The sequence below is a fragment of the Pseudomonas sp. RIT-PI-q genome (assembly GCF_001297125.1).
Lineage (GTDB): Bacteria > Pseudomonadota > Gammaproteobacteria > Pseudomonadales > Pseudomonadaceae > Aquipseudomonas.
Genome location: NZ_LHPC01000028.1, coordinates 1 through 454034, shown reverse-complemented (window position 1 = coordinate 454034; position 454034 = coordinate 1). Strand labels below are relative to the sequence as shown.

Sequence of the window (454034 nt, the reverse complement as noted above, 5' to 3'; positions counted from 1 at the left end):
GCTTCCAGTTTGAAAAACCAAGCATCTGCAGGTTTTCCGGCAAGCGACTGCGCATCCGTCGCTGCAGCCCCAGCCAGGCCAGCACCACTTCGGGCTCGCAGGCCTGACCGGATTCCGGGTCGACATAACGCGGATACTCAACCAGTGCCGCATACAGCAACTGTTCAAGGCTAACCGGCTGACGGCGGCTAGGCGCGGGCCGTGCATCCCGGGTCAAACCCCAGCCGGCATAAAACGGCATGCCGAAAGTGCGCACCGGCACACCCCACAACAACGCATCGAAGCCCAGTTGCGAGGTCATCACATACACAGCCTGCACTTCGCTGAGTAACTCGGCGGGATGCACATTGCGGCTGATCACCTGCACGCGCGGCCGTTTAGCCAGCGCTGCAAGATTAAAGTGGCCCTGCTTGCGGCCCGCCACGACATCTGGATGAACCTTCACCACGACAGTGCTGTGCGGGTGCTCATCGAGTGCAGCCTGGAGCATGCACTCGAAATCAGCATCGCCGGCGCCCTGAAGTGAGGCATCGCCCTTGGTCTGGTCAGCGACCAGCACGCAAGGTTGCGGCAACGGGCAGGCTTCGATGCGCGCGTTGTTGTACTTGGACACGCGCTCTTCCCGCCAGCTCGCCTGCAAGGCCCGAGCGCGGAGAATTTGAGATTCACTCAAGGCTGTCGGGATCAAAACTTCCAGGCGCGAAGGCGTCTCGGCGTCGTGATAAATACCCAGGTCATCAACGATCAGCGACAGCGGCGGCTCATCCGCGCCAAGGCCCACCGAACGCAAAAAACCATCCTCTACCGACAACACAGGCAGACCGGCTTTTTGTGCTTCCCGCTGCGCAAGCAGGGCGCTTGGCTTGCGACCCCACGCCAGCAACGCATCGGCCTGAGCGACGTCACGCGTCGAACCAGGCAGTAATCGATAGTCGGGCAACAGGGCGGGCAGGGTGGTGACTTGCTGGGCGCCTTTAGACAACACCAGCAAACACGGCCGATTCAGGAGGTTTTTGTCCATAAAAAAACAGCGGATATCCGTAAGTGACGCACTCGGTTGCGAGACGCGCAAAAATCCAAGCGCCTCAGGCAACGCTCTTCCATAGGTGGGCGCGCATGATAATACAAAGTCGACAATTTATAACGATAAAGTAGGAAATTTCCTACAAGTGGTGAGCGTTATCGGGTCGGGGGAGCTGGCCGCGTTGGGCCGCTCGTTTGGTCATTTGACGGGGAGGGGGAGCGTCAGCAAGTAGTCATACTTCTCACGCAAAGACGGCATTTTTTCTTTCTGCTGGTACTCGGCAATCGTCTCCGGCCGCAAGCAGTGCCACAGTGAGTTCAGCAGGAAAATGTAGTTGAGGTTGAGCGTCGCGCTCTGGCGGTCGAATCGTTCATCCAGTGCTTCGATATAGGCCTGCAAAAACTCATCGCGGACCTCGATAAAGCCCGGTAAATCATTGCGCCGAAAGATCGCGCTCAAGTACGCGCCGCCATCGAAACCAACACGCCCTACCTTGACCTCGCTCCAGTCGATCAACTGCAACCCTTGGGGCGAGAGGAAGAGATTTTTGCGCAGATAGTCCATATGAGAAAAACAGCGCTGGCTGTTCCTGGCCTCACCGGCCGCCCGACGCAGCGCTAGGCTCAAGGCGCGCAAACGCTCGGCCAGACCGATGAAGTGATCATCCTGTTTCGCCAGCTTTTCCACGGAAGGTAAAAAACGCTCAAAATTGAAGCGTGACCGCAGCAGATACCAGGGCCGAAAAAAATCCATCGTCCAGAACTTGTGCGCTTGCCACCGCGAAGCCCGCTGCAGATGCAGGCTGGACAAGGTTTCGATTTCGGCAATTCCCCGTGCCACATTCACGGCTATAGCCGCCATGCGTGGCGCCCGCCCTTGCACGAAGTCGGTAAAAATCAGGCTTTCCCAAGGGGTTTCGATAACGCCCAGGCACGCGGGGTGCTTGAAGTGAACACTGTCGGCCAGGACGTCCCGCTCTCGATAGAACCGCGACTCCAGGCTGGTGATAAACGCGACTTTGCGAATCGACTTCTCGACCACATCCAGTGTTGCACCGGTGCTGAGGTCGGTCAGTCGGTGATGGCGCACGTAATTGACGAAAGACGCGTTGGACGCCAAATCAGTGGTGGTGATGCTGAATCCGTCCGCCCGATACGCCGGCAAAAGAAAGCCCAGGCGTTTTTCCAGGGTGGCGTGGCTTAACCAGAACGCGTGCTTGCTGCTGACTGATGTGTCGGTGTTCGATTCGGTACTCATGCGTTCCTGCTGTAGACATCCATCCGGTTTCTGGCGTGATACACGTGAAGGGCACAGCATCCTTGCCTACTTGAAGGGGCGCGATAGTACGGATTCCGACCAGCCATTGCCATGTTCGCAGGCTCGACAACAAACAAAGTGACGATTTTTCCTACGTGTTGCTCGGAATGATGGAACGTTAGTTTCCGTCAGGCTATTGAGTCGTTAACATACGCGCCACTTAAATCAAGGAACGATCGCGTCCCCATGAATCACCTTCCAATCGCCAAAGATGCACTCTGCGCCCAGGCGCAAGCCATCAGCCAACTCGCAGAACGTCTTGATGGCGAGTTTCAGCGCGCCGTAGAACTCATCCTCGGTTGCAAGGGCCGCGCTGCGGTTTGTGGTATGGGTAAATCCGGGCTGATCGGCCAGAAAATGGTCGCCACTTTCGCCTCCACCGGCACCCCGAGCTTATTCCTGCATCCCGCCGAAGCCTTCCACGGCGACCTCGGCATGCTCAAGCCGATCGACGTGCTGATCCTGATCTCCTACAGCGGCGAAACCGAAGAAGTCATCAAGCTGATCCCGAGCCTGAAATCCTTTGGCAACAAAATCATCGCCATGACCGGCAACGGCCAATCGACCCTGGCCAAACACGCCGACATCTGGCTGGACATCTCCGTCGAGCGCGAGGTCTGCCCGAACAACCTGGCACCCACCACCTCGACCCTCGCCACCATGGCCATGGGCGACGCACTCGCCGTCGCGCTGATCGCAGCGCTGGACTTCAAACCGATGGACTTCGCCCGCTACCACCCCGGCGGCAGCCTCGGCCGTAAACTACTGACCCGCGTCAGCGACGTCATGCACACGGGTTTGCCTAAAGTTTCCCGTGAAACCTCGTTCCACGACTGCCTGCTGGTCATGACCTCCAGCCGCCTCGGCCTGGCTCTGGTGATGGAGCAAGACAAACTGATCGGCATCGTCACCGACGGCGACCTGCGGCGTGCGCTGCTGGGCAATCCGGGCGTTGTCAATGAAACCGTGGCGACCTTCCTGACGCCGAATCCGCACACGGTGAAAGCTTCTGCTCAGTTGTCTGAGGCTGAGGCTTATATGCTGGATCACAAGATTCGGGCGCTGCCGGTTACGGCTGATGGGAGTGATGAGGTGGTGGGGGTTGTGGAGATTTTTGATTAGGCTTCTCTGAAAAATACTGAAGCCTTCATCTTAACGATGAACGCCCAATTAAATTGATGAAAATACTCGTCGATTTAATTGGGCATTTTTTATTGTGTATAACTGGGTTGTTCAGATCTGAGCATGGCCATGGGGTTGTGTTCGTGTTCGTTATGCAAGACCCATAGGGAAATACCCTACTTGCAAACTCAGATTTTTAATTTGTACTGTTTTGGCTTTTCCATCTGCGGCAAGGTTCACCCGGACGAAGATAGAGTCTTTGTGGGAGGAGTTAATCGACAAAAATTGCTCGGTTACTGAGACATGCTTCCATGAACCCGGTGTATTTTTGCTCGAGTTTTTATGGTGATACCCTGATTCACCAACGCCGCCCAGAGTCAGGTATATATCCCCTTCACTGGTGAAAACGTCAGCAGACAATGTCAGGTATTTGCCCGCTATCGAGTCATGCAGGTTTTTATCGGCAGAGACACTTGAACTCAAATAAATATTCTTCGTGTTGTTTGGCGTCAGGCAGACCTTCAGAAGGTTATGTTCGCCCTCAATAGCAATTTCAGAATCGCTTTGGTTTCTGATCCACCAAAAGTCGTTAATGTTTTGGTTGTTTGAAGGTTGACTGATTGTTTCTTCCAGTCGAAGCGTATTTTTGGCAATCAAGTTGTCGTTAATGGATGGCATCGGAGAGCATAGACGCCATCTCTCGCCATCAAAAAAACATGTTCCGCCCGTGAGTTGGGAGTTGCAGTAGAATCCTATATTGGAAAAAAATACTTGCTTTCCGATTTGCTGAAACAAGTACCTGTTTTGCCAAGGTACAGTGGCCCCTGAGTGGTCAATAGTACGGAAGGGGTCACTGATTTTGGTGTTGTTTCGTTCTGCTCTAAGTTGCCGCTTATTGGTCTTGTCTTCTGGCATTAATTGGGCCAGGATCTTTTTAAGATCCAGGTCGGTGCGGAACTTGAACAGCAAGTCCATGACGTTGTAGATGTAATCAACTTCCTTGCCGAAAAACATGATGTGTGAATCAATATCTAATGTCTGGATGATGAGTTTTTTGTTGGGTGGAGTGGCTCGTGACAAAAGCTCAACATTTATAATGTCGATGTCGTCATGTCCGTGAATAACATAAACAGCAGAATCGTTCCATTCCAAGTTGGCTATTTCATCCAGGTTGGTATGGTGGCCACCAATTTCATTTATATGGTCTATCAGTTCAGGCCACGCATAGTCCTTGGTAATATCCAGGTTGACTTGAGGGTTTGATGCAATTGCATTGGCGTTTAGTTTGAACGCATGCAGGATGGCGCCGTAGCCAGACATGGACGAACCGAAAAGAAAAACTGCATGCGGGGCGTATGCGTCTGCAAATAATTTAATTGTCTTTAAGAAAGTTTCACCATTATCTTCATCTAGATACCAAGAGTTTTTTGGGTCCGAGATAAAGAGCAGATCACAAATCTGGTTTTCAAGGAATGAGCGTAAGGCCATGTACTTGCTGCCTTGATTGTGCGCGCTCATTACTATAAGAAGTTTTTCGGAATTCGAACCTTTTTTTAACGGTACGAAGAGGACTTTTTTGCCGAGAACTGTCTGCTCGTTATCTTCAACAATACTGGCTAGGTCAATGGTTTGATCCATAAGGCTCTGCTCTAATTTTTTGATGTTTAGCGCTTTTCGCGATTGGCAACTAGCCTGTGAAAAAGAAGACTCAAGTATCAATCGCTAAAAGGGCGACATCGTTTGAGTCTTCTAGCACCGAAAGCAAGGTACTAGCGGCGAGCAAATGCTTCTATCTGGCTGCGCCTTTGGGGAAGAAAATATGAAGCCATCTAACTCTGGGATTCTTGGAGTCGAGAAAATATTTTTTAGGTGTTTTCAAGAATTTGTTAAGTTTTTTTCTGCGCTTTGATGGCGTATGTTGCGCAATTGTTATCGTAGTTGTGATGTCTGACTTGTCACTTTCCAACGGTTTCTTCACCGGCTTTGTGACTGATGCAGGCTGAGCAATTTTTGCTGTCTGATTGTCGGCTGTTTTTGTTACTATCGAAATAGGAGGCGTAATGTGAAAAATTGATTTCAGTTGGGCTTTTCCAGATGGAAACGCTGAAACTAAAGAAAACTGAAGCGCCTTGGTCATAAAGACTTCATAGTTCTTATATTGCTCGAGACCCAACTTGTTCGGGATTTTTCCTTCTTTCAAGTCGGAGATAAAGCAATCTAAAGACTCGCAGGTATAATCCGAGGTGAAGCCTTTATCACCATAGAAGGCATTGGCAAACTGGATGGGGCGGAAACCTTCAAAGGCAGCCTCGAGAAGGGCCTGGGAGTTCAAACCTGCTACATATTCGGTTTGTTTGAAAATCGACTTTATATTGTAGTCTTCTAGCAATAGCAGTCGATCTTCGTACTGCTGGGGTTGCTCACCGCCGTTGAAGTGTTTTTCCAGTGCGGTCAATGTCAATGGCTGACCAATATTTTTCTTCTTTCGCTCCCAAGGGTGAGCTTTAAATATAATGTTGAGATCAGTCTCTTCGAGGACTTTTTGAATAAGTTTCTTATAAAAGTCTAAAGAGTTGAGGCCGACGCTATTGTGCTCAAGCAGGGAAAAGTCGTTGAGTACCTGGCCTGCAATCAGAAGTGTAGGACGATTATTGGAAAAGAGTTTTTTCTTGTTTTCCGCTGGTTGGCTTACATTCTTGTTAGTGGCGCCAAGGATTTTGTTGATAGCTTTGTTTCGGCTGCGATCCCATTCCAATGGTAATTCGTCCGAACCCAGCGAGCGGTAGTACGCCTTGAACTTTAGGTTGGAGTTGTTGGCGATGGGCTCATACTTTTCTTCGATATAGTTGTCGCTTCCAGTGAAGAAACTCTCTAGCACAAAAGCTCGAGGGGCTCTATGTTTCAAGAGCTCAAGAAGAGATCTTGCGTATATCAAGCTTCCTGAAAATACCAGAACGAATTTTGGGTTGTGCTGTTTGATTACTGGCGACCAGTGATTTAGCCACTGCATGGCAGCTGCCATGTTCCACAGCAAAGCGTCGCGTTCATTTTCGTAAATGTAGTTGAACAGTTCTTTGGCGTTGGTCGGGAGCGGCTTGTCATTAAAGTTGTCTTGAGTGATTAGGAGTGAAAGCAGTTCCGCTCGCGCAACCTTAAAAAGATTAACTTCAAGTATGGATGTCTCAAAAAGTTCTTCTTGGGAAAGCATTTGTAGATGGGTGTATTCTTCGAGCAAAGATTCCTGCTGGGAAGAATAGTCACCAAAGAGACTTAACAGATCCTGTCGTTCTTCATTGAAAATGACAGAGCTCTTGGATTCGTCAAAATATTCGTAGAGGCTTCCGAAGTTTCTTTTGTTGATGTGCAAAGGATCTGCAATGAAAAACTTACTCATGCGAATAACTCTAATACTTTATTGATCGAGGCTTGTTTGCCCTTGAGCAGTTTAAGGTGCTCTTTCATGTTGAGGCTAACTGAGTCCTGCCAAGTAATAAGGTTTGGACTAGGATGCTGGCTCGACTCAAACAACGTTTTGTATCGGGCATTGTTCGGTGTGGCCAATTCATTAAGCATTATTGCATCCAGGTGAGGATCCATTTCCAGATAGATGCCATGTTTTTCATGCTCAATGAGGTCCGGAACCATGCCGATCGGGTTTGCCAGAATGGGCACGCCCATTGCTGCCGCTTCCGGGATATTGGCGGGGCCACCTTCAAAGTAACTCGTCATGAGCAAAGCATTGACGCCTCTGTAGGCATCGATGAGTGCTGGATAGGGCAGGCGTTCATAGACTTCAACGTCGAAGCCTAATGTGCGCAGTACCCTTCCTTCCTCTGATCTTCCATCACCAACCAAAAGGAACTCGATGTTATCGGAGTCCAGCCGTTTTGCGAGCTCGAAAAGATAAGCTTCACCTTTAACCTTTCTCGCGTAACGCTTGGAAACAACGGCAACCGTAAATTTGTTTCTGATATTTCTGCCAAGATTTCTTGCGGCGTCAATCAGGTGGTCGTTGTACCCGTGCGGTATAACACAGGTGTTAAATATTCCACACTCTGCAAGTTTCTTTTGCTGGAAAGTGTTCAGGCAAATAACCAGATCAGCTTCTTTGTAGCGATCAATAAATGCATCCAGGGACAGCCAGCTGTCTGGATCATTTAAGTCATGATGAACAGTAACCACGCACGGCCCGATCAGACGCTCTTCCAAGTGTGGACGGTGGTAATGCCTGATGTGAGCACCAACGATAGGTTTCTCACTTGGGATGTGAGTAGCATATTGTTCCGTGTATCGAGAAAAATAAGAAAAAATATCCTCGAAAATTCCACTATGAACGTTATTGGATGTCACGTGGTTAACTATGATAGTCATCGGGTTACCTGTATTTAAATATTCTAGCGTTGAAGACTATCGATAGTTCTGCCAAGCACTAAAGTTTGCACGATCGGGCCAATGATTTTTTGCCACTCATACACGGCTGCGTTCGTTACATAAATCGTATCGTCAGGTTTGAGCATGACTTGGCGAGCATAAAAGATTGCCGCTGGGTCGCGCATATCGATACGCATGACTACTGGTTTTGCTGGCGCTGTCGGGGTGGAATCGCCCATGCGAAACACAAAAACTCCTTGCGGGTTCGCATTGGTTTCTTTCAAGCCGCCAACCGAGCCCAAGGCATCCAGCAAGTTGGTGTTTTGTGCGGGTAGATCATGCAGGCCGGGTTCGCCCACTGCACCCATCGCTACGAAGCGCTGGCGGGCACGGTCCAAGACCACTTCTGAGTTCGGCTTCAGGACGAAGTTGCTCCCCGCCAGGACCTCTTCATAGTTGAAAGTGTTTACCTGGCTGCCATTGCGGACTGTTACGTTGACCAGATGCGGCTCCATCACTGGGCCACCAGCCTGGTTGATAGCATCGAGAAGGGTCAGTGGGCCTTGAAGAGTGGAAAAGCGGCCCGGAGTTTTCACCGCGCCTGCGACCAGGACGGAGCCTGACAGGTCGCCGACCAGATCAACATGAGCCTGAACGTCCGACGTAACCCCTTTCAACTTTTGACGGATCATGTCTTCGACTTGAATCAGCGTCATGCCCGCGACGAACTGATGTCCGACATAGGGCAAGGAGATCATCCCTTGCGAATCGATACGGACTTTCAGTTGGGTGCCACCAGTCGACAGCGGCGCGAACAGAGCGGTGCCCTCCGGCGCATTGTCGGTGATCAATACATTGATCACGTCACCACCCATAAGGCGTACGGCTGACATAGTCGGGCTGGTGATTGTCACCGCCGGAGGTTTAGAGGCCGGCCGCATAAATGGTGCGATCGTGTTGGCATTGATATCGACCAAGTCATACGCAGTACTTTTACTTTCGATGTCGCCTTTGTAGGGGCCGGCACCGGAAAGAGTCCCGCCGCAACCTGCCAACGTCAAAGTCACCAGCATCAAACCCGCAACAGCGCTGTTTCGCATGCTCAAGTTCAGGGGGCGAAGGGGCAGGCCAGTAATGGATTTAATCACGATGATCCTCGATCGATGCAATTAGGAAGCGAGTAATGCCGTAGAGCAGAAGCAGTGCCAGGAAGATGGTTGCCAGGTTGTACAGGTGCTCTGGGTAGAGGGCCATCTGCGGCGTGTTAGGGGTGACAACAGTGACCAGCGTGCGAATCTTCTTGCTGGCTTCGATACGTGCGTTGTCCAGTGCGGCGACGGCGGTTTTGTAGGTTTCTTCGGCGATGCCGGCATCCAGCATCAATTGCTGGAAGCGCGAGGCCACCACGTTAAGTTGGTCACCGTCGGGGGCCGACACCAACAAGCGTTTTTCAGTCGCCAGTTGCTCGCGAATGGCGTTGACCCGCTGCTGTTGCTGTTTGACCTGTGGAGAGTCCTGGCGAAGTTTGTAGAGCATTTCGGTCAGCACGGCGCGCTCTTTGGAGTACTCGCCTTCCAGTGTGTCGATAATGCTCGCACGGCCCTGAGCCGAACTTTTGCCGTCCAGTACCTTGTTCACGTTCTGGAAGCGCAGCAGCTCTTCTTTGCGTTTGGTGTAGTTCTTCTTCGCGCCTTCCAGTTCGCCTTGGGCAAAACGCATCTGCTCACGGGCGATGCTGTGCGAGACTTCGTTGACGAAGTGCTCGCTGGCTTCAAGAATGGTCTTGACCATTTGCTCGGCCAGTTCAGGGTTGAAAGCTTGGACTTCAACTTTGAGCAGTCCGGTAGTCTCGTCGTAGTGAGCGGAGACCATGCGCTGGTAGTACTCAAGCAGCTCCTCTCGGGGTGTATCCGCCTTCAGCCAGAAGAACGGGTCATTGCGTTGTGCGGTGTATTGCTCAACCCAATGCAGACGATCTTCCAGCAGTTGCATCATGTCCGTCGACACGATGTATTCGCGCAGGTACAGCGTTTCTTCCCGGGATGCCGGGTTAGCGCCACTGAGCAGCATGCCAAGTCCTGGTAGTTGGGCCCCAGGGTTGCTGCCTTCCTGACGAACCACGACTTGCGCGGAGCTGACAAAGCGCTCCACAGCAAAAAAGCTGTAGTAAACGATGGCCACTGCCAGCGGTACTACGATCAGCCCCAGTGTCAGGCGCCAGCCCTTGAATTTACCCGTACTGCTCATATGCACACGCATCCTTGAAATAAAACAATCACGCCATGGTCAGGGCGATCAGGTGTTGTAGGCCTTGATGCCTTCTGCGACATCGTCATAGATCTGTACTCCGCCATCTCGTACCAGCAGCACGACATCGCAGAGTTTTTGAATTTCATTCATGTTGTGCGAGACCAGCACGACCTTGGACTTTTGCAGTCGCTCTTCGAAGACTTCGGCGCACTTGCGTTTGAAGTGTGCGTCACCCACGGACATGACTTCGTCAATCAGGTAGTAGTCGAAGTCGAACGCCATGCTCAGACCGAAGGCCAGGCGCGAGCGCATACCCGACGAATAGGTTTTGACGGGCTCGTCGATCCAGGTGCCGATTTCGGCGAAGTCTTCGACATAGCGGATTTTCTCGCGCATGGCTTCACCCACGGCGCCGTAGACGCGGGCGACGAACTTGATGTTCTCGCGGCCGGTCATGCTGCCCTGAAAGCCTCCGGACAAACCCACGGGCCAGGAGATGCTCTGGTCGGTTGCGATCGTGCCGGAGTCCGGCACGTCAGCGCCCCCCAGCAGGCGTACCAGCGTTGATTTTCCTGCGCCGTTGCGACCGATCAGGCCGATGTTTTTTCCGGCGGGGATCTTTAACGACAGGTCACGAAAAACATGGCGACGCCCTTTGGGGGTCAGGTACGACTTGGTGATGTTTCTGAGCTCGAACACGGGAAGCCTGCGGTTAGCCGTTCTTGGTGGAGATCAAATGCAGTCGACGAACCCGGTAGGTGCCAAGCGACACAAACAGCAGAACCAGGGTGACGGCGACGACGTAATGGAGTGAGACGCCATCGACGGGCACGTAGTAAGGAAAGATCTCGGCGCGGATCAGTTCCAGCAGATGCAGGAACGGATTGAGCAGCAGTAGCGGCAGCATCGCGTGTGGTAAATAGGCTGCCGGTATCAGTACTCCGGAGATGAAGTACAGCGGGAAGAACATCATGCGGATGAACAATTTACTGCCGGGAATGGCATGTGCAATCAGCGAGAGCAGCATGCCCAGGCCAAAGGCAAACAACACCCCAAGCAGGATGGTCAGCACCCATTGGATGGGGGCCTTGATCGACATATCGAAGCCGTACCAGGCGAAGCCGAACACCAGAATGGCGTAGACCGTGGCGGAGATACTGAATTCAACGAGTGCACGGGCTATGAACGTGTCGAGTGGCTTTATCTGTTTGTAGGCAAACAGCGAGCGGTTTTCCCTGGGGCTATCCATCAGGCGCAGCGCAATGTTGCGAAACAGCAGGAAAGGCGCGAGACCAACCAGTACGAATACCGGAAAGTCGAGACCGGCCACGGTTCTACCGCGAATCAGCGAGAACAACACGCTGAGAATCAACAGGTGACAAATCGGCTCAAGCAGCATCCACACCGCGCCCATGCGGCTATCACCGATACGCGCACGCGCTTCGCGTAACACCAGGGCAAAAATGACGGATTTTTTGATTTGGAGGGGGGAGCGACGCTTCAAGAGTATTTACCGCACAGCACAACAGCGCGATAAAACGCGTTGCTTGAATTCATTTTCAGAGGACTTCTGTCGATGTAGGACAGAGCGCTTCCATTCGTGGGGCGGGAGGTTAATCGCTGTGGGAGACAGTAGTCAAGCCGCTTAGTTCCCAAGCAGTGCCTGACTAAAAATAACTGTTCGAGCGGCAAGGCTAGACGTCAAAAAAACGCTTTTTCTCAGTGTTTATTGGGTGTCGTTACTGGCGGCGCCAAAATAGCGTGAGCAGTTTGAACGATTTCTAACGTAGGCGCGCAATTTTCTGAAGCCCCGATTCACGACGCGAAAATCAGTGCCGGATGGTGTTGAGCGCACCGATTTTTGCCTTGGTTTTAGCCAATGGTTTGTTACCCGGCCAACATCGGATAAGTGAACAATCCGAAGTGCAACAGATTCAAACCGAAGTGGGTGGCAATGGCTGCACCCAACCCGCCGAAACGATAGGCCAGGCCATAACCGACCCCTGCCAGGCTCGCCAGCAACACCCATTGCCAGCCGGCACCCATATGCGCCAAACCGAACAATAATGATGCGAGCAGCAGGGCCAGGTTTTCGCCATAGGGCAGGTCTTTGAAGCGCCGGCTCAGACCGCCCTGGATGTAGCCGCGAAACAGCGCTTCCTCCACCAGTGTCACCAGCAGCAGATTGTTCAGCATCCACAGCCAGGCGTGGTCCGGCCACTTCGGTGCCCAGCTGATAACCCCAAGCAACAGCGCGCCACCCAAGGCCAGCACCACGCTCAGGGCCAGCGCCATTGCGGTGGCATAAACGGCCAGGCGCAGCGAGCGCCGGCCGACAAGCCACGGGCAGACCAGTAATAGCCAGACGCCGATCAGCGGTTTGTCCAGATTCAGGTACATGGAAAACGGCACGGCATCGTCGGTGAACCGTTGCGGGTCGATGCCGCGACCGTTGTAGAAACCGGGAAGCCAGTGCATCGCCAGCGCCAGGGCGAGGACGATGAACACGCCGTGACCGAGGTAACGGGCGATGGGGATTTTTTGCTGCCGGACCGCGAAACCGGCGACCAGCAACAGCGCGACAGAGATTGCGGCCAGCCGGCCGAGTTGGCCGTAGATCAGGGCCAGTGCATAGCCCGTGCAGAGAAGCGCCAGATACATCCATGGCAGAGCGAACATGTGAAGTCCTTGTGTCTGAGATTCTGCGGATTGCCTCGGTCAATGTGGGAGCGGGCTTGCTCGCGAAGGGGCAATCACATCCAACATCAATGTTGCCTGACAGTCCGCTTTCGCGGGCAAGCCCGCTCCCACATTTGATCGGTGTTGTTCACGACGTTGCTGTCCGACACATGACCCTGTGGGAGCGGGCTTGCCCGCGAAAGCGGACTGTCAGTCGACATCAATGTTGAATGTGCCGACGTCTTCGCGGGCAAGCATCGCTCCTACAGTGGCTCGCTGGCGTGCAGGGTATTTTTGTTCGGTACAGGACACAAACAAAAACACCGCCCTACGGCGGTGTCTTTGTCAGCAAGTGATTATGAAGCAATCAACTGCCGCAACACGTAATGCAAAATCCCTCCCGACTTGAAGTACTCCACTTCATTGAGCGTATCAATCCGGCACAACACCTCGACTTTCTCGCGGCTACCGTCTTCGCGGGTGATGACCAGCGTCAGGTTCATCCGCGGCGTCAGCTCCACGCCGGTCAGGCCGAGGATGTCGAGGGTTTCCTTGCCGGTCAGGTTCAGGCTCTTGCGGTTCTGATCCAGCTTGAACTGCAACGGCAACACACCCATGCCCACCAGGTTGGAGCGGTGGATCCGCTCGAAGCTTTCGGCGATGACCGCTTTGACCCCCAGCAGATTGGTGCCTTTGGCCGCCCAGTCGCGGCTCGACCCGGTGCCGTATTCTTGCCCGGCAATCACCACCAGCGGCGTGCCCGATGCCTGATAACGCATCGCCGCGTCGTAAATCGGCAGTTTTTCGCCCGTCGGAATGTAGATCGTATTGCCGCCTTCTTCGCCGCCGAGCATCTCGTTGCGAATGCGGATATTGGCAAAGGTGCCGCGCATCATCACTTCGTGGTTGCCGCGACGCGAGCCATAAGAGTTGAAGTCCCGCGGCTCCACGCCTTTCTCGCGCAGGTAGTGGCCCGCCGGGCTATCCGCCTTGATGTTGCCGGCCGGGGAGATGTGGTCGGTGGTCACCGAGTCGCCCAGCAGCGCGAGGACTCTGGCGCCCGCGACGTCCTTGACCACTGGTGGCGGCCCGCCGATGTCATCGAAGAACGGCGGATGCTGGATGTAAGTCGAATCCTCTTGCCAGACGTAGGTGGCCGCTTGCGGCACTTCAATCGCCTGCCATTGCTCGTCGCCGGCAAACACTTCGGCATATTCCTTGTGGAACATCGCGGTGTTGACCTGATTCACCGCATCGGCGATCTCTTTGGTGCTCGGCCAGATGTCCCGCAGATACACCAGGTTGCCGTCCTTGTCGGTGCCCAGCGGCTCGCTGCTGATGTCGATGCGCACCGTGCCGGCCAACGCGTAAGCGACGACCAGCGGCGGGGGGGCCAGCCAGGTGGGTTTCACCAGCGGATGCACGCGACCTTCGAAGGTGCGGTTGCCCGACAGCACCCAGGCGGCGGTCAGGTCGGCCGCGACAATGGCTTTTTCGATGGGTTCGGGCAATGGGCCGGAGTTGCCGATGCACGTGGTGCAGCCGTAGCCGACCAGGGCAAAACCCAGCTCATCAAGGTACTGAGTCAGGCCTGCAGCCTTGTAGTAGTCGGTGACTACTTTCGAACCTGGTGCCAACGAACTCTTGACCCACGGTTTGCGCTTGAGGCCTTTTTCCACAGCCTTCTTCGCCACCAGACCCGCCGCCATCATCACGCTCGGGTTGGAGGTGTTGGTGCAGGAGGTGATCGCGGCAATCACAACAGCGCCATTTTTCAGGCGATAGATTTGCCCGTCGTACTCGTAGTCGGCTTCCCCGGCCAGATCAGCATTGCCCACTGCACCGCCACCGCCGCCCTCACTTTCAAGGCGACCGACTTCCTTGCTGGTGGGCTTGAATTGCAGGTCGATGAAATCACTGAACGCTTGCGCGACATTCGGTAGTGAAACCCGGTCCTGCGGGCGTTTCGGCCCGGCAAGGCTGGCTTCGACGCTGCCCATGTCCAGCGCCAGGCTGTCGGTGAACACCGGTTCCTGACCGGGTAGGCGCCACAGGCCCTGGGCCTTGCTGTAGGCCTCGACCAGTTTCACGGTGGCGCTGGTGCGACCGGATAAACGCAGGTACTCAAGGGTGATGTCGTCCACCGGGAAGAAGCCGCACGTCGCGCCGTACTCCGGCGCCATGTTGGCGATGGTTGCCCGGTCGGCCAGCGGCAGGTCGGCGAGGCCATCGCCGTAGAACTCGACGAATTTGCCGACCACGCCTTTCTTGCGCAGCATCTGGGTGACGGTCAACACCAGGTCGGTGGCGGTGATGCCTTCCTTGAGTTTGCCGGTGAGTTTGAAGCCGATCACTTCCGGAATCAGCATCGACACCGGTTGCCCAAGCATCGCCGCTTCCGCTTCGATCCCGCCAACACCCCAGCCGAGGACGCCAAGGCCGTTGATCATGGTGGTGTGGGAGTCGGTGCCGACCAGCGTATCCGGGAAGGCGTAGGTGCGGCCGTCCTCGTCCTTGGTCCAGACCGTGCGACCGAGGTATTCCAGATTCACCTGGTGGCAGATGCCGGTGCCCGGTGGCACCACGCTGAAGTTGTCGAAGGCGCTCTGGCCCCAGCGCAGGAACGCGTAACGTTCACCGTTGCGCTGCATTTCAATGTCGACGTTCTGTTCGAAGGCGCTGCTGCTGGCGAACTTGTCGACCATCACCGAGTGGTCGATCACCAGATCCACCGGAGACAGCGGGTTGATGCGCTGCGGATCACCGCCGGCCTTGGCCATGGCCGCGCGCATCGCGGCGAGGTCGACCACGGCGGGAACGCCGGTAAAGTCTTGCATCAGTACCCGCGCCGGGCGGTACTGGATTTCACGATCGGAGCGACGCTCCTTGAGCCACGCGGCAATCGCCTTGAGGTCGGCGCCGGTGACAGTTTTTTCATCTTCCCAGCGCAGCAGGTTTTCCAGCAGCACTTTCAACGACATCGGCAGCTTGTCGAGATCGCCCAGGCTTTTGGCGGCATCCGGCAAACTGAAATAGTGATAGGTCTTGTCGTCGACTTGTAAGGTTTTAAGGGTTTTCAGGCTATCGAGGGACGGCATTGAAATGACTCCTTTGGGTCCGCAGGGCTACGGACTGAGGGAACGAACTGAGGATTAAACCTAGTCCTGTTTGGTGCTTAAAGCTAATAACTGGACTCTATGGCCAAGTCCAAGGTTCCGAACTCGGCTATCATGCGCCGGTTTTCGTGACAGGCTTTGCTTCAACGCAAGTCTGGGCATCGCGCAGTGGTTGAATTTCTCGCCATCTGCCCAGGAGTAAGAATGAACACCCTCTTTATGCATTGCCGGCCGGGCTTCGAAGGCGAAGTCTGTTCCGAGATTTCCGAACACGCCGCACGGCTGAACGTGGCCGGTTATGCCAAGGCCAAGACCGCCAGCGCCTGCGCCGAATTTATCTGCACCGAAGAAGACGGCGCCGAGCGCCTGATGCGTGGCCAGCGTTTTACCGATCTGATTTTTCCGCGCCAGTGGGCTCGCGGGATTTTCATTGATCTGCCGGAAACCGACCGCATCAGCGTGATCCTCGCCCACATGGCGGACTTCCCGTTATGCGGCAGCCTGTGGCTGGAAATGGTCGACACCAACGACGGCAAAGAGCTGTCGAACTTCTGCAAGAAATTCGAAGGCCACCTGCGCAAGGCGCTGATGGCGGCTGGCAAACTGGTTGAAGACGCGCACAAGCCGCGCCTGCTGCTGACCTTCAAAAGTGGTCGTGAAGTGTTCATGGGCCTGGCCGAATCCAACAATTCGGCGATGTGGCCGATGGGCATTCCACGCCTGAAGTTTCCGCGTGAGGCGCCAAGCCGTTCGACCCTGAAGCTGGAAGAGGCCTGGCACCATTTTATCCCCCGCGACCAGTGGGACGAGCGTCTGCACAGCGACATGACCGGCGTCGACCTCGGCGCCGCGCCGGGTGGCTGGACCTGGCAACTGGTCAACCGCGGCATGCTGGTGACCGCCATCGACAACGGCCCGATGGCTGAAAGCCTGATGGACACCGGTCTGGTGCAGCACTTGATGGCCGACGGTTTCACCTTCAAGCCCAAGCAGCCGGTGGACTGGATGGTCTGCGACATCGTCGAGAAACCGGCGCGCAACGCGGCGATGCTGGAAGAATGGATTGGCGAGGGGCATTGCCGTGAAGCCGTGGTCAACCTCAAGCTGCCGATGAAACAGCGTTACGCCGAAGTGAAGCGCTTGCTGGAAAGGATTGCCGACGGGTTCAAGGAACGCGGGATTCGGGTCGAGATCGGCTGCAAGCAGCTGTATCACGACCGTGAAGAAGTGACCTGCCATCTGCGCCGTCTTGACGTGAAAAAACCGAAATCCCGTTGAGTCCCCCATACCCCCTGTAGGAGCGAGGCTTGCCCGCGAAGGCCACACCCCGGTCCTGCAGATACACCGCAGCGCGGCTTTCGCGGGCAAGCCTCGCTCCTACAGGATCCAGGCGATAGACGACAGATGACCGAACACCCGGCAATGCGCGACAATGCCGGCACGTTTCAGGAGTGAATCATGAGTGAAATGATTGATACGCCGGTAGACGGCACCCTCGACGCCACCGGCCTCAATTGCCCGGAGCCGGTAATGATGCTGCACCAGCACATCCGTGACCTGGCGCCCGGCGGCCTGCTCAAGGTGATCGCCACCGACCCGTCGACCCGTCGCGATATTCCCAAGTTCTGCGTGTTTCTCGACCACGAACTGATCGGGCAGCACGAAGAGGCAGGCACCTATCTCTACTGGATTCGCAAGAAGTCCGATTAACGAACGGACCCCTGTAGGAGCGAGCTCGCTCGCGATGGACGTTAACGATAACGCGTGTTTGCTGGATAAACGCGGCGCCTTCAAGTCCATCGCGAGCGAGCTCGCTCCTACAGGTACAGGTACAAGTCTGGGTCAGCCCAGCGAATGGCTCATGCGAATCCGCTTGCGGGCACTGCGCGTCAGGCGGATCGACAGCATCAGCGCCGCGCAACTCAAGCCCACGATCAAACCCTGCCACAGACCGCTCGGGCCGCTCGGCGCGCCGAGCCAGTCGGTCAGGCCCAATGCGTAACCCACCGGCAAACCAATCCCCCAGTACGCGAACAACGTCAGGACCATCGTCACCCGTGTGTCCTGATAACCACGCAGCGCACCGGCTGCCGTCACCTGGATCGCGTCGGAAAACTGGAACAGCGCTGAATACACGATCAGCATCGCCGCGACATGAATCACCGTCGGGTCCGAGGTGTAGATGGTCGCAATGTGCTCGCGCAACAACAGCATCATGCTCGCGGAAATACACGCATAGGCCAACGCCGTGCCCATGCCGACACCGGCGGCGAAGCGTGCTTCACGCGGCTCCTGACGACCGAGTGCCTGGCCGACCCGCACGGTCACGGCCATGCCGAGGGAGTAGGGAATCATGAACACCAGCGAGCTGAAATTCAGCGCGATCTGATGCCCGGCCACCACCGTGGCGCCGAGACTGCCGATCAACAGCGCAATCACCGCGAAGATGCTCGACTCGGCGAACACCGCGATGCCGATGGGCAGGCCAATGCCCAGCAGGCGCTTGATCACCGACCATTGCGGCCAGTCGAAACGGCTGAACAACTGGCTCGACTGATAGGCCGGCGCCCAGCGCTCCCAGCCGGCCATGCCCAGCGCCATCACCCACATCACGATCGCCGTGGCCCAACCGCAACCGACGCCGCCCATGGCCGGCACACCGAAGTGGCCATAGATGAAGACGTAGTTCAGCGGAATGTTCAGCGCCAGCCCGCACAACCCCAGCACCATCGCCGGACGCGTCCGGCCCAGGCCATCACTGAAACAACGGAGTACGTGGTAGAGGGCGACGGCAGGCAAGCCGCTGGCGATGCCGTGCAGGTATTGCATGCACGGGCCGATCAGCTCGGGATCGACCTTCATGAGGTGCAGGATCGGTTCGGCGCTGAACAGCATGCCGGTCGCCATCAGGCCCACCACCAACGCCAGCCACAACGCCTGGCGCACGATCGGGCCGATCTCGCTGTGGGTGCCGGCGCCGAAGCGCTGGGCGACTTTCGGTGTGGTGGCCAGCAGGGTGCCGGTCATCAACAGAAACACCGGGACCCAGATCGAGTTGCCCAGCGCCACTGCCGCCAGGTCCCGCGGCCCGACGCGTCCAGCCATCACCGCATCGACGAAGCCCATGGCCGTGGTCGCCAGCTGCGCGATCATGATCGGCAGCGCCAGGCTGAGCAGGTTTTTCAGCTCCAGGCGAACCCGGGCCGGGCGGGTGAGGGAAATAGCGGCGGGGCGGTCGGTCACGGAATTCAAGGGCGAAACGTCCAAAAGAGTTTGATGCGCGAGGCGGGGCATTCTACGCGTTGACGCAGTGGTCAGGAAAAGTCCTGTGTTACCGATTTGTAATCCCGCAAAACCTGTAGCAGCGAGCTTGCTCGCGAAGAGGGAGTGTCAGTCGACATTGATGCTGCATGACACACCGCTTTCGCGAGCAAGCTCGCTCCCACAGGGTAAGTGGTGTCGTTCAGATCAAGGTCAGCAATGGCCGCTGGCCCACTATGGCCATCTCCGCCTACACTGCCGATCCGCCAAAGGAGCCTGCCATGCTGATTGTTGCCGACGAAAATATCCCGCTGCTTGATGAATTCTTCCAGGGTTTCGGTGAAATCCGCCGGGTGCCGGGACGTTCCATCGACCGTGCCACCGTCGAACAGGCCGATGTATTGCTGGTGCGCTCGGTGACCAACGTCAACCGTGCGCTGCTGGAAGGTAGCAAAGTGCGCTTTGTTGGCACCTGCACCATCGGCACGGATCACCTGGACCTGGATTATTTCAAACAGGCTGACATTGCCTGGTCGAGCGCGCCCGGCTGCAATGCCCGTGGCGTCGTCGACTACGTGCTCGGCAGCTTGCTGACACTGGCTGAAATCGAAGGCGCCGACCTGACTCAGCGCACCTACGGCGTGGTCGGTGCGGGTGAAGTGGGCGGCCGCCTGGTCAAGGTTCTGCAAGGCCTGGGCTGGAACGTGCTGGTCTGCGATCCGCTACGACAAGCTGTTGAAGGTGGCGATTTCGTCAGCCTCGAACAGATCATCGAACAGTGCGACGTCATCAGTCTGCACACGCCGTTGAAGAAGCACGGCGCTCAGGCGACCTGGCATCTGTTCGATAAAAACCGCTTGAACCAACTCAAATCCGGCACGTGGCTGATCAACGCCAGTCGTGGCCCGGTGGTGGATAACGCGGCCCTGCGGCAAGTGCTGCTGCAGCGCGAAGACCTGCAAGCAGTGCTGGACGTCTGGGAAGGTGAGCCGGAGGTTGATGTCGCATTGGCCGAACTCTGCGTGCTGGCCACCCCGCACATTGCTGGTTATAGCCTGGATGGCAAGCAACGAGGGACGGCGCAGATCTATCAGGCCTATTGCCAGTTCCTCGGGCAACCGGAGCAGGTCAGCTTGAGCGATTTGCTGCCGGCGCCGTGGTTGTCGCATGTGACCTTGAACGCTGACAGCGATCCGGCCTGGGCGCTGGCGATGGTGTGCCGTGGCGTGTACGACCCGCGCCGTGACGATGCAGATTTTCGCCGCAGTCTTGTAGGCAGTATCAACGAGCAGCGTGCGGCGTTTGATGCGCTGCGCAAGCATTATCCGCTGCGGCGAGAGATTGATGGGTTGAAGGTGCGGATCGATGGGGATTCGCCGGCATTGCAGAAAATCGTGGCGGCGTTGGGTTCAACGGCAGTCTAGGGACCTCGTTGGCTTTATCGCGGGCAAGCCTCGCTCCTACAGGTTTTGAATCTCGCTCCCCTGTAGGAGCGAGGCTTGCCCGCGAAGGCTGCGCCACAATTGCCGGATCAGCCCCCATAAAAAACCCGGCCATCAGGGCCGGGTCAAGAAGACGGTGGCTATATCAATCTTGTTTGGCAGGCTTGACCAATCGCTGTTCCAGTTCGCGGCAGGCGTCCTGGATCATGCCTTCAGTGATCGGTACTTCGCGCCCATCCTTATCGATAATTGAGCAACCCAGAGACTGGTCTGGCTGTGTGCGGATCACTTGAACTTTGTCATCGCTGCTGTTTTGCAAGGACATGGCCTGTCTCCTCATCAGGTTGTGTGCTTACTGTAGAACCGCCAAGTGACCGGGCTGTGACAACTCCCTGCGATCTTTCCAGGGCGGCAATACCAGTCCACCAGAAATACCGCGACCTTGCCACCCGGACTTTAGACCAATAGCGTCTAGCCGCTAGTCTTTGCGGACATAATTAACCTGACTCATTGTGATTTACAAAGTTCTACCCATTGCGGTGTAGGCTGGCCCAACTAACTGTTCTGTTGCGTACCTGGATGATCCCGATGCTCTCTGCCCGTCACCGCCGTGCGATTCGCCTGGCCAGTCGTTTCCTCGCGCCGTATCGCTGGCCGGCGTTCGGTGCCTTGCTCGCGTTGATCGTTACTGCAGGCATCACCTTGTCCATGGGGCAGGGCATTCGCCTGCTGGTGGATCAGGGTTTCATGACTCAATCGCCGCATTTGCTCAACCAGTCCATCGGCCTGTTCATGCTGCTGGTGATCGGGCTGGCAATCGGCACGTTCGCGCGTTTTTACCTGGTGTCATGGATCGGTGAGCGGGTTGTCGCGGACATCCGCAGTCAGGTGTTCAACCATCTGATCTACCTGCATCCGGGTTTCTACGAGGACAACCGCAGCTCCGAGATCCAGTCGCGTTTGACCGCTGATACCACATTGCTGCAATCGGTAATCGGCTCTTCGCTGTCGCTGTTTTTGCGCAATCTGCTGATGGTGATTGGTGGCATCGTGTTGCTGTTTATCACCAACCCCAAGCTCACCAGTATTGTGGTGGTTGCCTTGCCGTTGGTGATCGCGCCGATCCTGATTTTCGGTCGCCGGGTACGCAACTTGTCGCGCCTGAGTCAGGACCGGATTGCCGATATCGGCAGCTACGTTTCCGAAACCCTGGGCCAGATCAAAACCGTGCAAGCCTACAACCATCAGGTCCAGGACGAGCAGCGATTTGCCGTTACCGTAGAAGAGGCTTTCAACACCGCCCGTAAACGCATCTTCCAGCGTGCCTGGCTGATTACCCTGGTGATCGTGCTAGTGCTGGGCGCGGTCGGTGTGATGCTTTGGGTCGGCGGCATGGACGTGATCGCCGGGCGGATTTCGGCGGGTGAACTGGCGGCGTTTGTGTTTTATAGCCTGATCGTCGGCAGCGCTTTCGGCACATTGAGTGAAGTGATCGGCGAACTGCAGCGAGCCGCTGGCGCCGCCGAGCGGATCGCCGAGTTACTGCGTTCGGAAAACATAATCCAGCGGCCAGCCACTGGCCTGGTGACCTTGCCCGAGCGGGTGAAGGGCGATCTGGTGCTGCAGGATGTACGTTTTTCCTACCCGTCGCGTCCTGAAAGTTACGCCGTCGATGGCTTGAACCTGACCATCAACGCCGGCGAAACCCTTGCGCTTGTAGGGCCGTCCGGTGCCGGCAAGTCGACGGTGTATGACCTGTTGCTGCGTTTTTACGACCCGTGTGGAGGACGCATCCTGCTCGATGGCGTGCCACTGACTCAACTTGATCCGCTGGACCTGCGCCGCTGCTTCGCCCTGGTTTCGCAAAACCCGGCGCTGTTTTTCGGCAGCATCGAAGAGAACATCCGCTACGGCAACCCGACGGCCACCCTGGCCCAGGTTCAGGAAGCGGCAAAAATTGCCTACGCCCATGACTTCATCGAGCAAATGCCCAACGGCTACCAGACTCATCTAGGCGACGGTGGCCTCGGATTGTCCGGCGGCCAGCGCCAACGCCTGGCCATCGCCCGCGCATTGCTGGTGGACGCGCCGATCCTGCTGCTCGACGAAGCCACCAGCGCCCTCGATGCCCAGAGCGAACACCTGATCCAGCAAGCCCTGCCGAGCCTGATGAAAAACCGCACCACCCTGGTCATCGCCCATCGCCTGGCCACGGTGAAAAACGCCGACCGTATCGCCGTGATGGATCAAGGGAAACTGGTGGCGGTGGGGACACATCAAGCGTTGATTGCGAGCAATGCGCTGTATGCACGGTTGGCGGCATTGCAGTTCAGTGACGGGCACGAGGCGGCATGAATCAGCACTGCTGAATACTGTCGGGTTCGGGCATTATGTCGGCCTCAGTTGCGAGCCTGGATGAGGATATGAGCCGTTATCAACCGCCGTTGACCCTGACCACGAAAATGTTGGCGCTGGTCGCCGAAATCAGCGAGCAAATTGGTCAGCTTACGGCTATGGACGAACGCCTGCAGACGCCTCAGTTACGTCGTAGCAATCGAATTCGTACGATTCAGGCTTCCTTGGCCATCGAGAACAATACCCTCAGTATCGAGCAGGTGACGGCCGTTTTGGCGGGGCAGCGAGTGCTGGGATTGCCTCGGGAAATCCAGGAGGTGCGTAATGCCTTTGCGGCCTACGAAACCATGCCGGATTGGCAGCCGAGTACCCGAACCGACTTGCTTCGAGCCCATGAGTTGCTGATGGGCGGATTGATTGACGACTGCGGACAGTTTCGTCGAGCCGGTGTTGGCATCTACCGTGGCGATAAATTGGTCCACATGGCGCCACCACCGAGTCGCGTTGTGCACTTGGTGGAAGACTTGTTGGCGTGGCTTGGCGCTTCTGATTGGCATCCGCTGATCATCAGTTGCGTTTTCCATTACGAATTCGAATTTATCCATCCGTTCGTCGACGGCAATGGACGCATGGGGCGTCTTTGGCAGACCTTGATACTGAGTCAGTGGCGTCCGGTGTTGGCTTATCTGCCAGTCGAAGCCGTGATTCGAGAGCAGCAGGACGACTATTACGCGGCATTATCGGCAGCCGATCAGTTGGCTGAATCGACGCCTTTTGTCGAGTTCATGCTGCAAGCATTGAGTCTTGCACTAGCGGAAGCGACCCGGAGCGAACCAGTAACCGACCCAGTAACCGACCCAGTAACCGACCAAGTAGCGAAAGTGCTTTGGGCGCTCCATGGCGGTAACTCGCTCAAGGTTAATGAATTGATGGCAGAGGTCGGTTTGACTCATAAGGCGAACTTCCGGGCTAACTATCTCAGACCGGCATTGGTCGCAAATTTGATCGAGATGACCGAGCCAAATTCACCTAACAGTCCGGCTCAACGGTATCGTTTGACCAGACTCGGCAAGGCCTCCGTGCCGCCTGGTTCGGCGTAGGAGTTGCCGAAGGCTGCGATCTTTTGGTCCTCGTTTTGAGCGCGCCATAAAAAATGCCCACATCAATCGATGCGGGCATTTTTTGTTGGTGGATCAGAGCAAGATCAATAGGTGATCATTGATCATCAAAATACCGCTCATGCCAATCCACCAGCGGCTGTGGCGAATTGAGCTTCTGGCCGTAGATCACCGAGTATGACAATACGTTTTGCACGTACTGGCGGGTTTCGTCGAACGGGATGCTTTCCACCCACACGTCGAAGCTCAGGTGATCGGCACCGCGCAGCCATTGGCGCACGCGGCCGGGGCCGGCGTTGTAGGCGGCGGAGGCGAGGACGCGGTTGCCATTGAACTGACTGTGGACCTGACTCAGGTAAGCGGCACCGAGCTGGATGTTCTTGTCCGGGTCGAGCACTTGCTGTGGCGAGGCCAGTGGAATGCTGAACTTGCGCGCGGTTTCCTTGGCGGTGCCGGGCATCAATTGCATCAGGCCGCTGGCGCCGACGCCGGAGCGGGCGTCGTCCATGAAGGCACTTTCCTGACGAGTGATGGCGAACACCCAGCTTGAGTGCAGGCCACGAATCTTGGCTTCCCGGACCAGGGTTTCGCGGTGGGCCATCGGGAAGCGGATGTCCAGGTCATCCCAATATTGCGCCTGACTGATGGTGCGGATGGCCGGGAAATACCATTTCAGGTCGTAGGCCAGTTTCGCCTGGGCGACCATTTCGTCACGGCTGAAGTGGCGGCTGACGTGATACCACTCACGGCGACCATCGACGATTTGCCCACGGGCGTGTAGTTCCAGGGCGCGACGGACGCCGGGGGTATTGCGAACCTTGTTGATCAGCGCCTGGCTGAGCACCAGCGGCTTATTGACCAGCGAATAGGGCAGCTGCGAGCGATCGGCGGCGAGGAAACCGTAGAAGTCACGTTCGCGAGCGAGACCTTTGTACAACGTCTGCGCTTCCGGATTTTGCGGTTGCGCCAGTTCCAGGCTGCGGGCCTGCCAGTAGCGCCAGCGGTTGGTGGTCGCCAGGTCCTGAGGCAGGCGGCGGGTCAACTGATAGGCATCGTCCCAGCGGGCCAGACGCAACAGCAGGCGCAGGCGCCATTCGGACACGGTGTTGTCACGCAATTCCGGGTCGTACTTGGTCATCACGTCCAGCGCGCGGCTGTCGTAGCGCCGTGCGAGGGTCAGCCCGATTTCCCGGGCGATCGCGACTTTTTCGTCACGGGAGAAGTGCATGCTGCTGGCATAACCGTCGAGCAGGTCCATGGCCTTGTCCGGGTCCTGGCGTGCCAGGCGACGCAGGCCGAGGCTGACGACATCGGACATCGGTTCGTCGGCCGGGATGAAGCGCGACGGCTGGTTCAGCAGCTCGGGTTTCTGCGCCACATCCACCAGCAAGCGCCCGCGAGGGGCGAGGGTGGTCAGGCCGTTGACCAGGCTGTTGGCCAGCGGATAGTTGCGTGCCTGGGCGGCAAGCTTGGTGCGTTCCCAGCGTTTCTGTTCGGTGAGCTGGCCTTCGGCCGCCCATTGCCCGAACAGCGCATCGCATGCGGCCGGTTGCGACTTGCCGGTGAGCCAGAGTTTATTGGCGTTGGCGTAACCTTCGGCTTTCTGGTTATGACCGATTTGATACTGCGCGTTCAGGCAGTCCAGTTCGGTGAAATTGAGCTTGGGGTCGTAATACTTGACGAAGGGCGCCCAGTCGCCGCGCTCGGCCAGCCAGCGCAACCAGCGCAGCTTCATCCAGTTGGCTTGCGGCAGGTCGCCGTGTTCGGCGAGGAATTTCTCGATTTCGGCATTGCTCGCGGTTTTAAGGCGCGCGGTCAGCTCGTCATACGCAAGGTAGGGTTCCAGCGGATAATCGCTGAGGGCCTGGCTGTAACGAAAGTAAGGGCCGGTATCGCCCTTGGCCAAGGCGCGCTTGGCTTCATCGTAATACTGGCGTTGGGTGGACAGGTCCACCGCCTGGGCTGAGTGGATGGCAGTGGCAGAGAGAAGCAAACAAGACAAAAGACTGAAAAGGCGACTGCGCATGAGACGTCCGGGCAGAGAAATCATGACAAGTGCGGGCATTGCCCGCACTGAATTGTTTGTAGCTTAGCCTTTTGCCAGCAACGGGCGAAAGCTTTGCCGGCCTGCCAGCATAAGTTCGCAACAATTGTCATGCAGAGTGCCACGAAGGTGAAATTGCCGGCCTTCTGAAGCCTCAAGTCAGGTAGAATGCGCGCCCGGTTTTTGGAGAAGCTCATGACCCTGCTCAAATTCAGCGATGTGTCCCTTGCTTTCGGCGCTATGCCGTTGTTGGACAAGGTGTCCTGGCAGATCGCCCGTGGTGAGCGGGTGTGCATCATCGGCCGCAACGGCACTGGCAAGTCCAGCATGATGAAGCTCGTCAAGGGCGACCAGAAGCCCGATGAAGGCTCCGTTTGGCGCGCACCTGGCCTCAAGATTGGCGAATTGCCGCAAGAATTGCCGGTAGCCGACGAGCGGACCGTGTTCGACGTGGTGGCTGAAGGCCTGGACGGTGTTGGCGAGCTGCTTGCGCAGTATCATCACCTGAGCCAGAACATCGTCACCGACGCCGACCTGGACAAACTGATGCACGTCCAGCACGACCTCGAAGCCCGTGACGGCTGGCGTTTGCAGCAACTGGTCGACAGTACCTTGAGCCGTTTGCAGTTGCCGGCCGACAAGACCCTCGCCGAGTTGTCCGGCGGCTGGCGTCGTCGCGTCCTGCTGGCTCAGGCCCTGGTTTCCGAACCGGACCTGCTGCTGCTCGACGAACCGACCAACCACCTGGACATCGGTGCGATTGCCTGGCTTGAAGAAGCGCTGAAGGATTTTCAGGGCGCCGTGCTGTTCATCACGCACGACCGTTCCTTCCTGCAGAACCTTGCGACCCGCATTCTGGAACTGGATCGCGGCGGCCTGATCGACTGGAACGGCGACTACGCCAGTTTCCTCGTGCACAAGGAAGCGAGCCTGGCGGCTGAAGAAACCGCGAACGCGCTGTTTGACAAGAAACTGGCCCAGGAAGAAGTCTGGATCCGCCAGGGCATCAAGGCTCGTCGCACCCGTAACGAAGGCCGCGTGCGCGCCCTGAAAGCCCTGCGCGTCGAGCGCAGCGAACGTCGCGAGCGTACCGGCAAGGCCAACATTCAGCTGGATACCGCCGACAAGTCCGGCAAGCAGGTAATGGTCCTCGAGAACGTAAGTTTCGCGCATCCGGGCGGCCCGTTCCTGATCAAGGATTTCTCGATGGTCCTGACGCGCGGCGACCGTATCGGTCTGCTTGGCGCCAATGGTACAGGCAAGACCACACTGCTCAAGCTGATGCTCAGCGGCCTGCAACCGACCAGCGGCACAGTGGAAGAGGGGACGCGCATCGACGTGGCTTACTTCGACCAATTGCGCCATCAGCTGGATCTGGAAAAGACCGTGATCGACAACGTGGCCGAAGGGCGCGACTTCATCGATATCGATGGTCAGAGCCGTCACGTGCTGAGCTACCTCGGTGACTTCCTGTTCAGCCCACAGCGTGCGCGCACGCCGGTCAAGGCGCTGTCCGGTGGTGAGCGTGCCCGTCTGTTGCTGGCTAAATTGTTCAGTAAACCGGCGAACTTGCTGGTCCTCGACGAACCGACCAACGACCTCGACGTCGAAACCCTCGAGCTGCTTGAAGAGGTCTTGCTGACCTTCAACGGCACCGTGCTGATGGTCAGCCACGACCGGGCATTCCTCGACAACGTGGTGACCAGCACCCTGGTCTTCGAAGGTGAAGGCAAGGTTCGCGAATACGTCGGTGGTTATCAGGACTGGCTGCGTCAGGGCGGCTCGCCGCGCCTGTTGGGCGTGACCGAGAGCAAATCCGGCAAGGCTGACCTGACCTCTGCGGTCGTGACGGCTGAAGCTGCGCCAGTGGCGGCGGTAGAAGCGCCCGTGGCGAAGAAGAAGCTCAGCTACAAGCTGCAACGTGAGCTGGAAATGTTGCCGGCTCAGATCGAAGCCATGGAAAAACAGATCGCTGCTGTTGAAGCGCAAATGGCGGATGCCGGTTTCTACCAGCGTCCTGCTGCCGAGACGGCTGCTGTGATCGCTCAACTGGAGCAGCTGCAGGCTGAGCTCGACATCATGGTCGAGCGTTGGGCCGAGTTGGATGCCTGACTGATCCTGCTGTAAAAAAGCCCGGCGTTCAGTAATGACCGCCGGGCTTTTCATATGCGTTGAGCCCCTGTAGGAGCTGGCTTGCCAGCGAATGCTGCCTACCTGACACACCGAGGTGCGACATTCGCCAGCAAGCCGGCTCCTACAGGATTAGCTATCAGCTTTTGATCAGGCGCACCGCGAGCACATCACAAGGCGCACCATGCAGTACATCATTGGCGGTGGAACCCAGCAGCAGCGCCAGGCCATGCCGACCGTGACTGCCCACCACGATCAGGTCGCAGGTTTGTTCCTTGGCCAGGTGGTGAATCTCCTGGCGTGGCTGGCCGTAGGTCAGGTGGCTGTATTCCTTGGAGAGTTCCGGGTACTTCACGATCAGTCGGTCCAGGCGCTCTCGGGCCTGATCGAACTGCTGTTGTTGCAGTTGTGACAGGTCCATCGGCACGTCGCCGCCAAAGGCCATGGCCATCGGCTCGACAATGTGTACCAGGGACAACTTCGCCCCGTTGCTCACTGACAGTTCGCGAGCGCGGTGGATTACAGGATCGCACTCTTCGGTTAGATCTACAGCGACCAGAATGTGGTTGTAGGGCATGAGGTGCTCCTCCTGAGGATTGCAATATTGGTAAGTATGGCTGGTTTCAAGCGCATCGGCTCCAAAGTGAATGAATGCGCTCATCAAGAATCGGGAGTACAGATATGACGGTCTGGATAGTGGTGTCAATCCTGCTGGTGGTGTTGAGTCCGCTGGCATGGTTGCGGCCGTCCCGCCACCAGAGCGGGCGCATGGCCCTGCGCATGGAGGCGCGACGCATCGGATTGGCCATGCAACTGGCGCCTCAGGAATGGCCGCACTGGTTGAGCCAGGAGCCGCCGAGCCCGTGCGCCCAGTACCATCGGCCACGACGTGGCAATCAGCCGGCGTGCTGGAGTTACTGGCAAAAAACACCGGGTGTGTGGGTCAATCAGTGGCAGGAGGCCTGCGAGGATCCTGCGTTGTTGATTCATTTCGAAAAATTGCCAGACAACGTTTACAAGATCGAAGCAGACAAGCAGATGATCACGTTGTACTGGGGTGAGAAGGGCGAGGCGACTGTTTTGCAACAAATCGATTCCACCCTCAAGGCACTCGCCTGAAACCCGCTCACAACGAATCGCATTTTTCGACGGTTCGCGCGGACGACTCCCTGTAGGAGCGAGCTTGCTCGCGATGGTCGTCAACGATATCGCTGCAAACCTGACACCCCACGGTGTGCGCAGGTTTATCGCGAGCAAGCTCGCTCCTACAAGAACCCCATCCCCACACCGCAGGCAATAAAAAGCCCGACATCATCATCGGGCTGGAGTTGGCCAGGCAGGCCGGTAATTCGGTGTGGGGCTGATCTTACGCTGGGCGTTCGCCAATAGCGTTGAAATTTTTTCCTCAGGGTCCCGCCAGCGTAGCTTGTTAAACACAGGTTGCAGCGAATTAGGGCGACTTTTCTAACTATTGATCTTATGAATGGCCTCACATGCAGCCGCGTGTTGAAGATCTTCGTGTTACGGAAATGACCGGAAAGTCGCGTTTCAACCCGTATTTTGGGCGATTGACAATTGCCGGAAATTCCGTGAAGGTGACGTACCCAAATCAAACGGGCGTATGAATTGAGCGTTTGTATTACAGACCGCTCCTACAGAATCCCGACTATCGCGTTGGCGGGTGTGCCGGGTGGATTGGCGTAGCATTGACGTTTAACGTCCCTGCCAAGCCATTTGCCTGCGTCCGACGTGTACTGTTCAGCTTCCATATCGTGGAGATCAGTTGATGATTTACGAAGGTAAAGCCATCACGGTTAAGGCTCTTGAAAGTGGCATCGTCGAATTGAAATTCGACCTCAAGGGTGAGTCCGTCAACAAGTTCAACCGTCTAACCCTGAACGAACTGCGTCAGGCCGTAGACACCATCAAGGCAGATGCTTCGATCAAGGGTGTGATCGTCAGCAGTGGCAAGGACGTGTTCATTGTCGGCGCCGACATCACCGAATTTGTCGAGAACTTCAAGCTGCCTGATGCAGAGCTTGTTGCAGGCAACCTCGAAGCCAACAAGATTTTCAGCGATTTCGAAGACCTCAACGTCCCGACTGTCGCCGCGATCAACGGCATCGCTCTGGGTGGCGGTCTGGAAATGTGCCTGGCAGCGGACTTCCGCGTCATGTCCGCTACCGCGAAAATCGGCCTGCCGGAAGTCAAGCTGGGCATCTACCCGGGCTTCGGCGGTACTGTGCGCCTGCCGCGCATCATCGGTGCCGATAACGCCATCGAGTGGATTGCCGCGGGTAAGGAAAACCGTGCTGAAGACGCGCTGAAAGTCGGCGCCGTCGATGCCGTGGTTGCTCCCGAGAAGCTTGCGGAAGCGGCACTGAACCTAATCAAAGGCGCCATCTCCGGCGAATTCGATTACAAGGCCAAGCGTCAGCCAAAGCTTGAAAAACTCAAGCTCAACGCCATCGAACAGATGATGTCGTTCGAAACCGCCAAAGGTTTCGTGGCTGGTCAAGCTGGCCCGAACTACCCGGCCCCGGTCGAAGCGATCAAGACTATCCAGAAAGCCGCGAACTTCGGTCGCGACAAGGCGCTGGAAGTCGAAGCTGCAGGTTTCGTCAAACTGGCCAAGACCTCTGCCGCGCAGAGCTTGATCGGTCTGTTCCTGAACGATCAGGAGCTGAAGAAAAAGGCCAAGGCCTACGACGAAATCGCCAAGGACGTGAAGCAGGCCGCCGTATTGGGCGCCGGCATCATGGGTGGCGGTATCGCTTATCAGTCGGCCTCCAAAGGTACGCCGATCCTGATGAAAGACATCAACGAGCACGGCATCGAGCAAGGCCTGGCTGAAGCCGCCAAGCTGCTGGTGAGCCGCGTTGATAAAGGTCGCATGACGGCGGCGAAAATGGCTGAAGTGCTCAACGGCATTCGCCCGACGCTGTCCTACGGTGATTTCGGTCACGTCGACCTGGTCGTCGAAGCAGTCGTCGAGAACCCGAAGGTCAAGCAAGCCGTTCTGGCCGAAGTCGAAGACAAGGTCAAAGAGGACACCATCCTCGCGTCCAACACCTCGACCATTTCCATCACCTTGCTGGCAAAAGCCCTCAAGCGTCCGGAAAACTTCGTCGGCATGCACTTCTTCAACCCGGTGCACATGATGCCGCTGGTTGAAGTGATCCGTGGCGAGAAGTCCAGCGAACTGGCCGTTGCCACCACCGTTGCCTACGCCAAGAAAATGGGCAAGAACCCGATCGTCGTCAACGACTGCCCGGGCTTCCTGGTCAACCGCGTACTGTTCCCGTACTTCGGCGGTTTCGCCAAGCTGGTCAGCGCCGGTGTGGACTTCGTCCGCATCGACAAGGTCATGGAGAAATTCGGCTGGCCAATGGGCCCGGCATACCTGATGGACGTGGTCGGCATCGACACCGGCCACCACGGTCGTGACGTGATGGCTGAAGGCTTCCCGGACCGCATGAAAGACGACCGCCGCTCGGCTGTCGACGTGCTCTACGAAGCCAAGCGCCTGGGCCAGAAGAACGGCAAGGGCTTCTACGCCTACGAGACCGACAAGAAGGGCAAGCAGAAGAAAGTGGCCGATCCGTCGGTACTGGAAGTGCTCAAGCCAATCATCTTTGAACAGCGCGAAGTCACCGACGAAGACATCATCAACTGGATGATGATCCCGCTGTGCCTGGAAACCGTGCGTTGCCTGGAAGACGGCATCGTCGAAACCGCTGCCGAAGCCGACATGGGTCTGGTCTACGGTATTGGTTTCCCTCCATTCCGTGGCGGTGCGCTGCGCTACATCGATTCGCTTGGTGTTGCAGAGTTCGTTGCCCTGGCTGACCAGTACGCTGATTTGGGCGCGCTGTACCACCCGACCGCGAAGCTGCGCGAAATGGCCAAAAACGGCCAGAGCTTCTTCGGTTAAGCGCCCCCAACTAGAGTGAGAGTGAATATATGAGCTTGAATCCTAGAGACGTCGTGATTGTCGACTTCGGTCGTACTCCGATGGGCCGCTCCAAGGGCGGCATGCACCGCAACACCCGCGCCGAAGACATGTCGGCGCACCTGATCAGCAAATTGCTGGAACGTAACGTCAAGGTCGACCCGAACGAAGTCGAAGACGTGATCTGGGGCTGTGTGAACCAGACCCTGGAGCAGGGCTGGAACATCGCTCGCATGGCGTCACTGATGACTCAGATCCCGCATACCGCTGCCGGCCAGACCGTCAGTCGTCTGTGTGGCTCGTCGATGAGTGCCCTGCACACCGCCGCGCAAGCGATCATGACCGGTAACGGTGACGTGTTCGTGGTGGGCGGCGTCGAGCATATGGGCCACGTGAGCATGATGCACGGTGTCGATCCGAACCCGCACATGTCCCTGTACGCGGCGAAAGCCTCGGGCATGATGGGCCTGACCGCTGAAATGCTCGGCAAAATGCACGGCATCACTCGCGAACAACAGGACGCTTTTGGCGTGCGCTCCCACCAACTCGCCCACAAGGCGACCGTGGAAGGCAAGTTCAAAGACGAAATCATCCCGATGCAGGGCTATGACGAGAACGGTTTCCTGAAACTGTTCGACTACGACGAAACCATTCGTCCGGAAACTACCCTGGAAAGCCTGGCGGCACTCAAGCCTGCTTTCAATCCAAAGGGCGGCACCGTGACAGCCGGTACTTCGTCGCAGATCACTGACGGTGCTTCGTGCATGATCGTGATGTCGGCGCAGCGTGCACAGGACCTGGGTATCCAGCCTCTGGCGGTGATTCGTTCGATGGCAGTGGCAGGTGTGGACCCGGCAATCATGGGCTATGGTCCAGTACCGGCGACTCAGAAAGCACTGAAGCGCGCGGGTCTTGGCATTAACGATATCGACTTCTTCGAGCTCAACGAAGCTTTCGCCGCACAGGCCCTGCCAGTGCTGAAAGATTTGAAAGTGCTCGACAAGATGAACGAGAAGGTTAACCTGCACGGCGGTGCAATCGCCCTGGGTCACCCATTCGGTTGCTCCGGTGCGCGGATCTCCGGCACTCTGTTGAACGTGATGAAGCAAAATGGCGGCACCTTCGGGGTAGCCACCATGTGCATTGGTCTCGGCCAAGGCATCTCCACCGTCTTCGAACGCGTTTAAGCGTCTCGTTGCCGGAAGCCGGGGCCAAGTGCCCCGGTTTTTGTTTTTCTGAATTTATTTTTGTTTTTATTTTGCAAAGATTTGAGTGAGGGCCAAACCATGCCGATACAACCTGGGCTCTACCAACATTACAAAGGTCCGCAGTACCGTGTTTTCAGTATTGCGCGGCATTCGGAAACCGAAGAAGAAGTGGTCTTCTACCAAGCCCTGTATGGCGATTACGGCTTTTGGGTACGTCCCTTGAGCATGTTCCTGGAGTCGGTCGAGGTTGACGGCGAACAGGTGCCACGCTTTGCTTTGGTGCAAGCCGAACCGAGCCTTTTTTCCAAGCCATAAGCTGAGTGCGCGCAAAACCCTGCGCTTGACCTCACCTTGTAGCCACTATATATAGCGGTGCCGCGTCAGGCGCCAACCGCCTTTCACTTCTAGAATTCAGGAATTTTCTGATCCATGGGCAAATCGCTGGTCATTGTGGAATCCCCGGCTAAGGCCAAGACCATCAACAAGTATCTGGGTAACCAATACGTGGTGAAGTCGAGTATCGGCCATATCCGAGACCTGCCCACCAGCGGTTCGGCTAGCGCCAGCAAAGAGCCAGCCGCCAAGCGCGGCAAGGCCGCCGCGGGTGAAGGTCCGGTGCTCACGCCGAAAGAGAAAGCGCGCAAGCAGCTGGTCTCGCGCATGGGTGTCGATCCCGATCATGGCTGGAAAGCCAAGTACGAGATCCTCCCGGGCAAGGAAAAGGTCATCGAAGAGCTGCGCCGGCTCGCCAAAGATGCTGACACCATCTATCTCGCAACCGACTTGGATCGCGAGGGGGAAGCCATTGCCTGGCACCTGCGCGAAGCCATCGGTGGTGACGACAGCCGCTACAAGCGCGTGGTGTTCAACGAAATCACCAAGAAGGCGATTCAGGAGGCCTTCTCCAAGCCGGGCGAGCTGGACATCGACCGTGTAAATGCCCAGCAGGCGCGTCGTTTCCTCGATCGCGTGGTGGGTTACATGGTTTCGCCGCTGCTGTGGGCCAAGGTCGCTCGCGGCCTGTCCGCCGGTCGTGTGCAATCGGTCGCCGTGAAGCTGGTGGTCGAGCGTGAACGTGAAATCCGTGCGTTCAACCCCGAAGAATACTGGGAAGTCCACGCCGACCTCGGCACCGCCAAGGGCGCCACCGTGCGCTTTGACGTGGCGCGTGAGAAAGGCGAAGCCTTCAAGCCGCTCAACGAAGCCCAGGCCATGGCCGCGCTGGAGAAGCTCAAGGCTTCCAGCTACAGCATCGTCAAGCGCGAAGACAAGCCGACCAGCAGCAAGCCATCGGCGCCGTTCATCACGTCCACCCTGCAACAGGCTGCAAGCAACCGCCTGGGCTTCGGTGTGAAGAAGACCATGATGATGGCCCAGCGTTTGTACGAAGCCGGCTACATCACGTACATGCGTACCGACTCCACCAACCTCTCGGTTGATGCGGTGGCGATGGCGCGTACTTATATTGAAGGCGAGTTCGGCAAGAAGTACCTGCCGGAAACCCCGAACGTCTACAGCAGCAAGGAAGGCGCACAAGAGGCTCACGAAGCGATTCGTCCGTCCGACGCCAACACCGAGCCAAGCAAGCTGTCGGGCATGGAGCGTGATGCTGAGCGGCTCTACGAGCTGATCTGGCGCCAGTTCCTCGCTTGCCAGATGCTGCCGGCGCAATACCTGTCGACCACGGTCACCGTCGGTGCCGGCGATTTCGAGCTGCGCGCCAAGGGCCGCATCCTGAAGTTTGACGGTTACACCCGCGTCATGCCGCAAATCGCCAAGCCGGGTGATGACGACGTGCTGCCGGACATGGCCCAGGGCGACGCGATGAGGCTGATCAAGCTTGATCCGACCCAGCACTTCACCAAACCGCCTGCGCGTTACTCGGAAGCGAGCCTGGTTAAAGAGATGGAAAAACGCGGCATCGGTCGTCCTTCGACCTACGCGGCGATCATTTCTACCATCCAGGACCGTGGCTACGTAGCGCTGCATAACCGTCGTTTCTATTCGGAAAAGATGGGCGACATCGTTACCGAGCGTCTGGCTGAAAGTTTCTCCAATCTCATGGACTACGGCTTTACCGCCGGCATGGAAGAGAACCTCGATGACGTGGCCCAGGGCGAACGCGACTGGAAAAACGTGCTCGACGAGTTCTACGGCGACTTCAAGAAGAAACTCGAAGTAGCCGAAAGCGCCGAAGGCGGCATGCGCGCCAACCAGCCGGTGATGACTGACATTCCGTGCGTGGTGTGCGGTCGTCCGATGCAGATTCGTACCGCATCGACCGGCGTGTTCCTCGGTTGCTCGGGCTACAGCCTGCCACCCAAAGAACGCTGCAAGGCCACCGTCAACCTGGTGCCGGGCGATGAAATCGCCGCGGACGACGAGGGTGAATCGGAATCCCTGGTTCTGCGCGGCAAGCACCGCTGCCCGATCTGCAGCACGGCGATGGACGCTTACCTGCTCGACGAGAAACGCAAGCTGCACATCTGCGGTAACAACCCGGATTGCGACGGCTACGAAGTTGAAGAGGGCACCTATCGCATCAAGGGCTACGAAGGTCCGAGCCTGGAGTGCGACAAGTGCGGCAGTGAGATGCAGCTCAAGACCGGCCGTTTCGGCAAGTTCTTCGGTTGCACCAACGCGACCTGCAAGAACACCCGCAAACTGCTGAAAAGCGGTGACGCGGCGCCGCCGAAGATGGACCCGGTGAAGATGCCTGAGCTGAAATGCGAAAAGGTCAACGACACCTACATCCTGCGCGACGGTGCTTCCGGCCTGTTCCTGGCGGCCAGCCAATTCCCGAAAAACCGCGAGACCCGTGCTCCGCTGGTAATCGAGATCGTGCCGCACAAGGATGAGATCGATCCGAAGTACCACTTCCTCTGCGAAGCGCCGAAGAAAGATCCGGACGGCCTGCCTGCAGTGATCCGTTACAGCCGCAAGACCAAAGAGCAGTACGTGCAGACTGAAGTCGACGGTAAGCCGACTGGCTGGAAGGCGTACTACGACGGCGGCAAGTGGACGGTTGAAGACAAGCGTCCGGCTGCCAAGGCTTAAAAGACGCTGAATGCAAAAGGCCGCATGCTAACCCTCGGGTTTTCATGCGGCCTTTTTGTTCCGCCCCCTGTAGGAGCGAGCTCGCTCGCGATGGTCGTTAACGAAAACGCGTGCTTTCTGGATATGCGCGGCGCTCTGAAGTCCATCGCGAGCAAGCTCGCTCCTACAGAGAGCGAAGCAAGGTCCGTTGCATTACAGGCCGCATGACAACCTTCGGGTCTTCATGCGGCCTTTTTGTTCCGCCCCCTGTAGGAGCGAGCTCGCTCGCGATGGTCGTTAACGAAAACGCGTGCTTTCTGGATATACGCGGCGCTCTGAAGTCCATCGCGAGCAAGCTCGCTCCTACAGAGAGCGAAGCAAGGTCCGTTGCATTACAGGCCGCATGACAACCTTCGGGTCTTCATGCGGCCTTTTTTTTCCGCCCCCTGTAGGAGCGAGCTCGCTCGCGATGGTCGTTAACGAAAACGCGTGCTTTCTGGATATACGCGGCGCTCTATGGTCCATCGCAAGCAAGTTCGCTCCTACCGGGGGCACGTAGACAGTGCTTGCGATAGGCAGAGCTGATCCGCGACACTGTCCGACCTGCGTGAAGCAATTATTTCGTTGTGGAGGCTGCCGTCATGGCCCACGAACTCTATACCCGTACCAACCAGAAGATTTATTTCGCTGGTCTGTCGCTTGAAGCACTCGCCAAAGCCGAAGAGGGGCGGGCGATGAACTCCCTGGCGCTGATTCAGGCTGGGCGCGAATCGGCATTGTTTCACCTGTACGGTGCGCTGCTGGGGCTGTGCCACGAAATCGCTGGCTTCTATCGACTGCCACAGGCCAATGCGCCTCGGGCCGAGATGCTGCTAACCCGCGAAGTGCTGGAAGCGATCGCCATTCCAGAAATGGCTGAAATGGTCGAGTTGGCCAATAATCGGGAAACCTGGCTGGCCAAACTGCTGGCGGCCCATGCAGCGCTGTTTCAACCACCTCGGGCGCCGCATAAACCCAAGGGCGATGTGACGCAGCCACTGATCCTGGCGGTTAACCTGGATGAGGAAGAAGCACCTCAAGAGTTGAGTCGGGAAGAGCTGGAGAGCTGGCGTCAGAACCTCAAGGGCCTGGCGATTCGGTTTCGCGAAGGGCTGAACGAGTGCTAAAGGATTGAGCGTTTTGACGGATAACCTGAGAGGTTGTCCGTTCAGGGAAGAGTGCTGTCGGATACTTCTCTTCTTGATGGCATCTGGTCAAGATCCCGAGCGAACCCTGACTGATGCCTATATAATCCCCGCCTTTCGTGGAGAACAAACCTTTATGCCAACGTCCTTTCTAGAAATTGTCGAGTTGCCAGACGGCCGAATTGAGCTGCGCAGGGCCGAGGACGAGGGTTCTCTGGTTACTTTGGATTTCTCCGAGGATGCCAAAGCGTTCCTGCAAGGCCAGCACGTGGAAGTCGCCAAGGCGATGTTGAGCGTCGGCGTTCAGATGGCCGGACGTCTGGTTGAAGGTGATTTCAACACGGATGAGGCTGCGCGGGTTCTACATTGATCCCGCTCGTCGGTTTCTTGCGGATACCACTTCAGATCGGCTTCTCTGTCCTTGGAGAAGCCCCGCGCTGTTCCAGGCGCGCATTGTTTATCAATTAACCCAGTCGAATATTCAGACTTTGTGCGTCCCCGGTCCGGGCGGCGCTGATCAACTGTTGCCGTGAGGTTGTGTTCAACGGGTTGAGCCAGCTGACGACCGTGTGGCTGCGCCCCAGGCGAAGGGCTTCGCAGGTCAGTTGCTGAGCGCTCTGGGTGCCGCGCGGTTGCAGCAGCAGGATGCGTTCGCGATTCAGGCCGGCATCCCGCAACCAGGCTTGGGTCAGGCTGGCTGGCGGGGCGATCAACGTCAACCAGCGCGCATCCTGATCCTGGCTCAGTTCCCTGAGGATGGGCGCCAGAAGGTTCAGGCAGTTCCCGGCTGCACCACGCAGCGACAGCTCGCTGAAGACTTCCGGTTCTGCGCTCCAGGGCGACTCGACCACGTCTTTCAGAATCGGCGCCAACGGCTGCACCATGAACGCCTCGAACAACGGCAGTTGGGCTTGCTGTGATGTGTGTGGGAACTGCATAAAGCCTCCTTTAGCGGCGAATGACGCCGACACTCAAGCCTTCGATCACCAGTTCCTGATCTTTCAGGTTGACTTCGATAGGGGCGAACTCAGGGTTTTCAGCCATTAACCAGACTTTGCTGCCGTCGCGCTTGAAGCGCTTGACGGTGACTTCGTCGCCGATACGCGCCACCACGATCTGGCCGTTGCGGGCTTCACGGGTGGTATGGACGGCCAGCAGGTCGCCGTCGAAGATGCCCACGTCCTTCATGCTCATGCCATGGACCCGAAGTAGATAATCGGCCCGAGGATGGAAAAACGAAGGATTGATGTTGCAGGACTCTTCGATGTGCTGCTGGGCGAGAATGGGTGCACCGGCAGCCACGCGACCAATGATCGGCAGGGTGGACTCATCGGCCTTGGCTTCGAAGCCGGGGATGCGAATGCCACGGGAAGCGCCAGGCGTCATCTCGATCGCACCCTTGCGGGCCAGCGCCTTGAGGTGTTCTTCCGCCGCGTTGGGCGACTTGAAACCCAGTTCCTGAGCGATTTCCGCACGGGTCGGCGGGTAGCCGTTGTCTTCTAGGCAGCGTTTGATGAAGGCCAGAATCTCTGCTTGGCGTGGCGTCAGCTTTAGCATATTGATCGCTCTGTCTTTTTATACAGTGACTGGGATTATATACAGTGAAACGGTCTTGGCAATGCCCCTTTTTTTGTCGGCCGCCAGACGGTCGAGCAGCCTGCTTATTAATGCTTCGCCGTTGTATGGTTAAATAGCTGACCGACCATTCCCAAAACGAACCGCCAGGCTTGACAAGGCCGGGGCTGAAACGTATGTTTCAAACAAGTGTTTGTCAGGCGGAGTAGCCATGGCCCAGTCGGAAACCGTTGAACGCATTCTCGATGCTGCCGAGCAGTTGTTCGCGGAAAAAGGTTTCGCCGAAACCTCGTTGCGTTTGATCACCAGCAAGGCCGGTGTCAATCTGGCGGCGGTGAACTATCACTTCGGGTCGAAGAAGGCGCTGATCCAGGCGGTTTTCTCGCGTTTTCTTGGACCGTTCTGCTTAAGTCTCGATAAAGAGCTGGAGCGGCGTCAGGCCAAGCCAGAGAACAAGCCGACACTTGAAGAATTGCTGGAAATCCTCGTCGAGCAGGCCTTGGTGGTACAGCCACGCAGCGGCAACGATCTCTCCATCTTCATGCGCTTGCTGGGTCTGGCCTTCAGTCAGAGCCAGGGGCACTTGCGCCGGTATCTGGAAGACATGTACGGCAAGGTGTTCCGTCGCTACATGATGCTGGTCAATGACGCTGCACCGCGTATTCCGCCGATTGAATTGTTCTGGCGTGTGCACTTCATGCTCGGTGCTGCTGCGTTCAGCATGTCCGGGATCAAGGCCTTGCGCGCAATTGCCGAGACCGACTTCGGTGTGAATACCTCGATCGAGCAAGTGATGCGCCTGATGGTGCCGTTCCTGGCCGCTGGCATGCGTGCCGAAACCGGTGTCACCGACACGGCCATGGCCACCGCGCAATTGCGGCCGCGCAGTAAATCGACCCCGGTTGCCGCCAAGGTTTAACCGCACACGGGTGGGCGCAGCAGCTTACATCCGCTAAGCTAGCCGCCCATGCCGACTCTCGTTCTGAACCCGCTTCCACTCAATTTTGCCGACCTGCCGGGCACAGCCCATGGCGGCGAATGGGTGCGTGTCGGGTTTATCGTTATCAAGGAATCTCTATGACTGCTGGCCTGCAAGGCTCGTTGATGGTGGACGTCGCCGGTACCTGGCTGACGGCTGAAGATCGCCAACTGTTGCGTCAACCCGAAGTGGGTGGCCTGATCATTTTTGCCCGCAACATCGAGCACCCGCGCCAGGTACGCGAGCTGAGCGCCGCAATCCGCGCCGTTCGTCCTGACCTGCTGCTGGCTGTTGACCAGGAGGGCGGTCGGGTCCAGCGTCTGCGTCAGGGCTTCGTGCGACTGCCGGCCATGCGCGCCATTGCCGACAACCCGAATGCCGAGTACCTGGCCGAACAGTGCGGCTGGATCATGGCGACTGAAGTTCTCGCGGTAGGTCTCGACCTGAGTTTCGCCCCGGTGCTTGATCTGGATTACCAGCGCAGCGCCGTGGTCGGCACCCGCTCGTTCGAAGGTGACCCCGAGCGCGCGGCACTGCTGGCCGGTGCCTTTATTCGCGGCATGAACAGCGCCGGCATGGCCGCCACCGGCAAGCATTTTCCCGGTCACGGCTGGGCCGAGGCGGATTCCCACGTCGCGATTCCAAACGATGAGCGCAGCCTCGACGAGATCCGCGCCAACGACCTGGTGCCATTCGCCAAATTGAGCCAGCAACTGGCCGCTGTCATGCCGGCGCACGTCATTTATCCACAAGTTGATTCCCAGCCCGCCGGCTTCTCCCGCCGCTGGTTGCAGGACATTCTGCGCGGCGAGTTGCAGTTCGATGGCGTGATCTTCAGCGACGACCTGTCGATGGCCGGCGCTCATGTGGTCGGCGATGCGGCCAGCCGTATCGAAGCCGCGCTGACCGCCGGTTGCGACATGGGCCTGGTGTGTAACGACCGTGCAGCCGCAGAATTGGCCCTGAGCGCTGCACAGCGTTTGAAGGTCAAGCCGTCGCCGCGAATTGCACGGATGCGCGGGCAGTCGTTCGCCGGCATCGAATACCGCCAAGACCCGCGCTGGCTCACAGCTATCGGCGCGCTCAAAGAAGCTCAACTGATTGATTGAGGACTGTTCGCCATGACGGTTTACGCGATTATCGGTGGCACCGGCCTGACTCAACTCGAAGGCCTGAGTATTCGTCAGTCATTGACCGTGGACACCCCGTACGGCGCGCCCTCGGCCGAGGTGCAGATCGGCGAGTTCGGGGGCAAGGAAGTGCTGTTCCTCGCACGTCATGGTCATCCTCACCGGTTTCCGCCGCATCAGGTCAACTACCGCGCCAACCTCTGGGCGTTGAAGCAGGCCGGCGCCGAAGCGATTCTGGCGGTCAACGCCGTGGGCGGGATTCATGTGGCGATGGGGACCGGGCACTTCTGCGTGCCGCATCAACTGATCGATTACACTAGCGGTCGCGAACACACCTATTTCGCCGATGACCTGGAGCAGGTCACCCACATTGACTTCAGCTACCCCTACAGCGAGCCGCTGCGTCAGCAGTTAATCGCCGCGTTGGCGGCTGAAGGCGTTGGCTATAGTGGACAGGGCGTGTACGCCTGCACCCAAGGGCCGAGGCTGGAAACAGCCGCTGAAATCGCCAGGCTGGAACGTGACGGCTGCGACATTGTCGGCATGACCGGCATGCCGGAAGCGGCGCTGGCCCGTGAGCTGGAACTGGATTATGCCTGTCTGGCACTGGTGGTGAACCCGGCGGCGGGCAAGTCCACGTCGGTGATCACCATGGCCGAGATCGAGCAGGCATTGCGAGACGGCATGGGCAAGGTTCAGTCGACGTTGGCGCGGGTGTTGGCGGGTTGAACATCAACGTTCAGGTGGTGTGTCTGGCCGCTTCACGATTCATTTGGTTTTAAGCGGCGTTGATCCCATGACGACAATAATTGAGCAACTTCATGCGCTACCATGGGCAAAGGTGTTCAGTCATTGGCCGGGGCGGTGCTGGAAGGCGGAACGACGGGCGGCGGGAAGCTTGAGCAGGGTGATATTGAGGCGTTGTTTGCGCCGTTGTCTGATCCCAAGCGCTGATAGCGCGTTTCTTCAGTTATTACTCGGGTGAGGCCATCGCGGGCAAGCCACGCTCCCACAAGTTCAGTGATCACCCTGTGGGAGCGGGCTTGCCCGCGATAGCTATCTTTCTGGCGCCATGGACTTCAACGTTTCTCCAGCTTATCCGGCAATGGCGCAAACAACGCTTCAATATCATCGCTCTGCAACTTCCAGTCCCCGGCCGAGCGTCCATCCAGTACGCCCGCCGCCAGGTCGGATTTTTCCTTTTGCAGGTGCTGAATCTTCTCTTCCACCGTGCCCCGGGCAATCATCTTGTAGACGAACACCGGTTTCTCCTGGCCGATACGATAAGCCCGGTCGGTCGCCTGGTTTTCCGTCGCCGGGTTCCACCACGGATCGTAGTGAATCACCGTGTCGGCTTCGGTCAGGTTCAGCCCCACACCACCGGCCTTCAAACTAATCAGAAAGATCTGACGCTTGCCGCTCTGGAAATCCTTCACCGGTGCGCGCCGGTCGCGTGTCTGCCCGGTCAACAGGGCATATTCAACCCCGCGTTTTTTCAGTTCGGCTTCGATCAGCGCCAGCATTGAGGTGAACTGCGAGAACAGCAGAATCCGCCGACCTTCTTCGAACAGTTCCTCAAGCATTTCCATCAGGCTATCGAGCTTGCCCGAGGTGCTACCGCGAGTCGGCAGTGCGGCGTCGTTGACCAGGCGCAAATCGCAGCACACCTGGCGCAACTTCAGCAGCGCTTCAAGAATGATGATCTGGCTGCGCGCCACGCCTTTGCGGGTGATCTCGTCGCGGACTTTCTTGTCCATGGCCAGGCGCATGGTTTCGTACACATCGCGCTGGGCTTCGTTGAGCTCGACCCAATGGATGATCTCGGTTTTCGGTGGCAACTCGGTGGCCACCTGTTCCTTGGTGCGGCGCAACAGGAACGGTTTGATCCGACCGTTGAGGTGCTGAAGTCTTACTTCGCTGGCGCGCTTTTCAATGGGTACGCGGTAATCGCGGTTGAAGCTTTTGACGTCACCGAGCCAGCCGGGCAGCAGGAAGTGAAACAGCGACCACAACTCGCCCAAGTGGTTTTCCAGCGGCGTGCCACTCAGGCACAGACGCTGGCGAGCATTCAACTCGCGGGCAGCCTGGGCGGCCTTGCTGTTCGGATTCTTGATGTACTGCGCTTCATCCAGCACCAGCACGTGCAGCGGCTGGGCGGCCAGGCGTTCGACGTCTTTGGGCAGCAGCGCGTAGGTGGTCAGGATCAGGTCGTAATCGGCCAGGTGCTCAAAGTGTTTCTTGCGGCTGGCACCGTACAACGCCAGCACGTTGAGTTGCGGCGTGAAGTGCGCCGCTTCGTCGAGCCAATTCGGGATCAGGCTGGTGGGCATCACCACCATGCACGGCCGGTCCAGGCGTCCGGCGTTTTTCTCGCTGAGAATGTGCGCCAGGGTTTGTAGGGTTTTGCCCAGGCCCATGTCGTCCGCAAGGATTCCGCCGACTTCCAGTTGCCGCAGCGACTGCATCCAGCTCAGGCCTTCCAGCTGATACGGACGCAAAGTCGCGTTCAAGCCTTCCGGTGTCGTGGCAGTGAAATCCTTGATGTCGCGCAAACGCTGGGCAAAGGTGCGGATCTGCTCGCCACCTTCCCAGAGCAGCGGCAAGTCTTCCAGTGGATTCAACCGCGTGGCATCGGCCTTGCTCAGGCGCAGCGTCGTTTCGCCTGGCCCTTGCAGATAGAACTCGCCGAGGGTCGCCAGTACCGGTTTCAAACGACCGAAGGGCAGGGCGACTTGCAGTGGCCCGTACTCGGAGTTCGGGCGGTTGGGGATGTTTACCAGAATCAACTCATCGTCGCGCCGACGGGCGAGGCGTTCCGGGTTGAGGATTTCGGTGTGAGAACGCATCAGGTTCAACAGGATCGGCAGCAGGCTCAGCCGCTCACCATTGACGATGATCCCCAGCTCCAGATCGAACCAGTCACGCTCCGGCACCTGTTCGACGGTGGCGTACCAGTCGTCGACGGCGGTCAGGTCGAAACCGAAATCCTCGTCGATCTGCAACTCCCAGCCCTGCGCTCGCAGCTTCGGCAACTCATTGAGGGTGAACGTCAGCCAGGCACTGTCGTTGACCATCTCGAAGAGCTCGCCGGCGCTTTCCGGCAAGGCCTTGCTTTGTCGGGTGGCGACCTTGAAGCCGAGGATTCGTAGCTGTTCCCTGTAGGTCTGTTCAACTTCCGGGTGGCGTTTTATCCGCAGCGTCTGAGCTTCCTGACGAATCAGGATATCGGCGTTCTTCTGCCCGGATACGTATTCATCCAGATAGCTGAAGGACAGCGCCGCGCGATGCTGGATGTAACGCTGCATCTTGCCGTTGCGCGGTTCAAAGGCGCTGAACTCGATGCTCGCCAGCCACAGGCGCGGCACCGGTTGCACGTTATCCACCAGCACTTGCGGCGGCGCTTTCGGGCTGCGGTTTTCCAGCACGGCCGAAAGCTTCTCGAGCAGTTCGGCGTCTTGTGCGGCAGCGGGGTAGGCCAGGGTTTCCTGGACTTTGAGCAGCACTGCCGCGCAATGTTTGCAATTGCTGTGCACCGGGCAGGTGCAGGTGGCGTCGATCATCAGCAGTGTGGCTTTGGCCGACTCGCGCAGGCGAATGGTCTGACGGTAAACGTTACCGCCAGAGCCTTCACACGCGGCGATGATCGTCGCGTCGCCGGCCTCGACGATCCTGACGCGGTTTTCCAGGGCGTAGCGGCGGCCACGCTCCAGGCTCTGTTCCTTGAATCGGCTGACCCAGGAAGGTGCGAGGGGTTTGCTCAGGGTCGGCATAAGGACTTCAATCAGTCCGGAATTTCATCGGGGACTGGCCGAGGCGCAGGGGCGGTCAGCGAGGTGATCTTGATCAGCAGACCGAGGTGGCCGTTGTCGAGGAAGTTCAGCTGGCCGTTCTTGGTGTGGCTTTCCTGCTTCATGCGTTCGCTGGCGGTCACCATGCCATTGGCGTCGATCTGATTGACCCAAAAATCCGCGTCGACGTCGGTGAAACGCCCCAGTTTCAGGCTCAACGTACCCTCGATCGGGAACTGGCCGAACTGCTCCGTACCGTCGCTGATCGCCACTTTGCTGGCTTCTTCACCGAGGTTCTGCTGCCAGGCCTTGTGCAGCAACACCGTGTACTCATTGCTGGCGGTGAGTTTTTCCACTTCGCCATTGAGGCTTGGCGTGCGCAGGCTGTCGGGGCTGATGGGCTGCGCGCCGGCCGCCCAGTCCTCCGGTGCGGCGCGGCTGACAATGGCGGGCACGGCGTTTTGCCGGACCAGGATCATTTCAACCTGATACAGATCATCGGCAAACGCCGTGGGGGCGACCAGCGCTGTTATTAACATTGTCAGCAAGGTCAGTGAGCGAAACAGGCGCATGCGGCGTCCTTCAAGCAGTTTTCGGAATGAGGCGCTCGAACAGCGCCTCTACAGTATTAAAGCGCTCTTCCGGGCGCTCCATCGGCACCTGGAATTTAAACATCGTGGCGCCTTCGAATTTGTAGCGTTTGGGCTGGCTCTGGATCAGTTTGATCAGCGTCAGCGGGTCGACCGGCGTTTGCGTGGCGAACTCGATTCGACCGCCTTGCGGGCCACCGTCGACTTTCTTGATGCCCAGCAACTCGGCCTGCAATTTCAGCGCCGTGATGCGCATCAGGTTCTTGGTTGGCTCCGGCAACAGGCCGAAACGGTCGATCATCTCTACTTGCAGGTCCTTGAGGCCTTCCTCATCGGTGGCCGAGGCGATGCGTTTGTAGAGGATCAATCGAGCATGAACGTCGGGCAGGTAATCTTCGGGGATCAATGCTGGTACACGCAGATTGACTTCCGGACCGCCGCCCAGTGGCTGGTCGAGGTTCGGTTGTTCGCCCTTGCGGATCGACTTCACTGCGCGCTCGAGCATTTCCATGTACAGCGTGAAGCCGACGGCCTGGATCTGCCCGCTCTGACCGTCGCCGAGCAGTTCGCCGGCACCACGGATTTCCAGGTCGTTGGTGGCGAGCACGAAGCCCGCCCCGAGGTCCTGCGTGTTGGCGATCGCCTCCAGACGCTTTTCCGCGTCCGGGGTGATTTGCTGGCGCGGCGGCGTCAGCAGGTAAGCGTACGCCTGGTGGTGACTGCGGCCGACGCGACCGCGCAACTGGTGCAACTGCGCCAGGCCGAACTTGTCGGCACGCTCGATGATGATGGTGTTGGCGCTCGGCACGTCGATGCCGGTCTCGATAATGGTCGAGGCGATCAGCACGTTGAAACGCTTGTGGTAGAAATCGCTCATGACCTGTTCGAGATCGCGTTCGCGCATCTGCCCGTGGCCAATGCCGATCCGCGCTTCCGGCACCAGTTCGGCGAGGTCGGCGGCGCATTTCTCGATGGTCTTCACGTCGTTGTGCAGGTAATAGACCTGACCGCCACGCAGCAGCTCCCGGAGCAGGGCTTCTTTGACCGTGCTCTTGTTCTGCTCCATGACGAAGGTCCGCACCGACAAGCGACGGGCCGGCGGCGTGGCGATGATCGACAGGTCGCGCATGCCCGACACCGCCATGTTCAGCGTGCGCGGAATCGGTGTGGCGGTCAGGGTGAGGATGTCGACTTCACTGCGCAGGGCCTTGAGCTGTTCCTTCTGACGGACACCGAAACGGTGCTCTTCGTCGATGATCACCAGCCCGAGGTTTTTGATTTTGACGTCGTCCTGCAGCAACTTGTGCGTGCCGATGACGATGTCGATCTTGCCTTCGGCGAGGTCCGCGACGGCGGCGTTGACTTCCTTGGTCGACTTGAAGCGGCTCATCACTTCCACGGTCACCGGCCAGTCGGCGAAGCGGTCGCGGAAACTGTTGTAGTGCTGCTGGGCGAGCAGGGTGGTCGGCACCAGAATCGCCACCTGACGACCACCGTGCACCGCGATGAAGGCTGCGCGCATCGCCACTTCGGTCTTGCCGAAACCAACGTCGCCGCAGACCAGGCGGTCCATCGGTTTCGGCGCGAGCATGTCGGCGCGCACCGCTTCGATGGTGGTTTGCTGGTCCGGGGTTTCTTCGAAGGGGAAGCCGGCACTGAAGGTCGCGTAATCGGCTTTCGGGTCGGCGAAGGCATAACCTTCGCGGGCGGCACGACGGGCATAGATGTCGAGCAATTCGGCGGCGACGTCGCGCACCTGTTCGGCGGCTTTGCGTTTGGCTTTCTGCCAGGTCTCGGAACCGAGACGGTGCAGCGGGGCCAGCGCATCGTCGCTGCCGGTGTAACGGGCGATCAGGTGCAGGTTGGCCACCGGCACGTAAAGCTTGGCGTTTTCGGCGTATTCGAGGGCGAGGAATTCAGCGGCCTGGTTGTCGATTTCCAGCGTGGCGAGGCCCAGATAGCGACCGACACCGTGATCGATGTGCACCACCGGCGCGCCTTCGCGCAGCTCGGTGAGGTTCTTGATCACGGCATCGTTGTTGGCGTCGGCACGTTTTTCGCGGCGACGACGCTGCATTACGCGCTGACCGAACAATGGGCTTTCGGCCACCAGCGCCAAGGCCGGGTCGTCGAGCACCAGACCTTCGTCGAGCGGGGCGATGGTGATCGCCAGGCGCTCCTTGCTCGCGACAAAATCCGGCCAGCTGTCGACGGTTTTCGGCCGCAGCTTCAAACGGTCCAGCAATTCCAGCAGCACTTCGCGACGACCCGCAGACTCGGCGGTAAACAGTACGCGGCCAGGGAATTCGTCGAGGAAGCCGGCCAGTGCCGCCAACGGTTGGGTGGCCTTGGCTTCGATGGCCAGGTTCGGCAACTCCCGAGCCGGGAAGCGCTCGCGGCCGACACCGGTGTCCACGTCTTGTTGGCTGGCGACAACGCGCGGCCAGTTCTTCAGGCGTGCGAAGCAATCCTCTACCGGCAGGAACAATTCGGCCGGTGGCAATAAAGGACGGGAGGGATCGACGCGGCGCTCTTCATAGCGATTGCGCACATCGTTCCAGAAATTCTCTGCCGCTTGCTCGATGCCCGGCAGGGAAAACACTTGCGTGTCCTGGGGCAGGTAGTCGAACAGCGTGGAGGTTTCGTCGAAGAACAGCGGCAAGTAGTACTCGATACCGGCCGGTGTAATCCCGCTGCTCAGATCCTGGAAGATCGGGCAGCGACGGAAGTCGACATCGAAACGCTCACGGAAGCGCGCCTTGAACCGCGTGACCGCGTCCTTTTGCAGCGGAAACTCTCGCGCGGGCAGCAGGCGAACGGTTTCCACCTTGTCGATGGAGCGCTGGTTTTCCGGATCGAATGTACGAAGCGTCTCGATTTCGTCGTCGAACAGGTCGATACGGAAGGGTAATTTGCTGCCCATCGGGAACAGATCGATCAGCGAGCCGCGTACGGTAAATTCGCCGTGCTCGTACACCGTGTCGACGTAGCGATAGCCGCTGGCTTCAAGCCGGGTGCGCATTTGCTCGACGTCGAGCTTCTGGCCGATGTCCAGCACCAGGCTGCTGCCGAGCAGGAATTTGGTCGGCGCCAGGCGATGCAAGGCAGTCGTGATCGGCACGACCAGCACGCCATGGCTCAGCTCCGGCAACCGATACAGGGCCGAAATACGCTGGGAAATGATGTCCTGGTGCGGCGAAAACAGATCGTAGGGCAGGGTTTCCCAGTCCGGGAAATGCAGCACCGGCAAATCCGGGGCGAAGAAACTCAGCTCCTGTTCCAGCCGTTCGGCACTTTGGCTGTCGGCGGTCAGCAGCAGGGTAAAGCGCTTGGCAGCGCTGGCGGCCTCGGCAATGGCCAGGCTCAGGGCGGCACCGGGCAGATTGCCCCAGTGCTGTTTACCTGCCGCGGCAGGGAGAAGCGGTAGACGCAGAACGGGCACGGAAGGTTGAGCTCCAAGCGTTGCGACAAAGTCGGTAATTGTAGCGGCCTCAGGTGCCGGCTGTCAGTTGCAGATATGTCTATTACGCGGGTTGGGCAAAATGTAGTGGTAAAGACAAAATCCGGCCGTTTTTTAGTGAAAATCAGCGATTATGTAGTGGCAAAACCAACCAGTGTTACGGATGGTTACGGACAAGGCAGCGCTACCTCCAAAAAATTGACTGTGCTGGAAGGCCCGGTTTTACTGGGCTCCAGCGCGGCGTAAGTTTTTTGAACGGAAATTTGTTACTGTCCGCACGACAGGCGCGCATTGCTACGAGAGGCACTCGGCGGCATAATGTAGCCCCTTTTTTCTGCCCCTACATATGTGGAAGGTTCCCGTGACTCAGAAGCCCGACCAGTGTCTTGGTGAATGGATCGACCGTGAAGCACTCGCAGAAGCGATGATTCCGCTTATCGGTCAGCTCTACCGCAACAACAACGTGGTGAGCTCGATCTATGGCCGCAGCCTGATCAATCGTTCAGTCATTGCGATTCTCAAAGCTCACCGTTTTGCTCGTCATCGCCAGTCCGATGACAGCGAACTGTCCGTCCACGAAACATTCCCACTGCTCAAAGCGATGAGCGAGCTCAAGCTCGGCGCCGCTTCGGTAGACCTGGGCAAGCTTGCGGTCAAATTCAAGACCACCGGCAATGGCCGCACTGCCGAGCAGTTCGTCCGTGAAGAACTGGCTGACGTGGTTGGCCAGCAAAACGTTTCCGCTCGCAAAGGCACCGACGTTGTCCTGTACGGTTTCGGTCGTATCGGCCGTCTGCTGGCGCGCATCCTGATCGAGAAAACCGGTGGTGGCGACGGCCTGCGTCTGCGCGCCATCGTTGTCCGCAAGGGCGCCGAGAACGACCTGGTCAAGCGTGCCAGCCTGCTGCGTCGCGACTCGGTTCATGGTCCGTTCGATGGCACCATCACCATTGATGAAGCCAACAACACCATCACCGCCAACGGCAACCTGATCCAGGTTATCTACGCGAAAAACCCGACTGAAGTGGACTACACCCAGTACGGCATCAAAGACGCACTGCTGGTGGACAACACCGGTGTATGGCGTGACGCCGACGGCCTGGGCCAGCACTTGGCCTGCCCGGGTATCGACCGCGTTGTTCTGACCGCGCCTGGCAAAGGCAAGCTGAAGAACATCGTTCACGGCATCAACCACGGCGACATCACCGCTGACGACAAGATCGTTTCCGCGGCTTCCTGCACCACCAACGCCATCGTGCCGGTGCTGAAGGCGGTCAACGACAAGTTCGGCATCGTCAACGGTCACGTTGAAACGGTTCACTCGTACACCAACGACCAGAACCTGATCGACAACTTCCACAAAGGCGATCGCCGTGGTCGTAGCGCCGCGCTGAACATGGTGATCACCGAGACCGGTGCTGCCACTGCTGCTGCCAAGGCGCTGCCTGAACTGGCTGGCAAGTTGACCGGTAACGCGATCCGCGTTCCGACGCCAAACGTGTCGATGGCCATTCTCAACCTGAACCTTGAGAAAGCCACCACTCGCGAAGAGATCAACGAGTACCTGCGCCAAATGGCCATGCACTCCGATCTGCACAAGCAAATCGACTACGTCAATTCGCAGGAAGTGGTTTCCACCGACTTCGTTGGCTCGCGCCACGCAGGTGTTGTGGACGCTGAAGCGACCATCACCCAAGACAACCGCGTTGTTCTGTACGTTTGGTACGACAACGAGTTCGGTTACAGCTGCCAGGTGGTTCGCGTGATGGAAGACATGGCCGGTGTAAACCCGCCAGCGTTCCCGCGCTAAGCGTGAGTTAGCTGCACATGAAAACGCCCCGACTTTGGTCGGGGCGTTTTTGTTTGTGGGGTTTGTCAGTTACAGGTGTGTTGTCTGGGCGGGCCTCTTCGCGGGCGAGCCTCGCTCCTACAGGTTGTGCGTCGATATTGAGATCGCATGCGACCTGTAGGAGCGAGGCTTGCCCGCGAAGGCGATCGATCAGTCGCCACCAACCACCGCTGCCTGCGCCGTCCGCAATTCATGCTTGTTGCCCCGGAACAACACCAGCGTCGCAATCAGCCCCAACACCGCCGCGCCACTGAGCCAGATCCCCGGTGCCGCCTTGTTGTCCAGCACATGAATCAGGTACGTACAGGCCGCCGGCGTAAAGCCACCGAAGGTTGCCGTCGCCAGGCTGTAGGCCAACGAGAAGCCGGTCGTGCGAACTTCCACCGGCATGATCTCGGTCAACGCCACTACCATGGCGCCGTTGTACGAGCCATACAGGAACGACAGCCATAACTCAACGATCAGCAAATGGCTGAAGCTCGGGTTCGCTACCAGCCACGACAGGGCAGGGTAAGCGGTGAGGATCGCCAGAATGGTCGCCGCCAGCAGTAAGGGTTTACGCCCGATCCTGTCGGAAAATGCGCCCATCACCGGCAGCCAGAAGAAGTTCGACAAGCCAATGCACACCGTCACCAGCAACGCATCCAGATCCGACAGGTGCAGCTCGGCTTTGCCGAAGGTCGGGGTGTAGGCGGTGATCAGGTAGAACGACACGGTGGTCATCACCACCAATGCCATGCCGGCGATGACGATGCCAAAGTTCTGCCCGATCGAACGGACGATCTCGCGCAAGGTAGGGCGATGTTTGCGCGCCTGGAACTCCGGCGTTTCTTCCAGTGACCGACGAATCACGAAGATCACCGGCACGATCATGCAGCCGATCAGGAACGGCACGCGCCAGCCCCAGTCACCCATTTGTTCCGGGCTCAGCCAGTGGTTCAAACCCACACCCAGCAGGCCGGCGAAGACCACCGCGGCTTGCTGGCTGGCGGACTGCCAGCTGACAAAGAAGCCCTTGCGGCCCGGCGTGGAGATCTCGGCGAGGTACACCGACACCCCCCCCAATTCCACTCCGGCGGAGAAACCTTGCAGCAGTCGACCGAACAGCACGATCAGCGGCGCGGCCACGCCCAAAGTGGCGTAACCCGGTACGCAGGCAATCAAGACTGTGCCGGCAGCCATCATCGCCAGGGTGATGATCAAGCCTTTGCGACGGCCGTGACGGTCAATATAGGCGCCAAGAAAGATCGCACCCAACGGGCGCATCAGGAAGCCGGCACCGAAGGTGGCCAAAGACAACATCAAGGAAGCGAAAGCGCTGTCGGCCGGGAAGAAGGTTTTGGCGATGGCCGTGGCGTAAAAGCCGTAGACCATAAAGTCGAACATCTCGAGAAAATTACCGCTGACAACGCGAAAAATCGCTTTGCCTTTGCTCGTGTTGGAGGACATGTGTAGATACTCACGCTGGTAAATCTTGTTTGAAACGCTGCACCTGTGGGAGCGAGCCCACAGGTTTTGCGTCTTACTGTCGGGCGCTGGACAGACCTCGCTCCCATGCGCTCTGAGGCCCATAATGGCGGGCGCGGTTTTGAGGGGAGATGAAGATTTGTTAACTGGACGGTGGATCGGGATTGTGATTGTGATGCTGGCCTGCGTTTTGTCCGGTTGTGGCAACGGCGATAGCCTGGAACGCTTCGACGGCCCGACCATGGGCAGTCGCTACTCCATTCAATACGTAAGGCATTCCTCCACGCCCGGGCCGAAAGCGGTGCAGGCCGAGGTCGAAAAGATCCTCGCTGACGTCGATCAACAAATGTCGACCTACCGCAGCGACTCCGACATCGAGCGCTTCAACGATCTCCCGGCCAATCGCTGTCAGAAAATGCCCGCGTCCATCCTCAAACTGGTCCGCGTCGGTGAGCAGCTGTCGGAACAAAGCGCAGGCTCCTACGACCTTACCGTCGAGCCGCTGCTCAATCTCTGGGGTTTCGGCCCGCAAGCCCGCGAGGAAAAAGTCCCCGCTGCCCAGGCCCTCGCCGAAGTGCGGCAGCGAGTCGGTTACCAGCACTTGCACATCGATCGCGATCAGTTGTGCAAGGACGCCGCCGTCGAAGTCGACTTCAATAGCATCGCCGCCGGATACGCCGTCGACACGATTGCCGCAAGGCTGGAAGAGCTGGGCATCCATAACTACCTCGCCGAAGCCACCGGCGAACTCAAGGCTGCGGGCAAGAAACTCGACGGCTCGCCCTGGCGCATCGCTTTGGAAGAACCTCGAGATGATCAGCAAGTGGCTGAACGCATCATCGCGGTCGACGGCTACGGCGTGTCGACGTCCGGTGACTACCGCAATTATTTCGTACAGGACGGTCGGCGTTATTCCCACACCTTCGATGCCCGCACCGGTGCACCGGTCGCACACACCCTGGCGTCAGTCACGGTGATTAATCCTTCGGCGTTGATGGCCGATGGCTTATCGACGCTGTTGCTGATTCTCGGCCCGGAGCGCGGTTGGGACTACGCAGAAAAACACGACATTGGTGCATTCTTTGTGATTCGTGCCGATACAGGTTTCGTCACACGAACCACTCAGGCTTTTGAGCGCTTGAGTGGCGCAAAAACCGAGTGAAGACTGGCGTTGTAGTGCAGGCAAAACTAGCCTACGACGCGACCAAGGGTTAATGTGCGCGGCGTTGACGCTTCTATAGACTGTGTCCGGGTTCTGCACTGGCCCCAAATTGTTCCTTCACGCCACAGATCGGCGTGATTTAGCCGCAGGTGCCGATGGCGCCGCGGCCTGTTCTGAGGAGTACGCATGGCTGTCTACAACTACGACGTGGTGGTGCTGGGTTCCGGCCCGGCGGGAGAAGGCGCGGCAATGAACGCCGCCAAAGCAGGGCGCAAGGTGGCGATGGTCGATAGCCGTCGCCAGGTCGGCGGCAACTGCACCCATCTGGGCACCATCCCGTCCAAGGCACTGCGTCACTCGGTCCGGCAGATCATGCAGTTCAACACCAACCCGATGTTCCGGGCCATTGGTGAGCCGCGCTGGTTCTCGTTTCCGGACGTGTTGAAAAGCGCCGAGAAAGTCATTTCCAAACAAGTTGCCTCGCGCACCGGCTACTACGCCCGTAACCGCGTCGACGTGTTCTTCGGCACCGGCAGCTTCGCCGACGAGCAAACCATCGAAGTGGTCTGCGCCAACGGCGTGGTCGAAAAACTGGTGGCCAAGCACATCATCATCGCCACCGGTTCGCGCCCGTATCGCCCGGCGGACATCGATTTCCACCACCCGCGTATCTACGATAGCGACACCATCCTCAGCCTCGGCCACACCCCGCGCAAACTCATCGTTTACGGCGCTGGCGTGATCGGTTGCGAATACGCGTCGATCTTCAGTGGCCTGGGTGTACTGGTTGAGCTGGTGGACAACCGCGGTCAGTTGCTGAGCTTCCTCGACTCGGAAATTTCCCAGGCGTTGAGTTACCACTTCAGCAACAACAACATCACGGTTCGCCACAACGAAGACTACGACCGCGTCGAAGGCGTGGACAACGGCGTGATCCTGCACCTCAAATCCGGCAAGAAGATCAAGGCCGACGCCTTGCTCTGGTGCAACGGCCGTACCGGCAACACCGATCAGCTGGGTCTGGAAAACATCGGCGTGAAGGTCAACAGCCGTGGCCAGATCGAAGTCGACGAAGCCTACCGCACTTGCGTACCGAACATTTACGGTGCCGGTGACGTGATCGGCTGGCCGAGCCTGGCCAGTGCCGCGCACGACCAGGGCCGTTCGGCCGCTGGCAGCATCGTCGATAACAACAGCTGGCGCTTTGTGAATGACGTGCCGACCGGCATCTACACCATTCCGGAGATCAGCTCGATCGGCAAGAACGAGCAAGAGCTGACTCAGGCCAAGGTGCCGTACGAAGTGGGCAAGGCGTTCTTCAAGAGCATGGCGCGTGCACAGATCGCTGGCGAGCCGCAGGGCATGCTGAAGATCCTGTTCCACCGCGAGACGCTGGAAGTGCTGGGCGTTCACTGCTTCGGTTATCAGGCGTCGGAGATCGTGCACATCGGTCAGGCGATCATGAGCCAGCCGGGCGAACTGAACACCCTGAAGTACTTCGTCAACACGACGTTCAACTACCCGACCATGGCTGAAGCCTATCGGGTAGCGGCGTACGATGGCCTCAACCGGCTTTTTTGAGCGGCTCCGGCCGGTGGCCTGAGCCGGCCGGGGAGACCGATTTCAGCAATTCTCGAGCGTGGCGCTGGCCAAACCGGGAAAGTCTGTAATCAGGCTGTCAACGCCGAAGTCGGCGAGTCTGCGCATCAGCGCGGGCTCGTTGACTGTCCACACCGACACATGCAGCCCCTGACGCTGCGCCTTCTGCAGGCGTTCCGGCGTACACAGGGTCCAGTTCAGCGCCAGAATCTCACAGCCATAGCTTTGCGCGACCTTCAACGGGTCGAGCCAGGCGTATTCGGCCACCAATCCGCGGGACACGTCCGGCACCAGGTCCTGCGCGGCTTTCAACACTTCCCGCGAGCTCGAGGTGATCGTCACCTTGTCGAGCATGCCGAAACGCTGAGCCATTTCGCGAATCGCCAGCACGGTGGTGACGGCGCGAGTGCGTGAAGCGCTTTTGACTTCGAGCTGCCAGTGCTCGAAATCGCATTTCTCAAACAGTTCTTCCAACGTTGGAATCGGGCACGGCTTGATCCAGCCCGGGCCGCCCTTGCGCGCGTCGTAGGTCACCAGTTCCTTGGCGGTGTGCTCAACGACTTTGCCGCGCCGGTCGGTGGTGCGCTTGAGCGTCGAGTCATGGATGACCATCAACTCGTTGTCCATGGACAGGTGCAAGTCCAGCTCGCAGCGCCGCACGCCATGCTTGAGGCATTGCTGGAAGCTGGTCAGGGTGTTTTCCGGTGCTTCGCCTTTGGCGCCGCGATGGCCGTAGATGAGGGTCACGGTTCTTCCTTAAATTAAATGCCTGATTCGATTTGTTCGCGGGCCAGGCGTCGTTCCTGGGCCTGCTTCTGCAAAATGTAGCGGGCCAGCAACTGGCGTTGCGCATCGGTCGGGTGAACGAACTCTGTGCCGATGTCATAGCCATCGCCCTTGCGATCGCAATGGGTGACACGGGCCCGCAGCAACAGGCCAAGGGCTTGCGGCATCAGCACCAGTTTGACCGAGAGGTGTGCGCCGGCGGCAATCGGCGTCGGATGCTGAAAGTCTATGCCGCCTTCGGAAATGATCACCGGCTGCGGTTCGCCGATCTGCCCGAGCACGGTGATGGCGATCACCTGGCTGAGCAAATCGATGCGTTTATTCTGGGATTTCAGGAAGGCCGCGAGGTTGCGGTCGCGCTCGCTGATCTGGCGCAACAGGTGTTGCGACTCGAATTCGCTCAGGTGCAGTTCGCTGAGCAAGTTGAAGAGTGGGGAAGCATCCTGCAACACTTCCTGGCCTGCGGCTTCGGGAGCAGACAGGGGCCGAATTTCCAGTGCGATCGAATCCTCGATACGGTATTGTTCGCGGCGTCTTCTTCATCTAATGGCGACCTGGCGACCCCAGGGGGGGGGGGGTGGTTTGGGTTAAAGCTGTGTACCGCCCCCCCCCACCAGGACGGTCCTTTTCCCTCCGAACAAGCCCCCACATGTTCAGACCTCTCCTCGTATTTTTTTGCACGCGTTATACCCGTGCAAAGCGTCGCAATCATTTTTTGTCATTCATTTCCCTGACCTCGATGATCGGACTCGCCCTTGGCGTGGTCGTGATGATCGTGGTGTTGTCGGTCATGAACGGCTTCGATCATGAGATGCGCACCCGCGTGCTGGGCATGGTGCCCCACGCGACCATCGAGTCCGGTGAGCCGATCAGCGACTGGCAAAGCCTGGCCGCCAAGGTCAAGCAGAACCCGCAGGTGACGGCCGTTGCGCCGTTCACCCAGATGCAGGGTTTGCTGACCAACAACGGCAAGGTCTCCAAAGTCCTGCTCAATGCCATCGATCCTGCGCTGGAACGGCAGGTCTCGATCATTGATAACTTCATGCAGCAGGGCAAACTCGACGATCTGGCGCCGGGCAGTTTCGGCATCGTCATCGGCGACAAGGCCGCGGCCAAGCTCGGTGCCGCCATCGGCGACAAGCTGACCTTCGTGGCGCCGGAAGTCACCGTGACCCCGGCCGGGATGTTCCCGCGCATGAAACGCTTTACCGTGGTCGGCATCTTCCATGTCGGCGCCGGTGAACTCGACGGTTACCTGGGCATCACCAACCTGCAGGATCTGGCCAGGCTGCATCGCTGGAAACCCGATCAGGTGCAAGGCATCCGGTTGAAGTTCGATGACCTGTTCCAGGCACCACGCGTCGCGTGGACCATTGCCCAGGAGCTCGGCGAAGATCATTTCTACGCGCGCGACTGGACCCGCACCCACGGCAATCTGTATCAGGCGATCCGCATGGAGAAAGCCATGATCGGCTTGCTGTTGCTGCTGATAGTTGCCGTTGCTGCGTTCAACATCATTTCCACGCTGGTGATGGTCGTTAACGACAAGAAGGGCGACATCGCGATTCTGCGTACCCTCGGCGCCACGCCGGGTTCGATCATGGCGATCTTCATGGTGCAGGGCACGGTCATTGGTGTGGTCGGTACGCTGATCGGCGCCGTGGTCGGGATCTTCGCCGCGCTGAACGTCAGCGCCGCGATCTCGGCCCTAGAAGGCCTGATCGGGCACAAGTTCCTGAACGCCGACGTGTATTTCATCGATTACCTGCCGTCGCAAGTGCAGAGCCAGGACGTGTTGATGGTCTGCGCCGCCGCGTTGGTCCTGAGTTTCCTCGCCACCCTGTATCCAGCCTGGCGTGCCGCGCGCACCCAGCCTGCGGAGGCGCTACGTTATGAGTGAGTTGGGCATGAGTGATAAAGCAATCTTGAGCTGCCGCAACCTGGGCAAATCCTACGAGGAAGGCCCGGAGTCGGTAGAGGTTCTGGCCGGTCTGCAACTGGAATTGCATCCGGGTGAGCGCGTGGCGATTGTCGGCACTTCGGGTTCGGGCAAAAGTACCTTGCTCAACCTGCTGGGCGGCCTCGATACGCCAACCAAGGGCAGTGTCTGGCTTGATGGTGAAGAACTGTCGGCGCTGAGCGAGAAGAATCGTGGGCTGCTGCGTAACCGTTCCCTCGGGTTCGTGTACCAGTTCCACCACTTGCTGCCGGAATTCACCGCGCTGGAAAACGTCTGCATGCCGCTGCTGATCGGCAAGACTGCGATCCCGGAAGCGCGTCAGCGTGCGACGGCGTTGCTGGAGCGGGTAGGGCTCGGCCATCGCCTGCAGCACAAGCCGTCGGAACTGTCCGGTGGCGAACGTCAGCGTGTGGCCATCGCCCGCGCCCTGGTGAACAAGCCAGGCCTGGTGATGCTCGACGAGCCGACCGGCAACCTCGACTCCCACACCGCCCAGGGCATTCAGGATTTGATGCTGGAACTCAGCACTTCGATGCGCACGGCGTTTCTGGTGGTGACTCACGACATGAACCTGGCTCGCCAGATGGATCGCGTCCTGCATTTGCAGGAAGGTTGCCTGACGCCCATCTGATTGGCCGAAACCCGGTGCGACTGAACAGTCCGTCGGGTCTTTTATTTTTATACGGTGCCCCAGCGAATGTTCAGACCGTTATCGATCTTTATCGGCGCGCGCTATACCCGTGCGAAGCGCCGCAATCGCTTTGTTTCCTTCATCTCGATGACCTCGATGATCGGCCTCGCCCTGGGCGTGCTGGCGATGATCGTGGTGTTGTCGGTGATGAACGGGTTCCAGCGGGAAATGAGCTCGCGCATCCTCGGCATGGTGCCTCACGCGACCATCGTTGGCGTGAACCCTATCAGTGATTGGCAACCGGTGGCCGCGGCCGCGATGAAAAATCCTGAAGTGACGGCGGCGGTGCCGTTCACCGAGATGGAAGGCATGCTGTCCTACAAAGGCACGATGCAGCCGATCCAGGTCAGCGGCGTCGATCCAGCGTTGGAAGGCAAGGTCTCGATCGTTGCCAAGCACATCGTTCAAGGGCGTCTCGATGCCTTGAAACCCGGCGAGTTCGGCGTGGTGGTCGGCGAGATCACGGCCCGGCGCTTTCGCTTGAACGTCGGCGACAAAATCACCCTGATCGTACCGGAAGTCAGCAATGCGCCGGGCGGGATTACCCCGCGCATGCAGCGGCTGAACGTGGTGGGCGTGTTCAAGGTCGGCGCCGAGCTGGACGGCTCCATGGCGCTAATCCACGTTGCCGATGCCGCGCAGATGCAGCATTGGGAGCCGAATCAGGTGCAGAGCGTGCGCCTGGCGGTGAAGGATTTGTACGCTGCGCCGCAAGTCTCCAGCGATATTGCTGGTGGGTTGGGGACTGCATACAGGGCTGACGACTGGACCCACACTCAGGGCAGTCTGTTCAGCGCGATGAAAATGGAAAAAACCATGATCGGCTTGCTGTTGCTGATGATCGTCGCCGTGGCGGCGTTCAACATCATCGCCACGCTGATCATGGTGGTGAACGACAAGGGCGCGGACATCGCGATCCTGCGCACCATCGGCGCCACGCCGGGGCAGATCATGGCGATTTTCATGGTGCAGGGCACGGTGATCGGGATTGTCGGCACGTTGATTGGCGGTGTGCTCGGTGTGATTGCGGCGCTGAACGTCAGTGAGCTGGTGGGCTGGATGGAGCGGGTCAGTGGGCAGCACATCTTCAGTTCAGACGTGTATTTCGTCAGCAACTTGCCGTCTGAATTGCAGGGCGGGGATGTGTTGTTGATCTGCTCGGCGGGTTTCATCCTGAGCTTCTTGGCGACGGTATACCCGGCGTGGCGTGCAGCGAAGATCGAGCCGGCTCACGCGTTGCGGTATTCGTAAGCCCTGAGATCGCCTTCGCGGGCAAGCCCGCTCCCACATTGGATCTTCAGTGGCCACAATATTTGTGAACGACTCGAAACCCTGTGGGAGCGGGCTTGCCCGCGATGGGGCCGGCCCTGCTGACCTCAATCCCCCGTCGGCAATTCAATCACAAACCGCGTCCACCCCTCATCCGATTCACAACGAATCTGCCCGCCATGGGCGCGGACGATCGATTGGGTGATCGCTAACCCCAACCCCGCATGCTCACTGCTACCTTCATGACGCGCCGGATCAGCCCGGTAAAAGCGATCAAACAAACGCGGCAGCAAGTGTTCGGAAATCCCGCTCCCCTTGTTTTCAACCGACAGGCTCAGGCCATTGGGCTGCTCGACAATCTCCCCCCGAATCGCCCCGTTAACCGGCGTAAACCGCAACGCTTTATCCAGCAAATTTGAAAGAGCCCGCCGCAACATGCTGCGATCGCCCTCAATGCGCGCATGCCCGTCGCGGCTGAGCGACACTTGAGCGTCCTCGGCCAACGGCGCAAAAAACTCCAGCAGCACATCCACTTCCTCTGCCAGTTCCAGCGGTTCGCGTTTGGGCATCAACAAACCATGGTCAGCTTTGGCCAGGTACAACATGTCGTTGACCAATTGCGCCATCCATTGCAGTTCTTCGAGGTTGCTGTGCAGCGCTTCACGGTAATCCTCAATGGGCCGTGGGCGGGTGAGGGTGACTTGGGTGTGGGTCAGCAGGTTCGACAGCGGTGTGCGCAGTTCATGGGCGATGTCGGCGGAGAAGGCTGAGAGCCGTTGAAAAGAGTCGTCGAGGCGTCCGAGCATGGCGTTGAAGTGGTGGGCCATTTCCGCGAGTTCTGGCGGCATGTGCTCCTCGGGCAGGCGTGCGTTGAGCGATTGCGCGGAAACCCCGCGAGCGACCGCACTCATGCGCCGCAACGGCCGCAACCCACTGCGCGCCGCCCAGGCGCCGAGCAGAGCAGTGGCCAGGGCTGACAAGCCGACCGTCAGCCAGATCAGGTGCTGCATGCGTTGCAGGAAATGCTGGTGATGGGTGATGTCCAGCAGCAGCGTCAGTTGCGGCGAATCCGCTTTATCGGCAAACAACGGCGCATTCAGGACCCGGTAGTCGGTGCCGTTGTCATTGATGGTCGACAGGCCCGGTTTATGCGGGAGCTTATCGGGCAGGCGCGCCGAACTGTCGTACCAGCGCTTGCCGTCGCTGCCGCTGATGCGCAGCGACAGATCGGCCTGTCGGCTCAATTCATCGGCCAGTTTGACTTCACTTTCACTCGATTGAATGTCATGAAGCGCCCGGCGCAACCCGATCAACTTGCCGTCCAGCAACTGCTGATCGAGCTCAACGAAGTGTGCCTCACTGGCGCGACTGAACAGCACCCCGGCGAACAGCGAAACTACCGCGGTGCACGCGGCAAACAGCAGCGCCAGACGACTGCTCAGCGAAAGTCGACGCATCAGGCCGGACGCTCTTCAAGGACGTAACCCATGCCGCGCACGGTATGAATCAATTTGTAGGGGAACTCATCGTCGATCTTCAGGCGCAGGCGACGGATCGCCACTTCAATGACATTGGTGTCGCTGTCGAAATTCATGTCCCAGACCTGGGAAGCGATCAGCGACTTGGGCAGCACTTCGCCCTGTCGGCGCAGGAGCATTTCCAGCAGGGCGAATTCCTTGGCTGTCAGGTCGATGCGCTGACCGCTGCGCTCGACCCGGCGACGGATCAGGTCCAGACGCAAGTCGGCCAGTTGCAGGCTGGTCTCTTGCGGCGTGGCGCTGCCGCGGCGCAACAGGCTGCGGACCCGGGCCAGCAGTTCAGAGAAGGCGAAGGGCTTGACCAGATAATCGTCGGCACCCAGTTCGAGGCCGTGAACCCTGTCCTCCACGGCGTCGCGTGCGGTCAGAAACAAGACCGGCGTATCGAGGCCCGCACCGCGCACCGCTTGCAGAATCTGCCAGCCATCACGGCCGGGCAGCATCACGTCGAGAATCAACAAGGCGTAATCACCGCTCAACGCCAGTTGCTGACCGGTGATGCCGTCGGCCACCAATTCGGTGTTGAAGCCAGCCTCGGCCAGGCCCTGGCGCAGGTAATGGCCGGTTTTCGGTTGGTCTTCGACGATCAGCAGTTTCATGGGCAACTCGGGCAAATGGAACGAACGCTTTATACCGTGGGCAGCGTGAGTACAGGCCAACCTGACAAAGTTGTAATCTGGCTGTCAGGTTGCAGGCAGTGGCAGCAGTTTAGAGTTTTCCACAGGCTGAACCTTATCTTGTTGGAGTACGACTATGTTTTTGCGCAAATCTCTGGTGTTGGCCGCGTGTGTGTTGGCGCTGAGCTCGCCGGTGTGGGCAGCGCCGGCGCATACCTACGACTTCGGTCAACCGGCGCCGGCCGCCAAGGCGACCCGCAGCGTTGAAGTGGTGATGGGCGATATGTCGTTCACGCCCAAGGCGATCGATATCAAGGCCGGTGAGACGGTTCGTTTTGTGCTGGTGAATAAAGGCCAGCTGCTGCACGAATTCAATCTCGGTGATGCGGCGATGCATGCTAAACATCAGCAGGAAATGCTGAAGATGCAGCAAAGTGGCATGCTCACGCCTACAGGCATGAAGGAAATGGACCACAGCGCCATGGCCGGTATGGATCATGGAACGATGAAACACGACGACCCCAATAGCGTCCTGGTTGAGCCGGGCAAAACCGCCGAGCTGACCTGGACCTTTACCAAAGCCACCAACCTGGAATTTGCCTGCAACATTCCCGGCCATTACCAGGCGGGCATGGTCGGCAAACTGACAGTCAGTCAGTAAGCACTCAAAGGCGGGAGCAAAGGCTGGTAGAATCCGCTGATTCTTCAGTCAGGTTTCCGCCATGCATCCCGCAGCCGAACACTCGCCGCTGGGCAAATCCAGCGAATACATCGCCACGTACACGCCGTCCTTGCTGTTCCCGATCCCGCGCACCGCGAAATGGGCCGAGCTGGGCCTGACGGCGGACACCCTGCCGTACAAGGGCGTGGATTTCTGGAACTGCTTCGAGCTGTCGTGGCTGTTGCCGTCGGGCAAGCCGGTGGTGGCCATTGGCGAATTCAGCATCCCGGCGGATTCGCCGAATATCATCGAATCGAAGTCGTTCAAGCTGTACCTCAATTCGCTGAACCAGACGCCGTTTGCCGACACCGCCAGCCTTGAAGCCACGCTGGCGAAAGACCTGTCGGCCGCTGCCGGCAAACCGGTCGGCGTGCGGATTCGCAGTCTGAAAGATGTCGAAGCCGAAGGCGTCGTGGCATTGCCGGGCGTGTGCATCGATGACCTGGACATCAGCGTCAGCAACTATGAGCATCCGCGTCCGGAACTGCTGCGTTGCGATGAATCGCGCATTGTCGAAGAGAGCGTGCACAGTCATTTGCTCAAATCCAACTGCCCGGTGACCAGTCAGCCGGACTGGGGCAGTGTCGCGGTGGAATACCGTGGCGCGGCGCTGGATCACGCAAGTTTGCTGGAATACATCGTGAGCTTCCGTCAGCACTCGGACTTCCATGAACAGTGCGTCGAGCGGATCTTTCTCGACCTGCAACGCTTGTTGAACCCGGAGAAATTGACGGTGTATGCGCGGTATGTGCGGCGCGGCGGGTTGGACATCAACCCGTATCGCAGTACCGAAGCAGTGCAACTGCCGAACCACCGCCTGGTCCGTCAGTAAGGCGAAGATCAAAAGATCGCAGCCTCGTTGCACTCGACAGCTCCTACATTGGGATGGCGTACACCCTGTAGGAGCTGTCGAGTGCAACGAGGCTGCGATCCTGGCGATCGACCAAACACCAAATGACTCAACTGCTGAAAACGAAAAAGCCCCGCTATCGATAGCGGGGCTTTTTTGTATCCGGCGGGTTCAAATACCCATATTGCCCAGTGCTTGCACAATGTTACGCAAGGTTCCGGCAAGGGTCGGGTGTTCGATTTCGAAGCGTTCTACGGCCAGGTTCACATTGTCGGCGAGGCTGGAATCCTGGGTTTTGGTTTCCAGCTCAAGCTCAAGTTCGATCTGTTGCATCAGCGCGTGGAGGTCTTCGCGCTCGACTTCGGTCAGCGGTGGATTCTGTTCCAATTGCTCGCGCAGAGTATTGAGCTGTTGTTGCAGTTCGCGGGCAGGCATGGCGTTCTTCCTTTTATCGATAGGCACTGGCATAGACCGCAGCAGCGCGCCAAAGGTCTATGGCTGACCTTTAGATTAATCCACTCGCGCTTAACGTGCATGATCTCGATCAGGGCTTTTCGCCCTTGAGCCGGCGCAGGCTGATGTCGGCCAGGCAGGTGTCGAGTTCACCGAGGTGGTCGATCACCGAATGCACGCCCAGGCCGAATAACTGCACGGTGGCCTTGCCGCGTTTGAACTCGCGTTCCTGTTGTGTCAGCGCTTGCCATTCGGTGGGCGCCAGCCCGCACAGTGAGCCGCAGGACGCCAAGCCAATCGTCCACAACCCGGCATTGAGCCCCGCTTGCAGCAGTCGCGGTTCGCCGCTGACCAGCACGCAGCCGTCCAGGCGTTCAACGTTCAACGTCATCAAGGCGTTCCAGCAGGCATTCGGTGCTGGCCATGGATTGATTGTTTCTGGGTGTTGCGAAGGTTTGATCCATTCCGGCAGGGCGGTAGCCAGGGAATGGCTGAGGGCAGGGGGCAATTCATCCAGCCAGGCGCAGGGAATTTGCTGATTCTGCAGGCTGCGTAAACTCTCCAAAGCACCGGGCGTGACTTCGGCGTGTTCCGCCGCGTGACTGCCGTGCGGGCGCGTGCGGGCGCCGAAATCCACCAGGCAGCCACTGAGGCCGAAGAGTACGGCGGTCAGACTGGGTGCAGCGAGGGGCAAGGTTTCGGCGTGCGGCATATCAACGTCCCTGAAATAGCTTCGAGGCTAAGGCGCGCCGGTGACAGTTGAGTGACACAGATGTGAATCGCTCACAATCATTAGCAATCCTCCGTGACCTGGCCCGCGCAATGCTGCCTAAAGCGGCTTTTCCGTCTTATACTACCGGCCTTAACGCTTGGGCCAAGAGCCCGCGCCAGTAAATCCAAGGAGTTTTCTATGCGCTGGAGCAATCATCTAGCTCAGCTTTGTGTATGCGCCAGTGTGCTGCTGGTCCCGTTCGCAGCCCAGGCAGCCTCGGAAGACGACCCTTGGGAAAGCATCAACCGTCCGATCTATAAGTTCAACGACGTCCTCGACACGTATGCGCTCAAGCCATTGGCCCAGGGCTATCAATACGTGATGCCGCAGTTTGCTGAAGATGGCATTCATAACTTCTTCAAGAACATCGGCGATGTGCGCAACCTGGCCAACGACGTGCTGCAAGCCAAACCGGCTGCAGCGGGTGTCGATACTGCACGACTGATCTTCAACACCACCTTCGGTGTGCTGGGCTTCATTGATGTCGGCACAAAAATGGGCCTTCAGCGCAACGACGAAGACTTCGGCCAAACCCTTGGGTATTGGGGCGTGGGCAGCGGTCCGTACGTGATGCTACCGTTCTTCGGCCCAAGCACCTTGCGTGATGCGCCATCCAAGTTCGTTGACTCCTACACCAGCCCTTATCGCTACGTCGACGATGTCGCGGTGCGCAACTCGTTCTTCGCGCTGGATGTGACCGACACCCGCGCTAATCTGCTGTCGTCCGAGAAGCTGATCACCGGCGACAAGTACATCTTCATCCGCAATGCGTACTTGCAGAACCGTGAGTTCAAAGTCAAAGACGGCCAGGTCGAAGACGATTTTTAATCTCGATTAACTGTAGGAGCGAGCTTGCTCGCGAAGGGCCTGAGGGCGATGCGTTTATCCAGCGAGCACGCGTCATCGTTGGCGACCATCGCGAGCGAGCTCGCTCCTACAAGGGTCCGCGTCGTTTGGTGTGCGGGGCTGTTGGGCTGATCGGCACCTTCCATTAAGTTACGGTTTTGCCCGTTCTTATAACTCCTGGTGATTTGAAAGGGTAAGACGTCAAGCGACCATCGGCGTGAGCTTGAAACGCCCCGCGGATGGGAGTACCGTCTGCGCCTTAGAAGGGCACCTCTGGTGTACCTGTGTGTAGGGCAAATGCTCGAAAACGGTGCGACAGAGAGGCTAGAAAGCGAATCCAGTAGTGTGAGCCGGGCCAAAACCCCTGCCTGCTACGCCAACCTAATTCTGGCGCCGTTTGCCCACATGCCAAAAACCAGTGCCACGCTGCTGATAATCGATGATGACGAAGTAGTGCGCGCGAGCCTCGCCGCCTATTTGGAAGACAGTGGTTTCAGCGTCTTGCAGGCCAGCAATGGCCAGCAGGGACTTCAGGTATTCGAGCAAGACAAGCCCGACTTGGTCATCTGCGATCTGCGCATGCCGCAGATGGGCGGACTCGAACTTATCCGTCAGGTCACCGAGCTGTCGCCGCAAACCCCGATGATCGTTGTTTCGGGCGCCGGCGTGATGAACGACGCGGTCGAAGCCCTGCGCCTGGGCGCAGCGGATTACCTGATCAAGCCTCTCGAAGATCTGGCTGTGCTCGAGCACTCTGTGCGCCGGGCCCTGGATCGTGCGCGCCTGCTGCTGGAAAACCAGCGCTACCGCGAGAAGCTCGAAAAGGCCAATCGCGAGCTCGCCGCCAGCCTGAACCTGCTCCAGGAAGACCAGAACGCCGGTCGCCAGGTGCAGATGAACATGCTGCCGGTCAGCCCCTGGTCCATCGATGAGTTCAAGTTTGCTCACCAGATCATCCCGTCGCTGTACCTGTCGGGTGATTTCGTCGACTACTTTCGAGTCGATGAACGTCGGGTAGCCTTCTACCTGGCGGACGTTTCCGGTCATGGTGCCTCTTCAGCCTTCGTTACCGTGTTGCTGAAGTTCATGACCACGCGCTTGCTGTTTGAATCCAAGCGCAGCGGCACATTGCCGGAATTCAAGCCTTCAGAGGTCCTTGGTCATATCAACCGAGGCCTGATCAGTTGTAAGCTGGGTAAACACGTCACAATGGTCGGTGGAGTCATCGACGAGGAGACAGGTTTGTTGACCTATAGCATCGGTGGTCATTTACCGTTGCCTGTGTTGTACACGCCAGACAGTGTTCGTTATCTGGAAGGGCGTGGCCTGCCGGTGGGCCTCTTTAATGAAGCCACCTACGAAGACCACGTGCTGGAGCTGCCGCCGACGTTCAGCCTGACGCTGATGTCCGATGGCATTCTGGACCTTTTGCCAGAACCTACACTCAAAGAAAAAGAAGCGGCGTTGCCCCAACGGGTCAAGGCTGCGGGCGGCACCCTGGATGGGCTGCGGCAGGTTTTTGGATTGGCCACGCTAGGGGAGATGCCGGATGATATCGCCCTGTTGGTGTTGAGCAGGAATCTTTGATGAGTACCGGTAGAATCCAGTTCGCCGAGCAGGACGGCACCTTCGTCCTGAAGTTCGTCGGTGAAGTTCGCCTGACCCTGTGTTCGGCGTTGGATGCGACTATTGAGCGGATCTTCACGGCGTTGAACTTCAACGCGATCGTGATCGACCTGACCGAAACCCGCAGCATCGACAGCACCACCCTTGGCCTGTTGGCCAAACTGTCGATCCTGTCGCGGCAAAAGGTCGGCCTGCTGCCGACCGTCGTCACCACCCACGAAGACATCACCCGTCTTTTGCAGTCCATGGGCTTCGAGCAGGTGTTCAACATCGTTGACCGCCCGATCCCGTGTCCGGAGTGCCTGACCGACCTGCCAGACCAGGATCAGTCCGAAGAAGTGGTGCGGATCAAAGTGCTTGAGGCACACAAGATCCTGATGGGTCTGAACGACTCCAATCGTGAGGCGTTCCATGACCTGGTGAATGCGCTGGAGCGGCATTGACCCCAATGGCGATGTAGGCCGGACTGGCCTCTTCGCGGGCAAGTTTCATTGCTAACCACTCAATCTCATTTGCACCACGAATCCCTGTGGGAGCGGGCTTGCCCGCGAAGGCGTCCGCAAGATCGCCTCACCCACCTGTGCGAAGCCAACCCCATCCCACCACCCGGCAAACACAAAAAAGGGCGAACCTGTGAAGGTTCGCCCTTTTTACGTTAGCTCCCGGTGGATCAGAGCTTGGCTTGCAGCAATGCCTCAAGTTTTTCCTGGTCGCGAGCGAACTGACGAATACCCTCAGCCAGCTTCTCGGTCGCCATCGCGTCCTCGTTCGACAACCAACGGAACTGCGCTTCATTCAAGCTCAAACGCGCTTCACCGGCATGGCCCGGTGCCAATTTACGCTCCAGTTTGCCAGTGTCCGCCGCCAGCTTATCGATCAGGTCCGGGCTGATGGTCAGGCGGTCGCAACCGGCCAACTGCTCGATCTGATTCAAGTTACGGAAGCTCGCGCCCATCACTACGGTTTTGTAGTCATTGGCCTTGTAGTAGTTGTAGATGCGCGTCACCGACTGCACGCCCGGATCATCCGCGCCGGTGTAGTCGTTGCCATTGGCTTTCTTGTACCAGTCGTAGATGCGGCCCACGAACGGTGAAATCAGGAAAACCCCGGCGTCAGCGCAAGCGGCTGCCTGTGCGAAGGAAAACAGCAAGGTCAGGTTGGTCTGGATGCCTTCCTTTTCCAGTGTCTCGGCAGCGCGGATACCTTCCCAGGTGGAAGCGATCTTGATCAGCACTCGGTCGCGGCCGATGCCGGCCTTTTCGTACAGGTCGATCAGACGGTGCGCACGCTTCAATACGGCGTCAGTGTCGAACGACAGGCGCGCATCCACTTCGGTGGAAATACGGCCGGGAATCACTTTCAGGATTTCTTGCCCGACCGCAACGCCGAAACGATCGCTGGCCAGGCCAACATCGCCCTTGCAGTCACTGACGCAAGCGTTCAGCAAATCGGCATAACCGGGAATGGCCGCCGCTTTGAGCAGCAGGGAAGGGTTGGTCGTAGCGTCCACGGGTTTAACGCGAGCGATTGCTTCGAAGTCGCCGGTGTCGGCAACCACGGTGGTCATTTGTTTGAGTTGTTCCAGCTTGGAAGTCATGGGCGTGCTCTGTCCTATGGGTCTGTTGACATTACCCGAGCGCTGACAGCCACTCAAGGGTACATGCGTGTATCAATGCCCCCTGCGGCAACAACCTGAAAACAGGCGTTTGAAAGGTGGGGCGCGGTATCGATAAATAGGATGCCAGGCGGGCTCACAGGTTCAACTCATCTGACGGTTAGCGCCTTGCAGTCAGATCACCTGACGCCTGAGTCCCCTGTTAACACTCACGGTATCTTGGGTGTAATACCGCAGTCTTTGAATTCTATATAATTTAGTTGTGCTCTCGGTAGTTGTTATAAAAAGTCCGCTAAGTTGTCAGAGGTTAGTCGGGTTTTTAGTGGGTGTCATGTTATCGGGTGAGGGCGTGATCGTTAGAATACGTCCAATACATAAATCGAATAAAGTGTAATGTGATAATAGAGGGTGTGTGCTTGGTAGAAATAACTTCGTAAAGTGAAGAGGTATATGTGATTGGATGCGTTTGATGATCTGATGCTTGGTTACGCACTAAAAAAGCTGACCGACGTGTTTGAAGAAATCGTGGAGATTTCGAAAGGCACCTCTTCGGACAAGGCAACGGGCGTACTGGATATCAGACAAACTAAAACTGCAAAAAAACTTCCTGTCTGGCTGGGGCGCCTGAGGGTTAACACTCCCTATCAAGTGACGCATGTATTGATCGATCAGATGCACGCCTCTCGAAAGCTCAATCGCGACCAGCGCTTCGCAGCACAAGTTGCCTTGCTGGAAGCGCTGGTAGAGGATGGACTGGCAATGCACATCGCGAGTTATTCGGTGGTTGTCGTGGAAAATCGCCTGAAGTGCTTTTTGGATCGATGAATGTTGTGTCTACTGAACACGCGACCAGTGTCCATGACACTGGAACATTGCGCGAGGCGTGAGGAAGTAGATTGGAGTTAAAACTGCACATCGCTCAATACGCCGGAATCACCGTCATGCTTCCTGCGGCCATGGTTGTCGCTGGTTGGTTATGGTGCACGGCATCTAGAAAACTCTCCCTCTTATGGCTCGGCGTGCTGTCCGTAGCCTATTTCGTCGTAGGTCTCAGTAAAGTGCTTTTCAAGGGCTGGGGAATCGGCCTGGAAAGTCTGGATATCGCGGTCATCAGTGGTCATGCGATGAACGCTTGCCTGGTATCGACGGTTGTCCTGAGCTTGCTGTTGCGCCAGATCGATCATCGACTTCGATGGCTGGCACTGGGGGCAGGGCTACTGTCGACCTGGTGGTTCAGCATCCAGTATGTCGGGCAGACTATTCATCCTGTGGCGGAAGCCATTGCGGGGGCGGTTGTCGGATCTGCCGCCGCCTGCGTGTTTCTTTTCAGGCTGGAAAAAAAGGAAATCCGAAAAATTCCCCTGCCTGTCCTGGCGTTGGGGCTAGCGGTCATCCTGTTGAGTACGAGCATTCCGAAGTATACGGCTGAGGGGATATTGAACTCACTTGCAGTGAGCCTTTCGGGGGCAGAAGAGGCTCCCTTCACTCACCCCTATTGGCGTATTTCCAGCAAATAGTAACGTCTACAGATTGCTGGCCTGATTCGAAGTGTGCGTTTCGGGTACGCATATACACACCTGTTTTTGTAGTAATGCTATAAGTAATAGTCGTTCGTGTTTACGAAAGGTTCGTAAACTTATAGTGATTAACAGTTAAGTAAGAGGGCGAGCGGTTATATCCCTAGCACAGTTTAAGTCAGGGTGTCTGGCGTTAAGTGTGTGTAAATGTTTTATCTAAGTTTTAGAGTGGTGATGGGTTAGTTTTAGTCTGCAAAAACAGGATTAATTGTCTGGTAGGGACTTGGTGTGTTGCTAGGATCAATTTGCTGGAGGTAAGTTCAATATTAATAAAAACGTTTGGAGAGTTCTGATGACTACTAATGAAATAATCGCAGATATTGATATTCTTCGGGCCGTCCGCGCCCCTGATGGAGAGGTACTAAGCGAGTTGCCGGACGCGTTGGTCAGGGCCAACAAGGTGATGGGTTTCGATTCGACGGGTAATCCTGTAGGTGTCATACCTGCATCTGGGTCGGGGACTGAATTAGCAATTGATCTTATCAATTCTACGGAGTCTGGCAAGGGCGCTGCGATGGTAGGGTTTAATGCCCGTAATCTGGCCCAAAAACTTCTTGATATTCTAGATGTTCGTGACTTTGGTGCTACTGGTGTCGGCGACGATACATTGGCTATTAATTCAGCAATTACTTATGCGGTTGCCAGAGGCATCAAATGGATTCGACTTGCGGACAGTACAACCTATACAGTAAACGGATTGGTTGGAGCATCTAATGTAAATTTTGTCGGGAATAAAGCGAGGCTTTCAAATGGGTATTTTCGAATTTATGATGTGGACGCCTACGGTAAACTGACTCTACCTTCCTCAATAACATCATTTTGGTCGCATGCTGTCTATATGAATGCAGATGGTTCTGGAGCGACCGATTATGATGCGCGTGCATCCAAGCCAGTCGGTAAACGCTACTATGTCCGGCACACAGGCGGAGCATCCAGTAATAATGGATTGACCTTTTTTACTGCGCTGAACAGCATCCAGGCCGCACTTGCAAAGCCTGACGTCGTCGAGATTGTCCTGCAACCTGGCGATTATCCTCGTGTTAATAATGCTGTTGGCGAGGTTGTGCTACCTAGAAACATATCCATGACAGTGCTTGGCGGAGGCGCTGCGAATATCTACGGTTGCGTGTTCAACCTTTCTTGGGTTGCGGATGCTGTTTACCCAACGGTGTATTCCGCCTCGATTAGTGGGACCACCAGCGGGCGATTCGCCTGGGACTCCAAATATAAAGATCGAAATGGCGACTTTATGCAATATCAAGTGGCATCCAGCGTGGCTGCTGTCGCCGCCACACCGGGGTCTGCATACTTCAATGGTGGCACAGTTTATGTGATGACCGTTGATGGACGTGTTCCCGACATAGATATTCGCATCTTTCAGGATTCAACGTTTCGTGTGACAGGCCCCTATACGTTCTATACAGAGGGGATAAATTTTATTGGGGTTCCGAATGTCCTGACCCGCGCAATAGCTGAAAATATGACCCCGCTTTGGATCGCGGTCGATTGCTCATTTGGTTACAGTGAGAGTCTTGGGGTGTCAGGAGGAGGAAGCTTTCGAACAGAAGGCGGAAACAGCATTCTAATGCGTTGTACAGGGTATAAATCAAGGCGTGATGGATTCAACTACCACCAGTGGAATGCGGTATTGCAAAATTGTGGTTGGCATGTGGAAATCGACTGTGTTGGACGAGACAATGGAGCGACAGGGGAGGGGAATAACCAAGGTTCATCTATACACGATGGAGGTAAAATTTTACGCATAAACGGCTATTACGCACGGAACGAAGGCCCCAATTTGGAGGACGTAAATGCCAATACCGTTTCATACAATGTTGGCTGTCTTTTAGAGGACTCATTGAAAACCTCTATTCCCCGACACGTGCAGTCCGGGCAAGGGGCAACAATGTATTGTGTGGGTATCAAAATGAGGGGGCGTGCTGATTTGGATGCAGTTGTCGCTGAAGGGGGAAAGGTCATCCACTACAAATGTGCGTTCACTCGACTATCAGGTCAGACGTACGATCATGAGCAATTCAATCCAGTATGCCTTTAGGTAAAGATTTATGCTGCTTGTTATAACTAAGCGCTTCACTGCTTGATCCATGTAGTCTAAGGGACCCCTTTTTGCTTTAGTTCAGTAGGTCGTCATATCTGCTCCCCGCGATCAAGGACTGATCGCACTGTCAGCCCGTCAGCGCTCAGTAAAGAAATGATAATACTGTCAGCGAACCATTCTGAATCGCAATTCTCCCTTCTCGGAACCACTCGCCTATTGCCGGACGCGAGCCTTATTTAACTTATCAGTTTTTTATGGAATAGTGTTTACTGTTGCAGTACCCATCCATAACTGTCGGTTTCACTCATGTCAGATCATTCTCCTCCCGATCGCCCTAATCTTTTATCGCGGCGACGCTTTACCAAACTCGCTAGTGCTGCGTGCACGGCGGTATTTACCGTCGGGGCGGGCTCATTTTGGTTGCAGAGTCATAGACTTTTCGCTAATGAACAGCAAGCCAGGCTTTCAAAAAGTAAAGTGTCCGTCGGGTTGGCGCGAGCGCTTACCGTTGCAGATGGTGGAGTCAATCTAGACTGGGCGAGTGCATCGCTAGAAACGGCCATTGATTGTAATAATAATGTGTTTGTTTTAGAACACGTTGATGTGCGCCAATTTGAACGATTAATTATAAAAAAGAAACCAGGTGATTCAAGCACTTGGGATTGGAGTCGCGCGATCCAGGCCGCTATTGATACAGCTGAGGCGAGGGGGCTCGTCTGTGTAACTCCGCTCGGGGTTCTAAGGATTACGAAGCCGTTACAGATGGGAAGTAATTCCAGATTGTACATTTCCCCTGGAACTACAATATTAAAAGATTTTGATAGTATTGATACCTATGCAGGCACTATAAAAAACAAAGGCGATGCCAGTGGGGTTTCAAATGTACTTGTTTTTGGTGGGGGCGCCCTGAAGTCTAGCGCTGGCAGAATCGGAAAACACATTGTGTTTTTTAATAGCGATTTTATTACAGTGTTTGATTTGAAGATCCGTAATACCTACTCGGATTGGACTACCAAGTTCCAAAACTGCAATAATGTATTGGTCTATGGTAACGATACGGATGTGGGGAGTACGGAAGTATTGACTGATGGATGGCATTTTAAGGGAAGGTCGAAGAACATTGTAATTGCAAATAATCGTGTGCGAACGGGGGATGATTGTATTGCGTTTACCCAGGAAGTGCCGGGGGTTGATGAAAGTGGGGATGTCGAAGACGTTACGGTGGTGAATAATTATCTTGATTCTTCCCAGTCAAGTCTAATAAAAATGCATGTCCGAAAAGGAGTAAGTACCGCGATTCGTCGTGTGAGTATAAATAATGTTGATGGTAAAGTCGGTCGAATAAATGAAGGGGGGTTTGCCTTTTATCTTTCTGATGAAGGATTACAGCACAAGATATCCGATGTGAAGATCTCGAATATAGTAGGACGTTGTGAGGAAAATGGAGATTATTGTGCTCGGGTTGTGGGTTGCAGAGATATCCATATCGACAGCTTTGAAGCGCATGACTCTCTTCGAGGTTTTTTGATCGAAAACTCGTATCGTATCAGTTTGGAGAATCTGAAAATTCGTACACTTCGCGGGGATGGTATCAACGTTTCTTCCGGTATTACTCTTCAAAACTCTGACTGGTTCTGGATAACGAACCCCTATGTGACGGGGACAAAACAACATGGAATCCAGTTGGGAGCTCCAGGGAAACCTGTAAGCCACGGGGTGGTGTCTGGTGGAACGTTGTCTAATTGCATTTCTACAGGGCTTCGGTTGACCAATGCGAAGGAGGTCACGGTTGAAAATGTCAGGTGTTACGGAAACAAGAATGGAATTGTGGAAGATGCTGGATCCAGCAACAATTTGATCGCGCATAATAATTTGAAAGATAATTCCGCTATTTCTATATCTGTGTTGGGGGTGGGCTCGACAGGCAAGGGGAATGAGGGGGAGGATTAATAGTCCTTGTTTGCGACGGTTTCACTATCGCCGATGTCTATCTCTACAAAACCTGGGGCACACTGAGATTTTTTTCATCAATTATGGCTAGCAACTCTGCAGTTTTCGATTGCATCAACGCAACATCGCCACGACTCTCAACGTTCAGCAGGATTTCGGGCCCGGTCGCGGAGAGGTAAACCTTGAAACGCCATTCAGTAAACGTCAGGCTCAGACCATCGCTCTCGTCTGCGTCCAGTGCCTTACTGGCATAAATCGACCTGAGATGTCTTACTACGGCCTCCGGATTACGGACAGCGCACCGAATCTTCCCTGAGGAAGGAAAAAGCCCAATGCGTTCGACCAACAACCTCGGTTGACGAGAAGAAGAGGAAGGATTGGGTTCGTATGAACGCAACCAGGTCATCAGTCCACTGTCACTCTCGGTGAACTCTTGCGCCAAAACCATATTGCCCGGTGTAAAAGGGTCCGGCGATTTATAGACAAAGTCGATCGGTGATCTGGAAGCGTTCATAGTGGTCCTGCCTTGCAAAGGTTTATGGCCGCGGGGAAACGCGGCCCCCCAAAGGTTTTAATTACCGTTTACAAGCCTTTCTTATACAAGTTTTCATAACAGAAATTAGTCGCGTCGATGTAACCTTCTGCGCCACCACAGTCAAAACGGTGACCTTTGAACTTGTAAGCCAGTACACAGCCACTTTGTGCCTGCTTCATCAGCGCATCTGTGATCTGGATTTCCCCACCTTTGCCGGGTTCGGTATCGGCAATCAGGTCAAAGATATCGGCCGTGAGAATGTATCGACCAATAATTGCCATGTTGGACGGTGCATCTTCCGGTTTAGGTTTTTCAACCATGCTATTGACGCGATAGATGTCTTCCCGAATCTGCTCGCCGGCGATTATTCCGTACTTGTGTGTCTGATCGTTGGGTACTTCCTGGATAGCCACGATCGAGCAACGGAACTGTTTGTAGAGTGCGATCATCTGCGACAGAACGCCATCACCTTCCAGGTTCAAACACAGGTCATCAGCCAGCACCACCGCAAACGGCTCGTCACCAATCAACGGTCGGCCGGAAAGAATGGCGTGCCCAAGCCCCTTCATTTCAACCTGGCGGGTGTAAGAAAAGGTGCATGTCTCCATCAGCTCGCGAGTGCCCGACAGGAATTTCTCCTTTTCGCTGCCGCGAATCTGGTGCTCCAACTCGTAGCTGATATCGAAGTGATCCTCCAAGGCCCGCTTGCCGCGACCGGTAACGATCGCCATGTGCTGGAGACCCGCATCCCGTGCTTCCTCTACTCCGTACTGGATCAGAGGTTTATTCACAACCGGTAGCATTTCCTTGGGCATAGCCTTTGTGGCAGGTAGAAAACGAGTGCCATAGCCAGCCGCGGGGAATAGGCATTTACGGATCATGTTGGGTCCTGTTATATATACAATAAAATGTTAATAATCAAAAAACACACTTCACTTCGTTGTATTAAGCTGAGCTAATTACTCGGATATAGCCGTCTGTTTTCGTATGCTAATGTAGATACCATAATCGTTGCAGGGAAGCATTCGGAAAACCGTAAATGTTAAGTTACGTCTGCTTTGTCGGCGAATGTTATTTAATGTCTTGCTTTGCTTGTGGAATGAATCTGCGCATTATGGCAATAAGTATTCGGCCGGTATTTAAGGGTTGATGTCTCCGGTGATTCGCAGTTAAGATTTTAGCGTATGTTCTATGCGCGGAAATTTTCCAGGTAAAACTTAGCAGGGGAGAACCTCAATCATCCCTATTTGGGCTGTTAAGTGTCGCTCGAACGCTTTTTCATTTACATCGATTACGTTTTGATGTTTCGGGTGCAGGGAGGTTGCCGTGGTAAAAAAAATCCTGATCGTATGTATAGGCAACATCTGCCGCAGCCCTACTGCAGAAAGCCTAATGCGTGATGCATTGGCTCAAGTCGATATTGAGGTTAAATCTGCCGGGTTGGCCGCACTGGTGGATAGTTCTATTGAGCCGACAGCGTGCGCCGTGCTTTCAGAGCACGGGCACGCGCTAATAGATCACAAAGGCATGCAACTGACTTCTCAATCTGTCAATTGGGCGGATCTGATTCTGGTGATGGAGAAACGGCATGTGACCGGTGTTCTTGACATCGCACCAGAAGCGCGGGGCAAGGTTTTCCTATTGGGAAAATGGCAGGACGACCGCGAAATCAGCGATCCCTATCGTCAAGGCAAACCAGCTTTTGTACATGCCTATGCTTTGATTGAAGAAGCGGTACACGCATGGGCACAGCGTCTTGTGGGCTGATGACCATTTTTCTCAAACAGTAACAAGGCAAAGAAATCCACTTATGCAGCAAGCGCCAGTACTCAATGTCCAAGAAGACGATAACAAAGAAATTGATCTTCTCGGATTAGTCGGAACACTCATAGATCATAAACTGCTAATTTCCGTGGTGGCGGGTGCCTTTATGGTAGCGGGTGCCGCCTACGCAGTGTTGTCTACACCTGTGTATCGAGCTAATGCGCTCGTTCAAGTGGAAGCAAAAAAAAATGACATGCTTGGCTTCTCCGATATAAGCAGCATGTTGGGACAGGAGTCGCCATCTGTAACCGAAATTGAATTGATCAAGTCTCGCTCTGTACTGGGCAAGGCTATTGATAATTTGAAGCTTGATATCGATATCGAGCCAAATTATTTTCCTCTTGTTGGCGAGTTCATATCGCGTCGCTTCAATCCTGATAATCCTCAAGATGTGGCTGCTCCGTTGTTCGGTCTGAGCAGTTTCACCTGGGGGGGGGAAGCATTGAATATCTCCGAGCTTGAAGTTCCGAGTTCGCTGCTGGGTGAAACCATGACGCTGATCGTCGGCGAAAATGGTACTTACAGTTTGCTCGATGAGGATGACAATGTTCTCGTTAAAAGCAGAGTCGGAGAGACCGTTGAACAAGATGATATAAAGATAAAAGTAGATACCTTGAGAGCTAATCCAGGCGCAACTTTTAACGTTACGCGCCAGCCTCGTATGGCTACGATCATAGAATATCAAAAGGCTCTCGACGTATTCGAGCGCGGAAAAGATTCGGGCATACTCTCTCTCGCCCTTGAAGATGTAGATGCCGATAAATCGATCCGCACGCTCAATGAAATCATAAAACTGTACGTGCGCCAAAATATAGAACGAACGTCTGCTGAGGCAGCCGCCAGCCTGGACTTTCTGAAAGAACAATTGCCGCAGGTTAGAAAGGATCTGGAAAGAGCTGAAAAAGCCCTTAATCAATACCAGATTCGTAGTAAATCGATTGATATCAGTCTCGAAACAAAAGCGATTTTAGATCAGATTGTTGCGCTGGATTCAAGTATTTCGACCCTGAAGTTGCAACGCGCTGAAATGGACCGTAAGTTCACCGAGCAACATCCTGCCTATCGTGCGCTGATGATGCAGCTTTCAGAGTTGACATCTAAACAGAACTCGTTAATCAAGAAAGTTGAAGGATTGCCTGCTACTCAGCAAGAGCTATTTAGCCTGACACGAGATGTCCAGGTAGGTAATGAAATCTATACTCAGCTTCTAAATAAATCCCAAGAACTGGATGTGATGCGGGCAGGGACGGTTGGCAATGTCCATTTGATTGATGAGGCAGATGTCGACCAAAGTAAGCCGGTTAAACCGCAAAAAGCCCTGATCGTACTAACGATGACGTTGTTGGGTGCATTCCTCGCCATTGCAATAGTCCTGGTTCGAAAAGCACTGAATCGTGGACTGGAAACCCCTGAGGCTATTGAGCAACTGGGGCTGCCGGTCTATGCGTCTGTGCCTTACAGCTCACTGCAAAAAGCAGAAGAAGATAAACGAGCGCGTGGTCGAACCAACGGTGCCAAGACAGTGCATTTGTTGGCTTTGAGTCATCCTACAGATCTGGCGATTGAAGCTCTTCGTAGTCTTCGCACCAGCCTGCACTTCGCAACGCTTGAAGCAAAAAACAATCGTCTAATGATTTCTGGACCAAGTCCGGCGGTGGGGAAGACCTTTGTTTCAGTCAACCTCGCAGCTGTTATTGCTCAAGCAGGTCGTCGCGTACTATTGATCGATGTAGATATGCGCAAAGGTTATCTTCACAAGATGCTTGGGACGGGCGCTGAGAATGGCCTTTCTGACGTGTTATCCAAACAATGTGCGCTGGATAAAGCCATTCATCCAACTGACATAAAAGGGTTCGACTTCATTTCGAGAGGGCGAATTCCGCCCAATCCTTCAGAACTTTTGATGAAGGCAAATTTTGCAGAACTATTGGATGAGGTGAGTAAAAATTACGATTTGATAATTTTGGATACTCCTCCTCTTCTAGCTGTAACAGATGCTGCGATTGTGGGTAGGCAATCAGGTACAAATCTGATCGTCACTCGATTCGGCTTGAATCCCGCGCGCGAAATTGAACTCACGATGCGTCGTTTTTCACAAAATGGTATCGAGCTCAAAGGTGCAATTTTCAACGGGGTGGAAAAAAGAGCCTCGGCGTATGGTTATGGCAGTTATGGCTATTACCACTACGATTACAAATCCGATAACGCTTGATCGATGACCCTGGAGATGGGGTAGTCATTCGAGGTAGTTGGTTACGTTAGGTTTTAATACATCGTAGGTCTGCTGTCTTAAGACGCGCTTTTCAGACATACGATGTATAGCTACGCTGATGGTAAACGCAGTTTTTTCAACAGTTGCTTCTTCGTTCTCAGGACATTGACGGAAAATCCTGGGGCGGTAGCGTGCCTATAATTAAGCGTTTAAGTTAATTTTTATCGATGATGCGCAAATCTGACGATGGATGAGTGAATCCAATGGTTGCGTCTAATTAGGCTTAAGTGATGTCGTTCCGCATTTAAATGTGCAACTGAAAATCACCATCAATACTATGGATAAATAATGAAGTATTTAGTGACAGGTGCTGCAGGTTTCATAGGAAGTTCGGTGGCTGCTAAGTTGTGTGCGGCGGGGCATGATGTGATCGGAATTGATAACATAAATTCATATTACGATCCTAGCCTCAAACTGGCGCGGCTTGAAAATTTGAAGCCGTTGGAAAAATTCACATTTTTCAAGATGGATCTTTCCGACAAAAATGCAATTGCGCAGCTTTTTGAGGAACAAAAGTTTGAGCGAGTCATTCATCTGGGAGCCCAGGCAGGGGTTAGATACTCTATTGATAACCCTCACGCCTATTTGGATTCAAATGTAAATGGTCATCTGAATATTCTCGAGGGATGCAGAAATAATGGCATAGAGCACCTTGTCTATGCATCCAGTAGTTCGGTTTATGGCACGAGCAATACGACCCCCTATAAAACTTCGTCTGCAGTCGATCACCCAATTTCATTGTACGCGGCTACTAAGCGAACAAATGAGCTTATGGCGCATACGTACTCTCATCTTTTCAATATACCAGTGACGGGGTTGCGTTTTTTCACGGTATATGGCCCTTGGGGTCGCCCCGATATGGCTCCATTTAAATTTACAAAATCTATTATAGAAGGAAAGGAGATCGAGGTTTATAACAACGGGGATCTGTCGCGCGACTTCACTTACATCGATGATATTGTCGAGTCGATTGTACGTATACAGGATGTCGTGCCTGTAAAAGATGAGTTTGACATGTCTCGGCCGGATGTGAGTAGTGCACCTTTTAAAATATACAATATAGGAAATGGGGCGCCTGTAAGCTTGGCTAGATTTATCGAAGCAATAGAAACCGCTACTGGAATAAAAGCAATTAAAAAGTTTCTCCCAATGCAGGCTGGTGATGTTTTTACCACCCACGCAGATACAACTGAACTTTTTAAAGCAATTGATTACCAGCCTGTCGTTTCTATTGAAGAGGGCATCAGTCGATTTGTAAGTTGGTATTCTGAATACTACGGTAAGCGGTAAGATGTTCGCGCTGATAAAGAGTGATATCAGAGCCGTTTACGGAGTCGTAAACGTAAAGTCTTTGCTTAAGTCTATTTTAAATCCAAGCGTGCACGCGTCGATACTCATCAGGTTAGCGACGTCAAGAAACAAACTTATACATATTTTGAGTAGGAACGTTCTTATTGCCAAACATTCAATCGATGTCGGCTATGGTGCGGAAATTGAAGAGGGATTGTATCTACCGCATCCTGTTTCAATAGTGATTGGTTCTGGAAGCGTTATAGGAAGAAATTTAACGATTTATCAAGGCTGCACTATAGGAAACAAGAGAGGGTATCCCACCCTCCAGGACGGCGTGACGATATTTCCAAATTCTGTCGTGGTTGGAGATATCACAATCGGTGCGAATGCAGTGATAGGAGCAAATAGTTTTGTGGATAAAAGCCTACCACCCCAAACAAAATACCGCGGTTAGACGATCGGTATTTCTCGCATGTTCGGCGTTTAATCTGGTTTCAGTTTACTTGGTTATCTATCTTGCCGGGAAGTTAACTGGCAGTCAGCATGTTACCGAACAAGGCGTCGTATTGGTCACCTTCCTGCTCACTGGGGTGCAAGTTGGCCAAGCAGTTGGAGTCCAGGTGTATATTTCCAAGACGCCGAGCCCTGCGTTTGCATTGATTGCATGTCTGTTGTCGTTAATTGTAGTGAGTCAACTGCGTATTGACACCATGCTAGAGAATTTTGTTCTGACCGGCATTGGCGCGATATGTGGGTATTTTCTCTCATTTAAGGTGGCTTACAACTTAACAAGCCAAGATAAATGGAGGTTTCAGGCGCTCACGTCGATCCGCTATATAACGATAGGCGCCTGTATCCTGGTTTTGATTTTGAGTCGAGCTCTATCCGTTACGGCACTCATCGCTACGGTTGTCGTAACGACTGGCTTGCTGTCAATCGCTAGCAGTTCGAAAGAGCGTATCGCATTTCCGTCTGCGTCCCCTAAAAAAATGTATTTCGGTTTGATAACCATATTGACGGGAATTGGACTGTCTTTAATATATAGAAACGATATTAATATCGTGCGAGATCTGTATTCAGGAACAGAAGATTTTACGAACATACATAATTTGCTTATTGCGTTTAGTGTGGTGGTTGCCGGAGCGGGCTTTGTAGTGACTAACTACGTTTACACTAAAATCAATGATCGGGGAGGTGCGCCACTTCTTTTCAATAGGAAAACATTCTCCGTAGCTTATGCCGTGCTGTTGCTGACCTTCTTGATCGCGCTACCAGTAATGTCAGCTTATGTGAAAATCGTCGCGTGTACTTTAATCGCGGTTGTATGTCCCGTATTTTCAGCCTTTTTACATTTAAAATCTAAATCTAATATTGTTTATGTGATAGGCGCTGGTTCGCTAATATTGGTCATGTTTGTGCTGAGGCAATGGTTAGGGATATCACCGCTCAATGCTTTCCTGGTCTACAACTTGACTACTTTGTCATGTTTGTATGTTGTGAGTATTTACTGCATGACAGGTGTTAAGTAATGATGTTCGTAGTGCTGACTGTTATATCGTTTGTTATAGTTTATATAACATACAGTACAAGGAAGTCTAAAACCTATTTGTGGTTTTCGGTTTTTCTGATCCTGTCCTATTTGGTTGATGGGTATTTTACAAACGATTATGAGTATTTGTTTTTCTCTGCGACTTATCCGCAAATACCTGCGGATTCAGAGTCAAATGCCGGTGTCGCAATTTTCTGTCTTCTGACGCTTATCGTGTATAGCTTATTGACAGTGTTTTTTAGCAAACGCACCGAGATACTGCGCGTTAGCTATGACATAAAGATAACGAAGAAACTCATTGCCGTGTGTTTTTTCTATACGGTATTTTTGGCAGTTGTAGTCTTTATCAGTATGCAAAAATATTCACTTTCACTGTTGCTGAGTAATAGGCAAAGTTTTTTTGAAGATAATTTGCTCGCGGGTATTGCGTTATACACTGCTCCGGCGCTATCGGTACTATCGTTTGTCGGCGCAACATGTACAAAGTCAATTTTCCTCAGGCTGTTTTTTGTCTTCGTGTTGGTAGTGACATTCTGTGCAAGTCTCATTTCAGGCAGTCGATCTACGCTGGTCCTGAATTGTATTCTTCCGTGTATATTTTATTTGGTAATACGGAATGCGCAGCGCAACAAGCAAAAAAAATTAAGCAAAAAGACAATTGTGAAACTGGTATTGGCATGTTTCGTTTTATTTAGTCTTTCTACGCTCTATCGAGACTACACCAGGGGGGAGCAAGAAGAGCTCAACGTTTTCGTATCTCCGGATTTTGTAACCTTCGACTCTAGTGCTTTGATAATGCAACAAGGCATTGGTCCCGCTCAAACCTATTTAGCGGCCTTTACCTTCCTGATTCCTCGATCTATATGGAGTGAAAAACCTATATCGGGAAATCGATATTTCACCCAAGAGTTTTTTTATGAGCGCTTGGTCGACAGCGGTGCCGAGATTACAGCTTCATTGATTGGCGAGGCCTATATAAATTTCCGCTGGTTCGGAGTCGTTAGTGCCGGAGTGCTGATGTTTTGTTTGAGTCAGATCATTGAAAAATTATTCAGAGTTGGTGGTATTTACTCTGTCCTTGGACTGATTTTTTTGTTCAGGGGGACGAACATTATTAGGGGTGATTTGTTGAACACATTGGTGCCTCTGTTTTTCTCGTTTTTTATATTTTACATGGCCTCTGCAAAGATCGTGCTTTTAACAAGGACTTCAGGTATGAGGTACGTCAGATGAGTTTAGAAAAAAAGACCGAAATTCTCTTCTGTCTGAGACGAGACGCTCCGGACAAGCCGGGTGGGGACTCTGGGAAAGTATATAAATATAAGCATTATCTAGAAGCAAAAGGCTTCCTTGTAACGGTAGTAACCGATCCAACAGAGTTAAAGGTGAAGGAAACGCTTCCTGACATAATGCATCTTTTTAATATGCAGACACCTTACGAAAATTACAGATACATGACGTGGGCTGCAGAGAAAAATATTCCTCTTTGTTTCTCACCGATTCACCATGAAAAGAAGTACATGGTGAAATATTTCAAAGGTGGTTTTTTTGGGAAGTTTCTCAATTACGACGCCTACTTAATGCTTTCTTCGTTCGCTAAGGAGTTAATTAAGTTTAGAACTATGCGCAACGTGCTGTCTTACAATAAGTCCCCATTAAGTATTAACAGAGCATTAGTTGAAAGGGCGTCAAGAATTTTTCCATTGTCTGAAAGCGAGTTGGAACATATCAGGTTCGACGTGCCTGCAAAACTACCATCATCTAAAGTGAAAGTGCTCCCTAATGCGCTAACGTTTAGCAGGGGCGGAGCAGCGGAACAAATATCTCGAGACATAGATGTCATGGTGGTGGGGCGTATTGAACCAAGAAAAAACATACTAAAAATTGCGCAGGCCCTGAGAGATACCCGTTATAAAGTTGTGTTTGCCGGGAAAGAAAACTCTAATCACAAAAAATACTGTGCTGAGTTTAAGGATATTGTTCAGGCCAGTTCCAATCTCCAATACCTTGGTGAGCTGAATCAAGATCAGCTGTCACATCACTATAAACGTTCCAAGATCAATCTTTCAAACTCCTGGTTTGAGGTGGTCTCTCAGGTTGATTTGGAAGCCACATCACTAGGATGCAAACCTATCGTTTCTGCAGCGTCGGCATTGTTTGATTACTTCTCTTCGCCACCGCTAAGGCTTGAACCAGATTGCAGTGAGGCAGATATTTTAAACTGCATTGAAAATGCAATGAAGGAAGATTATCAGCCCCAGCTAAGGAACTCCTTTACCAATAGCTGGGAGGATGTGACGGATATGCTGGCAATTGAATACAGAACTTTGCTTTCAGGTGAGGCGGTCCGAATATGAAAATTCATATATCTATCGTGGATTTTTTCAAGGCACCGAGGTTAATCGAGAGTCTACAAGCACTGGAACAGCAAAGCTTATTTGATTGTTGTTCGGTGACTGTGTTTGATAATAGCGTTGATGATGATAATTTCATAAAGCTAAACGAATATATCAAGCATAAAGAAAATATCAGTTTGGTCAGGTCTTCGTTTAATCGAGGCTATACCAAGGCGACGAATCTATCGATAGATTTTTCTGCAGATTTCATGGTTTTGCTCAATCCAGACCTAATACTTTCTTCGGCAGATTGTATAAAAGAGTCGATTGAAATACTCCAGGGCACACAGGATATCGGCATTGTTGGTATTAAGCAGCTAGATGATCGCGGCAATGTTGAACTCGTGGCCAGAACCTTTCCAAGTATAAAAAGCCAGGTGGCTCGGCGCGCGCCATTAATGGTGTCTAAGTTTTTTAGTGCTGAGCGTGAAAGTTACGAATGCACTGCAGTCAATAGTCAAACCTCCGGTGTGCATATCGTTGACTGGGTGCAAAGTTCGTTCTGGGTAGTGAAAGGCGACGTATGGCGGGAGCTAAACGGCGTTTGTGAAGATTTTTTCCTCTTTATGTGCGAACCGGAATTTTCCCATCGTGCAAAAAAGATTGGATATAGCACTGCCATAAACTGCAATTCACATGCTCTATCGGATGGGATCCGCGCCAGTGCTGGTGGGCTGAAAGCTATATTCAGATCCAGAGCGTTCAGAAGCCATATTCTTGATATGACAATTTATTACATTAAAAATCTATCTACTTCTAAAAGGACTAATCCATGAAGTTAACAGTTTTTGGTACTGGCTATGTCGGGTTGGTACAAGCCACTGTCCTCGCTGATGCGGGTCACACGGTTTGTTGCGTCGACAAGGACGAAAACAAGGTATCTAAACTTATCGAAGGTATTATTCCTATTTATGAACCAGGGCTTTCGGCTCTGGTAAAAAAGAACTACGAAGCAGGCCGATTGATCTTTACAACCAATGCCGCAGAAGGTGTTGATTTTGCGGAAATACAATTCATTGCAGTAGGCACGCCACCTGGAGAAGATGGCAGCGCTGATCTCCAGTATGTCTTGGCAGTGGCGGAGACAATTGCTAGCCATATGCATGATAAGAAAGTCGTTATCAATAAGTCCACGGTTCCAGTCGGGACCGCGGACAAAGTCAAGCAACGAATTTCCGAAGTATTAAGTGCTAAAGAATGCGCCTTTGACTTTCATGTGGTTTCAAACCCGGAGTTTCTAAAAGAAGGTTCTGCAGTCAGTGACTGTCAAAAGCCAGACAGGATAATTATAGGCACAGACAGTGAGTATGTTATTGCGTTGATGCGCGAGCTCTATGAACCCTTCAGCCGAAACCATGAAAAAATCATCGTCATGGACGTTCGAAGCGCAGAACTCACCAAGTACACCGCCAATTGCCTCTTGGCCACCAAAATTTCTTTTATGAACGAAATTGCCTGCCTGGCCGAAATGTTAGGCGCAGATGTGGAGTCGGTTCGTAAGGGGATTGGCGCGGACCAGAGGATCGGCTACCAGTTCATTTATCCTGGTTGCGGTTATGGCGGCTCATGTTTCCCCAAAGATGTCAAAGCATTGGAACATACCGCACAACAAATGAATTTTGTTCCTCATATTTTGAATGCGGTCGAGACGGTTAACAAAAATCAGAAAAGACGGTTGTTTGAGCAGGTCAAGTTTCATTATGAAAACAATTTGCGAGGAAAGACCTTCGCTCTTTGGGGACTCGCGTTCAAACCCAATACCGATGACATGCGTGAGGCATCCAGTCTGGAACTCATGAGTTTGCTTTGGGAGGCCGGCGCGAATGTGCAAGCCTATGATCCGAAAGCAATGGAGGAAGCACAGAAGCTTTATCCTGCACATCCTAACCTGCGCTTGATGGGAACAAAAGAAGCGGCATTGCAGGGGGCAGATGGCTTGATCATCGTCACTGAGTGGCAAGACTTTAAAGCACCAGACTTTGACGTCATTAAGAAATCGCTGAAAGATCCCGTGATTTTTGATGGTCGAAACATTTTCGATCCGGCCAGGGTTGCTAAGCAAGGTTTCCATTACTACGGTATTGGTCGGGGCCTTTCTGTGCGGCCAGTCCTATAGTCTGAGCCGCTTGCAAGTCGCAATGACTTGCAATTGTACCGTCAAAAGTTTATCGGGATGAGAATCCATGAAACAACGTATCTTGGTTACTGGTGGTGCCGGATTCATCGGTTCCGCCGTCGTACGTCATTTGCTGCAATCCGAAAATAATGTAGTGGCGAATGTTGATAAATTGACATATGCAGGAAATACAGAGTCCCTTGCATCTGTTAGTCATTCGCCAAATTATCAGTTCTTCAAAGTCGATATCTGTGACAGAGCGGGGATTCAGAATGTATTCAATACGTTCAAGCCCGATGCTGTTATGCATCTCGCTGCTGAGTCGCATGTTGACCGGTCTATTGATGAACCATCGTCATTCATTCAAACCAATATTGTCGGCACTTACACGCTACTTGAGGTTTCCAGGAACTATTGGCGCAATCTTGACGTGGAACGTCAGGAGAGTTTCCGTTTTCATCATATATCTACCGATGAGGTTTTTGGAGATTTGGTCGGGACTGACGATCTGTTTACCGAATCGACACCTTATTCGCCAAGCTCTCCCTATTCTGCATCGAAAGCAGCGTCTGACCATTTGGTGCGTGCATGGCACAGAACCTATGGTTTACCCGTGGTCGTCACCAACTGTTCTAATAATTACGGGCCATTTCATTTTCCTGAGAAGCTTATACCTCACGTTATCTTAAATGCCTTGCACGGCAAGTCACTACCGATCTATGGCGATGGATCGCAGGTACGGGACTGGCTTTACGTCGAAGACCACGCTCGGGCGTTGGTCGAAGTGCTTCGCCGAGGGGGTGTCGGCGAAACATATAATGTAGGCGGGCATAATGAGAAACGTAATTTGGAAGTAGTCGAAACTATTTGTGACCTGTTAGATGAACTGGTTCCGCCGGGTTCAACTTCTGAGAGCATGAATATCTCCTCCTACAGAGAGCTAATCACGTTTGTACAGGACAGGTCTGGTCATGACCGTCGCTACGCTATAGACGCCAGTAAAATTAAAAATGAACTTGGTTGGGTCCCCGAAGAAAGCTTCGAAACCGGTATCCGCAAGACAGTGATGTGGTATCTGGACAATCGACATTGGTGGGAACATGTACTAAGTGGAGATTACCGTCTTGATCGCCTGGGCGCATCTTTAGATGTAGTTAGTGGCTAAGTACATCTCTCTCATTTCTTGGAGCTTTCAATGAAAGGTATTATTCTTGCGGGTGGGTCTGGCACCCGTTTGCACCCCATCACGCGTGGTGTATCCAAACAGTTGCTACCCGTCTACGATAAACCAATGATTTATTACCCATTGTCGGTGTTGATGCTTGCCGGTATCCGGGAAATATTAATTATTTCCACTCCGGAGGATCTGCCTAATTTCGAGAAGCTATTGGGTGATGGTTCTTCTTTCGGTATCGAACTCAGCTATGCTGAACAACCTACACCCGATGGTTTAGCCCAGGCATTTATTATTGGGGAAAAATTCATCGGTGATAGCAATGTCGCGTTGGTACTAGGCGACAATATTTTCTACGGCTATGGCTTTAGCGGCAATCTGTTGGAGGCAGCGCAACGCCAATCCGGTGCGACGGTATTTGGCTATCATGTTGCTGACCCAGAGCGTTTTGGGGTAGTGGAGTTTGATGATCACGGAAAGGCTATTTCTATTGAAGAAAAGCCCAAACGGCCAAAATCCAATTACGCAGTGACAGGCCTCTATTTCTACGATAACGATGTGGTGCAGATCGCGAAGAATGTAAAACCGTCCCATCGCGGCGAGCTCGAAATTACCGATATCAACAACACTTATCTGCAGCGCGGCGATTTGCACGTTAGCGTATTAGGGCGCGGGTTTGCTTGGCTGGACACCGGGACTCATGATTCGCTGATGGAAGCCGGGCATTTCGTTCAGACGATCGAGGCGCGTCAGGGGTTGAAAGTCGCGTGTCTGGAAGAGGTTGGTTATAACCAAGGATGGTTAAGTGCTGCAGACCTGGATAAGCAGGCTACTGCGCTGCACAAAACCGGTTACGGCCAATACCTGGCGGGTCTGCTGTCAACGAGGCCTTCGAAATGAATGTCATCCAGACCCCTCTGCCCGGCGTTCTGATTATTGAGCCTAAGGTGTTTGGCGATGAGCGCGGCTTTTTCGTTGAGTGTTATCAGGAGCCGCGCTATCGAGACGCCGGAATTGAATTGCCGTTTGTTCAGGACAATCACTCGCGGTCTCAGTATGGAGTGTTGCGCGGTTTGCATTTTCAGCGGAATCGGCCCCAAGGCAAATTAGTCCGGGTGACTCGAGGTGCTGTCTACGATGTGGCGGTTGATATTAACCCTGCGTCTCCAACCTGCGGAGAGTTCGTAGGCGTTGAGCTGACGGCGGATAATCATCTTCAACTCTGGATTCCACCGGGTTACGCCCATGGATTCTGTGTATTGAGTGATATCGCGGATTTTCAGTATAAATGCACCGATTTGTACTACCCGGAAGAAGAGGGCGGTCTCATCTGGAATGACCCTGATGTGAATATTCCATGGCCAGTAGAAACACCCAAACTTTCGGAAAAAGACCTGCGTAACCCGAGCTTGCGAGCTCTACTGGGCGGGCAATGAATATGCGTGTTCTTGTTACCGGTGCGCATGGCCAAGTCGGATTCGAGCTGCTCCAGCGAGCGCCTTTGGGTTTTTCAGTGTTCGGTTATGGTTCGCAAGAGCTGGACATTGGCAACGCTGAGCAGATCCAGGCTGTGTTTGATGCGATCAAGCCTGAACTGGTCATCAACGCAGCGGCGTATACAGCGGTGGACAAGGCTGAGTCTGATGCAGACCGTGCCTATGCTGTTAACTCGCACGGGGTGGGATTGCTCGCGACTGCTGCGGAAAGCCTGGGCATTCCGCTCCTGCATATCTCCACCGATTACGTGTTTAGCGGGGAGGGCGATAAGCCATACACGCCCGATGACGTTACCCGTCCTACCGGTGTATACGGTTTGAGCAAGTTGGCTGGGGAGAAGCAACTGCAGGCGCAATGTTCTCGGCATTTGGTGCTGCGCACCAGTTGGGTGTTTGGTGCGCACGGAAACAACTTCGTCAAGACCATGCTTCGTCTTGGAAGTGATCGGGACACTTTATCTGTCGTCGCTGACCAGCACGGGGGGCCCACCTCTGCAGGTAGCATTGCCGATACGCTGTGGGCATTGGCTGTAATTTTTCAGCAGGAAGGTCGTCTGGGCTGGGGGGTATATCACTACAGTGGTGTCCCTGCGTGCAGCTGGCATGACTTTGCCAACGAGATATTCACCCAGGCTGTTAGCCTTGGTCTGCTGGAAAAGTCCCCGGAGCTAAAGGCAATCACCACCGCTGATTATCCAACTCCAGCCAAGCGGCCTGCGTGGTCGGTGCTGGACTGTGAGAAGCTGGCGGACGTACACGGTTTGTCACCCAGAAGTTGGGTGCAAGAGCTCCAGGCAGTTCTTCAGCAGTTAGGGGAACGTCGAAGCGCTTGATCGCTAAGAATCCCGAATGTAAAGCCGACCATTAATAACATCTTTCGCGGAAACTCAGGCTGTTTCCATCCGGCGCCGTGCACCGGAAAGCCTCTGAACCCGCTGAGTTTATTAGATAAATCTACAGATGTTAAAAACACTATGTCCATTATCTATGGTCCGAGCGGACGGTCGCGCCACGCGCAATCAGTGGCATAGATGATCTGTCAGTGACATGATCTACAGAAGGTAAAGGGGAATGGGCAAAGTCATTTGAGGTTTATTTGTCGAGGTCTGTTCATTCTTTCGCTTCTTGGTACTTAGTATCAAATCCTGTATATCGAGAAGGAGTCTGATATGAAAAAGTTATTTGCTGTCGCGCTGGTGGGTCTTTTGAGTTCCTCGGCAATGGCGGCAGAAGAACCGTTGACTCTTGATACTCCGGTGGTCGGTTCGGTCACTGTAGGTACAAGTTTGTTGATCGGCGCTGCGGTGGTTGCGGGTGTGGTAGCCGCGTCCAACAGTGGCGGAAGTTCTAATGGTGGTACTACAGGTACTACCGGTACTACTGGTACTACGGGTACTACTAGATAACATTACCGGCAGTGTTTGGACAAGGTCACACAGGGCTACCTGGGTGGCCTTGTTTTTTTGGATGTGCTCTCAACTAGCGTAGTGCCAATATGATTCGAAATCTTTCTGTTGCCATACTGGCAAGTATTACTTTGCAAGGCTGTATGTTTTCCCCAGGTCAACATATGGACACCAGTCAAATCGTTCGTGAAGGAACACCTGAGAGCAGTCGTGTTGAGCTAATTCAAATTACACCTAAATTGATCGCCATGGATGCTGCGAATCAAGTAGATGATGTCATTCCTGCAGAGCTTCTGCGCTATTCGCCACAAAGTTATCGGATTGGTGCAAATGATCTGCTGTTTATTACGGTTTGGGACCATCCCGAGCTAACAGCTCCTTCCGGTCCTCAGCAGCAAATCGATGCGAACGGGCGTCTTGTGCGGCCGGACGGCAATCTCTTTTACCCCTATGTGGGAAATATAGCTGCGGCTGGCAAAACGATTGAGGAGCTACGTGCCTACATTGCTGAGCGACTCACTCAATTTATCGACAGCCCTCAAGTAGACGTTAGCGTATTGCGGTTCGCCAGCCAGAAAATCGTTGTTTCTGGTGCCGTCATCAGAGCCGGGCAGCAACCACTTACCACTACACCTCTGAGCGTCGTTGAAGCTGTTGGTGCTGCTGGCATCGATCCTACCAATGCTGACCTTTCGAACCTGACCCTTACTCGTGATGGTCGCCAATATAAGTTGGACCTGGACTCGCTAAACCGCCAGGACAACTCACAATTGCCCAATGTCTACCTCAAGGCTGGCGACCAGTTGTATCTGCCCTACAACGACCGCAAGCGGATCTATGTCATGGGCGAGGTTGTTCAGCCACGGGCATTGAGCTTCAAAACCAAAACCATGAACTTGTCCGATGTGCTGGGTACGGTGGGTGGCTTGAACCAGACGACCTCTAACGGCAATGCCGTTTATGTCATCCGCGGCGTCGAAAACATCGACAAGGAACCGGCGAAGATTTTCCAGTTGGAAGCCAACTCGCCGTCTGCCATGGCCTTGGCCACCCGTTTTGATGTGCAAGCGCAGGACGTGGTTTATGTCGGGCCTGCCAATGTTACTCGCTGGAATCGCTTTATCAGCCAGTTGGTTCCGTCTGCATCCATCGTCGGCATAGGCGCTGCCGCAAGAAATGACATGAGCGAAGCCGGCAGCAGATAAGGGCAAAATCTACCCGTGAATATTTTGCGCAGCAGCGCCTACTGGGCGATGGCTTTCATGTTGTGTGGGTGCAATCCACTGATGAAAGCCTCTTTCGATACGCTTAAAGCGTCCGCGGTTGGGCCCGACTCTTTGGAGTTGACCCAGGCCCAGCTGGACGCTGTTCCCTTTCCTCAGATCAAAGTCACCACGTCCTCCAGCGAGGGCGTCATGGCGATGATTCGTCAGCGTGGCGACCTGCAATTCTGGGTTGCCTCAGGTAAGCAGGTGTTGTTGATGCGCGACGGTTTGATCGTGCGCAGCGTTGGCCTGGGAATCAACCTTGATGGTACTCGCTGGGAGGGTGAGTCCCCGTTCAAGCGTGGACTTCATCTGCTGCCTGACGGCTATAGCAGCACGCGCTGGATCGATATCTATGACGGTTATCGCGTGGGTATTGCCGTGTACAGCCGGTTTACCAAAGAGGGCGTCGAGGACATCAAGGTGATGGATAAGACTTACGCCTTGCTCCGTGTCGATGAGCGCATTGATGCACCTGAAATAGATTTCCATGCAGTTAATCGTTATTGGATCAGACCACATGATGGTTTCGTCATTCAGAGCGAGCAGCATCTAACGCCTCAAATTTCCCTGAAGGTCATTCAGTTGCGTTCTGCACAGGGAGCTATTAATTGAAGCGTCTGAATATAGTGATTGCCGGCTTGTTATTAGCCGGGTCAGGCATGAGTCATGCCGACGTGACTGTCAGTGGTGACGTTCGCAGCCCTGGTCAGTTCAAGATCCAGCCAGGAGCGCGTTTGCTGGATGTTATTGCTGCTGCGCAACCCAATGCCGAGAGTTATTGGTTGGGTGCGGCATGGTTGCGCCAGCCTTTGCTGGAAGAACAGCGCCGGCTGAAAGTCGGGGTATTGTTCGATTTGAAAGTCCTGCAGCGTGGCGCCTTACTATTTAACAAGCCTGCCCGGGCTGCGTTGGCAGACCGCCTCTTTGAAGAGGTAAGTCAGTTTCCGGTAACCGGACGCAAGGTCGCGGTACTTGATCCTGTTGCCGTAGAGGTCGGATTTGCGCTTAACGATCATATTGCCGATGGTGACCGTCTTGTCTATCCACTTCGCCCCGACTCCGTGGAGGTGCTGGGCGCTGTTGTGAAACCTTGCCGGCTGCCTTATCGCGCGATGCAGGAAGCCCGTGACTACCTGCAATCCTGTCAGGCCTCGTCCGATGCAGAGATGGACTATCTGTGGGTTATCCAGCCCGATGGTCACACCCGGCGAATTGGCGTCGCATTGTGGAATCGGGAAGAGGGCTATTGGCCCGCTGCGGGCAGTAAAATCCTCGTGCCGATCAAGAACGATGATCTTGACCCACCGACCCCCGAACTAAATCAGCAGTTGGCCGAATTCCTCGCCACTCAACCTGTGGCTGAGGTGGCCCCTTGAAGTTACGTTTTGCAGCGGTCCTGTTGTTGCCTTGTGGTTTGGCTCATGGAGAACCACGTTATACCCAGAATGATTTCGGGGGCGTGGGTTTGTTACAAACGCCCACTGCTCGCATGGCGCCTGCCGGCGAGTTGAGTATCAATGCCAATCGCACCAGCCCCTACACTCGTTACAGTCTTTCGCTACAACCCTTTGAATGGCTTGAGGGCTCGTTTCGCTATACCGCCATTACCAATCGACCATACGGCCCCGAATCCCTCAGCGGCAGCCAAAGCTACAAAGACAAGGCGGTCGACGGCAAAATTCGCTTGTGGCAGGAAAGCCATTGGCTTCCTCAAGTGGCGTTGGGTTTTCAGGACATCGGTGGTACAGGGTTATTTTCCAGCGAGTATTTTGTAGCCAACAAACGCTTTGGAAATTTTGACTTCAGCGCCGGTATCGCTTGGGGTTACATGGGGAATAGGGGCGATTTCGATAACCCGCTTGGGTGGGTCGATGACCGTTTTGATACGCGACCAGCCAGCGAAGGGACAGGCGACTTCAATGCGAATTACTTTAGAGGATCGCCATCCTTGTTCGGAGGTGTCGCCTATCAAACACCTTGGGCGCCGCTCAGTTTGAAAGCCGAATACGAAGGCAATGACTATAAAAACGAACCCTTCGACAATGCGATCAAGCAAGACTCACCCATCAACATCGGCGCAGTCTTCAAACTGACTGACTCAGTTGACCTCAGTGCTGCCTGGGAGCGTGGCAATCCCGCCATGTTCGGTATCACGCTGCACACTAACTTTGCCGGCCGCAAGCCCCCGCCAAAGACCTATGCCCCGCCAGCGGAACCTCTTCCGGCCCAGGCGCCTGTCACCCCCCCGGATCAGGTCAATTGGGCCAATGTGTCCCAGCGCCTGCAGAACAATGCCGGCTATAAAGTGGAGCGCATCACTCAGCGAGGCTCTGAGTTGTTGGTGTACGGTGAGCAGTCGCGTTACTTTTATTCGGCAAAAGCCGTGGGACGGGCCAGCCGGATTCTGGACAATAGCGTCAACGACGATATCGACTGGTTTACCTTGGTCAACAAGCGATACGACATGCCGCTGGAAGAAACCAGTGTTCCGCGCGAAACCTTTCGCGAAGTGGTCAAAAACCAAGAGCCTCTTCAAGACTTACATCGCGCCACCGAGGTCAACGCTGCAGTACCACACACTGAAACCACGCTCTATACCGGGGCGCGAGATCCCTTCTCTTATGGTCTTGGTCTGGGCTACAAGCAGAACATCGGTGGTCCCGATGGGTTGCTCTATCAGGTCACTGCCGATGCCGACGCTGAGTATCGCTTCACTCGTAATACCTGGTGGAGCGGTTTGCTGAGCGTCAACTTGTTGAATAACTATGACAAGTTCACTTACGACGCGCCGAGTGGATTACCTCGGGTGCGTACCGATCTGCGCGAGTATTTGACGACCTCTGACGTCACCATGCCGACGTTCCAGCTCAACCACGCCAAGCAGTTGGATAAAGACTGGTACGGCATGGTTTACGGTGGCTATCTGGAGTCCATGTTTGCCGGTGTCGGCAGTGAGGTGCTCTTTCGCCCGGCAGGTCAGCGCTGGTCTGTAGGTGCCGATCTGAACTTTGTTCGCCAGCGTAACTTTGATCAGGGATTTGGTCTGCGCGACTACTCGACCGTTACTGGCCACATCACTGGCTATACCGACTTGCCATTCGATGCCCAGGCGGCCGTTAGTGTTGGACGCTACCTGGCTCGCGACTGGGGCACCACGGTCGACCTGTCACGTGAATTCCGCAACGGTGTGCGATTCGGTGGCTGGGTCACGCTAACCACGGCGACTAAAGAGGAGTATGGCGAAGGTAGTTTCGACAAAGGCATCTACATCTCCATCCCGTTCGACGAATTGATGAGCGTGTCGACGATGCGTCGCGCCAATATCGTCTGGGCGCCTTTGACCCGGGACGGTGGTGCAAGACTCAATCGTAGTTATTCGCTGCACAGCATGACGGATAGCCGCGACAGTGATCTGTTCTATCGCAACTTTGAGAAGATCACGGAGTAAGAGCTGGCGACCTGCAGGGCGAGCAAGCCCTGTAGGTCGCTGAGTGGTCAGTCAGAAAGGGAGCGCGAGGAGGAAGGGGTATTAAGCGGGGCGCCACTTGAAGTTTGCTTGTGCTCGGCAACTTCCACACGGCGCCCTGGTATTCCTAAAGCCTGGTGATACTCGACAGTGGCAGGTTGACGCGCTGCTCGCGTTGCAGAAAGTTCATCAGCAGTACAACCCGCTCATCACCATCCATCGCCAGAAACAGCGCTTCCAGCTCTGCAAAAGTCCCCTCATTGATACGCACCAGGTCGCCCTGTGTCAGCAGCGGTTGTGCCGATGGTTCGCGTTCGCGTAGTTGAAGATGCCCGATCACTTCATCGGCAATCGCCACCGGCTGACCGCCAAAACTGACTGTCCTCAATACACCTCGCGTTGAACGTAATGGCGCCCAGTTGTCGTGCCCGCTGAGCTGGATAAACAGATAGCCGGGAAACAGCGACTCGCAAAGCGTTTGTCGCTTGCCCCGCAGAAGGCGCTCGCGCCGATAAGTCGGGCGATAGCATTGGTAACCTTGACGCTGCAGATTTTCCTCGGCGCGCTCATCCTGCTTGGCTTTGCAGTGAATCAGATACCAGGCGGGATTGGCATATTGTTTACTCGCGATCATCCGAGTCTTCCTTACTTGGCGAGTTGAAAGTCTTGAGTTGGCGCCAGACCAAGCGCAAAGGGGACTTTCGTCCCCTTATTAACCTGCTGGCGCGCAATCAACTAGAGTCGTTGCCGTCAATAAATGTCTTTCGACAGCAAGGTGAAGGGCGTCTTCACCAGGATTTTCAGATCCAGCCACAACGACCAGTTATTGATGTACTTAAGGTCGATTTCGACGCGCTTCTGCATCTTGTCGATGGTGTCTGTCTCGCCACGACACCCGTTGATTTGAGCCAGCCCGGTAATCCCCGGTTTGATTCGGTGACGAGCCATGTAAGCGAGAATCTTGCCGGAGTAATAGTCATTGTGCGCAACGGCATGAGGACGTGGCCCGACCAGCGCCATATGGCCTTGCAAGACATTGAACAACTGCGGCAACTCGTCGATTGAAGTGCGACGAATGAAGCGTCCGATCGGAGTTATCCGCGAGTCGTTACGACTGGCCTGCTTGACTTCGTGATCGTCATGCACACGCATCGAACGAAACTTCCAGACTTTGATGACCTTCCCGTTCCACCCGTGACGATCCTGCTTGAAGAAAACCGGACCGTGGGAGGTGAGTTTGACGGCCAGGCCAATCACCAGCAGTAACGGGCTAAGAAGAATAATGGCCATCAGTGCCACGCTTTTATCGAGCAGGCTTTTACTCAATGCGGCAGTGGGCTGGCTGGTCAACGGGCTTTCATTCAAGTAGATCGCTGGAAGGCCGTCGACATCACTGACCGAGTGATTGAGCAGCGTCAGACTGTTCAAGTCCGGAACCCAGACAACATCGACGTTGGCATCCAGCAAGTCGACATACATGGCTTCGATTTTTGCCGCTTCACTTAGGGGCAGTGTGATGTACAGGCGTCGGATGTCATGAGCCTTGATCAGTTCCAGCAACTCCTCCTGCGGACCTACGACAGGTGGCGCGCCCTTCTCGAGCAAGGGAGTCGTGTCGGAACTTACCAGGCCGACCAAGGGGAAGTGCTCGAGGGTACGAAGCTTGTTAGCCAATCCCAATGCCAGCTCGCCAGTGCCTACGATCAGCGTTTTTCGCTCACTTTGAAGTGACCGTTGGTAGTATTTCGAAAAACCATGCAGCGGGACGTACAACAGCGCCTGGCCGATGTAGCTGCAAGTAGCCCATACCAGGATGATTTGACGAGAAAACAGCTCATTGGCCTTACAGATAAAGGCGACTATTGCTAGCGCTGCCAATGTCATTAACCAGCCCATCAACAATCGTCCCAGCCCTACCAGGAAATTATCCTTCTTTGCATAGACGCCACACCATGAATAGGCGGGAACCGATGCCAGTACAGTTAGAATTGCACACACTCGATAATAAAACTCTACCGTGCCTGTCTGGTAATAAACCAATAGATATAACAAGGCTACGACAAAGCCCATTCCAAGTGCCCATTGTCCCCAGAAAGTCAGTCCTTTGAGGGGGGTATTTCGATTGATACGAAGATTGTTAACCATGCGATATCCCCAAAATACGTCCATTCGCGTGTTGGCAGACAACAGCCAAATTTGATGATGCAAAAATTATTATTTTTATAAGATGGCGGTGCATTGACGAGCGAAACGCCAACGAGCGGCGCTCTCATCAGTGAATAGATTAATTTATTGGGGGGCGTGTTATCTGACGACTTTTAACGAGCGATTAGTGTATGTGGCTGTTATACAAGGGGTCTGGATGGCGTTATAAATAGTCGATCATTTAGGTTGGTTTGTGGGGGGAGAGAACAGGGGGGGCGGTGAGGGGGAGGCAGAAGGATAAGATGGTTGAGTGCGTTTTTATTTTTGTTGTGCACTACCAGGACGATCATTCCATTGAGTCAGGTAAGGCTTTTTACTCGGACGATTTTTTGTATCAGGCAATAACCACGATTCCTGACCGCTCGGAAAAGACGCTCGCCATTACTGGCGCTCTTGAACTTTTCTTGTAGGCGACTCAGGCACATTTCCAGGCCCCGATAGTGTTCGGGTTCTCTACCGATGCTCCGGATAAGGTCGTCTTTACTGACGACACGATCGTCATGGTGGAGCATTTTTTCAACCAGTGTGGCCTCAAGGCCCGTCAACACAACCTCAACGTCATCCTTGACCAAAGCACCGCTGCCATTACTCAGTCGCCAGGCTTCATTATAAGGGTAATGCGGTTTGGCGCCCTTGGGTATGGAGTCCCTGGTGTCATCCCTGGAGTCATCTGCAAGTGTGTCGCACTGAGCAGCTTGCCACTCGGATTCGAATGTCGACAGTATTCGCTGTGTATCATGCTGGATAACAGGAGGGAGCATTCTGTCTACATGCGGAAAAATAAACTCCATCAGCTTGGGGGCGGAAGAGTGTGGGGTAACACCTTCCACAAACATTTTTGCCTGGGATGTGCCGAATGAGTTATAGCGCTTGCTGGAAAGTAATTCCTCAAGCTCAAGTTGCAGTGCCGGACTGTGAGTAACAACAACAAAATATTTTCTGGGGAGGGTTGTACTGCTTTCCATGTCTCTCTCCTTCAGTGCACGCCTGGTGATTAGTTTAAAGGTTGTCGGCAGGGGAGTAATGACTCCCTTGGAAGTATTCAAAGGGCAGCGCGCGTGCCAGTATATGGCTAGCAGCATGCTCGACTCTGTCCGCTATAAAGGAGACTTTTGTGTTGTGAGTGAGCATGGTCATGCGTTCATGGAGACGATTGAATAACTCTGGATTGCCGCTGAGCTTGAGGCTCAAGTCTAGAGAGGAAATAGAAATCTTTATATAGTCGAATAAATTCAAGGTTGTAAAGATCTCGATACTTTCATCGTCGATGTTGTAGTCGTCGAACGCGATTTCTATGCCGTGATCTTTCAATAGATACACGTTATGAAGAATTTTCTTTTTATCTGCAAAACTGACTGCCGAGAGGGGCAGTTCATTGAGCGCGATAACCAGTGTCTGGCCAAGCTCACGCAGAGCAGCGCCAGACTGTATCAACTCTTCTGTGAGCGCAGAGTCGGCGAGATCGGACTGTCCTACGCAAACAAATCTACGGCTCAGGTATTTATTGCCGATGGTGGTGTTGCGATCTTTTAGCGAGAAGGCAATCAACCTGGTTTGCATCAGCACTTCACTGTAGATCCCACTCATCTGAAACGCCGCTGGCGCGCAGGGCGCAGAAGCGGAGCCGTCAAAATGTATTCTGATCTCGCTGCCAAACGGGCAGTCATCCCGAGTGAGGATCAATTGGCGAGACAGGTAATACTCTGCGTGATCGTAGAGTGGCACGCTCCCTGTTGCGTTCATAATACAGAAACTCCCTTCCACATTAAGAATCAGGTTGTCGAGATCAGACCCCTGATTAAACGATATCCATGCCCACGAATACTTTGAATGGCGTTGGTGCCATACATGCCTTTTATTTTGCCACGAAGGCGACTGATCGACTTTTCCAAGGCCCTTGGGTCATAAAAATTTACATTCAGCCCCATGATCCTGGCGATTTCGTCATGGCTCAATATTTGGTTTTTTGTTTGAGAAAAAGCCTCAAGAATTTTCATTTCTGCAAACGAGACGTCCAGTTTTTTATAGTCGCCAATCAGACACATGCGAGTGGGGTCCAAGAGCAAGTTATGCTTTTTTTGCCATTCTGGGCTGTTAAAAAACTCGGACAGTACGTCAGTATTGTCGTCTGCAAAAGTGTCGCAATTAATACAGTAGTCGGCCCCGGCAAGATAATATTTCATCTTGTTGTAAGTGCCTCTACCGGTGATGGCTATGAAAATTATTGACGCCAGATTATCGGCGCGAATACTTTCTACCAAGGTGAGGCTTTCAGCAAACGCTTGTGGGCTGTCGATTACGATAAAAATGGCACGGTATGTATTAGGATTCTTGTTTCTTTTGAATGAGTTGCTGTAGCACATTGCATCAACGGCAATATCCTTGCCTACGTGGCTTGCGACTAATTCCCTAAAGCCCTCAGCTAGCGTATGGGTCCGCCCAATGGTGAGAATACCTGTCTCCTCCTTCGCGTTGCTGTGGCCTGTAGTCGTTAATTTCCCTGTAAGCATCATGCTTTGACTCGGATGGGTGCTGGCATTTGAATGTTAAAGCACCAATTCTCATTTGTGACTGACAATTGGTAACATTTCACTGATTTTTCAGGCTGTCGTCGCGTTTTTTTTAACATTGCTGGCGATTCTGACGTGATCGTTTGCTCTCCTGTGGTTCAAGATGCCGAATGATCTACGGCAATCTCCTGGGCTGACATGGCATAGCATTGTGCCATCTATCGCCCCGATGTCCCGCTTTTTCGGATCAATATGACCGTGCATGTCGTTAAAGTTTCCGCTGCTTGATTTTTTTTGATCGGGTTCCATGAAGCTGTAGGACAATGTTGTTTTAAGCGCGAATTTTGGCTCTTGTTTGGCTCGACACTATCCAATATTAACTGTTATCTAACGCTGATGTTGGTAGTGCAGGTCATGGACATTTCATAACATTGAGTTTTATTAAGCGGGCTAATGCGCTTTACTCTCGTGTTGGCGTTGAATTAGAGCGAGGTCGACGCGTTGGTATTTATCGATGAGGGGGATTAATGGATCTTTGGACAACCATAACAGTGTTGATTTTAGGGATGGTCGAAGGTCTGACAGAGTTTTTGCCTATATCAAGTACAGGGCACCAGATCATTGTCGCGGACTTGCTCAGCTTCGGCGGCGAGCGAGCCATGGCCTTTAACATCATCATTCAATTGGGCGCAATCCTGGCGGTTGTCTGGGAGTTCCGTCGCAAGATCCTCGAGATCGTTACCGGCTTACCGACCCAACGCAATGCACAACGTTTTACCTTGAATCTATTAATCGGTTTTCTTCCAGCAGTGGTCTTGGGTGTGTTGTTCGCCGATAAGATCCATGAGTATCTGTTTAATCCGATTACTGTCGCGGTGGCATTAGTGGTGGGTGGCATCATCATGTTGTGGGCGGAAAAGCGCGAACATGTGGTGTGCGTCGACCATGTTGACGATATGCGCTGGACCGACGCCCTTAAGGTCGGTTTTGCACAATGCCTGGCGATGATTCCGGGCACCTCTCGATCTGGATCGACAATTATTGGTGGGTTGTTGTTTGGTCTGTCGCGTAAGGCTGCCACGGAGTTTTCGTTCTTTCTGGCGATGCCGACCATGGTCGGTGCCGCAGTGTATTCAGGCTATAAGTATCGGGATCTGTTCCAGGCCGGTGACCTGCCAGTGTTTGCACTGGGTTTCGTGACGGCGTTCTTTTTCGCCATGATCGCTGTGCGCGGTTTGCTCAAGTTTATCGCCAGCCACAGTTACGCCGTGTTTGCCTGGTATCGGATCGGCTTCGGCTTGTTGATTCTGGCAACGTGGGTATTCGGTTGGGTTAACTGGACCGAGGCAGCAGCACTTTGACACTGGCACCAGGCTGCGGGACATGCAGCCTGGTCACAGGAAAAGCGGCTAACCGTTAACGCCCCTCAAGCAACTCCGCTGCTTGATCCAGCAAAGCCAAAGGCTCTTTAGCCTTGTGAATATCCACCGACAACAACTGCCGAAACTTGCGCGCCCCCGGAAACCCGGTGCCCAGTCCAAGCACGTGTCGGGTGATATGGTGCATCGAACCACCCGCAGCGATATGCGCCGCTATATAAGGACGCAACTGCGCCAGCGCCTCGGCGCGGCTGATCACCGGCGCCGAGCTGCCGAACAACTGCTGATCCACCTCGGCCATCACATAAGGGTTGTGATACGCCTCACGGCCCAGCATCACACCGTCAAACGTCTGCAAATGCTCGTGACAGGCTTCCAGCGTCTTGATTCCGCCGTTCAGAATGATTTCCAGCTCAGGAAAATCCGTCTTCAGCCGCGCGGCCACGTCATAGCGCAGAGGCGGAATGTCCCGGTTTTCCTTCGGCGATAACCCCTCCAGAATCGCAATCCGCGCATGCACCGTAAAACTCGTGCACCCGGCATCCCGTACCGTGCCGACGAAATCACACAACTCCTCGTAACTGTCTCGCCCATTGATCCCGATCCGATGCTTTACCGTCACCGGTATCGACACCGCATCCCGCATCGCCTTCACACAATCGGCCACCAACTGCGGATGCCCCATCAGGCACGCACCGATCATATTGTTCTGCACCCGATCACTCGGGCAGCCGACATTCAGATTGACCTCATCGTAGCCATGCTCCTGAGCCATGCGCGCGCACGCGGCCAGGTCCAGCGGAACACTGCCGCCGAGTTGCAGGGCGAGCGGGTGTTCGGCTTCGTTGTGACGCAGGAAGCGGTCGTGGTCGCCGTTAAGAAGCGCGCCGGTGGTGACCATTTCTGTGTAGAGCAGGGCGTTTTTCGACAGCAGGCGTAGGAAAAAACGGCAATGACGGTCAGTCCAATCCATCATAGGTGCGACGGAGAAGCGGCGAGAGAGCGGGGCGGGTATGGCGGTGATTGGGGGCATTGGCGTTTCAAAAGAGGATGTGCGGCTAGGAGGTTGGGGAGTTTATCAGGATTGCGCCGGTGGAGTGGCGGCGAGTCCTGCGGCGCGGCGGCTGGGATTCTGCGGGTGGGGTGGGTGGGATTGATTGAAGGCCCTTCAAGAATACGCAGTTCCTGAACCAATGCTGTCGCTCAGCAAGGTTTCATACTGTCTGGCTCTCCCGTGGCATAGGATCACATGACCCAAGGTCGTATCACCACGCTTCCCGCCCACAGGAAACCGAAAAATGATCTCGAACCTCATCAAAGTCGCGCTGATCGCCGGTGCTGTGCTGTTGAGCGCCTGTTCGGGTGTGAGCACCAGCAGTTGCTATTCAGAAGACTGCCAATCGTTTGATGGCCATACATCTAACAACGCCAACAAGCTGAACTTTGGCGGGAGTGCAATCGGTAGCAGCTTCAGTGAGTACAGCTCAGGTTTACTGCACGATTAAAGTGTGATGCCGCGGCGGAAGTAGGTCCGCCGTTGAGTTTTGATTTTACGACTGCTTCGCAGCCGGACGCAGGCTTCGCCAGCTGCGACATGGGGTGCGTTATTTGGTCTCGGGCGTGGCTATCCACTGACCCAGAACTTTCTGGTAATGACCCGTCACTTTGGCCAAGTGCAGCCACTGATCCACATATAACTTCCAGGTGGTGTCGTCTCGGGGCAGCAGGTAGGCTTTTTCGCCGTACTGCATGTACTGAGTCGGATTAACCGCGCACAAACCCGGTTTGAGTTTCTGCTGGTAGAGCGCCTCCGACGCATCGGTAATCATCACGTCAGCTTTGTTGTCCAGCAGCTCCTGAAAAATGCTCACGTTATCGTGCAGCTGCAATTGCGCCTTGGGCAGTAAGGCGTGAACAAACGCCTCGTTAGTCCCTCCCGCCGGTTCAACCAGGCGTACCGAAGGCTGGTTGATCTGTTCGAGGGTCTGGTACAGCGCCTGATTTTCACAGCGCACCAGCGGGATCTTGCCATCGACGTCCAGCGTGGTGCTGAAGAAGGCTTTTTTCTGGCGCTCCAGCGTGACCGAGATTCCGCCCATGCCGATGTCGCATTTACCCGCCAGCATGTCCGGCATCAAGGTTTTCCAGGTGGTCTGCACCCACTCAATCTTGACGCCCAGACTGTCGGCCAGCGAGCGGGCCATGGCTATGTCGATCCCTGAATATTCGCCGTCCTCGGCTTTGTAGGTATAGGGCTTGTAGTCGCCCGTCGTACAAACGCGCAATTGGCCTTGTTGCATGACGGAGTCGAGATGCGAAGGGCCTTCCTGGGCCTGAACGCCAAATGAAAGAGCGAATAAGCCACCGAGCATCATCGTGCTTTTTATGTTTTTCATTGTTATCGGGTTTTTGTAAGGGGGTGGGGGCGGGGATGGGCCGCGGGGGGAAAGCACGGGAAGGCAGGGGGGGGCGCCCGCGAGGGGTCGCGTTTTTACAAATCAGCTTTTGCTCGATCCCGAGGCGCCCGCCCGGGGGGCCCCGCCACAATTAACAAACGAAGACGACTTCAACCAACGTTGATCCGGATAGTACGAAAACAACAACTGCCCATCTTTCATCGAGTCGATCAGCTTATGGGCAATCGCCGGGCGTACAGCCGGGCAACCCAGGCTTCTGCCAATTCGGCCGTTCGCCCGTGCCAGCACCGGGCTGACATAGGGCGCGCCATGAATAACGATTGCGCGCTCGAAAGCGTTGTCGTTGAAACCCGGCTCCAATCCTTCCATGCGCAAGGAGTAGCCGTTCTGTCCGACATAGCTCGACTGGGTGCGGTACAAACCGAGGCTGGTGGCAAAACTTTCGTTCTGATTGGAGAACTTGACCGCCATGTTCTCGCCGCTGTTGCGACCGTGGGCTACCAGTTCGTGAAACAACAACTTGCGCTTTTTAAGGTCGAACACCCAGAGGCGTTGTTCGGTCGAAGGCAATGAATAATCGATCACTGCTAGTCTTTGAGCAGGGGCCGCACCTTGGGCCCGGGTGCACTGGGAGGCGCGGACGGCCAAAGCGATTACCTTGGCGTTGGCATCAGGAGCCGCTTTGACCAGCGCGGCTTCCAGCGAATCGGCGTAGGCTGCCGGTACTGAAACACATGTCAGTAGCAGGGCCGTGATCAAAAAGTGGAAGCGGTCTGGCGCCATACGTAAGTCTCACATTAATGTTTCGAGTCTAGCAGTGGGGCAGGATGCTAGCCGTTGAATGCGGGAGATTAAGGATTATCCATGGGGCAATTAACAAGGTTATTCGTCATAAGCCGCGTCTTTTTTATGGGCTTTCTGATCAGCGGTGCGGCGATAGCTGAAACTTCGCCGATTGAGCCGCTATCTCCGGTTATTCGCCTAGCTGGTGCTACAGCCGACGATATCGTCGGCCAAGAGATTCAAGCAACGCTTGCGCCTTTGAGCACCGCTTTTCCACCGTTGCTTACTTCGCCAGGCCACCAACGGGTTGATCCGAACCGTGTGATCATGGACTTTTACATGCATCGCGGTTATCGCGCGGCATGGGAGAACGACAGCGATGTCATCCAGTTATTGAAAAGCCTTAGCGACACCCAAGCCGATGGTCTGGACCCTGCGGATTTTCATATTGATCAATTGGCGGCGGCCAGGGCCTCGATGCAGGCCACCACGCCCACAACGGCGCAACGGGCGAACTTCGATATTGCTGCAACCCGGACCTTCATCACGGCGCTGCTTCAATTACGGCGTGGCAAGGTCGACCCCTCGCGGCTGGACATCCATTGGAACTTCGACCCCGTCGGCATCGATCCGCGTGAAGACATGAACAACTTCTTCGCCGCCCTCGATGCCCACGACGTCGCGCGCGCCTTCGCTCAAGCGCCTCCGCAAGAGACGGTCTATCGCAGCTTGCGTCAAGGCCTGGCGCAACTGCGCAGGATTCGGGACATGGGCGGTTGGCCGAAAATTGCCGAAGGCCAGTCGCTCAAGCCAGGCATGGACGATGCTGCTGTCGCGCAGTTGCGGGCCCGTTTGACGGTGGGGGGGTATCTTGCCCCGCAGACGAAGCGGCGCACTGACTACGACGCCGCCGTCACTGCGGCGGTGAAGAAGTATCAAGCCGAGCAATACCTGGGAGCAGATGGTGTGGCCGGGGCGACGACGCTGGCAGCGTTGAATGTGCCGGTCGAGGCGCGCATCGATCAAGTCCGGGTGAACATGGAGCGCGCCCGTTGGTTGTTGTACAAACTCCAGGGCACTTTCGTCATCGTTGACATCGCCGGCTACAAAGTGGCGCTGTATCGCGACGGTAAAGCGATCTGGCGATCTCGGGTGCAGGTCGGCAAACCGTTTCGTAGTACGCCGGTGTTTCAATCCGAGATTACCTACGTGACATTCAACCCGACCTGGACCGTGCCACCGACGATTCTTGTCAAAGATATGCTGCCGAAGATTCAAAGCAATCCCGGTTATCTGGCTGCCAATCGCATTCGAGTGATCGATCGGGAAGGCAATGTGCTCGACCCGTCGACCGTCGATTGGAGCAACCCGCGCGGCCTCACCCTGCGACAGGATGCCGGGCCTGACAACTCGCTGGGCCAGGTGGTGATTCGGTTTCCCAATGAATACGCGATTTATCTGCACGACACGCCGCATCGCGAGTTGTTCGCCAAGTCAGTCCGCGCCACGAGTTCCGGCTGCATTCGGGTAGAAAATCCGCTGCAGTTGGTCGAGCTACTGTTCAATGACCCGGTGCGCTGGAACAGTGCAGGGATTCAGGCGCAGTTGGCCAACGGCAAGACAGAAAACATCAGGCTCCCGGTCAAAGTACCGGTGCTGTTGGCTTATTGGACGGTGGACCTGAGCAACGATGGTCGAGTGGTGTTCAAGCCCGATGTGTATGGTTACGACTCTGCCGTGCTGCGGAGTTTGAACCTGCCTTCGGCGTTGCCCGTTCTGGATGTGCGGCGGGCAGAATTTCCCGCGGTGGCCACAGGGGAAAACCGGCAGTAGTCAGCAAGGAGGGTGGACTTATTAACGGTATGAAACGTGCAGACTATCCTTGTCTCGATGAGGCATGCGTTCTAAGTCAATCGTTGCGCTTCGTCGCTGAGTTCGGGGTCGGGGAAGTCAAGCGGTTGGCTCACCGTTTGAAAACTATCACAATGCGAAAAACGTGTTGCATCGGCACAGTCGGATAGGGAATTCGAAGATGGATGTTGCGCAAAAAAACTCGCCGCTCATCAAAGGTCCGCTTCACGTGCGTGACCTCGATGAGTGCCGCAACATTCGAAATGGCCCGGTATTTATCATTGCCTCGGGGGCATCCGCTAAAGGTTTTCCGCTGGAGAAGTATGCAGACGTTCCGATGATTACCATGAACGGGGCCATCTCAATGTTCATGGGGGCGGGGGTCAAGCCGTTCTTTTATACCTGTACTGATCAAGGTTTTTCCCGAGAACAACCGGAACTGTTTTCCGAAGCCATGCGTATCAGTCAGCGCGTTGCACTGTCGCAGGACCATGTCTGGAGTACGGCAGTTGCACCCCAGGGAGAGCTGTATTTTCTGAGGCGGGCGCCCAGGTTTTCCTGGAGTGAAATGGTGTTCAGGAACGATAAAGAACTCATTAGCAGTCGCAAGCTGGGAAATGGCCGTAACAGAACCCTGGGTTTCAGCAAGAACCTCAACCGCGGCTTTTTCGATTCCCGCACCATCGCCTACCTGGCTCTGCAAATCGCCTATCACGTGGGGTTCACTAAAGTGTTCCTGGTGGGCGTCGACTTGAATCAATCCGTAAGCCGGTTCTATGAAGAACCCGGCCAATATGTTTCGCCCTGCGTGCTCGATGAGCATTTCTATACGAGAATCCTGCCGTCGTTCGAGATCTTGTCGAAATACGTCGTGAATGAAGATTTCCAGGTCTACAACCTGTCCGGTTCTTCGAGAATTCCGGGTGAGCTCATTCCCCGGGCAACTTATGCCGATGTCGACAAGTTGATCTGAAGCGAACTCTGGCAATCATGCCAATCTGTAGGAGCGAGCTTGCTCGCGATGGTCGTTAACGATAACTCGGACAAGCTGAATTAACGTACCGCTCTCAGGTTCTTCGCGAGCAAGCTCGCTCCTACAAAGGGCAGCGATTAGCAAGCAATCGTCAACCGTTCGGCACTTGCGTTGGGCCTTACATCAGCGTCGCCTAAGCTTTGATTTAACCGGACATTCTTCCGGTGATAACAAGGAAGGTGTGGCATGACTTCATCAAAGTTCGGCGCGTCGCTCCTGATAATCTGTTTGGCAGGCTGCGTCACCACCAAAAACTATGAACCTCCTCCAGTGCCTGCCTCCGCGGTGACGCTTGACGATGGACAAATCAGCGGCACGTTGGTGGGCAAGAAGTTCTATGGCACTACCCGAGAAGGCAGTCATCCTTATTCGATGAGTTTTGCTGCCAACGGAGTCGAGACTTTCGAGCAGGCGCCTTTCAAGCCCGAAACGGAACGGTGGTCATTGAAAGACGGCGTGGTGTGTATCGAAGCGAGAGGGTATCCAACCGAATGCAGCCACGTGAAGACGGCCAATAATGAGTATTGGTTTGTCGATCCGAAGAGTGGAAGAGTCAACTCACACCTGAGGCTCATACCTTGAAGGGGACGGTCGAACCGGAATGGGCGTTCATAGCACGCCCATTCCTCGTGTTCAGGCCTCGCTCAACGCCTCACGCAAAAACTCCACCAACGCCCGTTGCAACCCGGTCAGCGCACCCTCCCGGCTGATCAACGCCAATTCTGTCGGCGGCAACTCGGGCAGGTCGGTACAGACACTGTGCTCAGGCAGCACCGCCGAAGCGGGCAGTACCGATACACCCAAACCGGAAGCCACCGCGGCCTGAATGCCTGTCAGGCTATGGCTGCCGAACGCGACCCGCCATGGCCGCTGCGCCACATCCAGCAGGCGTATCGCTCGTTGACGGTAAATGCATCCCTGCGGAAAGAGCGCCAATGGCAGTATCCCACTGGCTGAGTCGACGCCGGCACCTTTGACCCACACCAGCGCTTCCGGCCAGGCTGCCCAGCACGGACCACTGTCCGGCTCGCGCTTGACCAGGGCAATGTCGATGGTGCCCGTTGCGAGTTTCTGCTTGAGGTCAGTGCTCATGCCGCTGACGGTTTCCAGACGAGCCTCTGGCCTGGCCCGATTAAACCCGGCGAGGATCACTGCCATGCGCCGGGCATCGAAATCCTCCGGCACGCCGATGCGCAAAATCTCCAGGTCGAGGTCGCTGGCGAGGGCTTCCACCGCCTCCGAGGACAGGGCCAGCAAGCGCCGGGCATAGTGAATCAGCAGCTCGCCATGCTCGGTGACGCTGATGTTCTGCCCGGTTCGATCACGCAGCAGCAAGGGATTGCCAACCAGTTCTTCAAGCTTGCGAACCTGTTGGCTGACCGTGGATTGGGTCCGGTGCACACGCTCGGCGGCGCGGGTGAAGCTGCCTTCATCGACCACGCAGACGAAGGTCTTGAGCAACTCGAGGTCGAGCATGGCGATGTCCTTGATATTTGTTTTGCAACTGACAAGTCGATATTAATTTAATTTCACACTATCACCAAGGGCTCGTAATCTGAAGATCACCCTTCAGAGGAAACGAACATGACGCTCAAAAACACCCCGCGCCCCGATTGGCTGACCTTCGATTGCTACGGCACGCTGATTCAGTGGGATGAAGGCTTGAAGGCCGTGGCTGCCGAGATTTTGCGCGACAAAGGCGACCACTCCGTTGATGTCGAGCGCCTGATCGAGGTGTACGACCGCCATGAACATCGCCTGGAGCAGATCCCGCCGCATCGTTCGTTTCGCCAGCTGAGTACGCTGGGTCTGCATCTCGCCCTGGAGGAACTGGGATTGGCGAGCGCACCCGAAGACAGTCTGCGTCTGGCCGCGGCGATCCCGCGGATGCCGCCGTTCCCCGAAGTGATCGAGACACTCGCACACCTCAAGGAGATGGGGTTCAAGTTGTGCATCGTGTCCAACACGGATGACAACATCATCGCCGGCAATGTCGCGCAACTGGGCGGGCATATCGATCGGGTCATCACCGCTCAGCAGGCGGGTGCCTACAAACCGAATCCACGGTTATTTGACTACGCTCATGAACAACTCGGTGTCAGTCGCGAGCAGGTGGTGCATATCTGCGCCAGCCCGACGCTGGACCACACGGCCGCCAGGGACATGCACTTTCGCTGTGTCTGGATCGACCGCGGCACCGGTCGGAAACTGCTGCCGGACTACCAACCCGACGCGATATTAAACACGCTGGATCAGGTCGTGCCCTTGTTCACATCCCTTGGCTGGTAACACACGGAGGCATCGCTATGGCACACACCCTTGCCGGCAGTACCCGGCCCACGCATTACGCTGATCTCAATCTGGACTCGGACGCCGCTGTCACCGCACGAGCGGAGTTGGCGGCGTGCTTTCAACTGGCGGCGCTGCAGGGTTTGGAGGAGGGCATCTGCAATCACTTCTCCGCCATGGTGCCGGGCCGTGATGATCTATTTTTTGTGAACCCCTACGGGTATGCGTTCTCGGAGGTGACCGCGCAAAATCTGCTGGTCTGCGATTTCCACGGCAATGTCGTGAACGGCGAGGGGCAGCCGGAGGCAACCGCGTTCTATATTCACGCGCGGCTGCACAAACAGCTGCCGAGAGTGAAAGTGGCGTTTCACACGCACATGCCGCACGCCACGGCGTTGTGCCTGTTGCAAGGACCGCCGCTGTTGTGGCTGGGGCAAACGGCCTTGAAGTTTTACGGCCGTACGGCGGTGGACGAGGACTACAACGGCCTGGCCCTCGATGAATCCGAAGGCGACCGGATTGCCAGCGTCATGGGCAATGCCGATATTCTGTTTTTGAAGAACCACGGAGTCATTGTCGCCGGCCCCACCATCGCCGAGGCCTGGGACGATCTGTATTACCTGGAGCGTGCCGCGCAGGTGCAGTTGTTGGCGATGGCGACGCAGCGTGAGCTCAAACCTGTTCCCCATGAGATTGCCCTGCGAGCGTACGAACAAATGCGGCTCGGGGATGCTGAAAGCGCACGGGCGCATTTGCAGGGCGCAATGCGGCGGTTGCCACATTAGTTTGGGATTTTCGGTGATTGACAGGGCCTCTTCGCGAGCAGGCTCGCTCCCACATTCGAACGCATTTCTCCAAAGAGAACCCGATCACCTGTGGGAGCTGCGGTGCGACGATTCGACTTGCTCGCGAAGCGGTGTCCCCGATTTTACTCATTTGCCCCTGACCACCCCGTAGACTAAGCTCACAAAAAATAAGGGTTTTGGGCCTTTGCCCTTGCCTTACCCTTACAGGACGAGCTTTTGCCAATCCTCATTCACGATCCGCACATTGCTACCGGCGTCGCTTTGAAACGGTTATCCCTGCGCAAGGCAGCGGTATTGTTTATTGCGCTCGTGTGTCTGTGCCTGTGCGGTTTGCTTTATCTGCAACTGGAGCAGTCGCGCCGGCATGATCTGGCGGAGGCGCAAGTGGCGTCGTCGAACCTGACGCGGGCCATGGCGCAACAGGCCGAAGACACCTTCACCAACGCCGACCTGGTGCTCACCAGTCTGGCGGATTGGGTTCAGGCTGACGGTTTCGGCGCGGAGCAGAGGCCACGTCTGCAGAAAACCTTCGCTCGGCGGGTGCAGGCGCTGAATCAATTGCACGGGATATTTCTGTTCGATCAGAAGGGGCAGTGGGTCGTGACCTCTTTCGATGAGTTGCCACGCGGCTCGGGTGTGTCCGATCGGGAGTATTTCAAGTTCCACCAGCAAAACGTTTCCTCAGTCGCCCACATTGGGCCGGCGATTCGCAGTCGTAAGAATGGCGAGTGGATCATTCCGATTTCCAAACGGGTCAACGACAAAAACGGCCGTTTCCAGGGCATCTTGCTGGCCGGGATCAAGATGTCGTACTTCGATCAATTCTTCAAAAGCTTCAGCATCGATGACAACGGCTCGATGTTTGTGGCGTTGACCGACGGAACGTTGCTGGCACGCCGGCCATTTGTGGAAGCACAGATCGGCACGTCAATGGCCAAGGGAGCGATTTTTCAGAAGTACCTGCCCCACGCGACTTCTGGCAACGCGATGATCAGCTCAGTCGTGGATGGTGTCGTCCGGTTGCATGGCTACCGTCAGCTCGACACCTATCCGTTGGTGGTGTCTGCGGCATCCTCCAGGGAGGCAATTCTCAAGGATTGGTACGCCACGGCGTTTCAATCGAGCGTCATCGTTGCGCTGGTCGTGCTGGGTGTGGGGTTGTTCGGTTGGGTGTTCATTCAGCAGGTGCGCGTCGGTGAACGGGTCGAGGCGGATTTGCGCAACGCCAAGGAAGCGTTGAAGTTGATCGCGACTCACGACAGTCTGACCGGCCTGGCCAATCGCCGACTGTTCGAGCAGGCGCTGGACATTGAGTTCGGTCGTGGCGCCCGGCAGTTGAGTTCGCTGAGCCTGATCATGCTCGATATCGATTACTTCAAGCGCTACAACGACGCTTATGGCCACGTGGCGGGGGACCATTGCCTGGCTGAAGTCGCGCGGGCAGTGAAGAGTTGCTGCCATCGAAAAGCCGATCTGGCGGTGCGTTACGGCGGTGAGGAATTTGCCGTGTTGCTGCCCGACACTGACCTTCACGGCGCACTGGTGATTGCCGAGCAGATCCGCCGCAGCGTCATGGACAAGACCATCACCCACAGCGGTTCGCCTTCCGGTTGCGTGACGGTCAGCCTCGGCTGTTATTCGTTCGTGCCAACGGGGCTGGACAGCATGGAAGTGTTCATCGAGCGTGCGGACGCGGCGTTGTATCAGGCCAAGCATTCCGGGCGAAATCGTGTGGCGGTGTTGTCGATGGAGGGCGGCGTCGAAGCACTGATGCGTTCGGATCGTTGAGGCGCTCAGATGGTGTTTCACCCGCGCAACACCCCCGCCAGCCGGCTGTCCGCCTGTCAGATCCTCCTGAATTGATCGTCTAGAGTTGCGGTAGCCCTGCCGACTCCGGCAGCGCTCCCCACAGCACGGACGATCGCCAAAATGTTGATAACCCAAGCATTGACAGCCGTTGCTCTAACCGTTGCAGCCTGTGCCATCTTTCCGCTCGCGAGCCTTGCTCAATCGAAAATCACACCTGAAGAAGCTCACGCCATCGGCGTCGATGCGTACCTCTATTTTTACCCGCTGTTGACCATGGACATCACCCGCAAACAATTCACTAACATCGAACCGGGCAAGGAATTCGGCAAGGGCCCGATGAACATGTTTGTGAGTGTGCCGCAGTATCCTCCGGCGAATTTCAAAGGGGTGGTGCGCTCGAACTTCGACACGTTGTATTCCATCGCCTGGCTCGACTTGACCAAGGAGCCGCTGATCATCGCCGCGCCAGACACCGCCGGGCGCTTTTACTTGTTGCCGATGCTCGACATGTGGACCGATGTGTTCGCCTCGCCGGGCTGGCGCACCACCGGCACCGAGGCCGGGCAGTTTCTGGTGACACCGCCGGGCTGGGCCGGAACGGTGCCGGCCGGATTGCATCATCTGCCCGCGCCTACGCCTTTTGTCTGGGTCATCGGTCGCACCAAGACCGACGGCGCGGCAGACTACACGGCAGTGCACAAGATCCAGGCTGGCTACACCGTTACGCCGTTGTCGCGGATGGGCAAAAGCCCCGAGCCCGTCAGTGTGAACGTCGACCCGACCGTGGACATGAAGACCCCACCGAAGATTCAGGTCGACACGATGTCGGTGGACAACTACTTCACCTACGCCGCCGAATTGCTCAAAGTGCATCCCGCCCATATCACTGATCAACCGATCCTGGCGCAGATGAAACGCATCGGTATCGAAGCCGGCAAGCCTTTCGACCACCAGGCGCTGGACCCGGCCGTCAAGGCTGCGCTGCAAACCGTGCCGGAGGACGCGCAGGCGCTGATGACGTGGAAGGTGGCGACCCTCGCCCGCGTGGTCAACGGTTGGTCGATGAACACCGACACCATGGGTGTTTACGGCAATTACTACCTCAAGCGCGCAGTCGTCGCGCAGGTGGGGCTCGGTGCCAATTTGCCCGAGGATGCGATTTACCCGCTGAATATCGGCGACGACAAAGGCCAGCCACTCGACGGTGGCAACAAGTACGTTCTGCATTTTGCCAAGGGTGAGACGCCACCGGTCAACGCCTTCTGGTCGATCACCTTGTACGACCCGCAAGGTTTTCAGGTTGGCAATGCGCTCAACCGTTTTGCAGTCAGCAGCTGGATGCCGCTCAAGACCAACGCCGACGGTTCACTGGACATCTACCTGCAGCACGAAAACCCTGGCAAGGAGCTGGAAGCCAATTGGCTGCCGGCGCCGAAGGGTGAGTTCAACCTGACCATGCGTTTGTATGGGCCCAAGCCCGAGGTGTTGAACGGCAAGTGGAACCCGCCGGCGGTCACGGCCATGTGAAGGGCTCTTCAGAGAGCAGCCGACGATTTGACATCATCGGCCGCTTTGACGCGTTCAGCTGCCCGTTCCGCCTCCGGCACCACCCGTCCCGCCGCCGGCAGCTCCGGTGCCACCGCCCGCGCCAGAGCCGCTGTTACCAGCGTTCCCGCCGTTGCCGCTGCTGGAAGTACCCGATCCGCTGCTGCCGCCGCTGGAACTATTGCCGCCCGAGGGTTCGGCCGGGGTGTTGTGGTCGGGGGGCATGGTCGAGCCGCTGGTCGCGCCCGATCGGGTGCCGGTCGCATCGGGGCTTTCGCCGGATGCCGCAAAAGTGGCCACGGAGGCGGCGGACAACAATCCTGCCAACACCAGCGAGGTGATTTTGATGTTCATCATGGTGCGTCTCCAAAGATGAGTCGTTACCTGATGTTGGTGTAAACGGCGGGGCGGTTGGTGCCGGTTGGATGACGAGTGGTTGGGGCCAACTGTGCAGATTTATCCACAAGACCCGGTTGCTCGCGAAGAGGCCCGTTCAGCCACCCCATTCATCACAGCCAGGCGCCTGTTTCGCTGCACACGAGCGCGCCAACGCAACCACCGAAACCCACAGCTGTCACACCCTAGACACCTCGCGACCAGGAGCGCCGGCCATGAAGAATTTGCGAATCGCGACGTTCAACATCAACGGCATGCGCGCCCGGTTGCCGAACCTGCTGGCCTGGCTGGAGCGAGAAAAACCGGACATCGCCTGTTTGCAGGAACTCAAATCGGTCGACAGCGCATTCCCGGCCGCCGAGCTTGAAGCTGTGGGCTATGGCGCGATCTGGCAGGGGCAGGCGTCGTGGAACGGCGTAGCGATCCTGGCGCGGGATGCGCAGCCGCTGGAGAGTCGTCGCGGTCTGCCAGGTGATGACAGCGACACCCATAGCCGTTACCTGGAAGCCGCCGTGCACGGCGTTTTGGTCGGCTGCCTGTACCTGCCCAATGGCAATCCACAACCGGGGCCGAAATTCGATTACAAACTGGCCTGGTTCGAACGGTTGATCACGTATGCACAGACGCTTCAGGGCAGCGAGCATCCGGTGGTGCTGGCCGGGGACTACAACGTGGTGCCCACCGACCTGGACATCTACAACACGCGCTCCTGGCTCAAGGATGCATTGCTGCAACCCGAGAGCCGCGAGTGTTATCAGCGTCTGCTGGCCCAGGGCTGGACCGATTCCCTGCGTCATCTGTATCCGGAAGATCGGCTCTACACTTTCTGGGATTACTTTCGCCAGCATTGGCAGAAGAATTCCGGGCTGCGTATCGATCATCTGTTGCTCAACCCGGCGTTGAGTCCTTATCTGCATGAGGCCGGCGTCGATGCCTGGGTGCGCAACGAGCCGCATGCCAGCGATCACGCGCCAACCTGGATTCGGCTGGGTTCGCGCAAGCGGCGTTGATGTCTGCGAAGCGGGTGATTGGCTAAATCAATTGTCAGTTGACCCGCTTTATCCCTTATACATGGCGCCCATTGGCGGAGTGATCCGCGGCCCCATGCATAAGGACTGAGCAATGAGCGAGCCACGCCTGACGAACCGTGCGCTATACCTGCAACGCCTGGGTTTCGATGCGCCCCCGGCGCCGACCCTGGAAAGCCTGCGCGCACTTCAGTTGCGCCACACCGGCGCTTTCCCGTTCGAAAACCTCACAACGTTATCGGGCGAACCGGTACACATCGACCTGCCGTCCATCGAGCAAAAAGTCCTGCACGAGGGGCGCGGCGGTTACTGCTACGAACTCAACAACCTGTTCCTGGCATTGCTCCAGGAGTTGGGCTACGACGCTCGCGGCATCTCCGGCCGGGTGGTCATGGGCCAGCCCGAAGGTGCATGGACCGCCCGTACGCATCGTTTGAGCGTGGTCGTTCTGGATGGCGTGCGCTACATCACCGACGTCGGCTTCGGCGGCATGGTGCCGACCGCGCCGCTGCTGCTCGACACCGCGGCGGAACAGCTCACACCGCATGAGTCTTATCGCATCGAGCAGCACGAAGATGGCTACACCCTGCGCGCGAAAGTCGCCGACGAGTGGAAGGCGATGTACATCTTCGATCTGCAACGCCAGGAAGACATCGATTACGCCGTCGGCAATTGGTACGTCTCGACCTGGCCCGAGTCGTCCTTCGCCCGGCAGTTGATGGTGGCGCGCACGGGGGAGGGCTGGCGACGCACGCTGAACAACGGCAGCTTCGCGATTCATCACATCGGCAGCGAAAGCGAGCGACGGCAGGTGGCGGATGTGGACGAGTTGATCAGATTGCTGCAAAGCGAATTCGGCATTCGGGTGCCGGAGCATGCGCAGTTGAAGCGAGTGCTTGAGCGGCTGATCGAGCCCGCGTAGGAAGCCATGAGGCGCCACGAAAAAGGCTTGATGCGCAACGATGCGGCCTCGCTCAAGCGGCCTGGGTTCTTGCCTAGGGACGTGCATCGGATTCCATCACGCGATGAATTTCATTGAGCGCCTCTGACAATTTCTTCTCCAGGCTTTTCAGCTCGGACGTCGACAGTCCTTTTTTGAGATGCCCGGTAGTGGCGGCAGGCTCCCCGGTTTTGCCCTTACTGCTGAGCAAGACCTGACGCAACGTATTGTTGATCACCGTCTGGTAGCCAAACCCTTCGCTCTCGGCCCGAGCACGGGCAGCCTCAATGACGGCATCGTCGAGCATGATGGTGATGCGGGTCTTGCCTTTGGTGGGGGCAACCGCTCCACGCTTGGCATTGCTGAAGTCGTATTCGTCTTTCATCGGTCAACCCTCCATGTAGTGGCGACGCTCGTTCCGGGTGGCGATGCGCGCGGAAATGATTCGAACGAAATTAGGATCTCGGTAGGTGTACGCAACGACCAATAAGCGACCTTTGGCATCCAGCCCCATGATGACCCATCGCTGCTCGTCATGATGATCGTCCTGCAATGTCAGGGCTCGTTCGTCATAAAACACCGACTCAGTCTCTGCGAGGCTCACACCCTGATGCTTTAATCTGTTGGCTGCGTTTTTTGCCTTGTGATACTGAATTTCGAATGGCTTCATTATGCATACTTTATATGTATAAAAAAGAGGGCGTCCGTACCGGTGGTCGCCAGGAACTCAAAGGCTAGTCGCTGCAGGGCAAAGACTGACGGGGGATGTATTGCAAGAATTTTTTCTTGAGGGGAAGGCGCGTGAACAGCGGGGCGCGTGGCCATGTGTCCATAATGTGACCGATAAGTTGTATACAACTCTATAGACATTTGTCCTGAGTCTTGCATACAGTGTGCGCATAACAAAAACCAGGGAACCCCCTAACATGAAAACGCCCCATGTTTCACACCAACGGCCTGAAGATGAGAATCTCGGGATCGGCGCGAATATGGCTTACGGCCTGCAACATGTTCTGACCATGTACGGCGGTATCGTCGCGGTGCCTTTGATCATCGGTCAGGCTGCCGGGCTGTCGCCGGCGGACATCGGTTTGTTGATTGCTGCTTCATTGTTTGCAGGGGGGCTGGCCACGTTGCTGCAAACCCTGGGCTTACCGTTTTTCGGTTGTCAGTTGCCGCTGGTGCAGGGCGTGTCGTTCTCTGGCGTCGCGACCATGGTGGCGATTGTCAGCAGTGGCGGTGAGGGCGGATTCCAGTCGATTCTGGGGGCGGTGATTGCGGCGTCTCTGATTGGTTTGCTGATCACGCCGGTGTTCTCGCGAATTACCAAGTTCTTCCCGCCGCTGGTCACGGGCATCGTGATCACCACCATCGGCCTGACGCTGATGCCGGTGGCCGCGCGCTGGGCCATGGGCGGCAACAGCCATGCGCCGGACTTCGGCAGCATGGCGAATATCGGTCTGGCAGCGGTGACGCTGGTGCTGGTGTTGCTGCTGAGCAAAATCGGCAGCGCGACCATCTCGCGATTGTCGATCCTGCTGGCGATGGTTATTGGTACGGTGATCGCGGTGTTCCTCGGCATGGCGGACTTTTCGTCCGTCACTCAAGGCCCGATGTTCGGCTTCCCGACACCGTTCCACTTCGGCATGCCAACCTTCCACTTCGCCGCGATCCTGTCGATGTGCATCGTGGTCATGGTGACGCTGGTGGAAACCTCGGCGGACATCCTGGCGGTCGGTGAAATCATCGGCACCAAGGTGGACTCCAAGCGCCTGGGCAACGGTTTGCGCGCCGACATGCTGTCGAGCATGATCGCGCCGATCTTCGGCTCGTTCACCCAAAGCGCCTTCGCCCAGAACGTCGGGCTGGTGGCGGTGACGGGCATCAAGAGTCGTTTCGTGGTGGCCACCGGCGGTTTGTTTCTGGTGATCCTGGGCCTGCTGCCGTTCATGGGCCGGGTCATCGCGGCTGTGCCGACGTCGGTGCTTGGCGGTGCCGGTATCGTGCTGTTTGGCACCGTCGCGGCCAGTGGGATTCGTACGCTGTCCAAGGTCGACTACCGCAACAACGTCAACCTGATCATCGTCGCCACCTCCATCGGCTTCGGCATGATTCCCATCGCCGCGCCGAACTTCTACGACCACTTCCCAAGCTGGTTCGCGACGATCTTCCACTCGGGTATCAGCTCGTCGGCGATCATGGCCATCGTGCTCAACCTGACCTTCAACCACCTCACCGCCGGTAACTCCGATCAGCAGTCAGTGTTCGCGGCCGGTACTGAACGCGTTCTGCGCTATCAGGATCTGGCAGCGTTGCGTGAAGGCGATTACTTCAGCGACGGCAAACTGCATGACTGCGACGGCAAGGAAATTCCGGTGGTGGAACCGGCTCATGCATCGGACGAGCACCACCCCAGCCATGCGAAAAGCAGTGAGCATGTCTGACGGTGGTATCCGTCAAGTAAGCCAATAACAGAACCGCCGTCTTTTCAGACGGCGGTTTTTTCTTGGCCCTGACGCAAGCGGGGGCTGACCAGCGCGGCAAAGACCAACAAGCCGGCGATCACCAGCAAGCCATTGCGAGGGCTGCCGGTGGCCTGTTCGATCAACCCCACACCGACGGACCGCCGAAACCACCCAATAACCCGCAGGTGGTGACGAACGCCAAGCCACCCGCCAAGGCAGTTCCGCTCAAGCGGCTGGAGGGGAAAACAAAGATGATCGACTGCACGACGAACAGCATCAGCGCCGTCAGCGAAAAGCCGATCAGGCCGATGTAAGAATTGGAAAACGAGGCCATAAGCAGGCCGGCAGACATGGTCAGCAGGCCGAAGAATAGAATCCGTCGGCAGCGCTGCGGTGAGGTTGCCAAGCGGGGAAAAGTGGCGGCACCGATGGCCGCGGCAATCCACGGCACGGACGTCAACAGGCCGATTTGCAGCGGTGACAACGCACCGTAAGTGCCGATGATGCCGGGCAGGAAGAAGATCACGGTGTAGATGGTGATCTGATGCACGAAGTAGACGACGATCGCCAGCCAGATTTGTTTATCGCGCAGCATCTGGCTGAGGCGGGTTTGTTGTGGGGCGTCTTCGCTCTCGGCGTTCAGGCGTTCTTCGATGTCCCGGGCGTCGGCTGCCGATAGCCAGGACGCGGAGGAGGGGCCGTCGGGCAGTTTCTTCCACACCACATAGGCCAACGCTACGGCGGGCAGGCCTTCCAGTACAAACAACCACTGCCAGCCATGCCAGCCGAGCCAGCCATCGAGCTGCAACAGTGCGCCGCCGAGCGGGCCGCTGAGGATATTGGCCACGCAGACGCCGAGCAGAAAATACCCGGTGGCGCGGGCGCGTTGTTCGCGGTTGAACCAGTAGGTCAGGTACAGCATGACGCCCGGAAACAGGCCCGCTTCGGCGACGCCCAGCAACAGGCGCATGACATAGAACGAGGTTTCACCCTGGACGAACGCCATGCCCGCCGAGAGCAGGCCCCAGGTGATCATGATGCGAGTGATCCAGAACCGTGCGCCGACTTTTTGCATGATCAGGTTGCTGGGCACTTCGAACAGCGCGTAGGTTAGGAAGAACAACCCGGCGCCCAGGCCATACGCCGCGGCGGAAAGCCCAAGGTCGATGCCCATGCTGGCCTTGGCCAGGGCAATGTTGGTGCGGTCGAGAAAACTCATGACATAGACCACGACCAGCAGCGGCATCAGTTTGCGCAACAGCAGGTTGGTCAAGCGTTGTTCGTTGCAGGCAGCCGGAGCCTGGGCAACCGTGATGGTGCTTAGGATTGTCATTTTTATAGTCCTAATGTGGGCAGGTGCGCCTGTCATGGCGCCCGGTGCAAAGGGGCGCCACTGTGCCGTTGCGCGAACGGAAGGTGCTGCTTTTAGTGGTCAGGATTGGGCAAGATCAATCCACACCGGGCCGTTGGGATACTGGTAGCGTTCCAGGGTTTCGGCGGTCATTTCGATGCTGTAGCCGGGCCGTTGCGGTGGCATGTAGCGGCCGTTGCGAATCACCACCGGTTCGAGGAAGTGTTCGTGCAGGTGATCGACGTATTCCAGCACGCGGTTTTGCAGCGAGCCGGATACCGCGATGTAATCGAACAGCGAGATGTTCTGCACGTACTCGCACAAACCGACACCGCCGCCATGCGGGCACACCGGCACGTCAAACTTGGCGGCCATCAGCAACACAATCAGCACTTCGTTGAGACCGCCCAGGCGTGCGGCGTCCAGCTGGCAGAAGTCGAGTGCCTGGGCCTGGAACATCTGCTTGAACATCACCCGGTTGTGGCAGTGCTCGCCCGTGGCGACGCCAATCGGTGCGATGCGCTGGCGGATGGTCGCGTGTCCGAGAATGTCGTCCGGGCTGGTCGGTTCTTCGATCCACCATGGATCGAAAGCGGCCAGGCGACGCATGTTCGCCACCGACTCATCGACGCTCCAGACCTGGTTGGCGTCCATCATCAAGGTGCGCTCCCAGCCGATTTCTTCGCGCAGGATTGCGGCGCGGCGCATGTCGTCTTCCAGGTTGGCGCCGATTTTCTGTTTGAAGTGGGTCCAGCCATCGGCCACTGCTTCGCGGGCCAGTCGGCGCATTTTTTCTTCCGAGTAACCCAGCCAGCCCGGCGCAGTGGTGTAGCCGGGATAGCCTTCGCGCAGCATCTGCGCTTCACGCTTGGCTTTGCCGGGAGCCTGGCGACGCAGCAGGGCGATGGCTTCCTCGGGGGTGATGGCGTCGGTCACGTAGCTGAAGTCGAGGCAGGCGACCAGTTGTTCGGGCGTCATGTCCGCCAGCAGTTTCCACACCGGCTTTGCTTCGGTCTTGGCCCACAGGTCCCACACGGCGTTGACGATGGCGGCGGTAGCCAGGTGAATCACGCCTTTTTCCGGACCGAGCCAGCGCAGTTGGCTGTCACCCACGGTGATGTTGTGCCAGAAGCGGCCCATGTCGGCGGTGATCTCTTCCAGCGTCAACCCAACGATCAGCGGCGCCAGTGATTGCACGGCGGCGACGCAGATTTCATTGCCGCGGCCGATGGTGAAGGTCAGGCCATGGCCTTCCAGGCCGTGGGTCGAGTCGGTGTGCAACACCACGTAGGACGCCGAATAGTCTGGCGCGCTGTTCATCGCATCAGAGCCGTCGAGTGACCGGGAAGTAGGGAAACGAATGTCGCGAACGCTCAGGTGGGTGATTCGAATACTCATGGTGAACTCTTTTTATAGGTGACCACTTGGGAGCTCGACTGTAGGGTGGTCGGCGATATAGGCATAATCGTCGATTCGTATAGATGGATATTAAAATTGATATGTCAGAGCAGCCGAAAGTCCCCATGCTCGCCAGCCCGGCGCCGGCGAAAACCTTCAGCCCGCTGAAGATTTCCAGTCGTCAGATTGCCCTGCTCAACGCCCTGGGCGAGTTCCGTAACCTGCGCCGCGCGGCGGCTGCGATGCACACCACGCAGCCGGCTGCGAGCCTGTTATTGCAACAGTTGGAAGAACGCCTCGGCGCCAAGCTGTTCGAGCGCCTGCCGCGCGGCATGGAACCGACGCTGTATGGCGAGGTGATGATTCATTACGCCCACGGGGCGATTCATGAATTCGAGCACGCCGAAGCTCAGCTGGCGGAGCTGGCGCGCGGTGCTTCGGGATTGGTGCGCATCGGCACGGTGATGGGCCCGGTGCCGACCTTGTTGACTCGGGGCGTGTTGGCATTCAAGGCGGATAACCCCAAGGTGCGCATCTGCATTGAAGTCGGGACCAGCGACACGCTGCTGCCGGCGCTGATTCGCGGTGATTTTGATGTGGTGCTGGGGCGGCTCCCGGACCAGATCGACGGCCAGGGGCTGGATATTCAACTGTTCGAAAAGGGCGAGCAAATGCGCGTCATTGCGCGGCCCGGTCACGCGCTAGCCACGGCCGCAAAACTGAGCCTGGCCGACCTGGTGACGCAGACCTGGATTCTGCATCCGATCGGCAGCCCGATGCGTCGTCATGTGGAAAGTGCACTCAAGGCCGGGGGCATGGTGCAGACGCTGGACATCGTTGAAACCGCGTCAATCCTGGCCACCACCTCGATGATCGAGGCGTCGGACATGATCGCCGTGGTGCCCAATGACGTAGCGGAGCACTACCTGCGCTACGGCATGGTGGCGATCCTGCCGGTCGAGTTGCCCATCTCCATGGTCAACATCGGCCTGCTGACGCGCCAGTCGCGGCCATTGTCGCCGGCCGTCAGCAAACTGCTGGGTTATCTCAATGAATATGGGAAGGGCTAACCCGGAACGCTGAAACGAAAAAACCCGCCAGAAGGCGGGTTTATCGAGTGGTTCAGAGATATTTCTCTGAACCCTTGTATGGCTCCACGACCTGGACTCGAACCAGGGACCCAGTGATTAACAGTCACTTGCTCTACCAACTGAGCTATCGCGGAATGGCGTGTATGTTACTGATTCAAAAAGAGAAGTCAAGCATCTGTTAGCAAACTGACGGATTCATCGGGACGGACGGTGGTTTATCGGCGATTGGCGGTTACCAGAATCGCCTCAGAGGTCTACCATGGCCGCCCGGAAGTGGTTACACGCGCTGCCGGCCATTCGCCGAAAAGGTACGCGTCATGAATCATCCAACCCTCTCACCTCGTCACGAGGTGTTCGCATGAGCATCGCTCAGATCAGTCTGCCCAAAGGTGTCGGCCCGCACGCCGAGAAGCTGTTCGATGCCATCACTCAAGCCAGCACTGCTGACGACTTGAACCGCGCCGGTGGCAAGGCCGAAGGTTTTGTCCTGGGCCTGGAAAGCGCCAAGGCGATCAAAAGCCAGGTCGCCGAATCGCTTTACGTCGCCTATGACGACGCCGCCAGCCAGCGCGCAACCGAACTGGCTTAACCGCCGAAGGTAAACGTGCCGAGCATCAGTTTGGCGTACAACATCGTCGCGGCCAGCTGCACCAGCCACAGGGCCAGGCCGCCGAGAAATACGCCGGCCGCCACTTGCATCACCAGGTTGTTACTGCGTTTGGCCGGGGTGCGAGGCGCGAAGTCATTCAGGTCATCCAGGTCATCGCGCTCAGCGCGCAGGTCATCGTTTTTCATGTCAGCTCTCGTAAAAATTCCGGGGTGTACACAAAACCTGTAGGAGCCGGCTTGCCGGCGAAGAGGCCATAGCGGTCAATATAGATATAGGCTGTTCGGCCGCCTTCGCTGGCAAGCCAGCTCCTACAAGGTAGATGTGTGCAGTCTAGGGGGCTTGATCGTTGCTTTGAGAATTATCTGAGACAAATAAAAACGGGAAGCCCAAGGGCTTCCCGTTTTTCGTATCACTCGACGACTCAGATCACCGCAACGATGGCCTTGGTCACGACGTCGATGTTGCTCTGGTTCAACGCGGCCACGCAGATGCGGCCGGTGTCCAGGGCGTAGATGCCGAACTCGCTGCGCAGACGGGTCACTTGCTCAACCGTCAGGCCGGAGTAGGAGAACATGCCGCGCTGGCGACCGACGAAGCTGAAGTCGCGCTGTGGCGCTTGCTTCGCCAGTTGCTCAACCATCTGAATGCGCATGCCGCGAATCCGCAGGCGCATTTCTGCCAGTTCTTCTTCCCACTGAGCGCGCAGTTCCGGGCTGTTCAGGACAGCGGCGACGATGCTTGCACCGTGGGTCGGCGGGTTGGAGTAGTTGGTGCGGATCACGCGTTTGACTTGCGACAGGACGCGCGCGCTTTCTTCTTTCGATTCGCTGACGATCGACAGGGCGCCAACGCGCTCGCCGTACAGCGAGAAGGATTTGGAGAACGAGCTGGACACGAAGAAGGTCAGGCCCGACTCAGCGAACAGACGCACGGCGGCGGCGTCTTCGTCGATGCCATCGCCAAAACCCTGGTAGGCCATGTCGAGGAACGGCACGTGACCTTTGGCTTTCACCACGTCCAGCACGTTGTTCCAGTCCGCCGGGCTCAAGTCCACGCCGGTCGGGTTGTGGCAGCAGGCGTGCAGCACAACGATCGAGCCGGACGGCAGGGCGTTCAGGTCTTCGAGCAGGCCGGTACGGTTTACGTCGTGGGTCGCGGCGTCGTAGTAGCGATAGTTCTGCACCGGGAAACCAGCGGTTTCGAACAGCGCGCGGTGGTTTTCCCAGCTCGGGTCGCTGATCGCGACGACAGCGTTCGGCAGCAGTTGCTTGAGGAAGTCGGCACCGATTTTCAGTGCGCCAGTGCCACCCACGGCTTGGGTGGTGATAATCCGGCCAGCGGCGATCAGTGGCGAGTCATTGCCGAACAGCAGTTTCTGCACGGCCTGGTCGTAGGCGGCGATGCCGTCGATGGGCAAGTAGCCACGGGAAGCGTGTTGAGCGACGCGAATCGTCTCGGCTTCGACAACGGCGCGCAGGAGTGGAATTCGCCCCTCCTCGTTGCAGTAAACACCGACCCCCAGGTTGACCTTGTTGGTACGGGTATCGGCGTTGAATGCTTCGTTGAGGCCCAGGATTGGATCGCGTGGTGCCATTTCGACAGCGGAGAACAGGCTCATTTTTGCGGCGGCTCTGAATGGAGAGTGGAGGGACGTGTCGCGCTCCAGCCGAATGCACTAGAGCGGTGCACAAACGGGGAGCTAGTATAGAGGCCATCTGCGATTGAAGGCGACAGACGATTCCGCTTTTTGGTTAAGTTTTTCCGATTATTTTTCGACCGTTAGTCGAATGGCTACGTCAAAGTCTTCAAGGGATGTAGGACGTTTGCCTTGAAAGCGCGGGCAATCGGCTCCACATTGAGCACAATCCAGTTTTTTCCTCGGCCGACATCAGTCGTTTGCGGTCTTTCTCGTTGCTGTCCGGTTTGACCGGCCAGGCGCGGCCCTTGCTCCGAAAACCGAGAGGTATTTCATGTCTGAATTCCAGCTAGTCACCCGCTTCGAGCCCGCCGGCGATCAGCCGGAAGCCATCCGCCTGATGGTCGAGGGCATCGAAGCCGGGCTGGCGCACCAGACGTTGCTCGGTGTCACCGGCTCGGGCAAGACCTTCAGCATCGCCAACGTGATCGCCCAGGTGCAGCGTCCGACCCTGGTGCTGGCGCCGAACAAAACCCTGGCCGCGCAGTTGTACGGCGAATTCAAGGCGTTCTTCCCGAACAACGCCGTCGAATACTTCGTGTCCTATTACGACTACTACCAGCCCGAAGCCTATGTGCCGTCCTCGGACACCTTCATCGAGAAAGATGCCTCGATCAACGACCACATCGAGCAGATGCGACTGTCGGCGACCAAGGCCTTGCTGGAGCGCAAGGACGCGATCATCGTCACCACGGTGTCGTGCATCTACGGTCTGGGCAGCCCGGAAACCTATCTGAAAATGGTGCTGCACGTGGATCGCGGCGACAAGCTCGATCAGCGCGCATTGCTGCGTCGCCTGGCGGACCTGCAATACACCCGCAATGACATGGACTTTGCCCGTGCGACCTTCCGGGTGCGCGGCGATGTGATTGATATCCACCCGGCGGAATCCGATTTCGAAGCGATCCGCATCGAGCTGTTTGATGACGAGGTCGAGAGCCTGTCCGCCTTCGATCCGCTGACCGGCGAAGTGATCCGCAAGCTGCCGCGCTTCACGTTTTATCCGAAAAGCCACTACGTGACGCCACGGGAAACCCTGCTGGGTGCCGTTGAAGGAATCAAGGTCGAGCTTCAGGAGCGCCTGGACTACTTGCGCACCAACAATAAATTGGTGGAGGCCCAGCGACTGGAGCAGCGCACCCGTTTCGACCTGGAGATGATCCTCGAACTGGGTTACTGCAACGGCATCGAAAACTACTCGCGCTACCTCTCGGGCCGTGAATCCGGCCAGGCGCCGCCGACGTTGTTCGACTACCTGCCGACCGACGCCTTGCTGGTGATCGACGAATCCCACGTCAGCGTGCCGCAAGTCGGCGCCATGTATAAGGGCGACCGCTCGCGTAAAGAGACTCTGGTGGAATACGGTTTCCGTCTGCCGTCGGCGCTGGACAACCGGCCGATGCGTTTTGATGAGTTCGAAAACATCAGCCCGCAGACGATTTTTGTCTCGGCCACGCCGGGCAATTACGAGGCGGAGCACGCCGGTCGCGTGGTCGAGCAACTGGTGCGCCCGACCGGCCTGGTGGACCCGCAAATCGAAATCCGTCCGGCGCTGACCCAGGTCGACGACCTGCTCTCGGAAATCGGCAAGCGTGTGGCGCTGGAAGAGCGGGTGCTGGTGACCACGCTGACCAAGCGCATGTCCGAAGACTTGACCGATTACCTCGCCGACCACGGCGTGCGCGTGCGTTATCTGCACTCGGACATCGACACGGTCGAGCGGGTCGAAATTATTCGCGATTTGCGCCTCGGCACCTTCGATGTGCTGGTGGGGATCAACCTGCTGCGCGAAGGCCTGGACATGCCGGAAGTGTCGCTGGTGGCGATTCTCGATGCGGACAAGGAAGGCTTCCTGCGTTCCGAACGCTCGCTGATCCAGACCATTGGCCGCGCGGCGCGGAACCTCAACGGCCGGGCGATTCTCTATGCGGATCGCATCACCGGTTCGATGGAGCGGGCGATCGGCGAAACCGAGCGTCGTCGCGACAAACAGATCGCCTTCAACCTGGCCAACGGCATCACGCCCAAGGGCGTGTTCAAGGACGTGGCCGACATCATGGAAGGCGCCACCGTGCCGGGTTCGCGCAGCAAGAAGCGCAAAGGCATGGCCAAGGCCGCCGAGGAAAGCGCCAAGTACGAAGCCGAATTGCGCTCGCCGGGGGAAATCGCCAAGCGTATTAAAGCCCTGGAAGAGAAAATGTACGCGTTGGCGCGGGACCTGGAATTTGAGGCAGCGGCGCAGATGCGTGACGAGATTGGCAAGCTGCGGGAACGGTTGATCACCGTCTGAGTTTTGCGGCGCCTTTCATGGCCTCTTCGCGGGCAAGCCCGCTCCCACAATGAATGAGGGTGTTCACACCATTTGTGTCCATCCACAGACCCTGTAGGAACTGGCTTGCCAGCGAATCGATGGTAGCCGTTACGCCGCCTTCGCGGGCAAGCCCGCTCCCACCATGAATGAGGGTATTCACACAATTTGTGTCCACCCGCAGACCCTGTAGGAGGCTGGCTTGCCAGCGAATCGATGGTGGCCGTTACGCCGCCTTCGCGGGCAAGCCCGCTCCCACAATGAATGAGGGTGTTCACACAATTTGTGTCCACCCGCAGACCCTGTAGGAGCTGGCTTGCCAGCGAATCGATGGTGGCCGTTACGCCGCCTTCGCGGGCAAGCCCGCTCCCGCAATGAATGAGGGTGTTCACACCATTTGTGTCCACCCGCAGACCCTGTAGGAGCTGGATTGTTGCGAATCGATGGTCGCCGTTACGCCGCCTTCGCGGGCAAGCCCGCTCCCGCAATGATTGAGGGTGTTCACACCATTTGTGTCCACCCGCAGACCCTGTAGGAGCTGGCTTGCCAGCGAATCGATGGTGGCCGTTACGCCGCCTTCGCTGGCAAGCCCGCTCCCACAATGAATGAGGGTGTTCACACCATTTGTGTCCATCCACAGACCCTGTAGGAGCTGGCTTGCCAGCGAATCGATGGTAGCCGTTACGCCGCCTTCGCGGGCAAGCCCGCTCCCACAATGAATGAGGGTGTTCACACAATTTGTGTCCACCCGCAGACCCTGTAGGAGCTGGCTTGCCAGCGAATCGATGGAAGCCGTTACGCCGCCTTCGCGGGCAAGCCCGCTCCCACAATGAATGAGGGTGTTCACACAATTTGTGTCCATCCGCAGACCCTGTAGGAGCTGGATTGTTGCGAATCGATGGTCGCCGTTACGCCGCCTTCGCGGGCAAGCCCGCTCCCGCAATGATTGAGGGTGTTCACACCATTTGTGTCCACCCGCAGACCCTGTAGGAGCTGGCTTGCCAGCGAATCGATGGTGGCCGTTACGCCGCCTTCGCTGGCAAGCCAGCTCCCGCAATGATTGAGGGTGTTCACACCATTTGTGTCCACCCGCAGACCCTGTAGGAGCTGGCTTGCCAGCGAATCGATGGTGGCCGTTACGCCGCCTTCGCTGGCAAGCCAGCTCCTACAGGTTTGGCGGTGGTCTCAATGCGCTTCGCCAGCCTTGAGCCCCGCCGGCAATTTCCTGGTCAGCAACACCGCCAGCATGCTGATTCCCAGCGCAATCCCGACAAAGTGAAACGCATCGTTGTAAGCCATGATCGATGCCTGCTGATGCGCGATCTCACTCAGCTTGCCCAGCGCCGCCGTCTCACTGCCAAACCGGTCCGTCAACGACGCCATCCGCTCGGCCACCTGCGGATTGGTCGGCACAATCGCTTCGCGCAAATAATCAAAGTAAGTCTTGGTCCGCGCATCCAGCAACGTGGCGAGGAGGGCGATGCCGATCGCGCCGCCGAGGTTGCGCAGGATGTTGAACAAGCTCGACGCCGACCCCGCATCCTGCGGAAGAATGTACGCCGTGGCGATCAACGAAATGGTCACCATGATCAACGGCTGGCCCAGCGCCCGAATGATCTGGATCTGATTGAACTGTGGCCCGGCAAAATCCGGGTTCAGCACCCCCGAAGAAAAACTCGCCAACCCGAACAGCCCGAAACCCAGGGTGCACAGCCATTTCGGCGAGATGACCTTCATCAGTTTTGGCACCAGCGGAATCAGGAACAGCTGCGGTACGCCCATCCACATGATCACTTCGCCGATCTGCAGGGCGTTGTAGTTCTGAATCTGCGCGAGGTACAGCGGCAACAGGTAGATCGAACCGTACAGCCCGACCCCCATCCCGACACTGGAAATGCTCGATAAACCAAAGTTTCGATTGCGCAGGATGCCAAGGTTGATCAGCGGATTGGGCTTGGACGTCTGCACGATGACAAAGGTGATCAGGCTCACCAGCGCGATGCTGCCCAGGGTCACGATCAGGTTCGATTCCAGCCAGTCCTTGCGATGGCCTTCTTCCAAAAATACCTGCAAGCAGCCGAGCCCGACGCCCAGGGTAAGAATCCCCATGTAGTCGGTGCTTTTGAGCAATTCCCAGTGCGCTTCTTTCTTCTCCAGGCCATACATCAGGCCGGCGATCATGATCAGGCCGGGCGGGATGTTGATGTAGAAGATGTATTCCCAACCCCAGTTTTCCGTCAGCCAGCCGCCGAGGGTCGGGCCGATGGAGGGCGCGAACGTCGCGGTCATCGCGAACATCGCCATGCCTTTGGCGCGGTGATGTTCAGGAAGTTTGATCAGCGTGAGGGTGAACGCCAGCGGAATCAGCGCGCCGCCGGTGAAGCCTTGCAAGGCGCGGAAGACGATCATGCTCTCCAGGCTCCACGCCATGGAGCAGAGCAGGGACGCGGCGAGAAAGCCGAGCGAGACCCACACGGCTAAACGGCGCGCCGACAGCAGCTGCACCAGCCACGCGGTCAGCGGGATCATGATGATTTCCGCCACCAGGTACGAGGTGGAAATCCACGAGCCTTCTTCCAGGGTCGCCGACAGCGCGCCCTGAATGTCCTTGAGTGACGAGTTGGTGATCTGGATGTCGAGCACCGCCATGAAGGCGCCCAGCATCACACTCATCACCGCAATCCAGTCCCGCCGGGTCGGTTCGCCGACCGGACGGAGCAGTTGATCACCGGCCATCGTCAGGGGCGTCTTTGATGTTCACTTTGGCCGTGACCGACATGCCCGGACGGATCTTGCCATGCAGCGGATTGTCCGCGGCGAAGGTCAGTTTGACCGGGATCCGTTGCACGACTTTGGTGAAGTTGCCGGTGGCGTTGTCCGGCGGCAACAGGCTGAACTGCGCGCCCGAGGCGGCGAACAGGCTGTCGACTCGCGCGTTGATCGGCGTGTCGCTGTAGGCGTCGAAGGTCAGCTCGGCTTTCTGGCCGGGCTGCATGTGGCCGATCTGGGTTTCCTTAAAATTGGCCTGAATCCAGATGTCCTGGTCCGGGACGATCGACATCAGGTACGCGCCAGCCTGCACGTACTGGCCTTCGCGGGCGGCACGCTGGCCGATCAGGCCGCTGATGGGGGCGTGGATTTCGCTGCGGGTCAGGTTCAGTTCGGCCTGGGCCAGATCGGTTTTGGCATTGGCGATCATGGCGTCGAGGCGCTTGATCTCGGCGCTCAGGGAGTTGATTTGCTGGCGCTGACTTTGTGCGTCCGCCTGGGCCTTGGTCACTTGTGAGCGGGCGATGTGGTTGTCGGCGGAGAGGGTGGTCACCCGTTCTTCCGAGACGTAACCGGGTTTGCGCAAGGTTTGCGCGCGGGACAAGTCGATCTGCGAACGACCGAGGCTCGCCTGGCTGGACGCGACTTGGGCGTCGCTGGCGGCGATCAGGCTGGCTTGCTGGGTGAGTTTGCTCTGCGCTTGCAGGCGTTCGGCCTGGCGGGTGGCAAGGGTGGCATTGGCGCGGTCGACCGCGAGGTGGAAATCATCGCCTTCAAGCTTGATCAGCAATTGGCCTTTCTCGACGTGCTGGTTGTCTTGCACCAACACCTGTTCGATACGCGCACCCAATTGGCTGGAGACACGGGTGATCTCGCCCTGGACATAAGCGTTGTCAGTGCTTTCATAAAACCGTCCCTTGAGGAACCACTGGGCAAAAAAGCCCCCGGCAATCAGCAGGACGATCAGCAGGAAAATGAACAGGCGACGCTTGAGTTGGGCAGGCATGGGGCAGACTGTAGTCGAGAAATTGTAAGGGAAGTTATCAGCAGCCAAATCTGGCATACAGCCGATAAACGGTAAATGCCATCGGCTGATATTCGGCCATTCACCGCGGCCAATGGGCGTTGTAGACGCAACCTTGGCTTAAATGCCCTGTTCACTGGAGCCGGGCGGGCAACGCCTGTTACCATTCGCCCTTTGTTTTATCTTCATTTCGAGACTTGCCATGACCACCGTCCGCACTCGCATCGCGCCATCGCCTACCGGGGATCCCCACGTAGGTACTGCTTACATCGCTTTGTTCAACTACTGCTTTGCCAAGCAGCATGGCGGAGAGTTCATCCTGCGGATTGAAGACACCGACCAATTGCGTTCGACCCGCGAGTCCGAACAACAGATTTTCGACGCCCTGCGCTGGTTGGGTATCGACTGGAGCGAAGGCCCCGACGTTGGCGGCCCGCACGGTCCGTATCGTCAAAGCGAGCGCGGCGACATCTATCAGAAGTATTGCCAGCAGCTGGTCGAAATGGGCCACGCCTTCCCGTGCTTCTGCACCGCTGAAGAACTGGACCAGATGCGTGCCGAGCAAATGGCGCGCGGCGAAACCCCGCGTTACGACGGTCGTGCGCTGTTGCTTTCCAAGGAAGAAGTCGCGCGTCGTCTGGCCGCTGGCGAACCCCACGTAATCCGCATGAAAGTGCCGAGCGAAGGTGTTTGCGTAGTGCCGGACATGCTGCGTGGCGACGTCGAGATCCCGTGGGATCGCATGGACATGCAAGTCCTGATGAAGACCGACGGCTTGCCGACGTACTTCCTGGCCAACGTGGTCGATGACCACTTGATGGGCATCACCCACGTCTTGCGCGGTGAAGAATGGCTGCCATCGGCGCCGAAACTGATCCTGCTTTACGAGTATTTTGGCTGGGAACAACCAGAGTTGTGCTACATGCCGCTGCTGCGTAACCCGGACAAGAGCAAGTTGTCCAAGCGCAAGAACCCGACCTCGGTGACGTTCTACGAGCGCATGGGCTTCATGCCGGAAGCGATGCTCAACTACCTGGGCCGCATGGGCTGGTCGATGCCGGACGAGCGCGAGAAGTTCTCGTTGCAGGAAATGGTCGACCACTTCGACCTGAGCCGCGTCTCCCTCGGCGGGCCGATTTTCGACATCGAGAAATTGTCGTGGCTCAACGGCCAGTGGCTGCGTGACCTGCCGGTGGAAGAGTTCGCTTCGCGCCTGCAAACGTGGGCACTGAACCCTGAGTACATGATGAAGATCGCCCCGCACGTGCAGGGTCGGGTTGAAACGTTCAGCCAGGTCGCTCCGCTGGCCGGGTTCTTCTTCGCCGGTGGCGTGAACCCGGACGCCAAGCTGTTCGAATCCAAGAAGCTTTCGGGTGATCAGGTTCGTCAGTTGATGCAACTGATTTTGTGGAAGCTCGAAAGCCTGCGTCAGTGGGAGAAGGACAGCATCACCGCGACGATTCAAGCGGTGGTCGAATCCCTTGAGCTGAAGCTGCGTGACGCCATGCCGCTGATGTTTGCTTCGATCACGGGGCAGGCCAGTTCGGTGTCGGTGCTCGACGCGATGGAGATTCTCGGCCCGGACCTGACGCGTTTCCGTCTGCGCCAGGCCATCGACCTGCTGGGCGGCGTGTCGAAGAAGGAAAACAAGGAGTGGGAAAAACTCCTGGCCAACATCGCCTGACCCACACCGCCCCCCTGTAGCAGCTGCCGAAGGCTGCGTTGGGCTGCGAAGCGGCCCCTGATGGCCGTTACGCAATCCGCCTGAAAGGGCAGAGTGCCAAGATCGCGAGCGCTTCGCACTCGAACGCAGCCTGCGGCAGCTGCTACAGGGACGGATATAACCCCCGGATTTACGGGGGAGGGCGGTAAGTGATTGTTATGTCGGCAAAAAACTTTGAAATATTTTAAAAATAAGTTTGACAGCTTTCCGATGCGCCATTAAGATTCGCCCCGTCCTCAGCGATGAGGGGCTATAGCTCAGCTGGGAGAGCGCTTGCATGGCATGCAAGAGGTCGACGGTTCGATCCCGTCTAGCTCCACCAATTTACACTTCAAGGTCTGGCCACACCGGCCTTGAAGCGATCAACACTCAGCGTTGATCTGTTGTATAGAAGGGTTTGCGTCCCCTTCGTCTAGTGGCCTAGGACACCGCCCTTTCACGGCGGTAACAGGGGTTCGAGTCCCCTAGGGGACGCCAGTTTTACAGAAGCGATGTTGCAAGATGTCGCTCCGCCGCGAGGCGAAAAATCCGGGGCTATAGCTCAGCTGGGAGAGCGCCTGCATGGCATGCAGGAGGTCAGCGGTTCGATCCCGCTTAGCTCCACCAATTTTACAGTTCAAGGTCTGGCCACACCGGCCTTGAATCGATCAGCTCTCAGCACTGATCAGTTGTATAGAAGGTTTTGCGTCCCCTTCGTCTAGTGGCCTAGGACACCGCCCTTTCACGGCGGTAACAGGGGTTCGAGTCCCCTAGGGGACGCCACGATTACCCGCTCTGCGGGATTTTATAAGGGTCATTCAATTATTGAATGGCCCTTTTGTTTGTCTGGCGTTTGGCCAAATCCCCCATTTCTTCCAAACTGATCTTCAGACCAGCGGTCACATCCACGACTTGCGGAAAATTATTATGAGAATAATATTCTAGTCGTAATATTCGGAGGCAACGATGAACGATAAAAAAGCTCAAACCCGCGAACGCATCCTCAAGGCCGCCAGCGCAGCGCTGATTCAGCGTGGCCCGGCCGAACCGAGCGTGGGCGAAGTGATGGGCGCAGCCGGCCTGACGGTTGGCGGCTTCTATGCGCACTTCGAAAGCAAGGACGCCATGATGCTCGAAGCGTTCAATCAATTGCTGGGTCACCGTCGTGACCTGATTGCCGACATGGATTCGCAACTGACCGGGCAAGAGCGTCGCGCATTGGTTGCTGCGTTTTATCTGTCGCGCAAACACCGTGATTCCTCCGAGTCGGCGTGCCCGATCCCGGCGTCTGTTGGCGAACTGGGGCGGCTACCGGAAGCGTTTCGTATCGCCCTGAATGAGCATGTGGAGTTGATGGTCGCGCAGTTGGCGGCCAGCCCGGAAGACACCGACAAAGCCTTGGCCGACATGGCCTTGATGGTCGGTGGTTTGGCCCTGGCACGAGCGCTGGGGCCAGGAGAGTTGTCCGATCGATTGCTGCGCGCCGCCAAGTCTGCGGTGCAGTGACCTAAAGGCGTTAGCCTGGGGAGTGAGAGCGATGAGCACGTTGAAGTGGGTTCGTGGCGTTAATGGCACCTTAGGCTGGTTTGCACCGAAATTGGTCGCGAGCAAAATGCGACTGGCATTCATGACGCCGCGAGATCTGCCACCGCGTGATTGGGAATTGCCGCTGCTGGCCAAATCCGAACGGATCACCTTGCGTTTTGGCCTCTCGGCGCTGCGTTGGGGGCAAGGCCCGGCGGTGTTGCTGATGCACGGTTGGGAAGGGCGGCCAACGCAGTTTGCCAGCCTCATCACCGCGCTGGTGGACGCCGGTTACACCGTGGTGGCGCTGGACGGCCCGGCTCACGGTCGCTCGCCGGGCCGCGAGGCCAATGTAGTGCTGTTTGCCCGAGCCATGCTGGAAGCCGCTGCCGAGTTGCCGCCGCTGCAAGCCGTCATCGGTCACTCCATGGGCGGCGCCAGTGCCATGCTCGCGGTCCAGTTGGGTCTGCGCACCGAGACACTGGTGACGATCGCCGCCCCGGCGCGGATTCTTGGGGTGCTGCGCGGCTTCGCCCGCTATGTGCGGCTGCCGCCGAAAGCCCGTTCGGCGTTCATTCGTCAGGTCGAAAGAGACGTCGGCATGCGCGCTGCGGCGCTGGATGTCGCGCACTATCAACTCGACATGCCCGGCCTGATCGTTCATGCCGAAGATGACACCTTCGTGTCGGTCAAGGATTCGCAGTTGATCAACGAAGCCTGGTTCGACAGCCGCCTGCTGCGCCTGGAAGAGGGCGGTCATCAGCGGGTGCTGGCTGACCCTCGGGTGATTGATGGCGTGCTATCACTGCTTTCCGGTCGCAGTCTTCACAAGCGCCAATCGGCCTGAGCATCCGTTACACTGCCCCGGACGAATAATCTGACCGGGAGTGAGGCATGGGCTGGGATCGGGCAACGCCGTTTATCATTGATCTGGAAGTAGGCGCCGAGGACATCGATGGGCTGGGTCACGCGAATAACGCGGTGTACGTGACCTGGCTCGAACGCTGTGCCTGGCGCCACTCTCAGCGGCTGGGTCTGGACCTGGTCGAATATCGGCGGCTGGACCGGGCGATGGCGGTGGTGCGGCACGAGATCGATTACCTCGCGGCAGCCTATGAAGGCGATGAGTTGCAATTGGCGACCTGGATCGTCGATTGGGACCAGCGCCTGAAAATGACCCGGCACTTCCAGTTGAAACGCCCCAGCGACAACACCACGTTACTGCGCGCCCAGACCACCTTTGTCTGCATCGAACTGTCGACCGGCAAACCCAAGCGCATGCCGGCAGAGTTCATCGAAGGCTACGGCCCTGCATTGCAACTCCCGGCCTGACACCTTCCTTTGTAGGAGCTGTCGAGTGAAACGAGGCTGCGATCTTTTGATCTTGTTTTTAAAGAATCAAAGTCAAAAGATCGCAGCCTCGTTTCACTCGACAGCTCCTACATGAGCAAAACCTGTAAACTGCCGCACGTTTTTCGTTGAGTGTGTTTTTCATGCAAATTGCTTTGGCGCCCATGGAGGGGTTGGTCGACAACATCCTGCGGGACGTGCTGACCCGTGTGGGCGGTATCGATTGGTGCGTGACCGAGTTCATTCGGATCAACGACCAGCTGCTCACGCCTGCCTATTACCACAAGTTCGGCCCTGAACTGCTGACCGGCGCCCGCACCGCATCTGGCGTGCCGTTGCGCGTGCAGCTGTTGGGTTCCGATCCGGTGTGCCTGGCGGAAAACGCCGCGCTGGCCTGTGAGCTGGGTTCCGAAGTCATCGACCTGAACTTCGGCTGTCCAGCCAAAACCGTGAACAAGTCCCGTGGCGGCGCGGTACTGCTCAAAGAGCCTGAGCTGCTGAACCAGATCGTCGAGCATGTCCGTCGCGCCGTGCCGGCGCACATTCCGGTGACCGCGAAAATGCGTCTGGGCTTTGATAGTCCGGACGGTGCGCTGGTGTGCGCCACGGCCCTGGCCGAAGGTGGCGCGGCACACATCGTGGTTCACGCGCGGACCAAAACTGACGGTTACAAGCCACCAGCCCACTGGGAATGGATCCCTCGAGTGCAGGACGTGGTCAAGGTGCCGGTGTTCGCCAATGGCGACATCTGGAGTGTCGAAGACTGGCGTCGTTGCCGCGAAATCAGTGGTGTGGAAGACATCATGCTCGGTCGCGGCCTGGTCTCGCGCCCTGACCTGGCCCGGCAAATCGCCGCTGCGCGTGCCGGTGAAGAAGTGGTCGAGATGACCTGGGCCGAGCTGCTGCCGTTGATTCAGGACTTCTGGCTGCAAGCCAAGGCGCAGATGACAGCACGCCAATCGCCGGGTCGCTTGAAACAGTGGCTGGCAATGCTGACCCGCAATTATCCCGAAGCCGTGGAGCTGTTCACGGTCTTGCGCCGTGAGACCGAACTGGACCAGGTCTCGCGTTTGCTGGGCCTGCAGGTCTCGGAAGCGGCCTGAAAAAAATCTCGTAATAATCGCTTGAAAAGCAATCAGCGGTCCCTATTTAGGGATTACGCGATGCCGAATTCGGGTCGCGGAGACAAAAAACCTTGCTGATTGTTTTCAGGAGATTTGAACCATGACTACTGCATTTTCCCTGGCCCCACTGTTCCGTTCCTCGGTAGGTTTCGATCGTTTCAACGACTTGTTCGAAACCGCCCTGCGCAATGAGCCAGGCAGCACCTACCCACCTTACAACGTGGAAAAACACGGCGACGACCAATACCGCATCGTCGTGGCGGCGGCCGGTTTCCAGGAAGAAGACCTGGAACTGCAAGTCGAGAAGGGTGTGCTGACCATCAGTGGCGGCAAACGCGACGCCAATGAAGGCGTCACCTTCCTGCACCAGGGCATTGCCCAGCGTGCGTTCAAGCTGTCGTTCCGCCTGGCCGATCACATCGAGATCAAGGCCGCCGACCTGCGTAACGGTCTGTTGAGCATCGACCTGCTGCGCATCGTGCCGGAAGAGGCAAAAGCCAAACGCATCCCGATCAACGGGACGCAAAAACCAGCTCTGCAGCACTAAGTCAGAGCAACGAAAAGGGCGCCACTGGCGCCCTTTTTTGTACCCATAACGCAGCCTCGCAGGCTCGACAGCTGCTACAGGGCCAAACGTAGCCTCATGCTGCTCGGTATCTACAAGATCCGGGTTATTTGAGGAGTTTTTTGAATTCTTCCACCGGCAGCGGCGGGCTGTGCAAATAGCCCTGATAGAAGTGGCAACCCAGCCCCTGCAAAAACTCCAGTTGCTCTGGCGTCTCCACCCCTTCGGCAATCACCTTCAATTCCAGGCTACGGGCCATGGCGACGATGGCGCGGATGATCTCGGCGTCGTTGGGGTCGGTGGTGGCGTCGCGGATGAATGACTGATCGATTTTCAGGGTGTCGACCGGCAGGCGCTTGAGGTAGGTCAGCGAGGAATAGCCGGTGCCGAAGTCGTCCATGGCAAAGCTCACGCCGAGCTTCTTCAGGCGGCGCATTTTGCTGATGGTGTCTTCCAGGTTCTGGATCACGATGCCTTCGGTGATTTCCAGTTTCAGCAGCGAGCAGGGCAGGCCGTGGCTGACCAGGCTGTGCTCGATGCGTTCGACGAAGTCGTTCTGGCGGAATTGCCGGGGGCTGATGTTCACGCACAAGCTGAAATCGAGCGGGTCTATCAGGCCCTTGGCGATCAGTTGTTTGAACGCCTTGCAGGCGTCATCGATGATCCACGTGCCGACTTCCAGAATCAGCCCGCTGTCCTCCAGCACCTTGATGAACTCGGTGGGTGATTGCGCGCCGAGTTCCGGGTGGTTCCAGCGCACCAGCGCCTCGGCACCGACGATGCGGTTATTGCGGGCGTCGACCTGGGGTTGGTAATGCACGCGAAATTCACCCCGGGAAAGGGCCAGGCGCAGGTCGGTCTCCATGCGCAGGCGCTCGCTGGCGGCCTTCTGCATGGTGTTGTGATACATCTGCGTGGTGTTGCGGCCCGAATCCTTGGCCCGATAGAGCGCAATGTCGGCGCGTTTGAGCAGGTCGGTCGGTGTCGAGCCGTGATCGGGAATCAGCGCGATGCCGATACTCGGCGTCACTTGCAGGCGTTGACCGTCGAGGAACATCGGCTCCGAGAGCAATTCGCGCAAGGTATCCGCCAGTAGCCGAACCTGGTCGCTGACCTCGTTGCGCGAGCCTTCGAGGCCACTGAGCAGCACCACGAATTCGTCACCGCCCAGGCGTGCGACGGTGTCTTCCATGCGCACGCTGGCCTCAAGGCGCGCCGTGATGATTTTCAACACCGTATCGCCCACCGGATGGCCGAGGGAGTCGTTGATGTGCTTGAAGTGGTCGAGATCGAGGAACATCAAGGCGCCGCGCAAATTATGGCGTTTGAGCAGGGCGATCTGCTGGCTCAGGCGATCCATCAACAGTGCGCGGTTGGGCAGGTTGGTCAGCGGGTCGTGGTAGGCCAGGTGGCGGATCTGCGCTTCGGCGTTTTTCAGCAGGCTGACGTCCCGCGCGGTCAGCAGCAGGCAGGCGGTTTCGTTGAGGGTGATCGGTTCCACCGAGACTTCCACGGTCAGCAACTCGCCGCGCTTGTTGCGCCCGAGCATTTCCTGGTGGTGCACCCGGCCCTTGATCTGTAGCTCGGCCAACAGCGCCGAGCGTTGTTTCTCTTCCGCCCAGATGCCCACCTGATACACCGTGCGACCGATCACTTCGTCGGCGCGGTAGCCGGTCAGGCGGCAGAAGCCGTCGTTGACCTCCAGGTAGCGACCGGTGTCGCGCTCGGTGATGGTGATGGCGTCGGGGCTTGAGTGGAACGCCTTGGCGAACTTCTCTTCGCTGGCCTTGAGCGCCGCTTCCGAGCGTTGCTGCTGGGTAATGTCGCGCAGCGTAGTGACGATGCACGGCTGTTCGCCGACGCTGATCTGTCGGCTGGAGATCACGCAGGTCAGGGCTTGCCCGTCTTTGTGTTGAACCAGGATGGCCACGCTGTTCAGCGCTTGTTCGCGAATGACTTGTTCGATCCGTTGCAGGCTTTTCGCCGACGCGTCCCACAGGCCGATTTCGTCGGCACTGCGGTCAATCACGTCGCTGGCGCTCCAGCCAAAGGTCTGGGTAAAACTGGAGTTGATCTCGATGAACTGGCCGGTGTCCTGGCGAGTTACGCAGATCGGGTCTGGGCTGACCTGGAACAGGGTGGCAAATTTCTCTTCGGACGCCACCAGCCGCTGCTCACGCTCCACCTGATCGGTGATATCAAGCAGGGTGCCGGCCATGCGCAGCGGCGTGCCGTTTTCGTCGCGGTAGAGTCGGGCGCGGCTTTCCAGGTAGCGCGAACTGCCGTCCGGCAGTTGCACACGATAAGTGAGCTGATAGTTACCGGCCGGACCTTCACGCAGACTGCGGTAGGCGTCGCGCATGCTGCCGCGTTCTTCGTCGGGCACCCCTTCGAAAAACTCATCGAAGGATTCATGGAAGGGTTTTGCCTCCATCCCGTGCAGCTGGGCCGCGCGGGCCGAGCCGTACAGCATGCCGCTGGGAATATGCCAGTCCCAGGTGCCGAGTTGCGCCGAGTCCAGCGCCAGGTCGAGGCGTTCCTGGCTGTCTTTCAAGGCAAGTTCGGCGGCCTTGCGCTCGGTGGTGTCGAGAAACGTACTGAGCAGATACGGCTGGCCTTCGAGTTCGACCTTTTGTGCGCTGAGGATGCCGTCATGGATCTGGCCATTGCTGGCGCGAAACTGCACCTCCATGCTGACCAGTTCGCCTTTGGCCTTGGTGGCCTTGACCAGTTGCGCCCGTTGCTCCGGGTGCACCCACAGGCCCAGCTCCACGGTGGTACGGCCAATGGCGTCCTGCACCGGCCAGCCGAACAGGCTTTCGAAATACTGGTTGGCTTCGGTGATCAGGCCGTCTTCCTGGCGGGTCAGCAGCACCATGTTCGGGCACAGGTGAAACAGCGTGGCGAAGCGTTTTTCCGAGCTGCTCAACGCTTGTTCGCGCTGGCGTTGATGAGTGATCTCGCGGATCACCCCGATCATGCGTGGCCGGCCATGTTTGTCCGGCAGCAGGCTGCCGTTGATCTCTAGCCAATGCAGGCTGCCGTCGGGCCAGCGAATGCGGTGATGCATCGCCTGTTCCAGCGGCGCTCCGGCGATCACCGCGTCGAAGGCGCGAATGGTTTTCGCCCGATCCTCCGGGGGCAGCAAGTCGAGGTATTCCAGATCGGCCGGCAAAGGTTGACGCGGATCAAAGCCGAACAACGCCTGGGTGCCCCGCGACCAGCTGATCTGCCCGCGCTCGATGTCCCAATACCAGGCGCCCAAACGCGCGCCGTTGAGGGCGGCCAGCAATTGCGGCGCACTTTCCCAGCTCTGCTCGGACCTTTTTGGGTCAAGCGCCTGGATACGCGGCATCGGCGGGATACGGTCAACGGATTTCGGCATGGGCAAGCCTTGGGCTGAGTTAGGCGTTAGGCACAGGGTTTCGCGGCTCTATAGAAGTAGCACAACTTAGCCTTGTTTCCCTGGCAGATCGATTTGTGCATCCAGCAGGGCCATAAAGGCCCGTGCTGCGTTCGACAGCGTCCGTTCTGTGTGCAGGATATAGCCTAGCTGGCGAGTGAGTTGTATGCCCGGCAAAGGTATTCGTGCAACTTGTTCGTCGAGCATGGTGCGCGGCAACACGCTCCAGGCCAGGCCGATCGAGACCATCATCTTGATGGTTTCCAGGTAGTTGGTGCTCATGGCGATGTTCGGTGTCAGGCCCTGGGCTTCGAACAGGCGCCGGACGATGTGGTGGGTAAAGGTGTTGCCACCGGGGAAAACCGCCGGGTGCAGGGCGATGTCCGCCAGATTGACCGGGCCGTTGCTGATCAGCGAATGCTCCGGGGCGACTACGAAATCCAGCGGGTCGTCCCACACCGGCGTGGCCTTGACCAGTGCGTGGGGCTCCGGCGCCAGGGTGATGACCGCCAGTTCGGCGCGGCCATGGAGGATTTCTTCGTAGGCCACTTCCGAATCGAGGAACTGAATATCCAGCGCCACCTGTGGGTAGCGGCGGGTGAACTCCCTCAATAACGGCGGCAAGCGGTGCAGGCCGATGTGGTGACTGGTGGCCAGGGTCAGGCGGCCGGACACTTCGCCGGTCAGGTTAGTCAGCGCACGACGGGTGTCATCCAGCACGTTGAGGATTTGATACGCCCGCGGCAACAGGGCGCGCCCGGCCTCGGTCAGGCCGACTTCACGGCCCAGGCGATCGAACAGGCGCACCTTTAATTGCTGTTCCAGGCCGGCGATGCGCTTGCTGATCGCCGGTTGCGTCAGGTGCAGCCGTTCGCCCGCACCGGAGAAGCTTCCGGTCTCGGCAATCGCGATAAAAGCATTGAGGTTGGCCAGATCCATTCAAGTATTCCAGTTGGTTATCCAAAGCATAAAAAATATGAATTTGAGTTATTTAATGTAACCCCCTAGGATCGACCTCACAAGCCAAGGGGTTATTGAATCACTCAAGACCCAGGGCATAGAAACAAGCTGATGAGGAACCGTCTGATGGCCGGCAAAACGCTTTACGACAAGCTCTGGGATTCGCATGAAGTGAAACGGCGCGACGATGGGTCGTCGCTGATCTATATCGACCGCCACATCATCCATGAAGTGACTTCGCCCCAAGCTTTCGAAGGCCTGCGTCTGGCCGGGCGCAAGCCTTGGCGCGTCGACTCGATCATCGCCACCCCGGACCACAACGTGCCCACCACGCCGGATCGCAAGGGCGGCATCGAAGCGATTACCGACCAGGTTTCGCGTTTGCAGGTGCAAACCCTCGATGACTATTGCGATGAATACGGCATCACCGAATTCAAAATGAACGACGTGCGCCAAGGCATCGTTCACGTGATCGGCCCGGAGCAGGGCGCCACCTTGCCAGGCATGACCGTGGTTTGCGGCGACTCGCACACCTCGACGCACGGCGCATTTGGCGCTTTGGCTCACGGTATCGGTACTTCCGAGGTCGAGCATGTGTTCGCCACCCAGTGCCTCGTCGCCAAAAAGATGAAGAATATGTTGGTGTCGGTCGAAGGCAAACTGCCGTTCGGCGTGACCGCCAAGGACATCGTGCTGGCCGTCATCGGCAAGATCGGCCCCGCCGGCGGTAACGGCCACGCCATTGAGTTCGCCGGCAGCGCCATTCGCGACTTGTCCGTCGAAGGCCGCATGACCATCTGCAACATGTCCATCGAAGCCGGTGCCCGTGTTGGCCTGGTGGCGGCGGACGAAAAAACCGTGGAATACGTCAAGGGCCGTCCATTCGCCCCGAAAGGCGCGGAATGGGACATGGCAGTCGAAGCCTGGAAAGACTTGGTCTCCGACGCTGATGCCGTGTTCGACACCGTGGTTGAACTCGACGCCACTCAGATCAAGCCACAAGTCAGCTGGGGCACGTCGCCCGAGATGGTCCTGGCGGTTGATCAGAACGTGCCGGACCCAGCGAAGGAAATGGACCTGGTCAAGCGTGGTTCCATCGAGCGCGCCTTGAAGTACATGGGTTTGAGCGCCAATCAGGCGATCACCGACATTCAGCTGGACCGTGTGTTCATCGGCTCCTGCACCAACTCGCGGATCGAAGACCTGCGCGCTGCGGCGGTCATCGCCAAGGGCCGCAAAGTCGCTTCGACCATCAAGCAAGCCATCGTGGTGCCGGGCTCGGGCCTGGTGAAGGCGCAAGCCGAGGCGGAAGGCCTGGACAAGATTTTCCTCGAAGCCGGTTTCGAGTGGCGTGAACCGGGTTGCTCGATGTGCCTGGCGATGAACCCGGACCGTTTGGAGTCGGGCGAGCATTGCGCGTCGACCTCCAACCGCAACTTCGAAGGCCGTCAGGGCGCCGGTGGCCGTACGCACCTGGTGAGCCCGGCCATGGCCGCGGCGGCTGCCGTCAACGGTCGTTTCATCGACGTTCGCGAACTGATCTGAGGAACCGTACATGAGAGCTTTTACCCAACACACCGGTTTGGTCGCGCCATTGGACCGTGCCAACGTCGACACCGACCAGATCATTCCGAAGCAGTTCTTGAAGTCGATCAAGCGCACCGGTTTTGGTCCGAACCTGTTCGATGAATGGCGTTACCTGGACGTGGGCTATGCCTACCAGGACAACTCCAAGCGTCCGCTGAACAAGGATTTCGTGCTCAACGCCGAGCGTTATCAAGGCGCCAGCGTGCTGCTGGCCCGCGAGAACTTCGGTTGCGGCTCCAGCCGCGAACACGCGCCGTGGGCGCTGGAAGAGTACGGTTTCCGCAGCATTATCGCGCCGAGCTACGCCGACATTTTCTACAACAACAGCTTCAAGAACGGCTTGCTGCCGATCATCTTGACCGACGCTGAAGTGGACGAACTGTTCCAGCAGGTCGAGGCGAATCCTGGCTACCAGTTGACGGTCGACCTGCAAGCCCAGACCGTGACCCGTCCGGATGGCAAGGTTTACCACTTCGAACTCGACGAGTTCCGCAAGCATTGCCTGGTCAACGGCCTGGATGACATCGGCCTGACCTTGCAGGACCACGAGGCGATTGCGACGTTTGAAGCCAGGCACCGGGCGAGCCAGCCTTGGTTGTTTCGCGACGTTTGATTGATCCGAGATTGATGTAGACAGGGCCGGCCCCATCGCGGGCAAGCCCGCTCCCACAGTGATTTTCGCCGTTCACAAAACCTGTGGGAGCGGGCTTGCCCGCGATGAGGCCAGAACTGACACCACAAGACTCACCCCAAAAGGAAGTCCCCATGACCCGCACCGCCCAGCACAGCCAAGTCGTACAAAAGCAATTCGGTGAACAGGCCTCGGCCTACCTGAGCAGCGCCGTTCACGCTCAAGGCACCGAATTCGCACTGCTACAGGCTGAACTGGCCGGGCAGGGCGATGCCCGCGTGCTGGACCTGGGTTGCGGCGCCGGCCATGTGAGTTTCCACGTGGCGTCGCTGGTGAAAGAAGTGGTGGCGTACGACCTGTCACAACAGATGCTCGACGTGGTCACCGCCGCAGCCATTGATCGTGGCTTGAGCAACGTGTCCGCGGTCAACGGCGCCGCCGAGCGCCTGCCGTTCGCCGATGGCGAGTTCGATTTCGTCTTCAGCCGTTATTCGGCGCACCACTGGAGCGATCTCGGCCTGGCCCTGCGCGAAGTGCGCCGGGTGCTGAAACCGGGTGGCGTGGCGGCGTTCGTCGACGTGTTGTCACCGGGCAGTCCGTTGTTCGACACTTACCTGCAAAGCGTCGAAGTGCTGCGCGACACCAGCCATGTGCGCGATTATTCCGCCGGCGAGTGGTTGCGCCAGGTCAGCGAAGCGGGGCTGCATACCCGCAGCACCACCCGTCAGCGGCTGCGCCTGGAGTACACCAGCTGGGTCGAACGCATGCGCACGCCAGAGGTGATGCGCGCAGCGATCCGCGAGTTGCAGCAGTCGATGGGCAATGAAGTGCGCGACTATTTTGAGATTGAGGCCGACGGTTCGTTCAGTACCGATGTGCTGGTACTGATGGCTGAAAAATAAGCGTCAAACGACTTTTTCCGGGCGTGCCCCAAGGGCACACCGACTGATGACATGAGGAAAGCATGAGCAAGCAGATTCTGATTCTCCCAGGTGACGGTATTGGCCCGGAAATCATGGCCGAAGCGGTCAAGGTGCTGGAGCTGGCCAACGACAAGTACAGCCTGGGCCTCGAGCTGAGCCACGACGTGATCGGCGGCGCTGCCATCGACAAGCACGGCGTGCCGCTGGCCGACGAAACCCTGGAACGTGCCCGCGCAGCCGACGCTGTACTGCTGGGCGCCGTGGGCGGTCCGAAATGGGACGCCATCGAGCGTGACATCCGTCCTGAGCGCGGCCTGCTGAAAATCCGTGCGCAACTGGGCCTGTTCGGCAACCTGCGCCCGGCGATCCTGTACCCGCAACTGGCCGAGGCTTCGAGCCTGAAGGCAGACATCGTTTCCGGCCTGGACATCCTGATCGTTCGCGAACTGACCGGCGGCATCTACTTTGGCGCGCCGCGTGGCACGCGCACCCTGGAAAACGGCGAGCGTCAGTCCTACGACACGCTGCCGTACAGCGAAAGCGAAATCCGCCGCATCGCGCGTGTCGGTTTCGACATGGCCATGGTCCGCGGCAAGAAGCTGTGCTCGGTGGACAAGGCCAACGTGCTGGCTTCCAGCCAACTGTGGCGTGAAATCGTCGAAGAAGTGGCCAAGGATTACCCGCAAGTCGAACTGAGCCACATGTACGTTGACAACGCCGCGATGCAACTGGTGCGTGCACCAAAGCAATTCGACGTGATCGTTACCGACAACATGTTCGGCGATATCCTGTCCGACCAGGCGTCGATGCTCACCGGTTCCATCGGCATGCTGCCGTCGGCGTCGCTGGACACCCACAACAAGGGCATGTACGAGCCGTGCCACGGTTCGGCGCCGGACATCGCCGGCCAAGGCATCGCCAACCCGTTGGCGACCATTTTGTCGGTGTCGATGATGCTGCGTTACAGCTTCAACCTGCAGGATGCGGCCGATGCGATCGAGAAGGCCGTTAGTCTGGTATTGGACCAAGGCCTGCGCACAGGCGACATCTGGTCGGCCGGTTGCACTAAAGTCGGTACGCAGGAAATGGGCGACGCAGTAGTCGCCGCGCTGCGGAATCTGTAATCTCTCGGGCCCGCTGCCACTTTCAACTTCGAAAGCAGCGGCCCACTTTTTAAAGAAGGTGTAGTTGCGATGAAACGTGTAGGTCTGATCGGTTGGCGCGGTATGGTCGGTTCCGTGCTCATGCAGCGGATGCTGGAAGAGCAGGATTTCGATCTTATTGAGCCGGTGTTTTTCACCACTTCCAATGTCGGTGGCCAAGGCCCGTCCGTGGGTAAGGACATTGCTCCGCTCAAGGACGCTTACAGCATTGAAGAGCTGAAAACCCTCGACGTGATTCTGACCTGCCAGGGTGGCGACTACACCAGCGAAGTGTTCCCGAAACTGCGCGAAGCCGGCTGGCAGGGTTACTGGATCGACGCCGCTTCCAGCCTGCGTATGCAGGATGACGCGGTGATCGTACTGGACCCGGTGAACCGCAAGGTCATCGACCAGCAGCTCGACGCGGGCACCAAGAACTACATCGGCGGCAACTGCACCGTCAGCCTGATGCTGATGGGCCTGGGCGGTCTGTTCGAAGCCGGTCTGGTCGAATGGATGAGCGCCATGACCTATCAGGCGGCCTCCGGTGCCGGCGCGCAGAACATGCGTGAACTGATCAAGCAAATGGGCGCGACCCACGCTGCTGTCGCCGATCAACTGGCCGACCCGGCCAGCGCGATTCTCGACATCGACCGCCGTGTGGCCGAAGCCATGCGCAGCGACGCGTACCCGACCGAAAACTTCGGCGTACCGCTGGCCGGTAGCCTGATCCCGTGGATCGACAAGGAACTGCCGAACGGTCAGAGCCGCGAAGAGTGGAAGGCCCAGGCCGAGACCAACAAGATCCTCGGTCGCTTCAAGAGCCCGATCCCGGTGGACGGCATCTGCGTGCGCATCGGTGCCATGCGTTGCCACAGCCAGGCGCTGACCATCAAACTGAACAAAGACGTGCCGATCGCCGACATCGAAGGGCTGATCAGCCAGCACAACCCTTGGGTCAAGCTGGTGCCGAACAACCGCGAAGCGAGCATTCAGGAACTGAGCCCGACGAAAGTCACCGGCACCCTGAACGTACCGGTTGGCCGTCTGCGCAAGCTGAACATGGGCACGCAGTACGTTGGCGCGTTCACCGTCGGCGACCAGCTGCTGTGGGGCGCGGCCGAACCGCTGCGTCGCATGCTGCGGATCCTGCTTGAGCGTTGATCGATTGAAGCAATGAAAGAACCCGTGCCTTGAAAGAGGTGCGGGTTTTTTTTTACCCGGTAGTCTGATGTTTATAGGTTGCCTATACCGGCCCCTTCGCGGGCAAGCCCGCTCCCACAGTGTTCGGTGTCGAGCACAAAGTTTGGGTGCGCCTTGTAACCTGTGGGAGCGGGCTTGCCCGCGAAGAGGTCGGCCCGGCCACCACAAATCCCACTGCGAATTGCCTGCATCCCAACCACCCGGTAAAGTGCCGCTCCCCCCGTTTCGCCAGAGGTAGAACCATGAGCCAGTCCTTTGATATTGCCGTGATCGGCGCCACCGGTACTGTCGGCGAAACACTCGTCCAGATCCTCGAAGAGCGGGATTTCCCGGTCGGCAACCTGCACCTGCTGGCCAGCAGCGAATCGGCCGGGCATTCGGTGCCGTTTCGTGGCAAGAACGTGCGGGTGCGCGAGGTCGATGAGTTCGATTTCAGCAAAGTCCAGCTGGTGTTCTTCGCGGCCGGCCCGGCAGTGACCTTGAGTTTCGCCTCGCGCGCCCACGCTGCCGGTTGCTCGCTGATCGATCTGTCCGGCGCCTTGCCGGCCGATCAGGCGCCGCAAGTCGTACCCGAAGCCAATGCCCACGTGCTGGCCGGTCTGAAAAAGCCCTTTCAGGTCAGCAGCCCAAGCCCGTCGGCCACCACGCTGGCGGTAGTGCTCGCACCGTTGCTCGGTTTGCTCGACCTGCAACGCATCAACCTGACCGCCAGCCTGGCCGTCTCCGCCCAGGGCCGTGAAGCCGTGACCGAGCTGGCACGGCAAACCGCCGAACTGCTCAACGTGCGCCCGCTGGAACCGACCTTTTTCGATCGGCAGATGGCCTTCAATCTGCTGGCCCAGGTCGGCAAGCCTGATGAGCAGGGTCATACGCTGCTGGAAAAGCGCCTGGTGCGTGAATTGCGTCAGGTCATGGACCTGCCTTTATTAAAGATTTCCGTTACTTGCATTCAAGCCCCGGTGTTTTTTGGCGATAGCTTTAACGTGACCTTGCAGTGCGCGAGTGACATCGACCTGGCGAAAGTCAACGCCGCCCTGGAAGATGCGCCCGGCATCGAGCTGGTAGAAGCCGGCGATTATCCGACGCCGGTCGGTGACGCGGTAGGGCAGGATGTGGTCTACGTTGGTCGGGTTCGCCTGGGGATCGACGACCTGTCGGAACTTAATGTGTGGCTGACGTCAGATAACGTACGCAAGGGCGCGGCGCTCAATGCTGTGCAGGTGGCTGAATTGTTGATAAAAGACCTGCTGTAAAAGATACTTGGCAACAAATTTTCGAATGAATCCAGCCGGGCGTTATGCTTGGCCGGATTGCTGAAGGCGAGTCACCCTGTGGGACTTTCCGGGGCATGAATGAAACGATCGCGCGCGACGACTCTATCGTTGCCGCGCGCAATGCCTTACGGCAGCGACTATCAACACCTTCTCGCTGGCCGAGGAATGTTCAAACAAAGGAAGAGGCTATGGTTCAAGTTCGCAAACTGGTGTTAGCAATAGCGGCCGCCTCGGCGCTGTCCTCCGGTATGGCGCATGCACTCGGGCTCGGGGAACTGACCCTGAAATCGACGCTGAACCAGCCTTTGGTGGCAGAAATCGAGTTGCTCGACGTCAAGGACCTCACCGCTGCCGAAGTGGTGCCGAGCCTGGCTTCGCCCGAAGATTTCGCCAAGGCCGGTGTTGATCGCCAGGCGTTTCTCAACGACCTGACCTTTACCCCGGTGCTCAATGCCAGCGGCAAAAGCATCCTGCGTGTGACTTCCAGCAAACCGCTCTCCGAACCGATGGTGAAATTCCTGGTTCAGGTGATGTGGCCCAACGGTCGCCTGCTGCGCGATTACAGCGTGCTGCTCGATCCGTCCAAATTCTCGCCGCAAACCGCTGAAGCGGCGGCGCAACCTGCACCGACGCAAGACGTCACTGCTCCGGTGACCGGTGCCACCAAGCCGACCCAATACACCACGACGCCGCGCGATACCCTGTGGGAAATCGCTGCGAAGGCGCGTAATGGCGGTTCGGTTCAACAAACCATGCTGGCCATCCAGGCGTTGAACCCGGATGCCTTTATCGACGGCAACATCAACCGGCTGAAAACCGGTCAGGTACTGCGCCTGCCGGATCAGGCCCAGAGCACCAGCCTGCCGCAACCTAAAGCCATTGCCATCGTGCACGCGCAGAACACGGCGCGGCGTGAGGGGCGTCGCTATGTCGCCAAGCCTGGCACCGGGCAGCAGCAACTCGACGCCACCAACCGCGCTCGCGGTGAAGGCCCGTCGTCGCAAGCGGCCACGGACAAGCTGAGCCTGGTCTCTGCCCCGTCGGGCAAGGCCGGTGGCAAAGGTGCCGCGGGCGATGCCAAGAACTTGAGCAACAAGCTGGCCGTGACCCAGGAAAGCCTCGACACGACCCGTCGTGACAACGCCGAACTGAAAAGCCGCATGACCGATCTGCAAAGCCAGCTGGACAAGCTGCAGCGCCTGATCGAGCTGAAGAACAATCAATTGGCCAAGTTGCAGGCTGAAGGTGCCGAGGGTGCTGCGACGCCTGCTGCAACCGCGCCGGCGATCTCGGCCGAACTAGCGGCTAGCCCTGCGGCCACACCGGCAGAGGCTACGCCAGCCACGCCTGCTCCGGCAGCGGCTGCGCCCGAGGCCACTCCGGCTCCGGCCGAAAAGCCCATCGAGCCAACGCCAGTATCCTCCGACGATCAAAAATTCAACGAACTGCTGACCAATCCACTGCTACTGGGTCTGGTGGGCGGCGGTGCGGTGGTTCTGCTGCTCTTGCTGCTGTTGCTGGCTCGTCGCCGCAAAGCCCAGCAGGAAGCCGAGAAACATTTGCGCATGGCGCGTGCTTTGGCTGAAGAACAGGCGTTCTACCCCGAGAACGACCTACCGGAAAGCAGCTTCGAAGGCCTGGAAGTCCCGCCGCCGAGCGTGAAACTTGCGACCGCGCCGACGCCTGCACCCACCCCGGCACCCGCACCCGCTCCGGTGATTGCTCCGGTCGTAGTAACGCCGCCGATCGCCGCGCCACTGGTATCGCCTGCTGCCGATCGCGATGACAGCGTACTGGGCAAGGCGCAGTCGCACATCAATGCGGGTCGTCTGAACCAGGCGGCCGCGTTGCTGGAAGATGGCATCAAGCAAGAACCGCAACGCAGCGACCTGCGCCTCAAGCTGATGGAAGTCTACGGTCAGCAAGGCGACCGCGATGCGTTCGTCGTCCAGGAGCGCCAGTTGGTGGCCAACGGCGACAACTTCGCCCAGGTCGAGAAACTGAAAAGCCGCTTCCCGGCCATGGCCATCGCGGCGGCGGGCGGTATCGCCGCTGCCGCCATCGCTGCCGAGCTGGACGCGCAATACGTCAAGGACCTGCTGCTGGACGAGCCTGAAACGCCGGCACCGGCACCGGCCGATGACGACTTCGACAGCGCCTTCGATCTGAGTCTGGATGATCTGGAAGCGGCTTCTCCTGCGATGGCTGCTGCACCTGATGCCGCGACTGAGCTGGAAGGCTTCCCGTTGGAAGACGACCTGAGCCTGGATGATCTGGAAGCGGCTTCTCCTGCGGTGGCTGCTGCACCTGATACTGCGACTGAACTGGAAGACTTCCCGTTGGAAGACGACCTGAGCCTGGATGATCTGGAAACTGCTGCTCCAGCGGTGGCAGCTGCACCCGAGCCTGAGACGGCGGCAGAGCTCGAAGACTTCCCGCTGGACGACGACCTGAGCTTCGAATCGGTGTTGCAGCAGCAAACCGACATCAAGGAAAACCTCGACGACCTGTCGGACTTCGACCTGGACATGGACCTCGGTGGCAATGCTTCGCCGGCGACTCTGGCCGAAGATGACTTCCTGTTGAGCCTGGACGACGACATCAAGGACCTGCCTGCTGCCGAGGTGCCGTCTGTCCCTGCGGCTGCGCTGGACGATCTGGAGCTGCCCGCCGATTTCGACCTGTCGCTGGCTGACGAAATGGACGCTCCAGACGCGTTTGCCGCCGAATTGGGTGACGTCAACGCCGAGCTGGATCGTCTGTCCCAGAGCATCAGCGAGCCGACCTTCACGGCGGAAGACGCCTTGGCTTCAGCGTCCGACGAGCCGGAATTCGACTTCCTTTCCGGCACCGACGAAGTCGCCACCAAACTCGATCTGGCCCAGGCCTACATCGATATGGGCGACGCCGATGGTGCACGGGACATCCTCAATGAGGTGGTGACCGAAGGCGATGACGGCCAGAAGAACGAAGCCAAGGAAATGCTCTCGCGCCTGGCTTGAGTGACGGGTTCGATGTAAACAAAACGGCAGCCCGGTGAGGCTGCCGTTTTTGTTTCTGCCGGTGGTGTAAGGGTGTTGGGTGGATTGCCATCGCGGGCAAGCCCGCTCCCACAGGTTTTCTGAGCAACGCAAATCACTGTGGGAGCGGGCTTGCCCGCGATGAGGCCCTGACATTCAACACCGTGCCCTCTGTTGTACTGGCATCCCCGTCCAGCGGCCTTATAATGCCCGCCTTTGCGTACATCAGCAGGCTGTCACCTCTTGGCAAATATAGATAACCCGGCCGCCGAAATGGCGGCCGACGGCTTTTTCCGGATCGCGTTGGGCGTTGAATACAAAGGCTCGCGTTATCGCGGCTGGCAGCGCCAGGCCTCCGGCGTGCTCACCGTGCAGGAAACCCTCGAAAAGGCCTTGTCCAAAGTCGCCGACGCGCCGGTGTCGCTGCTCTGCGCCGGGCGCACCGACGCCGGTGTGCATGCCTGCGGTCAGGTGGTGCATTTCGATACGCAGGTCGAGCGGTCGATGAAAGCCTGGGTAATGGGCGCCAACATCAACTTGCCGCATGACGTCAGTGTCAGTTGGGCCAAGGTCATGCCGGCGCATTTTCATGCACGGTTCAAGGCCATCGCCCGGCGCTATCGCTACGTGATCTACAACGATCAGATCCGCCCGGCGCACCTCAACGAAGAAATCACCTGGAACCACCGTCCACTCGACGTCGAGCGCATGGCCGAGGCTGCGCAGTATCTGGTCGGCACCCACGACTTCAGTGCCTTCCGCGCCGGCCAGTGCCAGGCCAAGTCGCCGATCAAGGAGCTGCATCACCTGCGCGTCACGCGTCACGGCAAGATGATCGTGCTGGACATCCGCGCCAGCGCCTTCCTGCACCACATGGTGCGCAATATTGCTGGCGTGCTGATGACCATTGGTGCCGGCGAGCGCCCGGTAGAGTGGATGAAAGAAGTGCTGGAGAGCCGCATTCGCCGTTCCGGCGGGGTGACGGCGCATCCGTACGGCCTCTATCTGGTGCAGGTCGAGTACCGCGATGAGTTCGAATTGCCCGAGCGTTACATCGGGCCGCACTTCCTGACCGGCTTCTCTGAACTTGACGGCTGACGCCCTCGAACGCATTTGTTACCATCCGGGACTTTCTCGGATTTGCCCTGAGGTTCTATCGACATGTCAGCCGTTCGCAGCAAGATTTGTGGGATTACCCGCATAGAAGATGCGTTGGCGGCGGTCGAGGCCGGGGCCGATGCCATCGGGTTTGTGTTCTACGCCAAAAGCCCACGGGCCGTGACGTTTCAGCAGGCGCGCGCGATCATCCAGGCGCTGCCGCCGTTCGTGACCACCGTGGGGTTGTTCGTCAACGCCAGCCGCTGCGAGTTGGGGGAAATCCTCGATGCCGTGCCGCTGGACCTGTTGCAGTTCCATGGCGACGAAACCGCAGAAGACTGCGAAGGCTGGCACCGTCCGTACATCAAGGCGCTACGGGTCAAGGCCGGTGACGACATTGCGGCGGCCTGCGACGCTTATCCGAGCGCCAGCGGTATTTTGCTCGACACCTACGTCGAAGGCGTTCCCGGCGGAACCGGTGAAGCGTTCGACTGGTCATTGATACCGCAAGGCTTGAGCAAACCGATCATCCTTGCGGGCGGTTTGACCCCGGATAACGTCGCCGAGGCGATTGCCCGGGTCCGGCCGTATGCCGTGGACGTCAGCGGCGGGGTAGAGGCGAGCAAGGGCATCAAGGATCACGCAAAGATTCAGGCATTCATCAAAGCGGTACGTTGATGTGACGGCTGGCACACTGCCGCCGTCCACAGGCATGGCTGAGGGTTTTTGGGTTGTACGCAGGTCACGTTTAGCTGATCCGGCAACCTGGCGATCATCGCCACACACATGAATTTAGCTCAAGGGCATACGCGGGGCTGCGAACCAGAGTGTTCGGGCCGCCGGTACTGGAGAAAGAAAGCATGAGCAACTGGTTAGTAGACAAACTGATCCCTTCGATCATGCGTTCCGAGGTGAAGAAGAGCTCGGTGCCTGAAGGTCTTTGGCACAAATGCCCGTCTTGCGAGGCTGTGCTGTATCGTCCGGAGCTGGAAAAGACCCTGGACGTTTGCCCCAAGTGCAATCACCACATGCGTATCGGCGCCCGCGCCCGCATCGACATCTTCCTCGACGCTGAAGGCCGTGCCGAACTGGGCGCGGACCTGGAGCCGGTTGACCGTCTGAAATTCCGCGACGGCAAGAAGTACAAGGATCGCCTGACCGCTGCCCAGAAGCAGACCGGCGAAAAAGACGCACTGATCTCGATGAGCGGCTCCCTGCTGGGCATGCCGGTCGTGGTGTCGGCGTTCGAGTTCTCCTTCATGGGTGGTTCGATGGGTGCCATCGTCGGCGAGCGCTTTGTTCGCGCTGCCAACTACGCCCTGGAAAACCGTTGCCCGATGATCTGCTTTGCGGCCTCCGGTGGTGCGCGGATGCAGGAAGCGCTGATCTCCCTGATGCAAATGGCCAAGACCTCTGCGGTGCTGGCGCGTCTGCGTGAAGAAGGCATTCCGTTCATCTCCGTGCTGACCGACCCGGTCTACGGCGGCGTTTCCGCCAGTCTGGCGATGCTGGGCGACGTGATCGTCGGCGAGCCGAAAGCCCTGATCGGCTTCGCTGGTCCGCGCGTAATCGAGCAAACCGTGCGTGAAAAACTGCCGGAAGGCTTCCAGCGCAGTGAATTCCTGCTGGAGCACGGTGCGATCGACATGATCATTCATCGTCAGGAACTGCGTCCGCGCCTGGGCAATCTGCTGGCACAAATGATGGGCCTGCCGACGCCGAAATTCGTCGCCGCGCCAATTGAGCCAATCGTGGTTCCACCGGTGCCTGCCAACCTATGACCCAACGTACCCTTGGCGAGTGGCTCGCCTACCTTGAGCAGTTGCACCCTTCGGCCATCGACATGGGCCTGGAGCGCTCGCAACAGGTAGCGTCCCGCATGGGACTGGGCAAGCCGGCGCCTCGGGTGATTACGGTCACCGGCACCAACGGCAAGGGTTCTACCTGTGCGTTCGTGGCTTCGTTGCTGCGGGCACAGGGCCTGAGCGTCGGTGTCTACAATTCTCCGCACCTGCTGCGTTACAACGAGCGGGTGCAGGTCAACGGCGTCGAAGCCACTGACGCCGAGCTGTGCGAAGCCTTTGCTGCGGTAGAGGCGGGCCGTGGCGACACGTCCCTGACCTATTTCGAAATGGGCACGCTCGCGGCGTTCTGGCTGTTTCAGCAGGCCAGTCTTGATGCAGTGGTGCTGGAAGTCGGTCTGGGTGGGCGTCTGGACACGGTCAATGTGGTCGATGCCGACATGGCGCTGGTCACCAGCATCGGTGTCGATCATGCGGATTACCTGGGTGATACCCGTGAATCGGTGGCCTACGAGAAAGCCGGCATCTTCCGCCAGGGCGCGCCTGCGCTCTGTGGCGATCTGAATCCTCCGCAACCTCTGCTGGATAAAGCGCGCGAGCTCAGCTGCCCGTTTTTCCTGCGTGGGCGCGATTTTGACTTCGGTATCACCGATCACAACTGGCAATGGCGCGGTCTTGACGTGCAAGGGCGCGTGGTCGAGCTGCACGATCTGCCGTTGCTCGATCTGCCGATGGAAAACGCCGCGCTGGCATTGCAGGCTTACCTGTTGCTCGGTTTGCCTTGGGTCGATGCGCAGATTATTGATGCGCTGACGGCGACGCGGGTGGTGGGTCGTCTCGATCGCCGCCAGTTCGATTGGCAGGGCAAGCGCCTGAATTTGTTGCTGGATGTCGGGCATAACCCGCATGCCGCCGAGTATCTGGCCCGGCGTCTGGCCAGCCGACCACCGGCCGGCAAGCGTCTGGCGGTGTTCGGGTTGCTGGCGGACAAGGATCTGGATGGTGTCATCGGCGAATTGAGTGCTAGTGTCCAGCACTGGGCCGTCGCGCCGCTGGATTCACCGCGAGCGCGCCCGGTTGCCGATTTGCAGGCGGCGTTGCAGAACCTTGGCGCCTCGGTAGCATCCTATGGCAGTGTGGCCGCCGCCCTGGAAGGGCAGTGCGCACTGGCGACGAGCGACGACGAGATTCTGTTGTTCGGATCATTTTATTGTGTCGCCGAGGCCCTTGAATGGCTGGCCCGGCGCTCCACGGAGGAAGCGGCAAATGGCATTGCTGGATAAGGCCTACAAACAGCGCATGGTCGGCGCTCTGGTTCTGATCGCGCTGGCGGTGATTTTCCTGCCGATGATGTTTTCCCGTCAGGACGAACAGCGCCAAGTGACGGTCGAAGCCCCGGCTGCACCGCATGCGCCTTCCGTGCCGCAAGTGCAGGTTGAGCCGGTGGTCGTGCCTGAGCCGCAAGCATTGCCTCAGGAGCCTGTGCCGAGTGATGACGAAATCGCTCAGCAAGAAGCTCCCTCGGCGCCGATTGCACCTAGCACCCCAGTAGCGCCAGCGCCTGCGGCCAAACCGGTTGCTCCGGTTCCGGTTCCGGTTCCGGCCGCCAAGCCGACGACAGCACCGAGTCAGCCGATCACGGCCGCGCCAGGCAAGCCTGACACCACGCAGAGTCGTGTCGATGCCAATGGCCTGTCAGTCAGTTGGTCAGTGCAACTGGCCAGTCTGTCGAACCGCGCCAGTGCAGAGAGTCTGCAGAAATCCCTGCGCAGCCAGGGCTATAACGCCTATATCCGTACCGCCGATGGCAAGAATCGGGTGTTTGTCGGTCCGCTGATCGAGCGTGCAGAAGCGGATCGTCTGCGCGACTTGTTGAACCGCCAGCAAAACCTCAAGGGTTTTGTCGTACGTTTCCAGCCAGAACGCGGCTGATTTTTGTAGCAGCTGCCGAGCCCGCGAGGCTGCGTTCGGCGGCGAAGCCGTCGTAAACCCTGCATTCACGGTCTGCCTGATGCACCTCGGCGCCTGGTTTACGACTGCTGCGCAGCCGGACGCAGGCTTCGCTAGCTGCTACAGCGGCGGGTGTGGCTTCGAAAGGGGCCTGACAATCCGATTTTTGTAGCAGCTGCCGAGCCCGAGAGGCTGCGTTCGGCGGCGAAGCCGTCGTAAACCCTGCATTCACGGTCTGCCTGATGCACCTCGGCGCCTGGTTTTGCGACTGCTGCGCAGCCGGACGCAGGCTTCGCCAGTTGCTACAGCGGCGGGTGTGGCTTCGAAAGGGGCCTGACAATCCGATTTTTGTAGCAGCTGCCGAGCCCGCGAGGCTGCGTTCGGCGGCGAAGCCGTCGTAAACCCGGCATTCACGGTCTGCCTGATGCGCCGCGGAGCCTGATTTTACGACTGCTGCGCAGCCGGACGCAGGCTTCGCCAGCTGCTACAAGGGCGGGGGCGGCTTCGGAAGGGGCCTGACAATCCGATTTTTGTAGCAGCTGCCGAGCCGGCGAGGCTGCGTTCGGCGGCGAAGCCGTCGTAAACCCTGCATTCACGGTCTGCCTGACGCACCCCGGCGCCTGATTTTACGACTGCTGCGCAGCCGGACGCAGGCTTCGCCAGCTGCTGCAAGGGCGGGTGCAGCTTCGATGGGGGTTAATGCTATCGAACCGATTTGAAATGCACTGACAATCGCAGCTTACCGATAAGCATGGGCTCTGCTAAAATGCGCCGCCTTATCCGTCTGTAGGCTGCACTGTGCCATTTACCTGGGTTGACTGGGCGATCGTTGCGATCGTCGCCATCTCCGCTTTGATCAGTTTGAGCCGCGGCTTCGTCAAAGAAGCATTATCGCTGGTGACCTGGATCATCGCAGGAGTCGTCGCCTGGATGTTCGGTGGTTCATTGTCCGAGTACCTCGCCGGATACATCGAAACGCCATCGGCTCGCGTGATCACGGGCTGTGCCATCATGTTTGTCGCCACGTTAATCGTAGGCGCAATGATCAATTATCTTATCGGCGAGTTGGTACGCGTCACCGGGCTATCCGGGACCGATCGATTCCTCGGCATGGCCTTCGGCGCCGCGCGTGGCGTGTTGCTGGTGGTCGTGGCGGTCGGGCTGTTGAGCCTGGGGCCGGTACAGCAGGACGGGTGGTGGAAAGAATCACAGCTCGTGCCAAAATTTTTATTGGTCGCAGACTGGTCCAAAAACCTGATTCTCGGGTGGAGCAGTCAGTGGCTTGCCAGCGGTATCAGCGTACCCGCTGAGATACCGTTCAAGGACCACCTCTTGCCGATGGCCAAAACGCCTCAGTGAGTTGTGTTCAGTTCAGATCCATTAAGTAGGGGTTGCGTCGCATGTGTGGCATCGTCGGTATCGTCGGTAAGTCGAACGTCAATCAGGCGCTGTATGACGCGCTAACCGTCCTCCAGCACCGCGGCCAGGACGCTGCCGGTATTGTCACCAGCCATGATGGCCGGTTATTCCTGCGCAAGGACAATGGCCTGGTGCGTGACGTGTTCCATCAGCGTCACATGCAGCGCCTGGTCGGGCACATGGGCATTGGCCATGTGCGTTACCCGACCGCGGGCAGCTCGACCTCGGCCGAAGCTCAACCGTTTTACGTCAACTCGCCTTACGGCATCACCCTGGCGCATAACGGTAACCTGACCAACGTTGAACAACTGGCCAAGGAGATTTACGAATCTGACCTGCGCCACGTCAACACCAATTCCGACTCGGAAGTGCTGCTCAACGTGTTCGCACACGAACTGGCCCAGCGCGGCAAGTTGCAGCCAACCGAAGAAGACGTGTTCGCTGCCGTCACCGACGTGCACAACCGTTGCGTCGGTGGTTACGCGGTCGTGGCGATGGTGACCGGTTACGGCATCGTCGGTTTCCGTGACCCGCACGGCATCCGCCCGATCGTCTTCGGCCAGCGTCACACCGACGAAGGCGTCGAGTACATGATCGCCTCCGAAAGCGTCTCCCTGGACGTGCTCGGTTTCACCCTGATTCGCGACCTGGCACCGGGCGAAGCGGTCTACATCACTGAAGACGGCAAGCTGCACACCCGTCAGTGTGCGACCAACCCGTCCCTGACCCCGTGCATTTTCGAACACGTGTACCTGGCGCGTCCGGACTCGATCATCGACGGCGTGTCGGTCTACAAGGCCCGTCTGCGCATGGGTGAGAAACTCGCCGAGAAGATCCTGCGCGAGCGTCCGGATCACGACATCGACGTGGTCATCCCGATCCCGGACACCAGCCGCACCGCTGCCCTGGAGCTGGCGAACCACCTGGGCGTCAAGTTCCGCGAAGGCTTCGTGAAGAACCGCTACATCGGCCGGACCTTCATCATGCCGGGCCAGGCTGCACGGAAAAAATCCGTACGCCAGAAGCTCAACGCCATCGAACTGGAATTCCGCGGCAAGAACGTGATGCTGGTGGACGACTCCATCGTTCGCGGCACCACCTGCAAGCAGATCATCCAGATGGCCCGTGAAGCTGGCGCCAAGAACGTCTACTTCTGCTCCGCGGCACCGGCCGTTCGTTACCCGAACGTCTACGGCATCGACATGCCGAGCGCTCACGAGCTGATCGCCCACAACCGTTCGACCCAGGACGTCGCCGACCTGATCGGCGCTGACTGGCTGATCTATCAGGACCTGCCTGACTTGATCGAAGCGGTCGGTGGCGGCAAGATCAAGATCGAGAAGTTCGATTGCGCAGTGTTCGACGGCCAGTACGTAACCGGCGACGTCGACGAGGCTTACCTGAACAAGATCGAACAGGCACGTAACGATGCCTCCAAGGTCAAGACGCAGGCCGTCAGCGCGATCATCGATCTGTACAACAACTGAGTAACGACCGGCCTGTTGTAGGAGCTGGCTTGCCAGCGAAGGCGGTTTCACAGACAACAATGATGTTGGATGTGACGACCCTTCGCGGGCAAGCCTCGCTCCTACGGTAACGGGTGCTCCCCTCCAGGCCGGTTTCGTATCTACTATCGAATAAGGCAAGGAGTGACAGCATGAGTCAGGATTGGGATGCCGGTCGGCTGGACAGCGACCTCGAAGGCGTAGCGTTCGATACCCTGGCCGTTCGCGCCGGTCAGCACCGCACGCCGGAAGGCGAACACGGTGATCCGATGTTCTTCACTTCCAGCTATGTCTTCCGTACGGCTGCCGACGCGGCTGCACGCTTTTCCGGGGAAGTGCCGGGCAACGTCTACTCGCGCTACACCAACCCGACCGTGCGTGCGTTCGAAGAGCGCATTGCCGCGCTGGAAAGCGCCGAGCAAGCCGTAGCCACCGCCACCGGCATGGCCGCGATCATGGCGGTAGTGATGAGCCTGTGCAGCGCCGGTGACCACGTGCTGGTCTCGCGCAGTGTGTTCGGCTCGACCATCAGCCTGTTCGAGAAATACTTCAAACGCTTCGGCATCGAAGTCGATTACGTGCCCCTGGCGGACTTGTCCGGTTGGGACGCGGCCATCAAGGCCAACACCAAATTGCTGTTCGTCGAATCACCGTCCAATCCGCTGGCCGAGCTGGTGGATATCGCCGAACTGTCGAAGATCGCTCACGCCAAAGGCGCGATGCTGGTGGTCGACAACTGCTTCTGCACCCCAGCCTTGCAGCAGCCGCTGAAGATGGGCGCAGACATCGTCGTGCACTCGGCAACCAAGTTCATCGATGGCCAGGGCCGTTGCATGGGCGGCGTGGTGGCCGGACGCAGCGAGCAGATGAAAGAAGTCGTCGGCTTCTTGCGCACCGCCGGGCCAACCCTCAGCCCGTTCAACGCCTGGATCTTCCTCAAGGGCCTCGAAACCCTGAACCTGCGGATGAAGGCGCATTGCGCCAACGCCCAGCAATTGGCCGAGTGGTTGGAGCAGCAGGACGGCATCGAAAAAGTCCATTACGCCGGCCTCAAGAGCCATCCGCAGCACGAGTTGGCCCTGCGTCAGCAGAAGGGCTTCGGCGCCGTGGTGAGTTTCGAAGTCAAGGGCGGCAAAGAGGGCGCGTGGCGCTTTATTGATGCGACTCGCCTGATTTCGATCACTGCCAACCTGGGCGACACCAAGACCACCATCACGCACCCGAGCACCACCTCCCACGGCCGTCTGGCGCCGCAAGAGCGTGAAGCGGCGGGCATTCGTGACAGCCTGATCCGTATCGCCGTCGGCCTCGAAGACGTGGCAGACCTGCAAGCCGATCTGGCGCGCGGGTTGGCTGCCTTGTGATCGAGATGTCGACGCCAACCTCTGGCACCAATGGCCGCGTTGCGCTGGTTACCGGTGCTGCGCGGGGCATTGGTCTCGGGATCGCCGCCTGGTTGATCAGCGAGGGCTGGCAGGTGGTGCTGACTGATCTGGATCGGGTGCGCGGTTCGAAAGTGGCGAAGGTGCTCGGCGATAACGCCTGGTTCATCGCCATGGATGTCTCGAACGAAGGGCAGGTGGCGTTGGGCGTCGCCGAAGTGCTGGGGCAGTTCGGGCGTCTGGATGCGCTGGTGTGCAACGCGGCGGTGGCTGATCCGCACAACATCACCCTGGAAAGCCTCGATTTGGCCTACTGGAATCGGGTGCTGGCGGTGAATCTCAGCGGGCCAATGTTGCTGGCCAAGCACTGTGCGCCGTACCTGCGCGCTCACAGCGGTGCAATCGTCAACCTGGCCTCGACCCGTGCCGGGCAGTCGGAACCTGACACAGAAGCATACGCGGCGAGCAAGGGCGGCCTGTTGGCCCTGACTCACGCGTTGGCCATCAGCCTCGGCCCGGAAATCCGCGTCAATGCAGTCAGTCCCGGTTGGATCGATGCGCGGGATCCCTCCGCGCGACGTGCCGAACCACTGACCGAGGCCGACCATGCCCAGCATCCGGCGGGCAGGGTAGGGACGGTCGAGGACGTGGCGGCGATGGTGGCCTGGCTGCTGTCGAAGAACGCCGGTTTTGTCACGGGCCAGGAGTTCGTGGTCGACGGTGGCATGACCAAGAAGATGATTTACAGCGAGTAGGCTGTCTTCAATATTGATGTTGAATGTACCGCCGCTTTCGCGAGCAAGCCTGCTCCCACATTTGAAATGCATTCCCCTGTGGGAGCGGGCTTGCCCGCGAAGGCGGTCTGTCTGTTGCCAGCGCCCTGAATGACATGATTTTGTCTTTTTCAGAAAAACTTCAAGCGGGCTATTGACTTAGCTTCGATACCTGCGTAAATTTCGCGGCCTCAGAGAAGCAAAGGGTGATTAGCTCAGCTGGGAGAGCGTCTGCCTTACAAGCAGAATGTCGGCGGTTCGATCCCGTCATCACCCACCACTTCTTGAGTCTTGCGAAAGCAGGAAGGAAGCTGTAAAAAGCCTCCACCGACGCGCAGCGGTAGTTCAGTCGGTTAGAATACCGGCCTGTCACGCCGGGGGTCGCGGGTTCGAGTCCCGTCCGCTGCGCCATATTTTCCGAGCCAGGTTTATCTGGCTCGAGATTGAAAAGCCTCGAAGCTTTCCAGTCAGACGAGTTACTTGGACGCAAGTCCAAAGCGATACGCAGCGGTAGTTCAGTCGGTTAGAATACCGGCCTGTCACGCCGGGGGTCGCGGGTTCGAGTCCCGTCCGCTGCGCCATATCTGCTTCAAGGCCCACTGAACGCCTTGGAGCTACGAAGAAAACCACTGGTAACGCCAGTGTCTCCTTCGAGTCGATAGCAAAGACCCTGGTCGAAAGACCGGGGTTTTTTGTGTCTGCGATTTGGCTTTTCCTCTCATCCTCATGTCATCGCGTCCGTCGACCCATGCGGATAAGCAATGCATCCCGCCTTTTTTAACAATCCCCGCAAAAACGCTCAGTCCCGGCTAACCGTGGCCTGCGCGGCAGAAATGCCTGCCTCCCAATCTCTTATTGACGCTTTTCCTGGGTGTGAATCGCACAAAGGGCTTGGATTGGAGTCACATCACTAATTAGAATGAGTCGCATTTAAAATATTTCTTCGCGCAGGGTTTGTTAGATGAGTGATGCAGCGATGCCGGCGGCGCAAAACTTCCACGACTTGTACCGTGACCATCGCGGCTGGCTGGAAAGCTGGTTGAGACGACGCATGAGCAATGGCAATGATGCGGCGGACCTGAGCCAGGATACGTTCGTGCGCTTGCTCGCCAGCTCCCAGAGCATCGCCGACCTGCAGGAGCCTCGCGCCTATCTGGCAACCGTCGGCAAACGGCTGCTGGCCAACTTCTATAAGCGTCGCAGTCTGGAGCAGGCCTACCTCGATGCCCTCGCGCTGTTGCCCGAGGACTGTGTGCCGTCGCCCGAGCAACGCTGGATCCTGCTGGAAACCCTGCAAGCCCTGGACGAGCTGCTCGACGGATTACCGACCGCGGTGCGCCGGGCGTTTCTCTGGAGCCAACTGGACGGCCTGGGTTATCACGAGATCGCCGAGCGCCTGCAAGTCTCCGAACGCACGATCAAGCGCTACATGGCGCAAGCCTACGAACATTGCATGCTGGTGGATCTGTGATCGGTTCGACACCTTCGGCTGAAGCCCGGCAGGTCGTGCGGGCTGCCGCCCAATGGCTGGCGCTGATGGAATCCGGCGCCGCTAATGAGCGCGATCGGGCCAATCTGCAACACTGGCGCGACAGCCATCCCAGTCACGAGCAGGCCTGGCAGAAAGCTCAGCTCCTGCGTCAACGTTTTGCCGACCTGCCGTCAGCCTTGGCGATGGCCAGTCTGGATCGGCCACAGGCCAGTCGGCGCACGGTGCTCAAGCGCGCCGTCGGCGCGGTGGCGCTGGTGCCGGCCGCCTGGCTGATCAGTCGACAGTTGCCTCTGGATGTCTGGCGTGCCGACCTGCGGACGGCGACCGGGGAGGGCAAGAAGGTCCAGTTGGCCGATGGCAGCTCGCTGCAATTGAATACCGCCAGCGCCGTCGATATCGACATGAAGAACCGGCATCTGACCCTCGTGGAAGGCGAAATAGCGTTGAATGTGCCCGGGATCACGCCGTTGACGGTCCAGACGCATTTCGGGCAAGTGGTCGTCAGTCAGAGCCAGGTGTGCGTCCGTCAGGGGCAGACAGGCTGCAAGGTGTCGGTGCTCAAAGGCAGGGTGCAATTGCAGCCGTTGCGCGGGCCGGTCTTTTCATTGCGCGCAGGTCAGCAAGTCAACCTGCAAGCGATGGGCGCCGGAAGCGTAGAACCCTTCGATGTGCTGGCCCCAGGTTGGCGTGACGGTGTGTTGATGGCGCAGAACCAGCCCTTGGGGGATTTTCTGCGCGAACTCAGCACCTACCGTCCGGGCTTGCTGCGCTGGGAACCGGAGCTTGAATCCCTGCGCGTCACCGGCAGTTTTCGTCTGGAAGACACTGATCGCATCCTCGCGCTGCTGGCGGCCAGCCTGCCGCTGGAGGTGCATAGGCGAACCCGCTACTGGGTCACGTTGCTGCCGCGCAAAAAAGTTGCTTGAGGCGTGTCCCTTTTTTTTGCGTCGCTTGTCAATCAAGGCAAGCGAAACGAAATCAGAGAGATTCTCAATGCCCGTAGTGATGCCCTGCAGTACGCGTCTGGGTTCTTCCAGGCTGCGCCCGTTGATGCACTTGAGTCTGTTGTTGAGCCTGAGTGCCTGTCCGTTGTTCATCACTGCCGGTTGGGCCGATGACGCGTCGCGACGCAGTTATCAGGTGCCGGCAGGAAGCCTCAGCGCCGCGTTGACCCGCTTCGCCGGATTGGCCGGGGTCAACCTTTCGGTGGATCCCGCACTGGTCAGTGGTCGCAACAGTCCCGGGCTTTCCGGCGAGTTCGCGGTCGAGGAGGGCTTTGCCCGACTGTTGCAGGGTTCCGGTCTGCAATTGCAGCCCGTCGGTGAACAGGCCTACATCCTGACCCCGGCGCCAGACAGCAGCAGCCTGCAACTGGGCGCCACCTCGATTGTCGGTGCCACTGACTCGGAGCACGGCGAGCCGTATGCCGGCGGCCAGATTGCGCGTCGCGGGTCGCAAGGCATGCTGGGCTCGAAAGATTTCATGGAAACGCCGTTCAGCATCACCACCTACACCGCCGAGGCGATTGAAAACCTCCAGGCCCGCACCTTGGGCGACCTGGTCGCCAGCGACCCCTCGGTTCGCGCCACCAACCCGGCGGGCGGGCGTTACGAGCAGTTCACCATTCGCGGGTTGAGCCTGTTCAACAGTGATGTGTCCTACAACGGTCTCTACGGTGTCCTGCCGACTTACACGATCGACATGGAGATGGCCGACCGCGTCGACATCCTCAAAGGCCCGAGCCAGTTGATCAACGGCATCTCGCCGCGCGGCAGTGTGGGTGGCGGGATCAACGTGGTGCCCAAGCGCGCCACTGATGCGCCGATCACCTCGTTCACCGGCAGCTACGCTTCCGAAAGCCAGGTCGGCGGTGCTGTCGATGTTGGTCGGCGCTTCGGTGAAGACAACAAGTTCGGTCTGCGTTTCAACGGCGTGAAGCAGTCCGGCGACACCGAATGGGATCACCAGAATGTCGACCGCGAGATGGCCGTGCTGGGTCTGGATTTTCGCGGTGAACGCCTGCGCCTCTCGACCGACATCGGCCGCACCGAGCGTGATACCGATGCCCCGCAGGAACGCGTGCAGGTCGGTCCGAACGCGCAGGTCCCGCATGCCAGCGATGTGCGCCGCAACTATGCGCAGCCCTGGAGCAAGGCGAGCACCAACGACACCTTCGGCACGGTGAATGGCGAATTTGATGTTAGCGACAACGTCATGCTGTACGGCGGTGTCGGCGCACGCAAAAGTAACCATGACTTCCTCCGGCATGCCGGTGCGGTCACCAACGACGCTGGCGATTTCAGCGTACTACCCCGTGATTTCACCCGTGACGAAAATGTCCGCACGGCTACGGCCGGGGTGCGCAACTGGTTCCACACCGGCCCGGTGAGTCATGAAGTCAACCTGGCTGCCAGCTACTTCTACATGGACTTTGAAAACGGCGGCGCGCGTTATGCCGCAGCCAACAGCAATATCTATAACCCGGTGGAAACACCAACGCCTAACAGGCCTACGCGGCAGGATTCGAAGGTCTACACCGAGAACCGCTTCAGTGGCGTGGCGTTGTCCGACACCCTGGGCTTCTTCGATGACCGCGTGCTGCTGACCCTCGGCGCTCGCTGGCAGCGGGTCAAGGTTGACGACTGGGCGGATAACATCAAGGGCGACACCGCCTACGATGAGGAAAAAGTCTCGCCGTCGGGCGGCATCCTGTTCAAGGCCACCGACAAGCTGTCGCTGTACGCCAACTACATGGAAGGCCTGAGCCAGGGCAAGATCGCACCGTCCACCTCGGTGAACGAAGACGAGATCTTCCCGCCGTTCATCAGCCGCCAGGTCGAAGTTGGCGCCAAGTACGACGCCGGTCCTTTCGCCGTGACCGCAGCGGTGTTCCGCATCAAGCAGCCAGCCTATGAGACCAACGCCACGACGCGCCTCTTTGGCCCGAACGGCAAGCGTGAGAACACCGGCGTGGAAGTCAGTATGTTCGGTGAGCCGATCGATGGTTTCCGCCTGCTCGGTGGCGTCATGTACATCGACAGCGAGTTGACCAACACCACCAACGGTACTTTCGACGGCAACCGCGCGCCGGCCACGCCGAAGTACAACGTCAACCTGGGCGCCGAGTGGGACGTGCCGAACGTACAGGGCCTGACCCTGACCAGCCGCGCCATCTATTCCAGCTCGCAGTACCTGGACCAGTCCAACGTCAAGGAAATCGATTCCTGGACGCGTATGGATGTCGGTGCACGTTACGCGTTCAAGGTCGAGCAAAAGAACATCACCCTGCGTGCCAACGTCGAGAACGTGGCGGACAAGCGCTACTGGAGCTCGGCCGGTGCCTCGGATGACAGCGAACCCGGCTTGACGCTGTCGACCCCGCGCACCTACCTGCTTTCGGCAACCGTCGACTTCTGATTCACCCGTGTCATGCGCCCCAGGGATCGGGGCGCCTTCGTTGGGCCATGACCTGATCCGTAAAGAGGAAGGACATATGCACACCATCAGTTAAATGAAAGATCCCGAGACTGGCATATAAGTTAGCGACACCGAAGTTGTCAGTTGTATTAAAAGATCATGGCTAGATCATGGCACATTAAATGTTTATACCAGGTTCATTAACTTGGTTTTTTGCGTGCCTGAGTGTTTTTAAAGTAGTTTAAATCGCTATATGTAAATGTCCAAATAAGTCGTAAGAATTAGTTGCAACAACTTGTTAATGAGAATAAGTTGCATATCGAATTTAACGAGGGTGGACCGATGTTGAATGATGGCGTATTGCACTCTAAACCTTTGCAAAAAACCAATGCCGACTATCTGGCTCGACAAAGCAAGTTCGAATCTAATGTGCGCAGTTATCCACGCAAGTTGCCGCTGGCGATTGCCAAGGCACACGGGCTTTGGGTGACCGACGTCGAGGGCAATACGTACCTCGACTGCCTGGCCGGCGCCGGCACGTTGGCCCTGGGGCACAATCACCCGGCCGTTATGGCCAGCCTCGACAGCTTCCTCGCCTCTGGCCTGCCGATGCACACGCTGGACTTGACCACCGCGGTCAAGGACGCTTTCAGCGAAACCCTGCTCAGTTTGTTGCCCAACCAGGGCCGCGATTACTGCCTGCAATTTTGCGGTCCGTCCGGGGCGGATGCGGTGGAGGCGGCGCTGAAACTGGCCAAGACCTACACCGGGCGCAACAACATCATCAGTTTCTCCGGGGCCTACCATGGCATGACCCACGGCGCCCTGGCCCTGACTGGCAACACCGCACCGAAAAATGCCATCGCCAGCCTGATGCCCGGCGTGCAGTTTATGCCGTACCCCCACGAATACCGGTGCCCGCTGGGCATTGGCGGCGAGGCCGGCGTCGAGGCCCTGACCCACTATTTCACCCAGTTTATCGAAGACGTCGAAAGCGGCGTGTCACTGCCGGCGGCGGTGATCCTTGAAGCGGTGCAGGGCGAGGGCGGCGTCAACGGTGCCCCGGCGAGCTGGCTGCGGGCGATCCGCGAGGTGACGCGCAAGCACGGCATCCTGCTGATCCTCGACGAAGTGCAAACCGGTTTCGGCCGTACCGGCAAGATGTTTGCCTTCGAACACGCCGAGATCGAGCCGGACCTGATTGTCATGTCCAAAGCCGTCGGTGGCGGTCTGCCGATGGCGGTGCTGGGTATCCGTCGTGAGTTCGACGCCTGGGAGCCCGGCAACCACGCCGGCACCTTCCGCGGCAATCAGATGGCCATGGCCACCGGGCTGGCGACGTTGCAGGTGCTGCAACAGCAAAACCTCGCCGCCCAGGCCGAGCGACGTGGCCAGTGGCTCAAGGACCGGTTGGTCGAGTTGCAGGCGCATTATCCTGCCCTTGGCCAGGTACGCGGTCGCGGCCTGATGCTCGGCATCGAGATCGTCGACGAGCGCCAGCCGGCTGATCGCCACGGGCATTTCCCGATGGACCCGGCGCTGGCCGTGGCCATTCAGCAACAGTGCTTCAAACAAGGCCTGTTACTGGAACGCGGTGGACGCAAGGGCAATGTCATTCGCTTGTTGCCGCCATTGATTATCGACGATGAACAATGCCAGCAAGTGATCCAGCGTTTTGATAACGCCGTGGCAGCCGCGTTAGTGCAATTACGTCCTTGATCGAAGTTACACCAACACTCCACCAGGTTGCAATTTGATGACACTGGTGTGGGTAACTTTGATCGTCGTCTGATTATTTATAAGGTTCAATCAAGTGATGTCGTTACGTGGGGTTCTATCGGCTGTTAAACCGGTCGAGCAGCAACTAATTTTTTTCGCCATATAACGTATCCAGTGACCTCGCGGGTTACTGTGGAGCACCCATGAATCATCCGAATCGCAGTGTGTTACCGAACATGGTCAGTGAACTAGCAACAACGTGCGCGTTGCTTAATTGCTTGATCAAAGAGTTCGCCTTGCCGGAAAACTGCCTCAGTTACAGTTGGCCGACGCAGATGCAAGGCATCGCCCCGGGCAGTTACCTCGAGGGCCTGGAATGGAAGGGCATTCCGCTGACCATCAAGCTGCCCAATCAGCAGCAGTTTTTTGTGATGGTCGACCGCCGTGATGGTCTCGGCAGTCACCGTTACCTGTCGGACGTCTATGCCCGACGCGGTGACGGCGACTGGTCGTGCCTGGGGTTTGCCGAGTTCGTCGAGCAGTTGCTCGCGGCGTGCGAACACATGACCCGCGCGAGCAACGACGAGTTGCTCGATCAGGTGCTGCAAAGCCAGTTGCTGACCGCGGCCATCGTCGGCCACAACACCCCGAAGGACGCGGACCCGCTCAGTGACTACCTCGCCAGCGAGCAGGGCTTGTGGTTTGGTCACCCGAACCACCCGGCTCCCAAGGCGCGGCTGTGGCCCGCTCATTTGGCCCAGGAAACCTACGCCCCGGAATTCCAGGCGCGCACCGCGTTGCACCTGTTCGAAGTGCCGCTGGAAGGCCTGAGCGTCGGCGCCAATGGCCTGAGCAAAGCCCAGGTGTTGGCCGGTTTTGCCGATCAGTCACAGGCACGGCCGGGGCACGCGGTGATCTGCATGCACCCGGTACAAGCGCAATTGTTCATGCAGGACAGCCGGGTGCAGCGTTTGTTGAAATCCAAAGACATCGTCGATCTGGGTGCCACGGGGCTGATGGCCAATCCCACGGCGTCGATCCGCACGTGGTACATCGAGGGCCATGAGTTCTTCATCAAGGGTTCGCTGAACGTCCGCATCACCAACTGCGTGAGGAAAAACGCCTGGTACGAGCTGGACAGCGCATTGTTGATCGACCGCGTATTCCGCAACCTCCAGTTGACCCAGCCCGAGACCCTCGGCGGGTTGTCGGTGGTGGCCGAGCCGGGCCTGCTGAGCTGGGCGCCACAGCAGGCCAGCGAAGCCGACAATCATTGGTTCCGCGAACAAACCGGGGCGATCCTGCGCGAGAACTTCTGCCTCGACACCGGCACCGACTGCAGCATCATGGCCGGTACGCTGTTCGCCCGAGGCCTGCATCTGCGGCCGTTAGTGCACGAATTCCTCACCCGCTTCAACGGCAACGACATCGACGACCAACAGCTGTTGCGCTGGTTCGATGATTATCAGGCACTGCTGCTGCGCCCGGTGCTGTCGCTGTTCTTCAATCACGGCATCGTCATGGAGCCGCATTTACAGAACAGCGTGCTGGTGCATGACAACGGTCGTCCGCAACGCCTGCTGCTGCGGGATTTCGAAGGAGTGAAACTGACCGACGAACTGGGCGCCTCGCGGATCGACGCCGACGTGCATCCACGGGTGCGTGAGTCACTTCTGTATTCCCGCCAGCAAGGCTGGAACCGCATCGTCTATTGCCTGTTCGTCAACAACTTGTCCGAGGCCGTGCTGGCCCTGAGCTGGGAACGTCCGCACCTGGCGCCGCTGATGTGGCAACGGGTCGAGCAGCAGTTGATCAGCATCCGCGCCGAATTGACCCGCGCTGCGCCGGAGCTGGATGCACTGATCGCCGGCCAGCCGATTGCCTGCAAAACCAACCTGAAAGTCCGTCTCGCGGCCAAGGCTGATCGCCAGGCTGGTTACGTCACGCTGGTGTCCCCGTGGGGCAAGGAGACCCCGCATGGATAAGTTGCCCGACACGGTATTGGCGGCCATCGACGAAGCCCGCAGCCAACAGGTCGACCCGCTGGCGCTGTTCATCTACGACCTCGATGCGCTGAAACAGCACGTGACCCAGGTGATGGCGGCACTGCCGGAAGGCGTGGAGCTGTACTACGCGATCAAGGCCAACAGCGAACCGCAGATCCTCGCCACCGTGGCGCCGTTGGTGCACGGGTTCGAGATTTCCTCCGGCGGCGAAATCGAACGTCTCCAGGCGTGCCCGACGCGCAAACCGTTTGTCTTTTCCGGCCCCGGCAAACTGGATTCCGATTTGCGTTCGGCGCTGCAACATCAGGTCGAAGCGATTCACATCGAAAGCCTGAATGAAATCGTCCGTCTGCAACGGCTGGCACTGGAAGCGGGGCGTGTGCAGGACGTGTTGCTGCGCATCAACCCGGAACTGCCATCGCCGCTGTCGAGCAAACTGGCGATGGCCGGCACCGCCACGCCCTTCGGCATCGACGAGTCAGAGTTGGCCCAGGCGGTGAGCTGGGTGGATAACGCCAGCCACCTGCGGCTCAAGGGTTTCCATGTGCACGCGATGTCCCATCAATCGCTGGTGGAACGTCACGAACAATTGCTCGATTTGTACCTGGAGCGCTGGCCGCAATGGAAGGCGTTGTCGGCCAGTCCGGCGACGATCACCCACCTGAATGTCGGCGGCGGCATCGGCGTGAATTACCTCGGCCCGCAGCAGTTTGATTGGCAGCGCTTGTGCGCGCACCTGGGCCAGTCCCTGGCGGCGTGTGTCGATGCGCCGATCGTGCGCTTCGAGCCCGGGCGATTCATCAGTGCTTACTGCGGCTACTACGCCATTGAAGTGCTGGACAGCAAAACCAGTCACGGCAAGCACTTCCTGGTGTGTCGCGGCGGCACTCATCATTTCCGTCTGCCGGTTGCGCAGGGGCACGATCACCCGGTCATTCATCTGCCCCGGCACCCCATCACAAAGGGCGCAGTGGAGCAGAAATGGACCGTGGTCGGGCAACTCTGCACGCCCAAGGATGTGCTGAGTCGTGATTGCCCACTGACCGGCGTGGAGGTCGGCGACATGCTGGTGCTGCCGCTGGCCGGGCCTTATGGCTACAACATCTCCCACGCCGATTTCCTCTGCCATCCGCGACCGCCACAGCTGTTTGTAGGAGGCGCGTCTTGGGTTTGACGGTGGCCGTTCCGCGCTGGTGGGTGGTGGTCAATGTGCTGTTGGGCACGTTGACCGTCAGCCTCAATAACAGCTCGCTCAACCCGGCGTTGCCGGCGTTCATGAGTGCCTTCGACATCGGTCCGCTGCTGGCCACCTGGATCGTCGCCGCGTTCATGGTGAGCATGGGCATGACCATGCCGCTCACCAGTTTTCTCAGCCAACGGGTGGGGCGCAAGCGTCTCTATTTGTGGGGTGTGGCGCTGTTTGTCTGCGGCTCGCTGATGGGCGCGCTGGCGGATTCCATCGCACTGGTGATTACCGCTCGCGTGGTGCAAGGGATCGCCAGCGGGCTGATGATTCCGTTGTCGCTGGCGATCATTTTCTCGGTGTACGCCAAAGGCGAGCGGGGCAGGGTGACCGGTCTGTGGGGCGCGGCGGTAATGCTCGCGCCAGCGGTGGGGCCGTTGTGCGGCAGCCTGATGCTGGAGTGGTTCAGCTGGCGTTCGTTGTTCCTGATGAACGTGCCGATTGGCCTGGTTGCACTTGTCCTCGGCGTGGCGGTGCTTCCCGCTTCTGAAGCGTCCGAGCGCAAACCGTTCGGCCTCGCGGGTTACCTGCTGATCGCGGCGGGCCTTGGTCTGCTGATGGTCGCTGTCGGGCGGTTGCGCCACGCCGAAGCCCTCCCCGATCCCCTCAACCTCCGCATGCTGCTGGCAGCGATTCTGTGTCTGATCGCGTTTGTGCGGCTGGAACTGAACCGGACTTCGCCGCTGCTCAACCTGCGGATCTTTGCCCTGCGTGGCTATCGCTTGAGCGTGATCATCGCGGTGGTGCAGTCGGTCGGCATGTTCGAGTGCCTGGTGTTGTTGCCGTTGCTGGTGCAAGTGGTGATGGGCTACAGCGCGATCTGGACCGGTCTGTCGCTGCTGTGCACCGCGCTGTTTGCCAGCCTGTTCGGGCATATCGGCGGGCGCTGGCTGGATCGGCACGGGCCACGGGGCGTGGTGCTCTGGGGACTGTTGCTGACCGGTGCCGCGACGCTTGGCCTGGGCCTGCTCGGGGCCGGCGCCTCCATCGGCGTGGTGTTTTTCCTGATGATGGTTCGCGGTGCCGGGCTCGGTTTGTCTTACATCCCGATCACCACCGCCGGGCTCAATGCCTTGCCCGAACCGATGGTCACCCAAGGTGCGGCGATGAACAACATTTCCCGGCGCCTCGTGTCATCACTGGCCATCGTCATCGCCTCGCTGTGGCTCGAGTTCCGTCTGGGCGACGGGCTTCCTTCCGCCGGCACGCCGGGTGCGATCAGTGAAGTGTTCATGGCCACCGGCATCCTCATCCTGTTGGCGCTGCCCTGCGCCTGGCGTTTTCCCGTTCACGCCTCCGACGAGCCGGCCGAGGCACTGCCCCCGGCCCTCGAACACCGTTAATTCTTTAATCGACAAGGTATGACAATGGCGACCTCATCTCAGGCAACACCTCAGGCTCAAGATCGCGCGCCAGGCGTCTGGCTGGCGAGTGCCGACACTCAGCGCTACCAACAAGTGGAGCAGCGAGTGGTCGGTCAACTGCTGCAAACCCTGCTGTACGAAAACGTGCTGCCGTACCGTCATTCACCGTTGGCTGGCAGCCAATACCATTTTGTCGTCAGCGGCCTCGATGCCCGGCAACAACCGGTGGAGTACCACTGCACAGGCTTGCTCAGCGCCAGTTTCGAACTGATCCGCCTCGATTACCCAAGCCTGGAACGCGTGGATGCCGACGGCAAACACAGCCAACCGCACCTGCATCAGGCGCTGGCCGAACTGCTGGGCGAGCTTCAAGACAGCCCGCACCTGCCGCGCTTCACCCATGAACTGGAGCAGACCCTGCTCAAGGACCTGCAATCGCGCAGCCAGGGTTATCAAGCGAACGTGCCAAGCCATCAACTGGACGTCGACGCGCTGGAACAGCACTTCATGGACGCCCACAGCTATCACCCTTGCTACAAGTCGCGCATCGGTTTCTCGCTGAAAGACAACGCCAGTTACGGGCCGGAATTTGCCGCGCCGGTAGCCATCGTCTGGCTGGCAGTGGCGAAAACCTGCGGGGCGATGAACATCTCCCGGCACCTGAGCTACGAGGACTTTATCCAACAGGAATACGGCCTTCAGCGCTGGCAGGAACTGGCTGAAAGCCTCACTGACCAAGGTAAGTCGATGGGCGATTACTGGCTGATGCCGGTGCATCCATGGCAGTGGGAAAACGTCATCGTTCCGGTGTTCTACCCGGAGCTGGTCAGCGGTGAAGTGATCCATTTGGGCACCACCAATGATCGCTATCAGGCACAGCAATCGATCCGCACCCTGGCCAACGTCACGGACAAACAGCGGCCATACGTCAAACTCGCGCTGAGCATGACCAACACCTCCAGCACGCGCATTCTGGCCCGGCACACGGTGATGAACGGCCCGATCATCACCGACTGGCTGCACCAGTTGATCCGCAGCGACAGCACCGCCCGCGACCTCGGTTTTGTGATCCTCGGCGAGGTGGTCGGCGTTAGTTTCGACTACGACCACCTGCCCACCACTCGCATGTCCCAGGCCTACGGCACGATGGGCACGCTGTGGCGCGAAAGCATTCATCAATACCTGGAAGACGATGAGCAAGCGGTGCCGTTCAATGGCTTGAGCTCCGTGGACAATCGCTACGGCGACGGTGAACAGACACCGTTTATCGATGCCTGGATCAAGCAATACGGCCTGCACGCCTGGACCCGTCAACTGTTGCAAGTCGCAGTGTCGCCGATCATTCACATGCTCTACGCCGAAGGCATTGGCATGGAATCCCACGGCCAGAACATTGTGCTGATCGTCAAACAGGGCTGGCCACAACGCATTGCCCTGAAAGATTTCCACGACGGCGTGCGCTATTCGCCGCAGCACCTCGGGCGCCCCGAATTGGCCCCAACCCTGGTGCCGCTGCCCGCCAGCCACGCCAAGCTCAATCGCAACTCGTTCATCCTCACCGACGATGTGGATGCGGTGCGCGACTTCTCCTGCGATTCGTTCTTTTTCATCGCCCTGGCCGAGATGGCGATCTTCCTGCATCAGCACTATCAACTGGCAGAAACCGAGTTCTGGCAGATGACCGCTGAGGTCATCACCGGTTACCAGGTTGAACATCCGCAGCACCGTGCGCGTTACGCAGCGTTCGATGTGTTCGCGCCGTTCTATGAAGTCGAAGAACTGACCAAGCGCCGCCTGCTGGGCGATGGCGAACGTCGTTTCAAATCGGTGCCGAATCCGCTGCACGCTTTCCGGCTGCAATCATGCTGAGGACCAATCTGCTCAAGCAGAAACTCAGTGCCGGTGCGCCGGCCTATGGCCTGATCAGCTCGATTCCGTCGCCAGCGTCCATCGAGCTGATTGCCGAAGCCGGTTTCGATTTCGTGATCATCGACATGGAACACGTGCTGATCAATCCCGAGACCGTGGAGAACATGATCCGCACCGCCGAGAGTTATGCGATTACGCCGCTGGTGCGGGTCGCGGACCTCAATCCGAAAACCCTGCTGCGCCTGCTCGATGGCGGCGCCCAAGGCATCGTATTGCCGATGATCGAAGGCCCCGAGCCTTTGGCCGAGAGCATTCGCGCCTGCAAATACCACCCGCTGGGCGGCCGCAGCCTGAATGCCGGGCGCCCCGGTGCGTTCGGCAAACACAGCCTGGCGGAATACATCGGGCTGGCCAATGAGCAAATCATGATGGTGGCGATGATCGAAAGCGCCGAAGGCGTGAGGCGCGCGGCGGAGATTGCCGCGGTGCCCGGTCTGGACATGATTCTTGAAGGCGCGGCGGATTTATCGCAATCGCTGGGCCTGCCCTGGCAGATCGACCGGCCCGAGGTGCAGCAAGCGCTGCTCGCCAGTTGGCAAGCCGCCGCTGCGGCGGGCGTGCCGTACTGCGCGATTCCACGCCAGCCGGGCGACCACGAACGGTGGTTGAGCCGGGGCGTTAAAAGTTTTGTTTTGGGTGACGAGCGTGGCATCGCTTTTCGTGCCCTCCAGGCCAGATTGGCCGCCACTTCAGCAGAAGGAAAATAACCCGATGAACTTCACCACAATGGCCGCCGACAGAGTGATGCAGGATCTGGTCGATTGTTTGCTGGCCGAGCATTTTTTCGGGACCGAACCGCTGAATCTGACGGTGCCCGCAGCTGGCCAGCCATTCACCGGTCTGAACGCCGAGCAACGCCTGTGGGAATGGCGAAACGAGCCGCAGGGTTCGATCTTCGTGGCCCTGCGCCCCGGCATCACCCAGCAATGGGAAAAAGTGCCGGGCACGCCAGTGTTGGGCCGACAGAATGAGCAACTGACGGAACTGTCCCCCGAAGCCTTCATGACCCAGGTGTTGGCCGGGATGACCGAGCGCTATCAGGACAATGAAAAAGGTTTTGCGCTGTTCCTCGATGTGCTGCGCACCAGCGTCCGCCAAACCGAGTTGTCCATGGCGCACAAGGTCGACAGCGAACGTTTGCTGGAAAAGAGCAACGCGGATTTTTTCCTGACCATGGAGCAGTGGGCTTCGCTGCGTGATCGTCCCTACCATCCGCTGGCCAAAGCCAAACAGGGTCTGGACGATGTGGAATATCAGCAGTACCAGGCGGAATTCGCCCGGCCAGTGGCGCTGAACTGGGTCGCCATCGACCGCACGTTGCTGCAATGCGGCGACGGCGTGACCGACCTGGCGCAGCATAATCCCGCCGAGTATGTGCTGCCGTTCGCGTTACAGACCGGCCTGCAACACGAGATGCAACAACGGGGCATTGCCGATAGCCACATCGCGCTGCCGGTGCACCCGTGGCAGTTCGAGCACGTGCTGGACGCGCAACTCAGCGTCGCTTTTGCCAAGGGTGATTGCCATCGACTGGACTTCACCGACGGTGATTTCTTCGCCACCTCGTCGTTGCGCTCGATGACCCCGTGCTTCAACAGCGCCGATTACCTCAAGTTGCCAATGGCGATCTATTCCCTCGGTGCCTCGCGTTATCTGCCGGCGGTGAAAATGATCAACGGCGGCTTGAGTGAAAAGCTGCTGCGTCAAGGTTTGGACAAAGACGAAACCCTGCAAGAAAAACTGCACCTGTGCGACGAAACCAAGTGGTGGGCGTTCATGCCGCCAGACGCCACGCTGTTCGACGAAGCGCCGCGTCACCTGTCAGCGATGGTCCGTGGCTATCCACCTGCACTGTTGGAAGATCCGGACACCCGACTGGTGCCGATGGCCGCTCTCGGCACGCCGCTGCCCGGCAGCAACCAGCACTTTTTCGATGACTGGATGGCCTACCGCCAATTGCCGGCCAACACGGCGTCGGTGATGACGCTGTTCCGCGAGCTGTGCCACAGCTTCTTCGAGATCAACCTGCGGATGTTCCGCATCGGCATGCTCGGGGAAATCCACGGGCAGAACGCGGTGCTGGTGTGGAAGGCCGGTTACGCCCAAGGGCTGTTGCTGCGCGATCACGATTCGTTGCGCATCTTCGTGCCATGGCTGGAGCGCAACGGCCTGGCCGATCCGGCGTATCGATTGAAAAAGGGGCATACCAACACGCTGTATCACGAGCGTCCGGAAGACCTGTTGTTCTGGTTGCAGACCCTCGGCATTCAGGTCAACTTCCGCGCGATCATCGATACCTTGGCGCAGGTTTACGCGTTGCCAGCCACCGCATTGTGGACGGCAATGGGCGAAGTATTGAACGAGTTGATTGACACCATCGACTTCGACACCGAAGCTCGGGCGATGATTAAAAACCAACTGTTCGAAGCACCCCACTGGCCGCAGAAATTGCTGCTCACGCCGATGATCGAGCGCGCGGGCGGCCCCGGCAGCATGCCGTTCGGCAAAGGCCAGGTGGTGAACCCTTTCCACCGGTTGAATAATGAAGCCTGACGCTCACTGTCATCCCACCAGGCGCACGCTGTTGCGCCTGTCTTTGGGCATGCTTGCATTGCGGTATTCGATACCGGCGTGGGCGCAGGCCGACGCCGCGCCGCTGCGGGTGATCACCCTGTTTCAGGGCGCCACCGACAGCGCTGTGGCGTTGGGCATTACGCCCTGCGGCATCGTCGATTCCTGGAGCGAGAAACCGACTTATCGCTATTTGCGCTCGGCACTGGAGCAGGTGCCGCATGTCGGGCTGGAGACTCAGCCCAGCCTTGAGGACATCGCGCTGCTCAAGCCCGACGTAATCATCGCCTCGCAATTTCGCCATGAACGCATCGCCCCGTTACTCAAGCAGATCGCCCCGGTGGTGATGCTGGAGGAAGTGTTCGAGTTCAAAAAGACCCTAGCGTTGATGGGCGTTGCCTTGTACCGACAGCAGCGGGCCGACGACGTGCTGACTCAATGGCAATTGCGTGTGGCGCAACTGCGTCGGCAATTGCAGGAGAAGTTCGCCGGGCGCTGGCCGCCCACGGTGTCGATCCTGGATGTCCGCGAGGACCACATCCGCAGTTATCTGCCGGCAAGTTTTCCGGGCTCGGTGATCACCGAACTGGGATTCAACTGGAGTGACGCCAGTCGGGCGGCGAGCGGGGTGTCGATCAAACTCACCAGCAAGGAAAGCCTGGCGGTGGTGAATGCCGATATTTTCTTTGTCTTCTTGCGCGCGGAGAAAGCGGCAGTGCAGCGAAACTATGAAAGCCTGGTGCAGCATCCGCTGTGGCAGCAAATGCGCGCGCCGCAGCAGGGGCAGGTGTGGCGGGGCGACGGCGTAGCCTGGAGCCTGTCGGGCGGCATGCTCGGGGCAAACCTGATGCTCGATGACGTTACTCGTCTGGTCACGGCGGACGCGGCCTCATGAGCAATGCGTTGAAGATGTGGAGTGCCGGTGTCGTGTTGCTGCTGAGCTGCGTGTTGAGCCTGGCGGTGGGTGCGACCTGGATTCCGTTGTCGCAGGTTGCGGCGGCGTTCGTACATCCCGATCCGTTGAGCGTCAGCCACGTGCTGGTGACCACGACGCGGCTGTCACGCACCTTGATGGCGATGGCGGTGGGCGCGAGTCTGGCGGTGGCCGGCGCCTTGATGCAGGCGCTGACGCGCAATCCGCTGGCGTCCCCCGGCCTGTTTGGGATCAACGCCGGGGCGACGTTTTTCATCATCCTCGGTTCCTCACTGTTCTCCCTGGCGTCCCCGGATGCCTGGCTGTGGTGTGCGTTTTTCGGCGCGGCGGTGGCCGGCAGCCTGGTGTGGCTGATCGGCAACATGGGGCAGGGCAGCCTCAGCCCGTTGCGCATTGTGCTGGCGGGCGCGGCGATGGCGGCGTTGTTCTCGGCGTTCAGCCAGGCGTTGCTGGTGGTCAATCAGGATGGACTCGACACGGTGCTGTTCTGGATGGCCGGTTCGTTGACCGAACGCAGCCTGTCGGTCGCCGCGCCGTTGCTGGTGTGCGGTGTGCTCGGGTTGTTTGGCGCGATGTTGCTGGCGGGGCAGGTCAATGTGCTGAACGCCGGCGAGGAGATTGCCACCGGACTTGGACAACGAACCGGATTGATCCGATTGCTCATGGCCGTGCTGGTGGTGTGCCTGGCGGGCAGCGCGGTGGCGCTGGCCGGTAGCATCGGATTTATCGGTTTGTTGGTGCCGCACATGGTGCGCAAAGGTTTATCCATCGATCATCGCTGGTTGCTGCCTGGGTGCGCGCTGCTTGGCGCGATTGTGCTGTTACTGGCGGATACCTTGTCGCGGGTGCTGATCTTGCCGCAAGAGGTGCCGGTGGGTGTGATGACCGCGTTGTTTGGAGCGCCGTTTTTTATCCTGCTGGCCCGGCGTGGAGGTCGTTATGGATAAGGTGCTGACTTATCGCTACAGCGGTTTTTCCCGGCGCATCAATGTCGCTACGTTGTGGCGTTTGCTCGCGGCCGTGGTGGTGACCGCGCTGATCATGCTCGGCTCGCTGTCGCTGGGCAAAGTCATGCTGTCGCCGCTGGAAGTGCTGCGGATAGTGCTGTCGGATCAGGACGCCAGCCTGACGTTCATCGTCGAGCAACTGCGCTTTCCACGCATGCTGCTGGCGGCGCTGGTGGGCGCGGCGTTGTCGGTGTCCGGGCTAATCCTGCAAAGCATCATCCGCAACCCGCTGGCCTCGCCGGACCTGCTGGGCATTACCAGTGGCGCCAGTGCGGCGGCGGTGTTGTATTTGTCGTTTTTCTCGGTGGCGCTGGGCCAACAGTATCTGCCGCTGGCAGCGATGCTCGGCGCCGGACTGGCGGCATTGGCGATCTATTTGCTGGCCTGGAAACAGGGCGCTTCACCGTTGCGGCTGGTGTTGATCGGCGTCGGCATCTCCGCGATGTTGACCGCCGCGACCACCTTCATTCTGGTCTTCAGCCCGCTGACCACGACTTTGTCCGCTTATGTCTGGCTGACCGGCAGCGTGTACGGTGCCAGTTGGCCGGAACCGCTGGCGCTGGGTCGCTGGTTACTGGGCATTTGTCCGTTGCTGGTGCTGTTGGCGCGTCAGGTGATGGTGCAACAACTGGATGACAATCTGGCTCAGGGAATTGGTGTACGCGTGCAGTGGTTGCGCGCCGGTTTGTTGCTGGTCAGCGTCGCGTTGGCCGGTGCCGCGATTGCCTGGGGCGGGGCGATTGCGTTTGTCGGGCTGATTGCGCCGCACATATCCAAACGCCTGGTGGCGCCGGGATTCGGCGGTCAGGCGGTGATGGCGGCGCTGGTCGGGGCGAACCTTGTGGTGCTGGCCGACCTCGCCGGGCGCACGCTGTTTTTGCCGCTGGATCTGCCGGCCGGGATTTTTGTCGCAGTGCTGGGCACGCCCTTTTTTCTCTATTTGTTGATTAAACAGCGTCATTAAGGAATTCAACGTATGACGTCGATTGCAAGTCGCGGCCTGACCCTGAGTTATCAGCGCCAGGTGATTATTGACGCGCTGGACATGCAACTGCCCAAGGGCAAGATTTCGGTATTGATTGGCAGCAACGGTTGCGGCAAAAGCACCTTGCTCAAATCCTTCGCCCGGCTGCTGAAGCCGCAGCAGGGCTCGGTGATTCTCAACGGCGTGGATATCCAGCAGAAATCCACCGCCGCCGTGGCCCGGGAGCTGGCGATTTTGCCGCAAACCCCGAGCGCGCCGGAGGGCATCACTGTCCGGCAATTGGTGGCGTTGGGGCGTTATCCGTATCAGAGCTGGATGCAGCAGTGGTCGGCGGAAGACGAAGCCATGGTCAACCGCGCGCTGGCGCAGACCAGTCTGCTGGCGCTGGCGGATCGGCCGGTGGATGCGTTGTCCGGCGGGCAGCGCCAGCGTGCGTGGATCGCCATGACCCTGGCCCAGGACACCGGCATCGTGCTGCTCGACGAGCCGACCACCTTCCTCGACCTGGCACACCAGATCGAAGTGCTGGACCTGCTGCGCGACCTCAATCGGCAGGAAAACAAAACCATCATCATGGTGCTGCACGACCTCAACCTGGCCTGTCGTTACGCCGACCATATGGTGGCGGTGCACAACCAGACCGCGTTCGCTCAGGGCCGGCCCGATGAGGTGTTGACCGAGGCGCTGGTCAAAACCGTGTTCGACCTCAATTGCCGGATCATTCCCGATCCGTTCTTCGGCACGCCGTTGTGCATTCCGTTTGGCCGGGAACTGCCGCAATGAATCTGGCCGGCCATTTCACGGCGCCAGAGTGGGCGGTGTTGTCCGCTGGCTTGCGGCTCAAGGACAGCGAAGAGCGCGACCCGTTGCGTTCGCTGCTGGCCCGGGATTTGTTGCAGGACGACGTGTGCGAGCAACTGTTGGACGCCTTGGGTCCGGTAATCGGCTCGCCGACCCGGGCGATCACCGCCTCGCTGCTGGGCAAGCGCTTGTCGTTTCTGGCGACGGGCGCGTGCCTGTACGCGATGTCGGTGTACGACAAAGGGCTGTTGCTGACGCTGGACAATTCGATAGTTGAATACGGTCACGATGACGGCTTGTGGACCTCTTCTATGCCGCTGCGTCACGGCCAGCCGCTGACCTATGGCGCGAATGAGCGCGAGGCCTGGCGGGAAGCGCTGGTGCAGGCGCTGTTTGCCGGGTTGCTGAAACCGCTGTGGCAAACCTTCAATCGGGTGACTGGCGTTTCACGGCGCATCCTCTGGGAAAACACCGCCGTGCGCGTGTATTCGCTGTATGAAAAACGCATGGCAAAAATCGACGATCCGCTTATTCGCGAACGCTGTGAAGCGGACTTCCAGTGGCTACTGACGCAAGCCGAGCCGGCGCTGTTCGGCCTCGATTACAACCCGTTGAGCCATTTCCGCCGACCACCGACGCTGGTGGATGAAGGGCAGCGCAGCATTCGTTTTCGCCGAACCTGTTGCTTCTACTACCTGGCCACCGAGCCCGCAGAATACTGCTCGACCTGCCCATTGCTACGTCCGGGGAAAAAATGCCGATGAGTGATCAGATTAGCCCCCGCCAACAAAACCTCAGCCCGGAATTGATCGCCCAGTACCGGACGATCCCGTCGTCCACCCTCGGCCATTTTTCCGACCGTGGCTTCCTGCGCGGGATCAAGCCGCTGTTCAACGACATCCGCATGGTTGGTAACGTCGTCACGGTCAAAGTCTTCCCGCCGGATGGCAGCATTTTGCGTGAAGCGCTGCTGCTGAGTCAGCCGGGCGACGTGCTGGTGATCGAGTGCGTGGGTGACGCGGAGTGTGGCTGCTGGGGTGAATTGCGCACCCTCGCCGGACTGATCAAGGGGCTGGCCGGAGTAGTGGTGTCGGGTGCCGTGACCGATGTCAGCGCCTTGCGACTTCATGGGTTGCCGGTGTTTTGCCGCAACGTCAGTTCGTTCACCACTCGCGGCATCGGTGCCCAGGGTGAGGTCAATCAGCCGATCCAGATCGGCGAAGTGCGAGTGCAACCGGGAGACTTGGCCATCGGTGATGACGACGGCGTCTTTATCCTCGACGCCGGGCGAGCGGCCGAGCTATTGCCCGAGCTGCTAATCAAAGAACAATCCGATCAGCGCCGCCGCACGGAATTCCTCCAAAGACTCACACAGAACCTGTAGGAGCGAGGCTTGCCCGCGAAGGCGTCATCACTGGCGCTAAAAGCTTCGCGGGCAAGCCTCGCTCCTACAAAAAAACAGCGTTTCTCATCGATTTATTGCAGCGCAACGCCGCAGTATTTTTGATTCTTTGGTCAGTTTTTTGTAACAGGTTGTTTGCCGCAAGCGTAGAAACCTTTAAAGTTAACCTTTCGGTCAGCTTTGCACTGTCAAATTCAGCCTTTTGCTTCGTCCAAAAGCGCTTCTGCAAGACGCGAGATCCCCAGAACATAACCAGAAGGGCGGGCCCATAACCGCCCAGAGGATGATCCATGTCCAACCGTGAAATATCCCGGCGCTCGTTCCTTCAGGGCGGGCTGGTGGCGGGTGTGAGCGTGACGCTCACGCCGCTCAGCTCCCAGGCACTGGCTGCCTTGATGGAAAACAGCGTGACCGTGCCGTCCGAGCAATGGCTTGGCAACAACGGCAAGGCGCGCGCGCGTAACGATGCCTTGTCGAAGGTCTGCGGCAGCAAAGTCTTTGCCCGCGACATCCGCGCCAAGGACATGCCGGGCTGGCCGCAGCAGCAGGGCCACGCCATGCTGCTGAAAATCACCAAGGCCGACCGCATTTACGCAGGCTACGACCTGTCGTGGCTCGGCGCCGACTTGCAGCCCGACCGCATCGTCACCGCCGCCGACCTGGACAAGGACGGCATCGCCTTCCCGGAAGAGCACGCGCCTGATCCGCTGCTGCCGGAAGGCAAGGTGCCGATGTTCATCGGTCACCCGGTGGCGATCCTGATCTGGAACGACTTCGAGCGTTTCCGCCAGGCCAAGGCCAAACTCAAATTCAATGACAAAGCCATCCGCTATGGCGAAAAAGCGCCGTTTTATGAGGGCGATCCCTACGGCAGTTTCCGCTACGTGCGGGTCGGCGGTGCGACCTCGGCGGACGAAGATGAATTCGCCAGCCTCAAGGATTCGATCCTGTTCCCGATGCTGAAAAACCGTCGCCCGGTGTGGAATTCCCAGCCGGACTTGCACGGCAACCTGACCGAGCGCGGGCTGTTTTACGCCGACCGGATGAAGCAGCAGATCGATACGCCACCGGACAATTGGCTGGTGTTCGACGAACGCTACAAAACCCCATCGATCGAACCTGCCGCGATGGAGCCGGACAACGGCAACGGCTGGTACGACCCGGCGACCAAGACCCTGCACTTCGTGGTTGCCACCCAGTGCCCGCTGGAAACTGCGACCGAGACCGCGAAGATGATCGCGCCGTCCCGTTTCGGCCTGGCCAACCTGAACATGCACCCCGGTTACACCGTGGGTTACGGTTCCAAAGACCACAACATCTTCGTCTACTACGCAGCGTTGGCCGCGCTGTACGGCGCCGGTGTGCCGGTGCGTTTGGCCAACGACCGCTACGAGCAATTTCAGAGCGGCATCAAGCGTCACCCGTTCGACATCCGCTACCAACTGGCGGTGGACAAGACCGATCACAGCTTCAAGATTTTCCGCGCCGAGATGAGCGTCGACGGCGGCGGACGCATCAACTACAGCCCATCGGTGGCGGCGGTTGGTGCCACGGCGGCGCAGTCGATCTACTACATGCCGCAGAACGATTTGCAGGTCACGGCCTATCATTCCCGCGCCGTTGAGGCCGGGTCGATGCGCGGCTACGGCACCCTGCAAAGCATGGCCTCCACCGAGATGATGGTCGACGAAATCGCCGATCGCCTCGGCATCGACGCCATTGAACTGCGCAAGAAAAACGCTATGCGTTCGGGCATGAAAAACACCCAGGGCGCGGTGCCGGCAGGTGCCTTGCGCCTGCACGAGATTCTCGACAAGGCGGCCGTCCACGACGTCTGGAAAAAGCGCGACCTGCTCAAGCTGCAACGCGAAGCCGCAGACCCGGATCACTGGTACGGCGTCGGTTTCGCCATCTGCCAGAAAGACTTCGGCACCGGTTCCGAAGCGCCGATGGCCAGCATCGAATTCAGCGCTGAAGGCCGCATCCACCTGCGCCACATCGGCATCGAGATCGGCACTGGCATGTCCACTTCGCAAGCGATGGTGGTGGCTGATTTCCTCGGTAACCCGGCGCACGAAGTGAAGACCGGCGAAACCGAATGGAAAGAGTTGCAGATGATCACCGGCGGCAACCCGTACATCATGAGCCAGGCCGAGCAAGACGGTTTCCTGCGCAATCCGCGCTGGGTCGGCAAACTCGCGTCGGCGTCGTCGGCGACCAACTCCGCCTACTACTTCAGCCACGCCACCCGTGAAGCGGCGCGTGTGCTGTTTAACCACGGCTTGTGGCCGGCGGCGTTGCAGATCTGGGGCCAAGGTCCTTATGGCGGCCAGGCCAACCCGTACGTGGTGCGTCGCGAAGACGCGCATTGGGTCGACGGCAAACTCACCGCCAACGGCATGCAGCCGCTGAGCTTTGAACAGCTGGCCAAACATGCCCACGAAAAAGGTCTGGTGACCGGCGCGACCGTGCACGGTTTCAACCGCTGGAGCTGGGCCGAGGCCGAGTTCAGCATCGACGGCGTGCGCGAGCGTTTGCCGCTGGACGGTCTGGCGGTGAAGTACGGCGACGGCGCACCGAGCGTGAAAAAGGCGCAGATGACCAGCGCCGGTTTCCATCTGCTCGACCGCCAGAACATCCACTACCCCGACACTCAGTTGAATAACGCGGCGGTGACTTACTACAGCCCGGTCGCGACGCTGGTGGAAGTGAAAGTGAACAAGGGCTCCGCCGAAGTACAAGTGCTCAACCATCACTCGTGGGTCGAGTGCGGTCGGGTGCTGGTGGAAGAACTGGTCAAGGGCCAGCTCGAAGGCGGGATCGCCATGGGCATCGGCCATGCGCTGCTCGAAGAGATGCCGCTGTACGAAGGCGGGCCGGGGGAGGGGGACTGGAACTTCAACCGTTACCGCTTGCCGATGGCCCGGCACGTGGCGGTCTGGAACCAGACGGCCGAGATCCTCCCGCCGCTGTCGCCGAGTGATCCGTCCAAGGGCATTGCCGAAGTGGTGATGATCCCGGTGGTCGGCGCCATCGGTAACGCCGTGGCCCACGCCATCGGCAAACGGGTCCGCGACCTGCCCATCACTTCTGCCCGCATCAAGGAGGCCCTCAATGGCTAACCGTCCGTTTCAACTGACCCTCAACGGTCAATTCGTCGGCCCGGTGGACATCCCTGATGCCCTGCCGATGATCGATTACCTGCACGAATACAAAAACCTCACCGGCTCGCGTCTGGGCTGCGGCCAGGGCATTTGCCACGCCTGCGTGGTGATCGTCGACAACCCCGACGGCACCAGCGAAGAAGTGCGCACCTGCATCACCGGCGCGCACTATTTCGAAGGCAAGAAAGTGCGGACCATCGAAGGTCACGCGACCCGCGATGAGCAGGGCAAGGTCACTCAGCTGAACCCGATCCAGCAGCGCTTCGTCGATGAATTCGCTTTCCAGTGCAGCTACTGCGCGCCGGGGTTTGTGAATGCCGCGACGGTGCTGGTAGAGAAGCTGCAACGTCAGCCAATCGCCAAAAGTCAGCTGGAGCAAGTCATCGAGGACAGCCTCGGCCACCACGTCTGCCGCTGCACCGGCTACGTGCGCTACTACAGCGCGACGCGCAACGTACTGACCGATCTCGGCCTGGTCAAGGAGGGTTAAGCATGAAGCAACTACTTTCCCGCCTGGCGTTGGCGGTCGGTCTGGCTGCGCCGGTGTTTCTGGCTCAGGCCGATGATCAGGTTGTTCGCGGTGCCTATCTCGCGCGCGCCGCTGACTGCATGGCCTGCCACACCGCACCGGGCGGCGCGCCGTACGCGGGCGGCCTGCCGATCGTTTCGCCATTCGGCACGATCTACGGCACCAACATCACTCCGAGCAAAGAGCACGGCATCGGCCTGTACAACGACGACGAGTTCTTCGCCGCGCTCACCGAAGGCAAGCGCCGTGATGGCGCGAACCTGTACCCGGCGATGCCCTACACCTCGTATCACCTGATGCCGCGTGAAGACTCGGACGCGATTCACGCCTACCTGAAAACCGTCGAGCCGATCGAACGTGCCGCACCAGTGACCAGCCTGAGCTTTCCGTTCAACGTACGGCTCGGGCTGATGGGCTGGAACATGCTCTACGGCAAGGACGTGAAACTCTCGTCCACCGAAGGCAAAAGTGAGGCTTTCAAACGCGGCCAGTACATGGTCGACGTGCTCGGTCACTGCGGCGAATGCCACACGCCACGAGGTTTGCCCGGCGCGATGCAACAGGACAAACGCATGACCGGCGGCCTGCTCAACGGCTACCTGGCGCCGAGCCTGCTGGCCAATGACCTGGCCGCACGCGGCTGGAATCATCAGGACCTGAGCACCTTCCTCAAGCACGGCATGAGCGCCCAGGGCACGATGTTCAACGAGATGTTCCCGGTGTTCCACAACAGCACCCAAGGCCTCAATGACCCGGACCTGGCGGCGATGGCAACTTACCTGCTCGGCGATCAACCGCCAGCGGCGAAGACGCTGACCGAAGTGCCGCTGGACACGCTCAGCCCGAGTGCCCAGCGCGGTCGTCAGGACTACCTGAACGTCTGCGCCGGATGCCACGCGGCCGATGGCGAGGGCAAGCCGCACATCGCGGTGGCCATGCGCGGCAACACCACGTTGCGCCTGGAAGACCCGCGCAACCTGCTGCGGGTGATCGAGGACGGGATCGGCGAACAGAAATTCGCCGGGTTCGAACGCATGCAACCGATGCCCGGTTTCGCCGACAAACTCAGCCACGAGCAACTGACCGACCTGCTGAATTACCTGCGTCAGGGTTGGGGTGGTCAGTCGGCCGAGCTGGCGGTGAGTGAGGTGCAGAAGCTGCAAGCCGACGCACCACCGGCCGAGCACAAGGCGCACTGACATGCAGCATCTCGATCTGCAAGTGGTGAGGCGGGCGCTGCAATGGTCTGTTGCCGGTCAGCGCGTGTGGTTGTGCACAGTGCTTGCCACCTACGGCTCGGCGCCGCGTGCGCCGGGTTCGTTGCTGGCGGTGAATGTTGATGGGCAATGGATCGGCTCGCTGTCCGGCGGTTGCGTCGAGGAGGATTTTCTTGAGCGGGTCGCCGAGGGTTTGTTCGATCAAGCCGTCAGCGTTGTGCGTTACGGCGAAGGCGACGATCCGCGTTCCCGAGTGAGCTTGCCCTGCGGCGGCGTGCTCGATGTGCTGGTGGAGAAGCTTGAGTCGGACTGCGAGGTTCAGGCGCATTTGCGGGAGCTGGAGTCGGTGCTGTTGGGCCAGCGTCGGCTGATCCGTGAAGTCGATCTGGCCAGCGGTGCGCGTGCTCTGTTCGTAGATCGCGAGCAGGGTGTGCGCATCGAGCGTGAGATCGATCGAGTGCGTGTGCGGGTCGGGGCGGCTCAGCGTTTGCTGCTGGCGGGGTATTCCAGCGTCGCTCAGGCGTGTGCGGAGGTTGCGGGGGGGGTTGGGTTCGAGGGGGTTCTCTGCGACCCACGGGACGAAGTGCTGGAAGGCGTGGTGCTGGAAAACGTCGAGATTCGCCGCCAATTGCCGTCGGTGTTTATCGCTGACGGCGGCTGCCACAGCGACACGGCCGTGGTGGCGCTGACCCATGATCCGCGCATCGATGACCTGGCGATGATGGAGGCGGTTCGCACCGATGCGTTCTACATCGGCGTGCTGGGCTCCGTGCAAACCTCGCAGAAGCGCTTCGAACGGTTGCGCCGGATTGGTGGATTAGGGGATGTCGAACTCGCTCGCATTCACGCGCCCATCGGCCTGAACCTGGGCAGCAAAACACCGGCAGAAATCGCCCTGGCCGTCCTTGCCGACATCCTGCGAATCCGCAGCGGCATCGCCCGGGACCGGCTCTGACCACAACCCCTGTAGGAGCAAGCTTGCTCGCGATGGCATCACTGCGGGCTAACTGATTCACCGCGTCATCGTTCATCGCGAGCAAGCTTGCTCCTACAGAGGATCATTCATCTTCAAAAAATCAATAAACGCCCGCAGCTTTTTCGGCGTGTTGTTGCGTTCGAAATAGTACAGATACAGCGTGCCGGTCGGCACCCAGTCTTCCAGCACCGACACCAACTCCCCGCTGTCCAGGTACGGCGCAATCGGCGCATGGGACAGGTACGCGAAGCCAAATCCATCCAGCGCCGCCCTTAACAGCAAATCACTGTCGTTGGTCGCCAGCCGTCCCTTGACCGCGATCCGCGTGTGCTTGCCGGCGTTTTCAAAGTCCCAGCGGGGCAGGGCACCTGAGGCTGCACTGCGATAGTTCAGGCAGTCATGCTGCAACAAATCCTGCGGCTGCCGTGGAATGCTCCGACCTTGCAGATACTCCGGCGACGCCACCACCACAAAGCGCATGTTCGGCAAAACCGGCACCACCACCATGTCTTCGGCCAGCACATCGTCGTAACGAATGCCGGCGTCGAATCCCTGGGTGACGATGTCGATCAGGCTGTTGTCCACCGCCACTTCGAGATTGATCCCCGGATGCGCCAACAAAAAACGGCGCAACAGCGGTTGCAGGACCAGCCGGCTGGCCGTCGAGGGAACACTCAGGCGCAAGGTGCCGGCCACCTCTTCACCTGCCGCTGAGGCGCTGCGCAGTGCCAGCCCCAGGTCCTCCATCAGCGGCGCGATCTTGCCGATCAATTGCGCGCCGGCTTCGGTGACATTGACGCTGCGGGTCGTCCGGTTCAGCAGCCTCAACCCAAGTTGTTTCTCCAGTTCACGCACGGCGTGGCTGACGGTAGAAACCGACAGCCCCGTGGCATCCGCCGCGCTGGTGAAGCTTTTGGCCTGGGCGACCTGCATGAGCAAGCGCAGTTGCTGAAAGTCCGGATCTTTCATTGTGTGGTTTTCCCGAAAAGGGTTTGCGGATTATGGCTCTTTTTAGGATAGACCGACCTGTCCATACTCCACCGACGGCTCGCGCCTGCGAGCAGCTCCCTGGAGGAAGATCAGCATGACTGCATCGACAGCAAAACCGGTCTGGTTCATCACCGGCTGTTCAACAGGTTTCGGTCGTCAACTGGCATTGCACACATTGAGCCTGGGCTACCCGACGGTGGTCACGGCACGCAACCCGCAGCAGGTCGACGACATCGTCGAAGGCCACGAAGACAACGCATTGGTGCTGAAGCTGGACGTGACCGATCCAGCGCAGATCAAGGCTGCCGTGGAAGCCGCGCAGGCACGTTTCGGTCGTATCGATGTGTTGGTCAACAACGCGGGTGTCGGTTACTTCGGTTCGTTCGAAGAAAGCGATCTCGATGAAGTGCGCAAGATGATGGAAATCAACGTCTGGGGCCTGGCGCAAATGACCCGCGCGGTGTTGCCTGGCATGCGCCAGCAACGTAACGGCACGGTGGTGAATATTTCTTCAGTGGGCGGGATCGTGGCCTACCCGGCAGTGAGTTTTTATCACGCCACCAAGTTTGCCGTAGAAGGCATGTCCGAATCGCTGGCGCAGGAAGTGGCGCCGCTGGGCATCAAGGTGCTGATCGTCGAGCCAAGCGGTTTCCGCACCGATTGGGCAGGGCGCTCGGCCAATGAGGCAAGCCAGAACATCGAGGATTATCGTGAGACCGCTGGCAAACGGATGGAAATGATCCGGGGCTACAGCGGTCATCAGCCGGGTGATCCGGTGCGGGCCGCGGTCGCCATCGTCAATGCGGTCGAGGCTGAAAATCCACCGTTGCGACTGTTGTTGGGCAAAGCGGCACTGGCAGGCGGACGCGGCAAGATCGAAGCCTTGCGCAAGGACTTCGAAGGTTGGGCCAGCGTCAGCGAAGGGGCTGACTTCCCGAGCTGAAAAACGCGATCCCTTGTGGCAGCTTAGTACCCGAATTTATCGCGCAACCCGTAGTACCACGCGCCCAGCGCCGCGAACGGTGTCCGCAGCATTTGTCCGCCCGGGAACGGGTAATGCGGCAAATCGGCAAACGCATCAAATCGCTCGGCCTGCCCGCGCAGCGCCTCTGCCAGCACCTTGCCCGCCAAGTGGGTGTACGTCACACCGTGGCCGCTGCAGCCCTGGGAATAGTAGATGTTGTCGCCCAGGCGCCCGACCTGAGGAAGACGCGACAGGGTCAGCAGGAAATTGCCGGTCCAGGCATAGTCGATTTTCACATCCTTGAGCTGCGGGAAGGCCTTGAGCATCTTCGGTCGAATGATTGCCTCTATGTTCGCCGGGTCCCGTGCGCCATACACCACGCCGCCACCAAAGATCAGGCGCTTGTCACCGCTCAAACGGTAGTAATCGAGCAGGTAGTTACAGTCCTCGACGCAGTAGTCCTGAGGCAGCAGGCTTTCCGCCAGCGCGTCACCCAACGGTTCGGTGGTAATCACCTGAGTTCCGCAAGGCATCGACTTGGCCGCCAGTTCGGGCACCAGATTACCCAGGTACGCGTTGCCCGCAACAATGATGAACTTGGCCCTGACCTTGCCCTGTGGCGTGTGCACCACCGGATTTGCACCGCGCTCGATGCGCACTGCCGGCGACTGCTCATAAATAGTGCCACCCAACGACTCCACAGCCGCCGCTTCGCCCAGCGCCAGGTTAAGCGGATGAATGTGCCCGCCGCTCATGTCGAGCATGCCGCCGATGTATTGATCGCAGCCCACCACTTCACGGATGCGACGCTGATCCATCAACTCCAGCTGCGTATGACCGAAACGCTCCCACAGGCGCTTCTGGGATTCCAGGTGACCCATCTGTTTGGCAGTGATGGCGGCGAACACTCCGCCGTCCTTCAAATCGCACTGGATATTATATTTGGCGACCCGCTCACGAATGATCCGCGCGCCTTCGAACGCCATCTCCCCCAACAACTGCGCCTGCTTGGGACCGACGCTGCGCTCGATCACATCGATATCGCGGCTATAGCTGTTGACGATCTGGCCGCCATTACGCCCCGACGCACCAAAACCCACCTTGGCCGCTTCCAGGACCGTCACCCGAAAACCGTTCTCCAGCAGAAACAGGGCAGAGGACAGCCCGGTGTAACCGGCGCCGATCACACAGACATCAGTCTCTACGACATCCTGCAGGGCCGGGCGCGGCGGAACCGCATTGGCCGATGCGGCGTAATAGGATTCTGGGTAGGGGGTGTTCGCCATCCGGGTGCCTCTGTTTAATATATTTTACGAGTGAATCGATCCTACCCGAGTTAAAAAACCACCGCCAGCCACCGGAAATTCTTCTTTGCAGCAGCAAAATTAAATATTTTGCATATTCATAGGGTTAGCTCGAAAAAAGGTGTTGACACCCCTCCGGAATTCCGTAGAATGCCGCCTCACAGCAGGCACGTAGCTCAGTTGGTTAGAGCACCACCTTGACATGGTGGGGGTCGTTGGTTCGAGTCCAATCGCGCCTACCAAACAAAATCCGCTCTGCTGGGCGGTCTAGAAGGGCTCACCGAAAGGTGGGCCCTTTTTTGTTGGATGCGATTTGCAAAGCCTTTGAAATACCGCGCTCAAAACGCCAACTCGGCGCCCATCTCTACGTACTCGATCTTTTTTTTCGTCGTGCCCCACGCTTCGTCATCTTCTCGTCCGCATGCCCCTAAAGCGCGGATCTCATGAAAGGTGGGGCGATCACCTGCGGGCAGCTCTCCATAAGCCTTCGAATCGTCCTGCGCCTGGGCGAACGACCGCCGCAAGCCAGGCAGTTACCCGCGCCGCAATTGTGCTTGCCGACGTGCTCAGGCGCGCTGACCGGCGAGCGGGCGATTTGGCTGCAGTTGCTGATCGGGCCAGCGCCAGAGGAGTGACCTGTGAGCAGGCGTATGACGGTGTCACGCCTCGGCAGGGCAGTGCTGCCGCTGATTCTCGGTCAGAGTCAGCACCTCACGGTGAGCCACCAAAGTCGGCGCATTATTCACTTCAGGACGTGACTTTTCTTTCCGGCGAAGGTCGCGGGCACGGACCACCTTAATAGCCGAAAATGCCAATACAAGACCTACCGGCCAAGCCAGCAGTGCGACGACGATAAACAAAGCGGAATTCAGACGGTCCACATGTTCGAGCCCCAAGGCTCTCAACGCGGTATCCAGGACGGGGTTGGTTCTTACTGTGACCTCTGCATCGTCCACCCAGTCACGCAGGGCGTGACGCAGCTGCCATGCAACGCCCCAGAGCAAAGAGATGAGCCAGATCGCTACCAGGAGAATGCTGATGTTTGTGATAACAAGCCGAATTTCCATGATTGTATTTCGCCATGTCGCTGGGGGAGGGCACAACTTTAACGCTTAATCCTTACGGCTGGATGTACGTTCGCACAGAATTTATTCGGTAAGCAAATTCCCCTCTGCTGCACGGTCTAGAGGGGCTCACCGAAAGGTGGAGCCTGGGTTTTCCTTTTGGTCGTCCTCACATTCAGGCTGTTTAACGTGGTCGCTGCCGGCCTATCAAGGCGAGACCTCAATACTGAGAGCTCACCTTCCTTGGCGAGCATGGCCAGGCGCGTGGCCATTAGGGCCAAGGCGAAAGGAAGCTTTGATCAAAGTCGGAGCCAGGAAGTGACATGCGAGGTGCTTGCACCTCGCTTCTTCAGTCAGTTACGGGTTGAAAATATCTGGAGCGTGCTCCTTTGCCCAAGTGGCGAAGAGCTCGCTCATTTTCTGGCTGGCATATTCCGAGTAGTGATAGACCTGATCCCGGTACATTGGCATGCCATCCAACACCATCGAGCATTTACTCGAGTTACAGATGAGCTCGTTCTGGTCAAAGAACTTTACTGATGGATGTTTTGCGAGAATTGCTTCCATCATTGGTCTGAAGCGGTCGTCAACCTCCTTCTTCTTTTCGATTGGAACCGAGCAGCCTTCGTTCATGCCTGAAAAGAAGGGGCGAGTGAAGCAGCCCTTGATGTCAGTATTAAAGGTCATGTGTGGAACAAAAATGATGACATTTACATTGTTTGCAAGTAAGCGCGCGACCCTTTCTTCAACGAGTGAAATATAAAACTCACCATAGGGTGTATTAATAAGCCCGTCGATGATTGCGTACTTGACTGTCTTTGACTTTTCAATGATGTCAAAAATCAAGTTTTCCTGGTGCGCTGGTCGGTAGCCGGTGCAAGGGTCATTGCCACCCAAGATCGTTTTGTCAGAATAGGTCGGTGATCCGACACCGCAAGCGCCAATGCTCAGTACGGTGTTATTTTTAAGATCTTTGTTATTGGCAAGGCCAGGGTACAGGTGATTGGCAAAGCTGTTACCAAATAACAATATAGTAGGACTGGCATCTTTATTGGTGCTGCAGAACCAATAACCAAAGTCTTTACGCTCTTCGAAGGCGTAGCGATTCAGGCAAATGTCGTTGACGGCATATTTCCAGGATGACCCAACAAACTGGTCCTGCACCGCAATGGTTTTCTGGATACTTGGGCGCCAGGGCAGACCGGCGTTTTGATAGGTCAGGAAGCCCGTCACTCCGATAGCTGTCATCGCCGCAACGAGCGCGGTGGTGGTTTTCCAGTTTCTGTTGTTACGGAATGGTTTTTCAACAAACCAGTAGGTAAGCCATGCCAGCACAATCGACGCCAGTACAAGGGTGATACGGGTGTCCTCTGGTGGCGTATTGTTCTCGACGATGCGCGCAAAAGTGAGCAGCGGCCAGTGCCACAGGTAGAGTGGAAAGCTGATGAGGCCGAACCAGACTAATATGCGATTTCCTAGAACATATTTGTTGAGCAGTGCGCCAGGCCCGGCGCCAATAACCAGTGCCGCACCAACGGTAGGGTAGAGAGCCACCCAGCCAGGGAACTGATCAGCCTTGGTAATGGTCGCCAAGCCATAAGCAATAAGTGCCAGGCCACTGACTGACATCAAGTTACGGGTGAGCGCGGTGTTCTTGAAGTGTTTGGATGGGAAGCAATGGGCATAGGCGAGCATTGAGCCAATAATTAGCTCCCATACCCTGGTGTGTGGCAAGTAGAAAGTATAAGACGGGCTTTCGCGAACGTTCTCGATATTGGCGACAAATGATGCGCCAAACAAGATTACTGCGATAAACAAAAGATTAATGTTTCTTTTCCAGGCGGCCCAAATAATCAGCGGCCAGAAAATGTAATACTGTTCTTCGATGCCAAGCGACCATAAATGCAGGAAAGGCTTTATCTCGGCGGATGTATCGAAATAACCACTTTCGTCAAACAGAACCAGGTTCGATATAAACGAAGCGCCACCGGCAATATGCTTGCCGAGTTGTTGGAATTCATCGGTGAAAAGAGCCAGCCACCCAAACACGTAGGCGCTCAACATGACGACGATAAGCGCCGGGAAAATCCGGTTTACCCTTTTTGAGTAAAACTCTCCTATACGGAATGTTCCACGCTCCGCACTTTTCATCAATATCGTTGAAATCAGATAGCCCGAAATAACGAAAAAGATGTCAACGCCGATAAAACCGCCAGTGACCAGCTCGGGGAATGCGTGGAAACCGACCACCGCCAACACCGCAATTGCTCGCATGCCGTCGATGTCGGGCCTGTATTTGGGATGCGCGAGGTGTTTCTCGATGCTTGCAATGCTTTGTGTTTGTAGGGATGTCATGACTTAAAGCCGGCTCCAGGGATGAAGTATTCCATGCACAACGCGCGGGCATGCTACTCGTATCGGGCTTGATACAGAAGCTGTTCGAGCGTGAATTCATTGTGCAAATGGATCTGCAGCGGTATGACGCATTAGGCGCCTTGCATTGGCAAAATCACCGTCGGTCAGCCCCTTCTTGGAGGAGAGCGTCTGAGGTGGGCCCTTTTTTGTTGCGTGGATTTTGGGCTGGCACCATTGCAGGATGCCGTCGACCTCGACGAAGCAACGCTGGCGGAAGTAGTATTGCTGCGGTTGGGGGACAAACGCTGCGTGGCGCTCCAGCCCGTTCGGGATCAACCGGGGTTTCCAAAAACTATATGTATGGCCCGTAGCACCTTTCTGGTGCAGGTCGAGAAGACGCCACACGCGGATGGTACGGATGGTCATCTCGATGTAATCTTTACTGATTGAGCGCCCATCGGGATTTCAGCGGCGCACCAGGCTAACGCCGTAACCATTATGGATAATGAAGTGTCGAATTTTTTGAATTTGTGAGCATCTTATATGAGCGTAAAAGAAACACGGAAGTATGCGTATATTGATGCTCTCAGAGGACTCGCAATAATCCTGGTTGTTCTGGTGCATTCATCCCAGAGTGTGAAGCCGACCAGCTCAATGCTTTCGTGGTTTATGAACGAAGGGGCACGAGGGGTGCAGCTATTTTATATAGCGAGCGCTATCACTCTTTGCATGTCATGGGCGGCCAGAAAAACCAATGAGCTCCATCCCGTGCGTAATTTTTATATACGGAGAATCTTTCGTATCGCACCAATGTTCTATGTGGCAATAACTGGGTTTCTTTATCTCAATGGAACGCTGCCGACTTACTGGGCTCCCAATGGCATCGAATGGTGGTTTGTTCCGGTCACTGCTTTGTTTTTACATGGGTTCCACCCGGAGACTATAAACTCGGTAGTGCCAGGTGGCTGGTCGGTAGCTGTTGAAATGACGTTTTACCTTATTTTCCCTGCCTTGATGTGGGTCAAACGGTACTATTGGCTTGCGATAATGTTGATCGCCTGCCTCTGCCTGCAACAATACAATGGCTTTATTTTTTCACACGTATTTGTATACGAAGAACGTCAGAAGTACCTGATTGATGTGTTTTCCTTTTATAACTTTTTAAGCCAGGTGCCCGTGTTCATTATGGGGGTTATGGCGTATGTGTTCCTCGCCAAAGAGAAGGCTCTTACTAAGACATATGTGGTTGTTGGCGGGGTGGTATTCGCTCTGCTGCTCACCGAGTTTTTGATGCAGTCGCAGTCGTTTGTTTCGCACCATGTGATTGCTGGCGGTTTGTTCGCATTATTTTCTATTTTTCTTGCTTATCACCCGACTCAGCTACTGGTAAACCCGGTAACTGTTTTGCTCGGGAAACTTAGCTTTAGCATGTATTTGATTCATATTGCAGTGCTGAAAGTAATAGGAATGTCAGGCGTCAATGGTTTCTTTGGTGAGGGCAATAAAGAAAGTGTTGTGTTCTTTCTGTTTGTCCTGATCGTTTCAGTGGGTGTTTCGTGGGTTACGTATCATTTCATTGAGAAGCCTGGTATTACGCTCGGTCGAAAATTGATTGATAGGCTGGAAGCCGACCAGTCGAATGTCGATTCGACGTCGTTGCCATCGGAACCCGTCAAGTAAACGCTCGACCCTCGCACTGCTGAAAATCATCCCGAAAGCCGGTCGGGGCGACGCCTGATCCCACTGGCGCATGCTCAGCGAAGTATCGCAACCACAACGACGCCAGGGACTGATCGCTTTGGCGGCGTGTCGAGGTTACGTCGGGTAGGTTTCTCGCTATTATGTGTCACGTGGCGAGTAGTAGGGCCTTGGGCTGTTGAATTGTTGCCTGCTTCACGCTTGCAGAAGAGGCTTGATCGCAGTGATAGCGAGAGTCTTATGTGAAATAATTTGGTTATAACAATAAAGGTTAAGAGTATCTAATGTCTAGAATGACGCTGGAGCAATCTCAGCAACTTGACTCAATTCGCGCTCTGGCTGCGATTGCTGTTTTGTTCGGGCATACTTTTCAGACCCTGCTGTTGCCGGCCATTAAGTCCTGGTTTACCTTGGTTGTGCTTGTGTCACAACTCGCCGTTATGGTTTTCTTCGTACTCAGCGGCTTTCTTATAGGAAAGTCTGTGTGCAACAACATATCAAAAAACTCAGTGTTCAGTATTGGCCAGTATATAAGGGATCGAGCCTTCCGAATCTATCCACCGCTGATCGCATCTTTGATTCTGATAATCGTCTTTTCTATTGCGGCACCTTACGTGTTTCCTTCTGGAACTAACTCGCTGCTCATCATTGAAAATGTGGATTTCGTCCGTGCTGAATTCGTGACGATTCCATCGGATATTTGGGGCGCACTGCTATTTCTCAATGGTTTCAAAGTCGAGACGGCTCCCACTAATGGGCCGCTTTGGAGTTTATCGATTGAGGTTTGGTATTATGTAATAGCGGCGTCAGTTTTTCTGTGGCCTAGCAGAAAAGTGCTTGCGGGCTTCCTGCTTGGCTTGACAATTTTTGTCACCTACAAGAGTTTGTTGTTTTTTATACTGGCTCCGGTATGGTTTTCGGGCTTTGGGTTAGCGTTGATTCACCAGCGTAGACCACAGATGAATAACCGGATTTTTGCGGTAGGGTTTGCGATCTCTAGTATAGCGGTTGTTGCTGTCGTCATTTTTTCGTTGTTTGATGAGCCGTCTGGCAATGCAGTGGTATACGAAACGCTAAACATTTTTAGAGTGGTGTCTGGATTATGGTTTGCTTGTTTTCTTGCATTGCTCATGGGAGGGTTGACGTCCTTTCCCAAGTTTCTTTATAAGCATGCGAGTTATTCATATACTCTGTATGTTATTCATTTTCCGATCATGCTGTTTGTTCTTGGGTTGTCGCAGAAACTAATATATGCGTCGGTGCTAAATGCTGTGCTAATTAGTGTCGTGACGATTTTGATTTCGTTGGCAGCATCTTGGCTGTTAAGTCGCTGGGTCGAAAACAAAACATTCATTTCTCGCATCGTGCGCTCTGTTAAACAGATAGTAACGAAAAAGGCAGCAGCCTAGGTCCTCATCATTCGAATGTAGAATTTTTCATTGTGGTGCTGTTGTTTATCCCGTATTGAATGGGCGATGTATTTCCAAATAGGACCAAGTCAGGGAGTGACAAAATGGGATGGTACTCAGATCTCAATGCGTGGGCAGCGAAAGTCTCGAATCGGATATCGAAACGACATCGGCGTATCGCTGCCAGCGTTCTAATGCTTTGCTGGGGAGCGGGAATCTGCTTCCGTTGGCCTGTCGAGCCTGTCTTCTTCTTCATCATTGCCTTTCAACTGGCGTTCACGTCGCTGTTCATGAAGGACCAGATACCTGAATCGACAAAGAAAAGTCGAGCCACCAAGGCACGATGATTTTGTCGCTGGGATCTTCTGATTTCTGATGGCCCTGCCATGGCTATCGTTGGTGCTGCTGTATGCCCACCTCAGTGCAGTTTCCTGCCGCCATGGACCGTAACTGTAGAACGCCAGTATCAATGTAGGAAACGTCGAGCGTTAAATTCAGAAAAGTCCTATATGAAAAGCGGTCTGCCAGGCTTCAAGCTATTGGACGGTTATTTCTACTAAGGATTTTAGGGTGACTACCACACTCGATACATTTGTTCTCCGGCTACCTGAAGATTTGCATCTGAAATTAAAACGCGCCGCTCAACTGAATAGGCGAAGCCTGAATAGCGAAATCGTCGCTAGAATGGCGCGTGCTTTAACCGAGATGTCCACGGATAAACTGGATGATGGATCCAAACTTGCGCTGATCAGGAAGGTGATTGTGCTGGAAAATACAATTGCGCAGATCAAAATGAGCGCTGGTGCCGACTGACGCGCAGAGTGGCGAGTTGGATGCGCTTCCCTCTCATGGCCCTGGCCCTATGTCGAACGTCGGGCCATGGCGGCGTGCGTTAGTTACCATAGAAGCTATTGTTTTTTCTCTTTGTGTTTGACGCTTTTCCGGCGTCAAACATTTGCACTAATTGGCTGTATCGAAAAGAAATTAGCCTTAGCGCAATTCATTCATACGGCCCATTACAAACTCAGCCATAAATAACAAAACGTCCAACTAGACAAGCGGCGAGGATAACTAATACCCGGCAAATGACAAAAAACTGACAACAAAAAACAGTCATATACTCCCTATAAGTCGGTGAAATATCATGATCAAGATCATGGCCTGCTTTTTAATAGGAGCTATAACTGCAGGATGCAACGGCATCGTCAAACCCGATCTTTCGGGGCCTACTAACGATTCATACTTCGTCGTCTTTTCAGGCTTTCCTTTGCCCTATGTATACATGGCTTCGGCCGTACAATGGAACGAGGACTACGCTGTCACTACCCGCCACACGCCGCTTGTCTCCAACGTGAAATACAGCTGCAGTACAGGCTGCGATCTCGTCTTCATCCAGCACAAAGCCAACGGCCGCTGCCCTTCGTGGCGCGCACCGCGTGTAGGCGAGAGCATTACAGCCGTGGGGGCGAGCCCTTATCTGGTGACCACCACCGGGAAAGGCAAGGTGTACCAAACGCCTTTCGTCAATGCCACCGAACACAGCGGCGATCTCTATGGCATCCATGATGCCCCGCTGGTCCAGGGGATGTCGGGTGGACCAGTCATCGCCGGCGACGGCAGTGTTGTCGGTATCAATATCGGTTTTTACTCCACCACACTGAACGATGTGAGCTTCCACCCCGGCATAAAGATGGCCGAGAGAATCAGCCTCTTTGTTCCCTACTCGATCATTCAGCGAGAGTGGGCGCTGTTGCAGGCAAAACTAAATGATCCGCACGGCGCGAAATATGCCTCGGAGTAGCTTTTAGTTATTGTCGAAGTCCAATCGCGGCGACCAAAGAAAATCCACTCTCTGGGAGACCCATCAAATGGTGGGTCTTTTTATGGTCTGCAATTTTTCCTCTCGCTGACACCGTTTGCCGAATGTCTTCATGGCGCGGTTTGTTTTCGATTCGGGCGTAAACTAGGGGCGCTACCTCATCAAAAGGAGCCGCATATGATCGCCGACCAAATGAACAAACAGGCCTCTGAGAACAGAGCTGTTTGGGATCAATACTTCTGCGCTGCGTTGATTGCAGAAAGCAATCTGACGGCACCCGTTGTAGGAGGGGCTACTCACGACGACAGGCAAAACCTGTTGATAGAAAGGGCCAAAGCGCTCGCCGACAAGATGATGGAAAACAGAAAATAACCAGAGCCCAGCCATCGCGCTGGGCTCTTTACATCAGGATATCCCTCAGGCTCAGGCGATCAATTCCACTTTGCCGGTTCCAAGTCGATAAACGCCACCGACGATTTTTAACGTGCCCTTGCTGAGTGCATCAGTTAGCAAGGGTGAGGCGTTTTTCAGGCGGTTGACGGAGTTTTTGACGTTTTGCGCGGTGGCGTTTTCGACAAGGCTTCCGGGTTCCTTCAGCACTTTCTCGATAGAGGCCTTGAGCGCGTCGGTCAGTTTCGGGATGTGGCCAGGGAAAACGATGTGATCTTTAACGGCCTTTATGCCTGCCTCGATAGCGCCGCAACTCTCATGCCCCAACACGAGGATCAACGGTGCCCCGAGCACCGCGACGCCGTATTCAAGACTTGCCAGCCCCTCATCGGTCACGAAGTTGCCTGCCACGCGAATGGCGAAAAGGTCGCCTCGAGCCGTGTCAAAAGCGTATTCGGGAGCGATACGCGAGTCCGAGCAACTCAGCACCGCCACGAACGGGTTCTGGCCGGAGACCAGGGCTTCTCGTTCCGCCTTGAAGTCGTGTGTCTTGGAGGTGCCGGACACATACCGTTCATTTCCCTCCATCAGTCTTTTCAGCGCCATATCGGGGCTGATCGAGTTTTGTGGTTTTGGGGGGGAGGACGGTTTCTCGGCGGCCTGGATGATCTTGCCCGGCAGCACGCCGGCCAGCAGCAGAGCCCCTGCGCCTAGTCCGGCAAAACGAAGAAAACGACGACGATCATTGGCGTTTTGAACAGGTTTTGAATCACATGATTCACACATGATTTTGTGTACTCAGGTCAATTCGGTGGGAATGACTGCTGTTGGGGGGTAGTGCTTCAGGAACCTTTGGCACTAGTGTTCTGGAGTCTAGACGCTCTGTAATATTTTGTTTTAAGCATGCTCATGAGGGAGATGGCGAATTGTTTGAGGGGGAAGTGTCGTGGTGCAGGCCGGCAATTCTTGGGCTACTACTGACAGGTTGATTCAACTTCGTCCTGACAGGAGTATCTCGATGCTGGCTCACTGGTTTCTTGCGGCGGTTCACCTTTTGGCATTTGCCTTGGGCTTCTGGGCTGTGCTGACTCGCGGCACGGCTTTTCGGCGTCTGGCTGCCGGGGTGGGGGAAGCTCGCAGCGTATTGATCGCGGATAATCTGTGGGGCATTTCTGCCGTCATTCTTCTGATCACCGGTGGGATGCGCGCTTTTGGCGGGTACGAAAAGGGCACTGATTACTATCTTCACCAGCCATTGTTCCACCTCAAGATGACGCTTTTCGTCCTGATCCTGTTGCTGGAAACTGCACCGATGGTGACGCTGATCAAATGGCGGATTGCGCTGGGGCGTGGCGCGGCGATCGATACCGGCCGTGCGAAGTTGTTTGCACGGATCAGCCATATCGAAGCGCTGCTGGTGTTGCTGATGGTCGTGGCGGCCACGGGCATGGCGCGGGGCGTGACGTTCGGTTAGTTGAGTGTGATCAGACACTTTCTCGGGGTTAACCCGTAACGTCTGACAGTCATGGCGTGTGATTTGCCGTTAGGATCGGCGGCGGATTCCTGACGGCATCGCAGAGGAATGCCATGACTTCTCAAGAAGGGGGCGAGCGCGTAACGGGAGGGCGATGCGGCGCTTGAATCTTAAGCCAGCCGTGGCGAGCGGGCTGGCTACTGATGCAACTGGATTCAGGTCTGCGGCTTGTCCGGGGCGGTCAGGCCAGCCTGAATGCGTTGATAAATTTCTTCGCGGTGCACTGCAACGTCTTTCGGGGCGTTGATGCCAATCCTGACTTGCTGGCCGCTTACGCCCAGAATGGTGATCGTAATGTCATCACCAATATTTATGCTTTCACCGACTTTGCGGGTGAGTATCAGCATGGTCTTCTCCTTGATTGCTTTGTAGGGCACCTGATTCGAACAGTGCAGAGGTCGGTGGTATGTATAGATTAGTGCGAAGTCTCACAGTTTGGGTGCCTCTTTCTGACGCGCAGATGCTGCATTAATTCCCAAGGCGTAACTATACAGAGGCCGCAACCATCATTCTCGTTGTTTTAAGCCCATTTTGCGGCACTCGGGAAGTATTCATGAATGTTAAAATCCAGGCTTTTAGCATTCAGAGGGAAGCGTTGTGCGCAAAATGGTCTTGGTAATCGCGGTACTGGCGCTGGCGGGATGCGGTGAGGGCAAGAGCGTCGACGCGCAAAAGTCGCAGCCGGCTGCGGCGGCCGCGCCCGCGGTGGCATCTGCGCCACAATGGGATCTCGAAGTGCGAGGCGAAACGACTCAGGCGGTCAGCGACCTCAGCGGCTGGTTGATCGAGCACGCTTTTGTTTCCAACGTCGTCACTGAAAATGGCAAAACCCGGATTCTGGTCGGGCCATTCAGTTCGAAGGCCGAGGCTGAAGCCAGGCAGGCAGATTTGAATGCGGCGCTGGCTCGGGCGAAAAAAATGAACATCGAATCGCTGATTGTCGAGCGCCCAGCCGCTCAGTAACGATCCTGCTGTTCGGCGGAACATCTTAAAGGGTGTCGGTAGGGGCTCGTCTCTATACGAAGTCACTGTCGATTCCCTGAAGGAGCTCTGCCCATGGCCTCCGCCAATCCCTACAAACTATTCGACGCGGTCTTGCGTCAAAAAAAGACCCTGAGCCCTCATTTGATGCGCGTCACGCTGGCCGGCCCGATGGTCACCGAGATGGCGACCTGGGCGCCGGATCAACGCGTGAAGCTGTTCTTTCCTGCCGTCGACGGATCGCCCGCCCGATTGTCCCATGACGATGGCTGGTACGCCCGTTTCCGCTCGATGCCGGTGGCCCGGCGCCCGGCGATGCGTACTTACACCATCCGTCATTTGCGCGCCGAGCAGGGCGAAGTGGACATCGACTTCGTGTTGCACGGCGAAACCGGTCCCGCGTCCCGTTGGGCGCTCCACGCGGTGCCGGGCGAACCGATTCAGATTGTCGCCCCGGATCGCCGGTTCTCGGCGCAAGACGCGGGAGGTTTTGAATGGAAGCCCCCGCAACAGCTCAAGCAGTTATTACTGGTCGCCGACGCCACTGCATTGCCGGCCGCGCTTGGCATTCTCGATGAGATGGCGGCGCTTGCCGAGCCGCCGATCACCCAGGCGTTTTTTGAAGTGGACAGCATGGAAGATGCGCTGCCGGTTCCAGACTGGCCCGGGCTTTCGGTGGAGTGGCTGATTCGCGATCACGCCGCCGCGACCGGGGCGGGATCGCTGATGGTCGAAGCGGTCCGTCGGGCGAATCTGCCGTCATCCTCTTCGAGTACACACGATAAGGTGGAGTTGGCGGAAGTCGATGTCGATGCGGACATACTCTGGGAAACCTCGGAATCGGCCGCTGATGGCTTCTACGGCTGGATCGCCGGGGAAACGGTGGCGGTGATGAGCCTGCGCAAATACTTGATCAAGGAGCGCGGCATAGCCCGGGAGTCACTCAACCTGATGGGTTATTGGCGCTACAACAAAGTCGGTGGTTAGAAACGAAAAAAGGCCTCGGGTATCACGCCCGAGGCCTTGGTGTTTTCAGCGAACGCTTAACCGCAGGCTTTCATGTCGACCGGCCCGACAAACTCGTTGCCGCGCCCCATGACACACGCCACGCTCTGATTACGCTGGCGTTCCCAAGCTTGTACCGGATAGGTTTTGTTCCAGGCTTCGTACAGTTGGCGATCCTGTTTCGACAAGCTCAAGCCGTACTGCTTGCTCATGTAGAAATACGTCCGGGCGATCATGCCGCGAATGGAAGGGCGGGGCATGACCTTCTTCGCCTTGAAGTCGACCTGGGTCAGGCACGAACCGTATTGACCCGATTGCACCGGCAGCCAGCCGAAACTGAAATTGCTGCGATCGCCGTTTACCTCACCGATGCTCGGCACCAGGTTATGCAGATCGGCCTCGGCCTTCTGATAAACCGGGTCGTAGCGCGTGCAGTTCTTGCGCCCGCCTTCTTGCCAGCATTGACGTTGATGGCCGATCTGCCAGGCCGGGACAATGTGCTCCCACTCAATGCGGGAGGCGCGCTTGGCGTTTTTTCGCGGGACATAACCGCAGGCCGCGAGGTCGACTTTGTTGCCGGTGTATTTGCAGCCGCAATAGAACTCGGTTGATTGCGGGGCGTATAGCTTCCAGGCAACTTTCTTGGCTTCGTTGAAGGTGCGGGGGGCGGCAGCTTGCGCGCCCATGGTGAAGAACAGAAACAGTAAAACAAACCAACGGACACTCATTGACTCAATCTTCCTTCGGCACAACCCAGAAAATCTGCACACCGCCATCGTCGCGATAAGCGAGCGTGACGTTGTCGTTCTCATCGATCTCTTCGAGCAAGCGCTCCCACTCATCCACTGGCTCGTCCGGGAGGCGGAAGATCAGCGCTGCTTTGGCTTTTTGCGCGGTGGGGGAATTGATGATTTTCTGAACGCGCATACCCAGGCGTTCATAGGCGTCAGGAGAGGCGGAGGTGGTGGCCACGGAATTATCCTTATTAAGCTGTACGTGCATACAGTATTTAACTGTAGGCATTTTCGCAACTGCTTAAAATTCAAGAAAATCCTCTGACAGCAGTTTTTTCCGTTTGATGTAGGACGAAGGAGGTTTTTTTATCAGATAAGAGACCACTCGCCAGGGTTGGCGAGTGGCGCAAGCGGTGCCCGACCGGAGCCGGTCGGGCGAGGGTGAATCAGTATTCCCAGAACATCCGTTGCAGCTCTTTGCTGTCATTGGTCTTGGTCAGCGCGACCATGGCCAGGATGCGAGCCTTCTGCGGGTTCAAGTCATGTGCCACGACCCAGTCGTACTTGTCGTCAGGCTGTTCGGCGTTACGCAGGACGAAACCACCGGCGTTGACGTGGGAAGAACGAATGATCTGTACGCCATCCTTGCGCAGGGCTTGCAGGGTTGGCACGACCCGCGAAGACACCGAACCATTGCCGGTGCCGGCGTGGATGATCGCTTTGGCGCCTGACTGAGCCAGGGCTTTGTAGGCGGTATCGCTGACATTGCCATAGGAGTAGGCAATTTCGACGTCAGGCAGGCTCTTGATCGACTTGATGTCGAATTCCGAGTCCATGGTGTGGCGCTTGGCTGGTAAGCGGAACCAGTAGGATTTGCCTTCGACGACCATGCCAAGCGGACCCCAGGCACTTTTGAAGGCCTCGGTCTTGATGTTGATCATTTTGCTGACATCGCGACCCGACTGGATTTCATCGTTCATGGTCACCAGCACGCCTTTACCGCGTGCTTCTTTGCTGCTGGCCACGGCCACGGCGTTGTACAGGTTGAGCATGCCATCGGCGGACATCGCGGTGCCTGGGCGCATGGAGCCGACGACGATGATCGGCTTGTCGGTTTTTTCCACCAGGTTCAGGAAGTAGGCGGTTTCTTCCAGGGTGTCGGTGCCATGGGTGATGACGATGCCATCGACGTCTTTGCTGTCGGCCAGTTCCGCCACGCGACGACCCAGTTGCAGCAGGTTGTCGTTGGTGATGCTTTCGGACGCGATCTGCATGACCTGTTCGCCACGCACGTTGGCCAGTTGGCTCAGTTCCGGAACGCCAGCGATGAGTTGTTCGATGCCGACTTTCGCGGCTTGATAGGTTGCACTGTTAGCAGCGCTGGCGCCCGCGCCGGCAATGGTGCCACCGGTGGCCAGGATCACCACGTTCGCCAGTTTCTGTTGGGTGTCGACTTCTTTAGCCTGAAGGGCGGTAGGCAGGAGCAGCAGGAGGGCCAAGGCGCCCGGAACAAAGGTTTTGAAAGCAGATGTCATTATTTTTCTCTCTAGTAGTGAGACGGTGCTGATGCAGGTTCATCTAGATGCACCCCAGGCCGATCTGAACGCTTGGGGTACAAGAGAAGAGCAGGATCTGTACCAGTCACACTTTGAATCTGAAAAACCTTTTAACATCATGATTTGTATAAGTATTTGTGAATGAAATCGGCAGCGGTTCCGCGCCATGTCGTCCGGGTTTCCGAATATGTTTGATGTTTATGTTCGGCTCTCCGAAAAATCCTACAGTCTCTGTTGAACAAGTCGTCTTGCCGGATCTTGAATCACCGCTAAAGAAACCCACCCGCAGGTCGATGCTTCCTTAAAGGATCTTTTTTAACGGAGTTCACATGTCGTTTACTGTCGGTTTTCCAAACGCCGCTGTCGTCAACATCGGAGGCAAATCTGCGGTGGCAACTGATGCCTTGAGTGACACCACGGCTGAAGGCGCAGCGCAGCGGTTGGGTGTCGACGAGGACGACAAAAAAACCGTCAGCCTCGGTGGCGCCGGGCAGGGCAGTGCAAAAACCGAAAGCGCTGGTAGCAGTCAAAGTATTGCGGTGCAGATGCTGCTCAAGCGTATGCAGGAACTGCAACAGCAACTGCGCGAACAACAGCAGCAACTGGCCGCGACTCAGGCAGCGTCTTACTCATCACCGGAAGCCAAAGCCACGGCCGTGATGTCGGTTCAGCAGCAGATCGCCGATACCGCAGGCGCCATTGCTCAAGTGGCAGGGGCCCTGGCAAAAGCATTAACTGAAGGTTCCACTGCCGGTAATGTCGTCAGCACTACCGCGTGACACGATTGCCCGGTTGTTGCCAACCGAACCACAAAATGGTTGTTTCCGGTCGTTGACAAATATCGGCAGGGTTCGCATAGTTCGATCTCGCAAACGTTTGCGTGGTGCTCCCGAAGGCTCGTTCATTGAAAAGTGCGATCAAGCCTACGCCCAGCGCAAGTGTTGCTCACAATAATCATAAGATCGGAGTGAACTCATGAAGCTGCCATTCGCTGGACGTCTTCTCGCTGTCGCTATGCTGGCTGTCGCATCCGCCGCGTTACCCGTCTCCTCGGCCTTCGCCGAAACCCCTGAAAAACCTAAAGTCGCGCTGGTCATGAAATCCCTGGCCAATGAATTCTTCCTGACTATGGAAGACGGCGCCAAGGCTTACCAGAAAGACCACTCCGGCGATTTCGAGCTGATCTCCAACGGCATCAAGGACGAAACCGACACGGCTGGCCAGACGCGTATCGTCGAGCAAATGATTCTGGCCAAGGTCAATGCGCTGGTCATCGCGCCCGCTGACTCAAAGGCCATGGTGCCCGTGATCAAGAAAGCCATCGATGCCGGTATCACCGTGATCAACATCGACAACCAGCTTGACCCGGCCGTGGTCAAAAGCAAGAACATCACCGTTCCGTTCGTAGGCCCGGATAACCGCAAAGGTGCGCGCCTGGTGGGCGAGTACCTGGCCAAACAACTGAAGACCGGTGACGAAGTCGGCATCATTGAAGGCGTTTCCACTACCACCAACGCTCAAGCCCGCACCGCAGGCTTCAAAGATGCGATGGAAGCGGCGCAGATCAAGGTTGTCTCTCTGCAGTCCGGTGACTGGGAGATCGACAAGGGCAACAAGGTTGCCGCTTCGATCCTCAGCGAATACCCAGAAGTCAAAGCCCTGCTGGCCGGCAACGACAGCATGGCCGTCGGCGCCGTTTCCGCCGTACGTGCCGCAGGCAAGGCTGGCAAGGTACAAGTGGTCGGTTACGACAACATCAATGCCATTAAGCCGATGCTCAAGGACGGCCGCGTGCTAGCTACCGCTGACCAGTTTGCAGCCAAGCAAGCCGTGTTCGGCATCGAGACCGCGCTGAAAATCATCAAGGGCGAGAAAGTCGACAGCGGCGCCAACAGCGTTATCGAAACTCCGGTAGAGCTGGTGACCAAGTAGTCCTTCTGGCGAGACAACGGTGCTCGCCCGTCGGGGCGAGCACATGGAGAGTTTTTATGTCAGTTTGCGCCCCGAACGCTGTCCTCTCGGTCAGCGGTATCGGTAAGACTTATGCCCAACCGGTCCTGACCGGTATTGACCTGACGCTGATGCGCGGCGAAGTGCTGGCGCTGACCGGTGAGAACGGCGCCGGCAAAAGCACCCTGTCGAAAATCATTGGCGGGCTGGTCACACCGACCACTGGCCAGATGCAATTCCAGGGTCAGGATTACCGCCCCGGCAGCCGCACCCAGGCTGAAGACCTGGGCATCCGCATGGTCATGCAAGAACTCAATCTGCTGCCGACCCTGTCGGTGGCGGAAAACCTGTTCCTCGACAACCTGCCCAGCAGCGGCGGCTGGATCAGTCGCAAGCAACTGCGCAAGGCTGCAATCGAGGCCATGGCTCAGGTCGGGCTCGACGCGATCGATCCGGACACCCTGGTCGGTGAACTCGGCATCGGCCATCAACAAATGGTCGAGATTGCGCGCAACCTGATCGGCGATTGCCATGTGCTGATTCTCGATGAACCGACCGCGATGCTCACGGCCAGAGAAGTCGAGATGCTGTTCGAACAGATCACTCGCCTGCAGGCTCGCGGCGTGTCGATCATCTACATTTCCCACCGCCTCGAAGAACTGGCGCGAGTGGCCCAGCGCATTGCGGTATTGCGCGACGGCAACCTGGTCTGCGTCGAGCCGATGGCCAATTACAACAGTGAGCAACTGGTCACGTTGATGGTCGGTCGAGAACTCGGCGAACACATCGACATGGGGCCGCGCAAGATTGGCGCTCCGGCGTTGACGGTCAAAGGGCTGACTCGCTTGGACAAGGTTCGCGACGTGTCTTTCGAAGTGCGCGCCGGCGAGATCTTCGGTATTTCCGGTTTGATCGGGGCAGGGCGCACCGAGTTGCTGCGCCTGATTTTCGGCGCCGACACCGCGGACAGCGGCACGGTTGCCCTGGGTTCGCCGGCGCAAGTGGTGAGTATTCGTTCACCGGCTGACGCGGTCGGTCACGGCATCGCCCTGATCACCGAAGACCGCAAGGGTGAAGGCTTGCTGCTGACTCAATCGATCAGCGCCAACATTGCGCTGGGCAATATGCCGGTCATTTCCAGCGGCGGCTTCGTCAACAACGGTGACGAGATGGCCCTGGCCCAGCGTCAGATCGACGCCATGCACATCCGCAGTTCCAGCCCGACGCAGTTGGTGTCTGAGCTGTCCGGCGGCAACCAACAGAAAGTCGTGATCGGCCGTTGGCTGGAACGCGATTGCTCGGTGCTGCTGTTCGACGAGCCGACCCGTGGCATCGATGTGGGCGCCAAGTTCGACATCTATGCACTGCTTGGTGAGCTGACTCGCCAGGGCAAAGCGCTGGTGGTGGTGTCCAGCGACCTGCGTGAGCTGATGCTGATTTGCGACCGGATTGGCGTGCTGTCGGCGGGGCGCCTGATCGATACTTTCGAACGCGACAGCTGGACGCAGGATGATTTGCTTGCGGCCGCTTTCGCCGGCTACCCAAAACGTGATGCGCTGCTCAACGAAGCCGCGCCTAGGGATCTCCCATGACAACTGCAACGTCTGCTGGCAAACGTAGTGGCAACTTCTACGGCCTCGGCACCTATCTGGGCCTGGCCGGAGCCTTGCTGGCGATGATCGCGCTGTTCTCGGTCCTGAGCAGCCATTTCCTGTCTTACGACACCTTCAGCACCCTGGCCAACCAGATCCCCGATTTGATGGTGCTGGCGGTCGGCATGACGTTCGTCTTGATCATCGGTGGGATCGATTTGTCGGTGGGCTCGGTATTGGCGCTCGCGGCGTCGACGGTCAGCGTGGCGATTCTCGGCTGGGGCTGGAGCGTGCTGCCTGCGGCGTTGCTGGGGATGGGCGCTGCGGCGCTGGCCGGCACCATCACCGGCTCGATCACCGTGGCGTGGCGGATTCCGTCCTTCATCGTCTCCCTCGGCGTGCTGGAAATGGCTCGCGGCGTGGCGTACCAGATGACCGGTTCGCGCACAGCCTACATCGGTGATGCCTTTGCCTGGCTGTCCAACCCGATTGCCTTCGGTATCTCGCCGTCGTTCATCATTGCCTTGCTAATCATCTTCATTGCCCAGGCCGTGTTGACCCGTACCGTGTTCGGTCGCTACCTGATCGGCATCGGCACCAATGAAGAAGCGGTGCGTCTGGCAGGGATTAATCCAAAGCCCTACAAGATTCTGGTGTTCAGTCTGATGGGACTGCTGGCCGGTATCGCCGCGCTGTTTCAGATTTCCCGTCTGGAGGCTGCGGACCCGAATGCCGGTTCCGGTCTGGAGTTGCAAGTAATCGCTGCCGTGGTCATCGGCGGCACCAGCCTGATGGGCGGCCGTGGTTCGGTCATCAGTACGTTCTTCGGGGTGTTGATCATTTCCGTATTGGCGGCCGGTCTGGCGCAAATCGGCGCGACCGAACCGACCAAGCGCATCATCACCGGCGCGGTGATCGTGGTCGCGGTGGTGCTTGATACTTATCGCAGTCAGCGCGCAAGCCGGCGGACCTGAGTCATGGCAACGATCAAGGATGTGGCAGCGCTCGCGGGAATTTCCTACACCACGGTTTCCCACGTGGTGAACAAGACTCGACCGGTCAGTGAAGAAGTGCGGATCAAAGTCGAGGCGGCGATCAAGAGTCTTGACTACGTGCCCAGCGCCGTGGCCCGCTCGCTCAAGGCTAAAACTACTGCGACCATCGGCCTGCTGGTGCCTAACAGCCTCAACCCGTACTTCGCCGAACTGGCCCGTGGGATCGAGGATTACTGCGAGCGCAACGGCTACTGCGTAATCCTCTGCAACTCCGACGACAACCCGGACAAGCAACGCAGCTACCTGCGCGTGCTGCTGGAAAAGCGTATCGACGGGCTGATCGTGGCGTCGGCCGGCGGTGACGCAGGATTGGCAGAAGGCCTTGCAGCGGTACGCACGCCAATGGTCATCGTCGACCGTGGGCTGGCCGGTGTGAATGCCGATCTGGTGCGCATCGACCACGAATACGGCGCCTATCTGGCGACCCGACACCTTCTGGAGTTGGGCCATCGGGACATCGCCACGATTGGCGGTCCGGCGAGTACCAGTGTGGCGCAGATGCGTCTGGCCGGTTATTGCCGCGCGTTGAAAGAGGCGGGCGTTGAAGTGCCTCGCGAGCGCATGCTGGAAAGCGACTTCACCAGCACCGGCGGTTACAACGCCGCTGCGATCCTGTTGGAAAAGAACCCGCCCAGCGCGATCTTCGCCGGCAACGACATGATCGGCATCGGCGTGCTGCGCGCGGCGGCCGAGCGCAATATTCGTGTACCGAGCGATCTGTCGGTGATCGGCTTCGACGATATCCAGATGAGCCGTTACGTCTATCCGGCGCTGACCACGGTGGGCCAGTCGATCCTGCAATTGGGCGAGATGGCCGCGGAAGTGCTTTTACGCAGGATCGCCACGCCGGATATGGCCACCGATCAACGGATCGTGACGCCGAGCATTGTCCTGCGCGAATCGACTGCGCCGCTGGCCGGTGTGTTCGAAGAGTACCGCTAAACCCAAAGCACCGCTGAAACCAGAATTGATGAGTAGTGATGTATGCCAGCAAAAGTAGTGGTAATCGGCAGCCTGAACATGGACCTGGTCACCCGGGCCCCAAGGTTGCCCCGTGGTGGTGAAACACTGATCGGCAGGTCGTTTTCCACGGTCTCCGGCGGCAAGGGCGCGAATCAGGCAGTCGCCGCCGCGAGGCTGGGCGCGCAGGTGTCGATGGTCGGCTGTGTGGGCAGTGATGCCTATGGCGAACAGCTGCGCGGGGCGTTGTTGGCCGAGCAAATCGATTGCCAGGCCGTGAGCACCGTCGACGGTGCCAGCGGTGTGGCGTTGATTGTGGTCGACGACAACAGTCAGAACGCGATCGTGATCGTCGCCGGTGCCAATGGTGCGTTGACGCCAGAAGTGATCGACCGTTTCGATGCGGTATTGCAGGCGGCAGATGTGCTCATCTGCCAGCTGGAAGTGCCGGATGCCACCGTCGGCCATGCGCTCAAGCGCGGTCGCGAGTTGGGCAAAGTCGTGATCCTGAACCCGGCACCGGCCAGTCGCCCGCTGCCGGCAGACTGGTACGCGGCCATCGATTACCTGATTCCCAACGAAAGCGAAGCCTCGGCCCTGAGCGGGTTGCCGGTGGACTCCCTGGAAACCGCCGAAACCGCCGCGGCCCGTTTGATCGCCATGGGCGCCAGCAAGGTCATCATCACCCTCGGCGCCCAAGGTTCGCTGTTTGCCAATGGCAAAGTCTTCGAGCATTTCCCGGCGCCCAAGGTGAAGGCTGTCGACACCACGGCGGCTGGCGACACCTTTGTCGGTGGTTTCGCCGCGGCGTTGGCGACCGGCAAAACCGAAGCTCAAGCCATCCGTTTCGGCCAGGTCGCTGCGGCGTTCTCGGTCACTCGTGCCGGCGCGCAACCCTCGATTCCCACCTTGTCCGACGTACAGGCCTTTAAAGCACCATGAAAAAAACACCACTGCTTAACGTCGCGCTATCGCGGCTGATCGCGTCCCTGGGGCATGGCGACATTGTGGTCATTGGTGATGCCGGGCTACCGGTGCCGCCGGGCGTCGAGCTGATCGACCTGGCCCTGACCCACGGCATTCCGGATTTCGTCAGCACTTTGAAAGTTTTGCTCAGTGAAATGCAGGTCGAAAGCCATGTGCTGGCCCAGGAAATCCTTGAGAAACAGCCATCGGCGCTGACGACGCTGGACGAGTTGAATGCCGAAGGTGCGCTGGGTCAGCGCGAGCTGCTCAGCCATGACCAATTTAAAGTCCTCAGCCGACAGGCACGGGCGATTATTCGCACAGGCGAATGTCAGCCGTACTGCAACATTGTGCTGGTGGCTGGGGTGACGTTTTAGTTCGCTGTTGTCTTTCTGTGTTCCACGCACAAGGAGTGCGCTATGTACCGCTATGCTCAGAAACTGCACCACCTGCTCCGGAGTCTGCTGCTTTTGTCCCTGATTACCGCAACAAGCGCCCACGCGGCGGAAAAGATCGACCTGATCATCGACACCGATCCGGGGGCCGACGACGTGGTTGCCTTGCTGTTCGCCCTGGCATCGCCCGAAGAGCTGAGCATTCGTGCGCTGACCACCGTCGCCGGCAACGTTCGCCTGGACAAGACATCGCGTAATGCGCGCCTGGCCCGTGAGTGGGCGGGGCGCGAAGAAGTGCCGGTCTACGCCGGTGCGCCGAAACCGCTGATGCGCACGCCGATCTACGCCGAGGATATCCATGGCAAGGAAGGGTTGTCGGGTGTCGCTGTGCATGAACCGAAGAAAGGCCTGGCCCAAGGCAATGCGGTCAACTACCTGATCGACACCTTGAAGACCGCCAAGCCTCACAGCATCACTATCGCCATGCTCGGCCCGCAGACCAACCTGGCCCTGGCGCTGATCCAGGAACCAGAAATCGTTCAGGGCATCAAGGAAGTGGTGATCATGGGCGGGGCTCACTTCAACGGGGGCAATATCACCCCGGTGGCCGAGTTCAACCTGTTCGCCGATCCGCAGGCGGCGGAAGTGGTGCTCAAAAGTGGCGTGAAGCTGACCTACCTGCCGCTGGACGTGACCCACAAGATTCTCACCAGCGAGGCACGACTGAAGCAGATCGCGGCCATCAATAACAATGCCAGCAAGCTGGTGGGCGATATTCTGAATGAGTACGTCAAGGGTGACATGGAGCACTACGGCCTGCCGGGCGGCCCGGTGCATGACGCCACGGTGATTGCCTACCTGCTCAAGCCGGAGCTGTTCACCGGTCGATCGGTCAACGTAGTCGTAGATAGCCGCGAAGGTCCGACCTTCGGCCAAACCATCGTCGACTGGTATGACGGCCTGAAAGCGCCGAAGAATGCTTTCTGGGTTGAAAGCGGCGACGCTCAGGGCTTCTTCGATCTGCTGACCGAGCGTCTGGCTCGTCTGAAGTAAGCGTCATGCCCGCAGGTGCCAGCCTGCGGGTTTTTACTCTCTCCCGGAATCTGCTGCACCCATGAGGTCGGCGGGGTACTTCTCGAAAATCTGCGCGATAAATTGCTGGGCGGCTTCGGTCCCCAGCTCCTTGACCAATAGATCGATACCAATAATTGCCAACTCTTCCGGGCTGCCCGGGCTGTAAGAGCTGTGACCCTGTCGCCACTTGACTGTGATGTTGGCGTCGATGTTTATGGTGGACATGATGGCGCTCGTGAAGTCGGGGAAGTCTGAGTGTCGAGTTAACCATTTTGCGCGGCTTTTGGCACTCCGACTTAGGCATGGGGGAAGGGCTATGCGACACTTGGTCTTTAACGATTTTCCAAGGACAGTGCTGTGCAGATCGATTTGAATACGCCTGACGGCTTGACCCTTGAGGCTGTGCGCCAGTTGCTGGCCAGCGCGAGCGATGATGAACACACCCAGTTGCGCGTGACCAAAGGTGGCATCGCCTACATTTCGTCAGGTGTCGTCGGCGGCACCGACATTGGCGGGCTGCTGTTTCGCCTGGAGACGTGGGCCAAGGGCTCTGGTTATGTAGGACGTGTCGCCGCCAGCGACGAGGTCTGGGTCATGCAGATCTTCAACGCGCTCAAAGAGAACTGGCCGACGCCGCCGTTCGACTACATCGACGTTTATTGAGGGCTGTTCATATTCAGTCACGATTGAGGGGTAAACGGCGGGGCGATGCTCAGGCAAACTCGCCGCCTGACCGGATTGAGGGCAGGGTGCTGGCACTCGCTCTCTGAAACCAAACGCCAGATTGGCGGTCGCACGATCTCAGCTTAACTATTGAAAGAAGGAGGCTTCATGCCTTGGAAGCTCGCGTCATTGGGTACTTTGCTGGCCGTTGCCACGCTGGCCGGTTGCAGCACTACCTCCACCGAGTCGGCAACAGACCCTGTTACGACGACTGACACGGGACACAGCCGTTGTGAGGCAAAGGCTGCCGAATTCACCATTGGTAAAAAAGCTTCGCCCGAACTGCTGGAGCAGGCGCGTACCCGTGCAGGGGCACAGAATGCTCGGTTCCTTTTGCCCACCGACATGGTGACCCTGGAATACCGCTCCGATCGCCTGAACCTGAACACCGATGCCAATCGGGTCGTCACCCGCGTCAACTGCGGCTGATCGCATCAGGCTTTTGTTTCACCCATAAAAAACCCCGTCACATGGACGGGGTTTTTTTAGTGCGCCTGGAAATTACTCTGGGCGAACTTGAGCAGCTTGCATACCCTTTTGGCCTTTCTCAGCCACGAAGGAAACAGTCTGGCCTTCTTTCAGGCTTTTGAAACCGTCGCTTTCGATAGCTTTGAAGTGTACGAACAGGTCGTCACCGCCACCTTGAGGAGTGATGAAGCCGAAGCCTTTTTCATCGTTGAACCATTTAACGGTGCCGGTTTGGCGATTAGACATGGTGTATCTCCAAGAAACATATATTTTCAGTAGTACTGTGCTGCTCAGGCCAACTGGGCACACCCGAGTATCATAGTCGAAATGTTCGCTTTGGGAGCCCCCCGGACGTGCTGTTTGCCCTACAGTCGTGCTTTCTTTGTTGCCTGATGTGGCTGAAAGCCCCGTAGTTAAAGGCTTTCAGCCGAAAGTAAAGACGATAAAAAAAGCTGTAAAACCTGCATAAATTGTACGAAAAAGCGCTTTTCGGAGGCTTTTCATCGGCTGTTGAGGCCTTCAAAGCGTCCATTCGGGCTTATTTTTTCGCTTTGTTATCGGCTTTGCACGAGGCAATTTGGCCCAGTGCTTTTTGTTTCAGGGCGTCACTGGCTGTGTTGTCCATCAAGGACTGGATGTCGCTGGCCGGGTACGATTTGATCGCGTCGGCACCACAAGCGCAGTGAGCTTTGGCCGCAGCAGCGCCGATCTGTGGGGTGGCTGCCTGGGTGCACTGAGCCATGTATTTCTCGCGTTCACCCTTTGGCCAATCTGCATGTGCCGCCAGTGGCAGCAACAGGACGAGGGGGGCGACTACAGCGAACAAACGATTCAGACGCATGCTGGGATGCTCCTTGTGGGTCAATGTCTTGTTATCTGAGGGGTAAAGCGGGGTCCAAGTTCAGCACTCTGGCGAAAATGCCTGATTTGCGCCAGCAGAAAACCTCTGTGCCGCGGCGACCGTTCATCTGTGCTAGCATTCCCCGCTCGGGCGTTTGCAGGCTCCGGATGACCTTCAGTCCCGGCAGCGGCAGCGGCACGAATAACCCTGATTTGAATCCCAGTCACTCTGGTTCGGTTTTCCGGTTGGCCGCAAGGCTCCTGCCGCTGTAAGGCAGGCGTTCGTCATTGAATGGCCTGGATCGGATCTTGTACTGGCTCATCCCAACCCACGTGACCTTTGGTAGGGGTCACCACTAGGAGAGGAGGCGCCATGCCAACTATTACTCTTCCCGACGGCAGTCAACGTTCATTCGATCACCCGGTTTCCGTAGCCGAGGTCGCCGCATCCATTGGTGCTGGCCTGGCCAAAGCCACCGTGGCCGGCAAGGTCAATGGCAAGCTGGTCGACGCCAGCGACATCATCGACAGCGATTCCACGCTGCAAATCATTACGCCAAAGGATGAAGAGGGGCTGGAGATCATTCGCCACTCTTGCGCCCACCTGGTCGGCCATGCGGTCAAGCAGCTGTACCCGACTGCGAAGATGGTCATCGGCCCGGTCATCGACGAAGGCTTCTATTACGACATCGCCTTCGAGCGTCCTTTCACTCCGGACGACCTCGCCGCGATCGAACAGCGCATGCAGCAGCTGATCGAAAAAGATTACGACGTGATCAAGAAAGTCACTCCGCGCGCCGAAGTGATCGAAGTGTTCAAGGCCCGTGGCGAAGACTACAAGTTGCGCCTGGTCGAGGACATGCCGAACGAACAGGCCATGGGCCTGTACTATCACGAAGAATACGTCGACATGTGCCGCGGTCCGCACGTGCCGAACACCCGCTTCCTGAAATCCTTCAAGCTGACCAAGTTGTCCGGCGCCTACTGGCGTGGCGATGCCAAGAACGAGCAGTTGCAGCGCGTTTACGGCACCGCATGGGCTGACAAGAAGCAGCTGGCGGCTTACATCCAGCGCATCGAAGAAGCTGAAAAGCGCGATCACCGCAAGATCGGCAAGCGCCTGGGCCTGTTCCACACCCAGGAAGAATCCCCGGGCATGGTGTTCTGGCACCCGAATGGATGGACCCTGTACCAGGTGCTCGAGCAGTACATGCGCAAGGTGCAGCGCGACAACGGTTATCTGGAGATCAAGACTCCGCAAGTCGTTGACCGCAGCCTGTGGGAGAAATCCGGGCACTGGGCCAACTACGCCGACAACATGTTCACCACGCAGTCGGAAAACCGCGATTACGCGATCAAGCCAATGAACTGCCCTTGCCACGTGCAAGTGTTCAATCAGGGCCTGAAAAGCTACCGCGAGTTGCCGATGCGCCTGGCCGAATTCGGTGCCTGTCACCGTAACGAGCCGTCGGGTGCGTTGCACGGCATCATGCGTGTGCGTGCGTTCACTCAAGACGATGCCCACATCTTCTGCACCGAAGAGCAGATGCAGGCTGAATCCGCTGCGTTCATCAAGCTGACCATGGACGTCTATGCCGACTTCGGCTTTAAAGACGTCGAGATGAAGCTGTCCACTCGTCCGGAAAAACGTGTCGGTTCCGACGAGCTGTGGGACCGCGCTGAAGCTGCATTGGCTGCAGCCCTTGATAGCGCTGGCTTGCCGTACGATCTGCAGCCGGGCGAGGGTGCGTTCTACGGTCCGAAGATCGAATTCTCGCTGAAAGATTGCCTCGGCCGCGTCTGGCAGTGTGGTACTCTTCAGCTCGATTTTAACCTGCCTGTCCGTCTGGGAGCCGAATACGTCTCCGAAGACAACAGTCGCAAGCACCCGGTGATGTTGCATCGGGCGATCCTGGGCTCCTTCGAACGTTTCGTCGGAATTCTGATCGAGCACTACGAGGGTGCATTCCCTGCGTGGCTGGCTCCGACCCAGGCAGTGATCATGAATATCACTGATAAACAGGCCGATTTTGCCGCCGAGGTTGAAAAAACCCTCAACGAAAGCGGATTTCGTGCCAAGTCTGACTTGAGAAATGAAAAGATCGGCTTTAAAATCCGCGAGCATACTTTGCTCAAGGTTCCTTATCTCTTGGTTATCGGAGATCGGGAAGTCGAGATGCAGACTGTCGCTGTGCGTACTCGTGAAGGTGCTGACCTGGGCTCGATGCCCGTCGCCCAGTTCGCTGAGTTTCTCGCGCAAGCGGTTTCCCGGCGTGGTCGCCCAGATTCGGAGTAATTACTATTAAGCGTGAAATGAGACAAGATAAACGAGCTGCACCGAAAGCCCCGATCAACGAGAATATCTCGGCACGCGAGGTTCGGTTAATTGGGGCTGAAGGTGAACAGCTTGGGATTGTGTCAATTGAAGACGCGCTTCTTAAGGCTGAAGAGGCCAAACTGGATCTGGTGGAAATTTCCGCCGATGCAGTACCCCCTGTTTGCAAACTGATGGACTACGGCAAATCGATCTTCGAGAAGAAGAAGCAGATTGCCGCGGCCAAGAAAAACCAGAAGCAGATCCAGGTTAAAGAAATCAAGTTTCGTCCAGGGACGGAGGAAGGGGATTACCAGGTAAAACTGCGCAACCTGGTACGTTTCCTGAGTGATGGGGACAGGGCCAAGGTATCCTTGCGATTCCGCGGCCGTGAGATGGCCCACCAGGAGCTGGGGATGGAACTCCTCAAGCGAGTTGAAGGTGACTTGCTCGAGTACGGTTCGGTCGAACAGCATCCTAAGATGGAAGGACGCCAGCTGATCATGGTCATCGCCCCGAAAAAGAAGAAGTAATCAATAGGGCACGGCAGGCCTTCTGATTATGTTTATCAACTGAATGCGGAGTATCCGAACATGCCAAAAATGAAAACTAAAAGTGGTGCTGCTAAGCGGTTTCTGAAAACTGCTAACGGTATCAAGCACAAGCACGCTTTCAAGAGCCACATCCTGACTAAAATGTCGACCAAGCGTAAGCGTCAACTGCGCGGTAGCAGCTTGCTGGCACCGTGTGACGTGGCAAAAGTCGAGCGCATGCTGCGCCTTCGTTAATTTAGTCAAGAATAGAGGAAGTAACTCATGGCTCGTGTAAAGCGTGGCGTCATTGCCCGTAAACGTCACAAAAAAATTCTGAAACTTGCTAAAGGCTACTACGGCGCTCGCTCGCGCGTATTCCGTGTTGCCAAGCAAGCGGTAATCAAGGCAGGCCAATACGCCTACCGTGACCGTCGTCAGAAAAAACGTCAGTTCCGCGCTCTGTGGATCGCTCGTATCAACGCTGGTGCACGTATCAACGGTCTGTCCTACAGCCGTTTCATCGCCGGCCTGAAAAAAGCGTCCATCGAGATCGACCGTAAGGTTCTGGCTGATCTGGCAGTGAACGAAAAAGCGGCGTTTGCTGCGATTGTCGAGAAAGCTAAAGCCACCTTGGCTTAAGTACCCCCGACAGTCACCCGGCCTCACCTCTGTGGGGCCAGGTGTTAAACGTCATAAATAGGGGAAGAGCCTTCAAGCTCTTCCCCTATTTTGTATCTGGAGTCTGTACATGGAAAACCTGGATGCGCTCGTCTCTCAAGCACTAGAGGCTGTGCAAAGCGCTGAAGATATCAATGCCCTGGAGCAAATCCGGGTTCACTACCTTGGCAAAAAGGGTGAATTGACTCAGGTGATGAAGACCCTGGGGAATTTGCCGGCAGAAGAGCGTCCGCAAGTCGGCGCCCTGATCAACGTTGCCAAGGAGCGTGTCACAGAGGTTCTCAATGCGCGCAAGGCGTTGTTTGAAGAGGCTGATCTAGCCGCCAAACTGTCTGCCGAGTCCATTGACGTGACCCTGCCTGGCCGTGGCCAGTCCTCGGGTGGTCTGCATCCGGTTACTCGCACTCTGGAACGTATCGAACAGTTCTTCACCCACATTGGCTACGGCATTGCCGAAGGCCCTGAGGTCGAAGACGACTACCACAACTTCGAAGCGCTCAACATCCCAGGCCACCACCCGGCCCGGTCGATGCATGACACCTTCTATTTCAATGCCAACATGCTGCTGCGCACCCATACCTCGCCGGTACAGGTCCGCACCATGGAATCGAAACAGCCGCCGATCCGCATCGTCTGCCCAGGCCGTGTGTACCGCAGCGACTCCGATATCACCCACTCGCCGATGTTCCACCAGGTCGAAGGCCTGCTGGTTGACCGCGACATCAACTTCGCCGACCTGAAAGGGACCATCGAAGAGTTCCTGCGGGTGTTCTTCGAAAAAGAACTGGCCGTGCGTTTCCGTCCTTCGTACTTCCCGTTCACCGAGCCGTCCGCTGAAGTCGACATGGAATGCGTGATGTGCAGCGGTAAAGGCTGCCGCGTCTGCAAACAGACTGGCTGGCTGGAAGTCATGGGCTGCGGCATGGTTCACCCGAACGTACTGCGCATGTCCGGGATCGACCCGGAAGAGTTTTCGGGCTTTGCCTTCGGCATGGGCGTTGAGCGTCTGGCCATGCTGCGTTACGGCGTGAACGACTTGCGTCTGTTCTTCGACAACGACTTGCGGTTCCTCGCGCAATTTCGCTAGTCGTAACGAATTCTTAGGAGAGCAGGATGAAATTCAGTGAACAATGGCTGCGTGGCTGGGTAAGCCCGCAGGTAAGTCGCGACGAGCTGGTTGCTCGTCTGTCGATGGCCGGTCTTGAGGTCGATAGCGTTACGCTGGCCGCCGGCGAATTCACCGGTGTGGTGGTGGGCGAGGTGCTGAGCACCGAGCAGCACCCGGACGCCGACAAGTTGCGTGTTTGCCAGGTCAGCAATGGCTCGGAGACCTTCCAGGTCGTCTGCGGCGCGCCAAACGTGCGCCCGGGCCTGAAGATCCCGTTCGCCATGATCGGTGCCGAACTGCCGGGTGACTTCAAAATCAAGAAAGCCAAGCTGCGTGGCGTTGAGTCCAACGGCATGCTGTGCTCGCAAGCCGAGCTGCAAGTCGGTGAAGGCAACGATGGCCTGATGGAATTGCCGGCCGATGCGCCAGTGGGTCAGGACATTCGTGAATACCTGAGCCTGGACGATGCCAGCATCGAGGTCGACTTGACCCCGAACCGCGGCGACTGCCTGTCCCTGGCCGGTCTGGCCCGTGAAGTCGGCGCGCTGTATGACGCCGAAGTCACTCGTCCGATCGTTCCAGTCGTGCCAGCCGTGCATGATGAAGTGCGTTCGATCGAAGTCCTGGCGCCGGCTGCTTGCCCGCGTTACCTGGGCCGTGTGATCCGTAACGTCGACCTGTCCAAGCCGACGCCGCTGTGGATGGTTGAGCGTCTGCGTCGTGCCGACGTGCGCAGCATCGACGCTGCCGTCGACATCACCAACTACGTGATGCTGGAACTGGGTCAACCACTGCACGCCTTCGATCTCGCTGAAATCAATGGCGGCATCCGTGTGCGCATGGCCGAAGAAGGCGAGAAGCTGGTGCTGCTCGACGGTCAGGAAGTCAGCCTGCGTAGCGATACGCTGGTGATTGCCGACCACACCCGCGCCTTGGCTATTGCCGGCGTCATGGGTGGCGAGCACAGCGGCGTCAACACCGCGACCACTCGCGATATTTTCCTCGAAAGCGCGTTCTTCGATCAGATCGCTGTCGCTGGCAAGGCCCGTTCCTACGGCCTGCACACCGACGCCTCGCACCGTTACGAGCGTGGCGTGGACTGGCAGCTGGCCCGTGAAGCCATGGAGCGCGCCACTGGCCTGCTGCTGGAAATCACCGGTGGCGAAGCTGGCCCGATCATTGAAACCGTGAGCGAGCAACACCTGCCGAAAATCGCGCCAGTGACCCTGCGTGCGGCGCGCATCACCCAGATGTTGGGCATGGAAATGGATTCGGCCGAAGTCGAGCGTCTGCTCAACGCTTTGGGCCTGACCGTTTCGGCCGATGGGGCAGGGCAATGGCAAGTAGCCGTGCCAAGCCATCGCTTCGATATCAGCCTTGAGGTTGATCTGATCGAAGAGCTGGCCCGTCTGTACGGTTACAACCGTCTGCCGGTCCGCTACCCGCAAGCCCGTCTGGCGCCGCAAGCCAAGGCTGAAGCGCGTAGCGATCTGCCTGAGTTGCGCCGTCTGCTGGTCGCCCGTGGTTACCAGGAAGCGATCACCTACAGCTTCATCGATCCGAAACAGTTCGAGTTGTTTAATCCGGGTGTGGAACCGCTGCTGCTGGCCAACCCGATTTCCAACGACATGGCGGCCATGCGTTCGTCCCTGTGGCCTGGCCTGGTCAAGGCGCTTCAGCACAACCTGAACCGTCAACAGGACCGCGTCCGTCTGTTCGAAAGCGGCCTGCGTTTCGTGGGTCAGCTGGACGGCTTGAAGCAAGAGCCGATGCTGGCCGGTGTGGTTTGCGGTAGCCGCCTGCCGGAAGGTTGGGCACAAGGTCGCGATGTCGTCGACTTCTTCGACATCAAGGCTGACGTGGAAGCGGTGCTGGGCTTTGCCGGTGCGCTGGATTCGTTCACTTTCGTGCCGGGCAAACACCCTGCGTTGCACCCGGGTCAAACCGCGCGCATCGAACGTGAAGGGCGTCTGGTCGGTTTCGTCGGCGCCATCCACCCTGAATTGTCGAAAACCCTCGGTCTCGACCGTCCGGTCTTCGTTTTCGAGCTGGTTCTGGCGGAAGTGGCATTGGGTAAAATGCCTAAATTCCAAGAGTTATCGCGCTTTCCTGAAGTGCGTCGTGACCTTGCACTGATCGCCGAAAAAGACGTTGCGGCCAGTGCGGTACTGGACGTAATCCGTGAAAATGCAGGCGAATGGCTGACAGACCTCAGGCTATTTGACGTGTATCAGGGTAAAGGCATTGATCCTGATAGAAAAAGCCTTGCAGTCGGCTTGACCTGGCAGCATCCATCGCGCACTCTTAATGACGATGAGGTGAATACCACGACGCAAAACATCCTCACCTCGCTCGAACAAAGGTTGAACGCCACGTTAAGGAAGTGACGTATGGGGGCTCTGACGAAAGCTGAGATGGCGGAACGTCTGTATGAAGAGCTGGGCCTGAATAAACGGGAGGCCAAGGAATTGGTCGAACTGTTTTTTGAAGAAATCAGGCACGCTCTTGAAGACAACGAACAAGTCAAATTGTCCGGTTTCGGCAATTTCGACCTTCGGGACAAACGCCAGCGGCCTGGCCGCAATCCGAAAACGGGTGAAGAAATCCCGATCACGGCTCGCCGTGTGGTCACCTTTCGTCCAGGGCAGAAGTTGAAGGCCCGAGTTGAGGCTTATGCTGGAACCAAGTCATAACGACGAGCTCCCCGTCATCCCAGGCAAACGCTACTTCACCATTGGTGAAGTCAGCGAGCTGTGTGCGGTAAAACCACACGTGCTGCGCTACTGGGAGCAGGAGTTTCCTCAACTCAACCCCGTCAAACGCCGCGGAAACCGCCGGTATTATCAGCGACAAGACGTGCTGATGATCCGGCAAATCCGCGCGCTTCTTTACGATCAGGGGTTCACCATCGGCGGCGCACGCTTGCGTTTGTCCGGCGATGAAGCCAAAGACGACACCACCCAATACAAGCAAATGATTCGCCAGATGATCGCCGAACTGGAAGATGTTCTGGTGGTACTCAAGAAATAAATTCCTGCTTTTAAATACTTCCAGTTTTCAAAAGCTTGCGATATATTCTTGAGCGTTCTTCGAGAAGAGGAACAGGTTTCACGCCTAGTCGGGGCGTAGCGCAGTCCGGTAGCGCACTAGCATGGGGTGCTAGGGGTCGAGTGTTCGAATCACTCCGTCCCGACCATATTTACTGAGTAAAATCAGGCACTTAAGCCGATCAGTTAGATCGGCTTTTTTGTGCCTGCGCAAAACCCGCGCAAAACTGGCGCAAAACTACCCGGTGATTTCGCTGATATTCAGGTCCGGAATTGCCTCGGACCAGATTATTTCCTCGTGGTCCCGCTGGTAGTTTTTGGTCATGCCCTCGCTCGCATGGCCTGCGATTTTCTGCCCATCCTTTCCGGCTTTCTTGTACAGGTGCAGCGACAGCGCTCGCACTTCATGGAAGCCCGGCATCTCTTCTTCCTTCCATCCCTTGTAGCATTCCGCCGCCTCCCGGGCGTCCTTGAACGCTCGAGTCAAATACCGCTCTTCAACCTTCGTCCAGTGATCTTTCGTCTGCGCCTGTTTCTGTTTAAGCCGATCTGGTTTTCGGTGCACCAGGTACGGCGAGACGACATCGTCCCGGCACCGGCTGATGACTGCCTGGAGTTCCGGTGTCACTCGAAATCGAATCCATGCCGCGTCACTGGCCTTGGCTGTTTTCTTTTGCACCACATATAGAAACCCTTCCCGAACGCCATCGAAGCGCATATCCAGAATGTCGGTGCGGCGCTGTGCGGTGATCAGTGCCAGGTCGATTGCGTTCTGCAGCCAGGCCGGCGCCTTTTCCCGAACGGCCTTGAGTCCTTCCACCGTATGGCGCTTACGCAGTTTCTTCTCGATTCGGTTGATGGTGCTCGCCGCGGGGTTATCCGGACACAGACCCTTGGCCGCCGCATGGTTGAAGATGTCCGTCAGCAGTGCCCGGCACTGGTTGGCCGTGCGCGGGGTGAGAGCGTCCAGCATCTCCGCGACCATGCGAATAGATATCTGGTCGACCGCCTTGCCCTCGAACTGCTTACGGAACCGCCTGAAGTGCACCGCGTACAAGCTGAGCGTGCCTTTGGCCAACTCACGTGGGGGCAGGACGTCTCGTTCGTAGGTGTCGAGGAAGGTGGCGAACGACTCCGATGATGCGGACATCACGGAGCCGACCAGGTCGGCACCGCGCATAAACTCAAGATTCAACTGCTTCGCCGCGTCGATCGCTTTAATGCGATCGGTGCCGAACTGAAACCACTTCCCATCGGTCGGCCGGCGGTAGCGATATGTCGAGCGCCGCGCATCGAAGTACAGGTTCTGCGGGAGGTTCTTATTCGCCTTGTTCCGCGGCCGAGGGACCATCATGCAGCTCCTTTCAATACCATCGCCACAAGGTCGTTACCGTCCGAGCGGGTGAATGCGGTCCAGTCAACGTACCAGAGTTTCCCGATCTGCTCCCCAGGCACCGCACCGTTTCGGATGTGGTTGCGGATAGCTTGCGGGCATTGCGGGGTGCCGTTCTCGCCCCAGCGCCGACGCTGGAACTCACTGATTTTGATCAGCTCTCGTTTCATTGGGTGCTCCATGCCGCGCGTGGCGGCAGAAGGTAGGGAATGGTTTATGCTCGTTCGCCGAGATCCAAGCCAATCTGGCTGACTCGATCGACGCAGGCTGGATTCAGCCAAATGCATTCGGTTCGACTGGCGGTGCCGCGCCCGGCACTGATGCGCGCCGATGTGCTGTAGCTGGCCCAGCCAGGTAAGAGCTCTGCATACAGGTCACTCGGATATCCCGAAAGCACGACCATTCCTTCCAGCTCGAGTAAAGTGCCGAGCAATTCGCGGTGCGCTGCGTCGTCCATTTCGTGCTTGTAGTAGCGCCCGCTCAACGCGCCTTTGTACCTGGTGTCATGTACGTAGGGCGGGTCCACGTAGTGCAGGGTCTGGGGGCCGTCATGAGCGGTGATGACCTCGATCGCCGGGCGGTTCTCAATCAGCACGCCGCTCAAACGCTGGCCAACCTCGGCAAGTTGTTCTGGATACGTCGCCCAAAGTGATTGGGCAGTGCCGTACTGGCGCTTCGTATCGATGCGAAACCCTGTGACACCCTTCGTTGCGCCTGCGGAACCGAAACCCATCTGGGCGCGGATGATCGTCCTGCGTGCACGTTCGATCGGTTCAACGCTCGATTCCCATGACAATTCGAACTCTTCGCGGGAATAGGGCGTAAATACGAGCCGCTCGATAAGTCCCGATCGCGTAACTGGATCCTGAAAAACGCGGAACAGGTTCACGATGTCGCCGTCTAGGTCGTTGTATACCTCGGCAACTGATCGAGGTTTTTGCATCAGAACGCCGGCCGCTCCACCAAAGGACTCGACGTAGCAGGTGTGCGGCGGGAAGTGTTGAAGTACCCAGGGCGCAAGCCGGAACTTGGCACCGTGGTAGCGGATGACCGGAGCAGTGATGGTCATGATTTATTTCCAATTGCGCGCCGACCGTTACCGGCGGGCTAATAAGGATGGGGTTAGGACAGAAGGTCGGGCGGAGGACGTTTGGCGCGGCGGAGCGGGATGTCGTGCTTGCGAAAGAAGTCTTTACGGGCCGAGAGCCAAGCCTTATAGGCGTAACCGCTACGCGAGCTGTAGGGGTAGGATTCGTCGATGGCCTTGCTGATCGCTGGCGGGTCGTAGCCTTCTCCCTTGGTCCGACGGTACGTTGAATCCATGCGCTGCCAGCTTTCGGAGTACCAGTTCATCGCCGTGGCCCCGAGTAGATGAGCCAGGCCATGTAGGCGAGGGCAGCTACAGGGACGATCATGGCGTCACCCTGGATGAGGTGATCTCATCGAGAAGCGCCTGTGGCAGCTTCGCGGCAAATTTCCCCTCGCCCCATGACAGAGGCTCAGACTGGCGGATCATCTCGTTCAGCAAGTCGAATGCCGCCACCAACTGCTGATCGCGGATTTCTCCATCTTCCGGCAAGTCATCGCAGAAGACGTCCGACGGGTCGATCTCGCGGGGCATGTTCGGCTCGCAGATGCAAAGTTGCAGGTCGGCCAGATCAACGCCGTTGTCGATGAGGTAGTCGCGCAGGCTGTCTTCGTCGAAGAAATACTCATCTCCGTCGAAGATCACCAGCGGCTCGCCGGCCCACTCTTTGACTGGCATTGCCGCAAATTTCGCCTGACGGCTTTCATCGTGGCACTGCTTGCACCAACTGCGTACTTCGTAGATCGGGTGATCCGGATTCTTCTCGCAGCGGCGGTGAGTGGAGCCGCACCAACGGGCCATGTGTTCATCATTGCCCCAGAATCGACCGTCGGCACCGACCCAACCGGTAACTGTTTGGATGCTCGCCGCTTCCGGCGATTCGTACATCACAACCTTTTCTTCAGACATGACTGGTCCTTTGCCGCTATAGCGGCTGACTTTGAAAGGGTGAGGGAGGGGTGGTTTGTTGCTACACCATCGGCTTTAATTCGTTGGACGGTACAGCCGTATTTACTAGCGCCTAAAAGGAATCGATGATGGCTGTGGATTGGAATCTAGTTTCATCAATCGGTGTACCTGTTGCGTGCCTTTTCTTGGGCGCATGGGTTACCCGGCGATTTGAGAAGAGACCAGAAATAGTCTCGTATTACGGACATGCCTCTTCTTTCAGTGTTCCGTCTGCAACCGGTAGTGGGTTGATCATTAATACCCATGCGGTCGTACTCCGAAATGTCGGTAAGCGCAGCGCATCGAATGTTCGGATGACCCATGCCACGCTCCCCAGCGTCACCGTTTTCCCACATACCCCATACAGAACAGAGGAGTTACCAGGTGGCGGTATTGACCTCATATTTCCAACTATCGTCCCAGGGGCTCAAATCACGGTTTCCTATCTTTACTTCGCCCCACTACTTGTTTCGGGGGTAAACATTGGAATTAAGCATGATGATGGCTTTGCAAAAGCTATACCTGTGATTTTGCAGCGTCAGTTGCCTTTATGGGTCGTGAGGCTTTTCACTTGGGTTGCGGCGATTGGTGCTGTCACTATTGCTTATGGTGCTGTTAAAGCCGTAATTTTTCTAGAACCGCTGGTTGTTGAAAGAATGCAGTCGCTTTGATTAACGGTCCCTGCTGGAACAATCCATCGATACCAGATCATGGGCATTCGCAACTGGTGGTGGATTGTCATGGCCGGGGCAGCCATTGCCGGTGAAGTCGAATCCATCACAGGGCGGACCGAACGGCAGAACTTCTTTGCCTTGGGCCAACACTTCGAGCAGGTGGTCCTTGGCCTCGTCGACGGTGCACTCACGGCTACCTTCGAAGCGGAACATGCCTTTTAGTTGTCGTTTGCTGAAGTCCCGCAGCGCGCCGCGCACGCTCAGATGAATGTGGAAGGTTCGACCGTTGGGGCCAAATGGATCTTCCGGCCGGTTTTCTGTGGGCATAGTGCTACCTTGCCGGATATGCTTGCCGGTTTTGTTTGAACAAGGAAGGGTCGAGATGGCGAATGAAAAGCATTGTCCATTCAAGCGATGGCTGAGAAAGGCATTTTGTCCATGGCCTTCAGTTCACAATATCCTGCTGCTTCTAGCGATGCTGTACTTGCTGTCTCTAGTCCATCTCACGGCAAGCGAATGGGCTAGTTGGGTTCAGGCTATTGGTTCGATTGGGGCTATATGGGGAGCGCTTGCGCTAGGTAGGCGTCAACTAAAGAATCAAGCATCCGCAAAGATTGATGAGCTGGAAGCTCGATCTGGGGCATATCTCGCGGTAGTTGAAAGCGCGTGCAAAAATTCGGCAATACTCTCTGAACTGGTAAGCAACGGCACGAATCCCACTGGACTACACATGCTATGGGATAATCACTTGGGAGAGCTATTCAGAACCAATTTAAATATGCTGAAGACGATTCCAGCGCATGATCTTGGGAGTTATGAACTAGTCGTTGCGCATTCAGTTATGGTGACAAAACTGATACGTATTGAAGCATCGTTGCTTAATCTTTTTAAAGACCAAGAAGAGCACAAACAACTTCAGTCAAGGTGGATTGAGTTCCAGTATGGCGAGATAACTAGCGACAATGAGATGATTCAAGAAAGCTTGGTGCGGTTTAAAGACGCACACATAGCAAAAATCGAATCCGCACGGTCTCGCTCGCTAGTTTGATGTGCGCACTCAATCCAGCCAATCTTCGGCGGCTTGGTCTTCCCGTTTATGATCGGGCGCCTTTAGGTATCGGTGAGTACGCATTTGGCCCTGATACGCAGATCGCGGCATTAGCAATGTTTGCGGGTCAGCGCCACGAACTGATCGGCATGAGGGTCAGGCGGCTGCGCGTTTGAGCTGGTCGGTGAGCTGAGTCGGCAGGCTGCGCAGCGTCAGAGTGCAGCCGACTTCGTCGAACTCGACTTTGGAGCCGAGCAGGTGCTGCTCGAAGCTAATCGATAAGCCATCGATGCGGCCGGTGAAACGCCGGAATTTGTTCAGGGTCTTTTTGTCCGGTGGGAGTGAAGCCGACAGGCCGTATTCCTTGTCTCGGATGAAGTTGGCAAACGCCTTTGGTTGGTCGTCATCGAGCACTTCGGACAACTCATCGAGCGTGACCGGCTCGCCGAGCTTGGCTTGAGCCATCGCGTAGCTGACCAAAGTGTTGGTCTTCTCGCGGGCTGACTCCTCGCCGAGGTCTTCGCTTTCAACGAAGTCACTGAACGCCTTGAGCAGGGTGCGGGTTTCACCTGGTCCGTCGACACCCTCTTGGCAGCCGATGAAGTCGCGGAAATACTCGCTTGCCCGGCGGCCGTTCTTGCCCTTGATGAACGAGATGTACTGGCGCGACTTGGGATTGCTCTTCCACTCACTGAGATTGATGCGTGCGGCCAAATGGATGTGATCCAGATCCAGGCGCCTGATCGTCATCAGCGTTAGTCCGTCGGTCATGGTCACTGCTTCGGTTTCCTGCACCAGGGCAATAACCAAATAGTCGGTCATACCTTGCAGGTAATGGCAGAAGATGGCGTTGCCACCAATCGATAGGTTGGATTCTTCCATGAGCCTTGTCAGATGCTCGACGGCGACGTTGCTGAACTCCGTGAAATCTTTGGTGCCAGCCAGGTACTTGCCTAGCCAACCACTGAAAGGATGGGCGCCCGATTCGGCGTGAAAGAAGCCCCAAGCCTTGCCCGTTTTAGCGTTGTAGCTTTCGTTGAGCTGTTGAATCAGGTCGTCGCGGGCTTCGCTCTCGACCAGTTCGCCGCTGCTGACGTGTAGGATCGCGGGGCTGCCGTCGGGCTTCTTGTCGATCTTGTGGATGATGCTGTGGAGAACAGGCATTGCGATTACCTCGAGTAGGCGCCGCCCTCCGTGATCGGATGCGGCAGGGGAAGTGGTGGATTTTCTTGGGGGGTTGACTCAAGATCCTGCGCAGCCTTCTGCTTAGGATTAGTGCGACATGGATATTTGGGAAGTTGACAAACTCGTCTTATTTATCGCGTTCGTTATCCCAGGGTTTCTCAGCATCAAGTTTTATCAGCTGATTTTTCCTGGGACGGTTCGTAGCGCGTCGGACCAATTGATAGATGCGATCGCTTACAGTTGCATCAATTATGCATTGTTGTTTTGGGCCGTGGTGTACGTAGAGGGGAGCGGCTTGATGTCCGTCCATCCCTCGCTGTACTACCTTTTTTACGTCTTCGTGCTTTTCATTTCGCCGTTTCTGCTCGTGCTTTGTTGGAAATGGCTAAGGACTCATGAGAGGTTCAAGGGGTCCGCTCCGCATCCAACCGCCAAGCCATGGGACTACGTTTTTGAGAGTTCGAAACCGTTTTGGATCGTTATCTACCTCAAAAGCGGAAAAATGGTGGGGGGCAAGTACTCAGGGAAATCATTCGCCTCCAGCTATCCTGTTGAAGAGCAGATCTACTTGGAAGAAGCATGGATAGTAAGCCCGGAAGGAATTCTTGAGCGTGCTATTAAAGGCAGTGCAGGTGTTCTGGTGATGGCGTCGGAAATATCTTATTTAGAGTTTTCACACTACCAATAAGGAAAGAGACATGGCGAATAAAGTACCAACTCATGATGGCTACCAGCCTGCCCGTGAAAAGCTTGAAAAAGGCTATCAGCCCATACTTGAAACACCCCACAAAACGAATCCGAAGGGCGGATATCAGCCAGTAAGTTCGGGTGACAACCCGACCAACGTACCTTCTCCACCTAAGGAGCGATAATCTCATCCCCCGAATCCTGCTGAATCATCAGCATGCTCTTTCGGTGAAAAGCCAGCGACACATTTGCGGGGATCTCGTAAACGTGTCGCGGCGGGGCCATCAGCGGGGCGGACTTTTGAGGCCCTAATGCATGAAGATGATAAATCATTAGCGTGATGGCCTCGCCCTGTTCTTCGATGCCGCTCCAGGCCATCAGTTCAGCAAGTGCTTGGCGTGTTCCGGCCATGCAGTGCAGCCTGATTTCCTCCTCGCCGCGAGTCTTTCGCCTCGCCGCAGTCTTTGCCGATCGATCTTTCTGTGCGGCTGCCATGGCCAACCTCTTCTATGCCGCTGGCCGGCATCGCCAGCCAGGTTTGTCGTTTGCGTTGTTGGGGTCTGGAACGTCTCACGCGGCGACCTTCAGCTGATGCCAGACACCGGCCGCATAAAACAACTTCGCGGCCTGCGCCTCTTCAAGCGATACCTCGGCGGGAACTGCAATCCATCCAGACGCAACCAGGTGATTCAGGTTGCAGCTGTTTCGCAGCTCAAGGTAGTAATGCTCGATGGCATCCGTCAGGCGCTCGACCTTATAGATGCCCTCGGGCGATATCTCCACCGACTTGACGTACTCGACGCCGCGCTCGTCCCGACACATGGCGCTGAGGTAGATCGTCCAGCGGTAGGAGAAGTCGAAAAGAGCGTTGGCAATCGCCAAGCTCCGGATCTGCCGACAGTTCTTCCAGTTCGCCATGATCTGCGAGCCGCTTGGGTCAATGTTCACGACAGCGACGTGATTGGTGCTGAGAAGCGCCCGGCAGCTGCGTTCGGCGCGGGCAAAGCCGTTGTTCGGTTTCCGCTTGCTCATAGCGCCTCCGCGAGCTTCCGCAGCGCCTTGCGCTCAGCTACGGTAATGGCTGGGCGCCGGCGCTTGAGGATGGTTTCGGGATCGATCTTTGCGGAGCGCTCAGCAGGTGGTGGATTGATTTGAGCGGGCTCCGATCTGGAGAACCGCCCGCCCGCGGCTAGGTGCTGTTCGACCCGGCTGGAAAGCTCCAGCGCTTTATCACGCCGGAACTCAATGTCGTATTTCAGGTTACTGATCATGCGGCCACCTTCACCAGCCTCACGCCGGCCATGCTGAATTTGGAACCCTGGTCCGCAACAAGTGCGTCGAGCGCGTCCCAGTTGACGGACAGAACTGAGAGAGGTGCTTGCCCGTAGGCCACGGCTTTGACCAGCTCCTCCAGATCGAAGACCTCAGCCTGCAAATTCAAGGGCTGGGTTGCCGGTGCCGCGACCGGTTTCGATATTGCCGGGTGAGCTGTAGCGGCAGCCCTGACTGCCGTCGGTGTCGTTACAGGCGCATTCGTTACCGCTGGTGCTGGTTCAACAATGGCTGCGGCGGCCTGCTTCGCCTTGTCTTCGTCGGCGATCCGCTGCAACTCCTCCTCACGGATCCGCTTGCGGGTTGCTTCGGCTTTCTCTTCCTCGGCTTTCTCATGTTCCGAGATCCGAAATTTGATCAACGTCACCAGGTCGTCATTGGCTTTTGTCACCAATTGCTGCATGTCGCTGAACAGGAATGCGTGATCGGCGGCCAACTCGGCGAGGCTGGTCAGGTTCAAGCGAATGCAATCTGCGGCTTGGCTGGCATCGATTTTCCCCCGGGCCAGTTCGGTATCAACTGCATCCTGCAGGCTGGCGATGGTGCGCTTGTTCTTCATGGCGCTAAGGAAGTCAGAGGCGACTGCTGGCAGAACCACTTTGCCTAGGGTCTTGTTGATCGCCGCGATGTGATCAGCCAGCGCCTTTTCGGCCTTCTGCTTGATGCTTGACTTGACCAGCAGTTCCTGCGCCTTCACCAGCTTGTCGACCTTCAGGCGAGTTTCGCGGGCGTGGGCTGAGACACGATCCAGCGACGAGAACAGTTCGTCTATGGTGGCGGTTTGCGACAGCGCCTGCTTCTTCGCGGCCGCTACCGCTTCTTCGACATCGCCGCACCACTTCACTGCCTTCTTGGCGTCGGCGAAGTCTTGATCGGTGGTCAGTTCGGTTTTCACCGAGTCGATGACCGCCAGCGCCGATTGCTCGAACACTTTCAGATTGCTGGCGGTAACCATGCCGGTCAGCTCAATGCGCAGCGCCGGCAGCTCGTCAGGCGCCTTTCCGACGACAATCGAAGGGGCGTCTGCCATTTCGAAGTTTGCCAGATCGACCTCGAATTGTTTCCAACCTTCGATCAGCTGTGCGGCGCGGCCGGCGACTGGTCGGTATTCCATGCTGACGAAGTTCTCGGCGGTGCCATCGGAGCAAACAAAGATCACGCGCTCGGCGCCGCTCACCAGCAGCTGCTGCTCAAGCTGCCAGTAGTAATGCGGGGCGAGGTCTTCGGCCTTCACCTGAGCGACCAGCGATTCGTTCCAGAGCTTATGCTCGAACAATGTCTCGCCGAGCATCGTCGCGCCATCCATCGAAGCAAGCAAGTTGCCCAGCGTTCCAACGACCGGATACAGCTCTTCGCCGATCATCACTTCAACCAGCGGGCGGGCGGCTGCCTCAGTGGCGTGGCCCTTGTCGAAGATGTACTGCTGCGACTGCGTCACGTCCGGCGCGATGCCGGTCTTTTTCAGAGTTAGCAGTTCGGTGCGGGTCTGGTACTTCGATGCCCCCTTCATTGCCGGAGCTTCGGACGCGGTGAAGTGCTTGGTGCGCAATGTATGCCACTCGACGGAGCCTTGAACTACGTTGTGAATTTTCATGCTGCATCTCCATCGAGGGCTTTGAGGTTGTTGATTTTTTCAATCTGTGCGGGGCTCAGCGCGTACTTGCTGCTGATGGTCGCGATCAGGTGTTCGGGGCTGGTTCGGTTTGAATCAATCAGCGGCTGCCACTTGACGATGTTCTCGGCGAGCAGATCGTCGGAGTAGGCGGGAAGGCCTTCAGGATCTGGTTGGGGGCGCTGTTGTTGCGGCGGGCTCACATCGCGCGCCGCCTCTTCGAACGTTTTGCCTTCCATTTCGTCGGCTGTAGGGGCCGATCCAACTTCCGGGAACGCCTTGCGCAGGGCCTGGGCCTCGGCGCACTTGGCGAGCTGGGCGAAGGCGCGGCGCTTCCACATAGCGTTTGGCGCAGCGCTGTCCTTGCTGGCGGTGGCGTAGTTTTCAAGCCAGCGCTCGTTGGCGGTGAACTCGGCGACAAGACCGTTGGACATCTGCCGCTTTACGGTTACCCGACACCATTCTGGGTAGATGACATCCACACCAGACAGCTTCGCGGTAATCGGCGGCCCATATTCAGGATCGCTGATGCCGGCGTATTGCCCGGTGCGGGCTGCCTGGATGCGGTAGAGGCCGATTCCCGGCATGACCGTGTCCTGCATCTTTTTCGCTTTTGAATTCCAGATTGGAACGATGTGCACCGGTTTCAGCATCGGATCGAGGTGCGCGGCTTGGCAGTACGCCAGAACCATTACGACGGAGTTGCGTTCTGCACCCGGGTACAGGCTTCCGCTCAGCACCTCTACGAGCGCGTCTTCGGACAACGCCGGCAAGTTGTCTGCCTGCTTCATTACTGCGGACATGAGGATTCCTTGCCGCGATGCACGCAGCGTTTGAAGGTGTGGGTTACTGAGTGAGCTGGCCGGAGTAGGCGCTTGCCAGCATCCAGGCAGTGAAGAACAGCAAGGCGATGGCTGAGCCGCGCCAGAACCAATAGCGCTTGGCGCGCTGGTAGGCGGTCATGGCATGCACCATTGACTGCCGCAGTAGTAGCGGCCGTCATCGAAGTTCGGCGGCCCGGACTTGCGTCCGCACCCACACGCAACCTCTTCGTCGACCTCTTCTTCGTCGGCAGCTTCTGGCTGCACATCGCGCTGGCAATTCGTGCCGTTACAGTGCGGGCATTTGGTGCCGGTCAGATTTCCGTATGGCCCAACCCAGTGGATGCCGAGCCTGTTGCAGTTTTTGCAAATCATGGTCATGGCCGAACCCTCACCGCGATTCGCCCACCCTTCATGGTGGCCGCCAAGCGTTGCGGCAGGCTTGCCACGGCACGCTCGCGCGGCTGGCCGATCACTTCATTAAACGGAAGGCCGAAGCCGAGCATGATCAGCTTCGATTCGATCTCGACGAGCTGATCGTCGATCAGCGATTTAACTGGCGGAGTGGTCATGCTGCAGCTCCCTGCTTGATCGATTCGTTGTAGGAGGCGTAGATCTGGTCGATGCGCGCCCTATAGTGACGCTGCTCACCGTCGTCGATGACGCGCAACAGGTAGGCCAGAGTAATGACCGATGTTGCCGCCGAACTGGCGTTTGGCTTTCCGAGGTCGCGGATCATGTTGTCGATCTCTCCCTCGATCCAGGTGACAGCCGTTTGATGATCGCGTTGTTCAGCGTTCACGCTGCGCCTCCTGTTGACGGACAGACCATTTCCATCTGCGCCATTACCAGGCCGATACGGCGTTTCAGGCTTTTGCGCTCTTCAATTGCACGGGCGCCACGATCAGCCAGCGCCTGAGTGCGCAACTGCTCCGCAGCTTCATAGTCGTGGAACTCATTTAGTTGACGCCTCTTATCGCGCCCCCAAGCGTCGTAGCGCCGATCCCACTCTCGGGCCTGCGCACTGTCTGCATAACTGGTTGCCATGGCGTCGCCTCCAAGAGTGGCAGTGCTGATCCAACAAAACTCGGCTGCACTCATCCCTTTCGCTGGTTGCCGTTGGGCGCGGAGGGGAGTGCATGCGGGTTTGGTCATGTCGAGAATGGTGAGTCTTATCTGTCATAAGGCTCGCCGTGATGCGTTTTAGTTGTTCGGTACAGGGCCTGTATTGCACGGCGCTGGAGACTTGAGCATCCGTCTGCCCACTCATCGAATGGGCAGAGGTGATGCGGTCAGCCTTCGCGGCTCATCTGCTCATGGCTTGCGTGCTCTTCACTACAGAACGGCATGCGTTCGTCTCGAACCACTTTGCGATTCCGCGCTTGGTCGTATGCCTGGTAGATGATGTTTCGATAGATAGTGGGATTTGCTGGCTTGCCGCATCGGGTGCATTTCGTTGGTGCTATTGCTGGTTGAGTCATGGCTCTGCTCCGGTTGTTTTCCCAATGCACCCGTCACCAGGTGCATCAGTGAAAAATTCCGTTTCTCCACCACGCGCATCGCCGGATTCATATCTCTGGCCGTCGTTGCACATTTCGTGTTCGGTGTTCTTCGCCGGCTGGCTTGCATATGGCGGGGTGGTAGTGGCGTTACGCCGCTGCTAATCTCAGGCCCAGGTGAAATCAGAGGCATTAGCCATGGATCCGAAGAACCTCGCGGTATTGATGAAGCTGAAAGACGCCATGGAAATGGCGAGCCCTTCCCCTGCTAGAACCCCTTACGTTGAGCCACCGCCGCCCCAGTCAAAGACCGGTTGGCTCGTCAAAAACTGTCGTTTCTGCAAGACAACCAAGTTCAGCTATAGAGCTGACTGGGTGAATCCACCAATCATGTGTGAGGGCTGCCGGAACGAGCGAAAGACTCGTTACAAGCAAGGGGAGGGCGACACGCTCTATTCAAAAACTCAGGTCTTCCATGGAGGATCACCCGGCGGAGGCAGGCATAAATGACCACCAAAAATAATCCTGAAGAGACACACCAGCAGCGACTTGAGCGGCTCCGGGTAAGCCTCGAAAAGCTCAAGAAGCGGTTTGAAGACATGCCGCCTGGTCGTGGCGCCGGTATGCCAGCAGAGATCAGGGCTCTAGAGGCTCGAATTAGCAGGGAGGAAATGCATATCCTCTCAGGTTATTACGAGCGAAAAGGTGGTCCTGTTCGTGGTGGATCTCCCGGCTCAGGCCGTCGCAGCTAGTCTGCTTTCCGCAAAGTCCTTCTCAGGGCTTTCCGGAGAGCATCCTGCCCGCTGATAACGGGCAGGCAATCTCTTTCCCTTGCATAGGCCAACGGTCGCTTTCCCGTCGATGTCTTTCAGCGCGACACGGGATCAAGGTCCCAAGGCCAAACGCTTACTCACCACCACGCAGCCTCTCCAGCTGCGCCCTCCGAATGAGGTCTCCTATGCCCAGCGCCGACATGAGGTCGAATCGCTGCGTACCGTTGCGCGGTACGTCCGCTGGCTATGCATCGGCCAGCTCGGCGTCCATCAAGTTTTTAAAGAGCGACTCCGAATCGGAGCGGACCCTTTCGAGGCCCTTCGCAGTAGCTGTGTGCCGCTGCGATGGATGAACAATACCGCCGGTATTGTATTGTGGTCAATACCTCCGGTCATGTTTTTTTCATCAGGCGTAAAAAAGCCCGCTTAAGGCGGGCTTTCTTCGCGGAGGATTAGTCTTCTTTAGGGACAGTCCAGAAGATGTGGACGTGGCCGTCGTCACGGTGGGCGAAGGTTACGTTATCGTTCTCCGCGATCTCTGCGAGCATCTGATCCCAGTCTTCAGGTGAATCATTGGCTGATCGCTCCAGCAAGGCTGATTTTGCCGCCTGCGAGCGAGGGTTATTTATGATTTTATGAATACGTACGCCGAGCAGTTCATAGGGAGTAAGCGGTTTCGGTGCTTGTTTTGCCTTTGTCATCGAGTAGCTCCTTTCTCTGTATATGCATACAGTATTATTCCCTCAGACCCTTCGCAATACGCCTTAGGTGTGGCTGGCGGTATGCGTAAAAAGTTGGCACACGTTTTTGAGCGGGCGCGAAAAAGACCATCCACTGAGGTGCTGATGTGCCATCACAGTGGGATACTGTTCACGCCCCGAAAGCGCAGATAGCGCTGATACGGATGGCATTACCTAGGGATGAGCCAGCAATGAGTGAAGGGGTAGAACTTTTTAAAGGGCACGGCGGCAGCGTCGAGTTAAGCGACTCTACGATCACCATAAAGAGGAAGGGGGTGCTTTCATTCGTTACGCAGGGCCTAAAAGGTGACAAAGAGATTCCTATCTCACTCCTTACTGCATTGCAGTTCAAGGCAGCTGGGATGTTCACAAACGGATATATCCAGTTTTCTTTCCAGGGCGGAAGTGAAGCGAAAGGCGGGGTTTTTCAGGCCGCTTCCGATGAGAACACGGTACTTTTTACAAAGGACCAGCAAGCAGCATTTGAAGTGCTGCGCGGAAAACTCCAACCGCGCATTGGTCGGCCGACAGCTCCAATCGAGCAAGGATCCTACCTAGATGATTTGGAGCGCTTAGCTGCACTCAGGACCAGCGGCATCCTCACTGAAGAAGAGTTTCAAGCCAAGAAAAAGCAGATTCTTGGTCTGTAAGCTGATAGTGGAAGCTCGGCGTATAGCGCACTCCAATACCAACAAGCCCGCTTATAGCGGGCTTGTTGGTTACCACTCGTGGCATGCTATTTAGATAGCTAAACGCCATCATTGCTCTACAATCGCGACCGGTCGAATTGCGGCCAGGTGCGACTTGGAAAGGATGAGTAATGATTCTTCGGAAAGCTATAGCGGTAGCGGCCGTATTTGTTGCGCTGGGAGGCTGTGCGAGCATCGTCAGCGACAGCAAACCAGAGGTGGGGGTGTACAGCACACCCACGGCCGCAAAGTACGAGATTGTGAATAGTCGAGGAATGGTTGTTGCTCAAGGCGTTACGCCCGGAAAGGTACTTCTTGAAAGCGGGAGAGGGTACTTCAAGGGAGAAGACTACAAGGTCACCTTCCGGAAAGAAGGGTACTCAGATAGCACTGTGCCGCTTAAGACCACGGTAAACGGCTGGTACTGGGGCAACATCTTGTTTGGCGGGCTCATCGGCATGCTCATCGTCGATCCTCTCACAGGTGCGATGTACACCCTGCCAGACGATGTAACCGGGAATCCTTCACTGCTTGTGTCGCAGCAGGCTGCGGTAAAGTAGGAGGGCCAGCCGCCTACGTCTAACTAGTTTTCATCATCGGCCAGAGACCAGCCGGCAACATATAACGCGTGGTGACGTGCAGCATCATCAAGTGGAGCTGTCTGCGCGTCGTACGTCACTTGATCTCTTCTGGTTTTCGGCGAAGGGGGAAGGATGCTGTCTAATCCAAGCCCTATTGTGGGAGTCGAATTTCTCTTCCGCGCAATCTCCTGTGGTGAGTCAGAGAAAGATATTTTCGGCTTCAACCTGCCTTGACGGTTAGCTTTGCGGCGCTGCTTCCTAGTCAGAGCAATCGATACAAAGGGGGCTGCCCCTCCAAATACCGTCTTCTGATAGTAATCGATATGCGCGATCAGCCTTTCGGCTGCTCGTTCAAACTCTTCGCCCTCTTTGAGTTCTCGCATGATGCTGTAAAGGAGCGCTAGTTGCGCCCATTCTCGGCGATCAATGTCAGCAGGCTTTTGAATCTCGAAGCGCCGTAGAAATTTCAAAAGATTCGAAGGCAAAGTCATTTTCGCCAGATCTGTCGGCAAAGGTAGAGCCATTTCCCGTCTCCTAGGAGATATATCTTCAGGCGCCGTTAGTCTTCCGGATCCTCATCTTCTTCCGGCTTCCACCTGGCCATCAGATCAGCCATCAACTCAGCAATGGCGTCACTATTGCCTGCCAGCACCTCTAGATGCTTACTGACTCGATCATGTGTATTTGAAGAGCCGCGCTGATCGATCCAGATGCTGATCTCTTCGATAGCAGCCCCAAGAGCCATGACATTCTGGTTGATGCGGTAGAGCAGGGCGGGGGTGGGATCGTCTGGCATGGCGTTTCCTCCAGTGAGAAAGAAAGCGTAGTCCAGGAGAGAGTCTGACGCGCCTCAGTAAATTGCAGACAAAGAAAAGCCCGCGATGGGGATTAGCGGGCTTAAGTCGTGCAAGGAGCAGGAACAAAGCTGCGTGCCTTAGTGTGAAAACAGCGTGAAGGACAGAACCACAAAGCTTCGCACAGGACCAACTGCCTCAGCTTTTAACCAAAGAGGGCTAAGGCGCGTGAGTTTGGTGCGGGTTCGCCGGAGGTGCTAGTGGTGCTTCATCCTTCCCTGCTTGAAATGCAGACATGGTGGTTTGCATTGCGCCAAGGACGTTGGCCTGATTGGCGTAATAAGCGCCGACCAGGATTGCAACCACGGCTAGAAGTTGGACGATCACAGCGGCCCAGTAATTGGATTTTACGGTTGCTGCCTGCTTAGCAGCATCTTCAGCGCCTTCTGCCGCCTTGGTCACTCTTTCCGCGAGCAACTCAAAGCGCTTGTCACGCTCAAGTTGGGCCTTGTCACGCTCAGCCTGTGCAGAGAGAAAGCCTTCAATTTTCGCGGACACGGACTCAACCCGAGCATCCATCTTTACTTCAATGGTCTCAAGTTTGGCGTTGAATTCTTCTCGCGTAATGTCGTTCATACGCTCAGTATCGCTTCGTTGTTCGGCCATGTCATTGGCATTGGAAATTTTTTCAAATAGCCCAGGCGACACGCTTTCGGTCGTGTAGATTCTTCCCCTAGCTACTTTAGCTGTCAGCGTTGGCCGCTTTGTCCCCGCGACCTTTGTCCAATCCAGGAGATCCGGGCCGCGACCAAGCCCTTCCGTACCTTTGAACTGCTCCGGGCTGATTGGTCCAGGGTCGACAGAGGTGAGCATTCAAAACTCCTCGATCGCGCCAGGGATATCATCTTCCAACAAGGAGTGCTGTCTTACGAATTTGCATTTTCTACAAATCATTACAAGCACTGGTAGTCCGGTCATGAACATGTCGCCTGTCCCAGTACCCCATGGTAGCGCGTTGCCGCCGACCGATTTGCCGTTAGGTATGCTCCATTCATCCGTCTTGCAAATGGGGCACTCCATCGAGACTCCGTTGTCATCGAAGAACTGTTGGATTTTGTCTACATTAATTCGGTTTCGCGTTGGCACCATCTTCTCGTCGCTCATCGCATCCCAGCCTCTAATTCAAATCAAAAACACTTCAATGCATTCCGCCATGCCATGCGCCTATTCACCCTTCTCTCGCACAGTCCTTACCGCCTACACCTAACCAGAGTAAGCAGTCAGCCTGCCATAGCGATTCTCAGCGCTACCGCAGCCTCAAGCAGCTTGTTCGCCTGGCTGTAGACGGCCCTCGCCAAAGCATCATTTCCAGCGTCTTTCAGCATTGCTGCCAAATCGAGCAGTTTCCCCACCTCGATCTCAACGACGCGAATGGATTCGGTTATCTGGTATTTAAGTGAGTGCGCCATGCGTTCGATCCTCTAGCCGGTCGGCTATAAATCTCCGCCGCGCCACACCACTCGCCCAATGATTCGGTGCTCATTGATCTCGCTGCGCGAAAGCATCAGGTCGGGATATTCATTCTTGTCTTCGTTGTCGCTGCGGATGATCCAGCTACCAAGAGCAGTTTTGATCAAGCGTTTTACGATTACGCCTTTATCAGCGCTAGCCAAAACGTATATCTGACCATCTGTTGGCTCTAAGCGCGATTCGTCCACCAACAGCACGTCACGGTCGCTTACCGTCGGCCACATGCTGTCACCGTCGGCGTAGATCACCTTTAAATTCTTAGGATTCAGCCCTTTGACACGCAGCCATTCTTTCTTAAATGCTAGCGTGCTGCGTATCTCTACATGCGGATTGTCATGCCCGTCGCCGGCAGCTGCGCGGGCAGTGTATTGAGAGACAAATGCGTAGCGCTCGTCAGTTGGCTCTTGGATATCGTCGCCAGCAGGAAGAGGGGTGTTCGCAGCCTCTTTTGATTTTGGTAGTGACGGCAACGCAGCGGAGCTGTCACCAAGCGAAGACGCCATCTTTTGCACTTGAGCAGCTAAGGTGGGGCTGATTTCTGAAACCGGCACTCTAAGCATTCTGGCAAAGACAGTTACTGCCTTCGTGCTGAGCGCCGTCCGGCCGTTCATAAAATGGCTGACAGCACCTTGAGTGACCCCGTCACCAAGCTCGCCAGCCATTTTTTCTTGAGTGAGTTTTAGTTCGCCGCGCTTCTTTTGAAAGATCGCCTTGAGCCGCTCACTGTCTTGTAGCTGCCAATCAGAGAGAGGAAGCCTTCGGGAGTCTTTTTTCATCCGGCGATCTTATTACCTGCGGTATTTGCTTAACCAATATCGCCGGTATTGACGGCAAACAATACCGGCGGTCATAATCGCTCTTAACATCTTGTCGAGGACGACGCCATGCGCCGTATCCCATTAATCGATTTTGCGAAAGAGCATGGCCACACGAAGGCCGCGCAGATGCTCGGTTGTACTCAGGGCGCCTTGAGTAAGGCAATCCGCGTGGGCCGTGATGTCTATGTGACCGTTGAGGACGACGGCAGCTTGTCGGCCTTGGAGCAACGCCCGTTCCCATCACAAAAATCGGCCGCTTAGCCAATCAGCTTGCGTCTTGACGCGAGCGAAACGGTCGCGCGCTCAAACCCGCGCAATTCATCACTTTCTAACAGCGCCCGTAGCGGGTTAGCGATCTGCTCAAACTCGGGCCAAAGCCTGAGCTGAGATGACAAGGGAAGGGTGGAGGCCAGGGCTACCACCAAGCAGCAAAGGGCGGATATCTCGCCTTGCAGTTCGGAATTAGAGGTCATGGGTTCGTCCCTGATCAGTTGATGGATGAATCATGAACAGTTTCACGCAAAGGGAAAACCAGACGATGAGCTGCAGAACTCTAGATACACGAAAGCAAGTAGTTGTCGCGGCCGTTAAAGCTTTCCCCGGCGGTCGTGAATGCGCAGCCGCGTTCATCGGCGAAGAGAACTTCAAGCGCTTTGAAAACCGGATCTATGAGTCGGCTGGCATGAAGCCGCTGACCAATGGCGAAGTCTGCGCTCTCGAAACAGAAGCTAAAACCAGCTTCATGCCCGACTACATCTGCGCAATGTACGGCGGTGTATTCGTTCGACTTCCAGACGCCGAGCAACTCGACAACGTCGATCTCTACCAGCGTGCATTGGCGGCTTCTTCGCAGCGCGGCGAGCTTGACCACATGGTCGCGATGGCGCTGGAGGACGGCGAAATCGATGCTTCAGAAGCCAAGAAGATTCGCGCACTGCACACCAAGTACCTGTCAGCCAGTCTTGAGACTGTGGCGGCGGTGATCGAGCTACACAAGGCGAAGAACTAAATCCCAGGCAATAAAAAGCCGGGGTAGTGACCCGGCTCTTTGTACAACGAAGTGGAGCCAGTATATGCAGACCCAGCCGCAAATCAATACCCCCGCCAATGTCGCGACACGTTTTGTTAATTCCGAAAACGTGTCGCGCTTCAAAATACGTTTTCCGGGAGTCAAGCAATGACCCCCGACAACATCATCCAGCTGAACAGCAGCAGGGGATTCACCCGTATGGACAACAGCCTGATGGAGGCTTTGGCTACGGTTGACCTGCCAGCGCGCGAACTGCGCGTTCTCATGGCCATTGCACGGCAGACCATCGGCTATCAACTTGAAACCAAACGCCTGACTGCCGACGATATTGGCAAGCAGACCAATATGCGCCGAGACGTCACGTCGAAAGCGATCAGTCATCTCCTTGAGCGTCGAATCATTTTTCGGGTAGGGGGAAGCCGAGGCGATATCGGGATTTCCCCTATTCGCGAGTGGTCCTTCTACGAGGCAAAACCTTCCAATCTCACTGAGACCAAATCGTCTCACTCAGCCCAAATCGTCTCACTGAGACCTGATGCGAGTGAGACCAAAACGGCAACTTGCCTTCTTTATACAAAGAAAGAACCCCTATTAACTCTTCCTTCGGAAGAGATTAATCCGCCCCAAGAGCAACCGGAACCGCCGAAGTCTGATCGCAAGGCTACGTTCGGCATGACCCAGCTGCTTGCCGACAACCCGCACAACGTGCCTGAGCAATTGCTGGCCGACTGGCTAACCCAGCGCAAGGCCAAGCGCGCCGCCGTCACCGCCACCGTCTGGTCAACCGTCAACGTCGAGCTGGCCAAGTGCGTCGAAGCCGGAATCACGGCATCCGACGCCATCACCGAAGCGCTGACTTCTGGGTGGCAAGGGTTCAAGGCGTCCTGGGCGATCAAGCGCATGGCCGAGTCGGTCCCAGCGCCGGTCGCTCAGTCCCGTCACACCGGCTTCGCTGACCGCAACTACACCGACGGACTGATCCAGCGGGAGGACGGTAGCTATGCGTTCTGAGCCAGTACAAACAACTCCTGAGTTTCCACCAGGAACTCGCATCCAGCCCGCCGACTGTGACACCCACGGCGAGTTCGAGCAGAAAATCTTCTTGGTCATCGGCCGCGAGCTGAAGACCGGTTGTCCCGAGTGTTCCCGCATTGCCCAGGAAGCGACGGATGAGTCCGAGCGCCAGAGCAAGGCGTTGATGCTCCGCATGGCCATGGAGCGCAAGCTTGGCTCGGCGCTGATTCCGAAGCGCTTTGCCTGCAAGACCTTTGAGGGTTACGTGGCCACCACCGCCGAGCAGCACAAGGCGTTGAACACTTGCCGTAGATACGCCGGCGAGTTCTCGCAGATCGCCGAGTCTGGCCGTTGCCTGTTGCTGTTGGGCAAGCCTGGCACCGGCAAGACGCACCTGTCCGTGGCGATCGCCCACGAGATCATGGCCCGATCGAGCGCCACCGCCGTGTACCGCACTGTCGGCGCCGTACTGCAAGCGATCCGCGCCACGTACGACCGGACCAGCGCGCAGAGCGAAAGCCAGATCCTGTCGAGCCTCGTCAGCCCGTCGCTCCTGGTCCTTGATGAGATCGGCGTTAGCAAGGAAAAGCCCAGTGACTTTGAGCTGACCACGCTGTTCGCAATCATCAATGGCCGGTACGAGGAGCAGCGCCCGACTGTGATCGTTTCCAACCTGGATGCCAAGGCGCTGCCGGCGGCTATCGGTGAGCGCTGTGCGGATCGTCTGCGGGAGGGCGGGGTGATCGTCATTCCGTTCGAGTGGGAATCTCAACGTGGAAAGGAGGGTTTCTGATGACCACCAATATCCATTTCACAGCAGCCTGGACACTGGCTGGCTTTTCTATCGGCGTGTTCTGCGTCCTGATCACAATGGCGGTGACGGCATGAGCGACCACAGCGAACTTAAGACCGTGGCTGAGGCCTGCGGCAATCTGAACTGGCGTGTCATTCAGGAGAACTGGTGCGAGTGGGCGATCCGGGATGACCACGCCTACATCGCTACCATGCGCACCAACAGTCCGAAGCAACCGGGCCCATGCCCTGAGCGCGAAGCCAAGGCAAAGTTTCTCTGCGTAATGACGCCTGCCACAGCCCTGACCTTGATTACCGAGATCGAGCACATCACTCAATACAGGGATAACGCGGTCAACATAATCAGGCGACTTCGAGGTGATTTGACTGCGGTAGAGCGAGAGCGTGACCAGCTGAAGGCCGAGATCGAACGCCAGTCGCGGCAGTTCAAGGAGTGGCAAGCGAGTCACCACGCTAACTATTCCCAAGTGGCTGATGAGCGCGACCAGATAGATGCTGAGAGCGAGACGCTGCGCAAGGATGCTGATCGTTTGAACTGGCTTGATGCCAGAAAATTTCCAGTGGTCGAAGGGGACGATTTTGGTCTGCCAGTGCAAGGCAGCGAGCAGTTGGGCCATGAATGGACTGTTTCCGGGGGATGCACTTCCATCAGAAAAGCCATTGACGACGCCATCAGCAGAGAGGCGCAGTGATGACCGACAAGATCAGCGTCAACTGCCAGGCCAAGCTCACCGAGGCCATTACCAGCCTGACCACCATGTACCGCGACAAGAAGTTCGTCGTTGTCTCGCTGCGTCCCGGCAAGGACCGCACCCTCGACCAGAACTCATTGTGGTTCGGGATGTACAAGCGCATTTCCGAGATGACACAGATCGGTGATGCGGCCGACGCCCGGCGCTACTGCAAGCTGCACTTCGGCGTGCAGATCCTGCTGAACGAGGATTCAGGTTTTCAGGCGGCATGGTATCGGGTCATGCGCCATCTGCCCTACGAGGAGAAGCTGGCCCTGATGGGCGAGCACAAGTTGTTCGGCCCCGACGGCTTCCCGGTGACCAGCCTGTTCAACCGCGCCCAAGGCATCCAGTACACCGACCGCATGGCCGCGTTCTTCACCGGACAGGGCGTTGTGTTCACCGATCTACTGAGCAAGGAGGCCGCATGATCGCCAAGCAACCCAAGCCGAAGAAGTGCAAGAACCCGGCCTGCGGCGTCAGCTTCCCGCCGCAGCGCCTGGGTCAGGCCGTATGCAGCCCCAAGTGCGGGCTGGCCATCAAGAACGTCAACCAGGAGAAGGCGCGCAAGTCGCTGGCTCAGATCGAGCGCAAAGAGATCAAGGTTAGGAAGGAGAAGCTGAAGAGCCGGGCCGACCACCTCAAGGACACGCAGATCGCCTTCAATGCCTGGGTACGTGAGCGGGACGCCGAGCTGCCTTGCATCAGTTGCGGCCGCCACCACCAGGGCAAGTACGACGCCGGCCATTATCGGACCGTCGGGAGCAACCCTGCGCTTCGCTTCGAGCCGTTGAATTGCCATCGCCAGTGTTCGCCATGCAACACACAGCTTTCCGGAAACATCGTGAACTACCGCATCGCGCTGGTTAAGCGGATCGGCGCCGAGCAGGTCGATTGGTTGGAAGGCCCGCATGAGCCGAAGAAGTACACCATCGAAGAACTGAAGGCGATGACCGCCGACTACCGGGCAAAGACCAGAGAACTGAAGAAGGAAGCAGCATGAAGCTGATCAACGCAAGGCAGGTATGGACTGAGTCGCAGCACGAATCGAACGCGTCGATCAGCGCCGTGGCAATCGACAAGGCCGAATCGGCACCGGTGAAGGCCGGCACCCGCATGCGCCGCCATGAGGCCGTGTTTGCCGCTCTGGGCGATGACAAGGAAGAACGCATTCAGATCGTTCGGCAGAAAATCAGCATCAGCGAAACGCGCCGCACGCCAATCGGCCGGTCCACCGCCCGCGCCGCGCACCTGGCCACGATCGGCAAGGTGCTGCGCGCCATCGACACTCTACCGTTCCAGGTGCAGCAGTTCGGGCACTACCTCTACCACCCGGCGATGACCATGCGCCACGTCATGAATGCTGTGCTGCTGATCACCGCCCACGCCAAGTTGCCGGACCTCACATCGGCCAAGCGCGTGAAGGCGCAGTACCTGGTGACCCTGGCCCTGCAATCGTACAAGGGGGAGGTGGTCGGTGCAGAAGAGTGGGGGCCGGCCCGGGTCGCCGCCGAGATGAAGACCTTCTTCGGCGTGACGATTGATCCGAAGAACTGGACGCGCGACTGGCTCGACCTGTGGGAATCCCTTAAAGAAGTCATCAAGGAAGTGGATATTCAGGCACAACAACCAGTATGGCAGGTGATACACGCGGAAAGAGAAGAAGAGGCGGCATAAACATATTGACATGACGGGAGATTGCGCGTACTTTTCCCATAGTGCGCAATTCACGCAACACGCACACGAATACCTGAACCCGGCCAAGTGCCGGGTTTTTTCATGGCAATGTTTAGATTGCTCTACACCCCATGTACAATCGAGATTCAGCCAGGCTTCTGTCTTGGCTCCCAGTTTCTGGGGCTTTCGGGTGCGACACCCGTGGCGATGGCAATCTCAACCCTCGGCGTAATGTGTTTGGCTGCTGTAAAAACTGTTGTTCTTAGCCACGCGATGCCGGTCGCAGCGGATTCATCTGCGAAAGGGGATAGTAAAATGGGAAAAATCTTCGGAAGTGCTGTACTCGAAACGATTCATTCCGTGGGTTCAAGTTGCCTCGCAGCCAGTGCTAGCTTCACCGTTACTTGAGCGAAATGCTCATCGAAACCCGGCCACTGCGCCGGGTTTTTTATTGCCCAAACGCAGGCGAAAGACCGGATAGACCCTCTTGCTCATTCGATACACGAGGATCTACCGATGTCGCATATCACCCGCTGCAAAATGACTCTACGCACCAAAGGGCCTATTCAGGGTTCGTCGGAATCGCTGACCCGTTTGCGCTTCGGCGCTGTGTGGTCGGCCAACCCGGCGGAAGAAGACGCGATCTACGGCAAGTACACCCCGTACGGCGAATACACCGTCAACGTGGTGGCTGATCGCGCCGAGCATTTCGAAGAAGGGAAGGACTATTACTTCGACATCTCGCCAGCCTTCTGAATTTACCTGTAGCTAGGGCAGCCTTCGGGAAGGCCTGGACACTGATAAGCCGGTAAGTGCAGTGACACGAGAAAACACCGGCAGCCCGCGCACCTTGGCCGTACATGCTCGGGGTGGCACGAGACTGGATTGCGAGATCGATGCAAAAGGGCGTAGACGCAAAGAAGGTCTTCGGCGGACAGGAGGGGAAAGACCCTCACACCTATTTCAAGGCCTCGCCAATGAGCGGGGCTTTTTCGTTTTCGGCTCCACCACACCCATCGCTCTGAGCTGGGAGTGCTGCTGGAGCTGATCTATTCGCTCCCCGAAAGGGAGGACAGCCGGATGTCCAAAAACATGCCTGATAAAAACCCCGACTTCTGGGCCCAGGTTTGGCTTGTCCTGAGCAATCCGCTTTGGCAGGGCGCAATCATGGCCTCTACCGTCTCGCTGTTGCGCGTGCTGTATGAGGGCAAAGAGGCCAACAAGTGGCGCGTGGTCCTTGAGGCGCTCATCTGTGGTTCATTAAGCCTTTCTGCCAGCAGCGTAATCGAATGGATGGCTTGGCCCTCCAGCCTGTCTGTCGCGGCAGGCGGCACTATCGGGTTCATCGGCGTTACAGCGATTCGAGAACTGATTATCAAGTTCCTCGGGCGCAAGGCGGACTCAGTATGAAAGCGTTCGCAACTGCAGCAATCATCGCGCTCGTTGCCTGCCTGTTGCTGGGTATCCAGCACTACCAGGTCATTGCGCTTGAAGGTCAGGTGACGATCGAGGCCAAGAGCAAGGACGACGCCATCGCGGCCAATACCGAGAGCCAGGCGACGATCACCACGCTGCGAGCGGAAGCTCAGCGCAACGCTGACTACCTGAAAGATTTGAACCAGCGAATCAAGGCCAGCGAAGACAAAGCCAAAAAGGCGAGGAAAGACTTTGAAGACCTTAAGCGCAACAGCAAGCCTGTTCGTGACTGGGCTGCTCAGCCTCTGCCTGACGGGCTGCGCGGGAAGCCCGCCAGTGGTAACAAAGGCAACGGCAGTCAGAATTGAAGCGCCTGAGCTAATTCCCTGTGAGCGGATCGACGCGGCCGAGTCTGAGGCTGGTCTTCGCCTGAACGGCGATGTGTGGGAGCTCAAGGATCAGGCCATCAAGCTGCTCGACACCTGCGCCGATCAGGTGGACGCCCAGATCAAACGCAGTCAGAGCAAGTAGTCCGCGACACGTTTTTCAAACAATCAAATTGTGTCGCGACCTCCAGCGAGGAATCGACATGGGGTGCATAGCATGACGACGATCAACGTTAAGAAACTGGTCCGCCAGTTGCCGGATCGAGATGTTGCCGGCGCGGAGGCGGCGGTGGTCTTCACGTTCAACGGCAAGACCGTGCACGTCGAATCCTTCAAGGGCAAGGTCACGTCTGATTACCTGCGCGTGGTGGACATTCCCGAGTTCGACGCTCATTCGTCAGTGCTGGGCGGCGATACCCAGTTTGAATACGAGGTGCTTGCATGAGTGATCAATCAGGGGAGCACGTCCATTACTGGGACGATGGCCGTGGAAGGCGGGATGTCTTTATCGATGGCCTGACGGAAACTAAAGTGATCTGGTGCGATACCAAGGCTGGCATCGCTGTTGTTGCCGACTCTCCACTCAAGTCATCCGACGGCGAGACTGTGGACTTCCACCCTGCATGGGGAGAGATCACTGTGGTTCCTGCGGAGGGTGCATGACGACTATTGCCTACAAAGACGGTGTGATTGCCTATGACTCGCGTATCTGCAATGGCAATTCGATTACTTACGACGACTTCGACAAGTGCCAGGAAGTAAAGAGCGTCAAGTTCGTCTTTGCCGGCTATGTGTGCGACTACTCAAAGCTGATTGGTGCTTGGTTCGGCGAACCTGTGACCGGGACGGTTGAGTGCTCAGCTCTGGTGTTTGATGGGGCATCACTTTGCTATGCCGCATATAACGCTGAGCACGGCCTCTGCAAAACACCGATTTGGCTCGAAAGGCCTTATGTCATCGGGAGTGGTTCGGATCACGCCATGACCGCCATGGACATGGGCGCAAATGCATACAAGGCCGTTGAGATGGCCGCAAAGCGCGACACCAGCACCGGCGGCACGATCCGGACAGTTTTGATCACTGAGCTAAGTAAGGCGGAGCAGGTCTGCCGCAGGTGAGCGCCACACGTCAATCCAAGTATCTCTATTGCAGCTCTCTTTCCAACGCCTCCTGATAACAAACAAGATCAGAAGATTGTTGATTTGCCTCGTACGCCGCCTGGTAATGATCGGCGCTCTTATCACAGGCATAGCTAGAGTTGCCGCCAAGCTCTCGCTCCAACGCTTTTTGGTAACACACGAGATCGCTAGCTCGCATAGTCGATTGATAGCGGTCTTGGTACGACTGAGCGCTATCAGAACAAGATCCATAGGGTGTGTTGGCTGCGAAGGCAGTAGTGCATGCAAGAGCAAGCGTGCCAACAGCTAGAAGGGATTTGAGCGAGGTCATCCATGAATCTCCGAGTAGGTATGTCCCAGCAATACCGGCAACTGCCCACTAATTCAAGTATCAGAGCGATCCCATGACAACCAAGCAACCCGACTGGGAGCGCATAGAACAGCTCTTCCGGGCTGGTCTGCTCTCGGTTCGAGAGATCGCCTCAGCGTGTGGCGTGTCTCACACAGCAATCAACAAGCGGTCGAAGGCTGAAGGCTGGGATCGCGACCTGAACGCCAAGATCAAGGCGAAAGCGGATTCACTAGTTTCCAAGCGAGAGGTTTCCACAAAGGTTTCCACGGAAACGCTGGCAACCGAACGTGGAATCGTGGAAGCGAATGCTGAGGTCATTGCTGACATCAGGATGGCCCACCGTACAGACATTGGTCGCTCTCGCAGACTGACAAACCTTCTGCTGGATGAGCTGGAGTCGCTGACCGAAGAGCAGGGCACTATCAAGGAGTTGATTGCTCAGCTCAAGGATGGTGGCGGCGACGATGCCGATGCGATGTCCGACATGCTGGCTCTGGCCAATAAGATGGGCGCACTGCCGTCGCGAACCAAGACCATGAAAGAACTGGCGGAAACGCTGAAGACGCTGGTTGCCCTGGAGCGACAAGCCTACGACCTCGACACCAAGACTGGTGGCAACGACGCCGACGAGCTATCGAAACTGATGGACGATCTATCGAAGGAAGCCTGACATGAAGCCCGAGCACTTGAAGCTGCTCCGGAATAAGAGATGGCGCCTGAACAACCTCTACTTCATCACGGACAAGCAGGGCAAGAAGGTCCGCTTTCGGATGACGGACGAGCAGATCGAGTACTTCGACGGGATGCACACCCGCAACATCATCCTGAAGGCTCGGCAGCTTGGCTTTACGACTGAGTGCTGCATCATCCAGTTGGACGCAGCTCTGTTCGAGTCAGCCAAGTGTGCACTGATCGCTCACACCCTGAACGACGCCAAGCGCCTGTTCCGGGAGAAGGTGAAGTACGCCTATGACAACCTGCCTGCCGAGATTCGCGCCGCCAACCCAGCGAGTAACGATGCTGCAGGTGAGCTGGTGTTCAGCAAGGGCGGTTCGCTCTACGTTTCCACCTCATTTCGAGGCGGGACGCTGCGCTACCTACACGTCTCTGAGTTCGGGAAGATCTGCGCCAAGTTTCCACACAAGGCACGCGAGATTGTCACCGGCGCCTTTGAGGCTGTGGCCACCGACTGCTTCGTCACGATTGAGTCAACAGCGGAAGGCCGCGCCGGCTACTTCTTCGAATACTCGCAGAGCGCTGAGCGGCAACAGCTTGCTGGTGTGCCCATGGGCCTACTGGACTGGAAGTTCTTCTTCTTCAGTTGGTGGAAGAACAAGGCCTACTGGCTTGACCCGACTGACGTGTTCATCGCGCAGCGCCTGACCGACTACTTCAACGAACTGCACGCCAAGCACGGGATAGTCACGAACGACGGTCAACGCGCTTGGTACGCGGCCAAGGAAAAGACGCTCGGCGACGACATGAAGCGGGAATACCCGTCGATCCCTGTCGAAGCCTTCCAGCAGTCGGTTGAGGGCGCCTACTACGCGCAGCAACTGACCAAGCTCTATGCCCAACAGCGCATCGGGGCGATACCGAACAACAGCCATCTGCCAGTGATGACCTTCTGGGATATCGGCGTCAGCGACTCCACGGCCATCTGGTTCGTGCGGCAGGTCGGCACCGAATACCACGTCATCGATTACTACGAGAACTCGGGCGAAGGCCTGCGGCATTACATGAAGGTGCTCAAGGACAAGGGTTACACCTATTCCGAACACTGGGGGCCGCACGACATCGACAACCGCGAGTTCGGCAGCGACGCCAAGACTCGCCGCGAGCTGGCCCGAGAGGGTTACGACATCGACGGTCAGAAATACAGCATGACGTTCCAGGTGGTCCCGAAGATCGGCATCAACGACGGCATCGAGCAGGTCCGGGAAATCCTCCCGCTTTGCGTATTCGATGAGTCGAAATGTGAGCAGGGCATCAACTGCATCGAGAACTATCGCAAGGAGTGGGACGACAAGCGCGGTTGCTGGAAAGACAAGCCGCTTCACGACTGGACCTCTCACGGGTCTGACGGATTCCGATACTTCGCTGTCGCCAAAAGCGCAAGGAAGCCGGTCAAATCAATCAAAATGGGATTCGCACGCTAATGGCAGACGTCACCTACACCCGCCCGGAGTACGACGCGGCACAGTCCCGTTGGCGGCTGGTGCGCGACGTGTGCAAGGGCTCTGAAACCGTAAAGATCCGTGGCGATGTTTATCTGCCGAAGCCAAATGCGCATGACACCAGCAAAGAAAACCAGGATCGATACAAGTCCTACAAACAGCGCGCTGTGTTCTACAACGCAACGGGTCGGACGAAACACAGTCTGGTGGGAGCGGTGTTCCGCACATGGCCAACACTGACTGTCCCCGGTGCACTCGAATACGTGTCGAAGGACGTCGACGGGCAGGGCGTAAGCGTCTATCAACAGTCGCAGTCGGTCATCGGGCATCTGCTCGAGGTCGGCCGCCACGGCCTGCTGGTGGATTACGCTGCTGTCAAAGCCGGAACAGTGAGCAAGGCTGACGAACAAGCTGGTCGGGCTCGGGCCAGTGTTGCTAGCTATCCCGCTGAGGCTATCAGGAATTGGAAGACGCGCCAGGTTGGCGGCCAACACCTGTTGAGCCTGGTCGTCTTGCGCGAAGAAGCCGACAAAGAAACCGACGACGGTTTCGGCAGTGAAAAGGTCGTGCAATTTCGAGTGCTTCGCCTTGACGACTCAGGTATCTACACGCAGGAAGTATGGGAGGAGAGCAGTAGCAGTGCTGAGTTGATCATTGCTCCTTTCACTCCATTGAATGGCCTCGGCCTTCCATGGAAGGTAATCCCGTTCCAGTTCCTCGGCAGTGAGAATAACGACGCCAGCATTGACGATTCGCCGTTGTACGACATGGCAGTGCTTAACATCGGCCATTACTGCAACAGCGCGGACTACGAAGATTCGGTGTGGTTCTCGGGTCAGCCTCAGTTCTGGATTTCCGGGCTCGACGAAGCGTGGCGTGATCACCTTGAAGCGAACGGCATATACGTAGGCTCGCGTGCGCCACTGACACTGCCGGCCAATGGGTCGTGCGGTTTCGCTCAGCCTGAGCCGAACACGCTGGTGAAAGAGGCTATGGACGCCAAGAAAGAGGACATGGTGTCACTCGGTGCCCGGCTTATTGAGCGCGGCAGCGCGGTGAAGACGGCGACCCAGGCCGACAACGACAGCGCCGCCGAACACAGCGTCCTCTCGCTGGTAGTGAGCAACGTCAGTGAGGCCTACAGCCAGTGTCTGGTCTGGATGGCTGAGTTCGTGAACGCTACCGGCGAAACGCTCTACAAGCTCAATCAGGACTTCAGCCAAATCACCCTGGACGCAACGATCCTTTCGGCACTGTTCAACGCCGTGCAGGGTGGCAAGCTGCCTTCGGCTGATTTCTGGCAGTACCTGCGCGATCGGGGTGTTATCGATCCTGAAAAGACAGACGACGAGATCCGAGACGAACTGGAAACAGAGAATCCGGTGATGGATCTGGATGACGACGAGGTAATCCCAAATGGCGGCAAACAGAGCGATCCTTGATGCCACGATCCGGCACGCCGTCTTCCTCGAGCAGTTGAAGTCTGGAGAGGTCAAGAAGTTCGGACCTTTCCTCAAGGAGATTGACCGCACGATTCGTGAGCGACTCACTCGGACTGATCTCACGGATTACAACATCCTCAGGATGGAGCGGCTGCTGAGTGAGGTCGATAGCCTGTTGCTGGGCATCTTCGATCGCTACAGCGACAAGCTCACTCTCGACCTGGTGGACATTGCCAACTACGAAGCTCAGTTTGAAGCGACGAGCCTGACGCGGGCTGCGCCGGTTGGAGTGTCGTTCGACGCCGCTGTGCCAGGCGCTACCGCAATCAGAGCGGCCATCCTCACCAACCCGCTCAGCGTGCGCGGTGCAGACGGCGGCAAGTTGCTCGAAACGTTTATCGATGGCTTCACCAGCACCGAGCGACAACGCCTAACTGGCGCGATTCGGCAAGGCTTCTTCGAAGGTCAGACCAACTTCCAGATCATCAAGAACATTCGAGGCACCAAGGCGCTTCAGTACAACGACGGCATCTTGGCCACGACCAACCGGAACGCCGGCGCCGTAGTGCGAACAGCAGTGCAGCATGTCGCCACTCAGGCGCGGATGGAGACGCTGAAGGAGAACGCCGACGTCGTGGAGGAGGTGGAGTGGGTCGCCACCTTGGACACGAAGACAACCAGCCAGTGCCGGACGCTCGACAAGCAGCGCTTCAAGCTGACCAAGGGGCCGCGACCGCCCATTCACATAAATTGTCGTTCGACGGTGGTGGCTGTAACCCGCTTCAGCGCGCTGTTCGCCAAGGGCTCCACGCGGGCATCCATCGGCGATGCCGGCGCCCAGCAGGTGAGAGCTGATCTTTCCTACTACGACTGGCTCAAGCTGCAACCGGCGGCGTTCCAAGACAAGGCCATTGGGCCGGTCCGCGCCAAGCTGTTCCGCGAAGGTGGCTTGAGCATCGAGCGGTTCTCCGAGCTGCAGCTTGATCGCAACTTTTCACCTCTGACCCTTGTGCAGATGAAGGCTCTTGAGCCTTTGGCGTTTGAGCGGGCAGGCATCAAATAACCTGGAGACATCCATGAACGACCAAGCGATCGAGCAAGAGATCCGAGACAAGGGCCTGACCGCGCCACGCATCACCCCGGCAGACCTGAAAGCCAACATCGTCGGAGAGTACTTCTTCACTGCCGCTGATGGTGTGCAGGCAGCCTTCCATGCACAGGATGAGTTGACTCGACTGACCGGCGCGCACGGCGAATTGGCGTTGCTGACCTTCTGCGTCCTGGTGCTGCGCAACGGCTTCACCGTTACCGGCGAGAGCGCGTGCGCCAGCCCGGAGAACTTCGACGCCGAGATCGGCCGCAAGATCGCCCGAGACAATGCAGTGCAAAAGGTCTGGCCGCTTATGGGTTACGCGCTCAAGCAGCAATTGCACGAAGCAAAGTAAACGAGCAGCGAATCACCAAGCCGGCCATGAGCCGGCTTTTTCATATCTGCGGGCTGGGCCTGCAAATCGTCTCTGGGAGACAAGCAAATGGGTTTGAAATATCAGCTGGACACTCTGGACGGTCTCGATGACTCCGTCAAAACCCTCTACACCGAGAAGGAAGGCAAGTTTGTCCTCGGTATTGAAGGCCTGCCGCAGCATGAAGACGTCTCCGGCCTGAAGTCGAAGGTTGAAGAGCTGCTCGGCGAGAAAAAAGCCGCAGATAAAGCCCGTAAGGATGCCGAAGATCAGGCTCGGCTGGAGCGCGAAGAAGCTGCCCGCAAATCGGGCAATGTCGAAGAGCTCGAGAAGTCCTGGTTAGAAAAGTACAACCGCCGCGAAGCTGAGCTGAACGGCACGCTGGAACAAGAGAGAGGCGCGCTGAGCACTCAGATCCGAGATTTGACTGTTGGTCGTACCGCTACTGATATCGCGTCGGCCTTGGCGATCACAGGCAGCGCCAAGGCTCTGTTGCCGCATATCGAACGCCGCTTGAGTGTCGAGCAACGCGACGGCAAGCCCGTTGTGGTCGTGCTCGACCAAGCCGGCAAGCTCTCGGCATCAACGCTTGATGAGCTCAAAGCAGAATTCGCCAACGACACGGCCTTCGCGCCGCTGATCGCGGGTAGTAAGGCATCTGGTGGCGGGGCCAACGGTGCTGGAAAAGGCGGCTGGGCCGCACTCAAACGTTCCGAAATGACCTCTGTCGCCAAGCGTGAGTTCATCACCGCCAATGGCCAGAGCGCATACCTCAAATTGCCTAAATAACGGAGTTACCCATGTCGACAACTGTTACCTCGGACATGATCGTCTACAACGATCTTGCCCAAACCGCCTACCTGGAGCGAATTCAGGATGTAATGGACATCTTCAACGGTTCTTCCAACGGCGCCATCATCCTCGACAACGAGCTGATCGAAGGCGACCTGCGCAAGCGTGCCTTTTACAAACTCGGTGGCGCGATCGCGCATCGTGATGTGAACTCGGTTGCGACCGTTGCCGGCCAGAAGATTGGCTCCGGCGAGATGGTTGGCGTGAAGGTGCCGTTCAAATACGGCCCTTACGAAACCACCGAAGAGGCGTTCAAGCGCCGCGCACGCTCGCCGGAAGAGTTCTCTGAACTGGTCGGCCAGGACTACGCCGATGCGGTACTCGAGGGTTACATCCAGTACGCGATGGCAGCCCTCAAAGCTTCCATCGGTGCAAACGCCAACATGGTTGCGCAGGCGAGCTTTGCTACCGACGGCAAGAAGGCGTTGACCAAGGGCATGCGTAAATTTGGTGACCGCTTCGGTCGCATTGCGCTCTGGACCATGGACTCGGCGACTTACTTCGACATGGTAGATCAGGCCATTACCGAGAAGGTTTACGAAGAAGCAGGCGTGGTCATCTACGGTGGTCAGCCGGGCACGATGGGCAAGCCGGTTCTGGTCTCTGACACCATCCCGCCCGAAACCATCTTCGGGTTGCAAGCTGGCGCGGTGAAGATCACAGAGTCGCAGGCCCCGGGCTTCCGCTCCTACAACATCGACACCCAAGAAAACTTGGCGATGGGCTTCCGCGCCGAAGGCACCTTCAACATGGATCTTCTCGGCTACAGCTGGAAAGACTCCACTGGCGGTATCAACCCGAACTTGGCGGCCATCGGCGCCGGTGCCAACTGGACCAAGTACGCGAACAGCGACAAGGTCACGGCCGGCGTACTGATCGATCTGTCCGCACCTTAATCGGCTCACTCGTTGCGAGCGGCCTTCACAGGCCGCCTTGGAGATATTCATGGAACTCATTTATTCCACTCAAATGTCTGGTTTCGATCCGGAAAAACGATATCGCAACCCAGAACACTTCGAGCGGCCGGAAGCGGGCGTGACCGAAGTGGTTGTCGTTGGCGAGTGGCCGAACGTTGTTGAAGCCTACGAGCATGTCGGTGCTGAAGTGACGCTGATAGAGGTGGAGTCGCGCCAGGCGCTAGTTGTGGGCGCGGCCGATAACGCGACCGAGCTGCAAGCGCTGATCGGCAAGCTGCAGGTCGAAAGCGACATGGTGCGTGCGGTCATTGTTGGCTTGGAAGCTGGCGAAATCGAAAAGCCGGAAGCTGGTGAGCTCGCAATCCGCCTCTACGATGCGCTCGAGCACATTCGTACTGAGGTGGATGAACTGGCTGACAGGCGCAATGCGCTTGCAGTGGAAAACGATAATCTGCGCAGTGAGCTCGAGGCGCTGAAGGTGGGCGATGGCAAGGAAATTGAAGGCCTGAAAGCTCGGCTTGATTCTGCCCAAGTAACCTACCGTGCCAACGCCTCGAAAGAATCCTTGGAAAAACTCGTCGCTGATCTGCCCGAGGCGTAATACTGCTGGCTGTCGGTAAGCCGGCGGCCAATCATTCCATTCAATCCAGCGAGTTGATCCATGACACTCATCATCGAGGACGGCTCAGGCAAGCCAGACGCCGAAAGCTACGCGAGCGCCGAGGATCTAGTCATGTACGCCGGCAAGTTCGGCGTGACCATCCCTGCGGGCGAGCCTGCGCAGGAAGCATTGCTTCGCCGGGCCGCCTTGGCGATGGATGGCAAGACATGGAAGGGGCGCAAGACGGATAGCGATCAGGCTTTAGCTTGGCCGCGACGCGGTGTTGAACTGGACCAGCAGATCAAGCCTGACAACTACCTGCCAGCGCGCATCCAGTACGGCCAGATGGCCTTGGCTGCCGAGATCCACACTGACGATATCGACCCGATCGACCAACGCAAGGGCGCGATCACCTTGGACCGAGTTGAGGGTGCAGTAACTCGCGAGTACGCGTCGATTCCCAACACCAGCGGCCGACTGTTGCCGGCGGCGCCGGATCGTCCGAGTGCAACGCAATTCGCCGACTACCTCCAGCGGCGCGGGTTGTTCGCGGTGCGAGCGTAGTGATAGTTTGATGGTCTACCAAAAAGGAGTTTCAGATGGATCATCAAGCAGAGTTGGACGAGCGCGCCAAAGAAAACCGGGCCGCATGGGACATGTATGCGGCAGCGTATATTTCAGGCCGAGTAGCTAACGATCATAAAACTGCCGAACCAAAGGGTATTGCGGAAAGGGCAGAGGAATACGCAAACGAAATGCTGAGACGCAGAATCCAACACTTCCGTTAAGCATTAAGCCCAGCCATCGCGCTGGGCTTTTCACATCTGGAGCCACCATGGCCTTCTACGACGAAATGGCCGAGATGGCTCTGGATATGATCACAGAGTTCGGCCAGCCCGTGACCATTCGTGCGACAACTGTCGGCGAGTACGACCCGGATATCGGGAGCGCGCCGCCCGACACCATCACCGAGCAGACCGCCCAAGGCATCCTGCTCGACTTCACCGGCCAAGAATTCCAGAACAACAGCCTCATCAAGCAGGGCGACAAGAAACTCAAGATCGCCGCGCAGGGGCTTGCGTGGGCGCCTGACCTACTCAACAAAGTGGTCGTCCAAGGCCGCATATGGTCAATCGTCCCACCGTTGAAAGAGATCAACCCGGCCGGCACGCCGATTCTGTACGAGCTGCAGGTGAGGTCGTGAGCAAGTACTCGGGACTCAACGGCAGCTTCGCCGAGAATATTCGCCAGTTTGCTGAGCAGGCCAAGGCCGGGCTCGACGCTACGTTCCGAGAGATCGTGATTGAGATCGGGAGCAGCGTCATTCGGATGTCGCCGGTGGGCAATCCCGATATCTGGGCGGCAAACGTTGCACATCGCCAGGCTAACACCGCGGCGGCTGATGCCTATGACGCGCACGTCGAAGTGCGCAACGTGATCAAGTCGCTGACGCCGAGCAACTTCACTAAGGCGGGGAAGCTAAAGCGCAGCGTGAAATATGCCAAGCCCCTGACCAAGACTGAGCGCGACCAGAACTTCAACGTGAACGGACTGGTCGCCGGCAAGGACTACGTGGGCGGGCGTTTTCGCGGGAACTGGCAGTTTTCTATCGGATCACCAGTTGATGGCGTTATCGATCAGATCGACCCAGCTGGCAATGTCACGCTCGCCAAGCTGAAGCTTCAGGTCGAGCAATTGAGCATCGGTGAGACGGCCTACCTTGTGAATAACCTACCGTATGCGGTGCCTCTTGAGTACGGGCATTCGAAGCAGGCGCCCGGCGGGATGGTTCGCATCACCCTGGCCCGGTTCCAGCAGATCGTCGATGAAGCCACCAGGAACAACCAGGTATGAAATTCGAAGACGTTCCGGTTCGACCGGTGATGCGGTACGCGTTGTGCGATTGCGGTGGGCGACTGACGCGGGAAGAGAGTGCGGTGGTTTGGCTTTCACACCCACCTCTGTATCCGCATGAGTGCAAGGCGTGCGGGGAAAGGCAAAGTCTACGAGTGATTTCTCCGTCACTGACTTATAAGGAGGCCTGATGTCCCACAACATCATCGCCTCGATCTACGAGGCCAAGCTGATCAACTGGGCGAAAGCATTACCGGTGCCGCTGAAGGTCGTCGTTGAGAACGAGGCATTTGCGCCCGTCGACGGCGCCACCTATCTGAAGGCATTTACGTTGCCAGCCGACACCGCGAGCAACACGCTCGGCGGTGACCACAAGCTGTACACCGGAGTATTTCAGGTCAGTATCGTGATGCCTTCGGGAAAGTACCGCGGTGCGGCTGGTGCACTGGCTGATCAGATTGCCGCCTTGTTCCCGCTGTACGAGCGAAACACGAAGGGCGCGCTGACCGTTGTGACGATGACGCCGGTTGACCCTGGCCCCGGCATTCCAGACGACAACACCTTCACCGTGCCTGTGTCGTTTCTGTACCGAGCAGACACAAACTAATCCGCCCATTGGGCAAACCCAGAACCCGCCATTGAGCGGGTTTTGTCATTTCTGAAAGGAGGAAACACCAATGGCCGTTTTTCTACCCAATGGCTCGACTGCCGCTATCGCTGCCTCGTATGACGCGCCGATCGTCTTTACTGCGATCACCAACGCAACCGAAGCTGTTGTGTCGTCGGCCGGCCACGACCTTGAGGCTGGCGACTTTGTCGAAGTTACTTCCGGTTGGGCGCGCCTGAACAATCGCGTAGCTCGCGTCAAGACCGCGACCACCGACTCGTTCGTACTTGAGTCGATCAACACGCTTAATGCGGCGCGCTTCATCGCTGGCGCGGGCGGCGGCTCGGTGCGGAAGATTCTGACCTGGGTTCCTATCAGCCAAGTCACGGAGTCGAGCAAATCCGGCGGCGAGCAGCAAAACGTCACCTACTCGTTCCTCGAGGAAGACGATGAGCACCAGATCCCGACGTCCAAGTCTGCACTGTCGTTCACCCTGACCATGGCCGATGACCCGGGACTTCCGCACAACGACGTGTTGCTGGAAGCCGACGACGACAAGAAGCCGCGCGCAGTTCGCGTGAATCTCGCTTCGGGTGGCGTCATCGCCTACAACGCTTACGCGTCGTTCGACAACGTGCCGTCGATGACCAAGAACAACATCATGGCCGTCACTGCTGTGTTTGCCGTGGTCGCTAAATTCATCCGCTACGCCGCGTAAGGGATACACATGGCCAAGTTCAAACTGATCCAGAACCCCACCTTCAAAGCTGATGTGATGCTTCCTACGGTCGGCGGCGATCCCGTAAAGGTTGGGTTCGAGTTCAAGTACCGCGACCGTGCCGAACTGGCAACCCTCTATGCCGGCTGGGGTGAGCGGCACAAGGCCCTGGGGGAAAAGTCTGAAGAGGCGGGGCTTGAGAAATTCACTGCCATGCTGATTGACCTCCAGGTGGAACAGCTCAAGGCAGTCGTCGTGGGCTGGGATGTCGATGAAGACTTCACCGACGAAAATCTCCGCATCCTGGTCAGCTCGATCAGTGCCACGCCAAGCGCGGTGTTGGCGGCTTACTCCGAGGCATACAGCAAGGCCCGCCTGGGAAACTAATCAGCGTCGCGCGCGCCCTCTATCAGCCGACCATCCAAGGCCAGGATGCTTTCGGGTTCTCGGCTGAAGATTACGGCGACGAGGCCGAGGTCTGGCCAGACATCTGGCCTGCATTTCAGGTCTTCGAGGCCATGTGGACCCAGTGGCGTACAGGTGCGTGCGGCGCTACCGGTCTGGATTACACGTCAATTCGCGATGTCGCTGGCTTCCTCGGCTTAACCCGGGCCCAGGCCACCGACATTTTCCCAGATATCCGCATCATGGAAGCCGAAGCCCTGCGGGTGATGGCGGAACAGAGGGACTGTAAATGAGCACCAACTTCGCGTCCCTGGGCATCGAGGTCAATTCGTCGCAAGCGGTCAAGGCTGCTGACGATTTGGACAAGCTGGTCGATTCGGCTGTTGATGCCGAAAGGGCTATCGACGATCTCGGCAAGACCGGGGCCGAACTGGCCGACACCGGCAAGAAGATTGTCCAGACTGAGCGCGAGGTTGCGCAGGAGATCGACAAATCGACCGGTGCCACCCAGCGCCAGGCTGACGCAAGACGGAAATCAGGCGCAAGCGCTACCAGCGAAATCGCCATCATCAGCCAACTCGAAAAGGCGATGTCCGGCAACATCGGCAGCATCGAGCAGCTGGTTCAGGCTGAAGGGCTGCTGGAGCGCGCACGCAAGGGCGGCCTGGTCACGATCGAGCAGCAGGAGGCGTACCAGGACCGTCTCGGCAATGCCTACGACAAGATCGAAAAAGCCGAAGCCAAGGAAGTCGCACAGAAACAGCGCCTGATCGACGCGGAAAACCGCCAGATCGAAGCGCTGAAGCGCACGGTCAATGGTATAGATCCCGTGACCGCGAAGCTGGGCAAGCTGGAGGCGCAGGAAAAGGCGCTCGAAGCACTCAAGGTCAGCGGGACGATCTCATCCGAGCGATACGCGGAAGCCCGGGCCAAAATCGGAAAGGCCCGGGCCGGACTAACCGCGACAGAAACCGCATTCGACAAGCTGAAGCTCGGCCCCCGCCAAGCTCAAGAAAACGTCATGCAGCTGACCAACGCGCTGTCATCCGGCGATTTGGGTAGCGGGGCGAGAGCCATTGCTCAACTCGGCGCCGGCGCTGGAGCGTCGGCCAAAAGCATGGCGGCTTTGCTGCTTCCGGCGGGCCTTCTCGCGGGCGTGATCGGCGGGCTCGGCTATGCCTACTTCGATGCAATGAAGCAGGCGCGTGAGTTCAATGCCGCAATCAACGGCGGCTCGAACGATGCCGGCCAGAGCATTGCCAACCTCAAGTCCATGAGCGAATCGGCTGGCGTGCTGACTGGCAATCTATCCGGCGCGCGCGAGGCCGTTGTCGCGCTGGCATCGGGCGTAGCTACCAGCGGCGTTCAAATGCAGAACCTGGCACAGGCGGCAGCTGCCATCGGGGAGGTAACAGGGAGGGGTGCCGGCGATATCGCCAAGTCTTTGGCCAACGCTGGCGATACCGCCACCGAGGCTGCGGCCAAGATAAGTGACCAATACGGCCTGCTCACCTACGAGCAGTACGAGGTCATCAAAGCGATCGACGACCAAGGCGACCATCAGCGTGCACTGGATGTCTTGAGTGAAAGCCTGAATCTGTCGGCTCAGGAGCGGCTGAAGGCTTACCGCGCCTCCCTGTCAGATGTTGAGCGCGATTGGGACAACATCAAGATCGCGATCACCGGTGCCTATGGCGCCATCCGATCGGAAATCTTCCCGGACCTGGCCAAGCAAATCGAGATCACGCAGCGTGTGCTCGACACTCGCAAAGGTGGCGGTGTCGCTGGAGCGGTATCCAATGGCCTCAGTTCGCTCAACTCGTTTCTGGGTCTGGGCGATGGTGAAAATGATGACTCCACCGCGGCGCTGGAGGCCAAGCTTGCCGGACTCAAAGCGCGCCAAGCCGCCAGCCAGGGCCTGGCCACGACAACCGGTGAAACAACTCACGCGAACAAAGAGATGATCGCTGTTCAGAAGGAACTGGATAAGCAGCTCGACGACCTGAATCCACTGACCAAACGGCAGAAAGCCTACGAAAAACTCAACGATCAGTTCACGAAGCTCTACCAGAAAGCAGAAGAGACCGGACAAAAGTCGGCATTGCTGAGTGGCGTCGATTTTGATGGGAAGAAATTCTCAGGCGGCGCTTATGACAAGTTGCGCAAAAAGATTGATGACGACAACAAAGACCCAAAGGCCGCGGCAGGCAGCGTCGACCTCACCGGTTTCAACGATGCCAAGAACCAGCTCACGGCAATTGTGGCCGATTACAACAATGCTCAGAAGCAACTGGATGCGGCGCAAAAAGCCGGGCTCATCTCCCAGGCTGAGTACGCGCAAAAACGTGACGGCTTGATCGGCAACGAGCGTGACGAGGTGGCGGCAGCCTACGAGGCCGAGATCGCAGCGCTGGAGGCGGTGAAGAACAAGTCCAGCACAACGGCAGCGCAGCGCATTCAACTGGACCAGAAGATCGCTGACGCACGCACAGCCATGGTTAAAGCGCAGAAAGATGCTGACAGCCAGCAGGAGGTGCTGGCCACTGCTGAAGATGGGCGCCTGAAGAAGCAGGAGTACGCCATAAAACAGTACGTTGCTGCCCTTGGGCAGCAACAGAAAGCTCTGGAGCTTGCCGGGCAGCGCGCAGTCAACGGCGTCGGTCAAGGTGATCGACAGAACGCGCTCAGCGGAGAGCTGAACAGTCAGCAAGACCGGTTCGCTCAGCAGTCGCTGGACCTTGCCAATCAGCAGTCTGATCCATCACGGAAGATGGATCCCGATGAGTTCGAGAAGAAGTCACGAGCGCTCGCAGATGCGAACAAGAAGGCCACCGACCAAATCCGGCAGAACTATGCCGATGTCGAAGCGGCACAGGGTGACTGGACGAAGGGCGCGACATCGGCCTGGGCCAATTACCTGGACTCCGCCCGGGACATTGCCGGCCAAACTCGGAACCTGTTCACCAACGCGTTCAGCTCCATGGAGGATTCGATCGTCAACTTCGCCATGACTGGGAAGGCATCGTTCGGTGATTTCGCGAAGTCGATCATCGCGGACATGGCTCGCATCGCTACTCGCCAGGCGAGTTCGGCATTGCTTGGCAGCTTGGTGGGCGCTGCAACGAACTACTTCGTTGGTGGTGGCGGTAACGGGCTGGCCTCCGGTTCTGCCGGTGCTGCTTCGTCAGCAGCAGGAGCGTCTCAGGCCGGATACACCAACGTCGACTTCTCTGGCTACAGAGCGGCCGGCGGACCTGTCGCCCCCAACTCTCTGTATGAGGTCAACGAGCTGGGGCCGGAGCTGTACAACGAGGGCGGCAAGTCCTTCCTCATGACTGGCGCGAACGGCGGCAGCGTAACGCCGCTCACGTCTGGTGGGGGGCCTGGAGTCGCTGCACTCGGTGGCTCTGGTGGCGGAACAACGATCAGTGTGCAAGTCATGGTGGCCAGCGATGGATCAACCAGTTCTACGGCTGACGATCCTGCTTACCAGCAGTTTGGCAAGGACTTGGCCGACTTCGTTGATCAGCGTTACCAGAAGCTGGTGAGCGTCGACCTGCGCCGGGGCGGAAAAATCAACAGAGCCATCACGGGGTGATTCATGGCAATTGAGAGATTCACCTGGCAAATAGAAAAGGGTGCAACTGGCGATATCAAGCAGCGCATCCGGAGCAAGCAGTTCGGTGATGGATATGAGCAGTCTGTATCCGACGGCATAAACAATAAGATGCAGTCCTGGCCCATCAGCCACACCGGCAGTGCGGAACGGATCAAGGAGATCATCGCCTTCCTCGATCGCCACAAAGGCGCGAAGGCGTTCCTCTGGACGCCGCCGCTCGGCGAGCTTGGTCTCTACAAGTGCCCGAATGGCTACCAGCCCTCACACAAAGGCGGATCGGTTTACACGCTGAGCGCCACCTTCGAACAAACCTTTCACCCCTGAGGTAATGCCACATGGCTTTGATTACGGACATCCAGAGGCTGGAGCCCGGCGGGGAAGTGCGGCTGTTTGAAATCGACGGCACAGAATACGGCGCGGACTTTCTGCGTTTCCATGCTCATGCGATTCCGCACACGCCGGCTGAGTTGCTGGCGTACGAGGGGTCACCTGACGAACTGCCGGCGAAGTCGATCATCTGGCAGGGCAATGAGTACGCGGCCTGGCCGGTGCAGATTGAAGGCGTCGGCGCAGACAGCAGCGGAAGCGCTACACGACCGACCTTCATGGCCGGCAACGTTAATGGGCGAATCACCGCACTGTGTTTGGCCTTCGATGACTTGCTGAAGTTTCAACTGACCGTGCGCGAGACGCTGGCGCAGTACCTGGACGCCGTGAACTTTCCTGAAGGCAATCCGACCGCAGACCCGACACAAGAGGCGCTGGAAATCTGGTTCATCGACCAGAAGACCGGTGAGGATGGCGAGGTCGTGCAGTGGGATCTGTCGTCACCCGGTGAGATCGATAACCACGGGTTGCCCGGGCGCCAAATGACGACCTTCTGCCACTGGGCAATGACAGGCGGTTACCGGGGGCCGAATTGCGGCTACACCGGCAGCGCCATGTTCGACGACGACGACGATCCAACGGACGACCCGAGCAAAGACCAGTGCAAGGGCGGACTGAAGTCTTGCAAGTTGCACTTCGGTGAGAACAACGAACTTCCCCACGGCGGATTCCCCGCGGTGTCCCTGATCGCACGGAGCTGACCATGCGCAAGCACATCTTGAGCGCCATGACAGCGCACGCGGCCGCGCAGTATCCCCGGGAGGCCTGCGGGTTGCTGCTGGCGATCGGCAGAAAGCAGCAGTATTATCCGTGCCGGAACATCGCGACCGAGCCGACAGAAGAGTTTCGCATTGATCCGGAGGACTACGCCGCGGCGGAAGACGTGGGAGAGGTGATCGGCATCTTCCACACACATCCGGATGCAACCAGTAGGCCTTCACCGCATGACCTGGCCATGTGCGAGGCGACTGCGATGCCATGGCACATCCTGAGCTGGCCGGAAGGCGACCTGCGCAGCATCACTCCGACCGGGCATACGCCGTTGCTCAATCGGCCGTTCGTGCACGGCGCGTGGGACTGCTGGCAGGTCTGCGCGGATTGGTACAAGCGCGAGTGGGGGCTAGAGTTCGAAGCCTTCAAACGTTCCGATGGCTGGTGGGAGAGCAAAGACAATCTCAGCCTTTACGAGGCGAACTACGAGGCAGCCGGGTTCTATCGTGTCGATCAGCCGCAGCGCGGCGACATGGTCGTCATGGAAGTCGGGCGGACGGTATTCCCGAACCATGCCGGGATCTTTCTCGGCGCCGATCCGGCGCTGCTCGGCGAGGATGCGGCGGCGTTCGGCCCCGGGCCGTTCCTGCTGCACCACCTGTATGGCAGACCATCGGAGATCATCGTCTTCGGCGGGCCATGGCTGGACCGAGCACGCCTGATCCTCAGGCACAAAGATGCACAACCAACCACATGATGCGGCAAGGCCGCAGGAGAATTTATGGCGCAGCCATTTGAAATTACTGCTGACGGTAAGGTGCGCATTGTCGGCGCTGTTATACGCGACAATGCGCCAATTAGCGTTATCGAGGTTTAGCGCTTTCGCCGTTTTTAATAGCGTTCTCGATGTTGCTCAAGTCCCCACCAACCGCGTCCAGTGGAAGCGTGTAAGCACTTTTGTCGGCGCCATCCTGAACCGCGTTTTTGAAGAAATTGACGTACTTTTGAAGTTCGGCGGCGTCGTAGTCTGGGCGCGAGCGCAAATAAAGAGATACGGCGCCCAGCGCGGCAACTACGCCGGCCTCAAATGATGAAACAGGGGTTTTACTCACATTGACCTCCAGGTCATTAACGCGCCGAAATTGGCGCAATCCCAGTCCTTGGGCTTGCAGGCAAAGGACTGGGGGTATCCGTTGCATGGAGGCAGGAGGCTACTACTCGGTGGGTGCTAGGCGTTACTGGGGATTCGTACAGCCGGGAATGAGCTAAATTTTTTTTGGACGGTGCCGATATTCTCTTATCCATTACCGACGGAGTGACTGCTCCGTACCAATCAAAGGAATGAAGTAGTGACAAGCAATCACACTGTGACCTGTCCCCACTGTATGAACAATGTCCCATGGGGCGCTCAAGTCTGCAGAGGTTGTCATGCTGAAGTGAGTTATGGCACACCTCGAAGCGTTGCATTTTTCCTCCTTATCCTCTGTTTTGTCGCTGGATTGTGGGGATCCGGTCTGGCCCAAAACTACATCTCGAATAACTCCACGTTTCTGTTTATCGTCTTCAGCGCCATCTTTCTGCTGTGTGCTTGGGCGTCTCGAAAAATTTGCCAGCGACGTTATGACGGAAATGCGATTTTTCGGCGTTTCTATCGAAAATAGAATTAGCGCACCACGATGAGCCCCGGTTGGGCTTTATTGTTTCTGTCACCCCGGTGCTACAGTCACCCCCTTTCAGGACGAGGAAGAATCATGCGGATTTTGATAGGGGCGGTGGCGGTGATGTTGTTGGCGGGGTGTACGACGCCATCTGATTTGTTGAAGGGGGCTCCCGAGCTATCCGGAACATCCAAGAAGGACCCGAAAACTTACGCGCTGTGTGTCTACCCGTCCTGGCAAGACTACAGATCAAGCTCGATTATGAGTGAGACCTCAAGCGGCTATCGCATCGTGGCGGGAAACGATTTTAACGGACAGACTGATGATGTTTTGGATGTGAAGAAGTCAGCGTCCGGCAGCTCCGTCAAGCTTTATCAGCGTATGGCTTGGCAGCAATTAGGCAGAAGCTCGCTGAAAGATTCCTTCAATAGCTGCCTGTAAAATCAATCGAAAAGAGCCGCCTTCGGGCGGTTTTTTTATGCATGGAGAACTGAAATGGCCGCGTGTGCGATCGATTACCAGTCGATGACTACAGTCTTGCTGTACGGGCAACTCAGGAAATTCGGTAGATCTTTCCGGCTTTCGGTAAGGACGCCTGCAGAGGCGATAAAAGCTCTATGTGTTCAAATCCCTGGATTTGAGCGATTTATCTCTAACGCAAAGGCAGTAGGTTTAGAGTTCGCCGTTTTCCGAGGATCGAAAAACCTTCAAGAAAAAGAGCTTGGGTTTGGAGGTGACGGCGACATTCGGATCGCGCCTGTGATTACAGGGAGCAAGCGGGCTGGAACTTTGCAGACTGTGATTGGTGTCGTCCTGATCATCGCTTCTTTCTTTGTTCCTGGGGGGCCGGCGGTTGCGGCTGCGGTGCTTTCTGCTGGTGTAGCGTCGACCGCTGGCGGTGTGATCCAAATGCTCAGCCCTCAGCCCAAAGGCCTGAAGACCAGCGCCGCCCCGGAGAACACTCCCGGCTACGCCTTCGGCAGCGCCAAAAACACCACGGCATCCGGAAACCCGGTGCCGCTATGTATCGGAAAGCGCCGCTGGGGTGGCGCGATTATCAGCGCCGCCATTTACGCCGAAGACCAGATGTAGCTAAACCGTCGACCACCACGACCGCCCATGAGGCGGTTTTTTATTGCCTGGAGAAACGCATGGGCGCAGCACAGAACCTCGACGTCTTCGGCTCCAAGAGCGGATCGGACAAGCCAAAGACCCCGACCGAAGCGCCCGACAGCCTGCGCTCGGTGGCCGTGGCCAAGATCCTGATTGCGATGGGCGAGGGCGAATTTGCCGGCAATCCAACCGCGCAGGACATCTACCTCGACAACACCCCGCTGCACGACCCTCAGGGCAACATGAACTTCCCGAACGTGAAGTGGGAGTACCGCAACGGCTCGGTCGAGCAGGGGTACATCCAGGGTATTCCATCTGTAGAAAACGAAACCACGCTGGGCATTGAGTTGCGCAGTGGCACGCCATGGGTTCGAGCTATCAGCAACACTGATCTGTCAGCTGTGCGTCTTCGCTTCGCGTGGCCAGCCATTCAGTCGGTTGATTCCAGCGGTAACGTCAATGGCTACCGGATCGAGTACAAGGTCGAGCTGGCCACGGACGGTGGAGCGTATCAACAGGTGCTGAGCGAAGCCGTGGACGGCAAGACCACCAGCACTTACGAGCGCACCCGTCGTATTGATCTGCCGGCAGCGACTAGTGGCTGGTTGATTCGCGTGACTCGGATCACGCCCAACCAGAACAACAACAAAATAGCCGATATCATGCAGATTGCCGGCTTCACCGAGGTAATCGACGCGAAGCTGCGCTACCCGAACACCGCGCTGCTCTACATCGAGTTTTCGGCCGAGCAGTTCCGCAGCATTCCCGCCGTGACGGTCGACTGTCGCGCACGCAAGTGGCAGGTGCCGAGCAACTACAACCCGGAAAGCCGTTCCTACAACGGGATTTGGGATGGCACCTTCAAGCTGGCCTGGACAGATAACCCGGCCTGGGTCCCTTATGGCATCACCGTCGACGACCGCTTCGGCCTCGGTCGACGGATCAAGCCGTGGCAGGTCGATAAGTGGGAGCTTTACCGGATCGCCCAATATTGCGATCAGCTGGTGCCAGATGGGAAGGGTGCCCAGGAGCCACGCTTCCTCTGCAATCTCAACCTGCAGAGCCAAGCTGACGCCTGGTCGTTGTTGCGCGATATCTCGACCATCTACCGCGGCATGACCTACTGGGCCCAGGGCCAAGTCTTTACGTTGTCCGACATGCCTCGCGCCACTGACTTCGACTTCGCCTATACCCGGGCGAATGTGATCGACGGGAAATTCACCTACTCAAGCGCATCGGAGCGGACCCGGTACAGTCGCGCCCTGATCAGCTACGACAACCCAGCAAACAACTACGATACCGACGTCACCGCAGTGACTGATGCCAAGCTGCAGCGGCGCTACGGCGACAACCCGCTGGAGATCAGCGCAATCGGTTGTACACGCGAGTCCGAGGCGCAGCGCCGCGGCAAGTGGGCGCTGCTCACCAACTCTAAGGATCGCGGGATCACTTTCCGTGTTGGCTTGGATGGTCGCATCCCACTGCCTGGCTACGTGATTCCGGTGGCCGACGAATTGCTTGCAGGCCGCGCAATCGGCGGTCGCATCTCGGCGGTGGCCGGCCGCGCCATTACCTTGGACCGTGACACTCAGGTCAAGACCGGCGACCGGCTGATCCTGAACTTGCCTAACGGAAAGTGCGAGGGCCGCACGGTTCAATCCGTGGCTGGTCGGGTGGTGACTGTCATCGCTGCCTACTCAGTCGCGCCTGCGCCTGAACTCGTTTGGGCGCTGGATGCCGACGACTTGGCCGTTCCTCTGTATCGAGTGACCAGCGTGTCGCGACCAGAGTCTGGAGTTTTTGAAATTTCGGCCGTCCAGTACGACCCGAGCAAGTTCGCTTTCATCGACACCGGCGCACGTCTGGAAGAACGACCGATCAGCGTCATTCCGATCACTGTTGTTCCGGCACCGGCCAGTGTCACTGTTACATCCACCTCTGTGGTTTCGCAGGGCATCGCCGTCGCCACAATGACCATCACTTGGCCGGCAGTGCCGGGCGCAGTTGGGTATCACGTGGAGTGGCGCAAGGACAACGGCAACTGGATCAAGCTGCCGCGTACGGGCGCTACTGGTGTTGATGTCGGCGGTATCTATGCGGGCGCTTATTTGGCTCGTGTCCGCGCGGTGAGTTCTTTCGACATCTCGTCGATCTGGCGCAGTTCGATTCTGACCAATCTCAAGGGGAAGGAAGGGCTGCCCCCGGCGGTGTCGTTCCTGACGGCTACACCACTGCTCTTTGGCATTGGCCTCAATTGGGGCTTTCCCGCCGGCGCCGAGGACACTCAGCGGACGGAGATCTGGTACGGGCCATCGACCAGCCTCGAAGCTGCGACCAAGCTGGCCGACCTTGCGTACCCACAAAGCGACTACTCGATGCAGAGCTTGCAGGCAGGGGCGCAGTTCTTCTTTTGGGCGCGCTTGATCGACCGGACCGGCAACGTAGGTCCGTGGTATCCGACAGGCATGGGGGTCATGGGGCAGGCCAGCGCAGACGCGGGGCCGATCCTTGATCAGATCGCTGGCAAGATTGGTGAGACTGAACTTGGCCAAGATCTTTTGGACCGTATCGAACTCATCGACGGACCGCCAACCCTGCCGGGCTCGGTGAACAACCGCCTGAAGGAGTTGAACGACCAAGTCGACGAAGTCACCGATCAGCTTCAGGAGCAGATCGACGCCATCGGCGACATCGTCGATGCACTTGAGTACGACGGCACCAAGACTTACGCCGCCGGCGAGAGCGTCCGCCAAGGGCAGCGGCTGTACCAGGCATCTCAAGCGGTGCCGATCAACACGCCACCGCCGAACGCGACTTACTGGCTGGACGTGGGCCAGATCGTGAAGGACTCGAACGGTCTGGCTGCACGCGTCACCACCACTGAAACCAAGATCACCAGCATCGAGGGAGTGAACACGGCCCAGGGGACGGCCATTACTGGGCTACAAGCCTCGCTCACCGGCAAGGCTGACGCCTCGGTATTGAACAGCCTGACCATCCGAGTCACCTCGGCGGAAGGGACAATCAGCAGCCAGGGCACGGCGATCACCGGGCTCAACAACAGTCTGACCACCACCAACACCAATGTGACCGCTGCGCAAAACGCGGCGAACGCAGCGAACACCTTGGCGGGCGGTAAGGGCAAAGTGATCGTACAAGCCGCTGCGCCGGCGGTGGCCGATCAACTGGCGCAAAACCTGTGGATCGACATCACTGGCAGCGCGAACACGCCCAAACGATGGACCGGTGCTGCGTGGGCGGCCGTGACCGATAAGGTGGCGACCGATGCGGCGGCAGCTGCAGCCAGCGCGTTGTCTCAGGTGGCCACCAAAGCCGAGGCGGCCACGGTTTCAGCGCTCAGCAATACCGTGACGCAGCAAGGTGACACCATCACGGCGCAGGGGCAGGCACTGACCAGCGTTCAAGCGAGTATCGGCGGACTGGGGGCGGCGGGCACCAACCTGTTGGTGGACAAGTACAGTTGGCTGACGTCGACGACGTTGCCTGCCACGGTCAGCGGGACCAGCCTTGGGCGGTTGGGGGTGGCAGTTGCCGAGGCCTCATCAGGTTTCGGTATCAAGCTGACCACGGCCAGCACATCCACCAGCCAGTTCGTGATGCTTTCGCCGACGAACAACGTGGCCGGCTGGAACGTCGATATGGAGCCCGGCGCCTATCTGGTCTCGATGTACGTCCAGGCTTCGGCCACGGGCGCGATGCGTGTTTCGATGTACAACGGCAGTCATCGCTATTCCGCGAATGCAACCTTCAACACCGTGCGGCAACGCCTAGTGTTTGTTTGCACGGCAACCGCATTTGCGCGGGCGGCGATCACAATCTATCCGAACATGTCTGCCTTGGCGGCCGGGACGGATATCACGATCGACAGCATCATGATTGAGAAAATGGCGGGCGCGAACACCAGCACGACGCCTTCGCCATTTGTCGCTGGCAACTCGGCTGCATCTGTTTCTGGACAGGCTGCTGCCACTTCGGCGCTGGATGCCCGGGTGACTCAGACCGAAACAGGCCTGACCACTCAGGCAGGGCAGATCACGTCGCTCAATACAGGCTTGGCAGGTAAGGCGGACAACAGCGCGCTGCAATCGCTGGCGTCGACGGTCACACAGCAAGGCACGACGCTGACCAGCCAAGGGGCGGCTCTTACCAGCATCACCGCAAGAATAGGGACTGCCGAAACCGGTATTGCCGGCCAAGCCACGGCCATTGGCTCACTGGACACCCGCGTCACCAGTACCGAAACCCAGATCACTGCCCAGGCTACCAAGCTGGACGGCATCTATGTCCAGGTCAATCCGGCGCTCGCCGGCGACGATGCGGGCTATGCAGGATCCAGCACCACCTTCGTCGGTGTCTGGTCCGAGCAATCGGCCAGGATCGAGGACGGGGTTGCCGTTGGCAGGCGTGTCGATAACATCCAGGTTACGGTCGATCAGAACGCAGCAACTGTGCAGCAAGTCAGTCAGGCGCAGGTTGCGGCTGATGGCAAGGCCTCGGCCATGTGGTCGGTGAAGTTACAGGTCAACTCACAGGGTCAGTATGTCGCCGCGGGTATCGGCCTGGGTATCGAGAACGGGCCGGCGGGCCTGCAAAGCACCTTCCTGGTGAGTGCCGACACGTTTGCCGTGGTCAACGGAATCAACGGGACATTGTCTTCACCGTTTGCCGTAACCGGTGGCCAGGTGTTCATCCGATCGGCGTTTATTCAGGACGGGTCAATCACGATGCTCAAGATTGGCGACGCATTGCAGTCTGACAACTACGTCGCTGGCACCACCGGCTGGCGCCTGACGAAGGCGGGGGTGTTCGAAATCAACGGCAACGTTCCGGGGGCGGGTCGCATGACCATGACCAATAGCGCGCTGAAGGTTTTTGACGCCAGTGGTGTCAAACGTGTGCAACTGGGAGATCTAAGCGCATGAGTTATGGGATGCGGGTATGGGGCGCTCCAGCTGGATGAGAACTCCTTCACCATGCGCGTGGTGCTGTCGACCCTGGTTACCTTTGCCACTGCCGCAAAAACCAACCAGGACTTTTCCGTGCCCGGCTGCGATGCGTCGAACTCGGTGGCCATCGTCATTCCGACCGGACCCTACAACGAATCAACATCCTTCCAGTTTGAAACCGAAATGCTCTCGGCGGTGGCGCGTGTCTACAACTACACGCGCACTTTCGCGGCCAGCCTATCCACCAGCGGGACCATGCGTTTAATGGTCATAAGGTTTGCCTGATGAGTTACGGACTGAGCTTCATCAACAACAGCAATCAGGTGGTGATCGATTCTGAGTTTGCCCGGCTCAACGTTATTTGCAGTGGTCGATATGCCCCCACTCAGGAGTCCGGGCTGGGCTCAACGACATTTTTCCCCAGGGTGATTACCAGCGTAGAGCCGCCGTTGGTGTTCTGTCGCCCCGACACTGGCGGGATTGGCGGGCTGACCGCAATGCAGGTAATGGGCTCCGCTGGCAACTGGACCGGGTTCTACGTTCGGGCCTATGACGTGAACACCAATCAGCCGAATGGCCGCTTCTTCGCCGCCACCTTTGGTGCGCAGCCGGTGGCGCAGTTCGGACTTCGGTTATGGGATGGAGCGGCAAAGCTCTTGTTTGATTCGGGTACACCCTCTGCGTTGTTCACTCGCGCGTTCCAGAACTGGACATATGTTCGCTCTGAAACCACCGCCACAGGCAGCACAAGAAGTTTTTACACCGTTTCGTTCAACTTTCCGGAAAACGAATACCTGCTGATCAACACCTTCGGCATGAACATGCTGACGGGAGCTGCGGCGGGACGCCTTGTGAAAACGTTGTGGGATTTCAATGCCGGCGTGCTTTACGCTGTGACTGATGGATTCAGCAATCCATTTGCGTTCTTTATGCCGGCGGTGTTTGCCAAGATGAATGCGTAGACCAAATTTTAAAGTCGACCCGCCAAGTGCGGGTTTTTTATTGACCAAATTCAGGTAAGCCGTATGGCAAAGCAGACAATTGCGCTGGGGGCCGCTCCCACAGGTGTCGGTGGAGATACACCGCGTAGTGCGTTCACAAAGACGCAGGCGAACATGAATGAGCTGTACGCCTTCTTGGGGGGGGACACACTCGGCCAGTCTACGGCGAGAGCAGCCCTGGGCCTTGGCACGGCTGCAACCCTGAACGCAGGTCATGCCGCAGGCCAGGCTATGACATCTGGAGGGAGAGATTCACCAGTCGCTTCGACCATCAATACTTGGGGAAACTCATTTCAGATGTGGACTACTCAAGCCACAGTGGGTGCGCCCGAAGCAGCATCTTTCGGGACGATCCTCAATACGGCATACGACACCTCTGGCGCATATGGTGCGCAGATCCTGATGGCGGTTACCGGTCGCATCTGGTTTCGAGCGGGCAACTATGCCACTGCCCTCATGCGCGAAATTTACCACACAGGAAACACCACGCGCGGCTCCGGCGGAGTCCTGTCGGCGGCATCACCCATTGTCAGAGTAGCGAATGTGTTGGCCAGCCAGCGTCTCGATCTTCAAGAGCAGACATTCGAGCCCGCCGGCGAGTGGGGCGTGGCCAACAGCGAAGCATACGGTGTGGTTGTAGAGCGCCTCGGCGTTGGTGAATACCGCATCACGGGTAGCCTCGGCCTGGCCCTTGAAGGTTGGCGAACCCAGGACCCTTGTTCGCCTGACGGAGGACGAACGCTGGGTATCACCGAATCCGAACAGGCCGCTGACGGTACGATCATAGTCAAGTTGTTCAAGCAGCGCTGGACGCTATCGGACGATGGCGAAATGATCTCGGGCCGGGGTGCAGCGCTGGACGTGCCCCTCAACAGTTGGATCGATGTTCGGTTAGAGATGCCGAAGCCCCCCGAGCTGCCCATGCCGATGGAAACAACAACCGAAGAATAGGAGCCCGCCATTGAGCGGGCTTCTTTTTGCCAAAAATCTGAAACCGGAGATTCACCATGCCTTTCATCGTCATCAATTCCAGCAATGCTTTCGACCCCATCAACCTGTTGGAGTTTGCCACTGCCGCAGAGGCCGATGCCCAGGCGCGCGAGATCGTGACTGCGCAACCCCTAGCCGTTGTCCGCACCGCGCAACTCATCAATACCTACAGCGCCAAAGTGACCGTTACGGCGAAGTCTGTCCCCGAGATCGTTGCTGATACAGCCAGCTGATAGCTGAGCATTTAACGAGGCCCGCCATGAGCGGGATTTTTTTGCCTGGAGAAAAGTCATGACCACAACTGATGAAGACCGCGACATCCTCGCCCGCACCTTGTGGGGTGAGGCCCGCGGCGAAAGCTTGGCCGGCCAGATTGCCGTGGCCTGGACCATCCGCAACCGGGTGAACGACGGCAAGGCCAAGTCGTGGTGGGGGGAGGGCTATCCCGGCGTATGCAAGAAGCCGTACCAGTTCAGCTGCTGGAACAGGAATGACCCGAACTACGCCTTCCTAAGCGGCGCAAAGCCGATTCCGTTTAGCGAGTTTGGTCAAGCGCTGATCGCTGCCGACCAAGTGTTGGCGGGCAGGGTTGCTGACCCGACCGGCGGGGCAACCCATTACTACGCGACGACCATGCCCAAACCACCCGTTTGGGTTCAGGGCGCCAAGCAGACGCTTGCTCTCGGGCGCCACATTTTCTTCAGGGATGTGCCGTAAGCCACGTAGCACTGAAGTTTACGTTTTACCCAGTCGCGCTGAAGGCGCTGGCCTGAACCATCCAAACCAATCGAGGCAACAAAATATGCAACTGATTAGTAATTGGAAAGACGCTTTGAAGATGTCCAGCGTTCAGACTGGCGGTGCGATTGCAGCATTGGGTATTGCTGAGCAACTGATGCCCCAGCTCCAGGCAGTACTTCCTCCTGTGGCCTATGGCGTGCTGGGCCTCCTGGTGATGATTGCTCGCGTGATCGCCCAGAAGAAGCTGAGCACCTAAGACAGCACTGGCGCATGCCCGGCAAAAATTATAGGAGTCAATGCCACCGGTGATCATGGATTGATAGCGTTGGTTGCGTATCAGACTTTTTGTGCGGACTGCAAAATTTGGGATTTGTGCTTGCAACGTCATACGGCGTCGCGCTTCGGGTCTGGCGTGCCAAACCGTGCTATTCGCCACCTATCTGCCCATTGACGCATCAGGGGGATGGTCAATATTTCCTTGATGTCTTATCATGCTTACGCGTCATTTTTGACGCATTATTAGCTTAAGCTTGAGGCAAAAATGATCTATTCCTTCGGGGCAAGTAACTATTTCTCGTTCAAAGAGGGTATGGAAATATCCTTCGAGCTTTCCGCAAAGACTCCAAGAAATGTATCTCATGGTAAAAAAGTTTCAACTGTTCTTGGTGTGAAAGGAGCGAATGCCTCTGGAAAAACAAACGTACTCAAGGCGATAGAGTTCATAGCAGATTTTATGACATCTTCTTTTGAGCTTAAAGAAGGTGATGGCTTAGGATTTAGAAATTATTTTGACAATGACAGGGTTAGCGAGTTCTACGTTGATTTTGAAGTTGACTCTGTTAGATACTCCTACGAGCTGACAGCTAAGCCTAATCTGGTCGTTCGTGAAGCAATATATAAAAAACTACAGAGAAAAACCCTTTTGGTCGAGAGGAAGGCAAATCGGATTGTAAAAAGAATTGCTGACTTCTCAGCTCTTGATATGGTCGAGCTGAAATCTAATGCTTCGCTGGTTTCGACAATCTTAATGTACAAGCTTAAAGGTGTTACTACCGAGTTTGCTAAGATTGCAAAGTTTTTTTCAAGCTTTTCCGGCAATGTGACCAATGTTGGAGTCGTGCCAGACGAGCATCTGTTTGATAGGGATAGTGTTTCAAAGTTTTATCATGATAATGAAGAGGCCTTTGAGTTTACAAAAAAAATTATTATAGATAGTGATTTGGGTATTTTAGATATCGTAATTCAGCGCCGCGAAAGCCCGTCTGGCGAAGAAGTTTATTTTCCTATCTTTGCGCATCAGGTGGGCGATAGTTCGGAAAGCTTTTTCCTCACTTCCCGTGATGAGTCTAGTGGAACTATGGCGCTTTACAGAAGGCTCGGAATTTACTTTTGTATTTTAAAAAGTGGCGGGGTGTTGGTTATGGATGAATTCGACCAAAACTGTCACCCTATGTTGCTTCCTCAGCTGATTGATTTGTTCCAAGATCCGTCTAAGAATGAAAAAGGCGCGCAGTTCATATTTACTGCACATAATTCGGAAATCATCGATTGCTTGGGTAAATATAGGACAATCTTAGTTGCCAAGGATCGAGGGGAAAGCTTCTGCTACCGACTCGACCAAATTCCCGGCGATCTCGTGAGGAATGACCGCTCTATTGCGGCGTTATATCGGGAAGGAAAAATTGGTGGGATACCTAAACTATGAGTGGGTCTAGGAAGTTTGCCAATAAATCAACAAGTGCTTTTCTTGCGTCTCTTCCTGTTACAAGTGTAGAAAGTTCTAAGTTGGTTAAAAGGACAAAGTTTAACTTTTCATTTCTCGACTTGGAGCAGCCGAAAGATATTCATGCTGACCTTACTCAGGTTTTTTTTAGTGATCTCTTCGAGAAGCTTAAGCATTTTAGCGCGGAACCACTGGCTCATTGGAATGCGGCGCCAGCCGGAAAGGGAGATGGGAATTATCTAGAAGTATATGGTAATTTTCCCAAGCGATCCGATTTTATCCATCCGCCTTTTGTACCGCATGATGCTGTTTGGGGAAGGTTTCGCTTGGATAGAACTGTCCGTCTGGCAGGGTTTACTATCCCCAGTGCACTTAATCATAAATTTTGTGAGAATGATCGATATCGCCACTGCACGAATACCTTTTATGTTGTATTTATAGATCTACACCACGGATTCTATAAAACGAAGTAGTAATTCACGCCGTATCGATCCACTCTGCGCCTCGGCTGGCGGGGTATAGATCAGTCATGCTGGCCGAACGGTGCCCAAGAAGTTTCTGGGCATCATGGCTTTCGACACCGTAAATTGAACGGCAGCCATAGATCCAAAGCTAGTGATATCGACGGAGCACAAAGACTCATTCTGCTCACCGCAGGCACCTACTACCGAATAAGCCGAGCTTAAGACTGGTTTATATGAGTGGTAATCAGTGGTTGAAGCGGTGTTTCCGTTAAGTTGTCCATTTCTTCTTTTGGGAAATACCCTTTCATGGTCATCACTAGAATGCTTCCGTTTTTAACGATATCTGCGTTGTCACATTCTTTATCTTTTGACAAGATCGCCCACTGTGCATGGGGATCTTTTTTATGTTTTGAGGATAAAAGTATCTCTTTAGTAACGCAGTCTTGTACCGCCAGCGCATACAAGTAATTGGTTGATCTGTCAATTGTGAGGCGGGATTGAACTACCTTTATGCCCATCTTCATCTGGATTGTAAGAATCTCAAAAAATGAGTTTTTGCTTTTAACTATCAGAGTTTCTTCAAAGTTAAGATTAAAATCCTGTCGAAAATATCGAGTACATTCTGTGCCGCTATTTATCAATAAGCGTCGTTGTGTAAATTGGTTTGTACCTTCTTTCGCAGCAAAGTCGATAATGTTTTCTAAAGATTTGTATTTTTTTTTGTGTGCGGAGATCACCACAGTTGAAGATTCGAGGCTGTCGTCGCCGAGATATAGTGAGAGCTCGGGGGGGGCAGGGGAATGTCACTATTTGGATCTTTAATTTGAACAACTCGTGAGATGACGGGCGCTATCTCGATAATTGTTGGCTGGATGAACTGCAAGTACAAGTCAACTATTTTTCCAGGTAACCCCCACTCATCGTCAGTTAACTCTCGCACAACATGAATGGTAATTCCCATGGATCTAGCGTAAATTTCTGCGCCTTCTTGGTAGCCAACTGTTGTGAAAAATACACCCTTTGCTGCACTTAAGTCAGAAATGCTCATTGCTAGCACGTCTATGTTCGCACGCTCAACTTTTCTTTTCCAATATTTACATTCTATAAGTGTAAGGTAGCTATAAGGCGGACAATGATGTTTTAACAAGACATCAATTTGTCGAGTGGCACCACTTTTTCCAGTTAGCGTTACATTGTGCTCAACTTCGACTGAGCCGCTTTCATGCATACTTTTGACAAGCTGCTCAAACCCACCCCAGTCCTTAACTATGTCCTTGAGTTCCATATTGCCTTCTAAATTCACGCTGCGGTCTGCGTCAGCAGACATTATTTGACACACCGCGTCAACATACGTAAGTCGCAATCACAACGGCACCACAGAATGGCCGATTTTGAACAATTCGGTTACTCGGGCGTCATCAGGACCGCGAGCGTAAGCTTGATGAACTCTTCGTTCTTGCCGATGGTGTCCAGGGCGCCGCGTACATTGTCGGCGACGTCGGCCGCTCCGCGCTGCTCGACCCAAAGCGTCAACTCCATGATGGCAGCCTCCAGGGCGAGTTGGTTCTCATTGATCTTGTAAAGCAGGGAAGGGAGTAGGTCAGAATTTGGCATAGCGAATCCTCCATGGAAGGGGACAGCGTAGCATCTGGAAAACGTAATGCTGGAGGAGTGGTGTTTGTTTGGCAGGACGCCGGGAGAAGGGGCAACACTGTAGGAATATACAACGCTAAGTTATTGATTCTTATAGGGTGATATGGCGGTTTTAGCGGGGTTAAAAATTGCCTTATTTCCCTTTTACATCAATAGGTTACAATCGGCTACCGGTCACCTTGACATGGTGGTTCCTGATTTTTCCGCCCTTTACGACAGTTCTTTATCATTCGACATGATAGAGAACCCTTGCTACCGAATTTGCCGATTTGTAGCTTCCTTCTGACGGGTGGAGGCTGTATGCGAGTCCGTTTGTTGGGAAGCTGGCGATAGTTTCTACTACCTGTGACTCCGCAGGAATAGTTGGAGAGGAGGCTCCTGGATTGGAAAGGAATGCTCGAAATGAGATGCGATAGCCATCACTTGATCGTGGCAAAGAAAACTTTTCCCGTGACATGCCAGCTCCAAATTCTGCCCATACAGCGGTCGAGGGATAGGAAAAGTGCAGTCCGTTGACCTCAACGACAATCCGTCCAACTCTAAACTCATTTGATTCGACACTTTCAATAGTTAGCCAACGTTGTGGTTCTACCGTTGCACGACCAATGTACCCTGCCGCCGCGAGCCCTCCTACCGCAGTAATTACAGCAACCAGGATTGACTGGAATGCTGTGATTTTCGCGATTTTGACTGGAACAGGTACAGGCTTCATATATGACCTCGCAAACGCATAGGTTGTGAATGCCGCACCTATTGACAATAGCTCGTATTGAGTTGAACAGGCTGAAGGTCGTGAACCCAGCGCAAAGGAATAGTCATGCGATACGCAGGATTTGCGCGCAAAACTTCCTTTGGAGGCCGCGTGTTTCCGTTTGCAAAAGCACAAAAAAGCGGGTTTTTTGCCATGCTGAAAATGGTCTATATTCTTTTTAAAACAATAGGTTAGGTTGCTTCAGTCCCCAGTATGGGGTGCTAGGGGTCGAGTGTTCGAATCACTCCGTCCCGACCATATAATTCAAGGGGTCGCGAGATTTTATCTCGCGGCCCCTTTTTTATTTTTGGTTGTTTTTACCCCCACCAATCGGCTGGCTCTGAGTGGAATCCTCACTGCATTCGTGTGAGTTGATGCCAGCTTTGGCGCTCTAGCACGGTGTTTAGGACCGACGTTATCTTCCTTTCCTGGGTTTTTTTTCAGTGACTAAGGCTGTTGTCTTTTATTGAGAACCTTAGCCAACGGGTTCAAGAAGTAACTCACTCATCAAACTGAACACCGTGGTCTTCACTGCACTGTTTAGATCAACCCAGGCAAGACCGGTGGTTGCTCGGTAGTTCCCCAGTTCCAAGGGTTTGGAAATGACATTGGCGGGCAGCGCCCGCCCGGCATGGGCGGGTAGTAACCCGACGCCGAGTCCGGCGGAAACCAGCGCGAGCATCGTGGTGAATTCACCCAGTTCCGAGGCGATTTCCAGCTGTGCGCCGTGGCCGCTCAGGGTTTGCATCAGCCCATCGTAAAAGCCTGGTGCGTAACGCCTGGCCAAGATGAAAACGGGCACTTGAGCGAGCGCTGTCGGGTGCAACGTGTCGCACGAAGCCAGCGGATGATCGCTCGGGAAGGCAACAATGAACGTCTCCTGCAACACTTCTCGGGTCTGAATGCCAGGAATGACGGCTGGCAAGCGCATCAACCCGAAATCGAGTCGGCCGTTTTTCAGTGCCGCGGCCTGATCCGGGCCCGGCATATCCTTGAGCTCCAGTTCAATGCGCGGGAACCGCTTATGCAGCGAGCGGATCAGGTTGGGTAGCCACTCGGGCAGTACCGAGGATACGAAGCCCAAACGCACACGACCTATTTCCCCTCGCCCTGAAGCCCTGGCCACATCTGCCGCATGGGCCGATTGATGCAAGGTCGCGCGAGCCTCAGGCAAGAAGATTGCCCCCACCTCCGTCAGTGCTACCGAGTGCCGATTGCGCTCGAACAGGCGCACCCCAAGCTCTTCCTCCAGCATCTTGATCTGCATGCTCAGCGCCGGTTGAACGATAGACAGTCGATGGGCTGCGCGACCGAAGTGAAGCTCCTCTGCCAAGGTCACAAATGACCGCAAGTGTTTGATTTCCATGTGAGTGCTCCGGGGCTTGGGGGACGCTGGTGAGGTGATCATGGAATTTGATCACCAGATCAGCAATGACGATTGGACGGCATTGAAGGGCTAGGGTGAAGTGGCAGCAAGACCCGTAAAAAAAAACGGCCGTTTTGTGGAGAACAGCATGTCATTCAATACCAGTAGCTTCCAGTTGAACGGGCGCAGAGCCCTGATCACCGGTTCGGGCAAGGGCATCGGACTCGAATTGGCCCGGGGTTTGGGAGCCGCCGGCGCCACTGTGGTGATCAACGATCGCAATAGGGAAAAAGCCCGACTCATTGCGAGTCAGTTGCGTGATGAGGGTGTCAGCGCAGAGATCGCGGTGTTCGACGTCACGGATCGCGCCCAGCTATTCGAAGCGATAAACAGCTTTGAGGCGCATACCGGGGCCATCGATATCCTGGTTAACAATGCCGGCATTCAGCGGCGTGCACCGCTGGAAGACTATGACGCTAACGATTGGCACGATCTGATGCGGGTCAATGTGGACGGTGTGTTCCATGTGTCCCAGGCAGTCGCCCGGCACATGATCACTCGTCGTCGCGGCAAGATCATCAACATCTGTTCAGTGCAGAGCGAACTGGCCCGCCCGACGATCGCTCCCTACGCCGCGTCCAAAGGCGCGGTGAAAATGCTCACCAAGGGCATGTGCGCCGAATGGGCATGCCACGGTATTCAGGCCAATGGCTTGGCCCCTGGCTACTTTGCGACGGAGATGAATCGGGCGCTGGTGGATAATCAGGAGTTTTCCCAATGGCTGTGCAAACGCACGCCGGCGGGTCGTTGGGGGCGCGTCGAGGAGTTGTGCGGTGCTGCAGTATTTCTGGCATCCGCTGCCTCCGACTTCATCAACGGCCAAACGATCTTTGTAGACGGAGGATTGACCAGCGTCGTTTGAATTCAGCACCTGCACCTAAAAAAACAACAACAGGGGACACCCATGAGCATTCTCAAAGAGCAGCTACTGCCGCTGGTCGACATTGACGGGCAGAGTACCAACGACACCCGTCAACGATCGAAGGCTGAAGGCTTTGCACCCAAGCGCTGGCTGTATCTCATTCCGCTGATTTTCATTACCTACAGCCTCGCCTATCTGGACCGTGCCAACTATGGCTTCGCCAGTGCCGCCGGGATCGAGCAGGACCTGGGCATCACCAAGAGCATGTCCTCGCTGATCGGGGCATTGTTCTTTCTGGGTTACTTTTTCTTCCAGGTCCCGGGCGCTATCTACGCGCAGAAATACAGCGTTCGCAAATTGGTGTTCTGGAGCCTGATCTTGTGGGGCTTTTGCGCAATGGCCACGGGACTGGTGACCAATATTCCGATGTTGATGGTGATCAGGGTGTCGCTGGGGATAGTCGAGGCCGCGGTGATGCCTGCGATGTTGATCTTCATCAGTAACTGGTTCACGCGTAAAGAGCGCTCGCGCGCCAATACGTTCCTGGTACTCGGCAATCCGGTCACCGTGCTCTGGATGTCGGTGGTCTCGGGGTATTTGATTCACGCCTGGGGCTGGCGCGAGATGTTTGTGATCGAAGGCGCGCCAGCGGTTCTGTGGGCGTTTGTCTGGTGGCGTCTGGCGCGGGACAAGCCCGAGCAGGTCGACTGGCTGACTCAGCAGGAAAAAAACCAGTTGGCCGCGACACTGGCGGATGAACAGAAAGGCATGAAGGTGGTTCGCAATTATCGCCAGGCATTCACCAGCCCGGTAGTGATACAGCTTTGCTGCGTACACGCGCTGTGGAGCATAGGCGTCTATGGATTCATTATGTGGCTACCGACCATCATCAAACAGGCAGCGGCTGCAGATATTGTCACGGTCGGCTGGTTGAGTGCTGTTCCTTATGTCGCTGCCGTCGCCGCCATGCTCGCGGTGTCCTGGGTGTCGGATAAATCCCAGCAACGTAAACATTTTGTCTGGCCGCTTCTGGCGCTGGGTGCGCTGGCGTTCTTCTGCTCGTACTTGCTCGGCTCGAGCCATTTCTGGCTGTCGTTTGCTTTGCTGACCATCGCCGGGGCTGCTTTGTACGCGCCCTACGGACCGTTTTTTGCGCTAGTTCCGGATATTCTTCCGTCCAATGTATTCGGTGGTGCGATTGGCTTGATCAACGCTTGCGGGGCATTAGGTGCCTTTATCGGCTCATGGATCGTTGGCTATCTGATCGGCCTCACCGGCAACCCCGGAGCGGCCTATATTTTCATGACGGCAGGTGTACTTTCTTCGGCGCTGCTTATGGCTTGGGTGAAGGTACGGAAATGAACCACGAGATTGACGATACAGATGGTATCGAGTCCGGCAACTAGTCAGTAGCCATTGTGGTCATGGGCGTTGCCGGATGCGGAAAGTCGAGTGTCGCCAGCGCAATCGCTAACAGGTTGCAGGAAGAAATGGTGATTCTGGTACGCCGCGACCACCCTTGGTTGAAGCGCACGCCAGTCTATGAAGACTTGAGTGCCGCCCGCTGGATCCTGCCCCGCGCCGGTTCACCGGCGCGACAACTGCTGGACGCGTTCTTCGCCCACATTGGCATCGCCGCACCCAGCCCTGTGATTGAAACGGGCGACCTGGCGATTTTGCGCGGTGTGTTGCTGCGTTCAGACATGCTCGCCGCCGTTTCGGCACATCAGCTGGAACACGAAATGGCCAGCGGTGATCTGGTGCGACTGCCGCTTTCCCTTAGCCGCACCACGCGGCCGATTGGCCTGATCTCCAGAGCGGGGGCGCTTCAATCACCCGCCGCGCAGGCGTTGATGGACAAGATTCGGGAGGTGGTAGGCGAGACGGCGATGAGAGTCGACCTGACGCAGGTTTGACCCCGGCGTTGTCCCACCATTCGTCAGCAAGATGCGTTGCCCCTTCTTGACAGCCAAGCTGTCTGGGGAAATACTCGCCGCAAGATTCATATAGATGACTAGATAACAAGGTGAATAAAGTCGATGAATTCTCTCTCCAGTGATGTTCGCCTGCCACTTTACCAGCGCCTGCGTGACCACTTGGCTGAACAGATTGCCAACAATCGCTGGCGCCCGGGGGAGGCCATTCCCACCGAAGCCGCGCTTTCAGCGGAATACCAACTGTCCACCGGCACTGTGCGCAAAGCGGTCGACGCGTTGGTCAGTGAGGGCATTCTGGAGCGTCAGCAAGGTCGAGGCACTTTCGTTCGCCGGCCTCAGTTTCAATCTTCGCTGTTCCGTTTCTTCCGTTTTCAAACCGCTGCCGGCGAACGCCAGATACCGCAAAGTCGCATCTTGTCGATCGAGCCAGTGGCCGCGCCGTCGGCGGTGGCCCAGGTTTTAGGACTGCCTGTCGACGCGCCGGTTATTCGCATTGTCCGAGTACGTCTGCTTGATGTGCAGCCGGTGCTGGCCGAAGAAATCTGGCTGCCGCGCAGCCGGTTTCAGCCTCTGCTGGAGATCGACCTGAGTCGCAAAGGGCCGCTGCTTTATCCAATCTATGAAGAAGTCTGCGGTCAGGTCGTCGCCTCTGCCGAAGAAACGCTCACCGCCGAATCGGTGAGTGACGTGCATGCACGCTTGCTGCAAGTCCCGATCAACAGCCCGGTGGTGGTGATCGAGCGTCTGGCGCGCGATTACGCCGGAACGCCGCTGGAGTGGCGTCGCTCTCGCGGACATGCCGAGCACTTCCGCTACAGCGTGGATATTCGCTAACTCCGTGCCTGGGTAGCGGATCACTCAGCGACGACTCTGCCGCCGCTGGTTTCGTTGTTTTGATTGCCATGACTGGCCTGGTAGCGGCGCGGTTCGCTCTCGGCTGCCTCACGTTCCACTTATAAGGATAAGAATCATGTTCAGCTGGTATCGCCAAGTCACTCCTCGGGAGCGCAAAACGTTTTGGGCCTGCTTCGGCGGATGGTCGCTCGATGCACTGGAAGTACAAATGTTCGGACTGGCGATTCCGGCGTTGATCGCAGCTTTCGCCTTGACCAAGGGTGATGCGGGGCTGATCAGCGGTGTCACCCTGGTCACTTCGGCCATTGGCGGCTGGGTAGGGGGGACGTTGTCCGACCGGTACGGTCGGGTGCGCACGCTGCAGTGGATGATTTTGTGGTTCTCCGTCTTCACCTTTCTGTCAGCGTTTGTGACGGGCTTCAACCAGCTCTTGATCGTGAAGGCGCTCCAGGGTTTCGGCATCGGGGGCGAGTGGGCTGCCGGTGCGGTACTGATGGCCGAAACCATCAATCCTCAATATCGCGGCAAGGTGATGGGCACCGTGCAAAGCGCCTGGGCCGTGGGTTGGGGGCTGGCCGTCGGGGTGTTTACGCTGATCTATTCCTTTGTGCCGCAGGACATGGCCTGGCGCGTGATGTTCCTGGTCGGATTACTGCCATCTTTCCTGATCATCTGGGTGCGTCGCAATGTTGAAGAACCCGACAGCTTCCAGCGGCTGCAAAAAGAAAAAGCCATCCCGCAAAGTTTCTTCAAATCCTTGTCTGGCATCTTCCGTCCCGAGCTGATCCGCGTGACGCTGTTCGGCGGTCTGTTGGGTCTGGGTGCGCACGGTGGATACCACGCGGTGATGACGTGGCTGCCGACATTCCTCAAGACTGAGCGCAACCTGTCCGTGCTGAACTCTGGCGGATACCTGGCGGTCATCATCTTTGCTTTCTGGTGCGGCTGCGTGGTAAGCGGTTTTCTGATCGATCGTATTGGCCGTCGCAAAAACATCGTGCTCTTCGCGCTGTGCTGTGTCGTCACCGTGCAGTGCTATGTGTTCCTGCCGCTGACCAATACCCAGATGCTGTTCCTGGGGTTCCCGCTCGGCTTCTTCGCGGCCGGCATTCCGGCGAGCCTCGGGGCGCTGTTCAACGAGCTGTACCCGGCGGACGTGCGCGGCGCCGGTGTCGGTTTCTGCTACAACTTTGGCCGGGTGCTCTCTGCGGTGTTCCCGTTCCTGGTCGGTCACATGAGCGACTCCATGTCCCTGGGTTCGGCGATTGGCATCGACGCCGGGATTGCCTATGGCGTGGCGGTGATCGCGGCACTTTGCCTGCCGGAAACCCGTGGACGTAGCCTCGAAGCCTCGAATGCATCGGTGCAAGCCACTCTCAACGGCAACGAGAGCGCCCGGGCCTGATGATCATTACCTTAGATAGATGAAACTCATGTCTGATACCAGTTTTGTGCCGATCACCGGCATCGCCTCCCATGCTCATGTGTTCAGCAGCGGGCTGAACCTGGCCGCTGCTCGGCGCTATACCCCTGGCTACGACGCCACGCTTGAGCATTACCTCAAGCACCTGCAAACCCACGGCCTGAGTCATGGCGTGTTGGTGCAGCCGAGCTTTCTCGGCACCGACAACAGCTACCTGTTGGCGGCACTGCGGCAGGCACCGGAGCAGTTGCGAGGGGTTGTGGTGCTGGAGCGAGACGTCAGCCGCGTCATGTTGAACGACATGGCGCGACTGGGTGTGGTCGGCGTTCGCTTGAACCTGATGGGCAAAGCCTTGCCTGACTTTCGCGACGCTGCCTGGAAAGACTTCTTCGGCCATATCGCTGAACTGGACTGGCATGTCGAGCTGCATCGTCACGTCGAGGATTTGCCGGCGCTGATTCGTCAACTGATCCCGTTCGACATCAAGCTCGTCATCGATCACCTCGGTCGTCCGGATGCGCGTTTGAGCCTCGATCAACCAGGCTTTCCCGAGATGCTGGAACTGGGACTGACCGGGCAGATCTGGATGAAGGTTTCCGGTATCTATCGTCTGGCAGGTACGCCGCAACAGAACCTGGAATTCGCTCGGATGGCATTGCCACTGCTGGAGCAGAGCTTCGGCATTCGCCGTTTGGTGTGGGGCAGCGACTGGCCGCATACGCAACATGAAGAAAACGTCGGTTTCGGTACGGTGATCGATCAACTGGAAGCACTGCAATGCTCGACGGCGCTTATGCGTGCGCTGCTAGTGGACTCGCCTCGAATGTTATTCGGGTTTGAGGAAGCACGGCCGTAGTCCTCGAGACTTTCGGGAAGTAAGGTGCTTCGGGTTCAGGTGTAAAAACGCAGGCAAATAAAAAGGGGTCGCGAGATTTAATCTCGCGCCCCCTTTTTATTTGCCTGCGTTTTTACTTCCTGCCGTCTATCAAGAGTCTGCTGGACGAAGATGCGCATCATCCAGTGCTCCCAGCCTTTACAGAATGTTCAGCGGGTAACTGATGATCACTCGGTGCTCGTCGCTGTCCCGTTGCGTGGACACTTCGGTGCGCAGTGAGGCGTGACGCAAGGCGATGCTCAAGTCCTTCAGCGGACCTTCCTGTATGACATAGCTCACGGTCAGGTTGCGCTCCCACTCACTTTTGTCGCCAGTGGGGGTGTGGATATTCGAGCCGCTTTCGTACATGCCCATGAAACTCAAGCCTGGCACTCCAACCCTCGCAAAGTCATAGCCGTAGCGTACTTGCCAGGTGGTTTCCCCGGCGCGCTGGAACTTGCCGATCATCGACTCGGTCATGAAATAAGCCGTCGAACCGTCACCCTGGTTCAACCAGACCGCATCACTGTCGCCACTGACTTGTTGCAGGCCGGCGGCGAAGGTGTGGCCGTTTAGCAGGTAGGTGAATTGCGCACTGCTCAGGCGGCTATCGACCTTGCCTTTGGTCACGCCGTTGCCGTAGTAGCCGAAGGTGAAGAAATCCGGATCATGGCCGTTGGCGCCGTCGGAGCGATTGTCGAAGTGGCGCAAGTCGGTACGCAGGATGCCAGGGCCGACCTGCCAATCGTATTTGAGACCGAGGAAGTTCTGTTTATAGAAATCCTGCAAGTTGCCGTAGTAGTACTGCAAGGTCAGGTCTTTGGTCGGCTTGTAGTCCACACCGCCGTAATAGAATTTGTTGACGAACTCACCGGTCTGCGGATTGTTTGCCCCGGGAATGGACATGCCCATCTGGTTGCTTGAACCGCGACCTTTGACATGTTCCAGCTGGCCCAGGGTGAAGGTGAAGTTCTCCAGGTCTTTGGACTGAATCTGCCCGCCATTGAAAGTCTGTTGCAGCATGCGGTCGGTGGACATCACTACCGGCAACATCGGCACCAGGGTGCCGTATTTCAGTTCGGTGTTGGCGAACTTCGCCTTGGCGGTCAGCCCCAGGCTGCCGAACTCGTCCACCGCACGGCCGTCGCTGTCGGTCGGGAAGATGTTGCCGTTGAAAGCCGTGCTCTGCGGGTTGTAATGCCGGCCCTTGCCGGAGTCCAGCCGAATACCGTACATACCAATGGCGTCCACACCGAAACCGACCGTACCCTGGGTGTAGCCGGACTGAAAGTTGGCGATGAAACCCTGGCCCCATTCCTGGGTGTAGTTGGGATCGGCCGCGCCGCTGCGGTTGTCGGCATTACTGAAAAAATTGCGGGCCAGCACGCTGAGCTTGCTGTCTTCTACCAGGCCTGCGGCATAACCCTGTTGAGCGATGATCAGGCCGCAAATGCCGGCCATTACTTTAGGTGCGCGATTGAAAAGCTCCATCGGAGTCATCCCCATGAGTTGTCGAATGTTGTGAGAGGCAGTCAAAAGCGGCAGTAATGTTTTTATTGTTTTTCAGGAGCAACGGTGACCGGCAAGACGTTCAGTCTCACGGGCGGCAAGCGGTGCAGAATGAACAGCGCCAATACGCCGAGGCCGGCGCAGAGCAACAGGCCGACGCCCACGGAATGGGCCAGGGCATCACGGGCCAGGTTCAGCCATTGCGGGTGTTCGAGCAGCGCGGCGTCGGGGCGCAAAAGTACCTGCGGGTCGGCGTACAAGGCCAATCCGTCGAGGTGCGCTTGGGCGATAAAAAGTCGTTGCAGGTTCGCGCTGTACAGCAGGTTGACCAGCACACCCATTCCAGCCGTTCCCAGCAAACCTCCGACCAGGCGCAGCGATTGGGTCAGCGCAGTGGCGATGCCGAGGAACTGACGCTCGGCCAGGGTCTGGGTGAAGACCGTCAGGTTCAGCAGGATGAAGCCCAGGCCGAGCCCCGCCAGCAGGATCAAACCGAGTAGGGCATTGAACGAAGCACTGCGTCCGGCGATAGCCAGCCCGAGGCAAGCCAGCAGCAGCGCGACAAAACCACACAGCGGCAACAGGTTTGGATTGCGCAAGCGGGTGACGATACGGCTGTTGACGATGGCGCCCAGGGTGATGCTCAACGCCAATGGCGTAATCAACAAACCGGCATCCTGCGGCGAGTAGCCATAGCTGCCTTGCAGCAACAGCGGCAGGTAGAACAGCAGCGAAAACATGATCGCCCCGGCGGCCATCGACAGCAGAAACAGCAGGCGCATGCTCGGCATTCCGAGCAATGCGCAAGGCAGCAGGGCGTTCTTGCAACGCCGTTCCCAAAACCACAGCGCAATGGACGCCGTGACGCAGCTCAGACCCAGCGCCGCACTCAACATCATGCTGGAATGCCCCAGCCATTCGACGAACAATTGCAGGCTGCCCAGTGCCAGGGCAATCAGCAGCGCGCCCGGCCAATCCAGGCTGATTTTTGCCCGTTGCTGCGGGCGGTAATAAGGCAGAAAGCGCCAGGCAAAAAACAATGCCAGGCAACCCAGCGGCAGATTGATGTAAAACACCGAACGCCAACCGTAGGCCCCGGTCAGATAGCCGCCCAGCCCAGGCCCGATGGCGTTGACCACGCTGAACAAGGCACTGAGCAACATCTGCCAGCGCAGGCGTTGGCGGGTGTCGGGAAACAGTTCCGGGATGCAGGCGAACGCGGTGCCGATCAGCATGCCGCCGCCGACACCCTGCAAGGCGCGGCCGATCACCAGCCACAGCATGTCGTTGGCCACGGCGCAGGCCAGCGACGCCAACGTGAATATCAGCGTGGCCGCAATTACGAACGGCTTACGGCCGTAGTAATCGCCCAGTCGGCCGAAGATCGGAATCGTCACAATCGACGCCAGCATGTACCCCGTGGCCACCCAGGCGTAGAGCTCAAAACCCTTGAGCTCGGCGACGATGCTCGGCAAGGCATTGCCGATCACGGTCTGATCGAGCGCCGAAAGCATCAGCACCAGCGAGATGCCAAGCATTGCCAGCAAGGCTTGCCTGAAGCTCAACGGAGGATGGGTGGCTGCGGTCATTGTCGGTCCTCAGCCCAGCGCCGAAACGGCAGCGGCAATCCGCGAACACCCTTCGTCGAGGGTCTTGACGTCGGTGGCAATCGACATCCGGAAGAACGGCGCCAGCCCATAGGCGCTACCCGCCACCACAGCCACGCCCTGGCTTTCCAACAGGTACATGACCACGTCGTAATCGGTGTCCAGGCGTTTGCCTTGAGGGGTCGATTTGCCCAACAGCCCCGAGCAGTTCACATAGAGATAAAACGCGCCATCGGGTTTGCGGCAACTCAGCCCTTCGATGGCGTTGAGCAGTGCCAGGCAGCGATCCCGACGTTGCTGGTAAACCGCCACGCTGTCCTTGACGAAAGTCTGGTCACCGTTGAGCGCTTCGACCGCGGCGGCCTGGCTGACCGGGCAAGCGTTGCTGGTCGATTGCGATTGCAGGGTTGCCATGGCGCCGATCAAATCAGCCGGGCCGGCCGCGTAGCCGATTCGCCAACCGGTCATGGCGTAGGTTTTGGACACACCGTTGACCACCACGGTTCGCTCGGTCAGCGCCGGTTCGATGGCGAGAATGTGCGGGTTTTCCAGGCCTTCATAGCGGATGTGTTCGTAGATGTCGTCGGTCATCAGCAACACCTGCGGATAGTCGAGCGGCACATCGGCCAGGGCCCGCAGTTCGGCAGCGCTGTAGCTGGCGCCGGTCGGGTTGCTCGGCGAATTGAGCAGCAACCAGCGAGTGCGTTCGGTGATCGCGCCGCGCAGTTGCTCCGGCGTCAGCTTGAAGGCGTTTTCTTCCGGGCAGGCGAGGGTGACCGGTTCGCCTTCGCAGGCCAGCACCATGTCCGGGTACGACACCCAGTACGGCGCTGGAATCAGCACTTCATCGCCCGCGCCGAGGGTGGCGGCGAAGGCATTGAAAATCGCACTCTTCGCGCCGCTGGTGACCAGGATCTGATTCGCCGCGTAAGTCAGGCCGTTTTCCCGTGCCAGCTTGTCGACGATTGCCTGGCGCAACGCCGGGGTGCCGGCATTTTGCGTGTAGCGGGTTTCGCCGCGTTCTATAGCGGCGCTGGCGGCTTGCCGTATATGCACCGGGGTGTCGAAGTCTGGCTCGCCGACCACCAGATTAATGATGGACTGGCCTTGCCGGCGAAGTTCGTTCGCACGGTCAGAAGCGGCACTGCTGGGGGACGGCTTGATGCGTTGCACACGGGCGGCGATGCGGGAGGCGGTCACGTGTCGTTCCTCGTTGATGGCGTTGACGAGGCCCTACAGTACGAGTCGCTGCCCGCACCGCCATAAGACGAGATCGTTCTGGTCGGATAGGAATCGCTTATGGCTGGAACCGGACAGTGCTAGCACCAAAATGGTGCGCCAAGGCCTGCTTGCCTGCGGCGGGTGTTGATCAAGGCCGCCGCGCTCCAGCCATAGCAAAGCCTTATAGCCAAGACACAAAACCTGTAGGAGCGAGGCTCGCCCGCGAAGAATGCACCACGGTCTTTCAGGGATTACGCGTCATCGTTCTTCGCGGTCAAGCCTCGCTCCTACAGGGGCTGGCCTGGCTCTTGCTACAGCCTGTGGGCTGTCTTCCTTTTTCAAGCAAGAGCACCGCCACCGTGAACCTGCGTCGTTTGAAGTATTTCGTGAAACTCGTCGATATCGGCAGCATGACCCAGGCCGCCGATGTGCTGCATGTCGCGCAACCGGCACTGAGTCAGCAACTGGCCACGCTGGAAGCCGAGTTGCAACAGCAGTTGCTGATTCGGACCAAGCGCGGGGTCACCCCGACTGAGGCCGGGAAGGTGCTCTACGGTCATGCGCAGATCATTTTGCGGCAGTGCGAGCAGGCTCAAAGCGACATCAATGCCACGGGGCATGCCTTGTCCGGGCAGGTGTCGGTCGGCCTGGCGCCGGGCACCGCCGCATCGACGCTGTCCTTGCCACTGTTGCGCCGGGTGCGCGAGCGCCATCCGGGCATTTTGCTGTACCTCAATGAAAACTTCGGCACCACGTTGAGCGAGTTGATCATGAACGGCCGGATGGACATGGCTGTGCTGTATGGAGGGCGCGAAGTGCATGGCTTGAGCTTCGTGTCGCTGCTGCGCGAGCACCTTTACCTGGTGAGCGCCGATCCGGCGGTCAGCGCGCTGGACGAGATTCCCCTGGCCGAACTCGCCGACATGGACATGCTTCTGCCGCGTCCCTACAACGTCATGCGGCGACTGGCGGATGAAGCCTTCCAGCGCATTGGCATGAGCGCGCGGGTGGTGGCGGAAATCGAATCATCGATCACCCTGACCGCTGCCGTCGCCGAGCACTTTGGCTCGACGATCCTGCCCGAATCCTCGGCGCGGGTGATGGTCGCCGCCACGTCCGTACACATGTGCCGAATTGTCGAACCTGAAATCGAGGCGCCGCTGGCGCTGTGTCTATCCGGTCACCTGCCGTTGTCGGTGCCGGCCCAAGCGGTCAAGGCAATCCTGCTGGAACTGGTCGCCGAGATGCGCGGCAGCCTGATCTGAACGGTCATAAGGACGGCTTATCACCCCAAAGCCAAAGCGTCTTGGTCGTCGCTGTACGGCATCGCTACATTGACCCCATCCACTTAAGACAGCTCGACAGGCAGGGGCCCACGCATGGATTCAGAACGCATCAAGGGGTTGATCGATTTGCTCGCCGAATCTGATCTGCTCGAACTGAGCCTGACCGAAGGCGACAGTACGATTCGTCTTTTCAAGCAGGCGAGGAAGGTTGTGACGACCGAGTCGATGGCTGAGCCTTCGCCGACACCGGCCGCCGATTTGCCTACGTCAGGCACCCTGGCGATGGCCGCTACCGAGATCAAGGCCAGCCTTTACGGCGTGCTGCATCTGACGCCCGCCGCAGGCGAAGCACCGTTTGTCGCGGTCGGTGATCAGGTCGAGGCAGGGCAAACCCTGGCGGTCCTCGAAGCGATGAAAATGTTCCACCCGGTCAAGGCCAAAATCGCCGGTCAGGTCACCGCGATTCTTGCCCGCAGTGGCGCCGAAGTCGAAGCCGGCCAGTCGCTGTTCCGCCTCGGCTGATCTCACGCCCAATCTCTTTCAGGTGAATTCAATGTTCGACAAAGTGCTGATCGCCAACCGTGGCGAAATCGCCCTGCGCATTCAGCGTGCCTGCCGCGGCCTGGGGATACAAACCGTGGTCGTGCACTCCGAGGCCGATCGCCACGCACACTATGTACAAAGCGCCGACCAGGCCCTGTGCATCGGGCCGGCGTCGCCCGGCCAGAGCTATCTGAACCAGGCAGCGTTGCTGTTTGCGGCCAAGGTCAGCGGCGCGCAGGCGATCCATCCGGGTTATGGTTTTCTCTCGGAGAACGCCGGATTTGCCGAGCGCATCGAAGCCGCCGGCCTGACCTTTATCGGACCGAGCGCCGAATGCATTCGCACCATGGGCGACAAGGTGGCCGCCAAGCGTGCGATGCGCGAAGCCGGAGTTCCGTGCGTGCCGGGGCCGGACTCGGTGATGCCCACCGACGACGCCAGCATCCTCGCCATTGCCCGTGAAATCGGTTACCCGGTGATCGTCAAAGCCGCCGGCGGTGGCGGTGGTCGTGGCATGCGCGTGGTGAAAGAAGAGGTCGAGTTGCTCGATGCCATCGCGCTGACCCGTGAAGAGGCGCGGCTGGCTTTCGGTAATCCGCAACTCTACATCGAGAAGTTTCTCGGCCATCCACGGCATGTCGAAATCCAGGTGTTGTGCGATGCCCATGGCCACGCGATCTGGCTCGGCTGCCGCGATTGTTCGTTGCAACGTCGGCACCAGAAAGTCCTGGAAGAAGCGCCAGCCCCCGGCATTGATCCCGAGCTGATCGCCAAGGTCGGCGAACGCTGTGCCGCCGCGTGCCGGCAGATCGGCTATCGCGGTGTCGGCACTTTCGAATTTCTGTACGAGGACGGCGAGTTCTTCTTCATCGAGATGAACACCCGGCTGCAAGTCGAGCACCCGGTGACCGAGATGACCACCGGCATCGATATCGTTCAGCAGCAACTGCGCATGGCTCGCGGCGAAGTGCTGGAGCTGCGTCAACAGGACGTGCAACTCAACGGCCACTCGCTGGAATGCCGGATCAACGCCGAAGACCCGATCACGTTCCTGCCGACGCCGGGGCTGATCCAGCGCTGGGAAGTTCCCGGTGGCTTTGGTGTGCGGGTCGATTCCCACGTCACCACCGGGTATCGGGTGCCGCCGTATTACGACTCGATGGTGGCCAAGGTCATCACCCACGGCGCGACGCGTGATGAGGCGATGGCGCGGATGCGCCTGGCCCTGAGTGAGCTGGTCGTGGAAGGCATCTCGACCAACATCCCCTTGCACCGCGACATCCTCGACGACCCGGCATTCTGTGCCGGTGGCGTGGACATTCATCACCTGGAGCGCTGGTTGCAGCAACGGAGTCCGACATGAACACAGCATTTGTTTCGCCGCGTCCGCACATCAGTCTGCTGGGGTCCACGGCGTTGTTATTCGAAGCGCCGGGCGAGCTCGATCTGGCACCGCAACAACGCATTTGGAGCCTGGCTTTGCAGGCGGGGGAATGGGCCGAGATCCACGAAGCAGTCCCTGGCATGAACAACCTGATGCTGACGTTCATCACGCCGCCGCGTGATCTCAATGGGCTGTGCGAGCGCTTGCTTGAGGCGTGGGAAGCCAGTCAGCCATTGCCACTTGAAGGTCGGATTGTTGAATTGCCGGTGGTCTACGGCGGCGAGTTCGGTCCGCACATCAATGATGTGGTGGCGCACACCGGGCTGGACATCGAGACCCTCGCCAACCTGCATTGCGAGCCGTTGTACCCGGTGTACGCCTTGGGCAGCCATCCGGGTTACTGCTACCTCGGCGGCATGGATTCGCGCCTGGCCACACCTCGGCGCCAAGTGCCGGTGATCAGCATTGCGGCCGGCTCAGCGTCGATCGGCGGGGTGCAGACCGGTGGTTCCGCATCGGCCGGGCCCAGCGGCCGGAACACCATCGGCCGCACGGGAATGTCGGTTTTCGACCCGACCCAAAACCCTCCGGCCATGCTGCGGCCGGGCGATATGTTGCGCTTGCGCATCGAGAGGATCATTCGATGATCGAGATTTTATCGACCACCGCCCTGGCCACCGTGCAGGACTTCGGCCGCTTCGGCAGCCTCGGTTTCGGGGTGGGAACTTCCGGCGCGATGGACCATTTGGCGTTGGCGTTGGGCAACCTGCTGCTGGGTAATCCCGAGGACGCGGCGGCCATCGAAATACCGCTGTTCCCGTTCGAAGTCCGGTTTATTCAGGACTGCGCCTTCGCGGTAACCGGCGCGGCTTGCGAAGCCACCCTCGACGGTCAGCCATTGCCGCCGTCCTGGGTGACGCAAGCGAGGGAAGGTCAGGTGCTTAGCCTGGGCTTTCCGACTTCCGGCAGCCGCGTCTACTTGTGTCTGGCCGGTGGTGTTGACGTGCCCCAGGTGCTGGGCTCACGCAGCACTCAGTTACGCGGTGAGTTCGGTGGTTGGCAGGGGAGGGCGTTGCAGCAGGGCGACCGGGTATCGGCGCTGCGTCCAGGCATGAGTGCACTGCCTACGGATTTCGGTGTCGTGTCCCCGAGTCAGGCGTTGGCGTTGCAGCTCGATGGATTGCCGGCAATGCGCGTACTCCCGGCGGCGGAATACGAGTGTTTTCTGGACGAATCCCGTGCGGCGTTCTGGGCTGGCGAGTGGAAGGTTACGACCCAGAGCAACCGCTACGGTTACCGGCTCGAAGGCACGCCGATCTTGCCCAAGGCACCGATGGAAATCCGTTCCCACGGCATTGTCCCCGGCGTGATTCAAGTGCCCCACGGTGGCCAGCCGATCATTCAGATGCGCGATGCGCAACCCAGTGGCGGTTATCCGAAATTCGGCACGGTGATTGAGGCTGACCTGTGGCGTCTGGGCCAGGCGCCGATTGGCAGCAAGGTACGGTTTATCGAGTGCAGCTACAGCGATGCAGTCGCAGCCCTGGAAGACAATTCGCGCTATCTCGCGGAGGTCAGCCGCTTGGTTGACCTTCACGGGCTGGCCTCGCGCTAAGGACATTCAGACATGACAAATCAACAAATCCGCCAGTTGGCGGTGTGGCTCAAGGAGACTCACCTGGCTGGTGCGGAAATCCGTCGTCCGGGGCTGCATCTGGTGCTCAAGCGTTGTGTCGACGAGGTCGCGGCACCGGTTCAGATCATGGCGCCAGAACCGTTGAAGGCGCCCGATGAACCGCTGTTGAAGACCCCAGACCTGGGCCGGTTGCTGCTGACGCACCCGCAACAGAGCGAGGTGCTGGTATCGGTCGGCAGTCGGGTGGAGCCAGGGCAACTGGTCGCGTTGCTGCAAGTCGGTGATCTGCTGTTTCCGGTCCGCAGCCAGAAGGCCGCAAGGGTGGCGGCCGTGTTGACACCCTGTGGCACGACCGTCGGCTACGGCGAGGCGTTCATGCGCCTGACGGCCTGAAGCACAGCACAGACAACCAAGACAACCGTAGCAGCTGTCGAGCCTGCGTTCGGCCGCGAAACGGTCGTAGTCCAGCGAACGCCAATGTCGCTGAAAGAACGCGGTTGCCGGTTTTGCGACCGCTTCGCGGCCGAACGCAGCCTCGCAGGCTCGCAGGCTCGACAGCTGCTACGGGTTTAGAACAGGGGATAGGTGATGAAAATCGATTTGAACGCTGATCTGGGCGAGGGCTTCGGGCCCTGGCGCATGGGTGAAGACGAGGCGTTGATGAGCCTGATCTCATCGGCCAACGTGGCGTGCGGTTTCCATGCCGGCGACCCGCTGATCATGGACAACACCGTGCGCCTGGCCAAGGCCGGCGGCATCGACCTGGGCGCCCATGTCGGCTTCCCCGATTTAATGGGCTTTGGCCGGCGACAGATGAACATCGAGCTCAAGGAACTGGCGACCTACGTGGTGTATCAGCTCGGCGCGCTGGCCGGGATGGCGGCGGTCAATGGCCACCGCATGACGCACATGAGTTTTCACGGGGCGCTGGGCAACATGGTCGCAGCCGACGCGGCACTGGCAGAGCCCTTGGTGTGTGCGGTGGCGGCGTTTGACCCGACGCTGATTATCAGCTCATCGAGCAGTCGAGCCATCGAAAACGCCGCGGACAAATGTGGCTTGCGAGTCGCCACCACGTTTCTGGCCGATCGCGCCTACGACGACGACTGCCTGCTGGTGCCGCGCAAGGTGCCGGGCTCGGTGATCAAGGAGCCGGCGGCCGTGTTGCAACGGGTTCGACAGTTGTTGGAGGAGGGCACCGTGACCACTCTCAACGGCAAGCGCATCGCGGTCCCGGCGCATTCGATCCTGTTGCATGGCGATACGCCTGGCGCGGTGGAACTGGCCCGCACCCTCCGTCGAGAAATCGAGCTGGCCGGCGGTTCTATCACACCGATTTCGCAACTGTTGGCGTAACGGTTGCACGGTCATAAGCAGGGCTTATTGCCACACAGTCATTCCGTCTTGGTCCACGGCTTCAGGGCTGGATAGAGTCGAAGTCATCGCGATCACCGAGTGATCCGCACACGTAATACGAGGACAACTTCATGCCATTTTCAGATTACAAAACCGCGCTGGTGACCGGCGCCTCTTCCGGGATTGGCGCCGCCGTCGTCGAACGCCTGTGTCAGGAAGGCGTGCAGGTGCATGCCTTGGCCCGCAGCGCTGACAAGCTCGAAGAACTGGCGGCGAAAACCGGTTGCATCGCACACGCCATCGACGTCACCGACCTGGCCGGGTTGACCCGCCTGTTTGCAACCCAGCAGTTCGACATTCTGGTAAACAACGCCGGGGTCGATAAACCGGGTTCGATTCTCAAGGCGGACGCCGAAGGCATCGACTTGCTGATCGACGTCAACCTGCGGGCGGTCCTGCACCTGGCGCGTCTGGCATTGCCGGGGATGGTCGAGCGTGACTGCGGCCATATCATCAACATCAGTTCGATTGCCGCGGCGTACAACTTCGGCGGCAACTCCACGTACCACGCGACGAAAGCCGCCGTGAGCATGTTGTCGCGGCAGTTGCGCATCGATGCCTTCGGCAAGCGGGTCCGGGTGACCGAGATCTGTCCGGGGCGAGTGGCCACCGACATTTTCGCTCACGTCCACGGTGACTCCGAAGAGACCTACAAACGCTTCGTCGAAGGTTTCGAGCTGCCCCAGGCCAAGGACATCGCCGACGCGATCGCGTTTGCTATCGCCGCGCCGATTGCGGTCAACGTCGGGCACATGGAAATCACCCCGACCCTGCAAGTGCCCGGTGGTCTTTCCACCGCTCGCCCGCAGGACTATCACGGCTGAGTGCTCCCTCGCACTACACGCAACAGAAGAACGGATTGATCCGTCATCGCAGTACCCACGCCGAGCCTGTCGCTGGGCGACTTACTCCTGCCCTAGCCCAATGCCGATAGGGATTGACCATGAAGCATGACTTCGATTTGGCCGCGGTTCTGCAAGGCGAATATGCCGAGCTGATCGTCAAGGGCATCGAAACAACTCTGCAGTTGGCGCTGTTCGCCTGGCTGTTGGCGATGGCCCTCGCGCTGTTGCTGGTGACCGTGCGCCTGACCGGTAACAAGCTCGCTGATCGTCTGGTTGCCGGTTACGTGTCTTATCACCGCAATGTGCCAACGCTGGTGCAATTGATGCTTTGGTACTTCGGTGTGCCGACCTTGCTCAGCGAATCCACGCAATTGTGGCTGGCGAACTACAGCACTGAATACCTGTTCTCGGTGATTGCCTTGGGACTGTGCCAGGCCGCGTATTTCTGTGAAGACATCCGCAGTGGCCTGCGCGCCATACCGGCGGGGCAGACTGAAGCGTCCCGGGCACTGGGGCTGGGGTATGTGCGCTCGATGCGTTACGTGATCCTGCCGCAGGGCGTGCGTAATTGCCTGCCATCGCTGATCAACCACACGGTGCTGTTGTTCAAGAACACCAGCCTGGCCATGGCCATCGGTGTGGTCGAGCTGACTTACGCCACCCGCGAAGTCGAGAACTACACCTTCCGCACGTTCGAGTCCTACCTGGTCGCCACGGTGTTCTACCTGGTCTTTTCATTGCTGTTGATGGGGCTCGGCGCGTTGTTGGCGCGGCGCTTCAACAAAGCGCTGGCGAGGTAAATGAGCATGTTCGATCTTGTTTCGATACTGCAACAAAACTGGACCCTGTTTCTGATCGGCCAGTACCCGCACGGCCCGCTGGGCGGCTTGGCCAGCACCTTGATTCTGGCGGCACTGGCGTTGTTGCTGGCATTCCCGTTTGGTTTGCTGCTGGCGCTGGCGCGGGTTTCGCCGTGGAAGGGCCTGCGGTGGGCAGCCACGGTGTGGGTCTATGTGCTGCGGGGTATTCCGCTGCTGATGGTGATTTTCTGGACCTACTTCCTGGTGCCGTTGCTGATCGGTCACAACATCACCGGGTTCGTCACCATGCTCTGCACGTTGGTGATCTACCAGAGCGCTTACCTGTGCGAAATCATTCGCGGCGGTATCCAGGCGTTACCGCCGGGTCAGTACGAAGCGTCCCGCGCACTGGGCCTCGGTTACCTGCGCACGACGATCTGGGTGATCTTGCCGCAAGCACTCTACAACGCGCTGCCCAGCCTGATCAGCCAGTTCATCTCGATCATCAAGGAAACCTCGCTGGGCTATGTGATTAACGTCCAGGAAGTGACCTTCGCTGCCAACCAGGTCAATAACCAGCTGCTGACCAAGCCGTTTCAGGTGTTTTTTATCCTGGCGATCATCTACTACCTGCTCTGTTTTGGCCTGACCCATCTGGCCGGCTGGGTGGAGCGCCGTATCGCTCGCAAGCGTCTGGGCAACGGCGGTCCGGCCGTGGCTGCCGACCCCTTGCTGGCCATCGATAATTGAAGAGGGTTGCGTTCATGCATCCAATGATCATGTTTTCGAACATCAACAAATGGTACGGCGAGTACCACGCATTGACCGACATCACCGCCGAGGTGAAACCCGGCGAAGTGGTGGTGTTGTGCGGCCCGTCAGGGTCTGGCAAGTCGACGTTGATCCGCACGGTCAATCGCCTGGAAGACATTCAAGAAGGCCAGATCCTGTTTGACGGCCAGGACGTGCACGGCACCGATGCGCACATCAACCGACTGCGCAGCCGGGTGGGGTTCGTGTTCCAGAGCTTCAATCTGTTTCCGCACCTGTCGGTGCTGGAAAACATCACCCTGGCGCCCAGCAAAATCCGCAACCTGAAAGGCTCGGCTGCCAAGCAGCAGGCCATGCAATTGCTGGATCGGGTTGGCCTGGCCCACAAGGCCGGGGCCTATCCGGCGCAGTTGTCCGGCGGTCAGCAGCAACGGGTAGCGATCGCCCGGGCGCTGGCGATGGAGCCGCCAGTGATGTTGTTCGATGAACCCACCAGTGCCCTTGACCCGGAAATGGTCGGTGAAGTGCTGAGTGTGATGAAAGGCTTGGCCAAGGAGGGCATGACCATGATGTGCGTGACCCACGAGATGAACTTCGCCCGTGAAGTCGCCGACACCATCTGGTTTATGGACGCGGGTCAGATTCTGGAAAAGAGCACGCCCGAAAGCTTCTTCAATCAGCCCGCGCACCCGCGAGCACAACGCTTTATCGCCGATCTGCGGGCTCATTGAGCCGCAGCGGTTTTGCTCACTCTGCCATCCGACTTTCTCATCCCCGGAGTTTTTCCATGCGTATGAAGCATCTGTTTGTCACGCTGGCGTTAGGTCCTTTGGCTGTTGCGGTCGCGCAGGCCGATCAATTGAGCGACATCATGGCCAGGAAGTCGTTGAGCTGCGGCGTCTACGCCGACGTTCCACCGTTCTCGGCGCCGGATCCGAAAACCCGCGAGCTGGTCGGGATGGACGTCGATTTGTGCAAGGCCCTGGCCAAGACCATGGGCGTTGAGCTCGAACTCAAGCCGCTGTCGGTCGAAGCACGGATTCCGGAAGTGAAAATGGGCCGCGTCGATGTGATATTCGCCAACCTGGCCTACACCAAAACCCGTGCCGAACAAATCCAGTTCAGCGATCCGTATTACATCGCCAAGGAAACCCTGGTGGTGCGCGTCGCCAATGCCGATCAGCCGAAAAGCTTCTTCAAGGACAAGCGCATCAGCTCCACCAAAGGCTCGACCTCCGAGCAGTCGATCCGAATGGCCGGGGCAACGCCGGTGACGTTCCAGGACACTGGCTCGGCCTACATGGCCTTGCAACAAAACAAGGTCGTGGGCCTGGTGACCAACACCATGACCGCGTTGAAGCTGGTCAACCAGGCCAAGGCCAGCGGTGTCGAGTTGGTGCTCGCCAAGGAGCCGATGGCGCTCGAGCCGATTGGCGCGGGCATGCGCAGGGATGAGCCGGCGTTCCTCGCCAAGGTCAACGAGTCATTGGCGACAATGGAAAAAGCCGGGGAGATCGACGCGATATGGGATCGCTGGATCGGCCCGAACACTGAGTACAAAATGGTTCGCGAGGATAAAGTGCAGAGCCTCAGCAGCTTGAAGTTCGATCCTTTGCCTTAAAACCGATACGCCGTCATTGCCTGGCAATGATGGAAAAAGCCCGGCGAGAATTCCACCGTCGGGCTTTTTTGCCTATTCGGCCAGGACAACACGCGCAACGGACGCTGTTCGCTGCACAGCAAGCATTGATCAGTGATCAGTGATCAGTGATCAGTTGGCTGAGCGAGTAGCGACCATCGTTTTGTTCAAGGCGCTGGGAGGAGGGTGGAAAGGCTGATCTCTTTCGACAGAGAAACGTCAGCGAACCTGAGTGGGAGCGCTGCATGAAAGCGCTATAGGGTTTCATGAGTGCTGGCTCTGCGTTGTTGGTGAGGCTTCATGGGTGTGATCAGCCGCGACAGGATGCGTCGAGATGCGTGTACGACACAAAATGTCGTTGTCATTTCGATAATGAGCCCTATCGAATGATCAACCAGAAGGCTGTCCGAATGAGCCCAGACGAAAAAGTATTCCAGTTTCTGGATGCCCTGTTGCCGGATGCCGAGAGCATGCGGTTTGTCGAGTCGCGGTCGCCATGCGTTGCGGATGCAGACATTGGCATGCCGTCCTTGCGAGTGTTGAAAGCGCCTGCCGACGGAAATCTTGCCTACCTCACGATCAAGGCCGCGAGCCCACTGGCCACCATGGCCGATCCCACGTTGTTGAGCTTTTTGTATCGTTCGCTACGCGACGACGCGCTCGCCTCAGACCCGGATGCGCTCAATGATCTCGGCTGGCTATGGATCAACGGTCGTCGCGTCCCTTTCGATAGCGTCCTTGCTCGGCGGTTGTTCAAACTCGCGTATGTATTGGGATCGGGTGAAGCAGCATTCAATCTTGGCGAGCAAGCCTGGTACGGCCGAGGCATGTGCGTTAACCAGGACCTTGCGGCCAGTTACTACGAGCAGGCCTATGAACGCGGCGTCCCGTGTGCGGCGCAGGCGTTGGGGCGTTTGCATGAAAAAGGAATGGATGGCGAGGCGCCTGATTTCGCCAAGGCCACGCACTGGTATCGACTGGCTGCCGGAGCTGCGTTTGCGTCAGGAGAAAAATGCTATGGGTTTTGAGAGTTGGGCATCGATTGCGATGCTGGGGCTGATCCTTTCAGTGCTGGCTGCTGTGTACGTGCGATGCGGCAAAACCTGGCGTTTACTCAGCTATTGGCATGTCACTACGCAGGCGCGTCAAAAGCGCGTGAATCGGCATGCCGAGGAAAATCGTGAACTCAGGTCGGCGCTGCGAGCGGAAAAGGCTCATGTGGAGCAGCTGCAGCGTAAGGTGGAAATTCTGCAGGCCTTGCTGCCTGTGGTGTAAAGGCGAGCGTGACAGAGGAGTAAAGACATGCCCATAAGACCAAAACCCTTCACGTTTGTTTGTGACAAATGTGGCTGGAAGAAAACTGTTGCGCCGCTAAGCGATGCCCTTGGACCAGGAGACTGGTGCGACCAATGTGAGCGATGTGGAAACAAAGCGTTGACCCGGCAACCGGCCAATATGATTGACCGTACGTTGGCTGAGTGGTTTGCCCGGTTACGTCGATAGGAGGGAGTCATGGTCGAGTTCCAGGGGCAACGCTTGCGTGATGCTTTGCATGTGCTCGTATTGACTGGCGCAGGCGTTTGTGCCGAGAGCGGCAGCCCGCGACGGCTGCTTACAGCGAGCTGTTTTCAGGCTCATACGCCGCAGCGGCGCGGCGCAATGTATCGCCTACCAGTTGGCGCAGTGCTGCCGGTTCCTGAACGACTAATGAGTCGCCCAACGACAAAATCCACCAGTGCAGTTGCCATGTGTTGTTGACAGTCGCCTGCATCTGATAACCGTCCGACAGTGCTTCAAGCGCCATGTCTTTACTCAATGGTGTCTCTCGAATCAACCGCGCCTGGTGTTCACTCACCCAAGCCTTGAAGAGAATCTTTTCCGGTTTTCCGAATTGCAACGCATCGGTATCCAGGTAGGTTTTCAGCTCAAACGAATCCAGCCCTTGGCATGGAGTATCGAGCACGGTTACCGCACGAAAGCGATGCACCGCGAATTGACGGACATCGGTATAGGGCGCGGCAGTCGCGATGAGATAGGTAATCAGCCCGCGCTGGACAATGGCCAGCGGGTTGAGGGTTAGCTCACTGATTTTGTCGTTGTGCGCCGAGTAATACTGGCAATGCAGCTGCTGCTCGCTGATCAGGGCGTGCTGCAGCGCCTCCAGGGTTTCTGCATGAATTTGCGGGGCGCGAAGGTTAAAGTCAGGACGAACGCTTGCGACTTTGTCGGGCCAGCGAGCGGCGCGGTTGCCGTCTTCGAGGCCTTTGAGTTTTTGCCGCGCATGCTCAAAGCGCGGTTCCAGCACGCTCAACATGCTGCCTGGGAGCAGCGGGCGGACGGCATCTTCGACTAACGTAAGGCTGACGGCTTCAGTCAGCGTAATGCCCTGCAATTCGACGCTCACGCCCGGCTTCCAGTACCAACCGAAGGGCGTACCGCCATCGTTGCACTGCAACGGAAACACCAGGGACAGGTCACGCAGGTCGCGCTCGATACTGCGGCGGCTGATGGAGTAGCCAGCGGCCGTCAGGCGGATCAGCAATTCACTCACTGTGATACCGGGTGCGCGTTTGGGCAGCTGTTGAAGTAGCTCCCATTGACGACTCAACGCGCTATGGGTTTTGGCTGAAGGCAAGAGAATCATCCTTGTAGTGTTGAAGCTGGCCTTTGGCTGGCGGATAAGCCGGTTGTCTGCCTATCGGCGACGATCCGGTAACCTTTAGTCGGTCTAATGGATGAAGCCGACAGGACGCTGCTGCCCATCGGACTTCAATCGACACCTTGAGGCCGTGTCGACTGATAAAAGTACGATCCCCCCAGATCCAACAGCCGCTGGTAACGCCACTTCACCGACAGCGCACAGGTGTCAACGGCGCGTCGGCTGCCGTGTGCGAAGGGGGTTGATCGGGTTCTCTTGCTGGACTTCCTGATGCCATGGAAGCGGCAGGATGGGACGAGTAGTGGTCAGAATGTGTCGTGGTTGGGAGTTTTTTCGTGCCTTTGGAATCTGCTGTTTGGCCCCGACACAATCTGTCGCGACCGGCTCGTAGGCTGAGCACAGATCACAAGAGAGGGATTCGAAATGTTGAAGAACGTACTGGCTACCGTCGGTTTGGCCGTGGTGCTCAAAGCGAGCGTTGATCTGTATCTGAAGTACAAGCAAATGGAACGGGAGAACGATATCTGGCGCAAGTCGGCCTCCGGCGGGGAGTGATGCGCCAGCTGCCTGGCTTTTTAAATTGATCCAGAAAATCTTCAAGTTCGACGTCTGCTGTCCGATAACTTTCTGATGCGCCGATGGGTGTTCAGCGGCTCAATCAAGACTCCGCCTTCGGACTTGCGCAAGTTTCTCTTGCAAGGCTGCAAAGCCCAAGCGCTCAAATCAATGGACTGGTGATTACAGTGTCCTCCAGAGACTACCTCTATCAGAAGTTACGGCCTGAACTGTTGGCCGCCGTCGAAGAACCTCCTGCCAAGACGCCGATCCTGTCGCGAAGCACATTGCCTCGTTTCACGCTGGAGCGGGACGTGGTGCTTTCACCGGGAGTCAAGCAACAGCTTGATGAGGCCTTGGTGAAGATTCACCACCATCACACCATTTACGTCACCTGGGGATTCGCTGAAGTCGACCCCTGCGGCAGCGGGACGATTTTGAACTTTCATGGCTCGCCCGGTACGGGAAAGACGCTGACGGCGGAAGCCTTTTCCGGGAGCATTGGCAAACGGCTTATCAGCGCCAGTATTGCCGACCTTGAAAGTAAGTTCATGGGCGACACGTCGAAGAACATTGCACAGTTGTTCGAGTCGGCGCGCGCCGAGGATGCCGTCTTGTTTTTGGACGAGGCCGATACCTTGCTGGGTAAACGCTTGTCTTCGGTCACCCAGGGCATTGATAACGAGGTCAATGCCATGCGCTCCACGTTGCTTATCGAGTTGGAGAAGCACACCGGCGTAGTGATCTTTGCGACTAACTTTGCGCGCAACTACGACAGCGCCTTTGTCAGCCGTATTTCTCAGCACATCCGTTTCGAGCTCCCCGGAGAAAGTGAGCGTCGAGCGCTCTGGGCACGCATGCTGGTAGCGGGAATCCCTCTGGCCGAAGAGCGGGACGGGGTGCTTGACGTCCTCGCCGCAGCTTCCGAAGGGCTGTCTGGCCGTGAAATTCGCACGTGTTTGCGACTGGCTTTGCCCAAGCCTTTGCTGGCCAATGGCGCCGGAGTTCTGCAACTGGCACATCTTCAAGAAGCACTCGCTCAGCTGCTGGCTGCGCGTCAAGACATTCACGCTTCACGACCCGAGGTTGATCTCGGCACCGTCGCGGCGACACGTAAAGCATTGGGCATTCATCAAAGGAGCGATAGTTAATGGGCTGGTTTGATTCTCTTGTAAGTACGGTTTCAAACGCCGTGTCGTCGGCGTTTCGTGCTGTCAAACAAACAGTCGGCAAAGCCGTCAAATGGCTTGCCGACGAAGCAGAAACCTTTGTCGGAGAAGTCAAACGGCTTTACCAGGCAGCCAAGCCTTACATTTCCAGCATGCGCGTAGGGCTTCGGACCCTGGCGACCCATGTGCCCTGGCCATGGGTCAAGGCCTTGAGTCTTGGTCTTGAGCGTGCCTTGGCCGTGCTGGAACACCTGGACACCCACCCGTTGGCGGCCAAGGTGCAGCAGGCCATCGATTGGGTGATTGCTCGTGCCCGTGAATGGCAGAAAAAATTGCTGGATGAACAGGAAATCGCCGAAGCGCAGGCGCGAGAGCGGGATCTGAATGCGGCTATGGCTAAAACCCAAGGCGCAGAGCGCGAAGCGCTCCAGGCGATCGCACTGACCAACCGCTATCACTTGGTCAAGGCATTGACCAATCGCCTGATCGAAACGGAAGCGTTCGTGGATTTCGACCACTACCTGCGCGTTCGCGCTGTGCAGAAGCTGCTGCAGGTTTACGAAGAACAAATGACCCAGCTTGAAGACATCGGCTCCCTGAGCCAGGAGCCGCTGTTCATTATCGATGTCGCCGCCCAACTGATCGAAGCGCGCGCAGAGTTGAACGATGCGGACGTGCAACGTCTGGATGAACTGACCGTCAAGCACTTTGGCAAGGCAGTGATTCCGTTCGTGTTCGAGGAGATGATCCTGGTGTGGGGCCTGGATTTACAAAATGCTCAAAAAACCTGGGAAGAGCTGAATAAACGAGTGGTCAAGGACCGAGTGCTCAAGCGCCGACTGGAGATGGAGGCGGAACTGGAACCACTGGAAGCAGAAGAGGCGCGGATGCTGGACGATCTGCGCATTCTGTTGCCGCGTGACGAAGCTCAACTTCAAGCGTTGGGCAACGAGACCCGTGCCAAGCGTAATTACGTGTTTGCCGCGGAAGGCTTTCTGCAACTGCTTGAGAAAAGCGAGGAACAGCTCGTGGCCGATGATCAGGAGTATTTGATCGACCACGGTGGCAAGGTTGGCGAGATTCTGGTGCGTTGCGCTCAAAACGGCGAGAAATGGGAACGCCTGAGCCCAGAGGAGCAGTCGCTGATTGTCAGCTTCGCCAATATTTTCGAAACCGACTGCAAGAATCGTACTGATGCCTTCAAGGTCATTGAGGTTGCGGCATGATTGGCGAGATTCTGCAGTTCTTGACCCCTTCGCTGAGCAATCCGCTGGAAGTGTTTTTTTTCAGCATCATCCTGTTCGGTCTGCTGCTGTCGCTGATTACTTCACAGGTTTTCGGCCAACCGGCGAAGTGGGAAAAAAACTGGCGCGGCGGGGCTCGCATCAACGCGCTGGACATTGAGCACGGTTCAATCGGCGAGTTGAGCCATGCAGTCGCCTCTGGTTGGGAGCGTTTTGCCTCCAACATGCCGGGGTTGTTGTTGATCGTCGGGCTGTTGGGCACTTTTCTGGGGTTGGGCCTGGCGTTGGACAAGGCGTCGACCATCCTCCAGGGGCATGACGATTCGCTGAACGCCATGAGCGGTTCCCTGACCCAGCTCACCGGCATGATGAAAGACCTGGGCACCAAGTTCAAAACCTCCACGTGGGGGATCATCGCCTTCATTATGATCAAGCTGTGGGAAGCCGCCCCGTGGTCGGCGGAAAGCAAGCGCACGGACTGGTGCCTTGAGCATATGAAGGAAGAGATCGATCTGAGCCGAAAAGCCGCGCTTGCGCTGCAGGTCGAACGCGATCAAGTGAGTCTGACTGCCCTGGAGACTGTCGGTGCCCGGCTGGTTGAGGCATTCAATGCCCAAGGCCTGCTGGTGGCCTCCGAGCTCAAGCAGCTCAAGGCGGTCGAGTTCCAGAACGGTAGACAATCGGAAAGCCAACTCACTGCGCTGGATGAAAGGCTTGCCAGTCTGGCAGTCGAGATGGATCTTGGTCGTAAAGCCGCGCTGGCGCTACGCGCTGAAGGTGAACAGACGAACCGGGCAGCACTTGAAAGTGTCGGTGTTCGGTTGGTGGAGGCATTCAGCGCTCAGGGGCTTCTACTGTCTACCGAACTCAAACAGCTCAAGGCGATTGGATTCCAGAATGGCAAACAATCCGAGAGCCATTTCAATGGGCTGGATACCCGGCTTGCCGACCATCAGCAACAGCTCGGTGTGATTGCGACGTTCAGCGAAAGCCTTCCGCAGATCGCCGAGATGAGTGCACAGCTTACCCGCTTGTCCAACATCGAAGAGAGCCTCAAGGGCATGCATGCGCTCGAGGCGCGATTGGGCGAAGTGGCGGACAACACCAAGACCGCGAACGAGTGCCTGCAAGGTTACGTAGAGGCCAAATCCGACAACCTGCAACGTCAGGAGGCGGCGGTACAGTTGATGGGTGAGTCCGCCACACTACTGGCTGATTCGGCAGGATTGCTCAAAGGCAGTGTGCAGGTCATGCAGGAAAAACTCAGCGGTGCGATCGAATCGCTCAATGAGGATTTCGCCGGGCACCTGGTCGAAATGAAGGCGAGCATGGATGGCAACATCACCAGGCTGGGCACAGTCATGGAGAATATCGAGGGGAGTCTGACCGGCACCATTACCACGATGAGCCGGGACTTTACCCAGAACACCCAGGATATGGCTGCCAACTTGAAGGGAGCGACCGACAATATTTCCACGGCGGTCGATGAGTTGTCAGAACATGTCGGCGCGGTGGTCAACGAAGTCAAGGTGACGACTGAAAGCGCCAAGGATATGCAGAAGAAAACCACCGCTCAGTTCTCGCAGACAAGCTTCACGCTTAACGAAGCGATCGAAACCATGAGTTCCAATATGGATCAACTCGGCCAGAGCATTTCGGAGGGACTGAAGGAGGCTTCCAAGGCTGGACACAAGATGGATGCGGTGGCGAGCAAGCTAGTGAACTTCCCACAGCTTGCCGAGCAGTTCACAACCTTCAATACTCAGTTCAAAACCATGACTGATCAAGGCGCTAAAACCCAGGAGTCTCTGGAAGCTTTGCCGGCCATGCTGGCTCCTCTGGATGCGAGCGTCAAACTGCTTGAGCAATTATGCGATTCGGCGCGACAGCTGCCTCCTGTTGTCCAGGATGTGAAGGCGCTTGCGGACTCGCATCGTCAAGGCCAACAAGCCATGAGCGCTCTGCCGGAAAAGCTGGCGGCTAATATCGACAAGCAGTTTGCCAATCGCCTTCAGGTGCTCAGCGACGCTGCGCAGTCGACCGTTACTTTGCTAGGGCGACTCACGGCTGACTATGAACCTGCGCCTGCGAGTGACTTGCAGACCGATGAAGCTCAACTGGCGTAAACGACCATGAGAGAAAAACCCAGCGAATGGATTTCCATCTCGGACCTCATGGCGGGTGTCATGGCGGTCGTGATGCTCATGCTCGTCGTTTCGGTGCTGCAGAACAAAGCGGCCGAAGCAGCGATGCGCGTCGAGAAGCAACAGATGGAGGCCGCGCGTCAGGCGGAAAAGGCCCAGGGCGCGGCCACACAACAAACACGACTGAGCGCACTACTTGAAGCGATGCGCACGGACCTTGCGCACGGCGGTGAAGGGGGGCTTATCGATGTTGATATCAAGAACCGCCGGCTGACGCTACCGGATAACGCTTTCGGTCGCGGCAGCGCCTGTGTCACGCCAGAGGCCAGGCAGGGGGTCACGCAATTGAGCGGTCGCGGCGCCCCCTTCATTCACGATTACGGCCAAGGCCAGGTGTTGGTCGAGGGGCATACGGACAATGTGCCGGTCAGTCGGCCGGTCACCGATTTCGTGCGGTATTGCACCGTCTATGACGATAACTACACGCTCTCCGCTGCTCGGGCACGCGAAGCACGCAAATTGTTGGTGTTGGCATTGGATGGGCAACAATCGCTGCGAGTGATCGTGGCGGGTTATGGTGATTCCAGGCCCAAGCCTGGTGTCGATCCAGCGAGTGCTGAAAACCGCCGCGTCGAGGTTCAACTGGTGGTCTCTCAGGAGGATCGGTCGCTCGAAGGACGCTGACCTTTCCTTAAAGGGCACTCCATGGATATGACGTGCCCCCTGGACAGAGAAGGTGCCGGCTACTGCTATTTGGGGAGCCGGCAATTCAGGTTTGCAGGTTCAAGCCTCCAGCCTGGAGACACCCATGCACTCATTGCCCTGCATTTTCAGTTCTAGAATGACATTGCGTGAATCCAGCATTGACTGACCAATCTCGTGCAAGCGTGACGTGCTGTCCGCTGTGAGCTTCAGCAGTTGTTTTTCTTGTGTCTTCAACAAGGTTTGCCGTTGCACATGGAGTTGTGCATTTGACTCGGTGAGGGCTGACATCTTGTTGACATGCAGTTGGCTGGCGCTGACCACCTTGGAGGTGAGCCAGGCTCAAGCGCGGGCGTTAAGTTTATAGGGTTTTCGGGCGAAATCAGGCTGGCGAACAAAGGGCGCGCAGGCTAAACAATGTCATCGTCGTCTCGCAGATGGCGATACCAGCCATACAGCGCTACACCGAGGGTCGCAATGATTACAGCTATGACGATGTAGGCTAGATAACGCACCATACTCGGTTGCCCTGGGCGTGAGTGGTTGAGATGCGTCCCTGCGGGTCAGCGAATGTAAGCCTTACGCAAACCGCTGTCTGTAGGGCAATACCTTACTTGAGTGATCTTTTTTCTTAAATGGGACTAGGGTCTTATATTGGTCATTAGAAATGATTCACTCGGGTGTGATGAGCACTGCGAGCGTCTCCTTGATGAGTTCTTCGGCTTCCAGGGCGCAATTCCAGGCTATCAACTGACAGATCCGCCAGCTCCGTTGGTAGGATCTCCGTCAGCAAGCATCTGTTTGAGGCATTCGCGTTCCTCCGTTCCAGGTAGCACGCCAGTCGTGATCGCCTCCAGCACTGTGATGCCCTCTGCGTTGAGTATCCTGACTTCGGCTTTTGCGTGACCGCGTTCATCGATGTCAGCGATGAGCCAATGGCAGCTGAGCGGTTCTCCCGCATAAACCGGTCGTTTGAACGCGAAACTCATCCCCGTCGCCAACCACCCGATTTGTCCGCCAATTTCGGTGACAAGGCTGGCTGTCAGCAGGCCATGGGCGATGGGCGCCTTGAACTTACGTATCTCGGCGTAGCGTGCATCGCAGTGAACCGGATTGTAGTCGCGAGAAATCTGCGCGAATTGACGAATGTCGTCCTCTGAAAAGCAGCGGACTATCGTGAACCGGTCTCCCGCTTGGAGACCTTCGGCAGCACGTTCTCTTGGGCTCTTCATAAAGACTCCTTGGGCGGTGAAAGTGGGAGGTTAAAAGGTATGTTCGGGACCTGGACATGTTCTTGAAATAATGGATCAACCCAGCACCTGCTCAGTCAACAGAACGACAGCGATGACGATCATGGCCGCTCCAGAGAAACGACTGACAAAGTGAGCAGCAGCGGGGCGTGCCTGCAATACGACCTGTGAGCCAAAGCCGACCAGCAGATAAATAACGCCACAACTGACGGTGTGGATGAGCCCCAGCGCAATCATCTGCATTGGCACAGGCCAGGCAGCGGTGGTGTCGGTAAATTGAGGCAACAGCGCCAGGAACAGCAAGAACACTTTCGGATTCAGCCCGCTCACGCAAAGCCCCTTGATCGCCCAGCGCTTCCAGGAGCCGGATGCCTGACCGTCATCAGCGTGCGGCGTAGCGGGGCGCGCAAGCATGTTGATGCCCAGCCACAGCAGATAACCCGCCCCGGCGACGGTCAGCACCGACAAGGCAACGGGGTGGCTGGCCACCAGCGTGCCGACACCACCGGCAACGATCAGGGTGGCGATCAAATGACCGGACAACAACCCGCCCACGGCGGGTATGACGACCCGGCCCTTCAACCCCGCGGAAATCGCGTAGGCCCAATCGGCGCCTGGCGTGATGACGAACAGAATCGATACCGCCCAGAAGGCAACAAAAACGCTCAAGGTCATGGCGTTACCCACCCCTGCTGTAGACACACCGCTTTGCGCATCGTCTCGCTCCGGCAATTATTGGAGAGAGGAAGAATAATGAAATCTTGTTAGAATTAACTTTCAAAGATGGTTATGAAAACGCTACCGAGTGGGAGATTCTTCCAAATGGACAGGATTGATCGAAAGATTCTTTCTGAGCTGCAAAAGGATGGTCGCCTTTCGGTCACCGAACTCGCCGAGCGTGTGGGGCTGAGTCTTTCCCCTTGTCATCGACGAGTACGGGCACTGGAAGAGTCAGGTGTGTTGCTCGGCTATAGAGCACAGCTGGACCCGGGCGCATTGGGCCTGAACTTTTCCGCCATGGTGTTTGCCACGCTTCGCGAGGGTGACAGGCGAGCTGTCGAGGCTTTCGAGACGGCGCTCGTTGACATCCCGCAAGTGGTCGATGCCCAGAGGTTATTTGGGGAACCGGACTACCTGCTGCACGTCATCACAGAGGATTTGCCGGCCTTCCAGCGGCTATACGATGAGAGCCTTTCGACCTTGCCCAACGTGCAGCGGTTGACTTCGACCCTTGTTATGAAACGGGTCGTTCAGGATCGGCCTCTGCCTTTGTGATGGCGGTAATGATGCCTGGGTGCGCAGGAGTTTCTGCCAGAGCAACGCTATCCACGCAATGAAAAACGCCGCTTATCCCAGACCAGGAAAGCGGCGTCATTCGTCAGCGTTTAACGCTATTTGTAATGTTGTTCAAACATGGCCACCTGCTCCGGTGTGATCAGCTGAAAGGGCACCCAGACGTCCGTCTCGACCGGCTCGCCCTTGATCATTTTGAGGGCCGCTTGCAGTGCGACGGTGGCTTGGGCCTTGGGGTCCTGGAAGACCGAGGCGACCAGCATGCCGCGCTTGATTGCCGCCAGTCCGTCAGGCAGGCCGTCGATGCCGACAATCGCAATTTCGCCCTTGGCTTTGCCGGCCTGTTGCAGGGCCATGGCGGCGCCGATGGCCATCTCGTCATTGTTGGCGACGATGGCATCAAAGTTGGTGCCGGCCAGCAGCCAGTTGCTGGTCAGGTCCATGCCTTTGTTGCGCTGCCATTCAGCCGTTTGTTGTTCGACGATCTTGATCCCGGGGTAGTCCTTGAGCACCTGTTTGACGCCTTCGGTGCGGTCGTGCGTGGAGTTTTGCGCGAGGTCGCCCATGATGATCGCGAGGGTGCCTTTGCCGCCCAGTTTTTCCGCCAGGTAGCGCATCTGCAACTGCCCGGCTTCGATGTCATTGGACGCCACAGTGACCACGCCTTTGGGCAAGGTGCGTTCGTCCGGATGGCGGTTGACGTAGACCAGCGGCGTCTTCGCCTCGACGGCGGCGCGGGTCATGTTGGCGGTGGCGGCGGTGTCCACGGGCAAGACGATGACCGCGTCGACCTTCTGACTGAGAAAGCCCTGGACCTGATTGATCTGGCGCACCACGTCGCCCTGGGCGTCCTCGAACTGGATCTGGACGTTTTCCTTTTTCGCGGCCTCTTCCAGGCCGCTGCGCACGTAGGTCATGAAGTTGTCGTCAACCCGGGCAATGCTGACGCCGATGCGATAGCTGGAGGCGGCGGCCCATTGGCTGAAGACGAGTAGCAGCGTGGCAAAAAGCAGTGTGCAGCGACGCATGAGGGTAGTCCTTTTTGTTGTTATGAGTAGATCAAGCGTGACAGTTGCTGGCGCGCCCTGAATCAACGTCGGGGCGCGCCGCCGTGTCTTCAATCCAGGGTGAACGCTTGCCTGAAACGTTCGAGTGCCGCTTCGCTGTCGCCGCTGGCCCAGCCTTCGAGCCCGACGACACCGGTGTATCCCATGCCGAACAAGGCTTTGGCAATGGCGGGATAATGGATTTCGCCGGTGCCCGGTTCCCTGCGGCCGGGTACGTCGGCCACCTGGATTTCACCGATGGCGCTACCGGCGCGCTGGATCAGTTCGATCAGGTTTCCTTCGCCAATCTGCGCATGGTAAAGGTCCAGGTTCATCTTCAGGTGCGGACTGCCCACGGCCTCGATCAGCGCCAGGGTATCGTCGGCGCGAGCGAATGGTGTGCCAGGATGGTCGACTTCGGTGTTGAGGTTTTCCAGCAGGAACACCCGGCCGGCGTCTTCACCCAGGCGAGCGATTTTTTCCAGGGTCTTGCAGGCGCTCAGCCACATGCGTCCGCTGGTGTGCGCCACCGGTTTGACCGGCAAGCCTTTGTCGCCCAGGCCGGTGCCGTGCAGGTTGAGGCTCGGGCAGTTCAGTTGCGTGGCGACGGCCAGCGATTCCCGTGCGCTGTCGAGCAGGTGCTGGATGTCCTCGGGGTCGGTCAGGTTGCCGGCGATGTAGCCGGTCATGGAGGTGAAGTCGGCGCCGGTAGCGACCAGTGCCGGAATGTCTTTCTTGGTCCAGTCCCAGATTTCGGCGCTGAAGCCCAGCGCATGAATGCGTTTGACGCGTTCGGTGAACGGCAGGTCAAGGAACACCATCTCGGCACTGATCGCCAGTTTGAACGGGGTGAAACTCATGGGCGGCCTCCTTGCACGCGCCCTGCTTTGCCTTGCTGGAACGACTCGATACACGCGCGGGCAATCGCCAGTGCAGCCCGGGCATCTTCGCCGCTGGCCAGGGGGTTTTCGCCGGTACGCAGGCAGTCGACAAAATGGTTGAGCTCGGCCACATAGGCATCGCGCAGCAAGTCGGTGTCCAGGCGCTGGGTGTCGCCCTGGGGGCCACTGGCCAGGTAGCGAACCAGGTCTGAATCGTTGACGCTGCCCATGGTCAGCATGCCCGCGCTGCCGAACACTTCGCCTCGAACATCGTAGCCATAGACCGCCTGGAAATTCGCTTCGGCGGTGGCGATGGCGCCGTTGTCGAAACGGATCGTGACCACTGCCGTGTCGAGGAAGCCTTTGCTCTTGAAGTCCGGTGCAATCAAGGCGTCGGCCATGACAAAAACTTCGACCGCTTCAGCGCCGGGATTGAGGTAGCGCAGGGTGTCGAAATCGTGGATCAGGGTTTCGAGGAAGATCACCCACTGCGGCGAGTTGGCGGGATTGTTCAGCGCCGGGTCGCGGGTCAGCGAGCGCAGCAGTTGCGGCGTACCGATACGGCCGGCGACCACGTCCAGGTGGGCGGTGCGGAAGCTTTTGGCAAAGCGGCGGTTGAAGCCGACTTGCAGCGTCACTCGCGCATCGGCAGCCGCAGCGATGGCGCGGTCGGCCTCGTCGAGGGTGATGGCCATGGGTTTTTCACAGAACACGCCTTTGCCGGCACGGGCTGCGCTGATCACCAGTTCGGCATGGCTGCGGGCGGGGGCGGCGATCAACACGCCGTCGATGTCCGGGTCGTCAAGCAGTTGCTGTGGGTCGGTGTAGACCCGCTCCACACCCAATTCTGCCGCGAGGCGAGCGGCCTGGCCGGGGGTTGGGTCGGCGATGGCGGCCAGGCAGGCGCCGGGAATGTGCCGCGCGGCAGTCAGGCCGTGGAAGCTGCCCATGCGCCCGGCACCGATGAGACCGAGGCGGATAATTTTGGATGTGCTCATTAAATGACTCCCCTTTATTGTTGTTCAGCAGGAATGTCCTCGCTGGTACAAGGGAGAGAGCAAGGGCTGTGCCAAATATCAAGTGGTTGATATTTAAAGGTTTATTTAAGTATCAATGAAATAAGTGTTCATTCGGATGACATGTCTATACTGACATGTCAAAAATATGAACATAGGAGAAGCAGGTGATCCCCCAGCCCCTGGCCGTCAGCGAACAAGACCTCGACTACATCACCGCGCTCGGTCCGGCATCGTTGAGCGAAGGACCGATTCCTGAGCTGGAGCAGGCCTGGCTGGCGTGCCTGGACGGGCAGGTTGAGCGACCCGTCGGGGTCAGGCAGGTGATTTGGGATTCGTGGCGACGCAGCCTCAGTGCCGGCCTCGACCCGGACGATGGCGCATACCGTTTTGTCACTCAGGCCGACCTGGCTGCAACGCTGGCGGCCAATCGCGTATTGATTGCAGCTGCCGCCGAGGTCATGCGCGGATTGCTGGCGTACAACCCCAGGGGGCATATCAACTTGACGGATGCCGAGGGCACGACGCTGTATTTCTGCGGCCTGGACCCCACGCCGATCGGCAGCCGCTTGCTGGAGTCGGTGCAGGGCACCAATTGCACGGGGCTGGCGCTGGCCGAAGACCGCTTGGTCTATGTGCTGGCCGAGGAAAATTTCGGCCTCGGCCTGCGACGCCGGCGCATGCATTGTGCCGCCGCGCCTATCCGCGATGCCCAGGGTCGGACACTGGCCATGCTGACCCTGACCGCCGAGCCGGGCTGGTTTCATTTCCATACGCTGGGCACCGTCCAGGCAGCCGCCGAAGCGGTCTCGCGGCAAATGGCGCTTCAGGCCTTGCTGGAAGAGCAACAAACCGTCCTCGAAGTGCTCAACGAAGGGCTGGTGGTGCTGGATGAGCGCGGCTGCATCAAGGCGCTCAACCGTTACGCCCGGCAACTGTTTCGCGTCGGTCGCGACCTGCTCGGCAGTCCGTTCCAGCGTCTGGGCCAGAGTGAGCTGACCAGCGAGATCCTGCTGCGCGACGGGGAAGGGTTGCGGGATCTGGATTGCACGTTTGAGCTGCACGATCGCAGTCATTTGGCGTGCCTGGTGTCCGTGTGCTCACTGGAGCAAGGCGGGCGGATTGTTTCGTTGCGCGAGAACCGACGCATCCGCGAAATTACCCGGCGGATCATCGGCACTCAGGCCAGCTACACCTTCGACACCATTCAGGGCAGTTCCCGTGCGATTCAGGACGCTTTACACCTGGGACGCATCGCCAGTCGCAGTGACTCCACCACCTTGATCCTCGGTGAAAGCGGCACCGGCAAAGAGCTGTTTGCCCAGGCGATCCACAACGCCAGCGACCGTTGCAGCGGTCCGTTTGTGGCGGTCAATTGCGGAGCGATTCCGCGTGATCTGGTGCAAAGCGAACTGTTCGGGCATGTCGAGGGCGCCTTCACCGGTTCGGCCCGTGGCGGCTCGGCCGGGAAGTTCGAATTGGCCGATGGCGGTACGATCTTCCTCGACGAAATTGGCGACATGTCGTTCGATGCCCAAGTCAGCCTGCTGCGCGTCTTGCAAGAAGGCGAAGTGACGCCGGTCGGTGCGAAAAAATCCCGGCAGGTCAACGTGCGTATCATCGCCGCCACTCACCGCAACTTGAGCCAGGCAGTGGCCGATGGCGCTTTCCGCGAGGATCTTTACTACCGGCTCAACGTACTGAATTTGACCGTGCCACCGCTGCGGATGCGCCGCGAAGATGTGCCGTTGCTGGCGCAACATTTTCTCGGCCGTTGCGCTCGCTCGCTGCGCAAATCGGTGCAGGGCATCTCACCGCAGACGCTGGATATTCTTTGCGCCTACCACTGGCCGGGCAATGTTCGCGAGTTGGAAAATATCATTGAGCGCGCGACCAATCTGGCGGTGACCGAACTGCTCCAGCCCAATGATCTGCCGCATGAAATCAGGCAAAGGCAGCAGCCCGCGGCGCCTGGAATGTTGCCTGAACCCAGGGCAGCCCTGGACCTCGGTGCCCATGAAATGAACGCGATCATCGCCGCCCTCAAGGACACCGGTGGCAACATCCGCCTGGCCGCCAAACAGCTGAATGTTTCCCGTGGCGGGCTGTACAACAAGATGAACCGGTTCGGGCTGAGTGCCGATGCATTTCGTTCAGGGGCGGGCGTTCTCTGAGGTGACGATCTGCAACGGAATATGGATGCGATGCCGGAGCGGATCGAAGTCCGGCGCGGTCTGCAATTCGATCATCAAGTCGACCAGCGCCGCCGCCAGCAATCGTGGCTGGGAATCGATGACCAGGCTGATCAGTCCCTGCGCCAGGGCCTGGCGCGACAGCTCGGTCGACTCCTGCAGAATGCAGCACAGCGACGGCCGCTTCGGCAGCTGCGACAGGGCACTGATCACGCCGTCGCCACCACCGCCAACCACGCACACACCGCGCAAGTCGGCATGCCGCGCCAGCAGGTCCAGCGTGGCCTCTTCGGTGATGTCGTTATTGTCCAGGTTGATCACTGCTTCCAGTAGCCGCAACCCCGGTGCGTGCTCCGTCAGGTAACTGCGCAAGCCCTCGACCCGCGCCTGATGGCCGAGGAAACGGTGCCCACCGAGCAACACCCCGACACTGCCTTTGCGGGCGCCACAGGTGTGAGCCATCAGCCAACCCATGGTCCGTCCGAGCTGGTGATTATCCTGGCCGACATAAGGCTCATCTGCCGCCTCGTGGATATCGGACAGCAGCGCAACCACCGGCACACCGGCCTCTCTGATCTGAACGATGGCGGCATTGATCAATGGATGCGCAAAGCTGACCACTGCCAAGCCATCGCACTGCACCGCCAGTTGTTCGATCTGGGCAATGATCGCGCTGGGTGTGCGATCGAAAACGTACTCGAATTGGAGGCTCAAGTTGGCGCCGGTTTGGCGCTGTGCGGCTTGCGTGATGGCGGCGGCCACGTTGCTGTAAAACGCCTGGGCGGTGCCGAGCAAGAGGATGCCGAAACGGTAGCCGGGACGCCGTTCGCGGATCCGTTGGCCGATCAGTCGTGCGGCGAAATAACCGACGGCTTCGGCGGCCTGGAACACTTGCTCGGCAGTGTCCGGATTGACCGGCGCCCTGGCGTTGAGTACCCGATCCACGGTAGCGACACTCAAGCCTGCGTGTTCGGCAACGGTGGCGATGGTTGGGCGTTTAGTGGTGGTCATGGCGGGCCCCGGCAAGCGCTTTGATAGAAAACTATCAAGCTTCAATGGGCCTGGATGATAGCTTGATAGGGAATGTATTCAAGGGCTTGAGGGTAATCAGTGCGCTCTCTATCGTTTCTCCAACGATGTGATCCCGCATCGAAGCAAGTGCCCAACCCATCAAGCTTGCGGAGAACAATAAAATGCCTGAACAAAACGCAGCCTATGAACACCCCGATAAACCCATGCCTAGGGATTATCGATTGATCGGTCCCGAAGCCGCCAAAGCGGCGCAAAAAGGCCTGGTATCGGCCAGTTGGTATCAATCGCCGATTTCCCGCAAGCGCATGAAGGAATTGATGCAACGCCGCGACGGCCCGGCCTTGCGCGATACCGCCATCTGGCTGCTCTCGATGGTCGTCACCGGGTTCGGTGGCTACTGGTTCTGGGGCTCCTGGGCCTGCGTTCCGTTCTTCTTCGTCTACGGGCTGCTCTATGGCACTGCGTCGAATGCCCGTTGGCATGAAACCGGTCACGGCACGGCGTTCAAAACCCGCTGGATGAACGACGTCGTCTACCAGCTATCGAGCTTCATGTTCATGTTCGAACCGCATGTCTGGCGCTGGAGCCATGCCCGGCACCACACCGACACCATCATCGTCGGCCGCGATCCGGAGATCGTCGAGCCGCGTCCGCCCAGCCTGATCAACATGCTGCTGAGTCTGGTTCGGATGCCTTACGCGATCAAGACGATGTGGTCAGTCTGCCGGCATGCGACCGGGCGGATGGCCGAAGAAGAGCAGACCTTCATCCCCGAATCCGAGTGGCCGAAGATCTTTACCGCTGCGCGCATCTGGCTGGTGATTTATGGGCTGACCATCGCGGCTGCACTGTATTTGCAGAGCTGGCTGCCGCTGATGTTTATCGGTTTGCCGACGCTGTACGGCGGCTGGCTGTCCTACCTGTTCGGCCTGACCCAGCATGTCGGCCTGGCCGAGGACGTGCTCGATCACCGCAGCAACTGCCGCACCATTTACATGAACCGGGTGCTGCGCTTTATGTACCTCGACATGAACTATCACCTCGAACATCACATGTATCCGATGGTGCCGTTCCACGCGTTGGCGCAGCTTCACGAAGAGATCCGCCACGACTGCCCGCCGCCGTACAGCGGCCTGTTCGAGGCCTTCAAGGAAATCCTTCCGACCATCTGGAAGCAGCGCAAGGACCCGACATATTTCATCCGTCGCCCTTTGCCACAACGCGCAGAACCCGCCGTCGCCGCTCAGGCAGAGCCCGCCTGATAGCGTCCCGTTTTAACCCTTACAAGAGAGAAAACGCCATGACCGATCAATGGATCGACGTCTGCGCCGTGGGCGAAATAAATGAAGAGGATGTCATTCGTTTCGACCACGGCCCGCACACCTATGCCGTCTACCGTTCTGCCGACGACGAGTTCTTCGCCACGGCGGGCCTGTGCACCCACGAGTCCATCCACCTCGCCGATGGCCTGGTGATGGACCATGTCATCGAGTGCCCCAAGCACAACGGGCGGTTTGACTATCGCTCCGGCAAAGCCCTGGGCGCGCCGGTGTGCGTCAACCTCAAGACCTATCCGGTCCGGGTCGAGGCGGGGCGTGTCCTGCTCGCCATTAGCGTTTAACTGCGCGGAGTCTGTGCCATGAATCCTGCCAATGCTCCACTGGTCATCGTTGGCGCCGGGCATGCCGGTGGCCGCGCCGCGCTGACCTTGCGTGCTGAAGGTTATCGCGGTCGCCTGATCCTGATCGGCGATGAATCCCATCCGCCTTACGAACGTCCGCCGCTATCCAAAGGGCTGTTGCAGGGCACGGTTGAGCTGGCGGGTTGCAGCGTGTGCGACAGCGCCCGGCTCGCCGAACTGGACATTGAACACTTGGCCGGCAACCCGGTGAAAAACCTCGATCCGCAGCAGCATCGAGTGCAGTTGGCCGACGGCAGTTGGTTGCAGTACGCCCGTCTGTTGCTCGCGACCGGGGGCCGGGCGCGGTCGTTGCCCTCGGTGCCCGAGCATCTGCCCAACGTGCTCTATCTGCGCACCCATGATGAGGCGTTGGCGCTGCGAGAATCGCTGCAACCCGGTACTCGACTGGTGATCATCGGCGGCGGTTTTATCGGTCTGGAAGTGGCCGCGACTGCCCGAGCGATGGGGTGCGCGGTGACCTTGCTCGAAGCCGGACCGCGTCTGGCGGGTCGCGTCCTGCCGGAGCGATTGTCCAGTGTCTTGCTGGAACTGCATCGCCGTCAGGGTGTGGATGTCCGACTCAACGTGGTCATCGAAACGGTGCAGGGCGCCACCCGCGCCGAGGCGGTCCAACTGGTCGACGGCCAGTTGTTGCCCTGCGATCTGATCCTGGTGGGCATCGGCATGCAACCCAGTACCGAGTTGGCCGTGGCGGCCGGGCTTGAGGTCGGTCAGGGCATTCGCGTCGATGCGCAGTTGCGTACCAGTGCACCGGACATCTTTGCGGCGGGCGACGTTTGTGAATTTTGTCTGCACCCCCAAGGGGTTTTCCAGCGTCCGGAAACCTGGCGCAACGCCGAAACCCAAGGCCGTCATGCCGCCTTGAACCTGATGGGCGGCGAGCTACCTTACGAGGTTATTCCCGGTTTTTGGTCCGATCAATACGACTGGGGATTGCAGACTGTAGGCGTCATCGCCAACACCCAACCGACGGCGAGCCGGACCACCCCGGGTGGCGGTTTCCTGTTGTTCTACCTCGATGCCGAACAACGTCTGCTGGGGGCGTGCGGCTGGGGCCAGGGCAATAGCATCGCCAAGGACATCAAGCTGTGCGAACGGCTGATCGCCAATCGGAACCCGCTTTCGACGGACGCTTTAGCCGATGCCGATGTCTCGCTCAAACAACTGCTGAGGAACTGACATGCGCGAATTTCTGGTGTTTCAGTCCTTGTGGGCCATGCAAGACCACCGTGGCCATTGCGAGCTTTCCATTGAGGCGCAATTGGAGAAGATCGCCGCCGCCGGTTTCGACGGCATCACCGACCATTACTGGCGCGCGCCACAGGCTGCACGCCTGAGCGCCGCCGCCAAGGCGCAGGGCCTGCAAATCGAAGGTCAGTTGTTCCCCCAAACCGTGGATGACCTGGCGGCCGCGCTCGACGTCGTTTCGCGCTACGGCTGTCATCACCTCACGCTACAGGCCGACGTCCGCCCACGCACGCTGGCGCAGGCGATCAAACTGATCGAAGGCTGGCAGCGTCTGGCCGAGCAGGTGGACTTTCCGATCCTGGTGGAAACCCACCGTTATCGCCTCACCAATGACCTGTTGTTCACCCTCGACCTACTCGCGGAAATGCCCGACCTGAAACTGTTGGCGGACCTGTCGCACTATGTCGTGGGTCGCGAATTGCCGGAAGCGGCGACTGCCGAAGACGACGAACAGATCCACCGCATCCTGCGCCACAGTTGGGGTTTCCACGGTCGGGTCAGCAATGGCGAACAGGTCCAGGTGTCCTTCAGTTTCGCCCAGCATCGACCCTGGCTGGACCGTTTCCTCGGCTGGTGGCGCTACGGGATCGAGGATTGGCTGGGCCGCCCGAACACACCTGCCAGCCTGTCCTTCACCTGCGAACTCGGCCCACCGCCTTATGCGATCACGGGGGCTGATGGGCGTGACATCACGGATCGCTGGGAGGAGGCGTTGATGTTGAAGGCGCTGATGCGTGGGGTTTGGACTGACTGCCAGGTGCCGTCAAAAAAGTGATGTCAGTCCTCGAACCCGACCTGCTCGTGAATCTCATCCATCTTCAGCTCCAGGCGATAAGCCACGGCGATAAACAGCGCCTGGCACAGGCACAAGGTCGCACTCAACGAGCGAAACGCAAACGACGAGCCTTCATTGACCAGCAGCACCGTGTTCGCGCGTTTGGCCAGCGGCGAGAGGTTGCTGTCGGTGATGATCAGGGTTTTCGCCTGATGGTGTTGGGCGATGCGCAGGCAGTGCTGGGTTTCCTTGCCGTAGGGCGTGAAGCTGATGGCGATCACCAGGTCATTGGCGCGCACGCTGCGCATCTGCTCGCGGTAACTGCCACCGAGGCCTGAAACCAAATGGATGCGCTTGTTGGTGTGTTGCAGGTTGTAGACCAGGTAATCGGCCACGGCGAACGAGCGACGCACGCCGACCACGTAGATGTTGTCGGCATTCACCACCAGGTCCACCGCCTTGTCGAAGGCCTGATCATCGAGTTCCAGCCCCAGCCGTTCGATGCCTGACAGGGTCGCGTCGATGCACTCGCGCGCCAGGTCGCCGCCGCTGGCCTTCTGCGACTTGTTGGCGATCATGCTGCGGATGCGCTGCTGGTAGTTCTGCACCGGTGTGGTTTTGTGCGTATAGGCCTCGCGAAACAGCGCCTGCATTTCGCTGAAACCGCTGAAGCCGAAACGCTGGGAAAACCGCACGATGGCCGACGGGTGCACTTCGCACTCGCGGGCGATGTCGCTGATGCGGTCGACCATGATCCGGTCGCTTTGCTGGCTCATGTAGCTGGCGATGCGTTTGAGCTGGCGCGGCAGGCTTTCGTATTCGTCGGTGATCAGCTGCAGCAATCGCTCGGCATTGATCGGTGGGCTGGCGAGGTCGCTCTCGGGCGTGCTCTCGGTCGTCGCCGGCTGATCGGTGCGGGTCATAAGGAATCCTTCTGGCTTGTTCTTATAGGGAGGACAGATGCCGTCGTCCCCTGACAATAGGTTGGCTGTGCGCAGTCTACAGGGTAGGTCGGAATAAAATCTTGAGCTTGCCGTCAGTGTGAGCGGTGCTGAAACGATGCACTGCCTCTGGAACGCCCGTACTGAAGTTTATTGGAAAAAATATTCCACGTAAAAAATATTTAGAATAATTATTGATTGTTCGGTCCCGGTCGTTTTAGTCTGCATCCACCAAGAGTGTTCGACGCGGTCATCGCCTCGAACGCAGGCTGATAAAAATAACAGGAGCCAGCATGGGCCAGACTCGTTTTGCCAGTGGGCGTCAATTGGATTTGATCTGCCTCGGGCGCCTTGGCGTCGACCTCTACGCGCAGCAAGTCGGTGCGCGGCTGGAGGATGTCAGCAGCTTCGCCAAGTACCTCGGCGGCTCGTCCGCCAACATTGCTTTCGGCACGGCCCGGCTGGGCCTCAAGTCGGCGATGCTGAGCCGGGTAGGGGACGACCACATGGGTCGCTTCCTGGTCGAATCCCTGACCCGCGAAGGCTGCGACGTCAGCGGGATCAAGGTCGATCCGGAACGCCTGACGGCCATGGTGCTGCTGGGCCTCAAGGACCGCGAAACCTTTCCTCTGGTTTTCTACCGTGAAAACTGCGCCGACATGGCGCTGCGGGCCGAAGACATCAGCGAGGCCTTCATCGCCTCCAGCAAGGCCTTGCTGATCACCGGCACCCATTTCTCCACCGACGGCGTCTACAAGGCGAGCATCCAGGCGCTGGACTATGCCGAGAAGCACAACGTCAAACGCGTGCTGGACATCGATTACCGTCCGGTGCTGTGGGGCCTGGCCGGTAAGGCCGATGGTGAAACCCGCTTCGTTGCCGACCAGAACGTCAGCCAGCACGTACAGAAAATCCTCCCGCGTTTCGACCTGATCGTCGGCACCGAAGAAGAATTCCTGATTGCCGGTGGCTCCGAGGACTTGCTCACGGCGCTGCGCAATGTCCGGCGTCTGAGCGCCGCGACCCTGGTGGTCAAGCTCGGCCCGCAGGGTTGCACGGTGATTCATGGGGTGATCCCGGCACGTCTCGAAGACGGTGAGATTTACCCTGGCGTGCGGGTCGAAGTGCTCAACGTTTTGGGCGCCGGTGATGCCTTCATGTCGGGCTTCCTCGCCGGTTGGCTGGAGGACGCCAGCGACCAGCGCTGCTGCCAGTTGGCCAATGCGTGTGGCGGTCTGGTGGTGTCGCGCCATGCCTGCGCCCCGGCCATGCCGACCCGCGCCGAACTCGATTACCTGTTCAACAGCCCGGTGCCGATTACCCGGCCGGACCAGGACGCGGTGTTGCAGCGGCTGCATCAGGTCAGCGTGCCGCGCAAACAGTGGAAGCAGCTGTTCATCTTTGCCTTCGACCATCGCGGGCAACTGGTGGAACTGGCGCACAAGGGCGGTCGCGACCTGAGCGCGATCGGCGAACTCAAGCAACTGTTTATCCAGGCCGTGGAACGGGTTGAAGCGGATTTGCGTGAGCAAGGCATCGACGCCGATGTCGGGCTGCTGGCTGATCAACGCTTCGGCCAGGACTCGCTGAACGCGGCTACCGGTCGTGGCTGGTGGGTGGCGCGGCCGGTCGAGGTGCAGGGCTCGCGGCCATTGGCTTTCGAACATGGTCGCTCCATCGGCAGCAACCTGATTGCCTGGCCGCAAGAACAAATCATCAAGTGCCTCGTGCAATTCCACCCCGACGACGAGCCGCTGCTGCGTCTGGAGCAGGAAGCGCAGATCAAGGGACTGTATGAGGCATCGCAGGTCAGCGGCCATGAACTGCTGCTGGAAATCATTCCGCCCAAGGATCATCCGTCGACGCATCCCGATGTGTTGTATCGGGCGCTGAAACGCCTCTACAACCTGGGCATCTACCCGGCGTGGTGGAAGATCGAAGCGCAGAGCGCCGAGGAGTGGAAGCAACTTGATGAACTGATTCAGGAACGCGATCCGTACTGCCGAGGCGTGGTGTTGCTGGGGCTGAATGCACCCGCAGCGGCACTGGCCGAAGGGTTTCAGCAGGCCAGCCAGAGCCGGACCTGTCGTGGGTTTGCCGTGGGCCGGACGATTTTCCAGGAGCCGAGTCGCGCGTGGTTGGCCGGTGAAATCGACGATGAAACGCTGATCCGCCAGGTGCAGGGCACGTTCGTCGAACTGATCGATGCCTGGCGCACGGCCCGGAGTTGAACACTTTCTATTTGTGAACACTGGACCTGTGGGAGCGGGCTTGCCCGCGATGACGGTGGCACATTCAACATTTATGTAACTGTTGGATCGCTATCGCGGGCAAGCCCGCTCCCACAGGGTTTTGTGTCGCTCTTAATGGTTATGAAAAAACAAAAAAAGGTGCAGCCATGCCCGCTATCCGAATTGGCATCAACCCGATCTCCTGGAGCAACGACGACCTGCCGTCCCTCGGTGGCGAGACGCCGCTGAGCACCGCGCTCGGCGAAGGCAAGGAAATCGGCTACGAAGGTTTCGAACTCAACGGCAAATTCCCCAAGGATGCCAAAGGCGTCGCTGACGTGCTGCGGCCTTACGATCTGGCGCTGGTCTCCGGCTGGTACTCCAGCCGACTGGCCCGCCGTTCGGTGGCCGAGGAAATCGACGCCATCGGCAGCCATGTCGAACTGCTGGCGAAGAACGGCGCCAAGGTGCTGGTCTACGGCGAAGTCGCTGACTCGATTCAAGGTCAGCGCATTCCCCTGGTCGAGCGCCCGCGTTTCCACACCGAACACGCGTGGCAGGAATACGCCGACAAGCTCACCGAGCTGGCGCGGTTCACCCTGTCCCAGGGCGTGCGCCTGGCCTATCACCACCACATGGGCGCCTACGTCGAATCCCCGACGGACATCGACAAGTTGATGGCCCTGACCGGCAGCGAAGTCGGCCTGCTGTTCGATTCGGGCCATTGCTACATGGGCGGCGGCGAACCGTTGCACGTCCTGCGCAAACACATCGAACGCATCTGCCACGTGCATTTCAAGGACGTGCGCAAACCGGTGGTGCAACTGGCGCGCAACAACCTGTGGAGTTTCCCGGACTGCATCATCAATGGCACCTTCACCGTGCCGGGGGATGGCGACATCGATTTCGCCGCACTGCTCGACGTTTTGCTGGCCAACGACTACCACGGCTGGCTGGTGGTCGAAGCCGAACAGGATCCGGCGGTCGCACCGAGTTATGTCTACGCCAAGAAAGGCTTCGACACTTTGCGTACGCTGCTCGACGAGAGGATTGCATGATGAGCTTGCTGGTCAAAAGCAATGCCCGAGGCCGGACCATGGTCGAGTTGGGCAACGGTGAGCTGGAGTACGTCGGTTTCGCTGCCTACCGCTTGAGCCTCGGCGAAACCTTGCCGGTTGCGGCGGGTGATAAAGAGTTGTGCCTGGTGCTGCTCAGCGGACGCATCAGCCTCAAGGGCGAAGCACCGGGGCAGGGCGCGTTCGACTGGGACAACATTGGTGATCGTCTGTCGGTGTTCGAAGACAAATCACCCTTCGCCGCGTACTTGCCGCCCGGCAGTCAGGCGCAAGTGGTCGCGCTCAGCGATGTGCAAATCGCCGTGTGTGCCGCGCCCGGTTCGACCAGCAATGGCCTCGGTCCACGCCTGATCACACCCGAAACCATGAAGCGCAGCGTGCGCGGCAAGGGCGCCAATACGCGTTATGTCTGCGACATCCTGCCGGACACAGAGCCTGCTCATTCGCTGTTGGTGGTGGAAGTGCGCACGCCGTCGGGGCACTCCTCAAGCTACCCGCCGCACAAGCACGACACCGACGATCTGCCGCACCAGAGCTTTCTTGAAGAAACCTATTACCACCAGATCAACCCGCCCCAGGGCTTCGTGTTCCAGCGGGTCTACACCGACGACCGCAGCATTGATCAGGCCATGGCCGTGGAAAACAGCGACCTTGTCGTCGTGCCCAAAGGCTATCACCCGGTCAGCGTGCCCTACGGTTACGAGTCCTATTACCTGAACGTAATGGCCGGCCCGAAACGCGTCTGGCAGTTTCATAACGACCCGCAGCACAGCTGGCTAATGGACCTCTGATTCCAACCCTTGCACGGAGAACAAGAACAATGAGCAAGCCCCTGCGTTTCGCCCTGAACCGTATGGTCGCCCCCCGTTTGTCCCTGCCGGCATTCATTGAGCTGGCGGTGACCCTCAAGGCCGACGCCATCGAGATCCGCAACGACCTTAAAGGTGTCGAGATCGAAGACGGCACCGCGCCTGAACGCGTGCGTGAATTGTGCGCGGCCAAAGGCATCAGCGTGCTGTCGATCAACGCGCTGTACCCGTTCGATGTGTGGAATGACCAGCGCCGTGCCCAGGCCTTGAAGCTTGCCGCGTATGCCCGTGATTGCGGCGCCCAGGGGCTGGTCATGTGCCCGCTGAATGATCGCGCCGATTCGCGCAACGAAGCCGGACGCGCTTCGGGTTTACGTACCGCGTTGACCGAGCTGGCGCCGATCCTGCGCGATCACGGCCTGCTCGGTTTCATCGAGCCGCTGGGTTTTGAAGAATGCTCGCTGCGTCGCAAGCGCACGGCCGTGGATGCGATCAAGGCCATTGGCGGGCTGGATGTGTTCCGGCTGGTCCACGACACCTTTCACCATCACCTGGCCGGCGAGCAGGAGTTCTTTCCCGAGCTGACCGGGCTGGTGCACATCTCCGGCGTCGAGGATGCCGAGGCTCCGCTGGCGAGCATCCGCGATGGCCATCGGGTGCTGGTGGGCGAGGGCGACATCCTCGGCAACGCAGAGCAGATCAACACCTTGCTCAGCACCGGTTACAGCGGATACCTGTCGTTCGAACCATTCGCCGATAGCGTCCATGGGCTGGCAGACATCGAACAGGCGATCGGTGCAAGCATGGACCACCTACAAAATTCTCAAGGCTAACGGAAGACCCTGTGGGAGCGGGCTTGCCCGCGATGACGTCGGCACATTCAATATCAATGTGTCAGGTAGATCGCTATCGCGGGCAAGCCCGCTCCCACAGTGATCGCATTTCAAGGCACACACCGGATTTAGCTTCAAAGGAAGGTGCAAGCATGACCACTACAAGACTGACCATGGCCCAGGCCCTGGTGAAATTCCTCGATAACCAGTACATCGAGGTCGATGGGGTCCAGAGCAAATTCGTCGCCGGGGTCTTCACCATCTTCGGCCACGGCAACGTGCTCGGCCTGGGCCAGGCATTGGAGCAAGACAGCGGCGACCTGATCGTGCATCAGGGCCGTAACGAACAAGGCATGGCCCACGCCGCCATCGGTTTCGCCAAGCAACACCTGCGGCGCAAGATCTACGCCTGCACGTCATCGGTGGGCCCTGGCGCCGCGAATATGTTGACCGCTGCCGCCACCGCGACCGCCAACCGCATCCCCTTGCTGCTGCTACCCGGCGATGTCTACGCCTGTCGCCAACCGGACCCGGTGCTGCAACAGATCGAACAGTTCCATGACCTGAGCATCAGCACCAACGATGCCTTCAAAGCCGTCAGTAAATATTGGGACCGCATCAACCGTCCCGAGCAACTGATGAGCGCGGCGATCCACGCCATGCGTGTGCTCACCGACCCCGCCGAAACCGGCGCGGTGACCCTGGCTTTGCCACAAGACGTGCAAGCCGAGGCCTACGACTATCCGGATTATTTCCTGCAAAAACGCGTGCACCGCATCGAGCGGCGTCCGGCCACCGAAGCGATGCTCGGCGATGCGCTGGCGCTGTTCAAAGGCAAGCGCAAGCCGCTGATCATTTGCGGCGGCGGGGTGCGTTACTCCGGGGCCAACGCGGCGTTGCAGGCGTTTGCCGAACGCTTCGAGATTCCTTTCGCCGAAACCCAGGCTGGCAAGAGCGCGGTGGTGTCCAGCCATCCGCTGAACGTTGGCGGCATTGGCGAAACCGGTTGCCTGGCCGCGAACCTGTTGGCCAAGGACGCTGACCTGATCATCGGTATCGGCACCCGCTACAGCGACTTCACCACCGCGTCGAAGTCATTGTTCCAGCACCCGGACGTGCAGTTTCTCAACCTCAATATCAGCCCGTGCGATGCGTTGAAGCTCGACGGAGTGCAACTGTTGGCCGACGCCAAAACCGGCTTACAGGCACTGACCGAAGCCCTGGGCGATTACCGCTCGAGCTGGGGCGATCAACCGCGTCAGGCCAAGGCGCAACTGGATGAGGAAGTCGACCGCCTCTATCAGATCGAATACCAGACCAAGGATTTCGCCCCGGAAATCAACGACCACCTGGACCCGGCCGTCCTGCGCGAATTCATCGAGCTGACCGGTTCCTGCCTGACCCAGAGCCGCGTGCTCGGGGTGCTTAACCAAACCCTGGCCGACGACGCGGTGATCGTCGCTGCCGCTGGCAGTTTACCCGGCGACTTGCAGCGCAGCTGGCGCAGCAAGGGCGTGAACACCTACCACGTCGAGTACGGTTATTCCTGCATGGGTTACGAAGTCAACGCGGCGTTGGGTGTGAAGCTCGCCGAACCGGAGCGCGAGGTCTATGCACTGGTGGGCGATGGCTCATACATGATGCTGCACTCGGAGCTGGCGACCTCGATTCAGGAGCGACGCAAGATCAACGTGGTGCTGCTAGACAACATGACCTTCGGCTGCATCAACAACTTGCAGATGGGCAATGGCATGGACAGCTTCGGCACCGAGTTCCGCTTCCGCAACCCTGAAACCGGCAAGCTCGATGGCGGTTTTGTGCCGGTGGATTTCGCCATGAGCGCGGCGGCCTACGGCTGCAAGACATACAAGGTGAACACTGTTGAAGAGCTGCACGCGGCGCTGGCCGATGCGCGCTTGCAGACGGTGTCGACGCTGATCGATATCAAGGTGCTGCCCAAGACCATGATTCACGGCTACCTGTCGTGGTGGCGGGTCGGCGGGGCGCAGGTTTCCAAAAGCGCCCGCACCGATGCGGTGGCCAAGACCCTGAACGAACGACTGGCCAAGGCCCGTCAGTACTGATTGCCCCTGAAACCAACCACCCTTTTTAGCAGGAGAATCTCTATGTCATTGAAGCTTGGCGTTATCGGCACCGGGGCCATCGGCCGCGATCATATCCGTCGTTGCAGCCAAACCTTGCTCAACAGCCAGGTCGTCGCCGTCACCGACATCAACTTGCAGCAGGCCGCGAACGTCGTTTCCGAGCTGAAACTGACCGCCGAGGTCTATCCAGACGGCCACGCGCTGATCAAGGCGCCGGAGGTTGAAGCGATCCTCGTCACCTCCTGGGGCCCGAGCCACGAAGAGTTCGTGCTGGCGGCGATTGCTGCGGGCAAACCGGTGTTCTGCGAGAAGCCCCTGGCCGTCACCGCCGCCGGCTGCCGCAAGATCGTCGAGGCCGAAGTGGCCCACGGCAAGCGCCTGGTGCAGGTCGGTTTCATGCGCCCCTACGATGAAGGTTATCGCGCGCTCAAAGCGGTGATCGACAGCGGCCAGATCGGTGAACCGTTGATGCTGCACTGCGCGCACCGCAACCCGAGCGTGGGCGAAAACTACAAGACCGACATGGCGATCACGGACACGCTGATCCATGAACTGGATGTGCTGCGCTGGTTGCTCGACGACGACTACGTCTCGGTGCAAGTGGTGTTCCCGCGTAAATCCAGCAAGGCCCTCGCGCACCTGAAAGACCCGCAAATCGTCCTGCTGGAAACCGCCAAGGGCACGCGCATCGACGTCGAAGTGTTCGTCAACTGCCAGTACGGTTATGACATCCAGTGCGAAGTGGTGGGGGAGACCGGCATCGCCAAACTGCCGGAGCCGCAACAGGTGCAATTGCGCAGCGGCGCGAAGCTGTCGAATGCGATTCTGATGGACTGGAAGGATCGGTTTATCGCCGCGTATGACGTGGAGTTGCAGGCATTTATCGATGGCGTGCGCGCTGGTCAAGTGGGCGGCCCATCGGCATGGGACGGCTTCGCCGCCGCTGTCGCAGCCGACGCGTGCATAGAAGCCCAGAATAGCGGCCAGATCGTCAAAGTCGGCCTGCCAGAGCGCCCCAATTTTTACATTTAACTCCGCCCCCTGTAGGAGCGAGGCTTGCCCGCGAAGACGGCGGCACAATCAACATTAATGTCGCCTGACACACCGCCTTCGCGGGCAAGCCTCGCTCCTACAGAGCCAAGCCAGCGGTTTACATAACAATAAGAAGGAATGCACACATGCGTATCGGACTTGTCGGTTACGGCCATGGCGGCCGGTTTTTCCATGCTCCGCTGCTCAGCAGCCTGCCGGGTGCCACGTTTGTTGGCGTGGTCACCCGTTCAGCGGAGCGCCGACAGTTGCTGGCCGCCGAGCATCCCGGCGTGCCGGCCTTCGACAGCATCGGCCAACTGGTGGAAGCCGGGGTCGATGTGTTGGTGGTGTCGACGCCGCTCAAGGGCCGCCCGGCGTTGGTGCTCGATGGCATCGAGCATGGGGTGGCGGTGGTCAGCGACAAACCGTTCGCCGCCGATGCGCAGCAGGCACACACCCTGATCACCATGGCCGAGCGTCAGGGCGTGCGGCTCAGCGTCTACCAGAACCGGCGCTGGGATTCGGACTTTCTCACCGTGCGCAAACTCATCGAGTCCGGTGCGTTGGGGCAGGTCACTCGTTTCGAATCGCGGATCGAACGCTACTCGCCGCAAGCGGTGAACAACGGCAGCGGTGGTGGTTTCCTGCGCGATTTGGGCAGCCACTTGGTGGATCAGGCATTGTTGCTGTTCGGCCCGGTCACCCGGGTGTATGCCGAACTTGAATACCTGGAAAAAGGCCAGCCATTCGACAACAGCTTCTTTATGTCACTGACCCATGCCAATGGCGTCACCTCGCACCTGGGCGGCAGCTGCCTGCAAAACACCCCCGGACCGCGCTTTCGGGTCACGGGCACCCAAGGTTGCTACAGCGTCGATGGGCTGGACGGGCAGGAGGCCTCGGCGCTGGCCGGGCTCTCGCCAAAATCCGAAGGCGAGCGCTGGGGTGTCGAAGAGCATCGACGCTGGGGCTGGTTTGAACAGGGCGACGAACGTGAACGCGTACCCTCCGAGCGTGGCTGCTGGAATCAGTTCTATATACAGCTGCAAACCGCGTTACAAAGCGGTGGCCCACTGCCGGTGGAAGCCCGTGATGCACTGGCGACCACCCGCGTTCTGGACGCTGCACGATTGAGCGCCGAGCGCCATCAAGTGGTGGAGTTGGGGAGGTTCGATCATCGTGGAATAAAATCAGAATAAAATTCTAAAACTGGTTGATATAGAAATTATATTCCAATAGAGTCATTTCCAGCGACCTGCCTCGCGCCACGTTTCACTCGTTTCCCGCTTACTGAAATCGTCACGCCATATCCATAAAACCAACAAGAATGTGGAGAAAGACTTTTCATGAAGACCCCGATCCGTTTCACCGCACTTGCCCTGTCCCTGATGTTCGCCAGCGGCGCTGCACTGGCCGATATGAAGATTGGCGTGAGCATGTCCCAATTCGATGACACCTGGCTGACCTACCTGCGCGAATCCATGGACAAGAAAGCCAAGTCTTACCCCGATGGCGTCCAGCTGCAATTCGAAGATGCACGCAGCGATGTGGTCAAGCAGTTGAGCCAGGTCGAAAGCTTCATCAGCCAGAAAGTCGATGCCATTGTAGTCAACCCGGTGGATACCGCCGCCACCAAGAAAATCACTGAAGCCGCCGTCAAGGCCGGCATTCCGCTGGTCTACGTCAACCGTCGCCCGGATGACCTGAAGTTGCCCAAGGGCGTGGTCACGGTGGCGTCCAACGACCTGGAGGCTGGTGAAATGCAGATGCAATACCTGGCCGACAAAATGGGCGGCAAGGGTGACATCGTGATCCTGTTGGGCGACCTGGCGAACAACTCCACCACCAACCGCACCAAAGGCGTAAAAGAGGTGCTGGCGAAATACCCGAACATCAAGGTCGAGCAAGAGCAGACCGGCATCTGGCTGCGCGATAAAGGCATGACCCTGGTCAACGACTGGCGGACCAAGGGCCGCAAGTTCGAGGCCGTGGTGGCCAACAACGACGAAATGGCCATCGGTGCTGCGATGGCCCTGAGTCAGGCCGGCGTCGACAAGGGCAGTGTGTGGATCGCCGGTGTCGACGGTACGCCGGACGGCTTGAACGCGATCAAGAAAGGCAACATGACGGTCTCGGTGTCCCAGGACGCCAAGGGTCAGGCCGACGGTTCGATCGACACCGCCGTGAAGATGGCCAAAAACGAGCCGGTTGAACAGGCCGTATGGGTGCCCTACCGCTTGATCACCCCGCAAAACGTCGACACGTTCAAATAGTCCTTCCGTTCAATAACAACAATAAGCACGCAAGGTTGCCACCGCGACCTTGCTGATGGAGTACCTGATCATGTTCGCTTCAGCGACTGCTTCGAGCACCACCCCGTTGGTGGGTATCCAGCCAACCGCAACACCTGTCGATGAGCCGTACCTGCTGGAGATCATCAACGTCAGCAAGGGTTTTCCCGGTGTGGTGGCCTTGTCCGATGTGCAACTGCGGGTGCGCCCCGGTTCCGTGCTGGCCTTGATGGGCGAGAACGGCGCCGGCAAATCGACCCTGATGAAAATCATCGCCGGCATCTACCAGCCGGACGCCGGCGAATTGCGCCTGCGGGGCAAAAAAGTGGTGTTCGAAACGCCGCTGGCGGCGCTTCAGTCCGGGATCGCGATGATCCACCAGGAACTCAACCTGATGCCGCACATGAGCATCGCCGAGAACATCTGGATCGGCCGCGAGCAGCTCAACGGTTTCCACATGATCGACCACGGCGAAATGCACCGCTGCACCGCGAAACTGCTGGAGCGTTTGCGGATCAATCTCGACCCCGAGGAGCAGGTCGGCAACCTGAGCATCGCCGAACGGCAGATGGTCGAGATCGCCAAGGCCGTGTCCTACGACTCCGACATCCTGATCATGGACGAACCGACCTCGGCCATCACCGACAAGGAAGTCGCCCACCTGTTTTCGATCATTGCCGACCTCAAGAGCCAAGGCAAAGGCATCATCTACATCACCCACAAAATGAATGAAGTGTTCGCCATCGCCGATGAAGTCGCGGTGTTCCGTGACGGCGCCTACATCGGCCTGCAACGGGCCGACAGCATGGACGGCGACAGCCTGATTTCGATGATGGTCGGTCGTGAATTGAGCCAGTTGTTCCCGGTACGCGAGAAGCCGATCGGTGATCTGTTGCTGTCGGTGCGCGACCTCAAGCTCGACGGTATTTTCAAAGGGGTTTCCTTCGATCTGCATGCCGGCGAGATCCTCGGCATCGCCGGATTGATGGGCTCCGGGCGGACCAACGTGGCCGAAGCGATTTTCGGCATCACCCCCAGCGACGGTGGCGAGATTCGCCTCGACGGGCAGGTGGTGCGCATCACCGATCCGCACATGGCGATCGAGAAGGGCTTCGCGCTGCTGACCGAGGACCGCAAGCTCAGCGGCCTGTTCCCGTGCCTGTCGGTCCTGGAAAACATGGAGATGGCGGTGCTGCCGCATTACGCCGGTCACGGCTTCATCCAGCAGAAAGCCCTGCGGGTGTTGTGCGAAGACATGTGCAAAAAGCTGCGAGTGAAAACCCCTTCGCTGGAGCAGTGCATCGACACCTTGTCCGGCGGCAACCAGCAGAAAGCCTTGCTCGCGCGCTGGCTGATGACCAACCCGCGAATTCTGATTCTCGACGAGCCGACCCGTGGCATTGATGTCGGCGCCAAGGCCGAGATCTATCGTCTCATCTCCTACCTCGCCAGCGAAGGCATGGCGGTGATCATGATTTCCTCGGAGCTGCCGGAAGTGCTCGGCATGAGCGACCGCGTGATGGTCATGCACGAGGGCGACCTGATGGGCACCCTCGACCGCAGCGAGGCGACTCAGGAACGGGTCATGCAGCTGGCTTCCGGAATGTCCGTGGTTCATTGACGGTTCAATGCATTTAAACGGTTTCTGTTGGCGACCCGCGTACGGGTCGCCGGCAACGCTATAGAAGGATGAGTGGCTATGAACAACGCGATACTGGAAAACAAACCCGCGGTAACTCCGGCCAAGTCGCGCCGGCGCTTCCCCACGGAATTGAGTATTTTCCTGGTGCTGATCGGCATCGGCCTGGTTTTCGAAGTGTTCGGCTGGATCGTGCGTGACCAGAGCTTCCTGATGAACTCCCAGCGTCTGGTGCTGATGATCCTGCAAGTGTCGATCATCGGCCTGCTGGCCATCGGCGTGACCCAAGTGATCATCACCACCGGCATCGACTTGTCGTCCGGTTCGGTGCTGGCGCTGTCGGCGATGATCGCCGCGAGCCTGGCGCAGACCTCGGACTTTACCCGCGCGGTGTTCCCCTCACTGACTGACTTGCCGGTGTGGATACCGGTGATCGTCGGGCTGGGGGTCGGGCTGCTGGCGGGGGCGATCAACGGCAGCATCATCGCGATCACCGGCATCCCACCCTTCATTGCCACCCTCGGAATGATGGTGTCGGCCCGTGGCCTGGCGCGGTATTACACCGAAGGCCAACCGGTGAGCATGCTCTCCGATTCGTACACCGCCATCGGTCACGGCGCGATGCCGGTGATCATCTTCCTGGTGGTGGCGGTCATTTTCCACATCGCACTGCGCTACACCAAGTACGGTAAATACACCTACGCCATCGGCGGCAACATGCAGGCGGCGCGCACGTCGGGGATCAACGTCAAACGGCATTTGGTGATCGTCTACAGCATCGCCGGGTTGCTCGCAGGCTTGGCTGGCGTGGTGGCTTCGGCCCGCGCCGCGACGGGGCAGGCAGGGATGGGCATGTCTTACGAGCTGGACGCGATTGCCGCAGCGGTGATCGGCGGCACCAGCCTGGCGGGCGGAGTAGGGCGCATCACTGGCACGGTGATCGGCGCGCTGATCCTCGGGGTCATGGCCAGCGGCTTCACCTTCGTCGGAGTCGATGCCTACATCCAGGACATCATCAAGGGGCTGATCATTGTGGTGGCAGTGGTCATCGACCAATACCGCAACAAGCGCAAACTCAAGCGCTGACAGTGATCGGCAACAGCGAGAGCCGTCCTGGCTCTCGCTTCGCACTACCTGACACAACTCAACCCCTGTAGCAGCTGCCGAAGGCTGCGTTCGGCTGCGCAGCAGTCGTAAACCCTGAGCGCGCGCTCTGTCTGAAACACCGCATCGCCTGATTTCACGACTGCTGCGCAGCCGAACGCAGCCTCGCAAGCTCGACAGCTGCTACAGAGCGGAACGCAGCCTCGCAAGCTCGACAGCTGCTACAGAGCGGAACGCAGCCTCGCAAGCTCGACAGCTGCTACAGAGCGGAACGCAGCCTCGCAAGCTCGACAGCTGCTACAGAGCCGGACGCAGCCTTCGGCAGCTGCTACAGGGATCGCGTAGGGTGCGTGATCCGTTATCGGTTAAAGCGTTCGACCAGCGAATACTGGGTCTTGGCAGTCTGCGTCAGCTCCTTGCTCAACTCGGCCGAATGCCTGGCTTGTTCGGACGTCTGATCTGCCAGGGTCGCGATGGTGGTGATGTTGCGGCTGATTTCTTCGGCCACGGCCGTCTGCTCTTCAGTCGCAGCAGCAATCTGGGTGGTCATGTCCGTAATGTTCGCCACGGCTTCACTGATGCCCACCAACGCCTTGTCTGCCTCAAGCACCCAGGCCACTCCTTCTTCGGCCTGACGATGCCCATTTTCCATGGTCTTCACGGCGTTGTTGGACGAGATCTGCAGCTTGGATATCAGGCTATGTATCTGGGCGGTGGACTGAGTAGTGCGCTGCGCCAACTGACGCACTTCATCCGCAACCACCGCGAAACCTCGACCCATGTCGCCAGCGCGGGCGGCTTCGATGGCGGCGTTCAGCGCCAGCAAGTTGGTTTGATCGGCGATGCCTTTGATGACGTCGACCACCGTGCCGATTTCATTGCTGTCCTTGGCCAGTTGTGCAACCGTCAGCCCGGTTTCCCCGACCACTGCCGAGAGGCGCTGGATGGCTTCCCGGGTATCCCGAGCGACATCGCGTCCACGTCCCGTCAGCACATTGGCTTCCTGGGTCGCGTCGGCGGTGCGTTGGACGTGGCTGGCGACCTCTTGTGTCGTCGCTGCCATCTGATTGACAGCAGTCGACACTTGCTCGGTCTCGATTCGCTGGCGATCCAGCCCGTGCGAACTCTTGCTGGCGAGAACGTCAGATTGCCCGGCCAGGCCAGTGAGTTGCTCAGCCGTGTCCTGTAGCCGAGTGAGGCAAGTCTTGAGGCGCGATGCCTGGCTCACAAAGGCCGTTTCAAGACGAGCTTGAGGGCCGCGTTCGTCGCTGTACATTTGTGCGATCAGTGAGTCGGAGGTCGACGGTTCAGCCGACTCCAGCAGGTGCAGCGTCCCGCGTTTTTGCCAGCGCCCGGCAACCAGACCGATCGGCACCGATACCCCGACCGTCACGGCGAACGCCACAGGCGTACTGAGAAAAACGCCACCTAACGTGCCTACGACGCCCATCGCCAGGAACGGCAGCCAGTCGAGAAGCGCCGGCTGCCATTTATCGCTGCCGGGAACCGCTGACTTTCCGAGGCTTATCCGTGTGTACAGCGCTTCGGCACGGCGGATCTGTTCGGCCGTCGGTTTGACCCTGACCGATTCATAACCGACGACCTGGCTGCCTTCGAAAACCGGAGTGACATAGGCGTTGACCCAGTAATGGTCGCCATTTTTTGAACGGTTCTTGACGATGCCCATCCACGGCTTGCCCTGCTTGAGGGCGCCCCACATGTGGGCAAATATGGCGGAGGGCACATCGGGGTGCCGAACGATGTTTTGCGGGGCGCCGATCAGGTCGCCCTTGATGAAACCGCTGATTTCTACGAAGGCATCATTACAGTACGTAATGACTCCTCGTGCATCCGTTGTCGAGATGAGTTTCTGTTGAGGTCCAAGGGCAACCTCGCGCTGCGTAACCGGTTGGTTGTTTCTCATCTGTATTGCTCCTATGCCCTAAGCTAGAGGCATCGGCAGCATTCAGCAAAAGGTGAACGCGTCTGTCTGAAAGAGCGCGTCACAGGTCGGAAATGACCTCATGGCTTCCAGATATCGACGTCTTTGGCATCCACGGCCTTGGGCAACAATCCTGCAGCAAAAAACGCATCGGCGATTTTCTGTTGCTCACCCAACTGATCGCCTTTCACCGGCTGTACCTGGTAACTGCGATGAGTGTTGGCTGACTCGACCGTTGCCACATCCAGATTGCCCCACAACGGACTGAGCACTTGAGCCGCCTCGCGGGGGTTGTTTTTAACCCACTCACCGGTCTTGTGCAGTTGCTCGTAAACAACCTTGAGCACTTCAGGGTGCGCCTTGGCGTAGCTCGTACTGGTCAGGTAATAGCGTTTGTAACTGGCCAGGCCTGCGCCGTCGGCCAGGGTGCGCGTTGGCAGTTGACGTTGTGCGCTGGTGAGGAAGGGTTCCCAGGTGACCCAGGCATCGACCTTGTTGTTCTCGAAGGCGGCGCGGCCATCGGCGGGGGACAGGTACGCGGGTTCGATGTCCGAGAACTCCAGCCCAGCTTTTTTCAGGGCTGCGATCAACAAATAGTGGGCGCCGGCCGCCTTGGTGACCGCGACTTTCTTGCCTTTCAAATCCGACAATTGCTGCAAGGGCGAGTCCTGGCGCACGACGATCGCCTGGGCGGAAGGCGAGGGCGCTTCTTGCGCGAAGTACGTCAGTTTGGCCTGCGCGGCCTGGGCGAAAATCGGCACGGTATCCGCCACGTCAGCGCTGATATCGACGTTGCCGACATTCAGCGCTTCCAGCAACGGCAGGCCACTGGGGAATTCATGCCAGCTGACATCGATGTGCTGCTGCGCGAGCGCTTTATCCAGCGTGCCTTGGGTTTTCAATACGGTGATGAGGGTCGATGACTTCTGGTAGCCGATTCGCAGCGTTTCGTTGGCCTGAACCGGCAGTGCGAATGCCAGGGCCAGCGCAACAACCCAACCGGCCATGACAGGACGATGGAGTATGGCAGCAGCGTTTCTAATGGATTTTGACATGGCATGCTCGACTGTCAGCAAGAGAGAGGGGCTATCTGCCATGAAGCATATGGTTCTAAAAAATAATTTATAAATAATATTTAGGTATTAGCTTAAGAGTTTTTGTTATTCGATTGAGGAATAAACAAATCATTATTTATTCCTTTTGTTGTTGGCTCAAGAGGTGCACTTTGAAGGCCTGCACTTCGGTGCGAACTTACCCAACAGCAGACAGGAAGCCTCACATGACCATCAAAGCGATCAACGTCCGGAACCAGTTCAAAGGCGTCATCAAGGAAATAGTCGAAGGCGAAGTGGTCTCCGAAATTGACGTGCAAACCGCTTCCGGGATTGTCACTTCGGTGATCACCACCCGTTCAGTACGCGATCTTGAATTGAAGATCGGCAGTGAGGTCATTGCCTTCGTCAAATCCACCGAGGTCTCGATCGCCAAGCTCTGACATTTTCGGCCTCAAGGTTTGAACCTGAAGACCCGATTTCAGCAGCGACGCATTTCTTGTAGCAGCTGGCGAAGCCTGCGTTCGGCTGCTGTAGGAGCGAGCTTGCTCGCGATGAACCCGATGACGCCGCCGTGTGTCAGGTGTGCATCGTTATCGTTGACGACCATCGCGAGCAAGCTCGCTCCTACACAGATCGCGTTATGGCTTAAGTGATCGGCATGAGCGGCTTCGAACCGGCATAACCATATAATTATATGATTCTTTCATAATTACTCGTCGCTAATATAATCAAAACGGCTTAATGGTTTGGCCTTCGAGCCTCGCCGGACGCAATACTGCTGACTCGGTTTTTTGCTCAGCCTCTCTGAACCCACCCATACCAAGGCCTTTCATGAAGTTGAAAAAACTCATCGTCGCCGCCAGTCTGTTGTTCGCCGCAGCCGGGGCTCATGCGCAGCAAACCATCGATATCAGCTACCAGCGCTCTTCGACCTTGTGGATTCTGCTCAAGCAGAGCGGCCAACTGGAAGAGCGTTTGAAACCGTTGGGCTTCACCGTCAGCTGGCATGAATTCAGCACCGGTCTGCTCAGCTCCCTGAACGCGGGCAGCGTCGATCTGCATGCCGACGTGGCCGATGCGTTTGCCTTGTTCACCCAGGCGGCCGATGCGCCACTGACTTACTACGCCCGGGAAAATCCATCCTCCGGCGCCCAGGCGATCATCGTTCCGGACAACTCACCAATCCACAGCGTCGCCGATCTGAAAGGCAAGACGGTCGCAGTCTCCAAGGGCTCGGGCAGCAACTTCCTGTTGATCTCCGCGCTGAAAAAAGCCGGGCTGACCCTGGCCGACATCACGCCGCGTTACCTGGAAGCGCCGGATGGCGGCGCTGCATTTGCCAACGGCAGTGTCGATGCCTGGGCCATCTGGGACCCGTTCCTGGCCACTCAACAACTGGACCATCACGTGCGTGTGCTGGCCGATGGCAAGGACGGTATCGCGAATTACAACCGCTTCTACCTGGCCACTTCGAAGTTCGCCAACGCGCACCCGGACGTGCTGCAAGTCACCTTCGACACCCTGCGCGAGACCGGGCAGTGGGTCAAAACGCACCCGCAAGAGGCGGCGCAGATTCTCGGACCGCTGTGGGGCAACATTCCGCCGGCCACGGTCGAGCTGGCTAACACCCGCCGCAGCTACGACATCGTCCCGGTCAAGGTCGATGAACTGGCCGAGCAGCAACGCATCGCCGACACCTATTACGCGGCGAAGCTGACGCCTAAACCGTTGAAGGTCTCCGACATTGCTGTGTGGACGCCGAAGGCGAAGTAAGGGAGCGTTGCCATGAGTCGTCAAATCCACCTGTCCGCTTTCCTGCTGACCGGACCAGTCGTCCACAGTCACGCGGTGTGGCGCCACCCGGACACGGTCGGTCATTACCTCGAACCCGAATACTACGCCCGCGTCGCCAAAGTCGTTGAAGAAGGTTTGTTCGACTTTCTGTTTTTCGCCGATCGCCTTGCGGTCGGTGACCAGATGGGCGGCTCCCGGGAGCTGGCATTGCGTTATGGCGCCCAGGACGCCACGCGGCTGGACCCGTTGCCGATCCTGTCTTACCTGATCGGCCAGACCAGCAAGCTGGGCCTGGGCGCGACCCGTTCCACGACCTATTACGAACCGGCGCATATCGCCCGTGAATTCGCCACCCTCGATCACCTCTCCCGGGGCCGTGCGGCCTGGAATATCGTCACCTCGATGAACGACAGCGAAGGGCGTCTGTTCGGCAAGGACAAACACCTGGAGCACGACCTGCGTTACGACCGTGCCGACGAATTCGTCGAAGTGGCGTTGAAACTGTGGCGCAGCTGGGAGGCGGATGCGCTCAAGCTTGACCGCGAGAGCGGGGTGTTGGCCGATCCGTCGAAAATCCACTCGGTGCAGCATCACGGCGAGTGGTTCAAGGTCGAAGGGCCGCTGAACATTCCGCGCACACCGCAAGGTCGACCGGTGCTGATCCAGGCGGGTTCGTCCGGTCGTGGTCGGCGTTTCGGCGCACGTTGGGCCGAGGCGATCTTCACCATTCACCCGCACTTGAACGCCATGCGCGCCTTCCGCGACGACGTGCGCGCGCAGGTCGTGCAACAAGGACGCGAGGCCGACAGCTGCAAAGTGCTGACGGCGGTTATGCCGTTCATTGGCGGCACCGAAGCCGAGGCACGGGCCAAGCGTGATCGGCATAACGCACTGGCGCGGCCCGAGTTGGGGCTGGTTACGCTGGCCTCTCAATTGAATGTCGACCTGTCGCCGTTTCCGCTATCGGCGACGCTGGCCGAGATCGCCCAATCGCCCTTGATCCATCCGGCTGCCGCCGAAAAACTGCTGATGCAGGGCGCCGAAACTACGTTGGAGCAACTGGGACGGATTTTCGCCAGCAGCGTGCGCGTGCCGCAACTGGTGGGCACCGGCGCACAAATCGCCGATCAACTGGCCGAGCTGTTTCTTGGCGAAGGCTGCGACGGTTTCGTGATTTCGCCGGGCTATCTGCCGGGCTCGTTCAGCGAATTTGTCGAAAGCGTGATTCCGCATCTGCAACGCAAAGGGTTGTTCCGTCGTGCCTACGAAGGCTCGACCTTGCGTGAGCATCTGGGGCTGGCCGAGCTGAAGGACTGAGCACCTCCATTAACCAAAGGGATATTTGAATGGCTGTTTTCGATCGATTGACCCGTCGTCACTTGCTGGGTCTGGCCAGCGTTGCCCTGGCGAGCCCGTTGCTGATGTCGTTGCCGCGCCCGGGTGGGGCGGCTGATGAACACGCTGGACATGCTGTCGATACCGGCGTCGAACCCACCGGCACGGGCGAATTCATTCGGCTGGACACGCCGCGCGCGCTGAAGCTGGCGGTCAATCTCAACGCGGTGTGCCTGGCGCCAGTGGTCATTGCCCACGGCCAGGGTTTCTTCAAGAAGCACAACCTCGATGTCGAGCTGGTCAACTTTGGCAACTCCACCGAAGTGCTGCTCGAAGCCATCGCCACCGGCAAGGCCGATGCGGGCGTGGGCATGGCGTTGCGTTGGCTGAAGGCGCTGGAGCAGGGCTTCGACGTCAAGCTCACCGCCGGTACTCACGGCGGTTGCCTGCGCTTGCTCAGTGCAGTGAATGGCAATGTGCATAAGCTCGAAGACCTCAAGGGCAAGACCATCGGTGTCACCGACATGGCCAGCCCGGACCGCAACTTCTTCTCGATCCTGCTGAAAAAACACGGCGTCGATCCGGTGCGTGATGTCGAGTGGCGACTGTACCCGGCCGACCTGTTGGGCACCGCGCTGGAGCGTGGCGAAGTCCAGGCGGTCAGCGGCAGCGACCCGTTCATGTACCGCCTGATCAAGACCGGCAAGGCTCAGGAGTTGTCCACCAACCTGGTCGAGGAATACGCCAATCTCAGCTGCTGCGTGGTCGGCGTGACCGGCAAACTGGTGCGCGAGGAAAAACGTGTGGCGGCGGCGCTGACCCAGGCGATTCTCGAAGCCCACGATTACTCGGTGAAAAATCCCCAGGCCGTGGCCAAGGGCTTCCAGGCTTATGCGTTGAATACCTCGGTCGAAGAAGTCGAGGCGATCCTGCATGACCATACCCACGGTCATCATGCGGTGGGCGCGCTGCTGACCCAGGAAATCATCACCTACGTCACTGACCTGCAAACCGTGGAAGTCATTCGCCCGAGCACCAACGCCGGCGAGTTCGCCAAGGAGATCACCGCCGATGTCTTCAGCTGAGGTTTCGACACTGGCCACACCGGCGACGCCGTGGGCTTTCAAGGTGTGGCGCCAGGGCGCACTGGCGGTGACGGCCTGGGTCGCGGTGGCGCTGTTGATCAGCTATTGGCCCAACGCCACGCGCGTTTGGCCGATGACCCAGGGGCTGGTCAATCTGTGCCTGGCGGTGGCGGCATCGATCGGGCTGTTGGGCATCGTCGGTCACTGGTCGACGAAGGTCGCCACGCGCATTCGTGCGGCGGGCGCCTGGTTGATCGCATTGCCGATTCTGTTGGCTATCTGGGAGTTGCTCACCGCCAAACTGGGCCTGCTGCCGGTGCCGTTCTTCGCACCGCCGCAAGCGTTGCTTGCGGTATACATCGAAGACTGGCCACGCCTGGCCGACAGCTTGCTGCATTCGGCACTGTTGCTGGGCAGCGGCGTGGCACTGGGCGCGGCGACCGGGTTTGTTGCCGGGGTCGCCATCGGTTGGTCGAGCAGCATTGGCTACTGGCTGCATCCGGTGTTGCGCATTCTCGGGCCGGTGCCGTCGACGGCGTTGTTGCCCCTGTGCTTTTTTCTGTTTCCCAGCAGTTGGAGTGCCAGCGTGTTCCTGATCGCCCTGGCGACCTGGTTTCCGGTGACGGTGCTGACCTGGTCCGGTGTGGCCAGTGTCGATAAAGCCTATTACGACGTCGCGCGGACCTTGGGTGCGAAGCCGGGTTTCCTGATTTTCAAAGTGGCGATCCCGGCGGCGTTGCCTCATGTGTTCGTCGGATTGTTCATGGGCTTGGGCGCCTCGTTCTCGACCCTGGTGGTCGCGGAAATGATGGGCGTCAAATCCGGCATCGGCTGGTACTTGCAATGGGCCCAGGGTTGGGCGGCCTACGCCAATATGTACGCGGCGCTGTTGATCATGGCGCTGGCCTGCTCGGGGCTGATCTCCGCGTTGTTCCTGGTCCGTGACCGGTTGTTGGCCTGGCAAAAAGGAGCGATGAAATGGTAGCGCTGGCACCCGCAACAACGGCTGCGGTGTCAGCAGGGCTGGCGCTGCGCATTGATAGCTTGAGTCACGGCTTTGCTTTGGACGGCCAGCACTTGCCGGTGCTGGAGCGGGTTTCTCTCGATGTGGCGCCCGGTGAATTCGTCGCGTTGCTCGGGCCTTCGGGGTGTGGCAAGTCCACGCTCTTGCGCTTGGTGGCAGGGCTGGAACCGGCCGACGCCGGCACGTTGCTGGCCGATGGCGTACCGATTACCGGCCCGGACCCGAGTCGGGTCGTGGTGTTCCAGGACCCGACGCTGTACCCGTGGCGGCGGGTGTGGGACAACGTCGCCCTGGGTCTTGAAGCCCAAGGGCTGTTGAAAACCCATTCCGCCAAAGTCGATGTCGCACTGGAAAAAGTCGGCCTCAGTCAGTTTGCCCGGGCTTATCCACGGCAGCTTTCAGGAGGCATGGCCCAGCGTGTCGCGTTGGCTCGGGCACTGGTCAATGAGCCGCGGCTGCTGATTCTTGATGAGCCGCTGGGCAAGCTCGATTCGTTGACCCGCATCACCATGCAGAAAGAGCTGATCGACTTGTGGCAGCGCCAGGGCTATACGGCGTTGCTGGTGACCCACGATGTCGAAGAAGCCTTGCTGCTGGCCAATCGGGTGATCGTGTTCAGCGACCGACCGGCAGCGATCAAGGCGCAGCTGACCATCGAACGGCCTTATCCGCGTCATCGCGACGATCCGTATCTGGTGGACCTGCGCCGCCAGATAATGGGCTTGCTCGGGCTGGGAGAAAGCTGGTAATTGACCTGTAGGAGCGAGCTTGCTCGCGATGGAGGTTAACGATGACGCGGGTTTTCTGGTTGAACGCGGCGCCCTCAAGTCCATCGCGAGCAAGCTCGCTCCTACAGGGGTTTCATATTCCACAGGGAGCATCGCGCCATGAGTTTCACTTCGTTGCATTGGGGCGCGTACCGCCCGCAGGTTGTCGACGGAAAACTGCGAGCCATGGTCCCGGTGGAGTGGGACCCGGATCCGTCGCCCATCGGTGCCTCGATTCCCGAGGCCATTACCTCGCCGACGCGGATCCTGCGGCCGGCGGTGCGGCGCAGTTTTCTCGCCGAACCCGGCGCTCACCCCGAGCTGCGCGGTCAGGAGCCCTTCGTCGAAGTGTCGTGGGACGTCGCGCTGGACCTGGTCGCCCGGGAGCTGAAACGGGTCAAGGCCGAGCAGGGCAATCAGGCTATTTTCGGCGGCAGCTACGGCTGGGGCAGTGCCGGGCGTTTCCACCATGCGCAGAGTCAATTGCACCGCTTCCTCAATCTGTTCGGCGGCTACGTGTTCAGCATGGACAGTTACAGCCTGGGCGCTGGACGGGTGCTGATGCCGCACATCGTCGGCAACATGGATTGGCTGCTGGCGGCGCATACCTCATGGAAAAACCTCGCGCAGCATTGCCAACTGTTCGTTGCCTTTGGTGGTCTGCCGGCGAAAAACGCCCAGACCAGCCCCGGTGGCGCCAGTGAGCATCTGTTGTCCCGCGCGCTGGAGGACATGTCCGAGGCCGGCGTGCAGTTCGTCAACGTCAGTCCCTTGCGCGACGACCTGACCGGGCCGAAAAACATTCAATGGTTGCCGGTTCGCCCCGGCAGCGACACCGCGCTGATGATGGCGTTGTCCTACGTGCTGGTCAGTGAAGGCTTGCACAACGAGGACTTCGTTCAGCGCTACACCGTCGGCTATGAGCGGTTTCGCGAGTACCTGCTCGGTCATGTCGACGGCCAGCCCAAAGACCCATTGTGGGCGCAGGCACTGACCGACATACCGGCGCAGCACATCACCGACCTGGCGCGGCGCATGGCCAGTCAGCGGACCATGATCAACATCGCCTATTCCCTGCAGCGTTCGGTGCACGGCGAACAGCCGTTCTGGATGACCGTGACCCTGGCTGCGCTGCTCGGGCAGATCGGTTTGCCGGGCGGTGGTTTCGGTTTGGGTTATGGCTGCATGAACAACACCGGCAGCGGTCGCAAAGCGTTTTCCGGGCCGCGCTTTTCCCAAGGGGTCAATCCGGTCAAGGATTTCATTCCGGTGGCGCGGGTGACCGACATGCTGCTCAACCCCGGCGCGCCCTTCGACTACAACGGCAAGCAATTGCATTACCCGGACATACGCCTGGTGTATTGGGCGGGCGGCAACATCTTCCATCACCATCAGGACCTCAACCGTTTGCTGGAAGCCTGGAAGCGTCCTGAAACTATCGTTGTCCATGAGCAGTTCTGGACCGCCCAGGCGAAGTACGCGGACATCGTCCTGCCGGCAACCACAGCCCTGGAGCGCAACGACATCGGCAGCTCGGCGTCGGATCGCTTCATGATCGCGATGCAGCAGGCAATCGAGCCGGTGGGTGAATCACGGGATGACTATTCGATCCTCGCGGAGATCTCCGCCCGCCTCGGTTTCGCCGAAGCCTTCACCGAAGGTCGCGATGCCGAGGCTTGGTTGCGTTTTACCTATGATGAGTCCCGGGGCAGGGCGCAGGAACATGGGATCGAGCTGCCGGACTACGACACGTTCTGGCGCGATGGATTGTTCGAGATTGCCTATCCCGAGACCGATACCGTGTTGCTCAAATCCTTCCGCGAAGACCCGGCCGCGAACCCGCTGCCAACCCCTCCGGGACGCATCGAAATCTCCCCCGAGCGCACCGCCAGTTTTGGCTACCCCGACTGCCCCGGACCCCCGGTATGGCTGGACAAACCGCCATCAGCCTCCCCGCTACAGCTGATTCCCAACCAACCGAAACCCCGCCTGCACAGTCAGTACGATCACGGCGCCTACAGCCGGGCCTCGAAGATCCAGCAGCGTGAACCGTTGACCCTCAACCCCGATGACGCGCGCGCCCGGGGCATTGTCGAGGGTGATGCGGTCAAGGTATTCAACGAGCGCGGCGCCTTCCTGGCCGGGGTGATTGTCTCGGACGGGATCCGCCCCGGTGTCGTGCAAATCGCCACCGGGGCCTGGTTCGATCCGCGGGGGCATGGCGAGCGAAACAGCCTGGAAAAACCCGGCAACCCGAACATGATCACCGCCGATATCGGTTCGTCGAGCCTGTCCCAGGGCTGCTCGGCGCAAACCGCTTCGGTGGAGATCGAGAAGTGGGATCAGGCGTTGCCAGCCGTCACGGCGTTCGAGCCACCGGCGATGGTTTGAGGGGGAAACCGCCTGGGTCCTACCGAAAGCACGCAATTTTTTTGTATGCGTTGATTGAATATAAAAACTGAATAACAATTACCGTTTTTTATAATTAGGTTAGATCAACAAAGCATTTCACAAGCGTATGACCAACGCATAAGGTCGTCCTCCACAGGTCAGCAGTGCTGCCATCTTCGGGGGAATATCCAGATGTCCACGTCACCACGACAACTCAAGTTCGGCGCCATCCTCACCGGCGTCGGGACCGCTCAGAATGAATGGCTGCACCCGGAAATACCCGGCGATGCGAGCATCGATATCGACTGGTATCGCCAGCAGGCGCAGCAAGCCGAGGCGGCAAAGTTTGATTTGATCTTCATTGTCGACAGCCCCTACATCACCCCGGATTCGGCACCGCATTTTCTCAATCGCCTGGAGCCCCTGACGTTGTTGTCCGCCGTGGCCGGCGCAACGTCGAAGATCGGGCTGGTCGCGACACTGACGACGTCCTATACCGAACCGTTCAACGTGGCCCGGCAATTCGCTTCGCTGGACCTGATCAGCGGCGGTCGGGCGGGCTGGAATGTGGTCACCACCGGGCTTGAGGGCGCTGCCGGGAATTTCGGGCGCGAGCAGCACATCGACCATACCGAGCGCTATCGTCGGGCCGGTGAGCACCTGCAAGTGGTGCAAGGGTTGTGGGACTCCTACGAAGACGACGCCTTCGTGCGCGACAAGCAGAGCCGGGTCTTTCTCGACCCGCAACGCCAGCACCGTCTCGATCACCAGGGTGAGTTCTTTTCGGTCACCGGGCCGTTGAACATCGCGCGGTCGGCGCAGGGCCAACCGGTGATTTTCCAGGCCGGGATTTCCGAATCCGGGCGCAACCTGGCGGCGAATTTTGCGGAGGGCATCTTCGCCGGCGTGGATAATTTCGAAGACGCCCGCGCCTACTACCAGGACATCAAGCAACGCACCGCCGCGGCCGGGCGCAACCCTGACCACGTGACCATTCTGCCGGGCATCGCGCCGATCATTGCCGACACCGACGAACAGGCCCAGGCCATTGATCGCGAGCGCAACGGCGAATTGGATCTGCACAAGGCGCTGGTGCAACTGGGGCGTCCGTTCAACTATCACGACTTCTCCCAATACCCGCTCGACGAACCCTTCCCGGACCTGGGCGACTTGGGCAGCAATGGCTATCGCGGTCATGCCGAACACATCAAGCACGTCGCTCGCGAACAAGGGCTGACGTTGCGCCAGGCAGCCTTGCGGTTTGCCGCACCGTTTTCGAATTTTGTCGGTTCGCCGAAGACCGTCGCCGACGAGATCGAACGCTGGTTCGTCGAAGGCGCTGTCGACGGGTTCAATATTCGCGTGGGTGCACCGGGCGAGTTTGCCCGCTTCACGGACTTAGTCCTGCCATTGCTGCGTGAGCGGGGGTTGTTCCGCAGTGAGTACAGCCACAGCACGTTGCGCGGTCACCTGGGGTTGCCGGTGCCGGTCAATCGCCACAGTGCCGCCCGCACTGCGCAGGTGGCAACCGTCACTGAACCTTTGCAAGCGGCGAGCGCATAAAACTCGCGTTGCCGCCCGACCTTGTAGGAGCACAGCTTGCTGGCGAAGGCGATTTCAAGGACGCCTTCGCCAGCAAGCTGTGCTCCTACAGAAGCAAGAGCGGGAGCGATCGCCCTCGCCACACTACCTTTATGAGCATGATGCATGTCGGCAAGTCGGCCTTTTGATTATCGGGTGCCGGCGATTGCCGGTTGTGCGTTATTTATGGAGCTGCTGGACGCCACTGCCGTCCTCACCGTTCTGCCGCAAATGGCCGAGGACTTTGGCGAACCCGCGCTGCGGATGAATCTGGTGGTCTCGCTGTACCTGTTGGCGGCAGCGGTGTTCGTGCCCGCGAGTGGCTGGGCGGCGGATCGCTTCGGGCCGCGACGGGTGTTTCTGGCGGCCATCGGGTTGTTCACCTGCGCCTCACTGGCGTGCGCCTTGTCCGGTTCGTTGTTGCAGCTGTCGCTGGCGCGGTTGGCCCAAGGGGCGGGCGGCGCAATGATGGTGCCGGTGGGGCAGGTAATATTGCTGCGCTGGTCGTCACGGGACAATCTGCTGCGGGCCATGGCCTTTCTGACTGCGCCGGCGTTGCTCGGGCCGGTGATCGGGCCACCGCTGGGCGGTCTGCTGGTGACCTTTGCCTCGTGGCACTGGATCTTTCTGATCAATCTGCCGATCGGGATGTTGGGGCTGTGGTTGGTGTGGCGCTTCATTCCCGATTACCCGCCCGGCGAGGCGGGCAGGCTGGGTGGCAAGGGGGTGCTGCTCAGCGCTGGCGGTCTGGCGTGTCTGGTGTTCGCGTTCGAAGCGCTGGGCCACGGCTTGCTGGCGCCGCTGCCGATCGCTGTACTGGTGCTGGCCGGCACGCTGTTCGCCTGGCTCTACGTGGGCCATGCGCGGCGCTGTGCACGGCCGCTGATCGACCTGACGCTGTTGCGCATTCCGACGTTTTCCATCGCTATCTGGGGCGGCAACCTGTTTCGGCTGGGCAGCGGCGCCTTGCCGTTCCTGTTGGTGTTGCTGTTTCAACTGGGTTTTGGCCTCAGTCCGCTGGCCGCAGGGTTACTCACGTTTGCCGGTGGTGCCGGGGCGCTGGCGATCAAGTTCCTGGCGGCGCCTATTGTCCAGCGTTTCGGTTTCCGCCAAACACTGATCGGCAATGCATTGCTGGGTGGGCTGTCAGTCGCTGTGTGCGCGGTATTTCAGGGGGCCACGCCGTATTGGCTGGTCATTGCCCTGTTGTTCCTCGGTGGGCTGGCGCGTTCGCTGCAGATGAGCACCCTCGGCGCGCTGACGTATGCCGACGTGCCGCCGGCGCTGTCGAGCCGGGCCAGCAGCCTGGCGGCCATGTCCATGCAACTGAGCCTGAGTTTGTCAGTGGGGCTGGCCGCTACGTTCCTGGGGCTGGTGCAGCGCTGGCGTGGCCACGGCCAGGTGACGGTCGACGACATCACGCTGGTGCTGCTGTTGTGCGGGGTGATCTGCGGATCGTCACTGTTGCTCTTTCGGCATTTGCGCGCAGGCGCAGGCGCTGGGCTGTACAAGGTGGTCGAGCGCCAATAAAAATGCAAATAACTGATAAATATTTTGTAAATCATTAATAAAAATAATTATTAACTTATAACTATTAAGACTTTTACAGAAGTTTTTTAGACGAATATCTTCGCTTCAAGAGATCTTTCTCTGACGACAACTCGACCCGACCCCTCGCACGGTGGAGGAGAGCCAAGACCTGACCCACCTGCGAGGGCGCCTGATCATGAACACCTGACCTCATTTCTTTTGCTGGCGCGCACGGCTCCCGACGGATGTCCCGCTGCCGATTTCAGCACCTATCACTCTCGCGATTCCCCGTGTCGGCGCCGTCCGTGCCAGGGCGTCGTTCGCCTTTGAAATACAGCTCGCCCGTCGAGTTCCTGATCAGAGTCTGCCCGAATGAGTTATGCCAAGCGTTTTCCCCAAAGCATCTACACGCTGCCTTCCGACAACAATCGCCTGACCCTGGGCGGTGTTCCCAAGCACGACGATCTGTTGCTGGAACGCCTGCATCGCAAGCAACGCCTCGCCGCGGCGTACCGCTTGTTCGCCCGTTATGGCTATGAGGTCGGTGTGGCCGGGCATTTCACCGCTCGTGATCCGATCCATCCCGAGCAGTTCTGGATCAATCCGCTCGGTGTGCCGTTCTCGCAAATCACCGTTTCGCATTTGCTGCGCGTCGATAGCGACGGCCAGGTGGTGGAGGGTGAGGGGCTGCTCAACACCAGCGCCCTTGAGTTGCACCATGATTTGCAACAAGCCCGCCCGGAAGTCGTCGGCATTGCCCACCTGCATGCGTTCCATGGTCGGGTGTGGTCGTCGCTGGGACGTCTGTTCGACCCGATTACTGCCGAGGCCGGGGCCTTTGAGGACGACCAGGTGTTCTTCTGGCGCCACGATCTGCGCACGGCCAGCGGTGCACTGGAGCAGGACCGCGACATCGTCAGCCAAGCGTTCGTCGAGACCTTTGCCGACAACAATCTGCTGATCTGGCAGAACCATGGCCTGTGGGTCACGGGTGAGACGGTGGAGAGCGCGGCCTGGCGTTTCATCATTGCCGAAGACAGCGCCCGCGCCCATTTGCTGGCGCAGTCGGCAGGCACGCCGTTGATTCCCCAGGCGGATTCGCCAGAGGGAGCAAAAGACAAGGCGCGTCACGAGTTTTTCGGTTGGCTCAACTTCCTGCCGCTGTGGGATCTGATCCGCACCGAAGAGCCCGATCTGCTCGACTGAGGAGTTGGCCATGCACACGCTCTCTCGTCGGCAACTGCTGCGCGCCACCGGTGTCCTGGCGGCCGGAACGCTACTCGATGCCAAAGCGGCCTCCGGGCCATTGCGGGTGTGGCGCTACAAAGGCATGGCCGCTTCATTTCTGGCCGACGCCGGGCAGGCGGACACGCCTTACCCCGTGGAGTGGGTGGATATCAGCGGCGGCAACCTGGTGCTCGAGGCCTTGAGCAGCGGCCACCTGGACTACGCCTTCATGAGCGAGATCCCGCCGATTTTTGCCTCGATTGCCAACGTGCCGCTGGCGCTGGTCGCCGTCTACAAAGGCGACAACAACGACAGCGGCATCGTGGTCAAGAAAGGCTCGGGGATTCGCAGCGTCGCCGATCTGAAGGGCAAGACCATCAGCTATGTGCGGGCCACCAACACCCATTACTTCGTGCTCAACATGTTGCGCCAGAACGGCTTGTCCCTGGCCGATGTGAAGGCGGTGCCGTTGCCGGTACAGGATGCCTTGACTGCCTTTCGCAATGGTCACATCGACGCCCTGGCGACGGGCGGGATCAGTGCCTTGCAGGCCGCGAGCCAGATGGACGGCGTGTTGCTGGAAAACGTCAGCCGCTACTACTCCGGCAACTACGTGATCGCGACCACCGCGCAGGCGCTGGCCGACCCGCAGCGCCGCAGCCAGATCGGCGACTTTTTGCAGCGCGAGAAGGCCACTTGGGAGTGGGTCAACAGCCATCCCGAGCGCTGGGCGCAACGCAGCGAAGCGCTGACCGGGATCGACCGCGCGCTGTACCTGCGCCAGTTCCAGCAGCGTAGCCAGCCGGCCCGCCTGATCGGTATCGACGACAGCGCCATTGCCTCGCAGCAGCAGGTTGCGGACCTGTTCCATGAAAACCGCCTGATCAGCCAGAGCGTCGATGTACGACCGCTGTGGCGCAACGACTTCAACCCTATTCTGAACAGTTGATATCCATGAAATCGAACGCTTATGTCTCGACGCTGCAACTCGCCCCACTGGTGTTTGCAGGCTTTTCCTTGCTGCCAGTCTATGCGGCTACCGACGACACCCTCGACACGGTGATTGTCACCGGATCGCGCGGCAGTGAGGCGCGAACGGTCACCAGCAGCCCTTCGCCGATCGATGTGATCAGCGCGCAACAACTGGAAAAAACCGGTGCCAACAGCTTGCGCACGGCGTTGCAGAAAACCCTGCCGTCGTTTTCGCAACGCCCCTCGGGGACTTCCAACGACAGCATCGCCAGACCGTACAGCCTGCGCGGCCTGAACGGTTCCAACGTGCTGGTGCTGGTCAATGGCAAGCGCCGTCACAACAGTGCGGTGATCAACCTCGACTCCACGGCCGCCTACGGCACCAACCCGGTCGACCTGGACATGATCCCGATCAGCGCCATCGACCATATCGAGGTGCTGCGCGACGGTGCATCGGCGCAATACGGTTCGGACGCGATCGCCGGGGTGATCAACATCATCCTCAAGCAGAACGACAGTGGCGGTTCGGCCAGTACCTCCTATGGCGAGTACACCAAAGGTGACGGAGGCACCATTCGCCAGACCCTGAACAAAGGCTTCGAGTTGCCTAACGACGGTTTCTTCAACGTCTCGCTGGACGCCAAATCCCAGCAGACGGCGGTGCGTGCGCGTGACGCCACCGGCTCGTTCTACTACCGACAACCCGATGGTTCTGCCGACCCGCGAGAGGCCACGGCCGACAAGTCGGTGCAGAAAAACGGCCTGCCGAAAATCAAGGCGCTGGGGGTGGCTTACAACGGCGAACTGCCGCTGGATGATGTGACCCTTTATTCATTCTCGACGCTGACCAGACGCGATGCGCGGGGAGGGCAGAATTTCCGCCGGCCCAATTCCACCAATATCATTCCCGAGATCTACCCCGACGGTACGGCGCCGTTCTACACCCTCGACGAGACCGACTACCAGGTGGCCGGCGGCGCCAAGGGCCTGGTGGCTGACTGGAACTGGGACTTGAGCTCGACCTTCGGCCGCGACAAGGGGCAGGCCGGTGCCGACGAAACCCTCAATGCCTCCCTGGGGCCGTCGAGCCCGACGCACTTCGACAGCTACACCAATTATTTTGACCAGTGGACCAACAACCTCGACCTGACCCGCGCGTTTGAAGTCGGCTTGTCCAAACCGATGCAAGTGTCCGCCGGCCTTGAGCATCGGCATGAACGCTACAAGACCGAGTCGGATGATCCGCTGTCGTTCATCAACGGCGGCTACGTCTACCCCAGCGGTCCGTTGCAAGGCCAGCCAGCGGCGGTCGGCGCTCAGGGCGCAATCACCCTCACCCCGGACGACGCAGGCCAGGCCAGCCGCAACAGCTATGCGACGTATGTGGATGTCGGGCTCAACCCGACCGAGAAGTTTTATGTTGGCGTGGCCGGTCGCTTCGAGAGTTATGACGACAGCTCCGGCAACACCACCAGCGGTAAGCTGTCGCTGCGCTATGACTTCACGCCTGAGTTCGCGATTCGCGGCACCTTGAGCAACGGTTTCCGCGCGCCGTCATTGTCGCAATCGGTGTATGCACAGACCGCCAACCAATACACCACCGTCAATGGTGTCCCGCAGTTCGTCGAGGCCAAATCAGTGCGGGTCGACTCACCCTTGGCCAAGGCGCTGGGCGCCGAAGACCTGAGCCCGGAAAAGTCGCGCAACATCAGCGTCGGCTTTGCCTATAAGCCGCTGCCGGAAGCCAACATCACCCTCGACGCCTATCAAATCGAAATCAAGGACCGCATCGCCCAGACCGGTTTCCTGTTTGGCAACGGCGTGGACCAGATCCTGGTGGCCAACGGTTTTCGGCCCGGTTACCGGGTGAAGTATTTCACCAACGCGGCGGACACCACCACCCGTGGCGTCGACCTGGTCACGGACTACCGCGTCGACTACGGCGCCTTGGGCAACGTCAAATATGGCGTGGCCTTCAACTACAACAAAACCGACATCGACAGCATCAAATCGACACCGGCCGCGTTGACCGCCGCCGGCACCAACCTGGAACTGTTCGACCGGGTGGCCCAGGGTTACCTGACGGTGGCCAACCCCAAGACCAAGCTGATCCTTAGCGCCAACTGGAAAATCGACAAGTTCGACATCAATGCCTCCGTCAGTCGCTACGACAAGGTCATCGCCCGGGATGTGAACCCGGATTTCGATGTGACCTATGGCGCCAAATGGCTCACCGACCTGGAAGTCGCCTACGACCTGACCGACAGCCTGAACCTGGCGGTGGGCGCGAACAACCTGTTCAACGTCAAGGCCGACAACAACGCCTACCCCAACGGCGATATCAACGGTTTTCCGAAGTTCGGCAGCATCTCGCCGTTCGATCCCTACGGTGGCTTTTGGTACACCCGCGTGAGTTACAACTTCTGATGAGGACCCCGACATGAGCCATAACGACAGACAAATCATTCTGGGTGCCTTCATTCCCAGCGCCGGGATACAGGGCTCCAGCTGGCGTCACCCGACGGCCGCCAGCGACTCGTTCCGCGATTTCGAACACTATCGCGCGATTGCCGAAAAGCTTGAAGCGGCGCGCTTTCATGCGTTGTTCTTCAACGACACGGTGAATGTCGATCTCGATCCGCTGGCACTCGCCAACGGTCCCAACAGCGTGCGCTGGGACCCGTTGGTGCTGCTTCCGGCGCTGGCGTTGGCGACCCGTCATATCGGCCTGATCGCCACCGCCAGCACCACCTATAACGAACCGTTCAACATCGCCCGCAAGTTCGCCTCCATCGATCACCTGAGCGGCGGTCGCGTGGGCTGGAACCTGGTGACGTCGCTGGGCGGCGGGGAAAACTTCAACCTCGACGCGCACATCAAACACGCGGATCGCTATGAGCGGGCCGAGGAGTTCTACGACGTGGTCACGGGGCTCTGGGACAGCTGGGAAGACGATGCGTTTATCCAGGACAAACAGTCCGGTCGCTGGCTCGATGTCGACAAACTGCATGTGCTCAATCATCACGGCAAGTACTTCCAGGTGCAGGGACCGCTGAACGCGGCGCGCCCGGTGCAGGGCTACCCGGTGATCGCCCAGGCCGGTTCTTCGGATTCCGGCAAACGCCTGGCGGCGAGGGCCGGCGAACTGATTTTCACCGCTCAACATACGGTCGAGCAGGGGCAGGCGTTTTATCGTGAAATCAAGCAAAGCGCCCAGCGTCTGGGGCGCAACCCCGACCACCTGAAGGTCCTGCCGGGCGTCTCCACGATAGTCGGTAAAACCCAGGCCGAGGCGCAGGCTAAATATGACCAGTTGCAGGAGCTGCAAGACCCGAAATCGTTCCTCAGTTCGATCTCGCGTTTTACCAGCCTGGGCTTCGACCTGTCCGAGTTGCCGTTCGATTCACTGGTGCCGCTGCCGCCCGAGCAGTTCGACACCAACACCCACAAAAGCCGGCAGAAACTGGTGTTTGACCTGATCCGCAGGGAACGTCCGACGGTGCGCCAGCTGTTCAACAAACTCACCGCTGGCGGCCACCGTATTTTGATCGGCACCCCGCAAAGCATTGCCGACGACTTTCAGGAGTGGTTCGAGAACGGCGCGGCTGACGGGTTCAACGTGATGTTTTCCGGCTTGCAGCAGGGCATTAGCGATTTCGCCGATGGCGTGGTGCCTGAGTTGCAACGGCGCGGGCTGTTCCGTCGTGAATACCAGGGCAACACCTTGCGCGAAAACCTTGGCTTGCCTTACATCGCCAACCGCCACGCCGGCCAGAACCTCCAGCCGCTCAAAGAGGTTCAATCATGAGTGAGCGGAGCCGTTGGCTGCATCTGTCGGCGCCACTGCTGGCGCTGATGCTGGGGGCTTGTGGTGATCCGCAGGGCAGCGCGCCCCGCGCGGTGGCGTCCGCACCGCAGCACGGTGGCACGCTGCGGGTCGCGCTGGAAGGTGACCCGCAATGCGTTGATCCACAGCAGGCCGGTAACAACACGGCACTCAATGTCGGGCGGCAACTGGTCGATTCGCTGACCGATCAGGACCCGCTCAACGGTGCGATCGTGCCGTGGCTGGCACAGCGCTGGGAGGTCGATCCCGACTCTCGGCGTTTCACCTTTTTCTTGCGTGAGGGCGCCACGTTCAGTGACGGCACAGCGCTTGACTCGGCGGCGGTCAAGGCCAACTTCGAAGGCATCGTCGCCCTTGGCGCGCGCTCGATTCTGGGGGCTACGTACCTGGCCGGCCTCAAAGGCATCGAGACGCCGGACAGCCACACCGTGGTGGTCGAGTTCGAGCAGCCGAACGCGCAGTTTCTCCAGGCAACCTCGACCATGACGTTGGGCCTGCTGTCCAGGGCGACCCTTGGCCTGGCGGCCGGTGAACGTTGCCAGGGGCAGCTGATTGGCTCGGGTCCGTTTGTGCTGAAGTCTTTCGTGCACAACCAGAGTGTCTCGTTCCAGCGGCGCGATGATTACAACTGGGGGTCGTCGCTGGCGGCGCACAGTGGCAAAGCCTGGCTCGACGGCATCGAGTTCCTGATCATTCCCGAATCCGGTGTACGGCTCGGTAGCCTGGCGTCCGGGCAGATCGATGTGAACACCGGCGTCGCTCCGCAGGATGAGCAAAGCCTCGCCAGCCAGGGCCTGGTGCTGTTGACCCGGGCCAACCCCGGCGTGGTGTACAACCTGGCGCTGAATGAGTCGACGCCGCTGTTTGCCGATATCAAGGTGCGTCAGGCGCTGAACAAGGCGATCGATCGGGCCGAACTGCAAAGCATCATTTCCCGCTACCAGAAACCCGCCAGCGCCCTGGTCGCCAGTAGCACGCCGTTCTATCGGGATTACTCCAGCCTTCTGACCTACGACCCGGATGCCGCCCGGCGCCTGCTCGATGAAGCCGGTTGGCAACCGGGCGCGGACGGGGTCCGCAGCAAGGACGGCCAGCGCCTGTCGTTTCGTCTTGATTACTGGCAACCGACACCGATTCTCGAACTGGTCCAGCAACAACTGAAACGGGTGGGGATCGACCTGCGCCTGAACAAATCGACCCTCAGCCAGGTGACTGCGCTACAGGCCAGCGGTGACTTCAGCCTGCGCTTTCTCAACCTGACGCGCGCCGATCCGGATGTGCTGCGCACGCTGTTCGATGCGGCGGGCTACAACATCAACCAGCGAAAACCGGCTGAGGTCGACCGACTGCTGCGCGAGTCCGCCGAGACCCTGGACAGTGGCAAGCGCCAGACCTTGATCGACCAGGCCAGTGAATGGCTGTTGCGCGACGGGCATGCCATTGCGCTGATTGAACTGGCCACCGTCATGGCCCACGGCAAAGCAGTGCAAGGCCTGCATTACGAAGCCTCGTCGCGGTTGCAGTTCTTCGACACCTGGTTGCAGCCATGAGGGCCGAGCGATGAGTGATGCTTTATTGGCCGCGAGCCCGGCCGCCGCGCGACGCCGCAGTCCGGGGCTCTGGCGCTATCTGCTGGCCCGCGCCTGGCAGGCCGTGTTGGTGCTGTGGGCGGCGTTCAGTGTGTCGTTCCTGATTCTCTATGCGCTGCCCAGCGATCCGGTGAGCATCATGCTCAATCAAAGTGGCGAGCAGAGCACGGTCAACCAGCAGCAGGTCGATGCGCTGCGTGCGCAATATCATCTCGATGAACCCTTGGCGGTGCAGTACGGCATTGCCCTGTGGCGAGCCGTGCAGCTGGATTTTGGCAATTCGATCCAGAGTGGCCAGCCGGTTTCGCGGTCGTTGGCCGACGCGTTGCCGGCGACGGCTGCACTGACGTTCCTGGCGCTGACGGTGGCCTTGGTGGCGGGCATGGGCCTGGCCTTGGGCGCCAGTCTGACGCGCAGAGCCTGGTTGCGCGATCTGTTGCTGGGGCTACCGGCCGTGGCCGTGTCACTGCCGACTTTTTGGGTCGGACTGCTGCTGTTGCAGTGGTTCTCCTTCGGCTGGCACTGGTTTCCGGCGATGGGCAATCAGGGACTGGCCTCGCTGGTGCTGCCGGCCCTGACGCTGGCCATTCCCACCAGCGCCGTGATCGCCCAGGTACTGGCGCGGTCGTTGGCGGCGACCTGGCGCCAGCCTTTCGTTGAAGCCTTGCGGGCAAAGGGGCTTGGCCCGCTGCGGTTGTTGCTGGTGCATGTCCTGCACAACGCGGTGATTCCGATTCTGAGCGTGTCCGGGGTGATTGTCGGTTCGCTGCTGGCGGGTTCGGTGGTGACGGAAACCGTGTTCTCCCGTGAAGGCGTCGGGCGCCTGGCACAAGCGGCGGTCAGCAGCCAGGACATCCCGATGGTGCAGGGCGTGGTGCTGTTGGCGGCGTTGATTTTCATCGTCGTCAACTTGCTGGTGGACCTGTTGTATCCGCTGCTTGATCCGCGTATTCGCGCCAACGCCACAGGAGCCAGACGATGAGTGGTGGACTGATTGATACGCTGCCCACTGCACGCCAGACGCCCTGGCGCGCGGGCTGGCGGGCCACGCTGCTGCGCGTGTTGCGCCGGCGGCCGTTGTTGCCGCTGGGGTTGTTGGTGTTGCTGCTGGTCGTGAGCTGGGCGCTCTGGCCGCACCTGTTCAGCCATTTCGATCCACTGCTCGGCGTCCCGGCCAGCGCATTGCAGGGACCGTCGCTGGAGCATTGGTTTGGCACTGATCATCTGGGACGCGATCTCTACAGCCGCACGGTGCATGGCGCGGCCCTGTCGTTGCGCGCGACCTTGCTGGCGGTGGTGATCGCCTTGTTCAGCGGCATCGCGCTGGGTGTGCTGGCGGGATTTTTTGGCGGCTGGGTCGATGCTGTGTTGATGCGCCTGGTGGAAATCCTGATGGCGATTCCAGCGCTGCTGCTGGCCATGGCAGTGATCACCGTGCTGGGCTTTGGCACCTTGAACATTGCCCTCGCGGTCGGCTTGTCGTCCGTTGCGACGTTCGCGCGGCTGGTCCGCGGCGAAGTGCTGCGCTGGAACGCCAGCACCTTTGTCGAAGCCGCGTCAGCCTGCGGTGTGGGGCCGTGGACCATCATCTTCAGGCACATCCTGCCGCACGCGACCGCGCCGGTATTGGCGTTGGCCGCCCTGGAGTTTGGCAGCGCAGTGCTGTCGGTGTCGGCCTTGAGTTTTCTCGGTTTCGGCGCACCGCCGCCGCAACCAGAGTGGGGGTTGCTGGTGTCGGAAGGACGCAACTACATGGTGTCCGCCTGGGGGTACACCAGTTTGCCGGGGCTGGTGGTGGCGGCGGTGGGGGTGTCGGCCAATCAATTGGCCAGGGCTTTACAGGATGATCAAGGAGCACGTGGATGAATCGGCAACAGGACGTTTTGTTGGACGTGCGGGATCTGCGTATCGCGTATCAGGGACGCGAAGGGCGGACCGAAGGCGTGGCGGGCATCAGTTTCCAGCTGCAAGCCGGAGAAATACTGGCGATTGTCGGCGAGTCCGGCTCGGGCAAGTCGACCACGGCAGCGGCGCTGGTGGGGTTGCTCGCCGCTAACGCGCGGATCGAAGCGGGCAGCATCCGCCTGGCGGGTCAGGAGCTGACGCAGGCCAGTGAGCGCCAGTGGCAATCGATTCGCGGGCGCCGTGTCGGCTTCGTCCCCCAGGACCCGGGGTTGTCACTCGATCCGGTCAAGCGCATCGGCAGCCAACTGATTGAAGCCCTGACCCTGCACGGTGTGCCGAAAGCGCTGGCTCGTGAGCGCAGCCTGGACCTGCTGCGCGAGGTCGGTCTGGCGGATGCCGAACGCGTGGTGCGCGGCTATCCGCATCAGCTCTCGGGCGGCATGCGCCAGCGTGTGTTGATCGCCATTGCCCTGGCCAACGATCCGCCGCTGATTATCGCGGATGAGCCCACCAGCGCACTGGATGTCGGCGTGCAGCGGCAAATTCTCGATCGCCTGCAAGCGCTGGCCCGCGAGCGTGGGACCGCCGTGTTGCTGATCACCCATGACCTGGGTGTGGCGCTTGATCGCGCCGATCGGCTGTTGGTGATGCATCAGGGGCGTATCGTCGAGGCCGGCGATGCCCGGCGGATTTTCCAGGCGCCGCAACACGCCTACACGCGACAATTGCTCAGCGCCGCACCGAGCCTGACCGTGCAACAACGGCGCGCGCCGACAGCGGTGCAGCAGGCTGATGCGCTGTTGGTGGTGCGGGATCTGAGTAGAGACTTTTCGACCTGGCGCAACCCGGGGCCCGCGGCGGTCGACGGGGTTTCCTTTCATTTACCCCGTCGGGGCACCACCAGCCTGGTGGGCGAGTCGGGTTCGGGCAAGTCCACCACTGCGCGGTTGATCCTCGGTCTTGAGCGGCCTGATGCAGGGAGCGTTGTGTTTGACGGTCAGGAGATCAGCAAGGTGTCGCAGCGTGAGTGGCTGGCCCTGCGTCGACGGATTCAGGTGGTCTATCAGAATCCTTATGCGTCGCTCAATCCGCGCTTGAGCCTGGAGCAGATTATTTGTGAGCCGCTGCAAGCCTTTGCAGTCGGGGATGGGGGTTGGCGACGACAACAAGCGGCGATCTTGCTGGAGCAAGTTGAGCTGCCGGCACGGTTACTCGGCAGTCGTCCCTCTGAATTGTCCGGGGGCCAGCGCCAGCGTGTGGCGATTGCCCGGGCGCTGGCGCTGGAACCGGAACTGTTGGTGCTCGATGAGCCTTTGTCGGCGCTGGATGCTTCGGTTCAGGGGCAGATTTTGAAGTTGCTGGGGGAGCTGCAGGCGAGGCTCGGTTTGAGTTATCTGTTTATCTCTCACGATTTGGCCGTGGTCCGGCAGATATCCGATCAGGTGGTGGTGATGCAGGCGGGGCGAGTGGTGGAGCAGGGGGCTTGCGAACAGATTTTCCAGTCTCCTTGCAGTGACTACACACGAAGTCTGTTGGCGGATATCCCGGGGCGACGGCACAGCCTCGAAGCCTCCGGCCAGCCCTTCGAACTGGCCGCCGCACAAGCATAAGCAGCATCTGAAACCCCGTACCCCTGTAGGAGCTGGCTTGCCAGCGAAGCGACTCCCATGCACCACGTTTACCCGATTGAAACGCGTCTTCGTTAACGTCCTTCGCTGGCAAGCCAGCTCCTACAGGGGATGGGTGGGCACAGATGGTCAGGTGTGCTGCCGATGGCTGCGATTTTTGATCCGACGCGACACCTGAAAACCACCGCGCCCCTGTAGGCGCTGGCTTGCCAGCGAAGCACTCCCATGCACCACGTTTACCCGGTTGGAACGCGTCATCGTTAACGTCCATCGCTGGCAAGCCAGCTCCTACAGGGATTGGTGGCCGCCGATACCTGGCGGCACAATCAAAACGCGTATTGCACGCGGCTGTAGTAATAACCACCGGTGAAGCCGAACGGTGAATAGCTGCCCCAGTTGTCGCCAAACGAGGAATTGGGAACACCAATATGGTCAGGGTATTTGTCGAACAGGTTTTGTGCGCCGACAGCGACGGTCAGTTGTTTGGTGAGCGCATACGCCACGTCGAGGTCAGTAATCCACTTGGCCGAATACTCGCGATCCAGGCTCGAATCGCTCGAACTGTTGACCTCGGTGTACGTGCCATAACGGGTCAGCCGCAGGTTGACGTCGAAGTCGTGGATCGCCCAATCAGCGGAGAAGATCATCTTGCTGCTCGGCGAGGTCTTGGTGATCAGTGCTCGCGACTGGCGCCCGAGCAACTGAAAGTTGCTGCCCACAGCCGTGAGTTGCGACGGGGTTTCGTTGACGCTGAGGATTTGCGTGTGGTTGTAGTTTAGCGCCGCGGTCCAGCGTACCGAACCGAACTGGTTCAGGTTCTGCTGGTAGTTACCGACCACATCGACCCCTGAGGTACGGGTGTTGGCGCCGTTGGTGAAATACTGTGCCCCGGCCGTGGCGGGCACGCCGATGCTGTCGAGCAGGGCAGCAACGCCTGGCCCCTGGAAGCGTTCGCTGAGCACCAGGCGGTCGCGCAGGTTGATCACGTAGCCGTCGACGGTCAGGCTCAGGTCGTCACTGGGGGGCAGGGCGAAACCGAGGCTGAAGTTGGTCGAGCGTTCCGGTTTCAGCGCGCTGGCACCGAGCGCCTGGGCGCCTGCCGAGTCCACCGGCAGGATCACGTAGTTGTAGGACTGGTAGACGCCATTGATGGTGTCGAACCCGGTCGAGCGCGCGGTGAAGATCTCGTTGGCCAGCGACGGTGCGCGAAAGCCATTGCTGATGGTGCCGCGCACCGAGAACACCGGGTTGAACTCGTAGCGGGTGCTGAGCTTGCCGCTGCGGGTCCCACCGACACCTTCGTTGTAGTGCTCGTAGCGCGCAGCGACGCCGAAGTACCACTGCTCAACGGGATAGAAACCCAGGTCGATGTAGCTGGCGACGCTGTTGCGACTGACTTTCTGCGCATCGTCAGGGGTAATGCCATTGGTGACCTGGGCCCCCGGATCAGGCCGTTGCCCGGCACGCGGATGGCCGGCCGGGAATACGTAGCCGCCATCGATATACGAGGCTTCGGAGCCGGCGCGGGTCTCGTAGCTTTCACGCCGATGCTCGAAACCGAAGGCCACATCCAGGGGTTTGGCCAGACCGATCTCGTAGCTGTTTTTCAAATCCAGGTTGCTGGTCAACTGGTCGGCGATGTAAATGCCGGAGGTGAACTTGTTCGGGGTGTTTTCGCCCAGCGACGGATTCTGGTTGTCGTAGGTGCGTTGCTTGGCGTAGTTGCGCCCGTAGGTGCTGCTCAGGTCCCAGGCCCAACTGCCGATGCCGATGTTGTCGCCCTTGGCGCCGAACGCTGACTGGAAGTCGGTTTCGTTGACCAGCCAGTAAGGGCTGTAGCCGTCGGGAAAACCGTTGGGGCCAGTGGTGATGGTGTTTCGGCCGCTGGGCAGGCGGAAGTTCTGGCCATCATTGTTCTCTCGCGTGGCCACGGTCGAGAACGAGTACAGCGTGACGGCATCATTGAGCGGCAGGTCGAGGTTGTAGGCGGCATCGGCCAACTGGCTGCGCGGCAAACCATAGCCTTTGTAGGTGTGATGGCTGGCGCTGGCCTCGCGCGGATCGGGCGAACCGTCGGCCAGTGGATAGTAGTGCGAGCTGTAGCCGTTGCTGCCGGCCTTGTTGTCGCGTTCCTGATAGCGGGTGTCGAGCGAGAGGTTGAGCACGCCGGCTTCACCGACTTCAAAACCATAGTTGATCGCCTCTTGCCCGGTCCCGCGTTTACCGTCGTAGCCCTGGCCAAGGGTGGTGTCGGAACTGCCGCCAGTGGTCTGCTTGAGGATGATGTTAATCACCCCGGAAATCGCGTCCGAACCGTATTGGGCGGCCGCGCCGTCTCGCAACACCTCGATGTGATCGATGGACGCCACCGGGATCAGGTCGAGGTCGCTCGGCGCGGCGCCGCTGTTGATCCCGTTGATGTTCAGCGTGGCGCTGGTGTGTCGGCGTTTGCCGTTGACCAGCACCAACACGTGGGAGGCGGTCAGCCCGCGCAGCGTGGCCGAGCGCACCACGCCGCTGGCATCCCAGCCGGCGCGGTCGGGCAGGTTGAAGGAGGGGATGAATTTACTCAGCGCCTCCAGCAGGCTCGGTTTACCTACTGATCGCAGTTGCTCGCCGGTGACCACATCGATCGGGGTCGGGCTGGTAGTGACGGTGCGTTGTTCGGTGCCACGGTTGCCGGTGACGACCACCGTGTTGAGGGTCGGTGAACTGGTTTCAGCGGCGTCGATGCTGAATGACGCGAGACCGCAGGCAATCGACAAGGGCAGTAATAATGGGCGGTACGTCGGCGCTAAACGGCGCTCTGGGTGATTGAACATAAACGTGAAGCTCCTGAATGTCGGGTGATGTCCATTTCACTTCTTGCGCGCGGCGACGGCCTCGATTTCCACCAGGCCACCGGGCAGCGGCAGGGCCACCACTTGCACGGCGGTGCGCGCCGGTTTGTTCGGTTGCGCGCTACTGCCGAAGAACGGTGTGTAGCCCTCTTGCAGCCCGGCGAAGTCGAGCTTGCCGCCCTTGGCCGGATCACCCACCAGGAACACTCGAAGCTGCACCACATCGCCTAACCCCAGACCCTGGCTTTCCAGTACGCCTTTGAGCTTGTTCAGAATCGAAGTGGTCTGGGTCGCGGTATCACCGTAGGCGGCAAAGGAATCCTTCGGTGCTTTCGGGTCGTGCAGGTCGGCGAGCAGGCCGCTGACGAACAGCAAGTCGGTTTGCGCCGGCACCGACACCGCCAGTGAAATCGGGAAGTTCGAGTTGGGCAGGGCGACGCGTTTGATCTCGTCGGCGTGGCTGCTGAGTACGGTCGCGGTCATGAGAAATCCTGTGAGCAAAGTGATGGCTTTCATCGGTCAGTCCTTTAATTGAAAAGTGTCAGGGGTGATCAACCTGTAGGAGCGAGCTTGCTCGCGAAGGCGGTGTGTCAGGCGACATCAATGTTGACTGTGCTGCCGCTTTCGCGAGCAAGCTCGCTCCCACAGGGATTGCGCTTAACTGACTGGCATCAGGCAGCAACGCCCGGTTGATGGCGTTCGGCATGCCGGCCAATCAGTGCAACGATGCGTCGCGCCGAGTCGGCGGCGCTGTTCTGCCAGATGCCGACGCCGCCGTGAGCGAGGGCATCGCTGGCCAGATACGTGCGGCCCTGCGGTTCGTTGAGAATTTGGTAGGCGCTCTCGCCGACCTCGTCGTTGACGATCCACGGGCCTTTGCTGAAGGGCACCTTGGACCAGTTGATCGCCACCGGTTTTTGCAGCTTGGCGCTGTAGCCGGGGTGCAGCAGTTCAACGGCTTGGCGGGAAGAGGCGAACTGTTCGGCGAGGGATTTTTTGCTGAAGGCCTGGGCCGATTCGCTGGTGTTGTATGCGGCAACCAGAATGCCTTGGGCACTGTTGAGGCGATCGCTGGGATACCACAAGCCTTTGACTTCATGGTCGAGGTAGGAGAGCCCGCCGTAGATATTGAAGTCGGTTTCCCAGAATCGCGGTGACTGCCAGGCCACCTTGTTGGCCTGATCGCTTTGCGCGCTGAGAATGGCTTGCTTGAACGGTGCGCTGAAGTTGCTCGGCAGTTTGGCCAGCAGCGGCAGGGGCACGGTGACGATGGCGTAATCGGCGTTCAGGGTTTGCGTGGTGCCGGTCTTGCGATCGCGGTAAGTGATGCGACTGCCATTTTCCGAGGTCTGGATGTCGCTGACTTCGGCGTTGAAGCGCACCGCGTCCTTGAGCTTCTCGTAGAAGGCATAGGGAATCCGGTCCATGCCACCGACCGGCTGGAACATGGTCGAGGAGAACTCCGGAATCTCATCGAACACCAAGGCGCCCCACAGCTTGGGATTGAGCAGCGTTTGCAGTTCCAGCGGCGCGCGGGTGACACCGGTTTGATCGCCCGCACCGGGCACACGGTCGTAACCCGAGCGCACCGAACCCTTATATTTGAAGTCGGCATTGAGGTCGCCGTAGACCTTGAGGAAATTCAGCAATGCCTGGCGGTCGTCGGCGCTCAAGTCCTGGTCGAGGGCTTTGCGGCTGACGGTGCGCGCCAGCAGTTCGGACAGCTGGCCGCGGGTGTCGTTGACCGCCTGGCGTAACTGGAAGGCCGGCTTTTTCGGGTCCGGCAAGGCCAATGCGTTGCGGCTGCTGTTGACCAGCACTTGCAACTCGACGCCCAACTCGCGGCAGTAACCGAGGATCGTCTGGTGATGGCTGGGAATGCGCGCGGGCCCGGCGTTGAAAAACTGCCCGTCATCGAAGTCGACGGTCTGGCTGACGCCATCGTCGAAATCGATTTTGCTGCCGCGACGCAACGTCCAGTTGCGCCCGCCAACCCGCTCGCGGGCTTCGAGAATGGTCACCGTGAAGCCGGCCTTGCGCAGCTCATAGGCACTGACCAGCCCGGAAATCCCGGCGCCGACCACCACCACATTTTTGCCTTTGCCACTGCTGCCCAGTTGCAGCGGGTTGAAACTCGAGGCCACCGCCTGAGGCGTCAGCCCCAGCGCGGAGAGGGCGCTGACTGCGGCGGAATAGCCACCGACGGCGGCAATACGGGAAATCAGTTCCCTGCGAGTGAAAGCCATAATGGTGCTCCTTGTGTGTTTACCTTGAACCCCCGTAGGAGCTGCCGAAGGCTGCGATCTTTTGATCTTTTCCCTGAGGCGACGCGTTGTCTGAACGGGCGCCAGAATCAAAAGATCGCAGCCTTCGGCAGCTCCTACCGGGAGGTTCGTGACCATCAAAGGTGTGTCGTTGTTTTTGCGGTTAAAGGTCGTAGCGCACCGACAACAGGACGGTGCGCGGGTCGTTGATCGAGTAGAAACGAGCACCACTGGAAGGCACGTAGCCGACCGATTGCGGGTAGGCGCGATCGAGCAGGTTTTTCACCGCGAGGGTGGTCGTCCAGTGACCGTCGCTGGAGAGGTAGCGGGTGTTGGCGTTCCAGAAGGTCTGCTGGGGGATTTCCTGGACGTCGTCGTTTAGCGCATTGGCAAAGGACTTGGTCTGGAACTGCGCATCGGTGCCGGCCAGCCAGACGCCGGGCAATCCGGCCGGGATCGTGTAGTTGAGGCCGACGCTGGCGTTCCAGCGTGGCGAGAACACCAGCTGTTTGCCGTTGGCATCGACACCGGCGCCGCTGGCATTTTCGAAGTCGTCGTACTGGCTTTGCAGGTAGCCAACGTTGGCGGTCAGTTGCAGATCGTTGGTCAGCGCGCTCAGGGTTTCCAGTTCGACACCGTAGGTGTGCGCCTGGCCGACGTTGGTCCGCAGGCTGACACCCAGCGCCGGGTCGTAGGCGTTGGTTTGCAGGTCTTTGTAGTCGTTGTAGAACAGCGCAAGGTTGGCGCGCAGGCGCTGGTCGAAGAAGTCACCCTTGAAGCCGGTTTCCCAGGTGGTCACGTCCTCCGGCGAGAACGCCTGTTCGGCAGCGGCCTGGGTCGGCGCACGGTTGTCGAAGCCACCAGCCTTGAACCCTTTGGCCACGTAGGCGTACTGATTCAGGTGTGGGGTCCAGGCGTATTCGAAGCCGAGTTTCGGGCTGGTCGACTGCCAGGACTTGCTCGAATCGGCGCTGAAGTTGGTCCCGGTGATTTGCCGGTCGGTGGTGATGGCGTAGTTGGTGTAGTCGAAGTTCTTGTGCTCGCGGGTAAAACGCAGCCCGGCGATCAGCGACAGCTGGGGTGTGATTTTGTAACTGCCCTGGCCATACAAGGCGTAGCTCTCGGTGTTGGTCGTGCTGTATTGGCCCTGGCCGATCACCCGATTGCGTGCGACGGAGAACGTCAGGTTGTCGCGGTCGGCGTCGAATTTTTCGTGGTACAGGTACAAGCCGGTGCTGAAGCTGAACTTGTCGTAATCGCCGTTGAGCTGGAACTCCTGGGTGGCGTAGTCCTGCTTGTACAAAATCAGGTTTTGCTGGATCAGCGCCGCCTGGCCCGAGTTGTCGTAGTTCACCGGCTGATGGAACGCCGAATAGGCGGTCACCGATTTAAAGTTCAGGTGATCGTCGATGGCGTAGATCGCGCGCAGCACCGAGCTGCCCTGATCGAGACGGTTCTTTGGGTTGAGGCTGCTGTAACTCTTGAATTTGTCGAAGTGGCCGTCGGCATCAAACGGCGTGTAGCTGGTGGTGTCGCCACGGTCGAACGTACCGGCCAGGGTCAGTTGCACATCCCACGGCGAATCGTCGGGCTTGAAGCGCAACTTGCCGCGATAGGACTGGATGTCGACGTTGTTCACGTCCGAGCCGCGTGTCGGGTTGGAGACGGTGCCGTCTCGGGTCAGGCGAATCGCCGAAAAGCTGCCGAACAATGCGTTGTCCACCAGCGGGCCGCTGATCAGCAAGCGGCCGTTCTGAGCGTTGTAGTTGCCGGCTCCGAGTTCGAAGAAACCACGGGTTTCCTGAGTCGGGTCGCGGGTGATCACACGGATCGCGCCGGCGCTGCTGTTGCGTCCGTAGAGCGTGCCTTGCGGGCCGCGCAGGACTTCGACGCGCTCGACGTCGTTGAAGTCGAGCATTGAGGAAATGGCCCGTGGGATGTACAGGTCATCGGCGTAGACCGCGACGGCCGATTCCTGGATCGGATCGGTCTCACCGATGCCACGAATCCCGTAGGTCTGCGCGCTGTAGGAGATCGACTGACGGCTGAGGGTCAGGTTCGGCACCTGTCCGGAGAGGTCGCGAATGCTTTTGATCTGTTTGTCTTCGAGGGCTTTTTCGTCGAACGCGGAAATCGCCAGCGGGGTTTTTTGCAGGTCTTCGCTGTGGTGTTCAGCGGTGACGGTCACAACCGGCAGGGCACCATCCTTGGTGGTTTCGTCGGCGTGGGCCGACAAGCCGAACATCGCCAGCGATACCGCCAGCGTCAGGCGGTTTGAACGAAAAGTGGTGTGCATGGTGAGCCCCAGGTGTGTCAGTGCGGCGTTGATGTCGTTATGTTTTTTTAGGCAAAGCGTTGCCGGGGCCAGGGTTTGAAAGCCATGGCGATGGCGGCTTGAGCCGGTTTCAGGTTTGGGTGTGGCGGTTGACCGTGGAGTGGTGTCGGCCGGAAAAACGTGCAGTTCCGTGGGCCTCCACCTGGTCAGGGGTCGGTGATGGTTGTAACAATATTTGTATAAATAGAGGCTGTAAAAGTCCGATTAGTTATAAGGTAATTATAAAAAACAGGCATTAAAAATGTTATTTAGATGCGTAATGCTGATGTTCGTGTTTGGCAGTTAAAACGCAATCGCGGGCAAGCCACGCTCCCACAAGTGATGCATAACCTGTGGGAGCGTGGCTTGCCCGCGATGACGGTAGATCGGTTGTACTCAATACCCGCGTTGGACGTTCGCCGGATTCTCCAGCGCCAGGCCATTGAGAAAGCGCTCAAGGTTGGCCAGGAAACTGTCGGCAATTTCGTGGCGGCTGTTGCTCGAAATCGCCGAGGTATGGGGTGACAGGCGAACCCGGGGATGCGCATAAAGCGGGTGCCCATCCGGCAGCGGTTCGGGCTCGGTGACGTCCAGCGAGGCGAGGCCGATGTGTCCGGTGTCCAGTGCTTCAAGCAGGGCGCCATGATCAAGCAATCCACCTCGGGCGATGTTGATCAGGTGCAGGCCGGGCTTGGCACTGGCGAGCACCGCGCTGTCGACGATGTGCCGGGTCGAGTCGGTCAGGGGCGCGGCCAGCACCAGGTGATCGGCGCGGGCAAACAGGTCATGGATGTCCTTCGCCGCTTCCACACCCTCAACTTCGAACGGCACCTGGCTCTGACGCAGCGACACTACATTGATACCCAGCGCGTGGGCCTTGGTCGCCAGGCTGCGGCCAATGGCGCCGAAGCCGAGAATCCCCAGCGTGCTGCCCTTGAGCGGCGTCAGCGCGGTGAAACTCCATTGCGAGTCGTGCACCCAAATGTCCGGCAAACGCTTGGCCGCAGCGAAGATAGCGGCCAGGGCGAATTCGGCGATGTTCTCCGCAGCGCTGCCCCGCGACGTGCTTACCGGCGGACCGTTGAACAGCCATTTCGGGTAGAAGTCGATGCCTGAAGACACTACTTGAATCCACTGCAAGCCATAGGGCCAGCCCGGTGGCGGTGTGTCCGGCGCCTGATAACCGCGCACATTGATTGGTCGCGCGAGCAGGATGCCGACTTCCGCCGGCAGGTCGCTGGGCACGCCGGCCGGTACGCCAATGACGCGGGCGCCGGGGTGCGATTGCGCGAGGCGCTGGCGGATCACTTCGTTGAAGTCTTCATCCAGTTGGCTGGCGATAACAAGCTGGCTCATGGGCGTTCTCCAAATTGGAATGCAGACTGGCGCTGGGCGAAGACCGCTTTGCCGACGCCTTGCAGCACGGCGTCGTTTTGCGGCGTATGGACACGACTGCACAGCACATCGCGGTAATGCCGTTGCAGCGGATTGTGGCGTGACAGACCAGGATTGCCGGACGCCTCGATGGCCAACTCGACCGCGCGGATGGCGTTGCCGGTCACCAGGTATTTCAGTTGCGCCGCGTTACTCGCCGGCGTGTGCCCTTCAGCAGCGGCATCGAGCAGGCTGCGATTGGCGAACAGCAGGGCGTCGATGTGGCCGACGGGTTCCTGAAAGCGCGGCCGGGTCGATAGTGCCGCGCCGAGGTTGGACGGTTTGCGGGTTTCCAGCCAGCCCACCAACCAGTCGCGTGCGGCTTGGGCGACCCCGTCGTAGACCGATGACAGCAACACCGACATCCACAGCAACCCATCGCCATCGAGCTCGGGTTGCGGGGCGCTCCACGGGCTAACGCTGACGGCGTGATCCAGCGGCACCAGCACATTGTCGAATACCACTTCATGGCTGCACGTGGCGCGCATGCCCAGATGGTCCCAATCCTCGATGATGCTGATGCCGGGTGTGTCCTTGTGCACCAGCCAGACGCCGACCAGCGGGTCTTCATCGGTGCTGCGCGCCCAGACGCTGAACCAGGTCAGGCCATGACTGCCGGTGGAGTAGATTTTCCGGCCGCTGATGCGCCAGCCTGCGGCGGTGCGCCGGGCGATGGTCGCGGGCAGACCGCCACGGGCCGGGGTGCCGAGGTCGGGTTCGACGCGCAAGGCGTTGATCAAAGCGCCATCCCGGACGGCGTCTTGAGCCACTTGCAGGCGCAGCGCTTCGGGCCAGTTTTTACTGTCCTGCAGGCGGGCGTGCTGGATGTATTGCATCACCAGAATCAACGCGGTCGAGGGCTCACCTTTGGCGATCGCGCTGATGGCCTTGCGCGCCTGCGCCAGATTCGCGCCGCCACCGCCGAGGGCTTTGGGCACGGTCAGTGCGACCAGGCCGTGCTCATGCAACAGCGTGAAGTTGTCCTGCGGGAAGGCACCGCTCTCGTCATAAACGTGGGCGCTGGCGGCCAGTTGTTCGCCGATGCCTGCGAGCAACGCGTCGAAATGGGCCACCTCGACGGATCTCAGGGGTGGAGCAGGTTGAGAGGAAAGACTCATGGTGAATTCACTCGATCAAAAAGGGAGAGAGCCGGTATCTGTTTGCGTGACACAAACCCCTTGGCCTGGGTGCGTGATTGCGTGACACAAACGCCCATGGCATGGATGCGTGTTTGTATGACACGAACCCCTTGTAGGAGCCGGCTTGCTGGCGATGGCGGTGGACCCCACAACATCGAAGTCGCCTGACCCAACGCCTTCGCTGGCAAGCCAGCTCCTACAGTTGGCCGGGGTATGACACAAACCCCTTGTAGGAGCCGGCTTGCTGGCGATAGCGGTGGACCCCACAACATCGAAGTCGCCTGACCCAACGCCTTCGCTGGCAAGCCAGCGCCTACAGTCGGCCGGGGTATGACACAAACCCCATGTAGGCCTGGGTGCGACACAAACCCCTTGTAGGAGCCGGCTTGCTGGCGATGGCGGTGGACCCCACAACATCGAAGTCGCCTGACCCGGCGCTTTCGCTGGCAAGCCAGCGCCTACAGTTGGCCGGGGTATGACACAAATCCCTTGTAGGAGCCGGCTTGCTGGCGATGGCGGTGGACCGAACAACATCGAAGTCGCCTGACCCAACGCTTTCGCTGGCAAGCCAGCTCCTACAGTCGGTCGGGGTATGACACAAACCCTTTGTAGGAGCCGGCTTGCTGGCGATAGCGGTGGACCGAACAACATCGAAGTCGCCTGACCCGGCGCTTTCGCTGGCAAGCCAGCGCCTACAGTTGGCCGGGGTATGACACAAACCCTTTGTAGGAGCCGGCTTGCTGGCGATAGCGGTGGACCGAACAACATCGAAGTCGCCTGACCCAACGCCTTCGCTGGCAAGCCAGCGCCTACAGTTGGTCGGGGTATGACACCAACCCTTTGTAGGAGCCGGCTTGCTGGCGATAGGGGTGGACCGAACAACATCGAAGTCGCCTGACCCGGCGCTTTCGCTGGCAAGCCAGCTCCTACAGTTGGTCGGGGTATGACACAAACCCTTTGTAGGAGCCGGCTTGCTGGCGATGGCGGTGGCCCCAACAACATCGAAGTCGCCTGACCCGGCGCTTTCGCTGGCAAGCCAGCTCCTACGGTGGCCTGGGTGCGCTGTCTGGCCTGGTTCATAGCGGCAGCAACGGGAAGTTTTTGTCCCACAACGGACTGACATCGAGCCGTTCGCTCAACACGCCGGCGTCGAAGAACAAATCGGCGACTTCCTGCTGCGAGGCTATGGCCTGGTCGCTCACTTGGATGATTCTCGATGCCTGGCTGCGGTTGTTGTACATGTCGAGAAACACTGCTTTGTCGACGCCCAGCAGTTGCGCCGATTTGGCCGCCCAGGGTTCGGGGTTGTTGTTGATCCATTCCAGCGTGCGCGCCTGGCGTTGCAGGTAGTCCTGAATCGCTTGCTTGCGCAGTGGGTCTTCCAGTGCGGCGGGGCGTGCGGCGATCAGATAATTGCCGGACAGATAACCCAGCGCGGTTTTCAACACACGGGCGCCACTGCGGAATTTCGCCAGTTGGATAAACACGCCGTAGATCACCCAGGCGTCGAGCTGACCACTCTGGAAAGCGCTGAAACCATCCTGCGGCGTGAGCGCCACTGGCGTGATGTCCTTCATGGTCAGGCCTTGTTCCTTGAGGGCCTTGATCAGGAAATAGTGCGACGTGGTGGAGCGCACGTAGCCGACCCGCTTACCACGCAACTGCGCGACCGATTCCAGTGTCGAGTCCTTGGGAATCAGGAACACCTGGTTGTTCACGTCACCTTGCAGCACCGCGATCAGCCGTGGTTGCCGATGGCTCTGGATCGAGAAGATCGGTGGAATCTCACTCATCCCGCCAACGTCCAGGCTGCCCGAGGCCAAGGCTTCGACGATCAGGTTGCCGCCGGCGAATTCCGAGTAGTCGACCTTGTAGGGCGTATCAGCGGTGCCGGCGTCTTCGGTGAAATACGAGTCCTGGCCCCGGTAGGTGGCGACGCCCAGCGTCAGGTCCGAGAGCCTGGCGTTTTGCGCGAACGCACGCGGGGCCAAGCCGAGCGATGACAGCCCCAACGCACCGAGGGCGATGGAACTGGCCGTCAGGAAGCCGCGACGATTGAACTGTCCCTGTGTGATCTTTTTCGTCATGGTCAGGCTCTTGTCAGATGGCAACTTGCAAGGCGGTTTGCCCGAGCAACTGTTCGACTGCGCGCAACACCAGCTCGGCTTCTGTACGCACCAGCCAGTCCGGACTGACTTCAGCGAAAGCCACCGTGCCGTCCTGGGCGATGACCACCACAGTCGGTTGCGGCAATTCCCAGGTGCCGGTGCCGGTGGTTTCGCCGATGCCCTTGCCCTTGGCCAGTGCAGCTTTGCGCGAGGCTTCATCGAAGCTGTAGAGAATGCCCAGGCGTCGGCCGAGGTGGTTGTCCGGGTCGCTGGCCACTTGCAAATCGAGGTGGTGCCGGGTCTTGATCTCCACCAGCTTTTCCGGCACTTGCGGGCTGACCGCCACCAGCGGCACCCCCAGCGCATGCAGTTGCGGATAGAGCTGGCGTTGGTAATAGGGCAGGGCGATGTTGCACGCCGGGCAGCCAGCGAAGCGGAAGAAAATCAGCACCGCCGGACCGTTGGCGAGCAACTCGTCGCGGCTCAGGCTGCCGCCTTCGACCTTCAACAAGGTGAAGGGCTCAAGCGAGTCGCCGGCCTTGACGAAGTCGTCGACCCGGGCTTCATTCACCAGGCGCTGACGCTGGTCGATATTGACTTGCAGGGCCGCCGGTTCCCAGGTCGCCAGACGTTCGGCATGCAGATTCGCCAACAGGTGGTTGAGGGATTCGCTCATGCCAGTGCCTCGCTTTTCTCTTCAACTTGAGCGGTGGTGTGACGGTTGATGGGGACGTCGAGGCCAAGGTTGTCGCGCAGGGTTTTGCCGCTGTACTCGTCGCGAAACAGCCCGCGCTGTTGCAGGATCGGCACCACCAGTTCGGTGAAATACTGCAGGCCATCCGGCAACAACGAATTGATGATGAAACCGTCCGCAGCCCCTTGTTCAAACCACGTCTGAAGCGCATCGGCAACCTGCTCGGGCGTGCCGACAAAATCGCGCCGTGGCCGGGAGAAACGCAGGGCGACTTCGCGCAAGGTCAGGCCTTCGTCCCTGGCCAGTTGCTTGATGCGGTCCGAGCCGCCTTTCTGGCTGTTCGAGCCGAGATCGCCGAGTTCTGGGAACGGGGCATCCAGCGGGTATTGGCTGAAATCATGGTCGTTGAACGGGCGGCCGAGGGCGACGATCGCATCTTCAATGGTCACCAACTCAACGGCTTGCTGGTAGCGGCTTTCAACTTCCGCTTCATCGCGCCCGACGATGGGGCGGATGCCCGGCAGGACCGACAGCTTCTGCGCCTCCCGGCCGAAGCCGCTGGCGCGTTTTTTAAGGTCTTGATAGTAGGCGCGGGCTTCGTCGAAGCCTTCAGGGCTGACGAAAATCGCATCGGAATTTTCGGCGGCGAAATTGCGACCCGCCTCCGAGGTGCCGGCCTGGAAAATCACCGGTTGACCTTGCCGGGAACGGGCGATGTTGAGCGGGCCTTTGACCGAGAAAAACTCACCCTTGTGCTCCAGCGCATGCAGTTTGCCGGGAGTAAAAAACTCGCCGCTTTGCTTGTCGTAGGCAAAGGCATCGTCTTCCCAGGAGTCCCACAAGCCTTTCACCACATTCACGTGTTCCTTGGCGATGCGGTAACGCACGGCATGCGGCGGGTGTTCGGCCTTGCCGAAGTTATCGGCGGTGCCGCTGAGCCACGAGGTCACCACGTTCCACCCGGCGCGACCGCCGCTGATGTGGTCGAGCGAGGCGAACTGGCGCGCGACCTGGAACGGTTCGGTGTAGCTGACGGTGACGGTCGCCACCAGGCCGATGTGCCGTGTGGTCGCGGCCAGGGCCGAGAGAATGGTCAGCGGTTCGAAGCGATTGAGGTAGTGCGGGCTGGATTTTTCGTGGATGTGCAGGCTGTCGGCGATGAACACGAAGTCGAACTTCGCGCCTTCGGCCAATTGCGTCTGCTGCTTGTAAAAGTCGAAGTTCACGCTGGCGTTGGCCAGGGCCTGCGGGTGGCGCCATTCGCCCCAGCCATGGCCGACGCCATGGACCATCGCACCGAGTTTCAATTGCCGTTGTTTGCTCATGGTTCTACTCCTGAGTCAGTCGAATCGTTATCGAGATGCCTGGTTTTGTTGGGCACGCTTGGCGTTGAAGCTCTTGTCGAAGCCTTGGGAGACGTCGATGTGTTTTGTCAGAATTCCTTCTTCCTGATAGATGTCCGCAGTGGTTTGCAGGCCGCTGATGACCTTGTCATCGATCTCCACCGGTTCCATGTGTGTGCCTTTGGCGACGGCAATGTGCACCGCCAGCGGCAAGCCGGTGACGCGGGCCTGGGCGGCGGCATATTCCTCGGGATGGGCGTTGGTCCAGCGGTAGGCGCGATCGACCCGAGCCACGAAATCGTCGAGTTGCTGGCGTTTGCCGGCGATGGCCTGGCTGGTGGCGGCCAGGTACAAATGGTTGGTCAGCAGGGTTTCGCCGCTGGCCAATACCTTGGCCTGATTCTGGGTGGTGGAAATGGTGGTGTACGGATCCCAGGTCGACCAGGCGTCGGCACTGCCGTTATCCAGGAGGATTCGCGACTCGCTCGGCAGCAGGTAGATGAACTGCACGTCGTGGGTGCTCAGGCCGGCGTTGCGCAAGGCTTTGATCGCCAGGAAGTGACCGATGGAGCCGCGTGTGGTGACGATGCGCTTGCCCTTGAGGTCGTTGGCGTTGTTCAGCGGCGAATCCTTGGGCGCAAGGATGGCCGTGGTGTAGCGGCCCTCGGCATGCACGATGCTGACGACCTTGATTGGCGCGCCGGCCCCGAGGGCAAACACGTAGGGCGCATCGCCCAGGGCGCCGATGTCCACGGCGCCGGCATTCAGCGCTTCGCCCAATGGCGCGGCGGCCGGGAATTCGGAGAACTGGATCTCGTATGGCACGTTCTTCAACTCGCCGGAGACCTCCAGCAGGACCTTGATCGAAGATTTTTGATTGGCCACCAGCAGCGGTTGAAGGTCGGCAGCCTGGGCCAGCGCGCCCAGCCCCAAGGTGAGGACGGCGCCCAACAGCAGGCGTTTGAAAGGCAGTCGTTGAATGGTCATGGTGGCGTCCTTTTATTGAATGTCGGTCGGCGTGGACGGGGTCTCGGCGAGGCCGCGAGCCAAGGCAAAAATGCCGTCCATGCGCCAGTGTTGATTGCTGTGCGTTGGGTCCGTCGCCCACTCATCCCAACCCGAGTCGCGGCGGTACTGTCCGAGCAAGCCGGCATTACGAACCACGTCGGGGTCGGGATGGCGGGCCTGTTCGCAGTCGGGGTCGACGTACAGCGCATCGCTGGTGCAATACAGTTCGCACATGAAGCAGGTCTGACAGGCTTGCTGGTCGCCGATCCGCGGTTTGGCCTGTGCGTCCAGTTGCAGGGCGTTGGTGGGGCAGACCTCGACGCACTTGCCGCAGCCGCTGCACAGGTCGTGGTAAATCAATTCGATCATTGCGCGTGACCTTGTGGCAGTGGGTTGACGGAGGCAGGCACCGGGTCGAAACGGGTCCAGGGTTGGTCGATGCCGGCAATACGCAGATGGCCGTCGAATAACCGATTCTGTTCGGGAGCATCGCTGCGCTGGTGCATGCCACGGCTTTCCTTGCGCTGGTCGGCGGCGCTGTAACACCAGCGAGCGGTGGCGGCCATGGCGGCGATTTCCCGTGCTCGCAACGGGTTGTGCTCATCGACCTGCAAGCCGTCGCGCACTTCATCCCAGACGTTTTCCAGTGCCGTAAGCGACCGACCGATCTGGTTGCCGGAGCGGAACAGGTTTTTCTCCGGCGGATGGACTTCGGCCTGAATTCGCTGGATCAGCTCGCTCGGTTGCGTCGTCGCAAGGGCTGGTCGAGACTGCAAACCGACCCCTGAAAAGCCTTGCAACGAAGCGCTGCGGTCGGGCTTTTGACGAGCCAGTCGTGCGGCGCCACGCCCGGCCCATTGGCCGGAAGACAAGGCCCAGGCGGAATTCTGTGCGCCGCCGCCGGAGGTGGCGCCGGCAATCAGCTCGCGACTGGCGGCATCGCCGGCAGCGAACACACCGGGCACCGTGGTCTGGCAGTTGTCGTCAATCACGCGCAAGCCGCCGACGCCACGGACAGTGCCTTCGGCGTGCAGGGTGACAGCGAATTTGTCGCGATACGGATCGATGCCGCGTCGGTCGAACGGCAACATCAGGTTGGGTTGAATGCTCGGTAATTGGGCGCGTATCTGCGCCGGTACACGGTTCAGGCGGCAGTACACCGGACCCTCAATCAAGGCCTTGGCGAGCGCATCGGTGAAGCCCGGTCCAGTAGGGATGTGCAGAGGGCGATCGGCGCCATCGAAATACTCGCCGAAGCTGTAAACCATCGAACGGGTCAGGCTGCTGCCCGCCGCCGCGATGCAGTAATAACTGGAGAATTCCATGCCGGACAATTCGGCGCCCGCCTCGGCGGCCATCAGGTAACCGTCGCCGGTATTGGTGTGGCAACCCAGCAGCCGCGAAAGGAACGCACAACCGCCGCTGGCCAGCACCACCGCACCCGCGCGGACTTGCCAGGCACCGCCGGCTTGTCGACGCCAGCCACGGGCGCCGGCCACGTCGCCTTGATCGTTGCGCAGCAATTCCAGCGCCGGGCTGTGATCGAGAATAGTCACGCCGCTGTCCAGTACCAGACGGCGCAACCCGCGCAGGTATTCCGGACCGCGCAACCCGCGATAGTGGGTCACGCCGTGTTCGTCTTGCGGGAACTCGTAGTAATCGGCGAGCGTTGGCAGACTGGTCCAGGTGGTGTCGATGATTCGCCCCATCCAGCGTGCATCGGCCAGACCGTGGGCACTGCCCAGACGTTTGTCGATTGCCGCTTCGCGCGCGCCGGGCAGTGGCGGGACCCACCAATGACCGGGGCCGGCGCTGGCGGTGACACCGCTGGGGCCGCAGTAGCCTTTATCGACCAGAATCACTCGGGCGCCTTCACGGGGGGCGGCAAAGGCGGCCCATGTGCCCGCCAGGCCACCGCCGATGACCAGCACATCGGTGACCAGGTCGAGCGTCGTTCGGGAGGCAGCGTATGCCGAGGTGATGGTCATGAAATGCGGGCTCCAGGCAGGTCTTGATTCGTTGGTTCACCTCCGCCTGGAGAAAGGGGTCGGCCTGGAATCAAAGTTATTCCTATAAAAAGCCGGTGTGAAGTTCTTTTTGGTTATATGCTAATTATTAAGTTATCTGATTATTAAATTTATAATTATGAAATTAATGCATTTAAAACGACGCAATACCTGTAGGAGCGAGGCTTGCCCGCGAAGAACGATAACGCGCAATGCCTGAACATCTGCGGCGTTCGCATCGCGGGCAAGCCCGCTCCCACAGGTTCTGCGGTGTAGGGTTGTCCCCGGTAGTGTCCAATACCGTCAGAAGTTGTACGCCAGCCGCGTGTAGTAGTAGGCCCCGCCAAATCCGAACGGCGAGAACTGCCCATATTTGTAGCCCCCCGCCCAATCCTGAATGCCGTTCTTGTCCGGGTACACGTTGAACAGGTTGTTCGCCCCCAGTGCCACCGTCAGGTGCTGAGTCAGGTCGTAGGCGGCGTCCACGTCAGTGATCCACTTTGCGCTGAATTTGCGATCGTTCACCGGGTTGTTGTCACCCTCGATGTAACTGCCGAAGCGGGTGACTGCCAGGTTCAGGTTGTAGTCCGTGACTTTCCAGTTCGCCGCCAGGATCAGTTTCGATTGCGGCGTGGCGACGGTCAGGTCCTTTTGCAGGCGTCGGTCGAACAGTTGGTAGCTCGGCCCCAGGCCGCTGAGTGCAGGTGGGTTGTCCTGGAGCTTTTCGATCTTGGTCTGGTTCCAGTTGTAGGCCGCGCTCCAGCGGATCTGGCCGTACTCATCCAGTTGCTGGCGGTACTCGTTGACGATGTCGACGCCGCGAGTCCGAGTGTCGACCGCGTTGGTGTAGTACTGGGCAAACAGCCCCGGAGACAAGCCATTGGCGACGAGGATTTGCGAGACCTCCGGGCCGCCCAGCAGGCTGGTGGAGACGATGCGGTCGCGAATGCCGATCTGATAGAGGTCGGTGGTCAGCCGGTAGTTTTGCGTCGGCTCGTAGGTGAAGCCGAAGCTGTAGTTCAAGGACTTTTCAGGCTTGAGTTTTTCCGCGCCCAGGGCCTGGGCCTCGGTGGTGTCCACTGGCAACACCTTGACCGGCACCGAGACCTGCTGGCCGTTGACCACACCGCCGGAGGTGAAGGTCGACGAGGCATAAATGGTCTGCGCCAGGGACGGTGCGCGGAAGCCATTATTGACCGTGCCGCGCAGGGCGAAGGCGTCGGTGATTTTATAGCGGGTGGAGAACTTGCCGCTCCAGGTGCTGCCGATGTCCTGAGTATAGCGCTCGTAGCGAGCGGCCACGCCGACGTACCATTTATCGGTCACGTCGAGGCCCAGATCGACGTAACTGGCTACGTTGCTGCGGCTGATTTCCCCGGCATCGGCGGGGGGGGGGCCGGTGTAGGGCGCAAGACCGGGTAGCGGTGTTCTACCGGCGAACGGCCCGCTCGGGATGACGTAGTTGCCCGGGGTATAGGAGGCGAAATCACCGGGCTCGATCTGGTATTTCTCCCAGCGGTACTCGAAGCCGAAGGCGGTTTGCAGCGGGTTTTTCAGGCCAATGTCAAAACCACGATTGAAGTCGAGGTTGTTGGTCCACTGATCGAAAATCTGCGAGGCGAGATTGAACGAGGTCGGGCTGGTCGGTCCCAGGGATGGATTAAGGGTATTGCTGGCATTGAGCGTCGAGTCGTCCTCGCCCCAGGTTGAACTGGCGTCGTAGTTCCAGCCACCGACCTCACCCTTGAATCCCCCGGCCACCTGAAAGTCTTTGGTGCGGTTGTGACGCTGGGCATGGATGCCATCGGGGTAGGGCGTATTCGGGTCGCCGGCCAGGGACGTGATGTCGTTGGGTCGATAGTTGCCGGTGACTTTGGTGGTCTCCATGTAGCTGGCGGTGGAAAAGGAATAGAACGTCAGGTCGTCCTGGATCGGCAGTTCGAGGTTATAGCTGGCGTTGGTGACCTTTTCCCGGCCGAGTCCATAGCTGGGGTTCCAGCCGTGGCGATTGACGGTCTGGTCGCGGCTGTCGGGGAAACCGGGTAAGGAGTAGAGGTTGCCGGTGGCGCTGCCGGTGCGGTTGAAGGGCTCCTGTTCCTTGCTGTCCAGTGCCAGGTTGGCGAAGCCGTCATTCGGCAGCGCCAGGCCGTAGTTGACCGTCTGGTGCACGGTGTCGCCATCGCCGCTGCCGTAGCGCCCGAATGAGGTTTCGGCGCTGCCGCCGCTGTCGTTTTCCTTGAGGATAATGTTGATCACCCCGGCGATCGCGTCCGAACCATATTGCGCGGAGGCACCGTCACGCAGCACCTCGATGTGATCGATGGCCGAGCCCGGAATCAGGTCGAGGTTGACCGGCACCGCCGCCGTACCGATACGCGCCAGGTTGTTGATCAGCGCGGTGTTGTGCCGCCGTTTGCCGTTGACCAGCACCAGCACCTGATCCCCGGACAGACCGCGCATGGTCACGCCGCGCACTGACCAGGAAGTCCCGCCGCCATTGATCGCCGGCAGGTTGAAAGAGGGCAGCAGGCGGGCGAGCAGTTCCTTGAGACCGACCTTGCCGCTGGCTTGCAACTGCTCGGCGCTGATCACATCGATCGGCGAGGGGCTGTCGGTGATGGTGCGCGGTTGACTGCCGCGATTGCCGGTCACCACCACGGTGTTCAAAGTCTTGTCGGGCTCAGTGTTTTGCGCATGGGCCTGGAGGCTGGCGGCGAGCAGGCTGAAGGCGGCAGCTGCGTAATAATCGTATTTCACTCGGGGGCTGGATGAGCTCATGACGCGAATTCCTGAAAGATTGCACGCACAGGCAAACCCCTTCGCGCCTGTTCGCGAATTGAAAGGGGTTAACCAATACCGATCTGTAGGAGCGAGCTCGCTCGCGATGGACTCGAGAGCGCCGCGTTCAGCCAGTCAACACGCGTTATCGTTGACGACCATCGCGAGCGAGCTCGCTCCTACGGGTGTGGGAGAAGGTCAGGCCGCGTTGGCGCGTTTTACCCGATGAGGAATGTCGTCATAAGCGATCAGTACCCGTTCCATGCGGCGCGGGTAATCGCCGTAGTTGTAGACCGGGTAATGCAGCGTCGAGCGGTTGTCCCAGAACGCCACCGAGTTTTCACGCCATTTGAAGCGCACCTGATGTTCGGGTTTGTTGAACTCCAGCAGCAACCGATCGATCAGTTGCTTGCTCTTCTCGGGCGTCCAGCCGATCACCGAGGGATTTTGCGAGAAGTTGATGAACAGGCCGTCCTCGCCGGTTTCCGGGTGGGTGCGCACCAACGGGTGGGCGAGAATCGGGTAGTCGTAGCCGACCTTGTCCAGCGAAGACTTGAAGTCGTGGACCACGTGCAGGTTATCGATTTCGGCGCGCAACTCATCGGGCAAGGCGCGATAGACCGCTCCGGTATCGGCCCACAAGGTATCGCCGCCCACGGGGGGCAAATCGACGGCGCGCAAGACTGCGCCAAGGGTGGGGCGCAGCAGCCAACTGGTGTCGGTGTGCCAACGGCCGCTGATCCTTGGGCCGTACAACTTGCGTTCGTCCTGCGCTTGAATCAGGTGCGCTTGCGGTTGCGTCGGGTCGTTTTGCTGGGTAGTCGGGTGGACGTAGAGTTCGCCAAATTCACGGGCGAAAGCAATCTGCTGTTCAGTGGTGATGAGCTGGTCGCGGAAGAAAATCACTTTGTGTTCGAGCAGTAAATGGCGCAGTTCATCGCGCAGCGCCGGGGTCAGTGGCTGGCGCAAATCGATGCCACTGATTTCGGCGCCGATGGTCGGCTCCAGGCGGGTGACGTGGAGGGTTTCGGTGGGGTGTGAGTCGGTGCGGTGCAGGACAGCGGACATGATGTAAATCCTCTCGATTATGGGTTCAGCCTCCGCCTGGAGAGGGGTCGGATGTTTGATGGGTGAAGCAATGGTGGCAGCAGCACAATCCCTGTAGGAGCTGTCGAGCCTGCGAGGCTGCGATCGGCCCTGTAGGAGCTGTCGAGCCTGCGAGGCTGCGATCGGTTCTGTAGGAGCTGTCGAGCTTGCGAGGCTGCGATCGGCTGCGAAGCAGTCGTAAAATCAAGCAGCGCGGTGGATCAGGAAAACCGCGTACTCAGGGTTTACGACTGCTTCGCAGCCGATCGCAGCCTCGCAAGCTCGACAGCTCCTACAGGGCCGAACGCAGCCTCGCGAGCTCGACAGCTCCTACACGGATTTTTGCTAGATCACATAGAACCCATGCGTACCATCGCGGGCCAGTTGGTCGACCAGGCCGAACTCCCAGTCCAGATAGGCTTGCATGGCTTCGCGAGGGTTGTCGGTGCCTTCATAAGGGCGGCGATAGCGGTCGATGCGCGGTGAGGCCAGATGACTTTCGCCTTCCTCCAATGGCAGTTGCGCGGTGATCCAGCTGGCCGTGCCGTCCTTGAGCAAAAACACATCCTTGCCGGTCAACGCCGCGACCTCGGCGACGGCCAGTCGTGCCAACTGGCTGCTGCCGCAGGTCAGCACATAGCGTTGTGCGGCTGGGATCCTGGCCAGGGCTTCGCGCAGTTGCCCACGCAACACCCACCACGCGCCGGGGATATGACGCTTGACGTAGTTGGCGCTGCTGGTGAAATCCAGCACCACGCTGTCGCCATGGGTCAGCCATTCGGCCAGGGTTTCGGGGCTGATTTCCTCGGCCTGCTGCGGCGCGGGGACCGGCGCCTCCCAGGCTCCTTTTTCGCTGAAATGCGCAGGTTGCAGGTCATCCAGCACGTGCACTTCCCAGCCCAGTTGCGCGAGCCAGGAAGCCGACATGTTGGCGCGCACGCCATCGTCGTCGACCAGCACCAGACGTGCGCCGCGCACACTGGCGAAGTGATCGGTTTCCTGCACCAGTTGGCCGCCGGGTGTCGAGCGGGCAGAGGGCAGGTGACCGGCTTCGAATTCTTCCGGAGTGCGCACATCGAACAGGTACGTGCTGCGGGTTGGTTCTTGTTGCCAGCGTTGCAGGTCGGCCAGGTTGGCACGACCGACCAGGGCTTTATCGGCGACGCGACGGGCATCCTGGGCGGCGATTTGCCGATGTTCTTCACTGGTCGGCGCGAATCGGCGCGACTGGCCGTGCTGCAGTTTTTGCCCGGCCAGGGTCCAGCCGATGGTGCCGTTGCGCAAGGCTGAAACCGGGTTGGCGATGCCGGAATTGATCAGCGACTGCGTGCCGATGATGCTGCGTGTGCGTCCGGCGCAGTTGACGATAATCCGCGTCGCCGGGTCGGGTGCCAGCTCTCGGGCGCGCAGCACCAGTTCCGCCCCCGGTACGCTGATGCCGGTGGGAATGCTCATGGTCTGGTATTCGTCGAACCGCCGGGCGTCGAACACCACGACGTCGGCCTCGCTGTCGAGCAGCGCCTGAACTTCTTCCGCCGCCAGGGACGGCGTGTGGCGCTGGCTTTCCACCAGTTCGCCAAAGGCTTTGCTCGGCACATTGACGTCGATGAACAGTTCGCCACCGGCAAGGCGCCAACCGTCCAGCCCACCTTCAAGCAGGCTGACATTGACGTAACCCAGGCCTTGCAAGCGCTGGGCGGCAAGGCTCGCCAGACCTTCGCCGTTGTCGTAGACGGTGACCTGGGTATCAAGCCTCGGAATGCGCGAATACACCTCAAGCTCAAGTTTGGACAAGGGAATGTTGGCCGCGAACAGCGGGTGCGACTCGGCGAACGGCGCTTCTTCGCGCACATCGACCAGCGCCAGTTCTTCATGTTTCAGCAGTGCCTGACGAATCTCGGCGTAGGAGCGGGTAGGTGCAGTGCTCATAGGGCTTGGTTCTCTTTGGACAAATCCCAGATGTTGGGGAGATAGGCGTTGGAATAACCGGAGATAAACAGTTTCTCGCTGCCATCGGGTTGGTACACCGCGCGGCGTACGGCACCGATGTTGGCGCCATAGACATGGATGCTGATGGAGACCTGATCATCGAATGCATTGCTGACTTGATGAATGTCGCCAATCTTCGGCGACACCGCCTCGACCTGACCCGGTTGCAGTTTTACCCGCTGGCCCTCGGGCACCAATGTGCCGTCAGGGTTGCGTGCGAAACCCTGCGCGAACTCCGCACCGCGCAACATGCCGATCAGGCCCCAGACTCGATGATCGTGGATCGGCGTGCTTTGCCCCGGCCCCCAGACAAAACTGACGATACTGAAGCGCTGCCGTGAATCGGCATGCAGCAGGTATTGCTGATAGCGCTCCGGGTCTGGCTGGGCAAAGTCGTCCGGCAGCCAGTCGTCATGGCTGACCAATTGCGCAAGCAACTTGCCGCCGCGATGCAGCACATCGCCCTCGCGCGGGTTGCCGTCGATCAATTCCGCCAGGGCGCCTATAAATGCTCTGAGTCTCTCCGGGTGTCGGGCCTGGGTCATGGCGATTCCATTGTTCGTTGTGAAAGATGACACCTTGATTTAAGCATAATGTTTTAGATCAATATGCGATTGTTTAATGATTAGGTTATAGCTGAATGGAATTTGAAACCCTGATGCTTACATAACCCATGTGGGAGCGGGCTTGCTCGCGAAAGCGGTGTGTCAGTCGATAAAAATGTTGAATGCCAGACCGCTTTCGCGAGCAAGCCCGCTCCCACATTTTGATCTTCATAAGGCGTCAAGGCGCGGTGGGCTATCCAGATCCGAACAATAGAACTATGCTTTTCAGACATCTTATTGACTGTTCTCTATGTGCGGGCCAAATGAAAATTGACGATATCGATGCCTTTGTCGAAGTGATTCGTTGCCAGTCCATCAGCCATGCCGCCGAGTCGCTGCAACTGACTCAGCCGGCGATCACGCGGCGCGTGCAGAACTTTGAGCAGGCGTTGGGCGTGGAGCTGTTCGATCGCAATACAAAACCGCTCAAGCCCACGCTGATCGGTACGCGGGTGTATGAGCAGTGCCGTTTGATCCTGCGGGAAATGGATGCCTTGCGCGAACTGGTCGCCACCGACGCGCCGCCCACGGGGTTGCTGCGCCTGGGCGTTCCGCAAACCATCGGCGACGTGGTGCTGCTCGATGCACTCAAGCACCTGCGAATGGAATACCCGGATTTGCGTGCCCAGGTGGCCACGGGCTGGGGCAGCCAGTTGGTCGGCAAGATCGAGCGCGGAGAACTGGACGCGGCTGCGGCACTGTTCCCGGCCGGGAAGATTTTCCCCGACAACATTGTTGGCGAGTCGATCGGCAAGATGGAGTTGGTGGTGGTCTGCGCCAAGGCCCAATTGCCCAAGCGTCCGTGCAAACTGGCTGACGTTTACCAGAGTGGCTGGATTCTCAACCCCGATGGCTGTGGTTTCCGCGCCGGTTTGCAAAGAACGTTGTCGGACCAGGGCCTGGCCTTGCGGGTCAATCTGGAAACGTTCGGTACTGAATTGCAGTTGGGCCTGGTTGCCGATGGCCTGGGCCTTGGCCTGGTGCCGCGTCCGTTGCTGGAGCGCAGTGCTCACTTCGAGCAACTGGCGGTTATGCCGCTCAAGGATTTCAAGCCGGTGATGGACCTGTGGCTGATCTACCCGCACTTTCTCGGCAACCTGCAAGGGCCGGTCGATGCCTTTGGCAAACTGGTCGCCGGGTCGCTGCAGAAGATCAAGAGCGCTGCATGATGAGAAAGCAGGGCTATCATGAAAAAAAATGATAATTAGCTTAGATTAAAATGTGCTTTTTATTATTTTTTCGCTTCCCATAGGCTGGCTGGAATTCTTAAGGCCATCCAGGAAGTTTTGCCATGAGTAGCGTCAGTCCGTTATCCAGCCCTTCGAAAAATGTTCGCCAGCGCGTCAGCCCCGAAGAATGGGAAGTGCGTGTCAAACTGGCCGCCGCCTATCGGTTGGCGGCCTTGTTCAAGTGGACCGATCACATCTACACGCATTTTTCCGCACGGGTGCCGGGGCCGGACGAGCATTTCCTGATCAATGCCTTCGGGCTGTTGTTCGATGAAATCACCGCCTCCAACCTGGTCAAGGTCGACATCGACGGCACCATTGTCGATGACCCGACCGGGCTGGGCATCAACTACGCCGGCTACGTGATTCACAGTGCGATTCACGGTGCGCGTCCCGACTTGCAAGCGGTGCTGCATACCCATACCCGTGACGGCATCGCGGTGTCGGCGCAGCGCGACGGCTTGCTGCCGATTTCCCAGCATTCCATTGGTTTTTCCGGGCGCATTGCCTATCACGGCTACGAAGGCGTGGCGCTGGACCTCGACGAGCGCGAGCGCCTGGTGGCTGACCTGGGCGACAAGAGCGTGTTGATCCTGCGCAATCACGGGCTGTTGACCGCCGGCATCAGCGTGGAACATGCGTTCCAGCAACTGCACGGCCTGGAGCGCGCCTGCAACATTCAGATCGCGGCTCAGGCCGGTGGCAACGCCGAGTTGATCTTCCCGCCGGCCGAAGTCGTGGCCAAGGTCGAGAAGCAGGCCGAGGTGTTCAAAAGTGGCGACGGGCCGGGTGTTGCGCGGCACTGGAATGCATTGATCCGGCAGTTGGAACGCAGCGATATCGCTTACAAAGAGTAGAGCAGTCAGGGCATCAAACCGGCCACTCGATAGGATTCGATCATTTGGTCGTACACAGAGATGTCGTTGCGCCCACGAGACACCAGTTGCGCACCTTGAATGGCTGCAAACACCGACAGTGCCTGCCGTTCAAGTGCCTCTGGCTGAATGTCCGGTTGTTTCAACGCCAGCACCTTGGCCAACCATTCGACGTTCGCGTCGGTAAACCCGTCCACCTCGACCCGCACTTCGGCCGGAAGGTCGTGGTGCTCGGCCGCCATGATTCCGCACAGGCACATCCGATTGTCGTTTTCCAACGCAGCGCGGAAGGCCGCCGTGTAGGCCTTCATCATCGCTGCCGGGTCCTGTGATTCCACCAGCAACTGATCCAGATAACCACGGGTGTCGTCGGTATAACGCCGAGCCAGCGCCGCACCCAAATCGCCCTTGGTGGGGAAGTGGTAGTGGATGCTGGCGCTCTTGATCCCCACTTCTTTGGCCAATTCGCGAAAACTCAAGGCGTTGTAGCCGCGAGCCTGCACGACCCTGCGGGCTGCTTGCAGGATGGTCTGCTTGGTGTCCATTACCGTCATAATGTATTTGCCTACCTACTGATAGATATTTGTTGACCTGGTCGATCGTTGGCCGCATTGTCTACCTCCCGATAGATAGATGGCAATGGAGTTCACGTGAAGATCTACGACATCCCTGGTTTTCCTAGCCCGTTACGCATTCGGGTCGTCATCGCCGAGAAGGCCTTGGCGTCCAAAATCGAGTTCATCAAGGTCGATTTGCCGGCCGCGGAACACAAGCAAAGCGCTTTCCTGGCGATCAACCCGACCGGCACGGTCCCCGTTCTGGAGCTGGATGACGGCACGTACCTGTCCGAATGTACGGCGATTACCGAGTACCTCGACAACCTTGAAGGCAGCCCCACGCTCACCGGCAACACGCCGAAAGAGAAAGGGCTGATTCACATGATGCAGAAGCGCGCCGACGATCAACTGATCGATGCCATCGGCATCTATTTTCACCACGCAACCGACGGGCTCGGAGCGGCGCTTAAGCCATTTAAAAAGCCCGAGTGGAGCGACCGCGTCGTGTGGGGCGAGATGCACCGTGACAAAGCCATCAACGGCATGAAGTATTTCGACCAGGTGTTGAAAACCCAGCCGTACGTGGCGGGCGATCAATTCTCGATGGCGGATATCACCGTGTGGGCGGGGTTGATTTTTGCCGGGTTCGCGCAGATCGCGATCCCTGATGAATGCACGGCACTGGTGGCATGGAACGCCAAAGTCAATGAACGGCCAAGTGTGAAGAATCCGGCCTGACCGTGGGAGTAGTTTTGTAGGAGCGAGCTTGCTCCGGGCGGCGTTCCGACGATGAACTCGAGAGCGCCGCGTTTAGTCAGTCAACACGCGTTATCGTTAACGACCATCGCGAGCGAGCTCGCTCCTACAGGGGCGAGCCCATTTTTGTGATCAAGCGACTTTTTCCGCCGCTTGCCGTTCACGCTCGGCCACCAGCTGGCGAGTCAGCGGGATCAAACGCTTGCCGTAGTCGATGGCATCGTTGAGCGGGTCGAAGCCACGGATCAGGAACGTGGTGATGCCCAGGTCGTAGTAATCGAGCAGAGCTTCGGCCACTTGTTCCGGAGTGCCCACCAATGACGTCGAGTTGCCTTGCGCGCCCAGCAAACCGGCGATGCCGGTCCACAGTCGTTTGTCCAGTCGCGAGCCTTGAGCGGCGGCTGCCAACAAGCGGCGAGAGCCTTCGTTCGGTGGTTCGCGACGGACAAAACCGTTCTGCTCGGCCAGCGCGGTGGCCTGTTGCAGGATGCGCTCGGCGCGTTCCCACGCCTGCTCTTCGGTGTCCGCCAGAATCGGTCGCAACGACAAACTGAAGCGAACGCTGCGCCCATGCTTGGCCGCCTCGGTACGCACCTGATTCACCACATCGCGCACTTGCTCGTAGGTCTCACCCCATAGCGCATAGACATCGGCGTGCTTGCCCGCGACCTCGATGGCGGCCGTCGACGAGCCACCGAAATACAGCGGAATGTGCGGCTGGTGCGGCGACTTCACGGTCGAGTGCGCGCCTTCGACCTGGTAATACTTGCCCTGATAATCGAACGGTTTTTCGCTGGTCCATTCCTGACGCACCACGTCGAGGTATTCGTCGGTGCGGGCATAGCGCTCGTCCTTGCCGATATGACTGCCATCGGCGCGCAGTTCGCGGTCATCGCCGCCGGTGATGATGTGCACGGCGGTGCGCCCGCCATTGAAAACATCGAGGGTCGTGAACTGGCGTGCGGCCAAAGTCGGCGCGGCAAAACCCGGCCGATGGGCGATGAGGAACTTGAGGTTTTTCGTCACGCTGGCGGCATGGGAGGCAATCAGGGTGCTGTCCGGACTGTTGGAATGGAAGGCCACCAAGGCGCGGTCGAAACCCGCTTCTTCATGGGCGCGGGCGACTTTCTCCACGTACTCGGGCTGCAAGGTCGGGCCGCTGCGGGGGTGGATTTCCGAAGAGTGATGGCCGCCGATGTAGCCGATGAATTCAATACTCATGGTGAGTTCCTTTTCTTTGTATAGGCGCGATTGATGCCTCCACCTGGCAGGGGGTCGGTCTGTGGTGTCGAAAGTAGGCGAGCGAGGTGGGCCTGTGAAATGCCGTTTTGTTCTAAGTTAATTATTAAATTAATGAATCATGATTGCTGATTGATATCAGTAGCGTGCATTTTAATCCTGGCTAGCGTCAGCGCCCGGAAGGGCTGGGACCTGAGCCTATTAATTATGCAAATAATTTATCTAGCCTGTGTTCTATCTGATTTTTAATCATATTAGGTTATTCCTAAAAAGAATTTCACTGCGGTTTTTTATGCGAATAGCATGAAACCGAAGCTGACGCATGGCGCCTCCGGCCATGTTCTTTAAAGGGAAGGAAGCCTGATGACTGAAAAGACTTTCGATACGCCGAGCGCCAGTGGCTCGTTTTCCGTCGATAAGGCCGCACGCCTCACCGGTGATTTACAGGGCGCGTCGAGGTTGATCCCCAACTGGGTGCGCAATTGGCGCACACCCGAAGTGTTGCTGCGTTTGCTCAGCCCGATCGCATTGCTGCTGTTGTGGGAACTGGCCTCTCAGGCGGGGCTGATTCCGCAACGGGTCATCGCGGCGCCGTCGCAGATTGGTGGCACGCTGTGGGCGATGATCGTTTCCGGGGAGTTGGGCAAACACTTGCTGGTATCGCTGCAACGAGCGCTGTTGGGCTTGAGTATCGGTGTCAGCGTCGGTGTCGTCGCGGCACTGATCACCGGCCTGTCAAAACGCGGCGAGGTGATCCTCGATTCGCCGATGCAGATGCTGCGCACCATTCCTTCGCTGGCACTGGTGCCACTGTTCATTCTCTGGTTCGGCATCGGCGAGTTCACCAAGATCGCGCTGATCGTCACCGGTACGACTTTTCCGGTGTACCTGAACCTGTTCGCCGGCATTCGCAACATCGACCCTAAGCTGATCGAGGCCGCCAACACCCTGGGCCTGAATCGTCGCGAGTTGATCTGGCACGTGATCTTGCCGGGTTCCTTGCCTTCATTCTTTGTCGGCTTGCGTTATTCCCTGGGGATTTCCTGGCTGGCGCTGGTGTTCGTCGAGCAAATCAACACCACCGCCGGCATCGGTTTTCTCGCCAGCGATGCACGGGACTTCATGCGCACTGACGTCATCGTTATCTGCCTGCTTATTTACAGCGTCCTCGGCTTATTGATCGACGGACTGATCCGCACGCTGGAGCGTTTTGCCCTGGCCTGGCGCCCATCCTTTGTGAGGAATTGATATGTCGAGCATCGATCTTTTCGACGCGGCTAAACCTGCTCAATCAACGGCACCGGTACAACTGCGCAATGTGGTGCGCCAATTTGGCCAGCAACGGGTCATCGACGGTCTGGACCTGGACATCGCACCGGGGGAATTCGTGGCGCTGCTTGGCGCCAGCGGTTCGGGCAAGACCACGTTGCTGCGTAGCCTGGCGGGCCTGGACAGTATCGACAGCGGCCAGTTGCTGGTGCCGAAGGCGCGGGCCGCCGTGTTTCAAGAACCCCGATTGATGCCCTGGAAACGCGCCTGGAAAAACGTGATTCTCGGCCTGCACATCCCGGACGCCAAAGCGCGCGCGGTGCAGGCCCTGACAGAAGTGGGGCTGGCGCATCGGCTTGAGGCCTACCCGGCGACACTCTCCGGTGGCGAAGCGCAACGTGTGGCATTGGCCCGAGGCCTGGTGCGCGAGCCCAAGCTGTTGCTGCTCGATGAACCGTTCGCCGCGCTCGATGCACTGACGCGGATTCGCATGCATCGGCTGATCATCGAGTTATGGCGCAAGCACAATCCGGCCGTGCTGCTGGTCACCCATGACGTCGATGAAGCCATCCTGCTGGCCGATCGGGTCATCGTCCTGGCCAACGGCAAGATCGCCGAACAATTGTCCATCGACCTGCCACGGGCTCGCGATACCGGGCAGCAGGGTTTTCAGGAAATCCGGGCGCGCCTGCTGAGTTTGTTGGGCGTTGAAAGCGAAACCGTTGCCGTGGCCGAGCGCCAGGCTTCTAACAGTACCGTCCGGCGTTTTGCCCATGGCTGATGCAGGTTTCGAATTTTTGCCACAGGGAAGTTACGCCATGCCGATCCGCGTCTGGAAATCCTCGATTGTGTTGCTGTCTGCCGCCGCACTGTTGCTTAGCGGTTGCGGTAACCCGGTCGAGAACAAAACCTCATCCGCTACAAAATCCGACTTGTCCGGCGTCACGCTCATCCTGGGCGATCAGGCCAAGGGGTTGCGCACCGTGGTCGAGGCGGCGAACGCCTTCGAGGGCATCGACTACAAAGTTCAGTGGGCGAATTTCCAGGGCGCCGCGCCGCTGTTTGAAGCGTTGCGCGCCGGCGCGGTCGATCTGGCGCCGGCCGGTGATACGCCGGTACTCGCCGCCGCGACCGGGGGCACGCCGTTGCGCATCGTCGCGGTACGGCGCAGTCAATCGAGGGGGATTGCGATCCTGGTGCCAGCCGACTCGGCGATCCACAGCGTCGCGGATTTGAAGGGCAAAAATGTCGTGGTGTCTTCCGCCCGAGGCAGCATTTCCCAGTACCTGTTGATTCGTGCACTGGCCAATGCCGGGGTCGATGAGAAGGATGTCAACGTCGGCTTCGTCCTGCCGACCGATGCCTTGTCCGCATTCAATGCCGGGAAGATCGAGGCCTGGGCCACGTTCGGTATCTATCAGGCCTTCGCGGAACAGCAGGGCGCGCGCGTGCTGATCACCGGCGAGGGCATCAACACCGGGCTGACCTTTATTACCGCCTCCGATGAAGTCCTGACCGACCCGCTCAAGCGCAAAGCGCTCAGTGACGTGTTGCAACGTTTCGCCAAGGCATTCGAGTGGGCCCAGAAGAACCCGGATGAGTACGCGCGGGTGTTTGCCAAGGTCAACGATATTCCGCTGGACGTCTCGCAACGGCTGCGCAGTTGGGGCGACGAATCGCTATTGCCGGTGGAGGAACGCGATGTTCAGGCATTGCAGCAAGTCGATGACTTGTTCGTGGAAAAGAAGATCTTTCCCCATCGCGTCGATGTGCAAAAACTGACGGATACTCAAGTGTTTTCGGCCGAGTCGTTGGTGTTGAGCCAATCAACGGCCACGAAGTGAACCCCGCCAGGGCCGTCGGTTGAAAATACCCGGCCCTGTTTAGAACGATTATTTCTTTCGGTTATTTAGATAGACGCCGACTGCATATCCATAACCAAGAAAACTCTGTTGTTGTTTGCAGGGTTTCTGTCATTAAAGCCGAATGTTTGTGGTAGCAGACATTCAGGCTCCATCCACTCCGCTTAAGTCGCTTGAGCATTCATTGCAGCTGTTTGATCGTCATCTTGTTGCGCTTGGATCATTGCTTAGAATTCGCTCCATCAGCTTTGTCCAACTCTCCAATCCTTCAGGGAACAACACCATGATGAACGCCATGCAGATGCAAATGCCGATGAACGCCAACATGCCGATGATGCCGATGATGGGCATGCCGATGATGATGGCGACCATGACCTGCGAAATGATGGACGACGGCATGATGTGCAAGATGATGCCGGCCGCTGGCATGGACATGGCCATGTTCAAGAACAGCGCTGAAATGATGCAGATGATGATGAACTGCGGCATGCCGATGATGATGCACTGCGGCAACATGAGCATGATGTGCATGTCCCAGGCGAGCATGACCATGCCGATGATGAACATGATGATGCCGATGCCAATGATGGGCATGCCGATGCCGTCGATGAAGTGCGTGATGGAATGCACCATGATGGACGACTGCATGATGTGCAAAATCATGCCGATGGCCGGCATGAACATGGACATGATGAAAAACTGCTGCACCCTGATGATGAAAATGATGAACGACTGCAGCATGCCGATGATGATGAGCTGCAACGGCATGCCGCTGATGTGCTGCACCTGCTGATTGCTGTGGCACCGCCGCTTCTACATTGGATGTTGATTGCTTTCAGGTAGCGCACTGCGAGCCGAAAACGAAAAAAGCCCGGCTGATCAGGCCGGGCTTTTTGTTGGGTACGGTTAAGCCATTTATTCAGACTGCGCGGCTTTCGATCAGGCGGTCAGAGCCACCTTCGGCAACGCGATTCTGGATCAGACGATCCGAACCACCTTCAGCAACGCGGTTTTCGATCAAACGATCCGACCCACCTTCAGCGACGCGGCTTTCGATCAGACGATCCGAACCACCTTCAGCGACGCGGCTTTCGATCAGACGATCCGAACCACCTTCAGCAACGCGGTTTTCGATCAGACGATCCGAACCACCTTCAGCGACGCGGCTTTCGATCAGACGATCCGAACCACCTTCAGCGACGCGGCTTTCGATCAGACGATCCGAACCACCTTCAGCCACACGACTTTCAATCAGGCGATCCGAGCCGCCTTCAGCGACAACCGGGTGAGCAGAAGTAGCGGCGAAAGCGTTAACTGCAAAAACCGAGAACGCAATGCTGAGGATGATTTGGCGTTTCATGATCGTGTGCTCCGGGGTGTAGTTGTTTGGTATGGAGGCGATGTTACGCCCCGGAGTTTTTAAGAGAACTTCATTGAGTTAATGGTGACTATTGACGCAGTCAATGGCTGCCTGAAACGGGGTTTGCCGGTCATTGACTGGCGATACAGAGCTCCCCGGTGGCGCGTATCAGCGCCTGACCGTGCAGTTGATCCTTGATCAGGTCGGACCGTGCCGTGGCGAGCCAGTCTGCGCAGTTCGGGTCTTTGCGATAGGGCGCGAAGGCGGCGTATTGCTGCAACAGACGGTTTTGCAGCTCATCCAGGCGTGGCCGGATTTGCCTGGTCAGGTCCGGCCGTGGCGTGTCAGGTGCCTTGCCAGCGGCTTTCCACTGAGCGAGCAGTCCGTATTGCACCAGCTTGTTGGCCTCAATTTGCGCGGCGATCAATTCGGCGACGTCAGTAGGATTCAGTTTGCGCTCAGCGGCCATTTTCCGGGCATTGGCAATGACTTGCGCCTCCCGGGCCGTGTCCTGGATCGGTTTGCCACTGTCCCACTTGGTCAACGCCACGAGGTCACCGATGCTCAGGCGCTCGTTCATCGTCACCAGTAACGGTTGCAAGCTATCGGGCACCGGGGAGGGCGTGCTGGCCTGCGCGCCGCCAGCGAGTAAACCGAACAGGGCGCAGGTCAGCAGTTGCGGCAGGCGTGGAAAGTGAAGCATGGGCAAACCTCATTGAGCGCGGGATTCACAATCACGATGTGTATCACAAGTGAGCCAAATCGAAGAAGGGCGGCTTTGGGTTTACTGCTGAAAACAGTGGCGTCTTAACGGTGCAGATCCATGGATAATGAGTCTCTCGATTTTTTAGACGGAGCTAAGAGATGGAACATCGATGCGAAGTAGCGGTGCTCGGCTTGGGTGCGATGGGTGCCGCCCCCCTGTATCAACTGGCAAAAGCCGGGGTGAAGGTGACCGGCGTCGACCGCCACCATCCGCCGCATACTCAAGGTTCGAGCCATGGAGACACGCGGATCACCCGTCTCTCGGTCGGCGAAGGCGCCGAATATGTGCCCATCGTTCGTAACTCCCACAGAATCTGGCGGGAGCTCGAAGCGCTGTCCGGTGAGTCGCTGTTCGAGCAGTGTGGCGTGTTGGTCATGACCTCCAGCCCGAGTTATGACGCTGACGATGCAAGTGACTTCACCCACCGCACCCTGCACCTCGCGAAAACCTATGGCATCGAGCATGAGGTGTTGTCGGCTGCACAGATCCGTGAGCGCTTTCCGCAGTTTTCACCGGTGCTGGACACGGCCGTCGGCTATTTCGAACCGGGCGGCGGGTATGTCCGGCCGGAGCGCTGCATTGCGGTACAACTCAAGCTCGCCGAGGAGCTTGGCGCGACGCTGTTCAAGGGCGAAACCGTCCTGCACATCACCTCGGACGAGCAGGGCGTTACGGTCATCACCGACCGGCGAACCATCCTCGCCGACAAAGTCGTGATCAGCGCCGGCATGTGGTCCCAGGGCTTGCTCGGCAAGCCCTTCGACACCTTGCTCAAGGTGTGCCGACAGAAACTGTTCTGGTTCGAACTGGAAGAGAATGCGCGGTTTGCGCCGGTATCGCCGACCTTCATCTACTATCACGGGCCTGAAGAGTCGAACTACGGTTTTCCACCGTTGCCCGGCGAGGGCAGCATGAAGGTCGCCACCGAGCAGTACAGCGAAGAATCATCGCCCGACACGCTCGACAGAACGGTCGTCGATGCCGAAGCACGCGACATGTTCGACACCCACGTGCGCGGCAAGATCGCGGGCGTGACCTCGCGGGTTGCCAAGTCGGCGGTATGTGCCTACACCGTCACGCCGGACAGCCACTTCATCATCGACGAACACCCGTCTCTGAAAAATACGCTGGTGGTGTCCGCTTGTTCGGGGCATGGCTTCAAGCATTCCGCTGCACTGGGCGAGGCGCTGGCGCAGTGGTGCGTGCGCGGCAGTTGTGATCTGGATTTGTCGGCGTTTTCGTTGAAGCGGTTTGCTGAGTGAGTTCGCTACTCAGCCGCGTGTCTCGGCCAGCAAGCGCTCAACCTGCGCGAGTTCCCAAGTGCTGAGCAAACTGACCGGGTCAGTGCCGTAACGTTGCCAGCTGTCGAACTCACCCTCGCGACCGTCCGGGCTCTGGCAGCGTTGGCAGTGGCGCAGGTGGTCGCCGTCGACATCGAGGGTCAGGTGCCAGCCTTCGATGTCGACGTGTACCTGGCCAGGTTCGGTGTGTTTGTCGAGGCGCCGCAAAAGGCGAATGCCCAGGGCGGCGTCGCGTAATTGCTGGTAAACCTCGCGGGTGGTCAGGGGGTGCACAGCTGTCTCCGGTGAGGCCATGGCCTGCGTAGAATCGGGGTGCACAGGATAGCCGATCATGATGAAATCGCCGCCGGACTTGTGTTGTGAACACCCTTTGATTTGGAACCCGATATGAACAAAGCCGCGTTATTCCCCTTTGCCTTGCTGCTCAATGGCGGATTGTTCAGCACGCCAGCAAACGCGGCCGGCGATGCGGAGGCGGGTGCAACACTGTTCAAGCGCATATGTGGTGGCTGCCATCAAGTCGGGGAATCGGCGCGCGGTTCTTTTGGTCCGCAGCTCAATGGTATTTTCGGGCGCCTTTCAGGAAGCTCGGCGGACTACCAGTATTCCGCTGCGATGAAATCGGCAGGCATTGTCTGGACCCGTGAAACACTGACCGCGTACCTTGAAGATCCCAAAGCCGTCGTACCCGGCACCCGCATGATTTTCTGGGGCCTCAGCGATCCGCAAAAGATCGAAAACCTGCTGGCCTACCTCCAGACGTTTCAGCCGCAGTAAGCGCTCTTGTAGCAGCTGTCGAGCTTGCGAGGCTGCGTTCGGCTGCGAAGCAGTCGTGAAATCAGGCGCTGCGGTCTGTCAGGCACACCGCATATGCAGGGTTTACGACTGCTGCGCAGCCGAACGCAGCCTCGCAAGCTCGACAGCTGCTACAGAACCGAACGCAGGCTTCGCCAGCTGCTACAAGGCATCCTCAAAAATCGCCTCGATGGGCAACTGGAAAACCCGGGCAATCTGAAACGCCAACGGCAGGCTGGGATCGTACCGGCCGTTTTCGATTGCGTTGATTGTCTGCCGTGAGACATTCAGCCGAGAAGCCAGGTCGACCTGCGACCACTTGAGCTCGGCGCGCAGTTCTTTCAGTCGGTTTTTCATTGATAGCGGCGTCTGGCAACCATCAGCCCGATGATCCACATCAACCCCATCACCGGCCACACCATGATCCACGAGAGATGCGGGAACCCGACATTCTCCAGAAAGCCGTAGCTGAAGGTCAGCAACGCTGAGGCGGCAAACGCAAAGCCGAGGGCCTCGAACTGGATGCGCAAATGCATTTCATCCATGCGCCGAAGGTTGCGCACGATCGCCCAACACATCAAGCCAGCCGGTATCACCGGCGCCAGCGTAATGGCAATGCGCAGCGGCATGCCGAAGTTTTCCTGATGCTGCAGCAGCGTCAGCGACACACTCAAAAAAACCGCATACGCAGCCAGTGCTGCGCCCAACTCGTAGTAGTACCGTCGCATTTTTCATCGTCCTTATGTAAAACGTCCTTTACATATTCGCCGATGAAATCGAGGATGTAAAGGACGCTTTACGTAGGGCTTTCAGGCAACGCTGTGGTTTTGAAAGATCTGCAGTTAGCATTGCACTTATCAGCGCACCAACGACACGTTGCTTAACGTCACCGAGTGGGTCAAACATTGATCGAACGACGCCAATTCAGCGGAGGCATGAAAGGGAAAAACCTCCGCTATCTGAATGAAAACCCTGACCAGCCCGCGCAAATGACTCGCGCAGGTTTCTTGCTGCTCGAGCATTTCTCGCTGCCGGCGTTCACCCAGGCACTGGATACGATCGTCACCGCGAATCTGCTGCGGCCCGGGTTGTTCTCTTCCCGAACATTCGGCCTGAATGACGGCGAGGTCATCAGCGATCTGGGCCTGGTCATTCGGCCCGATACCCGTCTCGATTGTTCAGCCATTAAAGATCTCGACCTATTGGTGATTTGCGGCGGCTACCGGACAGAATTGAAGGCGACTGATGAACTGAGCAGCCTGCTCCGAGCGGCGGCAGAGCGGGGTGTCAGTCTGGCCGGGTTGTGGAATGGCGCCTGGTTCCTCGGCAGCGCCGGCTTGCTTGACGGCTATCGGTGCGCCATTCACCCCGAACATCGCCCTGCACTCGCGGAAATCTCCAAGGCCACGCATGTCACCAGTGAACCCTACGTCATCGATCGGGACCGGCTCACCGCGTCGAGTCCCTCGGGGGCTTTTCATATGGCGTTGGACTGGATCAAGGGGCTGCACGACAAAGCTCTGGTCGAAGGCATCGAGGACATTCTGGCGTTCGAAGAGTCTCGCTATCGACGCATCAAACCGGCTGAAAATATCTGCGTGAGTGCGCCCTTGCGTGAGGTGGTGAAGTTGATGGATGCCAACCTCGAAGAACCGTTAGAGCTGGAGGAACTGGCGGTCTACGCTGGCCGTTCACGTCGACAACTCGAACGCCTGTTCAAGGAGCAATTGGGGACTACGCCGCAACGCTATTACCTGGAACTGCGCATCACCGAAGCGCGTCGACTGCTGCAGCACACTGAGTTGTCCCAGGTGGATGTGCTGGTAGCCTGCGGGTTTGTTTCGCCCAGCCATTTCAGCAAGTGCTACAGCTCGTATTTCGGCTACAGACCGTCTAAGGAAACACGACTTATCAAGTAACAATTTTTGCCTGGGGGCGGTTTCCGCCTGTCGGCAGCAGCACTGCCGAGCGAAAACTGTGGGGGTATGCTGGTTCTCTTGAGCTCTGGTCGAGAGGATAAACCGATGCCTGACTATTACGATTTGGGCACCTACAGCCGCCCGGTGACGGCCCGTTCGCCGCAAGCCCAGCGCTGGTTCGATCGTGGATTGTTATGGTGTTACGGCTACAACCACGACGAATCCATCCGCTGTTTCCACAAGGCCCTCGAACACGACCCCGGTTGCGCGATGGCCTACTGGGGCATCGCCTACGCCTCGGGCCCGAACTACAACAAACGCTGGGACGCCTTCATCGAACAGGAGTTGAAAGAGGCCGTGGCCCAGGCCCGACTGGCGACGCACACTGCGCTGGCGCACATCGACGGCGCAACCCCTGTGGAGCAAGCGCTGATCCGCACGCTGGAGCAACGCTACCAGGCCAACGAGGCGGCCAGCGTTGAACAACTCTTCAGCTGGAACGATGCCTACGCGGCGTCCATGCGTGATGTCTACAAAACCTTTCCCGATGATCCCGACGTGGTTGCGCTGTTTGCCGAAGCGCTGATCGACCGCACGCCGTGGCAGCTGTGGGATTTGAAAACCGGCACACCCGCACCGGGCGCCGACACCCTAGAAGCGGTGGCCGTACTGGAGCGCGCCCTGCAACGCATGGAGCAACACGGCGATGCGCCGCACCCCGGCGTGCTGCACATGTACGTCCACACCATGGAAATGTCGCCCTATCCGGAGCGGGCATTGCGCGCCGGCGATGTCCTGCGCGACCTGGTGCCGGACGCCGGGCATCTGCGCCACATGCCGTCGCACATCGACGTGCTGTGTGGCGATTATCGAGGGGCCATGATCACCAACAGCCGGGCGATCGTGGCCGACAGCCAATACCTGGAACGGGAAGGGCCGATCAATTTCTACACCCTGTACCGAAGCCACAACTACCACTTCAAACTCTACTCGGCGATGTTCCTCGGCCAGTACCAACCGGCGCTGGAAGCCGCCGATCAACTGATCGCCACGATCAAGGAAGAACTGCTGCGCGTGACGCAGCCGCCCATGGCCGACTGGCTGGAAGGCTTCGTCTCGATGAAGGTCCACGTGCAGATCCGTTTCGGCAAATGGCAAGACATCCTAGCCACGCCGTTGCCGAACGATCAGGCGCTGTACTGCGTGACCACCGCGATGCTGCATTACGCCCGAGGCGTGGCGCACGCGGCCACCGGGTACATCGCCGGCGCGGAAGCCGAACAGCGTCTGTTCCTTGAAGCCTGGACCCGAGTGCCGGACACCCGCTACCTCTTCAACAACACCTGCAACGACATTCTGGCGGTCGCCGCCGGCATGCTGCGCGGCGAAATCGAGTACCGCAAAGGCAATTACGACGAGGCCTTCACCCACTTGCGCGAGGCGCGCGCGCTGGACGACAACCTGCCTTACGACGAGCCATGGGGCTGGATGCAACCGGTTCGGCATGCGCTGGGCGCGTTGCTTTTGGAACAGGGCAGGGTAGAAGAAGCCTTGCAGGCCTACCGAGCCGATCTGGGACTGGACAACACCCTCAGCCGCGCAGCTTGGCACCTGGACAACGTGTGGAGCCTGCACGGTTATGTGGAATGCCTGAAACGACTGGGCCGGGACACCGAGGCCGCCGCCGCGAAAATCCGCCTCGACCTGGCCATGGCCCGGGCCGACGTGGAGATCACCGCCTCATGTTTCTGCCGCGTCGGCGCCCGTTGCTGCACCTGATGTCAGCCATAACGCAAACCCATGTAGCAGCTGGCGCAGCCTGCGTTCGGCTGCGCAGCAGTCGTAAAACCGGCCGATGCGGTCCTTCAGAAAAACCTCGCGCTCAGGTTTCACGACTGCTTCGCAGCCGAACGCAGGCTTCGCCAGCTGCTACAGGGTTGCGTCAGCTTTGACAGAACCGCAGTCGATTACCGAAAGGGTCGTAGACTTCCAGGACTTGCCCCCAACCCTGCTGAACAATATCCGGACGCCCGTATCCATAGCGCTTGGCCAGTAACTCATCCCGAAGCAGTTCGATATTTTGCATGGGGATAAACACCGTCGAGCCTGGGCTGGCATCGCCATGGTGTTCGGAAAGATGCAGCTGCAGACCGTTTCGACTGATCCCCAGATACAGCGGTAGATCGGCTTCGAACCGGTGCTCGAATTCGACGCTGAAGCCTAGAAAATCAAGATAAAACTCGCGGGCCTTGGCTTCGTCAAACATCCGTAATATTGGAACGGGTTTGTCGAACGTCACCGTGGGTTGGGGGTTTTCCTGGGCCAGCATCGCAGACGCGGTGTTCCAGTCCTTGTAGCCCAGTTGCTGCGCGACCAGTTCCAGCGCGGTTGAGTGCGGCACCGCTTGATCACGCGCCTCTAGTGAGGCACGCAGCCGCTTGGCCATTTGCTTGGCTTGCTCGTTTGAAAACATGACTACTCCTGTAGTCGAGGCATTGTGGTGCTCGCGTTGCCAAACCTCGACCGTCAAGAGAAGCGACAGGATTTGGGAAAAGAAGAAATGCTTTCACCTTTCCTTGCGGAAGCGAGCGGCGGGCAGCATCGGCCCGCGCTGATCATACACAGCCATTAATGAGTGCGGAAGTTTTGCCGGCAGCTCGCGGTGTAAGGCAACTACCGACTGTGCGCGACGGCGGCCAGTTGCTCGGTATCGACGCGCACAAAAATCGAGTCGCCAATAGCCGTTAGCACGTCCCCCGCGTAGACCTCGCAGATGACACGGGTTTTGCGCCCAACTTCACCTTCGACTTTTGCCCGCAGGGTCAGCGGCACACCCATCGGGGTCGGCTTGATGAACTTGATGCCAAGGTTGCCGGTGACGCAATTGATGCGGGGCAGGCTTGCCGGTTCGCGGTGTTCCAGACGGTAGTGATAGGCCATTGCCGTCCAGTTTGAATGACAGTCGACCAGCATCGCGATCAATCCGCCGTACACCAGCTCCGGCCAGCCGCAAAACTGGGCATCAGGCAGATGCTCGGCCATGACATGCACGCCGTCCTCATGCCAGAAGCTCTTGATGTGCAGCCCGTGCGGATTACCGCTGCCGCAGCCGTAACAAACGCCTTCAGGCGCGGCGGTGTCTTGCAGGGAAGTGTCGAGCCTGGACATACCTTGATCATCCTTAACAATGTGAACCAAACCTGGCGGATTTTAACGCTGAACCGAGCAAGCACAAGTCAGAGCCGACAGATCGACCCTTACTCGATCCGATCGATCCAAGCCCCCAAAAGATCGCAGCCTGCGGCAGCTCCTACAGGATCAGGCACGACCACAAATAGGCGGTTGCACGCGATCCCTGTAGGAGCTGCCGAAGGCTGCGATCTTGGCGTCCGCCCGGACGCCCGGATTATTGCAGGCATAAAAAAACCCGGTTGATGAGACCGGGTTTTTATCGAGCAGTACGGTAAAGCCATTCATTTACGCAGCGCGGCTTTCGATCAGACGATCCGAACCACCTTCAGCGACGCGACTTTCGATCAAACGATCCGAACCACCTTCAGCGACGCGACTTTCAATCAGACGATCCGAACCACCTTCAGCCACACGACTTTCAATCAGGCGATCCGAGCCGCCTTCAGCGACAACCGGGTGAGCAGAGGTAGCGGCGAAAGCGTTAACTGCAAAAACCGAGAAAGCGATGCTGAGGAGGATTTGGCGTTTCATGATGGTGTGCTCCGGGGTGTAGTTGTTTGGTATGGAGCCGATGTTACGCCCCGGAGTTTTTAAGAGAACTTCATTGAGATGATGGTAACTATCGACGTGGGCAATGGATGAAGCAATCGTGGAGCGTGCAGTGGTGTGTCTGACTCCTACTGAGATAGGCAGCCAAGTTTGCGAAGGCAGTAATATTCAGAAACGTCCTACATCATGTATTGAATCGATGTACTAGCATGTCTGTCCGATTACAAGGAGTGACGGATATGGCGAATCACGGCTACATGACCCTGACAGGCAAGACTCAAGGATTGATATCAGCGGGTTGTTCAACCCAGGATTCTATCGGCAACAAGTGTCAAACCGGACACACCGATGAAATCATGGTGTTGTCCTACAGTCACAACATGGCCAATCTTGGGAATATTAATAGACCCACGCATGGCCCGATTTTCATTACGAAAAATGTTGATAAATCATCCCCTTTACTGGCTCAGGCGCTTTCAAGCAGAGAGGAAATAAACTGTTCGATCAGTTTCTACCGGATTTCTTCGTTTGGCCTCCAGGAAAAGTTCTTCACGATAAAAATTGGCGGTGGTGTTATCGCAGATCTGACGCTGGATATGCCTCATGTCGTTCTGCAAAATGATGTCGAACCTCAAGAGCATGTTGCTATTCGTTATCGTGAGATTACCTGGACGCATCATTTGGCTGGAACCAGTGGATATAGCTTATTGGAAGGTGACGAATGAAGCCGCCAGAGGCGCCTGGCGGGACGGATAATCGCGATATCTGGCAAGTCAGCCATGCCGCGAATTACCTGACTAATCAAGCCTGCACATTAGGTGCTCGGCATATTGAAGATGGCACATTGCGTCTGCAATTTAATCGCGAGGTTGCTTACTACGCCAGAAGCATTGTGAATGATGTGGCACAGGGCAGAAAAAGCTCTGAGCGGGGACTTCAGGAAATAAAAAACGAACAGAACAGCCTGCTGAGCCAGTCGTGGGAGGTGACGCAAAAAGGTGTTGGGGTCATCGCCGGAGCCCTTCAATTTGCCACCGGTGCGGGTATTTGCTACGGCTCGGCGGGTATGTTGTGCCTGCTTGCTGGTGCCCCGCTGATGGCACATGGCGCTAACAATGTGTATGAAAATGGGCGAAATTTGTGGGAAGGCAAATCTGACACGCAAGGCCCGGTCAGGAAGGGGTATCACGAAGTCGCTAAAAAGATGGGGAAAGGAAAACAAGCAGGAAATATGGCGTTTGGGTCAGTTGACTTGGGAATGTCTATCTATAGTGCTAGCAGATTGGTATTGAAACCGGATGCGTGGCGTCTTTTTAGATATGTTCGAACAGATTATGTAAGGGCTTACAGGAGTACGTCGGTAAGTGCTTTTGCAATTGATATAGGCGCCGATGCAGCGACAACAAGTGGAATGCTGAAAGAGTGGAAAAATACAAATGAATAATGCGGTTTTTTATATTGGGTTTACGTTTTGTAGCTGTTTATTTTATTTTCCTTCGCTATGGGCTAGCTACAAATTCTCCGGCAGGAACTTCACCGTTTTCAGGTTTTGGGGGGTGATGACATACAACGTAGTGCTCATCTTTGTTCATGTGAGGTTTATCAAGGAAGGCTATGTCCCGGTAATAGGTGAACAAGATAATTCAGGCATCGGATGGCTTTCCTTTTTCTTTGTTTTCGCCTACGCGTATGCAATTCCTTTTCCGTGGAAAAGTAAGTGCTGGTCTTCGCGCAGGAAAATTTAAAATTTCTGACTGGCCCAGCGACATGGCCCAGTCGGGATGACGCTGCCGAGCGCGCATCCGAATTTAGATCAGCGCGTTGCCATCTAGAAACGGACGACGAGCATTACTGATGAAACGTACGCCCCAACGCATCCAGGCGAATGGCAATCGGTGGCAAACGCTGGCTGCTCAAGGCAAGCGTTTCCACATCATCCGCCGTGTTCTGCGCAATAGTCTGCACCGAGTGCAAACGCCCGACGATTTCAACGCTCGCCGTGGATTGCTCGCGGGTCGTGGTGACAATGCGTCCATTGAGTTCATCGATCTGCGAGATGTCGCTGCCCACCGCCCGCAACATCGCTGCCGCCAGCTGGCTGTCTTCAACACAACGTTCCACACCTTCGCGGCTGTCATGCATGGCCTCGACGGCTTTGCGGCTGCCTTGCTGCAAGGCCTCGATGATCGTCCTGATTTCCTTGGTGGAAACGGCAGTCCGTTGCGCCAGGCTGCGCACTTCATCGGCCACCACGGCAAAGCCTCGGCCTTGCTCACCGGCGCGCGCGGCCTCGATGGCGGCGTTGAGGGCCAGCAGGTTGGTTTGTTCAGCAATGCTGCTGATGACCTCCAGCACCGTACCGATTTGCTGTGCCTGTCCCGCCAGCACTTGCACGGTTGAGTGAGTGCCTTTCAGGCGCGTCGCCAACTGCGTGATTTCCTGTTGGGCGCGGTTGACACTTTCCTGGCCTCGGGTGATTTGCACACTGGCCTGGCCGGCATGTTCAACGGCATGCTCGACGTGAACCGCGATATGCCCCATGGCGTCACCCATCCGTTGCATCGAACCGGTCATCTGCGCAATTTCCGTCAGCTGATGCTTCGCGCCTTTCTCCAGTGTGTTGCTCGCCTTGGCCAGTTCTTGGCCCAGCTCACCCAAGCCATGAGAGTCGCGAACCACCCCGTCAACCAGGGCGGTAATCTGCATCAGGAACTGATCGAAACGCTCCGCGAGCGACACATGCACCCTGGCCTTGTCGCCCTTGCCCGCATCGACGGCGAGCTGCGACGTGGCCGCGAGCATCTTGTCCAGCATGTCCTGGCTCTCCACCGCATCGGCCTGACTGTGCACGGCCAGATAGAGCAGGGCGACCGTCTCCATGACCACATAAAACGCATGAACGAACACCATCGTCCAGCCACCGTGATGCGCCATCACGTAGACCGGAAAACCTTGATGTTGCAGCGCATGGAAGACCACGTGATGCACGGCAATCGTCGCAGCGGCGACCAGAATCGGCAGCCAGTCGCGATAAAAAGTCAGCACCGCCAGCAACGCGAAAATACCAAAGTGGGACTCAATGACGCCCTCGGCCTGATTGATGTGCAAGGCCGCCATGACCATCAAACCAATGCCCAGGCAACAGCGCATCAACCGCGTTCCGCCGATGGCGCGATACAGCAGCGTGAGCAAAAGGCTTGTGCCCCCACCGACCACAAACGCCTGCATAAAGGTGTCGTGCCAGAACGCCAGACCCACCGCGAAGAGGAACATCAGCCAGATCAAACCCAGCATGATCCGGTCGGCTTTGCGGTAGTGTTCCAGGAAGCGAGGGGGGAAGGGCATTCACGATTACTCCATGTAATTGAGCCAGATAAAGCAGGTTTAATGCCGATCAGTTGAGCCTGACACTGACCCTCTGGAGAGGGAGCTTGCTCCTGTTGCGCGAGCACGGAACGCTTCAACGGAAGCAAACTCCCTCGCCACAGGGTCAGTGTTATTTTTGGTCTGGTAGAGATGTACAGGAGAAACCGGGGAGAGAGTAGCTGTTCGCCATCACTCTGGTGTGTGCGACGTCGCACGTGGAAAACATTGTCAGATTTAGAGGCAAGTTTTGCAGAATCGGCGGGGTAGTAGACAAGTCTGACGGCCAAAATAGAAATCTCGGCAGCAACGCACCCCCTGTAGCAGCTGCCGAAGGCTGCGTTCGACGGCGAAGCCGTCGCCGAACCACACACCTCGGAATGTCAGATAAACCGCGGTGCCCCGATTAACGACGGCTGCGCCGCCGAACGCAGCCTTCGGCAGCTGCTACAGATCGCGTTATGGCTTAACTGACTGGCGTACTTGGCTGTGACGCAGAGTACGGCCCTTTATTCAGACTGTTGAGCTGTCCAGTGCCTCATTTCTTCGGCAATGAAGTGGGTTACCAGGTCACGGAACATTTTTTCGATTGCATCCGGACTCAGGCCTACTTCCGAGGCCCAGTCACGACGTGTCACCAGCATGCTATTGAATCGCTCCGAAGCCTGTACCGAGGCCGCAGAAGTCTTGAACGTCGAAGCAGCCAGTACGTATTGGAAACGCCTTCCTAACAACGTGATAACGGCCTGATCCAGGGCATCAATCTCGCGCCGAATGTCCTCCATCCCTGCGCACTCTGCGGGCTGCATCTGATTTGAGACGTCCATGTAGGTAGCTCCTTTTGTTCAGCAATTAAAAATCTGTCCCGATTGTTTTTGACTCGATGTAATTAAACAGCAACGCATACTCTGTAGCAGCTGCCGAAGGCTGCGTTCGACGGCGAAGCCGTCGCCAGACCAGACACCGCGCAATGTCTGATAAACCGCGGTGTCCCGATTGACGACGGCTGCGCCGCCGAACGCAGGCTGCGCCAGCTGCTACAGATTGCGTTATGGCTTAACTGAGCGGTATTAGGGGCTGCCGATTGTTTTAACCGCTACGCGACAAGCTCGACGTAGCTGGACTCCCCACCTCCCGTCGCACCCGACAACCAACCCCACACGAAGCTCAGCGTGGTACGCCCTGCACGATCAACACCTACCGTGCCACGCGACCACCCGGCAAGCATCTCGCCCTCCGTGGTCAGGCACTGAAAAAGAAGCTCAATGGTATCGGCGCCTGTCACGCGCCCGACTTGCTGACCCATACGGATCCGGCCGCCTTGGTAAGTGCCCGAAATGGCCTCTTCCTCGACCTGGTAATGAAAGACGGTGCCTGTACCGGATAGCCCGTGGGTATTGCCCGCTACGGTAAATTTGCGATTGTTCAAACGCTCGCTGATTTGAGAAAAGGGGATTTCCATAATGCTGCGTCCTTTAGTCGAGATGATCCATTCCAGCGATGATCGTATCGGATTAAGCAAACCTGTAGGAGCGAGCTTGCTCGCGATGGACGTTAACGATAACGCGTGTTTGTTGGTTCAACGCGCCGTCCTCAGGTCCATCGCGAAGGTAGAACCGTTAATGAAACCTGTAGGAGCAAGCTTGCTCGCGATGGACGTCAACGATAACGCGTGTTTGCTGGATAAACGCGTCGTCCTCAGGTCCATCGCGACGGATGAAGGTAGAGCCGTTAAGGAAACCTGTAGGAGCGAGCTTGCTCGCGATGGACGTTAACGATAACGCGTGTTTGCTGGATAAACGCGTTGTCCTCAGGTCCATCGCGAGCAGGCTCGCTCCTACAGGGGACGCGGTCACTTCATCGATCCTGGCGGCGCTTCGGATCGAACACGAAAAAGCCCGGCTGATCAGGCCGGGCTTTTTTGGGTATTGCGGTGATGCGATTTGTTTATACAGCGCGGCTTTCGATCAGACGGTCAGAACCACCTTCGGCAACGCGATTTTCGATCAGACGATCCGAACCACCTTCAGCAACGCGTTTTTCAATCAGGCGATCCGAACCACCTTCAGCGACGCGGTTTTCAATCAAACGATCCGAACCACCTTCAGCGACGCGGCTTTCAATCAGACGATCCGAACCACCTTCAGCGACGCGGTTTTCAATCAAACGGTCGGAACCACCTTCAGCCACACGACTTTCAATCAGACGATCCGAGCCGCCTTCAGCGACAACCGGGTGAACCGAGGTAGCGGCGAAAGCGTTAACTGCAAAAACCGAGAAAGCGATGCTGAGGATGGTTTGGCGTTTCATGATCGTGTGCTCCGGGGTGTTATTGGTTGGTATGGAGCAGATGTTACGCCGCGGATTTTTTATGAGAACTTCATTGACGTGATGGTGAACATCGATGGCGTTGATAGGGCTAGCGGCCCACCTCTAGTGAGCGTGATGATGTGGCGCAACCCAGGCAAACGGAAGTTAACAGCGCATTGATTACATTGCGTATCAACAGTAATGCGCGATAACGCCATTCTCATCACAGCCAGTGACAAATACAGTTACGCCGCACGCAACTCGCCAGCGGTGTAGGTGGCGATATCAATGTGTTTACTGCGTAATTAAGGTGCCTTTCATGATTCAGAACATTATGAAAACTGCGAGTCTGGCTGCACTGCTTGTCGCCAGCGCTGCAATGCCGTTCGTCCAGGCACAACCCTTGCCACTCGATAAAGTCGGCGCCTTACATAATGAAGACGTGGAATGGCGCAGCTTTCCGGCGTTCCCGAAAGAAGTAAAACTGGCTGTGTTGGCCGGTGACCCGAGTAAACCGGCACCCTACGTGGTGAGAGTCAAAGTGCCAAATGGCACCAAATTAATGCCCCATACCCATCCCGAAGACCGCATCTACACCGTCATGTCCGGCGTTTTCTATATTGGATTTGGTAAGGTTTTTGATCTGGATAAGCTGGTTGCTTACGGTCCAGGTAGCGTCGTGATACTCCCGGCTAATACGCCCCATTTCCACTGGGCCAAATCAGGAGAATACATCTCACAGGTGTACGGGATCGGCCCGCTGGGTCTTGAGTACATTGATAGTCATGATGATCCTCGCAATGCATCGAAGTAAGAAAGACCTGTAGGTATCGAAGCGCGGGGGCAGATTTACTTTGTCGTCAAACAAAAAAACGGGTGCCATCGGCACCCGTTTTCATTCACTCAAGCGTCGGGACTCGACAACGGCCAGCCGTTCCCGTCGCTCAATCAGATGGACAAACCGGCACAGAACAGCGACGGCTCGACCGACCTCTACTTTGGCCCCGAATTACCGGGCGAAGGCAATAATTGGATCAAGACTGTTCCGGGCAAAGGCTTCCTGGTGATTGTGCGTTTGTACGGTCCCAAGCAAGCGTTTTTCGACCAGAGTTGGAAGCCCAGTGATTTGATCAAACAGTAACGATGAACGTGCGTTGCCCCGTTATTAAACGGGCAACGCAAACCAACGGGTGAGAGACACGTCGAGTCGTCCTGGTGAGCCTTCAAACCGGCCGATTGAGCACCAGCAAGCGTGCCGCCAGAACGGTCATGACCGCCGCGAAGCTATAAGCACCCAGGCGTTTAGAGACGATGCCTTCGCGAAGACGCCCATGCAGCCGTCCGGCACAAAACCCGAGCAGGGAATGGAAGATCAATGCGATCAGCGCAAGCAGCAACCCCAGGAACATCAATTGCGAGGTGACGCTGCTGCCACCCACAGAGACGAACTGCGGCAGGAATACCATGAAGAACAACAGCGCCTTGGGGTTTAACAGGCTGTTGAGCGTGGCTCGGGCAAAGATCTTGCGCATCGAAGCCTGCGTGGCTTGAGTCTCCGTCTCCGCAGGCGGAGCCTTCAAAGCCTGCCAGGCCAACCCCATCAGATAACAAGCGCCGGCCCACCGCAGCAAGTCAAACGCCGGAGCCCAACTCATGACCAGCGCACCCAGCCCCGTGCTCACCGTGACAGTCATCAACACATCGGCCAGGGTTATTCCCAGCGCGGCGGCAAGGCCGGCGCGCCAGCCGTGGGCGACCGCATGGCTGGTGACGATAGCCATGTTAGGGCCGGGCACAATCAGCAACAGCAAGGCGGCAACAATGAACAGGTAGAGGTTAGTGGCGTCCGGCATGGGTAATACCTCCTCGGGGGAGGCGTCATGCTAACCGGCGGTAGCCAGGCAGAAGCAGATACAGTGAGGATGGATTTGGCCGCTACAGTCAGGGTGTGCAGAGGCGAACTAATCCGTTTGACGGCATTGTGGAAACAAGTTGGCCGGTCATAGTTATAGACGTCGAGCGGCTGCTATTGGCCGGTTTTCGACTCTCGTGCCCGATTGTATCCACAACCAAAAGCGGATTTTCGCGATGCCTTCTCCAGCTTTTACTCAATTTTACCCTGTCGATTCAGACATCCGGTTCCTGAGTTTTTATCGACAAGACGCTTTTCGCTACTTATTTCAATGAAGTTCGCAAGCCATGAAATGAAACCTTCCTTCCATATTCCATTGTGCCCATACAATACTGTGGCATCGGTGCTAGCCACGACAAATGGATAGCTTGAGATAGCGTCTTTTTTTTCCAAGCAAATACCGCTCTGACAAAAACTGTCGTACCAGAAGCCCGCGATAGGGCCTGCCTGAACGCTGCGACGGCTCAGTTCATGGGTTCGATAAGGCTGGTAATTGCCAAGAGTGGTCCGCTCACGTTCTCTCCACCGTGTCCCCATTATCTGGCCTATCGGGAAGGCCAATCGGGTTGCCAAATCGTTGCTTGTCGCGACCGTCAACAGCAAAGGCTGTTGGGATGCGCTAAATACTTCCTTATTCCTTCTGCTGGCGGCGAGCGCGGTGTACCTCGAAGCCTCAAACGCTGGATTCAGCAACACAGTTAGATCAATGACCCCAGTGACGTTATCGTAACTATTGAATTGATCACCGGGATGTTTCATTGCCAGTTCACTGATCAGAAGTGGCGCTACAGCCGTGTAGAGTATTCGCGCCCCGAAACTGTGGCCGATCCCCACGATAAAGTCATTCGGGTCGCCCTGCTGACAACTGACACCCTTGATTGAACTTACCAACTTGGAAATGTTACCTGCTGCGGTCACACGATCTGCCCCGCCCTTGCGCCCCCAAAAGCTTAAATTATCCATCATAGGAATATTCAATGTTTTGCCAGGCCAAGCGATATAGATGCCTACGACATCACGTGGCTTAACACGGGGTGCTTCCAACTTGTTAAGTTGATCTATCAAATCCTTGAAGTCGGATAGGTCCTCGTCGTGAATATCAGCGTTGTGCTTCCAGCCATGCACGTACATCACAACCAGCTTGGCCGTGCGCTCTTTGGGTAGGTCGCGCTCCGAAGCAGTCTTGCGCTGTAACTTGGACTCACGTGGAGTGCCTCTCACTTCGTATATAACATCACTCCATTGGCACCGGTCAACTAACTCCCCCTCGTCGGTAAATTCGATTATTTTTAGACGCGCTTTTGCATTTAGACGATCGATACTTCCAGGGTCAAAACGCTCTTGGGTGAACGGATCAACTCCGCCATTCTCTGCACACTTGAATTGGTCCGGTGCTGGGGGGGGGGTACGATCTAAGAAACCTGTCATGAACATTACGCATCCCATGACAACCGCAAATGCGAACATAGCCTTGCGAATTGGTGTGAGGCGCCGCATTTTTATCTCCATTTTGTGTTGGTTTACAATTTGGATGTTTTGGGTATAGCACATATTCAGATGACCAAACCTTTAACTCCTTATATCTTTAGCCTCGGGCACGCTCTTCCAACGCGATAGCGTTGGCTCATGAGAGGGAGCTGCGTGGCGGCGCATGTTGTGGAGGGCGCTCGAAAGGGCCCATTAAGCTTTCCGCGCGCAGCCTCCTGCTGGCGTCGATACAGTTTCCAGAGCGTTATTTAAGGCTACGGAGTCAGGAGTCAGTTTAGAGGCTGCTTCTAGTGGCTGCTTATGACCCAATTGCTGCCTTTAATGAGGGGCAGTTGTCGACCCCAAGCTGTTCCTTCGCCAAATGTTGCTGACGACTCCAGAAGGTCAATCTTAAAAAATACTCATGTTGATAGTCGAGAATAATTCATTGCTTTTTATAGCAAGACGCTTCACTTGTGGTTTGCATGGCGCAAATCTCTACCCGGCAAGACCATTATTTGTCTGTTGTCCCATGGAGTGTCCGTAATGACGCTTTTAATGCCTAGCACGAAGGACTGCTTTTGGCCGAAAAGTGCCTGTCGCAAAAGGCTGCAACGACCCGTAACCGACGCTCGCAAGGTGCTAATGGTTCACGTGTATTTTCTGTCTATGAAGAATGGGAACGCGGCAGCCCCAAACGAGACTGCCGCCCTACCGCTAATTAGGTATTGGAATGTTCACACCTTCCTTCTGCAGGTCTTCGCGTACCGACTGGAATTTCTGATATTTACAAATTTCCACCGGGCCGTCGTAGGTCATGCTTTGTATTTTGCGTGGAGGGTACTTGGCGTAGGTTTTCATCAGGTTGTTGATCGCGATGCTGATGGGAACCATCGACCCGGTGCGTCAGTGAAGTTGTTCATGAAAATGTCGTAGCGCTCCTGCCGATCCTGCAACAAGTCGAAGACCTGCGGCACGGTCACCACGTACTTGCTCTCACCTTTCCAGCCCAGGTTGGAGTCGACCGCCAGGCCACCGGTTTGGGCGCCGTTATCGCCGCGCAGGTTGAACACGGCCTTGAAGTTGCCGACACGGGCGGCACCGGGCGACAGTTCGTTCTCCGTGAAGTAGAACCATTCCTTGCGTGGGGAGGGGCCAGTGCCCAGTCACACCGGGGTCATGTCGTAGCTGTCGAACATGATCGGCTGACCTTCGCGGTTTTTCTCCGGCAGTTTGATGCCCGCCACCGCGGCAAACGTCGGCATCAGGCTCAGGCCACCGAATCATCGTTTTTGCGAAATCACACCGCCCATGTATTGATTTAAATCGCGCAGATCGTTAATGCTCCATGCGTGCGGCGATAGCTTTACACCATTCTCACGCAAGGTTCTTGGAATCAAGTCTCCATTTGGGCGAAGTATTATCGAAGATACAATCATGCCCGGATAATCAATTAATCGTTTTTTGAAAGCGGACGTTGTTAGATCAGGTGTGGGCGGATTGCTTTTATTGGCCAGTGGTCCTGTTGCTTTGAGATCCATTCCGTGGCACATGCTGCATCGCTGTAGATAGAGATTTTTTCCATTAGCATTATCCGCGAAGGATAGTGATGTTTGAGTCAGCGATAAAATGCCTAGCGTCACGATGAACAGTATTTTCATTGTTCGTATCTTCCTTGATGGGATCAGCGTTGATTGGACGCGATTTTGAGCGCGGGAAAGATATCAGTCGGCGCGTTGGCCTCACAGTCCTTTCAGATGCTCAACTCGTTTTCCCGGCGCCTCCGAATGACCGCTCCTGGCCGATTTCTGCCTATCGCGAAGGGCCATTACCGACCTATTGCTCCCGCTCACGATGCCAGTCAGGTTCCAACCCACTCCAGTTACGCAATAGCTGAAAGCGTATGATGGCGAGCCTCCATTGCCGATAAGGAAATCGCCATGCTTCCCGACAAGGCCTGCTCAGTAGTTCTGTCCACCTCGCGGTTCCCCAGGATCCTTTTGTTCCGCCATCCTCAGGCTGGGGTGCAACTGGTGAAGGGAACTATTGAAAAGGGGGAAACACCGAGTCGAGCAGCCCTGCGTGAACTGGCGGAAGAGTCTGGTATATGCACCGCCACAATCGAAGACGACCTAGGATGTTGGGATTCCGGTCATCACGGCCAGATCTGGTCGTTTCAACTGTGCCAGGCGGTTGGACCACTATGTGAACAATGGTCACATCAGACGCTCGATGACCATGGTCACCTCTTCGAGTTTTTCTGGGCTTCGCTTGACCATTTACCTTATGACGATTGCCACCCGGTTTTTCGTCGAGCGCTGGTCTTTTTGTGCGAGGTCCTAGAAGCGCGTGGGCATTTGATGGACAGGCATCCTTAATTCAACTGTCCGCTTCTGGCCGATAACACCCTGTCGCGAAGGGCGGCACTCAACCCTTTGTCGCCTCCCGCCTGATCACGCCTTTTAGGGTCTCTACTTCCAGTTAGGCGCTGTATAGACAGAGGGGCGCGTGCGATGAGCAACGAACAGGCGGCACCTGAGACGAAAGGCGTTACGGTGACCTTACTTGCAACGATTGACCTGGGGCCTGAGATCGAGGGGATGGCAGGGCGCCAACTCAGGATGCGCAGGGTAACCATCGAGCCCGGAGGCGTCTTCGGGCCGATTCACAACCATATCGACAGGCCAGGCACCGTCTACATTCTGCAAGGAACGATCACTGACCATCGAAATGGAATCGCCACGGATTATGGACCGGGCGTGGGCTGGCCCGAAGACAGGCACACCACACACTGGCTTGAGAACAGAGGCACGATCGCGGCGGTGGAGATCTCGGTCGATATTGTCCGGCAAGCGTAAGCTCAGGACCAAAAGGGACAACGTTCGTCAGATAAGGCGCACCACTATCTGTAGCAGCTGGCGAAGCCTGCGTTCGGCTCTGTAGCAGCTGTCGAGCTTGCGAGGCTGCGTTCGGCTGCGCAGCAGTCGTGAATTCAGACGATGCGGTGTTTCAGGGAGACCGCAAACTCAGGTATTACGACTGCTTCGCAGCCGAACGCAGGCTTCGCCAGCTGCTACAAATGGCGTGTTGTATTTCAAAGACACTCGCCACTGACTTCACTTGAACTCAGCCACCAGCCAATCCTTCAACCGCCCACACGCCGGGTCCTCTGCTTTCTTCTCATTAATCATCAAATACTGCACCGATTCCCTGAGCGTAATCTCCTCCGTCACTGGCCGAACCAGGCGCCCCTGCTGTACCAGATGCCTCACCAAATGATCCCAGCCCAAGGCGATACCTTGATCATCCAGCGCCATCTGCACGAGAAGGCTGTAGTCGTTGCTGCTGAAATAGTGCGGACTTTCCGAGGCCGGGATCTGAAGGTCATGGGCCTGGAAAGCGAACCACACATTCCAGTCGACCTGTTCTGACAGCTGGGAACGGCCATAAGGGTTCAGGTCCAACAGCACACTGTTGCGCATGCCCTCAAGCGTGCTCAGTTCCGGATGCGCCTCCAGATAACGCGGCGTGCACACCGGATAGACGACTTCATGAAACAACGGGATTCGCAGATAGCCGGGGCGCAAATCACTGTGCTTGGTGATGAAGATATCCGGATTGATCCCGGGCTCCATGACCAGAAAATGCTGGGTGGTGATGACATTCAAATCGACGTCAGGATGGGCGCTGAAGAAGTCTTTCAGTCGATGGGATAGCCAAAGCGCCGACAAGGCGGGTGAGCAGCAAAGAGTCAGGGTGCGTTTATCGCTTTTTTCCCGGCGGATTCTTTCGGTTGCTTGAAAGATGTTGAGCAGCGACAGTTGTGCAGCATCGAAGAGTGCGCTGCCCGACGCTGTCAGCCTGACTTCCCGCCCGGTGCGGGTGAACAACTCCGTCCCCAAGTACAGTTCAAGTTCACGAATCTGACGGCTGATCGCCGCCTGGGTGACGCACAACGCCTCGGCGGCTCGGGTAAAGTTCCGATACTTGGCGGCGGCCACGAAGGATCTCATCGCCTTGAAGGACGGCATTGAGAGCAGGGCCTGATCAAGCTGGGAGCTTTTAGCCATAACAAAAACTACCTGTTTTCTCGAAAAAAAAGTCGGTTCTGCCCATCGGGCTTCGGGTCCACACTCTACCGCACGATGGGCGTCGAACCACGGGTCAGGCAAAGGTCGATCAAACGGGTGACGCGAACACAAAAACAAGGAGAAGAAATGCTGTACCAATCAGGAAGGGAAGCGTTCATGCAAGGTGTCCGGGTGCTCATGCCATTGAGCCTCGGCGTCATTCCTTTCGGTTTGCTGACGGGGGTCATGGCGATCAACATGGGCATGTCGCCCGGCACGACCATGGGCATGACGCTGCTGTTCTACTCGGGGTCCGCTCAGATGGTTGCACTGCAACTGCTCCATACGGGCGTTGCGCCGCTGGCGATCGTGGTGACGGCCCTGGTCATCAACTTGCGCTTCATCATGTACAGCGCGTCACTCGCTCCCGATCTGCACCACTTGCCACGGCGCTGGACCTGGCCACTGTCCTACATGCTTTCCGACCAGTCCTACGCACTGTGCGGTCTTAAACTTTCCTCTGGCGAGCTGGGTCAATTCGCCCACCACTACTATGCCGGCACCGCCGTTGCCATGTGGCTGACTTGGAATGTGTCGGTATTGGCCGGCATCTACTTGGGCGCAGGCATCCCCGAGACCTGGTCATTGGGCTTTGCCATACCGCTTTCGTTTCTGGCGCTTCTCGTTCCCGGCCTCCGTAGCGCGGCAACCCTGGCCGCCGCCTCGGTCGGCGGGTTGCTCGCCGTGGTGGCGGTGAACATGCCCTACAACCTTGGACTGGTCACCGCGTCCATCGGCGGTGTCATCGCGGGTCTGTTGATCGAGAATATTCGCAAGCGCCCATTGAGCGATGCGCTGACCCATGACGTCGAGAGGGAGACACCATGAGTGATCTAGCCCTGTGGGGGATGTTCCTGGCCGTCGGGTTGGGAACCTTCGCCATGCGTCTTTCCTTTGTCGAACTGTATGGCCGATTGCGCATCCCGTCAGTGCTGAGCCGGGCCTTGCTTTACGTACCGGCGAGTGTGCTGGCGGCCCTTGTGCTGCCCGCCGTGGTGTACCCCAACGGGCAGGGGGAGTTCGTGTTGAATAACCCCCAGATACCCGCCGCCATTATTGCGACCTGGGTCGCCTGGCAGACTCGCAATACGCTCCTGACGCTGGGGGTTGGGATGGGAGGGTTGTGGTTATTCAAGTTTTTCGGTTGGTAATGAATCGATCTGCAGCCGGGGGGCCTGAAGCGTCAGCGACACACTGTCTGCCAGGTTCCTGGCCTGCTGAGTCGCGTCCTCACGCGCGCGCCGATCAACGTCTTCCCCCAGGATGGTTTTCTCCACAATCACCGAATGCACATCCGTGACGCCGATAAATTTCAGCCAGGCTTCCACGTAGGGCTTCTGGAAGTCGAAGCGCTCCGCCGGTGTGCTCGACTGCGCCGAAAAATCCAGGCCGCGGGCGTACATCACCACGGCGAGTTTGTTGTGCAGCATGCCTTCCAGACCGCGTTCCGGGTCAACGCTGAACAGGACGTCTTTCTGCGATACCAGGTCGATGAAGTGCTTGAGTTTGTACGGGATGCTGAAATTCCACAGCGGCACGGACATCACGAGCACATCCGCGCGGTGCAGGTGACTGGCCAACGCTTTTAACGTGTTCCAGGCGTCTTGTTGTGCAGGGGTCAACGGCGTGCCATTGAGCCCGGCGTATTTGGCCTCCATGGCCAGATCATCGAACTCCGGCAGCGCCATGTTCCAGAGGTCCAGGGTGATAATTTCGGTGTCCGGGGTGTTGGCTTGATAACGCGCAATGAAGCTGCGGGCGACTTCAAGGGAAGCTGAACGCTGCTTGCGTGGAGAACACTGAATATGGAGAAGAGTCGTCATGGCACACCTCGAATGATGGGGGCAGGGCAGTGAAAGCATTGCAACATAGTTGTATTTGAAATATAAATCGTAAATTCAAACTAGATTAATCACGTATAAAACTATGTTCGATGCTCTGCTGCTCAAGACATTTGTCGCCGTCGTCGATGAAGACGGCTTCAGTCGTGCCGCCCAAAAATTGCATCTGACTCAGTCGGCGGTCAGTGGTCATGTGCGGCGATTGGAAGAACAGACCGGTAAACCCCTGCTGACGCGCACCACCCGTTCCCAGCAACTGACGGCCGATGGCGAGCGCCTGGTCTCTTATGCGCGCACGATCCTCGCGCTGAACCGCGACGCCTGGACTGACCTGACACGCACGCCGTTTCACGGGCGACTGCGGATCGGCGTGTCCGAAGATTTTGTCGAGTCTCGATTGCTGCGCACTGTTCAGGATTTCGCAGCGCAGTACCCCGGGATGAAGATCGAAGTGCAGGTGAACATTCCGGGTACGTTACTGGCGCTGATGAAGCAAGGGCATCTGGAGGTGGTCATCGGGTCGCTGTGCGAAACCAGCGAAACGGGGCTGCTGCTATGGCAAGAACCGCTGGTGTGGGCCTGGTCGGCGCAACCCGTCGCCCGTTTACCCACGCCGTTGCCGCTGGCCCTGTTCCCCGAGCCGTGCCCTTATCGCGAAGCCGCGCTGACGAGGCTGGCGCAGGCGGGAATCGCCCAACGCACAGCGATGTTGTGCAGCAGCACCGCCGGGTTGCGCGCGGCGGCCCTGGCAGGCTTCGCGGTAGCGCCAATGCCACTCAGTCAGTTGGGGCAGGGATTGGCGGTTGTTGGGGTAGAACAAGGGTTGCCGGAATTGCCGGATGCGCAATGTCGGCTGTTCAGCTCGCCTGATGCGGATCAGGTGATTGTGGGGGCGGTTACTCAGCTGATTGTGGAGTATTGCTCTACGCGGAGGGCTTGATTGTCAGTTCGAGGGGCTGATTGAACGTCTTGGGTACGCGGTCTTTGCCTTCCTGAAGGGAAAGTGGGCCGTCTGTTGGATGCTGGTGAACCACTTTGATCTGGGCACAAAAAAACGGGCCTTGATGGCGCCCGTTTTCATTCATTCCAATTACTGAAACCGTTGATGCAAATCCGGAAAAATATCTTGGGCAAACCAAGCGGGCAGGCCGGGCGTTACGAACCGGGATTTAGGCGTTCGGCTTTCCACCAAGCCGACTTTGACCAACCGAGAAAGCTCATCAATCGCTGGGCGTGGGGTAAGTCCGGTGAAGGTCTTTATTTCATTGCGCGGCAGGCTTCCTTGGGTGATTAGCGCAATGATTGCTGGCGCACTTTCCGGGCGAATGCCTTGTTGTACAAGTTTTTCGTTGTAGTGAAACGCGCGTATCACGCGCTCTCGAAGTTGAGACGGGTCCACTGCGGCGGTCATGTAATCGACCTGGTCGTGACACACCTGCAGCATGAACTCGATGAATTCGAAAAAGCGTCGCTGAGACAGCTGGCCGCGTCCGTCCAGATCGCCTTCTCTTCGGCGGTCGGCCATGGTCAGGGCGGTGTAGTAATTCTGGTGTTGCCTTGCAAGGCCGCGAGACAGCGACCATAACGTTGGCTTCAGCCCCAAACTCACTAACTGAAGATGAGTGACCAACCGAGCAACCCGACCATTCCCGTCTGCAAAGGGGTGAACCCAAGCGAGGCGATGGTGGTAGGCAAGCGCAGAAATAAGCTGGCGGCGGGAGTCTGTCTGTCGGCCGAAGCCTGCCTGAAGGTGTCGCAGCATTCCATCTACAGCAGACGCGTCCGGCGCATCGTGATTGCCAACGACAATGTTCCGATCTGTGACCGACCGCAGGATACCGGGCTGCAGGATCGAGCCATCCGACAGCGTTCGTTCCGCATCACTGGCTCCGCGAAAAAGCCGTTTATGTGCTGTGCTTACAAGCTCAGGTGCGAACATGTCACCCCAGGCAAACGATGTACGTTGGCGCAGCGCCCGTTCGAGCAACGCTTGCACTGCCATCTGTTCAACCGCCCGGTTTTTAAGCTGTTCGCGATCTTTGATTGGTGCCGCTTGCGCTTTTTGCATTTCGGCGGGTTCGGTGTATTGCCCGTCGATAAGGTTGGAGTAGTACGTACTGGTGATTTGCAGCAGGCGGCCAAGACGTTCGGCGGTTTCAGGCGGAAGGCGCCCGGCTAAAAATTGCGTTTTGCGAGGCAATTCATCCGCAAGAGCGATGATCGAGGGTGGCAGCGTCTCGGGGAGAATCGGGTCGAGCCAGGATTTCGATGTGATCAGGGACATTGCGGTTTGTACCGTATGAAAGGCTTCACATTATTTTGCAGAGCTCTGAAGCACATTCCGACAACAGTGCTCACACGCAGATAACCACCGCAATACAAAACGGGCGCCCGAATGAGCGCCCGTTTCATTTACTCCGCAGCCTGCGCTCGCAAGCGCCTACCGATCACATCCATCAAGTCACAGCCATCACGCAAGGGAATGGCCAGCAGCTGAGAAAAGTCCTTCAAAACCACCGTGTCGCAACCGAGCTCGGCGCGGAAGGCGATATTTTCCAGCACCTGCGTGACCGTGCGGATGCGGTAATCGGCCATGGCTTGCAAGACGTCGAGTGGGGCTTGGGTGTCAATGAGCAGGGAAGCCGGGATCAGGTCGATTCCGGTGAGGGGCATGTATCTTTCCATAGATGAAACTCCGATCAAATCAAAGGTTGACTGCCCCTCAATCGTCGCCAAACGAATGGGTGACAGCTGTACGCAGGTTGGCGAACCGGGATCGGAAAACCGGCAGACCCGAAGGTCTCCCGCGCACAGCTGCCATAAAAACAGCTTTGCGGGCATGCACAAGCGTCTGCATTAAAGCACACCGCTTTTGCATACCGATCGATCAGGTCGCCAAACCCGATTCGCCGTTTAGGCGACGTGACGAACTATAAGCTTCGTCGGAACGGCGGGGAAGGTTACGGATTCCGAGGTTTGTGTAGGAATTTTTATGGCGTCCTAGGACCTTTACGCCCCTTCCGCAGGAGACTGCTATCGGCCAAAGACGGTCAGTCGGATTTTTTGAAATCAAAGGTGGCACACATGCCTTCACTGCTTTGTAAGTGCCAACCCTCAGCAATATCCGCATTTTCGCTTGCGCAAGCTGGTAGAAATCATCCTGAGACCTTACTTTGTGAACAAGCCTTCTCGAGTAACGAGCACGACCTTTTGATCTGTTCTAAGTGCGTCAGTCGACGAGGGAGTTCTTTCGTCTCCAAAGCGCTAGCCTTTCACTCGTTGATGCCAAGGATGCCCTTATGCAAGCTGCTCCTCCGACGCAAACCGAAAATTTGGATTTAGAGAACTGCACACTAGATCAAATCGTTGATGTGCTTTGTGCCGGTAACCCGATCAATCTCCCCCAGGGCGCCGGCACATTTGCTCTAGATCTTGAAGACGCTCGCCTTGCAATGCAATTTTATGCACGTCGGCGCGATCTCTGGGCCCAGGCAAAATTAGTTTCAGCTAGCGAGGTCGATCAACTGCTCGATGCCATTCGCGAGCCGCAACCGCACGTAACGCGTAGCCATACAGCAAATACTGGTGCTTCACGTCCTTGTTGGCGAATTCAGGAGTTTAGAGCCCATCGCTTTGCAGGGCTCCAGCGTCACTGCGACTCGGCTGGTAAAGCACCTGAAGTTCTGACCCTTCGACTTGACCGTGACGTTACCTGCATCTGGGGGTTCAACGGCGCCGGTAAATCTGCCTTGCAGAGTGCGATCATGTGGTGCCTAACTGGTAAGGCACACCGTTCTCAACACAAACCATCTGAAGTACACAATCCAATCACTGTCGACGTAATTTCAGTAAACGGCGAAAGTGGCAGCAACAGCAGTTTCACTCTACCCGTGATCGTCCCATTACCTTCGGCGTCAGATCTTTCGATTTTAGGCGATCGCCCCGCATGTGACACATGGGTGGAACTGGATCTGCGGGATCAAAATGGAAACAACGTGACCGTCCGGCGCGAGTTGAAGCGAACCCCCAAAGGTGTTGTTTCTGTGAGCGTAAGTGGCTTAGACGATCTGGGCCTGCCACAGTGGGCGGTCGAAGCCGGCACGTTAATGCCTGCCATCGCTGCAAATATGCGCTTCGATGAGAAAACAAGTTTTGCCGAAGCAATCGCTCAGCTAACAGGTTTACGACCATTGCAGGATCTGGGCATGCGTTTGCCACGCCTCGTCCGACGTTTGGAAAAGGACGACACTGACACTGCCACGGATGCCAAAGATACTGCTCGTATTCATTTCATAGACAGCAAGGGTTCGTTTCTTGATGCTTGGCGTGTACAGAGTGAAACGCTTGGCCCTGAACCAGATTTACTGACCCCCGACAAGTCTAGCCCTGAACTAAATTGCAGCAGTTCGATCGCTGTCGTCCGTGAGAAGCTCGTCCAGCATCAATCGAGTGGTCTGACGGATATTGAGACGATTCTTGGAAGCACTATCTCACTGTCAACGCCCGAGCGTAGTCAGGCCCTGCTCAACCAGCTCGCTTCGGCAAGAGAGCAATTGACCGGCGCTGCTCTGAAAGGGCTTCCCTCTCTTCGTACCATTCAGCAGATCAAAGAAGTCAGCAACGAAGATCGAGATGCTTTACTCATCAAGCTTGAGGAGCTGGCGCTTCGTGCAGCCGATCAAGTCCAGCGGCAGCAGAACAAAGAGCAAGCGGCGCGCCAGCAGCTATACACAATGGTTGCGCAGTGGCACCGTCGGCAACATCCAGATCAACTGATTTCTGACTGCCCAGTCTGCGGCTCAGATCTAGCCAACGTGCCACCTGACGCTCTTTTAGACTCCGACGTCGCTACCGCACTTCAGGCGGGGCTCCAGGCGCATCATGACGCTACAAAGTCACTTGCTGATTGGCAGCAGGGCGCTGCGAGCGAGCTATTGGAATCTCTTTCGGATAGCTTGAAATATTTTGCTGACCAGAAGGGTCGCAGCACGGTTTTTGATCTTTACAAGAATGCCTATGTCAGCGAGGCACTCAAGGATCACTCCTTCGCAACAGATCTTCAACCAATCCAGAAGAATGCACGTAAGCTTTGGGACAGCCTTGTTGAGATGCATCCGATTTCGATCGAACAGCTTCCCGATCCTATCAGCTTGCCCAAGGAGCTTGCGACGGGGCTGTTGGCCAGTAGATTTGCAAATCTGCGACACGTCGTGACGCTGAGTGTCCAACGCGCGGCGGTCGAGGCTGTCATGCAGCCCCTTCTAGCGAAATATCTGGGAGTCGGCTCATTTTCGCGGGGTGAGCAATTTGACGAATCGCTCAATTTGGCTCTCCTACCGATTAGGCATCAGTTGTCAGTACTGCACCAAGCAATTACATCTTCAGAACCATTAATTGCCTTAACGCGGCAGATTGATGTGATAGAAGACGCCCGTAAGCGCTGGGTGGTTTCGAGTCAACGACTCTGGCTTATTAAGCGCGCAGCCAAGGCAATACAGCAGTTAACTCGTTTACCGGAATTGGTTGAGTACCAAGTCCAAGGTTTAATCCATCTGCTGGAGGCTCGTACAACTGCTTGGCTCGATTTAATTTACCGGCCTCATTACAACGGTGGTCCGCGATACCTTGGATTAGATCCAGCCCGCTCCCAAGGGGTGGGTCTATACGCCGGGCTCGGTACGGTGCGCGTCCAGGCGCACGAAATCATGAACTCATCCCATCTACGAGCCTGTGTTTGGGCTTTCGTTTTCAGTCTATGGGAACGCATCCGAGAACGCGCTGGTGCGTTAGAGGTGTTGCAGCTGGATGATCCTCAGACTTTCTTTGATCCTATCAACACGGAGAATCTTGCAGCTGCAGTCCCGGCCTTAGTCAAAGCGGGTATGGCTGTCATTATTACGTCCAACGACAATCGGTTCATCGCAGCGGTGAAAGACAAGCTACCGCGAAGCTCGTCCACATTTCCGTCATGGACTATGTTGCAGATCAGCCCTTTGTCGCTGTCCAGATTAACAGTCGCTCTGACCCCCACGGTCGAAGAAGTAAACGAGCGTCGCCAGGCATGGGCTGACGACTGCAATGACGTAGCGGCGAGCCAGGAGTTCGTTGAACGCGTTAGGCTGCATATTGAGAACCGATTGTGGGATTTACTCGCCGCTGACCCTATGCTTTTCTACAAGCCGACTCTTGCGGATCTAGTCGCCCACATCTCCAGCGCACGGAATGCGGGAGAATTGCCTTTCCAAGAACCTCCTTTCGAGAAGCTGCTGAGTTGTAACCTGTTGAAGCCAGGTACGCTTTTTTACAATACGATCAACCAAGCCCACCACGACCTTCGAAAAATTACACCCCATGATGCAGGTGTAGTTGATGAAGGATTTACAGAGGTTGATCGGCTGTTGCGAAGCTGCGGAGCCGCTTATGCAAGGTTCATGGGCCGGTTGACTCGTGACGATGAAGATCTGTTCTTCGCGACAGCACCGGAAGCCCCCGCCGTATTAGCCCATCAGGAACAGAAATTCCGTGCACTTGGTGATTTCAGCGCTCATACCCGAGCAGCGATCGTTTCGCCAAGCGAGCCCTCTGATACGCTTTTGCTGGAGTCTTTGGGGGCTGTGGCACTTTATACGATCCATGGTGATTCCCTTGGCGCTCTCGCACGGCAGGGGCAAGTAGTGATCGTCTCAATTGAACGGACAGCAAAGTGCGGTGAACCTGTCATAGCTCTGTACAGCGATAAAATTTTCGCCCGGCGTTACCACTCAGATAAAACTGATATCAGCAAGTTGATGCTCGCTTGTGATCAATCCATTAGCGAGAAAGTAGCGCCTGCATTGGTGCTGCAGCGAAATAAAGTCCGTCTGATGCCCATCGTCGGTGTGCTTTACGATTCAATCGAGCAAACCGGCGTTGGTGAGGCTCGACATCTCAACAACAGCGAAACCTTAGATACTCCGTTGGTCGCTGCCCGCGTTGTTGACAACAGCGGCTACCCATTAATACGTAATCACGATTGGGTATTGTTGGAGCCCATTAGAATCTCTTGTTCTGAAGATTTGGAGGTACTACGTGGTGAGTTGGTGGCGTTGGTAGTTGAACGTGACGGGGATCAAAAAGCATATCTGAAACGTGTGGGAGCGCCCGTTAGCGGAGGGGTAAGAATATTCGAAAGCGCAGGCACGTTCGGAGACGCGATAGCTATAACTTGCGCAAATGAAACCCCATCAAATCTTTTTCAACTGATAGATTTGTGGCGCGTTCGCGGAGTTTTGCGTGGTGCTTCTGATTGGCTTGATAGGGGCTGATTATAAAAAAAGGCTTAAAAAAGGGGGCAGATCTATTATCTTAAAAATAAATCTGTCCCCTTTTCTGCTTTTTCTGTTTCGGTGTCTGAAACCTTAACAGACACTTGTTGAAGCACAGAGGCTAGAAGCTCAAGAGAACCTAACCCTTGTTATCAGCTTGTTATCAGCTTGGGAGGTTGTTCACCGACGATGTTTTTTCAGCTATTCCATGCGCGTATTTTTTTTACAAGCTCCGTTAGTTGTTCTTCCAATTCCGGGCGAAACGATAGGTTGTTTCTAGTCATGTGCTCTGCATAGGCAAATGCTTTGGTGTGTTTGTTGGTGTATTCTTTTGCATTAGATATTTTATTTTCTCGAAGATAGTCTTGGATCGCTTCAAACTCTCCTATGTGTGCAAGTTTAGTTTTGCCGTGGGCGCCTTCGAACGCCTCTTTCGGAATGTAATTTTCAATCTCCTTGCAACGAGTAACCCAAACCATTGCGCGGCTATCGGCTATTTCTTTAATAAGTTGGGCAACGCGTGGTTTTAGAGAACCGCTCGAATTTCTTCGATCACTATCACAAACAAATGCGAAGTTTCTATTTATTTTAAATGCAGTGATTGCTTCTCTCGTTTCAGTGCCTGGTAGACTGGCATCAATATTTGCAAGCACGCTGCCACCGTAAAATACGAATTGATAGTGTCGCCCTTCGCTGAGTTTATTGTCACTCCATAAGTCAATCCATTTTTTCAGATATACACGGTCTGAAGGGCCTTCTACCCAAATTAGTCCATTAGCTTGAAGTAGATCGCTTGCACGTACCCCAAGGTCATCCAGGACTCCGTGGCCGACTGCGTCTCCGGTGTAAGCGTTACCTACTACTCCGTCTTCACCTCGAACAATATGTAGAATCTGTGAATGTTCTGAGCTTCCAAAAATATCGATTGCAACATTTGAATGAGTCGTTAGGAAAACATGGCACTTATTATTCAGTGCAAACTCCTCAAGATAAACGAATAGATTTCTCTGTAGTGCGGGATGCAAATTGTTTTCAAGCTCTTCCAGGGAGAACACGTATAGATCAGTTGGTGTTTTTTCAAAGTCAGGACGTATTAATAAGTTAAGCAATGTAAGTATTACAGTCTTTAGTCCGCTGCCTGATGCAGATAAAGCGATGGGGCCTTTATTTGCTTCACCTAGAAAGATCTCCCATTGGTTAGTGGATGAATGGAAGCGGGTGGTTATTTCATTAAATACAATGTCGGGGGAAAAGATTTTGTTGAGAGCTGTCAGAAGTGTTTCTTGGATCAAAGACCTATCAAATCCTACGTGCTGCAGATATTTATGAATTATCCGTGTTGCACCTACCCCGGCGCTAGATAGTGTCATTCCCTCATCAATATTTTCAGGAGCAATATCTCTGTCTGCGTCGAGCTTTATGTGCTTGAGAGAGCGCATTGCTGATGTTGGTCGTATTCCAGATATGTGTTTTAGTTCAATCGGTGACGCATCTGCGTTTGTATTGATAAATTCAATTTTTCTATCGGATATTTGTTTCCACGTAAAAGAAGCACCCACAAATTTTACGCCATGATCCTCCCAATGATTGCCGCCCAATTCACCTCTACTAGTGTTTGGTTGGAATACTTGCATTAATGATCTTTCGTCCAGAAGCTGCGTCACTTCTATCGACTGAGCAATATTGAAGTGGTCGTCTCCATCTTTGCACAGAAAATCCAGCGCATGTAACAACGCTGATTTTCCAATATTGTTTCGGCCGACTATAACGTTAATCGATTTTATATTTTTAAGTTCGACGCCGGTTGGACCGAAACTTTTGTAGTTTTGTAGATGAAAACCTGTATTTATGGTCATGGTGCCCTCCTGGCGGCATTGCATTTTCACCCGAAAACACCCAGCGGTATAGCAGTGGTATTGATGTTGTGACTGAGGAGAATTAGGAGAACCGGATGCTGTGGACCGATGTCTGGCTTCAAGAAATATCTACCATTCGCCGTCAGCAGTCCCTAGTTGGCACGAACACAAATTTATGACACTCCCCCCTATTGGCCGAAACCAGACATTACTCACGTCACCCAAATCTGCGAAATCGAACAGGTGGCGCCCAGCCCCCTAGCGTAGAATTTCCAAAACACGAGCCCACACCCGAGACGGACCCTCAATGCAAACCCCCGCCACCCCACACTCCCTCTGGAAAACCTACCTCCTTTTCCTCGCCCCCATGGTCCTCTCCAATTTCCTCCAATCCATGTCGGGCACCGTCAACAGCATCTACATCGGCCAAATGCTCGGCACTCAAGCCCTGGCGGCCGTGTCCGGCATGTTCCCCATCGTCTTCTTCTTTATCGCCCTGGTCATCGGCCTCGGCGCGGGTGCGGGTGTGCTCATCGGCCAGGCCTGGGGCGCGCGTGAGCCGCATCTGGTGAAAACCATCGCCGGCACCACCTTGTTGTTAGGCGCAATGATCGGCCTGACAGCCGCCGTACTCGGCAGCGTGTTCGCAAGGCCCGCGCTGGAAGGCTTGGGCACACCGGCCGACGTGATCGACGACGCCGTGTCTTATGCCCACGTGATGATGTGGATCATGCCGTCGCTGCTGGTCTACGTGCTCTTCACTCAACTGCTGCGCGGGGTGAGCGATACGGTGTCGCCGCTGATCGCGTTGGTGGTGTCGACGTGTATCGGGTTGGCGCTGACGCCGGCGTTGATTCGGGGTTGGTTCGGGTTGCCGATGATGGGGATTCAGAGTGCGGCGTATGCGGGGTTGGCGGGTAATTTGTCGGCGATGGGGTGGCTGGCGTGGCGGTTGATTCGCAAGGGGCATCCGTTGGCGCCGGATCGGGAGATGTTCGCGGCGATGCGGTTGGACCTGGTGATTCTCGGCAAGGTGTTGCGCATCGGGTTGCCGACCGGGTTGCAGATGGTGGTGTTGTCGGTGTCGGAGCTGGTGATTCTGGCGCTGGTGAATCAGCACGGTTCGCAAGCGACGGCGGCGTATGGGGCGGTGACGCAGATCGTCAATTACGTGCAGTTTCCGGCGCTGTCGATTGCGATCACGGCGTCGATCCTCGGCGCGCAGGCGATTGGGGCAGGGCGGCTGGAGCGCATGGGGCCGATTCTGCGCACGGGGCTGTTGATCAACGTGTGCCTGACCGGTGGCCTGGTGGTGTTGGGTTATCTGTTGTCGCACTGGTTGCTGGGGTTGTTCCTCACGGATGATTCCACCCGGGCGAAGGCGGAGCATCTGCTGCACATCATGCTGTGGAGTCTGTTGGTGTTCGGCTTCCAGGCGATTGTCGGCGGCATCATGCGCGCCAGCGGTTCGGTGCTGGTGCCGATGGCGATTTCGATTTTTTGTGTGGTCGGGGTGCAGTTGCCGGTGGCGTATGTGCTGGACGGGCACTTCGGGTTGCAAGGCGTGTGGATGGCGTTTCCGGTGGCGTATCTGGGGATGCTGGCGTTGCAGACGGCGTATTACAAAATGGTCTGGCAGCATCAGAAGATTGAGCGGTTGGTGTAGGCGGCTTTGTGTTTGCTTGAGGGGCGTGTGGGCGGGTCGGGCGCCAGGATCGCAGCCTTCGGCAGCTCCTACAGGGGGACGCGATCAGGGATGTTCCGGTGGCGCCGCAGGCTTGATGTCGGCCACGGGTGGACCGACAATTTGGGGTGACCGTGTGAACCGACAGGCGTGATCGCCTGAGGAGGTTTTCCAATGAGTCCTCTATCGCAAACCATCTTGCAGGACCGGGCCGCTGCCGGTCGGCGCCTGGTGGAACCGCTGCTCAAGTACGCCCATCGACCGGAGGTTATCGTCCTCGCCTTGCCCCGTGGCGGTGTGCCGGTCGCCTATGAGGTGGCCAGCGCGCTGGAGGTTCGCCTCGACCTGATGCTGGTACGCAAGTTGGGGGTGCCGTCCCATCAGGAATTCGCCATGGGCGCCATCGCCAGCGGTGGCATCCAGATTCTCAATGAACACGCGCTGCGGGTTCACCCGATTGATAAGACTACGTTCGATGCCGTGGTCGCACGCGAGACCCGCGAGTTGCTGCGCCGTGAACAGGCTTACCGAGGAACGCGCGCGCCGGTGCAACTCAAGGATCAGGTGGTGATCCTGATCGACGACGGCCTGGCGACCGGGGCCTCGATGCTGGCGGCGATCCACGCGGTGCGGGTGCACGAGCCAGTGCGCATCGTCGTGGCCGTGCCCGTGTCGCCGATTGAGACCGCGGAAGCGCTGCGCAGTGAAGTGGATGAGCTGATTTGCCCGCTCATGCCGGATTGGTTCACGTCGATCGGGCATTGGTACATGGATTTTTCCCAGACCTCGGATGCAGAGGTCATCAGGCTGTTGCAGCGGGCCTGGCAGCGAGCGGTTTGATTGTCGCTGGATGCTCTACAGTCCGTCGCTGGTTGCCGGGTTTATCGATTTTCGGGAGAGGAACAGACTCTGTTCAACGGTCCAGCCAACGGACCTGAACGACCACCGACTCCCAGGAATCGCTCCCATGAACAAGCTCTACATCGCCGCCCAGACCTGCTCCCTCGCTGCCCAACTGGTGGCCAACGAACTGGGCCTGACCCCGGAACTGATCCACTACAACGTCTTCGACAAAACCACCTCCAACGACGACAACTTTGCCGAGGTCAATCCGCTGGGTTACGTGCCGGTGCTGGTGCTCGACAATGCCGCGCAAGACCGGATCAGCGAAACCATCGTGCTGACCTCGTACCTGGCGGACCAGCATCCCGAGGCGAACCTGATCCCGGCGCATGGCACGCTCGAACGCGTTCACTTCGATCAGTTGCTGACGTTTCTCGCCACCGAAATTGCGCAGAAGCACATTCCGTTGATGCGCAAACTGCTGACCGAAGAAGGTGCGGCGTGGACTCGGGCCAAACTGGTCAGCGCTTACACCGTGCTGGATCAGCGGTTGGCGGATGCCCGCGCTTATCTCACCGGCGACCAGTTCACCGTGGCGGACGCTTATGTGTGGAGCACCATGTGGCATCCGCGTTCTGGCGCGCAGATTGAGCATCTGGAACATTTGATGGCGTACGTGGCGCGTGTTGAAGCGCGGCCTTCGGCGCAGAAAGCGTTGAAGGATGAGGCGGAGTTGGTGGCGATTCATAATGCGAAAGCGGCGTAAATTCAGGTGGTAAGCGGTGCCGTCACTCATTGGGCGGCCCGTTTTTTGTTTACTTAATACCTGTTATCTACTCTATATATTTCAGGTAGCCACTAAGTATCATTAACGCGACTGATAATAAAAAGCTCAAGCCCCATGAAACAACCAGCATTCGCCTCAAACCATTCGGGAAGTTTTTGACATCGGCAACATCCACAATACCTCGCTTGGCTGCCAGGGACGGCGTTAGCAGAACCAAAGTAAGGACGCCGTTGCGTATTGCTTTTCCCATAAGACCTGCTTGCGAAAGCATCCCTTTGTTGGCTTGTACGAAACTGCTGTTTGGCATCAGGAGCTCCGCTTTTTCGGTATAGGCATGAGCCAAGTAAAACACCCATATCGTTATCAGTAGAAATGGTACGCCGATAATACCTGCTATCAGGCCTGGCTCTATATGATTCATTGGGTCCTTTTCCCATAAAAGGCTTATTAGCTATTAGCTATTAGCTATTAGCTATTAGCTATTAGCTTGCAGGCAAAAAACACTTATTTAAACATACGTCACTCAATAGCTTTCAAGTAACTTCCGAACACTATCAGAGCCACACAGAACAAAAAATTCAAACCCCAGGACGCAACCAACATTCGCTTAAATCCGCTAGGAAAATTTTGTACATCGGCGACGTCTACAAGACCTCGCTTGGCTGTCAAAGCCGGGGTAAGCAAGACCATAGTCAGAAAGCCATTGCGCACAGATTTTCCCAAGAGCCCCGCATGAGAGAACGTTTTTTTATTAGCCTCTACAAAGATACTGTTTGGCATTAAGGCTTCCGCTTTTTCAGTGTAGACGTGCACCATATAGGTCAACCAGATCACTATAAGTATCATCGGAACACCAATAAGTAGTGCGATCAGGCCGAGTGGAATTTGACTCACTGTATGATTTCTCCATACAAATACTCGCCGATTTTTTCGCCCATGTTGTTCCCGATTGATCCGCCTGCCCAACCTCCTATTGCACCGCCTACGACGCTACATACCAAGGCCCCGGGACCTCCGGAAATCGTACCGAGTACAACTATGCAACCATATGTTGCTGTGTGTCCGCCTAGATATCCCATCGCTGCTCCACCCCCTAATCCAAAGGCCAAAGAAGAACCCTCCACATACTTGGCCCTCGTACACTGATCCTCCCGCCCCAACGCACACGCATTCCTGATCTCAAGCCCGGACGAAGCAACCGTCAGAGCCGTGCCAATATAGGTCCCGCTCTTGATCAGCTTCGCAGCCCGGGCCACGCCACTGACCTTTTCCGCGTACCCCGCAATCTCCCCAGAACTCATATAACGCTTGGTCGAAATCCCCAGCATTCGCTTTATCGAACCCTGATAACGCAACCCTGAACCGTAGGACGCGACATTGGCGAGCTGCAATTCCAGCTTGCCGAACAACACCGCGCGTTCGGTATAAAACTTGTCCCTGGCGGCGATTGATCCGGTGCGCAGGTATTCCTTGTGCAGTTGCTCGATCTCTTCCAGGGTTTTCTTGATCGTTGCCATGTGCTTGCTCCAGGCATCACTGACGACACCGGCTCCGATAGCGCCGTGAGCGAGCACGCCTTGCAGCAATTCGAAGTTATCGAGAAAGAAGTCGTCCGCATCAACATGGTTGGTCAACAGGCCGATATGGATGTCGCGTGCCTTGGCCATCAAGTACGCCTCTTGGCTCGTACTGGATGAAGTGGACGCGTCACCGATGATCACCAGCTCGCCGGCCAGCACCACGGTGTTGGCGATGTGGCTGTTGAGTGCATCGAATTTGCTTTTGGAAATCCCCGTCAGACCCAATTGCGCCTTGAGGGATTCGTAGGTCTGACTTTGCGAATTGATAAACGCTAGAGGCTCTGCCATTTCAGCAGCCCAGTACTTTGGAGAATGTGAAGTTCTTCGCGTCAAACGCCATGCTACCGCTCCTTGGTGTTGGAATTGTTTTATCGCCAGTTATCGTCAGCGAATATACGGCTCCATGAACATGTGCTTGCTCGTAAAAATCCACTAAACGGATAAATCAGGAACTGTCCTATTCAGTTCTTCCCGCGAGTCGTAGGACATTTCCGGCCGTCCCTCAGGACTCATGCGCCGGGCTCTTGAGCCAGTCGTCAAACCTCGTCGGACCAACAATAGGGTTGTCTCCCGGCGTCAGCGATTGGTCGTTGATCGGCGCGCCGAAGTACGGAACCGTGTCGTCCGAAACCGTCTGGCGTGGGTCCTTGATGTGCTGCAAGTATTGTGTGACGAACTTGACCAGCGGCTTACACTCGGGGCCGGCGACTTCCACGGTCTGGTTGCCCGGTGCTTGCAGGGCGATATCGGTCAGCGCGGCGGCTACATCGAGCGAGGCAATCGGTTGCAGCGCGGCGGAGGTCAGGTGGATGGTGTCGCCGTCTTCGCGGCCCGAGTAGGCGATGGCGCCGATGAACTCGAAGAACTGTGTGGCGCGCAGGATGGTGTAGGGAATGCCGGACTTCTTGATGAGTTTTTCCTGCGCCATTTTGGCCCGGAAGTAGCCGCTTTCCAGCATCCGCTCGGTGCCGACGACGGACAGGGCGACATGGTGTTTGACGCCGTCGATTTTCTCCGCCGCGAACAGGTTGTGCCCGGCGGTTTCGAAGAAGTGCAGTGCTGCGTGATCCTCGAAGGAGGGCGAGTTCGCCACGTCGACCACCACGTCGGCGCCTTGCAGTGCCTCCTTCAGTCCTTCGCCGCTGATGACGTTGACGCCGGTACTGGGTGACGCCGCCAGGGCTTCATGGCCGAGCGCCTGCAGGTTTTTGCAGAGTTGGCTGCCGATCAGCCCTGTGCCTCCGATGACGACGATTTTCATGGCCATTCTCCCGACGCGGTGAGTGCTGGAGCAATTAAACACCCGCAAGGGTAGGTGCACCGTGCGAAATCCGCTCGGCCGACAGGTGGTCGGAAGTCAGTGCATCGGGTGGAATTAAGGGCGGTTCTTTGCTTTAGTCCATTAACATTGGTGTGGGTGCGACTCAAGACGGGAGCCCCAACCGGAGAACCCCATGACCCCTCGATTCCCGCGTTCCGCCGCATTGTTTGCCGCTCTGGTATTCGGCGCCTTGCCTTGTGCCCAGGCGGTCGAATACACCCAAGTGAATGAAACCGCCAGCACGATCTCCTTCACGTACAACCAGTTCGGCTCGCGGGTCTATGGCACGTTCAGCAAGTTCGACGCCACTCTTGATTTCGACACGGCGGCCCCGTCATCCGCCCATGCCGCGCTGACCATCCAGCTCGCCAGCATCGATGCCGGCAGCAGCGACGCCAATGACGAGCTGCAAAAGCCTGCCTGGTTTGACACGGCAAAGTATCCGGTGGCGACCTTTGAATCGACCGGCGTGAAAGCGCAGGGTGACAACCGCTACGTGATCACCGGCAAACTCACACTCAGGGGAACCTCTCGCGAAGTGGATGTACCGGTGCTCCTGAAGGCTGAGAACGCCATCGGCATCTTTGAAGGCAAATTAAAGCTCAAGCGCAGCGACTTCAAAATCGGTGAAGGTGAATGGGCCGACACTGCCGTCTCCGACGACATCAACATCAAGTTCAAGATGGTTGCGCCAGAGCGGTAGCGCTGTTCCACGCTTCTCACTATCAAGGGAGCTAACCATGTCAGTGACCATCAACGGCGAAAACAAACGCATCGGTCTGGCCATGTCGGGCGGCGGCTTTCGAGCCGCTGCGTTTCACCTGGGCGTCATGCGTGAACTGGACAGCCACGGGCTTCTCGACAAGCTCGATCTGCTGAGTTGTGTGAGCGGCGGCAGTATTGCCGGTGCCACGGTTGCGTTGAACTGGAGCGCGGCCAATAAACTGGACTTGCTCGACACTTACCTGCGTACGCGTTCGATTGCGGTGTCATCGTTTATCGCCGGTTCGCTTGATCCGTTCGAGTCGCGACTGGATAAGTTGGCAGGCTCCTACGATAAGGATCTGTTCCTGAAGAAAAAGCTGGTGGCGCTGAGCAACGGGCCGCGCATTTATCTGAATGCCACGAATCTCTCGACCGGCAATATGTTCTTTTTCGTTGCCGGCGGCGGTAAGGATTGTGAGATGGGTGAGCATGAGCTCGGGGTCATACCGGCCCCTGATTTCCCGATCTGCCAGGCGGTTGCGGCTTCATCTGCGTTTCCGCCCGTGTTCCCGCCGCTCAGGCTCGATTCCAGTACCTACGGTCCCGCCGCCAACGTTGAATACGTGACGCTGACGGATGGCGGGGTGTACGACAACATGGCCGTCAGCCCGTTAGTGCGCGATCGCAATGCGCTCGATTACGTGATTGTCAGCGACGGTGGCAAGCCGTTTGCGAACAACAGTCGGCCGACCGAATCTGGCGCCATCGTGCTCAAGGCCGGGCTCGACATCATGATGGAGCAGATCCGCGGGCTGGAATTTGACCGTCTTCAGTACCGGTTTCTGGCGGGGAAGGGGCCCAAGCCGATGTGGTTTTCGATCGACAGTCACGTGGGTGAATCTCGCCAGGGTGACGCGGCGTTTGCCTCATCCATCGGTACGAACCTGAGCCGGCTGTCATCAGATGAAATGGAGGTGCTGACTCGCCACGGCGCTTCACTGGTGAAGGCGCGGCTAACGGCCTATGCCCCAGAACTGCTTCCCTGACCAACGAAATCCCCTGTAGGAGCCGAGCTTGCTCGCGAAGGCGGCGTGTCAGCCAATACACATGTTGCCTGACACACCGCCTTCGCGAGCAAGCTCGGCTCCTACAAGAGCGGGCGTGTCAGCCAATACACATGTTGCCTGACACACCGCCTTCGCGAGCAAGCTCGGCTCCTACAGGGATTGGGTTACTTTCAGCTCAGGTTCCCGCAGAAGATATTCTGATTACCGTCGGCGGGGCTTTGACGCACCACCAACGCGTAACCGCCAGCGCGAAGCGTGTCGACGGTTACCGGTGCGCTTTTCCAGAAATACTGGTGCGAGGCGGGCGAATAGAACCGCGCGTTCGGACCGTCGTTGATGTCATAGGCGGGTTTGGCACCCAGGTTTCCACAGCTTCCTGGATAGATGTAGGCCATCAAGCGGCCCGGTAATGCGCTGCCTATGGGTTCGCCACTGACGGCAAACCAGAACGTCGTCGTACTGCCACTGGGCATCATGACTGTCTGGGCGATACTCCCGGGATTAGTGGAAGTAGCGTTCAGGGGAACGTTGGTGATTTGACTGTCAGGCACTGTCGAACACCCAGAGATCCACCCGACCGCTACCACTAACGCCAGCGAAGATACGATTTTCATCGTGATACTCCCGCTTTGTAAGGACGCGTTGAAGTGATCCCCCTAGTAAATTCTAGCTATCAGGGCACGGCGGGTGATTATTCGGATGGTCGGTCACCGCAAACAGCGCCTTGTATCAGCCTGCGCGCACCCCTGTAGGAGCTGTCGAGCTTGCGAGGCTGCGATCGGCTGCGAAGCAGTCGTAAACCCTGAGTGCTCGGTGTGTCAGGTGTACCGCGCAGGCTGATTTTACGACTGCTGCGCAGCCGATCGCAGCCTCGTTTCACTCGACAGCTCCTACAGAGCCGATCGCAGCCTCGTTTCACTCGACAGCTCCTACAGAGCCGATCGCAGCCTCGTTTCACTCGACAGCTCCTACAAGGGGTATGCGTTGGGGGCGATAAGTCATCTATGCTTTTGCTGATTCCAAAAAAAAGCGGAAGACCGGGCAGATGAACAGCTATCCACCGCCACCGATGCGCAGGCTTCGGGTTTATGCGTTTGACCCGCAGGCGTCCACGCAGTTGGAGACTGCCCGCATCAGCCACGCGACCATTCAGATTCCCTGGGAGGAGCGCTGGGAAGCGAAGATGCAGCCGGGCCCGGTCAACGAGTATTTTGAAGTCATCGATGTCGACCCGAGCAGCGGCCAGTTTTACGACCCGGTGGATCTCAACGACCGGCATCTGCTGGCGCAAGACGGGCTAACGCCGTCCGAAGGCGATCCGCGGTTCCACCAGCAGATGGTGTTCGCCGTGGCGATGAAAACCGTCAAGCTGTTTGAGCGTGCACTCGGGCGCAAGGTGTATTGGTGCCCGCGCTGGGACGAGAAAACCTCGTCGTATCAGGAAGTGCGCAAACTGCGCATTTACCCGCATGCGCTGCGCGAGGCCAATGCCTATTACAGCAAGGATAAGAAGGCTTTGATGTTCGGTTACTTCAAGGCCTCGATCACTGATCCCGGGGCCAATCTGCCGGGCAGTTGGGTGTTCACCGCGCTGTCCCACGACATCATCGCCCACGAAACCACCCACGCTATTCTCGATGGTTTGCACCGTCGCTACAGTGAGTCGACCAGTGCCGACAGCCTGGCATTTCATGAAGCCTTTGCCGACATCGTGGCGCTGATGATGCATTTCACCTTGCCCGAGGCGGTGTCCAAGTACGTGGCCGCCAATGGCGGCAACCTCAACCAACGTTCCTGGCTCAGTGGCCTGGCGCGGCAGTTCGGCGAGGCGACGGGGCGTTACGCGGCATTGCGCGAAGCCATCGACGACAAGGACAGCCAGCAGCTGCCCGATCCGACCCTGCTGGCCAAGGTGCGCGAGCCCCATCAGCGCGGTGCCATTCTGGTCGCGGCGGTGTTCGACGCGTTCGTCAGCATCTATGAACAACGCTCGTCCGATCTGTTGCGCCTGGCCGATAGCGGCGGCAAAGCGAGCACTCGCCTGCCACCGGAACTGGTGCAGCGCTTGACCCGTGAAGCCATCAAGTCGGCGGATCACGTTCTGCGCATGTGTATCCGTGCGCTGGACTACTTGCCTCCGGTGGATGTGCGGTTCGGTGAGTTCTTGCGGGGCATCATCACCGCCGACACCGATTTGATCCCGGACGACCCGATGCAATATCGCCTGGCGATGATTCAGGCGTTCCGACGTCGCGGCATACTGCCCGAGAACTGTTTGTCACTGGCCCCCGACAGCCTGCTGTGGGAAACCGCTGCCGTTGACCTTGAGGCCAAAGACCTGTTGAACGCGCCCAAAGGCACGCACGCGCTCGATATCACCCCGCAATACCAGCGGCACAAGGGCTTTCGCCAGGCCGAGCGCAATCGCAAGATTGTTTGGTACTGGATGATGAAGGTTTGCGATTCGACACCGGGTTGGGCCGATGCACTGGGCGTGGTTTTCAATACTGACCGAACTGAGCGGTACATCGCCGGCAGCCTGTTTCCTCGATTTAACGCCACCCAGCCGGCGGTCGAGGTGCACTCGGTGCGGACCTGCCGTCGTGCCGGGCCCGATGGTCAGGACCTGCGCCAGTTGGTGATCGAAGTGACGCAAAAGCGCCAGGGCTTTTTGGACCCTGCAAACCAGAATGCGCAGGATCAGCAGGATCTGGCGGGCAGCACGCCACCGCTGGCCAGCGACTTTCTGTTTCGTGGCGGTGCGACGCTGATCATCGATCTGCGCGATGGCAAGGTCCGTTATGTCATTCGCAAGCGCATCGACGACGGGGCGCGACTGGCCTGCCAGCGACAATTCCTCGAGACCGGCACTGACAGTCTGGCGCTGACCTACCGAGGCGCACGCGCCGAGGATAATCCGTTCGCCATGACCCATCGTGGAGTCTGACGCCATGACCACCAGTCTTTCACCCGGCACGGTATCGGTGCGCATGTACCGGGGCATTCTGGGCGACTGCTTTTTGCTGCGCCATCAGGTCGAGAATGCTGAGGTCAAGCACATCCTGATCGACTGCGGTGTGTTGCAGGGGGTCGAGAAAGCCAGGGACCGGATGAAAGAGATTGTCGGCGACCTCCTGGCCACCACCGGCGGCGAGTTGGACCTGCTGGTCGTCACCCATGAACACCACGATCACCTGTCTGGATTTCTGTACGAGCAGGAAGCGTTCAAAAACCAGTTCGAGATTCGCGAGTTCTGGCTGGCCTGGACGGAAGACCCCGGCGATCCGCAGGCCGTTGCGCTGCATCAGCATTTCGACAAGGCCAAGCAGGCGCTGTCGGCGCTGGCCGGTCAGCCGAAAATGACCGCGTTGAAGGAAGACAATTTACACATCAAGACGGTGTTGGACCTGAGTGCATTCATGGGGGTCACCGGCGGCGCTCGTCCGACCGGGGCCAGCACTTTGCAGATGCTCAAGGACAAGGCGACGCCGGCGCGAACGCGTTTTCTGCAGCCGGGCGATGTGGTCACGCCAACCGGGATTGCCGGTCTCAAGGCCTACGTGATGGGGCCGCCAAGAGATGAAAAACGCTTGCGCAAGGACACACCGTCGCAAGGCGCTGCCAAAGAGGTGTACCTGACCAATGAGGAAGATGCCCATGCCATCGAGCTTCAGGTCGGGCACCTCAACGGCGTGCCCGTGCAGGCGCTCGACCTGCCTTTTGCGCGCCCGCATCAACGGCCGCTGGACCCGCTGAAACAGCAGCTGCCGAAGGACCACACGCTGACCCAAAAGCTGTACTTCGACCCCGCTCAGGCGCAGCGCAAAATCGATGACGAGTGGTATTCATCAGCCGAGACGCTGGCGCTGAAAATGGACTCCGACACCAACAACACCAGCCTGGTCCTGGCCTTCGAACTGCCGGACCAGCAGGTGCTGTTGTTTCCGGGTGATGCGCAGGTGGGCAACTGGCTGTCGTGGGCCGATCAGACTTACCCGCGCACGCCCGATCCGGCGCAGGGTGGTGCGCTTTCCATCGATGACATTCTGGCGCGCGTCACGTTGTACAAAGTCGGCCACCATTGCAGCCACAACGCCACGCTGCGGCAATTGGGGTTGGAAAAGATGACCGATAAAAGGTTGGTGGCGATGATCCCGGTGGTGACTAAAGTCGCTGAGGATAATGACTGGAACATGCCGTATCCCGACCTTTATCAAGCCTTGAAAGATAAAACCAGCCAGCGTGTGTTGATCGGCGACAGTGACATCGCCGAGGAAACCGCAGCCTTCATGAAGACACCGACCGCCGAGCAAAACCGGGCGGTGCTGGACTATCACCCAGCGGGCTTGTGGGTCGAGGTCAAAATCTCCTTCTGAGCCTGACTCCGACTCCGTAGCAGCTGTCGAGCCTGCGAAGCTGCGATCTCTGTAGCAGCTGTCGAGCTTGCGAGGCTGCGTTCGGCTGCGCAGCAGTCGTAAACCCTGAGCACGCGGTTTTCCTGATACACCGCATCGTCTGATTTTACGACTGCTGCGCAGCCGAACGCAGCCTCGCAAGCTCGACAGCTCCTACAGATCGGGTTATGGCTCAACCTTTCACAGCATCCAACAACCGGTGCAATCGCACCGCATCGGCAAAGGTCGCCGCAGCCTGTGTGCCTTCAGCCACATCCTGCGCATACACGTGGTACAGCTCCGCCAGTTCCAGCACGGCCGATGGCAATCCAGAGGCCGGCAGGCGTTGGTAACTATCAGGCACGGGGAGTATTTGCAGCGGCAGATTGTCGCCGTGGGCGCCCTCAATCACGTAGTCATCACCGACATCACCAAAGGCTGAACGGTTGGTGATTTTCAGGTCACCCGCGTCACCCGTGATATCCAGCTGTACCCCCGAGCCGTTGCGCTTGCCGCCTTCGATGTGGATCGAAATCACCGCACCGTCCTCCAGCAATCCGCTGAGCACCAGTTGGTCCGGCGCGGAACTGTCCAGCACTTCGCCGGTTTCGACGATGGTCACTTGCGGGAACTGGCTGACCATCAACCCCAGCACACTGACCGGCCAGCCGGTTGCGGTGAAGAGCATGTCGAGGAAGTGCCCGGCGTAGATCGCGATCACGCTGGAGAAGTTTTCTTCGGCGGCGGTCCAGCGCAGGGCATTGGCGCGCAGGGCCTGGAGGTAATGGGTGCTGACGTGCAGGCGTACCGAGCGCAGTTTGCCGACGTAGCCTTGCTGCAACAGGTCTTGCAGGTAACGGTTGTGCGGCGCGTGACGCCGTTGCAGGCCGACGATGTGACGTACGCCGGCGTCGTTCGCCAGATGTACCAGGTTCTCCGAGGCAGCGGTGGTGGTGGTCAACGGCCATTCGCAGTAGACATTTTTGCCAGCGGCGATGGCAGCGCGCACGGTGTGTTCGTGCTGCGGCGCAGTGTTGAGCACCACCACCAGGTCGACCTCGGGGTGATGGACCAGCGCATCGAGCGAATCGGCGATGTGCGCAATCGCGTACTCGCGGGCTGCCGCTTCGGCACGGTCACGGTGTTCGCTGTACACCGCTTGCACGCGATATTGCGGCAGCAGAGCGAGCACCCGCAGGTGGCCGTGGCGTGCCCAGGTGCCGACGCCGACGATGCCGACGCGAATGGGGGAGTGTGGGGTTGTCATGGAAGTGACCTCGCAGGTTGATGGCTGACGAGGCGAGTCTAGGGAGCATCACTCAAAGGAAAAACGGGGCAGGTGGCCGAACACTTTGGACTCGGACGGCTGTAATCCGCGGCATCGCGCAAGTGCTGCAACGCTAAGTTCAGACCTTGAGAATGTTGTCCTTGAAGTAGTCGATCAACACTCGCAGCCTCGGTGCGGTCTGCTTCGATGCAGGCCAGAGCATCCACAGGTTGCCGCTGTGGTCGGTGTAGTCGTCCAGCAATACCTTCAGCCTGCCGTCGGCCAGTGGCTCGCGGATTGAAAAATCCGGGAGGCAGGCAATCCCCACGCCATCTATCGCCAGGTACGTCAGCGGATCCATCGTGGTGCAGGCCAGGGCTTTCGACAGATTCGGCTCGATGTGCGTCTCGCCGATGCGCAGCGGCCAGCGCTCGATCATGCCGGTGGCCGGAAACTTGTGCAGCAGGCAGACGTGGTGGCGCAGGTCGTCGGGGTGTGTCGGTTCGCCATGGCGTTCCAGGTATTCGGGGGACGCCACCAACTGCAATTGATAGCCGCCCAGTTTGCGCGCCATCAGCCGCGAATCTTGCGGCGCACCGGTGCGGACCACGGCATCGAAACCTTCCTCGATCACGTCCACCATGCGGTCGGACATGTCCACGTCCAGTTCGATGTCCGGGTAGGCGCGCATGAACCCGGCCAGCACCGGCATGATCAACACGTTCTGGATCGGCACGCTGATGCGCACCTTGCCCCGTGGGCTGGCGGACAGTTCCAGCAGCTCCATTTGCGCCGCTTCCACTTCGCTGAGGATGCGTTTGCAACGGTCCAGAAACAGTTCGCCTTCGGTGGTCAGGGTGACGCTGCGGGTGCTGCGGTGGAACAGCCGAACCCCCAGGCGTTCTTCCATGCGCGCCACGCTTTTGCCCACGGCCGACGAGGAGATTTCCAGCAGGCGTCCGGCTTCGGTGAAGCTGCGGGTTTCGGCCACCTGAATGAAGGCCGTGATACCGCTGAGGCTGTCCATCATGTGAGGTGTGCTCGGTGCAGGGAGGGATTAACGCAGAGTAGAGGCGGGTGGGGGATTTGCAAAGGGGAAGTCCGGGATACCGAGGCGCCGCCATCGCGAGCAGGCTCGCTCCCACACGGGATCTTCGTCGTGCACAGATTTTGTGTTCGCTGAAGCTTCAGTGTAGGAGCTGGTTTGCCAGCGAAGGACGTCAACGATGACGCGTTTCATCAGGAGAAACGTGGCGCATTCGAATCCTTCGCTGGCAAGCCAGCTCCTACAGGGGGAATGGCCTGTTCGTAATGGGTATCCTCTGCTCGCGAACAACAGGATGAACGCCGCGCATTCAAGACCTACGCGAGCAGGCTCGCTCCCACACGGGATCGTCGTCGTGCACCGATTTTGTGTTCGCTGAAGATCCCTGTAGGAGCTGGCTTGCCAGCGAAGACGGCCTGACAGCCAACCAATCTCTCGCAGGTATCCCCCATTCAAATGTAGGAGCGAGCCTGCTCGCGAAGGTCGTCAACGATGACGCGTTTCATCAGGAGAAACGTGGCGCATTCGAATCCTTCGCTGGCAAGCCAGCTCCTACAGGATCGTCGTCGTGCACCGATTTTGTGTTCGCTGAAGATCCCTGTAGGAGCTGGCTTGCCAGCGAAGACGGCCTGACAGCCAATGCAAAACTCAAGCGCTTTGTTGATAAAACGGATAGTCAGTAAACCCAACCTCAGTACCGCCATAGAAGGTGTCACGGTCATACGCATTCAACGGCCGGTTATGCCGAATACGTTCCGGCAGATCCGGGTTGGCAATAAAGTCACGCCCAAACGCCACAAGATCCGCATCACCCGCTTTCAAAATCTCCTCGGCGGTGGCCGCAGTAAAACCACCCGCAGCGATGATCAACCCAGCGTAATGACGACGAATCAACTGCGCCGCCACCGGGTTCTGGTCCTTGCTTTCGTCAATCGAGTTACCCAGCACCCGCGGCTCGATCAAGTGCAGATAGGCCAGTTTCAATGACGCCAGTTGCTGCGCGACGTAGACGAACAGCGCTTCGGGATTGCTGTCTTTCATGTCGCCGAAATTGCCGCTCGGGCCGAGGCGCACCGCAACGCGTTCACTGCCCCAGATCGAAATCACCACGCGGGTGATGTCCAGCAGGAATTGTGCTCGCTTGGCGATGCTGCCGCCGTAGGCGTCGGTACGGCGATTGCTGCCGTCCTGCAGGAACTGATCGATCAAGTAACCGTTGGCGCCATGGATTTCCACGCCGTCGAAACCCGCTTCCAGCCCTCGTTGCGCGGCGCTGCGAAAATCTTCGACCAATGCCACAACCTCCGCTTCGCTGAGGGCGCGATGCGGTGTGCTCGGCACCCAACCGCTGGCGGTGTAGGCGACGCCGTCATAGTCGACCGCCGAAGGTGCGACTGGCTGGGCGCCATCAGGCTGCATGTCACTGTGGGACTGGCGACCGGCGTGGAACAGTTGCAGGAAAATCCGTCCGCCCTTGGCGTGAACCGCCTCGGTGATGGTTTTCCAGCCGGGGATCTGCGCGTCGTTATACAGGCCGGGCGAACCGAGGTAGCCGTTGCCGGTGGTGGAAACCACGGTGGCTTCGGAAATGATCAGACCGCCGTCGGTGGCGCGCTGCGAATAGTATTCGGCCATCAACGCACCGGGCACATCGCCGGGCTCGGAACGCATGCGCGTCAGTGGCGCCATGACGACTCGGTGGGACAGGGCGTGCGGGCCAATTTGAATGTTGGAAAGCAGGGTTGGGTGATTCATGGTGACCTCCGGTAAATGTCTGGAGGTCACCTTAGGCCGTTCGATTCAGGAGAAAAACGGGGCAAAGATCCAGTCTCTCCGGACCGATTGTTCCGTAATCGGCCGGGCAACATCAAAAGATCGCAGCCTTCGGCAGCGCCTACATAAAAAATGCGATTTCTGTAGGCGCCGCCGAAGGCTGCGATCTTTTAACCGTTGTTACCCGTCACCAACGCCCGGTCCACATTGCATGGGCCGGGCGCCGATCGATAGCTCATCAGTGCACCGCTATCGGCACCGTTACCGACTTGCCGAAGGCCGAACTGATGGTCACGGTCGGGCTCGCTGTCGGCCCGGCGCCGGTGGTGGTGACCGACACTCGCCAGCGGGCACCGCTGCCGGTCGGAGTGAGGGTCGCATTGCCCAGGTTGAGCGGTCCGGCAGTGGTCGTCGCGGTGACCGTCAGCGTATTGCCGGTGCCGCGCGACGTGGTCCCGGCCAGGTCCCAGGTGTTGCGGTTGTTGCTGCGCACCGTTACCGAAGCACTGGTGACCACCAGGTCTTCGTTGACCGCTGCGCCAGAGACGGCCACCGACACCGTTGCCGGTGGCGAGACCGCATCCTTGGCGTCACTCGCTTGATAGGTGAAGGTTGCGGTGAATGGCGCCGGAACGACGGCCGGTGGCGTGTAGGTCACTCGCACGCCGTCGGTGCTGACCGTACCCAAACCGGAGTCCGGCTGGCTCAGGCCGACGACTTTGAGCGGCAGGTTACCGTCGGGGTCGGTGTCATTGGCCAACACGTTGATGGTCAGCGGCAGGCCGTTACTGCTGGTGGCGCTGTCGTTGTTGGCCACCGGCTTTTTGTTGTCGCCTTCGTGATCATCGTCTTGACCGCCGGTGCGGAAGGGCGGCAGCGCAGCGGAGTTCACATAGGTGACCCCGTCCCAACCCGGCAACGGCGTTGGCATCAACTGGAACTGGCCCGGATGCTCGACATCCCAACGCAACAGCATCGACGAGTCTTCGTGCTGGGTGTTGTGGCAGTGTTCCATGTACGTGCCGGCGAACTCGCGGAAGTGGATCGCCATTTCGACATCCACTGAACTGTCGATGCCTTCGCCAATGCGATAGACGTCCTTGCGCGCCCATTTTTCCCATTCCGGCGGCGCCTTGCCGTCGCGGCTGAGGATGACCCCTTCTTCGAAATGCACGTGCACCGGGTGGTTCCAGCCGTTGCCGCCATTCTTGATTTTCCACACTTCAAGCGTGCCGTCGCCGGAGAACCCGGCATCGGTCGGGCCGTTGGCCAGTTGTGGCGCGGCGCTGAGGCGGCGCGGGTCCATGTTGTAGCCAAAACCGCCGTCAGTCTTGATGGTCCAGGGCGCTTCATCAGTACCATCGGAGCGGCCAAAAATAAACTCGCGATGCCGCGCCGCTTTAAGTTTTGCCTGGTCGTTCGGGTTGTCGCGATCGATGGTCAGCGGGATCATTACCTTCCCGGCGGGCTTGCCGGGTTTGGCCGGCTCATAGGCGACCGGGTCCATGCTCTGATCCTGTCCGGTGTAAGGCTGCACAACCAGTTGCATGAACTTGCCAACGGTGGGGTCGCCCTTGTCCCATTGCGGGCCTTTGCTGGTTTGCTTGATGACGGCTTTGTACTTCTCGGACAGCACGTCAGCCAGGGACAGTTCGTTTTTCTCCGGCCCCTTGCCGGTTTTGTGTTCCAGCACGTTGACGAAGTACAGCTTGTCGCCGGTTTTGATGCCGTTTTTCGCAAAGTTGACAATGATGTCGTAACGCTCGGCGATGCCCTGTGTCGGCAGGATTGCATTGTGGTCCTGCCGGTCTCCGTCGCCATCCAGGTCCATGCTGCCGTCGAAGGGCACGGCGTGCGCCATGATGTTGCCGTCGTTGCCGATCAAGTGGAACGGCACCCGGTTGTAGGAAACCCCCGATCCCGACGGTCCCGGAAACTCGCCGCCATTGCCGCTGATTTCTCGTACCAGTGCCAGTTTGAAGTAGCGCGACACCGAGCCGTTGAGAATGCGGAAACGATAGCTGCGCGCCCGGACTTTCAGCCGTGGCTGGTACTGCCAGTTGACCAGGATCTGATCCCCAAGAAAGCCGTCGGTGTTGAACGGGTTGAACCACAACTGACCGTTCTGATCCCAGGCTTTGTCGGCGACCACCAGGTTGACGTCATAGTCACGGTTGCCCCAAGGCAACGCCGAACCGCTGGGCAAACGCAAGTTGACGCCATCCTCGATCGCTTCGTTGCCGCGATCGATAGCGCTGTAATAGTTCATCATCACCGCGTTGCCCTTGTAGACGTTCTGCGCGGTGAAATCGAGCATGTGGTCGTGGAACCAGTGGGTACTCATGGTTTCGCGCCAGTCGCCACGGATCTTGATGGTGCCGTTTTCACAGGTCTTCAACCCGGGACTGGCATCGTTGACGTACAGCTTCTCGCCCGGGGAGCAGGGGAACGCCGCGCGTGGATCTTGCGCCGTGGTGTTGATGGTGTCGTAGCCGGCCAGTTGCATCGGCCAGCGGTAATCGTAGTACTGCCCCGGAAAGAAGAACGCGTTGGCATAGCCGTCGCTTTCGGCCGGGGAGTGGCCGTTGTGTTCGTGGGTACTGATGGTGTGCAGGCCAAAACCGGCGTTGGCGGCGGGGTCGATCGGCAGGGCGTTGTAGTGACGCATCAGCAGCGGCTGGCCGTAGCGGACCATCAGCAACTTGGGCGGCACGGTGCCGTCGAAGGTCCACAACGAGTTGTGATTCTGCAGCGGCATTTTCGAGTGAAAACGCACGTCGATGCCTTTGGTCGTGCCCGCCGTTTCAGGGATGTCGGAGGTCTGGTAGTAGAGCCCGCCGGGTGCGAATTCACCGACGGCGTAGTTATGCAATTGTTTGCGGTCGCGCAGGCCGCCGTTGGTTCGCGCGCCCATTTGCACGGTCTTGTATTGAACCTGAGGATAAAACTCGTTCCAGCGTTGATGCGACCAGCCTTTTCCCGGTGGCCGACCCTCGGCGGGCGAGCCGACCGGGTGGCGGTTGAGGAAGGCTTCGATCTGCGCCTTCCACGGGTTGCGGTCCAGCACATTGGAGAATTGCGACGGGTACGGATACAACCCGGGCTGGCGCATGAACGCTTCGATCGCGGCACTCGACGGGCCGCTGCGGGCGACGTTGTTCGGGTCCTGCTGGGGCGCCGGGCCGGTGGTGGGTACCGGGAATGTCAGGGGCTGTGGCGGGGTGGTCGGGTCAAGTTTTTCCGGACCAAACTCTTCGAACAGCAGCAGTTGCTGGGTAAACGGTTCGGCCCCGAACAAGGGGCTGGGTTTGCCGTTGGTGGGGAAGTTGAACGAGGTCTGCAAGTCTGGCGGCAGCACGTTGTCGGCACGCGGCGTGTCGCGGTCGCCGTACACGCCGTTGGGCAGGGCGATTGCGCCCTGATTGGCCTCCGGCAAGGATTTCAAGGCTTCCAGCGCGGCCGCCGCTGCCACGGGATCGGCGGGCGGATTGGAGTAGGCCGAAGGATCCGTCGGTGGCGGTTGCCCGACATCATCGATCGGGGCAGCGATGGCCGAGGTCAGGCCGAAGGTCATCAGCATCACAGAAGTGATGCCCTGCGCCCGGAAGAAGCCGGGCGACTTGTTCGCAGGTACTGAGCTTTTCATTGCGGTTCTCTCGGGGGGCATGCCGGCATTAACGGCACTTGCCCTTCCCCTGAAGCAAAAGCTGCGCCACCACCAGAGACGGATAAAAAGACTTTTAAAATCAGACCATTACATTGGATGAAAGACATCGGGTATCGAAGAAAGCGCGCGCATGTGGGGGATAGTCCTCACTGTCGGGGATGACGTTATCCCCCACGAGCAAGCGGCATTGTTCCCGCCCGGCCTTGCCAAAATGGACTGCCATGGAAGAAAATGAGAGTCATTATCAAATAACTTTTGTTTTGGGCCTTCTCCATGTCCTCCGTCGACCTCTCGCTGCAACACGCCGTGCATACGCTTTACGAGGACCATCACAGCTGGCTTTGTGGCTGGCTGCGCAAGCGACTTGGCTGTATCGACAATGCGGCGGACCTGGCCCAGGACACCTTCATTCGCGTGCTGACCCAGCGCAAGGCACCTGAGTTGCGCGAGCCTCGTGCTTATCTGAGTACGGTGGCGCGCAGCTTGATGATCGACATGTTCCGGCGCAAGGCCCTGGAACAGGCCTACCTGGAAACCCTCGCGGCAATTCCGGAGCCGGTGGCGTTCTCCCCCGAAACCCGCACGCTGATTATCGAAACCCTGATGGAAATCGACCGGCTGCTCGATGGTCTCGGTAGTCGGACGCGGGAGATTTTCCTCATGGCCCAGCTCGACGGCCTGAGCTATGTCGAGATCGGCCGGCGACTGAATGTCTCGGTGACCACGGTCAAGAAACACGCCGTGCGCGCCCTGACGCACTGCCTGCTGTTGCTTGAGGACTGAGCCGTGGCACGTTCGCAAGCGCTGGATTACGCCACCCTTGAGGCCGCCGCTCGCTGGTATGTCGACTTGCGTGGCGAAGTGCCGGACGAGGCCACCCGTGAAGCGCATCGGCGCTGGCTGGAGCGCGACCCACGCCATCAGCAAGCCTGGGAGCGCCTCGCACGTTTGCAGGACAAACTCGGTCAGGTCGCCCCCGGCATCGCTCGGCCGACACTGGCCAGTGCCCGCGCCAAACGGCGTGATGTGCTCAAGGTCTTGTCGATCCTGTTGGCGACGGGCGCGGCGGGCACCCTGGCCTGGAACACCACGCCACTGCCGACGTTGATGGCCGACCAGCGTACCGGCACCGGCGAACGCCGCCGCGTGCGCCTGGACGACGGCAGCCAGTTGCAACTGAACACGGCCACTGCGGTGGACATTCGCTACAGCGCCAACCTGCGCGAAATCCACCTGCTGCGGGGTGAAATCCTGATTGAAACCGCGCGTGACGATCTGGCCCGGCCATTCGTTGTGCACACGGCCGAAGGCAGCATTCGTGCGCTGGGGACCCGTTTTATCGTGCGCAGCGAAGCGGGGCGCACGCAGGTTTGTGTGCAGGAGCATGCAGTCGAGGTGCGCTCGGCCAGCCTGCAGGGTCCGGCGGTGCGCGTCGACGCCGGTCAGCAACTGAGTTTTCGCCAGGATCAGATTGACCCGGTGCAGCGGGCCAACCCCCAGGCAGATGCCTGGACCCGCGACATGCTGGTGGTCAATGACTGGCGCCTGAGCGATTTCATCAAGGAATTGCAGCGTTACCGCCCCGGCCACCTGGGGTGTGATCCCGCCATTGCCGCGTTACGCATTTCCGGTGCCTTCCACCTCGGCAATACCGACACGATCCTGGACAACCTGACCTCGACCTTGCCGGTGCGCATTCGGCGTTTCAGCCGCTATTGGGCCAGCGTGGGGCCGGTTTGAGTGATTATCCAAAAAAAATTCAGCAGGGGGGTTGTTGATTCAGATTCTCATTCGACTTTGTAGGTAGAGGCGCAATCGACGCCGCCATTCACTGCCACCGGGCGATAGGAAACTGCATGACCCCTCGCAATCCCCATATCCGCAAACCTTCAAACAAATCTTCAGCCAGCCCCTTGAACCGTGCAGTCCATGCCGCACTGCTCGGTATGGCGCTGATCGTCCCGCTGGGGATGGCGGTCGTGGCACAGCCGGTCTGGGCGCAGACCGACGTCGAAACGCAATTCGATATCCCGGCCGGTTCGCTGGGCCAGGCCTTGACCCAATTTGCATCCACCGCGGGTGTGACGGTGTCCTTCGATCCGGCGCATGCCGGCGGTCAACAGTCGGCGGGATTACGCGGCCGCTACACGGTGGATGCCGGTTTGCGCCGGTTGCTCGCCGGCAGCAAATTGCAGGCGGTGCGTCACGACAATGGCAGCTATTCGCTGTTGCCGGTGGTGGATTCGGGCGCGGCGCTGCAACTGGGCGCGACCAGTATCTCGGGCCAGGCCATCGAGTCAGCCTACGGACCGGTCGACGGTTACGTGGCCACCCGCAGTGCCACCGCCACCAAGACCGACACGCCAATCCTCGAAGTGCCGCAGACCATCAACGTGGTGACCGCGCATCAAGTAGAAGTGCAGGGCGCACGCAACCTGACCCAAGCCCTGCGTTACACGCCAGGGGTGAACACCGGCGGTTTCACCGACCGCAACTCGATTGCCGACGAAATCACCAGCCGTGGCTTCGCCCCGACTCCGTTGTACCTGGACGGCGCCTACATTCCATACGCCGGCAGCCTCGGTGGTGCGCCGCAAATCGACCCGTACACCCTGGAACGCATCGAAGTGCTCAAAGGCCCGTCGTCGGTGCTCTACGGACAGAACCAGCCGGGCGGCCTGATCAACATGGTCTCCAAACGGCCGACCACCGAGCAGCAAAACCAGATCAAACTGGGGGCGGGCAGCTACAACCGGGTCAACGGCGCCTTCGACACCAGCGGCCCGATCGACGATCAGAAGCAGTTCAGCTATCGCCTCGTCGGCGTCGCCAACAAGGGCAACGAACAAGTCGACCATAACAACAGCGAACGCATGCTGTTGGCGCCGAGCCTGACCTGGGCACCGACTGAAGACACCGCCTTGATCTTGCTGGCGCAGATTCAGCGTGATGACGGGCTGCCTGATTATCAGTCGCTGCCAAGGATCGGTTCGCTCGAACGCGGCCCCAACGGCGAGCGAATCAACCGGCACTTCTTCTCCGGTGACACCAATTTCAACGATTACCGGCGCGACCAGTACGTCTTCGGTTATGACTTCAGCCACAACCTCAGCGACGACCTGAAGTACCGCTCCACCGCGCGTTACACCGATGTGCGCGACCAATACAAGGGCTTCTACCTGCGCAGCTTCGTCACCGATGCTGACGGCGTCACCGATTTCACCCGCGCTAACCGTGCCAAGGTCGACTGGCGCCAGCACAACATCGCCTACACCATCGATAACAACCTGGAATACACATTCAACACCGGGGCCCTGGAGCACACGACTCTGGCGGGCGTTGACTATCGCCATTTCACCCGCAAGTACGATGGCTACAACGCCAACAACGTGTTGCCGGTCGACCTGTACGGCAAGAACAATTACGACACCAGCAGTGTGACGCCGCAGTTGACCACGAAGTGGGACAACACCCTGCGCCAAACCGGTATGTACCTGCAGGACCAGATCAAACTGGACAAGTGGATCCTGACCATCGGCGGTCGTCAGGACTGGGCGGAACTCGACAACAAGGACTTGCTGGCGTCGACCCACGAAGCCAAGCGCGACAATCAGTTCACCGGCCGCGTGGGCCTGACCTACGTCACAGATTTTGGCCTGGCGCCGTACGTCAGCTACTCCGAATCGTTCCTGCCGACCCTGGGCACCGCAGCCCCCGAGCGCGGCGGCAAGGCCTTCGAGCCGACCAAGGGCGAACAATACGAAGTGGGTGTGAAGTACCAGCCGTTCGAGAAAACGCTGATCACCGCGTCGGTGTATCAGGTCAAACAGAAGAACGTGCTGACGGGCGACGATGACTATCCGGAGTACATGGCGCAGAGCGGCGAAGTGCGTTCGCGCGGCGTCGAACTGGAAGTCAAATCCAGTATCGACAACGTCGACGTGTTGGCGGCGGCCAGCTACATGGACTCGTTCTACACCAAGGATACGTGGGGCAATCAGGGCAACCGCAATGAAGCGCAGTCGCCGGTATCGGCCGCGTTATGGGTGGATTATCACTTCACCCAGGCCAGCCTCAATGGCCTGACCTTCGGCGCCGGCGCGCGCTACACCGGGCGCAAACCGGGTGATGCGGCCAACTCGTTCGACGTGCCGTCCTATGTCGTCTACGACACCACCGTCAGTTATGACATGGGCAAACTCGACCCGAGCCTGCGCGGATTGCAGACGCGCCTGAACGTGCAGAACGTCTTCGACCGCGAGTACGTGTCGGACTGCAACTACTCGTTCGGTTGCTACTACGCGCAGGAGCGGGTGGCTTCGGTTGAAATGACGTACGACTGGTAATTTTCGCCTGGCTCGACGGACGCCATCGCGGGCAAGCCCGCTCCCACAGGATCTCTGGTGTTGCACAAACAGTGTGAACGACACAAAAAACTGTTGGAGCGGGCTTGCCCGCGATGAGGCCGGCACATCCAACACAACGGCCGACTGTTCCCCATCATCACCTTCAACGCCAGTCATTCAGTCAGGCGCGCTATGATAGGCAGCCATCGCCACCGCCGGAGTC

The 454034-nt window shown here is 57.9% G+C and carries 427 protein-coding genes, 10 tRNA genes and 8 pseudogenes (1 of these 445 running past the window's edge); 285 read left to right on the top strand and 160 right to left on the bottom strand.

What is annotated here, in order from left to right; genetic code table 11:
- A protein-coding gene (locus AEQ67_RS14665; RefSeq protein WP_059404547.1) for a capsular polysaccharide biosynthesis protein crosses the window boundary here: on the bottom strand, positions 1 to 1021 show its 5' portion. 1007 nt of this gene lie to the left of the window's left edge; 1021 of the gene's 2028 nt are visible here — the first part of the coding sequence; the start codon lies at positions 1019 to 1021; its stop codon lies beyond the left edge, outside the window.
- A 201-nt stretch (positions 1022 to 1222) separates the two neighbouring features.
- Positions 1223 to 2281 carry a phosphotransferase gene (locus AEQ67_RS14660; protein ID WP_236710335.1) on the bottom strand — a complete coding sequence of 353 codons (1059 nt, stop codon included), beginning with the start codon at positions 2279 to 2281 and terminating at the stop codon, positions 1223 to 1225.
- Between the two features lie 246 nt (positions 2282 to 2527).
- On the opposite strand from AEQ67_RS14660, the gene AEQ67_RS14655 reads away from it, so the two are divergent.
- Entirely contained in the window at positions 2528 to 3463 is a 936-nt protein-coding gene (locus tag AEQ67_RS14655) for a KpsF/GutQ family sugar-phosphate isomerase (RefSeq protein WP_059404546.1), read from the top strand.
- A gap of 150 nt (positions 3464 to 3613) precedes the next feature.
- Here AEQ67_RS14655 and AEQ67_RS14650 read toward each other — a convergent pair whose 3' ends face one another.
- The 9 genes from AEQ67_RS14650 to acnA all read right to left on the bottom strand — a co-directional run bounded on the left by AEQ67_RS14650 (position 3614) and on the right by acnA (position 15861).
- Positions 3614 to 5101, bottom strand: a complete 1488-nt coding sequence (locus tag AEQ67_RS14650) for a hypothetical protein (protein ID WP_059404545.1) — start codon at positions 5099 to 5101, stop codon at positions 3614 to 3616.
- A gap of 151 nt (positions 5102 to 5252) precedes the next feature.
- Entirely contained in the window at positions 5253 to 6857 is a 1605-nt protein-coding gene (locus AEQ67_RS14645; protein ID WP_059404544.1) for a capsular polysaccharide export protein, LipB/KpsS family, read from the bottom strand.
- Positions 6854 to 7834 carry a glycosyltransferase family 4 protein gene (locus AEQ67_RS14640; RefSeq protein ID WP_059404543.1) on the bottom strand — a complete coding sequence of 327 codons (981 nt, stop codon included), beginning with the start codon at positions 7832 to 7834 and terminating at the stop codon, positions 6854 to 6856. Before AEQ67_RS14640 ends, AEQ67_RS14645 begins: the two co-directional genes overlap by 4 nt.
- Before the next feature lie 23 nt (positions 7835 to 7857).
- Positions 7858 to 8934, bottom strand: a complete 1077-nt coding sequence (locus tag AEQ67_RS14635) for a polysaccharide biosynthesis/export family protein (protein WP_059404542.1) — start codon at positions 8932 to 8934, stop codon at positions 7858 to 7860.
- 40 nt (positions 8935 to 8974) lie between these two features.
- On the bottom strand, positions 8975 to 10081 hold the full coding sequence (locus tag AEQ67_RS14630) for an ABC transporter permease (protein ID WP_059404541.1): 1107 nt from the start codon (positions 10079 to 10081) through the stop codon (positions 8975 to 8977).
- Between the two features lie 48 nt (positions 10082 to 10129).
- Positions 10130 to 10783: an ABC transporter ATP-binding protein gene (locus AEQ67_RS14625; RefSeq protein ID WP_059404540.1), complete on the bottom strand. Its 654-nt coding sequence runs from the start codon at positions 10781 to 10783 to the stop codon at positions 10130 to 10132.
- A 13-nt stretch (positions 10784 to 10796) separates the two neighbouring features.
- Entirely contained in the window at positions 10797 to 11588 is a 792-nt protein-coding gene (locus tag AEQ67_RS14620; protein WP_082377850.1) for an ABC transporter permease, read from the bottom strand.
- Positions 11589 to 11971: 383 nt separating this feature from the next.
- Complete coding sequence (locus AEQ67_RS14615) at positions 11972 to 12763, bottom strand: CPBP family intramembrane glutamic endopeptidase (RefSeq protein WP_059404539.1); 792 nt, start codon at positions 12761 to 12763, stop codon at positions 11972 to 11974.
- 356 nt (positions 12764 to 13119) lie between these two features.
- Entirely contained in the window at positions 13120 to 15861 is a 2742-nt protein-coding gene (gene acnA / locus AEQ67_RS14610; protein ID WP_059404538.1) for an aconitate hydratase AcnA, read from the bottom strand.
- A gap of 222 nt (positions 15862 to 16083) precedes the next feature.
- Here acnA and rlmM point away from each other — a divergent pair, with 222 nt between their 5' ends.
- Positions 16084 to 17157, top strand: coding sequence for a 23S rRNA (cytidine(2498)-2'-O)-methyltransferase RlmM (rlmM, locus tag AEQ67_RS14605; RefSeq protein WP_059404537.1), 1074 nt, complete (start codon positions 16084 to 16086; stop codon positions 17155 to 17157).
- A gap of 180 nt (positions 17158 to 17337) precedes the next feature.
- Positions 17338 to 17589, top strand: a complete 252-nt coding sequence (gene tusA, locus AEQ67_RS14600; RefSeq protein ID WP_059404536.1) for a sulfurtransferase TusA — start codon at positions 17338 to 17340, stop codon at positions 17587 to 17589.
- 132 nt (positions 17590 to 17721) lie between these two features.
- Here the strand turns inward: tusA and AEQ67_RS14595 are convergent, their stop codons facing one another.
- The gene (locus AEQ67_RS14595) at positions 17722 to 19131 is read right to left on the bottom strand and encodes an MATE family efflux transporter (protein ID WP_059404725.1); all 1410 of its coding nucleotides are present in this window, start codon (positions 19129 to 19131) and stop codon (positions 17722 to 17724) included.
- 290 nt (positions 19132 to 19421) lie between these two features.
- On the opposite strand from AEQ67_RS14595, the gene pdxB reads away from it, so the two are divergent.
- Positions 19422 to 20564: a 4-phosphoerythronate dehydrogenase PdxB gene (gene pdxB, locus AEQ67_RS14590; protein WP_059404535.1), complete on the top strand. Its 1143-nt coding sequence runs from the start codon at positions 19422 to 19424 to the stop codon at positions 20562 to 20564.
- 163 nt (positions 20565 to 20727) lie between these two features.
- Here the strand turns inward: pdxB and AEQ67_RS14585 are convergent, their stop codons facing one another.
- A complete protein-coding gene (locus AEQ67_RS14585) occupies positions 20728 to 20907 on the bottom strand; it encodes a PA1571 family protein (protein WP_059404534.1) in 180 nt (59 codons plus the stop codon).
- Positions 20908 to 21161: 254 nt separating this feature from the next.
- Between AEQ67_RS14585 and AEQ67_RS14580 the strand changes: the two genes are divergently transcribed.
- Both AEQ67_RS14580 and AEQ67_RS14575 read left to right on the top strand, forming a co-directional pair.
- Entirely contained in the window at positions 21162 to 22937 is a 1776-nt protein-coding gene (locus AEQ67_RS14580) for an ABC transporter transmembrane domain-containing protein (protein ID WP_161807468.1), read from the top strand.
- A 68-nt stretch (positions 22938 to 23005) separates the two neighbouring features.
- Complete coding sequence (locus AEQ67_RS14575) at positions 23006 to 24037, top strand: Fic family protein (RefSeq protein ID WP_059404532.1); 1032 nt, start codon at positions 23006 to 23008, stop codon at positions 24035 to 24037.
- Between the two features lie 115 nt (positions 24038 to 24152).
- Here AEQ67_RS14575 and AEQ67_RS14570 read toward each other — a convergent pair whose 3' ends face one another.
- On the bottom strand, positions 24153 to 26081 hold the full coding sequence (locus tag AEQ67_RS14570) for a transglycosylase SLT domain-containing protein (RefSeq protein ID WP_059404531.1): 1929 nt from the start codon (positions 26079 to 26081) through the stop codon (positions 24153 to 24155).
- 213 nt (positions 26082 to 26294) lie between these two features.
- Between AEQ67_RS14570 and AEQ67_RS14560 the strand changes: the two genes are divergently transcribed.
- The gene (locus AEQ67_RS14560) at positions 26295 to 28211 is read left to right on the top strand and encodes an ATP-binding cassette domain-containing protein (RefSeq protein WP_059404529.1); all 1917 of its coding nucleotides are present in this window, start codon (positions 26295 to 26297) and stop codon (positions 28209 to 28211) included.
- A 157-nt stretch (positions 28212 to 28368) separates the two neighbouring features.
- Here the strand turns inward: AEQ67_RS14560 and AEQ67_RS14555 are convergent, their stop codons facing one another.
- Positions 28369 to 28806, bottom strand: coding sequence for a universal stress protein (locus AEQ67_RS14555; protein ID WP_059404528.1), 438 nt, complete (start codon positions 28804 to 28806; stop codon positions 28369 to 28371).
- A gap of 104 nt (positions 28807 to 28910) precedes the next feature.
- Between AEQ67_RS14555 and AEQ67_RS14550 the strand changes: the two genes are divergently transcribed.
- The 7 genes from AEQ67_RS14550 (at position 28911) to AEQ67_RS14520 (ending at position 37979) form a co-directional block, all read left to right on the top strand.
- The gene (locus AEQ67_RS14550) at positions 28911 to 29348 is read left to right on the top strand and encodes a hypothetical protein (protein WP_059404527.1); all 438 of its coding nucleotides are present in this window, start codon (positions 28911 to 28913) and stop codon (positions 29346 to 29348) included.
- Positions 29349 to 30015: 667 nt separating this feature from the next.
- Positions 30016 to 32163, top strand: coding sequence for a fatty acid oxidation complex subunit alpha FadB (gene fadB, locus AEQ67_RS14545; RefSeq protein WP_059404526.1), 2148 nt, complete (start codon positions 30016 to 30018; stop codon positions 32161 to 32163).
- A 29-nt stretch (positions 32164 to 32192) separates the two neighbouring features.
- Entirely contained in the window at positions 32193 to 33368 is a 1176-nt protein-coding gene (gene fadA / locus AEQ67_RS14540; protein ID WP_008028488.1) for an acetyl-CoA C-acyltransferase FadA, read from the top strand.
- Positions 33369 to 33467: 99 nt separating this feature from the next.
- Positions 33468 to 33704 carry a DUF1653 domain-containing protein gene (locus AEQ67_RS14535; protein ID WP_046047845.1) on the top strand — a complete coding sequence of 79 codons (237 nt, stop codon included), beginning with the start codon at positions 33468 to 33470 and terminating at the stop codon, positions 33702 to 33704.
- Positions 33705 to 33818: 114 nt separating this feature from the next.
- Positions 33819 to 36446: a type I DNA topoisomerase gene (topA, locus tag AEQ67_RS14530; protein ID WP_059404525.1), complete on the top strand. Its 2628-nt coding sequence runs from the start codon at positions 33819 to 33821 to the stop codon at positions 36444 to 36446.
- A 620-nt stretch (positions 36447 to 37066) separates the two neighbouring features.
- Positions 37067 to 37591 carry a DUF6586 family protein gene (locus tag AEQ67_RS14525; protein ID WP_059404524.1) on the top strand — a complete coding sequence of 175 codons (525 nt, stop codon included), beginning with the start codon at positions 37067 to 37069 and terminating at the stop codon, positions 37589 to 37591.
- Between the two features lie 154 nt (positions 37592 to 37745).
- A complete protein-coding gene (locus tag AEQ67_RS14520) occupies positions 37746 to 37979 on the top strand; it encodes a hypothetical protein (RefSeq protein WP_059404724.1) in 234 nt (77 codons plus the stop codon).
- Between the two features lie 94 nt (positions 37980 to 38073).
- On the opposite strand, the gene sulA is transcribed toward AEQ67_RS14520, so the two are convergent.
- Positions 38074 to 38547, bottom strand: coding sequence for an SOS-induced cell division inhibitor SulA (gene sulA / locus AEQ67_RS14515; protein ID WP_059404523.1), 474 nt, complete (start codon positions 38545 to 38547; stop codon positions 38074 to 38076).
- A gap of 10 nt (positions 38548 to 38557) precedes the next feature.
- Positions 38558 to 39166 carry a transcriptional repressor LexA gene (lexA, locus tag AEQ67_RS14510; protein ID WP_059404522.1) on the bottom strand — a complete coding sequence of 203 codons (609 nt, stop codon included), beginning with the start codon at positions 39164 to 39166 and terminating at the stop codon, positions 38558 to 38560.
- Positions 39167 to 39395: 229 nt separating this feature from the next.
- Here lexA and AEQ67_RS14505 point away from each other — a divergent pair, with 229 nt between their 5' ends.
- The 4 genes from AEQ67_RS14505 (at position 39396) to AEQ67_RS36505 (ending at position 42247) form a co-directional block, all read left to right on the top strand.
- A complete protein-coding gene (locus AEQ67_RS14505; RefSeq protein ID WP_059404521.1) occupies positions 39396 to 40103 on the top strand; it encodes a TetR/AcrR family transcriptional regulator in 708 nt (235 codons plus the stop codon).
- A 158-nt stretch (positions 40104 to 40261) separates the two neighbouring features.
- Positions 40262 to 41272: a beta-N-acetylhexosaminidase gene (gene nagZ / locus AEQ67_RS14500; RefSeq protein WP_059404520.1), complete on the top strand. Its 1011-nt coding sequence runs from the start codon at positions 40262 to 40264 to the stop codon at positions 41270 to 41272.
- A 12-nt stretch (positions 41273 to 41284) separates the two neighbouring features.
- Positions 41285 to 42022 (top strand): S-methyl-5'-thioinosine phosphorylase, encoded by a 738-nt coding sequence (locus AEQ67_RS14495; protein ID WP_059404519.1) that lies wholly within the window; start codon positions 41285 to 41287, stop codon positions 42020 to 42022.
- Positions 42023 to 42124: 102 nt separating this feature from the next.
- Positions 42125 to 42247: a hypothetical protein gene (locus tag AEQ67_RS36505; protein ID WP_269084732.1), complete on the top strand. Its 123-nt coding sequence runs from the start codon at positions 42125 to 42127 to the stop codon at positions 42245 to 42247.
- Between the two features lie 125 nt (positions 42248 to 42372).
- Here AEQ67_RS36505 and AEQ67_RS14490 read toward each other — a convergent pair whose 3' ends face one another.
- The 3 genes from AEQ67_RS14490 to mfd are packed head-to-tail and all read right to left on the bottom strand — an operon-like array spanning position 42373 to position 49113.
- Positions 42373 to 45063, bottom strand: coding sequence for a DEAD/DEAH box helicase (locus tag AEQ67_RS14490; RefSeq protein ID WP_059404518.1), 2691 nt, complete (start codon positions 45061 to 45063; stop codon positions 42373 to 42375).
- A gap of 11 nt (positions 45064 to 45074) precedes the next feature.
- On the bottom strand, positions 45075 to 45653 hold the full coding sequence (locus AEQ67_RS14485) for a CsiV family protein (RefSeq protein WP_059404517.1): 579 nt from the start codon (positions 45651 to 45653) through the stop codon (positions 45075 to 45077).
- 10 nt (positions 45654 to 45663) lie between these two features.
- Positions 45664 to 49113, bottom strand: coding sequence for a transcription-repair coupling factor (gene mfd, locus AEQ67_RS14480; protein WP_059404516.1), 3450 nt, complete (start codon positions 49111 to 49113; stop codon positions 45664 to 45666).
- Positions 49114 to 49477: 364 nt separating this feature from the next.
- On the opposite strand from mfd, the gene AEQ67_RS14475 reads away from it, so the two are divergent.
- On the top strand, positions 49478 to 50941 hold the full coding sequence (locus AEQ67_RS14475) for a glyceraldehyde-3-phosphate dehydrogenase (RefSeq protein WP_059404515.1): 1464 nt from the start codon (positions 49478 to 49480) through the stop codon (positions 50939 to 50941).
- 189 nt (positions 50942 to 51130) lie between these two features.
- On the opposite strand, the gene AEQ67_RS14470 is transcribed toward AEQ67_RS14475, so the two are convergent.
- Entirely contained in the window at positions 51131 to 52429 is a 1299-nt protein-coding gene (locus AEQ67_RS14470; RefSeq protein WP_059404514.1) for an MFS transporter, read from the bottom strand.
- Positions 52430 to 52622: 193 nt separating this feature from the next.
- Between AEQ67_RS14470 and AEQ67_RS14465 the strand changes: the two genes are divergently transcribed.
- Together AEQ67_RS14465 and sthA are read left to right on the top strand one after the other, a co-directional pair.
- Positions 52623 to 53609 carry an FAD:protein FMN transferase gene (locus AEQ67_RS14465; RefSeq protein WP_059404723.1) on the top strand — a complete coding sequence of 329 codons (987 nt, stop codon included), beginning with the start codon at positions 52623 to 52625 and terminating at the stop codon, positions 53607 to 53609.
- A gap of 186 nt (positions 53610 to 53795) precedes the next feature.
- Complete coding sequence (gene sthA, locus AEQ67_RS14460; RefSeq protein ID WP_007907752.1) at positions 53796 to 55190, top strand: Si-specific NAD(P)(+) transhydrogenase; 1395 nt, start codon at positions 53796 to 53798, stop codon at positions 55188 to 55190.
- A 42-nt stretch (positions 55191 to 55232) separates the two neighbouring features.
- On the opposite strand, the gene AEQ67_RS14455 is transcribed toward sthA, so the two are convergent.
- Positions 55233 to 55955: a glycerophosphodiester phosphodiesterase gene (locus AEQ67_RS14455; RefSeq protein ID WP_059404513.1), complete on the bottom strand. Its 723-nt coding sequence runs from the start codon at positions 55953 to 55955 to the stop codon at positions 55233 to 55235.
- 14 nt (positions 55956 to 55969) lie between these two features.
- Positions 55970 to 56547: pseudogene (locus AEQ67_RS14450) on the bottom strand (PilZ domain-containing protein); the annotation flags it as partial.
- A 96-nt stretch (positions 56548 to 56643) separates the two neighbouring features.
- On the opposite strand from AEQ67_RS14450, the gene AEQ67_RS14445 reads away from it, so the two are divergent.
- The 3 genes from AEQ67_RS14445 to AEQ67_RS14435 all read left to right on the top strand — a co-directional run bounded on the left by AEQ67_RS14445 (position 56644) and on the right by AEQ67_RS14435 (position 59896).
- A complete protein-coding gene (locus tag AEQ67_RS14445) occupies positions 56644 to 57894 on the top strand; it encodes a lipoprotein-releasing ABC transporter permease subunit (RefSeq protein WP_059404512.1) in 1251 nt (416 codons plus the stop codon).
- A gap of 7 nt (positions 57895 to 57901) precedes the next feature.
- The gene (gene lolD / locus AEQ67_RS14440) at positions 57902 to 58585 is read left to right on the top strand and encodes a lipoprotein-releasing ABC transporter ATP-binding protein LolD (RefSeq protein WP_177333648.1); all 684 of its coding nucleotides are present in this window, start codon (positions 57902 to 57904) and stop codon (positions 58583 to 58585) included.
- Positions 58586 to 58651: 66 nt separating this feature from the next.
- A complete protein-coding gene (locus tag AEQ67_RS14435; RefSeq protein ID WP_059404510.1) occupies positions 58652 to 59896 on the top strand; it encodes a lipoprotein-releasing ABC transporter permease subunit in 1245 nt (414 codons plus the stop codon).
- Positions 59897 to 60021: 125 nt separating this feature from the next.
- Here the strand turns inward: AEQ67_RS14435 and AEQ67_RS14430 are convergent, their stop codons facing one another.
- On the bottom strand, positions 60022 to 61371 hold the full coding sequence (locus AEQ67_RS14430; protein ID WP_059404509.1) for a heavy metal sensor histidine kinase: 1350 nt from the start codon (positions 61369 to 61371) through the stop codon (positions 60022 to 60024).
- The gene (locus tag AEQ67_RS14425; protein WP_059404508.1) at positions 61371 to 62051 is read right to left on the bottom strand and encodes a heavy metal response regulator transcription factor; all 681 of its coding nucleotides are present in this window, start codon (positions 62049 to 62051) and stop codon (positions 61371 to 61373) included. Before AEQ67_RS14425 ends, AEQ67_RS14430 begins: the two co-directional genes overlap by 1 nt.
- A 154-nt stretch (positions 62052 to 62205) precedes the next feature.
- Between AEQ67_RS14425 and copI the strand changes: the two genes are divergently transcribed.
- Complete coding sequence (gene copI / locus AEQ67_RS14420) at positions 62206 to 62730, top strand: copper-resistant cuproprotein CopI (protein ID WP_059404507.1); 525 nt, start codon at positions 62206 to 62208, stop codon at positions 62728 to 62730.
- A 61-nt stretch (positions 62731 to 62791) separates the two neighbouring features.
- Positions 62792 to 63622, top strand: coding sequence for an NADPH-dependent 7-cyano-7-deazaguanine reductase QueF (gene queF / locus AEQ67_RS14415; protein ID WP_059404506.1), 831 nt, complete (start codon positions 62792 to 62794; stop codon positions 63620 to 63622).
- A gap of 189 nt (positions 63623 to 63811) precedes the next feature.
- On the opposite strand, the gene AEQ67_RS14410 is transcribed toward queF, so the two are convergent.
- Together AEQ67_RS14410 and AEQ67_RS14405 are read right to left on the bottom strand one after the other, a co-directional pair.
- The gene (locus AEQ67_RS14410) at positions 63812 to 64075 is read right to left on the bottom strand and encodes a DUF4404 family protein (RefSeq protein ID WP_059404505.1); all 264 of its coding nucleotides are present in this window, start codon (positions 64073 to 64075) and stop codon (positions 63812 to 63814) included.
- Positions 64076 to 64184: 109 nt separating this feature from the next.
- Complete coding sequence (locus tag AEQ67_RS14405; RefSeq protein ID WP_059404504.1) at positions 64185 to 64805, bottom strand: hypothetical protein; 621 nt, start codon at positions 64803 to 64805, stop codon at positions 64185 to 64187.
- 198 nt (positions 64806 to 65003) lie between these two features.
- Here AEQ67_RS14405 and AEQ67_RS14400 point away from each other — a divergent pair, with 198 nt between their 5' ends.
- The 3 genes from AEQ67_RS14400 to rssC all read left to right on the top strand — a co-directional run bounded on the left by AEQ67_RS14400 (position 65004) and on the right by rssC (position 67780).
- Complete coding sequence (locus tag AEQ67_RS14400; protein ID WP_059404503.1) at positions 65004 to 65693, top strand: MlaA family lipoprotein; 690 nt, start codon at positions 65004 to 65006, stop codon at positions 65691 to 65693.
- 423 nt (positions 65694 to 66116) lie between these two features.
- Positions 66117 to 67298 carry a two-component system response regulator RssB gene (gene rssB, locus AEQ67_RS14395; protein ID WP_059404722.1) on the top strand — a complete coding sequence of 394 codons (1182 nt, stop codon included), beginning with the start codon at positions 66117 to 66119 and terminating at the stop codon, positions 67296 to 67298.
- Positions 67298 to 67780: an anti-sigma factor antagonist RssC gene (gene rssC / locus AEQ67_RS14390; protein ID WP_007935262.1), complete on the top strand. Its 483-nt coding sequence runs from the start codon at positions 67298 to 67300 to the stop codon at positions 67778 to 67780. The genes rssB and rssC overlap by 1 nt, the downstream gene beginning before the upstream one ends.
- Positions 67781 to 68007: 227 nt before the next feature.
- Here the strand turns inward: rssC and tal are convergent, their stop codons facing one another.
- Positions 68008 to 68934: a transaldolase gene (tal, locus tag AEQ67_RS14385; RefSeq protein WP_059404502.1), complete on the bottom strand. Its 927-nt coding sequence runs from the start codon at positions 68932 to 68934 to the stop codon at positions 68008 to 68010.
- 474 nt (positions 68935 to 69408) lie between these two features.
- On the opposite strand from tal, the gene AEQ67_RS14380 reads away from it, so the two are divergent.
- The 4 genes from AEQ67_RS14380 (at position 69409) to AEQ67_RS33825 (ending at position 74538) form a co-directional block, all read left to right on the top strand.
- Positions 69409 to 69777, top strand: a complete 369-nt coding sequence (locus AEQ67_RS14380) for a hypothetical protein (RefSeq protein ID WP_059404501.1) — start codon at positions 69409 to 69411, stop codon at positions 69775 to 69777.
- Between the two features lie 71 nt (positions 69778 to 69848).
- A complete protein-coding gene (locus tag AEQ67_RS14375) occupies positions 69849 to 70469 on the top strand; it encodes a hypothetical protein (RefSeq protein ID WP_236710328.1) in 621 nt (206 codons plus the stop codon).
- A gap of 352 nt (positions 70470 to 70821) precedes the next feature.
- A complete protein-coding gene (locus tag AEQ67_RS14370) occupies positions 70822 to 72585 on the top strand; it encodes a hypothetical protein (RefSeq protein WP_059404500.1) in 1764 nt (587 codons plus the stop codon).
- 309 nt (positions 72586 to 72894) lie between these two features.
- Positions 72895 to 74538 (top strand): right-handed parallel beta-helix repeat-containing protein, encoded by a 1644-nt coding sequence (locus AEQ67_RS33825; RefSeq protein WP_082377848.1) that lies wholly within the window; start codon positions 72895 to 72897, stop codon positions 74536 to 74538.
- A 43-nt stretch (positions 74539 to 74581) separates the two neighbouring features.
- On the opposite strand, the gene AEQ67_RS14365 is transcribed toward AEQ67_RS33825, so the two are convergent.
- Positions 74582 to 75052: a hypothetical protein gene (locus tag AEQ67_RS14365; RefSeq protein ID WP_059404499.1), complete on the bottom strand. Its 471-nt coding sequence runs from the start codon at positions 75050 to 75052 to the stop codon at positions 74582 to 74584.
- 68 nt (positions 75053 to 75120) lie between these two features.
- A complete protein-coding gene (gene galU / locus AEQ67_RS14360; RefSeq protein ID WP_059404498.1) occupies positions 75121 to 75954 on the bottom strand; it encodes a UTP--glucose-1-phosphate uridylyltransferase GalU in 834 nt (277 codons plus the stop codon).
- A 445-nt stretch (positions 75955 to 76399) separates the two neighbouring features.
- On the opposite strand from galU, the gene AEQ67_RS14355 reads away from it, so the two are divergent.
- The 18 genes from AEQ67_RS14355 (at position 76400) to AEQ67_RS14280 (ending at position 95315) form a co-directional block, all read left to right on the top strand.
- Positions 76400 to 76840, top strand: coding sequence for a low molecular weight protein-tyrosine-phosphatase (locus AEQ67_RS14355; RefSeq protein ID WP_059404497.1), 441 nt, complete (start codon positions 76400 to 76402; stop codon positions 76838 to 76840).
- Positions 76841 to 76883: 43 nt separating this feature from the next.
- Entirely contained in the window at positions 76884 to 79109 is a 2226-nt protein-coding gene (locus AEQ67_RS14350; RefSeq protein WP_059404496.1) for a polysaccharide biosynthesis tyrosine autokinase, read from the top strand.
- A 348-nt stretch (positions 79110 to 79457) separates the two neighbouring features.
- Complete coding sequence (locus tag AEQ67_RS14345; protein WP_059404495.1) at positions 79458 to 80459, top strand: NAD-dependent epimerase; 1002 nt, start codon at positions 79458 to 79460, stop codon at positions 80457 to 80459.
- A gap of 1 nt (position 80460) precedes the next feature.
- Positions 80461 to 80916, top strand: coding sequence for a hypothetical protein (locus AEQ67_RS36720; RefSeq protein WP_082377847.1), 456 nt, complete (start codon positions 80461 to 80463; stop codon positions 80914 to 80916).
- Positions 80873 to 81991 (top strand): hypothetical protein, encoded by a 1119-nt coding sequence (locus AEQ67_RS14340; RefSeq protein ID WP_059404494.1) that lies wholly within the window; start codon positions 80873 to 80875, stop codon positions 81989 to 81991. The genes AEQ67_RS36720 and AEQ67_RS14340 overlap by 44 nt, the downstream gene beginning before the upstream one ends.
- A complete protein-coding gene (locus AEQ67_RS14335) occupies positions 81991 to 83244 on the top strand; it encodes an O-antigen polymerase (RefSeq protein ID WP_059404493.1) in 1254 nt (417 codons plus the stop codon). The genes AEQ67_RS14340 and AEQ67_RS14335 overlap by 1 nt, the downstream gene beginning before the upstream one ends.
- The gene (locus AEQ67_RS14330) at positions 83241 to 84368 is read left to right on the top strand and encodes a glycosyltransferase (RefSeq protein WP_059404492.1); all 1128 of its coding nucleotides are present in this window, start codon (positions 83241 to 83243) and stop codon (positions 84366 to 84368) included. The genes AEQ67_RS14335 and AEQ67_RS14330 overlap by 4 nt, the downstream gene beginning before the upstream one ends.
- On the top strand, positions 84365 to 85183 hold the full coding sequence (locus tag AEQ67_RS14325) for a glycosyltransferase family 2 protein (RefSeq protein ID WP_059404491.1): 819 nt from the start codon (positions 84365 to 84367) through the stop codon (positions 85181 to 85183). The genes AEQ67_RS14330 and AEQ67_RS14325 overlap by 4 nt, the downstream gene beginning before the upstream one ends.
- Positions 85180 to 86523: a UDP-glucose dehydrogenase family protein gene (locus AEQ67_RS14320; RefSeq protein WP_059404490.1), complete on the top strand. Its 1344-nt coding sequence runs from the start codon at positions 85180 to 85182 to the stop codon at positions 86521 to 86523. The genes AEQ67_RS14325 and AEQ67_RS14320 overlap by 4 nt, the downstream gene beginning before the upstream one ends.
- A gap of 67 nt (positions 86524 to 86590) precedes the next feature.
- The gene (rfbB, locus tag AEQ67_RS33815; protein ID WP_082377845.1) at positions 86591 to 87688 is read left to right on the top strand and encodes a dTDP-glucose 4,6-dehydratase; all 1098 of its coding nucleotides are present in this window, start codon (positions 86591 to 86593) and stop codon (positions 87686 to 87688) included.
- A 30-nt stretch (positions 87689 to 87718) separates the two neighbouring features.
- On the top strand, positions 87719 to 88597 hold the full coding sequence (gene rfbA / locus AEQ67_RS14310) for a glucose-1-phosphate thymidylyltransferase RfbA (protein WP_059404488.1): 879 nt from the start codon (positions 87719 to 87721) through the stop codon (positions 88595 to 88597).
- Positions 88594 to 89133: a dTDP-4-dehydrorhamnose 3,5-epimerase gene (rfbC, locus tag AEQ67_RS14305; protein WP_059404487.1), complete on the top strand. Its 540-nt coding sequence runs from the start codon at positions 88594 to 88596 to the stop codon at positions 89131 to 89133. Before rfbA ends, rfbC begins: the two co-directional genes overlap by 4 nt.
- Before the next feature lie 47 nt (positions 89134 to 89180).
- A complete protein-coding gene (gene rfbD / locus AEQ67_RS14300) occupies positions 89181 to 90026 on the top strand; it encodes a dTDP-4-dehydrorhamnose reductase (protein ID WP_442965639.1) in 846 nt (281 codons plus the stop codon).
- A gap of 336 nt (positions 90027 to 90362) precedes the next feature.
- A complete protein-coding gene (locus tag AEQ67_RS33810; RefSeq protein WP_082377844.1) occupies positions 90363 to 90599 on the top strand; it encodes a hypothetical protein in 237 nt (78 codons plus the stop codon).
- Between the two features lie 89 nt (positions 90600 to 90688).
- Positions 90689 to 91804 (top strand): polysaccharide biosynthesis/export family protein, encoded by a 1116-nt coding sequence (locus tag AEQ67_RS14295; RefSeq protein ID WP_082377843.1) that lies wholly within the window; start codon positions 90689 to 90691, stop codon positions 91802 to 91804.
- Between the two features lie 15 nt (positions 91805 to 91819).
- Positions 91820 to 92479, top strand: a complete 660-nt coding sequence (locus AEQ67_RS14290; protein WP_442965635.1) for a YjbF family lipoprotein — start codon at positions 91820 to 91822, stop codon at positions 92477 to 92479.
- A gap of 47 nt (positions 92480 to 92526) precedes the next feature.
- Positions 92527 to 93243, top strand: coding sequence for a capsule biosynthesis GfcC family protein (locus AEQ67_RS14285; protein ID WP_442965638.1), 717 nt, complete (start codon positions 92527 to 92529; stop codon positions 93241 to 93243).
- Positions 93240 to 95315 carry a YjbH domain-containing protein gene (locus tag AEQ67_RS14280; RefSeq protein ID WP_059404483.1) on the top strand — a complete coding sequence of 692 codons (2076 nt, stop codon included), beginning with the start codon at positions 93240 to 93242 and terminating at the stop codon, positions 95313 to 95315. The genes AEQ67_RS14285 and AEQ67_RS14280 overlap by 4 nt, the downstream gene beginning before the upstream one ends.
- Before the next feature lie 145 nt (positions 95316 to 95460).
- Here the strand turns inward: AEQ67_RS14280 and rfaH are convergent, their stop codons facing one another.
- The 5 genes from rfaH to AEQ67_RS14255 all read right to left on the bottom strand — a co-directional run bounded on the left by rfaH (position 95461) and on the right by AEQ67_RS14255 (position 100051).
- Positions 95461 to 95967, bottom strand: a complete 507-nt coding sequence (gene rfaH, locus AEQ67_RS14275; RefSeq protein WP_059404482.1) for a transcription/translation regulatory transformer protein RfaH — start codon at positions 95965 to 95967, stop codon at positions 95461 to 95463.
- A gap of 116 nt (positions 95968 to 96083) precedes the next feature.
- Entirely contained in the window at positions 96084 to 97478 is a 1395-nt protein-coding gene (locus tag AEQ67_RS14270; protein WP_059404481.1) for an undecaprenyl-phosphate glucose phosphotransferase, read from the bottom strand.
- Between the two features lie 359 nt (positions 97479 to 97837).
- Positions 97838 to 98503, bottom strand: coding sequence for a winged helix-turn-helix domain-containing protein (locus AEQ67_RS14265; RefSeq protein ID WP_059404480.1), 666 nt, complete (start codon positions 98501 to 98503; stop codon positions 97838 to 97840).
- 34 nt (positions 98504 to 98537) lie between these two features.
- Positions 98538 to 99281 (bottom strand): EAL domain-containing protein, encoded by a 744-nt coding sequence (locus AEQ67_RS14260; protein ID WP_059404479.1) that lies wholly within the window; start codon positions 99279 to 99281, stop codon positions 98538 to 98540.
- A 29-nt stretch (positions 99282 to 99310) separates the two neighbouring features.
- A complete protein-coding gene (locus AEQ67_RS14255) occupies positions 99311 to 100051 on the bottom strand; it encodes a winged helix-turn-helix domain-containing protein (protein ID WP_059404478.1) in 741 nt (246 codons plus the stop codon).
- Positions 100052 to 100575: 524 nt separating this feature from the next.
- Here AEQ67_RS14255 and AEQ67_RS14250 point away from each other — a divergent pair.
- Positions 100576 to 101409, top strand: a complete 834-nt coding sequence (locus AEQ67_RS14250) for an undecaprenyl-diphosphate phosphatase (protein WP_059404477.1) — start codon at positions 100576 to 100578, stop codon at positions 101407 to 101409.
- 55 nt (positions 101410 to 101464) lie between these two features.
- Here the strand turns inward: AEQ67_RS14250 and dusA are convergent, their stop codons facing one another.
- Complete coding sequence (gene dusA, locus AEQ67_RS14245) at positions 101465 to 102460, bottom strand: tRNA dihydrouridine(20/20a) synthase DusA (protein ID WP_082377842.1); 996 nt, start codon at positions 102458 to 102460, stop codon at positions 101465 to 101467.
- Positions 102461 to 102725: 265 nt separating this feature from the next.
- On the opposite strand from dusA, the gene AEQ67_RS14240 reads away from it, so the two are divergent.
- Positions 102726 to 102932: a hypothetical protein gene (locus tag AEQ67_RS14240; RefSeq protein ID WP_059404475.1), complete on the top strand. Its 207-nt coding sequence runs from the start codon at positions 102726 to 102728 to the stop codon at positions 102930 to 102932.
- Between the two features lie 99 nt (positions 102933 to 103031).
- Here AEQ67_RS14240 and AEQ67_RS14235 read toward each other — a convergent pair whose 3' ends face one another.
- The gene (locus AEQ67_RS14235; protein WP_059404474.1) at positions 103032 to 103823 is read right to left on the bottom strand and encodes a transporter substrate-binding domain-containing protein; all 792 of its coding nucleotides are present in this window, start codon (positions 103821 to 103823) and stop codon (positions 103032 to 103034) included.
- A 102-nt stretch (positions 103824 to 103925) separates the two neighbouring features.
- Positions 103926 to 104627: a murein L,D-transpeptidase catalytic domain family protein gene (locus AEQ67_RS14230; RefSeq protein ID WP_059404473.1), complete on the bottom strand. Its 702-nt coding sequence runs from the start codon at positions 104625 to 104627 to the stop codon at positions 103926 to 103928.
- A gap of 81 nt (positions 104628 to 104708) precedes the next feature.
- Here AEQ67_RS14230 and AEQ67_RS14225 point away from each other — a divergent pair, with 81 nt between their 5' ends.
- From AEQ67_RS14225 to AEQ67_RS14215, 3 genes are all read left to right on the top strand, one after another.
- A complete protein-coding gene (locus AEQ67_RS14225) occupies positions 104709 to 106460 on the top strand; it encodes a L,D-transpeptidase family protein (RefSeq protein WP_059404472.1) in 1752 nt (583 codons plus the stop codon).
- A gap of 199 nt (positions 106461 to 106659) precedes the next feature.
- The gene (locus tag AEQ67_RS14220; RefSeq protein ID WP_059404471.1) at positions 106660 to 107451 is read left to right on the top strand and encodes a lipopolysaccharide biosynthesis protein; all 792 of its coding nucleotides are present in this window, start codon (positions 106660 to 106662) and stop codon (positions 107449 to 107451) included.
- A 246-nt stretch (positions 107452 to 107697) separates the two neighbouring features.
- On the top strand, positions 107698 to 108093 hold the full coding sequence (locus AEQ67_RS14215) for a hypothetical protein (protein WP_059404470.1): 396 nt from the start codon (positions 107698 to 107700) through the stop codon (positions 108091 to 108093).
- Positions 108094 to 108144: 51 nt separating this feature from the next.
- Here the strand turns inward: AEQ67_RS14215 and AEQ67_RS14210 are convergent, their stop codons facing one another.
- Positions 108145 to 108987, bottom strand: coding sequence for a LysR family transcriptional regulator (locus tag AEQ67_RS14210; protein ID WP_059404469.1), 843 nt, complete (start codon positions 108985 to 108987; stop codon positions 108145 to 108147).
- A gap of 108 nt (positions 108988 to 109095) precedes the next feature.
- Here AEQ67_RS14210 and AEQ67_RS14205 point away from each other — a divergent pair, with 108 nt between their 5' ends.
- The 4 genes from AEQ67_RS14205 to AEQ67_RS14190 all read left to right on the top strand — a co-directional run bounded on the left by AEQ67_RS14205 (position 109096) and on the right by AEQ67_RS14190 (position 113942).
- Entirely contained in the window at positions 109096 to 109800 is a 705-nt protein-coding gene (locus tag AEQ67_RS14205) for a haloacid dehalogenase type II (protein ID WP_059404468.1), read from the top strand.
- A 17-nt stretch (positions 109801 to 109817) separates the two neighbouring features.
- Complete coding sequence (locus AEQ67_RS14200) at positions 109818 to 110585, top strand: aldolase (protein ID WP_059404467.1); 768 nt, start codon at positions 109818 to 109820, stop codon at positions 110583 to 110585.
- A 237-nt stretch (positions 110586 to 110822) separates the two neighbouring features.
- Complete coding sequence (locus AEQ67_RS14195; RefSeq protein WP_059404466.1) at positions 110823 to 112394, top strand: sensor domain-containing diguanylate cyclase; 1572 nt, start codon at positions 110823 to 110825, stop codon at positions 112392 to 112394.
- Between the two features lie 141 nt (positions 112395 to 112535).
- Positions 112536 to 113942, top strand: a complete 1407-nt coding sequence (locus AEQ67_RS14190) for a DUF1254 domain-containing protein (RefSeq protein WP_059404465.1) — start codon at positions 112536 to 112538, stop codon at positions 113940 to 113942.
- Between the two features lie 54 nt (positions 113943 to 113996).
- On the opposite strand, the gene AEQ67_RS36195 is transcribed toward AEQ67_RS14190, so the two are convergent.
- Positions 113997 to 114317 carry a hypothetical protein gene (locus AEQ67_RS36195; protein WP_082377841.1) on the bottom strand — a complete coding sequence of 107 codons (321 nt, stop codon included), beginning with the start codon at positions 114315 to 114317 and terminating at the stop codon, positions 113997 to 113999.
- A 254-nt stretch (positions 114318 to 114571) separates the two neighbouring features.
- On the opposite strand from AEQ67_RS36195, the gene AEQ67_RS14180 reads away from it, so the two are divergent.
- Together AEQ67_RS14180 and AEQ67_RS14175 are read left to right on the top strand one after the other, a co-directional pair.
- Positions 114572 to 115366 carry an exodeoxyribonuclease III gene (locus tag AEQ67_RS14180; protein ID WP_059404463.1) on the top strand — a complete coding sequence of 265 codons (795 nt, stop codon included), beginning with the start codon at positions 114572 to 114574 and terminating at the stop codon, positions 115364 to 115366.
- Between the two features lie 112 nt (positions 115367 to 115478).
- Complete coding sequence (locus AEQ67_RS14175) at positions 115479 to 116306, top strand: arylamine N-acetyltransferase family protein (RefSeq protein WP_059404462.1); 828 nt, start codon at positions 115479 to 115481, stop codon at positions 116304 to 116306.
- 73 nt (positions 116307 to 116379) lie between these two features.
- Here the strand turns inward: AEQ67_RS14175 and AEQ67_RS14170 are convergent, their stop codons facing one another.
- A complete protein-coding gene (locus tag AEQ67_RS14170) occupies positions 116380 to 116709 on the bottom strand; it encodes a BrnA antitoxin family protein (RefSeq protein ID WP_059404461.1) in 330 nt (109 codons plus the stop codon).
- A gap of 3 nt (positions 116710 to 116712) precedes the next feature.
- On the bottom strand, positions 116713 to 116994 hold the full coding sequence (locus AEQ67_RS14165; RefSeq protein WP_059404460.1) for a BrnT family toxin: 282 nt from the start codon (positions 116992 to 116994) through the stop codon (positions 116713 to 116715).
- A gap of 256 nt (positions 116995 to 117250) precedes the next feature.
- Here AEQ67_RS14165 and AEQ67_RS14160 point away from each other — a divergent pair, with 256 nt between their 5' ends.
- A complete protein-coding gene (locus tag AEQ67_RS14160; protein ID WP_059404459.1) occupies positions 117251 to 118768 on the top strand; it encodes a nucleobase:cation symporter-2 family protein in 1518 nt (505 codons plus the stop codon).
- Between the two features lie 44 nt (positions 118769 to 118812).
- Here AEQ67_RS14160 and AEQ67_RS14155 read toward each other — a convergent pair.
- Both AEQ67_RS14155 and AEQ67_RS14150 read right to left on the bottom strand, forming a co-directional pair.
- Positions 118813 to 120122, bottom strand: a pseudogene (locus tag AEQ67_RS14155) (MFS transporter).
- Between the two features lie 99 nt (positions 120123 to 120221).
- Positions 120222 to 121538, bottom strand: a complete 1317-nt coding sequence (locus AEQ67_RS14150) for an L-fuconate dehydratase (protein WP_059404458.1) — start codon at positions 121536 to 121538, stop codon at positions 120222 to 120224.
- An 83-nt stretch (positions 121539 to 121621) separates the two neighbouring features.
- Here AEQ67_RS14150 and AEQ67_RS14145 point away from each other — a divergent pair, with 83 nt between their 5' ends.
- Positions 121622 to 122608, top strand: a complete 987-nt coding sequence (locus tag AEQ67_RS14145) for a LysR family transcriptional regulator (protein ID WP_177333647.1) — start codon at positions 121622 to 121624, stop codon at positions 122606 to 122608.
- A gap of 79 nt (positions 122609 to 122687) precedes the next feature.
- Here the strand turns inward: AEQ67_RS14145 and AEQ67_RS14140 are convergent.
- Positions 122688 to 122763 (bottom strand) — tRNA-Asn (locus tag AEQ67_RS14140).
- A 224-nt stretch (positions 122764 to 122987) separates the two neighbouring features.
- On the opposite strand from AEQ67_RS14140, the gene AEQ67_RS14135 reads away from it, so the two are divergent.
- Entirely contained in the window at positions 122988 to 123218 is a 231-nt protein-coding gene (locus tag AEQ67_RS14135; protein WP_010456061.1) for a hypothetical protein, read from the top strand.
- Here AEQ67_RS14135 and AEQ67_RS14130 read toward each other — a convergent pair.
- Positions 123215 to 123424 carry a hypothetical protein gene (locus AEQ67_RS14130; RefSeq protein ID WP_059404456.1) on the bottom strand — a complete coding sequence of 70 codons (210 nt, stop codon included), beginning with the start codon at positions 123422 to 123424 and terminating at the stop codon, positions 123215 to 123217. The two genes, AEQ67_RS14135 and AEQ67_RS14130, sit on opposite strands and share 4 nt — an antisense overlap.
- A gap of 236 nt (positions 123425 to 123660) precedes the next feature.
- Positions 123661 to 124857: an amino acid aminotransferase gene (locus AEQ67_RS14125; RefSeq protein ID WP_059404455.1), complete on the bottom strand. Its 1197-nt coding sequence runs from the start codon at positions 124855 to 124857 to the stop codon at positions 123661 to 123663.
- A gap of 352 nt (positions 124858 to 125209) precedes the next feature.
- Between AEQ67_RS14125 and uvrB the strand changes: the two genes are divergently transcribed.
- On the top strand, positions 125210 to 127225 hold the full coding sequence (uvrB, locus tag AEQ67_RS14120) for an excinuclease ABC subunit UvrB (RefSeq protein WP_059404454.1): 2016 nt from the start codon (positions 125210 to 125212) through the stop codon (positions 127223 to 127225).
- 406 nt (positions 127226 to 127631) lie between these two features.
- Here uvrB and AEQ67_RS14115 read toward each other — a convergent pair whose 3' ends face one another.
- The 4 genes from AEQ67_RS14115 to AEQ67_RS14105 form a co-directional block, all read right to left on the bottom strand.
- Positions 127632 to 128090 carry a hypothetical protein gene (locus AEQ67_RS14115; RefSeq protein ID WP_152974846.1) on the bottom strand — a complete coding sequence of 153 codons (459 nt, stop codon included), beginning with the start codon at positions 128088 to 128090 and terminating at the stop codon, positions 127632 to 127634.
- Complete coding sequence (locus AEQ67_RS35050) at positions 128087 to 128317, bottom strand: hypothetical protein (protein WP_152974845.1); 231 nt, start codon at positions 128315 to 128317, stop codon at positions 128087 to 128089. The genes AEQ67_RS14115 and AEQ67_RS35050 overlap by 4 nt, the downstream gene beginning before the upstream one ends.
- 111 nt (positions 128318 to 128428) lie before the next feature.
- Entirely contained in the window at positions 128429 to 129919 is a 1491-nt protein-coding gene (locus AEQ67_RS14110) for an MDR family MFS transporter (RefSeq protein ID WP_177333650.1), read from the bottom strand.
- 49 nt (positions 129920 to 129968) lie between these two features.
- A complete protein-coding gene (locus AEQ67_RS14105) occupies positions 129969 to 131018 on the bottom strand; it encodes an HlyD family secretion protein (protein ID WP_059404451.1) in 1050 nt (349 codons plus the stop codon).
- 220 nt (positions 131019 to 131238) lie between these two features.
- Here AEQ67_RS14105 and gltX point away from each other — a divergent pair, with 220 nt between their 5' ends.
- The 10 genes from gltX (at position 131239) to AEQ67_RS14055 (ending at position 137283) form a co-directional block, all read left to right on the top strand.
- Complete coding sequence (gltX, locus tag AEQ67_RS14100; protein ID WP_059404450.1) at positions 131239 to 132720, top strand: glutamate--tRNA ligase; 1482 nt, start codon at positions 131239 to 131241, stop codon at positions 132718 to 132720.
- Between the two features lie 285 nt (positions 132721 to 133005).
- Positions 133006 to 133081: transfer RNA gene (locus AEQ67_RS14095), tRNA-Ala, on the top strand.
- 79 nt (positions 133082 to 133160) lie between these two features.
- Positions 133161 to 133236, top strand: a tRNA-Glu gene (locus AEQ67_RS14090).
- A 53-nt stretch (positions 133237 to 133289) separates the two neighbouring features.
- Positions 133290 to 133365 (top strand) — tRNA-Ala (locus AEQ67_RS14085).
- A gap of 80 nt (positions 133366 to 133445) precedes the next feature.
- Positions 133446 to 133521: transfer RNA gene (locus AEQ67_RS14080), tRNA-Glu, on the top strand.
- Between the two features lie 183 nt (positions 133522 to 133704).
- Positions 133705 to 134244 carry a TetR/AcrR family transcriptional regulator gene (locus AEQ67_RS14075; protein ID WP_059404449.1) on the top strand — a complete coding sequence of 180 codons (540 nt, stop codon included), beginning with the start codon at positions 133705 to 133707 and terminating at the stop codon, positions 134242 to 134244.
- Positions 134245 to 134275: 31 nt separating this feature from the next.
- Positions 134276 to 135109, top strand: coding sequence for an alpha/beta fold hydrolase (locus AEQ67_RS14070; protein ID WP_059404448.1), 834 nt, complete (start codon positions 134276 to 134278; stop codon positions 135107 to 135109).
- A 47-nt stretch (positions 135110 to 135156) separates the two neighbouring features.
- Positions 135157 to 135594, top strand: coding sequence for an acyl-CoA thioesterase (locus tag AEQ67_RS14065; RefSeq protein WP_046047743.1), 438 nt, complete (start codon positions 135157 to 135159; stop codon positions 135592 to 135594).
- A 161-nt stretch (positions 135595 to 135755) separates the two neighbouring features.
- Positions 135756 to 136715, top strand: a complete 960-nt coding sequence (locus AEQ67_RS14060; RefSeq protein WP_059404447.1) for a tRNA dihydrouridine synthase — start codon at positions 135756 to 135758, stop codon at positions 136713 to 136715.
- 121 nt (positions 136716 to 136836) lie between these two features.
- On the top strand, positions 136837 to 137283 hold the full coding sequence (locus AEQ67_RS14055; RefSeq protein ID WP_059404446.1) for an Hsp20 family protein: 447 nt from the start codon (positions 136837 to 136839) through the stop codon (positions 137281 to 137283).
- Between the two features lie 124 nt (positions 137284 to 137407).
- Here the strand turns inward: AEQ67_RS14055 and AEQ67_RS14050 are convergent, their stop codons facing one another.
- Both AEQ67_RS14050 and AEQ67_RS14045 read right to left on the bottom strand, forming a co-directional pair.
- Positions 137408 to 140686 (bottom strand): PAS domain S-box protein, encoded by a 3279-nt coding sequence (locus tag AEQ67_RS14050; protein ID WP_059404445.1) that lies wholly within the window; start codon positions 140684 to 140686, stop codon positions 137408 to 137410.
- Between the two features lie 66 nt (positions 140687 to 140752).
- A complete protein-coding gene (locus AEQ67_RS14045) occupies positions 140753 to 141643 on the bottom strand; it encodes a LysR family transcriptional regulator (protein ID WP_059404444.1) in 891 nt (296 codons plus the stop codon).
- A 147-nt stretch (positions 141644 to 141790) separates the two neighbouring features.
- Here AEQ67_RS14045 and leuC point away from each other — a divergent pair, with 147 nt between their 5' ends.
- From leuC to AEQ67_RS13870, 35 genes are all read left to right on the top strand, one after another.
- Positions 141791 to 143209 carry a 3-isopropylmalate dehydratase large subunit gene (gene leuC / locus AEQ67_RS14040; protein ID WP_059404443.1) on the top strand — a complete coding sequence of 473 codons (1419 nt, stop codon included), beginning with the start codon at positions 141791 to 141793 and terminating at the stop codon, positions 143207 to 143209.
- 10 nt (positions 143210 to 143219) lie between these two features.
- Positions 143220 to 143864, top strand: coding sequence for a 3-isopropylmalate dehydratase small subunit (gene leuD / locus AEQ67_RS14035; RefSeq protein ID WP_059404442.1), 645 nt, complete (start codon positions 143220 to 143222; stop codon positions 143862 to 143864).
- Positions 143865 to 144016: 152 nt separating this feature from the next.
- A complete protein-coding gene (locus AEQ67_RS14030; protein WP_059404441.1) occupies positions 144017 to 144784 on the top strand; it encodes a class I SAM-dependent methyltransferase in 768 nt (255 codons plus the stop codon).
- A gap of 62 nt (positions 144785 to 144846) precedes the next feature.
- Positions 144847 to 145929: a 3-isopropylmalate dehydrogenase gene (gene leuB / locus AEQ67_RS14025; protein WP_059404440.1), complete on the top strand. Its 1083-nt coding sequence runs from the start codon at positions 144847 to 144849 to the stop codon at positions 145927 to 145929.
- Between the two features lie 69 nt (positions 145930 to 145998).
- Positions 145999 to 147111, top strand: a complete 1113-nt coding sequence (gene asd, locus AEQ67_RS14020; protein ID WP_054052925.1) for an aspartate-semialdehyde dehydrogenase — start codon at positions 145999 to 146001, stop codon at positions 147109 to 147111.
- A gap of 281 nt (positions 147112 to 147392) precedes the next feature.
- A complete protein-coding gene (locus AEQ67_RS14015) occupies positions 147393 to 148403 on the top strand; it encodes an aspartate-semialdehyde dehydrogenase (protein ID WP_059404439.1) in 1011 nt (336 codons plus the stop codon).
- Between the two features lie 209 nt (positions 148404 to 148612).
- The gene (locus AEQ67_RS14010) at positions 148613 to 151426 is read left to right on the top strand and encodes a FimV/HubP family polar landmark protein (protein ID WP_059404438.1); all 2814 of its coding nucleotides are present in this window, start codon (positions 148613 to 148615) and stop codon (positions 151424 to 151426) included.
- A gap of 291 nt (positions 151427 to 151717) precedes the next feature.
- Positions 151718 to 152542: a tRNA pseudouridine(38-40) synthase TruA gene (gene truA / locus AEQ67_RS14005; protein WP_059404437.1), complete on the top strand. Its 825-nt coding sequence runs from the start codon at positions 151718 to 151720 to the stop codon at positions 152540 to 152542.
- 63 nt (positions 152543 to 152605) lie between these two features.
- The gene (locus AEQ67_RS14000) at positions 152606 to 153220 is read left to right on the top strand and encodes a phosphoribosylanthranilate isomerase (protein WP_059404436.1); all 615 of its coding nucleotides are present in this window, start codon (positions 152606 to 152608) and stop codon (positions 153218 to 153220) included.
- Between the two features lie 182 nt (positions 153221 to 153402).
- A complete protein-coding gene (gene accD, locus AEQ67_RS13995) occupies positions 153403 to 154323 on the top strand; it encodes an acetyl-CoA carboxylase, carboxyltransferase subunit beta (RefSeq protein ID WP_059404435.1) in 921 nt (306 codons plus the stop codon).
- Positions 154320 to 155627 carry a bifunctional tetrahydrofolate synthase/dihydrofolate synthase gene (gene folC / locus AEQ67_RS13990; protein ID WP_059404434.1) on the top strand — a complete coding sequence of 436 codons (1308 nt, stop codon included), beginning with the start codon at positions 154320 to 154322 and terminating at the stop codon, positions 155625 to 155627. The genes accD and folC overlap by 4 nt, the downstream gene beginning before the upstream one ends.
- Positions 155611 to 156276 carry an SPOR domain-containing protein gene (locus AEQ67_RS13985; protein WP_059404433.1) on the top strand — a complete coding sequence of 222 codons (666 nt, stop codon included), beginning with the start codon at positions 155611 to 155613 and terminating at the stop codon, positions 156274 to 156276. Before folC ends, AEQ67_RS13985 begins: the two co-directional genes overlap by 17 nt.
- An 816-nt stretch (positions 156277 to 157092) precedes the next feature.
- Positions 157093 to 157653, top strand: a complete 561-nt coding sequence (locus AEQ67_RS13980) for a CvpA family protein (protein ID WP_059404432.1) — start codon at positions 157093 to 157095, stop codon at positions 157651 to 157653.
- 41 nt (positions 157654 to 157694) lie between these two features.
- Positions 157695 to 159200, top strand: a complete 1506-nt coding sequence (gene purF, locus AEQ67_RS13975) for an amidophosphoribosyltransferase (protein ID WP_007905939.1) — start codon at positions 157695 to 157697, stop codon at positions 159198 to 159200.
- A 170-nt stretch (positions 159201 to 159370) separates the two neighbouring features.
- The gene (locus AEQ67_RS13970; protein ID WP_059404431.1) at positions 159371 to 160582 is read left to right on the top strand and encodes an O-succinylhomoserine sulfhydrylase; all 1212 of its coding nucleotides are present in this window, start codon (positions 159371 to 159373) and stop codon (positions 160580 to 160582) included.
- Between the two features lie 5 nt (positions 160583 to 160587).
- Entirely contained in the window at positions 160588 to 161355 is a 768-nt protein-coding gene (locus AEQ67_RS13965; protein ID WP_161807466.1) for an SDR family oxidoreductase, read from the top strand.
- 222 nt (positions 161356 to 161577) lie between these two features.
- Positions 161578 to 161653, top strand: a tRNA-Val gene (locus tag AEQ67_RS13960).
- Between the two features lie 54 nt (positions 161654 to 161707).
- Positions 161708 to 161784, top strand: a tRNA-Asp gene (locus AEQ67_RS13955).
- Between the two features lie 93 nt (positions 161785 to 161877).
- Positions 161878 to 161954, top strand: a tRNA-Asp gene (locus AEQ67_RS13950).
- A 380-nt stretch (positions 161955 to 162334) separates the two neighbouring features.
- Positions 162335 to 162844: a sigma-70 family RNA polymerase sigma factor gene (locus tag AEQ67_RS13945; RefSeq protein WP_059404429.1), complete on the top strand. Its 510-nt coding sequence runs from the start codon at positions 162335 to 162337 to the stop codon at positions 162842 to 162844.
- Entirely contained in the window at positions 162841 to 163791 is a 951-nt protein-coding gene (locus tag AEQ67_RS13940) for a FecR domain-containing protein (protein WP_059404428.1), read from the top strand. The genes AEQ67_RS13945 and AEQ67_RS13940 overlap by 4 nt, the downstream gene beginning before the upstream one ends.
- A gap of 67 nt (positions 163792 to 163858) precedes the next feature.
- Positions 163859 to 166282 carry a TonB-dependent receptor gene (locus tag AEQ67_RS13935; RefSeq protein WP_059404427.1) on the top strand — a complete coding sequence of 808 codons (2424 nt, stop codon included), beginning with the start codon at positions 163859 to 163861 and terminating at the stop codon, positions 166280 to 166282.
- Positions 166283 to 166624: 342 nt separating this feature from the next.
- Positions 166625 to 168001: a diaminobutyrate--2-oxoglutarate transaminase gene (locus AEQ67_RS13930; protein ID WP_059404426.1), complete on the top strand. Its 1377-nt coding sequence runs from the start codon at positions 166625 to 166627 to the stop codon at positions 167999 to 168001.
- A 203-nt stretch (positions 168002 to 168204) separates the two neighbouring features.
- The gene (locus AEQ67_RS13925) at positions 168205 to 169986 is read left to right on the top strand and encodes an IucA/IucC family protein (protein WP_059404425.1); all 1782 of its coding nucleotides are present in this window, start codon (positions 168205 to 168207) and stop codon (positions 169984 to 169986) included.
- On the top strand, positions 169979 to 171181 hold the full coding sequence (locus tag AEQ67_RS13920; RefSeq protein ID WP_059404424.1) for a type III PLP-dependent enzyme: 1203 nt from the start codon (positions 169979 to 169981) through the stop codon (positions 171179 to 171181). Before AEQ67_RS13925 ends, AEQ67_RS13920 begins: the two co-directional genes overlap by 8 nt.
- Entirely contained in the window at positions 171178 to 172593 is a 1416-nt protein-coding gene (locus AEQ67_RS13915; protein ID WP_059404719.1) for a DHA2 family efflux MFS transporter permease subunit, read from the top strand. Before AEQ67_RS13920 ends, AEQ67_RS13915 begins: the two co-directional genes overlap by 4 nt.
- 18 nt (positions 172594 to 172611) lie before the next feature.
- Positions 172612 to 174483, top strand: coding sequence for an IucA/IucC family protein (locus tag AEQ67_RS13910; protein ID WP_059404423.1), 1872 nt, complete (start codon positions 172612 to 172614; stop codon positions 174481 to 174483).
- Entirely contained in the window at positions 174477 to 175250 is a 774-nt protein-coding gene (locus tag AEQ67_RS13905; protein ID WP_059404422.1) for an HpcH/HpaI aldolase family protein, read from the top strand. Before AEQ67_RS13910 ends, AEQ67_RS13905 begins: the two co-directional genes overlap by 7 nt.
- Positions 175251 to 175254: 4 nt before the next feature.
- The gene (locus AEQ67_RS13900) at positions 175255 to 177096 is read left to right on the top strand and encodes an IucA/IucC family protein (RefSeq protein WP_059404421.1); all 1842 of its coding nucleotides are present in this window, start codon (positions 175255 to 175257) and stop codon (positions 177094 to 177096) included.
- Complete coding sequence (locus AEQ67_RS13895; protein ID WP_059404420.1) at positions 177086 to 178009, top strand: ABC transporter substrate-binding protein; 924 nt, start codon at positions 177086 to 177088, stop codon at positions 178007 to 178009. Before AEQ67_RS13900 ends, AEQ67_RS13895 begins: the two co-directional genes overlap by 11 nt.
- The gene (locus AEQ67_RS13890; protein ID WP_059404419.1) at positions 178006 to 178995 is read left to right on the top strand and encodes a FecCD family ABC transporter permease; all 990 of its coding nucleotides are present in this window, start codon (positions 178006 to 178008) and stop codon (positions 178993 to 178995) included. Before AEQ67_RS13895 ends, AEQ67_RS13890 begins: the two co-directional genes overlap by 4 nt.
- Positions 178988 to 180019 (top strand): FecCD family ABC transporter permease, encoded by a 1032-nt coding sequence (locus tag AEQ67_RS13885; RefSeq protein ID WP_059404418.1) that lies wholly within the window; start codon positions 178988 to 178990, stop codon positions 180017 to 180019. The genes AEQ67_RS13890 and AEQ67_RS13885 overlap by 8 nt, the downstream gene beginning before the upstream one ends.
- Before the next feature lie 12 nt (positions 180020 to 180031).
- A complete protein-coding gene (locus tag AEQ67_RS13880; RefSeq protein ID WP_059404417.1) occupies positions 180032 to 180823 on the top strand; it encodes an ABC transporter ATP-binding protein in 792 nt (263 codons plus the stop codon).
- The gene (locus AEQ67_RS13875; protein WP_059404416.1) at positions 180820 to 181605 is read left to right on the top strand and encodes an IucA/IucC family C-terminal-domain containing protein; all 786 of its coding nucleotides are present in this window, start codon (positions 180820 to 180822) and stop codon (positions 181603 to 181605) included. The genes AEQ67_RS13880 and AEQ67_RS13875 overlap by 4 nt, the downstream gene beginning before the upstream one ends.
- The gene (locus AEQ67_RS13870) at positions 181602 to 182225 is read left to right on the top strand and encodes an RraA family protein (RefSeq protein ID WP_059404415.1); all 624 of its coding nucleotides are present in this window, start codon (positions 181602 to 181604) and stop codon (positions 182223 to 182225) included. Before AEQ67_RS13875 ends, AEQ67_RS13870 begins: the two co-directional genes overlap by 4 nt.
- A gap of 64 nt (positions 182226 to 182289) precedes the next feature.
- On the opposite strand, the gene AEQ67_RS13865 is transcribed toward AEQ67_RS13870, so the two are convergent.
- Positions 182290 to 182535, bottom strand: coding sequence for a hypothetical protein (locus AEQ67_RS13865; RefSeq protein ID WP_059404414.1), 246 nt, complete (start codon positions 182533 to 182535; stop codon positions 182290 to 182292).
- Between AEQ67_RS13865 and AEQ67_RS13860 the strand changes: the two genes are divergently transcribed.
- Genes AEQ67_RS13860 through AEQ67_RS13845 form a run of 4 tightly spaced genes read left to right on the top strand, consistent with a single transcriptional unit; the run spans position 182534 to position 188108 of the window.
- A complete protein-coding gene (locus AEQ67_RS13860; RefSeq protein WP_059404413.1) occupies positions 182534 to 185365 on the top strand; it encodes a xanthine dehydrogenase family protein molybdopterin-binding subunit in 2832 nt (943 codons plus the stop codon). The two genes, AEQ67_RS13865 and AEQ67_RS13860, sit on opposite strands and share 2 nt — an antisense overlap.
- Positions 185358 to 185897 carry a (2Fe-2S)-binding protein gene (locus AEQ67_RS13855; protein WP_059404412.1) on the top strand — a complete coding sequence of 180 codons (540 nt, stop codon included), beginning with the start codon at positions 185358 to 185360 and terminating at the stop codon, positions 185895 to 185897. Before AEQ67_RS13860 ends, AEQ67_RS13855 begins: the two co-directional genes overlap by 8 nt.
- A gap of 2 nt (positions 185898 to 185899) precedes the next feature.
- Complete coding sequence (locus AEQ67_RS13850; protein WP_059404411.1) at positions 185900 to 187135, top strand: c-type cytochrome; 1236 nt, start codon at positions 185900 to 185902, stop codon at positions 187133 to 187135.
- A gap of 1 nt (position 187136) precedes the next feature.
- Positions 187137 to 188108: an XdhC family protein gene (locus AEQ67_RS13845; protein ID WP_059404410.1), complete on the top strand. Its 972-nt coding sequence runs from the start codon at positions 187137 to 187139 to the stop codon at positions 188106 to 188108.
- Positions 188109 to 188201: 93 nt separating this feature from the next.
- On the opposite strand, the gene AEQ67_RS13840 is transcribed toward AEQ67_RS13845, so the two are convergent.
- Positions 188202 to 189098 (bottom strand): LysR family transcriptional regulator, encoded by an 897-nt coding sequence (locus AEQ67_RS13840; RefSeq protein ID WP_059404409.1) that lies wholly within the window; start codon positions 189096 to 189098, stop codon positions 188202 to 188204.
- Between the two features lie 115 nt (positions 189099 to 189213).
- Between AEQ67_RS13840 and AEQ67_RS13835 the strand changes: the two genes are divergently transcribed.
- The gene (locus tag AEQ67_RS13835) at positions 189214 to 190062 is read left to right on the top strand and encodes an oxidoreductase (protein ID WP_059404408.1); all 849 of its coding nucleotides are present in this window, start codon (positions 189214 to 189216) and stop codon (positions 190060 to 190062) included.
- A 23-nt stretch (positions 190063 to 190085) separates the two neighbouring features.
- On the opposite strand, the gene AEQ67_RS13830 is transcribed toward AEQ67_RS13835, so the two are convergent.
- Positions 190086 to 191369: an NAD(P)/FAD-dependent oxidoreductase gene (locus AEQ67_RS13830; protein WP_059404407.1), complete on the bottom strand. Its 1284-nt coding sequence runs from the start codon at positions 191367 to 191369 to the stop codon at positions 190086 to 190088.
- Positions 191370 to 191552: 183 nt separating this feature from the next.
- Here AEQ67_RS13830 and AEQ67_RS13825 point away from each other — a divergent pair.
- Both AEQ67_RS13825 and AEQ67_RS36715 read left to right on the top strand, forming a co-directional pair.
- A tRNA-Val gene (locus AEQ67_RS13825) sits at positions 191553 to 191629 on the top strand.
- A gap of 179 nt (positions 191630 to 191808) precedes the next feature.
- A pseudogene (locus tag AEQ67_RS36715) lies at positions 191809 to 191991 on the top strand (DUF2514 family protein); the annotation flags it as partial.
- Positions 191992 to 192046: 55 nt separating this feature from the next.
- On the opposite strand, the gene AEQ67_RS36185 reads toward AEQ67_RS36715, so the two are convergent.
- From AEQ67_RS36185 to AEQ67_RS13810, 3 genes are all read right to left on the bottom strand, one after another.
- Complete coding sequence (locus AEQ67_RS36185; protein WP_059404406.1) at positions 192047 to 192454, bottom strand: hypothetical protein; 408 nt, start codon at positions 192452 to 192454, stop codon at positions 192047 to 192049.
- A gap of 354 nt (positions 192455 to 192808) precedes the next feature.
- Positions 192809 to 194806, bottom strand: a complete 1998-nt coding sequence (locus AEQ67_RS13815) for an acyltransferase family protein (RefSeq protein ID WP_059404405.1) — start codon at positions 194804 to 194806, stop codon at positions 192809 to 192811.
- A 96-nt stretch (positions 194807 to 194902) separates the two neighbouring features.
- A complete protein-coding gene (locus AEQ67_RS13810) occupies positions 194903 to 195232 on the bottom strand; it encodes a hypothetical protein (RefSeq protein ID WP_059404404.1) in 330 nt (109 codons plus the stop codon).
- A gap of 117 nt (positions 195233 to 195349) precedes the next feature.
- On the opposite strand from AEQ67_RS13810, the gene AEQ67_RS13805 reads away from it, so the two are divergent.
- The 5 genes from AEQ67_RS13805 to AEQ67_RS13780 all read left to right on the top strand — a co-directional run bounded on the left by AEQ67_RS13805 (position 195350) and on the right by AEQ67_RS13780 (position 200104).
- A complete protein-coding gene (locus AEQ67_RS13805; protein ID WP_059404403.1) occupies positions 195350 to 196486 on the top strand; it encodes an acyltransferase family protein in 1137 nt (378 codons plus the stop codon).
- Between the two features lie 302 nt (positions 196487 to 196788).
- The gene (locus tag AEQ67_RS13800; protein WP_059404402.1) at positions 196789 to 197913 is read left to right on the top strand and encodes an acyltransferase family protein; all 1125 of its coding nucleotides are present in this window, start codon (positions 196789 to 196791) and stop codon (positions 197911 to 197913) included.
- Between the two features lie 570 nt (positions 197914 to 198483).
- On the top strand, positions 198484 to 198726 hold the full coding sequence (locus AEQ67_RS13790; protein ID WP_059404400.1) for an Arc family DNA-binding protein: 243 nt from the start codon (positions 198484 to 198486) through the stop codon (positions 198724 to 198726).
- Between the two features lie 331 nt (positions 198727 to 199057).
- Complete coding sequence (locus AEQ67_RS13785; RefSeq protein WP_059404399.1) at positions 199058 to 199714, top strand: serine protease; 657 nt, start codon at positions 199058 to 199060, stop codon at positions 199712 to 199714.
- A gap of 195 nt (positions 199715 to 199909) precedes the next feature.
- Positions 199910 to 200104 (top strand): hypothetical protein, encoded by a 195-nt coding sequence (locus AEQ67_RS13780; protein WP_059404398.1) that lies wholly within the window; start codon positions 199910 to 199912, stop codon positions 200102 to 200104.
- Positions 200105 to 200155: 51 nt separating this feature from the next.
- Here the strand turns inward: AEQ67_RS13780 and AEQ67_RS13775 are convergent, their stop codons facing one another.
- The gene (locus AEQ67_RS13775; protein WP_059404397.1) at positions 200156 to 200908 is read right to left on the bottom strand and encodes a carbonic anhydrase; all 753 of its coding nucleotides are present in this window, start codon (positions 200906 to 200908) and stop codon (positions 200156 to 200158) included.
- 232 nt (positions 200909 to 201140) lie between these two features.
- On the opposite strand from AEQ67_RS13775, the gene AEQ67_RS13770 reads away from it, so the two are divergent.
- On the top strand, positions 201141 to 201596 hold the full coding sequence (locus AEQ67_RS13770) for a DUF2214 family protein (RefSeq protein WP_059404396.1): 456 nt from the start codon (positions 201141 to 201143) through the stop codon (positions 201594 to 201596).
- A gap of 215 nt (positions 201597 to 201811) precedes the next feature.
- Here the strand turns inward: AEQ67_RS13770 and csrA are convergent, their stop codons facing one another.
- Positions 201812 to 202003 (bottom strand): carbon storage regulator CsrA, encoded by a 192-nt coding sequence (csrA, locus tag AEQ67_RS13765; RefSeq protein WP_059404395.1) that lies wholly within the window; start codon positions 202001 to 202003, stop codon positions 201812 to 201814.
- Positions 202004 to 202253: 250 nt separating this feature from the next.
- On the opposite strand from csrA, the gene AEQ67_RS13760 reads away from it, so the two are divergent.
- Positions 202254 to 202619, top strand: coding sequence for an SPOR domain-containing protein (locus AEQ67_RS13760; RefSeq protein WP_059404394.1), 366 nt, complete (start codon positions 202254 to 202256; stop codon positions 202617 to 202619).
- A 93-nt stretch (positions 202620 to 202712) separates the two neighbouring features.
- Positions 202713 to 203624 carry a siderophore-interacting protein gene (locus AEQ67_RS13755; protein WP_059404393.1) on the top strand — a complete coding sequence of 304 codons (912 nt, stop codon included), beginning with the start codon at positions 202713 to 202715 and terminating at the stop codon, positions 203622 to 203624.
- Positions 203625 to 203680: 56 nt separating this feature from the next.
- Here the strand turns inward: AEQ67_RS13755 and AEQ67_RS13750 are convergent, their stop codons facing one another.
- From AEQ67_RS13750 to AEQ67_RS13740, 3 genes are all read right to left on the bottom strand, one after another.
- A complete protein-coding gene (locus AEQ67_RS13750) occupies positions 203681 to 204370 on the bottom strand; it encodes an endonuclease (RefSeq protein ID WP_059404392.1) in 690 nt (229 codons plus the stop codon).
- A gap of 4 nt (positions 204371 to 204374) precedes the next feature.
- A complete protein-coding gene (locus AEQ67_RS13745) occupies positions 204375 to 204665 on the bottom strand; it encodes a DUF1654 domain-containing protein (protein ID WP_059404391.1) in 291 nt (96 codons plus the stop codon).
- Positions 204666 to 204822: 157 nt separating this feature from the next.
- Entirely contained in the window at positions 204823 to 205911 is a 1089-nt protein-coding gene (locus tag AEQ67_RS13740; RefSeq protein WP_059404390.1) for an asparaginase, read from the bottom strand.
- Between the two features lie 350 nt (positions 205912 to 206261).
- On the opposite strand from AEQ67_RS13740, the gene AEQ67_RS13735 reads away from it, so the two are divergent.
- The 8 genes from AEQ67_RS13735 (at position 206262) to AEQ67_RS13700 (ending at position 213903) form a co-directional block, all read left to right on the top strand.
- Positions 206262 to 206711 (top strand): hypothetical protein, encoded by a 450-nt coding sequence (locus AEQ67_RS13735; protein ID WP_059404389.1) that lies wholly within the window; start codon positions 206262 to 206264, stop codon positions 206709 to 206711.
- A 196-nt stretch (positions 206712 to 206907) separates the two neighbouring features.
- Positions 206908 to 207864: a sugar ABC transporter substrate-binding protein gene (locus AEQ67_RS13730; protein WP_059404388.1), complete on the top strand. Its 957-nt coding sequence runs from the start codon at positions 206908 to 206910 to the stop codon at positions 207862 to 207864.
- A 56-nt stretch (positions 207865 to 207920) separates the two neighbouring features.
- Positions 207921 to 209474, top strand: coding sequence for a sugar ABC transporter ATP-binding protein (locus tag AEQ67_RS13725; RefSeq protein ID WP_059404387.1), 1554 nt, complete (start codon positions 207921 to 207923; stop codon positions 209472 to 209474).
- A complete protein-coding gene (locus AEQ67_RS13720) occupies positions 209471 to 210448 on the top strand; it encodes an ABC transporter permease (RefSeq protein ID WP_059404386.1) in 978 nt (325 codons plus the stop codon). The genes AEQ67_RS13725 and AEQ67_RS13720 overlap by 4 nt, the downstream gene beginning before the upstream one ends.
- A 3-nt stretch (positions 210449 to 210451) precedes the next feature.
- Positions 210452 to 211471: a LacI family DNA-binding transcriptional regulator gene (locus AEQ67_RS13715; protein WP_059404385.1), complete on the top strand. Its 1020-nt coding sequence runs from the start codon at positions 210452 to 210454 to the stop codon at positions 211469 to 211471.
- A gap of 42 nt (positions 211472 to 211513) precedes the next feature.
- Positions 211514 to 212431 (top strand): ribokinase, encoded by a 918-nt coding sequence (gene rbsK / locus AEQ67_RS13710; protein ID WP_059404384.1) that lies wholly within the window; start codon positions 211514 to 211516, stop codon positions 212429 to 212431.
- Positions 212428 to 212832, top strand: coding sequence for a D-ribose pyranase (gene rbsD, locus AEQ67_RS13705; RefSeq protein WP_059404383.1), 405 nt, complete (start codon positions 212428 to 212430; stop codon positions 212830 to 212832). The genes rbsK and rbsD overlap by 4 nt, the downstream gene beginning before the upstream one ends.
- A gap of 42 nt (positions 212833 to 212874) precedes the next feature.
- Positions 212875 to 213903, top strand: coding sequence for a nucleoside hydrolase (locus tag AEQ67_RS13700; RefSeq protein ID WP_059404382.1), 1029 nt, complete (start codon positions 212875 to 212877; stop codon positions 213901 to 213903).
- Positions 213904 to 213936: 33 nt separating this feature from the next.
- Here the strand turns inward: AEQ67_RS13700 and AEQ67_RS13695 are convergent, their stop codons facing one another.
- Positions 213937 to 214149 carry a hypothetical protein gene (locus AEQ67_RS13695; RefSeq protein ID WP_059404381.1) on the bottom strand — a complete coding sequence of 71 codons (213 nt, stop codon included), beginning with the start codon at positions 214147 to 214149 and terminating at the stop codon, positions 213937 to 213939.
- Positions 214150 to 214281: 132 nt separating this feature from the next.
- Here AEQ67_RS13695 and AEQ67_RS13690 point away from each other — a divergent pair, with 132 nt between their 5' ends.
- Both AEQ67_RS13690 and AEQ67_RS13685 read left to right on the top strand, forming a co-directional pair.
- The gene (locus AEQ67_RS13690; RefSeq protein ID WP_059404380.1) at positions 214282 to 214587 is read left to right on the top strand and encodes a hypothetical protein; all 306 of its coding nucleotides are present in this window, start codon (positions 214282 to 214284) and stop codon (positions 214585 to 214587) included.
- Positions 214588 to 214755: 168 nt separating this feature from the next.
- A complete protein-coding gene (locus AEQ67_RS13685) occupies positions 214756 to 215076 on the top strand; it encodes an I78 family peptidase inhibitor (protein ID WP_059404379.1) in 321 nt (106 codons plus the stop codon).
- Between the two features lie 72 nt (positions 215077 to 215148).
- On the opposite strand, the gene AEQ67_RS13680 is transcribed toward AEQ67_RS13685, so the two are convergent.
- Both AEQ67_RS13680 and AEQ67_RS13675 read right to left on the bottom strand, forming a co-directional pair.
- Positions 215149 to 215361: a cold-shock protein gene (locus AEQ67_RS13680; RefSeq protein WP_003179963.1), complete on the bottom strand. Its 213-nt coding sequence runs from the start codon at positions 215359 to 215361 to the stop codon at positions 215149 to 215151.
- Positions 215362 to 215653: 292 nt separating this feature from the next.
- Entirely contained in the window at positions 215654 to 215956 is a 303-nt protein-coding gene (locus AEQ67_RS13675) for a hypothetical protein (protein WP_059404378.1), read from the bottom strand.
- Between the two features lie 372 nt (positions 215957 to 216328).
- Between AEQ67_RS13675 and thrS the strand changes: the two genes are divergently transcribed.
- From thrS to AEQ67_RS13630, 9 genes are all read left to right on the top strand, one after another.
- On the top strand, positions 216329 to 218251 hold the full coding sequence (gene thrS / locus AEQ67_RS13670) for a threonine--tRNA ligase (protein ID WP_010455934.1): 1923 nt from the start codon (positions 216329 to 216331) through the stop codon (positions 218249 to 218251).
- Complete coding sequence (gene infC, locus AEQ67_RS13665) at positions 218251 to 218802, top strand: translation initiation factor IF-3 (protein WP_169857083.1); 552 nt, start codon at positions 218251 to 218253, stop codon at positions 218800 to 218802. Before thrS ends, infC begins: the two co-directional genes overlap by 1 nt.
- Before the next feature lie 60 nt (positions 218803 to 218862).
- Positions 218863 to 219057 carry a 50S ribosomal protein L35 gene (rpmI, locus tag AEQ67_RS13660; protein ID WP_008145659.1) on the top strand — a complete coding sequence of 65 codons (195 nt, stop codon included), beginning with the start codon at positions 218863 to 218865 and terminating at the stop codon, positions 219055 to 219057.
- A 27-nt stretch (positions 219058 to 219084) separates the two neighbouring features.
- Positions 219085 to 219441 carry a 50S ribosomal protein L20 gene (gene rplT, locus AEQ67_RS13655; protein WP_007905879.1) on the top strand — a complete coding sequence of 119 codons (357 nt, stop codon included), beginning with the start codon at positions 219085 to 219087 and terminating at the stop codon, positions 219439 to 219441.
- Between the two features lie 109 nt (positions 219442 to 219550).
- The gene (gene pheS, locus AEQ67_RS13650) at positions 219551 to 220567 is read left to right on the top strand and encodes a phenylalanine--tRNA ligase subunit alpha (RefSeq protein WP_059404377.1); all 1017 of its coding nucleotides are present in this window, start codon (positions 219551 to 219553) and stop codon (positions 220565 to 220567) included.
- Positions 220568 to 220593: 26 nt separating this feature from the next.
- Entirely contained in the window at positions 220594 to 222975 is a 2382-nt protein-coding gene (gene pheT / locus AEQ67_RS13645) for a phenylalanine--tRNA ligase subunit beta (RefSeq protein ID WP_059404376.1), read from the top strand.
- Between the two features lie 3 nt (positions 222976 to 222978).
- Positions 222979 to 223281 (top strand): integration host factor subunit alpha, encoded by a 303-nt coding sequence (ihfA, locus tag AEQ67_RS13640; protein ID WP_002553164.1) that lies wholly within the window; start codon positions 222979 to 222981, stop codon positions 223279 to 223281.
- Positions 223262 to 223618 (top strand): MerR family transcriptional regulator, encoded by a 357-nt coding sequence (locus AEQ67_RS13635; protein ID WP_003179985.1) that lies wholly within the window; start codon positions 223262 to 223264, stop codon positions 223616 to 223618. The genes ihfA and AEQ67_RS13635 overlap by 20 nt, the downstream gene beginning before the upstream one ends.
- 89 nt (positions 223619 to 223707) lie before the next feature.
- Positions 223708 to 223784 (top strand) — tRNA-Pro (locus AEQ67_RS13630).
- Positions 223785 to 223873: 89 nt separating this feature from the next.
- On the opposite strand, the gene AEQ67_RS13625 is transcribed toward AEQ67_RS13630, so the two are convergent.
- From AEQ67_RS13625 to AEQ67_RS13605, 5 genes are read right to left on the bottom strand one after another with little or no spacing between them, the layout of a single operon-like run.
- The gene (locus tag AEQ67_RS13625; RefSeq protein WP_059404375.1) at positions 223874 to 224986 is read right to left on the bottom strand and encodes a phage integrase Arm DNA-binding domain-containing protein; all 1113 of its coding nucleotides are present in this window, start codon (positions 224984 to 224986) and stop codon (positions 223874 to 223876) included.
- Positions 224986 to 225198: a hypothetical protein gene (locus AEQ67_RS13620; RefSeq protein WP_059404374.1), complete on the bottom strand. Its 213-nt coding sequence runs from the start codon at positions 225196 to 225198 to the stop codon at positions 224986 to 224988. The genes AEQ67_RS13625 and AEQ67_RS13620 overlap by 1 nt, the downstream gene beginning before the upstream one ends.
- Positions 225199 to 225242: 44 nt before the next feature.
- On the bottom strand, positions 225243 to 226097 hold the full coding sequence (locus tag AEQ67_RS13615) for a DNA adenine methylase (protein ID WP_059404373.1): 855 nt from the start codon (positions 226095 to 226097) through the stop codon (positions 225243 to 225245).
- Positions 226098 to 226150: 53 nt separating this feature from the next.
- Positions 226151 to 226381 carry a hypothetical protein gene (locus tag AEQ67_RS13610; protein WP_059404372.1) on the bottom strand — a complete coding sequence of 77 codons (231 nt, stop codon included), beginning with the start codon at positions 226379 to 226381 and terminating at the stop codon, positions 226151 to 226153.
- A gap of 58 nt (positions 226382 to 226439) precedes the next feature.
- Positions 226440 to 227024: a hypothetical protein gene (locus AEQ67_RS13605; RefSeq protein WP_059404371.1), complete on the bottom strand. Its 585-nt coding sequence runs from the start codon at positions 227022 to 227024 to the stop codon at positions 226440 to 226442.
- A 353-nt stretch (positions 227025 to 227377) separates the two neighbouring features.
- Here AEQ67_RS13605 and AEQ67_RS35860 point away from each other — a divergent pair, with 353 nt between their 5' ends.
- On the top strand, positions 227378 to 227734 hold the full coding sequence (locus tag AEQ67_RS35860) for a hypothetical protein (RefSeq protein WP_059404370.1): 357 nt from the start codon (positions 227378 to 227380) through the stop codon (positions 227732 to 227734).
- Here the strand turns inward: AEQ67_RS35860 and AEQ67_RS13595 are convergent, their stop codons facing one another.
- On the bottom strand, positions 227735 to 228064 hold the full coding sequence (locus tag AEQ67_RS13595; RefSeq protein WP_059404369.1) for a hypothetical protein: 330 nt from the start codon (positions 228062 to 228064) through the stop codon (positions 227735 to 227737).
- 55 nt (positions 228065 to 228119) lie between these two features.
- On the opposite strand from AEQ67_RS13595, the gene AEQ67_RS13590 reads away from it, so the two are divergent.
- On the top strand, positions 228120 to 228785 hold the full coding sequence (locus AEQ67_RS13590) for a hypothetical protein (RefSeq protein ID WP_059404368.1): 666 nt from the start codon (positions 228120 to 228122) through the stop codon (positions 228783 to 228785).
- 156 nt (positions 228786 to 228941) lie between these two features.
- On the opposite strand, the gene yejK is transcribed toward AEQ67_RS13590, so the two are convergent.
- Positions 228942 to 229949 carry a nucleoid-associated protein YejK gene (gene yejK, locus AEQ67_RS13585; RefSeq protein ID WP_059404367.1) on the bottom strand — a complete coding sequence of 336 codons (1008 nt, stop codon included), beginning with the start codon at positions 229947 to 229949 and terminating at the stop codon, positions 228942 to 228944.
- Between the two features lie 118 nt (positions 229950 to 230067).
- Between yejK and AEQ67_RS13580 the strand changes: the two genes are divergently transcribed.
- Both AEQ67_RS13580 and AEQ67_RS35855 read left to right on the top strand, forming a co-directional pair.
- Complete coding sequence (locus AEQ67_RS13580; RefSeq protein WP_059404366.1) at positions 230068 to 230658, top strand: DUF6338 family protein; 591 nt, start codon at positions 230068 to 230070, stop codon at positions 230656 to 230658.
- Positions 230659 to 230668: 10 nt separating this feature from the next.
- Entirely contained in the window at positions 230669 to 230842 is a 174-nt protein-coding gene (locus AEQ67_RS35855; RefSeq protein ID WP_161807465.1) for a hypothetical protein, read from the top strand.
- Here the strand turns inward: AEQ67_RS35855 and AEQ67_RS13575 are convergent.
- The 9 genes from AEQ67_RS13575 to AEQ67_RS13535 all read right to left on the bottom strand — a co-directional run bounded on the left by AEQ67_RS13575 (position 230829) and on the right by AEQ67_RS13535 (position 235469).
- The gene (locus AEQ67_RS13575; protein ID WP_059404365.1) at positions 230829 to 231152 is read right to left on the bottom strand and encodes a hypothetical protein; all 324 of its coding nucleotides are present in this window, start codon (positions 231150 to 231152) and stop codon (positions 230829 to 230831) included. The two genes, AEQ67_RS35855 and AEQ67_RS13575, sit on opposite strands and share 14 nt — an antisense overlap.
- Positions 231153 to 231227: 75 nt before the next feature.
- Positions 231228 to 231689 carry a hypothetical protein gene (locus tag AEQ67_RS13570; protein ID WP_059404364.1) on the bottom strand — a complete coding sequence of 154 codons (462 nt, stop codon included), beginning with the start codon at positions 231687 to 231689 and terminating at the stop codon, positions 231228 to 231230.
- On the bottom strand, positions 231686 to 231928 hold the full coding sequence (locus tag AEQ67_RS13565; protein WP_059404363.1) for a hypothetical protein: 243 nt from the start codon (positions 231926 to 231928) through the stop codon (positions 231686 to 231688). Before AEQ67_RS13565 ends, AEQ67_RS13570 begins: the two co-directional genes overlap by 4 nt.
- A complete protein-coding gene (locus AEQ67_RS13560; RefSeq protein WP_059404362.1) occupies positions 231925 to 233583 on the bottom strand; it encodes a YqaJ viral recombinase family protein in 1659 nt (552 codons plus the stop codon). The genes AEQ67_RS13565 and AEQ67_RS13560 overlap by 4 nt, the downstream gene beginning before the upstream one ends.
- Complete coding sequence (gene bet, locus AEQ67_RS13555) at positions 233580 to 234392, bottom strand: phage recombination protein Bet (RefSeq protein ID WP_059404361.1); 813 nt, start codon at positions 234390 to 234392, stop codon at positions 233580 to 233582. Before bet ends, AEQ67_RS13560 begins: the two co-directional genes overlap by 4 nt.
- Positions 234393 to 234560: 168 nt before the next feature.
- The gene (locus tag AEQ67_RS13550; RefSeq protein WP_059404360.1) at positions 234561 to 234803 is read right to left on the bottom strand and encodes a hypothetical protein; all 243 of its coding nucleotides are present in this window, start codon (positions 234801 to 234803) and stop codon (positions 234561 to 234563) included.
- Complete coding sequence (locus tag AEQ67_RS13545; RefSeq protein ID WP_059404359.1) at positions 234800 to 234994, bottom strand: hypothetical protein; 195 nt, start codon at positions 234992 to 234994, stop codon at positions 234800 to 234802. The genes AEQ67_RS13550 and AEQ67_RS13545 overlap by 4 nt, the downstream gene beginning before the upstream one ends.
- Positions 234991 to 235224, bottom strand: a complete 234-nt coding sequence (locus tag AEQ67_RS13540) for a hypothetical protein (protein ID WP_059404358.1) — start codon at positions 235222 to 235224, stop codon at positions 234991 to 234993. Before AEQ67_RS13540 ends, AEQ67_RS13545 begins: the two co-directional genes overlap by 4 nt.
- Positions 235221 to 235469 carry a hypothetical protein gene (locus tag AEQ67_RS13535; RefSeq protein WP_059404357.1) on the bottom strand — a complete coding sequence of 83 codons (249 nt, stop codon included), beginning with the start codon at positions 235467 to 235469 and terminating at the stop codon, positions 235221 to 235223. Before AEQ67_RS13535 ends, AEQ67_RS13540 begins: the two co-directional genes overlap by 4 nt.
- A gap of 958 nt (positions 235470 to 236427) precedes the next feature.
- On the opposite strand from AEQ67_RS13535, the gene AEQ67_RS35035 reads away from it, so the two are divergent.
- The gene (locus tag AEQ67_RS35035) at positions 236428 to 236673 is read left to right on the top strand and encodes a hypothetical protein (RefSeq protein WP_152974842.1); all 246 of its coding nucleotides are present in this window, start codon (positions 236428 to 236430) and stop codon (positions 236671 to 236673) included.
- A gap of 473 nt (positions 236674 to 237146) precedes the next feature.
- Here AEQ67_RS35035 and AEQ67_RS13530 read toward each other — a convergent pair whose 3' ends face one another.
- The gene (locus tag AEQ67_RS13530; RefSeq protein WP_059404356.1) at positions 237147 to 237395 is read right to left on the bottom strand and encodes a DUF1654 domain-containing protein; all 249 of its coding nucleotides are present in this window, start codon (positions 237393 to 237395) and stop codon (positions 237147 to 237149) included.
- A gap of 230 nt (positions 237396 to 237625) precedes the next feature.
- Here AEQ67_RS13530 and AEQ67_RS13525 point away from each other — a divergent pair, with 230 nt between their 5' ends.
- Together AEQ67_RS13525 and AEQ67_RS13520 are read left to right on the top strand one after the other, a co-directional pair.
- Positions 237626 to 238084 carry a DUF4429 domain-containing protein gene (locus tag AEQ67_RS13525; protein WP_059404355.1) on the top strand — a complete coding sequence of 153 codons (459 nt, stop codon included), beginning with the start codon at positions 237626 to 237628 and terminating at the stop codon, positions 238082 to 238084.
- A 170-nt stretch (positions 238085 to 238254) separates the two neighbouring features.
- Entirely contained in the window at positions 238255 to 238683 is a 429-nt protein-coding gene (locus AEQ67_RS13520; RefSeq protein ID WP_059404354.1) for a hypothetical protein, read from the top strand.
- A 23-nt stretch (positions 238684 to 238706) separates the two neighbouring features.
- Here AEQ67_RS13520 and AEQ67_RS13515 read toward each other — a convergent pair whose 3' ends face one another.
- The 5 genes from AEQ67_RS13515 to AEQ67_RS13490 all read right to left on the bottom strand — a co-directional run bounded on the left by AEQ67_RS13515 (position 238707) and on the right by AEQ67_RS13490 (position 241804).
- A complete protein-coding gene (locus AEQ67_RS13515; protein WP_059404353.1) occupies positions 238707 to 239228 on the bottom strand; it encodes a hypothetical protein in 522 nt (173 codons plus the stop codon).
- A 35-nt stretch (positions 239229 to 239263) separates the two neighbouring features.
- Positions 239264 to 239500, bottom strand: a complete 237-nt coding sequence (locus tag AEQ67_RS13510; protein ID WP_059404352.1) for a hypothetical protein — start codon at positions 239498 to 239500, stop codon at positions 239264 to 239266.
- Positions 239501 to 239717: 217 nt separating this feature from the next.
- On the bottom strand, positions 239718 to 240371 hold the full coding sequence (locus AEQ67_RS36180; protein WP_236710326.1) for a hypothetical protein: 654 nt from the start codon (positions 240369 to 240371) through the stop codon (positions 239718 to 239720).
- A gap of 407 nt (positions 240372 to 240778) precedes the next feature.
- Positions 240779 to 240967: a hypothetical protein gene (locus tag AEQ67_RS13495; protein WP_059404350.1), complete on the bottom strand. Its 189-nt coding sequence runs from the start codon at positions 240965 to 240967 to the stop codon at positions 240779 to 240781.
- Positions 240968 to 240991: 24 nt separating this feature from the next.
- Positions 240992 to 241804: a LexA family transcriptional regulator gene (locus AEQ67_RS13490; protein ID WP_059404349.1), complete on the bottom strand. Its 813-nt coding sequence runs from the start codon at positions 241802 to 241804 to the stop codon at positions 240992 to 240994.
- A 108-nt stretch (positions 241805 to 241912) separates the two neighbouring features.
- On the opposite strand from AEQ67_RS13490, the gene AEQ67_RS13485 reads away from it, so the two are divergent.
- Complete coding sequence (locus AEQ67_RS13485; protein ID WP_059404348.1) at positions 241913 to 242107, top strand: Cro/CI family transcriptional regulator; 195 nt, start codon at positions 241913 to 241915, stop codon at positions 242105 to 242107.
- Here the strand turns inward: AEQ67_RS13485 and AEQ67_RS13480 are convergent.
- Positions 242104 to 242319: a hypothetical protein gene (locus AEQ67_RS13480; protein ID WP_059404347.1), complete on the bottom strand. Its 216-nt coding sequence runs from the start codon at positions 242317 to 242319 to the stop codon at positions 242104 to 242106. The genes AEQ67_RS13485 and AEQ67_RS13480 overlap by 4 nt on opposite strands.
- Before the next feature lie 32 nt (positions 242320 to 242351).
- Between AEQ67_RS13480 and AEQ67_RS13475 the strand changes: the two genes are divergently transcribed.
- The 13 genes from AEQ67_RS13475 (at position 242352) to AEQ67_RS13410 (ending at position 250031) form a co-directional block, all read left to right on the top strand.
- Entirely contained in the window at positions 242352 to 242855 is a 504-nt protein-coding gene (locus AEQ67_RS13475; RefSeq protein WP_236710325.1) for a YmfL family putative regulatory protein, read from the top strand.
- 168 nt (positions 242856 to 243023) lie between these two features.
- Positions 243024 to 243887 carry a replication protein gene (locus AEQ67_RS13470; RefSeq protein ID WP_059404346.1) on the top strand — a complete coding sequence of 288 codons (864 nt, stop codon included), beginning with the start codon at positions 243024 to 243026 and terminating at the stop codon, positions 243885 to 243887.
- Entirely contained in the window at positions 243877 to 244683 is an 807-nt protein-coding gene (locus AEQ67_RS13465) for an ATP-binding protein (protein WP_059404345.1), read from the top strand. The genes AEQ67_RS13470 and AEQ67_RS13465 overlap by 11 nt, the downstream gene beginning before the upstream one ends.
- A 91-nt stretch (positions 244684 to 244774) precedes the next feature.
- Positions 244775 to 245395 carry a hypothetical protein gene (locus AEQ67_RS13460; protein ID WP_059404344.1) on the top strand — a complete coding sequence of 207 codons (621 nt, stop codon included), beginning with the start codon at positions 244775 to 244777 and terminating at the stop codon, positions 245393 to 245395.
- Positions 245395 to 245865, top strand: coding sequence for a hypothetical protein (locus AEQ67_RS13455; protein WP_059404343.1), 471 nt, complete (start codon positions 245395 to 245397; stop codon positions 245863 to 245865). The genes AEQ67_RS13460 and AEQ67_RS13455 overlap by 1 nt, the downstream gene beginning before the upstream one ends.
- Entirely contained in the window at positions 245862 to 246437 is a 576-nt protein-coding gene (locus AEQ67_RS13450) for a recombination protein NinG (protein ID WP_059404342.1), read from the top strand. The genes AEQ67_RS13455 and AEQ67_RS13450 overlap by 4 nt, the downstream gene beginning before the upstream one ends.
- A complete protein-coding gene (locus tag AEQ67_RS13445; protein WP_059404341.1) occupies positions 246434 to 247111 on the top strand; it encodes a hypothetical protein in 678 nt (225 codons plus the stop codon). Before AEQ67_RS13450 ends, AEQ67_RS13445 begins: the two co-directional genes overlap by 4 nt.
- 516 nt (positions 247112 to 247627) lie before the next feature.
- Positions 247628 to 247867 (top strand): hypothetical protein, encoded by a 240-nt coding sequence (locus tag AEQ67_RS13440; protein ID WP_059404340.1) that lies wholly within the window; start codon positions 247628 to 247630, stop codon positions 247865 to 247867.
- 336 nt (positions 247868 to 248203) lie between these two features.
- Entirely contained in the window at positions 248204 to 248521 is a 318-nt protein-coding gene (locus tag AEQ67_RS13435) for a phage holin, lambda family (protein ID WP_059404716.1), read from the top strand.
- Complete coding sequence (locus AEQ67_RS13430; protein ID WP_059404339.1) at positions 248518 to 248895, top strand: hypothetical protein; 378 nt, start codon at positions 248518 to 248520, stop codon at positions 248893 to 248895. The genes AEQ67_RS13435 and AEQ67_RS13430 overlap by 4 nt, the downstream gene beginning before the upstream one ends.
- A 235-nt stretch (positions 248896 to 249130) precedes the next feature.
- Complete coding sequence (locus AEQ67_RS13420; protein ID WP_059404337.1) at positions 249131 to 249358, top strand: hypothetical protein; 228 nt, start codon at positions 249131 to 249133, stop codon at positions 249356 to 249358.
- Positions 249355 to 249576: a hypothetical protein gene (locus AEQ67_RS13415; RefSeq protein ID WP_059404336.1), complete on the top strand. Its 222-nt coding sequence runs from the start codon at positions 249355 to 249357 to the stop codon at positions 249574 to 249576. The genes AEQ67_RS13420 and AEQ67_RS13415 overlap by 4 nt, the downstream gene beginning before the upstream one ends.
- Positions 249573 to 250031 (top strand): proteasome subunit beta, encoded by a 459-nt coding sequence (locus tag AEQ67_RS13410; protein ID WP_059404335.1) that lies wholly within the window; start codon positions 249573 to 249575, stop codon positions 250029 to 250031. Before AEQ67_RS13415 ends, AEQ67_RS13410 begins: the two co-directional genes overlap by 4 nt.
- A 25-nt stretch (positions 250032 to 250056) precedes the next feature.
- On the opposite strand, the gene AEQ67_RS35030 is transcribed toward AEQ67_RS13410, so the two are convergent.
- Positions 250057 to 250362, bottom strand: coding sequence for a hypothetical protein (locus tag AEQ67_RS35030; RefSeq protein ID WP_152974841.1), 306 nt, complete (start codon positions 250360 to 250362; stop codon positions 250057 to 250059).
- 73 nt (positions 250363 to 250435) lie between these two features.
- Here AEQ67_RS35030 and AEQ67_RS13405 point away from each other — a divergent pair, with 73 nt between their 5' ends.
- The 20 genes from AEQ67_RS13405 to AEQ67_RS13310 all read left to right on the top strand — a co-directional run bounded on the left by AEQ67_RS13405 (position 250436) and on the right by AEQ67_RS13310 (position 266893).
- Positions 250436 to 251053: a hypothetical protein gene (locus AEQ67_RS13405; protein WP_059404334.1), complete on the top strand. Its 618-nt coding sequence runs from the start codon at positions 250436 to 250438 to the stop codon at positions 251051 to 251053.
- A gap of 1 nt (position 251054) precedes the next feature.
- On the top strand, positions 251055 to 252542 hold the full coding sequence (locus AEQ67_RS13400) for a hypothetical protein (RefSeq protein WP_059404333.1): 1488 nt from the start codon (positions 251055 to 251057) through the stop codon (positions 252540 to 252542).
- Complete coding sequence (locus tag AEQ67_RS13395) at positions 252542 to 254002, top strand: DUF4055 domain-containing protein (protein WP_059404332.1); 1461 nt, start codon at positions 252542 to 252544, stop codon at positions 254000 to 254002. Before AEQ67_RS13400 ends, AEQ67_RS13395 begins: the two co-directional genes overlap by 1 nt.
- Positions 253977 to 255065: a minor capsid protein gene (locus AEQ67_RS13390; protein ID WP_059404331.1), complete on the top strand. Its 1089-nt coding sequence runs from the start codon at positions 253977 to 253979 to the stop codon at positions 255063 to 255065. Before AEQ67_RS13395 ends, AEQ67_RS13390 begins: the two co-directional genes overlap by 26 nt.
- Positions 255066 to 255078: 13 nt before the next feature.
- Positions 255079 to 255447, top strand: coding sequence for a Gp49 family protein (locus AEQ67_RS13385; protein WP_059404330.1), 369 nt, complete (start codon positions 255079 to 255081; stop codon positions 255445 to 255447).
- An 87-nt stretch (positions 255448 to 255534) separates the two neighbouring features.
- The gene (locus tag AEQ67_RS13380; RefSeq protein WP_059404329.1) at positions 255535 to 256254 is read left to right on the top strand and encodes a hypothetical protein; all 720 of its coding nucleotides are present in this window, start codon (positions 255535 to 255537) and stop codon (positions 256252 to 256254) included.
- Positions 256255 to 256265: 11 nt separating this feature from the next.
- Positions 256266 to 257213 carry a major capsid protein gene (locus AEQ67_RS13375; RefSeq protein ID WP_059404328.1) on the top strand — a complete coding sequence of 316 codons (948 nt, stop codon included), beginning with the start codon at positions 256266 to 256268 and terminating at the stop codon, positions 257211 to 257213.
- A 49-nt stretch (positions 257214 to 257262) separates the two neighbouring features.
- Entirely contained in the window at positions 257263 to 257835 is a 573-nt protein-coding gene (locus tag AEQ67_RS13370) for a hypothetical protein (protein ID WP_059404327.1), read from the top strand.
- Positions 257836 to 257895: 60 nt separating this feature from the next.
- A complete protein-coding gene (locus AEQ67_RS13365; RefSeq protein WP_059404326.1) occupies positions 257896 to 258399 on the top strand; it encodes a DnaT-like ssDNA-binding protein in 504 nt (167 codons plus the stop codon).
- Between the two features lie 35 nt (positions 258400 to 258434).
- Positions 258435 to 258623 (top strand): hypothetical protein, encoded by a 189-nt coding sequence (locus AEQ67_RS13360; protein ID WP_059404325.1) that lies wholly within the window; start codon positions 258435 to 258437, stop codon positions 258621 to 258623.
- 47 nt (positions 258624 to 258670) lie between these two features.
- Entirely contained in the window at positions 258671 to 259039 is a 369-nt protein-coding gene (locus AEQ67_RS13355; protein ID WP_059404324.1) for a hypothetical protein, read from the top strand.
- Entirely contained in the window at positions 259036 to 259689 is a 654-nt protein-coding gene (locus tag AEQ67_RS13350) for a hypothetical protein (protein WP_059404323.1), read from the top strand. Before AEQ67_RS13355 ends, AEQ67_RS13350 begins: the two co-directional genes overlap by 4 nt.
- Positions 259690 to 259879: 190 nt before the next feature.
- Positions 259880 to 260296, top strand: a complete 417-nt coding sequence (locus tag AEQ67_RS13345) for a phage tail terminator-like protein (protein ID WP_059404322.1) — start codon at positions 259880 to 259882, stop codon at positions 260294 to 260296.
- Positions 260297 to 260366: 70 nt separating this feature from the next.
- On the top strand, positions 260367 to 261014 hold the full coding sequence (locus tag AEQ67_RS13340) for a phage tail protein (protein ID WP_059404321.1): 648 nt from the start codon (positions 260367 to 260369) through the stop codon (positions 261012 to 261014).
- A gap of 9 nt (positions 261015 to 261023) precedes the next feature.
- Positions 261024 to 261401, top strand: a complete 378-nt coding sequence (locus tag AEQ67_RS13335) for a phage tail assembly chaperone (RefSeq protein WP_059404320.1) — start codon at positions 261024 to 261026, stop codon at positions 261399 to 261401.
- A 32-nt stretch (positions 261402 to 261433) separates the two neighbouring features.
- Positions 261434 to 261712, top strand: a complete 279-nt coding sequence (locus tag AEQ67_RS13330) for a DUF1799 domain-containing protein (protein WP_059404319.1) — start codon at positions 261434 to 261436, stop codon at positions 261710 to 261712.
- Positions 261709 to 265017 carry a phage tail tape measure protein gene (locus AEQ67_RS13325; RefSeq protein ID WP_059404318.1) on the top strand — a complete coding sequence of 1103 codons (3309 nt, stop codon included), beginning with the start codon at positions 261709 to 261711 and terminating at the stop codon, positions 265015 to 265017. The genes AEQ67_RS13330 and AEQ67_RS13325 overlap by 4 nt, the downstream gene beginning before the upstream one ends.
- Before the next feature lie 3 nt (positions 265018 to 265020).
- The gene (locus AEQ67_RS13320) at positions 265021 to 265362 is read left to right on the top strand and encodes a phage tail protein (protein WP_059404317.1); all 342 of its coding nucleotides are present in this window, start codon (positions 265021 to 265023) and stop codon (positions 265360 to 265362) included.
- A gap of 11 nt (positions 265363 to 265373) precedes the next feature.
- The gene (locus AEQ67_RS13315; protein WP_059404316.1) at positions 265374 to 266126 is read left to right on the top strand and encodes a phage minor tail protein L; all 753 of its coding nucleotides are present in this window, start codon (positions 265374 to 265376) and stop codon (positions 266124 to 266126) included.
- A gap of 2 nt (positions 266127 to 266128) precedes the next feature.
- Positions 266129 to 266893, top strand: a complete 765-nt coding sequence (locus AEQ67_RS13310; RefSeq protein ID WP_059404315.1) for a C40 family peptidase — start codon at positions 266129 to 266131, stop codon at positions 266891 to 266893.
- A gap of 106 nt (positions 266894 to 266999) precedes the next feature.
- Here the strand turns inward: AEQ67_RS13310 and AEQ67_RS35025 are convergent, their stop codons facing one another.
- Positions 267000 to 267248 (bottom strand): hypothetical protein, encoded by a 249-nt coding sequence (locus AEQ67_RS35025; protein ID WP_152974840.1) that lies wholly within the window; start codon positions 267246 to 267248, stop codon positions 267000 to 267002.
- A 639-nt stretch (positions 267249 to 267887) separates the two neighbouring features.
- On the opposite strand from AEQ67_RS35025, the gene AEQ67_RS13300 reads away from it, so the two are divergent.
- The 10 genes from AEQ67_RS13300 to AEQ67_RS13255 all read left to right on the top strand — a co-directional run bounded on the left by AEQ67_RS13300 (position 267888) and on the right by AEQ67_RS13255 (position 278311).
- Positions 267888 to 268235, top strand: coding sequence for a hypothetical protein (locus tag AEQ67_RS13300; protein ID WP_059404313.1), 348 nt, complete (start codon positions 267888 to 267890; stop codon positions 268233 to 268235).
- Positions 268236 to 268289: 54 nt separating this feature from the next.
- Complete coding sequence (locus AEQ67_RS13295) at positions 268290 to 268886, top strand: tail assembly protein (RefSeq protein ID WP_059404312.1); 597 nt, start codon at positions 268290 to 268292, stop codon at positions 268884 to 268886.
- A gap of 59 nt (positions 268887 to 268945) precedes the next feature.
- A complete protein-coding gene (locus AEQ67_RS36710; RefSeq protein ID WP_082377839.1) occupies positions 268946 to 273850 on the top strand; it encodes a phage tail tip fiber protein in 4905 nt (1634 codons plus the stop codon).
- Between the two features lie 51 nt (positions 273851 to 273901).
- Positions 273902 to 274159 (top strand): hypothetical protein, encoded by a 258-nt coding sequence (locus tag AEQ67_RS13285; RefSeq protein ID WP_236710323.1) that lies wholly within the window; start codon positions 273902 to 273904, stop codon positions 274157 to 274159.
- Positions 274159 to 274836, top strand: coding sequence for a hypothetical protein (locus AEQ67_RS13280; protein ID WP_059404310.1), 678 nt, complete (start codon positions 274159 to 274161; stop codon positions 274834 to 274836). The genes AEQ67_RS13285 and AEQ67_RS13280 overlap by 1 nt, the downstream gene beginning before the upstream one ends.
- 336 nt (positions 274837 to 275172) lie before the next feature.
- The gene (locus AEQ67_RS13275) at positions 275173 to 275826 is read left to right on the top strand and encodes a phage tail fiber protein (RefSeq protein WP_152974839.1); all 654 of its coding nucleotides are present in this window, start codon (positions 275173 to 275175) and stop codon (positions 275824 to 275826) included.
- Positions 275827 to 275882: 56 nt separating this feature from the next.
- Positions 275883 to 276098: a hypothetical protein gene (locus AEQ67_RS13270; RefSeq protein WP_059404308.1), complete on the top strand. Its 216-nt coding sequence runs from the start codon at positions 275883 to 275885 to the stop codon at positions 276096 to 276098.
- Positions 276099 to 276156: 58 nt separating this feature from the next.
- Positions 276157 to 276582 (top strand): cell wall hydrolase, encoded by a 426-nt coding sequence (locus AEQ67_RS13265; RefSeq protein WP_059404307.1) that lies wholly within the window; start codon positions 276157 to 276159, stop codon positions 276580 to 276582.
- 85 nt (positions 276583 to 276667) lie between these two features.
- A complete protein-coding gene (locus AEQ67_RS13260) occupies positions 276668 to 276862 on the top strand; it encodes a DUF7940 domain-containing protein (protein ID WP_059404306.1) in 195 nt (64 codons plus the stop codon).
- 285 nt (positions 276863 to 277147) lie between these two features.
- On the top strand, positions 277148 to 278311 hold the full coding sequence (locus AEQ67_RS13255) for an AAA family ATPase (protein ID WP_063854442.1): 1164 nt from the start codon (positions 277148 to 277150) through the stop codon (positions 278309 to 278311).
- Positions 278312 to 279011: 700 nt separating this feature from the next.
- On the opposite strand, the gene AEQ67_RS13245 is transcribed toward AEQ67_RS13255, so the two are convergent.
- From AEQ67_RS13245 to AEQ67_RS13230, 5 genes are all read right to left on the bottom strand, one after another.
- Positions 279012 to 279533, bottom strand: coding sequence for a hypothetical protein (locus AEQ67_RS13245; protein WP_059404304.1), 522 nt, complete (start codon positions 279531 to 279533; stop codon positions 279012 to 279014).
- Positions 279527 to 280120, bottom strand: coding sequence for a restriction endonuclease (locus tag AEQ67_RS13240; protein ID WP_082377838.1), 594 nt, complete (start codon positions 280118 to 280120; stop codon positions 279527 to 279529). Before AEQ67_RS13240 ends, AEQ67_RS13245 begins: the two co-directional genes overlap by 7 nt.
- 77 nt (positions 280121 to 280197) lie before the next feature.
- Positions 280198 to 280407 (bottom strand): hypothetical protein, encoded by a 210-nt coding sequence (locus AEQ67_RS13235; protein ID WP_059404302.1) that lies wholly within the window; start codon positions 280405 to 280407, stop codon positions 280198 to 280200.
- Positions 280408 to 280672: 265 nt separating this feature from the next.
- Complete coding sequence (locus AEQ67_RS35015) at positions 280673 to 281158, bottom strand: hypothetical protein (protein ID WP_152974838.1); 486 nt, start codon at positions 281156 to 281158, stop codon at positions 280673 to 280675.
- 514 nt (positions 281159 to 281672) lie between these two features.
- Positions 281673 to 282563: a LysR family transcriptional regulator gene (locus AEQ67_RS13230; RefSeq protein ID WP_059404301.1), complete on the bottom strand. Its 891-nt coding sequence runs from the start codon at positions 282561 to 282563 to the stop codon at positions 281673 to 281675.
- Between the two features lie 148 nt (positions 282564 to 282711).
- Between AEQ67_RS13230 and AEQ67_RS13225 the strand changes: the two genes are divergently transcribed.
- The 6 genes and pseudogenes from AEQ67_RS13225 to AEQ67_RS13200 all read left to right on the top strand — a co-directional run bounded on the left by AEQ67_RS13225 (position 282712) and on the right by AEQ67_RS13200 (position 288556).
- Complete coding sequence (locus tag AEQ67_RS13225; protein ID WP_059404300.1) at positions 282712 to 283485, top strand: SDR family NAD(P)-dependent oxidoreductase; 774 nt, start codon at positions 282712 to 282714, stop codon at positions 283483 to 283485.
- A gap of 42 nt (positions 283486 to 283527) precedes the next feature.
- Positions 283528 to 284847 carry an MFS transporter gene (locus tag AEQ67_RS13220; RefSeq protein WP_059404299.1) on the top strand — a complete coding sequence of 440 codons (1320 nt, stop codon included), beginning with the start codon at positions 283528 to 283530 and terminating at the stop codon, positions 284845 to 284847.
- Between the two features lie 116 nt (positions 284848 to 284963).
- Positions 284964 to 285401: pseudogene (locus AEQ67_RS13215) on the top strand (LysR substrate-binding domain-containing protein); the annotation flags it as partial.
- 123 nt (positions 285402 to 285524) lie between these two features.
- Positions 285525 to 286256 (top strand): GntR family transcriptional regulator, encoded by a 732-nt coding sequence (locus AEQ67_RS13210; RefSeq protein WP_059404297.1) that lies wholly within the window; start codon positions 285525 to 285527, stop codon positions 286254 to 286256.
- 136 nt (positions 286257 to 286392) lie between these two features.
- A complete protein-coding gene (locus AEQ67_RS13205; protein ID WP_059404296.1) occupies positions 286393 to 287682 on the top strand; it encodes an MFS transporter in 1290 nt (429 codons plus the stop codon).
- A 28-nt stretch (positions 287683 to 287710) separates the two neighbouring features.
- Positions 287711 to 288556 carry an amidohydrolase family protein gene (locus AEQ67_RS13200; RefSeq protein WP_059404715.1) on the top strand — a complete coding sequence of 282 codons (846 nt, stop codon included), beginning with the start codon at positions 287711 to 287713 and terminating at the stop codon, positions 288554 to 288556.
- Between the two features lie 177 nt (positions 288557 to 288733).
- Here AEQ67_RS13200 and AEQ67_RS13195 read toward each other — a convergent pair whose 3' ends face one another.
- From AEQ67_RS13195 to AEQ67_RS13185, 3 genes are all read right to left on the bottom strand, one after another.
- Positions 288734 to 290065 carry an OprD family porin gene (locus tag AEQ67_RS13195; protein ID WP_059404295.1) on the bottom strand — a complete coding sequence of 444 codons (1332 nt, stop codon included), beginning with the start codon at positions 290063 to 290065 and terminating at the stop codon, positions 288734 to 288736.
- A gap of 62 nt (positions 290066 to 290127) precedes the next feature.
- A complete protein-coding gene (locus AEQ67_RS13190) occupies positions 290128 to 291672 on the bottom strand; it encodes an MFS transporter (protein ID WP_059404294.1) in 1545 nt (514 codons plus the stop codon).
- A 9-nt stretch (positions 291673 to 291681) separates the two neighbouring features.
- Positions 291682 to 292890, bottom strand: a complete 1209-nt coding sequence (locus AEQ67_RS13185; RefSeq protein ID WP_059404293.1) for an aspartate transaminase — start codon at positions 292888 to 292890, stop codon at positions 291682 to 291684.
- A 380-nt stretch (positions 292891 to 293270) separates the two neighbouring features.
- On the opposite strand from AEQ67_RS13185, the gene nac reads away from it, so the two are divergent.
- The 14 genes from nac to AEQ67_RS13115 all read left to right on the top strand — a co-directional run bounded on the left by nac (position 293271) and on the right by AEQ67_RS13115 (position 304506).
- Entirely contained in the window at positions 293271 to 294176 is a 906-nt protein-coding gene (gene nac, locus AEQ67_RS13180; RefSeq protein ID WP_059404292.1) for a nitrogen assimilation transcriptional regulator NAC, read from the top strand.
- A gap of 114 nt (positions 294177 to 294290) precedes the next feature.
- Entirely contained in the window at positions 294291 to 294719 is a 429-nt protein-coding gene (locus AEQ67_RS13175; protein WP_059404291.1) for an acetyl-CoA carboxylase biotin carboxyl carrier protein, read from the top strand.
- Positions 294720 to 294750: 31 nt separating this feature from the next.
- Positions 294751 to 296103 carry an acetyl-CoA carboxylase biotin carboxylase subunit gene (accC, locus tag AEQ67_RS13170; RefSeq protein WP_059404290.1) on the top strand — a complete coding sequence of 451 codons (1353 nt, stop codon included), beginning with the start codon at positions 294751 to 294753 and terminating at the stop codon, positions 296101 to 296103.
- Positions 296100 to 296771, top strand: a complete 672-nt coding sequence (gene pxpB / locus AEQ67_RS13165; RefSeq protein WP_059404289.1) for a 5-oxoprolinase subunit PxpB — start codon at positions 296100 to 296102, stop codon at positions 296769 to 296771. Before accC ends, pxpB begins: the two co-directional genes overlap by 4 nt.
- Positions 296768 to 297739, top strand: coding sequence for a biotin-dependent carboxyltransferase family protein (locus AEQ67_RS13160; protein WP_059404288.1), 972 nt, complete (start codon positions 296768 to 296770; stop codon positions 297737 to 297739). Before pxpB ends, AEQ67_RS13160 begins: the two co-directional genes overlap by 4 nt.
- Before the next feature lie 12 nt (positions 297740 to 297751).
- Positions 297752 to 298153 (top strand): biotin/lipoyl-containing protein, encoded by a 402-nt coding sequence (locus AEQ67_RS13155; RefSeq protein ID WP_059404287.1) that lies wholly within the window; start codon positions 297752 to 297754, stop codon positions 298151 to 298153.
- 195 nt (positions 298154 to 298348) lie between these two features.
- Positions 298349 to 299116 (top strand): LamB/YcsF family protein, encoded by a 768-nt coding sequence (locus tag AEQ67_RS13150; protein WP_059404286.1) that lies wholly within the window; start codon positions 298349 to 298351, stop codon positions 299114 to 299116.
- A 131-nt stretch (positions 299117 to 299247) separates the two neighbouring features.
- A complete protein-coding gene (locus AEQ67_RS13145) occupies positions 299248 to 300000 on the top strand; it encodes an SDR family oxidoreductase (RefSeq protein ID WP_059404285.1) in 753 nt (250 codons plus the stop codon).
- 119 nt (positions 300001 to 300119) lie between these two features.
- Positions 300120 to 300821: an amino acid ABC transporter permease gene (locus AEQ67_RS13140; protein WP_018609115.1), complete on the top strand. Its 702-nt coding sequence runs from the start codon at positions 300120 to 300122 to the stop codon at positions 300819 to 300821.
- 6 nt (positions 300822 to 300827) lie between these two features.
- Positions 300828 to 301571 carry an amino acid ABC transporter permease gene (locus AEQ67_RS13135; RefSeq protein WP_059404714.1) on the top strand — a complete coding sequence of 248 codons (744 nt, stop codon included), beginning with the start codon at positions 300828 to 300830 and terminating at the stop codon, positions 301569 to 301571.
- A 23-nt stretch (positions 301572 to 301594) separates the two neighbouring features.
- Complete coding sequence (locus AEQ67_RS13130; protein ID WP_172834900.1) at positions 301595 to 302323, top strand: amino acid ABC transporter ATP-binding protein; 729 nt, start codon at positions 301595 to 301597, stop codon at positions 302321 to 302323.
- A gap of 56 nt (positions 302324 to 302379) precedes the next feature.
- Positions 302380 to 303213, top strand: a complete 834-nt coding sequence (locus AEQ67_RS13125; protein WP_059404283.1) for an ABC transporter substrate-binding protein — start codon at positions 302380 to 302382, stop codon at positions 303211 to 303213.
- 404 nt (positions 303214 to 303617) lie between these two features.
- On the top strand, positions 303618 to 304259 hold the full coding sequence (locus AEQ67_RS13120; RefSeq protein ID WP_059404282.1) for a tetratricopeptide repeat protein: 642 nt from the start codon (positions 303618 to 303620) through the stop codon (positions 304257 to 304259).
- The gene (locus AEQ67_RS13115) at positions 304249 to 304506 is read left to right on the top strand and encodes a hypothetical protein (protein ID WP_059404281.1); all 258 of its coding nucleotides are present in this window, start codon (positions 304249 to 304251) and stop codon (positions 304504 to 304506) included. Before AEQ67_RS13120 ends, AEQ67_RS13115 begins: the two co-directional genes overlap by 11 nt.
- Before the next feature lie 337 nt (positions 304507 to 304843).
- On the opposite strand, the gene AEQ67_RS13110 is transcribed toward AEQ67_RS13115, so the two are convergent.
- Positions 304844 to 305875 carry a helix-turn-helix transcriptional regulator gene (locus tag AEQ67_RS13110; protein WP_082377836.1) on the bottom strand — a complete coding sequence of 344 codons (1032 nt, stop codon included), beginning with the start codon at positions 305873 to 305875 and terminating at the stop codon, positions 304844 to 304846.
- A 438-nt stretch (positions 305876 to 306313) separates the two neighbouring features.
- On the opposite strand from AEQ67_RS13110, the gene AEQ67_RS36495 reads away from it, so the two are divergent.
- From AEQ67_RS36495 to AEQ67_RS13090, 5 genes are all read left to right on the top strand, one after another.
- Positions 306314 to 306445: a hypothetical protein gene (locus tag AEQ67_RS36495; protein ID WP_269084723.1), complete on the top strand. Its 132-nt coding sequence runs from the start codon at positions 306314 to 306316 to the stop codon at positions 306443 to 306445.
- Between the two features lie 83 nt (positions 306446 to 306528).
- The gene (locus AEQ67_RS13105; protein ID WP_236710321.1) at positions 306529 to 307596 is read left to right on the top strand and encodes an ATP-binding protein; all 1068 of its coding nucleotides are present in this window, start codon (positions 306529 to 306531) and stop codon (positions 307594 to 307596) included.
- Positions 307596 to 308840 (top strand): hypothetical protein, encoded by a 1245-nt coding sequence (locus AEQ67_RS13100; protein ID WP_059404279.1) that lies wholly within the window; start codon positions 307596 to 307598, stop codon positions 308838 to 308840. Before AEQ67_RS13105 ends, AEQ67_RS13100 begins: the two co-directional genes overlap by 1 nt.
- A complete protein-coding gene (locus AEQ67_RS13095) occupies positions 308837 to 310984 on the top strand; it encodes a hypothetical protein (RefSeq protein WP_059404278.1) in 2148 nt (715 codons plus the stop codon). Before AEQ67_RS13100 ends, AEQ67_RS13095 begins: the two co-directional genes overlap by 4 nt.
- A gap of 6 nt (positions 310985 to 310990) precedes the next feature.
- Positions 310991 to 311686, top strand: a complete 696-nt coding sequence (locus AEQ67_RS13090) for an OmpA/MotB family protein (protein ID WP_059404277.1) — start codon at positions 310991 to 310993, stop codon at positions 311684 to 311686.
- A 99-nt stretch (positions 311687 to 311785) separates the two neighbouring features.
- Here AEQ67_RS13090 and AEQ67_RS13085 read toward each other — a convergent pair whose 3' ends face one another.
- From AEQ67_RS13085 to AEQ67_RS13075, 3 genes are all read right to left on the bottom strand, one after another.
- Positions 311786 to 311995, bottom strand: a complete 210-nt coding sequence (locus AEQ67_RS13085) for a hypothetical protein (RefSeq protein WP_059404276.1) — start codon at positions 311993 to 311995, stop codon at positions 311786 to 311788.
- A 455-nt stretch (positions 311996 to 312450) separates the two neighbouring features.
- Positions 312451 to 312936, bottom strand: coding sequence for a MaoC family dehydratase (locus AEQ67_RS13080; protein ID WP_059404275.1), 486 nt, complete (start codon positions 312934 to 312936; stop codon positions 312451 to 312453).
- Between the two features lie 75 nt (positions 312937 to 313011).
- The gene (locus AEQ67_RS13075; RefSeq protein ID WP_059404274.1) at positions 313012 to 313629 is read right to left on the bottom strand and encodes a LysE family translocator; all 618 of its coding nucleotides are present in this window, start codon (positions 313627 to 313629) and stop codon (positions 313012 to 313014) included.
- A 147-nt stretch (positions 313630 to 313776) separates the two neighbouring features.
- Here AEQ67_RS13075 and AEQ67_RS13070 point away from each other — a divergent pair, with 147 nt between their 5' ends.
- Positions 313777 to 314229, top strand: a complete 453-nt coding sequence (locus AEQ67_RS13070) for an Lrp/AsnC family transcriptional regulator (protein WP_059404712.1) — start codon at positions 313777 to 313779, stop codon at positions 314227 to 314229.
- A 116-nt stretch (positions 314230 to 314345) separates the two neighbouring features.
- On the opposite strand, the gene AEQ67_RS13065 is transcribed toward AEQ67_RS13070, so the two are convergent.
- The 3 genes from AEQ67_RS13065 to AEQ67_RS13055 form a co-directional block, all read right to left on the bottom strand.
- Positions 314346 to 315275: a sugar ABC transporter substrate-binding protein gene (locus AEQ67_RS13065; protein WP_059404273.1), complete on the bottom strand. Its 930-nt coding sequence runs from the start codon at positions 315273 to 315275 to the stop codon at positions 314346 to 314348.
- A gap of 89 nt (positions 315276 to 315364) precedes the next feature.
- Entirely contained in the window at positions 315365 to 316153 is a 789-nt protein-coding gene (locus AEQ67_RS13060) for a TIM barrel protein (protein ID WP_059404272.1), read from the bottom strand.
- Positions 316150 to 317172 (bottom strand): Gfo/Idh/MocA family oxidoreductase, encoded by a 1023-nt coding sequence (locus tag AEQ67_RS13055; RefSeq protein WP_059404271.1) that lies wholly within the window; start codon positions 317170 to 317172, stop codon positions 316150 to 316152. Before AEQ67_RS13055 ends, AEQ67_RS13060 begins: the two co-directional genes overlap by 4 nt.
- 185 nt (positions 317173 to 317357) lie before the next feature.
- Between AEQ67_RS13055 and AEQ67_RS13050 the strand changes: the two genes are divergently transcribed.
- Positions 317358 to 319364, top strand: coding sequence for a sigma-54 interaction domain-containing protein (locus tag AEQ67_RS13050; protein WP_059404270.1), 2007 nt, complete (start codon positions 317358 to 317360; stop codon positions 319362 to 319364).
- Here the strand turns inward: AEQ67_RS13050 and AEQ67_RS13045 are convergent.
- Complete coding sequence (locus AEQ67_RS13045; protein WP_059404269.1) at positions 319344 to 320393, bottom strand: LacI family DNA-binding transcriptional regulator; 1050 nt, start codon at positions 320391 to 320393, stop codon at positions 319344 to 319346. The two genes, AEQ67_RS13050 and AEQ67_RS13045, sit on opposite strands and share 21 nt — an antisense overlap.
- A 182-nt stretch (positions 320394 to 320575) precedes the next feature.
- Here AEQ67_RS13045 and AEQ67_RS13040 point away from each other — a divergent pair, with 182 nt between their 5' ends.
- From AEQ67_RS13040 to AEQ67_RS13025, 4 genes are read left to right on the top strand one after another with little or no spacing between them, the layout of a single operon-like run.
- Positions 320576 to 321676, top strand: a complete 1101-nt coding sequence (locus AEQ67_RS13040) for a fatty acid desaturase family protein (protein WP_059404268.1) — start codon at positions 320576 to 320578, stop codon at positions 321674 to 321676.
- Positions 321677 to 321714: 38 nt separating this feature from the next.
- A complete protein-coding gene (locus AEQ67_RS13035) occupies positions 321715 to 322035 on the top strand; it encodes a MocE family 2Fe-2S type ferredoxin (protein ID WP_059404267.1) in 321 nt (106 codons plus the stop codon).
- A gap of 18 nt (positions 322036 to 322053) precedes the next feature.
- The gene (locus AEQ67_RS13030) at positions 322054 to 323295 is read left to right on the top strand and encodes an NAD(P)/FAD-dependent oxidoreductase (RefSeq protein ID WP_059404266.1); all 1242 of its coding nucleotides are present in this window, start codon (positions 322054 to 322056) and stop codon (positions 323293 to 323295) included.
- Position 323296: 1 nt separating this feature from the next.
- Positions 323297 to 324139 carry a sugar phosphate isomerase/epimerase family protein gene (locus AEQ67_RS13025; RefSeq protein ID WP_059404265.1) on the top strand — a complete coding sequence of 281 codons (843 nt, stop codon included), beginning with the start codon at positions 323297 to 323299 and terminating at the stop codon, positions 324137 to 324139.
- Positions 324140 to 324141: 2 nt separating this feature from the next.
- On the opposite strand, the gene AEQ67_RS13020 is transcribed toward AEQ67_RS13025, so the two are convergent.
- On the bottom strand, positions 324142 to 325062 hold the full coding sequence (locus AEQ67_RS13020; RefSeq protein WP_059404264.1) for a MurR/RpiR family transcriptional regulator: 921 nt from the start codon (positions 325060 to 325062) through the stop codon (positions 324142 to 324144).
- Between the two features lie 311 nt (positions 325063 to 325373).
- Here AEQ67_RS13020 and AEQ67_RS13015 point away from each other — a divergent pair, with 311 nt between their 5' ends.
- The 10 genes from AEQ67_RS13015 to AEQ67_RS12970 all read left to right on the top strand — a co-directional run bounded on the left by AEQ67_RS13015 (position 325374) and on the right by AEQ67_RS12970 (position 338182).
- Positions 325374 to 327311: a bifunctional 5-dehydro-2-deoxygluconokinase/5-dehydro-2-deoxyphosphogluconate aldolase gene (locus AEQ67_RS13015; protein ID WP_059404263.1), complete on the top strand. Its 1938-nt coding sequence runs from the start codon at positions 325374 to 325376 to the stop codon at positions 327309 to 327311.
- Between the two features lie 167 nt (positions 327312 to 327478).
- Positions 327479 to 328369: a myo-inosose-2 dehydratase gene (gene iolE / locus AEQ67_RS13010; protein ID WP_059404262.1), complete on the top strand. Its 891-nt coding sequence runs from the start codon at positions 327479 to 327481 to the stop codon at positions 328367 to 328369.
- Positions 328369 to 329178 carry a 5-deoxy-glucuronate isomerase gene (gene iolB / locus AEQ67_RS13005; protein WP_059404261.1) on the top strand — a complete coding sequence of 270 codons (810 nt, stop codon included), beginning with the start codon at positions 328369 to 328371 and terminating at the stop codon, positions 329176 to 329178. The genes iolE and iolB overlap by 1 nt, the downstream gene beginning before the upstream one ends.
- A gap of 29 nt (positions 329179 to 329207) precedes the next feature.
- Positions 329208 to 330029, top strand: a complete 822-nt coding sequence (locus tag AEQ67_RS13000; RefSeq protein ID WP_059404260.1) for a TIM barrel protein — start codon at positions 329208 to 329210, stop codon at positions 330027 to 330029.
- A 152-nt stretch (positions 330030 to 330181) separates the two neighbouring features.
- The gene (gene iolD / locus AEQ67_RS12995; protein WP_059404259.1) at positions 330182 to 332113 is read left to right on the top strand and encodes a 3D-(3,5/4)-trihydroxycyclohexane-1,2-dione acylhydrolase (decyclizing); all 1932 of its coding nucleotides are present in this window, start codon (positions 330182 to 330184) and stop codon (positions 332111 to 332113) included.
- Positions 332114 to 332155: 42 nt separating this feature from the next.
- The gene (locus AEQ67_RS12990; protein ID WP_059404258.1) at positions 332156 to 333166 is read left to right on the top strand and encodes a Gfo/Idh/MocA family protein; all 1011 of its coding nucleotides are present in this window, start codon (positions 332156 to 332158) and stop codon (positions 333164 to 333166) included.
- Positions 333167 to 333312: 146 nt separating this feature from the next.
- Positions 333313 to 334365 (top strand): Gfo/Idh/MocA family protein, encoded by a 1053-nt coding sequence (locus tag AEQ67_RS12985; RefSeq protein ID WP_059404257.1) that lies wholly within the window; start codon positions 333313 to 333315, stop codon positions 334363 to 334365.
- A 147-nt stretch (positions 334366 to 334512) separates the two neighbouring features.
- A complete protein-coding gene (locus AEQ67_RS12980) occupies positions 334513 to 335439 on the top strand; it encodes a sugar ABC transporter substrate-binding protein (RefSeq protein ID WP_059404256.1) in 927 nt (308 codons plus the stop codon).
- A gap of 70 nt (positions 335440 to 335509) precedes the next feature.
- Positions 335510 to 337078, top strand: coding sequence for a sugar ABC transporter ATP-binding protein (locus tag AEQ67_RS12975; protein ID WP_059404255.1), 1569 nt, complete (start codon positions 335510 to 335512; stop codon positions 337076 to 337078).
- Between the two features lie 78 nt (positions 337079 to 337156).
- The gene (locus AEQ67_RS12970) at positions 337157 to 338182 is read left to right on the top strand and encodes an ABC transporter permease (RefSeq protein WP_059404254.1); all 1026 of its coding nucleotides are present in this window, start codon (positions 337157 to 337159) and stop codon (positions 338180 to 338182) included.
- A 376-nt stretch (positions 338183 to 338558) separates the two neighbouring features.
- Here AEQ67_RS12970 and AEQ67_RS12965 read toward each other — a convergent pair whose 3' ends face one another.
- From AEQ67_RS12965 to AEQ67_RS12960, 3 genes and pseudogenes are all read right to left on the bottom strand, one after another.
- Positions 338559 to 339605 (bottom strand): methyl-accepting chemotaxis protein, encoded by a 1047-nt coding sequence (locus AEQ67_RS12965; RefSeq protein ID WP_442965637.1) that lies wholly within the window; start codon positions 339603 to 339605, stop codon positions 338559 to 338561.
- A 246-nt stretch (positions 339606 to 339851) separates the two neighbouring features.
- A pseudogene (locus tag AEQ67_RS36705) lies at positions 339852 to 340124 on the bottom strand (PAS domain-containing protein); the annotation flags it as partial.
- A gap of 98 nt (positions 340125 to 340222) precedes the next feature.
- Entirely contained in the window at positions 340223 to 341197 is a 975-nt protein-coding gene (locus tag AEQ67_RS12960; RefSeq protein WP_059404252.1) for an aliphatic sulfonate ABC transporter substrate-binding protein, read from the bottom strand.
- Positions 341198 to 341421: 224 nt separating this feature from the next.
- Between AEQ67_RS12960 and AEQ67_RS12955 the strand changes: the two genes are divergently transcribed.
- The 17 genes from AEQ67_RS12955 to AEQ67_RS12875 all read left to right on the top strand — a co-directional run bounded on the left by AEQ67_RS12955 (position 341422) and on the right by AEQ67_RS12875 (position 363854).
- On the top strand, positions 341422 to 341637 hold the full coding sequence (locus AEQ67_RS12955) for a TOBE domain-containing protein (protein WP_059404251.1): 216 nt from the start codon (positions 341422 to 341424) through the stop codon (positions 341635 to 341637).
- Between the two features lie 391 nt (positions 341638 to 342028).
- Positions 342029 to 342970 carry an aliphatic sulfonate ABC transporter substrate-binding protein gene (locus AEQ67_RS12950; protein WP_059404250.1) on the top strand — a complete coding sequence of 314 codons (942 nt, stop codon included), beginning with the start codon at positions 342029 to 342031 and terminating at the stop codon, positions 342968 to 342970.
- A gap of 12 nt (positions 342971 to 342982) precedes the next feature.
- Positions 342983 to 344308 carry an LLM class flavin-dependent oxidoreductase gene (locus AEQ67_RS12945; protein ID WP_059404249.1) on the top strand — a complete coding sequence of 442 codons (1326 nt, stop codon included), beginning with the start codon at positions 342983 to 342985 and terminating at the stop codon, positions 344306 to 344308.
- A gap of 29 nt (positions 344309 to 344337) precedes the next feature.
- Positions 344338 to 345411, top strand: a complete 1074-nt coding sequence (locus tag AEQ67_RS12940) for an ABC transporter substrate-binding protein (RefSeq protein ID WP_059404248.1) — start codon at positions 344338 to 344340, stop codon at positions 345409 to 345411.
- Positions 345398 to 346396 carry an ABC transporter permease gene (locus AEQ67_RS12935; protein ID WP_059404247.1) on the top strand — a complete coding sequence of 333 codons (999 nt, stop codon included), beginning with the start codon at positions 345398 to 345400 and terminating at the stop codon, positions 346394 to 346396. The genes AEQ67_RS12940 and AEQ67_RS12935 overlap by 14 nt, the downstream gene beginning before the upstream one ends.
- On the top strand, positions 346390 to 347184 hold the full coding sequence (locus AEQ67_RS12930; RefSeq protein WP_059404246.1) for an ABC transporter ATP-binding protein: 795 nt from the start codon (positions 346390 to 346392) through the stop codon (positions 347182 to 347184). Before AEQ67_RS12935 ends, AEQ67_RS12930 begins: the two co-directional genes overlap by 7 nt.
- Before the next feature lie 138 nt (positions 347185 to 347322).
- Positions 347323 to 349593, top strand: coding sequence for a molybdopterin guanine dinucleotide-containing S/N-oxide reductase (locus AEQ67_RS12925; RefSeq protein ID WP_059404245.1), 2271 nt, complete (start codon positions 347323 to 347325; stop codon positions 349591 to 349593).
- Between the two features lie 192 nt (positions 349594 to 349785).
- Complete coding sequence (locus AEQ67_RS12920; RefSeq protein ID WP_059404244.1) at positions 349786 to 351156, top strand: LLM class flavin-dependent oxidoreductase; 1371 nt, start codon at positions 349786 to 349788, stop codon at positions 351154 to 351156.
- A gap of 144 nt (positions 351157 to 351300) precedes the next feature.
- Positions 351301 to 352704 (top strand): MFS transporter, encoded by a 1404-nt coding sequence (locus tag AEQ67_RS12915; RefSeq protein ID WP_059404243.1) that lies wholly within the window; start codon positions 351301 to 351303, stop codon positions 352702 to 352704.
- Positions 352705 to 353076: 372 nt separating this feature from the next.
- A complete protein-coding gene (locus AEQ67_RS12910) occupies positions 353077 to 353910 on the top strand; it encodes a class II aldolase/adducin family protein (protein WP_059404242.1) in 834 nt (277 codons plus the stop codon).
- Between the two features lie 10 nt (positions 353911 to 353920).
- Entirely contained in the window at positions 353921 to 354880 is a 960-nt protein-coding gene (locus AEQ67_RS12905; RefSeq protein WP_059404241.1) for an ABC transporter substrate-binding protein, read from the top strand.
- A 5-nt stretch (positions 354881 to 354885) separates the two neighbouring features.
- On the top strand, positions 354886 to 357330 hold the full coding sequence (locus AEQ67_RS12900; protein WP_059404240.1) for a TonB-dependent receptor plug domain-containing protein: 2445 nt from the start codon (positions 354886 to 354888) through the stop codon (positions 357328 to 357330).
- 13 nt (positions 357331 to 357343) lie between these two features.
- On the top strand, positions 357344 to 358711 hold the full coding sequence (locus AEQ67_RS12895) for an LLM class flavin-dependent oxidoreductase (protein ID WP_059404239.1): 1368 nt from the start codon (positions 357344 to 357346) through the stop codon (positions 358709 to 358711).
- Positions 358708 to 360300: an ABC transporter substrate-binding protein gene (locus AEQ67_RS12890; protein ID WP_059404238.1), complete on the top strand. Its 1593-nt coding sequence runs from the start codon at positions 358708 to 358710 to the stop codon at positions 360298 to 360300. The genes AEQ67_RS12895 and AEQ67_RS12890 overlap by 4 nt, the downstream gene beginning before the upstream one ends.
- 10 nt (positions 360301 to 360310) lie before the next feature.
- Positions 360311 to 361321, top strand: a complete 1011-nt coding sequence (locus AEQ67_RS12885) for an ABC transporter permease (RefSeq protein ID WP_059404237.1) — start codon at positions 360311 to 360313, stop codon at positions 361319 to 361321.
- Positions 361318 to 362205, top strand: coding sequence for an ABC transporter permease (locus tag AEQ67_RS12880; RefSeq protein ID WP_082377834.1), 888 nt, complete (start codon positions 361318 to 361320; stop codon positions 362203 to 362205). Before AEQ67_RS12885 ends, AEQ67_RS12880 begins: the two co-directional genes overlap by 4 nt.
- Positions 362202 to 363854, top strand: coding sequence for a dipeptide ABC transporter ATP-binding protein (locus AEQ67_RS12875; RefSeq protein ID WP_059404236.1), 1653 nt, complete (start codon positions 362202 to 362204; stop codon positions 363852 to 363854). Before AEQ67_RS12880 ends, AEQ67_RS12875 begins: the two co-directional genes overlap by 4 nt.
- 344 nt (positions 363855 to 364198) lie before the next feature.
- Here AEQ67_RS12875 and AEQ67_RS12870 read toward each other — a convergent pair whose 3' ends face one another.
- From AEQ67_RS12870 to AEQ67_RS12795, 16 genes are all read right to left on the bottom strand, one after another.
- A complete protein-coding gene (locus tag AEQ67_RS12870) occupies positions 364199 to 366694 on the bottom strand; it encodes a TonB-dependent receptor plug domain-containing protein (RefSeq protein WP_059404235.1) in 2496 nt (831 codons plus the stop codon).
- A 36-nt stretch (positions 366695 to 366730) separates the two neighbouring features.
- The gene (locus AEQ67_RS12865) at positions 366731 to 367228 is read right to left on the bottom strand and encodes a RidA family protein (protein ID WP_059404234.1); all 498 of its coding nucleotides are present in this window, start codon (positions 367226 to 367228) and stop codon (positions 366731 to 366733) included.
- Between the two features lie 155 nt (positions 367229 to 367383).
- Entirely contained in the window at positions 367384 to 368958 is a 1575-nt protein-coding gene (locus tag AEQ67_RS12860; RefSeq protein WP_059404233.1) for a flavin monoamine oxidase family protein, read from the bottom strand.
- Positions 368959 to 369139: 181 nt separating this feature from the next.
- Positions 369140 to 371272 (bottom strand): TonB-dependent receptor, encoded by a 2133-nt coding sequence (locus AEQ67_RS12855; RefSeq protein WP_059404232.1) that lies wholly within the window; start codon positions 371270 to 371272, stop codon positions 369140 to 369142.
- Between the two features lie 414 nt (positions 371273 to 371686).
- The gene (locus AEQ67_RS12850; RefSeq protein ID WP_059404231.1) at positions 371687 to 372646 is read right to left on the bottom strand and encodes a D-isomer specific 2-hydroxyacid dehydrogenase family protein; all 960 of its coding nucleotides are present in this window, start codon (positions 372644 to 372646) and stop codon (positions 371687 to 371689) included.
- Positions 372643 to 373842, bottom strand: a complete 1200-nt coding sequence (locus tag AEQ67_RS12845; RefSeq protein WP_059404230.1) for an acyl-CoA dehydrogenase family protein — start codon at positions 373840 to 373842, stop codon at positions 372643 to 372645. Before AEQ67_RS12845 ends, AEQ67_RS12850 begins: the two co-directional genes overlap by 4 nt.
- Before the next feature lie 1097 nt (positions 373843 to 374939).
- Positions 374940 to 375950 (bottom strand): ABC transporter substrate-binding protein, encoded by a 1011-nt coding sequence (locus tag AEQ67_RS12840; RefSeq protein ID WP_059404229.1) that lies wholly within the window; start codon positions 375948 to 375950, stop codon positions 374940 to 374942.
- Positions 375951 to 375963: 13 nt separating this feature from the next.
- Positions 375964 to 376647 (bottom strand): peroxiredoxin-like family protein, encoded by a 684-nt coding sequence (locus AEQ67_RS12835; protein ID WP_059404228.1) that lies wholly within the window; start codon positions 376645 to 376647, stop codon positions 375964 to 375966.
- Entirely contained in the window at positions 376644 to 377990 is a 1347-nt protein-coding gene (locus tag AEQ67_RS12830; protein ID WP_059404227.1) for an LLM class flavin-dependent oxidoreductase, read from the bottom strand. Before AEQ67_RS12830 ends, AEQ67_RS12835 begins: the two co-directional genes overlap by 4 nt.
- Positions 377991 to 378017: 27 nt before the next feature.
- On the bottom strand, positions 378018 to 378995 hold the full coding sequence (locus AEQ67_RS12825; RefSeq protein ID WP_059404226.1) for an ABC transporter substrate-binding protein: 978 nt from the start codon (positions 378993 to 378995) through the stop codon (positions 378018 to 378020).
- A gap of 12 nt (positions 378996 to 379007) precedes the next feature.
- Positions 379008 to 379385: a 4Fe-4S dicluster domain-containing protein gene (locus AEQ67_RS12820; RefSeq protein ID WP_059404225.1), complete on the bottom strand. Its 378-nt coding sequence runs from the start codon at positions 379383 to 379385 to the stop codon at positions 379008 to 379010.
- Positions 379382 to 381004 (bottom strand): FAD-dependent oxidoreductase, encoded by a 1623-nt coding sequence (locus AEQ67_RS12815; protein ID WP_059404224.1) that lies wholly within the window; start codon positions 381002 to 381004, stop codon positions 379382 to 379384. Before AEQ67_RS12815 ends, AEQ67_RS12820 begins: the two co-directional genes overlap by 4 nt.
- 321 nt (positions 381005 to 381325) lie before the next feature.
- Entirely contained in the window at positions 381326 to 383800 is a 2475-nt protein-coding gene (locus AEQ67_RS12810) for a TonB-dependent receptor plug domain-containing protein (protein WP_059404223.1), read from the bottom strand.
- Between the two features lie 198 nt (positions 383801 to 383998).
- Positions 383999 to 384868, bottom strand: coding sequence for a TauD/TfdA dioxygenase family protein (locus tag AEQ67_RS12805; RefSeq protein WP_059404222.1), 870 nt, complete (start codon positions 384866 to 384868; stop codon positions 383999 to 384001).
- Between the two features lie 363 nt (positions 384869 to 385231).
- On the bottom strand, positions 385232 to 386815 hold the full coding sequence (locus AEQ67_RS12800) for a rhodanese homology domain-containing protein (RefSeq protein ID WP_059404221.1): 1584 nt from the start codon (positions 386813 to 386815) through the stop codon (positions 385232 to 385234).
- Positions 386812 to 387420 carry a cysteine dioxygenase gene (locus tag AEQ67_RS12795; protein WP_059404220.1) on the bottom strand — a complete coding sequence of 203 codons (609 nt, stop codon included), beginning with the start codon at positions 387418 to 387420 and terminating at the stop codon, positions 386812 to 386814. Before AEQ67_RS12795 ends, AEQ67_RS12800 begins: the two co-directional genes overlap by 4 nt.
- Positions 387421 to 387743: 323 nt before the next feature.
- On the opposite strand from AEQ67_RS12795, the gene AEQ67_RS12790 reads away from it, so the two are divergent.
- On the top strand, positions 387744 to 388649 hold the full coding sequence (locus tag AEQ67_RS12790) for a LysR family transcriptional regulator (RefSeq protein WP_059404219.1): 906 nt from the start codon (positions 387744 to 387746) through the stop codon (positions 388647 to 388649).
- Positions 388650 to 388771: 122 nt separating this feature from the next.
- The gene (locus tag AEQ67_RS12785) at positions 388772 to 389566 is read left to right on the top strand and encodes a class II aldolase/adducin family protein (RefSeq protein ID WP_059404218.1); all 795 of its coding nucleotides are present in this window, start codon (positions 388772 to 388774) and stop codon (positions 389564 to 389566) included.
- Between the two features lie 5 nt (positions 389567 to 389571).
- Here AEQ67_RS12785 and AEQ67_RS12780 read toward each other — a convergent pair whose 3' ends face one another.
- Entirely contained in the window at positions 389572 to 390138 is a 567-nt protein-coding gene (locus tag AEQ67_RS12780; RefSeq protein WP_059404217.1) for a TetR/AcrR family transcriptional regulator, read from the bottom strand.
- 96 nt (positions 390139 to 390234) lie between these two features.
- On the opposite strand from AEQ67_RS12780, the gene AEQ67_RS12775 reads away from it, so the two are divergent.
- Positions 390235 to 390879: a glutathione S-transferase gene (locus tag AEQ67_RS12775; protein WP_059404216.1), complete on the top strand. Its 645-nt coding sequence runs from the start codon at positions 390235 to 390237 to the stop codon at positions 390877 to 390879.
- A 150-nt stretch (positions 390880 to 391029) separates the two neighbouring features.
- Here the strand turns inward: AEQ67_RS12775 and AEQ67_RS12770 are convergent, their stop codons facing one another.
- Entirely contained in the window at positions 391030 to 392118 is a 1089-nt protein-coding gene (locus tag AEQ67_RS12770) for an LLM class flavin-dependent oxidoreductase (RefSeq protein WP_059404215.1), read from the bottom strand.
- A 381-nt stretch (positions 392119 to 392499) separates the two neighbouring features.
- Here AEQ67_RS12770 and AEQ67_RS12765 point away from each other — a divergent pair, with 381 nt between their 5' ends.
- The 4 genes from AEQ67_RS12765 to AEQ67_RS33775 all read left to right on the top strand — a co-directional run bounded on the left by AEQ67_RS12765 (position 392500) and on the right by AEQ67_RS33775 (position 396060).
- Positions 392500 to 393384 (top strand): ABC transporter permease, encoded by an 885-nt coding sequence (locus AEQ67_RS12765; protein ID WP_059404214.1) that lies wholly within the window; start codon positions 392500 to 392502, stop codon positions 393382 to 393384.
- A 1-nt stretch (position 393385) separates the two neighbouring features.
- Entirely contained in the window at positions 393386 to 394186 is an 801-nt protein-coding gene (locus tag AEQ67_RS12760) for an ABC transporter ATP-binding protein (RefSeq protein WP_059404213.1), read from the top strand.
- Between the two features lie 37 nt (positions 394187 to 394223).
- Positions 394224 to 395249 (top strand): ABC transporter substrate-binding protein, encoded by a 1026-nt coding sequence (locus AEQ67_RS12755; protein ID WP_059404710.1) that lies wholly within the window; start codon positions 394224 to 394226, stop codon positions 395247 to 395249.
- A gap of 301 nt (positions 395250 to 395550) precedes the next feature.
- Positions 395551 to 396060 (top strand): hypothetical protein, encoded by a 510-nt coding sequence (locus AEQ67_RS33775; protein ID WP_082377833.1) that lies wholly within the window; start codon positions 395551 to 395553, stop codon positions 396058 to 396060.
- Between the two features lie 126 nt (positions 396061 to 396186).
- Here AEQ67_RS33775 and AEQ67_RS12745 read toward each other — a convergent pair whose 3' ends face one another.
- The gene (locus AEQ67_RS12745) at positions 396187 to 396627 is read right to left on the bottom strand and encodes a hypothetical protein (RefSeq protein ID WP_059404211.1); all 441 of its coding nucleotides are present in this window, start codon (positions 396625 to 396627) and stop codon (positions 396187 to 396189) included.
- A 130-nt stretch (positions 396628 to 396757) separates the two neighbouring features.
- Positions 396758 to 397330 carry a chorismate mutase gene (locus AEQ67_RS12740; RefSeq protein WP_059404210.1) on the bottom strand — a complete coding sequence of 191 codons (573 nt, stop codon included), beginning with the start codon at positions 397328 to 397330 and terminating at the stop codon, positions 396758 to 396760.
- A 161-nt stretch (positions 397331 to 397491) separates the two neighbouring features.
- On the opposite strand from AEQ67_RS12740, the gene solA reads away from it, so the two are divergent.
- Positions 397492 to 398655 carry an N-methyl-L-tryptophan oxidase gene (gene solA / locus AEQ67_RS12735; RefSeq protein WP_059404209.1) on the top strand — a complete coding sequence of 388 codons (1164 nt, stop codon included), beginning with the start codon at positions 397492 to 397494 and terminating at the stop codon, positions 398653 to 398655.
- 9 nt (positions 398656 to 398664) lie between these two features.
- Here solA and AEQ67_RS12730 read toward each other — a convergent pair whose 3' ends face one another.
- Positions 398665 to 398967 (bottom strand): DUF7693 family protein, encoded by a 303-nt coding sequence (locus AEQ67_RS12730; protein WP_152974836.1) that lies wholly within the window; start codon positions 398965 to 398967, stop codon positions 398665 to 398667.
- A 114-nt stretch (positions 398968 to 399081) separates the two neighbouring features.
- On the opposite strand from AEQ67_RS12730, the gene AEQ67_RS12725 reads away from it, so the two are divergent.
- Positions 399082 to 399471: a c-type cytochrome gene (locus AEQ67_RS12725; protein ID WP_059404208.1), complete on the top strand. Its 390-nt coding sequence runs from the start codon at positions 399082 to 399084 to the stop codon at positions 399469 to 399471.
- Positions 399472 to 399651: 180 nt separating this feature from the next.
- Here the strand turns inward: AEQ67_RS12725 and AEQ67_RS12720 are convergent, their stop codons facing one another.
- Together AEQ67_RS12720 and AEQ67_RS12715 are read right to left on the bottom strand one after the other, a co-directional pair.
- Entirely contained in the window at positions 399652 to 399846 is a 195-nt protein-coding gene (locus tag AEQ67_RS12720; RefSeq protein WP_059404207.1) for a helix-turn-helix transcriptional regulator, read from the bottom strand.
- A complete protein-coding gene (locus tag AEQ67_RS12715) occupies positions 399843 to 400217 on the bottom strand; it encodes a hypothetical protein (protein ID WP_059404206.1) in 375 nt (124 codons plus the stop codon). Before AEQ67_RS12715 ends, AEQ67_RS12720 begins: the two co-directional genes overlap by 4 nt.
- 177 nt (positions 400218 to 400394) lie before the next feature.
- Between AEQ67_RS12715 and AEQ67_RS12710 the strand changes: the two genes are divergently transcribed.
- Positions 400395 to 401408 (top strand): GlxA family transcriptional regulator, encoded by a 1014-nt coding sequence (locus AEQ67_RS12710; protein ID WP_177333646.1) that lies wholly within the window; start codon positions 400395 to 400397, stop codon positions 401406 to 401408.
- Between the two features lie 105 nt (positions 401409 to 401513).
- A complete protein-coding gene (locus AEQ67_RS12705) occupies positions 401514 to 403187 on the top strand; it encodes a tetratricopeptide repeat protein (protein ID WP_059404204.1) in 1674 nt (557 codons plus the stop codon).
- A gap of 163 nt (positions 403188 to 403350) precedes the next feature.
- On the opposite strand, the gene AEQ67_RS12700 is transcribed toward AEQ67_RS12705, so the two are convergent.
- The 3 genes and pseudogenes from AEQ67_RS12700 to AEQ67_RS33765 form a co-directional block, all read right to left on the bottom strand.
- The gene (locus AEQ67_RS12700; RefSeq protein ID WP_059404203.1) at positions 403351 to 403881 is read right to left on the bottom strand and encodes a glyoxalase superfamily protein; all 531 of its coding nucleotides are present in this window, start codon (positions 403879 to 403881) and stop codon (positions 403351 to 403353) included.
- 200 nt (positions 403882 to 404081) lie between these two features.
- A complete protein-coding gene (locus AEQ67_RS12695; RefSeq protein WP_059404202.1) occupies positions 404082 to 404576 on the bottom strand; it encodes a PaaI family thioesterase in 495 nt (164 codons plus the stop codon).
- A gap of 312 nt (positions 404577 to 404888) precedes the next feature.
- Positions 404889 to 405131: pseudogene (locus tag AEQ67_RS33765) on the bottom strand (phage infection protein); the annotation flags it as partial.
- A gap of 257 nt (positions 405132 to 405388) precedes the next feature.
- On the opposite strand from AEQ67_RS33765, the gene AEQ67_RS12685 reads away from it, so the two are divergent.
- Positions 405389 to 405874, top strand: coding sequence for an Hcp family type VI secretion system effector (locus tag AEQ67_RS12685; RefSeq protein WP_059404200.1), 486 nt, complete (start codon positions 405389 to 405391; stop codon positions 405872 to 405874).
- Positions 405871 to 406593 carry a DUF4225 domain-containing protein gene (locus AEQ67_RS12680; protein ID WP_059404199.1) on the top strand — a complete coding sequence of 241 codons (723 nt, stop codon included), beginning with the start codon at positions 405871 to 405873 and terminating at the stop codon, positions 406591 to 406593. The genes AEQ67_RS12685 and AEQ67_RS12680 overlap by 4 nt, the downstream gene beginning before the upstream one ends.
- Before the next feature lie 404 nt (positions 406594 to 406997).
- Here AEQ67_RS12680 and AEQ67_RS36700 read toward each other — a convergent pair whose 3' ends face one another.
- From AEQ67_RS36700 to AEQ67_RS36585, 4 genes are all read right to left on the bottom strand, one after another.
- Entirely contained in the window at positions 406998 to 407690 is a 693-nt protein-coding gene (locus AEQ67_RS36700) for a methyl-accepting chemotaxis protein (protein ID WP_442965636.1), read from the bottom strand.
- 1331 nt (positions 407691 to 409021) lie between these two features.
- Entirely contained in the window at positions 409022 to 409339 is a 318-nt protein-coding gene (locus AEQ67_RS12665) for an isochorismate lyase (protein ID WP_059404196.1), read from the bottom strand.
- 269 nt (positions 409340 to 409608) lie between these two features.
- Positions 409609 to 409974, bottom strand: coding sequence for a hypothetical protein (locus AEQ67_RS12660; protein WP_059404195.1), 366 nt, complete (start codon positions 409972 to 409974; stop codon positions 409609 to 409611).
- A 485-nt stretch (positions 409975 to 410459) separates the two neighbouring features.
- The gene (locus tag AEQ67_RS36585) at positions 410460 to 410822 is read right to left on the bottom strand and encodes a hypothetical protein (RefSeq protein ID WP_059404193.1); all 363 of its coding nucleotides are present in this window, start codon (positions 410820 to 410822) and stop codon (positions 410460 to 410462) included.
- Positions 410823 to 411141: 319 nt separating this feature from the next.
- On the opposite strand from AEQ67_RS36585, the gene AEQ67_RS12645 reads away from it, so the two are divergent.
- Both AEQ67_RS12645 and AEQ67_RS12640 read left to right on the top strand, forming a co-directional pair.
- Entirely contained in the window at positions 411142 to 411636 is a 495-nt protein-coding gene (locus tag AEQ67_RS12645) for a cupin domain-containing protein (protein WP_059404192.1), read from the top strand.
- 93 nt (positions 411637 to 411729) lie between these two features.
- A pseudogene (locus AEQ67_RS12640) lies at positions 411730 to 411963 on the top strand (DUF1214 domain-containing protein); the annotation flags it as partial.
- Positions 411964 to 412045: 82 nt separating this feature from the next.
- On the opposite strand, the gene AEQ67_RS12635 reads toward AEQ67_RS12640, so the two are convergent.
- From AEQ67_RS12635 to AEQ67_RS33755, 4 genes and pseudogenes are all read right to left on the bottom strand, one after another.
- Complete coding sequence (locus tag AEQ67_RS12635; RefSeq protein WP_059404190.1) at positions 412046 to 412675, bottom strand: LysE family translocator; 630 nt, start codon at positions 412673 to 412675, stop codon at positions 412046 to 412048.
- A 251-nt stretch (positions 412676 to 412926) separates the two neighbouring features.
- Positions 412927 to 414231, bottom strand: coding sequence for a hypothetical protein (locus tag AEQ67_RS12630; protein WP_152974834.1), 1305 nt, complete (start codon positions 414229 to 414231; stop codon positions 412927 to 412929).
- 687 nt (positions 414232 to 414918) lie between these two features.
- Positions 414919 to 415481, bottom strand: a pseudogene (locus AEQ67_RS36580) (arylsulfatase); the annotation flags it as partial.
- 3 nt (positions 415482 to 415484) lie between these two features.
- A complete protein-coding gene (locus AEQ67_RS33755; RefSeq protein ID WP_082377831.1) occupies positions 415485 to 415862 on the bottom strand; it encodes a c-type cytochrome in 378 nt (125 codons plus the stop codon).
- 279 nt (positions 415863 to 416141) lie between these two features.
- On the opposite strand from AEQ67_RS33755, the gene AEQ67_RS12620 reads away from it, so the two are divergent.
- Together AEQ67_RS12620 and AEQ67_RS12615 are read left to right on the top strand one after the other, a co-directional pair.
- Positions 416142 to 416579, top strand: coding sequence for an NUDIX hydrolase (locus tag AEQ67_RS12620; RefSeq protein ID WP_059404187.1), 438 nt, complete (start codon positions 416142 to 416144; stop codon positions 416577 to 416579).
- A gap of 135 nt (positions 416580 to 416714) precedes the next feature.
- Positions 416715 to 417059 carry a cupin domain-containing protein gene (locus tag AEQ67_RS12615; RefSeq protein ID WP_059404186.1) on the top strand — a complete coding sequence of 115 codons (345 nt, stop codon included), beginning with the start codon at positions 416715 to 416717 and terminating at the stop codon, positions 417057 to 417059.
- A 258-nt stretch (positions 417060 to 417317) separates the two neighbouring features.
- Here AEQ67_RS12615 and AEQ67_RS12610 read toward each other — a convergent pair whose 3' ends face one another.
- The gene (locus AEQ67_RS12610; protein ID WP_059404185.1) at positions 417318 to 418271 is read right to left on the bottom strand and encodes a LysR family transcriptional regulator; all 954 of its coding nucleotides are present in this window, start codon (positions 418269 to 418271) and stop codon (positions 417318 to 417320) included.
- Positions 418272 to 418418: 147 nt separating this feature from the next.
- Here AEQ67_RS12610 and AEQ67_RS12605 point away from each other — a divergent pair, with 147 nt between their 5' ends.
- Positions 418419 to 419159, top strand: a complete 741-nt coding sequence (locus tag AEQ67_RS12605; protein ID WP_059404184.1) for an AzlC family ABC transporter permease — start codon at positions 418419 to 418421, stop codon at positions 419157 to 419159.
- On the top strand, positions 419156 to 419482 hold the full coding sequence (locus AEQ67_RS12600) for an AzlD domain-containing protein (protein WP_059404183.1): 327 nt from the start codon (positions 419156 to 419158) through the stop codon (positions 419480 to 419482). Before AEQ67_RS12605 ends, AEQ67_RS12600 begins: the two co-directional genes overlap by 4 nt.
- Here AEQ67_RS12600 and AEQ67_RS12595 read toward each other — a convergent pair.
- A complete protein-coding gene (locus tag AEQ67_RS12595) occupies positions 419459 to 420154 on the bottom strand; it encodes an FMN-dependent NADH-azoreductase (protein ID WP_059404182.1) in 696 nt (231 codons plus the stop codon). The two genes, AEQ67_RS12600 and AEQ67_RS12595, sit on opposite strands and share 24 nt — an antisense overlap.
- A gap of 103 nt (positions 420155 to 420257) precedes the next feature.
- Between AEQ67_RS12595 and AEQ67_RS12590 the strand changes: the two genes are divergently transcribed.
- Positions 420258 to 421112, top strand: coding sequence for a LysR substrate-binding domain-containing protein (locus tag AEQ67_RS12590; RefSeq protein ID WP_059404181.1), 855 nt, complete (start codon positions 420258 to 420260; stop codon positions 421110 to 421112).
- 150 nt (positions 421113 to 421262) lie between these two features.
- On the opposite strand, the gene AEQ67_RS12585 is transcribed toward AEQ67_RS12590, so the two are convergent.
- Together AEQ67_RS12585 and AEQ67_RS12580 are read right to left on the bottom strand one after the other, a co-directional pair.
- Positions 421263 to 422456, bottom strand: a complete 1194-nt coding sequence (locus tag AEQ67_RS12585; protein WP_082377830.1) for a Fic family protein — start codon at positions 422454 to 422456, stop codon at positions 421263 to 421265.
- A gap of 128 nt (positions 422457 to 422584) precedes the next feature.
- Positions 422585 to 422857 carry a hypothetical protein gene (locus AEQ67_RS12580; RefSeq protein ID WP_059404180.1) on the bottom strand — a complete coding sequence of 91 codons (273 nt, stop codon included), beginning with the start codon at positions 422855 to 422857 and terminating at the stop codon, positions 422585 to 422587.
- A gap of 614 nt (positions 422858 to 423471) precedes the next feature.
- Here AEQ67_RS12580 and AEQ67_RS12575 point away from each other — a divergent pair.
- On the top strand, positions 423472 to 427476 hold the full coding sequence (locus AEQ67_RS12575; RefSeq protein WP_059404179.1) for an ATP-binding protein: 4005 nt from the start codon (positions 423472 to 423474) through the stop codon (positions 427474 to 427476).
- A gap of 197 nt (positions 427477 to 427673) precedes the next feature.
- Here the strand turns inward: AEQ67_RS12575 and AEQ67_RS12570 are convergent, their stop codons facing one another.
- Positions 427674 to 429332, bottom strand: a complete 1659-nt coding sequence (locus AEQ67_RS12570; RefSeq protein WP_059404178.1) for an ATP-dependent nuclease — start codon at positions 429330 to 429332, stop codon at positions 427674 to 427676.
- Positions 429333 to 429639: 307 nt separating this feature from the next.
- Between AEQ67_RS12570 and AEQ67_RS12565 the strand changes: the two genes are divergently transcribed.
- From AEQ67_RS12565 to AEQ67_RS12555, 3 genes are all read left to right on the top strand, one after another.
- Positions 429640 to 430998: an MATE family efflux transporter gene (locus AEQ67_RS12565; RefSeq protein ID WP_059404177.1), complete on the top strand. Its 1359-nt coding sequence runs from the start codon at positions 429640 to 429642 to the stop codon at positions 430996 to 430998.
- Positions 430999 to 431190: 192 nt separating this feature from the next.
- Positions 431191 to 431856 (top strand): phosphoribosyltransferase, encoded by a 666-nt coding sequence (locus AEQ67_RS12560; RefSeq protein WP_059404176.1) that lies wholly within the window; start codon positions 431191 to 431193, stop codon positions 431854 to 431856.
- 127 nt (positions 431857 to 431983) lie between these two features.
- On the top strand, positions 431984 to 432625 hold the full coding sequence (locus AEQ67_RS12555) for a glutathione S-transferase family protein (RefSeq protein ID WP_059404175.1): 642 nt from the start codon (positions 431984 to 431986) through the stop codon (positions 432623 to 432625).
- A 67-nt stretch (positions 432626 to 432692) separates the two neighbouring features.
- Here AEQ67_RS12555 and AEQ67_RS12550 read toward each other — a convergent pair whose 3' ends face one another.
- From AEQ67_RS12550 to AEQ67_RS12535, 4 genes are all read right to left on the bottom strand, one after another.
- On the bottom strand, positions 432693 to 433067 hold the full coding sequence (locus AEQ67_RS12550) for a hypothetical protein (RefSeq protein WP_059404174.1): 375 nt from the start codon (positions 433065 to 433067) through the stop codon (positions 432693 to 432695).
- A gap of 98 nt (positions 433068 to 433165) precedes the next feature.
- On the bottom strand, positions 433166 to 433540 hold the full coding sequence (locus AEQ67_RS12545) for a hypothetical protein (RefSeq protein WP_059404173.1): 375 nt from the start codon (positions 433538 to 433540) through the stop codon (positions 433166 to 433168).
- Positions 433537 to 434514: a hypothetical protein gene (locus AEQ67_RS12540; RefSeq protein ID WP_059404172.1), complete on the bottom strand. Its 978-nt coding sequence runs from the start codon at positions 434512 to 434514 to the stop codon at positions 433537 to 433539. Before AEQ67_RS12540 ends, AEQ67_RS12545 begins: the two co-directional genes overlap by 4 nt.
- Before the next feature lie 214 nt (positions 434515 to 434728).
- Positions 434729 to 435487 carry an SDR family oxidoreductase gene (locus AEQ67_RS12535; RefSeq protein ID WP_059404171.1) on the bottom strand — a complete coding sequence of 253 codons (759 nt, stop codon included), beginning with the start codon at positions 435485 to 435487 and terminating at the stop codon, positions 434729 to 434731.
- Between the two features lie 193 nt (positions 435488 to 435680).
- Here AEQ67_RS12535 and AEQ67_RS12530 point away from each other — a divergent pair, with 193 nt between their 5' ends.
- Complete coding sequence (locus tag AEQ67_RS12530; protein ID WP_059404170.1) at positions 435681 to 436250, top strand: YceI family protein; 570 nt, start codon at positions 435681 to 435683, stop codon at positions 436248 to 436250.
- Between the two features lie 37 nt (positions 436251 to 436287).
- Positions 436288 to 437298 (top strand): patatin-like phospholipase family protein, encoded by a 1011-nt coding sequence (locus AEQ67_RS12525; RefSeq protein WP_059404169.1) that lies wholly within the window; start codon positions 436288 to 436290, stop codon positions 437296 to 437298.
- 191 nt (positions 437299 to 437489) lie between these two features.
- On the opposite strand, the gene AEQ67_RS12520 is transcribed toward AEQ67_RS12525, so the two are convergent.
- Positions 437490 to 437933 (bottom strand): hypothetical protein, encoded by a 444-nt coding sequence (locus tag AEQ67_RS12520; RefSeq protein ID WP_059404168.1) that lies wholly within the window; start codon positions 437931 to 437933, stop codon positions 437490 to 437492.
- Between the two features lie 431 nt (positions 437934 to 438364).
- Here AEQ67_RS12520 and AEQ67_RS12515 point away from each other — a divergent pair, with 431 nt between their 5' ends.
- Entirely contained in the window at positions 438365 to 440266 is a 1902-nt protein-coding gene (locus tag AEQ67_RS12515; RefSeq protein WP_059404167.1) for a hypothetical protein, read from the top strand.
- A 4-nt stretch (positions 440267 to 440270) separates the two neighbouring features.
- A complete protein-coding gene (locus AEQ67_RS12510) occupies positions 440271 to 441695 on the top strand; it encodes an MBL fold metallo-hydrolase (RefSeq protein WP_059404166.1) in 1425 nt (474 codons plus the stop codon).
- A gap of 211 nt (positions 441696 to 441906) precedes the next feature.
- Here AEQ67_RS12510 and AEQ67_RS12505 read toward each other — a convergent pair whose 3' ends face one another.
- The 4 genes from AEQ67_RS12505 to AEQ67_RS12490 form a co-directional block, all read right to left on the bottom strand.
- Positions 441907 to 442980, bottom strand: a complete 1074-nt coding sequence (locus AEQ67_RS12505; RefSeq protein ID WP_059404165.1) for a Gfo/Idh/MocA family protein — start codon at positions 442978 to 442980, stop codon at positions 441907 to 441909.
- 139 nt (positions 442981 to 443119) lie between these two features.
- Entirely contained in the window at positions 443120 to 444007 is an 888-nt protein-coding gene (locus AEQ67_RS12500; RefSeq protein WP_059404707.1) for a LysR family transcriptional regulator, read from the bottom strand.
- 666 nt (positions 444008 to 444673) lie between these two features.
- Complete coding sequence (locus AEQ67_RS12495) at positions 444674 to 445780, bottom strand: alkene reductase (protein ID WP_059404164.1); 1107 nt, start codon at positions 445778 to 445780, stop codon at positions 444674 to 444676.
- 256 nt (positions 445781 to 446036) lie between these two features.
- On the bottom strand, positions 446037 to 449444 hold the full coding sequence (locus AEQ67_RS12490) for an Ig-like domain-containing protein (protein ID WP_059404163.1): 3408 nt from the start codon (positions 449442 to 449444) through the stop codon (positions 446037 to 446039).
- A gap of 294 nt (positions 449445 to 449738) precedes the next feature.
- Here AEQ67_RS12490 and AEQ67_RS12485 point away from each other — a divergent pair, with 294 nt between their 5' ends.
- The 3 genes from AEQ67_RS12485 to AEQ67_RS12475 all read left to right on the top strand — a co-directional run bounded on the left by AEQ67_RS12485 (position 449739) and on the right by AEQ67_RS12475 (position 453811).
- Positions 449739 to 450248, top strand: a complete 510-nt coding sequence (locus AEQ67_RS12485; protein ID WP_059404706.1) for a sigma-70 family RNA polymerase sigma factor — start codon at positions 449739 to 449741, stop codon at positions 450246 to 450248.
- Between the two features lie 3 nt (positions 450249 to 450251).
- Complete coding sequence (locus AEQ67_RS12480; protein WP_059404162.1) at positions 450252 to 451205, top strand: FecR domain-containing protein; 954 nt, start codon at positions 450252 to 450254, stop codon at positions 451203 to 451205.
- Positions 451206 to 451321: 116 nt separating this feature from the next.
- Positions 451322 to 453811, top strand: coding sequence for a TonB-dependent siderophore receptor (locus AEQ67_RS12475; protein ID WP_059404161.1), 2490 nt, complete (start codon positions 451322 to 451324; stop codon positions 453809 to 453811).
- Positions 453812 to 454034 lie beyond the last annotated feature (223 nt).

What these genes read in the sequence shown, in the direction of transcription:
- AEQ67_RS14660 (WP_236710335.1), bottom strand. Translation starts at nt 2,281, where the DNA reads ATGAGTACCGAATCGAACACCGACACATCAGTCAGCAGCAAGCACGCG.
- AEQ67_RS14655 (WP_059404546.1), top strand. Translation starts at nt 2,528, where the DNA reads ATGAATCACCTTCCAATCGCCAAAGATGCACTCTGCGCCCAGGCGCAA.
- AEQ67_RS14650 (WP_059404545.1), bottom strand. Translation starts at nt 5,101, where the DNA reads ATGGATCAAACCATTGACCTAGCCAGTATTGTTGAAGATAACGAGCAG.
- AEQ67_RS14645 (WP_059404544.1), bottom strand. Translation starts at nt 6,857, where the DNA reads ATGAGTAAGTTTTTCATTGCAGATCCTTTGCACATCAACAAAAGAAAC.
- AEQ67_RS14640 (WP_059404543.1), bottom strand. Translation starts at nt 7,834, where the DNA reads ATGACTATCATAGTTAACCACGTGACATCCAATAACGTTCATAGTGGA.
- AEQ67_RS14635 (WP_059404542.1), bottom strand. Translation starts at nt 8,934, where the DNA reads ATGCGAAACAGCGCTGTTGCGGGTTTGATGCTGGTGACTTTGACGTTG.
- AEQ67_RS14630 (WP_059404541.1), bottom strand. Translation starts at nt 10,081, where the DNA reads ATGAGCAGTACGGGTAAATTCAAGGGCTGGCGCCTGACACTGGGGCTG.
- AEQ67_RS14615 (WP_059404539.1), bottom strand. Translation starts at nt 12,763, where the DNA reads ATGTTCGCTCTGCCATGGATGTATCTGGCGCTTCTCTGCACGGGCTAT.
- acnA (WP_059404538.1), bottom strand. Translation starts at nt 15,861, where the DNA reads ATGCCGTCCCTCGATAGCCTGAAAACCCTTAAAACCTTACAAGTCGAC.
- rlmM (WP_059404537.1), top strand. Translation starts at nt 16,084, where the DNA reads ATGAACACCCTCTTTATGCATTGCCGGCCGGGCTTCGAAGGCGAAGTC.
- tusA (WP_059404536.1), top strand. Translation starts at nt 17,338, where the DNA reads ATGAGTGAAATGATTGATACGCCGGTAGACGGCACCCTCGACGCCACC.
- pdxB (WP_059404535.1), top strand. Translation starts at nt 19,422, where the DNA reads ATGCTGATTGTTGCCGACGAAAATATCCCGCTGCTTGATGAATTCTTC.
- AEQ67_RS14585 (WP_059404534.1), bottom strand. Translation starts at nt 20,907, where the DNA reads ATGTCCTTGCAAAACAGCAGCGATGACAAAGTTCAAGTGATCCGCACA.
- AEQ67_RS14580 (WP_161807468.1), top strand. Translation starts at nt 21,162, where the DNA reads ATGATCCCGATGCTCTCTGCCCGTCACCGCCGTGCGATTCGCCTGGCC.
- AEQ67_RS14575 (WP_059404532.1), top strand. Translation starts at nt 23,006, where the DNA reads ATGAGCCGTTATCAACCGCCGTTGACCCTGACCACGAAAATGTTGGCG.
- AEQ67_RS14570 (WP_059404531.1), bottom strand. Translation starts at nt 26,081, where the DNA reads ATGCGCAGTCGCCTTTTCAGTCTTTTGTCTTGTTTGCTTCTCTCTGCC.
- AEQ67_RS14560 (WP_059404529.1), top strand. Translation starts at nt 26,295, where the DNA reads ATGACCCTGCTCAAATTCAGCGATGTGTCCCTTGCTTTCGGCGCTATG.
- AEQ67_RS14555 (WP_059404528.1), bottom strand. Translation starts at nt 28,806, where the DNA reads ATGCCCTACAACCACATTCTGGTCGCTGTAGATCTAACCGAAGAGTGC.
- AEQ67_RS14550 (WP_059404527.1), top strand. Translation starts at nt 28,911, where the DNA reads ATGACGGTCTGGATAGTGGTGTCAATCCTGCTGGTGGTGTTGAGTCCG.
- fadB (WP_059404526.1), top strand. Translation starts at nt 30,016, where the DNA reads ATGATTTACGAAGGTAAAGCCATCACGGTTAAGGCTCTTGAAAGTGGC.
- fadA (WP_008028488.1), top strand. Translation starts at nt 32,193, where the DNA reads ATGAGCTTGAATCCTAGAGACGTCGTGATTGTCGACTTCGGTCGTACT.
- AEQ67_RS14535 (WP_046047845.1), top strand. Translation starts at nt 33,468, where the DNA reads ATGCCGATACAACCTGGGCTCTACCAACATTACAAAGGTCCGCAGTAC.
- topA (WP_059404525.1), top strand. Translation starts at nt 33,819, where the DNA reads ATGGGCAAATCGCTGGTCATTGTGGAATCCCCGGCTAAGGCCAAGACC.
- AEQ67_RS14525 (WP_059404524.1), top strand. Translation starts at nt 37,067, where the DNA reads ATGGCCCACGAACTCTATACCCGTACCAACCAGAAGATTTATTTCGCT.
- AEQ67_RS14520 (WP_059404724.1), top strand. Translation starts at nt 37,746, where the DNA reads ATGCCAACGTCCTTTCTAGAAATTGTCGAGTTGCCAGACGGCCGAATT.
- sulA (WP_059404523.1), bottom strand. Translation starts at nt 38,547, where the DNA reads ATGCAGTTCCCACACACATCACAGCAAGCCCAACTGCCGTTGTTCGAG.
- lexA (WP_059404522.1), bottom strand. Translation starts at nt 39,166, where the DNA reads ATGCTAAAGCTGACGCCACGCCAAGCAGAGATTCTGGCCTTCATCAAA.
- AEQ67_RS14505 (WP_059404521.1), top strand. Translation starts at nt 39,396, where the DNA reads ATGGCCCAGTCGGAAACCGTTGAACGCATTCTCGATGCTGCCGAGCAG.
- nagZ (WP_059404520.1), top strand. Translation starts at nt 40,262, where the DNA reads ATGACTGCTGGCCTGCAAGGCTCGTTGATGGTGGACGTCGCCGGTACC.
- AEQ67_RS14495 (WP_059404519.1), top strand. Translation starts at nt 41,285, where the DNA reads ATGACGGTTTACGCGATTATCGGTGGCACCGGCCTGACTCAACTCGAA.
- AEQ67_RS36505 (WP_269084732.1), top strand. Translation starts at nt 42,125, where the DNA reads ATGGGCAAAGGTGTTCAGTCATTGGCCGGGGCGGTGCTGGAAGGCGGA.
- AEQ67_RS14490 (WP_059404518.1), bottom strand. Translation starts at nt 45,063, where the DNA reads ATGCCGACCCTGAGCAAACCCCTCGCACCTTCCTGGGTCAGCCGATTC.
- AEQ67_RS14485 (WP_059404517.1), bottom strand. Translation starts at nt 45,653, where the DNA reads ATGCGCCTGTTTCGCTCACTGACCTTGCTGACAATGTTAATAACAGCG.
- AEQ67_RS14475 (WP_059404515.1), top strand. Translation starts at nt 49,478, where the DNA reads ATGTGGAAGGTTCCCGTGACTCAGAAGCCCGACCAGTGTCTTGGTGAA.
- AEQ67_RS14470 (WP_059404514.1), bottom strand. Translation starts at nt 52,429, where the DNA reads ATGTCCTCCAACACGAGCAAAGGCAAAGCGATTTTTCGCGTTGTCAGC.
- AEQ67_RS14465 (WP_059404723.1), top strand. Translation starts at nt 52,623, where the DNA reads ATGCTGGCCTGCGTTTTGTCCGGTTGTGGCAACGGCGATAGCCTGGAA.
- sthA (WP_007907752.1), top strand. Translation starts at nt 53,796, where the DNA reads ATGGCTGTCTACAACTACGACGTGGTGGTGCTGGGTTCCGGCCCGGCG.
- AEQ67_RS14445 (WP_059404512.1), top strand. Translation starts at nt 56,644, where the DNA reads ATGTTCAGACCTCTCCTCGTATTTTTTTGCACGCGTTATACCCGTGCA.
- lolD (WP_177333648.1), top strand. Translation starts at nt 57,902, where the DNA reads ATGAGTGATAAAGCAATCTTGAGCTGCCGCAACCTGGGCAAATCCTAC.
- AEQ67_RS14435 (WP_059404510.1), top strand. Translation starts at nt 58,652, where the DNA reads ATGTTCAGACCGTTATCGATCTTTATCGGCGCGCGCTATACCCGTGCG.
- AEQ67_RS14430 (WP_059404509.1), bottom strand. Translation starts at nt 61,371, where the DNA reads ATGCGTCGACTTTCGCTGAGCAGTCGTCTGGCGCTGCTGTTTGCCGCG.
- AEQ67_RS14425 (WP_059404508.1), bottom strand. Translation starts at nt 62,051, where the DNA reads ATGAAACTGCTGATCGTCGAAGACCAACCGAAAACCGGCCATTACCTG.
- copI (WP_059404507.1), top strand. Translation starts at nt 62,206, where the DNA reads ATGTTTTTGCGCAAATCTCTGGTGTTGGCCGCGTGTGTGTTGGCGCTG.
- queF (WP_059404506.1), top strand. Translation starts at nt 62,792, where the DNA reads ATGCATCCCGCAGCCGAACACTCGCCGCTGGGCAAATCCAGCGAATAC.
- AEQ67_RS14410 (WP_059404505.1), bottom strand. Translation starts at nt 64,075, where the DNA reads ATGCCTGCCCGCGAACTGCAACAACAGCTCAATACTCTGCGCGAGCAA.
- AEQ67_RS14405 (WP_059404504.1), bottom strand. Translation starts at nt 64,805, where the DNA reads ATGCCGCACGCCGAAACCTTGCCCCTCGCTGCACCCAGTCTGACCGCC.
- AEQ67_RS14400 (WP_059404503.1), top strand. Translation starts at nt 65,004, where the DNA reads ATGCGCTGGAGCAATCATCTAGCTCAGCTTTGTGTATGCGCCAGTGTG.
- rssB (WP_059404722.1), top strand. Translation starts at nt 66,117, where the DNA reads ATGCCAAAAACCAGTGCCACGCTGCTGATAATCGATGATGACGAAGTA.
- rssC (WP_007935262.1), top strand. Translation starts at nt 67,298, where the DNA reads ATGAGTACCGGTAGAATCCAGTTCGCCGAGCAGGACGGCACCTTCGTC.
- tal (WP_059404502.1), bottom strand. Translation starts at nt 68,934, where the DNA reads ATGACTTCCAAGCTGGAACAACTCAAACAAATGACCACCGTGGTTGCC.
- AEQ67_RS14370 (WP_059404500.1), top strand. Translation starts at nt 70,822, where the DNA reads ATGACTACTAATGAAATAATCGCAGATATTGATATTCTTCGGGCCGTC.
- AEQ67_RS33825 (WP_082377848.1), top strand. Translation starts at nt 72,895, where the DNA reads ATGTCAGATCATTCTCCTCCCGATCGCCCTAATCTTTTATCGCGGCGA.
- AEQ67_RS14365 (WP_059404499.1), bottom strand. Translation starts at nt 75,052, where the DNA reads ATGAACGCTTCCAGATCACCGATCGACTTTGTCTATAAATCGCCGGAC.
- galU (WP_059404498.1), bottom strand. Translation starts at nt 75,954, where the DNA reads ATGATCCGTAAATGCCTATTCCCCGCGGCTGGCTATGGCACTCGTTTT.
- AEQ67_RS14350 (WP_059404496.1), top strand. Translation starts at nt 76,884, where the DNA reads ATGCAGCAAGCGCCAGTACTCAATGTCCAAGAAGACGATAACAAAGAA.
- AEQ67_RS14345 (WP_059404495.1), top strand. Translation starts at nt 79,458, where the DNA reads ATGAAGTATTTAGTGACAGGTGCTGCAGGTTTCATAGGAAGTTCGGTG.
- AEQ67_RS36720 (WP_082377847.1), top strand. Translation starts at nt 80,461, where the DNA reads ATGTTCGCGCTGATAAAGAGTGATATCAGAGCCGTTTACGGAGTCGTA.
- AEQ67_RS14335 (WP_059404493.1), top strand. Translation starts at nt 81,991, where the DNA reads ATGATGTTCGTAGTGCTGACTGTTATATCGTTTGTTATAGTTTATATA.
- AEQ67_RS14330 (WP_059404492.1), top strand. Translation starts at nt 83,241, where the DNA reads ATGAGTTTAGAAAAAAAGACCGAAATTCTCTTCTGTCTGAGACGAGAC.
- AEQ67_RS14325 (WP_059404491.1), top strand. Translation starts at nt 84,365, where the DNA reads ATGAAAATTCATATATCTATCGTGGATTTTTTCAAGGCACCGAGGTTA.
- AEQ67_RS14320 (WP_059404490.1), top strand. Translation starts at nt 85,180, where the DNA reads ATGAAGTTAACAGTTTTTGGTACTGGCTATGTCGGGTTGGTACAAGCC.
- rfbB (WP_082377845.1), top strand. Translation starts at nt 86,591, where the DNA reads ATGAAACAACGTATCTTGGTTACTGGTGGTGCCGGATTCATCGGTTCC.
- rfbA (WP_059404488.1), top strand. Translation starts at nt 87,719, where the DNA reads ATGAAAGGTATTATTCTTGCGGGTGGGTCTGGCACCCGTTTGCACCCC.
- rfbC (WP_059404487.1), top strand. Translation starts at nt 88,594, where the DNA reads ATGAATGTCATCCAGACCCCTCTGCCCGGCGTTCTGATTATTGAGCCT.
- AEQ67_RS33810 (WP_082377844.1), top strand. Translation starts at nt 90,363, where the DNA reads ATGAAAAAGTTATTTGCTGTCGCGCTGGTGGGTCTTTTGAGTTCCTCG.
- AEQ67_RS14295 (WP_082377843.1), top strand. Translation starts at nt 90,689, where the DNA reads ATGATTCGAAATCTTTCTGTTGCCATACTGGCAAGTATTACTTTGCAA.
- AEQ67_RS14285 (WP_442965638.1), top strand. Translation starts at nt 92,527, where the DNA reads ATGAGTCATGCCGACGTGACTGTCAGTGGTGACGTTCGCAGCCCTGGT.
- rfaH (WP_059404482.1), bottom strand. Translation starts at nt 95,967, where the DNA reads ATGATCGCGAGTAAACAATATGCCAATCCCGCCTGGTATCTGATTCAC.
- AEQ67_RS14270 (WP_059404481.1), bottom strand. Translation starts at nt 97,478, where the DNA reads ATGGTTAACAATCTTCGTATCAATCGAAATACCCCCCTCAAAGGACTG.
- AEQ67_RS14265 (WP_059404480.1), bottom strand. Translation starts at nt 98,503, where the DNA reads ATGGAAAGCAGTACAACCCTCCCCAGAAAATATTTTGTTGTTGTTACT.
- AEQ67_RS14260 (WP_059404479.1), bottom strand. Translation starts at nt 99,281, where the DNA reads ATGAACGCAACAGGGAGCGTGCCACTCTACGATCACGCAGAGTATTAC.
- AEQ67_RS14255 (WP_059404478.1), bottom strand. Translation starts at nt 100,051, where the DNA reads ATGATGCTTACAGGGAAATTAACGACTACAGGCCACAGCAACGCGAAG.
- AEQ67_RS14250 (WP_059404477.1), top strand. Translation starts at nt 100,576, where the DNA reads ATGGATCTTTGGACAACCATAACAGTGTTGATTTTAGGGATGGTCGAA.
- dusA (WP_082377842.1), bottom strand. Translation starts at nt 102,460, where the DNA reads ATGCCCCCAATCACCGCCATACCCGCCCCGCTCTCTCGCCGCTTCTCC.
- AEQ67_RS14240 (WP_059404475.1), top strand. Translation starts at nt 102,726, where the DNA reads ATGATCTCGAACCTCATCAAAGTCGCGCTGATCGCCGGTGCTGTGCTG.
- AEQ67_RS14235 (WP_059404474.1), bottom strand. Translation starts at nt 103,823, where the DNA reads ATGAAAAACATAAAAAGCACGATGATGCTCGGTGGCTTATTCGCTCTT.
- AEQ67_RS14230 (WP_059404473.1), bottom strand. Translation starts at nt 104,627, where the DNA reads ATGGCGCCAGACCGCTTCCACTTTTTGATCACGGCCCTGCTACTGACA.
- AEQ67_RS14225 (WP_059404472.1), top strand. Translation starts at nt 104,709, where the DNA reads ATGGGGCAATTAACAAGGTTATTCGTCATAAGCCGCGTCTTTTTTATG.
- AEQ67_RS14220 (WP_059404471.1), top strand. Translation starts at nt 106,660, where the DNA reads ATGGATGTTGCGCAAAAAAACTCGCCGCTCATCAAAGGTCCGCTTCAC.
- AEQ67_RS14215 (WP_059404470.1), top strand. Translation starts at nt 107,698, where the DNA reads ATGACTTCATCAAAGTTCGGCGCGTCGCTCCTGATAATCTGTTTGGCA.
- AEQ67_RS14210 (WP_059404469.1), bottom strand. Translation starts at nt 108,987, where the DNA reads ATGCTCGACCTCGAGTTGCTCAAGACCTTCGTCTGCGTGGTCGATGAA.
- AEQ67_RS14205 (WP_059404468.1), top strand. Translation starts at nt 109,096, where the DNA reads ATGACGCTCAAAAACACCCCGCGCCCCGATTGGCTGACCTTCGATTGC.
- AEQ67_RS14200 (WP_059404467.1), top strand. Translation starts at nt 109,818, where the DNA reads ATGGCACACACCCTTGCCGGCAGTACCCGGCCCACGCATTACGCTGAT.
- AEQ67_RS14190 (WP_059404465.1), top strand. Translation starts at nt 112,536, where the DNA reads ATGTTGATAACCCAAGCATTGACAGCCGTTGCTCTAACCGTTGCAGCC.
- AEQ67_RS36195 (WP_082377841.1), bottom strand. Translation starts at nt 114,317, where the DNA reads ATGATGAACATCAAAATCACCTCGCTGGTGTTGGCAGGATTGTTGTCC.
- AEQ67_RS14180 (WP_059404463.1), top strand. Translation starts at nt 114,572, where the DNA reads ATGAAGAATTTGCGAATCGCGACGTTCAACATCAACGGCATGCGCGCC.
- AEQ67_RS14175 (WP_059404462.1), top strand. Translation starts at nt 115,479, where the DNA reads ATGAGCGAGCCACGCCTGACGAACCGTGCGCTATACCTGCAACGCCTG.
- AEQ67_RS14170 (WP_059404461.1), bottom strand. Translation starts at nt 116,709, where the DNA reads ATGAAAGACGAATACGACTTCAGCAATGCCAAGCGTGGAGCGGTTGCC.
- AEQ67_RS14165 (WP_059404460.1), bottom strand. Translation starts at nt 116,994, where the DNA reads ATGAAGCCATTCGAAATTCAGTATCACAAGGCAAAAAACGCAGCCAAC.
- AEQ67_RS14160 (WP_059404459.1), top strand. Translation starts at nt 117,251, where the DNA reads ATGAAAACGCCCCATGTTTCACACCAACGGCCTGAAGATGAGAATCTC.
- AEQ67_RS14150 (WP_059404458.1), bottom strand. Translation starts at nt 121,538, where the DNA reads ATGAGTATTCGAATCACCCACCTGAGCGTTCGCGACATTCGTTTCCCT.
- AEQ67_RS14145 (WP_177333647.1), top strand. Translation starts at nt 121,622, where the DNA reads ATGGATATTAAAATTGATATGTCAGAGCAGCCGAAAGTCCCCATGCTC.
- AEQ67_RS14135 (WP_010456061.1), top strand. Translation starts at nt 122,988, where the DNA reads ATGAGCATCGCTCAGATCAGTCTGCCCAAAGGTGTCGGCCCGCACGCC.
- AEQ67_RS14130 (WP_059404456.1), bottom strand. Translation starts at nt 123,424, where the DNA reads ATGAAAAACGATGACCTGCGCGCTGAGCGCGATGACCTGGATGACCTG.
- AEQ67_RS14125 (WP_059404455.1), bottom strand. Translation starts at nt 124,857, where the DNA reads ATGAGCCTGTTCTCCGCTGTCGAAATGGCACCACGCGATCCAATCCTG.
- uvrB (WP_059404454.1), top strand. Translation starts at nt 125,210, where the DNA reads ATGTCTGAATTCCAGCTAGTCACCCGCTTCGAGCCCGCCGGCGATCAG.
- AEQ67_RS14105 (WP_059404451.1), bottom strand. Translation starts at nt 131,018, where the DNA reads ATGCCTGCCCAACTCAAGCGTCGCCTGTTCATTTTCCTGCTGATCGTC.
- gltX (WP_059404450.1), top strand. Translation starts at nt 131,239, where the DNA reads ATGACCACCGTCCGCACTCGCATCGCGCCATCGCCTACCGGGGATCCC.
- AEQ67_RS14075 (WP_059404449.1), top strand. Translation starts at nt 133,705, where the DNA reads ATGAACGATAAAAAAGCTCAAACCCGCGAACGCATCCTCAAGGCCGCC.
- AEQ67_RS14070 (WP_059404448.1), top strand. Translation starts at nt 134,276, where the DNA reads ATGAGCACGTTGAAGTGGGTTCGTGGCGTTAATGGCACCTTAGGCTGG.
- AEQ67_RS14065 (WP_046047743.1), top strand. Translation starts at nt 135,157, where the DNA reads ATGGGCTGGGATCGGGCAACGCCGTTTATCATTGATCTGGAAGTAGGC.
- AEQ67_RS14060 (WP_059404447.1), top strand. Translation starts at nt 135,756, where the DNA reads ATGCAAATTGCTTTGGCGCCCATGGAGGGGTTGGTCGACAACATCCTG.
- AEQ67_RS14055 (WP_059404446.1), top strand. Translation starts at nt 136,837, where the DNA reads ATGACTACTGCATTTTCCCTGGCCCCACTGTTCCGTTCCTCGGTAGGT.
- AEQ67_RS14050 (WP_059404445.1), bottom strand. Translation starts at nt 140,686, where the DNA reads ATGCCGAAATCCGTTGACCGTATCCCGCCGATGCCGCGTATCCAGGCG.
- AEQ67_RS14045 (WP_059404444.1), bottom strand. Translation starts at nt 141,643, where the DNA reads ATGGATCTGGCCAACCTCAATGCTTTTATCGCGATTGCCGAGACCGGA.
- leuC (WP_059404443.1), top strand. Translation starts at nt 141,791, where the DNA reads ATGGCCGGCAAAACGCTTTACGACAAGCTCTGGGATTCGCATGAAGTG.
- leuD (WP_059404442.1), top strand. Translation starts at nt 143,220, where the DNA reads ATGAGAGCTTTTACCCAACACACCGGTTTGGTCGCGCCATTGGACCGT.
- AEQ67_RS14030 (WP_059404441.1), top strand. Translation starts at nt 144,017, where the DNA reads ATGACCCGCACCGCCCAGCACAGCCAAGTCGTACAAAAGCAATTCGGT.
- leuB (WP_059404440.1), top strand. Translation starts at nt 144,847, where the DNA reads ATGAGCAAGCAGATTCTGATTCTCCCAGGTGACGGTATTGGCCCGGAA.
- asd (WP_054052925.1), top strand. Translation starts at nt 145,999, where the DNA reads ATGAAACGTGTAGGTCTGATCGGTTGGCGCGGTATGGTCGGTTCCGTG.
- AEQ67_RS14015 (WP_059404439.1), top strand. Translation starts at nt 147,393, where the DNA reads ATGAGCCAGTCCTTTGATATTGCCGTGATCGGCGCCACCGGTACTGTC.
- AEQ67_RS14010 (WP_059404438.1), top strand. Translation starts at nt 148,613, where the DNA reads ATGGTTCAAGTTCGCAAACTGGTGTTAGCAATAGCGGCCGCCTCGGCG.
- truA (WP_059404437.1), top strand. Translation starts at nt 151,718, where the DNA reads ATGGCGGCCGACGGCTTTTTCCGGATCGCGTTGGGCGTTGAATACAAA.
- AEQ67_RS14000 (WP_059404436.1), top strand. Translation starts at nt 152,606, where the DNA reads ATGTCAGCCGTTCGCAGCAAGATTTGTGGGATTACCCGCATAGAAGAT.
- accD (WP_059404435.1), top strand. Translation starts at nt 153,403, where the DNA reads ATGAGCAACTGGTTAGTAGACAAACTGATCCCTTCGATCATGCGTTCC.
- folC (WP_059404434.1), top strand. Translation starts at nt 154,320, where the DNA reads ATGACCCAACGTACCCTTGGCGAGTGGCTCGCCTACCTTGAGCAGTTG.
- AEQ67_RS13985 (WP_059404433.1), top strand. Translation starts at nt 155,611, where the DNA reads ATGGCATTGCTGGATAAGGCCTACAAACAGCGCATGGTCGGCGCTCTG.
- purF (WP_007905939.1), top strand. Translation starts at nt 157,695, where the DNA reads ATGTGTGGCATCGTCGGTATCGTCGGTAAGTCGAACGTCAATCAGGCG.
- AEQ67_RS13970 (WP_059404431.1), top strand. Translation starts at nt 159,371, where the DNA reads ATGAGTCAGGATTGGGATGCCGGTCGGCTGGACAGCGACCTCGAAGGC.
- AEQ67_RS13965 (WP_161807466.1), top strand. Translation starts at nt 160,588, where the DNA reads ATGTCGACGCCAACCTCTGGCACCAATGGCCGCGTTGCGCTGGTTACC.
- AEQ67_RS13945 (WP_059404429.1), top strand. Translation starts at nt 162,335, where the DNA reads ATGAGTGATGCAGCGATGCCGGCGGCGCAAAACTTCCACGACTTGTAC.
- AEQ67_RS13935 (WP_059404427.1), top strand. Translation starts at nt 163,859, where the DNA reads ATGCCCGTAGTGATGCCCTGCAGTACGCGTCTGGGTTCTTCCAGGCTG.
- AEQ67_RS13930 (WP_059404426.1), top strand. Translation starts at nt 166,625, where the DNA reads ATGTTGAATGATGGCGTATTGCACTCTAAACCTTTGCAAAAAACCAAT.
- AEQ67_RS13925 (WP_059404425.1), top strand. Translation starts at nt 168,205, where the DNA reads ATGAATCATCCGAATCGCAGTGTGTTACCGAACATGGTCAGTGAACTA.
- AEQ67_RS13920 (WP_059404424.1), top strand. Translation starts at nt 169,979, where the DNA reads ATGGATAAGTTGCCCGACACGGTATTGGCGGCCATCGACGAAGCCCGC.
- AEQ67_RS13910 (WP_059404423.1), top strand. Translation starts at nt 172,612, where the DNA reads ATGACAATGGCGACCTCATCTCAGGCAACACCTCAGGCTCAAGATCGC.
- AEQ67_RS13905 (WP_059404422.1), top strand. Translation starts at nt 174,477, where the DNA reads ATGCTGAGGACCAATCTGCTCAAGCAGAAACTCAGTGCCGGTGCGCCG.
- AEQ67_RS13900 (WP_059404421.1), top strand. Translation starts at nt 175,255, where the DNA reads ATGAACTTCACCACAATGGCCGCCGACAGAGTGATGCAGGATCTGGTC.
- AEQ67_RS13895 (WP_059404420.1), top strand. Translation starts at nt 177,086, where the DNA reads ATGAAGCCTGACGCTCACTGTCATCCCACCAGGCGCACGCTGTTGCGC.
- AEQ67_RS13890 (WP_059404419.1), top strand. Translation starts at nt 178,006, where the DNA reads ATGAGCAATGCGTTGAAGATGTGGAGTGCCGGTGTCGTGTTGCTGCTG.
- AEQ67_RS13885 (WP_059404418.1), top strand. Translation starts at nt 178,988, where the DNA reads ATGGATAAGGTGCTGACTTATCGCTACAGCGGTTTTTCCCGGCGCATC.
- AEQ67_RS13880 (WP_059404417.1), top strand. Translation starts at nt 180,032, where the DNA reads ATGACGTCGATTGCAAGTCGCGGCCTGACCCTGAGTTATCAGCGCCAG.
- AEQ67_RS13875 (WP_059404416.1), top strand. Translation starts at nt 180,820, where the DNA reads ATGAATCTGGCCGGCCATTTCACGGCGCCAGAGTGGGCGGTGTTGTCC.
- AEQ67_RS13870 (WP_059404415.1), top strand. Translation starts at nt 181,602, where the DNA reads ATGAGTGATCAGATTAGCCCCCGCCAACAAAACCTCAGCCCGGAATTG.
- AEQ67_RS13860 (WP_059404413.1), top strand. Translation starts at nt 182,534, where the DNA reads ATGTCCAACCGTGAAATATCCCGGCGCTCGTTCCTTCAGGGCGGGCTG.
- AEQ67_RS13865 (WP_059404414.1), bottom strand. Translation starts at nt 182,535, where the DNA reads ATGGATCATCCTCTGGGCGGTTATGGGCCCGCCCTTCTGGTTATGTTC.
- AEQ67_RS13855 (WP_059404412.1), top strand. Translation starts at nt 185,358, where the DNA reads ATGGCTAACCGTCCGTTTCAACTGACCCTCAACGGTCAATTCGTCGGC.
- AEQ67_RS13850 (WP_059404411.1), top strand. Translation starts at nt 185,900, where the DNA reads ATGAAGCAACTACTTTCCCGCCTGGCGTTGGCGGTCGGTCTGGCTGCG.
- AEQ67_RS13845 (WP_059404410.1), top strand. Translation starts at nt 187,137, where the DNA reads ATGCAGCATCTCGATCTGCAAGTGGTGAGGCGGGCGCTGCAATGGTCT.
- AEQ67_RS13840 (WP_059404409.1), bottom strand. Translation starts at nt 189,098, where the DNA reads ATGAAAGATCCGGACTTTCAGCAACTGCGCTTGCTCATGCAGGTCGCC.
- AEQ67_RS13835 (WP_059404408.1), top strand. Translation starts at nt 189,214, where the DNA reads ATGACTGCATCGACAGCAAAACCGGTCTGGTTCATCACCGGCTGTTCA.
- AEQ67_RS13830 (WP_059404407.1), bottom strand. Translation starts at nt 191,369, where the DNA reads ATGGCGAACACCCCCTACCCAGAATCCTATTACGCCGCATCGGCCAAT.
- AEQ67_RS36185 (WP_059404406.1), bottom strand. Translation starts at nt 192,454, where the DNA reads ATGGAAATTCGGCTTGTTATCACAAACATCAGCATTCTCCTGGTAGCG.
- AEQ67_RS13815 (WP_059404405.1), bottom strand. Translation starts at nt 194,806, where the DNA reads ATGACATCCCTACAAACACAAAGCATTGCAAGCATCGAGAAACACCTC.
- AEQ67_RS13810 (WP_059404404.1), bottom strand. Translation starts at nt 195,232, where the DNA reads ATGACCATCCGTACCATCCGCGTGTGGCGTCTTCTCGACCTGCACCAG.
- AEQ67_RS13805 (WP_059404403.1), top strand. Translation starts at nt 195,350, where the DNA reads ATGAGCGTAAAAGAAACACGGAAGTATGCGTATATTGATGCTCTCAGA.
- AEQ67_RS13800 (WP_059404402.1), top strand. Translation starts at nt 196,789, where the DNA reads ATGTCTAGAATGACGCTGGAGCAATCTCAGCAACTTGACTCAATTCGC.
- AEQ67_RS13785 (WP_059404399.1), top strand. Translation starts at nt 199,058, where the DNA reads ATGATCAAGATCATGGCCTGCTTTTTAATAGGAGCTATAACTGCAGGA.
- AEQ67_RS13780 (WP_059404398.1), top strand. Translation starts at nt 199,910, where the DNA reads ATGATCGCCGACCAAATGAACAAACAGGCCTCTGAGAACAGAGCTGTT.
- AEQ67_RS13775 (WP_059404397.1), bottom strand. Translation starts at nt 200,908, where the DNA reads ATGTGTGAATCATGTGATTCAAAACCTGTTCAAAACGCCAATGATCGT.
- AEQ67_RS13770 (WP_059404396.1), top strand. Translation starts at nt 201,141, where the DNA reads ATGCTGGCTCACTGGTTTCTTGCGGCGGTTCACCTTTTGGCATTTGCC.
- csrA (WP_059404395.1), bottom strand. Translation starts at nt 202,003, where the DNA reads ATGCTGATACTCACCCGCAAAGTCGGTGAAAGCATAAATATTGGTGAT.
- AEQ67_RS13755 (WP_059404393.1), top strand. Translation starts at nt 202,713, where the DNA reads ATGGCCTCCGCCAATCCCTACAAACTATTCGACGCGGTCTTGCGTCAA.
- AEQ67_RS13750 (WP_059404392.1), bottom strand. Translation starts at nt 204,370, where the DNA reads ATGAGTGTCCGTTGGTTTGTTTTACTGTTTCTGTTCTTCACCATGGGC.
- AEQ67_RS13745 (WP_059404391.1), bottom strand. Translation starts at nt 204,665, where the DNA reads ATGCCTACAGTTAAATACTGTATGCACGTACAGCTTAATAAGGATAAT.
- AEQ67_RS13740 (WP_059404390.1), bottom strand. Translation starts at nt 205,911, where the DNA reads ATGACATCTGCTTTCAAAACCTTTGTTCCGGGCGCCTTGGCCCTCCTG.
- AEQ67_RS13735 (WP_059404389.1), top strand. Translation starts at nt 206,262, where the DNA reads ATGTCGTTTACTGTCGGTTTTCCAAACGCCGCTGTCGTCAACATCGGA.
- AEQ67_RS13730 (WP_059404388.1), top strand. Translation starts at nt 206,908, where the DNA reads ATGAAGCTGCCATTCGCTGGACGTCTTCTCGCTGTCGCTATGCTGGCT.
- AEQ67_RS13725 (WP_059404387.1), top strand. Translation starts at nt 207,921, where the DNA reads ATGTCAGTTTGCGCCCCGAACGCTGTCCTCTCGGTCAGCGGTATCGGT.
- AEQ67_RS13720 (WP_059404386.1), top strand. Translation starts at nt 209,471, where the DNA reads ATGACAACTGCAACGTCTGCTGGCAAACGTAGTGGCAACTTCTACGGC.
- AEQ67_RS13715 (WP_059404385.1), top strand. Translation starts at nt 210,452, where the DNA reads ATGGCAACGATCAAGGATGTGGCAGCGCTCGCGGGAATTTCCTACACC.
- rbsK (WP_059404384.1), top strand. Translation starts at nt 211,514, where the DNA reads ATGCCAGCAAAAGTAGTGGTAATCGGCAGCCTGAACATGGACCTGGTC.
- rbsD (WP_059404383.1), top strand. Translation starts at nt 212,428, where the DNA reads ATGAAAAAAACACCACTGCTTAACGTCGCGCTATCGCGGCTGATCGCG.
- AEQ67_RS13700 (WP_059404382.1), top strand. Translation starts at nt 212,875, where the DNA reads ATGTACCGCTATGCTCAGAAACTGCACCACCTGCTCCGGAGTCTGCTG.
- AEQ67_RS13695 (WP_059404381.1), bottom strand. Translation starts at nt 214,149, where the DNA reads ATGTCCACCATAAACATCGACGCCAACATCACAGTCAAGTGGCGACAG.
- AEQ67_RS13685 (WP_059404379.1), top strand. Translation starts at nt 214,756, where the DNA reads ATGCCTTGGAAGCTCGCGTCATTGGGTACTTTGCTGGCCGTTGCCACG.
- AEQ67_RS13680 (WP_003179963.1), bottom strand. Translation starts at nt 215,361, where the DNA reads ATGTCTAATCGCCAAACCGGCACCGTTAAATGGTTCAACGATGAAAAA.
- AEQ67_RS13675 (WP_059404378.1), bottom strand. Translation starts at nt 215,956, where the DNA reads ATGCGTCTGAATCGTTTGTTCGCTGTAGTCGCCCCCCTCGTCCTGTTG.
- thrS (WP_010455934.1), top strand. Translation starts at nt 216,329, where the DNA reads ATGCCAACTATTACTCTTCCCGACGGCAGTCAACGTTCATTCGATCAC.
- rpmI (WP_008145659.1), top strand. Translation starts at nt 218,863, where the DNA reads ATGCCAAAAATGAAAACTAAAAGTGGTGCTGCTAAGCGGTTTCTGAAA.
- rplT (WP_007905879.1), top strand. Translation starts at nt 219,085, where the DNA reads ATGGCTCGTGTAAAGCGTGGCGTCATTGCCCGTAAACGTCACAAAAAA.
- pheS (WP_059404377.1), top strand. Translation starts at nt 219,551, where the DNA reads ATGGAAAACCTGGATGCGCTCGTCTCTCAAGCACTAGAGGCTGTGCAA.
- pheT (WP_059404376.1), top strand. Translation starts at nt 220,594, where the DNA reads ATGAAATTCAGTGAACAATGGCTGCGTGGCTGGGTAAGCCCGCAGGTA.
- ihfA (WP_002553164.1), top strand. Translation starts at nt 222,979, where the DNA reads ATGGGGGCTCTGACGAAAGCTGAGATGGCGGAACGTCTGTATGAAGAG.
- AEQ67_RS13635 (WP_003179985.1), top strand. Translation starts at nt 223,262, where the DNA reads ATGCTGGAACCAAGTCATAACGACGAGCTCCCCGTCATCCCAGGCAAA.
- AEQ67_RS13625 (WP_059404375.1), bottom strand. Translation starts at nt 224,986, where the DNA reads ATGGTCCCTCGGCCGCGGAACAAGGCGAATAAGAACCTCCCGCAGAAC.
- AEQ67_RS13620 (WP_059404374.1), bottom strand. Translation starts at nt 225,198, where the DNA reads ATGAAACGAGAGCTGATCAAAATCAGTGAGTTCCAGCGTCGGCGCTGG.
- AEQ67_RS13615 (WP_059404373.1), bottom strand. Translation starts at nt 226,097, where the DNA reads ATGACCATCACTGCTCCGGTCATCCGCTACCACGGTGCCAAGTTCCGG.
- AEQ67_RS13610 (WP_059404372.1), bottom strand. Translation starts at nt 226,381, where the DNA reads ATGAACTGGTACTCCGAAAGCTGGCAGCGCATGGATTCAACGTACCGT.
- AEQ67_RS13605 (WP_059404371.1), bottom strand. Translation starts at nt 227,024, where the DNA reads ATGTCTGAAGAAAAGGTTGTGATGTACGAATCGCCGGAAGCGGCGAGC.
- AEQ67_RS35860 (WP_059404370.1), top strand. Translation starts at nt 227,378, where the DNA reads ATGACCCATGCCACGCTCCCCAGCGTCACCGTTTTCCCACATACCCCA.
- AEQ67_RS13595 (WP_059404369.1), bottom strand. Translation starts at nt 228,064, where the DNA reads ATGCCCACAGAAAACCGGCCGGAAGATCCATTTGGCCCCAACGGTCGA.
- AEQ67_RS13590 (WP_059404368.1), top strand. Translation starts at nt 228,120, where the DNA reads ATGGCGAATGAAAAGCATTGTCCATTCAAGCGATGGCTGAGAAAGGCA.
- yejK (WP_059404367.1), bottom strand. Translation starts at nt 229,949, where the DNA reads ATGCCTGTTCTCCACAGCATCATCCACAAGATCGACAAGAAGCCCGAC.
- AEQ67_RS13580 (WP_059404366.1), top strand. Translation starts at nt 230,068, where the DNA reads ATGGATATTTGGGAAGTTGACAAACTCGTCTTATTTATCGCGTTCGTT.
- AEQ67_RS35855 (WP_161807465.1), top strand. Translation starts at nt 230,669, where the DNA reads ATGGCGAATAAAGTACCAACTCATGATGGCTACCAGCCTGCCCGTGAA.
- AEQ67_RS13575 (WP_059404365.1), bottom strand. Translation starts at nt 231,152, where the DNA reads ATGGCAGCCGCACAGAAAGATCGATCGGCAAAGACTGCGGCGAGGCGA.
- AEQ67_RS13570 (WP_059404364.1), bottom strand. Translation starts at nt 231,689, where the DNA reads ATGAGCAAGCGGAAACCGAACAACGGCTTTGCCCGCGCCGAACGCAGC.
- AEQ67_RS13565 (WP_059404363.1), bottom strand. Translation starts at nt 231,928, where the DNA reads ATGATCAGTAACCTGAAATACGACATTGAGTTCCGGCGTGATAAAGCG.
- AEQ67_RS13560 (WP_059404362.1), bottom strand. Translation starts at nt 233,583, where the DNA reads ATGAAAATTCACAACGTAGTTCAAGGCTCCGTCGAGTGGCATACATTG.
- bet (WP_059404361.1), bottom strand. Translation starts at nt 234,392, where the DNA reads ATGAAGCAGGCAGACAACTTGCCGGCGTTGTCCGAAGACGCGCTCGTA.
- AEQ67_RS13550 (WP_059404360.1), bottom strand. Translation starts at nt 234,803, where the DNA reads ATGACCATGATTTGCAAAAACTGCAACAGGCTCGGCATCCACTGGGTT.
- AEQ67_RS13545 (WP_059404359.1), bottom strand. Translation starts at nt 234,994, where the DNA reads ATGACCACTCCGCCAGTTAAATCGCTGATCGACGATCAGCTCGTCGAG.
- AEQ67_RS13535 (WP_059404357.1), bottom strand. Translation starts at nt 235,469, where the DNA reads ATGGCAACCAGTTATGCAGACAGTGCGCAGGCCCGAGAGTGGGATCGG.
- AEQ67_RS35035 (WP_152974842.1), top strand. Translation starts at nt 236,428, where the DNA reads ATGACCACCAAAAATAATCCTGAAGAGACACACCAGCAGCGACTTGAG.
- AEQ67_RS13530 (WP_059404356.1), bottom strand. Translation starts at nt 237,395, where the DNA reads ATGACAAAGGCAAAACAAGCACCGAAACCGCTTACTCCCTATGAACTG.
- AEQ67_RS13525 (WP_059404355.1), top strand. Translation starts at nt 237,626, where the DNA reads ATGAGTGAAGGGGTAGAACTTTTTAAAGGGCACGGCGGCAGCGTCGAG.
- AEQ67_RS13520 (WP_059404354.1), top strand. Translation starts at nt 238,255, where the DNA reads ATGATTCTTCGGAAAGCTATAGCGGTAGCGGCCGTATTTGTTGCGCTG.
- AEQ67_RS13515 (WP_059404353.1), bottom strand. Translation starts at nt 239,228, where the DNA reads ATGGCTCTACCTTTGCCGACAGATCTGGCGAAAATGACTTTGCCTTCG.
- AEQ67_RS13510 (WP_059404352.1), bottom strand. Translation starts at nt 239,500, where the DNA reads ATGCCAGACGATCCCACCCCCGCCCTGCTCTACCGCATCAACCAGAAT.
- AEQ67_RS36180 (WP_236710326.1), bottom strand. Translation starts at nt 240,371, where the DNA reads ATGCTCACCTCTGTCGACCCTGGACCAATCAGCCCGGAGCAGTTCAAA.
- AEQ67_RS13495 (WP_059404350.1), bottom strand. Translation starts at nt 240,967, where the DNA reads ATGGCGCACTCACTTAAATACCAGATAACCGAATCCATTCGCGTCGTT.
- AEQ67_RS13490 (WP_059404349.1), bottom strand. Translation starts at nt 241,804, where the DNA reads ATGAAAAAAGACTCCCGAAGGCTTCCTCTCTCTGATTGGCAGCTACAA.
- AEQ67_RS13485 (WP_059404348.1), top strand. Translation starts at nt 241,913, where the DNA reads ATGCGCCGTATCCCATTAATCGATTTTGCGAAAGAGCATGGCCACACG.
- AEQ67_RS13480 (WP_059404347.1), bottom strand. Translation starts at nt 242,319, where the DNA reads ATGACCTCTAATTCCGAACTGCAAGGCGAGATATCCGCCCTTTGCTGC.
- AEQ67_RS13475 (WP_236710325.1), top strand. Translation starts at nt 242,352, where the DNA reads ATGAACAGTTTCACGCAAAGGGAAAACCAGACGATGAGCTGCAGAACT.
- AEQ67_RS13470 (WP_059404346.1), top strand. Translation starts at nt 243,024, where the DNA reads ATGACCCCCGACAACATCATCCAGCTGAACAGCAGCAGGGGATTCACC.
- AEQ67_RS13465 (WP_059404345.1), top strand. Translation starts at nt 243,877, where the DNA reads ATGCGTTCTGAGCCAGTACAAACAACTCCTGAGTTTCCACCAGGAACT.
- AEQ67_RS13460 (WP_059404344.1), top strand. Translation starts at nt 244,775, where the DNA reads ATGAGCGACCACAGCGAACTTAAGACCGTGGCTGAGGCCTGCGGCAAT.
- AEQ67_RS13455 (WP_059404343.1), top strand. Translation starts at nt 245,395, where the DNA reads ATGACCGACAAGATCAGCGTCAACTGCCAGGCCAAGCTCACCGAGGCC.
- AEQ67_RS13450 (WP_059404342.1), top strand. Translation starts at nt 245,862, where the DNA reads ATGATCGCCAAGCAACCCAAGCCGAAGAAGTGCAAGAACCCGGCCTGC.
- AEQ67_RS13445 (WP_059404341.1), top strand. Translation starts at nt 246,434, where the DNA reads ATGAAGCTGATCAACGCAAGGCAGGTATGGACTGAGTCGCAGCACGAA.
- AEQ67_RS13440 (WP_059404340.1), top strand. Translation starts at nt 247,628, where the DNA reads ATGTCGCATATCACCCGCTGCAAAATGACTCTACGCACCAAAGGGCCT.
- AEQ67_RS13435 (WP_059404716.1), top strand. Translation starts at nt 248,204, where the DNA reads ATGCCTGATAAAAACCCCGACTTCTGGGCCCAGGTTTGGCTTGTCCTG.
- AEQ67_RS13430 (WP_059404339.1), top strand. Translation starts at nt 248,518, where the DNA reads ATGAAAGCGTTCGCAACTGCAGCAATCATCGCGCTCGTTGCCTGCCTG.
- AEQ67_RS13420 (WP_059404337.1), top strand. Translation starts at nt 249,131, where the DNA reads ATGACGACGATCAACGTTAAGAAACTGGTCCGCCAGTTGCCGGATCGA.
- AEQ67_RS13415 (WP_059404336.1), top strand. Translation starts at nt 249,355, where the DNA reads ATGAGTGATCAATCAGGGGAGCACGTCCATTACTGGGACGATGGCCGT.
- AEQ67_RS13410 (WP_059404335.1), top strand. Translation starts at nt 249,573, where the DNA reads ATGACGACTATTGCCTACAAAGACGGTGTGATTGCCTATGACTCGCGT.
- AEQ67_RS35030 (WP_152974841.1), bottom strand. Translation starts at nt 250,362, where the DNA reads ATGACCTCGCTCAAATCCCTTCTAGCTGTTGGCACGCTTGCTCTTGCA.
- AEQ67_RS13405 (WP_059404334.1), top strand. Translation starts at nt 250,436, where the DNA reads ATGACAACCAAGCAACCCGACTGGGAGCGCATAGAACAGCTCTTCCGG.
- AEQ67_RS13400 (WP_059404333.1), top strand. Translation starts at nt 251,055, where the DNA reads ATGAAGCCCGAGCACTTGAAGCTGCTCCGGAATAAGAGATGGCGCCTG.
- AEQ67_RS13395 (WP_059404332.1), top strand. Translation starts at nt 252,542, where the DNA reads ATGGCAGACGTCACCTACACCCGCCCGGAGTACGACGCGGCACAGTCC.
- AEQ67_RS13390 (WP_059404331.1), top strand. Translation starts at nt 253,977, where the DNA reads ATGGCGGCAAACAGAGCGATCCTTGATGCCACGATCCGGCACGCCGTC.
- AEQ67_RS13385 (WP_059404330.1), top strand. Translation starts at nt 255,079, where the DNA reads ATGAACGACCAAGCGATCGAGCAAGAGATCCGAGACAAGGGCCTGACC.
- AEQ67_RS13380 (WP_059404329.1), top strand. Translation starts at nt 255,535, where the DNA reads ATGGGTTTGAAATATCAGCTGGACACTCTGGACGGTCTCGATGACTCC.
- AEQ67_RS13375 (WP_059404328.1), top strand. Translation starts at nt 256,266, where the DNA reads ATGTCGACAACTGTTACCTCGGACATGATCGTCTACAACGATCTTGCC.
- AEQ67_RS13370 (WP_059404327.1), top strand. Translation starts at nt 257,263, where the DNA reads ATGGAACTCATTTATTCCACTCAAATGTCTGGTTTCGATCCGGAAAAA.
- AEQ67_RS13365 (WP_059404326.1), top strand. Translation starts at nt 257,896, where the DNA reads ATGACACTCATCATCGAGGACGGCTCAGGCAAGCCAGACGCCGAAAGC.
- AEQ67_RS13360 (WP_059404325.1), top strand. Translation starts at nt 258,435, where the DNA reads ATGGATCATCAAGCAGAGTTGGACGAGCGCGCCAAAGAAAACCGGGCC.
- AEQ67_RS13355 (WP_059404324.1), top strand. Translation starts at nt 258,671, where the DNA reads ATGGCCTTCTACGACGAAATGGCCGAGATGGCTCTGGATATGATCACA.
- AEQ67_RS13345 (WP_059404322.1), top strand. Translation starts at nt 259,880, where the DNA reads ATGTCCCACAACATCATCGCCTCGATCTACGAGGCCAAGCTGATCAAC.
- AEQ67_RS13340 (WP_059404321.1), top strand. Translation starts at nt 260,367, where the DNA reads ATGGCCGTTTTTCTACCCAATGGCTCGACTGCCGCTATCGCTGCCTCG.
- AEQ67_RS13335 (WP_059404320.1), top strand. Translation starts at nt 261,024, where the DNA reads ATGGCCAAGTTCAAACTGATCCAGAACCCCACCTTCAAAGCTGATGTG.
- AEQ67_RS13325 (WP_059404318.1), top strand. Translation starts at nt 261,709, where the DNA reads ATGAGCACCAACTTCGCGTCCCTGGGCATCGAGGTCAATTCGTCGCAA.
- AEQ67_RS13320 (WP_059404317.1), top strand. Translation starts at nt 265,021, where the DNA reads ATGGCAATTGAGAGATTCACCTGGCAAATAGAAAAGGGTGCAACTGGC.
- AEQ67_RS13315 (WP_059404316.1), top strand. Translation starts at nt 265,374, where the DNA reads ATGGCTTTGATTACGGACATCCAGAGGCTGGAGCCCGGCGGGGAAGTG.
- AEQ67_RS13310 (WP_059404315.1), top strand. Translation starts at nt 266,129, where the DNA reads ATGCGCAAGCACATCTTGAGCGCCATGACAGCGCACGCGGCCGCGCAG.
- AEQ67_RS13300 (WP_059404313.1), top strand. Translation starts at nt 267,888, where the DNA reads ATGCGGATTTTGATAGGGGCGGTGGCGGTGATGTTGTTGGCGGGGTGT.
- AEQ67_RS13295 (WP_059404312.1), top strand. Translation starts at nt 268,290, where the DNA reads ATGGCCGCGTGTGCGATCGATTACCAGTCGATGACTACAGTCTTGCTG.
- AEQ67_RS36710 (WP_082377839.1), top strand. Translation starts at nt 268,946, where the DNA reads ATGGGCGCAGCACAGAACCTCGACGTCTTCGGCTCCAAGAGCGGATCG.
- AEQ67_RS13285 (WP_236710323.1), top strand. Translation starts at nt 273,902, where the DNA reads ATGCGCGTGGTGCTGTCGACCCTGGTTACCTTTGCCACTGCCGCAAAA.
- AEQ67_RS13280 (WP_059404310.1), top strand. Translation starts at nt 274,159, where the DNA reads ATGAGTTACGGACTGAGCTTCATCAACAACAGCAATCAGGTGGTGATC.
- AEQ67_RS13275 (WP_152974839.1), top strand. Translation starts at nt 275,173, where the DNA reads ATGTGGACTACTCAAGCCACAGTGGGTGCGCCCGAAGCAGCATCTTTC.
- AEQ67_RS13270 (WP_059404308.1), top strand. Translation starts at nt 275,883, where the DNA reads ATGCCTTTCATCGTCATCAATTCCAGCAATGCTTTCGACCCCATCAAC.
- AEQ67_RS13265 (WP_059404307.1), top strand. Translation starts at nt 276,157, where the DNA reads ATGACCACAACTGATGAAGACCGCGACATCCTCGCCCGCACCTTGTGG.
- AEQ67_RS13260 (WP_059404306.1), top strand. Translation starts at nt 276,668, where the DNA reads ATGCAACTGATTAGTAATTGGAAAGACGCTTTGAAGATGTCCAGCGTT.
- AEQ67_RS13255 (WP_063854442.1), top strand. Translation starts at nt 277,148, where the DNA reads ATGATCTATTCCTTCGGGGCAAGTAACTATTTCTCGTTCAAAGAGGGT.
- AEQ67_RS13240 (WP_082377838.1), bottom strand. Translation starts at nt 280,120, where the DNA reads ATGTCTGCTGACGCAGACCGCAGCGTGAATTTAGAAGGCAATATGGAA.
- AEQ67_RS13235 (WP_059404302.1), bottom strand. Translation starts at nt 280,407, where the DNA reads ATGCCAAATTCTGACCTACTCCCTTCCCTGCTTTACAAGATCAATGAG.
- AEQ67_RS35015 (WP_152974838.1), bottom strand. Translation starts at nt 281,158, where the DNA reads ATGAAGCCTGTACCTGTTCCAGTCAAAATCGCGAAAATCACAGCATTC.
- AEQ67_RS13230 (WP_059404301.1), bottom strand. Translation starts at nt 282,563, where the DNA reads ATGGAAATCAAACACTTGCGGTCATTTGTGACCTTGGCAGAGGAGCTT.
- AEQ67_RS13225 (WP_059404300.1), top strand. Translation starts at nt 282,712, where the DNA reads ATGTCATTCAATACCAGTAGCTTCCAGTTGAACGGGCGCAGAGCCCTG.
- AEQ67_RS13220 (WP_059404299.1), top strand. Translation starts at nt 283,528, where the DNA reads ATGAGCATTCTCAAAGAGCAGCTACTGCCGCTGGTCGACATTGACGGG.
- AEQ67_RS13210 (WP_059404297.1), top strand. Translation starts at nt 285,525, where the DNA reads ATGAATTCTCTCTCCAGTGATGTTCGCCTGCCACTTTACCAGCGCCTG.
- AEQ67_RS13205 (WP_059404296.1), top strand. Translation starts at nt 286,393, where the DNA reads ATGTTCAGCTGGTATCGCCAAGTCACTCCTCGGGAGCGCAAAACGTTT.
- AEQ67_RS13200 (WP_059404715.1), top strand. Translation starts at nt 287,711, where the DNA reads ATGTCTGATACCAGTTTTGTGCCGATCACCGGCATCGCCTCCCATGCT.
- AEQ67_RS13195 (WP_059404295.1), bottom strand. Translation starts at nt 290,065, where the DNA reads ATGGAGCTTTTCAATCGCGCACCTAAAGTAATGGCCGGCATTTGCGGC.
- AEQ67_RS13190 (WP_059404294.1), bottom strand. Translation starts at nt 291,672, where the DNA reads ATGACCGCAGCCACCCATCCTCCGTTGAGCTTCAGGCAAGCCTTGCTG.
- AEQ67_RS13175 (WP_059404291.1), top strand. Translation starts at nt 294,291, where the DNA reads ATGGATTCAGAACGCATCAAGGGGTTGATCGATTTGCTCGCCGAATCT.
- accC (WP_059404290.1), top strand. Translation starts at nt 294,751, where the DNA reads ATGTTCGACAAAGTGCTGATCGCCAACCGTGGCGAAATCGCCCTGCGC.
- pxpB (WP_059404289.1), top strand. Translation starts at nt 296,100, where the DNA reads ATGAACACAGCATTTGTTTCGCCGCGTCCGCACATCAGTCTGCTGGGG.
- AEQ67_RS13160 (WP_059404288.1), top strand. Translation starts at nt 296,768, where the DNA reads ATGATCGAGATTTTATCGACCACCGCCCTGGCCACCGTGCAGGACTTC.
- AEQ67_RS13155 (WP_059404287.1), top strand. Translation starts at nt 297,752, where the DNA reads ATGACAAATCAACAAATCCGCCAGTTGGCGGTGTGGCTCAAGGAGACT.
- AEQ67_RS13150 (WP_059404286.1), top strand. Translation starts at nt 298,349, where the DNA reads ATGAAAATCGATTTGAACGCTGATCTGGGCGAGGGCTTCGGGCCCTGG.
- AEQ67_RS13145 (WP_059404285.1), top strand. Translation starts at nt 299,248, where the DNA reads ATGCCATTTTCAGATTACAAAACCGCGCTGGTGACCGGCGCCTCTTCC.
- AEQ67_RS13140 (WP_018609115.1), top strand. Translation starts at nt 300,120, where the DNA reads ATGAAGCATGACTTCGATTTGGCCGCGGTTCTGCAAGGCGAATATGCC.
- AEQ67_RS13135 (WP_059404714.1), top strand. Translation starts at nt 300,828, where the DNA reads ATGTTCGATCTTGTTTCGATACTGCAACAAAACTGGACCCTGTTTCTG.
- AEQ67_RS13130 (WP_172834900.1), top strand. Translation starts at nt 301,595, where the DNA reads ATGATCATGTTTTCGAACATCAACAAATGGTACGGCGAGTACCACGCA.
- AEQ67_RS13125 (WP_059404283.1), top strand. Translation starts at nt 302,380, where the DNA reads ATGCGTATGAAGCATCTGTTTGTCACGCTGGCGTTAGGTCCTTTGGCT.
- AEQ67_RS13120 (WP_059404282.1), top strand. Translation starts at nt 303,618, where the DNA reads ATGATCAACCAGAAGGCTGTCCGAATGAGCCCAGACGAAAAAGTATTC.
- AEQ67_RS13115 (WP_059404281.1), top strand. Translation starts at nt 304,249, where the DNA reads ATGGGTTTTGAGAGTTGGGCATCGATTGCGATGCTGGGGCTGATCCTT.
- AEQ67_RS13110 (WP_082377836.1), bottom strand. Translation starts at nt 305,875, where the DNA reads ATGATTCTCTTGCCTTCAGCCAAAACCCATAGCGCGTTGAGTCGTCAA.
- AEQ67_RS36495 (WP_269084723.1), top strand. Translation starts at nt 306,314, where the DNA reads ATGTTGAAGAACGTACTGGCTACCGTCGGTTTGGCCGTGGTGCTCAAA.
- AEQ67_RS13105 (WP_236710321.1), top strand. Translation starts at nt 306,529, where the DNA reads ATGGGTGTTCAGCGGCTCAATCAAGACTCCGCCTTCGGACTTGCGCAA.
- AEQ67_RS13100 (WP_059404279.1), top strand. Translation starts at nt 307,596, where the DNA reads ATGGGCTGGTTTGATTCTCTTGTAAGTACGGTTTCAAACGCCGTGTCG.
- AEQ67_RS13095 (WP_059404278.1), top strand. Translation starts at nt 308,837, where the DNA reads ATGATTGGCGAGATTCTGCAGTTCTTGACCCCTTCGCTGAGCAATCCG.
- AEQ67_RS13090 (WP_059404277.1), top strand. Translation starts at nt 310,991, where the DNA reads ATGAGAGAAAAACCCAGCGAATGGATTTCCATCTCGGACCTCATGGCG.
- AEQ67_RS13085 (WP_059404276.1), bottom strand. Translation starts at nt 311,995, where the DNA reads ATGTCAGCCCTCACCGAGTCAAATGCACAACTCCATGTGCAACGGCAA.
- AEQ67_RS13080 (WP_059404275.1), bottom strand. Translation starts at nt 312,936, where the DNA reads ATGAAGAGCCCAAGAGAACGTGCTGCCGAAGGTCTCCAAGCGGGAGAC.
- AEQ67_RS13075 (WP_059404274.1), bottom strand. Translation starts at nt 313,629, where the DNA reads ATGACCTTGAGCGTTTTTGTTGCCTTCTGGGCGGTATCGATTCTGTTC.
- AEQ67_RS13070 (WP_059404712.1), top strand. Translation starts at nt 313,777, where the DNA reads ATGGACAGGATTGATCGAAAGATTCTTTCTGAGCTGCAAAAGGATGGT.
- AEQ67_RS13065 (WP_059404273.1), bottom strand. Translation starts at nt 315,275, where the DNA reads ATGCGTCGCTGCACACTGCTTTTTGCCACGCTGCTACTCGTCTTCAGC.
- AEQ67_RS13060 (WP_059404272.1), bottom strand. Translation starts at nt 316,153, where the DNA reads ATGAGTTTCACCCCGTTCAAACTGGCGATCAGTGCCGAGATGGTGTTC.
- AEQ67_RS13055 (WP_059404271.1), bottom strand. Translation starts at nt 317,172, where the DNA reads ATGAGCACATCCAAAATTATCCGCCTCGGTCTCATCGGTGCCGGGCGC.
- AEQ67_RS13045 (WP_059404269.1), bottom strand. Translation starts at nt 320,393, where the DNA reads ATGACCACCACTAAACGCCCAACCATCGCCACCGTTGCCGAACACGCA.
- AEQ67_RS13040 (WP_059404268.1), top strand. Translation starts at nt 320,576, where the DNA reads ATGCCTGAACAAAACGCAGCCTATGAACACCCCGATAAACCCATGCCT.
- AEQ67_RS13035 (WP_059404267.1), top strand. Translation starts at nt 321,715, where the DNA reads ATGACCGATCAATGGATCGACGTCTGCGCCGTGGGCGAAATAAATGAA.
- AEQ67_RS13030 (WP_059404266.1), top strand. Translation starts at nt 322,054, where the DNA reads ATGAATCCTGCCAATGCTCCACTGGTCATCGTTGGCGCCGGGCATGCC.
- AEQ67_RS13025 (WP_059404265.1), top strand. Translation starts at nt 323,297, where the DNA reads ATGCGCGAATTTCTGGTGTTTCAGTCCTTGTGGGCCATGCAAGACCAC.
- AEQ67_RS13020 (WP_059404264.1), bottom strand. Translation starts at nt 325,062, where the DNA reads ATGACCCGCACCGATCAGCCGGCGACGACCGAGAGCACGCCCGAGAGC.
- AEQ67_RS13015 (WP_059404263.1), top strand. Translation starts at nt 325,374, where the DNA reads ATGGGCCAGACTCGTTTTGCCAGTGGGCGTCAATTGGATTTGATCTGC.
- iolE (WP_059404262.1), top strand. Translation starts at nt 327,479, where the DNA reads ATGCCCGCTATCCGAATTGGCATCAACCCGATCTCCTGGAGCAACGAC.
- iolB (WP_059404261.1), top strand. Translation starts at nt 328,369, where the DNA reads ATGAGCTTGCTGGTCAAAAGCAATGCCCGAGGCCGGACCATGGTCGAG.
- AEQ67_RS13000 (WP_059404260.1), top strand. Translation starts at nt 329,208, where the DNA reads ATGAGCAAGCCCCTGCGTTTCGCCCTGAACCGTATGGTCGCCCCCCGT.
- iolD (WP_059404259.1), top strand. Translation starts at nt 330,182, where the DNA reads ATGACCACTACAAGACTGACCATGGCCCAGGCCCTGGTGAAATTCCTC.
- AEQ67_RS12990 (WP_059404258.1), top strand. Translation starts at nt 332,156, where the DNA reads ATGTCATTGAAGCTTGGCGTTATCGGCACCGGGGCCATCGGCCGCGAT.
- AEQ67_RS12985 (WP_059404257.1), top strand. Translation starts at nt 333,313, where the DNA reads ATGCGTATCGGACTTGTCGGTTACGGCCATGGCGGCCGGTTTTTCCAT.
- AEQ67_RS12980 (WP_059404256.1), top strand. Translation starts at nt 334,513, where the DNA reads ATGAAGACCCCGATCCGTTTCACCGCACTTGCCCTGTCCCTGATGTTC.
- AEQ67_RS12975 (WP_059404255.1), top strand. Translation starts at nt 335,510, where the DNA reads ATGTTCGCTTCAGCGACTGCTTCGAGCACCACCCCGTTGGTGGGTATC.
- AEQ67_RS12970 (WP_059404254.1), top strand. Translation starts at nt 337,157, where the DNA reads ATGAACAACGCGATACTGGAAAACAAACCCGCGGTAACTCCGGCCAAG.
- AEQ67_RS12960 (WP_059404252.1), bottom strand. Translation starts at nt 341,197, where the DNA reads ATGTCAAAATCCATTAGAAACGCTGCTGCCATACTCCATCGTCCTGTC.
- AEQ67_RS12955 (WP_059404251.1), top strand. Translation starts at nt 341,422, where the DNA reads ATGACCATCAAAGCGATCAACGTCCGGAACCAGTTCAAAGGCGTCATC.
- AEQ67_RS12950 (WP_059404250.1), top strand. Translation starts at nt 342,029, where the DNA reads ATGAAGTTGAAAAAACTCATCGTCGCCGCCAGTCTGTTGTTCGCCGCA.
- AEQ67_RS12945 (WP_059404249.1), top strand. Translation starts at nt 342,983, where the DNA reads ATGAGTCGTCAAATCCACCTGTCCGCTTTCCTGCTGACCGGACCAGTC.
- AEQ67_RS12940 (WP_059404248.1), top strand. Translation starts at nt 344,338, where the DNA reads ATGGCTGTTTTCGATCGATTGACCCGTCGTCACTTGCTGGGTCTGGCC.
- AEQ67_RS12935 (WP_059404247.1), top strand. Translation starts at nt 345,398, where the DNA reads ATGTCTTCAGCTGAGGTTTCGACACTGGCCACACCGGCGACGCCGTGG.
- AEQ67_RS12930 (WP_059404246.1), top strand. Translation starts at nt 346,390, where the DNA reads ATGGTAGCGCTGGCACCCGCAACAACGGCTGCGGTGTCAGCAGGGCTG.
- AEQ67_RS12925 (WP_059404245.1), top strand. Translation starts at nt 347,323, where the DNA reads ATGAGTTTCACTTCGTTGCATTGGGGCGCGTACCGCCCGCAGGTTGTC.
- AEQ67_RS12920 (WP_059404244.1), top strand. Translation starts at nt 349,786, where the DNA reads ATGTCCACGTCACCACGACAACTCAAGTTCGGCGCCATCCTCACCGGC.
- AEQ67_RS12915 (WP_059404243.1), top strand. Translation starts at nt 351,301, where the DNA reads ATGTCGGCAAGTCGGCCTTTTGATTATCGGGTGCCGGCGATTGCCGGT.
- AEQ67_RS12910 (WP_059404242.1), top strand. Translation starts at nt 353,077, where the DNA reads ATGAGTTATGCCAAGCGTTTTCCCCAAAGCATCTACACGCTGCCTTCC.
- AEQ67_RS12905 (WP_059404241.1), top strand. Translation starts at nt 353,921, where the DNA reads ATGCACACGCTCTCTCGTCGGCAACTGCTGCGCGCCACCGGTGTCCTG.
- AEQ67_RS12900 (WP_059404240.1), top strand. Translation starts at nt 354,886, where the DNA reads ATGAAATCGAACGCTTATGTCTCGACGCTGCAACTCGCCCCACTGGTG.
- AEQ67_RS12895 (WP_059404239.1), top strand. Translation starts at nt 357,344, where the DNA reads ATGAGCCATAACGACAGACAAATCATTCTGGGTGCCTTCATTCCCAGC.
- AEQ67_RS12890 (WP_059404238.1), top strand. Translation starts at nt 358,708, where the DNA reads ATGAGTGAGCGGAGCCGTTGGCTGCATCTGTCGGCGCCACTGCTGGCG.
- AEQ67_RS12885 (WP_059404237.1), top strand. Translation starts at nt 360,311, where the DNA reads ATGAGTGATGCTTTATTGGCCGCGAGCCCGGCCGCCGCGCGACGCCGC.
- AEQ67_RS12880 (WP_082377834.1), top strand. Translation starts at nt 361,318, where the DNA reads ATGAGTGGTGGACTGATTGATACGCTGCCCACTGCACGCCAGACGCCC.
- AEQ67_RS12875 (WP_059404236.1), top strand. Translation starts at nt 362,202, where the DNA reads ATGAATCGGCAACAGGACGTTTTGTTGGACGTGCGGGATCTGCGTATC.
- AEQ67_RS12870 (WP_059404235.1), bottom strand. Translation starts at nt 366,694, where the DNA reads ATGTTCAATCACCCAGAGCGCCGTTTAGCGCCGACGTACCGCCCATTA.
- AEQ67_RS12865 (WP_059404234.1), bottom strand. Translation starts at nt 367,228, where the DNA reads ATGAAAGCCATCACTTTGCTCACAGGATTTCTCATGACCGCGACCGTA.
- AEQ67_RS12860 (WP_059404233.1), bottom strand. Translation starts at nt 368,958, where the DNA reads ATGGCTTTCACTCGCAGGGAACTGATTTCCCGTATTGCCGCCGTCGGT.
- AEQ67_RS12855 (WP_059404232.1), bottom strand. Translation starts at nt 371,272, where the DNA reads ATGCACACCACTTTTCGTTCAAACCGCCTGACGCTGGCGGTATCGCTG.
- AEQ67_RS12850 (WP_059404231.1), bottom strand. Translation starts at nt 372,646, where the DNA reads ATGAGCCAGCTTGTTATCGCCAGCCAACTGGATGAAGACTTCAACGAA.
- AEQ67_RS12845 (WP_059404230.1), bottom strand. Translation starts at nt 373,842, where the DNA reads ATGAGTCTTTCCTCTCAACCTGCTCCACCCCTGAGATCCGTCGAGGTG.
- AEQ67_RS12840 (WP_059404229.1), bottom strand. Translation starts at nt 375,950, where the DNA reads ATGACGAAAAAGATCACACAGGGACAGTTCAATCGTCGCGGCTTCCTG.
- AEQ67_RS12835 (WP_059404228.1), bottom strand. Translation starts at nt 376,647, where the DNA reads ATGAGCGAATCCCTCAACCACCTGTTGGCGAATCTGCATGCCGAACGT.
- AEQ67_RS12830 (WP_059404227.1), bottom strand. Translation starts at nt 377,990, where the DNA reads ATGAGCAAACAACGGCAATTGAAACTCGGTGCGATGGTCCATGGCGTC.
- AEQ67_RS12825 (WP_059404226.1), bottom strand. Translation starts at nt 378,995, where the DNA reads ATGACCATTCAACGACTGCCTTTCAAACGCCTGCTGTTGGGCGCCGTC.
- AEQ67_RS12820 (WP_059404225.1), bottom strand. Translation starts at nt 379,385, where the DNA reads ATGATCGAATTGATTTACCACGACCTGTGCAGCGGCTGCGGCAAGTGC.
- AEQ67_RS12815 (WP_059404224.1), bottom strand. Translation starts at nt 381,004, where the DNA reads ATGACCATCACCTCGGCATACGCTGCCTCCCGAACGACGCTCGACCTG.
- AEQ67_RS12810 (WP_059404223.1), bottom strand. Translation starts at nt 383,800, where the DNA reads ATGAGCTCATCCAGCCCCCGAGTGAAATACGATTATTACGCAGCTGCC.
- AEQ67_RS12805 (WP_059404222.1), bottom strand. Translation starts at nt 384,868, where the DNA reads ATGTCCGCTGTCCTGCACCGCACCGACTCACACCCCACCGAAACCCTC.
- AEQ67_RS12800 (WP_059404221.1), bottom strand. Translation starts at nt 386,815, where the DNA reads ATGAGCACTGCACCTACCCGCTCCTACGCCGAGATTCGTCAGGCACTG.
- AEQ67_RS12795 (WP_059404220.1), bottom strand. Translation starts at nt 387,420, where the DNA reads ATGACCCAGGCCCGACACCCGGAGAGACTCAGAGCATTTATAGGCGCC.
- AEQ67_RS12790 (WP_059404219.1), top strand. Translation starts at nt 387,744, where the DNA reads ATGAAAATTGACGATATCGATGCCTTTGTCGAAGTGATTCGTTGCCAG.
- AEQ67_RS12785 (WP_059404218.1), top strand. Translation starts at nt 388,772, where the DNA reads ATGAGTAGCGTCAGTCCGTTATCCAGCCCTTCGAAAAATGTTCGCCAG.
- AEQ67_RS12780 (WP_059404217.1), bottom strand. Translation starts at nt 390,138, where the DNA reads ATGACGGTAATGGACACCAAGCAGACCATCCTGCAAGCAGCCCGCAGG.
- AEQ67_RS12770 (WP_059404215.1), bottom strand. Translation starts at nt 392,118, where the DNA reads ATGAGTATTGAATTCATCGGCTACATCGGCGGCCATCACTCTTCGGAA.
- AEQ67_RS12765 (WP_059404214.1), top strand. Translation starts at nt 392,500, where the DNA reads ATGACTGAAAAGACTTTCGATACGCCGAGCGCCAGTGGCTCGTTTTCC.
- AEQ67_RS12760 (WP_059404213.1), top strand. Translation starts at nt 393,386, where the DNA reads ATGTCGAGCATCGATCTTTTCGACGCGGCTAAACCTGCTCAATCAACG.
- AEQ67_RS12755 (WP_059404710.1), top strand. Translation starts at nt 394,224, where the DNA reads ATGCCGATCCGCGTCTGGAAATCCTCGATTGTGTTGCTGTCTGCCGCC.
- AEQ67_RS33775 (WP_082377833.1), top strand. Translation starts at nt 395,551, where the DNA reads ATGATGAACGCCATGCAGATGCAAATGCCGATGAACGCCAACATGCCG.
- AEQ67_RS12745 (WP_059404211.1), bottom strand. Translation starts at nt 396,627, where the DNA reads ATGAAACGCCAAATCATCCTCAGCATTGCGTTCTCGGTTTTTGCAGTT.
- AEQ67_RS12740 (WP_059404210.1), bottom strand. Translation starts at nt 397,330, where the DNA reads ATGCTTCACTTTCCACGCCTGCCGCAACTGCTGACCTGCGCCCTGTTC.
- solA (WP_059404209.1), top strand. Translation starts at nt 397,492, where the DNA reads ATGGAACATCGATGCGAAGTAGCGGTGCTCGGCTTGGGTGCGATGGGT.
- AEQ67_RS12725 (WP_059404208.1), top strand. Translation starts at nt 399,082, where the DNA reads ATGAACAAAGCCGCGTTATTCCCCTTTGCCTTGCTGCTCAATGGCGGA.
- AEQ67_RS12720 (WP_059404207.1), bottom strand. Translation starts at nt 399,846, where the DNA reads ATGAAAAACCGACTGAAAGAACTGCGCGCCGAGCTCAAGTGGTCGCAG.
- AEQ67_RS12715 (WP_059404206.1), bottom strand. Translation starts at nt 400,217, where the DNA reads ATGCGACGGTACTACTACGAGTTGGGCGCAGCACTGGCTGCGTATGCG.
- AEQ67_RS12705 (WP_059404204.1), top strand. Translation starts at nt 401,514, where the DNA reads ATGCCTGACTATTACGATTTGGGCACCTACAGCCGCCCGGTGACGGCC.
- AEQ67_RS12700 (WP_059404203.1), bottom strand. Translation starts at nt 403,881, where the DNA reads ATGTTTTCAAACGAGCAAGCCAAGCAAATGGCCAAGCGGCTGCGTGCC.
- AEQ67_RS12695 (WP_059404202.1), bottom strand. Translation starts at nt 404,576, where the DNA reads ATGTCCAGGCTCGACACTTCCCTGCAAGACACCGCCGCGCCTGAAGGC.
- AEQ67_RS12685 (WP_059404200.1), top strand. Translation starts at nt 405,389, where the DNA reads ATGGCGAATCACGGCTACATGACCCTGACAGGCAAGACTCAAGGATTG.
- AEQ67_RS12680 (WP_059404199.1), top strand. Translation starts at nt 405,871, where the DNA reads ATGAAGCCGCCAGAGGCGCCTGGCGGGACGGATAATCGCGATATCTGG.
- AEQ67_RS36700 (WP_442965636.1), bottom strand. Translation starts at nt 407,690, where the DNA reads ATGGGGCATATCGCGGTTCACGTCGAGCATGCCGTTGAACATGCCGGC.
- AEQ67_RS12665 (WP_059404196.1), bottom strand. Translation starts at nt 409,339, where the DNA reads ATGGACGTCTCAAATCAGATGCAGCCCGCAGAGTGCGCAGGGATGGAG.
- AEQ67_RS12660 (WP_059404195.1), bottom strand. Translation starts at nt 409,974, where the DNA reads ATGGAAATCCCCTTTTCTCAAATCAGCGAGCGTTTGAACAATCGCAAA.
- AEQ67_RS36585 (WP_059404193.1), bottom strand. Translation starts at nt 410,822, where the DNA reads ATGAAACGCCAAACCATCCTCAGCATCGCTTTCTCGGTTTTTGCAGTT.
- AEQ67_RS12645 (WP_059404192.1), top strand. Translation starts at nt 411,142, where the DNA reads ATGATTCAGAACATTATGAAAACTGCGAGTCTGGCTGCACTGCTTGTC.
- AEQ67_RS12635 (WP_059404190.1), bottom strand. Translation starts at nt 412,675, where the DNA reads ATGCCGGACGCCACTAACCTCTACCTGTTCATTGTTGCCGCCTTGCTG.
- AEQ67_RS12630 (WP_152974834.1), bottom strand. Translation starts at nt 414,231, where the DNA reads ATGCGGCGCCTCACACCAATTCGCAAGGCTATGTTCGCATTTGCGGTT.
- AEQ67_RS33755 (WP_082377831.1), bottom strand. Translation starts at nt 415,862, where the DNA reads ATGAAAATACTGTTCATCGTGACGCTAGGCATTTTATCGCTGACTCAA.
- AEQ67_RS12620 (WP_059404187.1), top strand. Translation starts at nt 416,142, where the DNA reads ATGCTTCCCGACAAGGCCTGCTCAGTAGTTCTGTCCACCTCGCGGTTC.
- AEQ67_RS12615 (WP_059404186.1), top strand. Translation starts at nt 416,715, where the DNA reads ATGAGCAACGAACAGGCGGCACCTGAGACGAAAGGCGTTACGGTGACC.
- AEQ67_RS12610 (WP_059404185.1), bottom strand. Translation starts at nt 418,271, where the DNA reads ATGGCTAAAAGCTCCCAGCTTGATCAGGCCCTGCTCTCAATGCCGTCC.
- AEQ67_RS12605 (WP_059404184.1), top strand. Translation starts at nt 418,419, where the DNA reads ATGCTGTACCAATCAGGAAGGGAAGCGTTCATGCAAGGTGTCCGGGTG.
- AEQ67_RS12600 (WP_059404183.1), top strand. Translation starts at nt 419,156, where the DNA reads ATGAGTGATCTAGCCCTGTGGGGGATGTTCCTGGCCGTCGGGTTGGGA.
- AEQ67_RS12595 (WP_059404182.1), bottom strand. Translation starts at nt 420,154, where the DNA reads ATGACGACTCTTCTCCATATTCAGTGTTCTCCACGCAAGCAGCGTTCA.
- AEQ67_RS12590 (WP_059404181.1), top strand. Translation starts at nt 420,258, where the DNA reads ATGTTCGATGCTCTGCTGCTCAAGACATTTGTCGCCGTCGTCGATGAA.
- AEQ67_RS12585 (WP_082377830.1), bottom strand. Translation starts at nt 422,456, where the DNA reads ATGTCCCTGATCACATCGAAATCCTGGCTCGACCCGATTCTCCCCGAG.
- AEQ67_RS12580 (WP_059404180.1), bottom strand. Translation starts at nt 422,857, where the DNA reads ATGGAAAGATACATGCCCCTCACCGGAATCGACCTGATCCCGGCTTCC.
- AEQ67_RS12575 (WP_059404179.1), top strand. Translation starts at nt 423,472, where the DNA reads ATGCAAGCTGCTCCTCCGACGCAAACCGAAAATTTGGATTTAGAGAAC.
- AEQ67_RS12570 (WP_059404178.1), bottom strand. Translation starts at nt 429,332, where the DNA reads ATGACCATAAATACAGGTTTTCATCTACAAAACTACAAAAGTTTCGGT.
- AEQ67_RS12565 (WP_059404177.1), top strand. Translation starts at nt 429,640, where the DNA reads ATGCAAACCCCCGCCACCCCACACTCCCTCTGGAAAACCTACCTCCTT.
- AEQ67_RS12560 (WP_059404176.1), top strand. Translation starts at nt 431,191, where the DNA reads ATGAGTCCTCTATCGCAAACCATCTTGCAGGACCGGGCCGCTGCCGGT.
- AEQ67_RS12555 (WP_059404175.1), top strand. Translation starts at nt 431,984, where the DNA reads ATGAACAAGCTCTACATCGCCGCCCAGACCTGCTCCCTCGCTGCCCAA.
- AEQ67_RS12550 (WP_059404174.1), bottom strand. Translation starts at nt 433,067, where the DNA reads ATGAATCATATAGAGCCAGGCCTGATAGCAGGTATTATCGGCGTACCA.
- AEQ67_RS12540 (WP_059404172.1), bottom strand. Translation starts at nt 434,514, where the DNA reads ATGGCAGAGCCTCTAGCGTTTATCAATTCGCAAAGTCAGACCTACGAA.
- AEQ67_RS12535 (WP_059404171.1), bottom strand. Translation starts at nt 435,487, where the DNA reads ATGAAAATCGTCGTCATCGGAGGCACAGGGCTGATCGGCAGCCAACTC.
- AEQ67_RS12530 (WP_059404170.1), top strand. Translation starts at nt 435,681, where the DNA reads ATGACCCCTCGATTCCCGCGTTCCGCCGCATTGTTTGCCGCTCTGGTA.
- AEQ67_RS12525 (WP_059404169.1), top strand. Translation starts at nt 436,288, where the DNA reads ATGTCAGTGACCATCAACGGCGAAAACAAACGCATCGGTCTGGCCATG.
- AEQ67_RS12520 (WP_059404168.1), bottom strand. Translation starts at nt 437,933, where the DNA reads ATGAAAATCGTATCTTCGCTGGCGTTAGTGGTAGCGGTCGGGTGGATC.
- AEQ67_RS12515 (WP_059404167.1), top strand. Translation starts at nt 438,365, where the DNA reads ATGAACAGCTATCCACCGCCACCGATGCGCAGGCTTCGGGTTTATGCG.
- AEQ67_RS12510 (WP_059404166.1), top strand. Translation starts at nt 440,271, where the DNA reads ATGACCACCAGTCTTTCACCCGGCACGGTATCGGTGCGCATGTACCGG.
- AEQ67_RS12505 (WP_059404165.1), bottom strand. Translation starts at nt 442,980, where the DNA reads ATGACAACCCCACACTCCCCCATTCGCGTCGGCATCGTCGGCGTCGGC.
- AEQ67_RS12500 (WP_059404707.1), bottom strand. Translation starts at nt 444,007, where the DNA reads ATGGACAGCCTCAGCGGTATCACGGCCTTCATTCAGGTGGCCGAAACC.
- AEQ67_RS12495 (WP_059404164.1), bottom strand. Translation starts at nt 445,780, where the DNA reads ATGAATCACCCAACCCTGCTTTCCAACATTCAAATTGGCCCGCACGCC.
- AEQ67_RS12490 (WP_059404163.1), bottom strand. Translation starts at nt 449,444, where the DNA reads ATGAAAAGCTCAGTACCTGCGAACAAGTCGCCCGGCTTCTTCCGGGCG.
- AEQ67_RS12485 (WP_059404706.1), top strand. Translation starts at nt 449,739, where the DNA reads ATGTCCTCCGTCGACCTCTCGCTGCAACACGCCGTGCATACGCTTTAC.
- AEQ67_RS12475 (WP_059404161.1), top strand. Translation starts at nt 451,322, where the DNA reads ATGACCCCTCGCAATCCCCATATCCGCAAACCTTCAAACAAATCTTCA.